The organism is Pseudomonas glycinis, assembly GCF_054871425.1.
In genome coordinates this window covers 56,362-517,734 of sequence record NZ_JBTYHF010000003.1, presented here as the reverse complement: position 1 = coordinate 517,734, position 461,373 = coordinate 56,362, and the positions used below count along the sequence as shown (strand labels likewise).

The following is a 461,373-nucleotide window of genomic DNA, read 5'->3' as shown; positions in this document are numbered from 1 at the left end:
CTGAAGACCCAGTCGCCCTTGATCAGCAGCGTCAGCAGAATCAGTCCGACGACGATGTCGAACGGGCGCAGACTTGCAATTGCCCAGATGTGGAGCCATATCGGGTTGCTGGCCAGCGGTGCATTCAGCGAGCGGAACAGCCACTCGTCGAAAATCACACACAGCATCTGGCCGGTAGGCCATAACCAGAAAGCCAGCAGCGCCAACGGCACTACGTTACACAGAACCAGCCGGCCGAGGTTCCACCTTGATTGGAACAAACCCGGATTGTTCATAAAATGCCTCCCATGGCGAAAAAGCGCCGGCACCAAAAAAAGTGCCAGCAAGCGCAAATTTTCACGTTTTGTAATCATTTTGTCATCACATTCAGATACCCAGACCTATGACCGACCTAGCGGATACCGATTTCACTCAACGCTTCATCTTCGATGACAGCGACACTCGCGGCGAACTGGTAGCGCTGGAGCGCAGCTACGCTGAAGTCCTCGCCAAACACCCGTACCCGGAACCTGTCGCGCAGTTGCTCGGCGAACTGATGGCGGCCGCGTCGTTGCTGGTCGGCACGCTCAAGTTCGATGGCTTGCTGATTTTGCAGGCACGCTCGGAAGGGCCGATTCCGCTGCTGATGATCGAGTGCTCCAGCGAGCGTGAGATCCGTGGTCTGGCGCGTTACAACGCCGAGCAGATCGCCGCAGACGCCACCCTCAGCGATCTCATGCCGAACGGCGTTCTGGCCCTCACCGTCGACCCGACTGTCGGCCAGCGTTATCAGGGCATTGTCGATCTCGACGGCGAAACCCTGTCGGATTGCTTCACCAACTACTTCGTCATGTCGCAGCAGGTTGGCACGCGCTTCAAGCTGTTCGCCGACGGTCGTCGTGCCCGCGGCATGCTGCTGCAACAACTCCCCGCCGATCGCTTGAAAGACGAAGAGGATCGCGCCGCCAGCTGGCAGCACCTCACCGCGTTGGCCAGCACTCTGAGCGCCGATGAGCTGCTGAGCCTGGACAACGAAACCGTCCTGCATCGTCTGTACCATGAAGAACAGGTGCGCCTGTTCGATGTGCAGCATTTGCGCTTCAGTTGCAGTTGCTCGCGGGAACGCTCCGGCAATGCGCTGGTCAGTCTTGGGCTGGAAGATGCGCTGGCGCTGGCCGCCGAGCAAGGCGGCAAAGTCGAGATCGATTGCCAATTCTGCAATCAGCAGTACCTGTTCGACGCGGCCGATATTGCTCAATTGTTCGCTGGCGCGGGCGTCGATACGCCGTCAGATACCCGTCACTAAAACGGTTCAGCGCAGGTAAATTCACTGCGTAATGACGGAATATCGCCGTTACGACGGGAGGACCCTACTCTTTTTGGGCTTTTCTGGCATAATCCGGCCCACTTTTTTCGCGGTAGTAGTGCACGACTTTCTACTACAAAACGTTTGGAGCACACTCGGCCACTGGCCGACGGGGAACCTCATGACGCAAGCCAATAACGCCGTGTACACCGATCTGAGTGTTGATGATCTGGTAAAAGAAGCCCTGAATCGCGGTGAAGGCGAGCTTGCCGATACCGGCGCTCTGGTTGTTCGCACCGGTCACCGCACCGGCCGCTCGCCAGTCGACCGTTTCATCGTTGAAGAGCCTTCCACCCAGGCTGCTATCGCCTGGGGCCCGATCAACCGCAAGTTCCCGGCCGACAAGTTCGATGCCCTGTGGGCTCGCGTCGAGGCCTTCAACAACGCGCAAGAGCACTTCGTTTCCCACGTGCATGTAGGCGCGGCGGAAGATCACTACCTGGCCGTGAAAATGACCACGCAGACTGCCTGGCAGAACCTGTTCGGTCGTTGCCTGTTCATCAACCCGGCCCAGTACAACCCGGCTGGCCGTGAAGAATGGCAAGTGCTCAACGTCGCCAACTTCGAGTGCGTGCCTGAGCGTGACGGCACCAACTCCGATGGTTGCGTGATCATCAACTTCGCGCAGAAGAAAGTGCTGATCGCCGGCATGCGTTACGCCGGCGAGATGAAGAAAGCCATGTTCTCGGTGCAGAACTTCCTGCTGCCGGCCGCTGACGTGCTGCCAATGCACTGTGCTGCCAACATCGGCGAAGACGGCGACGTGACCCTGTTCTTCGGTCTGTCGGGCACCGGTAAAACCACCCTGTCGGCCGACGAAAGCCGTTACCTGATCGGTGACGACGAACACGGCTGGGGCGAAGGCGTGGTGTTCAACATCGAAGGCGGTTGCTACGCCAAGTGCATCGACCTCTCCGAGAAGAACGAGCCGGTCATCTGGAAAGCCATCAAGCACGGTGCAGTGCTGGAGAACGTCGTTATCGACGACGCCAAGCACGCCGACTACGCCGATGTCAGCCTGACCCAGAACAGCCGCGCCGCCTACCCGCTGGAGCACGTTGCCAAGCGTTCCGAGAAGAACCTGGGTGGCGAGCCAAACGCGGTGATCTTCCTGACCTGCGACCTGACCGGCGTACTGCCGCCAGTGTCGATCCTCAACGAAGAACAAGCGGCCTACCACTTCCTTTCCGGCTACACCGCACTGGTGGGCTCGACTGAAATGGGTTCGGGCAGCGGCATCAAGTCGACCTTCTCCACCTGCTTCGGCGCACCGTTCTTCCCGCGTCCGGCTGGCGAATACGCCGAACTGCTGATCAAGCGCATCCGCGGCTTCGGCTCCAAGGTCTACCTGGTCAACACCGGTTGGACCGGCGGCGGCTACGGCGTCGGCCAACGCTTCAACATCCCGACCACCCGCGCGGTGATCGCAGCGATCCAGAGCGGCGCACTGATCGGTGCCGCCACCGAGCACCTGGACACCATCAACCTCGACGTGCCTCTGGCCGTACCAGGCGTCGACACCAACCTGCTCAACCCACGCAACACCTGGGCTGACAAGGCTGCGTACGACGAGGCGGCGAAAGCATTGGCCGGTCTGTTCATCGAGAACTTCAAGAAGTTCGAAGTGAGCGACGCGATCAAGGCGGCTGGGCCGAAGTTGTAAGCAGTAGTTTGCAGTGAATAAAAAACCGCCCTTTGGGGCGGTTTTTTATTTCCGATCTGAAATGCAGCTTGGTTGGACTCAAAGACGTGGCTTGCCCTGGCTATGTGTCAATCAGCCAGTGCACTCAGCACATGGACAGGATCGTTATGAATGGCCTTGAGTAGTGCTTTGGCCGGCCCAGTCGGCTGACGACGACCTTGCTCCCAATTGCGTAACGTTCCCAATTGGACATCAATCAAGGCTGCGAACTTTGCCTGCGTCATTCCCGTCGCTTTGCGAATCTGTTTAACCTGTAATGCATCCACATAGAATTCGCGGGACGGCTTTTTTTCACCCCGAAGAATCTCATCCATTTCCTGCACGCTTTCCATCAGCTCATCAAAAAACTTGCTCATGGTTACCTCCAGTTTCCAATCAGGGCCTTCAGTGCTTTCCGTTCGTCATGGGTAAGATCCTGCTGCTCGTTTTTTGGATAAATCATCAACAACGCGATCTGTGATGCTGAAACGAAGTGGTAGTAGATAACCCGTGCGCCACCCCGTTTGCCATGGCCTTTGGAGGCGACTCGTGCTTTACGCACCCCGCCGGTTCCTTCGATTACATCGCCAATAGACGGGTTTGCGACCAACTGCTTTTGAAAGGTGGCGTAGGCATCGTCGTCCAGTAACTCTCTTACTCGGCGGGTGAAGACTGAAGTCTCAATAAAAATCATGGTCAATGTACGCCAGTGACTTACTTTCAGGCAATGCTGAAGTGTTGATAACGATGACTGGTGCCTGGTCGCCGACAGATGATTGGCGGCGATCAGGCTGCTCGCCTAGGCAGGGGCTTTCCAGTTGAGTATCTGTGTCTGCGCGACTTGCAGCAGCTCGCAGCCGTCCTGTCAGCAGGTACAGAGCGTGGGTGATGTGGGTGTCGCTGATCAAAGCAGCGACACCCACGACTATAGGTTCGCACCACCACCTCGCGATAGCCGACAAGGCATCGCGTGAAGTAGGAACGGGACGAACAAAGCGCCAGACGTTGCTACCGATTCTTCAACGCCTTTCAACGCAGATGCTGGTAACCGGAAATATCCAGTAGGCTTGTGGTCAGTCCGGTTGCCGGGCGGTAGATCGTGCCTTTGACTGCTGAAAACGGCACGCCTTTGCTGCCCAGCGAGACATAGCGCTCGCCTTTGTCCAATTCGGTGAAATAGGTGTAGGACTGGCTGTGCATCTTCTTGTAGCGGGCTTCGTCGCTGACGATGGCGCCGGTGAGGCGGCGCAGGTCGGTATCGCTCAGGTTGAGCGTTTTGCTCAGTGGCACGCCCCATCGCTTGAGGCAGGTTTCCGCCAGATGGCGAACGATGCGGCCGGGCTCGATCAGCGCGTTGAGGTCGCTGCTGTTGGTGGGCTCGCCGCCGAGCGCCGTGGCGTTGCCAGCAAGGGTGGCGTGGCGACCGGCCATTGGATAGATCGAAGTCCTGGTGCCGGTAGCGGTTTGCGGGATCACGCAGCTGAAGCCTTTTGAGCGCTCGTCGCGGGCATAGAAGGCGATGTATTCCTTGACGTTGGATTCGAGTTTGACGCGGTTTTCCTGGAAGTTGCCAATTCCCGGGACTGGATCAATCGCAAAGATATTCACCGGGATAGGTTTGAGCGCAGCGTCCCTGGACATTGCATTGGCAAGCATATGGCAACTGATACCACCCCGGCTCCAGCCGAGCAGATTGACACGCGTCGGAATAATGCCGTCCTTGCGGAAAGTCTTGATGATCTGTTCCTGCAACTCCTGTTGCGTGATACTTCGGTCGCCATAGTTATACTGGCGCCAGAACCAGGAACCTTCCTCTTTTACATCTTCAATAGGAATGCCTGCGGCTTTCAGACGGTTATATTCTGCCTCGGTAAGTTGTTTACGCTGCCAATCGCATTTGCCTTTGATGATATTCAACGCGTGCTGCACGTTTTCATCCCAGCCTTTGCCGAACAGCGTGCCGGACAAGCCGTATTCAGAGGTCTTGGTGAACAGGTCGTCGGCTTGCAGATTGCCGCTGCCAGGGCCATCGACGACGATCCACTCGGCGAATTCGCGTCCACTGTGGTGTGCAGCGAGCGTAGAAACGATTTCGCCGTCCCAGAAGTTTTTATGTTTGTCATCAAACTTGTTGGAGCCGGTACCGCAGAAAAAGATTGTTAAAGTTGTCATTTCGTTGCTCTTGCTTATGTATAAGAGCAGTCAAGTTAGTTTTAGGCGGTGTTAAAAATAAAGGGCGTTGTTGTGTCTGCGTTTGTAATGTGAAGTTTGTTATATATATGTAGCTGAGCTTTTCGAAAGCATGTCGAGGCGCTTTGATTGTTAAACGCTTGGTTTTCGCTTCCCATGTATCATTCAGTATCGATTCAACCCCGACCTTTTCTCGACTCGCTGCAATCGCCCGCTAGGCTTTGGGCATGGCAGCAGTCAAAGGAGTGACAGTAAATGCACCACACCCTGGAACAGGTTTTTGGTTATCCACAGTTTCGCCCCGGTCAGGAGGCCGCTGTCAGCGCGGTCCTGGCGGGGCGCTCCGCGGCGGCGATCTTTCCCACCGGCTCCGGCAAATCGCTTTGCTATCAGCTGCCGGCGCTTTTACTGCCACACCTGACATTGGTGGTTTCGCCGTTGCTGGCGTTGATGCAGGATCAACTGGCGTTTCTCAAGCGCCACGGTATCTCCGCAGGCAGTATCGATTCGGCGCAGAGACGCGAGGATGCCAACGACGTCATGGCCCGTGCGCGTTCGGGGGAATTGAAGATTCTGATGATCTCCGTCGAACGCCTGAAAAATGAGCGCTTCCGCAATTTTCTGCAGCAGGTGCCGATCTCGTTGCTGGTAGTCGACGAGGCGCACTGCATTTCCGAATGGGGCCACAACTTTCGGCCGGACTACCTGAAATTGCCGGACTACCAACGTCAGTTCAACATCCCGCAGGCCTTGCTGCTCACCGCCACGGCGACACCAAAAGTCATCGCCGACATGCAGGCCAAATTCGCCATATCTCCGGACGATGTAGTGACCACCGGTTTCTATCGGCCCAACCTCAACCTGCTGGTCGAGCCTGTACGCGGTCAGGACAAGCGCCGGCGTCTGGTCGAATGGATGAGCGAGCGTCCCGGGCAACCGAGCATTGTCTACGTGACGTTGCAGAAGACCGCCGAGCACATCGCCGAGCATCTTCAACGCAACGGAATTCAGGCCGAGGCATACCACGCAGGTTTGCCCCACGATCAGCGTGAAGACATTCAACGTCGCTTCATGGCCGGGCAGTCCAATTGCATTGTCGCCACCATCGCCTTCGGCATGGGCATCGACAAGAGCGACATCCGTAACGTCGTGCATTTCGATCTGCCCAAATCCATCGAAAACTACAGCCAGGAAATCGGCCGCGCCGGACGCGACGGACAGCCCTCCGACTGCCTGGTACTAGCGAATCGCGACAGCCTCAATGTGCTGGAAAACTTCGTCTACGGTGATACGCCCGAGCGCGACGGGATTCGCTATGTGCTCGATGAACTCAAAGCCTCGGCCCCGGAAGGGCAATGGGAATTTCTGCTTGGGCCACTGGCGGATCAGAGCAACATTCGCTCGTTGCCGTTGAAGACTTTGCTGGTGCAGCTGGAACTGCGGGTCCTGATCGCGCCGCGCTACGCTTATTACGCTGAATACCGCTTCAAATATCTGCTTGAGCCTGAAGCATTGCTCCAGCGCTTCGAAGGCGAGCGCAGGGATTTCGTTGCGGCGATCATCAGAACGTCCACGCGAGCACGCACCTGGGCCACAGTAGATTTCGAGGCGATGTATTCGCAGTATTCCGCCGAGCGCAATCGCGTAGTGACAGCGCTTGATTACTTCCAGGAAAAAGGCTGGGTCGAGCTTGAAAGCAAGCAAATGACCGAGGTTTACAGTCTGCTGCAAAGTGATTTTGCCAGCGACGCCCTGAGCGCTGAGCTGCACGAGTACTTCACTCGTCACGAAGAGACTGAAGTGGCGCGAATTCACGCCATGCTTGAGGTGTTCGCCACCGAACGCTGCCTGGGTTATCGCCTGGCCGAGTATTTCGGTGACCACAATGCCCCTGAACATTGCGGCCATTGTTCGGTATGTCACGGCCAGATCGCGCGGTTGCCGGAGCCGCCGCCATTGCCGCCGCTTGTGGATAAAAACTTCGCGCAGCTGTGTGGTGAATTTATCCACAGGCATGAGCAGCACATAGGCAGCCTTCCGACGGCCGAACGCCTGACACGGTTCCTGTGCGGAATCAGCGTGCCGTTGTTCACCAAACTCAAGGCGCGGGCGATACCGGGTTTTGCTGCGTTGGAAGAGTATCCCTACGCAGAGGTCCGCGAGTGGGCGGACAGTCACTTGCTCGATTAAGCAGAGAGTCTGTGGTCGCTGCATCCATCCGCTGAATGTCGATCATCACGCTAATAAACTTCAAAAAGCGTCGTGGCCTGACTAAGGTTGGAATCTGTCTTTGGGCCACTCACAAGAGAACAACATGAGCCAGACAAGCTTCGAGATTCAGCAAGCTGCCGTGATCGGCGCGGGCACCATGGGCCGTGGCATCGTCATGTGCCTGGCCAATGCTGGCGTGAACGTGCAATGGGTGGATAACAATCCACAGATGCTTGAGCAGGCGCTGACGACGGTCGCGCAAACTTATGCACACAACGTGCGCCAGGGCCGCATTGATCAGGCCGAGGCGGATGCGCGAATGGCTCGGGTATCTGCAGCGGCGGATTACGCGTCGATCCGCAACGTCGATCTGGTGATCGAAGCGGTGTACGAGAACCTCGAACTGAAGCAGAAGATCTTTCGCGAGCTGGATGGCCTGCTCAAGCCTGAGGCCCTGCTGGCGAGCAACACCTCGGCGCTGGACATCGACGCCATCGCAGCTGCGACCCGGCGCCCGGCACAGGTGCTGGGTCTGCACTTCTTCAGCCCGGCGCACATCATGAAACTGCTGGAAATCGTTCGCGGTGCGCAGACCTCGCCAGCGGCGCTGGAGGCCGCGCTGGCACTCGGCAAGCGCATGGGCAAGGTCAGCGTAGTGTCGGGCAACTGCCACGGTTTTATCGGCAACCGCATGCTGCATCCGTATGTACTCGAAGCGCGCAAGATGCTCCTCGAAGGTGCTTATCCACAGCAGGTGGATGCCTCGCTGCAAGGTTTCGGCTTCGCCATGGGGCCGTTTCGCATGTACGACGTGGTCGGCATCGATCTGGAATGGCGTGCTCGGCAGCTAGCTGGCAAGGGGCAGGATGCGCCCGAGGTTCAGGTGGATAACCGCCTGTGTGAGATGGGTCGGTTCGGGCAGAAGTCCGGCAACGGCTACTACCACTATGAGCCGGGCAGTCGCCAGGCCGAGCATGATCCCGAAGTGGATGCACTGGTGCTGCGGGTCAGCGAAGAGCTGGGTTTCCAGCGTCGCGACATCGGTCCTGAAGAAATCCTTGAGCGCTGTTTGCTGGCGCTGATCAACGAAGGCGCGAAGATTCTGCAGGAAGGCATTGCCGGCTCGGCCCACGACATCGATCTGGTGTACTTGAACGGCTATGGTTTTCCAGCGGATAAGGGTGGACCGATGGCCTGGGCGGATCAGCAAGGGCTGGCGGATATTCATCAGCGCTTGCTGGCACTGGAGACGCGCCAGGGCGATCAGTGGAAGCCGGCGCGGCTGATTGGCGAACTGGCGGCGCAGGGCAAGGGGTTTGCTCACGCATAGTGTTACGGCGAAAATCTATCCCCTCACCCCAGCCCTCTCCCCCAAGGGGAGAGGGGGAAAGGGAGCCGATCTTCGTGATTTTCGAATGTGAGCTCGACTCGACAGTTCAGGTCGGTGTATTTCGAGAGAACACATCGGTCAGTCCCCTCTACCTCTGGGAGAGGGCTAGGGTGAGGGCAAGCGCCCTCACTGAAAAACAAGAGAACCAGCACAACCATGTCCACCCCTCAGCGCATCGACTACCCCCACTTCCAGCCCATCACCACACGCTGGCATGACAACGACGCCTACGGTCACGTCAACAACGTTACCTACTACAGCTTCTTCGACACGGCGGTGAATACCTACCTGATTCAGGTCGGTGGCCTGGATATTCATGACGGCGAAGTGGTGGGATTCGTGGTCAGTTCCGCCTGCGATTACTTTGCCTCGATCGCTTTTCCCGATCTGATCGAGATCGGACTGCGGGTCGGCAAGCTGGGCAACAGTTCGGTGCAATACGAACTGGCTGTGTTCAAGGTTGGCGAAAGCGAGGCGTGTGCGGCGGGGCGGTTCGTGCATGTGTTTGTTGATCGGGCGAGCAATCAGCCGGTGCCGATTCCTGCCGGTTTGCGCGGGGCGCTGGAACGGTTGGTGGTCTAGGCGCGCAAAAAAAATCGCAGCTCAAAAGCTGCGATTTTTTGTTCATGCCTTCGCCTTAATGGTGGCGATAGTACTTGTGATGCTTGCGGTGGCCGTAGGCATGGCCGCGACCTGGATGACCACGGTCGCGGTAGTAGCGACGGTCATCATGGCCACGGTCGTAGCGACGATCATCGTCGTCGCTCTTGTTGCCCATGTAGTTACCCAGCGCGCCGCCCGCGCCGCCACCTGCGGCAGAGCCGATCAGGCTGCCGGTGGTGCCGCCGAGGCTGCGGCCGACAACGTTACCGCCGGCTGCACCCAGTGCACCGCCGATGGCCGCTTCGCCACGGCTGCGCTTGTCGGCGCCGACCGCACTACCACCCGCGCCGCCCAGGGCTGCGCCGATGGTGGAACCTGTATTGCCGCCTAACGATTGACCGACGACCGAGCCAAGAACCCCGCCCAATGCGCCGCCCACACCTGCTTCGGTGGTGCCTCCGGCAGAAGCGAAGCCACTGACCAGGCCAAGGGACAACAAGAGAATCGAGGAGAACTTCATAGAGGATGAGCCTCAAAGGGATGACGGCGCCGATCCTGAGGCTCTGCAATGGGCGTGACAATCAAAATCCGACGAATAACACGACTTGTATACAATAATGCAAGTTACTGTTTTTTCACCGGAACTTAACCGATTTTCGCCGGTCTTTAGCTACTTCGGACAGGCCGTTTTCATGCAGAAACGGCCTTTTTTGTGGGCGGTCGAAAATCTTTGCCACGGCAGATCTGTTCACAGGTCGATCGCTTTCGCGAGCAGGATCGCTCCCACATTTGAAATGCATTCCAACTGTGGGAGCGAGCCTGCTCGCGAAGGGGCCGGATCTGGCTCCGCGGTTAAGCGGATTTAGCCATGATCAACCCCGTCTCACTCGCCGCTTCCAGCCGGATCGCAATGAACTTCGACGTCGGCGTGTGGCTACCATCGCCAGTGCTCTCCAGCGGCACCAGCGGATTGACTTCCGGATAGTACGCCGCCGCCTGCCCCGCAGGAATGTCGAACGCCAACAATGTAAAACCTTTCACCCGGCGCTCGCGACCGTCGTCCCAGATCGACACGATGTCGGCCTTCTGTCCCGGACGGAAGCCCAGACGAATGATGTCGGCCTCGTTGGCGAACAGCACGTCACGCTGGCCCTTCACGCCACGGTAGCGGTCGTCGAGACCATAGATCGTCGTGTTGTACTGATCGTGGGAGCGCATCGATTGCAGGATCAGATCCGGCACCTGGCCGGTGGCGCGGGTGCGTTCGTGGACCAGATCTTTCGGCAACTGATTGGCGCGGAAGTTGGCGCGGCCTGACGGCGTGTTCCACTTGCGGGCGCCAGCCGAGTTGCCCAGATAGAAGCCGCCCGGGTTTTTGATCTTGTCGTTGAAGTCTTTGAAACTCGGGATGGTGTCGGCGATCAGTTCGCGAATGCGCCCGTAATCGGCTACCAGCCAGTTCCAGTCCACCGGTTGGCTGCCGAGAGTGGCGGCAGCGATGCCGGCGATGATCGACGGCTCCGAGCGCATCTGGTTCGACAGCGGCTGCAACTGGCCGTTGGACGCGTGGACCATGCTGAACGAGTCTTCCACGGTCACCGCTTGCGGGCCTTCGGTCTGGATGTCGATGTCGGTACGGCCCAGGCACGGCAGGATCAACGCGTCTTTGCCGTGAGCGAGGTGGCTGCGGTTGAGCTTGGTGCTGATCTGCACGGTTAGGTCACAGTTGCTCAGCGCTTCGAAGGTGCGCGAGCTGTCCGGCGTGGCCTGGGCAAAGTTGCCGCCCAAGCCGATGAACACCTTGGCGCGACCTTCGGCCATCGCATGAATCGCCTCGACCACGTTGTGGCCATTGTGGCGCGGCACCTTGAACTGGAAGCGACGCTCCAGCGAGTCGAGGAACGCCACCGGTGGACGCTCGTTGATGCCCATGGTGCGGTCGCCCTGCACGTTGCTGTGACCACGCACCGGGCACAGACCGGCGCCAGGTTTGCCGATATTGCCGCGCAGCAGCATCAGGTTGGCGATTTCCTGAATGGTCGGCACCGAATGACGGTGCTGGGTGATGCCCATGGCCCAGCACATGATCACGTTCTTGCCTTTGGCGTACATGCGCGCGGCTTGCTCGATCTCGACCAGCGTCAGGCCGGACTGCTCGACGATCTGTTCCCACGAGGTGTCGTCGACAGTGGCGAGGTACTCCAGCACGTTGGCGCTGTGGGCATTGAGGAAATCATGGTCGAACACCGCCGGCTCGCCTGCCTTCTGCGCATCGCGTTCCCATTGCAGGAGGAACTTGGCCATGCCGCGCAGCACCGCCATGTCGCCGCCGAGTGCCGGGCGGAAATACGCGGTGTTGGTCGGCTTGTCGCCGTTGGTGAGCATTTCGATCGGGTGCTGGGGATGCTGGAAACGCTCCAGACCGCGCTCTTTCAGCGGATTGATGCACACCACCTGAGCGCCGCGTTTCACCGCTTCACGCAACGGTTCGAGCATGCGCGGATGGTTGGTGCCGGGGTTCTGGCCCCAGACGAAAATCGCGTCGGCGTGTTCGAAGTCGTCGAAGGTCACCGTGCCTTTGCCGACCCCGACACTCTGCGCCAACGCCACGCCGCTGGCCTCGTGGCACATGTTCGAGCAGTCAGGGAAATTGTTGGTGCCGTAAGCCCGCACGAACAGCTGATACAGATACGCCGCTTCGTTGCTGGCGCGACCCGAGGTGTAGAACTCGGCCTGATCCGGGCTTGGCAGATTGCGCAGGTGCTTGCCGATCAGAGCGAAGGCATCTTCCCAACTGATCGGCTTGTAGCGATCGGACTCGGCGTCGTAGACCATCGGCTCGGTCAGGCGACCCTGATATTCCAGCCAGTAATCGCTTTGTTCCAGCAGGGAAGTGACGCTGTGCTTGGCGAAGAACTTCGCATCGACGCGACGCTTGGTTGCTTCCCAGTTCACCGCTTTGGCGCCGTTCTCGCAAAACTTGACCATGCCGCTTTCCGGCGAATCACCCCAGGCGCAACCCGGGCAGTCGAAACCGCCATTCTGGTTGGTCTTGAGCATCATGCGCAGGTTTTTCAGGGCGTTGTCGCTGGTCAGCCACGCCTGGGCCACACTGATCAGGGCGCCCCAGCCGCCAGCGGCACCTTTGTAAGGCTTGTAGCGCGGGACAGGTTTCTGGTCGGCTTGATGATGTTGGCTCACGCTTGATTCTCCATCGCGGGGCTGTACACCCGCGGCGCACTTTTCTGCGGCAGGTGGATGAGATTGAGGTTATGGCGCCGGGCCCATTGCACGGCCAGGCCGGTGGGTGCCGACAGGCTGACCAGGGTCTGGATCCCGGCACGCAAAACTTTCTGGATCAATTCGAGGCTGCAACGGCTGGTGACAATCGCTAGGCCGCCTTCGGTGGAAATCTTCTGGCGTATCAGTCCGCCGATCAGCTTGTCGAGGGCGTTATGGCGGCCGATGTCTTCTCGACCGAGCAGCAATTCGCCGCTGGCATTCATGAACACCGCAGCATGCACCGCGCCGCAGTGCTGGCCGAGCGGCTGGAACGCGCCGATGCGCTGGCGCAAACCGTCGAGCCATTCGATCGGTGGCAAGGCTGCGCCCGGCAACACTTTGAGCTCAGGCAGCGCCTGTTCGACGGCTTCGACGCCGCACAGTCCGCAGCCGCTGGTGCCGGCCAACTGCCGACGCTGCTGTTTGAGGTTCCAGAATGCGCGATTGGCGATGGTCACTTGCGCGTATTGCGCCGAGCCTGCGCCTGTCAGTTGCAGATCGTAGATATCGCTGGCGTCTTCGATGATGCCGCTGCCGAGGCTGAAACCGACGATGAAATCTTCAAGATCGGTCGGGGTCACCAGCATCACCGCCTGGCTGATGCCGTTGTAGGCGATCGCCAACGCGACTTCCTCGGCCAGCGCGGTGCTGGCCGATGCCTCAAAGGGTAGATCGCTGTAGCTGTAGGTCTGGCTGGCGGCAGGCGCGGGCGTTTCAATTGCTGGCGCCGCGCAGGCTGGGCGCTTGGCGTTCATGGCATCACCGACGGTTTGATCTAGGTCAAGACTAGGCGCGGCAAGTTGTCGCGTCTAATCGCTATTACCGATCTACCGATAGATACCGTCGATCAAGCGTCTTTTGGCGATTTCTGATAAAGCGCGAAACAGGCTTCCGCCAGCGCTGAACGCGGCGCGCCACGGCGCATGATCAGGCCCAGCGGCGCGAGGGTGTGGGCATTTTCGATCGGTTGCAGACGCAGGTGATCAGCAAGGGTTTCCGCGCCGCCATCGAGCGGCATGATCGCGCAGCAAAAACCGCCGTGTACTGCTTGCAGCAGTTGATGCACGGCGTCGGTTTGCAACAGCGGTTGCGGGGTCAGGCCACGGCTGTGGAAGTTGTGGTCGATGGACTGGCGAAAGTGCATGCCGCTGGTGAGCATGCACAGCGGCAGTTCGATCAGCGATTCCCAGCTCAGGGGTTCTTCGCCGAAGTTGAACGAGCGCTCGTCATAGAGCAGGCCCATGCGCGTCTCGTTGAAGGCCAGCGAATCGAAGCGCTCGCTGTCCAGGCGCTCCAGATACGACACGCCAATGTCGATGCGGTTGTTCGCCAAGTGTTCGAGCACCTGCTCGGAGCTCAGCGACGACAGTTCGAAGCGCAGTTCCGGGTGCGCCGCATGCAGACGTTGCATCAGCGGCAACGGATCGAAGCTCGACAGCGGCACCACGCCCAGGCGCAGCGTACCGATCAGGTTACCGCGACAGGCCGCCGCTTCTGCCTGCAGGCCGTCGTAAGCCGCCAGCACCGTGCGCGCCCACGCCAGCACGCGCTCGCCCGGTGCGGTGAAGCCTTCGAAGCGCTGGCCACGGTTGACCAATGGCAGATCAAGTTCTTCTTCGAGGCTGCGCAAGCGCATCGACAGAGTCGGCTGGGTGATGTGGCAGCGCGCGGCGGCCTGGCCGAAATGGCGGGTTTCGTCGAGGGCGATGAGGAATTTCAGTTGCTTGATGTCCATCTTCGCTCCGGGCGGTTGGCGGGGTGTGGCGATTCTACCGCCTGCGGCGCGGCAGCGTCATTGGTCGGACTGGAACCGGGTTTGGCTGGGGTGGTCTAGGCTTGGACGACTGACCCTTTATTACATGGAGTGAATGCGATGAGCCTGTTCAGTTTTTTGAAAGAAGCCGGTGAAAAGATTCTCGATGCACTGACGCCGGACAAGGCCGAGGCCAACAGCGCAGCGCTGACCAAGCACGTGCAGGAAGCGCTGACCGGTATCGATACGTCGAAGATCCAGGTCAAGGTTGAGGGCGAGAAAGTCATCGCCACGGGTGAAGCGGCGAGTCAGGAAGAGAAAGAAAAGATTCTCTTGGCCCTGGGTAACGTCGCCGGCGTGAGTGGCGTGGACGATCAGATCACCGTGACGGGTGGCGTTGCCGCTGCTGCAAAATTTGTCACGGTCGAGAAGGGCGACACGCTGAGTGCGATTTCCAAGCGCGTGTATGGCGACGCCAACCAGTACAACAAGATTTTCGAGGCCAACAAACCTCAGCTCAAACATCCAGACAAGATCTACCCGGGACAAGTATTGCGTATTCCTGAATAACATTCGAAAGCGCTTTCGCGAGCAGGCTCGCTCCCACATTTGAAACGTATTTCGGTGTGGGAGCGAGCCTGCTCGCGATGGCAGCAACGCGACGTCAAAGCCCTGCAATCAAATCCCGGTAATCCTCGACTGCGGCAAACTCCGCTGTGTCCTTCGGCCCTTTGCGGCTGTCCGGTTCTTTCACCGCCAGCAAGTGCGCCACGCCAAAATCCCGTGCACTGCGGAGGATCGGCAAGGTGTCGTCGATAAACAGGCTGCGCGCCGGATCAAAACCGATGTCCGCCTGCAAGGCATCCCAGAACTGCGGGTTCTCCTTGGGATAACCATAGTCGTGCGAGCTGATCAGCCGCTCGAAGTACGGCGCCAGTTCGATCCGTTCCAGTTTCAACGACAGCGAATCGCGGTGCGCATTGGTGATCATGATCACCCGTTTTCCTGCGCGTTTGATTGCATCGAGAAAGGTATCGGCATCGGCGCGCAGGGCGATCAAGTGGGCGGTTTCCTGTTTCAGTTCACGCACCGACAATTTCAGTTCCGCGCTCCAGAAATCCAGGCAGTACCACTGCAACTGGCCGGCGTGGCGCTCGAACAGCGGCTGCAATTCCAGCTCGGCCATGGCCCGGCTGATGCCGTGCAGTTCGGCGTAGCGCTGGGGCAGGTGTTCGAGCCAGAAATGGTTGTCGAAGTGCAGATCCAGCAGCGTGCCGTCCATGTCGAGCAGAACGGTATCGATGTCGGACCACGGTAAAGAAGGCATGGCAACGTCTCGAACGGTGAAAAGATATCCGACGCAAACAATCGGGAAAGCCGCGTTATAGTAGCGCGTTCACGCCAAGGAGCTTTGCATGCGCCAGAAACCCACCGTACTCGCCCGCGAGATCGTCGCCACCAGTCGCCTGTTTCGCGTCGAAGAACTCAAGCTGCGATTTTCCAATGGCGTGGAGCGCACTTACGAGCGTCTGGTCGGCAAGGGCGCGGGTTATGGCGCGGTGATGATCGTCGCGATGCTTGATGCCGAACACGCAGTGTTGATCGAGGAATACTGCGGCGGCACCGACGAATACGAACTGTCTCTGCCCAAAGGGCTGATCGAGCCGGGCGAGGACGTGCTGGCGGCGGCCGAGCGGGAGCTCAAGGAAGAGGCCGGTTATGGCGCGCGCCAGTTGGAACATCTGACCGAGCTGTCGCTGTCGCCCGGTTACATGAGCCAGAAAATCCAAGTGGTGCTGGCCACCGACCTGTATGAAGAGCGGTTGGAAGGCGATGAGCCGGAGCCGATGCGGGTCGACAAGGTCAACCTGCGCGAACTGTCGGCGCTGGCGCAGAATCCGCAATTTTCCGAGGGCCGCGCCTTGGCGGCGCTGTATTTGACCCGCGACCTGCTGAGCCAGCGCGGGGTGTTCAGCTATGAGTGATACCTCGATGAATTTTCCCCATCCGCTGATGGCACCGGTAATTGACTTGGCTCTGCAGGCTGGCGAGGCGATTCTGCCGTTCTGGCGTGCAGGCGTCGAAGTCACGGCCAAGTCCGATGATTCGCCGGTGACGGCTGCCGATCTGGCTGCGCATCACCTTATCGTTGCCGGGCTGACGGCGCTGGATCCGAGCATTCCGGTGCTCTCGGAAGAGGACGCCGACATCCCGCAAAGCGTGCGCGCCGGTTGGCAGCGCTGGTGGCTGGTGGATCCGCTGGACGGCACCAAGGAGTTCATCAGCGGTAGCGAGGAATTCACCGTCAACATCGCGCTGATCGAAAATGGCCGGGTGGTATTTGGCGTGGTGACGATGCCGACCAACGGTCGTTTTTACGTCGGCGGTGCCGGGCTCGGTGCATGGCGTGGCGACGAGGGCGGTATGCCGACGGCGATTCAGGTGCGCGATGTGCCTGCGCCGGGCGAGGCGTTTACCGTGGTGGCCAGCCGTCGCCATTCAAGTCCCGAGCAAGAGCGTTTGCTGGCCGGGTTGAGCGCCAGTCTTGGTGAGCTGCAACTGGCCAATATCGGCAGTTCCTTGAAGTTCTGTCTGTTGGCCGAAGGTGCTGCTGATTGCTATCCGCGACTGGCGCCGACTTCGCAGTGGGACACGGCGGCAGCGCAGGGCGTGCTGGAAGGCGCGGGGGGCGAGGTGCTGGATCTGAGCGGCGAGGCGTTCAGTTATCCGCCGCGAGAATCACTGTTGAACGAGTTCTTTCTGGCGCTGCCGGCGAAGGCTGCGTGGCGCGGACGGTTGTTGGAGTTGGCCCGAGGCTAACTGCCTGATCCGCAATTCCCCTCACCCCAGCCCTCTCCCCCAGGAGAGGGAGCCGACCGAGTTGTCTGGCGCTATGCATCGACCCGGAGAATCGAGTCGATTGTGGATTCGGCGAAGCAGTTTCAGGTCGACGTAAATCTGTAGCATCCCCGTATCGGTTCCCTCTCCCTCGGGAGAGGGCTAGGGTGAGGGGCTGTTGATCTTCAACGGTGCAAAACGTACTGCCCGGTAAATCTCACCGCCTCGTCCTCGCTTCCCGCATTCAGGATCCGCGTATCCAGCGTCAACCGCGCCCGTCCGTATCGCCGATACATCGCCACAAAGCGCTTCCACACCGCGGCATCCGGTGCCGGGCAGATCGCCACGGCGTCCCCGGTCACCGGCAGCGGATAACTGATCTGCCCTTCCTGAATGACGATGTGTCCGTCGGTAATCCCTTCTTCCTGCAAACGTAGATGCAACCAGCCCCAGCCGGCCAGCACCGCGCCGCAGTAGAGGCTGCCGCCAAACATGGTGCTCTTGTGATTGACGTTGGGCGCAAGCGGCAGGTGCAGGCTCAATTGCTGCTCACTCCACTCGAGCACTTTGAGGCCCATCTCGGCGGTCAGCGGAATGTCGTGATGCAGCACCGTTTGCAGGTATTCGCTTGCGCTGCTCATTCGTTGTCTTCCCCGTGGCTGCTGTCGCCGAAATTCAGACCGTGTTTGCGCAGCTTGTCATGCAGGGTCTTGCGCGGAATACCCAAGGCTTCGGCGAGGCTGCGCACCGAGCTGTGCGAGCGCGCCAGTTCGGCGGCGATCAGCGTTTTCTCGAAGTTTTCCACTTGCTCGCTGAGGCCGCCACTGACCACTTCTACCGGCGTGCCACCGCTGCCATCAGCGCTGTTGTCCAGTGCCAGTTCAAGCCCGAGGGCGAAGCGTTCGGCGGCATTTTGCAGTTCACGCACATTGCCCGGCCAGGTGTGGCGCAGCAGCAGGGCGCGGTGTGCCGGTTGCAGCTCGTGGGGCGGCAAGCCGTGGCGGGCGCTGGCTTCATCGGCGTAGTGCTGGAACAGCACCAGTGCGTCTTCGCCCCTTTCGCGCAGCGGCGGGATGCGCAGCGGCGCGACGTTGAGGCGGTAATACAAGTCGGCGCGGAAGCGACCCTGATCCGCCGCTTGGCGCAGATCTTCCTTGGTCGCGGCGATGACGCGGATGTCCAGCGGGATCAACTGATTGCCACCCAGACGCTCGACGACTCGCTCCTGCAGCATGCGCAGCAGCTTCACTTGCACGTCCATGCTCATGCTTTCGATTTCGTCGAGAAACAGCGTGCCGCCGTTGGCGAATTCGAATTTGCCGATGCGGCGTTTCTGCGCGCCGGTGAAAGCGCCGGGTTCGTGACCGAACAGCTCGCTTTCCACCACCGATTCCGCCAGCGCGCCTGCGTTGATCGCTACGAACGGGCCGTTGCGGCGGCTCGACAAATCGTGCAGCGCGCGGGCCACCACCTCTTTGCCGGCACCGGTCTCTCCGAGGATCAGCACGTCAGCCTTGGTCGCCGCCAGCGCACCGATCTGCTCACGCAGACGCAGCATCGGCGTCGAATGGCCGACCAGTCGCGCGCTCAATTCGTTGCGGTCGCTCAAGGCCAGACGCAGGCTGCGGTTGTCCAGCACCAGCCGCCGTAGCGCGAGGGCGCGACGGACGCTGTCGAGCAGCGCATCGCTGGCAAAGGGTTTTTCCAGAAAATCGTAAGCGCCGGCGCGCATCGCCTGCACCGCCAGCGGTACGTCGCCATGGCCGGTGATCAGCAGCACCGGCAACTCCGGATCCTGTGCATGCAACTCGCTCAACAGTTCGAGGCCGTCCATGCCCGGCATGCGGATGTCGCTGACCACCACCCCCGGCCAGTCACGCTCGAGTTGCGCGGCCAGGCCCTTGGCTTCGGACAGCGGCAGGATTTTCAGGCCGGCCAGGTCCAGGGTCTGGCCGAGGGCCTGGCGCAAGTGCGGATCGTCGTCGATCAACACTACCTGGATGCGATTGTCGATGGTCATGCACTTCGATCCTCTGACGGTTGCAGGCTGACTCCGGGCGCGCCGGCGCGCAGGCGCAGGGTGATCAGGGCGCCGCCTTGCTTGTGGTTGGCGAACGACAGCTCGCCACCAAAGGCGCGCATCAGCGTTTCACAAATGGCCAGTCCCAGACCCAGACCCTGGGTGCGGGTCTTGGTGGTGTAAAAGGGCTCGCTGGCGCGGCCAAGAGCTTCCATGCAGAACCCGGGGCCGTTGTCGCGAATGTACAGATTGACGCCGTCGGCGGTGGCTTCGGCACTCAGCCACAATTTGCGCGGCGGGCCTTTTTCGGTGAGCGCATCGAGGGCGTTGGCCAGCAGATTGCCCAGCACCTGACGCAAGCGGGTTTCGCCGGCCTCGACCCACAGCGTGGCTGCGGGCAAGTCGCGGATCAGTTCGACTTCCATGCTGCGCCGACGTTTGGCCAGCAATGCCAGCGCATCATCCAGCGCCGGTTGCAGGGCAACGCTTTCCGGTGCGTGGCGATCACGGCGGGCGAAGGCGCGCAGGTGGGCGATGATCGAGGCCATGCGCCCGGTCAGTTCGCTGATCAGCTTGAGGTTGCCGCGCGCGTCCTCGGTGCGCTGATGATCGAGCAGTACTTCGGCGTTTTCCGCATAGCTGCGAATCGCCGCCAGCGGCTGATTGAGTTCGTGACTGATGCTTGCCGACATGGTCCCCAGCGCCGACAGTTTGCCGGCCTGAACCAGATCGTCCTGGGCGCGTACCAGCTCCTGCTGCGCCTGCTCACGCTCGAGCACTTCCTGCTTCAAACGCCGGTTGAGGCCTTCCAGATCGCTGGTACGTTCGGCCACCCGGCCTTCCAGTTCGCGGCGCGCCTTGGCCTCGAAGGCGATGCGCTCCAGATAATGCCGGCGACGTTGCATCATCAAACCCACCAGCAGCATCACCACCAACAGCGTGGCGCCGCCGATCGCAACCACCGTGCGCACCGGACGATCGATCAGCGTGCGCGGGGCGAGAATGCTGACGCTCCAGCCGGTTTCGGCGATGTCGTGGGTCTGCGTCAGCCAGGCGTCGGCGCTCAGGTTCAGCGGCCGCGGTTCACGGGTCGGGTAGGGCTGGATCGCGGTGATCGCGGCGCGCTCGGCATCGCTCAACGCGCGAGTGGAGCGGAAACGCCATTCCGGGCGCGACGTCAGGATGACCACGCCGTTATGGTCGGTCACCAGCAGTTGTTCCGGGGTTTTGCCCCACAGGCTTTCGGTATGGTCGAGGTCGACCTTGATCACCAGCACGCCGATGATTTTCTCGCCGTTGCGCACAGCAGCGGCGAAGAAGTAGCCGCGTTTGGCCGAAGTGGTGCCGAGGCCGAAGAAGCGTCCGAGGCGGCCGGCCATGGCTTCGCTGAAATACGGGCGGAAGGCGAAGTTGCGGCCGACGAAGCTGTCGCGTTTGTCCCAGTTCGACGCCGCCAGCGTCTGGCCGGACGTGTCCATCAGGTACATGACTTCAGCGCCGGTCTGCGCGGCGATGTTTTTCAGCAGGCGATTGGCGTTGCCTTGGGTAACGCCGTCGTCCGGCGCACCGAGCACCGCGCGCAGGGCCGGCAGATCGCCGAGAATCTGCGGCAACACTTCGTAGCGATGCAGGGTGCCGAGCAGGTTGGCGACGTACAGATCGAGAGTCTGGCGATTCTGCCCGGCGAGTTCGCTGCGGTAATAGCGCTCGGCGAGGTGTTCCAGCGGCCACAGCAGCGGCGCCAGGCATATGGCCAACAGTGCGAGGCTGCGCCAGCGGGGTCTGCGGGGAAGCGGTGGTTTCATGTGCCGGATACGCCTGTAGGGACAGGCGCATTATGCCCGGCCTCAGGCGAAGACGTCAGCGTCCTTGAGCAGCGCAGCCGCCTGGTCCTTGGCCGACAGCTTCGGCGCTTCGTCCAGTTGCCAGTCGATGCCCAGCGCCGGGTCGTCCCAGCGAATGCTGCGCTCGGAGGACGGGTCGTAATAGTTGGTGGTCTTGTAGAGGAATTCGGCGAACTCGCTCAGCACCACGAAGCCATGAGCGAAACCTTCCGGTACCCACAGCTGACGATGGTTTTCCGCCGACAGGCGCACCGCCACCGATTTGCCGAAATGCGGCGAGCTGCGACGGATGTCCACCGCCACATCGAGCACTTCACCCGCGGTCACACGAACCAGTTTGCCCTGGGTGTTCTGCAACTGGTAATGCAGACCACGCAGCACGCCTTTTTGCGAGCGCGAATGGTTGTCCTGTACAAACTGCGTTTCCAGACCGGTGGCGTCCTGAAACGCCTTGGCATTGAAACTCTCGTAGAAAAAACCGCGCTCGTCGCCGAACACCTTGGGTTCGATGATCAGAACACCGGGCAGATCGGTGGTGATGACATTCATGAGGATTTCCATAGACAGGTTTGAATGGGCGACATTCTTGCGCAAAGCGCTGCGGGGCGCGAGTGCGGACTACGCCGGAGCGTCAATCGACCTCGCCAAAATACCAGTGTTCCTCTTCATAAGTCTGCCCATCCCAGCCTTCAACCTCGTAGCGCAAACCTCGTTCGCGCATGCCCTGTGGCAACACAAGACCCCATTCTTGAGCCAGGCTTTTGCCGGTTTCGACATATTCGCTGTCGGAGGCAGGGATGTGACCGCGGTGGTATTCCAGATCCGTATAGATACAGATTTCGCTGGAAAACATGCCGGGAACACAAATGGCTGCGACCACCCTGCAGTCAAGCGCATGCTCAGGACGAGCCAGGCGTAGATGCTGCGCCGCGTCGATCAAGTGCTGGGCACATTGCCTTTTCAGATCGGTCGTTGCCTGTTTTCCTTCGACCATCGCCATGTGAATCGGAATTTTCCAGTTCCAGTATTTATCTTCGAGAGTGAGGTCGGCTGGAAAGTATCCCTCGAAGTCGGCGGCCCAAGAAGCCAATGCACGTAAGCGGCGAGGGATGTTGCGAACCTTTTTGTCGGTAAGGGCGAGGCGACGATGGGACATGACTTGGGCTTGCATCCGTGCTGTGAATTCGGGGCGCAGATTGCACAGCGCGGCGCTGAAACACAATCTGAAAGTCTTGTAGGAAAGTTTGCCTGGGAGGCTTTCGCGATGATCTTGCCGTTTTCCTTTCACCGGCCAGCGTCTTGAGGGGTTGCGTAACCGCCAAGGCAATGGCGATATAAGCGCCTAATAAAATTTCAGGGGTCGTTTCATGCCGCTCGCCACGTTGATTCATCGCGCCAGTTTGCCCGGTCCGCAGGTTTCAGAGGCGCAGGCGCTGCAATGGCTGGCCGAATATTACGGGTTCAGCGGCACGTTGCAGGCGCTGGGCAGCCAGCAGGATCTGAATTATCGCGTCGACAGCGAGCGTGGACGCTTCGTGCTGAAAGTCTGTCGTGGCGACTACGCTCTTGTGGAGTTGCAAGCCCAGCACGCCGGGCTCAAATACTTGGCCGAGCATTCGGCGATCAAGGTGCCGCGCGTCATCGCAGCCAATAACGGTGCCGATCTGTTGTCGTTGCAAGCCAATGGCGAAACGGTGCATGTGCGCTTGCTGGAGTACATCGACGGCCAGCCGTTGACCGATTTCGATCATCTTGGCCAGGACGTGGTCGCCGGGTTTGGCCGACTCTGTGGCGAGATGGATCTGGCCCTGGCAGGTTTCGATCACCCGGGCCTTGAACGCACCCTGCAGTGGGACGCGCGTCACGCCAACGCTTTGATCAGTCATCTGTTGCCGGTGATCACCGACGCGCAGCAGCGTGCGGCGATCAGCGCTGCCGCCGAGCAGGCCGAGCGCCGTTTGCAGCCGTTGCTGGACAAACTGCCGGTGCAGGCGATTCACATGGACATCACCGATGACAACGTCGTCTGGGCGCGTGATGCCCAGCGGCATTGGCAGTTGCAGGGTGTGATCGACTTCGGCGATCTGGTGCGCACCTGGCGTATCACCGATCTGTCGGTGACCTGTGCGGCTTTGCTGCATCACGCCGATGGCGATCCGTTTGTCATCCTGCCGGCGGTCAAGGCTTATCACGCGGTCAATCCGTTGCAGTACGCTGAGCTGCAAGCGCTGTGGCCATTGATCGTGGCGCGGGCGGCGGTGCTGGTGCTCAGTGGCGAGCAACAGGTGAGCATCGACCCCACCAATACCTATAGCCGCGACAATCTCAGTCACGAGTGGGAAATCTTTCGCGTCGCGACCTCGGTGCCACTGGCGCTGATGGAAGCGGCGATTCTCACAGCCCTGGGCCAGACCGTGCCGAAGGTCGAAAAACCGGAATTTGCGCCATTGCTGCCCGGATTGGTCGGGCGCGAATTCGCCCTGATCGATCTGGGCGTGTTGAGCCCGCACTTCGAGGCGGGTAATTGGGAGCAGCCGGGCATTGATCAGCGCTTGCTGACAGAAGCCGCAGCGGTCCATGGGCTGGCGGCGACGCGTTATGGCCAGTACCGCTTGTCACGCACCCGCCCGGACAGTGCGACTGAACCGGATACGTTCCCGTTGCATGTCGAATTGCGTGTGCCGACCGGAACCGAAGTGCAACCACCGTTCGCCGGCATTCTGAAGCAAGCGGCAAACGGTGCGCTGCAACTCGATGGCCCACAGTTCAGCGTTCGCCTGTGGGGCGTGACGCCTGTTCTTGAACATGGGGTGGCAGTGGATAGAGGCCAGAAACTCGGTGAAGTCACTGGGCCGCTGATTGTGCAGTTGTGCCGAGAAGCAGAGCTCGACGCGCCGCTGTTCTGCACGCCGTCCCGTGCATCGGCGTGGCAGGCGTTGTGCCCGTCACCGGCGATGCTGCTCGGGCTGGCCTGCGACGCCGAGCCTGAGCTGGACGCGAAAACCCTGCTCGAACGCCGCGATGCCAGTTTTGCCCGCACGCAAAAACACTATTACGTTGACCCACCGCGCATTGAACGCGGCTGGCGCAATCAGCTGATCGACATGCAGGGCCGTTCGTATCTGGACATGCTCAACAACGTCGCCGTGCTCGGCCACGGTCACCCTCGGATGGCGGCGGTCGCGGCGCGGCAGTGGTCGTTGCTCAATACCAATTCACGTTTCAACTACGCGGCGGTCGCCGAATTTTCCGAACGCTTGCTGAAGCTGGCGCCGGAGGGCATGGATCGCGTGTTCCTGGTGAACAGCGGCAGCGAGGCCAATGACCTGGCGATTCGCCTGGCCTGGGCCTACAGCGGCGGGCGCGACATGATCAGTGTGCTCGAGGCGTATCACGGCTGGACGATCGGCGCCGATGCGGTATCGACGTCGATTGCCGACAACCCGAAAGCGCTGGGAAGTCGCCCGGACTGGGTGCACCCAGTGCCGGCGCCGAACACGTATCGCGGCGAATTCCGTGGCGCCGATTCGGCGCCGGATTACGTGCGCAGCGTCGAGCATCATCTGCAAAAACTGGCCGAGCAGAAGCGGCAACTGGCCGGTTTCATCTGCGAGCCGGTCTACGGCAATGCCGGGGGTATTTCTTTACCACCGGGCTATTTGCCGCAGGTGTATGAAAAGGTCCGCGCGCAGGGTGGAGTATGCATCGCTGACGAAGTGCAGGTCGGTTACGGGCGCATGGGCCATTTTTTCTGGGGTTTCGAAGAGCAGGGCGTGGTGCCGGACATCATCACCATGGCCAAGGGCATGGGTAACGGTCAGCCACTTGGCGCGGTGATCACTCGCCGGGAAATCGCCGAGGCGCTGGAGGCCGAAGGCTATTTCTTCTCGTCGGCGGGCGGCAGTCCGGTCAGTTGTCAGATCGGCATGGCGGTGCTCGATGTGATGGAGGAAGAAAAGCTCTGGGAAAACGCCCAGGTCGTCGGCGGCCACTTCAAGGCGCGCCTGGAAGCGTTAATCGATAAACATCCGTTGGTCGGCGCGGTGCACGGCTCCGGGTTTTATCTCGGGCTGGAGCTGATCCGCAATCGGCAGACGCTGGAACCGGCAACTGCCGAGACTGCATTGCTGTGTGATCGCCTGCGCGAGTTGGGGATCTTCATGCAGCCGACGGGCGACGATTTGAACATCCTCAAAATCAAGCCACCGATGGTGACGTCGCGCCAGAGCGTGGATTTCTTTGTCGATATGCTGGATCGGGTGCTTACCGAAGGCCTTTAAGCAACGCACATCCCCTGTGGGAGCGAGCCTGCTCGCGAAAGCTGTGTATCAGTCGCCACATGCGGTGACTGACACAGCGCATTCGCGAGCAGGCTCGCTCCCACATTTGTTTTCGGTCTTAAGTCCGATTTGTATCGATTTAACTGGCGTTCAAATAGAAAGATTCATTCTTTACAGCTTCTAAAGCCGATATTTATCGGTTATAAAGTCGCCATTGCTCCGGCATGGCGATCTTTTGTCCGGTGCGCGCGTTTTCTTTTCGGTCGAATTCTTCAACCGTCAAAGCACTAGCCCGGAGATGATTCATGAGCCGTATCGTTACCGTCGCCGCCACGCAGATGGCCTGTTCGTGGGACCTGGAAGCCAACCTCGAAACCGCTGAAAGACTGGTCCGCGAAGCCGCCGCTAAAGGCGCGCAGATCATCCTCATCCAGGAACTGTTCGAGGCGCCGTACTTTTGCCAGAAGCCCAATCCGGATTACCTGCAACTGGCAACGACGGTTGAAGAAAACGTGGCCATCAAGCATTTCCGGAAAATCGCCAAAGAGCTGCAAGTGGTGCTGCCGATCAGCTTCTACGAACTGGCAGGGCGTGCACGCTTCAACAGCATCGCGATCATCGACGCCGACGGCAGCAACCTCGGGATTTATCGCAAGAGCCACATCCCCGACGGCCCGGGCTATCACGAAAAGTATTACTTCAACCCGGGCGACACCGGCTTCAAGGTATGGAACACCCGTTACGCGAAAATCGGCGTTGGCATCTGCTGGGACCAGTGGTTCCCGGAAGCGGCACGCAGCATGGCCCTGCAAGGCGCGGAAATTCTCTTTTATCCAACCGCGATCGGCAGCGAGCCGCACGACAAGACCATCTCTTCACGCGATCACTGGCAGCGGGTGCAGCAGGGCCATGCCGGCGCCAACCTGATGCCGCTGATTGCCAGCAACCGCATCGGCAATGAAGAGCAGGACGGCTACGACATCACCTTCTACGGCTCGTCGTTCATCGCCAACCAGTTCGGCGAAAAAGTGCAGGAGCTGAATAAAACCGAAGAAGGTATTCTTGTGCACACGTTCAACCTCGACGAGCTGGAACATATTCGCAGCGCGTGGGGTTCATTCCGCGACCGCCGGCCGAATCTTTACGGCGCGTTGAAAACCCTCGACGGTTCCCTGGAGTCCTGATGACCACATTGAAAAGTACCCCGCGCGCCGACGGCTTCTACATGCCGGCCGAGTGGGCGCCACAAACCCAGACCTGGATGATCTGGCCCGAGCGCCCGGACAACTGGCGTCTGGGCGGCAAACCGGCGCAGGCCGCGCACGCCGCCGTGGCCAAAGCCATCGCCCGTTTCGAGCCGGTCACCGTTGCCGTCTCCGCCGGCCAATACGAAAACGCCCGCGCGCGCCTCGATGTGCCGAATATCCGCGTGGTGGAAATGTCCAGCGACGACGCCTGGGTTCGCGACAGCGGCCCGACCTTCGTGATCAATAACCAGGGCGAAGTGCGCGGTGTGAACTGGGATTTCAACGCCTGGGGTGGTTTCGATGGCGGCCTGTATGCACCGTGGAACCGTGATTCGCAGGTCGGCGGCAAGATCCTCGAGATCGAGCGCAGCCCGCGTTACCGCACCGAAGGTTTCGTGCTCGAAGGCGGTTCGATTCATGTCGACGGCGAAGGCACGCTGATCACCACCGAAGAATGCCTGCTCAACCGCAATCGCAACCCGCACCTGAGCCGCGAAGAAATCGAAGCCGTACTCAGCGACAACCTGTCTGTGGACAAGATCATCTGGTTGCCGGATGGCTTGTTCAACGATGAAACCGACGGCCATGTGGATAACTTCTGCTGCTACGTGCGTCCGGGCGAAGTGCTGCTGGCGTGGACCGATGATCCGCAGGATCCGAACTACCCGCGCTGCCAGGCGGCAATGAAAGTGCTGCAAAGCAGCACCGACGCCAAGGGCCGCCCGTTCACGGTGCACAAAATGCCGATTCCTGGGCCGCTGTACGCGACCGAAGAAGAGTGTGCCGGCGTCGATGCGGTGGACGGTTCGCAGGAGCGCAATCCTTCCGTGCGTCTGGCCGGTTCCTACGTGAACTTTCTGATCGTCAACGGTGGGATCATCGCGCCGAGCTTCGACGACCCGAAGGACGCCCCGGCCAGGGAAATCCTGCAGAAGCTGTTTCCGCAGCACGAAGTCGTGATGGTGCCGGGCCGCGAACTGTTACTGGGTGGCGGCAATATTCACTGCCTTACCCAACAGCAGCCAGCGCCGCACAAAGAGTGAGTTGAGTCGTAACAGCTTGAGTTGATTCACAAATCAGCCAGGCAATGATTAGCTCGCTCAGCATCAAAGCAAGCCCGCGGCCCGTCAGGACCGCGGGCTTGTTTGTATCCGCCGTTCGACATTCGGGTCGCCTTGGCATAGCTCTTGTATTGCTCCTGATGCACTAGGGAGGGAGGGGAACTTCAACAGTTCTGTCACAAACCTTGGATAACGTAGCCGCTCACGAACGGGGAGAGAGCGCTGAAATGAACGCCGAAGTGAACGTAATCAGCGAGCGGACTGTGCATCCCATGGCCGTCAACGGCGAATCGCTCCAGCTTGTCGCGCACTGGTTGAAGTCCAATGGAACGCGTCAGATCAGACAACCTGATCCGCGCCGGATGATGATCGAGCGCTACCCCGCTGGCCTGTTCAGCGAGGCCGAGCTGGAAGCCTTGTGGGATGTGATGGAAGGATAAGAACAATAGGGATTGGTAAAAGCGCTGCCGGGATGGCGGCGCTTTTTTTGCCTGATTTTTATCCACAGGTATTCAAAAGTGGGAGCGAGCCTGCTCGCGAAGGCGTCAGCACTGCCAGTGACTTTGTTGACTGATCCAGCGCTTCGCGAGCAGGCTCGCTCCCACAGTTCAAACTCCCTGTTTAATCCGTTTTTTCTGCAACTGCCCAGCAAAAAAAATACGTTTCTTAGACGTTTTTCGCCTATTTAAAGACGATTCTTGAAATTGACACACAGTTCAGGGCGCGGCTACGATTCGGCCCAACGCCTGTGGCTAACCGCCATGACTCAAAATAAGGAGCAGGCCCGCCATGACGTGAACGTCGGCGGGCTTTTTTGTTTCGGGGTGAATACAAGAGTGCAGAAAGCGCCGTTTCAGCCGTTCGACACAGCGCGTTTCAACCCGTAATAAGGAAAACAAAATGTTGAACAAGCGAATCAGTCTGATCGCACTGGGGATCTTGAGTGCTACACAGGCCATGGCTAACGACCAGGCCGAATCCAAGGGTTTCGTTGAAGACAGCAGCCTGAAAGTGCTGCTGCGCAACGCCTACATCAATCGTGATTACAAAGACGGTAACAAGGACAAGGCCGAATGGGGCCAAGCGGCCATCGGGACGTTCTCGTCGGGCTTCACTCAAGGCACCGTCGGTGTCGGCGTGGACGCTTTCGGTCTGTACGCATTGCGCCTGGACGGCGGCAAGGGCCGTAGCGGCGCCGGCGGCATCGACTTCTTCAAACAGGAAAATGACGGTCGTGCGAACCACGACATCGCCAAGGGCGGTGCTGCGGTCAAGTTTCGCGTATCCAACACCGTACTGACCTACGGGGACCAGATGCCGGCCCTGCCGGTGCTGAGCTACGACAACGTGCGTCTGCTGCCGGAAAGCTATACCGGTACTTTGATCACCTCCCGTGAGATCCAAGGCCTGGAATTGAACGCCGGCCGATTCACCGCCGAGTCGCGCAAGAGCGATGAAGGCCGTGACAGCGGCGGTCTGAAGTCGATCAACGTCTTGGGCGGCAGCTATCAGTTCACCGAACACTTCAAAGGCGCGCTGTATGCGTCCGACGTTGAAGACGTCTTGAAGAAACAGTACGTGAACGCCAACTATGTGATTCCGTTCAACAAGGATCAGTCCCTGACCCTGGACTTCAACGGCTATCGCACCAAGCTGGACAGCTCGTACGTACGCGAAAACACCGTGCCGGGCGAAAGCATCGTCACTGGTCGCGACAACAAGATCTGGAGCCTGGCAGCCACTTTCGCCACCGGCCCGCACTCGTTCACCGTGGCGCATCAGCGTTCCACTGGCGACAGCAACCTGGGCTACGCCTATGGCGGCTACCAGAAAGACCAGGGTCGTTTCGGCGACGGTGGTAACTCCATCTACCTGGCCAACTCCTACTGGTCTGACTTCAACGCCGAAGACGAACGCAGCTGGCAGCTGGGTTACGGCCTGGACTTTGGTTCGTTCGGCGTTCCGGGTCTGAGCTACAACTTCGCTTACGTGCGCGGCGACAACATCACCACGTCCACCAGCGAAGGCGGCACCGAGCGCGAGATCTTCAACCAGTTCAAGTACGTCGTGCAAAGTGGCCCGGCCAAAGACCTGAGCGTGAAGTTGCGCAGTTCGATCCTGCGCGTGTCGCAGAAATCCAGCGAGTACAACGTCAGCGGTAACGAACTGCGTGTATTCGTGGACTATCCGATCAACATCTTCTGATGATCGATCCGCTGTAAGAAAAATGAGAAAACCCCGATTCGTTCGGGGTTTTTTTCGCCGGTTTTTCAGCGAAAACCGCAAATAACCGGTGTTCTTGTCATGTAAAAGTCGTTTTTCAAGCGCTGCAGATTCCGTTTCAAGCAGTGCTTCAAATGCCTGAAATTCTTTCTCATGGACGCAAATTCTCCACCCAATAGATTAGGGCGTTCAACGCAGCGGAGAATTTGGTAATGATCGTTTTGAACAGAGAAGTGGGCGAATCGCTACGGCGCGACAAGTTTGTCAACGTCCAGGGTGGTGACTTCAATCTCTACGGTCATTTTGCCGACTTCGTCAGACTGACCAAAAGTTGGGAAAACATGGAGCCTGACAGCTACTACGGTCAGGCCGAAGCCGGCATGCGCTACCGTCGTTACAGCGACTTTGAATACAACCCGAAAACCCGTGAACTCAAGCAACTTGAGCACCGCGCTTACGTGCAATCGAAAGAGAACAACGCTTACGTCGGTGGCGTGGTACGACACTTTCAGGACTTTTCCGAAGAAGTGATCTCTTCGCCGGTGATGCGCAGCCTGATCGACACCGATTTCGAAGTGTACAAAAGTGTCCTGCCGGAAGAGGTGCACGATGAAATCTGGCAGTGCCAGATCCATCAGATCCGCATTGAGATCAAACCCGGCAAGCAGCTGGAAATCACCCCTGAAGGCATTCATTGCGACGGCTATCCATTCAGCGGCGTGCACTTCTGGGGGCGCAATAATGTCGAGGGCGCTGAGAGTCGTTTGTATGACATTCATCAGCAACAGCTGGCGGCGACCACCTATGAGGAAATTCTCGATACCACCTATTTCCTTGATCGCGACATGCGCCATTACGTGACCCCGGCGCGCAACACCCACACCCATGCCATGGCGTACCGGCAGATTCTGGCGATTTCCTTCTCGCGGCCCGGGACCGCTTTCGACATTGTTCGCTAATCAGATCACCCCAATCGACGGCGTCGAGTGCTCGACGCCAGTGGTACTGCGCCGCGCCACCGCCAAGGATGCGCAACGCATGGAGCGCTTCTTCCGCCAGTTCGACGAAGTGTCGTTCTGCGAATGGCAGGACGCCAAATGCCTGCGCGGCGTGTTGATCCAGAAAACCACCACGGCGTACCTGGCTTTCGATGTCGAGGGCGAGATCGTCGGCGCGGTGCTCGGCGGCATGCTCGGCAGTCGCGGCACGATCAACCATCTGGCCGTGAGCCCGCGTTACCGCAGCCAGGGCGTTGGCCAGCGTCTGGTCGAAGCAGCGTCGTCCGACATGAAACGGGTCGGGGTGCTGCGGATGTTTCTGTTCGTCGACGATGCTAACCTCGCGGGCAAGCGATTCTGGACCGCCCAGGGTTTTTGCGAGCCTCACGGCGAAAGAACATTTGAGAGGGATCTATGAATGAAAGGTCCGGCAGCGCGCCGCTGATGGCGACTCATCAGCCGTCGCGCACGTTTGCCGAAGCCAGCCCGGTGGTCGCCGGGTATTTCACCGTGTCGTTTGTCTTCGGGCTGATGGCGGTCAACGCCGGCCTGCCGATGTGGCTGCCGGTGGCGATGTGCTTGTTTGTCTATGCCGGCGCTTCGCAATTCGCCGCGCTGGCGCTGATCTCCAGCGGCGCATCGCTGACCACCATTGTGCTGACCACTTTCCTGATCAATGCGCGGCACATGCTGATGTCGGTGTACATGGCCAAAGCCCTGCGTGCATTGGGCTTGAGCCGCATGGAGCGTTGGGCTTACGCCGGTGGCCTGACGGATGAATCCTTCGCCTTTCATAGCGTCAAACTCGGCACGGGCGCACCGGTCAACGTGCGTTACCTGATCGGTTTCAATCTGTTCTGCCACACCTCGTGGGTGCTCGGCGGTTTGCTCGGTGCGGTCTGCGCGCAGTACGCGGCGCACTTGATCAAATATCAGCTCGATTACGCGCTGACGGCGATGATGCTCTACGTGCTGGTCTCGCTGTGCAACACGCGTAACAAATTGATTGCGGCCGCTGCTGCCGTGGTCTGCATGGGCGCGCTGAGCCTGATCGGCAGTTCGCCCTTCAACGTATTTATCGCCACGTTTGTGGGCTGCGGAGTGGGTGTATGCCTGACCAAACGTTCCTGATTCTGGTGGTGGTGCTGATGATGGCGGTGACCTTCCTGCCGCGCGCCTTGCCGCTGCAGATCAACACCGACCACTGGCCGCCCTTCGTGGCGCGGGCGCTGGAATATCTGCCGGTGGCGATCGTCGCTGCGATCAGCCTCACGCCCTTGTTGATCAAGGACCGGCAGATCCAGCTCGATCGCCCGGAATTCTATGCTGCGATTCCGACGTTGCTATGTGCGTATTTCAGCAAAAACCTCTTTCTCAGTGTGGCGGTGGGGACGGCTGCGTACATTGCGCTCGGCTCGTTCATGTAGGGGCAGATCAACGACGTCGTTCAGCGCCTGGTGCGACAGCTCCGGATTGTTTACCGCCAGGCGCACTTCGAGGAAATCCTCGAAACCGGGAAAAATCGTCAGTCCGTTCTTCTGCGCCGCTTCACGCGAGACCATGCCGACCGCATCCATCTGCGTGATCAACGACAGCGTCAGGGTTTCGCTGCAGGAATAGACCATGCGCTGGCCGTTCTCGTGGTTGCCAAGCCCGGCGTCGAGAAAACGCAAAAAGCTGTGGGAATACGGACAATCTTCCGCAGGACGCACCTGAAACTTGTTGCCCAGCAAGGTCAGCGGATCGTTTTCCTGACCGCAATGCGCACCGACCACCTGCACCTGCACATCCGGCAGGACGATGCTCGGCAGCCCCGGCCGCTGCGGGCCGATCAGCACGGCAAGGTCGAAATCTTCGTTCTTCAGCTTGCTGAGGTTTTCCATCGACTCGGCGTAGCTGAACTCCATCTGATAATCGGGAAACACCTCGATCAGGCGTCCGATCATGCGTCGGTTGAAATCAGGCGACAGGGTGTTGTTCAACGCCACCTTCAACGTCCGCTGCCCTGGCACCTTCAGCGCTTCGACCTTTTCTTCCATCTGTCGCGTGGCGATCAACACTTTGTCAATGTAGGGCGTGAGCTCCGTGCCTTGCGGCGTCAGCGTCAGGCCTTTGTTGGAACGGCGAAACAAGCGGAAACCGAACTGCTCTTCGACCTTGTTCAACTGTGCGGCCAACGCCTGCACGGTCAGGCACGAATGCTCGGCTGCGGCCGACAACGAGCCGGTCTGCACGATGCGCATGAGGTTGCGTAAGGTTCTGCTATCCATGGGTAATGCCCTCTGAAGTGGGCTGGGTATTGTTGTTTACGAAACGACCGAAACGGCGCCATATGCCGGCTATATTCCTGCACCTGAGCATAGTTGTCGCGGATTTAGTAGCGAATTGATTTCCCCGCCGATGGCTGGAGGCTGACAGAGGATCGGGGTTTTCGGTGAAGTGGGGGTGATGAAGGTCAAAAAAGTGCGTGGTTTTGGTGCGCGGGGAGATTCTTTTCGAAGAGAAACAGCTTACATCTTCCTAGCTTTTTGCCTGCGTCATACGCAGATAGGTCTCGGGTAAAGTAACGATTTAGCTGATAGCGCCCAACAGTCAAAGGAGTTGAAATGGATGTCTGGCATGCGAGCCATGGTAGTAGATAACCACCTATCAACTTCGCGTTGACCGACGAAGATCACTCCGAACACAATGCAGAGGTAGCGCTGATGTAGCTACAAAACCACGATGAGGTAATTGAAATGGCTGCACTACTGAAAACTACCGATGTGCGCTGCCGCATTGATGAGGATTTGAAAGCGCGTGCTACTGAAGTCTTGAACGCTTGCGGGCTGAGCATTAGTGACGCGATGCGACTTTTTCTGCGACAGGTTGTTGCTACTCAGGGGCTTCCCTTCGAGGTGCGAGTTCCATCGGAGAAGACGGCCCGCGCAATGATGGAAGCACGAGAAATCCGTCAGCGTTTCGACTCGATAGACGACATGCTGAGGAATGCTGATGGCGAAACAGGAGAAAACACAAAAACGCGCTGATCGACCTAAACAGTGTGCACAGACTTCTGAATTCAAGAAGTCTTGGGATCGTTACAACCGTGCCGGAAGGCGAGATATGAACGACGTTCGGAAGGTGATGGCAATGTTGTTCCTGGGGCAGCAGTTACCGGCAGAATATCTGGATCATGCGCTGACTGGAGATTGGTCTGGATTCCGCGAGTGTCATATCGGTGGCGATTTTCTGATGGTTTACGAGAACACGCGTCCAGACCTGATCACGTTCGTGGATTTAGGGAGTCATTCAGAACTGTTTCAATAGCGCAGAAATACATAAGCCGGCTTAACTCCGGCTTCCGTGCGTTTGATTGTTACAATTCGTTCGCTTGTGTATCAAAATACTAAAGAATTACAGTTATGTACTAGTCTTCAGCTAAGACAAAAAATCAGGAGGCGTGTATGCCTACCTCATCCCCAGCTCTCACCCCACGCGAACAACTCGACGCCCCCGAAGCCGGGCGCGTTGCGTTGAAGTTCTTCTTCAACCTCATGGAGCACTGGGGCTGCAACGCCGAGCAACAACGCACCCTGCTCGGAGGAGTCGGTAACACCACGTTCTATAAATACAAACACCTGCCAAAAATCCGCCTGCCCCATGACACCCTCGAGCGCATCTCTTATCTGATGGGCATTCACAAGGCGCTGAGCATCATCTTCAGCAATAGCCGCGAGCGCGCCTACGATTGGGTTAGCAGCCCCAACACGGCGGCACCGTTCAATGGCAAAACCGCGCTGGATTACATGCTGGCGGGCCGGGTGGTCGATATCGCCGATGTACGCCGCTACCTCGACGGAGTGCGCGGTTGAAAGCGCCGGCGCCGGTGGATGTGCCATGGCCGCGGGCGTATCGCATCGTCAACAGCAGCTTCCCGCCGATTGCACTGTTCGAAGATGTCCTCGATCCGGAGGACCTTGAAGTTGCCTACGCCATCGAAGCGTTGACTAATGATCGCCTGATAGAACAGGCCGGTGTTCTCGCCCGCGTACGTCCCGAAGATCGCCTGTCCGGCCCCGGTTCCAGCCCGGTGATGGCCGCGTTCACTCACGTCGGCAAACGCAGCCGTTTCAGTGACGGCACCTTCGGCGTCTATTACGCCGCCAGCAGCCAGAGTGCGGCCATCGCTGAAACCTGTTTTCATCAGGAACGCTTTCTCGCGGCGACCCAGGAAGCCGATCTCGAATTGACCATGCGTACTTACATCAATCAGGTGATCAAGCCGCTGCATGACGTTCGCCATGGCTTTGATCATCTGCATCAGCCTGATCCTGAAGCCTATGGCCCATCACAACTGTTCGCGCAACAACTGCGCGACGCCGAGTCGTGGGGCTTGCTCTATAACAGCGTGCGGTTGCCCGGGCATGAGTGCGTTGCGGCGTTTCGGCCGCCGGCGGTATCGATTCCGAAGCAGGGCAAGCATTTGCGCTATGTCTGGAGCGCAAGTGAGGGCAGAATTTCGTTTGTATTTGAGATCAGTCAGGTCTGAATTATCGCTTTGACTTCGTCGAGCGTTGTGACGGGAATGACGCTGGATGGAATTCGCGAAGAGGGCGACAAGTTGTAAACGGCAAATTTACTGTCGATGACTTTGTCGGACATGAGTTTCAGAGATGGAAGTATTCTGGAATGAAAATGCTGATTCAGACCGCACGGCGAGATAGAGCTTCCATCAGTCTCGTAAAAGCGCCCCGCGGACTGGTTCATATCCGCTCCCACCAAAATCACCTTTGAAAAGCCTGCGTGATAGGCAAGTTGGAGTGCGAGATACAAGACTGTGCGGGCATCAAAAAAAACATGGGCCAGGTTTTTGCTGAACCCGATACTGCGGTTTCGACTACCCCAAACAGCTCGATTACGTACCAGATCCTGGTTGTTGCGAAGTAGCCATTCAGTCAGGGTTGGTTTGGGCGCTTTCTTCAGAAGATAGAGATCACCTGTCGGTTCAACGGCGGGTTCCTGGGCCTGGCGAGCCCAGAGAGCTACTCGCTGACTGGTGCGCATCGCATAGGCAAACAAGTCAGGCTGTTGTAGCGAAAAACTGGTGTCGGTGCATGCGTAGAAGAACGGCTTGATGCCTGTTCCCATGAACATGGATATCGCGCCGTTCACCGTGATCATCGGGATATAGGCAAACTGTTCAATGGGAAAGTCCTTCGCGGAGTTACCAGACGCGATAATGAATACAGCGCCTTGAGCAATGTTTCGACAGTCAGAAAAGTCCCTGATTTGCGAACGTGCGGAGCCGTTTGGCGTTTCTGATGTTGAGTTCATCGATGGTCTCTTGGTCCATGTCATGCATTCAGTCCGTTGTGCTGACGTGATGAAGCGAGATGACTCTTCTATAGCGCCGCGCTTTGTAAGTGAGTGTTGCGCTCGGCGTTAGTTCCCGTTTGGCTGCTGGGCAGCCGATGGGTTGGCAAAGAACGCTCCAGTGGCTGGCGGGTTATCTGGATAGATGCAGGAGGGAAGTCGGATATGTCCACGCACCAAGGGGCTTGAGGAAGGCCTGCATGTTTTCGGCAGGCCTGAAATGCAAAAAAGCCCTCGCATCAACGAGGGCTTCGAATGGCGGTTTGCATCAATGCCTGTCTGGTGGCGAATCCATTACTTCACCACATCATCGATCAATGCCGTGCTTAGCTCGTGCAGATACTGCGAGGCATAAGCGCGGACTTTGCAGGATTGGGAGCAGGGGCGCAGGCAACCGGCGGGTGCAGTGCAGACTCTCTTGGGGGTCGCAAGTCAGCATCCTGAGGCGTTGCGGGATTTGTATCCTGCCTGATCCCCATAGTTGACTTCTTGGCTGACCCAGAAACAACAAAGCCCCTGCATTTCTGCAGGGGCTTTGTTTTGTATGGTGCGGCACCAGGAGTCGAACTATACAAAAAATGGTAATTATCTCAGTAGCTTGTGTTCGTGCTGAGCTCCTATTTACCCCTATTTCTATCCTTAAGCGGCTGGTCCTCACTGAATTGCCTTGGATTTTCTACGCACCTTGCAAGCTCATTTGGACTGCCCCCCCGTATCCTAGATATCTTCAACCCATGCAGCGCACGATTTTACTAACTGATAAAACGGTCCATCCCATAATCGTGGCATGTCCCCCGCTTTCTGATTGATCTTATTATTTGATTTTCGTTTTAATCGGATTGCGCAAAGTAATAGGGAGTACTTCGTTTATGCGGCGATAATGCATGGCATGCTAGATAAAAATATCAATAGAAAATGCGTGCTGTTTGGAGTTGGATAGTTGTAATATTTTTGGCTTGAGTTGAATTGGATTTGTATTTTGGGAATAACCTAGAAACGCTATAAATATTATGCGTGCTAGTGAAAGAGTGGCGATGACGTCTGCGGTTGCCGGCTTTTCTGGAGCGGTGCAGAATTCTAGCTTTATATTGATTTCAAGGCAGGTTATACTTAAGTTTCGATATTGTGGATAATTAATATTTTCCAGAAAGTTCGGGGGGCTGAAAATATCAGGAATGCTGAAAATATTTTGTTTTCGTGTCTGCTGCAAAGATGCTTTATTATTGGGTTGTGTGCATTGGTTAAATGTATGAAAGCGGTGTTTAAATATGGGCGAGAAAGAGATTAAAACGACGGTTTTAGACAAGCTTTTGAAAACAGGGCAGATTGATTGTTCGTCCCTTGTTTTTAGTGAGATGAACTTGGCAAGAAAAGCTCGCAGGGTAGATCTTGGTTATATTCGGAATCAAGAGATGGTCGCAATTGAAATTAAGAGCGAAAAAGATTCGTTATTTCGATTGGCGGGACAGCTCGAAGAGTACAGAAAATACTTCGATCGCGTCATTGTTGCCGTTGCTGGGAAGTACGTTGAAGGGGTCCTCGCTATCGCTGATGATGATGTGGCGGTTTGGGAGGTGACCTCGGACGGGTTAAAGGTGATTCGCAAGGGGCGTCTGATTAAAAATATATCTAAGCAAAATTACCTTGAACTTATGACGAAGAGAGAAGTCTCCCTTCTAGCTAGGCGGATCGGCATAATTCCTTCCGACCTTGCAATGTATGAGCTGAAAATCGAAGTCTCAAATAGGTTGAATAAGATTTCTAAATCTGATGTGAAAGACATACTTCTAGACGGGATTTATAAGAGATTTAGCATGCCGTCAAATAGGTTCCTGGCCAAGATCTGTGCTTTTGGCAGTGTCAGACCATCCGATGTGATTTTGTTAAGCCCATATTTGAAACGTGTAGTCGAGGTAGCATGAGAGAGTGGTCAATCCACCCACTCTTCATCGGTGTTAATTATATCCCCAATAGCATTGTAATGAAGCTGGTTGAAAAGATGGATGTTGATGCGAACTGCGGTAGATTTTTGAGCGCTGTAAATTCCGAACTCATTATTTTCAGAGGTTATTTCAATCTGTTGGGTGCCCCAAAGGCGTAGCTCTGGAATCCAATATTCATCACTGATGATTTCCTTTGCAATATCTATATAGGCAGTCGTGCGTTTGGCTTTGGAGTCTGGCGCGTTATCGTCAACTTCTCGTCTGACGAATTTCCAATCTTTTTTTAATGGGTAATCAATTCTAGGAGGAGGAACTCCCGAACCACCATCTTGTTTCTCTGCACGTGCGCTTCCTCTGTCGGAATAAACGACAGGATTGAAGATTCCTTTTTCTGCTATTGTATTAAACAGAATTCTCTCGTATATAGAGTTGGTTCCTCGATGTTGCCCTGCAAAACCTGAAGGGAAAGAGGACGCGCTTATTGATATCGTAACATTTGCAATCTGGCGTTTTGCTTCTAGCATCAGCCTTTCTAAAAGCGGAATCCTCTCATGGAAATTTACGTCGATCCCACCTAGATCGTAAATAATAAGAACATTTTCCGCTTTAGTAACATTGAGAGCGGTAACCAAGCGTTGATGCTTCTCAATATTTAGCTCGTTTGGACAGATCCTCAAGACTAACCCTCTGTCAAGGGATGACAGCTTGTTAATCTGGCTCTCAATATCTTGTAGGCTTTCATGTCGAAGGCAAGGGATCGCATTTTTTTGGCTTTTTATGAAACTGTACCAATTGTCATAACTGTTACTAGGGTCTAAAAGCTGCACTAATTCTTGATACACGGGTTTTTCGGGATATTCTCCTGTGAACAGGAATACTTTATTTTCGGAAAGAAATTTTTCGTCGATATCTGAGATCCAAGGACGGTTTCCTATGGACTCCTCAATTTTCTTGAGTGAGTTTTCCAGGCGATGAGCACTAACCCATCCTCTCAGGGAAAAGAGCGGAAGTAGTTCATCTTTGTCTTTGTCGGGGAGTTGTGCAATCGCCGTCATTTCAGCAAGACTTATTGCTAAGATCGGTATGTATTCCCAATTTGGAAATGTATCTTGCATAAACTATTTTTTCCCCGTCCTAATTTTTATTGCGGCGAGCGATACTTGGGCGAGCTCAGCGATTTTTTTATATCGTTCATCTGGTTTTAGCGCGCCATGCATAGTTAGCGCTTCTTGGATAAGCGATGCAGGCATTATTATATCTGCCGCTAATCTATTGGCTTCTCTTTCCAGATCATCCGAGAGTCTCGAGCGATAAAGTACATCATCTGTGATGCCGCCAGCGAGACGTTCACGATGTAGCAAAAAATGCGCGATTTCATGCGCAATAGTAAATCGTTGCCTTTCTTTAACATCGTGGCGATTAACCTTGATCGTAATAACTCCCTCCGTCTCCCTTATTTCTCCTGAAATTGAACCTGGCATAGTAGATTTAAGGATGGTTAATCCGAGATCCTTGGCGATTGCTCCGACCGCCACTGGCAGATTAGTTTGATGCGAAGATATGACGGTTCTTTGATGATCGCTCAAAGAGTTCCATTCTGGCGAAGTTCTCAATTTGACCGCTCCTCATCTGCAACTTCATCCGACATTGAAGTATCTCGATATACAATATTTTCCACAGCGTTTTGAATTAATCTGTCGAATCTGTTTTCTTCGATTAGCTTAATTATATTCTCTTCTGTTGCTCTCGGAATTTCTTCTTTGGCGACTATTTTTACAGTTTCTTTTGCGGTTTTTCGAGCGTCTTTAATAGCTTCGTTCTTGATGTTTCGATACCCAAGTATTGCTAGTATCGCAATAAGTACTCCAAGTACAGTGATGATTACTGATACAGCGGATAATAAAAGCGTGGCCACGCTGTTATCGTCAGGTTTTCTTAACTCTGAGACTTCTTTCTCTAGATTTTTTATTTTTTCAGCTTGGAGTTTTACTTCCAGTGCGAGATCTCGTGTGCTGGAATCCGCTTTGGGAGTCATCGACTGGACGATCTCCTGAATAAGAAGATAGTCTTTCACGTTGTTGTGATTTGTCAGACTTAACTCTTCTTGATTTTGTTCTTTTGTTTCGGTGTTGGATGTTTCTGCAAGAGTCTTGATGGCATAAAGACTAATAATTAAAGCCAGAGTCAATGTGGCTAGCGTTGTTGTTAAGCGCATATGTCTTATATTTAGAATCAGAGTACTATTTTTTTGCGCTGTGTTGGGCATGCTGTTGTTCATCATGTTGTCGACACTGCAATGCGCCGGTTTGTTGTTCCCCAGCCTTTAATTACTGTATAGAGTGGTGATAAAAGATGGAGTATGCCAGCAGGGGGCACGAAAAAAAGACAAAGCATAAATGAAAGTGTTTGTTGCATGCGCGTTAAATCGTGTCGATGTTGAGAGTACGACGGCGTGGCTTTCTCCATACGCTTTCGTTCTCGGACATCTGATAAAGTCTCTTTCCAAGGTTTTATATATTCCATCACCGCACTTTCTCCTTCTACTGCCTTGAAGCTTGAAGTAAATATCCCTACTATCTGCCTATACTTTTATGATGATTGGATGTCTAGCTTTAATATATACTTTCATCTGCTCATTAGTGTCAGTGTGCCATTAGATGGGGCCAATATTCAACCTCCGATGCTGTTTAGGGTTGCTCCTTCAAATTATTCAAGGGCTTGAGTCTAAACCGATTATCGACTCGGTCATTGATCCGACCACGAATGCTGTGTGTTATCAAGCCCTTAGAGCTCCCAGCGTGGATATACTGACTTGATGCTAGCCACGTCGCCCGGAAAGCTAAATCAGCCTAAAAACGGGAGACGTCGAGAAGCGCCTCGCGATGACCTGCAAATTCAAGTGAGCGTTTGCCGGTTTAAGATGCCCAACAACCTTCCTCCATCGAGGCGGCCAGGATCGGGATATCCCTGAATCTGTCGGAAGACCTTTCACGCTATCTCGCCGATCTGGCCAAGACGAGTGGCCAAGTGTGAGTTGCTTGGTGGTGGACGTTCTTCACGACGACATCGAGCATGAGAGGACTCAGAACGAACGGGTCGAACTGCGGTGGAGCAGACCGATTAAGGTAAATTCATCCACTGATGAACAACTAGCAGGGATGCGTGCCCCGCGCGGGATGCGGGATGCGGGATGCGGGTTGAGCGGCTGGAAAATTCTCAAGAACCTGGGAGACGAAGATAATGGCGATTAGCGTCCTTCGCCTTATGGCTGAACTGCCATGACTTTCCTAATCGCTTCGTGATCAACCGTATCGTCAGCACAAAGTAATAGCGTGATGGTTCCGCATGCCCATTCACGTGGTGACTTAAAAGCCACACGAGGTGCTTCCGCTGCCACGTCCACGGGTTGTCTCGATGCCAGCGGTCTGCAATTGCATTTTGGATAGCCTTAGCCTGCCGAATATGGCGCTGGCGCGTGGAATGCGACCCGCTCAGGACGCCCGCCAGAAACAGCTCCATTTCGAATGCTTCGCTCATGCTCGGCCTCCGATGTACGCCGACACTATGTCGATACGCCCGTGACCAAGTTCATAGCTGATTTGCGCCCGAGCTTCACGATCCAATCGCTGGTCCAGTTGATAGCAATGGCCGCCATTGATGGGCGCGGGATGCTGGGTGATCTGCTCATAGAGTTCACACGCATAGGCCGCCCGCAATTCGTGGAAGCCTTTGAGGTGATGGGTCTGCAGGATGCACCGTGCGAGGCGGACGACTTCCCGCTGAAAGTCTCGATAGCTTTCATTAGGTGCCAGCAGGTTGCGACTACCGGTGGGCGACACATGCTCGGCGTAGTTCAATGCTTCGCGAATATGATCATTTGCGACTATCCAGCGAGGTGTTGACGCTCCCGAGCGACCTCCTTTGGTGCCATCCTGAATGTTGATCTTGTCGTAGTGTTCGACCTCCCGTTGAAGACGCGGTAGGTCGGCTAAGATGGCTTCGCGCAGGCGCATCCCTGTGGTGCGTGCCAACTGTGCGATGGCGGCGGCACGAGGATGCTGTTTGCGGAGCGCATCTAGGATGCGCATCACGTGTTCGCGATCCTGGCCTTGTGGAACTGTCGTGCGGATTGTGGTGCGCTGCATTTCCAGCGCCTTGCTCGGACTCGGCACTTTCACGCTCTGATCACCGCGAAGCGCTGCCATGGTCCGGTTCACGCTGGATAATCGATTTTGTGCGGTGGCGATAGTGAGGTCGCCGCGCTCGACTAAATGACGCAGATGCGCCGCGTAATCCGACAAGATCTGGCGATCTATATGCCGTGCATCGTTGAGTCCTGGTCCATCGTCTGAGTGGCACCAGCGCACGAATGCCTGCCAACGATCACTATGCGCTTTGACGGTCCCGTAATGCCCTCCGCTGAACATGTCTTTTAACGCCTGCGGCCCGGCATAACTCATTTGCCGACCATAGCCATAATTGCGCCCGTCACGTTTACCTACTAGTGCCATGATCGAACTCCGCTCAAAGCCAAAACTTTTAAAACCTTCCCCACGTCATCCCGCCACGAATGTTGAGTGTTATCAGGGATCAAGGCCCCTGCGACCTGTGAGGGCTGTCCACTAACGCGGGACTGACGGCTCCTTACGACCGGGAGCTTGGGCGTCTCATGATCTGGCCTCCTGAACACCGATAGCGGTGGGCGGGTGGAGACTGCACTGGCTGACGAGACCAGCGCCGCGAGATCCAGAGTCAGGTGAAGGCAGTGAAGCGATGACCGGGGCATGCCTGACTGTCAGTCAGGTGCAGTCCATTCCCTGGGCTGCGGCACCATCATCTGCATCGCTGTTGCTGGTGACTTCGGTGTTTGTCACGCCGATTGTCACGAGGGGAAATGCCGCAATGCCTTGTACGAGGTGGGCTGCAGCAGTGGTAGGAGCGCCCGTCTCTTTCCGAGAGAAAGAGAGGGGCGCAGGTTGGCGCAATGAAATGGCCAAGCGGATAGGTTGCTGCAGGCCAGCTATGAAAGGGGGAAGTTGCCGCAGTGGGCACACTGGTAAAAGTAGGCATCCATCACATCGCTGTGACCGTGCGAGCCGCCGGACGCTAATCGCACTTTGGGAGAACCACCACGGTGTGGCGTAGCCTTAAAGGTTCTGGCTACCTGGGTTGCTGTCAACGACAGCGCTTTGCCTGATCTTTTCTACGCCTGTGGATAATTCGGGTCAAGGCTCGAATTTTCGGGAGTTCTGCGGCTGTGGATGAAATTATCCACCGGTGGAAATCAGTGGTTTTCCACAGACAGTTGTGTGGGCTTTAGATTTTTTAAGTGAGGTCCATCCAAGCAGGGCGGCTTTGCAGCCCTGCTCGGATGGACCCGCGTGGACAGGCGGATCACTGAGATATGAAGGTCGAGCGCTTACTCGGTTGCGCCACGTTTTGCTTTTAGGCGAGTGACGTTCGTTCGCGCCGGTCTGGCTCGCGAATTCGTGTGGAATCACATGCTCCTGTCAATTGCGGGGAAATGCACCTGCTTTGGGTGGAAACGGTCAGAGAGAGTTTTTAATCTGTGACTGGATGACATGGTGATCGGCACTGTGATCTCAAAAGGAGCATATCAATGAGACCGAATTTTTTTCTGGACGATGAAGATGAAGCTATCGCCAAGAGCTATTTCAAGAAGGTTAATAGCATTGGTTTTGTTTGTGTCGGTTTGGCGTTGACGATAATCACAATGCCTCATCCCGAGCGTGCTGCATGGCTTGCCTTCGCGATAGCGGTCCTCTACGCGTTTAGCCACGGTGATGGTTACAGGAAGATTGTTGCCAGCTATTTGTTGCGTCATAAAGGGTTCGTCGGTGGTATTCGTTGGGTGTTGAAAGTAGCTCTCTTCGTGTTTGGCATAGGTCTGTTGTCTGGGATTGGGCTTCAGATCTTGACGCCTGAGGTTTTAGGCATCCTTCCATAGTAGGACTGTCTCAGTGACCTGGGTGGCGGATCTAATCATTGATTCGCTTCACCTTCATCCGGGTAACATTCGCCCCAATCTGATTAGCGAACTCATGCGGAGTGACATGCTCTTCACGGTTCGCCTCCAGGTACCGGCTCCACCAGTTCATGATCAGCCTGCGTTCCTCAATGAATTCGGCCTTGTGGATGTAAGCGGCGCGGACATTGTTGCGTTCCTTGTGGCTCATCTGCCGTTCAATAGCTGTCTCCGACCACAATCCTGACTCGATCAATGCGCTGCAGGCCATCGAACGAAACCCATGCCCGCAAATATCGGTTTTGGTGTCGTATCCCATCGTCCGAAGCGCGTTGTTCACGGTATTTTCGGACATGGGCTTCCAGGGTTTGGCATCCCCTGCGAAGACCAATGCGAATTTGCCTGTGAGTGCATGGATTTTTTCGAGTAGCGCCACTGCTTGCGGCGATAAGGGTACTAAATGGATATCCCCTGCCATCTTCGTACCCCTTGTGGAAAAGGGTACTCCTTCCAGCGCGGGGCGAGTGTCCGGTATCTCCCAGGTGCCGCGCTTGAGGTCGAACTCGCTCCAGCGTGCGAAACGCAGCTCGCTGGATCGTACAAACACATGCAGCGACAGCATCACCGTCAGACGAGTAAGTGCCCGGCCTTTATAGGTGTCGATCCGCTCCTGCAGTTCCGGCAGTCGCGATAAGGGTAGAGCGGGGCGATGCACCACCCGCGGGGCCTTGATCGAGCCTTCGAGGTCGTAAGCAGGGTTTATGGTGATAAGCCGGAGGCGCTTTGCCTCGCGCATTATGCTCTGCAGGTAGTTTTGTACCCTTAAAGCAACGTCCATCGTTCCGCGCTTCTTGATCGCTTCCAAGGGCTGCATAAGGTCATGGGTGTCGAGATCAACAATGGCGCGTGCGCCGATCAGCGGGAACACGTGGGTTTTGAGGCGGCTCATCACTGTCTTGGAATGGCCTGGTGCCCACTTGGCCGACATTTCCGTATGCCAGTCGAGCGCAACGCTTTCAAAGGTTCTGCCTTTGATTACGGCTTCCGCCTTAGCTTGGTGCTTGGTCTCTATAGGATCAACGCCATCCGCCAGCATTCGCTTGACTTCCAAGCGCTTGCGGCGCGCATCGGCGAGGCCAATGACGGGGTAGTTGCCGAAAGAGGTCAGTCCTTCGCGTCCGTCAGGTTTGACGTAACGGAGCCGCCAGCCTTTGCGGCCATTGGGCTGGACTAGGAGGTAGAGGCCATCGCCGTCGAAAAGCTTGTAGGCGCTGTCTGTAGATTTTGCCAAGCGGCAAGCTGCGTCGGAGAGCGGAGCTGTGGTGCGCGACATAAGGGTACTCCCTTTTATCGAAGTGACCTGTATCCCAAACTCTACCCTTAAAACGGTTGGAATCCACCAGTTTCTGACGGAAACCGATGGAACCCCAAAACGAAAAAACCCACCAGAAGGCGGGTTTTTCGGGGGTTCCAGAGATTTTGAAAGCCTTCTCTGGAACCTTGTATGGTGCCGGCACCAGGAGTCGAACCCGGGACCTACTGATTACAAGTCAGTTGCTCTACCAACTGAGCTATACCGGCGTGTGGGCGACGATTATAGCGATTGGGTTGATCCTGTAAACCCCTGAATTCAGACTATTTTTGCATTCCGGAAAAATCAGGCCGTGCGCAAATTTATATGCAGCTTTTGTACCTCACGTGCAGTGAGGCATTTATGCAGGGCGTACAGTTGGGTTACGGCTTTCGGGACCCGGCAATAATTCACTGGGCAAGCCCAATATTCGTCGGTTATGTCGTTTTGATTGGCAGCTTATGCACAACTGAGAGGCGCTAGGACTGCTTGGGCGAGGTTTTGTGAACCCATTCTCATCTTGTTCGCAAATCCCTGTTTTACCGGTTTTTATTTATGCGAACAAAAAATGACCAGTGTCGTTAAGGCGATGAAACAGGCGCAGATATTGGATCCACCGCAAATCTATCAACAGAGTTATCCACAGGCTGTAACGTTTTAAGCGAGTTCGCCGAGCAGCAGTAAGTTACGCGGTGTAAGTGAGGTATCGCAAAAGGTGCCGAGGCGTACGAAGTATCCCTGTTCTGCGAGGAAAAGCGCCCGATCCAGATTCAGCCAGAGCTCCAGCGGTCGGCGGAACAATCCGCGAAGCAATTCCAGGTTGCGCACTTCGGCCAACCGCTGCCAACCGGCGGCTTCGAGTGTCGACCAGTCTGGCGAGCCGACTGTGGATAACTCCTTCAGCGCTGCTAGATCGAGACAATAGTCCGCAAACGGTTTATCCAGCCAGGCGCTGGGCAGGGAGGGCGTTGGCAGGTATTCATCGACGCCGCGCACTTGCCGTTGCAGCAGGTCGAAAGCCAGGCGACGAGCCATCGAGGTGTCGCGCTGACGTCGGACGCGCGCACCGGCGGTGACGGTTTCGCTCATCGGCAACGCCAGATCTTCCAGCGACAGGTGTAGGAGTGATGCCGATGCTGCGCAGGACAAGGCCTGATATTCGTGACGACTGGTGCGGTTGTAGCAGCAGGGCGCGATCGCCATTTGCCGGCAACCTGCGGCACTGGCCAGTTGCATCAAGCGCACATGAAGATCACCGCACGCGTGGAGGGCGATGGGGGTGTGGGCGGCGTTCAATACGGCCGGGGCGTCTGCCGCGAGTACATCCTGTTCGACATGCAGGGCTTGCAAGTGATGACGCTGACTCAGTGCCTGACCGCTGGCGACCAGCACCGGATCGTATTCAACGCAAGTCAATTGTTGCCCGGCACCCAACAGGCGCCGTCCCAGATGCCCTTTGCCGGAGCACCAGTCCAGCCAATGCGTCGGCTGCGAGGCAAAGGATAAGCGACCGGCAAACGCCTCGATCTGCTGCCACTTGCGCCCGGGCACATCGACATTCAAGCGATGTCCGGCAGCTTCAAGCGCACGCCCCGGCAACTCACCGACCGCACTCAACTCTGCCGACAACTTCGCCAATGAAGCGAACGGCTCCGGCGCATCGACAAGATCAGCAGGATGGTTATGCGCGCGTTCTGCATCTTCCAGCGACCGCTCGCGTAGCCACGCAGACAACTCCGGGTAGGACGCTTCCCATGGAAGTTGTAGGTGAGTGAACGGTCGAGGTTTCCACAGCGCCTGATGCTCAATCAGAAAAGCATCCAGCGCCGTGAAACGGGCGAGTAGGGCCTCGCCCGTCAGCACGTGGGAAGTATCAGCGGCCTTGGCAGGCATCGACGCGCAGCCAGCGTTCCAGCAGCTTGAAGCCGCGTACCAGCACGTAAGCCATGACCAGATAGAACACGCCGGCGGCGAAGAAGATCTCCACCGGCAGATAAGTGCGGGCGATGATCGTGCGGGCCATGCCGGTCAGTTCCAGCAGGGTCACGGTGCTGGCCAGGGCGCTGGCCTTGAGCATCAGGATCACCTCGTTGCTGTAGGCCGGCAGGCCGATGCGCGCGGCACGGGGCAGGATGATATAGAACATCGCTTTGGGCCTGGACATACCCAAGGCCCGCGCAGCTTCGATTTCACCGGGTGGAATTGCCTGAATGGCTCCACGCAGGATTTCGGCGATGTACGCCGCCGTATGCAGCGTCATGGTCACCGTTGCACACCAGAACGGATCGCGCAGGTACGGCCACAAAGCGCTTTCACGCACGGCGTCGAACTGCGCCAGACCGTAATAGACCAGGAACAGCTGCACCAGCAGCGGTGTGCCACGGAAAAAGAAGATGTACGCGTAAGGCAGCGAGCGCACGTACCAGCGCTTCGAAGACCGGGCGATGCCCAGCGGAATGGCGAGCAGCAGGCCGGCGATGACCGCGATGGCGACCAGTTCCAGTGTCAGCGTCGCGCCCTGTGCCAGTTTCGGCAGCCACTTGATGATGACTTCCCAATTCATTGCGCGCTCCTCGCAAAGCCGCGAGCGGCGCGTTTTTCCAGCAAGTGCATGCCGGTCATCGCCAGCACCGTCAGGCCGAGGTACATGATCGCGGCGACCATATAGAAGGTGAACGGTTGTTTCGACACGGTCACGCCAATCTGCGCGTGACGCATGATTTCTTCCAGGCCGATGACCGATACCAGCGCGGTGTCCTTCATCAGGATCATGAACAGATTGCCCAGGCCGGGCAGGGCGATGCGCCACATCTGCGGCATGATCAGCCGGGTGAAGATCCGCCACTTCGACAGGCCCAGGGCCTGGCCGGCCTCACGGTGACCCTTGGGAATGGCCAGCAGAGCGCCGCGAAACACTTCCGTGGCGTACGCGCCGAAACACAGGCCCAGCGCGATGACACCGGCGGCAAAGGCGTTGAGTTGCAGGTCGGGATTGCCGAAGTACTCACCGAGGGCGCGCATCAGGTTGACTGTACCGAAGTAGATCAACAGCACCCAGAGCAATTCCGGGACGCCGCGCACCAGCGTCGAATAAGTGCCGCCAAGCCATTGCAGCGGCTTGTATGGGGAAGTCTTGGCCAAGGCGCCGAGCAGGCCGAGCACCAGGCCCAGGCACAGAGCGGTGAGGGCCAGTTGGACGGTCATCAGCGCACCAGCGGCGAGCGCCGGGCCGAATCCGTAGAGGTCGATAATCATGGGTTTCTGTTCAAATTGCGGCAGGCAAAGTCGGGAGCCGGCGCCGCTTGATCACGGCGCCGGTCCCACAGGTCAGATCAATAGATGCTGAACGGGAAGTACTTGTCGTTGATTTTCTTGTAGGTACCGTCAGCGACGATTTCCTTCAGCGCGGCGTTCAGCTTGTTGCGCAGTTCGTTGTCGCCCTTGCGCACAGCGATGCCGATCTTGTCGCTTTCTACGACCGGATCACCTTTGAACTCGTAGTTCTTGCCGGCGTCGGTTTTCAGCCAGTCATAGTTGGCGTACTTGTCGGCAAGGATCGCGTCGACGCGACCGGAGGTCAGGTCGAGGTAGGCGTTTTCCTGGGTGTCGTAGAGGCTGACCTTGATGTCGTCACCGTAGGTGTCTTCCAGCCAGGTGCCGGCCAGCGTTGCGCGCTGGGTGCCGATGGTCTTGCCCTTGAGCGAGTCCTTGTCGGTCTTGAAGTCGACGTTTTTCGGCGCGATGAACTGCAGCTTGTTCGAGTAGTACGGGTCGGTAAAGTCCACCGCGGCTTTGCGCTCTTCGGTGATCGACAGCGAGGAAATCAGGAAGTCGAATTTCTTCGCGTTCAGCGCCGGAATGATGCCGTCCCAATCAGAGGTGACGACGGAGCATTCGGCTTTCATCTTCGCGCACAGGGCGTCGCCGATTTCCTTGTCGAAGCCGACCACTTGGCCGCTGGCGTCTTTATTGTTGAACGGCGGGTAGGCCGCTTCGATGCCCATCTTCAGGGTTTCAGCCATGGCACCGGCGCTGAATGCGAGGGTGACGGCGGCGGTCAGGAAGACCTTCTTGAAATTCTGCATGCATGTTGCTCCGTTAGCGGTTGCTGGACATGAATTGTTTGCAGCGCGCCGAAAGCGGGTTGTCGAACACCTGCTGTGGCGATCCTTGCTCTTCTATAAGGCCCTGATGAAGGAACACCACTTCGCTGGAGACCTGGCGGGCGAAGCCCATTTCGTGGGTCACGAGCAGCATGGTGCGGCCTTCTTCGGCCAATGCGCGGATGACACTAAGTACTTCCTGAACCATTTCCGGGTCAAGCGCGGAGGTCGGTTCGTCGAACAGGATCACCTTCGGCTGCATTGCCAGCGTGCGGGCGATGGCGGCGCGTTGTTGCTGGCCGCCGGACAATTGCGCCGGATAGGCGTGGCGCTTGTCAGCGATGCCGACCTTGGCCAGCAACGCTTCGGCGACTTCGATGGCCTCGGCCTTGCTCTGGCCGAGCACGCGGCGCGGGGCCTCGATGACGTTGTCGAGCACGCTCATGTGCGGCCACAGATTAAAGTTTTGAAATACAAAACCAATCTCCGAGCGCAGGCGATTGATCTGTTTGCCGTCGGCGGCGACCAGTTCGCCGTTCTTCGCGGCTTTGAGCTTGAGTTCTTCACCGGCCACCAGGATCTGGCCCTGGTGCGGGTTTTCCAGCAGGTTGATGCAACGCAGGAACGTGGACTTGCCGGAACCGGAAGAGCCGAGGATCGAGATCACGTCGCCGTCGCGGGCGGTCAGCGAGATGCCTTTGAGCACCTCCAGCTGTCCGTAGCGTTTGTGCAAGTTGCGGATTTCCAGCGCGGGCGTGGCCTCAGCCATGTGCGTTCCTCATATATGTTGCGCTCCTGCTGTTGGCGGGCCTTCCTGGCGAGGCGGCCAAGCTAGCATAGCGTTTCAATGGCAGCCAACAGCGCTACGAGCGGTAAACGGGTGGCATGTGGCGGGTTGTCGCATCGGCGCAGCAGACTGTCGCCCCATCAACAACCGAACGGGTGTCTGATCGTGCAAACCCGTGGGTGCCGCGTAAAAAAAGGCGCGATGTTGCCAGCTTTGGCGGGGTGTTGGAAGCGCTATCCAGCCGAACGTTCCTTATTCGCCCTTTTTCTGTGCGCCGCACACTTTTTCTGTGTGTTTCTGGTGCGCGGATTCGTCTTGAAAGTGAGTCGCCGGGTAACGTTCTGGCGAATAGCCATTAAACTCAAGGACTTGCATCGGATGCCGGAGCCCCCGGCCCTCAAGGACTTGAAACATTTTGGCGCAAATATTGCGTGCAGAATAAGGAACAGGCCGTTGGATTCTTTTTACGAGAAAGAATTTTCAGACGCGCCGGACGCACTCGCTTTCCTTGCAAAGGTAGTCTCTATGAGCAGTACCCCAAGCTCCACAGGCCTCGAACAGGGGCTCAAACCGCGTCATGTGACCATGTTGTCGATCGCCGGTGTGATCGGCGCCGGTCTGTTCGTCGGCTCCGGCCACGCCATTGCTGCCGCCGGCCCGGCCGTGCTGCTGGCTTACGCCGCCGCCGGTACGTTGGTGGTGTTGGTGATGCGCATGCTCGGCGAAATGGCCGTGGCTTCGCCGGACACCGGTTCGTTCTCGACTTACGCTGATCGCGCGATCGGTCACTGGGCCGGTTTCACCATCGGCTGGCTGTACTGGTGGTTCTGGGTCCTGGTGATTCCCCTGGAAGCCAACGCCGCCGCGACCATCCTGCATGCGTGGTTCCCGGGCGTGGACATCTGGGCTTTCGCGCTGGTCATCACCATGCTGCTGACCGTGACCAACCTGTTCAGCGTGAAGAACTACGGCGAGTTCGAGTTCTGGTTCGCCCTGATCAAGGTGCTGGCGATCATCGGCTTCATCGGCCTCGGTCTGGCGGCGATTTTTGGCTTCCTGCCGACCAGTCAGGTCAGCGGTGTGTCGCATCTGTTCGACAGTGGCGGCTTCTTGCCCAACGGCATGGGCGCTGTGCTGGGCGCGATCCTGACCACCATGTTCTCGTTCATGGGCACCGAGATCGTCACCATCGCGGCGGCGGAATCGAAGGACCCAGGCAAGCAGATCTCCAAGGCGACCAACTCGGTAATCTGGCGGATCGGCCTGTTCTATCTGGTTTCGATTTTCATCGTGGTGGCGCTGGTGCCGTGGAACGATCCTACCCTGGCCAACCTCGGCTCCTATCAGACCGTACTTGAGCGCATGGGCATTCCCAACGCGAAGATGATCGTCGACATCGTCGTACTGGTGGCGGTGACCAGTTGCCTGAACTCGGCGCTGTACACCTCGTCGCGCATGCTGTTCTCCCTCGGCAAGCGCGGCGATGCCCCGGCCATGTCGACCCGCACCAACAAGAGCGGCACGCCTTACTGGGCGGTGATGCTGTCCACCGGCGCTGCGTTCCTCTGCACCTTCGCCAACTATGTGGCTCCGGCAGCGGTGTTTGAGTTCCTCCTGGCCAGCTCCGGCGCCATCGCCCTGCTGGTGTACCTGGTGATCGCCTTCTCGCAACTGCGCATGCGCAAACAGCGCATGGCGCGCGGCGAAAAAATCGTCTTCAGCATGTGGCTGTTCCCGGGTCTGACCTGGGCGGTGATCATCTTCATTGTCGCCGCGCTGACCATCATGCTGTTCCAGGAAGCCCACCGCGTGGAAATCCTCGCCACCGGTCTGCTGAGCCTTATGGTGGTAGCGGCTGGTCTGCTGGTGTCGCGCCGTCGCAAGCTGGAGAAGCGTGGTGCGGTGGCGTTGAACTGAGTCGTAACGCGTGATGTAAAAACGGCCGCTGTCAGGGATGACTAGCGGCCGTTTTTGTTTCTGAGCTTTCCAGTCAGGTTAAACCCAGTCCTCGATTCGCAAACCGGAAACGCGTTGAAACTCCCGTACGTTGTTCGTCACTACAATGAGTCCAAGTGAGCGTGCGTGGCCAGCGATCATTTGGTCGTATGGCCCGATCGGCGTTCCAGCCTTCGCGAGTTCAGATCGAACCATCCCGGCCTGTGCGGCTGCGTCGTTATCGAAAGGCAAGACATCCAGTCGCGCGACAAATCCTTCAACAATTGCCAGATTTTTCTCCGGGGCCGCCGACTTTTCAGCACCGTAAATAAGCTCCATAAGCGTGATAGCGCTGATGCACAACTGCCCGGAATGTCGATTGAAGGCTTCCCGGACAATTTGTGGTTTGTTCTTGATGGTGAAGATGCAGATATTTGTATCCAGCATGTACTTGATCATCAGAACGACTCGCGCTCCTGTTCAGTGGGTTGCTCACGGTTAGCCATGAAATCAGGGCTGACGCTGTCGCCATCAAACCAGCTATCCCAGCTTTCTCCAGCAGGCGTAATGACGCGTGTTCTGCCAATCGCGATGACTTCCACTCGTTTAACGTCGCCGGGCATCGCAACTGCCTTTGGCAGTCGGACTGCCTGACTTCTGTTGCTCATGAAAATTGTGGTCTGCTCCATATTCGAGCTCCCGGGTCTGTTCCTGTGATTAGCTCAGGATAGATCGTGCTGGGGATATGTCAATGGGATATACATCGTCACCGGACAAAGAGTAGCTAGGTCATCCAAACAAAAACGGCCGCTGTCAGGGATGACTAGCGGCCGTTTTTTGTTTCTGAGAAGGGCTTATTCGCTCTTGTCTTCCTGGGGCTCTACCGACTTGCCATAAGCATCCAGCGCCACGCCGAAATCCGTAATGAACTGCGGCTCGCTCAGCCAGGCCTGGGCCTGTTCGATGGTCATGCCGTCGGCCCACATGCGGTAGTCGATGAGCATATCGGCGGCCAGGTGGGTGGCGGCCATGCCTTCGTTGTCGGCGTTTTCCATGTCGAGCAGTTCAGGATGGTCGACGATGATGAAGGCCAGTTCGCGCAGCAGGGTCAGCAGCATTTCGTTGCGGCTGACGGCTTCGGCGTCGCGCATTTTACTGAACATCGCCAGGGTGTATTCCGGGATCGGCTCGGCGAGGTGGCCGAGATCTTCGTCCTGATCCAGCGGTTTGCGCCCGACCATGCGGATCTGCTTGGCTTTGGCCTTGGCGCGTTTGGCGCGTTTCTGTTGCTTGTTCAGGGATGCCATGGGAGCTCAGTTCTTCTGTTGGGTTTGTGCGGCGATCGCGTCGGATGCCGCTACATAGTCAGCCTGGAATGCCGGGGATTCGATCCAAGCCAGTGCGCCAGCCTCGTCGGTTTCCTGCGACCACTGGCGATACTCGATCAGCGCGGCGAGGATGAAATCCATCGCGCCTTCTTCACCTTCCTGCTCATAGACCAGTTCCAGCAGCGGATCTTCAAGGAACGCGGTGCACATGGCTTGCTGGCTGATCTTCTCGGCGTCGATCATTTTCTTGAACAGCTCGGTCAGGTCCACCGATTCGAAATCGATGCGGTCGTCGTTCGGGTCGAGCTCGACCGGCGCTTCGGCACGCTTGGTGCGGTTCTGCTTGGCCTTGGCTTTGGCCCGGGTGGCGCGTTTTTGCTGCTTGTTGGCGGAGGCCATGATGTGTTCCGTCGTGCGTTGAGAGGGCTCAGCTGCGTGGCACTTGTCGGCCGGGTGTATCGGCGGCCAGTGCGCCGGTCTGCAGCCAGGTCAGAGCAATGGGCCATAGTGTGGCTTGGTATGCGCTGCGAAAAAAGCCGAAATGTCCGACTTGTCGTTCGCCGATGTCCTGCGGCGCAATGCGCAGATGGGTTTTTGCCGCGTTGCTGAAGTAGCCGAGCAGGCGTTCGATCGCCGGGATCGTTCCGTAAGGATCATCGCTGAGGCTGATGGCGAGGGTCTGCGCGCGGACGCCATCGAAGGGCAGGGCGCCCGCCTTTTTCATCAGCACCCGACCGCTTGGACGATCCTCGAACCGTGCAGTGGGTGTGCTCCAGTCGCGGACTACGGCGGTTGGCGTGTCCTCCAGCCAACCTAGCCGTTTGCCGGGGAAATAGCCGCAGAGCAGCGCCATCAAAGGCATGACTACATGCCACTTGCCGAACATCCGCCAGCGCTGTTCAGGGGCGTAATCGCGCCAATAAGCGAACTGCGCACCGACGGTTACCAACCGTCGGATCACTTTGCCCGACTCCGCCAAGCCCGCCGCGCAACCGCCGAAACTATGGGCGACCACATCGATTGGCTGACCGGGAAACTCCCGCTGCGCGCGTTTGAGTATCGCTTCGAAATCCAGAGCGCCCCAGTCAGTCCACGAAGCGCGCAGCCCTTTGATCGATTCGCTGCGTGATTCGCCAATGCCCCGGTAATCGTAGGTCATCACATCGCAGCCATGGCTGAACAGGTAGGCCGCGAACCGTGAATAGTGCCGACAGCGCACCGAGGTGGCGGCGTTGATGATGACCACCGGGCGCTGAGGATCGGGCGAACTGTGGCGCCAGGTGAAGCCGCCGAGTGCGTAGCCGTCGTCGGCAGTTTCCTTGAAGGACGTGCCTTCAGATGCAGTCAAAACTGGTTGGCTCAACTCTGCGTCTTCCAACTCGAATGGGGGCTTGCTGCCCATGGCGCTTGACCTCGGCGGTTAGGTGCCAACCATAGTCGCCGCGCTGATCAAGAACAATCCGGCCGGTTCGTTCACTGGATTGAATGAGCATGCGTTCTTCGATCAATGCCTGTTCGCGGTTGAGTTCAGCACGTAACTCTTCTTCGCTCGGCAGTATCGTCTTGTAGCTGCTGGCGAACAGTTGCTCATTGCCTTTGAGCATGGAATAGCGCGCCACCGAGTCATTGCTTTCCGCGCTCAGAATGATACCGACGGTTGGCTTGTCACCTTCGCTGCGCTTGAGCTCGTCGTACATGCGCACATACATGTCCATCTGCCCGACATCGCGGGCGCTGAGCTTGCCGCGTTTCAGGTCGATGATCACGAAGCACTTGAGCAGGTAGTTGTAGAACACCAGATCGATATAGAGGTCGACGCCGTCAGTGCTGATGCGTTGTTGGCGGGCGACAAAGGAAAAGCCTTTGCCAAGTTCAAGCAGAAAGCTTTGCAAGTGGTCGATGAGTGCTTGTTCGAGTCCGCTTTCCCTGACTTTGCCTGCCGAGGGCAGGCCGAGGAATTCGAGCATGACCGGATCGCGAATGAATTCCCGCGGATTGCATTTCATCGCGTCGATGTTGGTCGTGGCTTCCTCGACCACCTCGGCTTTGTCCGGACTCATCAGCAGGCGCTCGTAGTAGAGCGTCAGGATCTGACGATCGAGGGCGCGGCTTGACCAGTTGAGGTCGGCGCATTCGTTCATGTACCACAGGCGCGCTTTCTCGTTCTCGACGCGTAGCAGGCGGCGGTAATGGGTCCAGCTCAATTCGGAACGCACTGCGTTCCAAATTGGAAAAGACTGATAAAAGCTACGCATATATCGCAGATTGCGCTCATCAAATCCCTTCCCGAATTGCCCCGTTAGATCCTTCGCCAGCAGCGCGAGCAACTGCTGGCCATAACCGGCACGCTGAGCGCCTTTCTGTTCGAAATCGACGATATGCCGGCCGATTTGCCAACAGGTCTGCACCTGAATCGTATCGACCGCGCGTAGCACTTTTTGCCGCGCCTGGCGAATCAGCTCGCCCAGTTCGCCCAGCAGTGAATCGATTTTATGGTCTTGTGTATCAGCAGGTTTGAGCTGGCTCATCGGGTCTTCCGCATTCTGGAAACAGAGACGCAAGCATGCCGGGGAAGGCGGCGCAGGTATGTCGGGCGAACCTGCGAGTTCGGAAGGAAGGGCGGGACAGGCGTTGCAGGACATTGCCACCGGAAGGCGCGTAACAGGGTAAATGTCCGTAGTCCATTTCGTACTTTTTGCCCAGTCAATCGCCGCAGAGTTGGCGGCGCTGCGGTGAGCGATCTGGTGTTGCGCTGGAATGAAAGGAACAGGCAGGTAAGAGGCTGCTTCAGAAAAGCGCCCCAGTTGCATCATCGCGAGCGCTTGCCCTTCGGCCTCTGCTCACGCACCCGCCCTTTGCGATAAATCCACAGCCCGAACACACCGATGGCCAACATGAACGCGGTCCAGAAGCTCTGCCAGACGAACTCGAACCAGTATCGCCGAGGTTGCAGTGCCAAGGTGTAGGTGCTGCGCGGTCCGCGATTGTTGGTGGTGATGGAACCGCTGACCCAGCTCTCGATAAGCATGTAGATCGACAGACACACGGCAAAGGCGATCAGCACTCCCGCGAGCACCGTCAGCCAGAATGTCCAGCGGCTCGGGCGATACGGCGGAGGATGCGGCAAGCGAATACGGGTTCTTTTCTGATTCATAAGCAGGGCTCGCGCAAGCCGGTCAGGTAACTGCCAGCTCTTGCAGGTGATCAGTCGGCATCTGCCGCAGGCTCGTCGGGCGTGCGGCAAGATGGGCGCATTCAGCGATCACCTTGAGAATGCCGATCACCGCCGGCGTCAGCGCAGTGCCGAGGCAGATGCGCACGCCTGTGGAAGCCTGGCCGTCGGCGAAAAAGATGCCGCTGCCAGCCACGTGGCAACCACGCTCCGTGGCCAATTGCTGCAGCGTCGGCATGTCGGTGTGTGCCGGCATTTCGATCCAGTGGATGAAGCCGCCGCGCGGTGGGACGTAGAGGGTGCCGATCGGGAAATCCGTGCGCACCAGCGCTTCGACAAAACTCGCCAGCGAAGAGAGTTGCGACCTCAATCTGGCGCAGTGCTCGTCCATGTAGCCACGGCCGATGAATTCATTGAGAACATTTTGCGCCAGGCTGGAAACGGCCAGGTTGCGCGAAAACATCTGCGCGAGGATGGCATTGCGGTATTTGCCGGCCAGACACCAGCCGACGCGATAACCCGGCGCGATGGTTTTCGAAAAGGACGAGCAGTAAATCGTCTGGCCGCTGCTGTCGTAGCTCTTGAGGGCGCGCGGTCGATCAGCTTCGGGCACCAGGTCGAAGAAGATGTCGTCTTCGATGATCGGCACATCCGCTTCCCGGGCGATCCTTGAAAGTCGCGCGCGCGCTTCGTCGGGCATGATGAAGCCACGCGGATTCTGCAGCGTCGGATTGAGAAAAATCACCGCGACTTTTTTCTGTTTCAGCGCTTCCTCCAGATGATCGACATCCAAGCCCGTGCGGCCGTGGGTGCGGATCGGCAAGGCGCGCATGCCCAGGCGTTCGATGGTCTGCAGGATGCCGTAATAGGTCGGGGTTTCGATGGCGACTGTAGCGCCTTTCGACGCGACGGCTTCCAGGGCCAGTTCCAGAGCGATGGTGTCGCCCGACGTCACCAGAATATCGTCCGGCCCGCAGACTACACCGCGAGTCAGCATCAGCCCGGCGATGCGCCGTCGCAGCGCCGGCAGGCCGGGTGGCGCGACCAGACCGCTCAGCGCGTTGTCAGTCCTGGCGGCCAGCACCGAGAGGCATTTGTTGAGCAACACGTTGGGCGTGAGATCGCTGTGCAGAACCGCCGAATTCAGCGATGCAGTGGTGCGCGACGCTGCTTCGGAGAGCATCGCGACCACCGCATGATTGACGTTGACGGTGACACTGGAGAAATCGAAAGCGCCGGATGGTTTTGCCCGCCCTGACGCCGAGACGAAGTAGCCGACGCGCGGCACCGTCGTGACGTAGGCCTCGGCCTCGAGGTCGGCCAGCGCCCGCTGCACCGTGGTGATGCTGGTCTCGAACATCCGCGCCAGAACGCGGATTGACGGCAGTTTCGCTTCGGCCGCCAGGTCACCGCTGTCGATCTGGCGCATAATCCAGTCCTTGACTATCCGCCAGCGCTTGTCCGGCAAATCAAACCTGTCCATAAGTTCTCTGTGATGATTCGAAACAATTCACAGAAAGTAGAGCAAAACGATCCCCGTTGCAGCAACTATGACGATGTTCAGCGCCACCAGACCGAAGGCGAAGCGGATCAGGCTGTTTTCTTCCTGGCGGTTGGCCCCGGCAAGTCCGGTGATCAACGACAGAATCGACAGCGAGCCAAGTGCGCCATGGCCGGCGGCGCTGTTGACCATTGCCGCCAGCCACGCCCCGTGTTCGCTGCTCAGCGCGGCAATGGACGGCATCACCAGCGTGTTGCCGCCGACGTTGGAGCCGGTGACATAACCGGCAATCCCCGCCAGCAGAGCGATCGTCGGCGCCAGCGAAATACCCGACATGGATTGCAACGCGCTTTGCGCCTCGACAAGGAATCCGGCGTTGACCATCACCTGGGACAGCAACAGGAACAGGAAGATTGTCGTGACCGGAAACTTCGCCCGGTTCAACAGCGCTTGCCACGGGAAACCCGCTCCCGCGGTTTGCCTGAACGCCATCAGCACGGTCACGATCAGCAGCGCCAGCCCTGGAGACGCCAGCGGCTTCCATGAAACGTGTTCGCCCCTGACAACCCACAGGCCATCCCAACCCGACAGCACGAACAGTCCGCGCGACGCCACAATCACTCCCAGCAAGGCCAGATAAGGCCATGCCGCGCTCGGCCAGCGCACCAGTTTTTTCCGTTGCGCCCAGGAGATGCCCAGGCCGACGCAAGCCACGGCCAGCCCGGCCAGCACACCGGAAACTTCCGGGCCGAGCCACAGGTTGACGCCAAACAGCACGGCAACGAACAGGGCCGTCACGACAAGCAGCCCCAGCCACGCTGTGATCCTGCGGATGCCGGCCTGCCACAAGGCCAGCGACGCCAGGCAGAGGAACACCGGCGCGCTGATCAGCGCCGAATGGCTACCGAGGGTTTGCGCCGGCAAATGCGCCAGCAAGGCACCGATCACCGTTGCCAGACCCAGCGTGCCCCACGGCATGATCACCATGCCGGCGAGAGCGATTTTCATCCCCGACTGGCGAGTGAAAAGCCCCATCAGCAGCGGCACCGTGGCGATCAGCGAAACGCCGAAGCCGGTCATCGCTTCCAGCAGCGGCGCCAGTCCCAGCACGATGAAAATCACCTGCGCCGGCGGTGTCCAGCCGAGTTCCTTGACCCACGCGCCGATGGCCTGTGGCGCGCCGCCGCGCTCGACCAGAATGACGAAGGCCAGCCCCGGGACGATGACGCACGCGGTGCTGAGAAACAGGATCGTGGTGTCCTGAAATATCGCCGAGGAGATCGCCGCCGACACCGGCCCGGCAGCGCCCAGTGCCCACAGCACCAACACCAGCACCACACCGGCCAACGCCGCCTGTACCGGCGGACGCCGGACGATCAGGATCAGCGCGATCACCAGCGCGATCGGTGACATTTGCAACAAGAGAGAGCTCATAGCGGTTTCCTTGGCTTAATCGTGCGTCTGTCCGCTGTACTCGGTCGCCCGCATGGACGCGCGCTGGCAGAACGTCTGATACCACTCGCTCAGGCGAGCCTGCGCCGAGAAGTCCGAGAGTTGACGGAAAGCGATCCAGTCCAGGGCCGTCGCCAAGGCGATGTGGCCGACGGTGATCGGGCCATTGAGGTCGACGTGCTCTTCGATGAAGCGATACGCCTCCTTGAGTTTGTAGGCCTGGCCGTCCGCGTACGCCGGATAGCGCAGGGCTTCGGGGCGCCGCTCGACTTCCCAGCGCAGCTTGATGCCGACATCGCACATGCCCTGCGCCAATGCCTGCAGGCGCAGCGCCTTGTAGCGCTCGGGGCCGCTTGTCGGGATGAATTTACGGCCGTTGCTCAGGTCATCGAGGTATTCGCAAATCACGATGGAATCGAACAGTGCGCTGTCGTCGGGCAGCATCAGCACCGGCACTTTGCCCAGCGGATTGGCCTGGTAGATGGTCGCGTTTGGCGAAGTCGGACTGGTTTCGTGATGAATCACCTCCAGGCTCGACGCCATGCCGAGTTCGTGAGCCAGCACCAACACCTTGCGGGCGTACGGCGAATGCGTCTGATAGTAGAGTTTCATGCGCGAGTTCCTGTCTCAAGGATGGCGGTGGCGACTCGATGGGCGTCCATGAACAGCCGCGAAGGTGCGCCCGCCGAGGTGACGTAGTGGTTGTAATAACAGGAGCCTTCAGCGAGCGGGCCCAGCACCCAGATGTCATGCACCGCTTCGCCGCTGTTCGACCTTGGGTTGCACGCCGCGTCGACATCGATGCCGTCGATGCCCGGCACATCGGTGCGTGGACGCACAAGGCCCAGGCGCGCGAGGTCGCGCACAGGTGCGCAGTCGCTGTGGGTGACGCCGCTGCTCTGGACGTAGCCGGCGACCCGCTTGAAGTGTTCGATAGCCGGGCGTGAGCCGGGCTTGAGAAAGGTCAGCAAACCGGCATCACACAGCGCGAGCAGATCGGCGTGGCGCTCCTTCTGCGGGCCGGCGACCAGACGGTTGATCGCCTTGTGCCAGCGGCCATAGAACTGCCGATGCGAGTCTTCGGTGAGCCCGTCGAAATCCACCGCCTCACGCAGCCGGTCACGCAAGTCGCGCCAGACTTCAATGGCGGCTTTGATCGGCGATGCGCCGCGTCCCAGGCGTGCTTCATGCAAGTCGGCTTCGAGGGTGTCGTAAATCCATGCGTGATAGTTGTAAGGCGTCACGCTGTCGGGCAGTGCGTGGCAGATCAGCTCCAGCGGATTGATTGCCCCGGCAATCGCTTCGAACTTGCGCAGCAAAGCTTCGCAGGCGACAACACCTGCTGGGCCGGCAACGCTGACGGTTCTGAGCTGCTCAAGCAGCTGTTGTGGCGCTGAGGGTTTATGCAGAACGGCGACCGCAGCGGCACGCATCTCCAGCAGCATCAGCGGCAGAATGTCCCGTTCGAAATCCAGTCGGCGGTTGTGCGCGTTGACCCGCAACGACTCGATGCGCTCGCTGGTCAGCAACACGGCGTTATGGCGTGGGCAGCCGATCAAACCGTTGGGACGCGTGCGAAAAGGCAGCCCGTCCCGCGACTGAATGAAGATCACCGGCTCCTGACCCGACGGCTGGTAAGTGTGACTGCCATCAGCCATGGGTTTGTAGATCCCGCCTCTGCCAGCCGTCAGCGCTGCCAGGGTGTCCATGGCGCCCAGGCCCAACCCTTCGATCAATACCGTTTCGCCGGGCTCGACGGTGGTGAGGCTGCCGGGCAGCGGATAGACGTTATCGACCCGGTTCTGCCCCGCCAGGCGCAGGCGCCCGGTGTGGCCGACGGTCAGAACCAGGCGATCCACCGTCACCGCAGCGCCTTGGGCGGTTAGCAGAAGGTATTGCTGATTCTCGCGGCGCTCGACCGCCGTGACCTGATGCCGATGCAGATTGACCGTGACCCAGGCGGGGGCGGTCGCGAGGATCCGCGTGAAGGCGTCGGCCAGATAAGCGCCGAGCAGGTGCCGTGGCAGAAAATCCTCCGGCTCGACGTCGCGACCGTCGGCGGCGAGCAGGCCGCTGTCGGGGTCAACCTTGACGTGCTGTGCTCGGCACCACGCGAGAAAGTCCGGCCCTGGCCGTTCCCGGGCGTCGGTCAGATCACCGAACGCTGCTGCGTCGGGAAATACCCCGAGCTGACCGGCGACGGTGTTGAGCAACAGGTAGTCCGGTTGATCGGGCCAGTGCGCGCCGCTGCCGAGCACGTTGGGCTCGAAGATGTCGATGAACACCGGTTGTTGCGGGCGTTCCTCGGCGCGGCTCAACAGGCGCTCGAATACCGACAATCCGCGCGAACCGCAGCCGATCAGGCCGATGTGCACAGGCGCCTTCACCATCTGCGCTCCTCGCCAAAAAATGACGGGATGACAATTGCCGTACCGGCCGCCACCGCAATGTCGTGGATCATCCGGCCAATCGCGAGATCGAGAATGCCCATGCCGAATGGCGAATAGATCAGCGGTTTGTCCTGGGCGACATGCAGGTCACCGCGAATCAGCTGCGCCACTGTGCCGGTGACAAAGTCGCGATGGCCGTATTGCTGCTCGGCCAGATGCGGTGAGGTATTGGCCTTCAGGCAATGGGTGGTGTCGTCGAAGTAGTTGTAACTTTCCTCGATGATTTCGGCGCCGATATCCCGCAGCGAGATGTTCAGAACAATCTGCCCCGGGCGGAACGTGCCCTGGCCTTTTACGTACGGCTCGCCCGCGCTGGTGGCGAACACCACGATGTCGGCAGTCAGCGCTTCTTCGAGCGACAGCAGGTGTACATCCGGCAGGCCCAGTTGTCCGCCAAATTCCGCGAGGGCTTGCGCCGATTCCGCGTTGAGATCGTGAATGCCCACGCTATCGAAGGACCAGTCGTCGGCGACGAAAGTCTCGAGGATACTCCTAGAAATTACCCCGCCACCAATGATCGAAAGTGTCGCCGCGTGGCGGTTCTGGCCATTCAGCCACCAGGCACCCAAGACTGCCGAGGCTGCCGTGCGCACGGCACTGATCAGTGCACCTTCGAGCAGCGCGTAGGGGTAGCCGGTCTCGGGGTCGTTGAGAATCAGCACCGCAGATGCGCGCGGAATACCTGACTTGATGTTGTCGGGATAACTGGCAATCCACTTGATTCCGGAGACGGATTGATCGCCCTCGCTGTCGACGATGGCCGCCGGCAGCGCAATGATCCGGTTCGCCGGTTGCGCAGGGAAACGCAGGAAATAACTGTCGGGGTTAACGGTTTCGCCACGCTCGTGGGTGAGGTAGGTCTGCGCCACCATGTCGATGGTTGCATGCCGCAGCCCGTTGAGGATGTCTTTGACGACAGCGCCGGGGATGACGTGGAACGGCTGGATCGGATTCTGTGTGGTCATGAGGATTACGCCGAGAGTGCCAGAGCGATTTCAGGGAAGAGGGGCTGCAGTGCGGTTGCGCCGATCCGCTGGGTGACCCAGTCGTCGGAATAGATGGTTTCGAGATAGCGCTCACCCATGTCGGGGGAGATCGCCACCACGACATCGTCGGGCCGGATATGCGGCGCCCACTGGCGGATGCCGGCGAGCACAGTCCCGGTGGAGCCGCCGAAGAGCAGGCCGTAGCGTTGCGCCAGCCAACGGCAGACCTTGATCGTCTGTTCCTCGGGAATCGACAGGAAGTCGTGAATGCCCGACGACTCGAATATCTCCGGCAGGCGGCTGGTGCCGAGCCCCGGGATATGGCGCGTACCGCCCGGCAGCCCGAATGTCACCGAGCCGACAGTATCGACGGCAATGACTTTGGTCTGTGGATGATGTTCGGCGAAGTAGTTCTTGCAGCCCATCAGCGTGCCAGTGGTGCCAGCGCCGACGAACAGGTAATCCACCTGGGGAAACTTGCGCGCGATGGACCTGGCAGTCGCTTGATAGTGGGCGAGGGGGTTGGTCGGATTCTTGTACTGGTTGAGCCAGATGTAGTCGGCATTGTCAGCGACCAGTTGTTCGATCAGGCGAATCCGCGAATTCAGGTAACCGCCGTTCTCGTCACGCTGATCGACCATGAGCATTTGCGCGCCAAGGGCGTGAATCAGCTTGCGGTTCGGCGCGGAAATATTCGGGTCGATCACGCAAACGAACTGGTAACCCTTGGCAGCGCAGACCATGGCCAGCGCAACGCCGAGATTGCCCGATGAGGATTCGATAAGGCGGGTCTTGTGGTTGATCAGTCCGCGGACTTCAAGATCAGTGATCAGCGCGTGCGCGGTCTTCAGCTTAATGGAGCCGGCGGGATTCAGTCCTTCGATTTTCAGCTGGATCGTTGCGCTGCAAAGATCGCCGATCTGCACATAACTGTTTTCATTGATGAGTTGCTTGATCATGCGTCGTCCGTTTCGCTCTTTTGCCGGGCGCACGGGGCGCCAGCATTCATCCTGGAATGTTTGAAAAGCACTAACTGCAGTTCGCCTGTGGGTTGGGTTCAGATTTTTTTGCTGGACAGGAAGTGACCTTGCGGGCGACGCCGATCGATTCAAAAAATCAGGGTTTGCGCTCTGAGGGCTACAGGAGTCCAGAGTGTTGCGGGGCGCAAAGTAGAGCCAGTCATTGGCTCGCCAAGGCTTGCGCAAAGTATTGGCGAAACGCCATCTGCGCGGAGAGATACAGATTTCGGGTTTTTTCCAGTACAGCTGGAATCCGGGTGTATCGAAGGACGAAGAGAGGAGGGGGATCAAATCGCAGGCATAAAAAAACCCTGAATCTTGCGATTCAGGGTTTTCGGTATTTGGTGCCCAGAGACGGAATCGAACCGCCGACACGGGGATTTTCAATCCCCTGCTCTACCGACTGAGCTATCTGGGCAACGGGGCGCATTAAAAGGGTTTTTCGGATTTACGTCAACGACTTTTTGAAAATTTCTTAAATTAATTCCGTCGCTTACGAAATCTGCGGGTTATTCGGCTGGCGGCACGTAGCCTTCGGCCTTGGCGTATTCCTCGCCGGAGAAGTACTTGTCCATTTCGCCCTGCAGGTATTTGCGATCTTCGGCGTTCATCATGTTCAGGCGCTTTTCGTTGATCAGCAGGGTCTGGTGTTTCTGCCAGTCGGCCCAGGCCTTGGCCGAGACGTGGTCGAAAATGTCCTGGCCCTTGGCACCCGGGAAAGGGGCGCGTTCCAGCGCGGGCAGTTCTTCTTTGTACTTGCGGCACATTACGGTGCGGGTCATGGCGATTCTCCTGCATTCAAGACGGCGGCCGCGCGCTCAAGCAAGGTCTTGACCGGGGCAGCAAGGCCCAGGCGCGGCGGGGTGGCGAGGTTATACCAGAGCCAGTCGGCCTCGGCCACGTGATGGCTGGCTTCCTGCACGTGAACCAGCCACGGTTCGATGGACAACTGGAAATGGCTGAAGGTGTGAACCAGGCTCGGCAGCGCCTGCTGCTGGCCCATGGTCAGCGAGTGCTGATCGGCCAGATGTTGCAGATCTTCCAGGTCGTCCAGTTCCGGCAGGCTCCACAAACCGCCCCACAGTCCCGTCGACGGGCGGCGATAAAGCAGAATCGCACCTTCGCCGTTGGCCAGCATTGGCATCAGCGTGCGTTTCTGCGGGATGGCCTTGCGCGGCTTGGGAATCGGATAACGGGTTTCCAGGCCAAGCATGTGCGCTTCACAGCCACGCTTGAGCGGGCACAGCAGACAGCTCGGCTTGCTGCGCGTGCAGAGTGTGGCGCCAAGATCCATCATCGCCTGGGTGTAGGCGTTGACCCGATCGTGCGGGGTGAAGCGCTCGGCGTTGGCCCAGAGTTGTTTGGCCACCTTCGGTTCGCCGGGGTAGCCCTCTTGCGCGGTGAAGCGCGCCAGCACGCGTTTGACGTTGCCATCGAGGATCGGCGCGCGCAGGCCCATGCTGATGCTGGCGATCGCCCCGGCGGTGGACAGGCCGATGCCCGGCAGCTCGGTGAGTTTTTCCACGTCGCGCGGGAATTCGCCAGCGTACTGGCTGACGACGATCTTCGCGGTCTTCTGCAGGTTGCGTGCGCGAGTGTAGTAACCCAACCCGGTCCACAGGTGCAGCACCTCGTCTTCCGGCGCTGCGGCCAGCGCATCGACGGTTGGCAGCGCCGCCATGAAGCGTTCGAAGTAATTGAGCACGGTGCTGACCTGGGTCTGCTGCAACATGATCTCGGACACCCAGACCCGATATGGATTGATGTCCTGCTGCCACGGCAAATCGTGGCGGCCATGGCGGTCGAACCACTCCAGCACCGCCGTGGAAAATTGCTCTGCTGTCATCGCTTGAACAGCCCCTTCAACGCGTCTTTCAATTCCGGGCTGACTTTATCGCCCAGTTTTTCGTCGATTTTCTCGCTGAGCTTGTTGCCAGCCATCTTGCTGGCCACCTGACCGAGACGGTCATTGTCGACGCGGCAGGCCTTGGCGCCCAGTTCCAGCGGGCCACGGCAGCGCAGTGGCCACTCGATGCCGACGAATTTCTCGCCGACCTGACAGGCCGGGTCGGGCATGGCGCTGGTATCGCCCTCGACGATGATGCCGACGCGGTAATCCATGCCGAGCACGCGCAGGTCGATGTCGCCGTCACCGTTGACGGTCATGCCGGGGATGCGCACTTTCAGGTCGGGGTTATTGGCGACGCCGTTGCGCACGGTCAGGTTGCCTTTGAGCTCTTCGAACGGCGTGTCCTTGCCCCGTGGCTCGCCGCTGAGGGATTTGCGATTGAGGGTGGCGATGCCTTTGCACAATTGCTGTTCAAGGTTGGCGTTGAGCAGCACGCCGTTGTTGATGACGAAACTGGCGTTGCCGTTCAGCGTATCGATCAGCGCCTGCTGGCTGTTGCCGCTGCCGGTGAGGCTGCTGGTCAGCGTTACCAGACCTTTGACCGGCGGATTCTTGCCTTGGCTTTCGATGATTTTTTCCGCCGGCACGCGGTTGAGCCGGGTCTGCAGGTTGAGCAGCGGCGCGCTTGGGCGCATGTCGAGTGTGCCGTTGGCGACGAAGCCGCCGTTGTACAGATCACCGCTCAGGTTAGTCAGCGTCAGCAGGCCGCCCTGGCCGGTGGCTTTGAGCGCGGCGTTCTGGATCGGCAGTTTGTCGAGGGTCAGTTGGCCGAAAGTCAGATCGGCGTCCACGTCGAGTTTGGCCAGGCGTTCGACCGGCAGCAGACGCTCGGTGCTCCAGGCGGTTTTGCTCGGTTTGTCCGGCAGCGGCGTGGTACCCGCGACGGCGCCGGCCTCGGTGCTGGCGACTTCGGCCTGACGGGTTTGCGTGGCGTTGTTAGCCTGAGCCGATTTCGGTGGCAGGTAGCGGTCGACGTTGAACGTGTCGGCCTTGAGAATCGCGCGCAGCGACTGTTTGGCGAAGTCCTCGATGGCGATGCGGCCGCTGAAGCTGCTGTCATCGAGTTTCAGGTTGATGTTGTCGAACGACAGACTGGTCGGAGTGGCAGCAACGCGGCTGACCAGTTCGACCTTGCTCAGGCTGCCTTCGCCCATCGCCGGCAGTGTCTGGCCGATGCTGTCGACGAATTTCGCCAGATCGAACTGGGCAATGGAAATGCCGCCGCTGATCTGTGGCGTCTTGTCGAGGTCGTTGGCTTTCAGCTCGCCCAGGGCGCGCAGCTGGTTGGCGGAAATTTTGATGCCGGTCCATTCGGCGACGTTCGCTGCCTTGTCCAGCAATAACTGGCCCTGAGCAGAGAAGGTCATGGTTTTGCCTTGCAGCGGATCGCCAGCGAGTTCGCCGGTCAGCTTCAGGTCTTCGAACTTGTAGCGCTGCAAGGCGCGCTCGAAGCGCAGCTCGCCGTTGAGCTCGGTGCGCACGCGCAGCACCGGTTGGTTGGTGCCAAGGAACGCGGTGGCTTTCACCGGGATATTGGTCGAATCGTGTACCGGGCCGGTGCTCAGTTGAATGCTTTCGGCGCTGAACTGCTTGCCGGTCAGCTCATCGGTGTATTCAACGCGGGCGTTGTTGACGGTCAGGCTGTCGATGTCGAGGCGGATCGGTTGCGCCGGTTTTTCCACGGCGACGGTCGGCTCGCTGGCGGTCGCGCCCGCTGTGGCGGGTGGCGTCGAGCCTGGCGCCACAGGCACCTTGCCGATGTCTTCCCAATTGCCGTGGCCGTTTTTGTCGCGGTTCAGGCGCAGGTTGAGGCCTTCGACGCGCACGTCGCTCATCTGCACTTCGCGGCGCAACAACGGCAGCACGCGCACGGACAGGCCGAGCATCTGCAAGTCGGCAAACGGTTCGGCAGGTTTGGCCAGGGTGGCGACGCTGGCTTCGTGCAATTCCAGGCCGAGCCACGGGAACAGGCTCCAGCCGATATCGCCATTGAGCGTCAGCTCGATGTGGGCCTTGTCGCGGGCAATCTGGCGGATCTCGTCTTTATAGTCGTTGGGATCGAAGAGGTGGGTCAGGGCAAAGCCTGCCGCCACAATGATCAGCAACAGCCCGAGAAGTACCAGACCCAGGATTTTGCCGAACGCTTTCATGGGCGAGTCCTTGTAGTTAGTCGAATTGGTCATATGGCCGGGGAGTATAGCGCTGCCGGCACCCGGTTCGGTGTGGCGTCATCTGCCGAGGGTCGGCGGCGGCACCTGCAACTTCGCCACCGGGCCTGCGCTTGAGGATGCCCGGCGGGCGCCAGAGGGTGCAATCCGGCCCCCGCTTGCGACGCCATTTTTTGCGCTTGGTTCATCAGTCGTTCAGTCACGCCCAGGCGACGGGTAACTTTTCGCACGCATAAATGGGACAAGTAGCAAACGGCGTGGTGCCTTTGCAGACGCGGGGTTGGCGGCTTCCCGAGTCGTACGAGAACAGATGACTTGAAAAAAGGTGATATCAGTTTGGTTTTTCTGTCACCTGAGAATGGTAACCTTCGCCAGTTCGTCTGCCCGTCTGCGACTTAACGTCGCGCCTTCAAGGAGCGTCACCTAAAAAAACGGTCATGCCTGCGTGCATAAGGCCGAGGGTGAGCAGTGGCTGGCGAACCATACTAACAATTGGGGGATACACAATGAGCACGAGCATCACGGCGGACGGCCTCAAGGCCGACCAGCCTGCGTTCCTGTCCAAGGAACGCATCATCGCCAAGCCCGGTTTCAACCGCTGGCTGGTTCCACCGGCCGCTTTGGCCATTCACCTGTGCATCGGCATGGCCTACGGCTTCTCGGTGTTCTGGTTGCCGCTGTCCAAGGCACTCGGCGTTACCGCGCCGGTGGCTTGCGCGCCGGACATGAGCTTCATCGCGCAGGTATTTTCGTCGAACTGCGACTGGCCGATCTCCATGCTCGGCTGGATCTACACGCTGTTCTTCATCTTCCTCGGCTGCTCGGCAGCGATCTGGGGTGGCTGGCTGGAACACGCCGGGCCTCGTAAAGCGGGCGTGGTCTCGGCCTTGTGCTGGTGCGGCGGTCTGCTGATTTCCGCGCTGGGTATCTATACCCACCAGATCTGGCTGATGTGGATCGGCTCCGGCGTGATCGGCGGTATCGGTCTGGGCCTGGGCTATATCTCGCCGGTGTCGACCTTGATCAAGTGGTTCCCGGACAAGCGCGGCATGGCAACCGGCATGGCGATCATGGGCTTCGGTGGCGGCGCGATGGTCGGTGCACCGTTGGCGACTGCGCTGATGAGCCACTTCGCATCGCCAGAAGGCGTAGGCGTATGGCAGAGCTTCGTGGCCATGGCGGCCATTTACTTCGTGTTCATGATCGGTGGCGCACTGTCCTACCGCGTGCCGCCAACCGGCTGGAAGCCTGAAGGCTGGACCGCTCCGGCGAAGAAAGCTTCCAACGCCATGATCACCAACCGTCACGTCCACGTGAATGTAGCGTGGAAAACCCCGCAATTCCGTCTGGTCTGGCTGGTGCTGTGCCTGAACGTGTCGGCGGGTATCGGTATCCTCGGCATGGCTTCGCCACTGTTGCAGGAAGTGTTCGGCGGCAAACTGCTGGGCGTCGATGTGCCGTTCGGTCAACTCGACGCTGGCCAACTGGCCTCGATCGCGGCGATCGCAGCTGGCTTCACTGGTCTGCTGAGCCTGTTCAACATCGGTGGCCGCTTCTTCTGGGCCTCGTTCTCCGACTACCTGGGCCGCAAGAACACTTACTTCGTGTTCTTCGCGCTGGGTTTTGCCCTGTACGCGCTGATTCCGAACATGGGCCATCTGGGCAACGTTGCGCTGTTCGTGGCGGCGTTCTGCATCATCCTGTCGATGTACGGCGGTGGTTTTGCCACCGTTCCGGCGTATCTGGCCGACCTGTTCGGTACACAGATGGTCGGTGCGATCCACGGTCGTCTGCTGACTGCCTGGGCCGCTGCCGGCGTGCTCGGTCCGGTGCTGGTGAACTACCTGCGTGAATATCAGTTGAGCATCGGCGTGGAACGCGCTGCCGCTTACGACATCACCCTGTATATCCTCGCCGGCCTGCTGGTGCTGGGCTTCCTGTGCAACCTGATGGTGCGCCCGGTGGCCGACAAGTACTTCATGACCGACGCCGAACTGGCCGCCGAACAGGCGCTGGGCCACGACAAGGGTGCCGATGCCAGCACCGTTCTGGAGTGGAAAGCGGCGCCGGGCACCAAGCCTCTGGCGATCGCTGCCTGGCTGGTGGTGGGTATTCCGTTGGCGTGGGGTGTGTGGGTGACCCTGCAGAAGACGGCGGTACTGTTTCACTAAGGTGTTAGCTGAATAAACACCGAACCTGTGGGAGCGAGCCTGCTCGCGAAGACGGAGCACCAGTCGACATCCATGTTGGCTGGCGTGCCGCATTCGCGAGCAGGCTCGCTCCCACATTTGTTTATGGCATGCCTGTACTGGCTTGTATGGACATGTCTACCCGCGACAGTCGGGCGTTCTATCCGTCAGGCATCTCACCTCTCGTGTTTCTGTTTGCCTCCTGCGTGCCTATAATGGCTGCCTTTTTCGCCCAATGATTTTGCGGAGCTGGTGATGGCCGAACGTAAGGCGTCTGTCGAGCGCGACACTCTGGAAACCCAGATCAAAGCCTCGATCAACCTTGATGGCACCGGAAAGGCCCGATTCGATATCGGTGTACCTTTTCTTGAGCACATGCTGGACCAGATCGCCCGTCACGGGTTGATCGACCTGGATATCGAATGCAAGGGCGATCTGCATATCGACGACCACCATACGGTGGAAGACGTCGGTATCACCCTCGGCCAGGCGTTTGCCAAAGCCATCGGCGACAAAAAAGGCATCCGTCGCTACGGCCATGCCTACGTGCCGCTCGATGAAGCACTGTCGCGTGTGGTGATCGATTTCTCCGGTCGCCCGGGCCTGCAGATGCACGTGCCGTACACCCGCGCTACCGTCGGCGGTTTCGACGTTGACCTGTTCCAGGAGTTTTTCCAGGGCTTCGTCAACCACGCGCTGGTCAGCGTGCACATCGACAACCTGCGCGGCACCAACACCCACCACCAGATCGAAACCGTGTTCAAGGCTTTCGGCCGCGCGCTGCGCATGGCCGTCGAGCTGGACGAGCGCATGGCCGGGCAAATGCCGTCGACCAAAGGCGTTCTGTAATGCAGACGGTTGCGGTTATCGACTACGGCATGGGCAATCTGCACTCGGTGGCCAAGGCTCTTGAGCACGTCGGCGCCGGCAAGGTGCTGATTACCAGCGATGCGAACGTGATTCGCGAAGCCGATCGCGTGGTTTTCCCGGGCGTTGGCGCGATTCGCGATTGCATGGCGGAGATCCGTCGCCTCGGCTTCGATTCGCTGGTCCGTGAGGTCAGCCAGGATCGGCCGTTCCTCGGCATTTGTGTCGGCATGCAAGCCCTGCTCGATACCAGCGAAGAGAACGCCGGCGTCGACTGCATCGGCCTGTTTCCGGGCGCGGTGAAATTCTTCGGCAAGGATCTGCACGAAGACGGCGAGCACCTGAAGGTCCCGCACATGGGCTGGAACGAGGTGAAGCAGAACATCAGTCACCCGTTGTGGCATGACATCCCGGATCTGGCGCGTTTCTACTTCGTGCACAGCTACTACATCGCCGCCGCCAATGCGCGGCAGGTGGTAGGCAGCGGTCATTACGGTGTCGATTTCGCTGCAGCGCTGGCCGACGGTTCGCGTTTCGCCGTGCAGTTCCACCCGGAGAAAAGCCATACCCACGGCCTGCAACTGTTGCAGAACTTCGCTGCGTGGGACGGTCGCTGGTAAATGGCTGTCAAGAAATCCAAACCGCCGATTCTGACCCTCACTCCCGAGCAGGAGAGCGAGGCCAGTCGCAAGATTCAGCGGTTCATGGAAGACCGTTTCGAACTGGATCTGGGTTCGTTCGAGGCGGCGGAAATTCTTGAGCTGTTTACCCGCGAGATTGCTCCGCACTATTACAACAGGGCGATTTTCGATGTGCAGACCCACCTCAAGGAACGGTTTGAAAGCATCGAAAGCGACCTGTGGGCGCTCGAAAAAAATTAAGAGCAGCGGCAAGCGTCAAGCTGCAAGCTGCAAGAGATAGACGCGCGTGCGCGCTTGCAGCTTATGGCTTGCAGCTTGCCGCTCTTTTGACGAAGGAAAAAGCATGCTGATTATTCCCGCTATTGATCTCAAAGACGGTGCCTGCGTACGTCTGCGCCAGGGCCGCATGGAAGATTCCACGGTGTTCTCCGATGACCCGGTGAGCATGGCTGCCAAGTGGGTGGAGGGCGGTTGCCGTCGTCTGCATCTGGTCGACCTCAACGGCGCGTTCGAAGGCCAGCCGGTCAACGGCGAAGTGGTCACCGCGATCGCCAAGCGCTACCCGACCCTGCCGATCCAGATCGGTGGCGGCATCCGTTCGCTGGAAACCATTGAGCATTACGTCAAGGCCGGCGTCAGCTACGTGATCATCGGCACCAAAGCCGTGAAAGATCCGGCGTTCGTTGCTGAAGCCTGCCGTGCGTTTCCGGGCAAGATCATTGTCGGTCTGGATGCGAAAGACGGTTTCGTCGCCACCGACGGCTGGGCTGAGATCAGCACCGTGCAGGTCATTGACCTGGCCAAGCAGTTCGAAGCCGACGGCGTGTCGTCGATTGTTTATACCGACATCGCCAAAGACGGCATGATGCAGGGCTGCAATGTACCGTTCACCGCTGCGCTGGCCGCTGCCACCAGGATTCCGGTGATCGCTTCCGGCGGCATCCATAACCTGGGTGACATCAAGTCGCTGCTCGACGCCAAGGCACCGGGCATCATCGGCGCGATCACGGGCCGCGCGATCTATGAGGGCACTTTGGATGTTGCAGAGGCTCAAGCTTTTTGTGATAGCTACGCGGCCAGCTCCAAGTTGTAAGCTGCAAGCTGCAAGTTAGAAACTCGACCGCGATCGGCTCTTTCCTGCAGCTAGTAGCTTGAAGCTTGCAACTCTTAATCGGAGATTAAGCCCATGGCGTTAGCCAAACGCATCATCCCTTGCCTGGACGTGGACAACGGCCGGGTCGTCAAAGGTGTGAAGTTCGAGAACATCCGCGACGCCGGTGACCCGGTGGAAATCGCCCGTCGCTACGACGAGCAGGGCGCCGACGAGATTACCTTTCTCGACATCACCGCCAGCGTCGATGGTCGTGACACTACGCTGCATACCGTCGAGCGCATGGCCAGCCAGGTGTTCATTCCGCTGACCGTCGGCGGTGGCGTGCGTACCGTGCAGGACATCCGCAACCTGCTCAATGCAGGCGCGGACAAGGTGTCGATCAACACCGCCGCCGTGTTCAATCCGGAGTTCGTTGGCGAAGCCGCGCAGCATTTCGGCTCGCAGTGCATCGTCGTCGCCATCGACGCCAAGAAAGTCTCCGGCCCCGGCGAAACCCCGCGCTGGGAAATCTTCACCCACGGCGGGCGCAAGCCGACCGGCCTCGACGCGGTCGAGTGGGCGAAGAAAATGGAAGGCCTCGGTGCTGGCGAAATCCTCCTGACCAGCATGGATCAGGACGGCATGAAAAACGGCTTCGACCTCGGCGTGACCCGCGCCATCAGCGACGCGCTGGGCATTCCGGTGATCGCTTCCGGCGGCGTCGGCAATTTGCAGCATCTGGCCGACGGCATTCTCGAAGGCCATGCCAGTGCGGTGCTGGCGGCAAGTATTTTCCACTTCGGCGAATACACCGTGCAGGAAGCCAAGGCCTACATGTCGCATCGCGGCATCGTCATGCGCTAAAGCGTACAGGCCAGTGGACAGCATGGCGCGCCCAAGGCACTCTTGGGCACGCCATGGATTCCGGTAGCCCGACATGATCAAACGCCTGCTTGTTGTTCTCGCCAGCGCCTCGTTGTTGTTCATCAGCAATGCCCGGGCCGAAACCAGTCCCGACACCGATCTGGTGCTGCTCACCGAGAACTTCCCGCCGTACAACATGGCGAAGAACGGCAAGAATTTCGCCCAGGGCGACAACATCAACGGTATTGCCACGGACATCGTTCGCGAGATGTTCCAGCGCGCCGGCCTCACTTACAGCCTGACCCTGCGTTTCCCCTGGGAACGTGTCTACAAGCTCGCCCTGGAAAATCCCGGTTACGGGGCCTTCGTCATGGCGCGCCTGCCCGATCGCGAAAGACTGTTCAAATGGGTCGGCCCGATCGGCCCGGATGACTGGATCCTGCTGGCCAAGGCTGACAGCAAGATCACCCTCGACACCCTCAACGACGCGCGCAAATACAAGATCGGCGCCTACAAGGGTGATGCGATTGCCGAGACACTCACCAAGCAAGGCCTCAAACCGGTGGTGGTGCTGCGCGATCAGGACAACGCTAAAAAGCTGCTCAATGGCCAGATCGATCTGTGGGCCACGGGTGATCCTGCCGGCCGTTATCTGGCACGGCAGGATGGCGTGACCGGCCTGAAGACCGTGCTGCGCTTCAACAGCGCCGAGTTGTACCTGGCGCTGAACAAGGATGTTTCCGATGAGGTGGTCAACAAGCTTCAGACCGCGCTGGATCAACTGCGCAAAGAAGGCGTGGTCGATGAAATCATGGCGCGCTATCTGTGACCACATCCAGATCAGGCGATGGCAGCGCTTCTACGTTGGTGCTGTCGATGCCTGTCTCAGCGGGGATATCCGACGTCAGCGATGGGCAAGAACTGACTGACTCGATGGATTGCGGCGGGTATTGCGTCAGCAGAACGCTGGAGTCGTCGGTATAGCCGAAATCGACCGCCACTTGAGTACCGTCTTCCCTCACCAGTTCGTAATGGCTTTGCATCTGATAGACCGCTACGGCTGATTGTTTTGGCACCATGGCAATCACGATCTGCGGTCGCAGCTCGTGCCAGCCGTTGGAAGACGCTTCAGTGTGGGTCAGGGCCTTCGGCAGGCAAGCCGAGAATCTGGTCATGCGGATGTCGCTCAGAGGCGCGGATGGCCAGGCTTTTACAATTTCCATCGCGGTGAAGCTATGGAACATCCGCATCGTCACGGCGCTCTGCGCGCGCGGCGCAGTCCATTTTGTCGCGCGGTATGTGTTTGCCTCATTGCGCTCATAACCGATGAGCACGTATTGGTCGGTCCTCTTGAGTGCGTAGTAAGGTGAGTTGCGAAACTGCTCACCGGGATGCGCATGGTCTCGCACCGCGAACCAGGGCAGGCGGGCAACATGTGTGACTGTGGCGGGTTCGCTTTCGGCTGGCTTGGCATATCCACCGAGAACCGGAACCTGCGGTGGTTCGCTCAGTTGCACAGGGATCTGCATGCGCAACGCGTACGCCGATGAAGGTGCCGCAGGCTTGCTGTAGCCCTGAATGCCGGCGAATGTGCCCGCTGCAAACAGGATTTCGCCTGCTGCCGCAGTCGGCGGTTCGATGGCGTAGGCACTGAAACTCATTTTGGCGCCGCTACCTTTGTCATTCCAGATCAACTCGCCGAGGTTCGCCGCGACGACGAGGTCGACCCTGACGCAACGCACTGAGTTGAGCGAAGGTTTGCAATGATCGGTGGTGCAGACTTGCCCCAAGGCGACGTAACCGACAGGTGCCAAAGGGCGCCAGATCGACAGGCGCGCAACATTGGGCGCCCCGGTTTCTTTCCAGACCAGTTCAAAATCGACCGGACGCGCCAGTGCCTTGCCTCTGGCGTTTTCGACTCCTTTCAAATCCCTCTCGCAGACCACGGCCGCGACTACTTCGCCGTTGATATTGGCATCGCCGGGGATCAGCATATCGCCCAGGGGGAAATAGCCCGGCAGTGCATCCGGAGCGGGGGCAGGGCGCCAGAAGGTGGCGGGTTTCGCTTTCGAGCCGTTGCTGCTCCAGACCCGATTGAATTCCGTGGTGAAGTTGATCAGCAGGTTGTCCTGGATGATCGGTTCCATTTGCCGTGGCAGCGCTGCGATATTGTCTTCGATAGTCATGATGATTCCTGATAGTTGAAAGCGACGCGAGGGCGTCGCGACCTGTTGCAGGTCGCACTATCGGAAACGGGGACGGTTATCGGGTGGTAACTATGTATGTGCCAGCGTCACAGGGTTTTACCGGTAAACGCCGTCCTTGCCATGCCCGGCCATGGCCCGGTTGCTGCGCACGCTGATCATCTGCCTGATATCGATCCAGTCGATGCCTTGCGCTTTGAGTCTGGGTAATTCGCGCTCCAGCACCGCCAGGGTCTGCGGATACGGATGGCCGATCATCACCGCTGAGCCCTGTTTGTGCGCCAGGGTGATCGCGGTCTGCAACTGATTGGCAATGGCCGCTTCGGTGCGCTCATCATCGAGAAACACGTCTCTGGAAACGCTGGCCAGATCGATTTTCTGCGCCTGCTGCGCAGCGACCGTTTGAGCGCTGGTGCGGCTGTCGACGAAGAACTTGTGCCGACGCTGCAATTCGCCCATCAACCACGCCATCGCCGCAGGCTGCGCGGTCATGCGGCTGCCCATGTGATTGTTGATGCCGGCGGTGAACGGGACTTTTTCAAACGCGGCATTCAGGCGTTTCTGCAGCTCTTCGATGGGCAGTTCGGGGTGCCAGGCGTACGGCCCGGTGGCCGGATCCATGGGCATGTGCAGGATGACGATCTTGCCGGCGCGATGGGCTTCGCGGGCAAATTCGGTGGCGTGGGGGGTGTCGGGCATGATCGCCGCCGTGACCGGGCCGGGCAGGGCGAGCACCCGACGATCCCGGGGCAGGTTCTGCCCCAGGTCATCGATGATCAATGTCAGGTAGGCCTTGTGCGGGGAAGAGCTGGCGGACTCTGCTTGGGCAAAGCCCGCCAGACAGCACAACAGGACGCAGAGTGCGCGGAGCAACATCCTCAGCGGCCGGAGGTGATGCTCAGGCCTTTGAGCAGGCTCAGGGCCTGGGCCAGCTGGTAATCGTCATCCTGCGGCATCGCTTTGGCCTTGCCGCCGGAACCGCTCGGTTTGTCGGCGCCGCCGTTGCCGTTGCCCAAGTGACCTTGCAGATCGGCTTCCTTGAAGTATTCGCTGTCGGCTTCGTTGGTGATCTTCGCGCGGCGCACTTCGATGTCCGGCACGATGCCCTGAGCCTGGATCGAGCGGCCGTTCGGCGTGAAGTACAGCGCGGTGGTGATCTTCAGCGCGCGGTCGTTGTTCAGCGGCAGCACGGTCTGCACCGAGCCCTTGCCGAAACTGGTGGTGCCCATGACCACGGCACGTTTCTGGTCCTGCAGGGCGCCGGCGACGATTTCCGAAGCCGAGGCACTGCCGCCGTTGATCAGCACGACCATCGGCACCGCTTCGCTTTCGTCCTTGCCGGTGGCGGAGAAGCGCAATTCGGAGTTGGCGATGCGGCCCTTGGTGTAGACGATCAGGCCTTTGGTGATGAAGTGGTCGACCACTTCCACTGCCGATTGCAGTACGCCGCCCGGGTTGTTGCGCAGGTCGAGAATGATGCCGTTGAGCTTCTTGCCGTTGTCCTTGCGCAGTTTGGCCAGGGCCTTGGAGACTTCTTCGCCGGTCTTGACCTGGAACTGGGTGATGCGGATGTAGCCGTAGCCCGATTCCAGCAGTTGCGCCTTGACGCTTTTCACCTGAATCACTGCACGGGCCAGGGTCACGTCGAACGGCGTGCCGCCATCGCGAACCAGGGTCAGGGTGATTTTCTGGCCGATCTTGCCGCGCATCTTGTCGACGGCTTCGGTCATGGTCTGGCCGCGGGTTGGCTGGCCGTTGATCTTGACGATGAAGTCGCCAGCCTGAATGCCGGCCTTCGACGCCGGGGTGTCGTCGATCGGCGAGACAACCTTGATGAAGCCGTCCTCGGCGCCGACTTCGATGCCCAGGCCGCCGAATTCACCGCTGGTGCTTTCCTGCAGCTCGGTGAAATCTTCCGGGCCAAGGTAGGCCGAATGCGGATCGAGGTTGCTGAGCATGCCCTTGATCGCGTTTTCCAGCAGAGTCTTGTCGTCCACAGGCTCGACGTACGCGGCTTTGATCCGGTCCATGACCTCGGCGAAGGTGCGCAGCTCTTCCAGCGGCAACGGCGCCTTGGCGGTCGCGGCAGTGCCTGCCGGAGCGACGGTCGGGGCCGGTTGCGCGGCGAACGCCAGAGGCGCGCCGATCACCAGGGCGATCGTCAGGGCCAGCGAGGTAAGGCGGGACAAATGCAGCATGTCGAACGAACTCCTGAATTAGATGGTGCGCTTATCCTTGCGCACGACACCATTGCGCCGGATCACTCGGGTGACCCTGCTGACGAATTGCGAAATACAGCGCTGGCGTGTCCTGACCGCCACTGTTACCGACAGTGGAAATCGACTCGCCAGCCTTGACCACATCACCCGCCGACTTGAGCAGCGTCTGGTTGTGGCCGTAAAGACTCAGAAAACCGTTGCCATGATCAAGGATCACCAGCAAACCGGCACCGCGCAGCCAATCGGCGAACACCACGCGCCCACCGTGTACGGCGTGCACCTGGCTGCCGGCGGAGGCGCTGATCATCACGCCATCCCACTTGGTGCGGGCGTCGTCGCCACGGCTTTCACCGAAGCGCGCGAGTAATCGACCATCAACCGGCCACGGAAGTTTTCCCCGGGTTGCAGCAAAAGGCCCGCCAAAGGTTTCGCCGCTGCTCGATACCAGCGCGCCGGGGCTTGATCTGGCGGGTTTTCGTGGGGCGTCGCTGTTATCAGCCTGCGCCTCACGCAAACGCTTTTTTTCCGCTTCCTGCTGGGCGATCAGCGCTTTCTGCCGCGCTTCCTCTGCCTCACGAGCCTGGCGGGCCAGGGTTTCTTCAATGGTTTTAAGGACTTTAGACAGGTCTGCCTGATCCTGCTCGCGGGCGGCAAGTTTCTGGTCGCGGGCCTTGACGTCGTCATTGAGTCTGGCAAGAACCTGCTGGCGTTCCTTGCGGACTTTCTCGAGTGCTTCGCGCTGCGTGTCGAGGTCGCTTTTCTGCACCAGCAACTGCGCTTGCTGCAGGCCGATGTCTTTTTCGACATTGGCCAACTGGCGCAGGGTTTCGTTGAAGTTCTTCAACTGCTCCAGGCGTGCCTGGCTCAGGTAGTCGTAATACGTGAGGGTGCGGGCGAACTTCTCGGGGTTCTGCTGATTGAGCAGCAGCTTGAGGTATTCCTGGCGGCCGTTCTGGTACGCCGCTCGGGCCTGAATGGCGATCAGTCGCTGCTGTTCAGTGCGCGCGCTCTGGAGTTTTTTTTTCTCTGCATCGAGCCGCTGTAGCTCGGATTCGCTTTTCTGCAGTTCTTTCTGCAGCGCGTCGACCTGCTTCTGCAGCTTGCCCATCTCGGTTTCAGTGCCCTTGAGCTCTTTCTGCACGCCGGACTTTTCTTCCTGCAGCTTGCCCAAGAGTTTTTTCAGCTCGGCGATATCCTGACGCGTGGCGTCCAACTGCTGTTGGGTTTGCGCGCGCTCGTCGGCGAAGGCCGGCTGGAGCAGACAGGTCAGAGCAAGGGCGATCAGGACGCGAAGCATAGGGGCGGGCGGCACCAGGGTAGAGGACGGCCTAGTATGCCCGCCCGAGCCTGCAAAAAAAACGCCCAATTGGGGCTGTGTGATAACTGGCTGGAGATACAGCTGAAAATAATCTTTCAAATGGCCTTAAACCACTGTGGGAGCTGGCTTGCCAGCGATGGCGGCTGCACATTCAACATAAATGCTGGCTGTCAGATTGCTATCGCTGGCAAGCCAGCTCCCACAGGGTTTTTGCGGTGTTTTCCGGATTCGGCTCAGACCAGGATCGAAGTCCCGGTCATCTCCGCCGGTTTTTCCAGACCCAGCAGCATCAGCATGGTCGGTGCCACGTCCGCCAGCACGCCGCCTTCGCGCACTTTCAGGTCGCGCTTGCCGACGTAGATGAACGGCACCGGCTCGGTGGTGTGCGCGGTGTGCGCCTGACCGGTGGATTCATCAGCCATTTGCTCGACGTTGCCGTGGTCAGCGGTGATCAGTGCTTCGCCGCCGACCTTTTCCAGCGCCTCGACGATGCGACCGACGCAGGTGTCCAGGCACTCGACCGCTTTGACCGCCGCGTCGAACACGCCGCTGTGGCCAACCATGTCGCCGTTGGCGTAGTTGACCACGATCACGTCGTAGCGCTGGTTTTCGATGGCGTCGACGATACGGTCAGTGACTTCCGGGGCGCTCATTTCCGGCTGCAAGTCATAAGTCGCGACTTTCGGCGACGGGATCAGGATGCGCTCTTCGCCCGGGAACGGTTCTTCACGACCGCCGGAGAAGAAGAAAGTCACGTGAGCGTATTTTTCGGTTTCAGCAATGCGCAGCTGGGTCTTGCCGTTTTTCGCCAGATAATCACCGAGAACGTTTTCCAGGCTGCCGGCAGCGAAGGCCGACGGTGCCGGAATGCTTGCGGCGTACTGGGTCAGCATGACGAAACCGGCCAGTTTTGGCTGGCGCGCGCGCGCGAATTCCTTGAAATCGTCTTCGACGAACACGCGGGTCAGCTCGCGGGCGCGGTCGGCACGGAAGTTCATGAACACCACGGCGTCGCCGTCTTCGACTTTCACCGGCTCGCCGATGGAGGTGGCTTTGACGAACTCGTCGCTTTCGCCACGGGCGTAGGCGGCTTCGAGACCTTCCTGAGCGGTGGCGGCGTTGAATTCGCCGTTGCCGTCGACGATCAAATTGTAGGCTTGGGCGACGCGATCCCAACGGTTGTCACGGTCCATGGCGAAATAGCGGCCGATGATGCTGGCGATCCGGCCTTTGCCCAAGGCCTGGAAAGTCGCGTCGAGCAGTTCGATCGACGAAGCGGCGCTTTTCGGCGGCGTGTCGCGGCCATCGAGGAAGGCGTGCAGGTAGATTTTTTCGGCGCCGCGCTTGAAGGCCAGTTCGGCCATGGCGATCAGGTGATCCTGGTGGCTGTGCACGCCGCCTTCGGACAGCAGGCCCATGAAGTGCACGGCTTTGCCGGCGGCCACGGCTTTATCCACAGCGGCGCAGATGGTCGGGTTTTCGAAGAATTCGCCGTCGCGGATCGCTTTGGTCACGCGGGTAAAGTCCTGATACACCACGCGCCCGGCGCCGAGGTTCATGTGGCCGACTTCGGAGTTGCCCATCTGGCCGTCCGGCAGGCCGACGTCCATGCCGCTGCCCGAAATCAAGCCGTTCGGCACCGTGGCCCACAGACGATCCAGCACAGGTTTCTTCGCCGCGAACACGGCATTGGATTCGGGGCTGTCGCTGTGACCGAAGCCGTCGAGAATCATCAGGACCAAAGGTTTGGGCGTAGTCGTCATGGAATCCACTCGTGGCTGATAAAGAAGAGGGCGATGGAAAACGGAGTTGGAGTTTAAAGCGAAGTTCCGACCGCGTCACCGCCGGACGGGGTTTGGCCGACCATAGTGGCTGTGTATACTGGCCGACATTTTAACGCCCTGGAACCTCCTTCGATGGTTGCTCACCTGATTGAATTTGCCACTAACCACTACATTCTTGTCGGTATCTTCGTCGTACTTCTGGCTCTGTTGCTGGCGCACACGATGCAGGGCGGCGGCAAGAGCCTGAGCACCGGCGAGCTGACCGCACTGGTCAATAAAGACGCAGGCGTGGTGGTGGACATCCGTCCGGCCAAGGATTATGCCGCTGGCCACATCGTCGGCGCGGTGAACATCCCGCAAGACAAACTGGCTGCCCGCGTCGGCGAGCTGGAAAAACACAAGGCCAAGACCATCATTCTGGTCGACGCCCTCGGTCAGACCGCCGGTACTCACGCCCGCGAGCTGATGAAGTCCGGCTTCACCGCCGCCAAGCTGTCCGGCGGGATTTCCAGCTGGAAAGGCGACAACCTGCCGCTGGTGAAATGACATGAGCGAAGTCATCGTCTACTCCAGCGATTACTGCCCTTACTGCTCGCGCGCCAAGCATCTGCTCGCCAGCAAAGGCGTGGCCTTCGAAGAGATCAAGGTCGATGGCAAGCCGCAGCTGCGTGCCGAAATGACCAAAAAGGCCGGGCGCACGTCCGTGCCGCAGATCTGGATCGGCGCAAAGCACATCGGCGGTTGCGATGATTTATACGCCCTGGAGCGCGCCGGCAAACTCGACGCGCTGCTCAAGGGCTGAACGGCTGCACCCACGTACAGCACTCCCTAAAAGACCCAAGATCGATAAGGATCTGAGATGACTGACCAACAGAACACTGCAGCCAGCGAAGAAGAAACCGCACCGCAATTTTCCTTGCAGCGCATCTACGTACGCGACCTGTCCTTCGAAGCCCCGAAAAGCCCGGCGATCTTCCGCCAGCAGTGGGATCCGGCGGTCGGTCTGGATCTGAACACTCGCCAGAAAGCGCTGGAAGGCGATTTCTACGAAGTGGTGCTGACTCTTTCCGTCACCGTGAAAAACGGTGAAGAAGTGGCCTTCATCGCTGAAGTGCAACAGGCCGGTATCTTCCTGATCAAGAATCTGGACGCGGCTTCGATGAGCCACACCTTGGGTGCGTTCTGCCCGAACATCCTGTTCCCGTACGCCCGCGAAACCCTGGACAGCCTGGTTACCCGCGGCTCGTTCCCGGCGCTGATGCTGGCCCCGGTGAACTTCGATGCCCTGTACGCGCAAGAGCTGCAGCGCATGCAGGAAAGCGGCGAGACCCCGACCGTTCAGTAAGACGGTTCAGCAATACCCCATGTGGGAGCGAGCCTGCTCGCGAGAGCGGTCTGTCAGACACATCAATGTTGACTGACACTCCGTAATCGCGAGCAGGCTCGCTCCCACATTTGTTTTGCGGCGTTACTTGAAGTCGTTCTGCCGCCACGCTTCGTACACGGCGACCGCCACGGTGTTGGACAGGTTCAGGCTGCGGCAGCCTTCGCGCATCGGCAGGCGCAGGCGCTGTTCGGCGGGCAGGGCGTCGAGCACGTCCGCTGGCAGGCCACGGCTTTCCGGGCCGAACAGAAACGCGTCGCCGGGCACGAACGCGGCATCATGGAACGGCCGTGAACCCTTGGTGGTGAAGGCGAACACGCGCGGGTTGCCCAGACTTTCCAGACAACTGGCCAGATCAGCGTGACGCTGCAACGTGGCATATTCGTGGTAGTCGAGACCGGCACGGCGCAGGCGCTTGTCGTCCATCTCGAAACCCAGTGGTTCGATCAAATGCAGGTGGCAGCCGCTGTTGGCGCACAGCCTGATAACGTTGCCGGTGTTCGGCGGAATTTCTGGTTGAAAAAGGATGACGTGAAACATGCACGGCTCCGAAGGTAAAGATGAGCGGCATTCTACGCCGCCTGTGGACAACCGTTCGAAACTATTCCCGCGCGTCATCGGCTCGCTGGCGATTGTCGGCTTGATGATCGGCTTGATGATCGGCCGGCTGACCACGCCGGATCCGAGCGTGCTGGAGCAGGTCGAGGTTACCGATGGCGGCCTGGTGGTGTGGTTCAACAATGAGCCGAAGCTGCACGGCGAGATCATCGACGGCACCGTCGCGCTGCTGTTTCAGGCCGAAGGTCGACCGCAGAAAGGCCAGCTCAGGCTCAACGGCAAGGACGTCAACTGGCGCATGCGCAAGAGTGATGGCGGATTGTTGCTGACGGTGCTGGCAGCGCGTCCGTTGCGGGGCGACTGGGTCGGCAGCGAGGTCGATGATCGCTGGCGACTGGAGATCCGTTTGAGCGAGCCCTAGCGGCACTTCTTCATCACTGGGGCGCGCTCCCACACTTTTTGAGGTCGTTTCCCACTGCGACCGTCTTCCTTTCCCATCTCCAGCACGTGCTCGTGCACGCTATCGTTCGCCCCTACAAACGGCAGGATGCCGAAACCCGTCGTCCCCTTGCAGGAATGCAGGGGGCGTCTTTTTCAAGGATGAAAATATGCCAGTCAAACCCCCTCGCGGTGGCGGTACCCACGTGGACGCCTCGGGCAGCCCGCATCGGTCTGCGGACGTGGACACTTCGCTTCCCGGCCACTTGGGTCGCACAGACGTCGATGTGGATATTGCTCAGCACCATTTGCTGCCGCGCGCTGGATCATCCACCGACGCCACCCTGGATGCCGTGCCCCCCGCCGCGGCCGTTGTAGTTCGCGCAATCGCGGAGGGTATTGGCCCTCCCGCCACTCAGCCTTCGCTGGACAATTACGTCACCAACGCCCGAGCGATACTTCCACAGGTCAACAGCGAAGGTTTGCGGGTGATCAGTCGGCGAACCTACGCAGACCTGGCCAACGGTGACCTGGTGCCTGTCGCCGTGGATCCTGCGACGGGTTTGTACCGAGCCCGGCGTCCAAGCGAGTTGCTCCCTTCCGGCCCGGTGATGCTGCGCGATGTGGACAGCGGACTTTGGTATGCGCGTGAAGTCGCGGAGCCAACTACCCGGGAACAGATCCGCACCTACCTTCCCGACGCGACCGACGAGGACGCGGATGCCTTCATCGCCCGGTTTGATGACAAGGACGTGGCAGAGCTTGAGCTCAAGCATATCCAGCTTGGGCTTGCGCTATTGGACTCGACGGGTTTTGACCTGCCGATCAGTCGAGGTTCCATTTCATCGGACAACGAGTTTCATGAGGCGCGAAATATGTGGGCGACGTTTCGCCAGTTGTACCGATGGCAAGGCCAGCCCGAGCAGCGCGTCTACCGTGATGGGCGGCTCGTGGGCTTCAAGCTGGAAATCGATCTGACGATTTGGCCAGTTGCAAAGCCGCTTTCCTTGAAGTTCGGCTCAGTGGTTTCTCTGACGTTAAGAGGCCGTGGCCGGCTGGATCCGGACGTGTTTTGCGCACAATTTCCCAACCTTGAAAGTCTGACGATTACCAGTCAGGAAATCGGAGTGCAAGGCCGGTTTCAAGGATGGGACGTGATTAATTGGGTGCATTCAAAATTCAGTCTGGATTCGCGCTTTGCCGAGCAATTGAAAAGATTCCCGCGTCTGCAAAGGCTGCACTTTCAGGACTGTGAATTGACGTCTGACTTTTCCGTACGAGGCCTTGCCAGGCTACATGAGCTATGGCTTTGCAATACATTCGAGGCCCCGGTGAATAGCCTCGACATGCAAATGCGGCACCAGGAGCAAGTCACCTTTTTGCAAGTGGCAGCTGACCTCAGAGGGATGACTGAACTGCGAGTGCTGGATCTGAGCCGCACCGGAATACACCTGCTGCCTTCCGGTCTTGAGGCCATCGACGTGGCGTCGAAGCTTGAAGTGTTGAGACTGGGGGGCAATCCGCTTGCGGACAGCCTTTCACTCGAAAACATGACCGCACTGCAGGAGCTGGATCTTTCCAACACACGATTGCAACGATTTCCCGAGGGCGTTACCGACAGGATTCCCGCAAGAGAACTGAATCTTGCGGACAATCACATCAGGTCGATTCCCGAATCCGTGGAGCTCAGAGCGGGCTTCAATCTCATCGGCAATCCGATCACGGACCCGACCTCGCTACGGCGGTTGATACGAGCACGTGCCGAGACAGGCACCGATATCTGGCTTGGGCAGGAAAGCAGCGATGGGTCTGCCGATCTCTGGCTACGCAACGTGCCACAGGACCAGATAGCGGAAAAACAAGCGCTGTGGGACAGGCATAACGCCGCAATGCCACTGGCAGTGACCGGCATTCTTCGTCGGCTGAGTCGAACGCCCGAGTTTCACGTCGAACGCCCGCTGCTGCAGCGGCGCGTGTGGTGGTTTCTGGAAATGTATGACAGGGCCGACGTCACCGAGCGGGCCAGGCTCGACGCCATTCTTCATACGGAAACGAGTCCCGGGAGGATGCTGGACCGGCTGGAGAATGAAATCCGCAGCTATGACGCAGGGCGACAGAATCAACCGCTGCACCCTCTGCCCAAGCGTCCGCGTATTGCTTAGGGGGATGCAAACAGCGGGCGGCACGATGCCGACACTACTACCCCCTGCACAATAGCCGGGGCAACTTTTCAAGGATGAGAAAGCATGCCAGTAAAACCACCTCGCGGGGGCAGCACCCACGTTGATACGGATGTCCACACGTTCCCGAAGCGAAGCTCTGATAAGGATTTCATACCGGCGGATGTACCCGTCCGCGATGGCACGGTCCCGTGGGCTGGCCTCGATGATCTGAAGTCGCGAAGCACCAAACCTGGCGACGACGCAGGCCCGGTTGCGATCCTGCCGGCGCCGGTGCTCGAAGTTCGCCCGGCGCCGCACCTTGCTGCAAGCCGCGCTGTCATAAACCGGTCACTGGAGACCTACCGGATAACGTCAGCGATCGAGCTGCCTGATGCTGATAGCGAAGGCTTCAGGATGTACAAAAATCGCTGTTATGTTGACGTACCTGACAGTGGCCTCGTTCTCGTCGCAGTGGATCCGGATACAGGGTGGTATCGCGCTCGACATTCCAGCGAGTTGTTCCCTTCCGGCCCATGGATGTTGCGCGATAGCGAGAGCGGCATCTGGCATCCGCACAGCGACTTCAGCACCCGCACCAACCCCCTGACCGCCAAAAGCCTGGACGGCTTTCATGCCGGGCCGGATCTCAGCGGCGCGCAATCGGGCAGCGACGGCGTGATACGTCACGAAGGCAGGCTCTATGTGGTCATCCATGAACAGGCGTATCAGGTCATGCAGGATCTGGATGCCTCCCGCCCGGAATACAGGGTTTGGCGCCTGGTCAAACCCAACGATCCCGTCGCTGCCGACAGCGCGAATATCTACCGCGCCAGCCTTGGCGGTGAAACCCTGGCTATCACCCGCAGCGAGCGGAACACTTGGGTTTCCATGCTCACCGGTTTGTGCGGTGGGATGGACGGCGGTGCACAGGCGCCTGCCAACCCGTTCAACTTTCACCGCCCCTGGCTCACCGGCGCCGGCCCCTCAGGGGCACAACCGCCGGTTCTGGTTGCTACCACACGGGCGCAGGTCAAACGCTATTTTGCTGACGCGACGGATCAACATGCCGATGATTTCATTGCGCGATATGGAGAAGCGGGGGTGGCGGAAGTGGAACTCAAGCGGCTTCAGTTGGAGTTTCCTCGGTTGGACCGTCAAATCACTGCCTGGGAGACGGGCTACAAAGGCAAGGACAATGCAGAGCGCAGGCGCCGGCTGGCAATAGGTGCCAACATGCGCCGGTTGTTCAAGTGGCAGGGAGAACACTCGGAAAAAGTCTACCGAGATGGGCAGCTGGTCGGTTTCAAGCTGGAGCTCGACCTGGGAAGTCGGGGCAATCTCGCGCCGCCGGGTTTTTCGGTTCCGCTCAGAGCCGTCGTATCCCTGGTCCTGGAGGGAAGTCCCTCAAGAAGTCTGGGCAATGTGTTCTCGATGCTTTCCCACATTGAAACCCTCGAAGTACGCAGATTCAAAGGCAAGAGTCATGAACTGTTAAGCGAAATCGGTAAACTCCCGGCGTTGAAAGTCCTGACGATGCAGGAGGCCACACTCTGGCTCCCGTCGGTCACTCTTGAACATTTCACGCAACTGACTCGTTTGCGGGAGCTGAGCCTGACGCACTGCAGTATCTGGCCGCCTTTTTCGGTGCGCGGTATGACCGAGTTGCGGGTCTTGCGCGCACGTTCCTGTGGCCTGCGTCGTCCGCCTGACGGGGTGGGTGAATTGCCCGCGGCGTCAAGGTTGGAGGTGCTTGATCTGTTCCATAACCCCGATCTGACAGACGCGCCTGATGTGACTCATATGTCCGCATTGCGAGAGTTGAATCTGGCCCATAGCTACATATCTTCGCCGCCGCCCGGGCTTGATTTGCCCAGCGGTCCGACGCGGCTGGAGAAACTGGATTTGTCGCAAAGCCGGCTGGCTGTGGCGCCTTCACTGCGGGGAATGACGGCGTTGCTGGAGGTCGATCTCAACCGTACTCGTATAAAGAGTTTCCCGGACGGCGTTACATCCGATATTCCCAGGACGCGTCTGGATCTGGCCCATACCGGGATCAGCGCAATTCCTGAAAACATTGAGCTGAGAAAGGGTTTTGACCTCACTGGCAGCCCGATTGCCGACCCCGCTTCTCTGCGACGTCTGATAGCTGCACGTCGGCAGACGGGTAGCGATCTATGGCTGGGAAGAATCGAGGCTGATTTGGGGATCCATCACTGGATGCACCATGTTCCCCCCAGGCGCGACACGCTGAAAAGTCTGCGCTGTGGGATGCATTTGTTCTTGAAGCGAACTCCGCAATGATGAAACAAATCAGAAATCTGGTGCGTACGCCGGAGTTTCAGGTTGAGCGGCTGCTTTTGCAGCGCCGGGTCTGGTCGTTTATCGAGCGTTTCCAAAACGCCAGTTACGGTGAGCAAAGAAGTTTGCTGCGTATTGCAACTGATGAAGCCAGCCCTGGAAAAATGCTGGACAGGCTGGAGGAGGAAATAAGGAGGTCTGACCCGACGTGGCAAAACCAGCCCCCACATCATGCGCCCGGGCGCCCGAGACTCGAGTAGGGGCGGGGGCGCTGCAGTGTAAAAGCGGGAATCCCTGACCTGCCTGTATCAGGGTTCCCAAAAGCATGGGCGTCGCGTTCAGCGTCGGCCCGGTGTAAAGAGGGAACCCCCGGCCTGCCTGTACCAAGGATCCCAAAAGGGTGGCTCGGCGCTTTGCGCTGTGAGCCCGATGTAAAGAGGGGAATCCCCGGCCTGCCTGTACCAAGGTCCCCGAAACGGGTGGTGAAGCGAATCACCTGAGATAGGTATTGCAGGGGGCGTGCCAGGTTTTAATTTGCTGGAACAAAAAACGCTTTGGGAACGCGAAAGCCCCGGGACTCGGGGCTTTCGCGTTTTTGAATAAAGGGTTTTTCAGGTTTTTCAGGAGTGATTGTGGCGATACGGCTGTGCGCGATCGCGGGTCATTGTGCATTGATGCGGTGCACGGTGGCCCTCACCCTAACCCTCTCCCAGAGGGAGAGGGGACTGACCGAGTTGCCCGGTCAAGTTACGGCGACCTGAGATACCGAGCCGAACTCAGGCCTCGAAACCACCCGAGATTGCTCCCTTCCCCCTCTCCCCCTTGGGGGAGAGGGCTGGGGTGAGGGGGATCGATCCTGAGTACACGACAACCCTTAAGCGTTAACCCTCTTCCCCCTCATCATCATCCCCACCATCAACCTTCATCCCCAGTTCCTTGATCTTGCGCGTCAGGGTATTGCGCCCCCAACCCAGCAGCACCGCCGCATCACGCCGACGTCCTGCGGTGTGCTTCAAAGCAGTCTCGATCATGATCCGCTCGAACGCCGGCACTGCGCTGTCGAGCAGGCTCGACTGGCCACGGGCAAGGGCCTGATCGGCCCACTGGCGCAGGGCCTGTTCCCAGTTGGTCACTGGCGCCGAATCCTGCGGCAGGTTGAGCAGTTCCGGTGGCAAGTCACTGATGTGCACTTCACGGCCGGAGGCCATGACGGTGATCCAGCGGCAGGTGTTCTCCAGCTGGCGCACGTTGCCCGGCCACGGCAGGTTTTTCAGGTATTCCTCGGTTTCGCTTTTCAGCAGCTTCGGCTCGACCGCCAGTTCCTGCGCGGCGCGGCTGAGGAAGTGCCGGGCCAGGGTCGGGATGTCTTCGCGACGATCCGACAGGCGCGGGATGTGGATGCGGATAACGTTGAGGCGGTGGAACAAGTCCTCGCGGAATTTGCCGGCGTGGACGAGCGTTTCCAGATTCTGGTGGGTTGCGGCGATGATGCGTACATCGACCTTCACCGGCACATGGCCGCCGACGCGGTAGAACTCGCCATCGGCCAGCACGCGCAGCAGGCGAGTCTGGGTGTCCGCCGGCATGTCGCCGATTTCATCGAGAAACAAGGTTCCGCCGTCGGCCTGTTCGAAGCGCCCGCGACGCAGGTTTGCCGCGCCGGTGAACGCGCCTTTCTCGTGGCCGAACAGTTCCGATTCCATCAGATCCTTGGGAATCGCCGCCATGTTCAGGGCAATGAACGGCGAAGCCGCGCGTGGGCTGTGGCGGTGCAGGGCGTGGGCCACCAGTTCTTTACCGGTACCGGATTCGCCGTTGATCAGCACGGTGATGTTGGAGTGGCTCAGGCGCCCGATGGCGCGAAACACTTCCTGCATCGCCGGCGCTTCGCCGATGATTTCCGGGGTGCGGGTCAGCGCAGGCACCACTTCCAGGCCTTGCTGTTCCTGCGCATGCTGGTTGGCGCGTTTGACCAGCGATACCGCTTCATCGACGTCGAAGGGCTTGGGCAGGTACTCGAAAGCGCCGCCCTGATAGGAGGCGACAGCGCTGTCCAGATCGGAGTGAGCGGTCATGATGATGACCGGCAGCCGTGGGTGCTGTTCGCGAATCCGCGCCAGCAGATCCAGGCCACTGGCGCCCGGCATGCGGATATCGGAAATGATCACGTCCGGCTGCTGCCGGGCCAGACGACTCATCACGCCATCGGCGCTGTCGAAGCTCTGGGTGGTCATGCCTTCCTGCTGCAAGGCCTTTTCCAGGACCCAACGGATAGAACGGTCGTCATCGACGATCCACACGGTTTCACTACGGCTCATGTCGATGTGGCTCCTTGTTCCAGTGGCAGGAAGATCGAGAAGGTGGTGTGGCCTGGATGGCTCTCACACTCGATCAGGCCCTGGTGCTGACTGATGATGTTCTGGGTAATGGCCAGGCCCAGCCCGGTACCGTCCGGGCGGCCGCTGACCATGGGAAAGAAAATGGTTTCCTGCAGTTCCGCCGGGATGCCCGGGCCGTTGTCGATGATCTCGATCTTGGTCACCAGACGATGGCGGATGTGGCCGATGGTGAACTGGCGCATGGCGCGGGTGCGCAGGCTGATGCGGCCCAGGCGCAGCTCGTTCTGGCTGCTGATCGCCTGCATCGCGTTGCGCACGATGTTCAACACCGCCTGAATCATTTGCTCGCGGTCGATCAATACGTCGGGAATGCTCGGGTCGTAATCACGCACCAGGGTGATGCAGCCCTGGCTCTCGGCTTCGACCAGATGGCAGACGCGTTCGAGCACTTCGTGGACGTTGCACATGGCCAGCGACGGCAGTTTGTTCGAGCCGAGCATGCGATCGACCAGATTGCGCAGGCGGTCGGCCTCTTCGATGATCACATTGGTGTAGTCGCGCAGGCTTTCCTCCGGCAGTTCGCGGGCGAGCAATTGCGCTGCGCCACGGATGCCGCCAAGAGGGTTCTTGATCTCGTGGGCGAGGCCGCGCACCAGCATCTTGCTGGTTTCCTGCTTGGACAGCTGGGCCTCTTCCTTGGTGATCCGCAACAGGCGATCACGTGGGTGCACTTCAAGCAAAAGCAAAGTCTCGCCGTTGCTGAGGATTGGCGTCACCGCGTAATCCACGGTCAGCGTCTGGCCGGTGAGGGCGGTGAGCATCGCTTCACGCTTGGTGAAAGGGTGCGCCTGCTCCACCGCCTGACGCAGGGAATTGAGCGCCTCGGGGGATTCGGTGAACAGCTCGCTGATGAACTGGCCGTGACTGCGCTGACCGCTGACCGCCAACAGCATTTCCGCCGCCGGGTTCATGTACTCCAGGCGCAGCTCGGCGTCGAGCAGGATGGTCGCCGTGGTCAGGTTGTCGAGCAGCAAACGGTGTATAGCGTCGCTTATGGTCATCTGAACCCCTTTTGGAGCAAGGCGTGCGCGAGAACAAAGCGCTGATGTCGGGAAAATGCAAAAACCAAACCAAGGCTCCGAAAAGAAGCGTTTAACCCCTGAAACAGGCGTTTGACGCGCGTTTGTATGGCACGAAGCCAGCTCAGACGGGAAGTTTCGAACCAAAATGGGTTGGGTTGTGGGCGAGATGCAGTTTAGTGCACCAATAGGGTGCGCATGCCCGGCAGACGTTAAAAGAAGCGCAGGAATGGGTTTTTCGGTTCGTCAGGTTTGTCCTTGAGCGGGCATTCCGGGCGCACGCCGTAATCGTCGGCGACACAGGGTTTGACCTGACGTTTCTGCGCCAGGGAAATGCGCAGCATGTGGAACGGCTGATTGGCGGTGCGTTCCACGGTACGCCCGGCGGCGTCGAGGATTTCGATCGAAAGGCTGTGGCTGCCGCGATCGATATTGCTCAGCGCAAATACCGGGCTGACGCCGGGCTCGCCAGTGGCCTTGCCATCCAGCAGCAGGCGATAACGATGGCCGCTTTGCAGGCCGGGCTCGCTGGTGACGCTGACGATCAGCTCGCCGGCGCTGCTGCGCAAAGTAGCATCGGGCTCCGGGATCAGAATGCGCAGCATGTCGTAGTGAAAGGGCGCTGGTTCGGCAGATTTTTTCGCTGTGGTGATCGGCGCTGCGGTGTTGGCAGGGACCGCCATGCGATTGCTCGTCGCGATCGGCACTCGCTTGGCGTTGGCGCGTGGCTGGTCGGTATAGACGCGGTTGCCCTGTGCGTCGATGTAGGTAAAGACCTCTGCCGACGCTGACGTCGACATCAACACCAGGATGAGTGCCAGCCCCGCGCGAATCACGGCGTATGCACCCGTTGCACGGTGAAGACCGCGGGCGGGCTCTGCTGGATGACAGTCTGGCCATCGATCACTTGCACGGCCAGGCGATGCTCGCCGCGATCAATGTTGATCAATTGCAGAACCGGCACGTTGCTCGGCTGGCCATAGGGCTGGTCGTCGAGTAGCAGCCTTAATTGATGCGGCGGTTGCAGGCGCGGTTTGATCAAAACGTTGACTGTGAAGGTGCCGTTATTGGCGCGCAGGGCCTCGTCAGTGGGCAGGCCGGCGAGCTCAAGGATTTCATAGGCGTTGCGCGCTGGTTGCGGTTGTTCTGCGTTGGGTGCCTGCGGCGCACTCGGTGCTTGCGGCTCGACCCGATTGAGCGGTGGCAGCTCGACCGGTTGCGCCTGCACGCCATCCGGCGGCTGATTGCTGTACGCCGTGTTGCCGTTGGCGTCGGTGTACTTGTAGATCTGCGCGGCGGCGGGCAGGGCGATCAGCAGCAGAATGTAGAGAAACGTGCGACCCATGAAATCGACCGGGATTGGAAACGATGGGTAGCAGCATAGGACAGGTGGTGCGGTTGGCCCAACTGGCGACACATTCAAAGATCATTCAGACACCACAGATCGCCTGTGGGAGCGAGCCTGCTCGCGAAGGCGTCGCATCAGTCACCATCATCTTCAATGCCTCACCGCTTTCGCGAGCAGGCTCGCTCCCACATGGAAAATGCGTTGCGCCGGGCAATAAAAAAGGCCTCCCGAAGGAGGCCTCTTTCTGTCGCGCCACTTTACGCAGCGCTACCGGATCAGCAGCTGTAGTACAGCTCATATTCCAGTGGGTGTACGAAGGTGCGAACCTTGATTTCTTCTTCCGATTTCAGCGCGATGTAAGCGTCGATGAAGTCGTCGGAGAACACGCCGCCCTTGGTCAGGAAGGCGCGGCCCTTGTCCAGCTCTTCCAGGGCTTCTTTCAGGCTGCCGCAAACCTGTGGAATCTCTTTCGCCTCTTCAGGCGGCAGGTCGTACAGGTTTTTGTCGGCAGCATCGCCTGGGTGGATCTTGTTCTGGATACCGTCCAGACCGGCCATCAGCAGTGCTGCGAAGGCCAGGTACGGGTTGGCAGCCGGATCCGGGAAGCGTGCTTCGATACGGCGGGCTTTCGGGCTCGACACGTAAGGAATACGGATCGAAGCGGAACGGTTGCGAGCCGAGTAGGCAAGCATTACCGGAGCTTCGAAGCCTGGCACCAGACGCTTGTAGGAGTTGGTCGCCGGATTGGTGAAGCCGTTCAGGGCCTTACCGTGCTTGATGATGCCGCCGATGAAGTACAGAGCGGTATCGGACAGGCCGGCATAGCCTTCACCTGCGAAGGTGTTCTTGCCGTCTTTCCAGATCGACATGTGTACGTGCATGCCCGAACCGTTGTCGCCGTACAGTGGCTTCGGCATGAAGGTCGCGGTGCGGCCGTAAGCGTCGGCAACGTTGTGCACAACGTACTTCAGGGTCTGAACTTCGTCAGCTTTCTTCACCAGGGTGTTGAACTTGACGCCGATTTCGTTCTGGCCGGCAGTTGCCACTTCGTGGTGGTGAACTTCAACCGACTGACCCATTTCTTCCAGTGCGTTGCACATGGCGGTACGGATTTCGTGGTCGTGGTCGAACGGTGGAACCGGGAAGTAGCCGCCTTTCACGCCTGGACGGTGACCCTTGTTGCCGCCTTCGATGTCCTGGTCGGACATCCACGAACCTTGCTCGGAGTAGATCTTGAACATCGAGCCGGAGATGTCCGACTTGAATTTCACCGAGTCAAAGATGAAGAACTCAGGCTCTGGACCGGCGAATACGGTGTCACCGATACCGGTAGCTTTCAGGTGCTCTTCGGCGCGCTTGGCGATCGCGCGTGGGTCGCGATCGTAGCCCTGCATGCTCGAAGGCTCGATGATGTCGCACACCAGGATCAGGGTTGGGTCTTCGGTGAACGGATCGAGTACGGCAGTTTCGTCGACCGGCATCAGGATCATGTCGGAGGCTTCGATGCCTTTCCAGCCGGAGATGGAGGAACCGTCGAACATCTTGCCGACTTCGAAGAAGTCGTCATCCAGCGCATCGCGAGCCGGCATGGTCACGTGGTGCTGAGTGCCTTTGGTGTCCGTGAAGCGCAGATCAATCCACTTGACGTCATGATCTTTGATGAGTTGAACCGACTTCGACATAGTGTCCTCCGGGTGAATTAGGGCGGGTAGTGGATGCCCTTAATAATGGTGATGCCGGCGCGAATACTCTGCCAAGGCAACCTGCCTCACAAGGGAGCAAATTGCATGCCAGTGCCCCAGCATGGGTTTTTTGCCCCAAATTCACGCTTATTAAGGCGTGCGAGGTTCTGAATCGACAAATTCCGCCCCTTAATGTTGCGTATAAATTCAGAAATGACCTGTTTTGGTGCAAGCAAAACCTTCTGCACATTAACTGGTTAAACCTTGAGCAATTTCCGCTATAATCCGCGCCCCCCTTTTTCGGCTGGCCGTTCGCGCGCTGTTTTCATGAAACTTATCGTAAAAGTCTTCCCCGAGATCACCATCAAAAGCCGACCTGTCCGGACGAAATTCATCCGCCAGTTGGCCAAGAACATCCGCACCGTGCTCCGTGACCTGGACCCGGCCGTGGTGGTGAACGGCGTGTGGGACAACCTCGAGCTGGAAACCCGCATTACCGACCCCAAAGCCTTGAAAGAGATGGGCGAGCGCCTGACCTGCATGCCGGGTATCGCGCACTTTCTGCAGATCGACGAGTACCCGCTGGGCGACTTCGACGACATTACCGAGAAGTGCAAACAGCACTACGGCGATGCGCTGGCCGGGAAGATTTTCTCGGTGCGCTGCAAGCGCGCAGGCAAGCATGCATTCAGCTCGATGGACGTGGAAAAATACGTCGGCAGCAAGCTGCGTCGTGAGTGCGGTGCAGCCGGAATCGACCTTAAAGCGCCGCAAATCGAAGTCCGTATCGAAGTTCGCGACAAACGGTTGTTCGTGATTCACAGCCAGCACAACGGCATCGGCGGCTACCCGCTAGGTGCGCTGGAGCAGACGCTGGTATTGATGTCCGGCGGCTTCGATTCGACCGTGGCGGCTTACCAGATAATGCGTCGCGGCCTGATGGCGCACTTCTGCTTCTTCAATCTCGGCGGGCGTGCCCACGAATTGGGCGTGATGGAAGTCGCGCACTTCATCTGGAAGAAGTACGGCAGCTCGCAACGCGTGCTATTTGTCAGTGTGCCGTTCGAGGAAGTGCTGGGCGAAATTCTCGGCAAAGTCGATAACAGTCATATGGGCGTGGTTTTGAAGCGTATGATGTTGCGCGCCTCGTCCGAGATCGCCGAACGCCTGCACATCGATGCACTGGTGACCGGTGAAGCGATCTCCCAGGTGTCGAGCCAGACGCTGCCGAACCTGTCGGTGATCGACTGCGTGACCGACAAGCTGGTGCTGCGGCCGCTGATCGTCGCGCACAAGCAGGACATCATCGACACGGCCAACGAGATCGGCACCGCCGATTTCGCCCGGCACATGCCGGAATATTGCGGCGTGATTTCGGTCAACCCCAAGACTGCCGCCAAGCGGGGCCGGGTTGAGCACGAAGAGAAAGAATTCGACATGGCGGTACTCGAGCGTGCGCTCGCCAACGCCAAACTGGTGCCGATCGATCGGGTAATCGACGAGTTGGGCCAGGATTTGCAAATTGAAGAAGTCAGCGAAGCGCTGGCCGGTCAGATCGTCATCGACATCCGCCACCCGGATGCCGCCGAGGATGACCCGCTGGAGCTCGCCGGCATAGAGGTACAGACGATGCCGTTCTATGCAGTGAACGCACGTTTCAAGGAACTGGACCCTACTCGCCAGTACCTGCTGTATTGCGACAAAGGCGTGATGAGTCGCCTGCATGCCCACCATTTGCTCAGTGAGGGGCATGCCAATGTGCGCGTTTATCGACCGAGCTAAGTGCCCGGGGCTGTTTGCCTGTGGCCTGCGTCACCGGCCCCCCGACACCGCCGTCAAGCTGTAACGGCCATGCCGGACACTACTGCTAATCGCTGCCATGACTTGTCAGCAAACCGAATCCTCTGATCGAGATACACAAGTGATCGAAAATCTACGCAACATCGCCATCATTGCCCACGTTGACCACGGTAAAACCACCCTGGTAGACAAACTCCTGCGTCAATCCGGCACCCTGGAGCGCAACGAGCTCAACGACGAGCGCGTGATGGACTCCAACGACCAGGAAAAAGAGCGCGGTATTACCATTCTGGCGAAGAACACCGCCATCAACTGGAACGGCTACCACATCAACATCGTGGACACCCCGGGCCACGCCGACTTCGGCGGCGAAGTTGAACGCGTAATGTCGATGGTCGACTCCGTTCTGCTGCTGGTTGACGCTCAAGACGGCCCTATGCCGCAAACCCGTTTCGTGACCAAGAAGGCTTTCGAAGCCGGCCTGCGTCCAATCGTGGTGATCAACAAGGTTGACCGTCCAGGCGCACGTCCGGACTGGGTTCTGGACCAGATCTTCGACCTGTTCGACAACCTCGGTGCTACCGAAGAACAACTGGACTTCCAGGTTGTTTACGCTTCGGCCCTGAACGGTATTGCCGGTCTGGACCACACCGCCATGGCGGAAGACATGACTCCGCTGTACCAGGCGGTAGTCGACCACGTTCCGCCTCCGGCTGTTGACCGTGACGGTCCGTTCCAGATGCAGATCTCCGCTCTGGACTACAACAGCTTCCTGGGTGTTATCGGTGTTGGCCGTATCGCTCGCGGTCGCGTCAAGCCGAACACCCCGGTTGTCGCTATCAGCGCCGACGGCAAGCGCCGCAACGGTCGTATCCTGAAGCTGATGGGTCACCACGGTCTGCACCGCATCGACGTTGACGAAGCAGCAGCCGGCGACATCGTCTGCATCAGCGGCTTCGACGAGCTGTTCATCTCCGACACTCTGTGCGACATCAACACCGTCGAGGCGATGAAGCCGCTGACCGTTGACGAGCCAACCGTTTCCATGACCTTCCAGGTAAACGACTCGCCATTCTGCGGTAAAGAAGGCAAGTTCGTGACCTCCCGTAACATCAAGGATCGTCTGGACAAAGAGCTGCTGTACAACGTTGCACTGCGCGTTGAAGAAGGCGACTCGGCTGACAAGTTCAAGGTTTCCGGCCGTGGTGAGCTGCACCTCTCGGTACTGATCGAAACCATGCGTCGCGAAGGCTTCGAGCTGGCCCTGGGCCGTCCTGAAGTGATCATCCGTGAAGTTGACGGCGTGAAGCAGGAACCGTTCGAAAACGTCACCATCGACATCCCTGAAGAATCCCAGGGCAAGGTCATGGAAGAGATGGGTCTGCGTAAGGGCGACCTGAGCAACATGGTGCCGGATGGCAAGGGCCGTGTTCGTCTGGAATACAACATCCCTGCTCGCGGTCTGATCGGTTTCCGTAACCAGTTCCTGACCCTGACCAACGGTGCTGGCATCCTGACCTCGATCTTCGACCGTTACGCTCCAGTGAAGTCGGGCCACATGTCCGGCCGTCAGAACGGCGTTCTGGTTTCGGTTGAAACCGGCAAGGCTCTGACCTACTCGCTGGAAACCCTGCAGGCTCGTGGCAAGCTGTTCGTAGAACACGGCCAGGAGATCTACAACGGTCAGATCGTTGGTCAGAACAGCCGTGACAACGACCTGGGTGTCAACCCAACCAAAGGCAAGAAGCTCGACAACATGCGTGCTTCGGGTAAAGACGAAACCATCGCTCTGGTCCCACCTGTTCGCTTCACCCTGGAACAGGCTCTGGAATACATCCAGGAAGACGAGCTGTGCGAAGTTACGCCTAAGTCGATCCGTCTTCGCAAGAAGATCCTCGACGAAAGCGAGCGTACCCGCGCTGCCAAGAAAGCCAAGGCGTAATCCAGCCCTGGAATAAAAAACGCCCCCGGTCGCGAGACCGGGGGCGTTTTTGTTTGTCTGGCTTTTATTCGGTATTTGCGCTGGCCTCTTCGCGAGCAGGCTCGCTCCCACAGGGATTTCGGGTGAACAGAAAATCTGTGTTCACTGATCTCTATTGTGGGAGCGAGCCTGCTCGCGAAGGCGGCCGATCAGCCGCCGTAAACTTCAGCAGCGATCAAAATTTGTCGATGGCCCGGAAATTCTGCACCCGCTCGACTTCTTTCGGCTTATAAGCGCAATACCCCGGCCGCGGGCCGATCTTCGGGTGGTTGCGGCAGGTGTCCGGGCGCTTGTCATAAATGGTGCACAGGCGGGTTTTACGATCCAGGTAATAGCAGTCGTTATTGCTCATGCGCTGGAGGGTGAAGATTCCCGACTTCTGATTGAAGCGCTCAACCAGACCTTCCTTTTGCAGACGCTTGGCGATGTTCTTTGGCGGATCGCCCAGTTCGAACTCGTCGACCACGCCGATGCGCACCAGATCCTTGATCTTCACTTCGACCGGCAGCGTGCAGCAGCTGGACATGCACGAGCCGCACATCGGTGCCGAATATTTGGCCCACGTATCGAGACGATCAATCTCGGCGGCAGCGATCAGGTTGGGCTTCATCATCGGGAATTACCAGGCGTGTATGCATCAGGGCGCGCGATCATACCGGGAGCGGTGGAATTTTGAACAACCTTTCGCCGGATATTTTCACAGCGGCCGCATTTTGCCCGACAGGACGGCACGGCCCCTGCATTCATTGGCTCATCCGCCAAGGTTATGTCGCACTGGCGCACAGTCCGCGCAAATACTGCCGAACCAGAGCCGTTAGCGCCGGTCAGACCGTCTAGGCTCAGAAAATTCCCGCTCGCTCGAGGTCCTGTTGATGACTCAAGAACCACTAGTTCGCGAAGCAGAGGTGGCCGCATTCCGCGACGCCGTCCTGACCAAACTCACTTACGCCGTGGGCAAAGACCCCGATCACGCCTTCGACCATGACTGGTTCGAAGCCATCGCCCTGGCTGCGCGTGATCACATGGTCGAACACTGGATGGACCACACCCGACAGATCTATCGCAAAGGCCAGAAGCGGGTTTATTACCTCTCGCTGGAATTTCTCATCGGCCGTTTGCTCTATGACAGCCTGAGCAACCTCGGCCTGCTCGACGTCGCCCGTGAAGCGCTGACCGAACTGGGCGTCGATCTGGAGCGCATTCGTCTGCTGGAGCCCGATGCGGCTCTCGGCAACGGCGGCCTTGGTCGGCTCGCGGCGTGCTTCATGGAAAGCATGTCGACCCTTGGCATCGCCGGCCATGGCTATGGCATTCGTTATGAGCATGGCTTGTTCCGTCAGGCGATTGTCGATGGCTGGCAACAGGAGCAGACCGAACACTGGCTGGATTTCGGCAACCCTTGGGAATTCGAACGGCCGGAAGTGGCGTACCCGATCGGCTTCGGCGGCAGCGTCGAAACCGTCACCGACGCCTCCGGCAAGACTCGTCAGGTCTGGTCGCCGGCGGAAACCGTGCGCGCAATTGCTTATGACACGCCGGTGGTCGGCTGGCGCGGGGCGAGTGTCAACACTCTGCGTCTGTGGCGTGCCCGCGCCATGGAAGACCTGCACCTGGAACGCTTCAACGCCGGTGACCACCTGGGCGCCGTGGCGGAAGTGGCCCGCGCCGAAAGTATCTCCCGCGTCCTTTATCCGGCCGACAGCACCGAAGCCGGGCAAGAACTGCGCCTGCGTCAGGAATACTTCTTCGTCGCCGCTTCGCTGCAGGATCTGCTGCGCCGTCACCGCAACATGCACACCTCGGTGCTGACCCTCGGTGATCACGCGGCGATCCAGCTCAACGACACTCACCCCTCGATTGCGGTGGCCGAGCTGATGCGCCAACTGGTCGACGTCTACGACGTCGCGTGGGACGCAGCATGGCAAGTCACTGTCGACACGCTGTCGTACACCAACCACACGCTGCTGCCGGAAGCGCTGGAAACCTGGCCGGTCGGGCTGATGGAACGCATGCTGCCACGGCACATGCAGATCATTTACCTGATCAACGCGCAGCACATCGATTCGCTGCGGGCCAAGGGCATTCATGACTTCGACGTGTTGCGCGCGGTGTCGCTGATCGAAGAAGACAACGGCCGCCGGGTGCGCATGGGCAACCTCGCGTTCCTCGGTTCGCACAGCGTCAACGGCGTGTCCGGTCTGCATACGCAGCTGATGCGCAAAACCGTATTCGCCGAACTGCACAAGCTCTACCCTGAGCGGATCAACAACAAAACCAACGGCATCACCTTCCGCCGCTGGCTGTATCAGGCCAACCCGGAACTGACTTCGATGCTGGTCGATGCCCTCGGCCCGGACCTGCTCGATCATCCTGAAGAGCGCCTGCTCGAACTCGAGCCGTTCGCCGAGAAAACCGCGTTCCGCAAAGCCTTCGCCGAGCAGCGTTTGCACAGCAAGAAGGCGCTGGCCTATCTGATTCACGAGCGCCTCGGGATCGCGGTCAACCCGGCGGCGATGTTCGACGTGCAGGTCAAACGTATCCACGAATACAAGCGTCAGTTGCTCAACCTTATGCACACCGTGGCGTTGTACCAGGCGATTCGTGCCGAGCCGGAAGTCGACTGGGTGCCACGGGTGAAGATCTTTGCCGGTAAAGCGGCGGCGAGTTATCACCAGGCCAAGCTGATCATCAAGCTGACCAACGACATCGCTCGGGTGGTGAACAACGATCCGACCGTGCGCGGCCTGCTGAAAGTGGTGTTCCTGCCCAACTACAACGTCAGCCTGGCCGAGAGCATCATTCCGGCGGCGGACTTGTCCGAGCAGATTTCCACCGCCGGTTTCGAGGCGTCGGGCACCAGTAACATGAAGTTCGGCCTCAACGGCGCGTTGACCATCGGCACCCTCGACGGTGCCAACGTGGAAATGTGCGAGCGCATCGGTGCCGAGCACATGTTCATCTTCGGTCTCAGTGCGCAACAGGTTGAGGCGCGTAAACAGAACCATGAGTTCAGCGCCGTACCCGACATCGCCGCCTCCCATCGTTTGAACGATGTGCTGCAAGCGATTCGCAGCGGTGTGTTCTCGCCGGACGACACTTCGCGTTATACCGGCCTGATCGACTCGTTGATCGACTATGACCGCTTCCTGGTCTGCGCCGATTTCGACTCCTATTGGGAAGCGCAGAAGCGTGTCGATGCGCACTGGCATGACTCGCAGAACTGGTGGCGTTCGGCGGTGCTCAACACCTCGCGGATGGGCTGGTTCTCTTCCGATCGGACGATTCGCGAGTACGCCACGGATATCTGGAAAGCGCTGGAGTAACTTTTCGCCTGGCTCGATATAATCGGCGCGCCGGAAAAGATCGCAGCCTGCGGCAGCTCCTACAAAGTGTTCGCATAAACCTTTGTAGGAGCTGCCGCAGGCTGCGATCTTTTTGCGACAGGCTGCGCTAATCTTCCCGGATTGGCCTTTGCGCTCAGGGATATCGACCATGCAATGGATGTTCATGTTGATCGGGCTGGTGCTCGGTGGACTGCTCGACGAGTCGTTCAGTGGCGCGCTATTGGGTGCGCTGCTGGGGCTGGTCATCGGCCAGGCGCTGCGCATTGCGCGCCTTGGCTCGCAGGCGGCGGAACAACAGCGTCAACTCGAGCAGGTGCGCGAAGCCTTGCAAGGCGTGGCTCAGCGGCTGTTTGTGCTGGAGGGTTCGCCCTCGCATGCGCCCGCGCCGTCACCTGAAGCCGATCCAGTCGCCGCCCCCGTCGACGTGGCTGAGCAGGCTGCCCTGACCCCTGAACTGATCTGGGAACTGCCTCCCGAACTCGAACCGATTTCCGCCGTCGCCCGCGAACCCAGCCAGCCGCTGCCGGCCGATGTCTGGCGCGCCGAACCGGCTCCCGTTGCACCACCGCAAAAAACCGCCGAACCCCGTGGCCCGAACCTGATCGAACGCGGCATCAGCGCTGCGCGCAATTGGCTGTTCGGCGGCAACACGGTGCTGCGCGTCGGTGTGGTGCTGCTGTTTTTCGGTCTGGCATTTTTACTGCGTTACGCCACCGAAGGCATGGTGGTGCCGATCGAGTTGCGTTACGCCGGCGTCGCGGCAGCGGCGTTGGCTCTGCTTGCGCTGGGCTGGTGGCTGCGCCGACGCAACAGCAACTATGCGTTAATGCTGCAAGGCACCGGGATCGCGGTGTTGTACCTGACGGTGTTTGCGGCGATGCGTCTGCATCCGTTGCTTGATCCGTCCGCTGCACTCGGTTTGCTGGTCGCGGTGACGGTGTTCTCGGCCATTCTGGCGATTACCCAGGACGCGCTGGGGTTGGCCGCAGCGGCAGCTTTGGGCGGTTTCGCCGCGCCGATTCTCACCTCTACAGGCGAAGGCAATCACGTCGCACTGTTCAGCTATTTCGTTCTGCTCAACGCCGGCATTCTTGCTATCGCCTGGTTCAAGGCCTGGCGCCTGCTCAACCTGATCGGTTTCGTCGGCACCTTCGGTATCGGTTTCGCCTGGGGCCTGCGTTCCTACACGCCGGAGCTGCTGTGGAGCACCGAGCCGTTCCTGATTGTGTTTTTCCTCATGTACCTCGCCATCGGCCTGCTCTTCGCCCGGCGCAAATTGCGCGACCTGCAGGATGCTCCGGCGGAGGCTGATCGCGAGGCGCTGTTGCAATGGTCTGCACGCAAGGGTGATTATGTCGACGGCACCATGCTGTTCGGCCCGCCGATCATTGGCTTCGGTTTGCAGTTTGCGTTGGTCCAGCACCTCGAATTTGCGGCGGCGTTCAGTGCGTTGGCGCTGGGCATGATCTATATGGCGCTGGCCAAAGTTTTGATGGGCGGGCGCGCGATGCTCCTGGGCGAAACCTGCCTGGCGCTGGGAGTGATTTTCGCCAGCCTGGCGATTCCGCTGGGGCTCGATGCGCGCTGGACTTCTGCGGCGTGGGCCGTGGAAGGCGCGGGAATTTTCTGGCTCGGGTTGCGTCAGCATCGACCGTTTGCCCGGGCCTTTGCCTTACTGCTGCAACTGGGTTCGGCACTGGCGTTTCTCAGCCAGTTGCAGCCCGGCGAGAGCAGCCTGCTCGACGGCGCACCGCTGGGCGCGCTGATGCTTGGCGCCGCGCTGCTGTTCAGTTTCTTCCAACTGCGCAAGGCTACGCCCGAGCAAACATTGCCGTGGGAAAGGCAAGGCCTGCCAGTGCTGGCGTGTCTGGGCCTGACGTTCCTGTATCTGCTGGCGCCGTTGTTCCTGTTCATCCAGGGCACGGCAATCAGTTGGGCCTTGGCCGGGTTGGCGACCTTGTTTGTTGGCTTGCGAATTCAATCACGCACATTCCTGTTCACCGCATTCGCCGTGCAGTTGCTGGGCGGCGCGTTATTTCTGTTGCGCCTGCAAACGGCCGGCGAAGATTCGGCGGCGGTGTTCAGCGCTGGCTGGAGCGGTTTGCTCAGTGCATCGCTGATCGGTCTGGCCTTGATTGGCGGCATGCTGCTGGCGGCGCGGGCCGAGATGGTGCGCGGCGATGTGCGCCTGCTGCGCGGCTTGTCGGTGGTGTTGCTGGCCGGCTTGGTGCTGATGAATCTGGCGGTGCTGTTCGTGCTGCCGTGGCAAACCGCGAGTGCAGTGTGGGCGGCCAGCGGTTTGCTGATCATCTGGCTGAGCCTGTATCTGCAACAGCGTCTGAGTTTCGTTTTCGGGCTGCTGTTGCAGGTGGTCGGCGGCGCGGCGTTTCTGCTCGCAGGCCCCGAATGGCTCGGGCCGTTGTCTAGCGAAGGATTGCAACCATTGGCCCATGGCGGCTTCTGGACACCGCTGGTGCTGGGGCTGGCCGCGCTGATCGGTGCGTGGCGCTTGCAATTGGGCAACCATGCCACGGCTTTTGATGCCTTGAGTTTGCAGCGCTTGTCGCAAGTGCTGCTGGTCTGGGGCGCCGGTTGGTGGACGCTGGCGTGGGTCAGCGAGATTCTGCGTTTCGCCTCGCCGAACCTGCAAGGCACATTGTTGCTGCTGGTCGCTGCGATCAGTGTGGCGCTGTGGACGCTGTTGTCACTGCGCTTGAAATGGCCGGCGCTGGGGTTGCTCTGCACCTTACTGATTCCGGCGGCGGCGCTGGTTTTGCTCGGCGCTTGGCATTCGCGCTACCACCCGGCCGCCGACTTCGGCTGGCTGGCGTGGCCGGCGCTGTTCGCGGTGCACTTCTTCAGCCTGCGCCGCTTGGCGTCGATCTTGCCGGCGCGCGCATTGAGCGTGGCCCATGTGCTCGGTTGCTGGCTGCTGATTGGCGTGCTGGCGCTGGAGTTGCGTTACGGTCTGCTGCTGTTGTCCGAGCAGTACAATGCCTGGCGCTGGCTGGGTTGGGCGATTCTGCCGAGCCTCTATCTGTTGCTGATGGCTGCTCCCCGTACGTGGCCGTGGCCGGTGGCCGCGTTTGCCCGCGAGTACCGCTTGTATGCGGCGGCACCGCTGGCGGTGCTGATGCTGGCGTGGTTCTGGCTGGCCAATGGCGTCAGCGATGGCAATGCCGAACCGTTGCCTTACGTGCCGCTGCTCAACCCATTGGAGCTGGGGCTGCTGTTTGCGCTGTTCGGCGTTTATGTCTGGTCGCGCAGCGCCGTTGCGCAGTTGTCGATCCGTCAGGATCATGCCGACCACGCCACACAACTGATCGCCGGAGTTTCGCTGTTCGCCTTCTGCACCGCGCTGGTCACCCGCGCGGCGCATCACTGGGCCGGCATCCCGTTCGAGCTTGATCAACTGCTCGCGTCGATGCTGGTGCAGGCCGGCCTGTCGATCGTCTGGACGTTGATGGCGCTGGGGCTGATGATCGGCGGCCATCTGCGCCATCGCCGCGAAGTGTGGCTGATCGGCGCGGCACTGATTGCGCTGGTGGTGGCCAAACTGATTTTTGTCGAACTGAGCAACCGTGGCGGTCTCGCCCGGATCGTCTCGTTTATCGGTGTCGGCGTATTGCTGCTGGTGGTCGGCTACTTCGCGCCGCTGCCACCCAAACGCGTCGAGGCTGAACCGGCGGCGGACAAACCTGCGCCGGAAACCGAAGGAGTTGCATCTTGAGTCGCATGCTGAATCTGGGGTGGTTGGCGCTGGGCGTGGTGATGGTCGCTGGCGCTCAGGAAAAACCGGCGGACTTCGCCACGCAAGTGCCGTTGACGGTGAGCGGCAATGGCCCGTGGTATCGCCTCGACCTGCCGCTGAGCGCGCAATTACAGGCGCGCCAGACCGATCTCAGCGACCTGCGTGTGTTCAACGCCGCCGGCGAAGCGCAGGCTTATGCCTTGGCTCGCGAATCGGCGCAGACCCGCGACGACGGCAAGCTGCATGAGGTCAAATGGTTCCCGCTGTACAACGCCGCCGACGCCAGCGAGCGCGCGCCGAATGTGCGCGTGCAGTCGACCACCAACGGCACCCTGGTCGAAGTGCAACCGTCCTCGCAACTGGAGGCGGGCGAAGAAGTGCTGCGCGGCTGGTTGCTCGATGCCAGTGCAATCAAGGCACCGTTGCAGCAGTTGATCCTCGACTGGACCAGCGAGCGCGACGGTTTCCAGCGTTTCAGCATCGAGGCCAGCGACGATCTGCAGCACTGGCAGTCATGGGGCGAGGGCCAGGTGGCACGGCTGACCTTTTCCGATGAGCGCATCGAACAGCACGAAGTGACCCTGCCGGGGCAGACCGCGCGCTATGTGCGCCTGTTGTGGGAGTCGCCGGGCTCGGCGCCCGTCCTGACGTCGGCGCAATTGAAAAGCAGCGACCCGCGCAACCTGCCGCTGCCCCTGGTGTGGTCGCCCAGCGTAGCCGGCAGCAGCACCAAACCTGGGGAATACACTTGGCAGTTGCCGATGGGGCTGAATGTCGAGCGGGTGCAGATTGAGCTGAAACAGCCGAACAGTCTGGCGCCGGTCACGTTGGCCGGCCGGCGCGAGAGCAACTTGCCATGGCAGCCACTGAGCAGTGGTTTGCTGTATCGCCTGAGCCAGAACAATCAGGACGTGGTGCAGAACGAAATCCCGCTGTCCGGGCAGACCGTGCAGCAACTCAAGCTGACCGTGGATGAGCGCGGCGGCGGGTTGGGTGAGCAGGCGCCGGACCTGAAATACGCGGTGCGCGCCACGCAGGTGATTTTCCTCGCCCGGGGCGAAGGGCCTTACAGCCTGGCCTTGGGCAATGCCACGGTGAAAACCGCGAACCTGCCGCTGGCAACGTTGATTCCGGATTTCAAGCCAGAGAAGCTGGCGAGCCTGGGCAAGGCGACGGTGCAGGACGAAGCAGTGGCCACGCAAACCTCAACGGCGACGACGGCTGCGGTGGCCGGAACCAATTGGAAGAAGTTCGGGCTGTGGGCGGTGTTGCTGCTCAGTGTGGTGTTTCTCGGGGCGATGGCGTTCAGCCTGTTGCGCAAGCCGCCAGCCAATACCTGAGCATGGCGGCGCTTTGCGCCATTCGCGAGCGGGCTCGCTCCCACAATGGAATGCATTGCCCTGTGGGAGCGAGCCTGCTCGCGAAAGCGCCCGGGCAGACACTGAAAATCTTCAATCGCTCATGCCGAACCGAACTACGCTCAATCCGACACCTGAACTCTCCACCAACAATCACGTCTCATACAGGCAAATACACCCAGGCGCACGTTAGCCGGCGTCTTCGCTCGCTAGGTTTTCAGACTCCCTGTAAACTGCGCGGGTTTTCCGCCCCCCATTCCACCGGAGCCGTCCATGTCCCGCGTTACCTTGAGTCGCTATTTGATTGAGCAGACCCGCAGCAACAACACTCCTGCCGATCTGCGCTTTTTGATCGAAGTGGTAGCGCGTGCCTGCAAGGAGATCAGCCACGCCGTGTCCAAAGGCGCCCTGGGTGGTGTTCTGGGCAGCATGGGCACCGAGAACGTGCAAGGCGAAGTGCAGAAGAAGCTCGACGTGATCTCTAACGAGATCCTCCTCGAAGCCAACGAATGGGGCGGTCACCTGGCCGGCATGGCGTCCGAAGAAATGGACAACGCCTACCAGATCCCGGGCAAATACCCGAAAGGCGCATACCTGCTGGTCTTCGACCCACTGGACGGCTCGTCGAACATCGATATCAATGCCCCGGTCGGCACGATCTTCTCGGTACTGCGTTGCCCGAACGAGTACCTGAGCCAGAACGAGCCGCTGAACGAAAAAGCCTTCCTGCAGCCAGGCACTCAGCAAGTGGCCGCCGGTTACGCCATCTACGGCCCGCAGACCATGCTGGTGCTGACCCTGGGCGACGGCGTCAAAGGCTTCACCCTCGATCGCGAAATGGGCAGCTTCGTCCTGACTCACGAAGACATCACCATTCCTGAAACCACTCAGGAGTTCGCCATCAACATGTCCAACCAGCGTCACTGGGAAGCCCCGGTGCAGCGCTATGTCGGCGAGCTGCTGGCCGGTGAAGAAGGTCCACTGAAAAAGAACTACAACATGCGTTGGGTCGCGGCGATGGTTGCCGACGTCCACCGCATCCTGACCCGTGGTGGTCTGTTCATGTACCCGCGCGACAGCCGCGAGCCGTCGAAACCGGGCAAGCTGCGCCTGATGTACGAAGCCAACCCGATGTCGTTCCTCGTCGAACAAGCCGGCGGCGCGTCCACTGACGGTCACCAGCGTATTCTCGACATCCAGCCGGAAGGCCTGCACCAGCGCGTTGCAGTGTTCCTCGGTTCGAAAGAAGAAGTCGCCCGCGCCACGGCTTACCACAAGGAATAAACCATGCACGCGCCCTGGCAGCCGTTGCTCGACTGGTGGTTCGGACACGCCGAATCAGCCAGCGAAGTAGCGGCCGAAAAGGGCAAGTTGTGGTTCGGCAAGCGAAACAGCCAAGACCTCGAAGCGCAGACGCGTTTCGGGGTCTTTGTCGATCAGGCCCTTGCCGGCGAATTGACCGAGTGGACGCAATGTCCCGAAGGCTGGCTGGCGGTGGTGCTGTTGCTCGATCAACTGCCACGCATGATCTATCGCGAAACCCCCAAAGCGTTTTCCGGTGATCTGCGCGCGCAGAAGCTCGTCGCCCAAGGCATTGCAGCGGATTTCGATCGGCAGTTGAAACCGATTCAGCGGGTATTCATTTATCTGGTATTCGAACACTGCGAAAACCTCGCAGTGCAGAACGAAGCCGTTTCCAGATTTATTGAATTGGTGGCTGAACAGCCAGAGTCGGAGCGGGCGGTGTTTGCCGATAACCTGGACTATGCCGAGCGGCATCGGAAGGTGATTGCGCAGTTTGGAAGATTTCCGCACCGCAATTCGGTGTTGGGGCGGAAGTCTACGACTGAGGAATTGGAGTTTCTGTCCAGGCCCGGTTCAAGATTCTGAATCTTCAGTGCGGCTTATGCCGCTTTCGCGAGCAGGCTCGCTCCCACAATTGAAATGCATTCCACTGTGGAAGCGAGCCTGCTCGCGAAGAGGCCTGAGGCCGCAGCTTAAATCCTGAAGCTGCCGACCAGATGCTTCAACCGCGCGGCTTGCTGCTCAAGGTCCGAACAGGCGCGCAACGTTGCCTGCAAGTTCTCTACCCCTTCCTGATTCAGCGTGTTGATCTCGTTGATATCAACGTTGATCGACTCGACCACGGCGGTCTGTTCTTCGGTCGCGGTGGCCACCGACTGGTTCATGCCATCGATTTCGCCGATGCGCTGGGTCACGCTGCCCAAGCGCTCGCCGGCCTGGTTGGCGATGCCGACGCTGCTTTCGCTCTCGCGCTGGCTCTCGGTCATGATGGTTACTGCCTGACGTGCGCCGACCTGCAGCTCTTCGATCATCTTCTGTACTTGCTGCGCCGAATCCTGGGTGCGGTGCGCGAGGTTGCGCACCTCGTCGGCGACCACGGCGAAACCGCGCCCGGCTTCACCGGCGCGCGCGGCTTCGATGGCGGCGTTGAGTGCGAGCAGGTTGGTCTGCTGGGAGATGCTGGTGATCACTTCGAGAATCTGGCCGATGTTCACCGTGTTGCTGTTAAGGGTTTCGATGTTGCCGCAGGAATCGCTGATCTTTGCCGACAGCTGTTGCATGGCGTGGATGGTTTTATCCACCACCTGCTGGCCGTCGACCGCGAGGCTGCGCGCATCGCTGGAATGCTGCGAGGCGAGGGCGGCGTTCTGGGCGATTTCCTGAGCGGCGGCGCCTAGCTGATTGATCGCGGCGGCGACGCTGTTGGTGCGGCTGGCCTGCTGGTCGGAGTTGTACATCGACGAGTTCGAGGCAGCGACCACACGCAGGGCGACTTCGTTGACCTGGCCGGTGGCCGAGGACACTTCGCGGATCGACGTATGAATGCGTTCGACGAAGCGGTTGAACGAAGTGCCCAGCGCGCCGAATTCATCGTTGCCGTGAATCACCAGACGCTTGGTCAGGTCGCCTTCGCCTTCAGCGATGTCATGCATCGCGCGGCCCATGGTCAGCAGTGGCTGCATCAGCACGCGAATCAGCATGCCGAGCAGGCCGATGATGATCAGCACCGCGATGACCATGGCGATCAGCGCCGAGGTGCGGAATTCGCTGAGCATCGAGAACGCGGTGTCTTTATCGAGCACCAGCGCCACGTACCAGTCAGCCGATGGCACTCCGTTGACGCGAGTGAAGGAAATCAACTGGGTCTTGCCGTCGAACTCGACTTCTTTCAGGCCCGGGCTGACTTGAGGCGCGCCGTTCGGATAGGCCTCGGCGAGGGTCTTGAGCACCAGTTTGCTGTCCGGGTGAATCAGGATCTTGCCTTCGGCGCTGACGATGAACGCATGACCGTGGCCGCCGAAGTTCAGCGAGTTGATGATCGCGCTGACGCTGGTCAGATCGATGTCGGCCCCGGCCACGCCGAGCATCTGGCCCTGACGCTGCACCGGCGTCGCGACGGTGATCACCAGTTTGCCCGACGAAGCGGCAATGTACGGTTCGGTGACGATGGTCTGCTGTGCGCTATTGGCGGCTTTGTACCAGCCGCGCGCCCGTGGATCGTAGTCCGGCGCGCGGTTGCCGGCCGGCACCGAGAACATCACACCGTCAGCGCCACCGAAATAGCTGAGCTGGAAATTGCCGGTGTAGGCGGGCAGGTCAATGATGCGTTTGAGGCTGGCGGGCGCGTTGCCGTCAACGGCGACTTGCTGCGACAGCGATTGCAGCAGCTGAATGCGGCTTTCCAGCCAGGTCTGGATGTTGCTGGTGGTCAGGCTGCCCAGTTCCTGCATGGTCGCTTCGGTGCTGCTGCTCAAGGCCTGACGCTGGCGGTAGTCGTTGAAGAGGATGAAACAGGCGAACGCAACGGCCACCACAAGGGCAGCAGCCAGCAGAATCTTGTGGCTGAATTTCATGTTTCTGGTCATCGAATGAACTACCGCGAGGGGGCTGGTCAGGAAAGGGTGGCAATTTGCCATATTCGGCAGCGTTGCGCTGCTCTTATTTTCGACCGCGCCGCGCCAAAGATTAGGCGTTTGCAGGGAAAGTCGACGAAATGCTCGACGGCTTCACAAAGTTTTTGATTTACCGACAAAAGCCGGACGGGCGGCCTGATAAATAGGCGTTCGGTCACGGAACCAGATGACACTTTTCTCTTCTAAGCTTCTGGTTGGCACCATGCCATCCCCCCTCGTTCCAGGAGTTTCACCATGTCGCTGCGATCTATCGCCCTGCTGTCGTTTTGCGTGCTGTTGGCCGCATGCAGCAAGGTCAATCAGGAAAACTACTCCAAGCTCTCGGCCGGCATGGCCAAGTCCGAAGTGGAAACCCTTCTCGGCAAGCCCACTGATTGCTCGGGCGCGCTCGGTATGTCCAGCTGTACCTGGGGCGACAAGAACAGCTTTATCAGCGTGCAATACGCCGGTGACAAAGTGCTGATGTTTTCCGGCCAAGGCCTGAAGTAAACCGGGGCTTCGCGCCCACGGAGAAAAAAATGAAGCGGTTATTGCTGATCCTTTTTGCTGGCCTGGTACTGGCTGGCTGCGCCACTTCCGGCGTCGACCCGTTGGCGCCCAAGACCGTCAACAGCGTCAATCTCAAGCGTTATCAGGGCACCTGGTATGAACTGGCACGCTTGCCGATGTACTTCCAGCGCCACTGCGCGCAATCCGAAGCCCATTACACCCTCAAGCCTGACGGTAACGTCGGCGTGCTCAACCGTTGCCTGACCCCGGAGTGGCAGTGGGAAGAAGCCAAGGGCACGGCTTATCCACAAGTGCCGGGCAAGACCGACAAGCTCTGGGTCGAATTCGATAACTGGTTCTCGCGCCTGGTGCCGGGTGTGGCGAAGGGCGAGTACTGGGTGTTGTACGTCAGCGACGATTACAAGACCGCCATCGTCGGCGATCCGAGTCGCAAGTACCTGTGGCTGCTGTCACGCACGCCGACCGTCAACGGTGTAGTGCGTGAAGAATTGCTGAGCAAGGCGCGTCAGCAGGGTTACGACACCACACGCCTGATCTGGCGGGCGTCGGATCGGCAGATGGCCAAGACGTCCAATTAAGAGCGAAAAGATCGCAGCCTTCGGCAGCTCCTACATGAGAATGCATTCGTGTAGGAGCTGCCGAAGGCTGCGATCTTTTGCTTTTCTCACCCTAAAAGATCGCGCAGGACCCGGGTGAAGGCTCGGGCGCTGTGCTCTTCGCCGGCATGCCGGCCATCGCGCACCACCCACTGACCATTGACCAGCACATCGCGCACCTGGCGATCGCCGCCGGCGAACAACCAGCGGTTCAGAATCCCGTCGCCATTGGCCGTCGCTAGATACGGATCGTTGCCATCGAGGACAATCCAGTCCGCGCGCTTGCCCACTTCCAACGCGCCGATCGGCTGACCCAGCGCCTGCGCGCCGCCGTCCAGCGCCGCGTCATACAGGGTGCGACCGACCATCGGCTGTTGCGCGCCATACAAGCGATTGCGCCGCTGATCGCGCAGACGCTGACCATATTCCAGCCAGCGCAATTCCTCCACCACGCTGAGCGAGACATGGCTGTCGGAACCGATACCCATGCGCCCGCCCTGTGCGAGGAAATCCACCGCCGGGAAAATCCCGTCACCCAGATTCGCTTCAGTGGTCAGGCACAGCCCGGCGATCGCGCGACTGTTGGCCATCAGCGTGACTTCATCCGGGTTGGCGTGGGTGGCGTGGACCAGACACCAGCGCTGATCGACTTCAGCGTTCTCGTAGAGCCATTGCAACGGACGGCGACCGCTCCAGCTCAGGCAATCGTCGACTTCTTTCTGCTGCTCGGCGATGTGGATGTGCACCGGGCATTGTTTGTCACTGGCCGCCAACACTTCGCTGATCTGCTGCGGCGTCACCGCACGCAATGAGTGGAAACACAGGCCCAGCGATTGCGCCTTTTGCTGCGCCAGTAACGGCTGCAACCGCGCTTGCAGATTCAGATAGTTCTCAGTGCTGTTGATAAAGCGACGCTGGCCATCATTTGGCGTCTGCCCGCCGAAACCGGAATGACTGTAGAGCACTGGCAGCAGGGTCAGACCGATACCGCTTTCGCTGGCGGCCTGGCTGATGCGCAACGCCAGTTCCGCCGGATCGGCGTACGGTTGGCCGTTGCTGTCGTGGTGCACGTAGTGAAATTCGGCGACCGAGGTGTAACCGGCCTTGAGCATTTCGATGTACAGCTGACGGGCGATGATGCCGAGCTGATCCGGGCTGATTTTTCCGACGAGGCGATACATCAGATCGCGCCAGGTCCAGAAACTGTCGTTGGGGTTGCCGGCCACTTCGGCCAATCCAGCCATGGCGCGCTGGAAGGCGTGAGAGTGCAGGTTGGGCATCCCCGGCAGCAACGGCCCGCGCAGCCGCTCGGCCTCGTCTGCGCTGGAATCGGCCTGGATTCGGGTCAACAGGCCATCGGCGCTGACCTCGAGACGTACATTGTTGGCCCATCCCTCAGGCAGCAGTGCGCGTTCGGCAAAGAAGGCGGACATCGTTCGGCACCCCATCGTGTGTTATTTGTATATACATATACAGACGTTTGCCTGCCCGGTAAACTCCGGCAAGCTAGTCACTTTCATCCAATGAACAGGGATCAACCGTGCCGACTCCGCCTCCAGTTTCTCCGTTGGCCGCGAACATGGGCGACAGTCCGGCGCCTTTGTACGCCCGCGTCAAACAGATGATTACCCAGCAGATCGACAGCGGTAACTGGCCGCCGCACTACCGCGTGCCGTCCGAAAGCGAACTGGTCAGCCAGCTCGGCTTCAGCCGCATGACCATCAACCGCGCCCTGCGCGAGATGACCGCCGACGGCCTGCTGGTGCGCATGCAAGGCGTGGGCACGTTTGTCGCCGAGCCGAAGAGCCAGTCTGCGCTGTTCGAAGTGCACAACATCGCCGACGAAATCGCCTCGCGCGGCCATCGCCACACCTGCCAGGTCATCACCCTCGAAGAAGAGGCCGCCGGTTCCGAACGCGCGCTGGCGCTGGACATGCGCGAAGGTCAGAAGGTCTTTCACTCGCTGATCGTGCATTACGAAAACGACATTCCGGTGCAGATCGAAGACCGTTTCGTCAACGCCCTGGTCGCGCCGGAATACCTCAAGCAGGATTTCACCCTGCAAACCCCCTATGCCTATCTCAATCAGGTCGCGCCGCTGACCGAGGGCGAGCACGTGGTCGAAGCCATCCTTGCCGAGCCGTCGGAGTGCAAGTTGCTGCAGATCGAAAAGGGCGAGCCGTGCCTGCTGATCCGCCGGCGAACCTGGTCGGGGCGTCAACCGGTGACGGCGGCGCGTTTGATCCACCCCGGTTCCCGCCATCGTCTGGAAGGGCGCTTTCATAAATGAATTATCAAGTGAAGGTTCTACGCGCCGAAGGCTACCCGCGCATGCCGTGGAAAAACGGCGGCGGCAGCACCGAGGAAATCACCCGTGATGTCGGCACTGGCCTGGACGGTTTCGGCTGGCGCCTGTCGATTGCCGACATCACCGAATCCGGCGGTTTCTCGACATTCGCCGGTTACCAGCGAGTCATCACCGTGTTGCAGGGCGACGGCATGACCTTGTGCGTCGACGGTGACGATACCCGTCCACTGTTACCCTTGGACCCGTTTGCTTTCAGCGGCGAAAGCCAAGTGTCCTGCACCTTGCTCGGCGGTGCGATTCGCGATTTCAATCTGATCTACGCGCCGCAACGTTACAGCGCGCGATTGCAGTGGCTGGACGGTGAGCAGCGGTTTTTCAGCTCGGCATCGACGCTGCTGGTGTTCAGTGTCAGTGAGCTGATGGACGTGCGTGTTGGCGACGGCGTTTCGCAGCTCGGTCGGCATGATTGCCTGCAACTGGACGGCAACAGTGGGCTGGTCGAAGTCTCCACCAACGCGGCATGCTGCGTGATCGAACTCCTCCAGAACTGAACACACCCTGTGGCGAGGGGATTTATCCCCGCTGGGTCGCGAAGCGGCCGCATTCCTGATTAAAAAAAGCGGTCTGCTGCGCAGCCCAGCGGGGATAAATCCCCTCGCCACAAGCCATCCCCACTCTTGTTTCCCTCCACGCACCAACTTGTTACCGAACGCCCCAGCGTGGCGCAAAACCACGCTCACTTGGCCCAGCCGCATCTCCTCAGAATCTCCTCCCGGAAAATTTCATCCACGCCAGAACCCTCGATTCAGGCGCTCTCCAGCCATGCCCGTGATTTTTCCTGAACACTCCTCCAACAAGTTGGCCGCTTGATTGCATATGCTTGTATGTACAAGTAAAGACGTATGCGTATGAGTCGGTCGAGACTCTCCGCAGCGTCCACTGATTCGCTTGTCGCGCAGCACAGCGCGCAGGCTGCTGCCCACTGCCAGGGTTGGTTTGAATTGATCGCTGAGGAGTCTTTTTCGTGACTGACAATACCCAGAACAGCAACAAGTTTCGTGACGTGCAGATCCGCGCCGCACGCGGTAACACGCTGACCGCCAAGAGCTGGCTGACTGAAGCGCCGCTGCGCATGTTGATGAACAACCTCGACCCGGAAGTCGCCGAGAACCCGAAAGAGTTGGTTGTCTATGGTGGCATCGGCCGCGCTGCGCGCAACTGGGAGTGCTACGACAAGATCGTCGAAAGCCTGACCAACCTGAACGACGACGAAACCCTGCTGGTGCAATCGGGCAAGCCGGTCGGCGTATTCAAGACTCATAGCAACGCGCCGCGCGTGCTGATCGCCAACTCCAACCTGGTGCCGCACTGGGCGAGCTGGGAACACTTCAACGAACTCGACGCCAAAGGCCTGGCCATGTACGGCCAGATGACCGCCGGCAGCTGGATCTACATCGGCAGCCAGGGCATCGTTCAGGGCACCTACGAAACCTTCGTCGAAGCCGGGCGCCAGCATTACAACGCTGACCTCAAGGGGCGCTGGGTGCTCACCGCCGGCCTCGGTGGCATGGGAGGCGCGCAACCGCTGGCCGCCACCCTGGCCGGCGCCTGCTCGCTGAACATCGAATGCCAGCAGGTCAGCATCGATTTCCGCCTGAAAAGCCGTTACGTCGATGAGCAAGCCAAAGACCTCGACGACGCTCTGGCGCGCATCGACAAATACACCAAAGAAGGCAAAGCGATTTCCATCGCCCTGCTCGGCAACGCGGCGGAAATCCTGCCGGAGCTGGTCAAGCGTGGCGTGCGCCCGGACATGGTCACCGACCAGACCAGCGCCCACGACCCGCTCAACGGTTACCTGCCGGCCGGCTGGAGCTGGGACGAGTACCGCGCCCGCGCCAAAACCGAACCTGCAGCCGTGATCAAAGCCGCCAAGCAGTCGATGGCCGTGCACGTCAAAGCCATGCTGGAGTTCCAGAAGCAAGGCATTCCGACCTTCGACTACGGCAACAACATCCGTCAGATGGCTCAGGAAGAAGGCGTCGAAAACGCTTTCGATTTTCCGGGCTTCGTGCCGGCGTACATCCGTCCGCTGTTCTGCCGTGGCATCGGCCCGTTCCGTTGGGCGGCGCTGTCGGGTGATCCACAGGACATCTACAAAACCGACGCCAAGGTCAAAGAGCTGATCCCCGACGACGCGCATTTGCACAACTGGCTGGACATGGCCCGCGAGCGCATCAGCTTCCAAGGTCTGCCGGCGCGTATCTGCTGGGTCGGTCTGGGCCAGCGCGCCAAGCTCGGTCTGGCCTTCAACGAAATGGTCCGTAGCGGTGAGCTGTCGGCCCCGGTGGTGATCGGTCGCGACCACCTCGACTCTGGCTCGGTGGCCAGCCCCAACCGCGAAACCGAATCGATGCAGGACGGCTCCGACGCCGTGTCCGATTGGCCGCTGCTCAACGCACTGCTGAACACCGCCAGCGGCGCGACCTGGGTGTCGCTGCACCACGGCGGCGGTGTCGGCATGGGCTTCTCGCAGCATTCGGGGATGGTGATCGTCTGCGACGGTACTGACGAAGCCGCCGAGCGCATCGCTCGCGTGCTGCATAACGACCCGGCGACTGGCGTCATGCGCCATGCCGATGCCGGTTACCAGATTGCCATCGACTGTGCGAAAGAGCAGGGGCTGAATCTGCCGATGATCACTGATCGCAAGTAATACGCTTTTGCTTCATGTGGGAGCGAGCTTGCTCGCGAAGAGGCCGGCACAGTCAACATTTGTGTCTGCAGACAGATTGCTTTCGCGAGCAAGCTCGCTCCCACAGAAAAGCAGCTCCACCGATGCTCAGTGAACCCGAACAGCAATCCACAGAGGTTGAATCATGGCGGTTAACAACGAACGTGCAGGCAGTACTCCGTTGATCGAAAGGCGTTCGATCGACTACATCCCGGAAGCGGAAAGACACGGTCGTCTGTTCAGTCAGTTCACCCTGTGGATGGGCGCCAACCTGCAGATCACCGCGATCGTCACCGGGGCCTTGGCGGTGGTGCTTGGCGGTGATGTGTTCTGGTCGTTGATCGGTCTTTTGATCGGCCAACTGCTCGGCGGTGGTGTGATGGCGCTGCATGCCGCGCAGGGACCGAAACTGGGCTTGCCGCAGATGATCTCCAGCCGTGTGCAATTCGGCGTTTATGGCGCAGCGATTCCGATCGTGCTGGTGTGCCTGATGTACCTGGGTTTCACCGCCACCGGGACAGTGCTCTCCGGGCAGGCGCTGGGGCAGTTGTTCGGTGTCAGCGACAGTGTTGGCATCCTGATTTTCGCCAGTGTCATCGTGCTGGTCACAGTGCTCGGCTATCGGGTGATCCACTGGATCGGCCGCGTCGCTAGCGTGATTGGCGTGATCGCTTTTGTGTTCCTGTTCTGGCGGCTGATGAGCCAGACCGACGTCGGTGCGCTCCTGCAAATCCGCCACTTCAGCTGGAGCAGCTTTCTGCTGGCGGTGTCGCTGGCGGCGTCCTGGCAGATCGCTTTCGGCCCGTATGTAGCGGACTACTCGCGTTACCTGCCGAGCGCTACTTCATCGGTGAAAACCTTTTTCGCCGCCGGTGCCGGCTCGGTGATCGGCGCGCAGGTGGCGATGATCCTCGGTGTGTTTGCCGCCGCTTCAGCCAACGGTCAATTCGCTGGCCATGAAGTCGCCTACATCGTCGGGCTCGGCGGTACCGGCGCCACTGCCGCGCTGCTGTATTTCAGCATCGCGTTCGGCAAAGTGACCATCTCGACGCTGAACTCCTACGGCAGCTTCATGTGCATCGCCACCATCATCAGTGGCTTCAAAGGACACCTGACGGTTACCCGCATGCAGCGGCTGATCTTCGTGCTGTTCATCGTCGGCGCGGCAACCTTGATTGCCCTGCTCGGGCAGCACTCGTTCCTCGGTGCGTTCAAGTCGTTCATCCTGTTTCTGCTCGCCTTCTTCACCCCGTGGAGCGCGATCAATCTGGTCGACTACTACTGCATCACCCGCGAGCGCTACGACGTGCCGGCGCTGGCCGATCCGAACGGTCGCTACGGACGCTGGAACCTGCTCGGCATCAGCGTCTATGTGTTCGGTGTACTGGTGCAGCTGCCGTTCATCTCGACCAAGTTCTACACCGGGCCGCTGGTGGCAGCGCTAGGGGATGTGGATATCTCTTGGATCATCGGCCTGGTTCTCCCGGCCGCCGTCTATTACTTCTGCGCAAAGAAATGGCACAGCGCAGTGCCCGATCGCCTGATTCTGCCGGTCGAGCAGAACAGCACCCAACAAGCAAAAACGAGCGGGACCGGTCGCGCTGCGGCGCAGGCCTGATCTGGACGTGGACCAGGCTGGATGCCTCTTGAACTGCCGTAAGCCCATTCATGATTAGGAGCGTCACGACAATGAAATCGAACAAGACCCTGCTGACCACATTGCTGTCCATGGGCCTGTTGGCCAGTGCCGGTGCAACGCAAGCCGCCGGCTGGTGCGAATCGGGCAAACCGGTGAAATTCGCCGGGCTGAACTGGGAGAGCGGCATGCTCCTGACCGACGTGCTGCAAGTGGTGCTGGAGAAAGGTTACGGCTGCAAGACCGACAGCCTGCCGGGCAATTCCATCACCATGGAAAACGCCCTGAGCAGCAACGATATTCAAGTGTTCGCCGAAGAGTGGGTCGGCCGCAGCGAGGTCTGGAACAAGGCCGAGAAGGCCGGCAAGGTCGTCGGTGTCGGCGCACCGGTGGTGGGTGCTGTCGAAGGCTGGTACGTGCCGCGTTACGTGATCGAAGGCGACGCCAAGCGCAAGCTCGAGGCGAAAGCCCCGGACCTGAAAAACATCGCTGATCTGGGCAAGTATTCCGCCGTGTTCAAGGACGCTGAAGAGCCGTCCAAGGGCCGCTTCTATAACTGCCCGGCCGGCTGGACCTGCGAGCTCGACAACAGCGAAATGCTCAAGAGCTACGGTCTGGAAAACAGCTACACCAACTTCCGTCCGGGCACCGGACCTGCGCTGGATGCAGCGGTGCTGTCGAGCTACAAGCGTGGCGAGCCGATCCTCTTCTACTACTGGTCGCCGACCCCGCTGATGGGCCAGATCGATGCAGTCAAACTGGAAGAGAAACCCGGCGTCGACAAGACCGTCAGCATCAAGGTCGGCCTGTCGAAAACCTTCCACGACGAAGCCCCGGAACTGGTCGCCGTGCTGGAGAAAGTCAACCTGCCTATCGACCTGCTCAATCAGAACCTCGGGCGCATGGCCAAGGAACGCATCGAGTCGGCAAAACTGGCGAAAATCTTCCTCAAGGAACATCCTGAAGTCTGGCACGCATGGGTGAGCGACGACGCAGCCAAGAAAATCGACGCGGCCTTGTAGGTCAGGTTTCCCGGCTGCCAGCACGGCAGCCGGACGCTTGATCGCAACCCCTTGATTGAGAGTCCCTTATGTTTCCCGAAAGCTTTACCTTTTCCATCGCCGACTGGGTCAACGGTTGGGTCGATTCGCTGGTGACCAACTACGGCGACGTGTTCCGGCATATCTCCGACACGCTGCTGTGGGCCATCGTCAGTCTCGAAGGTCTGCTGCGTGCGGCGCCGTGGTGGTTGATGCTGGCAATCGTCGGTGTCATCGCCTGGCACGCCACGCGCAAAGTGGTGACCACCGCCGTGATTGTCGGCTTGCTGTTTCTGGTGGGTGCGGTTGGCCTGTGGGACAAGCTCATGCAAACCCTCGCACTGATGATGGTCGCGACGATCATTTCGGTGCTGATCGGCATCCCGCTGGGGATTCTTTCGGCGCGCAGCAATCGCCTGCGTTCGGTGCTGATGCCGCTGCTCGACATCATGCAGACCATGCCGAGTTTCGTGTACCTGATTCCGGTGCTGATGCTGTTCGGCCTGGGCAAGGTGCCGGCGATTTTCGCCACGGTGATCTACGCCGCGCCGCCGCTGATTCGCTTGACCGATCTGGGCATTCGCCAGGTCGACGGTGAAGTGATGGAGACGATCAACGCCTTCGGCGCCAATCGCTGGCAGCAACTGTTCGGCGTGCAACTGCCGCTGGCGCTGCCGAGCATCATGGCCGGGATCAACCAGACCACGATGATGGCCCTGTCGATGGTGGTGATCGCCTCGATGATCGGCGCCCGTGGCCTCGGTGAAGACGTACTGGTGGGGATTCAGACCCTCAACGTCGGCCGTGGGCTCGAAGCCGGGCTGGCGATCGTGATTCTCGCGGTGGTCATCGACCGCATCACTCAAGCGTACGGTCGGCCACGGCACGAGGTGAGCAAATGAGCAACGCAAGCGTGAGCAAGATCGAAGTGCGCAACGTCTTCAAGATTTTCGGCAACCGCGCCAAGGATGCGCTGGCCATGGTCGGCCAGGGCAAGAGCAAGGACCAGGTGCTCAACGAAACCGGTTGCGTGGTCGGCGTGAACGACTTGTCGCTGAGCATCGGCACCGGCGAAATCTTTGTGATCATGGGCCTGTCCGGCTCGGGCAAATCCACCCTGGTACGGCACTTCAATCGCCTGATCGACCCCACCAGCGGGGCGATTCTGGTCGATGGCGAGGACATCCTGCAGTACGACATGGAAGCCCTGCGCGAATTTCGTCGACACAAGATCAGCATGGTGTTCCAGAGCTTTGGCCTGCTGCCGCACAAGACCGTGCTCGATAACGTCGCCTACGGCCTGAAAGTGCGCGGCGAGAGCAAGCAGGTCTGCGCCGAACGCGCGCTGCACTGGATCAACACCGTCGGTCTCAAAGGCTACGAAAACAAATACCCGCACCAGCTCTCCGGCGGCATGCGTCAGCGCGTCGGCCTCGCCCGTGCATTGGCGGCGGACACCGACATCATCCTGATGGACGAAGCGTTCAGTGCGCTGGACCCGCTGATCCGCGCCGAGATGCAGGACCAGTTGCTGGAACTGCAAAAGACCCTGCACAAAACCATCGTCTTCATCACCCACGACCTCGACGAAGCCGTGCGCATCGGCAATCGCATCGCGATTCTCAAGGATGGCCGGTTGATCCAGGTGGGCACGCCAAGAGAGATCCTGCACTCGCCGGCGGATGAGTATGTCGACCGGTTCGTGCAGCGGCGCGCGGCGGTGGTCTGAAACTGAGTGGCCTATGTGGTGAGGGGATTTATCCCCGTTGGGTGGCGAAGCCGCCCCAAACCATGCCCGCAAATCTGTCAGACAGACCGCGGTGGCCGGTTTTACGACTGCTTCGCAGCCGAACGGGGATAAATCCCCTCGCCACAGGGTTACCGGCATCAACAGAATTGGTATGAGGTTAGAGATGTCCCAGGCTGAAAAAATCGTTATCACAGGCAGCCCTCTGCGTTGGCAGGACGTGATCGCCGTCGCCCGTCACGGTGCACCGCTGGAACTGTCCAGCGACACCTGGGCGCGCATCGACAACGCTCAGGCCATCGTCCAGCGCATCGTCGCCAGCGGCGAGCGTGCCTATGGCGTCAACACCGGTCTGGGCGGTCTGTCCAACGTATCGCTGCAAGACGAACAGCTCAGCCAGCTCTCGCGCAACACCCTGCTCAGCCATGCCTGCGGTGTCGGTCCGGTGCTCAGCGACGAGCAGACCCGCGCGATCATCTGCGCCGCCGTTCACAACTACAGCCACGGCAGATCCGGCCTGCATCGGCGTGTGGTCGAAGGGCTGCTGGCGCTGCTCAATCGCGGCATCACCCCGCAGGTGCCGTCGCAGGGGTCGGTGGGTTACCTGACGCACATGGCGCACATTGGCATCGCGCTACTCGGCGTCGGCAATGTCAGCTATCGCGGACAGATCGTCCCGGCACAACAGGCGCTGGCCGAGGAAGGTCTGCAACCGGTGCAGCTCGGCGCGAAGGATGGCTTGTGTCTGGTCAACGGCACGCCGTGCATGACCGGCCTCAGTTGTCTGGCGATTGCCGATGCCACGCGGCTGCTGCAATGGGCCGATGTCATTGGTGCGATGAGTTTCGAAGCCCAGCGCGGCCAGATCGATGCGTTCGATGCCGAGATCATCGCGCTCAAACCGCATCCGGGCATGCAGCAGGTCGGCAACAACCTTCGCGCCTTGCTCGATGGCAGCGAAGTGATCGCCGCGAGCAAAGGCATTCGCACTCAGGATGCGCTGAGCATTCGTTCGATCCCGCAGGTCCACGGTGCCGCGCGCGATCAACTGGCGCATGCGATCAAACAGGTCGAAGCCGAACTCAACGGCTGCACCGACAACCCGTTACTGCTAGGCACACCGGACAATTTCCGGGTGATGTCGCAGGCCAACCCGCACGGTCAATCCGTGGCGATGGCGGCGGATCTGCTGGCGATTGCCATGGCCGAAATCGGCTCGATCGCCGAGCGCCGTCTCGATCGCTTGGTCAACCCGCACGTCAGCGGTTTGCCGGCGTTTCTGGTGGCCAATCCCGGGGTCAACTCGGGGATGATGATCGTGCAATACGTCGCCGCATCGCTGTGTGCGGAAAACCGTCAATTGGCGCAACCGGCGGTGCTCGACAACTACATCACCTCGGGCCTGCAGGAAGATCACCTGAGCATGGGCACCAACGCCGCGCTGAAGCTGCACCGCGCGCTGGAAAACTGCACGCAGATCCTCGCAATTGAATACCTGCTGGCGGCGCAGGCGTTTGAATTCCTCAAGAAACAGCGCTTTGGCGTGGGCACCGACCGCGCGTGGAAACTGCTGCGCGCAACGGTCCCGGCCTACGATCAGGACCGCTGGCTGGCGCCGGATATCGCTGCCGCTGCGACCGTGTTGAAAAACCCGAATCTGCCGCACAACGTTCTTCCGAATTTGCACTGACAACTACCCATACCAGCGTGCCAAGGCGTGGATCGTTCACAAGACGAGAAGCGACGGATAACGGAATGCTCCGGAGCGACTGGTAGTTAATAACAATGCCTAACAGGAGCATTTTAATGACTGCGCTGAACCTGATCCCCGGCCAACTGAGCCTGGCCCAACTGCGTGACGTCTACCAGCATCCGGTCACACTGACTCTCGACAACAGCGCCAGCGCGCAGATCGAGGCCAGCGTCGCCTGTGTCGAGCAGATCCTCGCCGAGAACCGCACCGCCTATGGCATCAACACCGGTTTCGGGCTGCTGGCCTCGACGCGCATCGCCAGCGAAGACCTGGAGAACCTGCAGCGTTCGCTGGTGCTCTCGCACGCGGCCGGGGTCGGCCAGCCGATCAGCGATGACCTTGTACGACTGATCATGGTGCTCAAGGTCAACAGCCTCAGCCGGGGTTTCTCCGGCATCCGTCGGCAGGTGATCGATGCGCTGATCGCGCTGATCAATGCCGAGGTCTATCCGCATATTCCGTTGAAAGGTTCGGTCGGTGCGTCGGGGGATCTGGCGCCGTTGGCGCACATGTCGCTGGTGCTGCTGGGCGAGGGCAAGGCCCGCTACAAGGGCGAATGGCTTGAAGCCACCGAAGCACTGAAAGTCGCCGGCCTGGCGCCGCTGACTTTAGCGGCTAAAGAAGGTCTGGCGCTGCTCAACGGTACCCAGGTTTCCACGGCGTTTGCCCTGCGCGGTTTGTTCGAAGGCGAGGATCTGTTTGCCGGTGCAGTGGCGCTGGGCAGTCTTACTGTTGAAGCCGTGCTCGGTTCGCGCTCGCCTTTCGACGCGCGCATTCATGCCGCGCGTGGGCAGAGAGGGCAGATCGATGCTGCTGCGGCCTACCGCGATCTGCTCGGCGAGCGCAGCGAAGTCTCCGCCTCGCACCAGAATTGCGACAAGGTCCAGGACCCGTACTCGCTGCGCTGCCAGCCGCAAGTCATGGGCGCCTGCCTGACCCAGTTCCGTCAGGCCGCTGAAGTGCTGGCGGTCGAAGCCAACGCGGTTTCCGACAACCCTTTGGTATTCGCCGCCGAAGGCGACGTGATTTCCGGCGGCAACTTCCACGCTGAACCGGTGGCCATGGCTGCTGACAACATGGCATTGGCCATCGCTGAAATCGGCTCGCTGAGCGAGCGGCGCATCTCGCTGATGATGGACAAGCACATGTCGCAGCTGCCGCCGTTCCTGGTGGCCAATGGCGGGGTGAACTCCGGTTTCATGATCGCCCAGGTCACCGCTGCGGCGCTGGCCAGCGAAAACAAGGCGTTGTCCCACCCGCATTCGGTGGACAGCCTGCCGACCTCGGCCAACCAGGAAGACCACGTGTCGATGGCCCCGGCCGCCGGCAAGCGGCTGTGGGAAATGGCTGAGAACACTCGCGGCATTCTCGCCGTGGAATGGCTGGCGGCGGTGCAGGGCCTGGATCTGCGCAACGGTCTGAAGACCTCGCCGAAGCTGGAACAGGCACGGGCGATTTTGCGCAAGGAAGTGCCGTTCTATGAAAAGGATCGCTTCTTTGCGCCGGACATCAATGCTGCGACGCAATTGCTGGCGTCGCGGTGTTTGACCGAGCTGGTGCCGGCGAAGCTTTTGCCGAGCCTTTAACCCTACCCACTGATCGTTCCCACGCTCTGCGTGGGAATGCCTCAAGGGACGCTCCGCGTCCAGTGACGCGGAGCGTCACGGGCTGCATTCCCACGCAGAGCGTGGGAACGATCACTATAAGAGGAACCGGGATGAAAACCCTCTGGCAACACTGCCACGTCGCAACCATGGCCAACGGCGCCTATTCGATCATCGAGGATGCCGCGATCGTTACATCCGGCACGCTGATCGAGTGGATCGGCCTGCGCACTCAATTGCCGTCCGCCGAATACCCGGCGGTCAATGATTTGCAGGGTGCGTGGGTCACCCCCGGTCTGATCGACTGCCACACCCACACCGTGTTCGGCGGCAACCGCAGCGGTGAGTTCGAGCAGCGTCTGCAAGGCGTCAGCTATGCCGATATCGCCGCGCAGGGCGGCGGCATCGCCAGCACCGTGCGCGCCACTCGCGAAGCCACTGAGGACGAGCTGTTCGCCAGCGCCGCCAAACGCCTGAAAAGCCTGATGCGCGACGGCGTGACCACGGTGGAAATGAAATCCGGCTACGGTCTCGATCTGGCCAACGAGCGCAAGCTGCTGCAGGTCATCCGGCGCCTGGCCGAAGAGCTGCCGATAAGCGTGCGCAGCACTTGCCTGGCGGCGCACGCGTTGCCGCCGGAGTACAAGGATCGCGCCGACGACTACATCGATCTGGTCTGCGAGCAGATGCTCCCGGCCCTTGCCGCCGAAGGTCTGGTCGATGCCGTGGATGCGTTCTGCGAATACCTGGCATTCTCGCCGGAGCAGGTCGAGCGGGTGTTCGTCGCCGCGCAACAACTCGGTCTGCCGGTGAAACTCCACGCCGAGCAATTGTCCTCGCTGCACGGCTCCAGCCTCGCCGCGCGCTACAAAGCCTTGTCCGCCGATCATCTGGAATTCATGGATGAGGACGATGCCATCGCCATGGCCGCCGCCGACACCGTCGCCGTGCTGCTGCCAGGCGCGTTCTACTTTCTGCGCGAAACCCAATTGCCGCCAATGGACGCGCTGCGCAAGCACAAGGTGAAAATCGCCATCGCCAGCGACCTCAACCCCGGCACCTCGCCAGCGCTGTCGTTGCGTCTGATGCTGAACATGGCCTGCACCTGCTTCCGCATGACCCCGGAAGAAGCTCTGGCCGGAGCGACCATCCATGCCGCGCAGGCGTTGGGCATGGCGCAGACCCATGGCTCGCTGGAGGTTGGCAAGGTCGCCGACTTTGTCGCGTGGGACATCGAGCGTCCGGCGGATCTGGCCTATTGGCTCGGTGGCGATCTGGACAAGCGCGTCGTGCGTCACGGCGTCGAATCGAATCTGTAGGAGAACGGTTGTGGACAAGGTTCTGAATTTCAAACAAGGCCGCGTGCCGCTGCTGATCAGCATGCCCCACGCCGGCGTGCATCTGACCCCGGCGGTCGAAGCCGGGTTGATCCCCGCCGCGAAGAGTTTGCCGGACACCGACTGGCATATCCCGCAGCTCTACGATTTTGCCGAGGAACTGGGCGCGAGTACCCTGGCGGCTGAGTATTCGCGCTTCGTCATCGACCTCAACCGGCCGTCCGACGACAAGCCGTTGTATGCCGGGGCGACCACCGGGTTGTATCCGGCGACGTTGTTCGACGGTATTCCGTTGTTTCAGCAAGGTCTGGAGCCGTCGCAAGAGGAGCGCGCGACTTACCTGGAGCAGATCTGGACGCCGTACCATCGCACCTTGCAGCAAGAGCTGGCGCGATTGAAAGCCGAATTCGGCTACGCGCTGTTGTTCGATGCGCACTCGATCCGCTCGATCATCCCGCACCTGTTCGACGGCAAACTGCCAGACTTCAACCTCGGCACGTTCAATGGCGCCAGCTGTGATCCGCAACTGGCCAGTCAACTGGAAGCGATCTGCGCGCGGCACGAGCAGTTCACCCATGTGCTCAACGGTCGCTTCAAAGGCGGGCACATCACCCGCCAATACGGCGACCCGGCGCAGAACATCCACGCCGTGCAGCTGGAACTGTGCCAGTCCACCTACATGGAAGAGTTCGAACCGTTCCGCTACCGCGCCGACCTCGCCGAACCGACGCGGGTGGTGCTCAGGGAATTGCTGCAGGGACTGCTCGCTTGGGGTGAAAAACACCACAACGCCTGAAGCACCCCTGCAGGAGCTGCCGAAGGCTGCGATCTTTGATCGTTCCCACGCTCTGCGTGGGAATGCAGCCCGTGACGCTCCGCGTCACTGGACGCGGAGCGTCCCCAGAGGCGTTCACACGCAGAGCGTGGGAACGATCAGGCCCCGGAGCATGCTCATTGACGCAAATCGGGTTTATGATGCCCAACGGCAGAATAATACGAGTCCCCCCAGGGATGACCTCGACCCCTTACGGAGCGCGCAATGCAGACTTTGTTTCCGCAGATCAAACCCCACGCCCGGCACGATCTGGCTGTCGATGACACCCATACGCTGTACGTCGATGAAAGCGGCTCGCCGGAGGGTTTACCGGTGGTGTTCATCCACGGTGGCCCCGGCGCCGGCTGTGACGCCCAGAGCCGGCGCTATTTCGATCCGAATCTGTATCGCATTGTCACCTTCGACCAGCGCGGCTGCGGTCGTTCCACCCCGCACGCCAGCCTGGAAAACAACACCACCTGGGATCTGGTCGAGGACCTGGAGCGCATCCGCAAACACCTGGGCATTGAAAAATGGGTGCTGTTCGGCGGCTCCTGGGGTTCGACCCTGGCGCTGGCCTACGCGCAAACCCACCCGGAGCGGGTCCATGGTCTGATTCTGCGCGGGATTTTCCTGTGCCGTCCGCAGGAAATCGAATGGTTCTATCAGGCCGGCGCCAGCCGTCTGTTCCCCGATTACTGGCAGGACTACATCGCGCCGATCCCGCTGGACGAGCGCGACGACCTGCTCAACGCTTTCCATAAACGCCTGATCGGCAACGATCAGATCGCCCAGATGCATGCGGCGAAGGCGTGGTCGACCTGGGAAGGGCGCACCGCGACCCTGCGCCCGAATCCGCTGGTGGTCGATCGTTTCTCCGAGCCGCAACGCGCGCTGTCGATCGCGCGGATCGAATGTCACTACTTCACCAACAATGCCTTCCTTGAGCCGAACCAGCTGATTCGCGACATGGGCAAGATCGCTCATCTGCCCGGCGTGATCATTCACGGTCGCTACGACGTGATCTGCCCGCTCGACAACGCCTGGGAATTGCACCAGGCCTGGCCGAACAGCGAATTGCAGGTGATCCGCGACGCCGGCCACGCCGCGTCCGAGCCGGGCATCACCGATGCGCTGGTGCGCGCCGCGAGCAAAATGGCCCAGCGCCTGCTCGACCTGCCGCTCGAAGAAGCATGAAGGCGCTGTTGCAACGCGTACGCGGCGCGCGGGTAGAGGTCGCCGGCGAGGTAGTCGGCGCGGTCGATCAGGGTTTGCTGGTGCTGGTGGCGGTAGAACCCGACGACACGCGTACCAGCGCCGACAAACTTCTGCATAAGCTGCTTAACTATCGGGTATTCAGTGACGCCGAGGGCAAGATGAATCTGTCCCTGGCGGATGTGGGTGGCGGGTTGCTGCTGGTCTCTCAGTTCACCCTCGCCGCCGACACCAAAAGCGGCCTGCGTCCGAGCTTTTCCACGGCTGCACCGCCGGCGCTGGGTGAAGAATTGTTCGACTATTTATTGAGTCAGGCGAAACAGGTGCATGGCACTGTGGCATCAGGTAGATTCGGCGCCGATATGCAGGTGCACTTGGTCAACGATGGCCCGGTAACCTTCCTGTTACAGACCTGACAGTGCCTGAAACATGTTTTTCGGCAATTTCGACTGTTTTTAGGCTGTTTTCGCGATAAATACTTTGTTACCCCTGATGCGTTGTCATCCGGGCTACTAGATAATCGCGCGCTGCGGGGATCGACATTCGTTGATCCGTTTTGACTTAGGTAGAGACTTGTCTGGATCCGATTGGGGAATCATTTTGCCCCGGCGGAGTCGGAACAATGCTCGCCAACCTGGCATGAGCGGTCTGTACGGCCATTTTTGTCAGCATTATTTCGAGGGCCATGAAGCCAGAGGCAAGGCGCTGCGACGACTCATAGCTCGCTATGGGGAGGAGCAGCAACGCAGTATCTGGCTTCATGGAACCGAAATAAGCTGACTAAAAATGGCCACACAGACGGCTTGCTGGCCGTTGGTTTATTGATCTGTTTTCGGCGAGGGTTGCTCGTGATTGTTAGTCCCTGTAATGCAGCAAAAATGTCTGCCAAACGCATGCGAAGTGCTCTGGTAGCGGGTTCGGCGCTCCTGTGCCTGCTCAGCGCCGGTCAGCTTTGGGCGTTCAATCTTGACGACGTATCGGCCAAGGCCAAAGAGCTGGCCGGGCAGAAGTTCGAAGCCCCGCGCAGCAACCTGCCGAACGAATTCCGCGAAATGAAGTTCGCGGACTACCAGAAGATCCGCTTCCTCACCGAAAAGGCTGAGTGGGCCGATCAGAAGACGCCGTTCAAGCTCTCCTTCTATCACCAGGGTATGCACTTCGATACACCGGTGAAAATCAACGAAATCACCACCAATACCGTCTCGGAGATCAAATACGATCCGAGCCGCTTCGATTTCGGCGATCTGAAATTCGATCCGAAAGCCACCGAACAACTGGGCTATGCCGGTTTCCGTGTGCTGTACCCGATCAACAAGGCCGACAAGCAAGACGAGATCATGACCATGCTCGGCGCGAGTTACTTCCGCGTCGTCGGCAAGGGCCACACGTATGGTCTGTCGGCCCGTGGTCTGGCGATCGATACCGCGCTGCCGTCGGGTGAAGAATTCCCGCGTTTCCGCGAGTTCTGGATTCAGCAGCCCAAGCCAGGCGACAAGCACCTGGTGATCTTCGCTCTGCTCGATTCGCCACGCGCCACCGGTGCCTACCGCCTGATCCTGCGTCCGGGCAGCGACACCATCGTCGACGTCAAGGCGCAGATGTTCCTGCGTGACAAGGTTGGCAAACTGGGTATCGCGCCGCTGACCAGCATGTTCCTGTTCGGCGCCAACCAGCCGTCGAAAGTGCTCAACTACCGTCGTGAACTGCACGACTCCAGCGGTCTGTCGATCCATGCCGGCAATGGCGAATGGATCTGGCGTCCACTGAACAACCCGAAACATCTGGCCGTGAGCAACTTTAGCGTCGAGAACCCGCGTGGTTTCGGTCTGCTGCAGCGTGGCCGTGACTTCAGCCACTACGAAGACCTCGACGACCGCTACGACAAGCGCCCGAGTGCCTGGATCGAGCCGAAGGGCGAGTGGGGCAAGGGCACTGTCGATCTGGTAGAGATTCCGACCGCTGACGAAACCAACGACAACATCGTTGCGTTCTGGAGCCCGGAAAAAATGCCGGAGCCAGGCCAGCCGCTGGACTTCGCCTACCGCATGCACTGGACCATGGACGAAGCAGCACTCCACGCGCCGGACAGCGCCTGGGTGGCACAGACCCTGCGTTCGACCGGTGACGTCAAACAATCGAACCTGATCCGTCAGCCCGATGGCAGCGTGGCCTATCTGGTCGACTTCGAAGGTCCATCGCTGGCGGCCCTGACGCCGGATGCCGACGTGCGCAGTCAGGTCAGCGTCGGTGACAACGCCGAACTGGTCGAGAACAGCGTGCGCTACAACCCGGAAACCAAGGGCTGGCGCCTGACCCTGCGGATGAAGATCAAGGATCCGAGCAAAGCGACCGAAATGCGTGCCGCCCTGGTTCAGCCAGTGGTCACCGCAGATCTGGGCAAATCGGTGCCGGCGTCCAATTCGTCGGTCGCCAAGGCTGACAAGGTTGCCGCCAAGCAACAGGAAAAACTCGACAAGGAAGCCAAGGCCGCCGAAGCCAAACAGGCTGAAGCCAAGCCTGCAGCCGACGCCAAGGACAAGGCCAACAAAGACGCCAAGCAGCCAGTCGCTGCCGACGCGGCCCCAGCCACACCGGAATCGGCGCCGACTGAAGAAGTCCTGACCGAGACCTGGAGCTATCAGTTGCCTGCCGATGAGTAATTCACCAGTACAGCCAGAGACTCTGTCCGAGTATCTGGCGCATCTGCCGATGACCGACGAGCAACGCGCGGAACTCGCGGGTTGCCAGTCGTTCAGCGAGCTGCATGAACGCCTGTCGTCCTCGACATTCGACGCCCCTGCCGAAGCCGCCCAGGCTTCGGTGGGCAAGCGTCTGACCCTGAGCACTGCCGAAGAACTGGCTGAAGCGGAAATGCTGATGCTCGACGCCAGTGGTCGGGTCAGCCTCAAGGCGACCCCGCCGATCCGCCGCACCAAGGTCGTGCCGGAGCCATGGCGCACTAATATCCTGGTGCGTGGCTGGCGCCGTCTGACCGGGCGCACCAATCCGCCGCAGCCGCCAAAGGACGCCAATGTCCTGCCGGCCGCGCGCTGGCGCACCGTCGGTTCGATCCGCCGCTACATTCTGTTGCTGCTGATGCTCGGCCAGACCATCGTTGCCGGCTGGTACATGAAAGGCATCATGCCGTACCAGGGCTGGTCGTTCGTCGATCTGGAAGAAGTCCTGCATCAGCCGCTGCTGCAAACCGCCACGCAAGTGCTGCCGTACGCGCTGCAAACCAGCATCCTGATTCTGTTCGGGATTCTGTTCTGCTGGGTCTCGGCCGGTTTCTGGACCGCGCTGATGGGCTTCCTCGAGTTGCTCACCGGCCACGATAAATACCGTATCTCCGGGAAAAGCGCCGGTAACGAGCCGATTCCCAAAGATGCGCGTACTGCGCTGGTAATGCCGATCTGCAACGAAGACGTGCCGCGTGTATTCGCCGGTCTGCGTGCGACGTTCGAATCGGTCGCCGCTACAGGTGATCTGGATCGCTTCGACTTTTTCGTCCTCAGCGACAGTAACGACACCGATATCTGCGTCGCCGAGCAACAGGCCTGGCTGGATGTCTGCCGCGAGGCCAAGGGCTTCGGCAAGATCTTCTATCGCCGTCGTCGCCGTCGTGTGAAACGCAAGAGCGGCAACCTCGACGACTTCTGCCGTCGTTGGGGTGGTGACTACAAGTACATGGTCGTGCTCGACGCCGATTCGGTGATGAGCGGCGAGTGCCTGACCAGTCTGGTACGTCTGATGGAAGCCACGCCGGACGCCGGGATCATCCAGACCGCGCCACGTGCGTCGGGCATGGACACCCTGTATGCGCGGATGCAGCAGTTCGCCACCCGCGTGTACGGCCCGCTGTTTACTGCCGGTCTGCACTTCTGGCAGCTGGGTGAATCCCACTACTGGGGTCACAACGCGATCATCCGCATGAAGCCGTTCATCGACCACTGCGCTCTGGCGCCGTTGCCGGGCAAGGGCGCGTTCTCCGGTGCGATCCTTTCCCACGACTTCGTCGAAGCTGCGCTGATGCGCCGTGCCGGCTGGGGCGTGTGGATTGCCTACGACTTGCCGGGCAGTTACGAAGAGTTGCCGCCGAACCTGCTCGACGAGCTCAAGCGTGACCGTCGCTGGTGCCACGGCAACCTGATGAACTTCCGCCTGTTCCTGGTCAAGGGCATGCACCCGGTGCACCGCGCGGTGTTCCTCACCGGCGTGATGTCCTACCTGTCGGCGCCGTTGTGGTTCTTCTTCCTGGTGTTGTCGACCGCGCTGCTGGCGGTGAACACGCTGATGGAGCCGCAGTACTTCCTCGAACCGCGTCAGCTCTATCCGCTGTGGCCACAATGGCACCCGGACAAGGCCATCGCGCTGTTCTCGACGACCATCGTGCTGCTGTTCCTGCCGAAGCTGTTGAGCATCATCCTGATCTGGGCCAAGGGCGCGAAAGAGTTCGGCGGCAAGTTCAAGGTGACCCTGTCGATGCTGCTGGAGATGCTGTTCTCCATGCTGCTGGCGCCGGTGCGGATGATTTTCCACACCCGCTTCGTCCTCGCCGCGTTCCTCGGCTGGGCGGCGACCTGGAACTCGCCGCAGCGTGACGACGACTCGACGCCGTGGAGCGAAGCGGTCAAGCGCCACGGTCCGCAGACGTTGCTGGGCTTCTTGTGGGCGCTGCTGGTGATCTGGCTGAACCCGAGCTTCCTCTGGTGGCTGGTGCCGATCGTCGGTTCGCTGATGCTGTCGATCCCGGTATCGGTGATCTCCAGCCGTGTCGGCCTTGGTCTGAAGACCCGTGACGAGAGCCTGTTCCTCATCCCCGAGGAATACAATCCGCCACAGGCCTTGCTGGCAACCGATCAGTACACCCACGAGAACCGCTATCACGCCCTCAACGACGGCTTCGTCCGCGCCGTGGTCGATCCTCAGCAGAACGCCTTGGCGTGCTCGCTGGCGACCTCGCGTCACGGCCAGGCCGAGCCGATCGAGTGGCTGCGTCAGGAACGCGTGCGTCACGCGATCAAGGTCGGCCCGGCCGGGCTGAACAACCATGATCGCCTGCAACTGCTTAGCGACCCTGTCGCACTGGCACGCCTGCACGAGCAGGTCTGGGCCGAAGGTCACGCTGAGTGGCTGGACGCCTGGCGCGCTTCGGTGAAAGCCGATCCGCATGCGCCGTTGCTGCCGCTGCGACCGGTGAGCCTGCCGGCTCAGCCGGCCTGATAAAAAAACCCCGCTGATTCAGCGGGGTTTTTTATGTCCGCTGATTTGCGAACAAATCCGGATAAAGCCTAAAACCAGTGCAAAGTATCCGTCGCCGAATTGGCGCGCCCGTTACCTACGACGCGCAAACCGCGCCGCTGCCTTCGCGAGCAGGCTCGCTCCCACCTTGGAATGCGTTTCCCTGTGGGAGCGAGCCTGCTCGCGAATGGCATCACCTCGGTTCCAGGCGAACCGAGGTTGTGCATCAACTCAGACTTTGAAACGGCCGACCAGCATCTGCAGATGCGTGCCCAGTCGCGCCAGTTCAACGCTGGATGCGGCAGTCTCCTCGCTCGCCGCCGAGGTCTGATCGGACACATCGCGCACGTTCAGCACGCTGCGGTTGATCTCTTCGGCCACGGCGCTCTGCTGCTCGGCGGCTGCGGCGATCTGCTGGTTCATTGCCTGGATCGCCGACACAGTGCGGGTGATGCTCTCCAGTGAGCCACCGGCACGCCGGGTCAGTTCGACGCTGCTGTCGGTGAGGCTGCGGCTGTTGTCCATGATCGTCGCCACTTGCTGGGTACCGTTTTGCAGACCGACGATCAGCTCCTCGATCTCTTCGGTGGACTTCTGCGTGCGCTGGGCGAGGCTGCGAACTTCGTCGGCAACCACGGCGAAACCACGTCCGGCTTCACCGGCGCGGGCCGCTTCGATGGCGGCGTTGAGGGCCAGCAGGTTGGTTTGCTGGGCCACCGACTTGATCACATCGAGGACGCTGCCGATCTTGTCGCTTTCACGCTTGAGCTCGCCCATGGCTTCGGTGGAGTGGCCGACCTCGACCGCCAGACGTTCGATCTGGGCGATGGCTTCGCCGACGACCTTGTCACCTTCGCGGGCCTGTTGATCAGCGGCGACAGCGGCCTCAGAAGCTTCTTCAGCGTTGCGCGCGACTTCCTGCACGGTAGCCGCCATTTCGTTCATAGCGGTGGCGACCTGATCGGTCTCGATCTTCTGATTATTGACCCCGGCGCTGGTCTGCTCGGTCACCGCGGATAGCTCTTCAGCGGCGCTGGCGATCTGCGTGACGCCGTCGCTGATACCGCCGATCAACTCGCGCAGGCCTTGGGTCATGCTTTGCATCGAGCGCTGCAATTGACCGAGTTCATCGCGACGCAGGGAAACCAGGTTGTGGGTCAGGTCGCCGGCGGCAACGCGCTCGGCGACTTTCAGGGTCTGGGTCAGCGGAATGATGATCTGCCGAGTGATGATCCACGCTGCCAGCAAACCGAACACCAGCGCCAGCACGGTGGCGATCAGCAGCATGTTCTTGGCGTGGGCGGCGTCGGTGTCGCGCACCACGGTTTGCGATTCGGTGAGCTTCTTGCTGACCGACATCAGGATCTCGCCCTGAGCCGACATGTTCGCCAGTGCAGCAGTGTTCTTGACCTGCGAATCACGGAATTGAGCGACGGCGGCGCGATAGGCCTTGAGCGAGTCCGTGGCCTGCTGCAGGTTGGCGATGTGCTGCTCTGGCACGCGGGCCGGCAGGCTTTCGAGGTTTTTCAGGGCGTTGTCGATGGCGGTCAGCGCCGGTTGCTCGGCATCGGCCTTGCCGCTGTAGGTGTAGCCGCGCACCTGATAGCGCGCCTGCTGCAACAGTTTGCTCAGCTCGATCACCGCGTTGTACTGCGCAACGCTGTCACCTTGCAGCAGTGCACTTTCGACTTCGCCGACCTTGGCCACGGCATTATCGGCATTGGCGCCAAGCTTGCTGCGCGCGTCTTCACGCTGGACGGTGGCCTGGGTCATTTCGCCGAAAGCGCGTTTGTATTCGGCGACCGCAGCAAGCTGTTGATCGACCATCGCCACATCGGATGGCTGCTCGATCATGCCGCGTGCCGATTGCAGACCGCTTTCGAGTTTGCTGAGCAATTCATTGACCGCGCCCGGACCCTGTTCACCACGACGCATGTCGTAGTCCATGCGCGCCAGGCGCAGGTCTTTGGTCAGCTCATTGAGGCTGGAAATGAAGCCGAGCTTGTCGCCACGGCTGATGATGCCGCTCATGCCGGTCCAGCCGGTGAACGTGATCAACAGCGTCAGCAACAGCACCAGGCCGAAACCGATGCCCAGCTTGCGTTTGACGCTGACGTTTCCAAGACTCTCGGCTAACCAACGGTACATGCGACCACTCCCTTCGGACCACTTAATTGGACTTATAGGGGCTGTATCGGCTGGGTGATGGCAATCTGTAACGCCACTTGTCCGCGACCGTAGAAGCTTGTAGGAGCTGACGAGTGCAACGAGGCTGCGATCCTTTGATCTTGCTCTTAAAAACAAGATCAAAAGATCGCAGCTTTCGGCAGCTCCTACACAGGATCGGTGTCGCGCTAGAACAGGCGTGCAAGCAGGGCGGTGACGGCGGTTTCGACGCGCAGGATGCGCTCGCCCAGTTGCACCGGTTGCAGGCCGGATTTGGCCAGCAGATCGATTTCGTAGGGAATCCAGCCACCCTCGGGGCCGATGGCCAGGGTCACCGGTTCGCTCAGAGCGCGCGGGCAGGGCGGGAAGTTGCCGGGGTGGCCTACCAGGCCGAGGGTGCCCTCGGCGATCGCCGGCAAGCGATCTTCAACGAAAGGCTTGAAGCGCTTTTCGATGACGATCTCTGGCAGCACCGTATCGCGAGCCTGTTCGAGCCCGAGGATCAACTGCTCACGAATCGCTTCCGGCTCCAGAAACGGCGTCTGCCAGAAGCTTTTTTCGACGCGATAGCTGTTGACCAGAATCACCTTGGCCACGCCCATGGTCGCGACGGTCTGGAACACGCGGCGGAGCATTTTCGGCCGGGGCAGGGCCAGCACCAGGGTCAGCGGCAGTTTGGCCGGCGGTGGCTGATCGAGGTTGACGCGCAGCTCCGCTTCGCCGGCTTCCAGACGCAGCAACTCGGCCGAACCCATCAACCCGTTGATGCGCCCGACGCGCAGGCTGTCGCCGACTTCCGAACGATGCACTTCCTGCATGTGGATCAGGCGGCGATCACGCAGAATCACGCGGTCGGCCGCAATGAAGTCGGCCTCTTCGAGCAGCAGCAGGTTCATGCCTGGGTCGCTGGCGGCTGGTCGTTGTGGTCGTCGGCCGGCGTTTCGTCCGGGCGTTCGCGCTTGCTGACCAGCGCGCCGAAGAGGATGCCGATCTCGAACAGCATCCACATCGGCACAGCCAGCAGTGTCTGCGAGAAGATGTCCGGCGGGGTCAGGATCATGCCGACCACGAAGCAGCCGATGATCACGTACGGGCGGATCTTCTTCAGGTATTTGACGTCGACCACGCCGATCCACACCAGCAGGACCACGGCCACCGGAATCTCGAACGCCACGCCGAAGGCGAAGAACAGCGTCATGACGAAATCGAGGTAGCTGGCGATGTCGGTCATCATCTCCACGCCGGCCGGGGTGGCAGCGGCGAAGAACTTGAAGATCAATGGGAAGACGAAGTAATAGGCGAACGCCATGCCGATGTAGAAGAGCAGGATGCTGGAGATCAGCAGCGGCACCGCGACGCGTTTTTCATGCTTGTACAGGCCCGGTGCGATAAAGCCCCAGATCTGATGCAGGATCACCGGAATCGCGAGGAACAGCGAAACCATCATCGTCAGTTTCAGCGGCGTCAGGAACGGCGACGACACGTCAGTGGCGATCATCGTCGCGCCGACCGGCAGGTACTGGCGCAGCGGCGTCGAGACGAAGGTGTAGATCTGCTGGGTGAACGCGAACAGCCCGGCAAAGATAATGAAGATCGCCGCCACGCAACGCAGCAGGCGGGTGCGCAACTCGGTGAGGTGCGAAACCAGCGGCATGTGCTGGTCGTTTTCCGGAAGATCGCTCATGGGGCTCGCGGCGGCAGTGTAGGGTCTTGAGGCGCTGGTGTAGTCGGCGCGGCGGAGGGCGCTACGTGTTCAACCGATGTATTCGCAGTAACCGGCGCCGGTCCTGGCGGTGTTACAACAGGTGCAGGTGCAGGTGCAGTCGGAGCGGCAGCGCTGTGAATCGTCTGCTCGCCCACAGGCTCGACCGGCGTCGGCTCCTGTTGGCTCGGATTGAAAATCTTCCGCGCCTCTTGCTCCAGCGACAGAATATGTTCGTTGTGCAGTTGCCGACGGATCTCGTCGGCACCGATTTCACGTTCAACTTCCTGTTTGATCGCGTTGAAGCTGCGCTTCAGGCGGCCGACCCACAGACCGGCGGTGCGCGCAGCGCCCGGCAGACGCTCGGGGCCGAGCACCAGCAGGGCGACGAGGCCGACGAGCAGCAGTTCAGAGAAGCTGATACCAAACATTAGTCAGTGCTCACACGTCTTTGCGGATCGGCTCTTCGACTTTTTGCGCCTGCACGTCGATGGTGTGCGGCGGGTTGGCGTGAGCGGTGGTTTGCGGCTGCACCGGTGGCACTGGCTGGGCCGGCGGGGTCACGCTCGGCTCGGCCGGTTTTTCGTCGTCGTTCATGGCTTTGCGAAAGCCCTTGATCGATTCGCCAACGTCGGTGCCGAGGTTTTTCAGTTTCTTGGTACCGAATACCAGCACCACGACAATCAGAATGACGACCCAGTGTTTCCAGTCAAAAATGCCCATGTGGCGATTCCTCTCTAAAAGTTGTTCAGGCGGACGGACGCGAGGCTTTCTCGACGTGTCCGGACAGGCCGAAGCGACGGTCCAGTTCATCCAGCACGGCCTGCGGATGCTGCCCCAGTTGGGCGAGCATGACCATGCTGTGGAACCACAGGTCGGCGGTCTCGTAGATCACATCACTGCAATCGCCGCTGATGGCGGCATCCTTGGCGGCAATAATGGTTTCGACCGACTCTTCGCCGACTTTCTCCAGAATCTTGTTCAGCCCCTTGTGATACAGGCTGGCGACATACGAACTGTCGGCGGCTGCGCCTTTGCGCTCTTCAAGTACCTGAGCGAGGCGGGTCAGGGTGTCACTCATGTGTGTGTCCTGCGGAATAGATAGCGTGCGGGTCTTTCAGAACCGGGTCGACCGTTTTCCAGTCGCCGTTTTCGAAGACCCGGTAAAAGCAGCTTTGACGGCCGGTGTGGCAGGCGATGTCGCCGATCTGTTCAACCATCAGGATGATCACGTCGGCGTCACAGTCCAGGCGCATTTCATGCAGGGTCTGCACATGGCCGGACTCTTCGCCCTTGCGCCACAGCTTGCCACGGGAACGTGACCAGTAGATTGCACGATTCTCCGCAGCGGTCAGTTCGAGCGCTTCGCGGTTCATCCAGGCCATCATCAATACGCGCCCGGTCTTGTGATCCTGGGCAATCGCCGGCACCAGGCCGTCAGCGTCCCACTTGATCTCGTCCAGCCAGTTTTTCATCTTCAATTCCTGAAAAGCAGCTTCGAGTTTCAAGCTTCAAGCTGCAAGTAAAAGCAGGTTGCGGTGTTCCGGTGTCGTCAAGCTTGCAGCTGGCAGCTTATAACTTGCAGCTGATTCGTGCTATCGGCGAACGACCAGATACAAACCGACCGCGATCATGATTCCGGCGGGCCAGTGCGCCCACTCGGTCAGCGGACCACCCGCAGCGAGGATCGCGCCGCCGGCCAGATGCGCGCAGCCGAGCAGGCGCAGGAACCAGTCGTCCTTGCGTTTGCGCCACGGCGGCGGTGGGTCTTTGGCGTGGGGTTGCGACATGCGTTCGAGCAAATCGCGGGCCATGTTCGACAGGTGCGGAATCTGCTCCAGCTGGCTCTGCACGTTGCCCAGCAAGGCTTTCGGGCTGACGCGTTCGCGCATCCAGCGCTCGAGAAACGGCTGCGCGGTGTTCCACAGATCCAGATCCGGGTACAGCTGACGACCGAGGCCTTCGATGTTCAGCAAGGTCTTCTGCAACAGCACCAGTTGCGGCTGCACTTCCATGTTGAAACGGCGAGCGGTCTGGAACAGGCGCATCAGCACCTGGCCAAATGAAATATCTTTTAACGGTTTTTCGAAGATCGGTTCACACACGGTACGGATCGCTGCTTCGAATTCGTTGAGTTTGGTTTCCGCCGGCACCCAGCCCGAATCGATGTGCAACTGCGCCACGCGGCGGTAGTCACGCTTGAAGAACGCGAACAGGTTGCGCGCCAGATAATCCTGGTCTTCCGGGGTCAGGCTGCCGACGATGCCGCAGTCGATCGCGATGTATTGCGGGCTCCACGGATTGACCGTGCTGACGAAGATGTTGCCCGGGTGCATGTCGGCGTGGAAGAAGCTGTCGCGGAACACTTGCGTGAAGAAAATCTCCACGCCGCGCTCGGCGAGCATTTTCATGTCGGTGCGCTGGTCAGCGAGGGTCGCCAGGTCGGTGACCTGAATCCCGTAGATGCGCTCCATCACCAGCACTTTCGGCCGGCACCAGTCCCAATAGACTTGCGGCACGTACAGCAGCTGCGAGCCTTCGAAGTTGCGGCGCAACTGGCTGGCGTTGGCCGCCTCGCGCAACAGATCGAGTTCGTCGTAAATGGTCTTTTCATAATCCTGCACCACATCGACCGGGTGCAGCAGGCGCGCGTCAGCGGAGAACTTCTCGGCGGCGCGGGCAAGGATGAACAGCCATGCCAGATCCTGCGCGATGATCGGTTTCAGGCCCGGGCGAATGACCTTGACCACGACTTCTTCGCCGCTTTTGAGCTGCGCCGCATGCACCTGCGCTACCGAGGCCGAGGCCAGCGGGGCGACGTCGAAACGGCTGAACACTTCGCTGATTTTCTTGCCCAGCTGTTCTTCGATCAGCTTGATCGACACTTGCGAATCGAACGGCGGCACGCGGTCCTGCAGCAGCATCAGCTCATCGGCGATGTCTTCCGGCAACAGGTCGCGGCGGGTCGAAAGAATCTGCCCGAACTTGATGAAGATCGGCCCCAGATCCTGCAACGCCAGACGCAAGCGCGCACCACGATTGAGTTCCAGCGGCTTGCGCGGCAGCCAGCGCCACGGCAGCAAAAAGCGCACGGCCAGAAGGAACCAGGGCAGTGGCAGATCGAACAGCAGGTCATCGAGGCGGTAGCGGATCACGACGCGCTGGATGCGCAACAGACGGCGGACGGCAAGCAGCTTCATGCGTTATCGCTTGGGTCGAGGGATCGGGAAAGGCGCTCGAAACGCGCCTCGAGTCGTTCCAGATCAAGTTTGATCCGGTCCAGTTCGCTGAACCGCGCTTCGGCTTCGCGCTGCCCGACGAGGGTGCGCGATTCTTCGGCGAGGTATTCGGCAAGATTCTGGTTGAGGCTGGCAAATCCTTGTTGATACCAGCGCGCGCGGCTGCGCAGGTGACCACCGAGCAGTTGCGTGGCGACCGGGCCGAGCCAGCGCGAGAGTTCGTACTCCCAGTCCAGCTCAAGATCCTGCAGTACGCCGGCCAGCTCCAGCAGCACGCCGCTGTCGCCATCGAGCTCGACTTCCGGTGCGTGCAGCACGGCGGTCTTGTCTTTGCTCAGGGCCAGTTTCACCAGGATCGAGGCCGGTGCGCGCAACGTGCAATCGACATCCGCTGCCCACTGCGAGGCGAGCATCAAGCCTTCGTCGCTGGGCAGGATGAACAGTTGCAGCGCCGGGCTGCGGCAGTCGACGGCAATCACCTTGCCGGTCAGATGCGCCAGGCGCGGCAGCGCCGTGCTGTCGAGACGCAGCACCCGGTTGAGGCCGAGTTCGACGCTGGCGAGCAGCCCGGTAAGCAACATCAGGGCTTGATGCCGCGGTGCAGGGCGACGATGCCTGCGGTCATGTTGTGATAGGTCACGCGGTCGAAACCGGCCTCGACCATCATCGACTTCAGGGTTTCCTGATTCGGGTGCATGCGGATCGATTCGGCCAGGTAGCGATAGCTTTCCGAATCGTTGGTGATCAGCTTGCCCATCAGCGGCATGAAGGCGAACGAGTAGGCGTCGTAGGCTTTCGACATCAGCGCGTTGGTCGGCTTGGAGAATTCCAGCACCAGCAGGCGTCCGCCGGGCTTGAGCACGCGCAGCATCGAACGCAGCGCGTCCTCTTTGTGCGTCACGTTGCGCAGGCCGAAGGCGATGGTCACGCAGTCGAAATGGTTGTCCGGGAACGGCAGTTTTTCCGCGTCGGCCTGGACGAATTCGACGTTGCCGGCAACGCCCAGATCGAGCAGACGATCACGGCCGACCTTGAGCATCGACTCGTTGATGTCGGCCAGCACGACCTGGCCGGTCGGGCCGACGAGGTTCGAGAACTTGCGGGTCAGGTCGCCGGTGCCACCGGCGATGTCGAGCACGCGGTTGCCGCTGCGCACGCCGGAAAGCTCGATCGCGAAACGCTTCCACAGACGGTGCATGCCGCCCGACAGAAGGTCGTTCATCAGGTCGTATTTAGCGGCTACGGAATGGAAAACCTCAGCGACTTTTTCCGCTTTCTGGCTTTCCGGAACGTTTTTGAAGCCGAAGTGAGTGGTGGGTTCGGCATCGCTGCCTTTGCGCTGATCAGTCATATCGCTGTCACCAAAAGAGAATGCGCGACATTCTAATCCCCAAGCCATGCTTTGTCTTGGAATGGCTAAAGGTAAGATGGGCAACCTTCGGGACGATTTGCCGCAGATGCGGTCAAGATTCAACGTCAGCCATTCAATCATCAGGAGTCATTCCATGGCCAAAATCAGTGTTGAGCGCGCCCACACCCTGGGCAAGCACGCCGCCCGCGAAAAGGCCGACAAACTGGCCAAAAAGCTCAACGAACAATACGGCCTTGAGCCGCAGTGGTCGGGCGACACCCTGAACCTCAAGCGCTCTGGCGTGAAAGGTGAAGTGCATGTGGCGGACGATTCGATCAGGGTCGACGTCGAACTGGGCCTGATGATGTCGGCCATGAGCGGCATGATCAAAGCCGAGATCGAGAAAGCCCTAGACAAAGCCCTCGCCTGATTGCCAGATTGAAATCCAGTCCCCTGTGGGAGCGAGCCTGCTCGCGAAAGCGGTCTTTCAGTCAAATTATCCGTGACTGACAAACCGCTTTCGCGAGCAGGCTCGCTCCCACATTTGTTTAGTGATGCTCCCGCTGGTTAGGGTGCCCTTTCTAATTTTTCTCCCTACTTTGTGCCTGAGCCCGACACTCGTCCGGCAGTTCCTCAAACCTTCTGCGCGTGAGGTGCACCATGGCCAAAGTCATTTTGAAGAAAAAAATCGACGCTTCGACTTCCACTCTGAGCGACGTCAAATCCTATGCCCGCAAGATCTGGCTGGCAGGCCTGGGCGCCTACACCAAGGTCGGCCAGGAGGGCAGCGAGTACTTTCAAGAGCTCGTAGCCGCCGGTCAAACCGTTGAAAAGAAAGGCAAAAAAGCCGTCAGCGAAAAACTCCTCGCGGCCAACGCCGAGATCGACGACGCGGCCACTCAGGTCAGCTCGTTCAAGGGTCGCGTTGAAGTTCAGCTCGACAAGGTCGAGAAGGCCTTCGACAACCGTGTGGCCAGCGCCTTGAATCGGATCGGCATTCCGTCTAAACATGACGTTGAGGCACTCTCTGCTAAGCTCGATGAGCTGACGGCATTGCTCGAACGCGTCGCGCGAAAATCTTAAGGAGAACGGGATGGCTGGCAAAAAGAACACCGATAAAGAAAGCAGCTCGTGGGTCGGGAAGGTCGAGTCCTACTCCCGCAAAATCTGGCTGGCTGGTTTAGGCGTGTACTCGAAGATCGACACTGACGGCAGCAAACTCTTCGATGCATTGGTCAAAGACGGCGAGAAAGCCGAGAAGCTCACCAAGACTGCCGTCGGCAAGAAAGTCGAGGACTCGACCTCTTCGGCCAAGTCGCGCATCAGCGGCGTGAAAGACCGCGCCATGGGCAAGTGGGACGAGCTGGAAGGCGCTTTCGACAAGCGCCTGAACAGCGCGATTTCGCGCCTGGGTGTGCCGAGCCGCAATGAGGTCAAGGCGCTCAACGCCAAGGTCGACACGCTGACCAAACAGATCGAAAAACTCACCGGTCTGAAAGCTCAGCCTGTGGCGGCGAAAACCGCTGCGGCGAAACCTGCCACTAAAACTGCAGCGGCCAAACCTGCGGCGAAAACCGCGGCCAAGCCACTGGCCAAAGCGGCGGCAAAACCTGCAGCAAAGGCTGCGGCCAAAACGGCAGCCGCCAAGCCTGCGGCCAAAGCGGCAGCCAAACCGGTTGCCGCCAAGGCCGCTGCCAAACCGGCAACCAAAGCAGCAGCAAAACCTGCGGCTAAAGCTGCAGCGAAACCTGCGGCTAAAGCTGCAGCGAAACCAGCGGCCAAGCCAGCAGCGAAGACCGCTGCCGCCAAACCCGCTGCGAAGCCTGCGGCCAAACCGGCTGCGGCGAAAAAGCCAGCAGTGAAAAAACCGGCCGCGCCGAAAGCCGCTGCGCCGAAACCGGCCGCCGCGCCGTCGACTGCTCCAACAGCTCCGGCCAACGCGGCAAACTCCGCTGCGGCACCTACGGCAGCCGCTACCCCGACTGCAGCATCGACACCGTCGACGCCATCCAGTCAGTCCTGATTTCAGGGCAAATCAAAAACGCCCGGCCTGTGAAGGCCGGGCGTTTTTGTTTGTGGAGATTATCTTGATCACTGCAAGTCCCTGTGGGAGCGAGCCTGCTCGCGAAAGCGGTGGATCAGTTACACAGGCATCAGGGGAAAGTTTGCATTCGCGAGCAGGCTCGCTCCCACATTGGATTGTAAGTAGGCGCAGCGCTCGGATCAGTCGTGATCCTCAAGGTATTGCAGCGCCATCCGCTCTGTCGCCACCTTCACTGGCGGCAGCAAATGCGGCGCCACCAGCATCATGATCTGATAAACCACCAACCTGACCTCTCCCTCACGATCAAGAATCCGCTGGTAATCCAGCGAGAACAGCAGCGTCATGGTCACCTGCTCCACCAGTTGCCCCAAGGCCTGGGTATCGCTGACCAGTTGCCCCGAAGCCTTCAATCGCGCCAGCAACGACGCCAGCGTCCGCTTCAGCGCATTGAGCAGATTGCGAATCCCCTTGGCCAGTTTCGGCAAGCGCCCGGCGAGGTTCGACAGGTCCTGGAACAGGAACCGGTATTGCGCCAGGCGCTCGACGATCAAATGCAAGAACAACCAGTAATCCTCCGGCGCCAGCTCCACGTCCGGCGGCGGGTCGAGCAGGGGCGCGAGCTCGTGCTGGAAGCGTTCGAACAGACCGAGAATCAGCGGTTCCTTACCGTGGAAGTGGTAGTAGAGATTGCCGGGGCTGATCCCCATTTCGTTGGCCACCTCCATGGTGGAAACGTTCGGCTCACCCTTTTCGTTGAACAGTTGCAGCGCACATTCGAGAATCCGGTCGCGGGTTTTCATCCAGTCTTCTTAGAAAATTTCGGTTGAGCGTCAGCGCACATGCACATAGGTGCCGGGTGCCGCTTCCATCGGTGGATAGTTCGGGTTACCCAGTGTTGTGCGGGTCTCGTTAAGGGCGCCGGAGCGCTGCGCGACCCATTCCAGCCACTGCGGCCACCAGCTGCCGTCGACGTGTCTGGCATCGTAGTACCAAGCGCGCGGGTCACTGCTCAGTTTGGCGTTTTCGACGTAGGCAGCTTTCGGGTTGCTCGGCGGGTTGAGGATGCTCTGCACGTGGCCGCTGTTGGACAGCACGAAACGTCGCTCGCCACCGAGCAGCAGGGTCGAGCGATACACCGCGTCCCACGGCGTGATGTGGTCGTTCATGCCGGCGACGCTGAAGCTGTCGACATTGACCTTCTGCAGATCGATCGGCGTACCGCACACTTCTAGACCGCCCGCGTGGATCAGCGGGTTGTGCTTGAAGAAGTCCAGCAGATCGCCGTGCAGCGCCGCCGGCAGCCGGGTGTTGTCGTTGTTCCAGTAGAGAATGTCGAAGGCTGGCGGCTCCTTGCCCAGCAGGTAGTTGTTGACGAAATAGCTCCAGATCAAATCGTTGGGGCGCATCCAGGCGAAGACTTTGGCCATGTCGCGACCATCGAGCACGCCTTGCTGATACGAGCGACGCTTGGCCGCTTCCAGTGTTTGTTCATCGGCGAACAGCGTGGCCGGGGTTTCGATTTGGCTGTCGAGCAGACTGACCAGATAGGTCGCGCTGGCGACCCGGCGCAGTTGCCGTTTGGCCTGCAAGTGCCCTTGCAGGGCGGCGATGGTCAGGCCGCCGGCGCAGGCGCCCATCAGGTTGACTTCGCGGGCGCCGGTAATCGCCCGGCAGATGTTCATCGCTTCTTCGACCGCTTCGACGTAACTCGACAGGCCCCACTCGCGATGGCGCACATCAGGATTGCGCCAACTGATCATGAAGGTCTGCAGGCTGTTTTTCAGGGCGTACTGGACGAAGCTGTTCTGCGGGCTCAGATCGAAAATGTAGTACTTGTTGATTTGCGGCGGCACCACCAGCAGCGGTTTGGCGTACTGCTTTTCGCTCATCGATTTGTACTGGATCAGCTCGAACATTTCATTGCGAAAGACCACCGATCCGCTGGTGGTCGCCACGGTTTTGCCGACCTCGAACGCCTGCCTGGTCACTTGCCGTGGCAGGCCGTCGTTGTGCAAAAGATCATCGAACAGATGGCTCAGGCCACGCACCAGACTCTGCCCGCCGGAATTGAACAGCTCCTTGACCGCCAGCGGATTGAGCAGGGTGTTGGAGGGCGCCACGGCGTCATTGAGCAGGGTGAAAGCGAAGTGCGCACGGGCACGATCTTCAGGGCTCATGTCGCCTTCATCGATCCAGCTCTTGACCTGTTTCTGCCAGGCCAGATACGCCTGCAGGCTGCGCCGGTAGAACGGGTTGAGGCTCCACGCCGGATCGGCGAAGCGGCTGTCTTGCGGATTGGTCGGGTGCAGGGTTTCGCCGAGCAGCACGCGCCCCAACTGTCCGCCAAGCTTCAGCGCATGCTTTGCGCTGTGCAACGGATTGCGCAAGCCGTGGGCGGCGACGCTGCGCAGTGTCGACAGCAGATCCCTGCCACGCAGACCGGCGATCGCACTTTGGGCGTTGATAAACACGGCGGGGCTGGGCACCACGCCCGTCGCTGGTTTTTCGCGCATGACTCAACACTCCTTCGTCTTCAGGGCAAAAACACACTCACCGAACCAGAACACCATAGACGCTGTTACCGGTTGCTGCCTGCGCGGCGTCCTGCCGCGCGCTTGATTTGAAAAGTGCTGCATAAAGCAGGCCGCCGCGATCAGCCGCCGAGCGGGGTCGGATGCGGGTGCATGACTGCGCGCAGACGCTCCTCTTCGAGAAACTTCATGATGATCGGCGCCACCGCTTCGGCGCGGGTAATCAGGAACAGATGGCCGTCATCGATGATGTGCAACTGCGCGTTGGGAATGCGCCAGGCGAGCATGCGCATGTTGATCAGCGGAATCAGTGGGTCGTCATCGCCGGCCAGCACCAGCGTCGGCTGATGGATCTTGTGCAGCCAGTGGATGCTGGTCCAGCCGAGGCCTGCGAACAGCTGCCAGTAGTAACCGAGCTTGCCCGCCGAGCGCACTTTCGCCGCATGGCTGGCAGCCAGCGTCGGATCGCGGCGGAACGAGCCGCCGTAGATCATCGGCGCGATGCGAATCACATGGGATGGCTGAATGTAGCGGCGCGGGCTGGCCATCATCCACAGCACTTTCGGCTTGCCCGGGACCATCACCGCACCGGCCGCGGTCGCCGCCAGTACCAGTTTCTTGCAGCGCTCGGGGTAGTCGTAGGCAAACTGCTGCGCCAGGGCGCCGCCCCACGACACGCCGATCACATTGACCTGACCGTAGTCGAGATAGTCGAGCATCCGCGCCGTCAGTTTGGCCAGGCCGGGGAAGCGATACGGTCGGTTCGGCGTCGACGACCCGCCGACCCCGGGCACGTCGAAGGCGATCACTTCCAGATCCGGGTCGAGCGCCGCGACAAACGGGAACACCAGCTCCAGGTTGGCGCCGATGCCGTTGAAAATCAGCAGAGGCGTCAAATGAGGCTTGCCGGGACGCACCGCCGTGCGAAGGGTCTGGCCATCCAGATCGACGGTGCGGAATATGAACGGTTGCGGCATGCGTGAGGCCCTGTAGTTTCAAGTCCACCCGTATTCCTGTAGGCGCGGGCCTTGTGGTGAGGGGATTTATCCCCGTTGGGTTACGAAGCGACACCGAATCCTGAAACCACGATTTGTCAGACTGATCGCGGCTAGTCGATTCACGACTGCTTCGCAGCCGAACGGGGATAAATCCCCTCGCCACAAGGCCCTCTCCCACAATGGGTGGTGTCAGTTACCGTTCGTGAACATAAGTGCCCGGCGAAGCCTCGCCTGCCGGGTACGCTTTGTTGCCCAGTTTCGTCGGGGCCTTTTTCAGGTTGCCCGAGCGCTCGGCCAGCCATGACTGCCAGTACAGCCACCAGGAATCGGTGTGCTTGGTCGAATTTTCCTGCCAGTCATCGGCGGTCGGCGCCATCTCTTCGCCGGTCATGTAGCGCGACTTCGGATTGCCCGGCGGGTTGAGGATGCTCTGGATATGGCCGCTGCTCGACAGCACGAATTCGACTTTGCCGCCGAACAGCTGCGCCGACTTGTAGCAGGACTTCCATGGCGTGATGTGATCGTTGGTGCCGGCCAGCGAGAAGATGTCGGCGGTGACCTGCTTGAGGTCGATCGGCGTGCCGCACACTTCCAGTGCATTGGGGCGGATCAGTGGATTGTTTTTGAACATCTCGATCAGGTCGCCGTGGAACGCGGCGGGCAGGCGGGTGGTGTCGTTGTTCCAGAACAGGATGTCGAACACCGGCGGCTCGTTGCCGAGCAGGTAGTTGTTGACCCAGTAGTTCCAGATCAGATCGTTGGGGCGCATCCAGGCGAAGACCTTGGCCATGTCTTTGCCTTCGAGCACGCCGGCCTGGTAGGAGTGGCGCTTGGCGGTCTCCAGGGTCTGCTCATCGACGAACAGGGCGACGTCGCTGTCCAGGGTGGTGTCGAGCACGCTGACCAGCAGGGTGAGGGCGTTGACCTTGTTCTCGCCGAGCGCGGCGTAGTGGCCGAGCAGGGCGGTGCAGGTGATGCCGCCGGAGCAGGCGCCGAGCATGTTGACGTCTTTGCTGCCGGTGATCGCGGTGACCACATCGACGGCTTCTTTCAGCGCTTCGATGTAGGTCGACAGGCCCCACTCGCGCTGGGCCTTGGTCGGGTTGCGCCAGCTGATGATGAAGGTCGGCACGTTGTTGCGCAGGCAGAAGCGCGCCAGGCTCTTGTCCGGGCTCAAGTCGAAAACGTAGAACTTGTTGATCTGCGGCGGCACTACCAGCAGCGGGCGCTCGTGGACCTGCTCGGTGATCGGCCGGTACTGGATCAGCTCCAGCACATCATTGCGGAACACCACCGCGCCTTCGGTGACGCCGAGGCTCTTGCCCACCTCGAACGCGCCCATGTTGACCTGGCTCGGCATGCCGCCGTTGTGCACCAGATCCTTGGCCAGATGCGAGAGGCCATCGAGCAGGCTTTTGCCGCCGGTTTCGAAGAAGCGTTTGACCGCCGCCGGATTGGCCGCCGTATTGGTCGGCGCCATGGCTTCGGTCATCAGGTTGATGACGAAATGCCCGCGAGCGATGTCTTTGGCGGACAGGCTGCTGTCATCAATCCAGGCATGCAGTTCCTTGCGCCAGGCCAGGTAGGTTTGCAGATAACGTTTGTATAGCGGGTTCTGGCTCCACGCCGGGTCGGCGAAACGGCGGTCGTCACCGGCCGGTTGCAGCGCGGATTTGCCCAGCAGCACGTTTTTCAGTTCGAGGCCGAAATGGGTCACGTGCCTGACGCTGTGAATCGGTTGTCTGATGGCCTGTTTCAGCACCATTCGAGCAGAGGCCAGCAGATCCTTTCCGCGCAGCCCGACGACGGGGTTAAGCCCCAGAGTGTTTTCCGAGGCTTGGTACTTCAGGTCATCGTTATTCTTGTCACTCATCTACGACGCTCCATTGTCCTGAGACGAGTACCCGGTTTCACGCTGTCGCTTCCACAGCCAATGCCGGGTACTACTGCTCGGGTGACCGTTGATTCTGCATAGCTGCTTTACAGTCGTAGAGCACTGCAGGGAACTTGCCAGCTCCATTGGTTACCCGAGTTTAATTTTTTTCGCAAGCGGCCGATCCGGGGCCGTATGCGCGGAGCATTCAAACAGATGAAGTTAGAAAATGCCCTCTAAAGAGCAAGAGCCACGGCCTAGAGCATCAGCTTGACGAACGACTCGTTCGGATCGCGGGATTTTCCGGCAGCGCGCAGCTCGGCAAGATAATCGTCCCAGAGTTCGTTCTGGCGCTTGCCGAGTTCGTAGAGGTATTCCCAAGTGAACAGGCCGCTGTCGTGACCGTCGTCGAAGGTCAGTTTCAGTGCATAGTTGCCAGCCGGTTCCAGCTTGCTCAGACCCACGTTGAGCTTGCCGAATTGCAGGATCGGTTTGCCGTGGCCCTGGACCTCGGCGGAGGGAGAGTGCACACGCAGAAACTCGGCGGGCAGGGTGAATTCCTCGCCGGACGCGTAAGTGAGCGTCAGGGTTTTCGAGGCTTTGTGCAGTTTGATGTCGGTGGGAATCATGAAAAACAGCCTTTAGCTGCAAGCTACAAGTTGCAAGCTTAACTCAGCTTGCCGCTTGTAGCTTGTAGCTTGCCGCTCTACAGAATGTAGCGGGACAGATCTTCGTTCTGCGCCAATTCGCCGAGGTGGCTGTTGACGTAGTCGGCGTCGATCAGAATCGCCTTGTCATCATGGGCGCTGGCGAGGTCGCCGGCGCTGAACGACACCTCTTCGAGCAGGCGCTCGAGCAGGGTGTGCAGGCGACGGGCACCGATGTTCTCGGTCTTCTCGTTGACCTGCCAGGCGATCTCCGCCAGACGCTTGATGCCCTCGGGCTGGAACTGGATGTTCAGGCCTTCGGTCTTCAGCAGCGCGCAGTATTGCTCGGTGAGCGAGGCGTGCGGTTCGCTGAGGATGCGTTCGAAGTCTTCCGGGCTCAGCGCCTTGAGCTCGACGCGGATCGGCAGACGGCCTTGCAGCTCCGGCACCAGATCGCTTGGCTTGCTCAGGTGGAACGCGCCGGAGGCGATGAACAGGATGTGGTCGGTCTTGACCATGCCCAGCTTGGTGTTGACGGTGCAGCCTTCGATCAGCGGCAGCAGGTCGCGCTGTACGCCTTCGCGGGAGACATCGGCGCCGCCGACATTGCCGCGCTTGGCGACCTTGTCGATTTCGTCGATGAAGACGATACCGTGCTGCTCGACCGCTTCCAGCGCCTTGGCCTTCAGCTCTTCTTCGTTGACCAGACGCCCGGCTTCTTCATCGCGCACCAGTTTCAGCGCTTCCTTGACCTTGAGCTTGCGCGACTTCTTCTTGCCCTTGCCCATGTTGGCAAACAGCGATTGCAGCTGGTTGGTCATCTCTTCCATGCCTGGCGGCGTGGCGATTTCGATGCCGGAGACTTCGGCGACTTCGATCTCGATTTCCTTGTCGTCCAACTGGCCTTCGCGCAGGCGCTTGCGGAACAGCTGACGCGTGTTGGAGTCGGAGCTCGGCGCTTCATCGTTGCTGAAGCCCATGCGTGCCGGCGGCAGCAACGCGTCGAGGATGCGATCCTCGGCGGCGTCTTCGGCGCGGTGGCGTACGCGGGTCATTTCCTGCTCGCGGAGCATCTTGATCGCGGCATCGGCCAGATCACGGATGATCGACTCGACGTCGCGGCCGACGTAGCCGACCTCGGTGAATTTGGTCGCTTCGACCTTGATGAACGGCGCGTTGGCCAGTTTCGCCAGGCGACGGGCGATCTCGGTTTTACCGACACCGGTCGGGCCGATCATCAGGATGTTCTTCGGGGTCACCTCAACGCGCAGCTCTTCAGGCAGCTGCATGCGGCGCCAGCGGTTGCGCAGGGCAATCGCGACGGCGCGCTTGGCATCGTCCTGGCCGATGATATGGCGGTTGAGTTCGTGGACGATTTCGCGGGGAGTCATGGACATAGTAATTGACGGTCCTCAAGCAGAAACAAGCCGTGGCACATGGGCCGCAACAGGCTTATTCAGCGAGATCCTGCTCCTCAATGGTCTGGGTGTGGTTGGTGAATACGCAGATGTCGCCAGCGATGCCGAGAGCGGTTTCGACGATCTCGCGAGCCGACAGGTCGGTCTTTTTCAGCAGGGCACTGGCGGCGGCTTGCGCGTAGGCGCCGCCGGAACCCATGGCGATCAGGCCATCTTCGGGTTCGACCACGTCACCGTTGCCGGTGATGATCAGCGAGGCATCTTTGTTGGCAACCGCGAGCATCGCTTCGAGGCGGCTCAGGGAGCGGTCGGTGCGCCATTCCTTGGCGAGTTCGACGGCGGCGCGGATCAGGTGACCCTGATGTTTTTCGAGCTGGCCTTCGAAACGTTCGAACAGGGTGAAGGCGTCGGCGGTGGCACCGGCGAAACCGGCGATGACCTGGCCGTGGTACAGGCGACGGACCTTTTTGGCGTTGCCTTTCATCACGGTGTTGCCGAGAGAAACCTGGCCGTCGCCGCCCATGACGACTTTGCCGTGGCGGCGGACTGAAACGATGGTGGTCAAGGGAAGAGTCTCCACGCAGCGGGGCGAAAATGCCTTATGCCCATTCATATGGGGGTGCTGGAGGGGATTTCAACCGGTAGGGGCGATGGGAGACGAATGGTGTGTGTGATGACTGTGGCGAGGGGATTTATCCCCGTTCGGCTGCGAAGCAGTCGCGAAACCATCATTTGCGGTATGCCTGCGGCACTGCAATGGCTGGTTTCAGGGCTGCTCCGCAGCCAAACGGGGATAAATCCCCTCGCCACAAAGTTTGAAGGTCACCTGCAAGTTGCAGCTGACCTCTGGGAGCCTTAGCGGCTCTGGCGTTGTTGTAACAACAGGTTGCTGAAGCCGGCGCCAGCCAGTTGTTTCTGCGCCGTGGTCAGTTGCTCGCGGTTGCTGAACGGGCCGACCAAGACGCGATACCAGGTTTCATCCTTGACCGTGCCGGACTCCACCGCCACGGCTTGGCCGAGCAGAATGATCTGCGCACGCACCTTGTCAGCATCGGTTTCCTTGCGGAACGAACCGGCCTGGAGGAAGAACTTGGTCACTGGCGCGGCCTTGCTCACGGGTGGCGCTGGCGGCGGCGTGATCCCGGCAAGAGCCGCTTGAGCCCGTGCGGTGTCGATCTTCGCCGCTTCGGCCGGGGTTACCGGCGTGGTCGGGATGGCCGGCACTTGCGGCGTCGGCAGGGTCTTCTCCGGTACCGCGTCCGGCGGCACGATCACTTCCGATTCCGGCAGCAGGGTGTAGAAGTCGTATTTCGGCTTCACCGGTTGCGTCGGGCTCGGCGGGGTCTTGTTGGCCTCGGCGATCTTCGACGCTTTCTGCTGCTGTTCGACTTTCTCGCGCTTGACCGTGTCGCTGCCCTTGCCCGGTTCCAGTTTCATCAGAAACACGATGAACGCGCCGACGGTCAGGCCGATGGCCATCCACAGCCAGCCCGGAATCGGTTGTTTCGCCGGGGCCTGATAGCGGCTGGCGCCGCGTTTGGGTGCAGGTTTTTTCTTGGCAGCCAACTTACATACGCTCCAGAGTTTCCAGACCCAACAGCTCCAGGCCTTGCTTGAGGGTGCGACCGGTCAGTGCGGCCAGACGCAGACGACTCTGCATCTGCGCCGGGGTGTCGGCGGCGAGGATCGGGCAGTTCTCGTAGAAGCTGGAGAACAGGCCGGCGACGTCGTACAGGTAGGTGCAGAGAATGTGCGGCGTGCCTTTTTCAGCGACGTTGTTCAGCACTTCGCCGAACTGCGCCAGCTTCGCCGCCAGCTCCTGCTCGTGCGCCGCTTCGAGGACGATCTGGCCGTCGACTTCGCTGAAGTCCTTGCCCAATTTGCGGAACACACCGGCCACGCGGGTGTAGGCGTACAGCAGGTATGGCGCGGTGTTGCCTTCGAAGTTGAGCATCAGGTCGAAGTTGAAGCTGTAGTCGCTGGTGCGATGCTTGGACAGGTCGGCGTATTTCACCGCGCCGATGCCGACGACCTTGGCGATGTTGCGCAACTCGTCTTCGGCCAGGGTCGGGTTCTTCTCTTTCACCAGACTGTAGGCGCGTTCCTGGGCTTCGGTGAGCAGATCGATCAGCTTCACGGTGCCGCCGTCACGGGTCTTGAACGGACGGCCATCGGCGCCGTTCATGGTACCGAAACCCATGTGTTCCATTTCCATCGGATGGGTGACGAAACCGGCCTTGCGCGCAACAGCGAAGACTTGCTGGAAGTGCAGGGCCTGGCGCTGATCGACGAAATACAACGCGCGATCAGCCTTGAGCTTGCCGCTGCGGTAGCGCACGGCGGCGAGGTCAGTGGTGGCGTACAGGTAACCGCCATCGGCCTTGACGATGATCACCGGCAGCGGATCGCCATCGGCGTTCTTGAACTCGTCGAGGAACACGCACTGGGCGCCGTTGCTCTCGACCAGCATGCCGGCAGCCTTGAGGTCGTTGACCACATTGATCAGGTCATCGTTATAGGCACTTTCGCCCATCACGTCGGCCATGGTCAGTTTGACGTTGAGCAGTTCGTAGATCTTCTGGCAGTGCGACAGCGAGATGTCCTTGAACTTGGTCCACAGCGCCAGGCATTCAGCGTCGCCAGCCTGCAACTTGACCACCAGGCCACGGGCGCGGTCGGCGAATTCTTCGGACTCGTCGAAACGCTGCTTGGCCGCACGGTAGAAGTTTTCCAGGTCGGACAGCTCGTCGCTGGTGATCGGGTTTTCCTGCAGATAAGCCATCAGCATGCCGAACTGAGTGCCCCAGTCGCCGACGTGATTCTGGCGGATCACTTCGTCGCCGAGGAACTCAAGCACCCGGGCCACGCCGTCGCCGATGATGGTCGAGCGCAAGTGGCCGACGTGCATCTCTTTGGCCAGGTTCGGCGCCGACAGATCGACCACGGTGCGCTGCGCCGGGCCGGCCTTGCGCACGCCGACACGGGCGTCGGCCAGCGCGGCGTCGAGGCGCGAGGCCAGGGCCTGGGTGTTCTGGAAGAAATTGATGAAGCCCGGGCCGGCGATTTCGGCCTTGGTGACGTTCTCGTCAGCGGGCAGGGCGGCGATGATTTTCTCCGCCAGATCGCGCGGCTTCATGCCGGCAGGCTTGGCCAGCATCATGGCGATGTTGCTGGCGAAGTCGCCGTGGGTCTTGTCGCGGGCGTTCTCCACCTGGATCGCCGGCGTCAGGCCTTCAGGCAACACACCTTCGTTGACGAGTTGGGTGAGGGCTTGCTGGATCAGCTGGCGAATGGTGTCTTTCATGGTCTTCTCTTTCGACCGCAAGCGCGGCGGGCGCATCGATGCGCGGGTGGAAAAACTGGGCATTATCCGTTGCGAAGACGGGCTTGCCAACCTTAGCAGGCAGCTTATGGATTTGTGGTGACAATTCGACCGTTATCGCTGGCAAGCCAGCTCCCACGAGAGCGGCGCAGTTCCTGTGGGAGCTGGCTTGCCAGCGATAGCAATCGATCAATCAGTACAAGTCGACGGGATCAACATCCAGCGACCAGCGCACTGCCCGCCCACTCGGCATCTGCTCCAGCACCAGCATCCAGCTGGCCAGCAAGCGATGCAACGGTGCCCGCGCGGTCGCCTGCAACAACAGTTGCGCGCGATAACGCCCGGCACGGCGCTCCATCGGCGCCGGCACCGGCCCGAGCAGCTCGATGCCGCTCAGATTCAATTCGGCCAGCAGGCGTTCGGCCTCGCTGCACGCTTCGTCGAGAAAACCTTCCGCCTGCCCCGGCTTGTGCGCTTCGGCGCGCAGCAGCGCCAGATGGGCAAACGGCGGCAACCCGGCCGCGCGGCGTTCGCTCAAGGCTTGTTCGGCGAAGGCGAAATAACCCTGCTCGGTCAGTTGCACCAATAAAGGGTGGTCGGCCAAATGCGTCTGGATGATCACCTTGCCCGGCTCCTCAGCCCGGCCGGCGCGCCCGGCGACCTGGACGATCAGTTGCGCCATGCGCTCGCTGGCGCGGAAGTCGCCGGAAAACAGGCCGCCGTCGGCATCCAGAATCGACACCAGCGTCACCCGTGGGAAGTGGTGCCCTTTGGCCAACATCTGCGTGCCGACCAGAATGCACGGCTGGCCTTTCTGGATCGTCGCAAACAACTGATTCATCGCGTCCTTGCGCGAAGTGCTGTCGCGATCGACGCGCAGTACCGGGTAATCCGGGAACAGAATCGCCAGACGCTCTTCGGCGCGTTCGGTGCCGGCACCGACCGGACGCAGATCGACCTTGCTGCACTTCGGGCACTGGCGTGGCGTGCGCTCGACGTTGCCGCAATGATGGCAGCGCAACTCGCCGTAACGTTGATGCACGGTCATGCGCGCATCGCAGCGCGAGCACTCGGACATCCAGCCGCAATCGTGGCAGAGCAGGGTCGGGGCAAAGCCGCGCCGGTTGAGGAACACCAGCACCTGCTGGCCGTTGGCGAGGGTCTGGCCGATGGCTTGCTGCATCGGTCCGGAAATACCGCTGTCGAGCGGACGGCTTTTGACGTCCAGACGCAGGAAGCGCGGTTGCTTGGCGCCGCCAGCGCGTTCGTTCAGGCGTAACAGGCCGTAGCGCCCCGTGTAAGCGTTGTGCAGGCTCTCCAGCGACGGCGTGGCGGAGCCGAGCACGATCGGGATGTTTTCCTGTCGCGCGCGTACCAGCGCCAGATCGCGAGCGTGGTAGCGCAGACCTTCCTGCTGTTTATAGGAGCCGTCGTGTTCTTCATCGATGATGATCAGCCCGGGATTTTTCATCGGCGTGAACAGTGCCGAACGGGTGCCGATAATAATGTCGGCCTCGCCATCACGGGCGGCGAGCCAGGCTTCCAGGCGTTCGCGATCATTTACCGCCGAGTGCAGCAGGGCGATGCGCGCATTGAAGCGCTGTTCGAAACGCGCCAGGGTCTGCGGGCCGAGGTTGATCTCCGGAATCAGTACCAGGGCCTGTTTGCCGGCTTCGAGGGTCTCGCGAATCAGTTGCAGATAGACTTCGGTCTTGCCGCTGCCGGTGACGCCGGCCAGCAGAAAAGCGTGGTAACTGTCGAAGCCGGCGCGAATCGCTTCATACGCCGCGCGCTGTTCGCTGTTGAGCGGCAGCTCCGGTTGCGCCAGCCAATGTTCATGGCGAACGCCGGGGGCGTGGCGGCGGATTTCGACCTGCACCAGCCCCTTGGCCAGCAGCAGATCGAGGCTGTCCTTGCTCAGCATCAGTTTGCTCAACAACTGATGGGCGACGCCGTGGGGGTGCTGGGCCAGCGTGGTCAGCGCCTCGCGCTGGCGTGGCGCGCGGGCCACTCGCGGGTCGTCAACGCTGGCGCCCGGAGCAATCGACCAGAAGCGTTCCTGCCGGGCCTCGGCCAGCTCGCCCTGACGCAGCAGCACCGGCAAGGCCCAGTTCAAGGTGTCGCCGAGGCTGTGCTGGTAATACTGCGCGGTCCACAGGCACAGCTTGAACAGCGCTGGCGGCAGTGGCGAAGTCGTATCGAGGAGGGCCAGCGCCGGCTTGAGTTTTTCTGCCGGCACTTCGCTGGTGTCGGTGACCTCGACCAGAATGCCGATCATCTCGCGCCGACCGAACGGCACCCGCAGGCGCATGCCCGGCTGCAATTGCTCGCGCCGCACCCCGGCCGGCGCCCGGTAATCGAACAGGCGGCGCAAAGGCGAAGGCAGGGCAAGGCGCAGAATGGCGTCGGGCACGCGGGGGGATCTCGATACGCAAAATGATCGGATATGCATGACCTGTGGGAGCGAGCCTGCTCGCGATGGCGGTGGGTCAGGCAACACATGTGTCGACTGACCTGGCGTCTTCGCGAGCAGGCTCGCTCCCACACGGAAGTGCGTTCAAGGTCGGGAGCCTAGCAGACGGTCGGTCTCGGTGACAGCTTGCGCGATTGAAAAGGTCTGGTAGAATCCGCGGCCTAATTACGTGCGGTATTCAACAATAGTGTTGGGTGGCGGCACGCTAGCCTGAGGAAGACACCATGAAAGCCGAAATCCATCCGAACTACCCGGAAATCGCTGTTACCTGCAGCTGCGGTAACAAGTTCGAAACTCGTTCGACCTACGGCAAAGCCCTGGCGATCGACGTTTGCAACGAATGCCACCCGTTCTACACCGGTAAGCAGAAGACTCTGGACACCGGCGGCCGTGTGCAAAAGTTCGCAGACCGTTTCGCTACTTTCGGCGTCGGCAAAAAAGCCTGAGGCTGATCATTTTGGAAGGTCGTTTCGACTTCTCCAGACTGATGAAAAAGGCGTCCCTTGCGGGCGCCTTTTTTGTGTCTGCGATTTGGCTGTCCGCCGCCCAGGCCTTTTGTCCGGTACCCGCAGGGCTGACCAGCGTCAGCGTGCAGCGGGTGGTCGATGGCGACACCCTGCGCCTGAGCGACGGGCGCAATGTGCGCATGATCGGCCTCAATACGCCGGAGCTGGGCAAGCAGGGCCGCAGCGACGAACCGTTCGCCGCGGCGGCGCGCAAACGCTTGCAAGCGCTGGTGGATGAGAGCGGCGGCCGGGTCGGTCTGCGGCCCGGCAAGCAGGCAAAAGACCATTACGGGCGTACGCTGGCGCATGTTTACAGCGTCAGCGGAGTCAATCTCGAAGCGCAGATGCTTGCCGCTGGCCTGGGTTTTCAGGTCGCGGTGGCGCCGAACGTCGATCTGGTCGCCTGCCAACAGGCCGCCGAACGCAGCGCGCGACGAGCCGGGCTTGGTCTCTGGCGGCAATCGCCGGTCCAGAAAGCGCAGCAGATCCAGCGTTCGGGCTTTGCCGTAGTCAGCGGTCGGGTGAGCAAGGTGCAGCGCAATCGCGGCGGAATCTGGATCGAATTGCAGGACACGCTTGTATTGCGGGTTGCACCCAATCTGCTCGGACAATTTGACAGTGATGGCATGCGAGCATTGAAAGGCAGGCAGATCGAGGCCCGTGGCTGGGTGGTTGACCGATCCCGGCGCGGTGGTCTGCAAAAAGGTCAGGCGCGCTGGTTGCTGCCGTTGACCGATCCTTCGATGCTGCAGGTATCGCGCTGAAGAAAAATTGTAGACATTTTTACGGCTGATTGTGAACAGTCCAGCCCTTGTGCGCCGTGGCTCTTGGCCCAAAGTCGTAGGGCAGGGCGCTTGACAGCGGTGACTGCCCAGTCTTGTGGGGACTTTGCGAGGCGCGTATCCTCGCTGACCAGTCTGTCCAACAGTAAAAAAGCGGAATGCCAAAATGTCTGATCTGAAAACTGCCGCTCTCGAATACCACGCCAATCCTCGTCCGGGGAAGCTGAGTGTCGAGCTCACCAAGGCCACTGCTACCGCCCGCGACCTGTCGCTGGCCTACAGCCCCGGCGTAGCTGAACCAGTACGCGAGATCGCTCGCGATCCTGAACTGGCCTACAAATACACCGGCAAGGGCAACCTGGTGGCAGTCATTTCCGACGGCACCGCGATTCTCGGCCTGGGCAACCTCGGCCCACTGGCTTCCAAGCCTGTAATGGAAGGCAAGGGCGTACTGTTCAAGCGTTTCGCCGGCATCGACGTATTCGACATCGAAGTCGACTCGGAAAGCCCGCAAGCCTTCATCGACACCGTCAAGCGCATCTCCATCACCTTCGGTGGCATCAACCTGGAAGACATCAAGGCGCCTGAGTGCTTTGAGATCGAACGCGCTCTGATCGAGCAGTGCGATATTCCGGTGTTCCACGATGACCAGCACGGCACCGCGATCGTGACCGCTGCGGGCATGATCAACGCCCTGGAAATCGCTGGCAAAACCCTGCCGGAAGCAAAGATTGTCTGCCTCGGCGCCGGCGCTGCCGCCATCTCCTGCATGAAACTGCTGGTGAGCATGGGCGCTCGCATCGAAAACATCTTCATGGTTGACCGTACCGGCGTAATTCACTCCGGCCGTGACGACCTGAACCAGTACAAAGCCGTATTCGCCCACGCCACCGAGAAGCGCACCTTGGCAGACGCACTGGCCGGCGCTGACGTATTCGTCGGTCTGTCCGGTCCGAACCTGCTGAGCGCCGAAGGCCTGCTGTCGATGGCGGCCAACCCGATCGTCTTCGCCTGCTCCAACCCGGATCCGGAAATCTCCCCGGAACTGGCGCACGCCACCCGTAGCGACGTGATCATGGCCACCGGCCGTTCGGACTACCCGAACCAGGTCAACAACGTGCTGGGCTTCCCGTTCATCTTCCGTGGTGCCCTGGACGTTCGCGCCAAGCGCATCAACGAAGAAATGAAAGTCGCCGCCGCCAACGCCCTGCGCGAACTGGCCAAACTGCCTGTTCCACAGGACGTGTGCGATGCCTACGGCGGTGCTCCGCTGGAATTCGGCCGTGAGTACATCATTCCGAAACCAATGGACAAGCGCCTGATCACCCTGATCTCCGACGCCGTGGCCAAGGCTGCGATCGAGACCGGCGTGGCCACCCTGCCGTATCCGAAGAACTACCCGCTGAAAAGCGTGGATGACGTGTTCAACGGCTAAGTCGTTGTAGCGCTTCAAACAAAAGCCCCGGCTCGCGAGAGTCGGGGTTTTTTTTGTTTTCGGGAGTTCTCAGGATCGCATTTCATATCGACAAGGACCCTCACCCTAGCCCTCTCCCAGAGGGAGAGGGGATTGACCGAGGTGTTCGACGCCCTTCATCGACCTGAGAGAGTGGTGTCGATTATGGATTCGGCACAACACTTCAGGTCGATGTAGCTCCCCAAGCATCCCCCGATCAGTCCCCTCTCCCTCTGGGAGAGGGTTAGGGTGAGGGGCTCTTGATCTTCGGGTAATAAAAAGCCCCGCACTTCTCACGAAGGCGGGGCTTTTCAATGGCTGCCGGATCAGAACAAATCGATCGGCGCCTGTTCATCCGCCGGCAGCGGGCTGCCTGGTACGGCGCCGTTGCCCAGCTCGTTCACCGATGGCGGCGTGTCTTCGGCCTTGAACAGTTCGAAATACGCGCCCGGCGTGCTCGGCGTCGCGGCGCGGCCACTGACCGGATCCACCCGCAGGCTGAGCAGACCTTCTGGCTCAGGCTGCACATGCGGCGGCTTGTCTTTCAGCGCGGCCGACATGTAATTCATCCAGATCGGCAGCGCCACGGTGCCGCCGAACTCACGGCGTCCGAGGCTTTCCGGCTGGTCGAAACCGGTCCACACGGTGGTTACGTAATCAGCGTTGTAACCGGAGAACCAGGCATCTTTCGATTCGTTGGTGGTACCGGTCTTGCCGGCGATGTCACTGCGGCCCATGGCCAGTGCACGCCGGCCGGTGCCGAGTTTGATTACGTCCTGCAGCATGCTGTTGAGGATGTAGGTGGTACGTCCATCGACAATCCGCTCGGCCACGGCCGGCGCTTGCGGCATTGCCGGATTGCCGGGCGCTTCACCGGCAACTGGTGTGGCGTTGACCGTGAACGACTCGGTAGCCGGCGCAGCGATACCGTCGGTCGCCGCACCACCCTGTGGCACGGTCGGTGGGTTGGCGACGAACAGCGTGTCGCCGTTACGGCTTTCGATCTTGTCGATGATGTACGGGGTGATCTTGTAGCCGCCGTTGGCAAAGGTGCTCCAGCCAGTGGCGATTTCCATCGGCGTCAGCGTTGCGGTGCCGAGTGCCAGCGACAGGTTCGGCGGCAGGTCCTGCTTGTTGAAGCCGAAGCGGGTGATGTAGTCGATGGTCTTGCCCACGCCCATGGCCTGCAACAGGCGGATCGACACCAGGTTGCGCGACTTGTACAGCGCTTCACGCAGGCGGATCGGGCCGAGGAAAGTGTTGGTGTCGTTCTTCGGTCGCCAGACCTTGTCCAGGTACTCGTCGACGAACACGATCGGCGCATCGTTGACCAGACTGGCAGCGGTGTAGCCGTTATCCAGCGCAGCGCTGTAAACGAATGGCTTGAAGCTCGAGCCCGGCTGACGCTTGGCCTGCATGGCGCGGTTGTAGTTGCTCTGCTCGAAAGCGAAGCCACCCACCAGCGAACGGATCGCACCGTTCTGCGGATCCAGCGACACCAGCGCGCCCTGAGCCTGCGGAATCTGGCTGAACTTCAGCGAATTGTCGGTCTGGCGCTGCACGCGGATCAGATCACCGACCTGCGCGACATCCGACGGCTGGCGCGGGTTGGCGCCCATGCTGTTGGTATTGAGGAACGGTCGCGCCCATTTCATCGTGTCCCAGGCAACGTGCTCTTCACCAGTGCGGGTCAACACTTGCAGGCCGGTTTTATCGACTTGGGTGACGATGGCAGGTTCGAGGCTGCTAATGGTGCGCTGCTTGGTCAGTTCGCTGGCCCACGCTTCGCGGGTCTTGCCCGGCAGGCGCGACTCCGGGCCACGGTAGCCGTGGCGCTGGTCGTAAGTCATCAAGCCTTCGTGCAGCGCGGTGTTGGCCATTTCCTGCAGATTGCTTGGCACCGTGGTGGTGACACGGAAGCCTTCGGTGTAGGCCTCGCTGCCATAACGACCGACCATTTCGGCACGGGCCATTTCGGCGATGTACGGTGCGTTCACTTCCGGGGTCGGCACGTGGTAGCTGGCGTTCAGCGGCTCGTTGATCGCCGCGGTGTAGTCGGCTTCGCTGATCTTGCCCAGCTTGTACATGCGCCCGAGGATCCAGTCGCGGCGTTCTTTGCTGCGTGCCGGGTTGGCCAGCGGGTTGAAGCGCGACGGAGCCTTTGGCAGACCGGCGATCATCGCCATCTGCGCGAGGCTGATGTCACGGATCGATTTGCCGTAATACACCTGCGCCGCCGCCTCGATGCCGTAGGCGCGGTTACCCAGGTAGATCTTGTTGACGTACAGCTCCAGGATCTCGTCCTTGGTCAGCTGCCGTTCGATCTGCAGGGCCAGCAGGATTTCCGTAGTTTTACGCGAGAAGCTGCGCTCGCTGGTGAGGAAGAAGTTCTTCGCCACCTGCATGGTGATGGTGCTGCCGCCGGACTGAATGTGCCCACTCTTGACCAATTGCGTTGCCGCGCGCATCAGGCTGCTCGGATCGACGCCATAGTGATTGGCAAAATTGTCGTCTTCAGCACTTAGTAACGCATTGATGAAATTGGGCGGAATGTCGGCGAAACGGATCGGTGTACGGCGCATTTCGCCAAATTCTGCGATCAACTTGTTGTCGCTGCTGTAGACGCGCAGAGGAATCTGCAACTGAATGCTTCTCAGCGCCTCCACAGACGGCAAACCCGGACTAAGGTAAAGAAAGGCGCCGCTGAGACTTAAGAGCAGTCCGCAGAAAACGGCGACGATGGACCAACCGAAAAATTTCAGCAGACGAATCAAGGCTTTTGGACATCCAGGGCAAAGAATGAATTTGGCACGGGGCTGCGGTTACACACAGAGCCATCCGCGCGGGCAGTAAAAAGCGGAGAAAATCGCTGGGCATTATAAGCACTTTTCCGTCGGAGGGGTCATTGGCGCTTCTGTCAAGACGGGGGTGAAGGAACGCAATGCGTATTACAGAGTCCGTAACTCACGGAAAGTCATAGGGAATTGGTAGTGCTGGGACTCTTCAATAAAAAGACCAATGCGTTACTGGGGATCGACATCAGCTCCACGTCGGTGAAGCTGCTGGAACTGAGCCGTCAGGGCGAGCGCTACCGGGTCGAGGCCTATGCGGTGGAGCCGTTGCCGGCGAACGCTGTGGTCGAAAAGAACATCGCCGAACTCGAGGGCGTTGGCCAGGCACTGAGCCGCCTGCTGGTCAAGGCGCGTACCGGGGTCAAGAGCGTGGCGGTGGCAGTGGCGGGTTCGGCGGTGATCACCAAGGTCATCGAGATGGACGCCGGGCTGTCCGACGACGAACTGGAAAACCAGCTCAAGATCGAGGCCGACCAATACATTCCCTATCCGCTGGACGAAGTCGCCATCGACTTTGAAGTCCAGGGCGTCTCGCCGCGCAACCCGGAACGGGTCAACGTGCTGCTTGCCGCCTGTCGCAAGGAAAACGTCGAGGTGCGTGAAGCGGCGCTGGCGCTCGCCGGCCTGACCGCGCGGGTGGTGGATGTCGAGGCCTACGCGCTGGAGCGCTCGTTCGGCCTGCTGGCAACGCATCTGGCGGCCTCCCAGGAGCGCCTGACCGTGGCGGTGGTCGACATCGGCGCCACCATGACCACCCTCAGCGTCCTGCACAACGGCAAGATCATCTATACCCGCGAGCAATTGTTTGGCGGGCGCCAACTCACCGAGGAGATCCAGCGCCGCTACGGCCTCACGGTCGAACAGGCGGGCCTGGCGAAAAAGCAGGGCGGGCTGCCTGACGATTACGTCAGCGAGGTCCTGCAGCCATTTCGCGAGGCGCTGGTGCAGCAAGTCTCGCGCTCGCTGCAGTTCTTCTTCGCCTCCGGCCAGTACAACGCGGTCGACCATATCCTGCTGGCGGGCGGCACCGCCTCGGTGCCCGGCCTGGACCGTCTGATCGAACAGCGTCTGGACACGCCGACGCAGGTCGCCAACCCGTTCGCCGACATGGCTTTAGGCAGCAAGGTCAATGCTGGGGCGCTGGCCAGTGATGCGCCAGCCTTGATGATTGCCTGCGGGCTCGCGCTCAGGAGTTTCGACTGATGGCGCGGATCAACCTTCTCCCCTGGCGCGAGGAGCGCCGCGAAGAACGGCGCAAGCGCTTTCTGCTGGTCCTGATCGGCGTGCTGGCCGGCTCGATCGGCGCGGTGCTGATTGCTGACCAGATCATCACTGCGGCCATCGAGCGGCAAATGGCGCGCAACGATTACATCGGCAAACAGATTGCCGTGGTCGACGAACGCATCAGGCAGATCAGCGAGCTCAAGGCGCGCCGCCAGCAATTGGTCGAGCGCATGCGCATCATCCAAGACCTGCAGGGCAACCGGCAGATCAGCGGGCGAATCTTCGACCAGTTGGCTCGCACGTTGCCGGACGGCGTGTATTTCACCGATGTGAAAATGGCCGGCAAGACCCTGTCCATCAGTGGCGCGGCGGAGTCGAACAACCGGGTCTCCGAGCTGATGCGCAATCTCGACGCGTCCGACTGGTTCGACGCGCCGAGCCTGAATGAGGTCAAGGCCACCAGCGCCGATCAGGTCGAACAGGCCAACGTCTTCCAGCTGACCGTTCGTCAGACCCAGCCCAAGGTTGTGGAGGACGAGCAATGAACGCCTCCGAGTGGCTGCATAGCCTGCGCAACATCGATTTCAACGACCTCGACACCAGCAACATCGGCTCCTGGCCGCCGGCCGTGAAAACCCTGTGCGGTGTGCTGGTGATGGTGTTGATTCTCGCGCTTGGCTATTACTTCTTCATCAGCGACATGGAAAATCAGCTCGACCTCAAGCGCGAAGAAGAAATCACCCTCAAGGAACAATTCGCCAGCAAGGCGCGGCTGTCGGCGAACCTTGAGCTCTATACCCAGCAAATGAAGGAAATGGAAAACACCTTCGGCGTGCTGCTGCGGCAATTGCCCAGCGATACCGAAGTGCCGGGCCTGCTCGAAGACATCACCCGCACCGGTCTGGGCAGCGGCCTGGAATTCGAGGAAATCAAGCTGCTGCCGGAAGTGACTCAGCCGTTCTACATCGAACTGCCGATCCAGATCACCGTGACCGGCGCCTATCACGACCTCGCCACCTTCGTCAGCGGCGTCGCCGGCCTGCCACGGATTGTGACTCTGCACGATTTCGAACTGGCGCCGGCCAATCCCGAGGGCGGGACGAAGCTGCGCATGAGTATTCTTGCCAAGACGTACCGCTATAACGACAAGGGGCTGGAGAAATGACCCCGATTCGTTACTTCGTCCTGCCCATGGTGCTGGCGTTGAGCGGCTGCGGTGGCGGCGATGACTTCAGCGACCTCGACGCGTACCTCAACGAAGTGCGCCTGCGCCCGGCGGGCAAGATTGAACCAACGCCGACATTCCGGTCTTACCCCACATTCACTTACAGCGCCGCCAACCTGCGCAGCCCGTTTTCGCGGCAGGCGCGGGTCGATCTGGCCGGGCAGAAGCACGGCTCGCGCAACGTCAAACCCGACCCCAACCGGGTCAAGCAATATCTTGAAGGATTCAATATCGAGCAGTTCGAAATGGTCGGCACGATCGCCAATGCCTCGGGCTCGTTTGCGCTGTTGCGCGGCGCAGGCGGGGTGCATCGCCTGAAGGTCGGCGACTACCTGGGCCGCAACGACGGCCGCATTGTCGCCATCAGCCCTACCCAGGTCGATGTCGTGGAGATCGTGCCCGACGGCGCCGGCGCCTGGCTGGAGCGGCCGCGCACCATTCCTTTGAAAGAGCACTCATAGTGGAAGTCGAACAATGAACAGGATTTTCTCCACCCTCGGTTTTTCGCTATGGATAGCGCTGGTGTCACCGATGGTAATGGCGGCCAGTCTGAAAGCGCTGGATGTTGCCGCGCTGCCGGGTGACCGCGTCGAACTGAAGCTGTCGTTCGACGGCCCGCCCCCACAGCCCAAGGGCTACACAACCGAGTCACCGGCACGCATTGCGCTGGATCTGCCGGGCGTGACCAGCCAGTTGGCCAACAGGAATCTTGATCTGGGCAGCGGCAACGCGCGCACGGCCACGGTGGCCGAAGCCAAGGATCGCACGCGGCTGATTGTCAGCCTGACGCAATTGGCGCCGTACAGCACGCGGGTCGAGGGCAATAATCTGTTTGTGGTGGTCGGTCAGGGCGCTTCCGCGACTGCGCCGCGCCCGGCTGGCGTTGCACCGCGTGCTGCCACGGCCGCTGCGGCACCTGCCAGACCAGCCGCGCAACGAAGCAGGGCGATCCGCGGCGTCGATTTCCAGCGCGGCACCGAGGGCGAGGGCAACGTAGTCATCGACCTCTCCGATCCGACCATCGCCCCGGATATTCAGGAGCACGATGGCAAGATCACCCTCAGCTTCGCCCGCACGCAATTGCCGGAAAAACTGCGCGTGCGCCTGGATGTCAAGGACTTCGCCACGCCGGTGCAGTTCGTCAACGCAGCGCTCACCGGCGATCGCACCGTGATCAGCGTCGAGCCCAGCGGCACCTTCGACTATTCCACGTTCCAGACCGACAACAAGCTCACCGTCAGCGTTCGGCCGATGAGCATCGACGACCTGCAAAAGCGCAACGCCGACCGTCAGGCCTATGTCGGCGACAAGCTCTCGCTGAATTTTCAGGACATCGACGTGCGCTCGGTGCTGCAACTGATCGCGGACTTCACCAATCTCAATCTGGTGGCGAGCGATACGGTGCAGGGCGGTATCACTTTGCGCCTGCAGAACGTGCCGTGGGATCAGGCGCTGGATCTGGTGCTGAAAACCAAGGGGCTGGACAAGCGCAAGATCGGCAACGTGCTGCTGGTCGCGCCGGCCGATGAAATTGCCGCTCGCGAGCGTCAGGAACTGGAATCGCAGAAGCAGATCGCCGAGCTGGCGCCCCTGCGTCGCGAGCTGCTGCAAGTCAATTACGCCAAGGCGGCGGACATCGCCAAGCTGTTCCAGTCGGTGACCAGTGCCGAGGCCAAGGTCGACGAGCGCGGTTCGATTACTGTCGATGAGCGAACCAACAACATCATTGCCTACCAGACCCAGGATCGCCTCGACGAACTCCGGCGGATCGTCGCGCAGCTGGATATTCCGGTGCGCCAGGTGATGATCGAGGCGCGCATCGTTGAGGCCAACGTCGATTACGACAAGAGCCTGGGCGTGCGCTGGGGCGGTTCGGTGCAGAACAAGGGCAACTGGAACGCCTCCGGGGTCAACGGTTCGTCGAGCACCATCGGTACGCCGGGCAGCACCGGCACCAACTCGCCGTTCGTCGACATGGGCACGGTCAATAACACTTCGGGGATCGGCATCGCATTCATCACCGACAACGTGCTGCTGGACCTCGAACTGACGGCGATGGAAAAGACCGGCAACGGCGAAATCGTCTCGCAGCCGAAGGTGGTCACCTCGGACAAGGAAACCGCGAAGATCCTCAAAGGCACCGAGATTCCCTATCAGGAGGCCAGCTCCAGTGGCGCGACCTCGGTGTCGTTCAAGGAGGCCTCGCTGTCGCTGGAAGTCACTCCGCAGATCACTCCGGACAACCGCATCATCATGGAGGTCAAGGTCACCAAGGATGAGCCGGACTACCTGAACAAGGTGCAGGATGTGCCGCCAATCAAGAAAAACGAGGTCAACGCCAAAGTGCTGGTAAATGACGGCGAGACCATCGTAATCGGCGGTGTTTTTTCAAATACTCAAAGCAAGGTCGTAGATAAGGTGCCATTTCTTGGCGATGTGCCGTATCTTGGCCGCCTTTTCCGGCGTGATGTGGTTTCGGAGAAAAAATCCGAGCTGCTGGTATTTCTCACTCCGCGTATCATGAATAACCAGGCGATTGCTGTGAGTCGTTGATTCTGTGCGAAATTTGATACTTGTAGGACCGATGGGTGCTGGCAAAAGCACCATCGGCCGATTGCTGGCCAAAGAGCTGCGCCTGCCGTTCAAGGATTCCGACAAGGAAATTGAGCTGCGCACGGGTGCCAATATCCCATGGATCTTCGACAAGGAAGGCGAGCCCGGCTTTCGTGACCGTGAGCAGGCGATGATCGCCGAGCTATGCGCGTTCGATGGCGTGGTGCTGGCGACCGGCGGCGGCGCAGTGATGCGTGATGCCAATCGCAAGGCCCTGCATGAAGGCGGGCGCGTGGTGTATCTGCACGCCTCCGTCGAGCAGCAGGTCGGCCGCACCTCCCGCGATCGCAATCGGCCGCTGCTGCGTACCGCCGATCCGGCGAAAACCCTGCGCGACCTGCTCGAGATCCGGGATCCGCTTTATCGGGAAATTGCCGATCTGGTGGTGGAAACCGACGAGCGGCCGCCACGCATGGTGGTGCTCGACATTCTCGACCGCCTCGCGCAGTTGCCGCCCCGTTAAAGCATCGTCCGAAATGCGCTATCCTCGGCGTCCTGTCAGCATCCGCCGAGGGTGTGGCGGATGCCGGGCGAGCGGCGTCATACCGCTACAGGCCGCAGAACACCAATAATTTCAGGGCAGGATGCCTGCTTCCATCTTCACTGTGGGGACACATGCAGACACTCAAGGTCGATCTAGGCGAGCGCAGCTACCCGATTCATATTGGCGAAGGTCTGTTGGATCAGCCGGAACTGCTGGCGCCGCATATCCATGGGCGGCAGGTGGCAGTCATCTCCAACGAAACCGTCGCGCCGCTCTATCTCGAACGTCTGACCCGCAGCCTTGCGCAGTTCTCGGTGATCTCGGTGGTGTTGCCTGATGGCGAAGCCTTCAAGAACTGGGAAACCCTGCAACTGATTTTCGATGGTCTGCTGACCGCCCGTCATGACCGCCGCACCACCGTGATCGCCTTGGGCGGCGGGGTGATCGGCGACATGGCCGGTTTCGCGGCCGCCTGTTATCAGCGCGGTGTCGATTTCATCCAGATTCCTACCACGCTGTTGTCGCAGGTCGATTCCTCGGTCGGCGGCAAGACCGGCATCAACCATCCGCTGGGCAAGAACATGGTCGGCGCGTTCTATCAGCCGAACGTGGTGCTGATCGATACCGCATCGCTGAAAACCCTGCCGGAGCGCGAGTTGTCGGCGGGCCTGGCGGAAGTCATCAAGTACGGTCTGATCTGCGACGAGCCGTTCCTGACCTGGCTGGAAGAAAACGTCGACGCTCTGCGGGCGCTGGACCAGACCGCGCTGACCTATGCGATCGAGCGTTCCTGCGCGGCCAAGGCTGCGGTGGTCGGCGCCGATGAAAAGGAAACCGGCGTACGCGCCACCCTCAACCTCGGCCATACCTTCGGCCACGCCATCGAAACTCACATGGGCTATGGTGTCTGGCTGCATGGCGAGGCGGTGGCGGCGGGCACGGTGATGGCGCTGGAAATGTCCGCGCGCCTGGGCTGGATCAGCGAGCAGGAGCGTGATCGCGGCATTCGTCTGTTCCAGCGTGCCGGCTTGCCGGTCATTCCGCCTGAAGAGATGAGCGAAGCCGATTTTCTCCAACACATGGCAATTGATAAAAAAGTGATCGACGGTCGTCTGCGCCTGGTGCTGCTGCGCCGGATGGGCGAAGCGGTAGTGACCGACGATTATCCGAAAGAGGTTCTACAGGCCACGCTGGGAGCGGATTACCGCGCCCTGGCTCAGCTTAAAGGTTAAAACGATTCCGATGACTAGTTTGCATGCCGACGAGGCGTTTCTCGGCCATTTCCAGTTAAGTCACGACCCGTTCGCGCCACGGGTGCCGGGCTTCAAATTCTTCCCGGCCCAGCGCAAACCGGTGCTGGGTCAACTGCATCACCTGGCGCGCTACAGCCAGTTGCTGCTGGTGGTCACCGGCCCGCAAGGCAGCGGCAAGACCCTGCTGCGGCAAGCGCTCGTTGCCAGTACCAACAAACAATCGGTGCAGAGCGTGGTGGTTTCCGCCCGTGGCGCCGGTGATGCGGCCGGCGTGCTGCGCCAGGTGGCGCAGGCGCTGGATGTTGCTCAGGCCGAAGTCGGTGCGATTCTCGAGCAGGTGGTGCAACTGGGTCTGACCGGGCAGGAAGTCTATCTGCTCGTGGACGATGCCGAGCAGCTCGACGAGTCCGCGCTGGAAGCATTGATGGCGCTCGGCGCCGGCACGCCGGAAGGTCGTCCGCATGTGTTCCTGTTCGGCGAGTCTTCGCTGATCGCTCAGCTCGAGGCGTTGCAGCTCGAGGAAGAGCGTTTCCACGTCATCGAATTGCAGCCGTACACCGAAGAAGAGACCCGCGAATATCTCGACCAGCGGCTGGAAGGCGCGGGCCGGGGTGTCGAACTTTTCACCGCAGATCAGATCTCTGATATTCACGAAAGCTCCGAGGGCTGGCCGGGCAACATCAACCAGGTCGCTCGCGATGCACTGATCGAAGTCATGATTGCCAGCCGCTCCGCGGTCAAGCGTCCAAGTATGGGGTTCAACATGCCGAAGAAACACGTATTGGCGATTTCCGCCGTCGTTGTGGTCGCGGTTGCCGCCGCCTGGCTGATGCCAGGACGCAGCAAGGCACCGACCACCGGTGCTCCGGCCAATGAACAGGCGCAACTGCCATTGGGTCAGGGCGCCGCGAATGGCGCTAACCCGTCCGTCGAATTCGCCGGCAACACCCAGCCGATGCCGCTGCCATTGGTCGGCAACTCGCAGCCGGTCATGCGTGGCCCGCTGGCAGAAGCCGCCGGTGGCATCACCGAAGGCGACGACGGCGTGCCGCTGGAAGGCTCCAGCGATACGCCGCCGACCGTAACCACCTCCGCGCCGCCTGCTGGCGTTCCGGCCGGTCCCGCGCCGACACCGGTTCCAACTCCTGCCGCCAAACCGGCACCAACCCCGGCACCGACGCAGATCGCCACGGCCAAGCCTGCTCCGGCCACCCCGGCGCCAGCTGCGAAACCGGCTCCTGCTCCGGCCAAGCCTGCCGACAAGCCCGTTACCGTGGCCAAGGCTGCCGGTGGCAGCTGGTACGCCGGTCAGCCGACCAGCAACTATGTCGTGCAGATCCTCGGCACCAGCTCGGAAACCGCTGCGCAGAACTTCGTCAAGGAGCAGGGCGGCGAGTACCGTTATTTCAAGAAAGTCCTCAACGGCAAGCCGCTTTACGTGATCACCTATGGCAACTTTGCCAATCGTGATGCGGCCGTTTCTGCCATCAAGGCCTTGCCAGCGAAGGTTCAGGCTGGTAAACCTTGGCCTCGCACTGTCGCCAGCGTCCAACAGGAACTGGCAACAACTCGCTGAAGATTCGGCGGCCTTACCCAGGCCGCCTCTCCCGGCACCTCAAAATCTCCACGAGTGCGCGCCGCCTGAAAGGGCCGCGTGCCTTGTGGTGTCTGCGTCACAGTAGTTTTTGAGTCGTTGCGGTCAGAATTTAAAAAAGTTTTGACTAGCACAGCAGATCGCTTTAAACCTTTCACAAATGCGACATGAATTTGCGACAGTTCGTCGTCAAATTTGTGAGCCTCTGTGTCGCTGTGTACAATGACCACCCTTTTGCCCCCGCTAAGCCGGCGTACGTTCGGCGCGGAACGCAAGTGGTTGAATTGAAAAGAAATTTGCCTCGAGTAGAGGCAGCCTGGTGAGAAAGTGTCTATGAAAGCAGGTCTGTACCAACCAGATGAATTCAAGGATAACTGCGGTTTCGGCCTGATAGCTCATATGCAGGGCGAGCCCAGTCATACCCTTTTGCAAACGGCCATCGAGGCCCTGACCTGCATGACCCACCGCGGTGGGATTAATGCCGACGGCAAGACCGGTGACGGTTGCGGTCTGCTGATTCAAAAACCCGACGCCTTCCTGCGAGCCATTGCCCAGGAAAGCTTCGGCGTCGAAATGCCCAAGCAATATGCCGTGGGCATGGTGTTCTTCAATCAGGATCCGGCCAAGGCCGAAGCCGCTCGCGAGAACATGAACCGCGAGATCCTCGCCGAAGGCCTGCAACTGATCGGCTGGCGCAAAGTGCCGATCGACACCAGCGTCCTCGGCCGCCTGGCCCTTGAACGCCTGCCGCAGATCGAGCAGGTCTACATCGGCGGCGAAGGCCTGAGCGATCAGGACATGGCCGTGAAGCTGTTCAGCGCCCGTCGCCGTTCGTCGGTGGCCAACGCCGCTGACACCGACCATTACATCTGCAGCTTTTCGCACAAGACCATCATCTATAAAGGCCTGATGATGCCGGCCGACCTGGCCGCGTTCTATCCGGACCTGAGTGACGAACGCCTGCAAACCGCAATCTGCGTGTTCCACCAGCGCTTCTCTACCAACACCCTGCCGAAATGGCCGCTGGCGCAGCCGTTCCGCTTCCTCGCCCACAACGGCGAAATCAACACCATCACCGGTAACCGCAACTGGGCGCAGGCCCGGCGGACCAAGTTCACCAATGATCTGATGGATCTGGAAGAGCTCGGCCCGCTGGTCAACCGCGTCGGTTCCGACTCGTCGAGCATGGACAACATGCTCGAACTGATGGTCACCGGTGGCATCGACCTGTTCCGTGGCGTGCGGATGATCATTCCGCCTGCGTGGCAGAACGTCGAAACCATGGACCCGGATCTGCGTGCGTTCTACGAGTACAACTCGATGCACATGGAGCCGTGGGACGGCCCGGCCGGCGTGGTAATGACCGACGGTCGTTACGCGGTGTGCCTGCTCGACCGTAATGGTCTGCGTCCGGCGCGCTGGGTCACCACCAAGAACGGTTTCATCACCCTCGCCTCGGAAATCGGCGTGTGGAACTACCAGCCCGAAGACGTGCTCGCCAAGGGTCGCGTCGGCCCTGGCCAGATCTTCGCCGTGGACACCGAAACCGGGCAGATCCTCGATACCGATGCGATCGACAACCGTCTGAAATCCCGTCATCCGTACAAGCAATGGCTGCGCAAGAATGCCCTGCGCATTCAGGCGACCATGGAAGACAACGACCACGGTTCGGCTTTCTACGACGTCGATCAGCTCAAGCAGTACATGAAGATGTATCAGGTCACGTTCGAGGAGCGTGATCAGGTGCTGCGCCCGCTCGGCGAGCAAGGTTACGAAGCCGTGGGCTCGATGGGCGACGACACGCCGATGGCCGTGCTGTCCCAGCGTGTACGCACGCCGTACGACTATTTCCGTCAGCAGTTCGCGCAGGTCACCAATCCGCCGATCGACCCGCTGCGTGAAGCGATCGTGATGTCGCTGGAAATCTGCCTCGGTGCCGAGCGCAACATTTTCCAGGAGTCGCCGGAACACGCCTCGCGCGTGATCCTCAGCTCGCCAGTGATCTCTCCGGCCAAGTGGCGCTCGCTGATGAACCTCGACCGTCCGGGTTTCGAACGGGCGATCATCGACCTCAACTACGACGAAAGCCTCGGCCTCGAAGCGGCGATCCGCAACGTTGCCGATCAGGCTGAAGAAGCCGTGCGCGCCGGGCGTACCCAGATCGTTTTGAGCGACCGCCATATCGCCCCGGGCAAGCTGCCGATCCACGCTTCGCTGGCGACCGGTGCCGTGCACCACCGCCTGACCGAGAAGGGCCTGCGTTGCGATTCCAACATCCTCGTTGAAACCGCGACCGCCCGTGACCCGCACCACTTCGCCGTGCTGATCGGTTTCGGCGCCTCGGCGGTGTATCCGTTCCTGGCCTACGAAGTATTGGGCGACCTGATCCGTACCGGTGAAGTCCTGGGCGACCTCTACGAGGTGTTCAAGAACTACCGCAAAGGCATCACCAAAGGTCTGCTGAAGATCCTGTCGAAGATGGGTATCTCGACCATCGCTTCGTATCGCGGTGCGCAGCTGTTCGAGGCCATCGGCCTGTCCGAAGAAGTCTGCGAGCTGAGCTTCCGTGGTGTGCCAAGCCGCATCAAGGGCGCGCGTTTCGTCGACATCGAAGCCGAGCAGAAAGCCCTCGCCGTCGAAGCCTGGAGTCCGCGCAAGCCGATCCAGCAGGGCGGTCTGCTGAAGTTCGTCCACGGTGGCGAATATCACGCCTACAACCCGGACGTGGTCAACACCCTGCAAGCCGCTGTGCAGCAGGGCGACTACGCCAAGTTCAAGGAATACACCTCGCTGGTGGACAACCGTCCGGTGTCGATGATTCGCGACCTGTTCAAGGTCAAGACCCTCGACACGCCGCTGGACATCAGTGAAGTCGAGCCGCTGGAGTCGGTGCTCAAGCGCTTCGACTCCGCCGGTATCTCGCTGGGCGCACTGTCGCCGGAAGCTCACGAAGCCCTGGCCGAAGCCATGAACCGCCTCGGCGCGCGTTCCAACTCCGGCGAAGGCGGCGAAGACCCGGCGCGATACGGCACCATCAAGAGTTCGAAAATCAAGCAGGTTGCCACCGGCCGTTTCGGTGTGACTCCGGAATACCTGGTCAACGCCGAAGTGCTGCAGATCAAGGTCGCCCAAGGCGCCAAGCCGGGCGAGGGCGGGCAACTGCCGGGCGGCAAGGTCAACGGGCTGATCGCCAAGCTGCGTTACGCAGTGCCGGGCGTGACCCTGATTTCGCCACCGCCGCACCACGACATCTATTCGATCGAAGATTTGTCGCAGTTGATCTTTGACTTGAAGCAGGTCAACCCGCAGGCGCTGGTTTCGGTGAAGCTGGTAGCAGAAGCGGGCGTCGGCACCATCGCCGCCGGTGTGGCCAAGGCCTATGCGGACTTGATCACCATTTCCGGCTACGACGGTGGCACCGGTGCTTCGCCGCTGACCTCGATCAAGTACGCTGGCGCGCCGTGGGAGCTCGGCCTGGCTGAAACCCACCAGACCCTGCGCGGCAACGACCTGCGCGGCAAAGTCCGGGTGCAGACCGACGGCGGCCTGAAAACCGGCCTCGACGTGATCAAGGCCGCAATCCTCGGCGCCGAGAGCTTCGGCTTCGGTACCGCGCCGATGATCGCACTGGGCTGCAAATACCTGCGCATCTGCCATCTGAACAACTGCGCCACTGGCGTCGCGACGCAGAACGAGAAACTGCGCAAGGATCACTACATCGGCACCGTCGACATGGTGGTGAATTTCTTCACCTACGTCGCCGAAGAAACCCGTGAGTGGCTGGCCAAACTGGGTGTGCGCTCCCTCGAAGAGCTGATCGGTCGCACTGATCTGCTGGAAATCCTCGAAGGCCAGACCGCCAAGCAGCATCACCTGGACCTGACGCCGCTGTTGGGCAGCGATCACATCCCGGCGGACAAACCGCAGTTCTGCGGCGTTGAGCGCAACCCGCCGTTCGACAAAGGTCTGCTCGCGGAGAAGATGGTCGAGCTGGCCTCGTCGGCGATCAACGACCTCAGCGGTGCTGAGTTTGAGCTGGATATCTGCAACTGCGACCGTTCGATTGGCGCCCGGATCTCCGGCGAAATCGCGCGCAAGCATGGCAACCAGGGGATGGCGAAAGCGCCGATCACCTTCCGTTTCAAAGGCACGGCCGGGCAGAGCTTCGGTGTGTGGAACGCCGGCGGTCTGAACATGTACCTGGAAGGCGACGCCAACGACTACGTCGGCAAAGGCATGACCGGTGGCAAGCTGACCATCGTGCCGCCGAAGGGCAGCGTTTATAAGACTCAGGAAAGCGCCATCATCGGCAACACCTGCCTGTACGGCGCCACTGGCGGCAAGTTGTTCGCCGCCGGCACCGCAGGCGAGCGTTTCGCCGTGCGTAACTCCGGTGCCCACACGGTTGTGGAAGGCACTGGCGATCACTGCTGCGAGTACATGACCGGTGGTTTCGTCTGCGTGCTGGGCAAGACCGGTTACAACTTCGGTTCTGGCATGACCGGTGGTTTCGCCTACGTGCTCGATCAGGACAACACCTTCGTTGACCGGGTCAATCACGAACTGGTGGAGATCCAGCGGATCAGCGGCGAGGCGATGGAAGCCTATCGCAGCCACCTGCAGAACGTGCTGAACGAGTACGTCGCCGAAACCGACAGCGAGTGGGGTCGTGAGCTCGCCGAGAACCTCGACGATTACTTGCGGCGTTTCTGGTTGGTCAAGCCCAAGGCTGCCAGCTTGAAAACCCTGCTTTCCAGCACTCGTGCCAACCCGCAGTGATATGCGCCTGAAGAGTTTGATGAGGTTTTAACAATGGCTGAACGTCTGAATAACGACTTCCAGTTCATCGATGTCGGGCGCAAGGATCCGAAGAAGAAACTGTTGCGTCAACGCAAGAAAGAGTTCGTTGAAATCTACGAACCGTTCAAACCCCAGCAGTCGGCCGATCAGGCCCACCGCTGCCTGGGTTGCGGCAACCCGTATTGCGAATGGAAGTGCCCGGTGCACAACTTCATTCCAAACTGGCTCAAATTGGTGGCCGAGGGCAACATCCTTCAGGCCGCCGAGCTGTCGCACCAGACCAACACCCTGCCGGAAGTCTGCGGCCGGGTGTGCCCGCAGGATCGTCTGTGCGAGGGTGCCTGCACCCTCAACGACGGCTTCGGCGCGGTGACCATCGGTTCGGTCGAGAAGTACATCACCGACACCGCGTTCGCCATGGGCTGGCGCCCGGACATGTCCAAGGTCAAACCGACCGGCAAACGTGTCGCGATCATCGGCGCAGGCCCGGCGGGTCTGGGTTGTGCCGACGTGCTGGTGCGTGGCGGCGTAACCCCGGTGGTGTTCGACAAGAACCCGGAAATCGGCGGCTTGCTGACCTTCGGCATCCCCGAGTTCAAGCTGGAAAAGACCGTGCTGAGCAATCGTCGCGAAGTCTTCACCGGCATGGGCATCGAGTTCCGTCTCAACACCGAAGTCGGCAAAGACGTGACCATGGAACAACTGCTCGCCGAGTACGATGCGGTGTTCATGGGCATGGGGACCTACACCTACATGAAGGGCGGCTTTGCCGGTGAGGACCTGCCGGGCGTTTACGACGCGCTGGATTTCCTGATCGCCAACGTCAACCGCAACCTGGGCTTTGAAAAGTCGCCGGAAGATTTCGTCGACATGAAAGGCAAGAAGGTTGTGGTCCTGGGCGGCGGCGACACGGCGATGGACTGCAACCGCACGTCGATCCGTCAGGGCGCCAAATCGGTGACCTGTGCCTATCGTCGTGACGAAGCGAACATGCCCGGCTCGCGCAAAGAGGTGAAGAACGCCAAGGAAGAAGGCGTGAAATTCCTCTACAACCGCCAGCCGATCGCCATCGTCGGTGAAGACAAGGTCGAAGGCGTGAAAGTGGTCGAGACCCGTCTCGGCGAACCGGACGCCCGTGGCCGTCGTAGCCCCGAGCCGATCCCGGGTTCCGAAGAGATCATCCCGGCCGACGCCGTGGTCATCGCCTTCGGCTTCCGTCCGAGCCCGGCACCGTGGTTCGAACAGTTCGAGATCCAGACCGACAGTCAGGGCCGCGTTGTTGCGCCTGAGCAAGGTCAGTACAAGCACCAGACCAGCAACCCGAAAATCTTCGCCGGTGGCGACATGGTGCGCGGTTCCGACCTGGTGGTGACGGCGATCTTCGAAGGGCGCAATGCGGCTGAAGGCATCCTCGATTACCTGGGTGTCTAACCCCGGCGCCTGAGCCAAACGCAATACTCCTGTGGGAGCGAGCCTGCTCGCGAAAGCGGTCTGTCAGCCAACTTCAATGTTGGATGTGCCGGCCTCTTCGCGAGCAGGCTCGCTCCCACAGTTGCTTTAGGGTGTTGCGGAAAATCGTGTTCCAGCGCGACAAATTGACCCGATAGACAAAAGGCTGACCCACATCCGTGCCTTTTGCCTCGCGCTCTGAGAAAATGCCCGCACTTTTTTTCCGGATGCCGACATGACTGCCCTGAAGAACGACCGTTTCCTCCGCGCCCTGCTCAAGCAACCCGTTGACGTCACCCCTGTGTGGATGATGCGCCAGGCCGGTCGCTACCTGCCGGAGTACCGCGCCAGCCGCGCCCATGCCGGCGACTTCATGAGCCTGTGCATGAATCCGGAGTTCGCCTGCGAAGTCACCCTGCAACCGCTCGACCGCTACCCGCAACTGGACGCGGCGATCCTGTTTTCCGACATCCTCACCATTCCCGATGCCATGGGCCAGGGCCTGTACTTCGAGACCGGTGAAGGCCCGCGCTTCAAAAAAGTTGTCAGCACCCTGGCCGACATCGAAGCCCTGCCGATCCCGGATCCGCACAAAGACCTCGGCTACGTGATGGACGCGGTCAGCACCATCCGTCGCGAGCTGAACGGACGTGTGCCGCTGATCGGTTTCTCCGGCAGCCCGTGGACCCTCGCCACTTACATGGTTGAAGGCGGCTCGTCGAAAGACTTCCGCAAGACCAAGGCGATGCTCTACGACAATCCGCAAGCCATGCACCTGCTGCTCGACAAGCTGGCGCAGTCGGTGACCTCGTACCTCAACGGCCAGATCATGGCCGGTGCACAAGCGGTGCAGATCTTCGATACCTGGGGCGGCAACCTGTCGGCGGCGGCGTATCAGGAATTCTCCCTGGCCTACATGAAGAAAATCGTCAGCGGCCTGATCCGCGAGAACGATGGACGCAAAGTGCCGGTGATCCTCTTCACCAAGAACGGCGGCCTGTGGCTGGAAAGCATCGCCGAAGCCGGCGCCGACGCCCTCGGCCTGGACTGGACCTGCGACATCGGCAACGCCCGCGCCCGCGTCGGCGACAAGGTCGCGTTGCAAGGCAACATGGACCCGACCGTGCTCTACGCCAAACCGGAAGCGATCCGCACTGAAGTCGGGCGCATCCTCGCCAGCTACGGCAAGGGCAGCGGCCACGTGTTCAACCTTGGCCACGGCATTACGCCGGAAGTCGATCCGGAACATGCCGGCGCGTTCCTGCGTGCGGTGCATGAGCTGTCGGCGCAGTATCACGAGTGATCAACGCCCGATAAAAAACGCCCGGCCAATGCCGGGCGTTTTCTTTTGCACGATCTAATGTCGTACCCAAATCAACTGTGGGAGCGAGCCTGCTCGCGAAAGCGGTGTGTCATTCAACACTGATGTTGCCTGACACAGTGCATTCGCGAGCAGGCTCGCTCCCACAGGGTTGTATGTCAGGCTTTGACACCCTGCAACGGCGGCAACTTCGCCAGCTTCAACGCCACCAGCAGGGCAATCAGCAACAACGCACCAATAAACAGGCCGATTCCGTTCCACCCGCCCAGATGCCAGAACACCCCGCCCGCCGTCCCGGCAATGCTCGAACCGGCGTAATAACTGAACAGATACAGCGACGACGCCTGACCCTTGGCGGTCAACGCGCGCCGGCCGATCCAGCTGCTCGCCACCGAATGCGCGGCGAAGAAGCCGAAGGTGAACACCAGCATGCCGACGATCACCAGCAACAACGAGGTGAACATGGTCAGTGCCAGTCCGGCGAACATCAGCGCAATGGTCGCCCAGAGCACTTTGCGCCGCCCCAGCTTGTCCGCCAAAGAACCGATTTTCGCCGAGCTGTAGATCCCCGACAGGTAGACCACCGAGAGCAATCCGACAAATACCTGATCGAGGTTGTACGGCGCCGCCAGCAAGCGATAGCCAATGTAGTTGAACAGCGTGACAAACGCGCCCATCAGCACAAACGCTTCAAGAAACAGCAGCGGCAGGCCGGCGTCGCGAAAGTGCATGGTGAAGCCGTCGAGCAGGCTGCGCGGGTGCAGCGAGCGAGCGCGGAAGTTGCGCGACTCCGGGAGGATCTTCCAGAACACCGCCGCAGCGACCAGCGCCAGACCGCCAATCACCAGCATCGCCGTGTGCCAGCTGACAAAGTCGATCAGCACGCCGGTGATCAAGCGTCCGCTCATGCCGCCGATCGCGTTGCCGCCGATGTACAAACCCATTGCCAGGCCGATGTGTTGTGGATGGATTTCTTCGCTCAGATAGGTCATCGCTACCGCTGCCAGGCCGCTCAATGACAGGCCGATCAGCGCGCGCATGATCAATACGCCGTGCCAGCTCGGCATCATCGAACTGGCGATGGTGCACAACGCGGCAGCGAACAGTGCGGCGACCATCACCGGTTTACGGCCGATGCGGTCGGAAATCGGCCCGGTGATCAGCAGACCGAAGGCCAACATGCCGGTCGCCACCGAAAGGATCAGACTGCTCTGCGCCGCGTTGATCCCATATTCGTGGGACAGCAGCGGCATCATCGGTTGCACGCAATAGAGCAGCGCGAACGTCGCAAAGCCGCCACAGAACAGCGCCAGCACCGTGCGCATGAACGCCGGCGTGCCTTTTTCGATGTAGATCTCCTGCAGCTCGACGAGGGCATCGTCGTCGGCAGGGGGCGGGATTTCGTGGGCAAGGGGCGCGACAGCAGTTTTCACTTCAGACCTCGGAAAGCACAGCCGGGCAGGCAATGAAAAAATCATATAGCTGGCTAATGTTTCTATCCAATATATTGTTCGACCTGTTTGATAGCTTCAGCGACCTAATGGTAATCCTATGGAACTGCGTCATCTGCGTTACTTCATCGCCGTCGCCGAAGAACTTCATTTTGGCCGGGCCGCACAGGTGCTGGGCATCTCCCAGCCACCGCTGAGCCAGCAGATTCAGGCGCTGGAGCAAGAGCTCGGCGCGCGATTGTTCGAGCGCACCAATCGTCGGGTGGAATTGAGCGAGGCGGGCAGGTTGTTTCTGCAGGAGGCGCGGCTGGTGCTGGCACAAGTCGACAAGGCAGCGGATGTCGCCCGCCGTGCGCAACTTGGCGAGCTGGGTGAGTTGAAGATTGGCTTCACCTCGTCAGCACCGTTCAATTCGACCATTCCGCAGGCGATTTTTTCCTTTCGTCAGCGCTTTCCGGCGGTGCATCTGAATCTGCGCGAAATGAGCAGCACCATGGTCGCCGATGCCTTGGTGGACGAGTCGATCGAAGTCGGCATCATGCGCCCGCTCGGATTGCCGGATTCACTGAGTGTTGTGGAGTTGATGCGCGAGCCATTGGTGGCGGTGCTCAGTTCCAAGCATTCGTTGGCCCAAGGCAGCGACGAAGGCCTGTTTCTCTCGGCGCTGGCGCTGGAACCGTTCGTGTTTTTTCCGCGCAGTTATGGCAGCGGGCTCTATGCACAACTGCTGAGCCTGGCCCGTGACGCCGGCTTCAGCCCGCACTTTGCCCAAGAGGCTGGCGAGGCGATGACCATCATCGGTCTGGTCGCAGCGGGCCTCGGTGTGTCAGTGCTGCCAGCGTCCTATCAACGCATGCGCATCGACGGCGTGGTCTACCGCCCGCTGCTCGATCCCGAAGCAATTTCGGCGGTTTGGCTGGTGCAGCGCAAAGATCAGAAATCACCGATGGCCAAGGCGTTTGTCGAACTGCTGACGCGCAAGGTTGAGCCTCTGACGGTGTGAAGGCGGCTGGCGCTTTCGCGAGCAGGCTCGCTCCCACAGGGAAACGCATTCCAAGGTGGGAGCGAGCCTGCTCGCGAAGACGTCGGCCCAAACATCACAGATTTCAGGGCAACCGCACCAAATCCCCCTTCAAAGCCACCCGGGTAACAAAAACTCCTGCCCTGCACTCGTAGGTATTCAAATCCTTGCGCACATGCTGGTCGTAGTAACTGACGATATTCACAACCGCATTCGCCCCGACCCGCTTGGCATCAGCCTGCAATTTGATCAGATTCGACTGCAGCACCCATTCGCACGAAGCCTGATCGCTCTTGTTGAAACCGTTGGTTTTCAAATCGCTGACCACCCCTCGGCGCAGCAACTGCTGAGTGTCCTGCGGCCCGTTGCCGATCAGGTAGAACTTCACACTGCCATCCAGCCGACCGGCGCGAATCGCGTCCGACAGCACGGTTTCGAAAGGCATGTACATGAGGTTGGTGGCATGGCTGGCACTGGCCAGTAGCGCGAAAAGCACTGCGGCGATCAGGGCTTTCACTTGCATGGTCATCTCCTTTGACGGTGAAAGAGACTGCGAGGGCAGGTTACGGTGCTGCGACCTGCATCAGCGAGTGTAGATGCTGTTCAATCACCGCAAAAAAAAGGGCGCCAAACGGCGCCCTTTGTCGTTTCTGGCGTTTATTGAACCTTCGCCAGATCACCCTTCAACGCAACGCCCGCCATGATCGCGCCGGCGTGGCATTCGTAGGTTTGCGCGTCCTTGCGCTCGTTGCGCTTGTAGAAGCTGACGATGTTGGTCACGGCGTTGGCGCCGGCGTTTTTCGCGGCCTGGTGCAGGCTGATGATTGCCGATTGGGCAACCCATTCGCAGGCGACTTCGTCGGACTTGTTGAAGGCGTTGGTTTTCTTGTTGGTCACGGCGTCGGGGCTTACCACGGTGACTTTGCCCGCCGGGGTGTTGCCGGCCAGATAGAATTTCACGCTGCCATCGATCTTGCCCGAGCGGGTGGCTTCGGCGACGGCTTTGTCGAATGGCAGGTAGACCGCCGTGTCGCGGGCCTGGCTGATCGCTGGCAGGGCGCAGAGCAGCAGGGTGACAGCGGCGAGTTTGGTGAAGTGCATGTAGGTCTCCTTGACCTGGATTGATTCGGTTATGCCCAGCGGCGGAAGATCAACGAGGTGTTGACGCCGCCGAAAGCGAAATTGTTGTTCATCACGTAGTCGTGATGCATCTGACGGAATTCGCCGCGCAGGTAATCGAGCTTGCCGCAGTGCGGGTCGACCTCGTCGAGGTTGAAGGTGTGTACATAGCGGTCGCTGTTGAGCATCTCGATGCTGAACCATGACTCCAGCGCACCGCAGGCACCGAGGGTGTGGCCGAGGAAACTCTTCTGCGAGCTGATCGGCATATGTTCGCCAAACAGGCTGCTGGTGGCCAGCGTTTCGGCGATGTCGCCCTGTTCGGTGGCGGTGCCGTGGCCGTTCACATAGCCGATGGCGTCCGGGGTGAGGCCGGCATCTTCCAGGGCCAGCTCCATGGCGCGGCGCATCGTGAGCTGTTCCGGGCGGGTGGTGTGCTGGCCGTCGGCGTTGCTGCCGAAACCGACGATTTCCGCGTGAATGTGCGCGCCACGGGCGAGGGCGTGTTCCAGCTCCTCAAGCACGAGCATGCCGCCACCTTCGCCGATCACCAGACCGTCGCGGCCCTTGTCGTACGGGCGTGGGCTGGTCTGTGGTGCATCGTTTTTCAGGCTGGTGGCGTAGAGCGCGTCGAACACCATGGCTTCGGTCGGGCAGAGTTCTTCGGCGCCGCCGGCGAGCATCAACGGCAGGCGGCCAAACTTGATTGCTTCGTAGGCGTAGCCGATGCCCTGGCTGCCGCTGGTGCAGGCGCTGGACGTCGGAATCAAGCGGCCGGTGAGGCCGAAGAAAATGCTGATATTGGCGGCGGTGGTGTGCGGCATCATCCGCACATAGGAGTTGGCGTTCAGGCCCTCGGCCACCGAGTTGAGCAACATGTTGCCGAACGCTTTGATTTCGTCGGTGCTGCCGGTAGACGAACCACAAGCGACGCCCATGCGCCCGTCCTTGATCGATTCGTCACCGAGCAGGCCAGCATCGGCCAGAGCCTTTTCTGCTGCGCCGACCGCCAGTCGCGAAACCCGGCCCATGCTGCGCAACTGCTTGCGGGTCCAGTGCGACGGTACGAGAAAATCATCGATAGGCCCGGCCAGACGCGTGTTCAGCTCAGTGAAGCGATCCCACTCGTCCATGCGGCGAATGCCGCTGCGATTGGCCGCGAAATTGCCGGCAATGGTCGGCCAGTCGCTGCCCAGCGAGGTGATGCCGGCCATGCCGGTGACGACGACGCGCTTCATCAGCACAGGCCTCCGTTGACCGCCAGCACCTGGCGGGTGATGTACGAGGCTTCCGCCGACATCAGGAAATTCACCGCAGCGGCCACTTCCTCAGGGGTGCCCATGCGTTGCGCGGGGATCATTTTCATCAGTTCCTCCACCAGCACGTTTTCGTCGAGCATGGCCGTGTCGATCAGGCCAGGGGCGACGCAGTTAACCGTAATTTTGCGCTTGCCCAGCTCGATCGCCAACGCCTTTGCGGCACCGATTACGCCGGCCTTCGAGGCGCTGTAATTGACCTGGCCACGGTTGCCGATCAGGCCCGATACCGAGGTGATGCAGACGATGCGCCCGGCGGCGCGACGACGGATCATCGGCATCATCACCGGGTGCAGAACGTTGTAGAAACCGTCGAGGTTGGTGCGCAGGACCACGTCCCAATCGTCATCGCTCAGCGCCGGAAACGCGCCGTCGCGGGTCAGCCCGGCGTTGAGCACCACGCCGTAATAGGCACCGTGAGTTTCGACATCGGCTTCGAGAATGCTTTTACAGGTTTCACGGTCGGCGACGTCGAATTGCAGGATGCGCGCGCGGCGGCCCAGTGCTTCGATTTCGGCCTGCACCGCTTGGGCTTCGGTCATGCCGCTGCGGCAATGCAGGACGATGTCGTGCCCGGCTTGCGCCAGACGCAAGGCAATGGCGCGGCCGATGCCACGGCTGGAGCCGGTGACCAGTACGGATTCAGTCATCGTGCGACTCCTTTGTCTGTTGCAGATATTGGTTGGCTTGCGGCGGACGGAACACGTTCAGGCGGGCGCTGGCATGAATGCCGTCACCGTGGATGTGACATTCGAATACGCCCATGCCGTTGTCGTCTTCCAGTGAGCGCAGGCCGTGGATGGTCAGCTCGCTGCCGGGCGCAAAGGCTTCGACGTTGCACTCGAATTTGCGCGTGCCGAGGAGAAAGCCGAGCTCCGGCGGATTGCCTTTTTGCCGGGCGTGGCAACCGGCGAAAGCGGCGACGCTCTGCGCCATCAGCTCGACGCCGACCCACGCCGGCAGGCTGCCGTCGGGCAGGTTGAACAGGCCATCGGGCTTGACCGTCAGGCGGGTAAAAATCTGCTCATCGTCAAAGCGCTCGATGGCGTCGATCAGGATCATGTCGCCGGCATGCGGCAGCAGTTCGGCGAGCGGCCAGTGGCTCATGGTGCGTCTCCGATAATCAGGCTGACGTTGTTGCCGCCGAAGGCAAACGAGTTGCTCATCAGGTAGCGCGGTGCAATGGACGTCAGGCGTTCGCTCGCGGTCACCCACTTGAGTGGCGGCAGCGCGGGATCGGCCTGGCCGTCCCAGATGTGTGGCGGCAACGCCTGTTCAGGGTTTTCGGCACTCAGGCTGAGCCAGCAGAACGCCGCTTCCAGCGCGCCGGCCGCGCCGAGGGTGTGACCGGTCAGCGGCTTGGTCGACGAGCAGGCGACGCCTTCGGGAAACAGCGCCGCGACCGCCAGGCTTTCCATGGCGTCGTTGTGCTGGGTCGCGGTGCCGTGCAGGTTCAGGTAGTTGATTTGCCCGGCTTGCAGATGCGCGCGGCCAAGGGCTTTGTGCATCGCTTGCAGGGCGCCGCGACCGCTCGGCTCCGGCGCGGAAATATGGTGCGCATCCGAGCTGGCGCCCGTCCCCAGCAGGGCGATTCCCGGGCCTTCGCCGCGCTGTTTGCTCATCACGAACAGTACCGCTGCCTCGCCGATATTGATGCCGTTGCGGTTGGCGGAAAACGGATTGCAGCGTTCATCTGAAACGGCTTCCAGCGAAGAGAAACCGTTCAGCGTGAGCTTGCACAGACTGTCGACGCCGCCGCACAGCACCGCGTCGCACAGGCCCAGATCGAGCAGGCGCTGGGCGCTCATTAAAGCGCGGGCGCTGGAAGTGCAGGCGGTGGAAATCACGTAGGCCGGGCCGTTCAGTTGCAGCCATTCGGCGAGGAAATTCGCCGGGGCGCCGAGTTCCTGCTGGCGATAGTCGTACTCGGGAGGAAATTGCTGTTCGCGGATGTAATGCGCCAGACCCCGGCTGGCCTCGTCGATGCCCGAGGTGCTGGTGCCTAGCACCACGCCTATGCGCTCGCGGCCGAAGGTCTGGATCGCACGATCGATGTCGTCTCGAATCTGCCGCGCGGCTTCCAGCAGCAGTTGGTTGTTGCGACTGCTGTGTTCGATCAGTTCGGCCGGGATCGGCGCCAATTCACCGTGCACGCCGGCGACAGGCAGCTCACGTTCGGCGACCCAGCCGGACTCGCGGCGCATGCCCGAACAGTCGCCGGCAAACAGATTGCGCGCGACTTCAGACTTGTCGCGGCCCAGGGCGCAGATCACGCCGAGGGCATTCAGGTAAGCGGTCATGGCGTCGATTCACCTAACTGGGAAACGCGATAGTGCGGGCCTTGGGGCAGATTCAATTGGAAGCTCAACGGTTGTGAATAGCGGATGTTCCAGCGCGCCGGCAGTGAACGCTGATCGGCCTGTTGTCGGGCCTCGGGATAATTGCCCAGCAGTTCGGCGGAAGGCGTCAAAGCGAACAGCAATGCGGCGAACAGCTCCCGAGCTTCCGGGTTCGGCGGCAACAGACCGTCGGCCTGCCAGTGCCCGTCGATCAGTTGCTGGCGGGCCTGGGGAATGCCCAGCGGATCCATCATCGACCAGCGCGTGCCGGCGCCTTCGCGCTGGATCACCAGCAGCCAGTCCTGACGCTGCCCGGCCTGCTCGCGTTCGATGTGCAGTTGCAGCGGCAGGGGCAGTGTTGGTTCGGCCGCTGGCAGCGGTGGCTGGCCGGCGCAGGCACTCAACAGCAAGGCTGACAAAACGATCGCCAGCCATGCAGCAAACCCTGTGGGAGCGAGCCTGCTCGCGAATGCAATCTGACATTCGCCAACTTGGCTGACTGATACACCGCTTTCGCGAGCAGGCTCGCTCCCACAGGGTTTCAGGTGTTCAGATCGATAGCCGTACATCAGACAGATTCCTGCAATGGTTTGCGCGCGACGACATTCACCAGCGTCTCTTCACGCTCGCCGAATGGCTTGGGTTTGCTCAAGCCCAACCGCTCCAGCAAACCAAAATCCTTCGACCGACTCCACCACAGATACGGGTAGGACACATTGCGCTCGGCAAACTCGAAACCCTGCTCGCGGATCATCTGCAGATAGCCGGCGGCGCTCTTCTGTACGTGCATCGGATGGCGGAACAGCCAGCGAATCACCCAGGTATCAATGTAAGCCTCAGTGGACTCGGCGAACAGCAGATAGCCGCCCGGTTTCAGCACGCGGTAGAACTCGGCCAAGGCCTTTTCCTGCTCGACCAGATGGTGGAACGTCTGGTGACAGAACAGCAGGTCGACGCTGGCGTCCGCGACGTTGAGCGTGGCGCAATCGCTGCCGATCAACTCGACTGGCATGCCCAGGCGCGTGGCCTCTTCGGCGCTGAGTTGCAGGCTGTGCGGGTCGGCGTCGACGCCGATCAGGCGCTGCGGGGCGAAGGTCTGACGCAGGTGGCCGAAGGACTTGCCCTGACCGCAACCGGCGTCCAGCAGCACCGGGTGTTCCGGCAGCGCTTCACTGAATAATCCACGCAGATCGTTGATCGCCACGCGCAGCACATGGTGCTGCCAGGTGTGGCTGCGCAGGAACCAGAGACCGAAGCGGGTTTCCTCGACGTAACTGTCGCTCAGGTAATTCATGGGGTGTCCTGCGCGCAGAGTTGGGAAATCATCTTCAGCCGGCGCCGCGCTTCGCTGACGAACGGGTTGCGCTCGTCCCAGGCGTAACCGGCGAGGATCGAGCAGATCATCCGGCGAATCTCCGCCTGGCTGTCCTCGTAGAAAATCACGTCCTGGAAGGTGCCGGCGTACCAGCCTTCGACGTAGCAGCGGAAAGTGTCGACGCCGCGTTTCAACGGCTCGGCGAATTCGCTTTGCCAGTCCACCGTTTCACCCTGCAACTGACGGTGCAGCACGCCAGCGGCCATGCTCGCCGAACGCATGGCGATGGTCACGCCGGAGGAGAACACCGGATCGAGGAATTCTGCGGCGTTGCCCAACAGCGCGAAGCCCGGGCCATGCAGGGTTTTCACATTGGCTGCGTAGCCGCCGAGGGTGCGCGCCGGGGTGTCCCAGACCGCGTTGTTCAGAACCCCGGCGAGGCTTGGCGTCTCGGCGATGAAGCTGCGCAGGCAAGCATCGAGATCGCTGTCGCGTCCCCGGAAATGTTCCTCAGCCGCGACCACGCCCACCGAGCAGCGGCCATTGCTGAACGGGATGGTCCAGAACCATACATCGCGATGCTCGGGATGGGTGGTGACGAGGATTTTTTCGCGGTCGAACGCCGGGCTGTCGATGTGATCTTCGACATGGGTGAACACCGCCTGACGCACCGGGAAATTCGAAGGTGCTTCGAGGTCGAGCAAGCGCGACAGCACGCGGCCGTAGCCGCTGGCGTCCAGGACGAAATCGGCTTCGACACGGTACTCGCTGCCATCTTCGCGGCGCACGTCAAGGAGTGGTTTCGTCTGATCGAAATCGACGCTGACGATCGCATCGCCATAACGGATTTCCGCACCTTGCAATGCTGCTTGATCGGCCAGCAACTTGTCGAAATCGGCGCGCTGCACCTGGAACGTGGTCGGCTTGCCGGCGGTGAAAGTGTCGCCAAAATCGAAAGCACTGTAGCGCTCGCCCCAAGCAAACGCCGCGCCGGTCTTGCGCTGGAAACCGGCGGCGTTGACGGCGTCGAGCATGCCGGCTTCTTCGACGAAATCCAGGCAATGGCTGAGCAGGCTTTCGCCTATGGAGAAGCGCGGGAAGTGCTGGCGCTCGAGCACCAGCACATCGTGGCCCTTGCGCTTGAGCAGGGCGGCGGCGATAGCACCGGACGGGCCGGCACCGATGATCACGACCTGACGGGATTCCATTTCAACGATTGGCACGTGAGCTCCGGGGCAAGGGACTGTTCAGATTCAGGGGCGCGCGATGCAGGCCGATCAGGGCCGGCAGCAGCGTCGCGATCAGGCCCATCAGCATCAGCGCGAAATACAGCGCCGGGGTGATGAGCTCTTGTTGCAATAGCAGATTGAGAAAGACGATTTCGCTCAGGCCGCGAATGTTCAGCAGCACGCTTTCGCGCCAGCGGCTGGCGCCAGCGAACGAGGCGCCCGCCCAACCGAGGCCGAGCCAGTTGCCCAGCAGTTTACTGGCAATCGGCAACAGCAGCAGCGCCGCCCATTGCCCGGCGCCCAGGCTGGCGAGGGCGCTGTGCACGTCGATCTGGACGATACCGAACGTGAGGATCAGCGGGATCGCGATCCACGTCTGCAAGCGGCTCATCCAGCGTGCCGGCAACGGCAGCACCAACGGCACTTTCAGCAGCGCCATGCACAGCAGATAGCCGATGCCGAAAATCAGCGCGTTGAGTTTGTAATGCTCGGCCATGACCAGCAGGGCGAAGAAGCCGAGGCTGTGGGTCAGCGGGCGACGCACGCGCAGCAGGTGCAAAAGCAGTGGCACGCCGGCCATGGCCACGGGCAGCAACAGGCTGCTCAAGTGCAGGCTGCCCTGGGCGAGGCCGAACAGCGTCCAGCAAGTCAGATCGATAAGGATCGCGGTTTGCACCAGACGCCGGGTGGCAGCGGGCGGGTAATCGATGTGACGCAGATACAGGTACAACACCGGGATCGCCGTTATGGCGAAGACCAGTCCGATGGCCATTGCGTTGAGCCACGGCTGCGCCGGCAGCAACCAATACGCGACCGCCAGCCCGCAAGCGAACGGCACAGCGAAACTCGGCACAGCGATTTTTACGCTCTGGCGATCCAGACGCAGATCGATGACATCGCTGAGGATATGCCCGAGCAGCAGGGCGAAGCTCAGGCTGTAGAGGTTTTTCAGCCAGTCCGGGGCGATCAGTTGTGCGCCGCTGAGCTGCCAGCCCGGTTCGATCCAGAAGTACATCAGTAGCGGCAAGCCGAAGCTCGCCAGCAGTAACTGGCTGACGATCGGTATCAGACCGAAATGGCGGCCGACCCGGGTCGCCAGGGCAAACAGCGCCATGGCCAGCAACCAGAAGCCTAAGACCATCATGCCGCTGGCTCCGCAACCGGTTCATGGCGCCCGGCCCACGGTGCGAGCATGAAGCTGAACGCCAGGCCGAGGCTTACCGACAGGCCGAAATTGCTCACCGCCGGCGTACTGGAGACCGCCAGCAGGCCGAACGATAGCCACGTGGTGACGGCGGCGAGCAAGGTGCCGAGCAGACTTACCGCTGCGCCGCCGACCTGTTCGCGCATGAGGATTGCGTAATCGACGCTGATCGCCGTCACCAGCAACAGGCCGAACAAGCTGAACAGGGTCAGTGGCTGACCGAGCCAGCCAAGGCTGGCCAGACTGCACAGCGCCGCCAGCAGTGGCAGGGCGACGATGCGCAGTGCGCCGGTCAGGCCGAACGGCAGCATCAGCACCAGCACGATCAACACGCAGGAGACCAGCTTCAGTTCGGCGGCGCTGATCTGCGTGGCGGCAAACACCTTGTTCAGGTCACCGAGGCGATCGACCAGCACCACCCCCGGCAAATCGAGTGCCTGCACGCGCAGCAACGACGGATTGTTCAAGCCCTGCAGGCTGGTGATTGCTGCAACGCCGTCTTCAGTCGGGCCAAGCCACAGTGTCCGATACGGCTCACCGAGCGGGCCGGCCAGCGCGGCGTCGATGTCTTCGGCGGGCAGGGTCTGCAATTGCTGCAATTCGTTTTGCAACGCCGTCACTGGCACGCCGAGATCGAGCAGCGGTTGCCAGAATGACGGCAGCTTGTTCAGTGATTCGCGCACTTGCTGTTGCTGGCTCGGCGCGCTGACCAGTTGATCCAGGGCCAGATAGCCTTGCAGTTTGTCGAGGTTGACCAGTTGCTGCAGGCGCTCGCTCAGCGCTGCCTGGCGCTCAAGCAATTGCTCCTGATTGGCCGCGCGGATCAGGAAGAACTGGCTGGTCGGTTGATACCCGGTGATGCGCGCGATGGTCTGCGCTTCGTCGGTCAGATGCTGCGGCGCGCCGACCCATTGGCGGATGTCGTTTTTGCTCTGCAACTGCATCAGGCCGCCGACGCAGAAGGCGATCAGCAGGGCCAGCAGCGCGGGCGTGCGAATGCAACCGAGCAGCGCCTCACGCAGATGAATCAGGCGTTCGGCCAGGCGCAGCGGCCATTGCGCCGGGCGCAGTTGGACATTTTTCAGCAGCGCCGGCAGCAGGCAGACCGCCGACAGATACGCACCGAGCAAGCCGGCAGCGGAGAACACGGCGATCTGCGTCAATGCCGGGAACGGCGTCCACGCCAGCGCCAGATAGCCGATGACGCTGGTGATCAGGCTCAGGGTCAGCCCCGGCAACGTCAGGCGCAGGGCCGGCCAGCTGTGCCAGGGCTTGAGGCTCCAGCTCTTGGATAGATAGTGCAGTGGGTAATCGACGGCAACGCCGATCAGACTTGAGCCGAGTACCAGCGTCATCACATGCATGTGACCGAACAGCGCCACGCAGGCCACCGCGCCGAACAGCATGCCGACCAGCACCGGCACAAACGCCAGCAGCACGCCCCAGCGGCGAAACGCCAACAACAGCAACAGCAGAATGCCCACCGTCGCGCCACCGCCGACCCAAGTCATCTCGCGAGTAGCCTGTTGCTGGCCGTTGGCGGCATAGAGCAGGCCACTGGCGGCGAGCAACTGCACGCCGCTTTGCGCCGCTTGCTCGCGGCTGTGCTGGAGCAGCTCTGCCACCTGCAACGGCAGGTTCATGTCGAAAGCATTGCCGGTGGTGCGCGCACGCAGCATCACCCAGCTCTTGCCGTCGGCCTCGGCGACCAGTGCGCCGCTGCCAATGTCCAGTTGCACTGCGCCATGTTTCGGCTGGCTGTTCTGGATGCGCCCGGTCAGGCCCAGCCAGTCGTCCTGGCTCGGCACCAGGGTGAAGCCGTTGAACGGATCGAACAGCGCCTGCACCCGCTGCTGGATGAACGCGTCGGGGTGCTCGCTGAGTAGCTGCCGATCATCCGCCGAGAGCATCGCCAAACGTCCTTGCAGCAATTGCTTGCGCAGCGCCGGCAAGTCGGCTTGCAGGTTCCACTGCACGGTTTCGAACAGACCGCTGGCCTGCCATTGTTCGCCCAGTTGCTGGGCCATGGTCAGCGCTTGCTGGCGATCGGCGTGGCCAACCAGCACCAGCATTTCGCGATTGAGCGGTTCTTGCATGCGCTGTTCGGCGCGCACCTCCAGCGCGTCTGGACTGGTCCCGGGTACCAGCTCCATGAGATTGGCCGACAGCGGCGCACCGTCGCGCCACTGCCAGGCAGCCAGCGCGACGACGGCCAGCAGCAGGCTCAGAAACAGCCAGGGCAGCTTGCGTTCACTCGGCAAAGTCATGTTGCTCCGCTTCGCTCAAGGGTTGCTCGGCCGTGCTGTCCTGCATGCGCAGCAGGGTGCTGTCGCCCTGGGTTTCCAGCAGTTCGATGCTTTGCACAAGGGCGCCGCCATCGATATTGATCTGCTGGAACACTTGCTTGAGCAGCATCGAACGCGGCGTCAGGGTCAGTTGCCACTGCTGCGCCGTGCCGCTCAGGGCCAGTTCGAAGTCCCGCTGCAAACCGCTGCTGTCCCCTTGCAGCACGGCGAGGAACAAACGGTTCTGTTCGGCGCCGGCGCTCTTGTTCGGCAGCAGTTGCCAGCCGTTGGTGTCACGGCGGGCGATGCCATTGGCGGTGATGCGGTAATCCTGTTGCAGCGGAGTTTTCAACAGCCACAGCAAGCCATGATTTTTCGCGAGGACGAAGCTGCCCTTGCTGATCAGCGGCTGCGGCAGGGCGCGCAGGTGTTTTTCCTGAATGAACTGGCCGTGGATAACATCCGGTTTCGCCAGTTGCTCACTCAGTTGTTGCAGGTCGAAGGCATTGGCCCATGACGACACGGCCAGCAGCGTCAGTGCGCCGAGGCTTCTATAAAACACATTCATCGCAGCATCCTTTCCACGGCATCGGTGAAGACTTTGGGTGAAGCCAGTTGCATCTCGCGGCTGCTGACTTCGACGGCGACCTGCACGGAGCTTGCGCGGGTCAGGCGTTCGCCGGTCTGCAGGTCGGTGATCAGGTAATTGATCTTCAGACGGTTTTCCCACTCGACCAGACTGGCGCGCACGTTCAGCCGCTGGCCGAACACCGCGCCGCGCACGTAGCGAAGTTGCAGGTCGATGATCGGCCAGGCGTAACCCGACTCGACCATGTGCGTGTAGTTATGGCCGATCTTGTCCAGCAGCGCACAGCGTGCCACTTCGAGATATTTGACGTAATGGCCGTGCCAGACCACATGCATGGTGTCGACGTCGAAAAACGGCACGAGAATCTCGGTATCGGCATGAAGCACTCCGGCACTACGCATGCAGCCTCCAGTGTTGCGCGGCGATGCGTTGCAGGCACAGGCGCAGTTCGCCTTCCAGCGCGCGGTCTTCGATGACCGGCGGGAAGTCCTTGCCCAGCTCTTCGTGCATCGCTGCCAGTGCCGGCGGCAGCGGGCGCGCATCGGCGGCTTGAGCGCGCAGCCACACGCCCTGATTGGCGGCGAGCAGCGTGGCGGCGGCGACCTGTTCGGTCAGCTCCAGCACGCGAATCGCATCACGGGCGGCGATGGTGCCCATGCTCACCTTGTCCTGGTTGTGGCACTCGGTGGAGCGCGAGAACACGCTGGCCGGCATGGTGTTTTTCAGCGCTTCGGCGGTCCAGGCGCTGGTGCCGATCTGCACCGCTTTGAAGCCATGGTTGATCATCGCCCGCTCGGCCGGGGCGCCGGAGAGGTTGCTCGGCAAGCCGTGGTTGTAGCGTTCGTCGACCAGCAGTGCCAGTTGCCGATCAAGCAGATCGGCGACGTTGGCCACGAGGTTTTTCAGGCTGTCCATGGCGAACGCAATGTGCCCGCCGTAGAAGTGCCCGCCATGCAGAACACGCTCGGCTTCGGCGTCGATGATCGGGTTGTCGTTGGCGCTGTTCAGCTCGGTTTCGATGAAGCCGCGCAGCCAGTTCAGGCTGTCGGCCAACACGCCGAGCACATGCGGCGCGCAACGCAGCGAGTAGCGATCCTGCAGACGATGCAGTGGCGCGGTCGGCGCGTCGATTGCCAGATCCTTGCGCAACCACGCTGCTACCTGCATCTGCCCCGGGTGCGGTTTGGCGGCGAACAGACGTTCGTCGAAGTGCTCCGGATTGCCTTGCAGCGCGACGACGTTGAGCGCGGTAATGCGCGTGGCCAGTTGCAACAGGTAATCGGCGCGAGCGAAGGCGAGGCAGGCGAGGCCGGTCATCACCGCCGTGCCGTTCATCAGCGCCAGCGCCTCTTTCGGACGCAGCACCAGCGGCGTCCAGCCGAGCTCGCGATGCACGTCGGCAGCCTGACGACGTTCGCCACGGAACAGCACTTCGCGCTCGCCGGACAGGGTTGCGGCGACATAGGACAACGGCGTCAGATCGCCGCTGGCACCCACCGAACCCTCTTCGGGAATCAGTGGCAGGATGTCGTATTCGAGAAACGCATGCAGACGCTCGAGCAGTTCGACGCGCACCCCGGAAACGCCGTGACACAACGACTGCAAACGCGCCGCCAGCACCGCGCGGGTGGCCTGCGCGTCGAGCAGTTTGCCCAGGCCGCAGCCGTGAAAAGTGTAGAGATGACGCGGCAGCGCCTCGACGTGATGCAGCGGCACCGCGACCACGCAGGAATCGCCGTAACCGGTGGTGACGCCGTAGATCACACCTTCTTTGTCCAGCAGCGAATCGAGAAACCGCGCGCCCTTGGCGATGCGCTCGCGATAGTCGGCGTCAGCCTGCAACTGCACGGGCGCCTGACGGTTGGCCAGGGCCAGCACGTCTTCGATGCGCAAAGGGCGTTCGCCGAAGGTTACCGGCTCATGGGTTGGCGTCGTCATCGGTCTTCCAGAAAGGGTAAAAGTTGAACCATTGCTGCGGGGCTTCGAGGCAATAGTGACTCAGGCGCTGCGCGTAGCGAGTGGCCCACTGATGAATGACCTGCTCGCGCTCGCGGCGTGTCCACACCACCGCGTCGGCGAACGGTTCGAGGGTCAGGCGATAGTGGCCGTCGGGTTGCTTGAGGCACATCAGCAGGTTGACCGGGCACTTGAGCAGGCCGGCCAGCAACCACGGGCCTTGCGGAAATGGCGCCGGATGGCCGAGAAAGTCCACTGTCACGCTGCGCCCGCCGTGCAGCGGCACGCGGTCACCGGCAATCGCCAACCACTCGCCGCGTTCCAGCCGTTCGTGCAGTTGCAGCATGATCACCGGGTCGAGTTCGCTGACCTGAATCAGGCGCAGATTGGTCGCCCCGGCCTCGCCAAGCAAGCGGTTGAATTGCTCGGCATGCTTGGTGTGCACCAACACATTCATGGTGACCTTTTCGCCGATCTCCGCCAGCGCCCGGCACACTTCGAGATTGCCCAGATGCGCGCCGACCAGCAGTTGCCCGCGACTGCCGCGCAACTGCTTGCGCAGCAGCGCCGGGTCGATGATTTCGATCTGCTCGATGCGCAGCTTGCCGTTCCACACATCGAGCTTGTCGAGCAGCGAATCGGCAAAGGTCATGAACTGGCCAAACACCCGCCAGTGGCTCGGGCGCAGGTCGTCGCGCCGGCTCCACGCGGCCAGCCGCTGCTGGTACTGCCAGGCACTGCGCCGGGCGACGCGGCCGAACAAAAAGAAATACAGCACGATGCCATAAAGCAACGGACTGAGCAGGCGGCGGCCGAGGACTTTGGCGGCGAACGCGGTGAATTTCATCAGCAGGAAACTGCCGCGCTCTTCGCGGTCGGCCCAGTGCTTCTTGTCGACTTCTTCGCTCATGGTTTCCACCGCCGCCAGAGGATCACCGGCCAACGCAGCAACATGCCGAAGAACAGCCGCGTGTGCATGCTGGAAATCAGCGCGTTGTCGTGGAACAGGCGAAAGTGCGATACACCGTCCAACGGGTAATGCACGCTGGTCTGCAGCCAGCGCATCGGCTGATTGCGCCAGGCCAGACGCACGAGGATGTCCGAGTCGAAATCCATGCGTTTGCCGACTTTCGCCGAGTCAATCACCGCCAGAGTCGGCGCCAGCGGATAGACACGGAAGCCGCACATCGAATCGCGAATCTGCAACGACAGGGTGTTGATCCACACCATCACGTGGGTCAGGTAGCGCGCGTACAAACGCCCTTTCGGCACGCTCTCGTCGAACAGCGGATAGCCGCAGATCATCGCCTCGGGATGGGCGCGGGATTCGCCGACGAAGCGCGCGACGTCGTGCAAATCGTGCTGACCGTCGGCATCGACCTGCAAGGCATGGCTGTAGCCCAGACGCGAGGCTTCACGCAGACCGGTCATCACCGCGCCGCCCTTGCCCTGATTGGCTGTGAGACGCACCAGGAAAACCCCGTCGCGCTCGGCCAGGGTGTCGAGCACCCGCGCGCAGGACGGCTCGCTGGCATCGTCCACCAGAATGCACGGCAGACCTTGTGCAAGCAGGGCATCGACCACGGTGGTGATCGCGGTTTCGTGGTTGTACACCGGGATTACGGCGCAGGGGTTATGCATGGGCAGGCCCCAGAAGAATGCGTCCGCTGGAACACGTCGCCGTGTCGTTGCGATAAGCAAAATACAACTTGCCGCGCTCGGCATCGAAACGCAGATGCAGCTGGATTTCATCACCCGGGCGCACCAGTTGCTGGAATTTCAGCACTTCCATTCCGGCAAACGCGCCGTCCAGATTCAGCAACTGCCGACCCAGATTCAGCGCCCATTCCACCTGCACTACGCCGGGCAAAACCGGCGCCTTGGGAAAGTGTCCGCTGAAGTAGGCCAGATCCGGCGGCACGCTGAGTTGCAGGCTCCACTCGCCGTCGCTTGCACTTTGCTCCAGCACTTCGGGGATTTTCGGCCGTGCGGCCAGCAGCAGCGCTTCGACGTCGGCTTGCGCCAGTTTGCCCTGGCTGTTCAACGGCATTTGCCGCAGCAGGCGCCAGCGTCGGGGCAGGGCGAGGGCTTCGCAATGTTGGCTCAGATGTTTGCGCAGGGTTTCGGTCAGACCACGGCGGCCGTGCTCGCGCAGGGCAAACAGACCCGATTCGCTGAGCACCAGCAGCGCACCAAGCGAAGCGCGGTTTTCCTGCACGACACCGAGGCGCGCCTCGGCGACCCAGTCATGGGCTGCCAAGGCCTGCTCAAGCATCGGCAACGAGATGCGTTTTTCTTCCAGTTTGACGATGCGGTCCAGTCGCCCCAGCAGTTCGAAGCGACCATCGGCGGCGATGCGCGCGGCGTCGGCGCTGTGTTCGACATGGCCGGCAGGCAGGTAAGGCGAGGCGATCAGCAGGGCGCCGTCGCTGTCCTGGCTCAGCTCGACGCCGGCAAACGGCTGCCACAAAGACTCGCCCTGACGCCAGGCGATGCCGCCGGTTTCCGAGCTGCCGAGGATTTCTGTCGGCCATTGCTGCAAGCGCTGGCGCAGGCTTTGCGCCGCTTCCGACGGCAACGCGCCCCCGGAGGAAAACACCCGGCGCACCGCGCTCAGGGCCGGCCAGTCGAGGTTGTCGCCCATGCGCTTGAGCAGCGCCGGGCTGGCGACCCAGGCGAAGGCCGGGTATTCGCGGCTGGCGCGCTGCAAGTCTTCGGAAAAGGCCAGTTGCCGGCGCACGAACGGGCGCCCGGCGCACAATGGCCACAACACGCGAAACAGCAGGCCATAGATGTGTTGCGTGGCGACGCTGCCGATGATGCAGGCTTCACCGAGGTCTGCGCCCCACAACTGCTCCAGCGCTTCGACCTCGTTGGCCAACTGGCGCAAGGTCTTGTCGATGCGCTTGGGCTCGCCGCTGGAGCCGGAAGTGCACAGGCTCAGGCGGCATTGATCGAGATTCAGTTCTGCACCGGGCAGGCCGGGCTGAGTGAAGTCGTGCAACTGGGCGTCGCCGGGTTGATCGGTCAGCCATAGATCGACTTCCTGCGACCAGCGCTGACGCGTCTGCGCTTGCAGATCCGCCGGCAGCAACACGCTGACGCCGGCACGCCAGGCAGCGAGCAGGGCGATGGCAAGGTCGGCGGCATCTTCCAGATGCACGGCCAGCCTTTTCACGCCTCGGCTTTGCAGACCCGCGGCGACGCTCAAGGCCTGCGCTCGCAGTTGCGTGTGATCGAGGGCCGGCGCCTGGCAGATCGCCCGTGCCGGCAGTGCCTTGAGCAACAGCTGCTCAAGTTTTATCCAATTCATGTACGGCCTCTTACCCGTTGTCGTATCAGCCATTCAATGGCAAACATCAGGCCGATCAATCCATAGGAGATCAGGCCGGTGTACAACATCCACCAATCCAGCGGCGCCCACAGGGTGAGGAGCGCAGCGCACAAACCGTTGCAGAAGAAAAACACGCTCCAGGCCAGCGTGACCTTGCGCGTATAGCGAATGGCAACCTGCGGCAGCTCCGGCTCGCGCAAGCGCGCCAGACGCTCGACCATTGGCGGGCCGTATTTCATGCTGGCGCCGAACAGCACCAGCATGAATGCGCTGATCAGCACCGGGTACCAGCGCAGCAGCTGCGGGCTGTCGAACACCGCCAGCAGCAGGCAGAACACCATCGCCACGCACGCCATCCACAGGCTGCCGGGCTTGCGTTCGCCGGTCAGAGCGCGCGCCAGCCACAGGCTGCCCAGCAGCAGTGCAAATTGCCACGGGGCGAAATGCTCCATGCCGAAATACACCGCAAAGGGGTACAGCAGACCGGCCAGCAGCAGGCCCAGGCCGATCAGTCGGCTCATGCGGCCGGTTGAACCAGACGGAACACCGCCTCGACCACGTCACCGACGGTGCGCACCGATTTGAATTCTTCGGCGGCGATTTTCTTGCCGGTCTGGCGTTTGATGTGATCGATCAGGTCGACCGCATCGATGCTGTCGATTTCCAGATCCTGATACAGATTGGCGTCCATGCTTACACGAGCCGGATCCAGTTCGAACAGCTCGACCAGGGCATCGCGCAGGGTGTTGAAGATATCGTCACGAGTTTGCATGGTCCGGTCTCAAGCTGCCTGTTTTGCCGTGACGAATGCCGCAAGGCTGGCCACGTTGGTGAAATGGTTGCGAGTGTCTTTGGCATCGGCGTCGATCTTGATGCCGTATTTTTTCTGGATCGCCAGGCCCAGTTCCAGCGCGTCCACCGAATCCAAGCCGAGGCCTTCGCCGAACAATGTCTGCTCGTCGCCGATGTCCTCGGGGCTGATGTCTTCGAGGCCCAAGGCGTCGATGATCAGCAGTTTGATGTCACGCACCAGGCTAGCGGTGTTCTGATCGCTCATCTGCGGCGAGCTCCTTAATGAAATAGTCATGCAAATAATCGTTGAGCTTGCGCGAGGCCTGCGGTGCGGGGCCTTGCGCGGCGAAGGTCTGTGGGTCTATATCGGCCCCCACGCGAAAACTGAAGTGCACGCGGCGATGGGGGATGCGATACCACGGCTCGGCTTTGGTCAGGGTGGTCGGGCTGACCTTGATGATCACCGGGGTAACGATTTTCGCACCGCGCAGGGCAATTGCCGCCGCCCCCCGATGAAAGGCCGGCGCCTGACCCGGCTGGGTGCGGGTGCCTTCGGGGAAGATGATCAGGGTCTGGCCGTCCTGCAACGACTGCGCGGCGGCGTCGAGCATATCCATGCTGCCGTCGTTGCTGATGTACTCGGTACGGCGCAGCGGGCCACGGGTGAACGGGTTTTCCCAGAGGGTTTTCTTCACTACGCAATTGGCGTGGCGCACCAGACCGATGAGAAACACCACATCGATCAGCGACGGGTGGTTGGCGATGATCATCTGCCCAGGTCGGCCGAGGCGCTCGGCACCCTCGATGTTGTAAGTGAGCACGCCGGTGCGGGCCATGAAACGCACGAAAAACCAGAACAAGCGACTGACCGTACGCCGCGCGCGCAGGCGATGGACCAGCGCGTCACCGGGCAGGCAGCCGAGCAGCGGAAATACCAGCAGGCGCAGACACAGCCCGCCGAGCCCGAACAGGGCGAAGCTCGCAGCAGTGGCCAGCAGGCGCCAGTAGTAGGCGTCGCGGTGTTTGGCGGTCACGGGTTGCGATGCCAGGTCCATACACGATTTTTCCACGCATGTTGGCAGTCAGGTTGCTGGCCGAGCAGGGTTCGCAGCAGGTTGAGCGCGTGCGGCCAGTGCGCCTTGGACCGGGTTTCGGTGCTGCTGTTCAGGGTCAGCCGCCAGTCGGTACCGGGCGTGAGCAATAAACCCAGCGCGTAAGGGAACGGCACGTCATCGACCCACTGCGAGTACGCCTCGGGCGGTTGCTCTTCGGTGATCACCAGCAGCACGGCCGGGGCGCCTTCATCAAGCAGTGCCGCTGCTTCGAGCATGCCGTGTTCAAGGCCGTCGCCAGCAGCGGCGAGGGCGGTCATTTCGCTGGTTTCACCGCGCATGATCGACCACAAACCGATGATCGCGTTATGCACTGAAAGGCTGAATTGGGTCGGCGACAACGGCTGTTCGGTGGCCAGATCGCGGAGGATTTCAAACGTGCGTGGGGTTTCGCCGTGCCGCGAGACGAACACCAGTGGCAGATGGTCCCGGCCTTCGGCCAGCGGCCAGCCAACGCTGAAGGCCATCCGCGCCAGGCGGCTGAGGCGACGGCGTTGCATGGCCGGCAGAAACGACACATCGGGCGCGGCATCACTGCTCTGCAGCACGACCGGTTGTCGGCTCCAGGCCTGCCAGGCGTCCACGCTGTCGAGCCCCGGGGCCCACGCGCGCCATTGGGCGATGTTGAAGTTGATCACGGACATTCATCCCGCCCCTGCGGGCTTTCGTTGACGCGTTGAGTCGCCAGCGCCGCAGCAGGCTTGGCTTGGCGCAGGGCGCCGGGTGGCGCGCATTATCCCGGTGCGACGGGTGTGTAGCAAATGTTGGTTACATTTTGCCCAACAAAATGTACCGAGCGGTTCGCTGCATGGCTATCACTTGGCCATTATCCAGATTTGACGCGGCGTGTCTGTCAGGTGTCTCTGGGATGGCTGGCGGTTTTTTCCATGCCTGGGCGTCGATTTTTACACCTGACGGCGTAGTCCATGTCCGTGAAGGTAGCGAAGCGCGGTCACCGCCAACTACACTCGGTCATTCTTTGATACACGGAGGTTTGGTCATGCGGCGCGTGGTGTTCAATCAGAAAGGTGGCGTGGGCAAATCCAGCATCGCCTGCAATCTGGCGGCGGTCAGCGCCAGCGAGGGTTATCGCACGTTGTTGGTCGACCTCGATGCCCAGGCCAATTCCACTCAGTATCTGACCGGGCTCACCGGCGATGACATTCCGATGGGCATCGCCGATTTCTTCAAACAGACCCTGTCTTCAGGGCCGTTCTCGAAAAAGAATCAGGCGGACATCTACGAAACCCCTTTCGACAACCTGCACATCATCACCGCCACCGCCGAACTGGCCGACCTGCAGCCCAAGCTCGAGGCCAAGCACAAGATCAACAAGCTGCGTAAGTTGCTCGATGAGCTATCGGAAGACTACGACCGGATCTATCTCGATACCCCGCCAGCACTGAATTTCTACGCGGTATCGGCGCTGATTGCCGCGGATCGAGTGTTGATCCCCTTTGACTGCGACAGCTTTTCACGTCAGGCCCTGTACGGCCTGATCGCCGAGATCGAAGAGTTGAAGGATGACCACAACGAAGGGTTGGAAGTCGAAGGCATCGTGGTCAATCAGTTTCAGGCGCGGGCCAGCCTGCCACAGCAGATTCTCGATGAGCTGATTGCCGAAGGCTTGCCGGTATTGCCGGTGTACCTGAGCAGTTCGGTGCGTATGCGCGAGTCGCACCAGGCCAGCATGCCGCTGATCCACCTCGATCCACGGCACAAGCTGACGCAGCAGTTTGTGGAACTGCACAATCTGCTGGAAGACCACTGATTCCCCGACTCACACGCTAATCCTGTGGGAGCGAGCCTGCTCGCGAAGAGGCCGGCACATTCAACATCGGCGCTGAATGATCGACCGCCTTCGCGAGCAGGCTCGCTCCCACAGGGTGGTCTGTGTTGGGTCAGATGCCTTGGCTACGCAGCCATGCCATCAACTGCGGCAATGGCAACGCACCGCTCTGCCGCGCCACTTCCCTGCCGTTTTTAAACAGAATCAGACTCGGAATCGAGCGAATCCCCAACTGCGCCGACAACTGCTGATTCGCTTCGCTGTCGAGCTTGGCCAGCCGACACTTGCCCGCCAACTGCGCCGCAGCCTGCTCAAACACCGGCGCGAACGACTTGCACGGCCCGCACCAGTCCGCCCAGACATCCACCAGTAACGGCAGATCGCCCTTTATCTGACTGGCGTAATCGCCTTGTTTGAGTTCGAAAGGCTTGCTCAGCAGTACCGCAGATTTGCAGCGTCCGCACTTGGGTTGATCGGCGAGACGCTCGGCTGGAATGCGGTTGACGCCGTTGCAGGAGGGGCAGGGGATGAGGAGTGGGGTGGTCATGATTGGTTCTCTGATAGGCAGTCTATAGAACTGATTTGGAGTCGATCTGCCAACTTATCAATGTCGCAACTGCTCACATTTTTCTCAAAACCGTTCCGGGATCGATGGCTAGTCTGAAGACCAATTCGGCGTTTTACGCTTGTCGTGAGGAGATCGCTTTGTCTTTATCTGCGTGCTACTTTTGTTGCACTAATCCAGGAATCGATGATTCCTATGCATCAAATCGGAGCGACATAATGTCCGTAACTTTCAAGATACGCCGCCAAGGCGGCGCTGCCGTCATTACGATTCCGCCCACGCTTTTAAAGTTGTTGCATCTGGAGGTTGGCGCACAGCTAGAGCTGAATGTGGTCGATGGCGAACTGATTGCTCGTCCAGCCGTAGCCGCTACGCGTAAGCGTTATAGTTTGTCAGAGCTACTCGAAGGCGCAGAAGAATTGCAGAAACTTAACGCCCAGACTAGCGAGACCCTTGAAGGTGATTCTGTCGGCCGGGAGCTGGGTTGATGGTGCGCCGACAGCCCCCTCAGCGGGGTGACGTTTACTGGATTGATTTAAACCCAGTGGCGGGGCGGGAGATGATGAACAGACATCGCTTTGTGGTGATCACGCCCAGAGAGATCAACGCATTGGGCGTGAGCATGACGGTGCCTGTTACTAGCGGTGGGAATTTCAGCCGGAATATGGGTTTGGCGGTCGCCATTACTGGCCACGAAACCAATGGTGTAGCGGTGTGTAATCAGGTTCGCAGTTTTGACATAGAACAACGGGTACGAGACGGCACGGCCAAATTCATCGAGCGACTGGATGACGTGACAATGTCTGACATCGTCGACCGTGTAATCAGTGCAATCGACCCGCTAAGCTGAAGCGCCTACGACGAACAACTGATCTCCAAATGCTTTCCCCACTCCGGTGGCCGCTCGGCGTAACTTTCCATTCCCGGCTGCTCATCGAACGGTCTGCTCAGCACCGCATGCAGTCGGCGTACCTCGGCATAATCCCCTTGCTCAGCCGCATCAATCGCTTTTTGCGCAAGGTAATTGCGCAGGATGTACAGCGGATTGACCGCATGCATCCGTGCGCGGCGTTGTGCCTGATCGGCATTGCCGTCGCGGCCGACCCGGGCGACGTAGCGTTCGCCCCAGGCATCGAAACCTTTGATATCGACAAAATCGTCGCGCAGGCGGGCGATGGCCTGTTCGGCTGACTCTTCACCGAGGCGGCGGAAGAACAGCGTGTAGTCGACGCCGCTGTTCTGCATCAGTTGCAGCAGGTTTTCCAGCAGTTGCTGATCGTCGTCCTCGGCGGTGGTGAAGCCGAAGCGGCGGCGCATCAGGTCGAGGTAGTGCGCCTGGAACAGCGGCAGGTACAAGCCGAGGGTTTCGCGCAGGGCCTCGACGCTGATGAACGGCGTCAGTGCCTGGGCGAGCGCGCTGAGGTTCCACTGGCCCACCGGCACCTGATTGCTGAACGAGTAGCGGCCCTGATCATCGGAGTGATTGCAGATGAAATTTGCGTCGAAATCGTCGAGGAAGGCGAACGGGCCGAAGTCGAAGGTGATGCCGAGGATCGACATGTTGTCGGTATTCATCACGCCGTGGCAGAAGCCATAAGCCTGCCACTTGGCGATCAGTTCGGCGTTGCGTTCGACGATCTCGCGAAACATTGCCAGATACGGTTCCGGTTGTTCGAGGCATTCGGGGAAGTGCATCGCCAGTACATGCTCGCCAAGCTGTTTCTGCTGCTCGGGGCGCTTGGTGTAGTAGAAGTATTCGAAATGGCCGAAGCGGATATGGCTCGGTGCCAGACGCAGCACCATCGCCGCGCGTTCCTGCTTTTCCCGCCAGACGGGCGTGTCGGAGCCAATCACGCAGGCGGCCCGCGAAGACGGGATGTTCAGCGCGTACAGCGCTTCGGAAGCGAGGAATTCGCGAATCGACGAGCGCAGCACCGCGCGGCCATCGCCCATGCGCGAAAACGGCGTCTGCCCGGCGCCCTTGAGGTGCAAGTCCCAATGCTCGCCGGCGGTGTTGTACACCTCGCCCAGCAGCAGACCGCGCCCGTCGCCCAGTTGCGGGGTATAACCGCCGAACTGATGCCCGGAATACACCATCGCCCGTGGCTCGGCGTCGGCCCACAGCTTGTGGCCGCCAAACAGTTGCGCGAATTCTTCGGTTTCGGCGCTGGCCAGATCAAGATCCAACAGAGCCAGGGCGGCCGGGCTGGCGACCACCAAGCGCGGATTGTCGATCGGCTCGGGCAGCACGTGCGCGGAGAACGCGTCGCCCAGACGGGCAAAGCGGTTGTCGAAAGTCAGTTCGTCGAGGGCTTTCACGGGCCGGCTCCAGCAGAATGTCCGAGCATTCTGCTGGGACCATGTCGGTTAGTCGAGTTTGCTCGGTGGCGGTTCCGGCAACGGTTTCTGCCCGTCGACGATCGGCACGATGGTTTTGTTCTCGGGTTCCACAGGCACCATCTTGTATTCCTGGCCGTGCAGGTTCTTCAGGTAAACCTCCATCTGCCGGAACGAGATGTTGATGTGCTGCTTCTTGAACTCGCGATTGATGAAGCGGTTGACCTCATCCAGCACCGGGTTGCGGTCACCGAGATCGCGCACATGCATGCGCAGTTCGTGGTCGAGGGTGCTTTCGCCGAAGTTGAGGAAGTACACGTGTGGCTCAGGTTCTTTGAGCACACGCGGGTTCTCCCGGGCCGCTTTGAGCAGCAGTTCCTTGACCAGGTCCAGATCCGAACCGTAATCGACGCCGAGTTTCAGCGTGACGCGGGTGATGGTGTCGGTCAGCGACCAGTTGATCAGTTGCCCGGTGATGAACGTCTTGTTCGGGACAATGATGTCCTTGCGGTCAAAATCCGTGATGGTCGTGGCGCGGATGCGGATCTTGCTCACCGTGCCCGACAGATTGCCAATGGTGATGGTGTCGCCGATCCGCACCGGGCGTTCGAAGAGGATCATGATGCCGGAGATGAAGTTGGCGAAGATCTCCTGCATACCGAAACCGAGGCCTACCGACAGCGCTGCCACCAGCCATTGCAATTTGTCCCAACTGACGCCGAGGGTCGACAGGGTGGTGACGAAACCGACGCCGGCAATTACGTAGGACAGCAGCGTGGTTGTTGCATAAGCGCTGCCCTGCGCCAGATTGAGCTTGGACAGCACGAACACTTCGAGCAGGCCGGGCAAGTTGCGCGCCAGCGCGAAGGTGATGCCGATGATGATCAGCGCGCCGAGCATGTCGCCGATGCTGATCGGCACCATGCTCATGTTGGCGCCGGTGCCGCTGGTGTATTCGTAAAGGGTGATGTTGTCCAGATACGAGAACACCGAAATCAGGTCCGACCAGACCCAGTACAGCGCCGCGATGAAACCGCCGAGCAGGGCCAAACGGATCAGGCGCAGGGACTGCTCGTTGACCTTTTCGATATCCAGCGTCGGCTCTTCGATCACCGCTTCGCCGTCGCCTGCCTCTTTCGCCGCCTGCCGCTTGGCCAGCGCGCGCTGATAAGCCAGACGCCGCGCGGCAACGCTCAGGCCCCGTACGAAAGTGGCCTCGATCACCAGCCAGAACATCAGCAGGTACAGGGTGTTGATCAAACGGTCGCTGAGTTTCAGCGCGGTGTAGTAGTAGCCGAAGCACACCGCAACAAACAGGGCGATCGGCAGCAGGGTGAACATCACCCCGACGGCTTTGCGGAACAGCGAAGCGTTCTGGTGCGTCGGGCTGCTGATCAGCAGGCGACTGAGCAGCCATGCCATCAAGGCGTAGCAGGTCAGCACCACCGGCATGCCGAGCACGTCATCGGCCAGCGCCGCTGGTTGCAATTCGGCGACGGCCACCACGGCCACCAGCGCCATGACCACAAGGCCCAATCGACGCACCCAGCCCTGAAGGAACTCGACCTGCGGCTTCTCCCAGCGGAAGTGCAATTCCGCCACGCCACCCGGCGCAAGAATCCGGTACGCGGTGTAGAACACCAGCCAGGCCTGGCCCATCTGCAACAGCGCCGCGCCCATGTTGGCGTTCTGCCCGCGCGCGTCGATCTGCAAGGCCAGGCCGCACAGCGCCAGACCCAGCGCCACCGGCATCGCCAACAGGATGTTGATCAGAATCGCCTGCGGCGTGTGCCACTGGCTGTCGCGCTTGAAGTGGCCGATGTCCTGGTGAACCTTGTTGAGGCGTCCGTACAGGGCCTTGCGTCGCCACAACAGGGCGCCGATCAGCAGCGCCAATGGCAGGAACAGCAATGGCCGCTGGGTCAGGCCGTCAGCCAGTTCGCTCAGGCTCGACGCCCAGGGCAGGGTGTTGACCTGCCGCTCCAGGCGCTCGGGCACACCGCGCATCCATTCCACGTCCAGCGGCTTGTTGCTGGGGATCCAGAACATCTGTTCGTCGAGGGTCGCGCGCAGGCTTTGCGCGGTGCTCAGCAGTTGTTTCTGGTTGAGCTGCAGGGTGATCGATTCGTTGAGCATCGCGCTCAACTCGCGGTTCAGCCGCTCGAGCAGATCAGCGCGGGTATTAGCCAGATCGAGCAGGCTTTTGCGCAATTGCGGCGTGACCTGCTCCGGCGGCTGCGTGGCCAGCAAATTGTCGACGTAGGTCGCCGGATTGCTCAGCAGCTCCCGCTGTTGGCTGACATCGAACTGATACAGGCGAATATCGGCAATCTGGTCGGCGAGGTCGCGGTCGACCTTCAAGTGCGGCAGCGCCTGCTTCTGTTTGTAGAGGATTTTCGACAGCAGCAGGCTGCCCTTGAGCACGTTGATTTGCTCGTCCAGTGCCGAATCGCTCTGGGTCAGGGTGTCGAGTTGCTGTTTGGTCTGCAGGTTCTGCTGAGTGACTTCGTTGAGACGGTCGGTGCTCTTGAGCAAATAGTCGGAAAGCTTGAGGTTGGTCGCGCTCTCGCTCGCCAGCAGGCTGCTGCCGCCGGCCTTCTGCGCTTCGATCGATTGCTGGGTAACGGTTTCCTGCGACTGCGCCAGACGTTTCTGGTTGATCAGGGTTTGCAGTTCCTGGATCTCGCGGTCGAGACGATCGGATTTTTCCGAGAGCAAGTCATGCTGAGCATTGCCCAGATCCTGCAACTGGGTGTTGCCGGCCAGTTCCTGGCGGCGCAGTGGAATCAGCGCATTGAGTGCGGCCAGTTCGGCGTTCAACTGGTCGCGCTGTTCTGCAGTGACCGTTTTGCCAGTGTCCTTGCCGGATTTGAGGATGGTGTTGATCTGCTGGATGCGCGTCTGGCTGGCGGAAATCTCCGCCTGAGCGCGCTCGGGGCGAGTCTGCGCGGTGATGATCAGGCTGTTGGCTTCGGCCAGGGCTTTTTGCAGATCGCTCTGCTGGGTCGAGCGATCGGTAAGGATCTGCTCCAGTTGCTGGATCGACTCTTTCGGAAAACGCTGCGCTACCGGCACCGGTGCGGTGGCCTTGAGGCGGCTGAGTTCGCGGGTGTTTTCAATCGTCTGCTTCGGCGCGTTGGCCAGCTGACGCTTGAGATCGATCAGTTTCTGCTCGTAATCACGCTGGTTGTTCAGCTGATTGAGGGTGTTCTGCAGGACGGTCTGCAGGGTCTTCTTGTCGGCGTCCGGCAGTTTGCTGTCGGCCAGCTTGTCGAGGCTGGCCTGCACGGCATCGCTGGACGGTGGTTCGGCAGCATGCAGCGGGCCGACGACAAGACTGAGGCCCAGCAGGGCCGCGGCGAAAAAGGAGCGCAGGGTAGGCATAGAGACCGGTCAAGCAAGTGAGAGTGGGAGCAGTTTAGAGGAAGAGTCCGGGGCCCGGGCGACTTCCTTCGGGGAATCTGACGCCCACTTTGCCGATCTTGTTCCCGTCCATGACCGCCACCGTCCAGTGGGTGTTGTTCCACTCCACCTGGTCACCGACGATGGGGGCACCCCCGACTTTTTGCGCAATGAACGCGCCCAGAGTCATGTCCGGATCGATGCCTTCGGCCGGCAAGCCATACAGCGCTGCAACCGCTTTAAGCTGGGCGTCTCCTTCGAGCACGAAGTCGCCGAAGAAACGCAGATCGAGGCCGCGTTGCGGTGCCTGGCTGAACAGTTTGCCGAGGGCCGGCAAGTTGTGTTCATGGCCAATAACACACAGCAAATCATCGACTTCCAGCACCGTACTACCCGACGGATGGAGCAGTTGCTGGCCACGAAACAGCGCCGCGATGCGTGTGCCTTCGGGCATTTTCAGCTCACGCAGGGGCGAGCCGATGCACCATTTCTCCGCGCCGAGCTTGTAAACGAACAGCTCCCACTCGCTGGTCACGTGCACTTCCAGTGCCGCTCGGGATATCGGCGCTGGTTCTGGCGGAACGGTCACCTTGAGCAATTTGGCCACCCACGGCAGGCTCGTGCCCTGCACCAGCAACGAAACCAACACGATGAAGAACGCCAGATTGAAGTAGAGCTGCGCTTGCGGCAGCCCGGCCATCAGCGGGAATACCGCGAGAATGATCGGCACCGCGCCGCGCAGGCCGACCCAGGAAATAAAGGCTTTTTCGCGACCGTGAAAGGCCTTGAACGGCAGCAGGCCGACCATCACCGACAGCGGCCGCGCGAAGAGAATCATCCACAGCGCCAGACCGAGGGCGGGCAGGGCGATCGGCAGCAGATCGTGGGGCGTGACCAGCAGGCCCAGCACCAGGAACATGCCGATCTGCGCCAGCCAGGCCATGCCGTCGAGCATGTGCAGAATGCCGTGGCGGCTGCGCACCGGGCGGTTGCCGATCACCAGGCCGCACAGATAGACAGCAAGGAAGCCGCTGCCATGCAAGGCGTTGGTCAGCGCGAACACCACCAGACCGCCAGCAATGATGAGGATCGGATAGAGCCCGGCGGCGAGATTGATGCGGTTGACCAGTTGCAGCATCACCCAACCACCGCCCAGACCGATCACGCCACCGATGCCGAACTCGCGGATCAGGTGGCTCAGCAGGCTCCAGTGCAGGCCGGTTTCGCCGCTGGCGAGCATGTCGATCAGGGTGACGGTGAGAAACACCGCCATCGGGTCGTTGCTGCCGGATTCGATTTCCAGACTGGCGCTGACTCGTTCGTTGAGGCCTTTACCGCCGAGCAGCGAGAACACCGCAGCGGCGTCGGTCGAGCCGACGATGGCGCCGATCAGCAGGCCCTGAATCAGATTGAGGTCGAACAGCCACGCAGCGGCCATGCCGGTCAGCCCGGTGGTAATCAACACCCCGACCGTGGCCAGCGACAGCGCCGGCCACAAGGCCACGCGGAAACTCGACACCCGCGTACGCAAGCCGCCGTCGAGCAGGATCACTGCCAGGGCGAGGTTGCCGACCAGATAGGCCGTCGGGTAGTTATCGAAAATGATCCCGCCACCATCGACTCCGGCCGCCATGCCGACCGCGAGAATGATGACCAGAATCGGAATGCCGAGACGTGAAGAAAGAGAACTGACAAGAATGCTTGCGCCTACCAGCAACGCGCCGATCAAGAACAGGCTGTTGATGGTCGTCGCATTCAAAGGCAGTACTCCAGAAGCGTAAAGACGAGGCACAAACTGACCATGCAGTCTGCGTGCCAGCGATTCTAACCTGTTGAAATGTGATGCTGTCAAAAAGGTTTTCTGCAAAATCACCCTGGAAATGCGGCGAATGATGACTGTGGCGAGGGGATTCATACCCGTTCGGCGGCGCAGCCGTCGTAAAACCGCTGTACGCGGGTCCTCTGATGAAACCGCATACGCTGTTTTTGGGGCGGCTTCGCCACCCAACGGGGATAAATCCCCTCACCACAGGGGAAGCTCAAGCGAGGTGTGTTACAGGCTGAACCGCCCAACCATGTTGTTCAAATCCAGCGCCAGGCGCGACAGCTCATTGCTCGCCGCGCTGGTCTGATTGGCGCCGGTTGCCGACTGCACCGACAGATCGCGGATGTTGACCAGATTGCGATCGACTTCCCGCGCCACCTGCGCCTGCTCTTCGGCGGCGCTGGCGATGACCAGGTTGCGCTCGTTGATTTCGACGATGGCGCTGTTGATCGTGTCCAGCGACATCCCGGCGCCACGGGCGATGTTCAGCGTCGACTCGGCGCGCTCGGTGCTGTTGCGCATCGAATCCACGGCGTGTTCGGTGCCGCTCTGGATGCTGCCGATCATGCGCTCGATTTCGCTGGTCGACTGCTGGGTGCGATGGGCCAGGGCGCGCACTTCGTCCGCCACCACGGCGAAACCACGCCCGGCCTCACCGGCACGGGCCGCTTCGATTGCTGCGTTCAATGCCAGCAGGTTGGTCTGATCGGCGAGGCCACGAATCACGTCGAGCACCTTGCCGATGTCGCGGGATTCATTGGCCAGGTCGCCGATCAGCGACGCGGTGCTCTGCACGTCGGCGCTCATGCGTTCGATGGCGCTGACGGTTTCCTGCACCAGATCACGGCCGTCGCCCGCCGAAGTGGTGGCGTTTTTCGAGGCTTCCGAAGTGCTGACCGCGTTGCGCGCGACTTCTTCGACGGCGCTGGTCATCTCATTGACCGCCGTGGCGGCCTGCTCGATTTCGTTGTTCTGCTGGGTCAGGCCGCGCGCACTTTCGTCGGTGACGCTGTTCAGCTCTTCCGCAGCAGACGCAAGCTGTGTGGCCGAACCGGAGATGCGCTGCAGGGTGTCGCGCAGCTTCGATTGCATCTTCGCCATCGCCGCCAGCAGGCGCCCGGCTTCATCTTCGCCATCGACATGGATCGGCTGGGTGAGGTTGCCTTCGGCGATAGTTTCCGCCGCCTCGAGTGCCTTGGAAATCGGCTTGGTAATGCTCACGGTCAGCAGCCAGGCGAACAGCAAGGTCAGGCCGCTGGCGATCACCAGCAGAGTGACGACCAGATCGAACGACATCGAGTACTGATCCTTGGCGCCCTGATCAGTCTCGGCAATTTGCTGGGTATTGATCTCCAGCAGACGCGCAAGTGCGGTGTTGACGGCCTCTGAGTTGCTCAGCAAATCGTTGTTGAGCATCTGCTGCAACTCGGCGATCTGGTTGTTGCGCGACAGGGTTTTCATGCGTTCTTCAAGCTGACGGTACTGCGCCAGCAATTGCACGTACTGATCGTACGCCGCACGCTCCTGCGGGCCTTCGATCAGTGGCTCGTATGCGCGTTGCGCATCGGCGATCTGGCGATTGCGCAGGTCGAACAGCTCGATGGTTTTCTGCTGCACGTCGGGTTCGCGATTGATCAGCAAACGATAGGACAGCACGCGCAGGCGCAGGGTCAGTTGGGTGAATTCGTCCAGAGCCTTGATCGACGGCACGCTGGCGGTGGCGATGTCTTCGCCGGCCGCGCGGATCTTGCTCATCTGGTTCAGCGCAAACACGCCGAGGATCAACATCAGGCCGCCGATCAGGGCGAAGCCGGTGAACGCCCGTGGGGCGATATTCATATTGCGAAGGGACATGGGCGGATACCGAAAAGGGCCGCATCCATGCGGGTTGAGACTGCTGTATGGGTGACTTATCGGTCATACGACTAAAGTCTTGAGGTGGTGTGCGTATTTGTCGCAGACAGGCTTGAGCGACGAAGTGCAGGAACCAGATCGACCAAGCACAGTCTTTTAAACTCGCGAGAACGCTTGCCCGCCAGGAAAATCAAGGCCTTGCGCCGGTTTAACCCTGGCATCCGTGGTGACTTTTCTTTATCGTACGCGCCCTTTGAAAAACGCTTGGAAGATCAAAATGTTGGAAGCATCCCTCAGCCAATTGGAACAGCTCGTCAGCGACCTGGTGCAACAGAACCAGACCTTGCTGCAGACCAACCAGACCCTGTCCACGGAACTGGCCCAGGCCAAGGATGAAAACGAAAACCTGCAACTGAACCTGATGGAGCAGGAAGAAAAACACGGCGCCACCGCCGCGCGCATTCAGGCGCTGGTTGATCGCGTCAATGCCGGTCCTGTCAGCGCATGAACCACGGCACAGCAGGGGTAAAAGTCATCTCCATTCTCGGCGAGGACTATTCGATCAAGGCACCGGCCGGGGAAGAACAGACCCTGCTGGACGCGGCGATGATGCTCAAGGCAGCGCTGGAAGACACCAAGCGCAAATACCCGACGCTGATCGGCGACCGTTTGCTGGTGCTCGCGGCGATGAATCTGTGCTCGCAGCAGATCGAAATGAAAAAGCAGCACAAAGAAGAACTCGAGCGTTATCAAGAGCAAGTCAGCGCCACGGTCGAGACGATTGCCAAGACCATCAGTCAGGGCTGATGAAGTTGCGCACAACCAAGGAATAGATTGTCGGTTGGGATGTATACAATCGGCACGGCTGTTGCAGTGTTTCGGCCACTTATTCCTTGGGGGTGCTCCATGCAGTGGTGGCGACGCAGTATTCAGTGGCAGTTGATTCTCGGCATGGGCGCGGCCCTGCTGATCAGCATCGTGATTGTGGTTGGCATTTATACCCTGGTGGTCAACCGCCTCGCCCAGAGCTACCTGGTCGAGCAAGCGCTGCCGTCGAGTATCGAAGCGACGCGCAACGATATCGAACGCATCCTCGTACAACCGCTCACCGCCGCCAAGGACATCGCCAGCAACACCATGGTGCGTGACTGGCTGGCGACAGGCGAGGACAGCAGCAAAACTGCGCTCTTCGCGCAGTATCTGGAAGGCATCCGCGCCGAACACAAGGCCTTCACTGCGCTGATCATCGGCACCGAATCCAATCACTACATCACCGAAAAAGGCCTGGACCGCACCCTCAGTCGCGCCAAACCGGCCGACGCCTGGTTCTATTCCTTTCTCGACAGCAATCAGCCGCGTACCCTCAATATCGACAACGACGGCGCGACAGGCGAGCTGGCCCTGTTCATCGATTTGAAGGTCGAGCAGGCCGGCAAAGTCGTCGGTGTCGCCGGGCTTGGGCTGAGCATGAAAGAGCTGTCGGAGCTGATCCACAACTTCAGTTTCGGTGAACGCGGCAAGGTCTATCTCGTGCGTTCCGACGGTTTGATTCAGGTCCATCCTGAGGCGCAGTTCAGCGGCAAACGCACCTTGACCGAGCAGATCGGTGCCAATGCGGCGCAAGCGCTGATGGGGCACAAGGAGGCGGTCAACAGTAGCTTCCAGCGCGACGGTGAAGACTTCCTCGCCTTCAGCCTGCCGCTGCGCGATCTCGGCTGGACGCTGGTGGCCGAAGTGCCGCAGTCGCAGATCTACGCCGAAGCACGGAAAGCGATGTGGATGAGTGGCGGCATCGGTCTGGTGGTGGCGTTGGTCTGCCTGGCGTTGGTGGTGTGGCTGGCGCGGGGTCTGGTGCGACCGATTCGCCAAGTAACACGGGCGCTGGTGGCCATTGGTAGCGGTGGTGGAGATTTGACCCACCGGTTAGATTCCAGCCGCGCCGATGAGCTGGGTGACCTGGCGCGTGGCTTCAATCGTTTCCTCGACAGCCAGCGCGCAATGATCGGCGAAGTGCTCACCACCAGCGAGCGCCTGCGCACGGCCGTGGGGCAGGTGGCGAAGGTAGTGGATAACACCGCCGAGCGTTCGGGCCGGCAGCAGGAAATGACGGATATGGTTGCCACCGCCGTCCACGAAATGGGCCTGACCGTGCAGGAAATCGCGCAGAATGCTGGCAACGCCGCGCTTGCCTCGCAAACCGCGCGCGATGAGGCGTTGCAGGCACGGGAAGTGGTCGGTGGCTCGATCCGTCATATCGAAAGCATGTCCGATGAGATCGGCCTAGCGGCGGGCGCAGTGGGTGAGCTGGCGCAGCAAGTGGCGTCGATCGATTCGGTGCTGGCGGTGATTCGTGGCGTTTCCGAACAGACCAATCTGCTCGCACTCAACGCCGCCATCGAAGCTGCCCGCGCTGGCGATATGGGCCGTGGCTTCGCGGTGGTCGCCGATGAAGTGCGCACCCTCGCGCGCAGGACCCAGGCCTCGACCGACGAAATTCAACTGATGATCGGCAGCCTCAAGCAAGGCGCGGAAAACGCCGTGTCATCGATGCGCACCGGCCAGGCCGCGACTGGCACCGGGGTTGAATCGAGCCAGCGGACCGGCGCGTCGCTGACGGCGATCACTGGTCAGGTCGAGCGCATCAGCGATATGAACCACCAGGTGGCGACAGCGACCGAAGAACAGTCGGCGGTGACCGAAGAGATCAACCGCAACGTGCAGGGGATTTCCGATCTGGCACGGGCGACGGCGGGGGAGGTTCGTGCGTGTCGTGAGGATTGTCAGATGTTGCAGCGGCTGGCGGATGATCTGGCGCGGCAGATGGGTGGGTTCAAGTTGAGTTGAAGCTGTATCGCCTGGGCTGACGCCTTCGCGAGCAGGCTCGCTCCCACATTGGATTCGGCATGTTCACGCATCCTGTGAACACCACGTGTCCTGTGGGAGCGAGCCTGCTCGCGAATGGTTTCAGTCGCAAAACAACTTGCAGATCAGAACCACTCCTCCCGCATCCCCAGACACGTATCATCCCGCGCCTCCAGCAAGTCCAGCTCATGCTGGCAACCCGGCACTTCCCATGTCAGGAAATACCGTGCCGCCTGCAACTTGCCCTTATAGAAGTCGACATCCGCCGAATTGCCTTTGGCCAGGCCTTCCTCGGCGCGGATCGCCTGCTCCAGCCAGCGCCAGCCGATCACTGCGTGACCGAACACTTTCAGGTACAGCGCCGAGTTCGCCAGGCTGCTGTTGACCTTGCCTTGGGCCAGATCGGTGAGCAGGCCGATGGTCACGGTTTGCAAGCGGGCCACGAGTTTTTCCAGCGGTTCGCGCAGGGTGGTCAACGAATCGTATGCAGTGGCACGTTCGGCCGTGTTGGCGATCAATCGAATCAGCTGCTTGAGACCGGCGCCACCGTTCTGCGCCAGTTTGCGCCCGAGCAAATCCAGCGACTGGATGCCGTGGGTGCCTTCGTGGATCGGGTTCAGGCGGTTGTCGCGGTAGTACTGCTCCACCGGATATTCACGGGTGTAGCCGTGGCCGCCAAGAATCTGGATCGCCAGTTCGTTGGCTTTGAGGCAGAACTCCGAAGGCCAGGATTTGACGATCGGCGTCAGCAGGTCCAACAGCTCATGAGCCTGTTTGCGTTCGGCTTCGGTTTCCAGCGTGGTGGTGTCATCGAACAAACGCGCGGCATACAGGCCGAGGTCAAACGCACCTTCGACGTAGGATTTCTGCGTCAGCAGCATGCGTCTGACGTCCGCGTGCTGAATGATCGCCACCGGCGCCGTGGTCGGATCCTTGCTGTCCGGCACCCGGCCCTGCGGCCGCTCACGCGCATATTCCAGCGAATACAGGTAACCGGCATAGCCGAGCATGACCGCGCCCATACCGACGCCGATCCGCGCTTCGTTCATCATCTGGAACATGTAGCTCAAGCCATGGTGTGGCTTGCCTACCAGATATCCGACGCACTCGCCGTTATCGCCGAAGTTCAGCGCCGTTGATGTGGTGCCGCGCCAGCCCATCTTGTGGAACAAGCCGGCGAGCAGCACGTCGTTGCGCTGGCCGAGGCTGCCGTCGTCGTTGACCAGAAACTTCGGCACGATAAACAGCGAAATACCTTTCACCCCCGGCGGGGCGTCGGGCAGTTTGGCGAGCACCATGTGCACGATGTTTTCCGACAGCGGATGATCGCCGCCGGAAATGAAGATCTTGTTGCCTTTGAGGCGATAGGTGCCGTCGGATGCGGGCTCGGCGCGGGTGCGGATATCCGACAGTGACGAACCGGCATGGGGCTCGGTCAGGGCCATGGTGCCGAAGAAACGTCCGTCGATCATCGGTTGCAGGAAGCGCTGTTTCTGCTCTTCGCTGCCGAAGCTCTCGATCAGATTGGCCGCGCCCATGGTCAGGAACGGGTATGAGGTCGACGCTGCGTTGGCGGACTGAAAGTGCGCGAAGCAGGCTTGCGACAGCAGGGTCGGCAATTGCATGCCGCCGGCCTCGAAGCTGCGTGCGGCGTTGAGAAAGCCGGCCTCGAGAAAGGCATCCACCGCCGGTTTCACTTCGGGAATCAGAATGGCCTGGCCATCTTCATAGCGCGGCTCGTTTTCATCGCCCTTGCGGTTGTGCGGGGCGAAATACTTTTCGGCGATGTTGCGCGCGGTGCCGATGGCGGCGTCGAAGGTCTCGCGATTGTGCTCGGCAAAGCGCTCGCGCCGGGTCAGGCCCTCGGCATCGAGGACTTCGTACAGCTCGAAAGCCAGATTGCGGGAACTGAGCAGCGTCTCGGACATGGCGGCCTACCTGGAAATTGGGGTTGGGCCGAGTCTAGGCGTGCTGATAAAGACTGAACAGGATGATTGATAAGCGTGATGTTGGAGCCGCGCGCGGACTTAACAGGCGCCGAAAACAACTGTGGGAGCTGGCTTGCCAGCGATGGCGGCAGTTCAGTCAACATTGATGGTTGACTGAAAAATCGCTATCGCTGGCAAGCCAGCTCCCACAGGGATTGTTGCTATGCCGGACACCTATGCAGGTGCCCGGTTTATCGGGTTTAACCGATCGTCATCAAGCTGGCATTACCCCCCGCCGCAGCGGTGTTGACGCTCAATGCCCGTTCGATTACCAGACGCTCCAGGGCAATGTTGGTCTCGCCCTGGGACAGGCCCTGAACGCCAACGATTGCACCGCCACGCTGGGCGATCTGCTGGCAGACGCCGCGCAACTGGTCGGAGTGGCCGTGATGCAGCACGGCATCGAACACCACTTCGTCCTTGTTCCAGTCGGCAACGCGCTTGATCCGCGCCTGCACTTCCTTCGGCAGGCGGGCGAATAGCGCCTTGGTCAGTTCGGTTTCCGGCCACACCGCCGAACCGCCCACCGCCAGCACCGCCGCCAGTTGCGTCAGCAGATCACCTTCAACTTCCGCCAGGCACAGCACGTGTTCGCGCGGCAGGATGGCGTAGCTGTTTTTCTCGCCGGTCGGGCCAGCCAGCACGCGGGTGATGCCGCTCTGCGATTGCGCAGCGTACTGAACGCACAGGGTGCTCAGGTCAGCGAACTTGTTGTTGTCGGCCCAGGCTTTCAGCGCGTTCAACGATTGGCTCATGGCATCGCGCAAACGCACGTCCGGGGCGCTGATGGCGTCACCGCGAGCGAAGGATTGCTCGATTGCGTCGCTAGGGCGCGTCGACAGCAGGCGGTACAGATACAGCGGGCCGCCGGCTTTCGGGCCAGTACCCGAGAGGCCTTCGCCGCCGAATGGCTGCACGCCGACCACGGCACCGACGATGTTGCGGTTGACGTAGACGTTACCGGCGTTGACGTTGTCGATCACCTTGGCGATGGTCTCGTCGATGCGCGTGTGCACGCCCAGCGTCAGGCCGTAACCGGAGGCGTTGATCTGGCCGATCAGTTGGTCCAGCTCCTTGCGCTTGTAGCGCACCACGTGCAGTACCGGGCCGAAGATTTCGCGTTGCAGTTCGTCGAAGCTTTCCAATTCGATCAGGGTCGGCATGACGAAGGTGCCGCGCTTGACCTCTTCGCTGTCGGCAATCGCCACCTGGTAAACATTGCGACCTTTGTCGCGCATGCCCTGGATGTGCTTGTCGATGCCGGCCTTGGCTTCGGCGTCGATCACCGGGCCGATGTCCACGGACAGACGCTCGGGGTTGCCGAGACGGCTTTCGGCCATGGCACCTTTGAGCATTTCGATGACGCGATCGGCGGAATCTTCCTGCAGGCACAGCACGCGCAGTGCCGAGCAACGCTGACCGGCGCTGTCGAAGGCCGACGACACCACGTCGATTACCACTTGTTCAGTCAAAGCCGAGGAATCGACGATCATCGCGTTCTGGCCACCGGTTTCGGCGATCAGCGGAATCGGACGGCCCTGGCTGTCGAGACGGCCAGCGATATTGCGTTGCAGCAAGCGCGCGACTTCGGTGGAACCGGTGAACATCACGCCTTTGACGCGTTCGTCACCGACCAGACCGGCGCCGACGGTTTCACCTCGGCCCGGCAGCAGTTGCAGCACGCCTTCCGGGATGCCGGCTTCGAGCATCAGGCGCACGGCTTGAGCGGCGACCAGCGGAGTCTGCTCAGCCGGTTTGGCCAGTACCGGGTTACCGGCGGCCAATGCCGCAGCGACCTGGCCGCTGAAGATCGCCAGCGGGAAGTTCCACGGGCTGATGCACACCACCGGACCGAGTGGGCGGTGGGCGTCGTTGCTGAAATCGTTGCGCGCCTGCACTGCGTAATAACGCAGGAAGTCGACCGCTTCGCGGACTTCGGCGATGGCGTTGGCGTAGGTCTTGCCGGCTTCGCGAGCCAACAGGCCCATCAGCGGCTGGATCTCGCCTTCCATCAAGTCAGCGGCACGTTCCAGGATCGCAGCACGTTCGGCCGGCGGGGTGGCCTGCCAGATCGGCGCGGCGTTCAGCGCGCATTGAATGGCGTTGTCGACGTCTTCGACGGTAGCTTCTTGAACGTGACCGACCACATCGCGGTGATCGGACGGGTTCAGAACGGCAACCGGCGTTTCGTTGCTGGAGGCGCAACCGAGCATCGGCGCGGCTTTCCAGTCGTTGTGTGCAGTGGCGAGCAAAGCGCAGGACAGCGAGGCCAGACGATGTTCGTTAGCCATGTCGATGCCGCTGGAGTTGGCGCGCTCGGCACCGTACAGATCACGCGGCAGCGGAATGCGCGGGTGCGGCAGGCCGAAACCGCCTTCCACGGTGGCCATCTGCTCGATTTGCGCCACCGGATCGGCCACCAGTTCCTGAATCGAAATCGACTGGTCGGCGATGCGGTTGACGAACGAAGTGTTCGCGCCGTTTTCCAGCAAGCGACGTACGAGGTAAGCCAGCAGGGTTTCGTGAGTGCCGACCGGTGCGTACACGCGGCACGGACGGTTCAGCTTGCCCTCTGAAACCTTGCCTACAACCTGTTCGTAGAGCGGTTCGCCCATGCCGTGCAGGCACTGGAACTCGTACTGGCCCGGGTAATAGTTCTGACCGGCGATGTGGTAGATCGCCGACAGGGTGTGGGCGTTGTGCGTAGCGAATTGCGGGTAGATGACTTCCGGTACCGACAGCAGTTTGCGTGCGCAAGCAATGTAGGAAACGTCGGTGTACACCTTGCGGGTGTAGACCGGATAGCCTTCCAGACCCTCGACCTGGGCGCGCTTGATTTCGCTGTCCCAGTACGCACCTTTCACCAGGCGGATCATCAGGCGATGACGGCTGCGGCGAGCCAGATCGATCACGTAATCGATCACGTACGGGCAACGCTTCTGGTAAGCCTGGATAACGAAACCGATACCGTTCCAGCCAGTCAGCTGCGGCTCAAAGCACAGGCGCTCAAGCAGGTCCAGCGACAGCTCGAGGCGGTCGGCTTCTTCGGCGTCGATGTTCAGGCCGATGTCGTATTGCTTGGCCAGCAGGGTCAGCGACAGCAGGCGCGGGTACAGCTCGTCCATCACCCGCTCGTACTGCGCACGGCTGTAACGCGGGTGCAGCGCCGAGAGCTTGATGGAAATGCCCGGGCCTTCATAAATCCCACGGCCGTGGGACGCTTTGCCGATCGAATGGATCGCCTGTTCGTACGACGCCAGATATTTCTGCGCGTCGACTTCGGTGAGTGCCGCTTCACCGAGCATGTCGTAGGAATAGCGGAAGCCCTTGGCTTCGAACTTGCTCGCATTGGCCAGTGCTTCGGCGATGGTTTCACCGGTAACGAACTGCTCGCCCATCAGGCGCATGGCCATGTCGACGCCCTTGCGGATCATCGGCTCGCCGCTCTTGCCGATGATGCGGCTCAGCGACGAGGTCAGGCCGGCTTCGTTGTGGGTGGAGACCAGTTTGCCAGTCAGCAGCAGACCCCAGGTCGCAGCGTTGACGAACAGCGAAGGGCTGTTGCCCAGGTGCGGATGCCAGTTGCCGGTGCTGATCTTGTCGCGGATCAGCGCATCGCGGGTGCCTTTGTCCGGGATGCGCAGCAGCGCTTCGGCCAGGCACATCAGCGCCACGCCTTCCTGGGACGACAGGGAGAATTCCTGCAACAGACCCTGAACAATGCCCGCACGACCGCCGGCACTTTTCTGGTTACGCAGTTTTTCGGCGATGGTCGCGGCGAGCTTGTTGGTGGCTTCGGCCATCGGTGCTGGCAGGCGCGCCTGCTCGATCAGCATCGGCACCACTTCCGGCTCAGGGCGGCGGTAGGCGGCGGTGATCGAAGCACGCAGCACGGATTGCGGCAGAATGCTCTCAGCAAATTCGAGGAAGCATTGGTGAGCGTGATCGGTCTGCACTTCGCCTGCGTCATCGGCGTCTTTGGCGGTCAAACCGTTCAACTCGGTCAGGGTTGCACCACCCTCGAGTTTTTCCAGGTAATTGAAAATTGCCTGCTTGATCAGCCAGTGCGGCGTGCGATCAATCGAGGTTGCGGCAGCCTTCAGGCGCTCGCGGGTCGGGTCATCGAGTTTGACCCCAAGGGTGGTGGTAGCCATATTTTTATCCTCATGGTTGCCACAGTTGCGTGGCATCAGCTGGCCGCAAGATTAGCCGTGCGTTGAATGAGGTGCAACCGGGTGCAACCCTTTTTTTGCCGGAATAATACGCAGCTCGTCAGGAAATAATTTCTGGTACGAAAGTGCTGCTCCTGCTTGGTGCTTTTGCTTCTAGCAAAGAGCCATGACTGCGACAAAAGGGAGCAAAAACGGGGTGATCGTCGATTAATCCGACTGGGTGCAACTAATTCTCGCGAAACTGGTTGCACCTTATTTGCTTTGTTGCATAGCATTCGCCGCCAAGGTGCAACCGGGAATAACCCGGTGCACCGGCTGATGGCTTTCCTGGGGAAACATCAGTCTTAAATGCGCGGGATCCCGGATCGTCTGCCAAACGTCGTCGTTTGCGAGCGGTTCACCACCGCCGCTACATAAAAACAAAGCCAGGGCGTAACTCAATGAGCGTAAGCAATCCAACCCTGATCACGTTCGTGATCTACATCGCAGCAATGGTGCTGATCGGCTTGATGGCCTATCGCTCCACCAACAACCTTTCCGACTATATTCTCGGTGGTCGCAGCCTCGGCAGCGTCGTCACCGCGCTGTCTGCCGGTGCCTCCGACATGAGCGGCTGGTTGCTGATGGGCCTGCCGGGCGCCATCTACATGTCCGGTCTGTCCGAAAGCTGGATCGCCATCGGCCTGATCGTCGGTGCCTACCTGAACTGGCTGTTTGTCGCCGGCCGTCTGCGTGTGCAGACCGAGCACAACGGCGATGCCCTGACTCTGCCGGATTATTTTTCCAGCCGTTTCGAAGATAAAAGCGGCTTGCTGCGGATTATCTCGGCGATCGTGATTCTGGTGTTCTTTACCATCTACTGCGCTTCCGGCATCGTCGCTGGTGCCCGTCTGTTCGAAAGCACGTTCGGCATGACCTACGAAACGGCGCTGTGGGCCGGTGCTGCGGCGACGATTGCCTACACCTTCATCGGCGGTTTCCTCGCAGTGAGCTGGACCGACACCGTCCAAGCCACGCTGATGATCTTCGCGCTGATCCTTACGCCGATCATCGTCCTGCTGGCCACAGGCGGCGTTGACACCACGTTCCTCGCCATCGAAGCGCAAGATCCAAGCAACTTCGACATGCTCAAAGGCACAACCTTCATCGGCATCATCTCGCTGATGGGCTGGGGTCTGGGCTACTTCGGCCAGCCGCACATCCTCGCGCGTTTCATGGCGGCGGATTCGGTGAAGTCGATCGCCAAGGCGCGTCGCATTTCCATGGCCTGGATGATCCTGTGCCTGGGCGGCACCGTTGCGGTGGGCTTCTTCGGTATCGCTTACTTCTCGGCGCACCCGGAAGTAGCCGGTCCTGTGATCGAGAATCCGGAGCGCGTGTTCATCGAACTGGCGAAAATCCTCTTCAACCCATGGGTTGCCGGTGTACTGCTGTCGGCCATTCTGGCTGCGGTGATGAGCACCCTGAGCTGCCAGTTGCTGGTGTGCTCGAGCGCCCTGACCGAAGACTTCTATAAAGCCTTCCTGCGCAAATCCGCTTCGCAACTGGAGCTGGTCTGGGTCGGTCGTGCCATGGTGCTGCTGGTAGCCCTGATTGCTATCGCGCTGGCTGCCAACCCGGAAAACCGCGTACTGGGCCTGGTCTCCTACGCCTGGGCCGGTTTCGGTGCTGCATTCGGTCCGGTGGTGCTGATTTCGGTGGTCTGGAAAGACATGACCCGCAACGGCGCACTGGCCGGTATTCTGGTCGGCGCGATCACCGTGGTGGTCTGGAAGCATTTCGAACTGCTGGGTCTGTACGAAATCATTCCGGGCTTCATCTTCGCCAGCCTGGCCATCTACTTTGTCAGCAAGGCGGGTGAACCGACTCGCGGCATGGTTGAGCGTTTCGAGGCAGCGGAAAAAGACTTCCATCTGAACAAGTGATGGACTGAGCTTCGGCTCACATGAAAACGGCCCGTTTCCTAGAGGAAGCGGGCCGTTTTTTTGTGCCTGTGATTTCTCGAATTCTGTGGAAATCCATTGTGGGAGCGAGCCTGCTCGCGAATGCGATTGATCATTCAATGAATGTGTCGACTGACATGCCGCTTTCGCGAGCAGGCTCGCTCCCACAGGGTGGGTGGCAGGTTTGATTGAATTGTCTGTAGTCGAACGGCCGAATTAACAAGGTCCTTTCAGCAAACCACGTAGGGCAAATCTGAATTTCCCGTCACCTGCTCGGCACCCCTTGCCCCTCATGCAGAATCGCCCGCCCTCACACTGCAGAGAGACATCGGATGTTCGCGCCTGCCAATCAACCGCGTTTCACGTTGACCCTCGAAGGCGCCCGGCATGACCTCAAAGTCCTTGAGTTCACGGGCAGGGAAGCCATCAGCCAACCCTTTCGCTTCGAGCTGGAACTGGTCAGCGAGCGGCCGGACCTGGATCTGGAAAGCCTGCTGCATGGTCAGGCGTTTCTGAGTTTCGATGCTCAGGGTTGCGGTATTCATGGTCAGATTTATCAGGTCGGACAGGGTGATTCCGGGAAACGTCTGACATGCTATCACCTCAGCCTTGTCCCGCGTCTGACGTATCTGGGGCATCGCATCAACCAGCGTATTTTTCAGCATCAGAGCGTGCCGCAAATTGTCACGCAGATCCTCAAGGACCATTCGATCCTGCGCGATGCTTTTGAATTTCGCCTGGGCAGCGAATACCCGGAGCGCGAATACTGCGTGCAATACGCCGAAAGCGATCTGGCCTTTATCCAGCGCCTGTGTGCCGAAGTAGGCATTCATTACCACTTTCAACACAGCCCCGAAGGCCATTTGCTGGTGTTCGGCGACGACCAGACCGTATTCCCCAAGCTGCCCGCGCCGACGCTGTATTTGCCGGGCAGCGGCATGTCGGCGGGCGCGCCGGCGATTCAGCGTTTCAATGTGCGCGTGGAAACCCGCACCAGCGTCGTCACCCGGCGCGACTACAACTTCGAAAAACCACGGCTGTCTCTGGAAAGTCGCAGTGACGGCGAGCAGCGTCCGGTGCTGGAGGACTATCATTTCCCCGGCCAATTCAGTGATCGTGAAACCGGCAAACAGCTGACTCGGCGAGCGCTGGAACGGCACGTCGCCGATTACTGTCAGGCCGAGGGCAGCAGCGACGAATCCTCGCTGGTCTGCGGCCATTTTCTGCAACTCACCGAGCATCCGCGCAGCGACTGGAATGATCTGTGGTTGCTCACCTGTGTCGAGCATCGCGGCCGTCAGCCGCAGGTGCTGGAGGAATCGGTGACCAGCGATGGCGAATCCTTTCAGGGCTACCGCAATACTTTCGTCGCCACGCCGTGGGACGTGGTCTTTCGTCCGGCGCTGTGCCCGGAAAAACCGCGCATGTCGGGCTACCAACCTGCCGTGGTCACCGGCCCGAAAGATCTGGAAATCCATTGCGATGAATACGGACGGGTCAAAGTGCAACTGGCCTGGGATCGTGATGGCGAACTCAACGAGCACTCCAGTTGCTGGCTGCGCGTCGCGACCGGTTGGGCTCACGATCACTACGGCAGCGTGTTGATTCCGCGAGTCGGCATGGAAGTGCTGGTCGGCTTCATTGATGGCGATGCCGACAAACCGCTGGTCATGGGTTGTTTGCCGAATGCGGCGACCCCTGTGCCGCTGGATCTGCCGGCAGACAAAACCCGCAGTATCTTCCGCAGCCAGAGCAGCCCTGGCGGTGGCGGTTATAACGAACTGCGCATCGAGGACAAAAAAGGCGCCGAGGAAATCTACCTGCGTGCCCAGCGCAACTGGACCCAGCATGTGCTCAACGACCAGCAGCTGCAGGTCGATAATCAGCGCAGTGTGGTGGTCACCGGCACCGCCCGCCATGAACTGAAGGCCGACGAGCAACGCATCACCCACGGCCAGCGCCAGACCGAAGTCAGGCAGGATGATCATTTGTCCGTGCTCGGCGACCGACAGGTTCGGGTAAACAGCCAGGCCACCAGCGCCTCGGCGCAGATCCATATCAGCGCAGGCCAGCAAGTGGTCATTGATGGCGGCGCGAGCGCGACGATTCAGGCCGGCGGACAGTGGATCAACATCGGCCCCGGCGGAATTTTCAGCAGCGTGCCGATTGTTGTGGGCGGCGCGCCAATGGTGGCGACCAGTGCTGCGCCGTTGGTGCCGGGATTGCCGGAGAAACTGGCCGCTGCGCCGGCGGCGATTCTCACCGCCGCACAGATCATGAGTCTCAAAGGTGATGCGCCTTTCTGCGAAGAGTGTGAGCGGTGCAAGGACGGTGTCTGTGCAGCCTGAACAATTGACGCCCGAACAATGGCTGGCGCGGCAGCCGCTGCATGCGTCGGAGCAACTGTTCGCCATTTTCGGCCGTGCCAGCGACGCCGATGCATTCAAAGCCTGGCAGGGCACGGCAAATCCGGTCTGGGCCGAGACCATTTATGCCGAGTGGGACGCGGTGATGCCCTATGTGGGAATTGTCGCTGCAGACAGTGAGTTTTTACGTTGGGTGACGCAAACCGACTCGCGGGACTGGGGGTGGCTGGCGGTGTCTTCGGCGGATCTTGACGTGCTGGTCGAACATTTCCGCAGCCTGACTCAAGTGCTGATGCCGGACGGTAAAGCGGTGTTTTTTCGCTTTTGGGATGGTCGGTTTCTGCTGCCTCTTTTGCACTCTGACGAGGTCATTCCCGCGCAATGGCTGCCAGTCGTTTCACGAGCCTTGATCAATGGCCAGGCCATTGAAATCGGGGGCCGTGCGCTGGTTTCGGGGCGGGTCTTTCCGTGGTGGAGCGTGCCGCAATCGCTGTTGGCGCAGACTGATGCAAGCGTACGCATCGCCAATGCTTTGCAATGGCTGAGCGAGGAGCAACCGGCCGTGTTCGAGGCGTTTCCCGAGGCTGTTTTGCGCTGCAAGGTCGGGCAGTTTTTCAAATTATCGATGTCGGAAGATTCGTCACGATCGGCGCTTCTGGAGTTTTTGCTGGCAGAGGCAGAGTGAAATTTCGGGGCAAACGCTTCGGACGTTTCCTTCGAATCGCGGCGGCTTTCATGAACTGGTGCGTGGTGAGTTGCAGGGATAGTCTTTTCGTTGTCACTGCGAGAGCGGTGGCAGGGTGAAGGATCCCCGCATTCATGACGTTACAGTTCGTTGGCTTTTTGCGGCACTTGGTTCAAGTCCGTAAGATCGTTCGCGGCGGCTGTGCGTGGGGCACGCTTCGGCGTGGCCGAGGTCCATGATTGCTCGGTTCCTACTCCTGCGCACAGCTGCCACCCTAACCCGTAGGAAGGTGTGATGGCGGCTCACGTTTATCAATCATGGGGCCCGGAAAATGACCAATATGCATACTGATTCACCCTACGAAAAAATCACGCCTCACCCCGACAACCGCTTCATGGCCCTTACCGGCAATTGCAGCGACATGCCCAGCCTGTTCGTCGACACCCATGTGCCTCTCGACATCCTCATGGACGCTGCCAACCACCGCATCCGCGCCGTGGTTCAGGTCCTGGAAAACATGTGCATGCGCGGCTCGATCGAATGCGACTCCGTGATCCTCAGCGACTTCGCCCTGCTGTGCGCCATCCCATTGCGCGATGGCTGTGATGTGCTCGATGTCATCGGCAAGCGCTTGCGCAGCTTGCCCGCCTGAAGATCGAAAGGCCGCAGCCTTCGGCAGAGTGAGCGCCTATCCCATGTGGGAGCCGCCGAAGGCTGCGATCTTTTAATTGATTGAAATCGGGGGGTCAGTCAGAGATGTAGGCATCTTGGGTTTTGATAAAGCGGTTGAACGCTTCGGAGTTGTAGATCTTCAGGCACGCAAGGAACACCACTTTTTCATTTGAGAGTTTGCTGCGTGACGGTGTCTGCTGGTAAGCCGCCGATATGTAGCTCAGTGTTTCTTTATAGGGATCGTGCAGCACTTGCAGCGTGTCTTCATCTTGCAGGATGGAATGTAGGCCGTTGCCCATGAATGAATAGGCATTGGCGGACAGCGCAATGTCTTTTTCCAGCGCTGAGCGTTCGTTGAATGGCTTCAGAATGCAGTGGCCCAGCCCGTAGTTCTTTAGTGTCTGGCGTGCCTGTTCAATGTGGGTTTCGTCGGCAAGGGCGAGGTATGGACTTAGAAGGCTGAGTGAACAGATGATGAGATACCGCATGAGTTTTTGACTTCCTGTCGTTCATGGTTAGCCAGTTTAACGCCATAAAAGCAAAGCCCCTCACCCTAGCCCTCTCCCAGAGGGAGAGGGGACTGACCGAGTTGTCTGGGTGATGTACGCCGACTTGCGACTTCAGTGGTGAACTTCGCTTGGCCAAGCCTGAGATCACGTGGATCATTCAGGTCGACGTAATTCGCAAGATCGCCACCGTCAGTCCCCTCTCCCTCCGGGAGAGGGCTAGGGTGAGGGCAGGCTTTTTGTCCGCTCGGCCGCCAACCCCTGACTTGCCGACCGGTAAAAGGTAAACTTTGCGGCCCTCGCAGGAGCAGCCATGAATTATCGTCACGCCTTCCATGCCGGCAATCACGCCGATGTGTTCAAACACCTGACCTTGACCCGCCTCATAGCCCTGATGTCGCGCAAGGAGCAGCCGTTTGCCTATCTCGACACGCACGCCGGCATTGGTCTGTATGACTTGCAGGGCGATCAGGCCAATCGCACCGGCGAGTACCTGGAAGGCATTGCGCGGTTGTGGGATCAGCCGGACCTGCCGGCGCTGACCGCTGATTACATGAAGGTGCTGCACGAGATGAACCCGGATGGCCAGTTGCGCTATTACCCGGGTTCGCCGGAGCTGGCACGGCGTCTGACGCGGCCGCAGGATCGGGTGATGCTCAACGAGAAGCACCCGGAAGATGGCGTGTTGCTCAAGGACAACATGGCCGGCGATCGTCGAGTGAAAGTGCATCTGGGCGAGGGCTGGCATGTGGCGCGGGCGATGTTGCCGGTGCAGGAAAAGCGCGCGGTGATGCTGATCGATCCGCCGTTCGAGCAACTCGACGAGATGCAGCGTTGCGCGGCGTCGATGAAAGAAGCCATCGGCCGCATGCGCCAGACTGTGGCTGCGATCTGGTATCCGGTGAAGGATCAGCGTGCACTGCGGCGTTTCTATCAGGACCTGGCAGGCACGGGTGCACCGAAGTTGCTGCGTGTGGAGCTGCTGGTGCATCCGCTGGACACGCCGAACAGCCTGAACGGTTCCGGGCTGGCGATCGCCAATCCGCCGTGGGGGCTGGAGGAAGAACTGCGGGAGCTGCTGCCGTGGTTGTCGAAGAAGCTTGGGCAGACCCAGGGTGGCTGGCAGATGGATTGGTTGATTGCCGAGAGTTGATCGCCGAGCGATCGTTCCCACGCTCCGCGTGGGAATGCCTCAATGGACGCTCTGCGTCCGCTGTCAGGACGCGGAGCGTCCCGGGCTGCATTCCCACGCAGAGCGTGGGAACGATCAGTCGGGCTAGTTGCCCGCAAGGCTCGCAGGCATGCACACGCCGGTGCCGCCAATCCCGCAGTAACCTTCAGGGTTTTTCGCCAGATACTGCTGGTGATAGGCCTCTGCAAAGTACACGGGCGGGGCTTGGTCGATCTCGGTGCTGATTTCACCCAGACCGGCCTTGGCCAGTTCCGCCTGATACACGTCTTTGCTTTTCAGTGCCGCATCCAGTTGCTCCGGGGTGGTCGCGTAGATCACCGAGCGGTACTGAGTGCCGATGTCGTTGCCCTGACGCATGCCCTGAGTCGGGTTGTGCAGTTCCCAGAACATCGCCAGCAGTTCCTCGTAACTGACCTGGGCCTTGTCATACACCACCAATACCACTTCGGCGTGGCCGGTCAGGCCCGAGCAGACTTCTTCGTACGTCGGATTCGGCGTGAAGCCGCCGGCGTAACCGACGACTGTGCTGACCACGCCTTCGCGCTGCCAGAAACGTCGTTCCGCGCCCCAGAAGCAACCCAGACCGAAAATCGCGAAGTCGACGTCCTGAAAGAATGGACCGAGCAGCGGGGTGTCTTCGAAGACGAAGTGTTTTTCCGGCAGGGTCATCGGGGTTTCGCGGCCGGGCAGGGCTTGTTCTTTGGTTGGAAGCACGTTTTTGTTCACCAGAATTTCCGAGCGCAGAACCATGAGCGTTCCTCTCAGTCAGGTTGGAGGTAAAAAGTCAGACCGCCAGTGTGCCGAATGATGCCGGAATTCGCACTATCAAAACTGTGGGAGCGAGCCTGCTCGCGAAAGCGGGGTGTCAGGCGACGAAGATGTCGACGGTTTTATCGCCTTCGCGAGCAGGCTCGCTCCCACAAGGGATCTTCATAGAAGCCGGCGTTAGAGACAGAGCGGGCCGCGCGGATAGCGCTTGAGCGCTTTGATCAGCTCATCACCCGGAATCGGTCGGTCGAACAGATAACCCTGACCGACGTCGCAACGATGCCGGCGCAGGAACGCCAGTTGCTCGGCGGTTTCGATGCCTTCGGCGACGACCTTGAGTTTCAGGTTGTGGGCCATGGCGATCACGGCGGAGGTGATTTCCATGTCGTCCTGGTTGTCGGGGATTTCATGGATGAAGCTGCGATCGATCTTGATGATGTCGATCGGGAATTTCTTCAGATAGCTCAGCGACGAGTACCCGGTGCCGAAGTCATCCATGGCCAGGGTCAGGCCCAGGCGCTTGAGCTGGTCGAGCTGCAAATGCGTGTCTTCGGTGGCTTCCAGCAACAAGCCTTCGGTCAGCTCCAGTTCGAGCAGACTGGCCGGCAGCGCTTCTTCCCTGAGGATGTTGGCGATCGAGGCGACCAGATCCGGATCGGAGAACTGTTTCGGTGACAGATTGATTGCCACCTGCAGATTGCCCAGGCCGGCAGCGGTCAGGGATTTGCTCATGCGGCAGGCCTGACGGGCGATCCATTTGCCGATCGGAATGATCAGGCCGGTTTCCTCGGCGACGCTGATGAACTGGTCCGGGCGAATCATGCCGCGTTCCGGATGGTTCCAACGCAACAGCGCTTCCATGCCCAGCAGGCGACCGCTGCGCAGGCACAGCTTGGGCTGGTAGAACACGTCCAGCTCGTTCTGCGTGAGGGCGCGGCGCAGGTTGTTCTCGACGAACAGTTTGTAACTGGCTTCAGCGTTCAGCGCTTCTGTGAACACCTGCAACTGGTGTTTGCCGTTGGCCTTGGCCTTGTGCAGTGCCAGACCGGCGTTGCGCATCAGGGTCTGCGGATCGCGCCCGTGTAGCGGCGCGCAGGCCAGGCCGACGGAGCCGGTGACGCTGATCAATTGGTTATCGACGAACATCGGCTTGTCGAGGGTCATCAGCAACTGACTGGCGATCTGCTGCCCGGCTTCAAGGTCGGTGTCGTCGAGCAACACGGCGAATTCGTTACTGGCAAAACGCGCCAGGCTGCCACTCGGGCTGAGGCTGTTGCGCAGGCGCCGGGCGAGGCTGATCAACAGTTTGTCGCCAGTCTGGTGGCCGAGGCTGTCGTTGATCCGCTTGAAGTTGTCGATGTCCACCAGCAACAGGCTGATCGGCGTATCGCTGTCGCGGGCGAAGCGCTCGTCGAGATTGCGGATGAATGCCGGACGGTTGCCGAGGTTGGTCAGGTTGTCGGTGTAGGCCAGGCGCTCGATACGTTGCTGCGCGAGTTTGGTCTGGGTGATGTCTTCGTAGATGCCGATGTAATGCGTCAGCTCACGGTTATCGCCATAGACCTTGGAAATCGACAGCTGGCCCCAGTACGGTTCGAGGTTCTTGCGGCGGCTTTTGAATTCGCCCTGCCAGCTGTTGCTCTGGGCCAGCGCCGAGGGCGCGTCGAACAGCAGTTCGCTTAGGTTTTCCAGCGCCGGCAATTCCGACAGGCGCTGGCCGTGGACTTCCTCGGTGGTGTACTGGGTGATCGCAGTGAAGCTCGGGTTGACGTACTCGACCACGCCGTCACAGTTGACCAGCAAGAAGGCGTTGGCGCTTTGCTCGACCGCGCGCTGAAACAGGTGCAGGGCGCTGGTGGCGGTGCGCCGGTTGTGATTGTTGATTACTTGTGCGAACTGGTCGGCCAGCTCACCGGCAAAGGCGATTTCGTCGGACTGCCAGGCGCGGGTGACGCCGGTCTGTTCCAGGCACAACACGCCGACTACCTGGCCGTCGACGCGAATGCTGGCATCGAGCATGGCGTTGACGTCACGCGGACGCATCGCCTCGGCCATCTCGCGGGTGCGCGGGTCGTGCATGGCGTTGTGCGCATCGATGGCGCGGCTGCTGTGCAGCGCTTCCATGTAATCGGGGAAGCCGCTGATATCGATCGGCTCCGGCAGCAGGTATTCCTGAGTTGCGCGGTGGTAGGCGGAGATCGGCAGCAAGCGCTGGCCTTCGAGGTTCCACAGGCTGGCGCAGTCGATTTCGTAGATATCGCAGGCGCAGCGGGTGATCAGCTCGGCGGCTTCCTGCAGCGAGTTGTGCGTGCTGTAGCGCTGGCGTGCGAGCAGCAGAATCAGATCCTGCTGGGCACGCACGCGCTCCAGATGCTGCAGTTGTTCCTGCTGGGCACGCTGGTTCAGCTCAAGGGCGATTTGCAGGCGCGAGTTCTGGGTTTCCAGATCCACCGAAGGCAGCACCTGGGTTTCGTCGAACACTTCGTCGACGGCCAACAGGTAGCCGCGCAGCAAATGCCGGTTGTGCTGTTTGTAGGCTTCACCCAGTTCGAGGATGTTCAACGCGCCGGCGGCGGTGTGCAGGGTGTAGCGCACCACGTAATGCGCGCTTTTGCTTAGTTGCTGCTGGATCGCGTCATGCAGTTGGTAGCGCGCTTCGGGCTCCATCAGGCTGGCGTAGGGCGAGCCGACCAGTGCGCAGAGCTCGACGGCCGGCTGGCCAAACTGGCGTTCGCAGTTGGGATCGAGGAACAGCATTGCCCAACTGGCTTCATTCAAGCGCTCGAAACGCAGCATGCCGAGCCGCGAGGGCACAGGCAACTGCGTCACTACCTCGGCCGCCATACGGCTGGCGGCATCGGGCTGGCTCTTCATGAAGGAAACTCGCTTGGAAATATGCTGAATGCGCCGGGCTCTCGCCCTCTTGTCTGTTGGCTGCGGCAAGGTTGCATCATTGCGGCACCGACTGACAAGAGAGATGAAGGCCAAGTGCTATAAGAATATGTCGGCTGCAGTGAACATTTCTCCAGTGCACAACTGAAATGAGCAAAAGATCGCAGCCTTGAACAGCTCTTGCAGGCGCCACGTAGCCATGTAGGCGCTGCCAAAGGCTGCGATCTTTTGGTGTTTCAACGCAATTTCATACTGATCGACTGCAACTTCTTGCCATCGCGGTCATGGTAATTGACCAATATCTGATCAGCTTCAACGACCACATGCGCAAAATTGTCCTGACTCACTACCGCACTGGTGAGCTCGTGCCGATAATCCCCGGCCGCCGTGCGCACCAGCGGTTGATCGAGGATAAACGTTGAAGCCTTGGCATACGGCAGCAATTTGCTGTTGTGCAGCGGCGAGGACACGATGGTGTGCACCTCGAAATCGGTGTCCTCGCTGTGAGACAGGCGACTGGTCAGCGAGCCATGGACGTCGCCGGAAACGAACACCACGTTCTTGATCCGGTGAGTGCGGATGGTTTCCAGCAGGCGCAGACGCTGCTCGGGAAAAGCTTTCCAGGCATCGTCACCGTTGAACTTGCGATCGGGATAGAACATCACGCTGGTCACCACGAACTTCACCCGTGCCGGGCTATGGATCAGCCATTGCAGCAGGGCCTGTTCTTGCTCGATGTCGAGAATGCGCCGGTCATCCTTCGACAAGTTGCGTCGGGTGCGACTGTCGGTGACGAACCAGGCGATATCGCTGTCGCCGAACTGATACCAATAATGCTTCAAGGTATTCCGGTCTATCTGGCCCTCGCTGTTATATGCGTAAACCGGGCTGTGGCTGGCTTGATAAAGTTCATAAGCGGCCATGGCGTTGCGATACAAGTCCTTGTCCGCATCTTTTGCATTGGCGGGCCAGTTATCTTCTATTTCATGATCGTCGAGCATCATGTAAGTCGATGTATTGGACATCAATCGTTGAATATTCGGTTGCGAGAATGCCGTTCGATACTTCTTCAGAATGTCTTTGGCTTCGCGATCCGGTGCAATGATATTCAAATCATCTACATACACTTGATCGCCGGTCATGATCACTGCGCTGACGGGTAGATGACTGTTCTCGACAAGTTGATTGATCGAGCCAAAGATGCGATCGCCCAGTTGCGGCAACGAAGCAATCCCCGCGGTGATCCGCAGATAACGGCAAGATCCGACGATAAAGCCCCGGGGCTGGCTGGCTTGCGCGGTGCGGGTACGAAAGCGGTAGAGCTGTCGCGGCCATTGCAGTGGAAACTCCACCACTGTGTCGATGGTGTGTACCGGATTCATCGGGCTTAACCAGCCGGCTTGATATTCGTATTCACAATCGGCGTCCAGATCCTGTAAGACCAGTACGCCCGACATGTCGTTGGCTGGGTGCAAAAGTGCAAATACGCTGTTGGACCATTTTTCCGTTCCGGCCTTGCGCGCGCGAACTCCGGCAAATACGCGTTTTTTGTCCTGTTGTTCGCCGCGCATGAAAATGCGAACTTCGTTAGTTGTGGCGTGGCCCACGATGGGGCCGATAGTCGGTTTGAACATGATCGATTCCGTTCGAGATTTTAATAAGATGAATTAAATAAGCGGAGCGCATTGAAGCAACTTTCCTGAGCAGAGGTTAGTTGGCCGGCGGCAGAAAATATTGGCGTTAAGTGGACCAGACCTGTGGCCGATGTCAGCGCAGGTTGTAGGAAAGAGCCGCGATCCGGTTTATTTCAGGCAAAAAAAAGCCCCGTCAATTGACGGGGTTGAGGTACGAGCGTGTGGCGCTCGAAAGGGTGCAGCAAGCGGCCCTCCGTCGCCGGAGGGCCGTTTGGGTTACAGCAGGATGGTGCGGATGTCGCCCAACAGGCTGCCCAGACGCTGAGTGAAGCGTGCAGCTGCAGCGCCGTTGATCACGCGGTGATCGTAGGACAACGACAGTGGCAGCATCAGCTTCGGCTGGAAGGCTTTACCGTCCCAGACTGGCTGGATGGTTGCCTTGGAAACACCAAGGATCGCCACTTCCGGCGCGTTGACGATCGGCGTGAAGCCGGTGCCGCCAATATGACCGAGGCTGGAAATGGTGAAGCAGGCGCCCTGCATCTCGTCCGAGGACAGCTTCTTGGTGCGGGCTTTTTCAGCCAGCGAAGCCGCTTCGGCTGCCAATTGCAGCAGGCTCTTCTGGTCGACGTTCTTGATCACCGGCACCAGCAGGCCATCCGGGGTGTCGACGGCGAAGCCGATGTTCACGTATTTCTTGCGGATGATCGCCTTGCCGCTTGGTGCCAGCGAACTGTTGAAGTCCGGCAGCTCCTTGAGCAGGTGCGCGCAGGTCTTGAGCAACAGCGGCAGGATGGTCAGCTTGACGCCAGCCTTCTCGGCCACGGCTTTTTGCGCTACACGGAAGGCTTCCAGCTCGGTGATGTCCGCCGAGTCGAATTGCGTGACGTGTGGCACGTTGAGCCAGCTGCGGTGCAGGTTGGCAGCGCCGACCTGCATCAGGCGGGTCATCGGCACTTCTTCGATTTCGCCGAAACGGCTGAAATCGACCACCGGGATCGGCGGGATGCCCGCGCCACCGGTAGCGCCGCCAGCAGCGGCCGGTGCTTCCTTGGCCTTCTGCATCATCGCCTTGACGTAAACCTGCACGTCTTCCTTGAGGATGCGACCGTGCGGACCGCTGGCGCCAACGGCGCTCAGCTCGACGCCGAACTCACGAGCCAGTTGACGCACGGCAGGACCGGCGTGAACTTTGGCGCCCGGCTTGGCCGGTGCGGCGGCTGGAGCGGCAGCAGCAGGTGCAGCGGCCGGAGCACCAGCGGCAGGTGCCGGAGCGCTCGGAGCAGCAGCGGCGGCAGCTGGAGCCGGGGCAGCAGCAGGGGCCGCGCCTTTGACTTTCAGCTTGAGGATCAGGTCGCCGGTACCGACTTCGTCATCGAGCTTGATCGAAACGCTTTCAACCACGCCAGCGGCAGGCGATGGAATTTCCATGCTCGCCTTGTCGGATTCCAGGGTGATCAGCGACTGGTCGGCTTCGACAGTGTCGCCGGCCTTGACCAGCACTTCGATGATCTTCGCCTTGCCGGCCGAACCGATGTCCGGGACGTGGATGTCCTGAACGCTGTCGGCAACCGGTGCAGCCGGAGCAGCAGCCGGGGCTGGCGCAGCGGCAGCAGCAGGCGCAGCAGCCTGAGCCGGAGCGGCCGCAGCCGGAGCGGCCGCAGCCGGGGCCGCAGCACCCGCCACTTCCAGATCCAGAATCAGATCGCCAGTGCCGACTTCGTCGTTGAGCTTGACGCTGATGGCTTTGACCACGCCAGCGGCAGGCGACGGGATTTCCATGCTGGCCTTGTCGGATTCCAGAGTGATCAGCGATTGATCAGCTTCGACGCTGTCGCCGACCTTGACCTGAATCTCGATGATCTGCGCCTTGCCCGACGAACCGATGTCCGGCACGTGCACTTGCTGTACCGAAGCGGCAGCAGGGGCAGCGGCAGGCGCGGCAGCAGCAGGTGCCGCAGCCGGTTTCTCTTCGGCTTTCGCAGCAGGTGCGGCGGCAGGTGCAGGGGCCGCTTCAGCGGCGCCCTCGACTTCCAGCTCGAGCAGTTCGTCGCCTTCTTTCAGACGATCGCCCAGCTTCACTTTCAGGCTCTTGATGACGCCGGCTTTCGGGGCCGGCACTTCCATGCTGGCCTTGTCCGATTCCAGGGTCAGGATGCTCTGGTCGGCTTCGATGCGGTCGCCGACCTTCACAAACAGTTCAATTACTTCACCTTCACCGCTGCCGATGTCAGGTACGCGAATGAGTTCGCTCACAAAATGTCTCCTCAGCAGTCCAGTGGGTTGCGTTTTTCCGGGTCGATGCCGAACTTGGCGATGGCTTCGGCCACAACCTTAGGTTCGATATCACCACGGTCAGCCAGTGCTTCCAGGGCTGCCAACACCACGAAATGACGGTCGACTTCGAAGAAATGACGCAGTTTCTTGCGGCTGTCGCTGCGGCCGAAACCGTCGGTGCCCAGGACTTTGAATTCCTTGGACGGTACCCACTGACGGATCTGCTCGGCGAACAGCTTCATGTAGTCGGTAGAAGCAATGACCGGACCTTTACGGCCGTTCAGGCACTCTTCGACGTAGCTCAGCTTAGGCTTCTGGCCAGGCTTGAGGCGGTTGCTGCGCTCTACAGCGAGGCCGTCGCGACGCAATTCGTTGAAGCTGGTAACGCTCCACACGTCGGCGCCGATGTTGAACTCTTCACGCAGGATCTTCGCCGCTTCACGCACTTCACGCAGGATGGTGCCGGAGCCCATCAGCTGAACGTGGTGCGCCGCATCGCGAGTGTCTTCCTCGAGCAGGTACATGCCTTTCTTGATGCCTTCTTCGGCACCGGCCGGCATGGCTGGCTGCTGGTACGACTCGTTCATCACGGTGATGTAGTAGAAGATGTCCTGTTGCTCTTCGGTCATCTTCTTCATGCCGTCCTGAATGATCACCGCCAGCTCGTAGCCGTAGGTCGGATCGTAGGTGCGGCAGTTCGGGATGGTCGCGGCCAGCAGGTGGCTGTGACCGTCTTCGTGCTGCAGACCTTCACCGTTCAGGGTGGTCCGGCCGGCGGTGCCGCCGATCAGGAAACCACGGGTACGGCTGTCGCCAGCGGCCCAGGCCAGGTCGCCGATACGCTGGAAGCCGAACATCGAGTAGAAGATGTAGAACGGCAGCATCGGCTGGTTGTGGCTGGAGTACGACGTACCGGCAGCGATGAACGAGCTCATGGCACCGGCTTCGTTGATGCCTTCTTCAAGGATCTGACCTTTCTGGTCTTCCTTGTAGAACATCACCTGGTCTTTATCGACTGGCTCGTAGAGCTGGCCGACGGAGGAGTAGATACCCAGCTGACGGAACATGCCTTCCATACCGAAGGTACGGGCTTCGTCCGGGATGATCGGGACGATGCGCGGGCCGATTTCCTTGTCCTTGACCAGTTGCGCGAGGATCCGCACGAAAGCCATGGTGGTGGAAATTTCACGGTCGCCCGAGCCATCGAGGATGGCTTTCAGGGTGTCCAGATCCGGAGTCGGTACGCTGAAGCTCTGCGCGCGGCGCTGCGGCACGAAACCGCCCAGTGCGGCACGGCGCTCGGCGAGGTAGCGGGCTTCGGCGCTGTTTGGCTCGGGCTTGAAGAACGGCAGGTTCTCCAGCTCTTCGTCCTTGACCGGGATGTCGAAGCGGTCGCGGAACAACTTCAGGCTGTCGACGTCGACTTTCTTGGTGTTGTGCGCAGTGTTTTTCGCTTCGCCGGCACCGGTGCCATAACCCTTGATGGTCTTGGCGAGGATGACGGTCGGTTGTTCCTTGTGGTTGACCGCTTCGTGGTACGCCGCGTAGACCTTGTACGGGTCGTGGCCGCCACGGTTGAGTTTCCAGATCTCGTCGTCGGACAGATCGGCAACCATTGCCTTGAGTTCAGGCGTGTTGAAGAAGTGCTCGCGAACGAACGCGCCGTCTTTGGCTTTGTAGTTCTGGTATTCGCCGTCGATGACTTCGTCCATGCGACGTTGCAGGATGCCGTCGACGTCCTTGGCCAGCAGCGGGTCCCAGAAACGGCCCCAGATGACTTTGGTCACGTTCCACTGCGCACCACGGAACACGCCTTCGAGTTCCTGGATGATCTTGCCGTTGCCGCGAACCGGGCCGTCGAGGCGCTGCAGGTTGCAGTTGATGACGAAGATCAGGTTGTCCAGCTTCTCGCGGCCGGCCAGGGAGATCGCGCCCAGGGATTCCGGCTCGTCGCACTCGCCGTCGCCCAGGAAGCACCAGACTTTCTGTTTGCCCGGCTGGATGAAACCGCGGTGCTCCAGGTACTTCATGAAGCGCGCCTGGTAGATCGCCTGGATCGGACCCAGACCCATCGATACGGTCGGGAACTGCCAGAAGTCAGGCATCAGCCAAGGGTGCGGATAGGACGACAGGCCTTGACCATCGACTTCCTGACGGAAGTTGTTCATCTGGTCTTCGGTGATGCGACCTTCCATGAAGGCACGGGCGTAAACGCCTGGCGAGGTGTGGCCCTGGAAGTAGATCAGGTCGCCGCCGTGTTCGTCGGTCGGGGCCTGGAAGAAATAGTTGAAGCCGATGTCATACAGGGTCGCACTGGAAGCGAAGCTGGAGATGTGACCACCCAGGTCCGAATCTCGCAGGTTCGTGCGCATTACCATGGCCATCGCGTTCCAGCGTACCAGCGAGCGAATGCGGCGTTCCATGAACAGGTCGCCAGGCATGCGTGCTTCGTGGGTAACGGGGATCGTGTTGCGGTAAGGCGTGGTGATCGCGTAAGGGAGCTGCGAGCCGCTGCGGGTCGCGAGTTCGCCCATACGGGTCATCAGATAGTGAGCACGGTCTTCGCCTTCTTTGTCGAGAACCGATTCCAGGGCGTCCAGCCATTCCTGGGTTTCGACGGGATCGAGGTCTTGCATGGCTTGCTCCAGGGCGGAAAGGCTTCCAGAATCGGTTGCCTGAGTTTGCGACTGGCCTTGTGGGCAGACGATTTAAAATTCTTGGATTGCCGACAGGTTGTTCCGGCGGCGTGTAGTTTTACTACAAATCTTCCGGCATTTCAGCCCTTCGAATGTATAGACGAGTAGTAAAACTACAGATGAAAGGCTTGTGGCCTCCGACTGCGTTGTGAGAATAATCGTTAAGGCGGGTCGATTTCCATCCGAATAAGGTGAAAGTTTGATGCTGGATGCCAAAGAAGAAGAAATTTCAGCTATTTCTAACTTTTGTTCGACAGTCCTTCACGTAGCGGGTTTTCATCATTCACTACAAGCGGCCCTCAATACGCCGATCAAGGATAGACCATGACCCTGCCCGTGCTTGCCGAACTGCCCGCCATTCTCCTGCCGTTGGTCAGCCGATCCGAGCAGTCGTTCCGTACGTCCGTCGCCGCCCTTGAAGACGATCACGGCCTGTCGAACTGGACGCCGGAGCGCTGGGCGCAATTCGCCCGCGTCAGCGCCGCCAGCGAATTTGTCATTGAACAGAGCATTCGTGACCCTTTGATGTTGTTGTCGCTGGTCGCGTCCGGCGAACTTGATCGAGCGTTTGCGCCCGGCGAGCTGTGCGCACAGATTGCCGCCGCTGTGAACAGCGCGCAGAGCGAAGACGAACTCGGCCGCGCCTTGCGCCGCCAACGCGCACGCCATCAGGTGCGGATCATCTGGCGCGACCTGACCCGTCAGGCCGATCTGGTGCAGACCTGCCGCGACCTCTCGGACATGGCCGACGCCACCATCGATCAGGCTTATCAATGGCTGTACAGCCGCCATTGCGAGCAATTCGGCACGCCGACCGGCCGGCGCAGTGGTGAGCCGCAGCAGATGGTCATCCTCGGCATGGGCAAACTCGGCGCGGTCGAGCTGAATCTGTCTTCCGACATCGACCTGATCTTCGCCTACCCCGAAGGCGGCGAAACCGTCGGCGTGAAACGCTCGCTGGACAATCAGGAATTCTTCATCCGCCTCGGCCAGCGTCTGATCAAGGCGCTGGATCCGATGACGGTCGACGGCTTCGTCTTCCGCGTCGACATGCGCCTGCGTCCATACGGATCGTCCGGTGCGCTGGTGCTCAGCTTCAATGCACTGGAGCAGTATTACCAGGATCAGGGCCGCGACTGGGAACGCTACGCGATGATCAAGGCGCGCGTGGTGGCTGGCGATCAGGTTGCCGGCGCGCAATTGCTCGACATGCTGCGGCCGTTCGTTTATCGGCGCTATCTGGACTTCTCGGCGATCGAAGCGCTGCGCACGATGAAGCAGTTGATCCAGCAGGAAGTACGGCGCAAGGGCATGGCCGACAACATCAAGCTCGGCTCCGGCGGCATTCGTGAAGTCGAGTTCATCGCTCAGGCCTTTCAATTGATCCACGGTGGCCGCGACCTGAGCCTGCAACAGCGTCCTCTATTAAAGGTGCTGAGCACGCTGGAAGGGCAAGGCTATCTGCCGCCGGCGGTGGTCAGCGAATTGCGCGAAGGGTACGAGTTTCTGCGTTACACCGAACATGCCATTCAAGCGATTGCCGACCGCCAAACGCAGATGCTGCCGGACAGCGCTCAGGATCAGGCGCGGATCGCCTTCATGCTGGGCTTCGCCGATTGGTCGGCGTTCCATGAACAATTGATGTACTGGCGCGGGCGGGTGGCCTGGCATTTCGCCCAGGTGATCGCCGATCCCGATGAGGAAGAGGGCAGCGAAAGCGAAGTGGTGGTCGGTGGTGAGTGGCTGCCGCTGTGGGAGGAAGAACAGGACGAAGAGGCCGCGTGCCGGCAGTTGCAGGAAGGTGGTTTCGTCGATGCCGGCAAAGCCCTGAAAGCGCTGGCCGGTTTGCGTGGCAGTCCGCAATTGCGCGCGATGCAGCGGCTGGGACGCGAGCGTCTCGATGCTTTTATTCCGCGACTGCTTGCGCAAGCGGTGGAGCATGACAATCCCGATCTGGTGCTCGAGCGCGTGCTGCCACTGGTGGAAGCGGTGGCGCGGCGTTCGGCGTATCTGGTTTTGCTCACGGAAAACCCCGGTGCGCTGCGTCGCCTGCTGACCTTGTGTGCGGCGAGCCCGTGGATTGCCGAGCAGATCACGCGCTTCCCGTTGCTGCTCGACGAGTTGCTCAACGAAGGTCGGCTGTTCAAGCCGCCGCTGGCGCCGGAACTGGCGGCCGAGTTGCGCGAACGCCTGACGCGAATTCCCGAAGACGACCTCGAGCAGCAAATGGAAGCCCTGCGCCATTTCAAACTGGCGCACCGCTTGCGCGTCGCCGCTTCGGAAATTGCAGGCAGCCTGCCGCTGATGAAAGTCAGCGATTACCTGACCTGGCTGGCCGAAGCGATTCTCGAACAGGTGCTGGCGCTGGCCTGGCGGCAGACCGTGGCCAAGTACGGCACGCCGCTGCGCACCGACGGCACGCTGTGCGATCCCGGCTTCATCATTGTCGGTTATGGCAAAGTCGGCGGTATCGAATTGGGGCATGGTTCCGATCTGGATCTGGTGTTCATCCATGACGGCGATCCGCAGGCGGAAACCGACGGGCCGAAATCCATCGACGGCGCGCAGTTCTTCACGCGTTTGGGGCAGCGGATCATTCATTTGCTCACGGCGCAGACCAACTCCGGCCAGCTGTATGAAGTGGATATGCGCCTGCGGCCGTCCGGTGCTTCCGGGCTGTTGGTGAGCTCACTCGGCGCGTTCGCGCGCTATCAGGAAAACGAAGCATGGACGTGGGAGCATCAGGCCTTGGTGCGCGCGCGGGTGCTGGTGGGCAGTCAGGATGTTGGCCAGGCCTTCGAGAAAGTACGCGCGCAGGTATTGGGCAAACCTAGGGATCTGGCCAAACTGCAACAGGAAGTCAGCGAGATGCGTGCGAAGATGCGCGACAACCTCGGCACCCGCAGCACTGCGGCCGGCACGGCGGCGAATGCGTTCGACGCGGGCGTGCCGTTTGACCTCAAGCAGGACGCCGGAGGTATCGTCGATATTGAATTTATGGTGCAATACGCGGCCCTGGCGTGGTCGCACAGCCATCCACCGCTGCTGCGCTGGACCGATAACATCCGCATTCTGGAAGAGCTGGAACACGAACGGCTGATGCCCGCCGAAGATGCCAGTCTGTTGCGCGAGGCCTACAAGGCCTACCGCTCCGCCGCCCACCGGCAGGCCTTGCAGAAGGATGCCGGGGTGATAACGGGCGACCAGTTTGCCGACGAACGCCGGCAGGTTTTGCGGATATGGAAAGAGATGGGGCTAAGCTGAAAGCGGTTTATGCAGCACCCAATACCCTGTGGGAGCGAGCTTGCTCGCGAAGGCGGAGTGTCAGACGACACCGATGTCGGATGTGATGGCCCCTTCGCGAGCAAGCTCGCTCCCACAGTAATCTGCGCTGAAATGCAGATGTTGAAACAGATGCAAAACCCTGTGGGAGCTGGCTTGCCAGCGATAGCGGAGTATCAGACGACAATAATGTTGAATGTGAAGACCCCATCGCGGGCAAGCCCGCTCCCACAGTAGATCTACAGTGTTTGTAGAATTATCGAGGCGGGGAGGCGTAAATGCCTCCCCGGTTCGTTTTTGGAAACCACATGAATATTCTGATCGTTGGGCCCAGTTGGGTCGGTGACATGGTGATGGCGCAGACACTGTTTCAGTGTCTCAAACAGCGCCACCCGCAATGCGCAATCGACGTGCTGGCGCCTGAATGGAGCCGGCCAATCCTCGAGCGCATGCCCGAAGTGCGCAAGGCCTTGAGCTTCCCGCTCGGCCACGGCGCGCTGGAACTGGCGACGCGCCGGCGCATCGGCAAATCTCTGCGCGGTCAGTACGATCAGGCGATCCTGCTGCCCAACTCGCTGAAATCGGCACTGGTGCCGTTTTTTGCCGGCATTCCGAAACGCACTGGCTGGCGCGGCGAGTTCCGCTATGGCCTGCTCAACGACGTGCGTACCCTCGACAAAGAACGCTACCCGCTGATGATCGAGCGTTTCATGGCGCTGGCCTATGAAGCGAACGACGAGCTGCCGAAGCCGTACCCGCGCCCGAGTCTGCAAATCGACCCGGTGACCCGCGAAGCGGCACTGGCCAAATTCGGCCTGACTCTCGATCGCCCGGTCCTGGCTTTGTGCCCCGGCGCCGAGTTCGGCGAATCCAAGCGCTGGCCGTCCGAGCACTACGCCAAGGTCGCCGAAGCGCGCATCCGCGAAGGCTGGCAGGTCTGGCTGTTCGGCTCGAAAAACGATCACGCGGTCGGCGAAGACATCCGCGCCCGGTTGATCCCGGGCCTGCGCGAAGAATCGGTCAACCTCAGCGGCGGCACTTCTTTGGCCGAGGCCATTGACCTACTGTCCTGCGCCGATTCCGTTGTGTCCAATGACTCCGGCCTGATGCACGTCGCTGCGGCATTGAATCGTCCGCTGGTCGCGGTGTACGGCTCGACCTCGCCGGGCTTCACCCCGCCGCTGGCCGAGCAGGTCGAAATCGTGCGCCTGGGCATCGAATGCAGCCCGTGCTTCGATCGAACTTGCCGGTTCGGCCATTACAACTGCCTGCGCCAGCTGATGCCGGACGCGGTCAACGATGCCTTGCAGAAGTTGCAGGGCTCCGTGGTCGAGGTTCATTAACTTGCGGGTATTGCTGATCAAGACTTCATCGCTGGGCGACGTGATTCACGCGTTGCCAGCGCTGACCGACGCCGCACGGGCGATCCCGGGCATCAAGTTCGACTGGGTGGTGGAAGAGGGCTTCGCCGAGATTCCGAGCTGGCACCCGGCGGTCGATAAAGTGATTCCGGTGGCGATCCGCCGCTGGCGCAAGAATTTGTGGAAAACCATCACCAGCGGCGAGTGGAAACGCTTCAAGCAAAGCGTGCGCGCCAATAAATACGATCTGGTGATCGACGCTCAAGGCCTGCTGAAAAGTGCCTGGCTGACCCGCTACGTCAAAGCCCCGGTGGCCGGCCTCGATAAAACCTCGGCCCGCGAGCCGATGGCTGCGCGCTTCTACGATCGCAAACTCGCCGTCGCCCGTGGTCAGCACGCCGTCGAGCGCGTACGCCAGTTATTCGCCATCGCTCTGGGTTACGACTTGCCCAAAGGCCTCGGCGATTACGGCCTCAACGTCGAGCGACTGGTCGAGTTGCCACGCAAGAACGCTTACGTGGTGTTCCTGCATGGCACCACTTGGGACACCAAGCACTGGCCGGAACTCTACTGGCGCGAGCTGACCGAGCGGGTCGGCTACCTCGGCGTTGGCGTGAAGCTGCCGTGGGGCAGCCCACAGGAAAAGGCCCGCGCCGAACGCATCGCCGCCGGCTTCAAGCACGCTGAGGTGCTGCCGAAACTCAATCTGGCTGGCGTTGGCAAAGTGCTCGCCGGCGCGCAGGCTTGCGTGGCGGTGGATACCGGGCTCGGCCATCTGGCCGCTGCGCTGGATGTGCCGACCATCTCGTTGTTCGGCCCGACCAACCCGGGCCTGACCGGCGCTTACGGCAAGCTGCAGATTCATCTGGCCAGCGACTTCCCGTGCGCGCCCTGCATGCAGAAAAAATGCACCTACCAACCGACCGAGCAGGATGCCCGTCAGTTTGACCTGAAACGCGAGCAGCCTTTGTGCTTCACGCGTGTGAACCCCGAGCGTGTCGCCAGCCGACTGAGCACGTTGTTAATGGCTGAGGAGCTGCGCTGATGCAATTGGCATTTGTCCTGTACAAATATTTCCCGTTCGGTGGCTTGCAGCGCGACTTCATGCGCATCGCCCTCGAATGCCAGAAACGCGGCCATCAGATTCGCGTCTACACGCTGATCTGGGAAGGCGACGTGCCGCCGGGTTTCGAGGTGCTGGTGGCGCCCGTCAAGGCGTTCTTCAATCACCGTCGCAATGAAAAGCTCAGCGCGTGGATGGCCGCGGATCTGGCCAAGCGTCCGGTCGATCGCCTGATCGGCTTCAACAAAATGCCGGGCCTGGACGTCTACTACGCCGCCGACGGCTGCTTTGAAGACAAGGCGCAGAACCTGCGCAACTCGCTGTATCGCCGCTGGGGTCGTTATCGCCACTTCGCTGAGTACGAGCGCGCGGTGTTCGCCAAGGACGCGAAGACCGAAGTGCTGATGATTTCCGAAGTGCAGCAACCGCTGTTCATCAAGTATTACGACACGCCGCTCGAGCGCTTCCACTTGCTGCCGCCGGGCATTGCCCAGGATCGTCGGCGGCCAGCGAATGCCGACGAGATTCGCACCGGTTTCCGCGCTGAATTCAATCTCAAGGACGACGAGTTGCTGCTGGTGCAGATCGGCTCCGGCTTCAAGACCAAGGGCGTCGATCGCAGCCTTAAGGCACTGGCCGCACTGCCCGCCGAATTGCGCAAACGCACCCGGCTGTTTGTAATCGGCCAGGATGACCCCAAATTGTTCCAGATGCAGAGTGCGACGCTGGGCCTGGGCGATAATGTGACCTTCCTCAAAGGGCGCAGCGATATCCCGCGTTTCCTGCTCGGCGCCGACCTGTTGATTCACCCGGCCTACAACGAAAACACTGGCACCGTGCTGCTTGAAGCGCTGGTGGCCGGTTTGCCGGTGTTGGTCAGCGCGGTCTGCGGTTACGCCCATTACATTGCCGAGGCCGATGCCGGGCGCGTGCTCGACGAGCCGTTCGAGCAGGCGCAGCTGACGCAATACCTGACCGAGATGTTGAGCAACGACGCTGCACGGGCGGCCTGGAGCCGCAACGGTCTGGCCTTCGCCGAGACGGCCGACCTCTACAGCATGCCGCAGCACGCGGCGGATGTGATTCTGGCGGAGCACGCTTAATGAAGTTGATGCTGGCTGAACCGTTCAAAAGCCTTTGGGCCGGACGCGACCCGTTCGCCGCAGTCGAAGGCTTGCAGGGCGAGGTATACCGCGAGCTGGAAGCGCGCCGGACATTGCGCACGGAAGTCGACGGCCATGGTTTTTTCGTCAAGATCCACCGTGGCATCGGTTGGGGCGAAATCTTCAAGAATCTGCTGACCGCCAAGCTGCCTGTGCTCGGCGCCGGGCAAGAGTGGAAGGCCATCCAGCGCCTTCAGGAAGTCGGCGTGCCGACCATGACCGCCGTCGCCTACGGCGAGAAGGGCGGCAACCCGGCGGATCAGCATTCGTTCATCGTCACCGAAGAGCTGGCGCCGACCATCAGCCTCGAAGACTTCAGCATTGACTGGGTCAAGCAGCCGCCGGAGCCAACACTCAAGCGCGCATTGATTGCCGAAGTCGCGCGGATGACCGGGATGATGCACCGCGCCGGGGTCAATCACCGCGACTGCTACATCTGCCATTTTCTGCTGCACACCGACAAACCGGTCACACCGCAGGATTTCAAACTCTCGGTGATCGATCTGCACCGAGCCCAAACCCGCGCGAAAATCACTCAGCGCTGGCGCAACAAGGATCTGGCGGCGCTGTACTTCTCGGCGTTGGACATCGGCCTGACCCGCCGCGACAAACTGCGTTTCCTCAAGGGCTACTTCCAGCAACCGCTGCGGCAGATTCTGGCAGAAGAGGCGCCACTGCTGAGCTGGCTGCAAGGCAAGGCCGACAAGCTCTACGCGCGCAAACAGCGTTACGGGGATGCGCTCTGATGGCGGGCTGGACACTGGAGCCGCAGTACAGCGACCTCGCCGAAGATTTCGGCAGCCTCGAAGCTGTGTTTGCCTTGCAGGGCGAACGCCTGACCCGCGATCCGCTGTCGGAAGTCGTTCGGGTGCAGCGCGACGGCGTCAATTACTATGTCAAACGCTACGTCGGCGCCGGTAAGGGCCTGCGCCGTTACCTCGGCAAGCCGCGGGTAAAAATGGAATGGCAGAACCTCAAGCGCTTCGCCAAGTGGGGCATCCCCACTGCCGAGGTGGTGGCCTGGGGCCTGGAGCGGCGCGGCGCGGCCTACGATCGGGGTGCGATGATCACCCGTGAGCTGCCCAATACCGAAGACCTCTCGGCGCTGGCCGAGCGCAAGGATCCCCGGCTCAAGGATCGCGCCTGGGTCGACGGTGTCAGCCAGCAATTGGCCGGTTACACCCGGACCATGCACGACCATCGGTTTACGCATAACGATTTGAAATGGCGCAACCTGCTGATCGACGATCAGGCGCGCATCTTCCTCATCGACTGCCCCAACGGCGAATTCTGGCGCGGCTTCTGGCTCAAGTACCGGATCACCAAGGACCTCGCCTGTCTCGACAAGCTGGCCAAATATCACCTGTCCAACACCCAGCGCCTGCGCTTCTACAAGCAGTATCGCCAGTGTGATCGGCTCGATGTCGCCGACAAGAAACGGATTCGCCACGTGGTGAGATTTTTTGAGGGGCGCGAATGACTGATTTTCTTGCCGAACAGGACCGCGCACTGCTGGAGCGCCACGGTCTCGGCAATTTCGACGCACTGTGGGCCAAACAGCTTGAAGCTGTGGATGAGCCCAACACTGCCGGTGGCGGCTGGAGCAGCGTGTTCCGCCTGGATCTTGACGGCCAGGGCTATTACCTCAAGCGCCAGAGCAATTACCTGACGCGGACCTTGCAGGCGCCGTTTGGCGAGCCAAGCTTTGCCCGCGAATTTCGCAACATCAGCCGTTACCGCAAGTTGGGCATACCGGCATTGCAGGCAGCCTTTTTCGGTGAGCGCAAGGTCGCCGGGGAAGTGCGCGCCATTCTGCTCACCCGCGCCCTGGATGGCTGGAGCGACCTGGATTCGTTGCTGGCGCGCTGGACGCAGCTCAGTGCCGCGCAGCATTCGGCCGTTCTCACCGCTTGCGGGCTGTTGGCGCGGCGGCTGCACGGCGCGCGTCAGGTGCATGGCTGTTTCTATCCCAAACATATTTTTCTGCGCGCCACCGGCGACGGCTATGAGGCGCAACTGATCGATCTGGAGAAAACCCGGCCGTTGCTGTTCGGCATGCGTGATCGGGTCAAGGATCTGGAGCCGTTGCAACGCCGAGCGCCGCAGTGGAGCGAGGCCGACTTGCGCCAATTGCTTGCGGCTTATCTCGACCAGCCGACTGACAGCTCGTTGCTCGACAGCTGGCTGACCCGACTGACAGCGCGGCGCAGCCACAAGGAGACCCGTTGATGCAATTGTCCGAGCTGGCCCGCTCCGGGCGCGCACCCACACTGCCACTGACCGTTACCCTGGCGGACGCCGCCGGTGCGGCGGATTTACAGTTGCTGAGCCTGCTGCGGGTGTTGCCCGGGCAGCGTTACGTTGGCGCAGGTGTCTGGCGCGGTCGGCCGGTGCTGGCCAAGTTATTGGTCGGCAGCAAAGCTGCGCGGCATTTTCAGCGTGAGCTGCAAGGCGTGCGCTTGCTCGCTGCGCAGGGCATGACGACGCCGCTGTTATTGGCCGATGGGCTGAAGGACGGCGAGGGTGGCTGGCTGCTCTTCGAATTTCTCGAGGGTGCCGAGAGCCTCGGTGATGCCTGGGCCGAGGTCGAGTCTCTGCCGGCGCTGGCCGATGAGCAAACCGCCGTTTTGGCCGAAGCGCTGGATGCGATCGGTCGGATGCATGGCAAAGGACTCTGGCAGGAAGATCTGCACCTGGACAATCTGCTGCGTCACGGCGGTCAGTTGTACCTGATCGACGGCGCCGGCGTTCGTGCGGAAACGGCGGGGCAGCCCTTGTCCCGGCAGAAAGTGCTGGAAAATCTCGGCGTGTTTTTCGCCCAGTTGCCAAAATCACTCGAACCGTTCACCGAAGAACTGCTGGTGTATTACCTGCTGAGCAACAGCGAGCATGCGTTGCCGCTGGAGGCGTTGCAAAAACAGATCGACAAGGTGCGCAACTGGCGACTCAGGGATTACCTGATCAAGGTTGGCCGCGACTGCACGTTGTTCGCCGTGCAGCGCGGTGCATTCGCCTTGCGCGCCGTTCGCCGTGAAGAAGCAGCGGCCATGCTGCCGGTGCTTGAGCAGGCTGACGCCTTGCTTGATCAGGGGCACCTGTACAAGACCGGCGGCGCGGCCAGCGTCGGCAAAGTCGAGATAGCCGGGCGGGCTCTGGTTATCAAGCGCTACAACATCAAGAATTTTGCCCATTGGCTCAAACGCTTCTGGCGCCCGAGTCGGGCCTGGCATTCCTGGCGTGAAGGCAATCGCCTGGCGTTCCTTGGTATTGCCACGCCGAAACCGCTGGCGGTACTGGAGAAGCGCTTCTTGTGGCTGCGCCGCAGTGCCTATCTGGTCACCGAATACCTGCCCGGGCCGGACATTATCGAGCGCTTTGCGCCGTACGTGGAAAATGGCCAGGCGCCGGAAGCCGAGTTGCTGGCGCTTGATCAACTGTTTGCCCGATTGATCGCCGAGCGCATCAGTCATGGCGACTTCAAAGGCCACAACCTGTTCTGGCAGACGGATCGCTGGGCGCTGATCGATCTCGACTCGATGTGTCAGCACGCCTCGGTTGGCAGTTTCGCCCCGGCCTACGCCCGCGATCGCGCGCGGTTCATGCGCAACTGGCCTGAAAGCAGCGCGTTGTACCAAGTCATTGATCAGCGGTTGCCGAAAGAAGTCTCAAGCGCAGGGTGATTCCTTCTCACAAGCAGACTCGTTCTTGCAAAGGACCCGGTCCACTGCGAAACGGAGTCTGTGGGCAGTAACGGACAAAATACAGCGATCTGTCCTACAACTTCTCCAGAAGCCATGAACTGTGCCCTGCTCGGGCTCGATGCTAATTTGCCTGACGATCTCGGAGGGCGAATCTTGAGCATGAAAAAAATTCTGATGCTGGGCGTAATTTCTGTGGCGCTCTCAGGCTGTGGCAGTGTCTCGACCGTTTTACAGGGCGACGCCGATGCTGCCCGTGACCTGCGCAAAAAGAAGACCTACTGCCAATCGATTCCGCGCATCTACAGTGGCCTGGCCTTCGATTTTTGCACGCTGAATGCGCCGCCTGATCCTACGGGAATGCTGGCGCCCTTTGTGTTGCTTGATCTTCCTCTATCCGCCGTGTTCGATACCGTTTCCTTGCCCTATACGATTTACCGGCAAATCGAGGATGGCAATCTCAGTATCTATTGGCGTCCCAATCGCGGGTGACGTTGTGCAGTTTTCTCGTTTTGAAAATCGGGGCCAGGTGCGCGAGGTTCTTGAAGGCGTAGAGCCTCAGCACGCCGACGCGAGATACATTTATGTTGATGAAAGCGGTGATCACGGAATGCAGCGGTTGGATCCTTACTATCCGATTTTCGTACTCGCCTTTTGTGTGTTTCATAAGCGCCACTATTGCGAAAAGGTCATCCCAGCCGTTCAGAAGTTCAAATTCAATCACATGGGACATGATCTGATCGGGCTGCATGAGCTTGAGATTAGAAAAGAAAAAGGTGCTTTCTCTAGTTTGTTTACCTCAAAGGCGCACAAGCATGCGTTTCTTGCCGAATTGACCAGCATCATTAGGCCAGCAATTTTGTTTTGATCAGCTGTGTTATCGATAAGGCTCCACTCTGCGAGAAGCAGGGTTCTCTAGAGAATCCGTATCATCTGGCGCTCGGCTTCTGTCTTGAAACTTTGTACGATTTTTTATCTGAGAAGGGTCAGCACCGCGCATCAACACATGTGATTTTTGAACGCCGAGGAAAGCGGGAAGATAACGAGTTGGAGCTAGAGTTTCGCAGAATGTGCGGTGGTGCCAATCGAATGGGCGTGCAACTGCCGTTCGAAATAGTCTTCGCCACAAAGCAGGTCAATTCCACCGGCTTACAACTGGCTGATCTTGTTGCGAGACCCATTGGTATGAGTGTTTTGAGGGCGGGTCAGGAAAATCGCGCTTTCGAAGTGCTCAAACGCAAGTTTTATTGCAGCGGTGGGCGCATAAAGGCTGGAGAAGGTTTCGAAAATTGGGGCTTGAAGATTTTCCCGCCTCCAAAAAGCGAAAAGCCCCGGTGATCTCACCGAGGCATTAGCGCCGACCGGGATCCCCCAGTCCGTTTGAGTTGGAGTCTATTGCGACGTCCAAACCCTGTCAACGTGGCGACTGCCTGTTCCTGCTAGAGGCTTGCGGGCGCTTTTACGCTATAATCCCGCCCTTTAGCTGCCACTCGCCCTGTGCGAGGGCACATCAATTTTCAAGGCGCTTCGCGCCTGCATGCAGACTAAAGAGGCTAGACCCCTGTGGCATTGACGATTCTTGGCCTGTCCGGCGCCCTTAGCCATGATCCTTCCGCAGCCTTGTACATCGACGGCAAGCTGGTCGCGGCGGCTGAGGAAGAGCGCTTCGTACGCGATAAACATGCAAAGAACCGCATGCCCTACGAATCGGCGAAATTCTGCCTCGAGCAAGCCGGTATCAAACCTTCCGACGTTGACGTGGTGGCGATTCCATTCGCCCCGATCAGCCTGTTCGGCAAGGCCCGCTGGCATTACGCCAAGCGCTACTGGTACGCCCCGGATCGTGCTCTCGATGCGATCCTGATGGGCAACCGTCGCTACAAGCGCTATCGCAACAAGATTGTCTGGTGCCTCGAGCAACTGGGCTTCGATCCGAAGAAAATCAAGATCGAGCCGGTCGAACATCACCTGGCTCACGCCTCCAGCGCCTATCACTGTTCGGGTTTCAAAGAGAAAACCGCGATCCTCGGCATCGACGGTAAAGGTGAATACGCCACGACCTTTTTCGGTTATGGCGAAAACGGCAAGATCCACAAGATCAAGGAATTCTTCGATCCGGACTCCCTTGGTGGTTTGTACGGTGCGATCACTGAATTCCTCGGTTTCGAGATGCTCGACGGCGAGTTCAAGGTCATGGGCATGGCGCCGTACGGCGATGCCAGCAAGTACGATTTCTCGCGTCTGGCCTCGTTCGAGAATGGCGAACTGGTGATCAACACCGACTACGCCAACGTGATCGGCCTGCGCCGCTATAAAGAGAAGGGCAAGGGTTTCTACTTCTCGCCGAAGCTGATCGAGTGGCTGGGTCCGAAGCGCGAAGGCGACATCGCTGATGAGCCTTACATCCACTACGCCGCGAGCATGCAAGCGCTGTTCGAGAAGCTGGCGTTGCAGATGATCGACCACTACCTGGGCGACGTGCTCAAGGAAACCGGCAAACTGGCTTTCGCTGGTGGCTGTGCGTTGAACGTCAAGCTGAACCAGAAAATCATCGCCCGCGACGACATCAAAGAGCTGTTCGTACAGCCTGCGTCCGGCGATGCCGGCACCGCGGTCGGCGCTGCCGCTTACGTGTCGCACGCCCGCGGCGTGCCGGTCGAGAAGATGGAACACGTCTACCTTGGTCCGTCGTACAGCAACGAGGACGTGATTGCCGCCTGCGCCCGTCACGAGAACAAGCCGACCTGGCGCAAGCTCGACAACATGCCCGAGCAGATCGCCCAGATCATGGTCGATGGCAACCCGGTAGCCTGGTTCCAAGGCCGCATGGAGTTCGGTCCGCGCGCATTGGGTGGTCGTTCGATCATCGGGTGCCCGAGCGTGGCCGGTGTCGCCGACCGCATCAATCACCAGATCAAGTTCCGCGAGCGCTGGAGGCCTTTCTGCCCGTCGATGCTCGACACCGTCGCGCCGCAGATGATCAAAATCGATCACCCGGCACCATTCATGACTTTCACCTTCGAAGTCGCCGAAGAATGGAAAACCCGCGTGCCGGAAGTTGTCCATGAAGACGGTACTTCCCGGGCTCAAGTGCTCAAGCGCGAATACAACCCGCGCTACTACGACATGATGAAGGCGCTGGAAAACCTCACCGGTAACGGCGTGTCGCTGAATACTTCGCTCAATCGTCGTGGCGAGCCGATGATCTGCTCGCCGACCGACGCGCTGAACATGTTTTTCGGCTCGGATCTGCAGTACCTGATCATGGAAGACATTCTGGTGGTCAAAGAGGGCGCCAACGCTTATGACTCGCTCGGCTGAACGCCATGTGCTGCAGTTCTGCCACGGCTATGACGGGCCGTTCCTGGACTGCGCGCGGCAGTACGCCAGCCTGTTTGCCGGCACCGGCTATCGGGTGACCACGGTGTTTCTGACCGGGGCCGCCGATAGCGAGGTGGCCGCAGCGTGCGCTTCCGATGAAGTGTTGTTCATGGAGTACAGTTCCAAGGCCATTCGTGGCCTGAAACTGGGGGCTATCGGCGATCTGCGCAAGATCGTCGCCTCACGCAATTTCAGTCTTTGCATTGCTCATCGCTTCAAGCCGATCTATATCGCCTTGCTCGGCACATCGCTGCCGGTCATTGGTGTGCACCACGCATTCGGCGATTACCAGCGTGGCACGCGTAAGCTATTCGCACATATTTTCCGCAAGCGCCTGAGCCTGCTCGGAGTGTCGGATGCGGTGCGCGACGACATGCGGCGCTGCCTGCCGAAGTGGCCGGCAAGCCGAATCCAGACGTTGTACAACCGTATCGATGTGCCTGCACTGCAAGCCCGTCAAGTACCGGCCGAAGAGGCGCGGCAGATCCTCGGGCTGTCGCCGCATGCCTGGATCGTCGGCAACGTCGGCCGCCTGCACCCGGACAAGGATCAGGCCACGTTGCTGCGCGGGTTTGCCCAGGCGCTGCCAGGCCTGCCGGACAACAGTCAGCTGGCCATTCTCGGCAGCGGTCGTCTGGAGCAGGATCTCAAGGCGCTGGCGCGCGAGCTGGGGATTGCCGATCGAGTGCTGTTTCTCGGTCAGGTGCCTGATGCGCGCGACTACTTTCGCGCCTTCGATGTATTTGCCCTGAGCTCCGATCACGAGCCGTTCGGCATGGTGCTGCTGGAGGCCATGGCTGCCGGCGTGCCGCTGCTGGCCACCGCGTGCGGCGGGGCGAAGGAGGTGGTCGAGGGGGTGGGCATTCTGTTTCCACTCGGCGATGCCGAACATCTGGCTCAAGGGCTGCAACACCTGGCCGCGATGGATGCGCCGCAGCGTCGTCAATGTGCACAGATGATGCTCGAGCGACTGCATGAGCATTTCTCCGACCGTGCAGTGCGCGAGACCTTCTGGCGCCTGCCGCCAGTTACCGATCTGGCAACGAGGGGCTGATGCTCAACCGATTTCAAGGCTGGCGCGAACGTGGCTGGTCGCCCGTTGACGCCTCGACCTACGCCACTACCTGGCAACGTTATGGCGGCAGTGTCGCGACGCATCCGCTGGTCATCGAGCGCCTGGCCGACCTGGCCGGGATCCCGGTGCGTTATCTGGCCTGGCAGCCGCAGGGCGAGGTTGAAGCCGCCATCGCTACCTGGGGGCGCGACCTGGCTCTGTCCAAGGACGTACTCAAACGCAACGGCAAGAAAGGCCTGTTCGACCTCGGCAATGCCGAGCTGATCCTGCCGGCCGCCGTCGATGCTCAGGCACCGCTGCGGCATCGGGCGCGCTATCTGTCGGCACTCAACGAAAGCCGTTTCAGTGGCCTGAAGTTGCAGGCTGAGCAACTGGCCATGGCCCGCACGCCGGAAGAGTTGTCGAAAAAGTTTCGCTATAACCAGCGTCGAGAGCTGCGTCTGCTGGAAGAAGCGGGCGGTGTGGTGCGAGCGGTCAGCGAGTTTTCCAGCGTTGAGCTGGCCGCGATGTACTGCGATCTGTTTCAACGCCGCTGGGGCTTTCCGGCGACCGGCGCGGCGCGCATGGCCGAGGTCATCGAGTTGCTGCGCGAGCTGTTGATCGGCTCGGTCATTTTCCTCAACGATGCGCCGATTGCGATTCAACTGGTCTACCGCGTCGAGGCGCCGGAATGGATCAGTGTCGAATATGTGAATGGCGGCGTGGATCCCGAAACCCGCGAGTTCAGCCCCGGCAGCGTGCTGAGCTTTCTCAATACGCAAAGCGCTTGGGAACACGCACGGGCACTCGGCAAGCCGCTGCGTTTTTCATTCGGGCGCGCTGACCGTGAGTACAAGGACCGCTGGTGCAACCCTGTGCCGGTGTTCACCGTATGAGCCAGACCATGAGCCGCAAACAGCAATTGCTCAAGCGCTATCGACGCAACAAGCGCGTGGCTATGTTGGTCGCGCTGGCCGCCATCATCGCGCTAAGCGTGCTGGTCGCCTGGTGGCTGGCGCCGGTGTTGCTGATCGGCGGCTGGATCGCCCATGAAGCGTGGTTTGCCGATCATCTGTTCTACGCCCCGAGCGACGATTATCAGTACAGCTTCCCGCCCTATACGCCGCAGCCGAAGGTTCATCTGCACGGCGAGCAGTTGCGTCTGGATGAAGGTGTGATGCTGGCCGATGACGCTACGCTGATCCTCGCGGTGCGAGTCAAAAGCACCTGGCTGGGGCGCTTTCTCGATCCTTGTATCGCGTTGTCGGGCGGCGCCAATCCTGACGTGCAAACCTTTGAGCGCGGTGTCGGCGGCCTGCGCTATCTGAACCTCAGCGGTCAGGCGCAAGCATTGTCCGAAGGAGTATTGCGTCTGCGCGGCCGTTTCTGTCGAGTGTCGGGCGAGCCGGTACTGTGGGCGCTGGAACACGCCGATTATCGTCGCCAGCGGGTCATGGTCATTGCCCCTCACGCGGATGATGCGGAGCTGGCGGCGTTCGGCTTGTACAGTCAGGCCGATGAAGCCTGGATCGTTACCCTGACTGCTGGTGAAATCGAGGCCGAACACTATCAGCAGATGGGCATGAGCAAGGTCGACGCCGCGCGGCTGAAGGGACGTTTGCGCGCCTGGGACAGCCTCACTGTGCCGCAATGGGCCGGAGTCGCCCAGCAGCGCTGCGTGCAGTTGGGCTATTTCTGCCTGCAACTGGCCGCGATGCGTGACAGGCCGGATCTACCGGTGGGCTCGCGCGAAGCGGACTTGAGCGATACCCGCCTGTTCCGTCAATTCAATCCATTTGTGCTCCCGGGGGACGCCGATGGCGCGCCGACCTGGAACAATCTGCTGGCCGATCTGCGCGAAACGATGCTGCGCGCTCGTCCGGACGTCATCGTGCTGCCGCATCCGGCGCTCGACCCGCATCCTGACCACATCTGCGCGCAGCAGGCTGTGCTTGAAGTGTTGAAAGGTCTGGACTGGCAGCCGACGCTGCTCGGTTATGCCAACCACCTGCACGATAACGACCGGTGGCCGATGGGTAATAGTGGTGATGGCGTGGCTCTGCCGCCAGCCTTTGATGCTGGCGTGCCGGTGCAGCCTGTATGCCTGGCGTTGTCCGCAGAGCAGCAGCGTGACAAAGCCATGGCCCTGGGCATGATGCATGACTTGCAGCCGCCTGCGCCGTTCAAGCGTCGCTTGCGTCGCAGCCTGCAGCGATTACTGGCTGGGCGCTCCGGTTCGCCTTATGGCGAAAACGAATTTTTCCGCAAGGCGGTTCGGCGACATGAACTGTTCTGGCGTTTGTAACGACACAGGCGCCCGCGCAAGACTTTCTTGCGGGCGGGCATGTTCAGGTTTGCTCGGGTTGCTGTTGCGGCAAGGAAGACAATGAAAGTTCTATTTCTGGTGCAGAAAGATCAACGGGCCATTCTCGATCGGTTGTACGAGGGTGTCGCCGCCCATTGTGAGTGCGATCTGCGCTGGTTGAGCGGTGACGAGCAGCGCAATCTGCGTCGATACTTTCGCCGCGAAGTAGACGTTTCCCGCTATGACCGCATCGTGTTTTTCCTGCGCTTCAAGCAGGAGATCCGGCAGGTCGGATTTATTCGCACCATCCCCAATCTGGTGATTCTGGAGCACGACGCCTATCAGAATTACATCCCCTGCAAGTACACCGGCAAGTTCAGCGCGCACTATCGGCGTTTGCCGTGGGCACGCGTGATCAGTTCTGGTTTCGTGGTGGCCGAGCGCCTGCGCTCGGAGGGCTTCGACGCCGTGTTCGTGCCCAAGGGCTACGATCAGACGCAATTGCAGGACCAGAGGCGCGAGCGGGATATCGAACTTGCCTTCGTCGGCAGTACCAACAGTGTGGCCTACAGCGGTCGCAAGGCACTGCTGGATGAATTGGGCCAGGTCGAGCCGCTGCTGGTGACGCGGACCAAGTCCGGGGCTGAATACCTGGAAACGCTCAACCGTATCCGCTTTTTTGTCAGCGCGGACGTGGGCATGGGCGAGTTCATGATCAAGAACTTCGAAGCCATGGCTTGCGGCTGCGTCCTGCTGGCCTATGATCAAGGCGCCGCCGAAGCTGCGGCGCTGGGTTTGCAGGACATGCACAACGTGGTGTTCTATCAGACGATCGCGCAGTTGCAGGAAAAGCTGGCCACGCTGCGCGAGGATCCGCAACTGGCGCAACGCATCGCTGACAACGGTCGCGAACTGGCGGTGGAGCAGTTCAGCTTCGCGCGGATCGGTCAGCGCATCGTTGAAGAGCTTGAGCCACCGCTGCGTGAGCGGGCGCCGCTGAGTCTGCTGGAAAAAATCCGCCTGAAAGTGGGCATTTGACAAGTGTCATATAGCCAGTGATATTGCTGGCGACTTCTGATTAACGAGATTTCGGTGCAATTTTCCAAAGAAAGCCAGATTACATTGGTGGTTACCAGCTGCGGTCGACTCGATCTGCTCAAGGCCACTCTCGATAGCTTCGACCGGTACAACACGGCACCCATTCGTGAAGTGTTCATCACCGAAGATGCCGGCGACGAAGGCGTTGCCGGGATTCTGCCTGCTCACTGGAAAGAGCATTGCACGATCTTCGTCAATCGTCCGAAGTTGGGCCAGTTGGCATCGATCGACCTGGCCTACGGGCAGGTCAGCACACCCTATATCTTTCATTGCGAAGACGACTGGGAGTTCTACCGTCCAGGGTTCGTGGAAGACTCGATGACCGTTCTGCAGGCCCGGCCGGAAATTCTGCAGATCTGGTTGCGCAGCTATAATCACGATCTGCGGGTTCACAGTCCTTACATCCATTTGGGCGCGCGCGCGATTGTCGATGGCGTTGCGTGTTATCCGCTGATTTCCGACAAGCCGGAGTGGCAGGGGTTCTCGCTGAACCCTGGGTTGCGTCGACTCGAGGACTATTGGTTGTGTGCGCCTTTCGCCGGCCATGGTGGCGAGAAGGCCTTGTCACAGCGCTACTCACAACTGAACAGGGACGCCTTGATACTCGAGGCAGACGCGGTCATGCACACCGGTTTCGGTCTGCATGTGCAAACGGATGTCGAGCGTGAACGCAAAGCGCGCCGCAATCGCCGCGAACAGATCAAATTTGCCTTGTTTCTGTTGCTGGGAGTCTGCATTGGCTGGTTCATCAACTGAGTTCGAGTACCGCGCAGCTTGTCCCCGCAAATCCGTGCAACGGCTTTCTGCCCTATGAATATTCTCAATATCATGTGGGCCGGTGGCGCTCCGTTCGCATCAATCCATAAAGTGCATCAGCAGATACTCTCTCAGGCTGCGCCGTCGGCGGTGGTCAAAACCTGGCTCCTCCAGGGGCAGGGAGCCGAGTGCGGCGTGGATGTCGGTGAGGTCCGGGAGTGGCGGTTATCGTCAGCCCGCCTGAAGGGCCGGCATTTCTGGCGTTTGGCCAAACCCGTGATGCGGGCGAGGTTTCGCCAGGCGCTCGTGGACAGTGACGCTCGATTGCTGCTGCTGGACGGCATGGGTGTCGCACGCACGTTGTTACCGGTCCTCAAGAAACTGCCGCATATCCGCGCGGTAGTGATCTTCCACGGTTCGGCGCGTTTGAATGCCGGCGACCAGGCTCTATTCCAGGCAATCCCTGCGTCCCGACTGACATTGGTTGCCGTCTCCAGCACCCTTGCCGATTCACTGGCCCGCGATCTGCAGATGCCTGTCACCGCGCTGCGAAGTGCGTTCGATCCTGAGGCGTTTCGCGCTGACCTGTTCACCCGCGAGCAAGCCCGGACACGGTTGGGTTTGCCGCAAGGCGATACGCCAGTATTGGGCGCGGTAGGGCGGCTGGTCTCCGAGAAGGGTTTCGGCTATCTGCTGGATGCCTTTGCCGCAGCACTCGACACCCGCCCGGACTTGCGCCTGGTCATTGTTGGCGAAGGCTCCAAACGCGCGGCGCTGGAGCAGCGCATCGACGCGCTTGGCTTGCACGAGAAGGTCTTGCTGACCGGCCATCTGAACGAAGCAGCGCAGCTTTATCGTGCGTTCGACTGGGTGGCCATCCCTTCGCTGGAAGAGGGCCTGGGTCTGGTCATGCAGGAAGCGGTGATGGCCGGCGTACCGGTGCTGTGCAGCGATCTGGAGGTGTTCAGCGAACAGCTGGGCAGCGCCGGCTGGTATGCGCCGGTCAATGACACGAAAGCCTGGGCCGAGGCCATCGACCGCGCCTTCAATGCCTCATCTCAAGCGATCAATGCCGAGCAGTACCGGATGCTTGCACCGGACGAGGCCTGGTCGAGCTTCAGCCAGGCTGCCCGCGCATTGTTTTCATGACGACAAGACCGCGCGCTCAAGTGCCTGCATCGGAAAGCTGTCGTTCAGCTTTTCGCGCGCAATATAGCGTGCGAAGTGTTGCAGGTTGCGTTTGATCAAGCGCTTTGGCAACGGTCCGCGGGTAAAGCGCATGTCGGCAACATCGATCAGGCCCATGCGGTTGTCTGGCGTGACCACGATGTTGCCAAGATGCAGGGAGCGGAAATAGATGCCCGAGCGATGCAGGCTGCGTATCAGGGCGGCGAGGTCCGGCAATGCCTGCTTCCACTCGAATCCTTGTTTGCTGGCGATCTGACGCAGCGTCTGCCCTGGCAGAGGCTCATACAGCACGGCGGTCATGCCTGGTTTTTCAAGGCGAAAGAACTGCAGGATCTGCAAGGTCGGTACGCCGAGTTTTTGCAGCTCGACGGCATTGTCGATGAACCGCTTCGAATAGGGGCGCAGCAGAGCGGATGAAAAAAACCGCTTGCGACGGAACAGTTTGAGAATTTTTCCATCTTGCAGCAGGTAGACTTTCGGCCCGTAGCTGTCCGCTTCCAGCACTTTGGCAGCGTCGATCATTTGGTCTAGAGCGGCTTGGGAGAGCCGGGAGCATCGCATCGTAGGAAGCCTTGTCGAAAGTGCGGGGTGTAGTAGCGGGCAATGATGCCGAAAAGTTTCGATTTTAACCATGCCGCGTCGCATGGGCGAACCCTTGTCAGGAGCAGATTGATGCAGGAAACACGCTGGGCGCAACTATGGATGGCGACGGGGCTCTTGTGGTTTTTACTGGCCATTGCCTTAGCGCCCACCAACAAGGTTTACCAGCAGGGGCTGGTCGCTCTCGTCTGGTTGCCGGCGCTAGTGCTGGGCTGGTCTGCGCGGCACCGCGTCAGGGAAGTGCTTTACGAGCAACGCTGGATCTACCTGCCGTTGCTCGGATTGCTGGTCTGGTCGCTCATCAGTCTGGCATGGACAAACGCACCGGAAACGGGTCGCGAGGCCAAGCGTCTGTTGTACATCGTGGTGTTCCTGCTGTTTTTTCCGGTGTTTGCCAGCGGACGCCCCGAGCGGTTGATTCGCCTGATGCAGTGGGGCGGGCTGGGATTGGCGGTGACGGCGCTGGTGGCGATTGTCAGGTTCTACGTCATTGACGGCAACGTCTGGTCTGCGCGGGTGGAAGGTCTGGGTGAACTGGCGCATCCGATCCTCGGCGGCTATGTCATCGGTCTCGCGGCCGTGTGGCTGGCCCTGTGGGCGCCGCGTGATTTGATGCGGCAAGGGATCTGGGCGCTGGCGTTGACGGTGCTGGTTGTTTTTGTCCTGATGAGTCAGAGCCGCGGTGCGGCGTTGGCGCTGTTTCTGACCATCCTGGCCATGCCGATCTGGTGCCGTGACCGGCACAGCCGAATCGTCGCAGCCGTGGCACTGGTGGTGGCGATTGCGGCGCTGTGGCTGTTCGAGCCGTTGGTGCTGGCGCGCGGGGTCTCGTATCGTCCGCAGATTCTGATGGCTTCTCTGGATATGATTGCCAAGCACCCCTGGGGCGGGCTGGGTCTGGGTGGGGACTATCGGGTGCTCTGGTCTGGAATGACCTTCGATCACGCCCACAACCTGTTCACCCATGTCGCGATCGTGCTGGGTCTGCCGGGACTGCTGTTATGGTCTGCCGTCTGGTTCGGCGTGATTTTCCAGGCGTGGAAAGTTCGGGAAACGCTGTATGCCCGCGGTGTTATCGGTATCTGGCTGTTCTCGACACTGGCGATGCAGTTCGACGCTGCCAGCCTCACCGGCACCCCGCGCGCCGAGTGGTTCATCAGCTGGCTGCCGTTGGGGCTTGCCAGCGTTTTGGTATGGGCGCGGGCCAATGGCGGCGCTTGTGATAAAATTTCGCGTTCTTCTTAACCAGTGAGCTCTACGATGACTGACGCACCGCCCAAAGCGGAACAGGAATCCAGCCTGAAAATCTACTTTCGGCTGTTGGGGTACGTAAAACCCTATATCGGTCTTTTCCTGCTGAGTATCGTGGGCTTCGTGATCTTTGCTTCCACGCAACCGATGCTGGCCGGGATTCTCAAGTATTTTGTCGATGGCCTGAGCAATCCCGAAGCGGTGCTCTTCCCCAATGTGCCTTATCTGCGAGACGTGCAGCTGTTGATGGCTGTGCCATTGCTGATCATTTTGATCGCAGCGTGGCAGGGCCTTGGCTCGTTTCTCGGCAACTATTACCTGGCGAGGGTTTCGTTGGGGCTGGTGCATGACCTGCGTATCGAATTGTTCAACAAACTGTTGGTACTGCCCAACCGCTATTTCGATACCCACAACTCGGGTCATCTGATCTCGCGCATCACCTTCAACGTGACCATGGTCACCGGCGCCGCCACGGATGCCATCAAAGTGGTGATCCGCGAAGGCCTGACCGTGGTTTTCCTGTTCGCCTATCTGCTCTGGATGAACTGGAAACTGACTCTGGTGATGCTGGCCATTCTGCCCGTGATCGCGTTCATGGTCGGCAACACCAGCAAGAAATTCCGCAAGCAGAGCAAGAAGATTCAAGTGGCCATGGGCGACGTCACCCATGTGGCTTCCGAAACCATTCAAGGCTATCGCGTCGTGCGCAGTTTTGGTGGCGAAGCTTATGAGCAGCAGCGTTTTGCGGCGGCCAGCCAGAGCAACACCGACAAACAGTTGCGCATGACCAAGACTGGCGCGGTGTATACGCCGATGCTGCAGCTGGTGATCTACACCGCCATGGCGGTGTTGATGTTCCTGGTGTTGTTCCTGCGCGGTGATGCAACGGCCGGTGATCTGGTCGCGTACATCACGGCAGCAGGTTTGCTGCCGAAGCCGATCCGGCAATTGTCCGAAGTCAGCTCGACCATTCAGAAAGGCGTGGCCGGTGCTGAAAGCATTTTCGAGCAACTCGACGTTGAACCGGAAATCGATACCGGCACGATCGAGCGTGATCGGGTCAGTGGCCACCTGGCGGTGAACAACCTCAGCTTCACTTACCCGGGCACCGAACGGGAAGTGCTGAAAAACATCAGCTTCACCGCGTCACCAGGTCAGATGATCGCACTGGTCGGGCGTTCCGGCAGCGGCAAGTCGACGCTGGCCAGTCTCATTCCGCGCTTCTATCACCACGAGACCGGCGAAATTCTGCTCGATGATGTCGAGATCGAAGATTATCGCCTGCGCAATCTGCGCCGCCATGTAGCGCAAGTGACCCAGCACGTGACGCTGTTCAACGACACCATCGCCAACAACATCGCTTATGGCGATCTGGCAGGCGCGCCTCGCGAAGATATCGAGAAGGCCGCCCGGGACGCATTCGCCATGGACTTCATCGCGCAGATGCCTCAAGGCCTGGATACCCAAGTCGGCGAGAACGGTGTGTTGTTGTCTGGCGGACAGCGTCAGCGTCTGGCGATTGCCCGGGCCTTGCTGAAAAACGCCCCGCTGCTGATCCTCGACGAGGCGACTTCGGCCCTTGATACCGAGTCCGAGCGGCACATTCAGGCAGCACTCGACCATGTCATGAAAGGCCGCACCACGCTGGTCATTGCCCACCGTTTGTCGACCATCGAGAAGGCCGATCTGATCCTCGTCATGGATCAGGGCGAGATCGTCGAACGCGGCACTCATGCCCAATTGCTTGCTCACAATGGCTATTACGCGCGGCTGCATGCGATGGGGCTGGATGCTCCGGCCGAAGACATTGCCTGATCTGCGGACCAGGGTGAGCCAGCCTCACCCTCGTGTATTCCCGGTGCGCGCGATCCTGTTAATATCGCGCCCCTGTTCATTTTGTATGTGGGTTGCTCCATGAAATTGTCGATGCCGCGATTCGATCAAGCCCCTGTCTTGGTGGTCGGCGATGTCATGCTCGACCGTTACTGGCATGGCGGAACCTCACGGATTTCCCCTGAGGCACCGGTGCCGGTGGTCAAGGTCGAGCAGATCGAAGATCGCCCGGGCGGTGCCGCCAACGTGGCGCTGAACATTGCCGCGCTGGGTGCACCGGCATCGCTGGTGGGCGTGACCGGCGATGACGAAGCCGCCGACAGCCTGAGCAACAGTCTCAAGGGCGCCGGCGTGCGCGCCTTGTTCCAGCGCATCGCCCATCAACCTACCATCGTCAAGCTGCGGGTCATGAGCCGGCATCAGCAACTGCTGCGTATCGATTTCGAAGAGGTGTTCGCCACCGATGCGCTGGCACTGGCCGCGCAGGTCGACGAACTGCTGGAAGGCATCAAGGTGCTGGTGCTGTCGGATTACGGCAAAGGTGCGCTGAAGAATCATCAGACGCTGATCCAGGCCGCCCGCGCCAAAGGCATTCCGGTGCTGGCCGATCCCAAGGGCAAGGATTTTTCGATCTACCGCGGTGCCAGCCTGATCACGCCGAACCTCAGCGAGTTCGAAACCATCGTCGGTGGTTGCGCCGATGAGCACGAACTGGTGAGCAAGGGTGCCGTCCTGATGCAGGACCTCGACCTTGGCGCACTGCTGGTGACCCGCGGCGAACACGGCATGACCTTGTTGCGCCCGGATCATCCGGCGTTGCACCTGCCGGCCCGCGCCCGCGAAGTGTTCGACGTGACCGGTGCCGGCGATACGGTGATTTCGACATTGGCGGCAGCCATTGCCGCTGGCGAAGAACTGCCGCACGCCGTGGCGCTGGCCAATCTGGCAGCAGGTATCGTCGTCGGCAAGCTCGGTACAGCAGCGATCAGCGCCCCGGAGCTGCGCCGCGCCATTCAGCGCGAAGAAGGTTCGGAGCGAGGTGTGCTGGGTCTTGAGCAACTACTGCTGGCGGTTGACGATGCCCGTGCGCACAACGAGCGGATTGTCTTCACCAATGGCTGCTTCGACATCCTCCATGCCGGCCACGTGACCTATCTGGAGCAGGCCCGCGCTCAAGGCGATCGTCTGATCGTCGCGGTCAACGATGACGCCTCGGTCAGCCGCCTGAAAGGCCCGGGCCGGCCGATCAACAGCGTTGATCGCCGCATGGCGGTACTCGCCGGTCTCGGCGCGGTGGACTGGGTGATCAGCTTTTCTGAAGGCACGCCGGAAAACCTGCTGCGCGAGGTCAAGCCGGATGTGTTGGTCAAGGGTGGCGATTACGGCATCGATCAGGTAGTCGGCGCCGATATCGTCACCGCCTACGGCGGCACGGTGAAAGTGCTGGGGCTGGTGGAGAACAGCTCGACCACAGCAATCGTGGAAAAGATCCGCGGCCAATAAGCTCAAGAGATCGCAGCCTGCGCCAGCGCCTGCACAATTCTGTTCAGGCGCTGGCGCAGGCTGCGATCTTTTTGCTTTTCAGGAATTCACTTTCTTGCGCGGTACGATTTTCTTCAGCAACTGCCTGGCCTTGCCGCGCAGGCGGGCCAGTCCAGTGGCCTTCTCCACTGGCGTCAGGCCCTGTTGGCGCAACCAGTCCTTCCAGCGAATCCGCTCATCGCGCACCAGCCAGCCATCCTGGCGGGCAAAGCTTTCAGCCAGATACAGACCGCGCGTACTCGCCGGATACAGCTGATCCTTTTTCAGGGTATACAACTCAGGCAGCGGCTGACCGTCGTGCAATGGCATCAAATACAGGTCAGGCCGTTTGCGATCGAGCCGCGCCACCAGTTGATCACCTTCCAGACGCTCGTCGACATGAAACAGGCTCAAGGACTTCGCCTCTTTGGGTACGTCCAGGCGCAGGTCATAGATCAATTGCAATGACGCCGTCGGCAAATGCACGTAGGCCCGTGGCCGCTCCAGCAATTGCAGGTTGGCGCAGCGCACCGGCCGTGCTGAACCGGACAGCGGTGTCAGGCGAAACGGCAGCGCCTCACGGTAATGCAGCGCAGCGGAGTAGGGCGCCGGCAACCAAGTCTCGTTGAAGCGCCCGCCGAGCCAGCCTTCCGGGGTTTCCAGCAGACACTCTTCGGCAATCTCCTGAATCGCCGTGTGCAGCGGAATGTTCAGCTCATGAGCAGGCACATAGCCGGAAATCAGCTTCAGTACCACGTCGCCGCGATCCTGGCGACGCTGGCGCACCAGCACCCAGTAATCGCGGTTCTGCCAATGCAGGGTCAGGCGCACGGACACGCCGAGGTTGGCTAGTTCCAGGGCGAAGCGCTCGCTGTCGGCGACGCTGACCGGTTTGCGCCGTTGCAGGGTCTGGGCGAAGTTCAGCGGCATGCCGACGCTCTGATAGCTCAGGCCTTCGGGCGTGGCTTCGACGAACAGCGGCAGCGTCTTGAAGTTGCTCGGGTTCTTGCGGATGAGCGTGCGCGGCATATCGGCTCCTGGCTTAAGGCCGCGGGGCGGCGTCAGTGACTACGCAGGACCTGGGCAACGGTCGCTACGTTATGGGCGAGGTGCAGCGGATTGATTGTGCCGACAATAGCACTGGCGACGCCGGGCTGAGTGAACAGCAACTCGAAGCTGGCGCGCACCGGATCGACTCCCGGACTCAGACAGACATGACCGCTGGCCAAGGCTTTTTTCACCAGAATGGCTTTGCCGTGGGCAGCAGCATAGTCAATGACTACCTTTTCGTTTTGTTCGTTCAGATTGTAGGTGACCATCGCACAGTCGCCTTGCTCCAGCGCTTTCAGCCCACCTTCGACGGTTTTCCCGGAAAAACCGAAGCCGCGAATCTTGCCCTCGGCCTTCAGCACCGCGAGAGTGGCGTAGACCTCTTCGTGCTCAAGGATGGCCATGTCGTTGCCGTCCGAGTGCACGAGGACCAGATCGATGAAATCCGTTTCCAGACGTTGCAGGCTGCGCTCGACCGACATTCGCGTGTGCGCAGCGCTGAAGTCGTGGCGCGACAGGCCATCGGCAAACTCTTCGCCGACCTTGCTGACAATCACCCAATCCTGTCGCTGACCGCGCAGCAGCGGGCCGAGGCGTTCTTCGCTGCGACCATAGGCCGGCGCGGTGTCGATCAGGTTGATGCCCAGATCCCGCGCCTGGCGCAGCAGCATGCGCGCCTCGTCATCGTCGGGAATCTGAAAGCCGTTGGGGTATTTCACCCCTTGATCGCGGCCGAGTTTGACCGTGCCCAGGCCCAACGGCGAAACCGACAGGCCGGTGCTGCCCAGCGGGCGATGCAGTTCGTGCAGAGTGGCGATGGTCATGGCAGCAGTTGCTCCCACGCGGGTACACCGAGCGGTGGTTTCGGCAGCGGCGGCAGCGGTTCAGTCGCCTGCGGCTGGATGCCGTCGCGTTGCAGCGAGGCGATAACGCGGTCGGCGAAGTCTGGCGCCAGTGCCAGTTTGGTCGGCCAGCCGACGAGCAAGCGACCTTCCTCGGCGAGGAACGCGTTGTCCGGGCGGGTCAGGCCGGTTTGCAGCGGCTCGGCGCGATCGACGCGCAGGGTCGCCCATTGCGTGGTGCTGAGGTCGATCCACGGCAGCAGTTGAGCGATTTCCTTTTGTGCGGTGGCGATCTGTTCGGCCGGCTCGCGGGCCACGCCTTCGCTTTCGGCAATGTCGCCGCCCATGTACCAGACCCACTGGCCGTCAGCGGCCGGGTGCGTGGTCACGGTGATGCGCGGCTTGGTGCCGCCGCCCAGGCAGTGCGCGTACAACGGTTTCAAGCCGGGACCTTTAGCGAGGATCATGTGCAGTGGTCGGCGCTGCATGGCCGGACGACTGAGGCCCAACGCTTCGAGCAGTTCGGCAGTGCCGGCGCCAGCACTGAGGACGATGCGCTGGGCGCGGATCTCACGCCCATCGACTTTCAGGCCGACCAGCACGCCGGCTTCCAGCAGCGGCTCGATGACCTGCCCGGCGAGCAGACCGTCACCGGCCAGCTCGGCCAGACGCTGGATCAGGCACGGGACATCCACTACCAATTCGGCGAGGCGATAGACCTTGCCCTTGAAACGCTTGTCCTGCAGGGCCAGCGGCAGTTCATCGCCCTTGACCTGATCGACCCGGCCACGCACGGCTTTACTGGCGAAGAAACTGGTCAGATTGCCGGCCAAAGTGCCTGGCGACCACAGGTAATGGGCTTCGGACAGCAGGCGCACGCCGGACAGATCCAGCTCACCATTACCGGCCAGCGCCTCGCGCCAGCGGCGCGGCATGTCGGCGATGGCTTCCGAGGCCCCGGTCAGCGCGCCGTGCAGCGCGTACTTGGCGCCGCCGTGGATGATGCCCTGGGACTTCACGCTCTGCCCGCCACCGAGGCTGGCGCTTTCCACCAGCACGGTCGAAAAACCCTGACCGCGCAGGCGCGCATTCAGCCAGAGGCCGGCGACACCAGCGCCGACAATCAGAACGTCGGTGGAAATAACGGATGGCATGCGGCGACCTCGGAGCTTGAAGAAGCCGCAAGTTTCAAGCTTCAAGCTGCAAGCTGCAACCCGGACCAGCAAATCAGCAATGCTTGCGGCTTGCCGCTTGAAGCTTGCTGCTGCTTTTTAATGCCCGGCAGTTTTCGAAAACAGCTGAATCACCACGACCCCCAGCACGATCAACGCCATCCCCAGCATCGCCGGTACGTCGAGCTTCTGCCCGTAAATGAACAGAGCGGCGACGCTGACCATGACAATGCCCATCCCCGCCCAGACCGCGTAGGCAACGCCCACCGGTACGGTGCGCACCACCAGCGTCAGCATCCAGAATGCGATCCCATAGCCGACAATCACCAGAATCAGCGGCAGCGGCGTGCTGAAGCCCTTGACCGCTTTCATCGAAACGGTGGCGATCACTTCGGCGCAGATGGCGATGGCCAGATAGACGTAGGCGTTCATGGTTTCGATCCTCAAATAAATCGTTGCTTGCTGAGGTGACATTCTAGGGACTGCTCAGATGGGGTAAAGTCATTACCTATCTGTTCTAGAGATGGGTTGGTAGCAAGCATGCAATGGAATCTCGAGCAGCTGCGGGTATTTGTCGACGTTGCAGAACAGCGATCTTTTTCCGCCGTGGCACGTCGACAACGCAAGGCGCAGTCGGCGATCAGCAGCGCCGTTGCGATGCTCGAAGAGGATTTGGGCGTGAGCCTGTTCGAACGCAGCAGCGGTCGGCAGCCGATGCTCACCGAGGCGGGCGCGGCATTGCTGGAAGAGGCCCGCGAAGTGTTGCGCCAGTGCGAGCGCCTCAACGGCAGGGCCATGGCGATGCTGCGCGGTCAGGAGGCGCAGTTGCGAGTGGCTCAGGACGAGGCGATGCCGTATCAGGCGCTGGTGGAAAGTTTCGGTGAACTGGCCGAGCAGTTTCCCAGCCTGGAAGTGCAACTGACCAGCGCCGCCCAGGGTGAAGTTGCGCGCAAACTGGTCGAACGTCGCGCCGACCTCGGCCTTCTGTTCTATCACGATGAAATCCCCGAAGCCCTTGAGCGGCGCGTACTGGGTCGAGTGGAAATGGTCACGGTCTGCGGTGTCAATCATCCGCTGGCGCAGCAGGCCTACGTGACCTGCCAGCAACTGGCGCAGCACCGGCAATTGCTGATGTCGACGCAGACCAGCGTCTATCCCGGCAACGAGCCGGCCAGCCCACAGGTGTGGCGCGCCGACAGCTTTTACGTGATGTCCGAATGGCTGGTGCGCGATCTCGGTTGGGCGTGGTTGCCGCGCCACGTTGTGCAGTACTCGGCGTATCAGGGCCAAATGGTTGAACTCGATAGCGAATGGACGCCGCCGGCATTGGTGGTGGAACTGGTCTGGCGCCGCGACGAACCGCTCGGCCCCGCCGCGCGCTGGCTGGCGGAACGTTTTGCCGTGCACTTGCGGGCGATCAGCGACAAAAGCCGATAAACTCCGCCGCCATGAATAGAACTCTCTACACCGCGCTGTTTTACCTGGGGCTGCCATTGGTGGCGATTCGGCTGTGGCTGCGCGCGCGCAAGGCGCCGGCGTATGCCAAGCGCATCGGCGAGCGCTTTACTCTTGGCATGCCGACCTTGCAGCCCGGTGGCATTTGGGTGCACGCGGTATCGGTGGGCGAAAGCATTGCCGCCGCGCCGATGATCCGTGCGCTGCTGGAAAGCTATCCGGCGCTGCCGATCACCGTGACCTGCATGACCCCGACCGGTTCGGAGCGGATTCAGGCACTGTTCGCCAACGAGGCGCGCATTCAACACTGCTATCTGCCGTATGACTTGCCTTGTGCGGCGGCGCGTTTTCTTGATCGCGTGCAGCCGAAACTTGCGGTGATCATGGAAACCGAGCTGTGGCCCAACCACATTCATCAGTGTGCCAAGCGCGGAATTCCGGTGGCGCTGGCCAATGGACGGTTGTCGCAGCGTTCCGCCAAAGGCTATGGCCGCTTCAGCAAACTCACCGCGCCTATGCTTGCCGAGATGAGCCTGTTGGCGGTGCAGACCGAAGCCGAGGCCCAGCGCTTCCGCGATCTCGGCGCGCGGCCTGAATCTGTCGAGGTCACCGGTTCGATCAAGTTCGACCTGACCATCGATCCGCAATTGCTGCAGCGTGCTACCGAATTGCGTAGCCAATGGCAGGCGCAGGATCGTCCCGTGTGGATCGCCGCGAGCACTCACGAAGGCGAAGATGAAGTGGTGCTCGACGCTCATCGTCGCCTGTTGGCCAATCATCCGGATGCATTATTGATTCTGGTGCCGCGTCATCCGGAGCGTTTCAATTCGGTGTTCGAGCTGTGCCAGCGCGAAGGTTTCGCCACGGTACGTCGCTCGACCGGGGCCAATGTCGATGCGCAGACGAGCGTGCTGCTTGGCGACACCATGGGCGAGTTGCTGTTTCTCTATGCCCTGGCCAACAGCGCTTTTGTCGGCGGCAGTCTGGTGCCGAATGGCGGGCACAACCTGCTCGAACCCGCCGCGCTGGCGAAACCGGTACTCAGCGGCCCACACCTGTTCAACTTCCTCGACATCGCCGCGCAACTGCGCGAAGCCGGGGCGTTGGCCGAAGTGGATGATGCCGAAGGCCTCGCAGTCGAGGTGCAGCGCTTGTTCGAACTGCCGCGTGATGCGCAGCGCATGGCCGAGGCCGGGCTGGCGGTGATGCGGCGTAATCAGGGCGCATTGCAGCGCTTGCTGGATGGCTTGGCGCGGCTGATCCAATAGTCGCCTGGAATATTACTGTGGTGAGGGGATTTATCCCCGCTGGGTTGCGAAGCAGCCCCGAAACCATTCAGCGCGGTCATTCAGAAAAACCGTGTCCACCGCTATTGCGACTGCTGCGCAGCCGGACGGGGATAAATCCCCTCGCCACAGGGATTTATCCCCGCTGGGTTGCGAAGCGGCCCCAAAACCATTCAGCGCGGTCATTCAGTCAGATCTGGTAAGCCGGTTTCACGACTGCTGCGCAGCCGGACGGGGATAAATCCCCTCACCACAGGGGTTCATTCCAGATTGTTCATGGCCGGTCCTTACTGTGGCGAGGGGATTTATCCCCGCTGGGTTGCGAAGCAGCCCCAAAACCATTCAACACGGTGATTCAGTTAGATCTGGCAAGTCGGATTTACGACTGCTGCGCAGCCGGACGGGGATAAATCCCCTCACCACAGGGGATTCATTCCAGATTTTTCATGGCCGTGCCTTTGGCTGGATGGTCTGGCGCGGCTGATCCAATAGTCGCCTGGAATATTACTGTGGTGAGGGGGATTCATCCCCGCTGGGTTGCAAAGCAGCCCCAAAACCATTCAACACGGTGATTCAGTTAGATCTGGCAAGTCGGATTTACGACTGCTGCGCAGCCGGACGGGGATAAATCCCCTCGCCACAGGGGATTCATTCCAGATTTTTCATGGCCGTGCCTTTGGCTGGATGGTCTGGCGCGGCTGATCCAATAGTCGCTTGGAATATTACTGTGGTGAGGGGATTCATCCCCGCTGGGTTGCGAAGCAGCCCCGAAACCATTCGACGCGGTGATTCAGGCAGATCTGGCCAGCAGGATTTACGACTGCTGCGCAGCCGGACGGGGATAAATCCCCTCACCACAGGGGATTCATTCCAGATTGCTTATGGCCGGGCCTTACTGTGGCGAGGGGATTTATCCCCGCTGGGTTGCGAAGCAGCCCCAAACTATTCAACACGGTCATTCAGAAAAACCGTGTCCACCGCTATTGCGACTGCTGCGCAGCCGATCGGGAATAAATCCCCTCACCACAGGGGATTCATTCCAGATTGTTTATGGCCGGGCCTTGAGCTGCGCCTCGGCCGCCGACGCCAGATCCGGTGGCAGGAAATCCTTGTCCGGGTTGTAGTCGGCTTTCAGATAACGCCGCAGGTCTTCCAGGTCACCCGGGTTCAGCGTCCCCGCCGCCTGCTTCAGGCGCAGGTTGTCGAGGATGTAGTCGTAGCGGGTGTTGTTGTAGTTGCGCACCGAGGTGTACAGCTGGCGCTGCGCGTCGAGCACGTCGACGATGTTGCGTGTGCCGACCTGATAACCGATTTCCGTGGCTTCCACCGCGCTCTGGTTGGAGATGATCGACTGGCGGCGCGCCTGCACCTGCTCGACGTCTGTGTTCACCGCGCGGTGCAGATTGCGGGTGTTTTCCACCACTTGCCGGCGCAGCGATTCGCGCTGCTGTTCGCTCTGATCCAGTTGCGCATAGGACTGACGCACTTGCGAACTGGTCAGCCCGCCGCTGTAGATCGGGATGTTCAGTTGCAGGCCCAGGGTGCTCTGCTCGACGTTGCCGCCATAAGGCGCGCCGAACGAGTTGGGGTTGGCAAAGCCGAGGGCGTCGTTGTCGCCTTTCTCGTATTTCGCCACGGCGTCGAGGGTCGGCAAGTGGCCGGCCTTGCGCTGCTTGAGTGTCTGCTCGGCAGAGCTGACCGCGTAGTTGCTGGCGAGCAGATTGAGGTTCTGCCGCGCCGCCGTGTCGACCCAGGATTTCGCATCGTTGGGCGCCGGCGGCAGGATCGGTAGCGTATGAACGATGCCCTGAATCGAGTTGTACTGACGGTTGGTCAGGGTGATCAACGCCTGAAACGCATCATCGACCTGACGCTGGGCGACGATGCGGTTGGCTCGCGCGGTGTCGTAACTGGCTTGCGATTGCAGCACGTCAGTCTTGTCCGAAAGGCCGACATCGAAGCGCTCGTTGGACTGATCGAGCTGACGTTTGAACGCCGCTTCTTCAGCCTTGGTCGAGGCCAGATTGTCCTGGCTGCGCAGCACGTTGAAGTAGCTTTCAGCGCTCTGCAGGATCAGGTTCTGCTCGGTGGCCGACAGCTGCAGAGCGGCCTGCTCGTTGACGTCCTTCGCCGCTTGATACTGGAACCAGCGATCGGCGCGGAACAGCGGCTGCGCGAGGGTCGCCTGATAGGAATGCGCGCTGCGGTTGGCGATGGCCGAGGGTTGGTCGATCGAGGTGCGCACGTCAGCAACTTCGGCGCCACCGGACAGGTTCGGCAGCAGACCGGCGCGGGCCTGGGGCACCACTTCTTTCTGCGCGCCATACTGGGCGCGGGCCGCGGCGAGGTCGGCGTTGTTGTCGACCGCTTCCTGATAGACGCTGACCAGATCGGTTTTGGTCGACAAGGGTGCTTCCGCTGCCCAGGCCATTGTGTTGGACGCACAGGACACGGCAACAGCCAATGAAAGTTTGCGCAGCATGAGGCGATCCCTAGCATGAATATTATGGAAGTAATCCGGGCGCCAAAGGTAAGGCGCAGCCCGCACAGCGTCAAGGCTGAGCAGGCCCAGCGAGTGTAGTTGCGCATTGCTCCGGCAACAATCGGCCAGCCTGGGTATTTACGCCATTCATCATGGCGTTCGCTGCGGTGTTGGCGTTCCTTGATGGTTGTGTCTAGACTGGCCGGGTTCTTGTCGGGGTGCCTTGCTATGAGGCTGAGATCGAATAATTTCGGATCCCGTTGAACCTGATCAGGTTAGCGCCTGCGTAGGGAACAAGATTTCTCGTCACCCGGCGAGTCCTCTTGTGCTTCGTCCGGGATATTGTTCGACAATCGAACGCCATGACGAATGCACAGCACCGGTCCTGGTGCGTCCGTGCCTTTCAGGTTCTGCTCCGACAATCCACTGCTGGATGCTGTCTGGAGAGCCCGTGATGACAACAAAAGAAAAAAACGCGATCAACCTGAGTGACTCGGCCAAGGTCGACGAGCAATCGGTCAAGCCGTTCACCCGTTCGCAAAAAATCTACGTTCAGGGCTCGCGCCCGGACATCCGCGTGCCGATGCGCGAAATCAGCCTCGATGTAACCCCGACCGATTTCGGCGGCGAGATCAATGCGCCGGTCACGGTCTACGACACCTCCGGCCCGTACACCGACCCGAACGTGGTCATCGATGTGCGCAAAGGTCTGGCCGATGTGCGTTCAGCGTGGATCGATGACCGTGGCGATACCGAGCGCCTGCCGGGCCTGAGTTCGAACTTCGGCCAGCAGCGTCTGGCCGATGCCGAACTGACCAAACTGCGCTTCGCCCACGTCAACAACCCGCGCCGCGCCAAGGCCGGGGCCAACGTCAGCCAGATGCACTACGCGCGCAAAGGCATCATCACTGCCGAGATGGAATACGTCGCCATCCGCGAAAACATGAAGCTGCAAGAAGCGCGCGCGGCCGGCCTGCTCAAGCAGCAACACGCCGGTCACAGCTTCGGCGCAAGCATTCCGCAAGAAATCACCCCTGAATTCGTCCGCGAAGAAATCGCCCGTGGTCGCGCGATCATTCCGGCCAACATCAACCACGTCGAACTGGAACCGATGATCATCGGCCGTAACTTCCTGGTGAAGATCAACGGCAACATCGGCAACAGCGCCCTGGGTTCTTCGATCGAAGAAGAAGTGGCGAAGCTGACTTGGGGCATTCGCTGGGGCTCGGACACGGTGATGGACCTGTCCACTGGCAAACACATTCACGAAACCCGTGAGTGGATCATTCGTAACTCGCCGGTGCCGATCGGTACCGTGCCGATCTATCAGGCGCTGGAGAAGGTCAACGGCGTCGCTGAAGACCTGACCTGGGAGTTGTTCCGCGACACCCTCATCGAACAGGCCGAGCAGGGCGTCGACTACTTCACCATTCACGCCGGCGTGCTCCTGCGCTACGTACCGCTGACCGCCAAACGCGTCACCGGCATCGTCTCCCGTGGCGGTTCGATCATGGCCAAGTGGTGCCTGGCGCACCACAAAGAGAACTTCCTCTACACCCACTTCGACGAAATCTGCGAAATCATGAAGGCCTACGACGTCAGCTTCTCGCTGGGCGATGGCCTGCGTCCGGGCTCGATTGCCGACGCCAACGACGAAGCGCAATTCGGCGAACTGGAAACCCTCGGCGAGCTGACCAAGATCGCCTGGAAGCACGACGTGCAATGCATGATCGAAGGCCCGGGCCACGTGCCGATGCAGTTGATCAAAGAGAACATGGACAAGCAGCTCGAATGCTGCGACGAGGCGCCGTTCTACACCCTCGGCCCGCTGACTACCGACATCGCTCCGGGCTACGACCACATCACCTCGGGTATCGGCGCGGCGATGATCGGCTGGTTCGGTTGCGCGATGCTCTGCTACGTGACGCCGAAGGAGCACCTGGGCCTGCCGAACAAGGATGACGTGAAGACCGGGATCATCACTTACAAGATCGCCGCGCACGCAGCGGACCTGGCCAAGGGACACCCGGGCGCGCAGATCCGTGATAACGCACTGAGCAAGGCGCGTTTCGAATTCCGCTGGGAAGACCAGTTCAACCTCGGCCTGGACCCGGACACCGCACGTTCCTATCACGACGAAACCCTGCCGAAGGACTCGGCCAAGGTCGCGCATTTCTGCTCGATGTGCGGGCCGAAATTCTGCTCGATGAAGATCACCCAGGAAGTCCGCGAGTATGCGGCCAACCAGCGCATCGACGCGGTCGATGTGGACGTCGCCAAGGGGCTAGCTGAGCAGGCCGAGCGGTTCAAACAGGAAGGCAGTCAGCTGTACAAGAAAGTTTGACCCCGTACTGATCGTTCCCACGCTCCGCGTGGGAATGCAGCCCGTGACGCTCCGCGTCACTGGACGCGGAGCGTCCCTAGAGGCATTCCCACGCAGAGCGTGGGAACGATCACAACAAGCTGCAAGCGGCAAGCGGCAAGCTGCAAGATTAGAAGCTGTCCGCGTACCGCTTTTAACTTGCGGCTTGCCGCTTGCAGCTTTTTCCTGCTCCTCTTTGAGATAACACCCTTGAGCATTCAACCCGGCACTTATTCCCCCGACCTTGCCGTGCCCGCTGAAAAGCGTGTCTTCGGCGGTCGCGATCTGTTTTCCCTGTGGTTCTCCCTCGGCATCGGCCTGATGGTTTTGCAGACCGGCGCATTACTCGCGCCGGGCCTGGGCCTGTCCGGTTCTTTGCTGGCGATCTTCCTCGGCACGCTCGTCGGCGTGCTATTGCTGGCCGCCGTCGGCGTGATCGGCAGCGACACCGGCCTGTCATCGATGGCGGCGCTGAAACTCAGCCTCGGCAGCAAAGGCGCGAGCCTGCCGGCGCTGCTCAATCTGCTGCAACTGATCGGCTGGGGCTCGTTCGAAATCATCGTCATGCGCGATGCCGCCAGCCTGCTCGGCACCCGCGCCTTCAGCGAAGGTTCGCTGTGGGCCAATCCGATTCTGTGGACGCTGTTCTTCAGTGCGCTGGCGACCTTGCTCGCGGTGAGCGGGCCGTTGACGTTCGTGCGGCAGATTCTGCGCAAGTGGGGCATCTGGCTGCTGCTCGCCGCGTGCCTGTGGCTGACCTGGAACCTGTTCGCCAAAGCCGACCTCGTGGCGCTGTGGGCGCGCGCCGGTGACGGTTCGATGCCGTTCGCCGTAGGCTTCGACATTGCTATCGCCATGCCACTGTCGTGGCTGCCGCTGATTGCCGACTACTCGCGTTTCGGCAAGCGCGCGAAGAATGTTTTCGGTGGCACGGCTGTGGGTTTCTTCATCGGCAACTTCTGGCTGATGAGCCTTGGCGTGGCCTACACCCTGGCGTTTGCGCCGAGCGGTGAAGTCAATGCGCTGCTGCTGGCCTTGGCTGGCGCCGGTCTGGGCATTCCGCTGTTGCTGATTCTGCTTGACGAGTCGGAAAACGCTTTTGCCGATATACATTCGGCAGCGGTCTCGAGCGGGATTCTGTTGCGTCTGAAAGTCGAACACCTGGCCTTGGCCATCGGCGTGATCTGCACGCTGATCGCACTGCTGGCGCCGTTGGCGCAGTACCAGAATTTCCTGCTGTTGATCGGCTCGGTGTTCGCGCCGCTGTTCGGCGTGGTGCTGGTGGATCACTTCATCTTGCGCAAACGCAGTGCTCAGGTCGCCTCAGCCGCATTGCGCTGGCCGGCGTTGCTGGCGTGGCTGGGTGGCGTGAGCACTTACCACTTGCTGGCGAATCTGTATCCGGATGTCGGCGCAACCCTGCCGGCGCTGGTGCTGGCAGGGCTGTTGCAACTGGTGCTGGGCCGGGCCTTCAGTTACGGCCGGGAAACAGCTCAGGCTTGAGAATGCCGTTCAGGCGCGGGTAGGGAATCTTCAGTTCGACGTGGCCCAGCGCATAGGGCGCGATGGTGGTCACGTCGTACTTGAGGATCACGCCACCGTAGGTCAGCGCCACGTGCGGGGTTTTCACGAACGGCCAGTTCGCGACGAATTCCGCCTCCTGATCGAGCTTGGTGCTGATCAGCCAACTGTTGTGCGCCACTTGCGCGGCTTTCCAGAACGCCTCTTCCTGACCCGGCAGCAACATGTCGGAGAGATTCAGCACCTTGTGCTGCTGGCGCGAATAGTTGATGAAACCGCGACCCGGCGTGCCGTGGGCGCCGCCGGTGTCGAGGTAGCTCGACAGCTCGATGATCACCAGTCCGTCATGCTGCTCGCGTACTTTCGCTTGCAGATAGCTGCTGTTGCGCGGGCCGGCGCTGGCCAGGAACTGCTCGCGGTAGGCGGCCAGGGTTGGCGCTACGGGTGCGTTCTTCTCGGTGCGGGTCATTTGCAGCAGACGTTTTTCGATGATGCCGTCCAGTGCCGGCTCGTCCGGGAAGCGCAGGGTGTCGATGTTCACCAGCGGGCAATCGGGATTGGAACAGCCGGGTTTGAGTTGTTCCGAGGCGTCGCGGGTGGTTTCCAGCGGCGTGCGATAGTTGGGCTGGAACAGACTGGCACAGGCGCCCAGAGTAAGGGCAATAGCGGCCACAGAGGCAATTTTGAAAAGCGACATGGGCGTCCTTTCGAAAGCAGGGGAAGGCAAAAAAGTTACCGCTTCGACTCTCAACGAAGCAGTCAGTTCGCCACTAAGCTGATTAGAGTGTGTTTCAGCTTCACCGTCCATCCCGCTGACGGTAAAGGGGCTGCATCAAACGGTGCGGGCGCGTTAGGATGGCGCGAAGTCGAGGTTGCCGGTTGTACATGGAAATCTCGTAAAGGATATGCAGTAAAGAGGATGATCATGACTGACTTTGCCAACGCCATTCCGACCGCCGTCGATATCGTGCGGCGCGAAAAATGCTACGAGGGCTTCTACAAGCTCGACCGTGTGCACTTGCGCCATGAGTTGTTCGCCGGTGGCATGAGCCGCGAGATCAACCGGGAAATCTTCGTGCGCCACGATGCCGTGTGCGTCCTGCCTTACGATCCGCAGCGCGATGAAGTGGTGCTGATCGAGCAGTTTCGTGTCGGCGCCATGGGCAAGGCCGACAACCCGTGGCTGGTCGAACTGGTCGCCGGTCTGATCGACAAGGATGAGCAACCGGAAGAAGTTGCTCACCGCGAGGCGCAGGAGGAAGCTGGGCTGGACATCAAGGCGTTGTGGCCGATGACCAAGTACTTCCCATCGCCGGGTGGCAGCAACGAATTCGTGCATTTGTATCTGGGGCGTTGCAGCACCGACGGTGTCGGCGGTCTGCACGGGCTGGAAGAAGAGGCCGAAGACATTCGCGTAACGGTCTGGGCCTTTGAAGATGCCTTGCAGGCCGTGCGTGATGGACGGATTGCCAACGCGGCGAGCATCATCGCCTTGCAGTGGCTGGCGCTGAACCGCGCCGAAGTGAGGGGGCTATGGTCGTAAACAAGCTGCGCGATCGTTATCGGGTTGACCTCGTAGGGCTGCAAGCCGCCTGCGAGGCCAACTACGCGCGCCTGATGCGACTGCTGCCGGACATGCGCAACGAACCCGAGGCGCGGCGTATCGCCGTGACCCAGGGCGAGCAGATGCTCGGCGTGCTCGCCCTCGAAGTGCTGCAGACCTGCCCGTACACCACGACCTTGCAGGTACGCCAGGAGCACAGCCTGCCATGGTTGCCGGTGCCGCAACTGGAAGTGCAGGTCTACCACGACGCGCGCATGGCCGAAGTGGTCAGCGCCGAACATGCACGACGCTTTCGCGGCATCTATCCTTATCCGAACGCCGCCATGCACCAGCCCGATGAAAAGGCCCAGCTCAATGTGTTTCTGGGCGAATGGCTGAGTCATTGTCTGGCGTTGGGGCACGAGTACGAAGTCGTTCGCTAGTTGTGAACTGCGTCCGCTTCGGCGGTTTCCCCTTTTTGTCATCCCCCAGCATAATTGCCGCACCCATCCATTGCGTGCTTAGCCCCGGGAGAGCGCCTTGCCCAGCGTATCGACATTGACCAGCGCCGACCCGGCGCTGCTGGTGCAGTTGTCCGACAGCCACCTGTTCGCCGAGGCGGACGGCACGCTGCTGGGCATGAAGACCCGCGAGAGCCTGCAAAGGGTCATCGACCTGGTGTTGGCGCAACAGGCGCAGATCGATCTGCTGCTGGCGACCGGAGATATTTCCCAAGACGGCACGCTGGAGTCGTATCAGGCCTTCCGCCAGATGAGCGCGCAGATCAATGCCCCGGCGCGCTGGATTCCCGGCAATCACGACGAGCCGATGGTCATGGCCGAGGCGGCGGTGCAGAGCACCTTGCTCGAATCGGTAGTCGATATCGGCAATTGGCGGGTGACGATGCTGGATTCGGCGGTGCCGGGTTCGGTGCCGGGCTATCTGCAGGATGATCAATTGCAACTGCTGGCCCGCGCGCTGAGCGAGGCGCCGGAGCGTCATCATCTGGTGTGCCTGCATCATCATCCGGTGTCGATCGGCTGCGCGTGGATGGAGCCGATCGGCCTGCGCAACCCGGAAGCGTTCTTTGAGGTGCTGGATCGCTTCCCACAGGTTCGCGCGGTGTTATGGGGGCATGTGCATCAGGAAATCGATCGCGAGCGCAATGGCGTGCGCTTGATGGCCTCGCCTTCGACGTGCATCCAGTTCGAGCCGGGCAGTGCGGATTTCAAAGTGGGCGAGCAGGCGCCGGGGTATCGCTGGCTGCGGTTGTTGCCGGACGGGAAATTGGAAACGGGCGTCGAAAGAGTCACCGACTTCGAGTTCACAGTCGATTACGGCTCCAACGGTTACTGAACTGACAATCAAAGACCCTCACCCCAGCCCTCTCCCAGAGGGAGAGGGGGCCGACCTCGGTGTCTTTGGCTGTGCATCGGCCTGAAACAGCGATATCGATTATGGATTCGCAGCATAACGTTCAGGTCGGTGTAGCTCTCGAATATCCCCCAGTCGGTTCCCTCTCCCTCCGGGAGAGGGTTAGGGTGAGGGCAGCTTGTGCTGTCACACCAATTTATTGAACCCACCCCCAATCCCGGTCCTTCTCCCTGTAAACTCCGCTATCTTTCGCCGACAGCCAGGGAGCTCAAATGTCCGGTTCGATCCTCTATATCCACGGTTTCAACAGCGCGCCGGCCTCAAAGAAGGCTTGTCAGCTGGTCGCGGTCATGGAGCGGCTGGGTTTGAGCGAGCAATTGCGCGTGCCGGCGCTGCATCACCATCCGCGCGAAGCCATCGGTCAGCTCGAGCAGGCAATCGCCGAGCTGGGCCGGCCGTTGCTGGTGGGAAGTTCGCTCGGCGGCTACTATGCGACTCACCTGGCCGAGCGCCATGGCCTGAAAGCCCTGCTGGTCAACCCGGCGGTCAGCCCGCACCGAATGTTCGATGGTTATCTGGGCACGCAGCAGAACCTCTACACCGATGAAACCTGGGAACTGACCCACGACCACGTCACGGCGCTGGCCGAACTGGAAGTGCCACCACCGCAGGATCCGCAGCGCTATCAGGTCTGGTTGCAAACCGGCGACGAAACGCTGGATTATCGCCTCGCCCAACAGTATTACCGCGCCTGTGCCTTGCGCATCCAGGCTGGCGGCGACCACAGTTTCCAGGGCTTTGCCGGGCAATTGCCGGCGTTGCTGAGTTTTGCCGGCATGGCTGCCGATATGTATCAGGCAATCGATTTCACCACGCTGTGAAGTCTTGCCCCTCTTTCATGAATGACTGACGACGAGACCTTATGGCCACTCCCAGCGCTAGTTCTTATAACGCCGACGCCATCGAAGTCCTCTCGGGCCTCGACCCGGTGCGCAAACGCCCCGGCATGTACACCGACACCAGTCGGCCTAACCACCTCGCCCAGGAAGTCATCGACAACAGCGTCGACGAAGCCCTGGCCGGCCACGCTAAATCGGTGCAGGTCATCCTGCACGCCGACCATTCGCTGGAAGTCAGCGACGACGGCCGTGGCATGCCGGTCGACATTCACCCGGAAGAGGGTGTGTCCGGCGTCGAGCTGATCCTCACCAAGCTGCATGCGGGCGGCAAGTTCTCCAACAAGAACTACCAGTTCTCCGGCGGCTTGCACGGGGTGGGTATTTCCGTGGTCAACGCGCTGTCGACCGAAGTGCGCGTACGGGTCAAACGTGACGGCAACGAATACCAGATGACCTTCAAGGACGGCTTCAAGGCGTCCGAGCTGGAAATCGTCGGCACCGTCGGCAAGCGCAACACCGGCACCAGCGTGTACTTCGCGCCGGACCCGAAATACTTCGACTCACCGAAATTCTCCATCAGCCGCCTCAAGCACGTGCTCAAGGCCAAGGCTGTGTTGTGCCCGGGGCTGCTGGTCAGCTTCGAAGACAAAGGCACCGGCGAGAAAGTCGAGTGGCATTACGAAGACGGCCTGCGCTCTTATCTGGTCGATGCGGTCAGCGAGTTCGAACGTCTGCCGAACGAGCCGTTCTGCGGCGCCTTCGCCGGTAACAAGGAAGCGGTCGACTGGGCGCTGCTGTGGCTGCCGGAAGGTGGCGACGCGGTGCAGGAAAGCTACGTCAACCTGATCCCGACCGCGCAGGGCGGCACGCACGTCAACGGGCTGCGTCAGGGTCTGCTCGACGCGATGCGCGAGTTCTGCGAGTTCCGCAGCCTGCTGCCGCGCGGCGTGAAGCTGGCGCCGGAAGACGTCTGGGAGCGCATCGCTTTCGTCTTGTCGATGAAAATGCAGGAACCGCAATTCTCCGGCCAGACCAAAGAGCGTCTGTCTTCCCGTGAAGCGGCGGCGTTCGTCTCCGGAGTAGTGAAAGACGCTTTCAGCCTGTGGCTCAACGCCAACCCGGAAACCGGTCTGGCGCTGGCCGAACTGGCAATCAATAACGCTGGCCGCCGCCTCAAGGCGAGCAAGAAAGTCGAGCGCAAACGCGTCACTCAAGGCCCGGCATTGCCGGGCAAACTGGCTGACTGCGCCGGGCAGGACCCGATGCGTTCCGAGCTGTTCCTGGTCGAGGGTGACTCCGCCGGCGGTTCGGCCAAACAGGCGCGGGACAAGGAGTTCCAGGCGATCCTGCCGTTGCGCGGCAAGATCCTCAACACCTGGGAAGTCGACGGCAGCGAAGTGCTCGCCAGCCAGGAAGTGCACAACATCGCCGTGGCCATCGGCGTCGATCCTGGCGCGGCGGACATGAGCCAGCTGCGCTACGGCAAGATCTGCATCCTCGCCGACGCCGACTCCGACGGTCTGCACATCGCCACTTTGTTGTGTGCGCTGTTCGTCCAGCACTTCCGCCCGCTGGTGGATGCCGGTCACGTCTATGTGGCGATGCCGCCGCTGTACCGCATCGACCTCGGCAAAGAAATCTACTACGCCCTCGACGAGGCCGAGCGCGACGGTATTCTCGATCGCCTGGTGGCCGAGAAGAAACGCGGCAAGCCGCAGGTCACCCGATTCAAGGGTCTGGGCGAAATGAACCCGCCGCAACTGCGTGAAACCACCATGGACCCGAACACCCGGCGTCTGGTGCAGTTGACGCTGGGCGAAGACTTCGCCGAAACCTCGGAAATGATGGACATGCTGCTGGCGAAGAAACGCGCTGGTGACCGCAAATCCTGGCTGGAATCCAAAGGCAACCTCGCCGAGGTGCTGGCCTGATGCAGTTTGGTTGGGCCTTGGCGGGTGCGTTGCTGCTGAGTGCGCTAAGCGTGTCGGCCGAGCCGCTGCAACAATTGCGGCTGCTTTCCGAACACCCGGTCGAAGGCATGCGCGGCGGTAACCTGTCGGGTCTGGCCATGTGCGGCAATGAGCTGTGGACGGTTTCCGATCGCGATGACGAGCAGATCTATCGGCTCGATACCCGCGATCCGGTCTGGCAGGCGCAAACCGTGCACATCGACGTGCCGCCCGTGCCCGAGAGCGGCTTGCCGTGGGGTTTGAGTTCGCGTACCTGGGCGGCGTCGTTCATTCGTGGGGGCGATCTGGATTTCGAAGGCATCAGTTGCGACAGCGTAGGCAATCGCTACATCGTCAGTGAGGCCCATGCGGCGGTGTTGCAGGTGCCGGTCAGTGGCCCGGCGAACTGGCTGAAAATCTCGCCGCTGCTGGTTCGCGAAGCGCGGGCGAGCGGCCTGCTGCTGAAGTTCAACTCGATCTTCGAGGGCCTGGCGATCAACCCGGCCGGTGATCAGATATGGCTGGCCGCCGAACGGCAAAAGCGCGGTTTGCTGCTGATCAAGCGCCAGCAGACGGTGTGGGATTGTGACGGTCGCTGCGTGCTGCTCAGTGAGGGCGGCAAGGAAATGCAGCCGCCACAGTTTCCCAAGGCGAAAGCGGTTCATCGCGACTTTTCCGACATTTCCTTGTTCAACGGCAAGCTGTTTACCCTTGAACGCAACGCGTTCGAGATTTGTCGTCGCGATGCGCAGACGGCCAAGGTCGAGCAGTGCTGGTCGTATGCCGGCGAACTGTTGCAGGAAAAACGTCGCTACTCGCAGAACTACGGACTGGAGGAAGCGCTGATCATTGATGCCGAAGGTGCGTGGATCGGCGTCGACAACAATTTTGGCCCGCGTGCTGATGGCGAAGTCCGCCCGGTGGTCTGGCGCTTTGCCGCGCCGGACGGTGGCTGGAGTGCCAGGCCATGAGCCAGCAACCGCCGGGCAAGCGTGCCGGTCGGGTGTTGATGATTCTCGCCTGGTGCGCGGCGCTGTTTCTCGCGACGCGGTTTTTCGGTCAGTGGGAACAGCGCCAGCAGAATCCGAACATCGTGGTTACGTCAGAGCAGGGCGAAGGTTTTATCGAAGTGAAACTGGCGAGCAATGCCCAAGGGCATTTTGTCGCCAGCGGTCAGATCAACGGTGAGCCGGTCGAGTTCATGCTCGATACCGGCGCCACTGATGTGGCGATCCCGGCGGATCTGGCCAAGCGTTTGAAGCTGCAAGAAGGTTTCGGCGTGACCCTGAGTACGGCCAACGGCCTGAGCCAGGGCTATCGAACGAAGATTGCCCGCCTGCAATTGGGCGACATCGTCCTGCGGGATGTCCGCGCACTGGTGGCGCCGGGGCTGCATGGCGATCAGGTGCTGCTCGGCATGAGCGCCTTGAACAGACTTGAATTTACCCAGCGCGGTGGCACCATGCTGCTGCGCCAGACAACGAACCGATGAGGCCCGCATGAGCGACTCCCTTGATCTCAGCCTGGACGGTGTAGAACGCCGCTCGCTGGCTGACTTCACCGAAAATGCCTACCTCAACTACTCCATGTACGTGATCATGGACCGTGCCTTGCCGCATATCGGCGACGGCCTGAAACCGGTACAGCGGCGTATCGTCTACGCCATGAGCGAGCTGGGGCTGGACGCTGATTCCAAGCACAAGAAATCGGCGCGTACCGTCGGTGACGTGCTCGGCAAGTTCCACCCCCACGGCGACTCGGCGTGCTACGAAGCGATGGTGCTGATGGCGCAGCCGTTCAGCTATCGCTACACGCTGGTCGACGGCCAGGGCAACTGGGGTGCGCCGGACGATCCGAAGTCCTTCGCCGCCATGCGTTACACCGAAGCGCGGCTGTCGCGCTATTCCGAAGTGCTGCTCAGCGAGCTGGGCCAGGGCACCGCTGACTGGGGGCCGAACTTCGACGGCACCCTGCAGGAACCGCTGGTGTTGCCGGCGCGCCTGCCGAATATTCTGCTCAACGGCACCACGGGTATTGCCGTGGGCATGGCCACCGACGTACCGCCGCACAACCTGCGCGAAGTCGCCACCGCCTGCGTACGCTTGCTCGATGAGCCGAAAGCCACGGTCGAACAGCTCTGCGAACACATTCAGGGTCCGGACTATCCGACCGAAGCGGAAATCATCACGCCGCGTGCCGACCTGCTGAAGATGTACGAGACCGGCAAGGGCTCGGTGCGTATGCGCGCCGTGTACCACGTCGAGGATGGCGACATCATCGTCACCGCGTTGCCGCATCAGGTCTCCGGCGCCAAGGTGCTTGAGCAGATCGCCGCGCTGATGCAGGCCAAACCGTCGAAAGCGCCGCAGATCGCCGATCTGCGTGACGAATCCGACCACGAAAACCCGTGCCGCATCGTGATCATTCCGGTCAATAGCCGCGTCGATCACGAAGCGCTGATGCAGCACCTGTTCGCCAGCACCGAGCTGGAATCGACCTACCGGGTCAACGTCAACATCATCGGTCTGGACGGCAAGCCACAGCTGAAAAACCTCCGTGCGCTGCTGGTCGAATGGCTGGAATTCCGCGTGCTGACCGTGCGTCGCCGCCTGCAATTCCGCCTCGACAAGGTCGAACGGCGCCTGCACCTGTTGGACGGTTTGCTGATCGCCTACCTCAACCTGGATGAAGTGATTCACATCATCCGTACCGAGGAGCATCCGAAAGCCAAGCTGATCGAGCGTTTCGCCCTCAGCGAGATTCAGGCCGACTACATCCTCGACACCCGCTTGCGCCAGTTGGCGCGACTGGAAGAGATGAAGCTGCGCGACGAGCAGGACGAACTGCTCAAGGAACAAGCCAAGCTGCAAGCCCTGCTGGGCAGCGAAGCGAAGCTGAAGAAACTGGTGCGCACCGAGCTGCTCAAAGACGCCGAAACCTACGGCGACGACCGCCGCTCGCCAATCGTCGAGCGCGCCGAAGCCAAGGCGTTGAGCGAGCACGACCTGCTGCCGAACGAGAAAGTCACTGTCGTGCTGTCGGAAAAAGGCTGGGTACGTTCGGCCAAGGGCCATGACATCGACGCCACCGGTCTGTCGTACAAGGCCGGCGATGGCTTCAAGACCTCGGCGGCGGGGCGCTCCAACCAGTTTGCCGTGTTCATCGACTCCACTGGCCGCAGCTATTCGGTCGCCGCGCATACCTTGCCGTCGGCCCGTGGTCAGGGCGAACCCTTGACCGGCCGTCTGACGCCGCCACCGGGCGCCTCGTTCGAATGCGTGCTGATGCCCGAAGACGATGCGCTGTACGTGATTGCCTCCGATGCCGGTTACGGCTTCGTGGTCAAAGGCGAAGACCTGCAAGCGAAGAACAAGGCCGGCAAAGCGCTGTTGAGCTTGCCGAACAACGCCAAGGTCATCGCACCGCGCCCTGTGGCCGATCGTGAGCAGAACTGGCTGGCCTCGGTCACGACCGAAGGTCGCCTGCTGATCTTCAAAATCAGTGATCTGCCACAATTGGGTAAGGGCAAAGGCAACAAGATCATCGGTATTTCCGGTGAGCGCGTGGCCAGTCGCGAAGAATATGTCACGGACATCGCCGTCCTGCCGGAAGGCGCCACCCTGGTATTGCAGGCTGGCAAACGGACCCTGTCGCTGAAAGCCGACGACCTCGAGCACTATAAAGGCGAGCGTGGACGGCGCGGAAACAAACTTCCGCGGGGCTTCCAACGGGTCGATGCGCTGCTCGTCGAAAACCTCAATTAGGCGAGAACGCCTTCCTAGAGCGTTCGATCTGCGATTAAACGCGTAGATCGACGCTTTGGCGCTGGAGTCGGAACGCATATTCACGGATGATATGGCCTTTCAAGCGCCGGCGTGGCCGAGCGTTCTTCATATTTATTGAGTATTTTCACTGTGGTCAGCCTTGTGGCGGCCACCTGGACGGGATGATGACTGCTCTACGCCCCCTTATTTTGTTGCTCGCCGGCGTTTTTGGCCTGGCGGGTTGCAGCGTTCACCAGCCGGTGTCGCTGTACCAACTGGACAGCGGAAGTCCGGTTCAGCCTGCGCAAAGCGCGGGCATGGCGGTTTTGCTGGGGCCGGTGGTTGTAGCCGATTACCTGCAACGCGAAACCCTGCTGCAACGTCAACCCGACGGCAGCCTGCAAGCGGCGACCGACGGTCGTTGGGCTGGCAGCCTTTCGTCGGATATCGATCAGTTGCTGATGCGTCAGGTCGCCGGTCACCTGGACAGCCAGCGTGTGGTGCTGGCGCCTGCTACCGCCGGGTTCACGCCCGATGTGCAGGTGTTGCTGACCATCACCCGTCTGGATTCCGGGGCAAAACAGCCGGCGATTCTCGATGCGCAGTGGCGGTTGATCGATCGTCGCGGCAAGGTGCGTGATAACCGCATCATTCACCTGCAGGAAACGCATGCCGGCAGCACCGCGTCCCAGGTGCAGGCACAAGGGGTTCTGTTGCAGCGTCTGGCCGAGCAGTTGTCGGTGGCGCTCAAGCCACTGGCCAACCAGCCGCCCGTGGCCGAGGCACCGCGTAAAGCCGCGCCGAAACCCGCAGCGCCAGCGGCGGATGCCGAGAAGCAGCCGAAGATTCCAATGGCCTCGCCGATTCGTACCGATATGGAAGTGTTTCGCTTCTGAGGCTGGAACGCGTCAGAACAGAGCCCGCCTTGTGCGGGCTTTGTTGTGTCTGGAGGTGGGGTGGAAGATCCAAAGCCCCTCACCCTAACCCTCTCCCGGAGGGAGAGGGGACCGATTGGGGGATATTCGAGAGCTACACCGACGTGAACGCGCGGAGGTGAATCCATAATCGCCAAGATCTGTCAGGTCGACATATGGCGCCAGACACCTCGGTCGGTCCCCTCTCCCTCCGGGAGAGGGCTAGGGTGAGGGGCTTTTCAGGGGGGCGCACGATTCCAATAACACCGCGCACAAAAAAGCCCGCAGACAATCACTCATCTGCGGGCTTTTGCGTATCTGGCCTAAGCCTTACGCCCGGCGCTCATGCATCCGCGCCAGTTGCCGTTCCAGCATCGACGGATAAGGCTCCATCAACCGCTCCACACAGCAAGCGCCCTCAGGGCTGGCGATCGGCCGGATCCGCGCACGCTGGCGGATCAACGCGTCATCGCTGATCTTGCGTTCAACCAGTAGCAGATTGCGGCTGTGTTGCGACAAGGCCAGTGCATCCTGGGCCGAATCGGTCAGCAGCAGATCAATCTGGCTCAGACCGAACAACTCATCGCCCAAGGTCAGGCCCAGCTGCAATTGCAGGGTGATGCCGCTGTCTGCGACCTCGATCTGCAATTGGTGGCCGAGTGCACGCAGCAATTCGCCGCAGCAGATGGCATTGGTCAGGTAGTCGTCGCCGCAATCTTCGGTATGGAACAGCAGCAGCGTGCTGCCATCGTTGAGGGTTTCGATTTCGCCCTGATACAGAGAAGCAGCCTGCTCGAGGCAGTCGCGATAGCGTTCCTGCAACTCTTCCAGACGTGCGCGAGGCAAGCGGCGCAATTGTTCCTGCGAACCCAGTTGCACGGCCAGTACGGCGGTATGCTGCGGAACGTCAGGGCTCGGTTTGCGCGTGAGCGGTTGGGCGGCGCCGTTCAGCGATTCGTCGCGCAGGTCGGCGAAGGCGTCATCGTCATCATCGTCTTCGACGGTGCTGACCAGGTGACGCGGCGCCGGTTTCTTCGCGGCCAGCGGGCGGCTTTCGTCGAAACTTGGATCGCGCAGGTTACGCACTTCGAATTCCGGCTCGTCCTCTTCCTCGGCGAATTCCGGCTCGGGTTCAGGTTCAGGCTCAGGTTCCGGGGCGTAGCTGGCGTGCAGCTGGCGCGCCAGATCGCCGATTTCATCCTGGCGATCGATGCCCGGTGTATGCGCGTCGATGCGGCGCAGCCACACACGCAATTGCAGCAGTGGCGTCGACAGATAACGGCCCATGCGCAGGCTCAGAGCCAGCGACAGTGCCAGCAGAATCGCGCTCAGAATGCCCATGCTTTGCAGGCTGATGGTCATTGGCTGCTGGAACTGATCCATGTCCAGGCTGATGCGCAGTTGCCCGGCCGTCACGTCCTGAAAAGTGATCTTGCTCTCGTACATGCCCTCCGCTTCGCCCAGCAGGCTGTGCTTGGGACGCTGACCGGACTCGGCGAGGATGCGGTTGTCCACGCTGTAGATCGCCGCGTGGGCGACCAGTTTGTTCTTGGTCAGGTTGTTGAGCAGCACGTTGAGGCTGAGGATGTCGTTGGACACCAGCAGTTCGGTGGCGGAAGTGGCGGTCTGCGTGGTCAGGCTTTCGCCCAGCGCATCGGCCTGCTCGTGCATGGCCTGCTTGAATTGCAGACCCATCACCCCGGCATAGATCACCAGGGCCAGAGCGACCAGGATCACGTTGTGGCTGGCAATGCGCAATGCAATCGGTACACGGCGATGGCGCAGTGCACGGAAGATCAGCAGGAAGAAGTTATCGGTTTTGACTGGCGTGGGCCGGTTCACTTGAGCTCGGCTCTTTGTCCGTGAAGTTGACGCGCAGTATAGCGACAGGCCCCAGACCGGCAAAGCGCTCGCGGTGCCCGATGGTCACTGAAAGTGGGTAGAATGCGGTTTTTTTCCAGTTGCGGGGGTGCGCGTTGCGCGAAATCGTCCTGATTAACATCACGGGAGTCGACCGTCCGGGTCTGACGGCGGCCATCACCGGTGTTCTGGCACAAGGTGGTGTGAACATTCTCGACATCGGTCAGGCGGTGATCCACGACACCCTGTCGTTCGGCATCCTGGTTGAAATTCCCGATTCCGAACAAGGCAAGTCGGTGCTCAAGGACATCCTGTTCAAGGGCTACGAACTGGATCAGCAAGTGCGTTTCACCCCGGTGTCCGAAGAGGATTACCAGCAATGGGTGGGCAATCAGGGCAAGAAGCGCCATATCGTTACCCTGCTGACGCGCAAGGTCACCGCCGGCCAGTTGCAGGCGGTCAGCGCCATCACCGCCAAATATGGCCTGAACATCGACCATATCGACCGTCTGTCGGGGCGCATGCCGCTGGACACACCGGCCGACAAGGGCAAGGGCTGCATCGAGTTTTCCGTGCGCGGTGAAGCGGCCGATCCGCAGGCCTTGCGCGCCGAATTCCTCAGCGTTGCCCAGGAATTGAACGTCGATATCGCCTTCCAGGAAGATTCGCTGTTCCGTCGCAACCGGCGTCTGGCCGTGTTCGACATGGACTCGACGCTGATCGAAGCGGAAGTCATCGATGAGCTGGCCAAGGCGGCCGGCGTGGGTGACCGGGTTTCGGAAATCACCGAGCGCGCCATGGCCGGCGAACTGGATTTCCGCGCCAGCTTCAAGGAGCGTCTGGCGCTGCTCAAGGGCCTCGACGTCAGCGTGCTCGACTCGATCGGCGCTTCGCTGCGCCTGACCGAAGGCGCCGAAACCCTGTTCGCCGAACTCAAGCGCCTTGGCTACAAAACCGCCATCCTGTCCGGCGGCTTCACTTATTTCGCCAAGCAGTTGCAAGCCAAGCTTGGCATCGATTACGTGTTTGCCAACGAGCTGGAAGTGGTCGACGGCAAGTGCACCGGCGTGGCGATCGAGCCGATTGTCGATGCGCAGCGCAAGGCTGACTTGCTCAAGGAACTGGCGCACAAGGAAGGTCTGCGTCTGGAGCAGACCATTGCCGTCGGCGACGGCGCCAACGACTTGCCGATGCTGGCGATTGCCGGGCTGGGCGTGGCGTTCCGCGCCAAACCGCTGGTCAAGCAGTCGGCGAAGCAGGCGATCTCAACGCTGGGGCTGGATGGTGTGTTGTATCTGCTGGGCTTCCGCGATCGTGACGGGCAGTTGTAACTGACAAAGCACAAAGATCGCAGCCTTCGGCAGCTCCTACATTTGGAATGCATTTCCCTGTAGGAGCTGCCGAAGGCTGCGATCTTTTGCTTTAAAGCGAATTCCACAACGAATCAAAATCCTCCTCACCCCCGCCATTCTGCGCAGGATCCAGCGAGCGATAGGCGAACTGGTTGAAGCTGTGCGTACTCGCCACCCGCCGATCCAGCCCGGCGCGGTGTTCTTCGCCCTGTGTATTGATCAACACCTTGTTGCCTTCCTGAAAGGGCAGGCGCGGCGCAAGCACGGTGGCCGGCACATCGATCGCACTGATTTCCGGCAACAGCAAACCGCGCAAATACTGGCTGTGATCATCTTTCGTTCGCACCAGTTGCAAGCCGCACGGCTGCGCGTGTGGCGCTACCAGTTCAATGCCCATCTGCGTGCCGCTGCCGCGCACCTGGCGGATCCAGCGAATCACCGCAATGCTCCAGCCTTTGCCCTCGCTGTCCTGAATCCCGAGCATTTCCCCGGCCTGCAACTCCGCCGGTACTTCGCTGGGCCAGGCCAGGCAATAGCCGCCGGGGCTATGGTTGATCACCGGCAAGGCGTAAGTCGGATAGTTCGGCGCGTTGCCCGGGCCGTCGTCCTCGGTCAACTGGTCGTACTGGATTTCCTCGTACGGCAACAGCTCATCGTTACTTTGCGGGGCAGCGTCGAACGCCTGACTCCAGCTGTCCTTTTCGCCGCTGGCCACGACGCTGCTGAAGTTTGCCGCGCGGGCACCGGGATGTTTGAGCAACTCGCTGAAAGTGCGCTCGCCGCCGAGGTAGAAGTGCAGGGCGCTCATGCCGACGCACACAGTCAATGTGCCTTGGCCGGCGATCCGCTGAAAACTCCGTTCCGCCGCTTGGCCCCAAGTAGCGTGCAGATGTTGCAGGGTGTCGACGCTGAGGCCGGCGGAAACGGGCAGTGGGGTCGAGGTGGACTGGTGCAGCAGGTGCGTTTCGAGCTGTTTGACCAGCGGTTGCGGATCGAAGCCCAGCAGCCCGTTCTGTTGTTCGCTGCGAAACATCTTGCGGTAGCGCGGACCGACATCGAGTTCCGGGCTGATGGCGAACAAACCGTCGTCGGCGCTGCCGGGATGCAGCTTGAGCAGGGCGCTCCACGGCTCGATCACCTCGGCCAGCCGGGTAATCTGGCTTTGACGCAATTGGTTGCAACGGGCACTGCCCAATAGCAGGGCGGCGATGTAGGTCTGTTCGACGCTCAGTTCGCTGGTCAAAAAGGCCAGATCATCGCGCAGCCGCCGTTGTTGCAGCTGCAATTGCGCCGCGCTGCGATACAGCTGGTGCAATTCGAACCACACATGTTCCGGCGGAGAACTGTACAACTGCGTGGCGCGCACCAGTTGCGCCTTGAGAGCATGCGCCGCGCGTTGCAAGGCGGTGCTGACCAACGTCGCGCGGTCCTTGCTGTATTTGGGCAGGATGCGCAGAACGATCTGTTTATAGCCGATGGCCAACTGACCCTGCAGCGCCTGACACAGGTTGCTGACTTTGCGCGAGCGCTCGTCGAGCATGATCGCCTGATGGAGAAAGTGCCGTTCCAGATGCTGGCAGACGAAATACACCTCGGGCCGCAGCAGTTCCAGGAGTTGCAGGCGATTGTCGCTGGGAGTGAGCAACAGGTTCAGTTCGCCGAGGCCTTGATAGAGCAGGCGGGCGGTTTCGCCGATGTTGGCCTTGGGCAGGCCGGCGATCCAGCGCTTGAGGTCACGCGGGCTGGCGTCGCAGAACGACAGGCGCGTTTGCGTGGCAGTCGGAGCGCGCAGCTTGGGAGAAAAGTTGGTCTGGCTCATGAGCAAAACCATAGCAGCAAATGCCGCAGTTTGCGGAAGCAGCCTCGGCTGCTTCCGCGAACAGGGTCACGCTTTTGGCAGCGCCAGACCTTGGCCCATCTGCACTGGCGAGCCGGCCACCAGCTCTTCAGCCCACTTCACCTGATCCGGGCCAAACAGCACGATCGCCGTTGAACCGAGCTTGAAGCGCCCCAGTTCCGCGCCTTTTTCCAGATGAATCGGTGCGCGTGCGGCTTCGTCGTAGCGGAAGGTTTTCAGCTCGCGCTTCGGTGGCGTGACCAGACCGGCCCACACGGTTTCAATCGAAGCGACGATCATCGCCCCGACCAGCACCACGGCCATCGGCCCGCGTTCGGTGTCGAAAATGCACGCCACGCGCTCGTTGCGGGCGAACAGCTCCGGGACGTTTTCGGCAGTAGTCTGGTTCACCGAGAAAATGCGGCCCGGGATGTAGACCATTTCGCGCAGGGTGCCGGCCAGAGGCATGTGCACGCGGTGGTAGTCCTTCGGCGACAGGTAGATCGTGGCGAAATCGCCGCCCATGAATGGCGCTGCGTTGGCCGCATCACCGCCGAGCAATTCGAGCACGCTGAAACTGTGGCCCTTGGCCTGGAACACGCGACCGTGCTCGATCGGGCCGAGCTGACTCACCGCACCGTCGGCCGGGCTGAGGATCGCGCCCGGGGTCTCGTCCAGTGGACGCGCGCCGTCTTTCAGGGCGCGCGTGAAGAAGGCGTTGAAGTGCTCGTAAGCGGTCAGGTCTTCGACCAGTGCTTGCGACATGTCCACTTGATAACGCTTGGCAAACCATTGGGTGAAGGCATTCTTGAACCAGCGCACACGGCATTCGGCGATGCAGCCGGCCAGGCGCGACAGCAGGTGATGCGGCAGCAGGTACTGGCTGAGGATAAACAGACGCTCTTTCATTAGTTGTCCTTAAAACCTTGAATCTCGACTGGCGTATCAGGGTGGTTGCCCCATTCGCCCCAGGAACCGGCGTAGCCCTTGACCCGCGGATAACCGAGGGCTTTGGCCACCAGATAAGTGAAGCCCGACCGGTGATGGGTCTGGCAGTGGGTAATGATTTCCTTGTCCTTGGTGATCCCGAGGTTTTCGAGGATCTGCGGCATGTCGCTGCGGATACGCAGCTGACGCGTCTGGTCCATGCCGGCGGTCCATTCGAAATTGACCGCGCCGGGGATGTGTCCACCCTTGGCAGCGAGGACTTTCTCGCCGGAATACTCCAGCGGCCCACGCGCATCCCAGATCGCCAGATCGGCGGCGCCGAGACGGCTTTGCAGGTATTCGCGGGTGGCGGTCGGTTCGTCGTGCAGGGTCAGCGAGACCGGGCCACCGACGGCGGCCGGCACCTGAATCGACATCGGCATACCGTCCGCCAGCCAGGCCGGCAGGCCACCGTCTATATAGTGGTACTTGTCGTGGCCAATGACATCGAGCAGCCAGATGAAGCGTCCGGCCCAGCCACCGCCCTCATCGTCATACACGACATAGACCGCATCTTTGCGATGACCGAGTTCACCAAACAACGCTTCCAGATCGGCCTTCGCCGGCATCAGCCCGGGCGCCGGTGGCTGGCCGAGCTGGGTGCGTTTCGGGTCGACAAAACGTGCGCCGGGCAAGTGACCTTCGGCATACCGGGCAGGGCTGGTCAGGTCCACCAGAATCAGTTCCGGGGACTCCAGACGCGGCAGCAGGTCGCTCGGCTCGATGACAAGCGGCAAGCCAGAGAAGTCAGACATGTGAGGTCTCCAGAGCACAAAGGGGAGGATTGTAGCGCAGGCTCATTGGCCGCGGCTGCTAAAGCTGTGCAGGGCTTTTTCGATGCACTGCGCAGTTTTGCCGAAGGCCTGCACAGTGATGTCGGCGAACGGCCCGCCGCCCTGATCGGCAACGACGATCATGATCACCCGGCCGTTGTTGACCAGCGAACGCAGGAACAGATGCTCACCGCGAAACAACGTGCGCAGGCTCGCTGGCAATAAGGCAGAGAATTGCCCGTTGTTCTCCGGCGTGATCCGCACCTGCGCCTGCTGAGCGAGCAGGCGTTGCAGGACTTTGCTCTGGCTGACGACAAAACTCAGCGCCGCCGCATCCTTCGGCAACCCGGCGGTCTGGTGCACGCGCAGGGTCGAGTGCGTGCGGTCGGCCATCAGAATCATGACCCGGCGCATGCCGCTGGCTACCAGTGCCTCGCGGGCGGCGACGGTCAGGCTCATGGCATTGGTGAAGCGGCTGGGCTCGGCGAGCAGTTCGGCGCATTGCCGACGCCACTGGCCCAGATCATCCGCGTTCGGCGCTGCTGCCGGGAGCATGCCGGCCGGCAAGCGACGAGTGCCCCACGGCCAGATCAGCGAAACCGCCGGGTGCCACAGATCGGGCATTGCATGCTGACGCGCGCTGTTCGCCGCTTGCTGGTGCAACTGTTGCTGCACTTCGTCCATGGAAATCTGCAGATACAGGCTGGTCAGGTACTGCCAGCGCTTGCTGTGCGGACTGTCCCAGGCCTGTTGCGCCGACAGCGCCAGGCCGTTGGCGAGCAGCACGGTATTGGCGGGTTGATTGAGCCAGCGGCGTAGCGTCGGGTCCTCGTCGAGGCGATTCTGCTGGCGCAGTGGGTGCTCGCTGTCACGAGCGATGCGCAGCACTTTGACCAGTTCGCGTTGTTCGCTGAGCAGCAACTTGTAGCCTTGCTCGACCCAGATCGGCAGATGCCAGGCCTGGACCAGTGCCTCGGCAATTTTCAACAGGCGCACGCCGAACAATTGCTTTTCGACCACACGCGCCGACTCGCCCTTGTGGATCACCCGCAGTTCCCACTCTTCGAGCAACTGCGGATAGGTCAGTGCCAACGGCCACAGCGGCGACAAAAACAGCAGACTGCCCCAGTGGATGTCCTGCCACAGCCGCGCCAGGCGACTGGCAAAAAAACCGTTGGCCTGCTGTGTCGCGTGTTGGCTGATCAGTTGCAACTGACGCAAGGCCTTGGGGATCTGCCGGTGCGGTTCGGCGGGCAGGCGCGCGAGCAATTCTTCGGTGCGCGTAAGGCCCAGGCGATTGATTGCCACCTCGAGATTTTCCGCTGGCGCGGCCATGGTGCCGTGGGTGTGACGATTCGCCTCACGGATGATGCTCAAGGCCAGCGCCGGGCTGTCCTGCATCAACTCGGCGATGTCGCGCAGCGAGCTGCGATTGTCGCGGATCGCCCGGCAGACTTTGTCGTGAGCCTCTTGTGGTACGGGCAGGCGAACGCTGTCGAGCAGCTTGACCCAAGCCTGGAGGGTGGTCGGTTGTGCGTGTGGAATGTTCGTTTCATTAGCCATGTCTGGACGAGATCTTCACTGACTGTAGACGCGCCCGGCATGGGCTAAATTGGCTTTTCGCCTGAACTGGCTATAGTCTGGCGCAGTTTTGCCGATAAGTAGAAGAAGAGATTTTTTAACTTCCGAATATGACCTTGAACCCGACTTAAACAAGTACCTTCTACCTATGGCTAAAATTATCGGCATCATCGTCGTATTCGCGAGCGTGCTCGGCGGATACGTGCTCTCCCACGGCAAGATTGCCGCCCTGATCCAGCCTTTCGAGGTGATGATCATCGGCGGTGCGGCCCTCGGCGCGTTCCTCCAGGCCAACCCCGGTTACATGACGATGCACGTGCTCAAGAAATCCCTGAGCATGTTCGGTTCGCGTTTCACCCACACCTTCTATCTGGAAGTGCTCGGGCTGATCTACGAGATCCTCAACAAGAGCCGCCGCGAAGGCATGATGGCCATCGAAGGCGACATCGAAGATGCCGCCGCGAGTCCGATCTTCGCCAAGTACCCGGCGGTGCTCAAGGATGAACGCATGACCGCGTTCGTCTGCGATTATCTGCGCATCATGTCTTCCGGCAACATGGCTCCGCACGAACTGGAAGGCCTGTTCGACATGGAGCTGTACAGCCTCAAGGAAGACCTCGAGCACCCATCGCACGCAGTCAACGGCATCGCCGACGGCATGCCCGGTTTCGGTATCGTTGCGGCGGTACTCGGTATCGTGGTGACCATGGCTTCGTTGGGCGAGGGCGACCAGGCGTCGATCGGTCTGCACGTGGGTGCGGCACTGGTCGGTACCTTCTTCGGTATTCTCGCGGCGTACGGTTTCTTCGGTCCGCTGGCGCATTCCCTGGCCCACGATGCCAAGGAAGAGCTCAACGTCTACGAAGCCATCAAGGCCTCGCTGGTGGCTTCGGCGTCCGGCATGCCGCCGTCGCTGGCGGTCGAGTTCGGGCGCAAGGTTCTGTACCCGGCGCACCGTCCAAGCTTCGCCGAGTTGGAACAAGCGGTTCGCGGTCGTTAAGAAATGGAAAATAATCAGCCGATCATCGTCAAGCGCGTCAAGCGCATTGCTGCCGGGCACCACGGCGGGGCGTGGAAAATCGCCTTCGCCGACTTCGCCACGGCGATGATGGCGTTCTTCTTGGTGCTGTGGCTGCTGTCCACCGCTACGCCGGAACAGAAGATCGCCATCGCCGGTTATTTCAAGGACCCGGTCGGCTTCTCCGAAAGCGGCACGCCGTACATCATCGACCTCGGCGGTACACCGACCCTGGCGCCGGAAAACACCCTCAACCCGGAAGTGAAGTCGCAGCCGCAACCGGACAAGGTCACGGTCGACACCGATCAGGTTGAAGGCATGGCTGAGCAGGTCGAGAAGGAGCGTCTCGAACTGCTCCTGCAAGAACTGCAGAACAAGGTCGACGAGAACCCGCAACTGCAGAAATTCAAGGATCAGATCCTCTTCGAAATCACCCCGAACGGCTTGCGCATCCAGATCATGGACGCCGAGAACCGGCCGATGTTCGACTCCGGATCCGCACGCCTGAAGCCGTACTTCGAAGACATCCTGCTGGCCATGGCCGACACCATCAAAGCGGTGCCGAACAAGATCAGCATCAGCGGCCACACCGACGCCAAGCCGTACATCGGCACTGGCGACTACGGCAACTGGGAACTCTCGGCCAACCGTGCCAACGCCGCGCGTCGCGCATTGGTCGCGGGCAGCTATCCGGATGCACAGGTGGCGCGGGTGGTCGGTTATGCCTCGTCGGCGTTGTTTGATCGGGAAAATCCGTTCAACCCGGTCAACCGCCGCATCGATATTGTCGTGCTGACGAAGAAAGCCCAGGCCGCCATCGAAGGTGCGCAGGGGCCTGAGGCGGCGAAACCGGCGGATGAAGGTCAGAACGGTGCTGCTCCGGCAGCCCCGGTTGATCCGAATGCGCTGCCGGCGGACAAACAGCCAGTGCCGGCTCACGAGTTGCGCGAGCGGTTGAATCTGTTTGACGATGCGGCGCCGAAACCGGCCGAGCCGGGGGGTGCAGCGCCTGCGCCTGCGCCGAAGCAGTAAGTGAAAAAAAGCCGACAGTGATGTCGGCTTTTTTGTGGCTATCGCTTCATGCCTCTGACCATTTCGTAGCGTTGCTAAAATCATCGGGGACAGGCCGGCACAGTCTCAGAATCCCCGACGAATCCGATTCTTCAACTGTTCATGAAACATCTCCGCATCTCGCTTGTACGCCCCTTTCACCGAGTCGCTGAACGAGTCCAGGGTTATCGAGCGCTGGTTCGACACCTCATCACGATACGCATCGATAAAGAAATCCAGATCGCTGGCCGTGCTCAGCTTCGGCCATTTGTCCAGATAGATCGGCAGTTGCGCAGGTCCGGTCTTGAACGTACAGATCCGCCGGTTGCTGATCGTCGCCTCGCCAATCTCGAACGGCACCCACCACGACAGTGCAGTCTTCTCCGATACCACCGCCAGCAGATGCGTGCACTCGGTGATGTTGCGGGTAATGACCCCGGTGATGTCGTCGGTGGTCTGCGATTCCGGATCCAGCACGTCGAGGTAAGTCCTGATCTTCGCCTGGGTCAGGCGGGTGTTGATGGCGATCGCATGGGCGCGATCCATGTGGCGATAGCTGATAAAGACTGGCATCAGAAATGTCCTTTGAGGGCGAGTTCGCGGTAATAGGCGCCGAGTGCCGTCAGGCGGCAGCCGGTCGAGTGAATGGCGGCGTAGTACATGTGCTCGGCGTCGACCGGTTCGATCAGGCTGTGCCGGTTGCACTTCTGCAACTGGGCGAAGATCTCGCCGTGCTCAGGCACGAACGCCTTCTCGGTGGGTTCGTAGCTGGGGTCGAGCGGCAAGACCGATTCGGCTTCGGCAAACCAGTCGGGCAATTTGCGCAGGATCTCCTTGGGAATCAGCGGCGAGACTTCGCGCAGGGAAATGAACTGCGACACATTGGTCTTGAACACCGGACGCTGCTCCCAGGCACCGAGGGCGTTGTCGACGAAGGAATACAGACTGCCGGGGGTGATTTTGCCGAGGATATTCGCCGCGCCGCCATGCAGCGCTTGCAGGAGCAGGCCGGTGAATACGCCGTGCTGCGCGCCCTCCAGCGCCGGCTCGGCTTTTTTGCAGGCGGTGAGGATCGTCATACCCTCGCTGACCATACTGCTCTCGCTGCGCAGGGCGCGCACTTCTCCGGCTGAACCGCTTTCGCAGCAGTCGAGGATGATCATTTTGTTTTTGATCCGCGTGGCTTTGTCCGCCCAGTTGATAATGTCGCTGATGCGGATGCCGTTCTGGGCGTTGCGGTAGTCCTGCGCGATCAACATGCCTTCGTTTGTGTCGGCATCGAAACCGCCATGGCCGGCGAAATACAGCAGGGCGACGTTGCAGTCACCGGAAAACAACTCGCGGATCTGGTCTTCGAGTTTTTCCCGGCTCAGGTAATCCTCGGCAGACGTCAGTCCGACATTTTTGAAGTTGGGGTCGCCGTTGGCGTTGCTTTTCAATACCGAAGCCATGGCCATGGCGTCGTTGCAACAGCCGCTGAGCCCGCCGATATGCGTGTAATCGTTGATACCGATGAACAATCCTTTGCGCATGGTCACACCGCCTTGTGCAGGCGGATCGCGCCGGGGATTCTGTGGGTATTGCACGGGCGGGCGTCGCGAGACGAATGGATGATGAACAAAACACAGGTTGGCATGGCTTTCCTCGATGGTCGCTGTGAGCGAAGGAGGAAAGAAATGTAGGCCGCTGGCTCAGGCCTACAAGGTCTGCGCGGCAAAACAGAAAGGTCCTGCAAGCAGTCGTGCAAGTGCCTACAGAAGAAGCTGACGTTTAAGAGGAGGAGAGGTGAGTCAGACGCAGTCCGACAACCGGCAGCCCATCGCGTAGGGCTGCCGGCGTGGCTGTTTAATAGCCGTTTTCAGGCAGGCTGGCGATGATCGAGCGATAGCTGTTCATCCGTTGCTGCTGGATGCGGCCATCTTCCAGGGCCTTGAGCAGTGCACAACCCGGTTCGCGATCGTGCTTGCAGTCGCGGAAGCGGCAAGTGCCAAGCAGGTCATCGAACTCGATGAAACCGGCTTCGACGTCGGCGCGGCTGACGTGGCCCAGACCGAATTCGCGGATGCCCGGGGAGTCGATCAGTTCACCGCCACCGGGGAAGTGGAACAGGCGCGCGGTGGTGGTGGTGTGCGTGCCCTGACCGGACAATTCCGACAACGGCCCGACGCGGGTTTCGACTTCCGGCAGCAGGCTGTTGACCAGCGACGACTTGCCGACGCCGGACTGGCCGACGAACACGCTGATGCGTCCGTCGAGCTGCTTTTGCAGCTGCTCCATGCCATCGCCGTGGTGCGCCGAGACTTCCAGCACCGGATAACCCAGCGTGCGATACACCGCCAGCAACGCGTTCAGCGCCGGGGCGTTCTGCTCGTCAATCAGGTCGAATTTGTTCAGCAGCAGAAGCGGGCGGATGCCGGCATGTTCGGCGGCGACCAGATAGCGGTCGATCAGGTTGGCGTGAGGCTCGGGCAGCGGCGCGAACACGATGACGATCATGTCGACGTTGGCAGCAACCGGTTTGAGCTGGCCACGGCTGTCGGGGCGGCACAGTTCGGTGCTGCGCGGCAGTTGCGCGACGATCACGCCAATGCCTTGGTTGCCGGCGCGCCAGACCACTTTGTCGCCGGTGACCAGCGCTGGCAGGTTGGCGCGCAAGTGGCAGCGGAACACTTGGCCGGCGAGTTCGCCGTCAACAGCTTCGACTTCGACCTGCACACCGAAGTGGGCGATCACCAGGCCGTGCTGCTCAGGGCCAAGGTCGCCGCCCTCGAGGGCCTCGACCGCCGAGGACTCGCGTTTGGCGGCGCGTGCGGCGCGCTCGCCCTGAATCTTTTCGATGCGCCAGTTTTGACGACGATTGAGTTGGCGTTTGGCCATGGGTGTTCCGTCTGAAGAATGCAGCGATTAGGTAAAACGGCCGCGAGTTTAGCACGCCCGGCCACCGGCCTAGGCTAAACTGCGCAGCATTGCCTAGGAGCCCGAATATGCAAAACCCGCAGAACCTGATCTGGATCGACCTGGAAATGACCGGTCTGGACCCGGACAACGATGTCATCATCGAAATGGCCACCATCGTCACCGACAGTGAGCTGAATACATTGGCCGAAGGCCCGGTGATCGCCATCCATCACAGCGACGAAGTGCTCGCGCGCATGGACGAATGGAACACCCGCACTCACGGTAATTCCGGCCTGACCCAGCGTGTACGTGAAAGCCGCATCAGCATGGCTGAGGCAGAAGCTGAGACCATTGCCTTCCTGGAAAAGTGGGTGCCGAAGGGCAAATCGCCGATCTGCGGCAACAGCATCTGCCAGGACCGTCGCTTTCTTTATACCCACATGAAGGCGCTGGAAAGCTACTTCCACTACCGCAACCTCGACGTCTCGACGCTCAAGGAACTGGCCGCACGCTGGGCTCCGGACGTGCGCGACAGCTTCAAGAAGGGCAGCACGCACCTGGCCCTGGACGACATTCGCGAATCGATCGCCGAGTTGCAGCATTACCGCAAGCACTTCATCAAATTCTGATGCGGCGGTGTCCGCTCTGACGCTTCGCGAGCTGGCTCGTTCCCGCACGGAATGCACCTCATGTGGGGAGCGAGCCGGCTCGCGAAAGGCGCGCCCTCTTCTGGTGCGGCGCTGAAATGGCTAGACTGCGCGCCTTCCTGCCTGGACTGCCATCATGTTGCTGATGCTCTATCTGATCGCCATTACCGCCGAAGCCATGACTGGCGCGCTGTCCGCCGGACGACGTGGCATGGACTGGTTCGGCGTGGTGCTGATCGCCTGCATCACCGCGCTCGGTGGCGGTTCGGTGCGCGACGTGTTGCTCGGGCACTACCCGCTGACCTGGGTCAAACATCCGGAATATCTGGTGCTGACCTCGGTGGCGGCGATGTTCACCGTATTCGCTGCGCGCTGGATGCGCCACCTGCGCTCGCTGTTTCTGGTGCTCGATGCAGTTGGACTGGTGGCATTTACTTTGATCGGTTGCATGACGGCGCTGGAAATGGGTCACGGCATGTTGGTGGCTTCCGTCAGCGGAGTCATCACCGGCGTCTTTGGCGGTATTCTTCGCGATATCTTCTGCAACGATATTCCCTTGATCTTTCGCCGCGAACTTTACGCCAGCGTCTCATTTGCTGCGGCGTGGTGCTACATGTTGTGTCTTTATCTCAATGTGCCAGGTGAACAAGCCATTCTGATCACTTTGTTTGGCGGATTCCTGTTGCGTCTGCTGGCCATTCGTTTTCATTGGGAAATGCCGAAGTTCGTTTATAACGACGAACACTGATAGATCGTGCGTTCTTGTCATTGAAGTTGATTAATGGCAAATATGTTGTTTGTGACTGGTGCGCGCATATTTCTTACACTTTTCAGTTTGATCTTTGCTTGATGGGTATGTAGTTTTTTTGCTGACATATTTTCGATGTCAGTATCAAATTATATTCTTACAAAGGAGCTGCATTGTGAGTGAAAGCATGGATCTTCAAGATAATCAAAATGACAATCCGCCCACTCTGGCGGGGCTGTCCAGTTTAAAAGTCAAGTTTGATGCTGGTAATAATACTCAAAGCAGGGCACTTGTCGCTAATGGCCGAATGCAGGTCAAAGTTCAAGTACTCGTTGCCGGAGTGGACGCCGACGGCAACGCAATGCATGTACCCGCAGATGTAATGGAAAGCATCCAGCTTATTCATTACGCGACCGGCAAGACCTTGCGCGATGGCTGGGTCGCGAGCTCAGTCCAAGGGCGGTTTACGCGTGAGGCACGTCCTGCACCTGACGCCGAAGACAGGCACGACGATGATCTTGAGAATGACAGCGTTCATCCACAGGTTCGTACGTTCTGGGTTTCCTCATCGAGCGCCGGAACGACTGAGATCGGTGCGCGCCTGTCCGTGAATGGCGAGACGATCCTCAGTAACGGAACCACGCCTGCCAGTGTTCATTACAGCAGCGTGACTGTGGAAGCGGAAACGCCTTCGACATATGGTGTAGACGGAGTATTTCGGTTGTACCAGACCAGAATTGGCAATGAGTCGCCCGGTAACCGTATCTGGAAGTACCATTTGGGACTGTACCCGGGTGGGAAGCAGATCCGGCTGGTCGACTGGATTGCAGAGGGGGCAGAAGAGGGCAAGGATTACGATTTTGCGGGTGGTAACCGGCTTAACGAAATAAAAACAAATTACATGGAATGCATTTTCGTGCGTCCCGAAACATCCAGTGTCGTCGTCTCTTTGCCTGACAGGGGTGATCCGTTTGCATACACTTTTACCAGTGATGCGCAAACATGGAACTCGAAGCATTATCACGTAAATACTCAAAGCGACGGGGAGTTGACCATCGTCCAGGCTCTATCTGAATACTCGAAAAACACCGGGCCACAAAAATATGGCGGCGTCCTCCACTTCATCGCGATCGATGAATATGGTACTGAGCATAAATTGGCAATCCGCGTGAATTTTCACGAGCGTAATTTATATCTTCAACGAGGCTGAGTTCGTTCACTGATGCAATGTCGGTGAATGTAGTAGATGTATATGCGTTTGGCATTTCGACTGCAGATAAGCTGCCATGTCGATGATCAGGCATATGCACGAAAGTGCTTTTCTGATGACTCGCGTTGGCCCTGCACTCTGTGTGGCCAGCGCACCCCCTCTCAAGGATGAGCGATCATGACTGGCAAACCGCCGAAGATCAAACCTGTATCTGTCCCAACCAAACCCTCCGATTCCAGCATCGATGTCTCCCACCGACCGTTGTCCTCGTCTTCGACAGTGGCGCATTTGACTGTTGCACATCATCAGGAACCGCTGCATTCGCAATTTTCATCGGATCCGCTGGCGATAACGCCTGGCGTCAATGTGAGCACGACCACGACGTATTCCACATTCGACGAATTCCCAAGGTTTTCCGCACAAGATCCCCTGGAAAGCTACTGGATACCCTCACAAGAGGGTCTCGATGAGTCCGTTGCACTGGGTATCAAAACCTTGAAGCATCGCCAGTATGTTGCCGTCGCTGATAATCACATCGTACAAGTGGTCCGAGACGCCGAGAGTGGCCTGTTTCGCGCCACACATGCCAGAGAATTGCATCCTTCCGGTCCGCTGTTGAGGCCTGACAGCGAGGGCCGGTTGTGGGTTGCAGTGGAGAGTGACGGTTTTACTATCTCCGATTTAATTGCAGCGCAGGCCGCAGAACTTTTTCGCCGATCGGGACGCTCCGTTGCGCAGCTTTCCGACACCGCGGTTGTACGCATGCTGGCAGTGAGCGGGGTCAACGAAGCAGTGCTGCGCGATGTGATTGCGCATGATCGCCCTGTGCCTTTTTTGTTGGAGGACACCCTCAGGCGATTCGAACTTGATCAGCAAATACAGGCGGAGGGCCGGGTAGCCCCTGAGAGTTTCACGCGCTTCAAAGACGTTGAGGATGCGTTCGAGTCCGATTGTAATGAAGATACTTTGCGGATGCGCCGGGTATTTCCTGATCTACCGAAAACCGCTGCACGAGCGATATGGCGTAATACCAGTGCTGCCGAGCGTTTGCATATGCATAACCAACCGGGCATCCCACAGAGAGTGGCGCTAGAGGCTCTATTGGCTCTGCGAGAAGTTCGCTTGGCAAGGGCCGTGGAAGGCATTTATTTGGAGGCGGTAGTCAATCCCGACAGTGATCGGTTAGTGCTGCATATGATCGGAGATCTCGTGGATTGGCCCCACCAGATTCGTATCGAGATTCGCCAAGGCGCGATTGACGGAGACGTCTTTGCGGCGATCGGCGATGCCCGGTCATCGGATCGTCACCTGCTGATTCGTCATGATGATGGTTACATCGTTGCAAGCGGCGGCCCGCCGTCCGTTCTGGGTGCGCAAAATCTGTATACGACACTCTGGACCCTGTTGTTGCCAGTACATCGCCAATCGCTCGGCATCTCGGACGACGCTGCCCAGGCGCTGCAAAAATTAATCCGTAGTCAGCCTTCACCATCGCGGCGAGTGGTGAGTGAAGTGCTGCGCCTGGCACCGCTACCAGCCACCGTCAACGCTGCCAGAACGCAAGGCCGGCAAGAAGGGCTATTGCGCGGCGGAGCCGACGTCAGGCCTGAATCGCCAAAGTCTTTCGAACGTCGCGTGCGTGATCTTCATCCAGAAATTTCGGATGAAGACGTGGCTGCTTTTATCGACAAGCGTTTACAGCACGACCCCTCTGGAGTTTTAAGTCGTCTGGAAAATGAGTTCGCCACGCTGCGTCATGAATTGGAAGTGTGGCGCGCTGAGGTGCCTCCACATCCATCAAAGGGAGTGGAATGGAGCGCCGAGGCGTTTGCTGAACAATCGCGGTTGCGTCAGAGGTTTAGCGAAAAACTGCAATCCACTTGGCAGCAAAAGCTGCTTTCAGTTGACGGCGTAGCAGATGAAAGCTTCGATTCATTTATCGATTTCACCGACGAGTTGCCGCAAATGAGCGCCAGATTCGAGCATGTGGCCGGGCTGGGGCTGGAGGCGCGCAATCCAGGTGTGAAATTGGGTAGGTTTCTCGACAGCTTCCCCAACCTGGCTTATCTGGTCCTTGAAAACGTGCGCATGGATCGATTCGCTCCGGGCATTTTTCAGATGCGTGGCTTGCAACACCTGATCTTGAAAGGTTGCTCACTGAGACTGTCCGAAAATGATGCGGAGGGGCTTTCGAGAATCGAAACGCTGACACTGTTAAGGCTTGATGGAAACCCGTTGGGTGTCGCTCCTCATCTGGGATTCATGCGTCAGATGAAAGAGTTGTATCTGGCTAACTCGGGGCTGACCGGTATTCCTGGCGGTGTAGAGCAATTGAGTAGACTGAAAATTCTTGATTTACGGGATAACAATATTGTTGATGTCGGGGATGATTTTTTTGAGATCCCGGATACCCAAGACACGTATGTCGATCTGAGGGGTAATCCGTTAAGCCAGGTAGCACTATTGCGTATCAATGACTATCTCCAGAACACCAGTATGGATAGCGAAATCGATATCAGGACTCAGGAACAGGTGTTTGATGAGATTTTCGAGCTTTCCGAATTTTCGGACAGCGGTGTAGGGTCTGATAGTGACGAGGGTTGAAGTTTTTCTGACGTGATAATCACCTTCCAGTAACAATTGACAATATTAACAAAGTCCACTTCCAGTCGCGTTTTGCAAACGGTTTCGTGTGAGTGGGCTTTTTTGTGTGTGAAAGTTTTCGGTATTGCATTGTGTTGCCTGTTTGGTTGGTTTCGGTGTTGAGATTATTTTCTGGCTCTGACTAAGTTTTTTCGGTTTGTGTTATTCGGGGCGTTTTTAATCATTACAAGTGGAAATAAAGCGCTTGTTTTATTTGTGTTTAGTGCGTGTATTAATACCGGCTCAAGCAGCGCTGTCGTGCTGCGTAAATAAATTGGTTAACGGGTTTTATATGTTTGAGCAAGATTTGAGTATTCAGCGGTTTCAAGTAACGCTCGACACTTCAACAATTCGGCATAAGGCGCTTTACGCCAACGGTCGTATGCAAGTCAGGGTATTGGTGCTGGTTTCGGGAGAAAATTCGAATGCTGAGGAGGTGTCGCTCTATGGGCATCCGGCCCTTGAGACTCTCAAGCTGATCGGCTATGACACCTCCGCACCATTGGGGGGTAGCTGGAGTGTCGGGACTCAGGAGAACCGTTACGCGCACGATATGTCAGGTGGCGCATCCCGCGTTTTTCCGCTAGTGCCAGCGCCTGATAACCGGATATCGGGTCCATCGGAACGTGTGCAGATTTTTGAATTTTGGGTCACCAGCAATCGACCGGGTTCGATTCAGATTGCCGCTGAAATCACATTGCAAGGCGTAACATATCGAAGCGATGGCCGGAACGGCTATGACAGTAGCGTTACCCTGGAGGCGATCGCCCCCAAGCAGTATCCAATCGCGAATTTCATGATAAAAAAAACCAGAGTTCTTGATCTGCCCAGCCTTTTTGAACGAACCGAATTACACAGTCTCTCTTTACATGCGGAAGGACGGCAGATCAATTTGCTGGATTGGACGAGTTTCGACACCAGATACGACGAAGAGTTTGCAACCGAATTTTTCTCATCGGGTAATGCCCTCAATGTATCTCATGGGATGAGAAGTTATGTTGGTTTTATTGGGCCGATCTATGGTGTGCAAGTCACCGCCCGCACTTCAAAAGGATTTCGCTCTTTGGCTCAGGATCCTGGGGTCATATCGATACTTAGCCATTTGACACAAGACTATCCGAACAAACCTGGTCGTACGGCTCAATTGAGTCTGCAGGTTTTTGATGAATACGGTACCGAGCACAGAGTCCGTGTCAATCCTGATATTGCTACTCGCTCTTACACATTGAGTTGACAAGTTTTGCGATTCCCCCGTGTTCGTTGTTCTGTGCAAAGTAAGCGGGGCGCTAGCTGGTGTGCTTTTTTCGAAAATGACAGGGAGTTATCCATGAACAGTCAAGCTACTGATTCAGTGCGTTCCAATGCATTCAATTTCGGCGGATTTGTCGCTGGTGGCGTAGATCCCCGCACGGGGATATATACCTTGGCTCTGACACTAGGTGCCATTCGCTCTACCGACCTTAACGGACCATCATTCAATCTTTCGCTGGGCTTCAACCCTATTGACACGCGTAACGCAGGTTATGGCTCAGGGTGGTCGCTGGCGACCAGTCGTTATGACTTGCGCAGTAAGGTCATGACGCTGGCCAACGGTGAGACCTATAAAGCCTCTGAAACTTCTAAGGCTTTATTTTTCAAGGAAATGAAACTGGAGAGCGCCAAGGTTCTGAAAACGGGTGTCGGGCATTATGCCGTCCACTACAAGGATGGTCGGCGAGAAGAGCTTGAGGTTTTTGGTGCCACCCAGATCGCGGTGCCCAAGAAAATTATCGCTGCGAACGGCGCAAGCATCGCTTTGAAGTATGTCTTGTTCAATGAGCAACCAAGACTCGTTGAGATAAGGGATGCAAAAAGAGTACTGCTCAAGGTCAGCGGTACTGCTGGCAAGCTTACTTTGACGCAGAATCCCGGCATGCTGGAAAGCGCAGAGTTCTCGCTGACATTCAGTAATGATCGTGTCACCACCATTGCCTTACCGGTCGGCGGGCGCTGGGATCTCCAGTACGAAATCATTGACGGTATCAATTATGTCAGTCGTGTGGAGTCGCCTCTCGGGACCGTTGAAATCATTCGCTACAAGCGCGATGGCCACTTGCTTCCTGGTGGAATGCAACGCGTGCCGTACGTGATAGCGCATGATATTTTTGCCAAGCAAGGACAGCGAAAAATAATCAAGACCTATACCTACTCGGAACCAAACTACCTAGGCTATGGTGTAGAAGCGGATAGCAAGGATGACATTGACCTGCTTTACCGTGCACAGGCTAAATATCAGTACAGCTCCACTGAACAGTTGATTGTGGGGAGTAAGCTCCATACTCACACCAAACGCACTTACAACAAATTTCATCTGTTGGTCTCTGAAGTGACGCAGTGTGGTAATGCGGTGACGGCGGCTGCTACCGAATATCACTGTAACGTCACCAAGCCGTTTACTGAGCAGGACCCGCAATTCAGGATGCCCAAGTCCCTTACACTCAGTTATGAAAACCGCACGACCAAAAAAAAGCGCACCGAGGTATCCACCACTGAATTCGACTCTGTCGGCAACCTTGTCAAGCAAGTGAGTGCCAACGGGCTGACCACGCAGTTTGAATACTACCCAAACTCCGAATCAAAAGACTGCCCGAAAGATCCCCTAGGGTTTGTCCGCTTTCTGAAGCAGAAGACCGTAGTGCCTGCGGTTGGCGGCGGTGCCTCTACCGTTACCCGCTATCGATACGCTTTGCATCCCGCACTCGAAGGTGCGACGCACGCTAATGTGGTGCCCATCCAGGAGGAGTTTTTCGAACTGGTGGATGGAAGTGAGATTCTTCGCTCCCAAGTCGACCTGACTTATCTCAATACACCCAAGGACCCTGCCAGGCACGGATTATTGCTACAGCAAAGCGTGGTCCGCAATGCCACGACAACTCGCATCGAGTACTCGTATGTATTAGACGGTAGCAGGCTGGTGCTGAAAAAAACCGTGCACGGTTTTGACAACACCACCAGTTCGAGTGAGCAAACGCTCTCGACCCTGAATGGACTGATAGTGTCGGAGCGAGATGCTGACGACCGCGTTATCGAGTACGAATACGACAAGCTTGGCCGCCGTCTGCGCAAGACACTCGCAGCCGGTACGGCGTATGCCTCCTCTACTCATTGGAACTATGAGGCTGCCAAAGATAACAGGCCTGCGAGGCTGACCACGACAGACTCGTCAGGTGGTATGCAAATCGCCAAATACGATGGTCTGGGCCGCATCATGGCGATTCAGGAAAAGGATTGCGACAACCCCGACACGCATGGCAACTGCCCGATGCGCACGGTCTACAGCGCGTTTCATGACCAGTCGGGACGGCCCGTGGAGGTCATTCACAGCGATTGGTGGGAAGGCCTTCCGCGTGAGGTCAAGACGGAGTTTTCTTACGACAATTGGGGGCAGGTCACGGAGACCCGCCATGGCGATGGGCGCATCGAGCATAGTGTGTTCGACCCGATCAGCCGCCAGCAGCAAAACTGGCAGCAGGGCATGGGCAAGACAGTTGTCGCCGTCAATGCTTTCGGTAAGCCGGACAGCGTCGAGATGTTCGATCTCAAGGATCAAAGCCTGGGTAAAACCGTTTATAAATATGACGGTTTGGGCCGAACCTTGAGTCAGACCGATCCCGCCGGCAACATCACTCGCTACGAATATGATGCGTTCGACCGGATGGTTCGCAGTGTTCTGCCGGACGGCCATGCCGTGGAAACCACATTTGCCGCCCATAGCACTGGTGAGCTGCCGGTTGAAATCAAAGTGGCGGGTTTGCCACTGGGACAACAGAGGTTCGATGGTTTGAACCGTGTGACCGAGATTACTGTGGGGGGGCGTAAGTCGGTCGCCAGTTACGAGGCCGGGCGCAGCCTACCCAAGTCCTCCACAGATGCAGCGGGTCAGAAGATCGAGTTAGTCCATGCCCCTGAGCTGGGCGGGGTGTTGACTGAGCGCAAAGCAGTGACCGAGGGGGAAGATAACGGGTTGACCACCCGATTCACCTACGATGTCCAGAACGGAAAAACCAAGAGCTGCATCGAACAAGGTCGCGAGCGTCATTTCGAGTATTTCCCCTCTGGACGCCTGAAGTCGGAAACCAGCCAATTCGGCGAACAGCGCAAGACGGTTTCCCATACCTATTCTTTCGCCGGTTTGCCCCTTACCTACATGGATGTGCTCGGTACAAAGCATCAGACGCAGTACGACAACTGGGGGCGAAAAACCTCATTCAAGCAAGGTGCGGTGCAGGCTGATTATTTCTATGACAAACGCGGCCTGCTGGAGAGGATCGAAACACGCGATACTTCGACCAAGCGCCTGTTGACGACGCGTCTGACCTACGACGATATAGGGCGTGAAATAACCCGAAGTTTTGAAGTCAGCGGTTTGCCCACTCAGACGCTGAGCTCCAGCTACACCGTGGCAGGTAAACTGGCGCAGAAGGTTTTGAGGCGCGGCGCTTTCGTGCTGCGTGACGAGCGTTTCACTTACGACGTTCGCGGGCGCCTCAAACAGTACGACTGTGATGGCAGCCAGCGGCCACGGGATCCGTACGGAAAGGAGATCGCTCAGCAAATATTTACCTTCGACGCGCAGGACAACATCCTGACGCTGCAAACCACCTTTCCCCAAGGCGTCAACGTAACGACCTTCAGTTTCAGCGAAATCGATCCGGCGCAGCTTATTGGGGTAATGCACTCCCATGCTGATTATCCCGCGCCGGTCTCCCTGGAGTACGACGCCAACGGTCGAATAATCAAGGACGATCAGACGCGCACTCTGGCTTATGACGCCTTCGGTCGGCTGACCCAAGTGAGTAATGCACGCGGGGATGTGGTGCGTGGTTTCCATTACGACGGCTTTGACCGAGTCGTTGAACTGTCGCAACCGCGCATGCCGGATATGCAGCGCTACTATCACCACTCGGCAGTCAGTAGCGAAATTCGTGGCGAGGATTCGCGCAGTGTCGTGCGCGATCGTGGCCTGATACTGGGGCAACAGCAATTCGGGGCTAACGTCGGCAGCCGGATCTTCGGGGCGGATCAACAGCAAACGGTGCTGACCCAGTTACACGGGGAGCAATGGGAAGACAATGCCTACAGCCCTTATGGACATCGTCCTGCCGAAGGCGCGTTGTTCAGCCTTGCGGGTTTCAATGGCGAGCAACTGGATGCAGTCACAGGTCTGTACCTGCTCGGCAACGGTTACCGGGCCTACAGCCCAACCCTGATGCGGTTCACCAGTCCCGACAGCATGAGTCCGTTTGGTGCGGGCGGTTTGAATGCCTATGCATACTGCCTGGGTGATCCGGTCAACCGCATTGACCCTACTGGACATATTTCCTGGCAGTCGATTGCGGGGCTTGCGCTGGGGGTTATCGGGATTGTCGCGAGTATCGTGACCCTCGGTGCTGCTACGCCATTAGCCCTGTTGGCAATGGGGTTGGGCGTCGCTTCAGGGGTGACTGCCGTTGGCAGCGAGATTGCCTATGCGTATGACCCGCAGTCGCGGGTAGGCGAAATACTCGGCTGGGTAAGTATGGGGCTGGGTATTGCGTCGGCTGCTGCGGGTGCACTGGCGGTTCGACACGCAGTCGCGCAAACACTGAAGCCGCGCCCGTATCTTGTGAAACTGGCTGACGAGCCGCCAGTCAGGATCGTTGAAAAGGAATACGCGACGTTCGGCATGCCTTACAAAAAAGAGTTTTCCAAATCAAGCAAAGCCGGAGCGGCTGCTGCTGAGGCGGAGCCGCCAGCAAACTGGACGGTTATTGAAGATTTTGCCGGTCACAATTATCTCGATGAGGGAAAACGTGGAAAAGCACAGCTTGCCAAGTACTACGAGTACAAGGCAGAGATCATTAACCACAATACGCATCCTCGAGAAGCAGCCAAGGTTTTTCCCACGGGCCTGTACGAGAACTATCCCAACTACAACAACTTCAAGCCCAATGGTGAGCATAAGGGATTCATGCATGCACACATGCGTGTGACGTGTGAACACCGTGCTTTTTTTCTGGTGAATGACAACACCAAACAAATCATCATCAAGCAAGTCGGCGCTCACGACCCGCAATGGTGATTAGCGTGTGGTCCCGTTTTCGTAGCACAGTCTACGGGTCACCCGTTCCGTCCGTTGGCAATGTAGTGGCCTGGGTATGGATTAGAGCCGAATGCTGGCTTAACGCCCATTCCACGTGTTCTCTAACCAACTCTGACGGATAATCCCGTCGCGCCTTCAACGCTTCCAGCACCGGAATCGTTGAAGGCGCATTTCCCAGCCCCACCGCCAGATTGCGCAACCAGCGCTCATACCCGGCGCGCCGCAATGGCGAACCTTCGGTGCTGCTTAGAAACTTATCTTCATCCCACAAAAACAACTCGGCCAACTGTACGTTATCCAGATTGTGCCGTGGCTTGAAATCGTTTTCCCCGGTCGGCCGGGCGAAACGGTTCCACGGGCAGACGATCTGGCAATCGTCGCAGCCAAACACGCGATTGCCAATCAACGGCCGCAACTCTTCGGGAATCGCGGTTTTCAGCTCGATGGTCAGATAGGAAATGCAGCGCCGCGCGTCCAGCACATAGGGGCCGACGAAGGCGTTGGTCGGGCAGATATCCAGACACGCAGTGCAACGGCCGCAATGTTCGCTGCTATGCGGTTCATCCACCGGCAACGGCAGGTCGACGAACAACTCGCTGAGGAAGAAATAACTGCCGGCCTTGCGATTCAGTACAAGGGTGTTTTTGCCGATCCAGCCCAGCCCGGCCTGTTCGGCGATGGCTTTTTCCAGCACTGGCGCACTGTCGACAAAGGCACGAAAACCGAACGGGCCGATCTCTGCCTGGATCCTGTCGGCCAATTGTTGAACGCGTTTACGGATCAATTTGTGGTAATCGCGGCCCAAGGCATAACGCGACACGTAAGCCTTTTCCGGTTCAGCCAGGCGTTTGGCCATTTCGGTATCGCCCGGCAAGTAGTCCATGCGCAGGGAAACCACGCGCAACGTGCCCGGCACCAGTTCTTCCGGGTGCGAGCGTTTGCTGCCATGGGCGCCCATGTAGTCCATTTCGCCGTGATAGCCGGCGTCGAGCCAGCGTTGCAGATGCTGCTCGTGCTCGGCCAGGTCCAGACCGCTGATGCCGACTTGCTGGAAGCCCAGCTCGCGGCCCCAATCCTTGATCGATCGGGCGAGGGCGGGCAGGTCTGTGGTGATGGCGGACATGAGGCGAGAGAAACCGGAGCTGAGGTGCGTATAATTCTGCCAGACATCGGAGCCCGAAGACGCATGCCGCAGACGAAAGATGAATTACCCGACGCGCTGTACCGTGCCGCGCAGGTGCGCGAACTCGACGCGCGGCTGATCGCCGCCGGCACGCCGGGCTTCGAATTGATGCAGCGCGCCGCCCGCGCGACGTGGCGCGCACTGGTGCGCAAGTGGCCGGCAGCGAACGAACTGACGGTGCTCGCCGGGCACGGCAACAACGCTGGCGACGGTTATCTGGTGGCCGGGCTGGCGCTGCGGGCCGGTTGGACGGTGCGCGTTCTCGCCGTCGGCGATCCGCAGCGTTTGCAGGGCGATGCCGCACTGGCCCATGCCGAATCGGTGGCTGCTGGTGTTGTGGTGCAAGGCTGGCAGGGGCAAAGCGAGCTGCACGGTGTCGTCCTTGATGCCTTGCTCGGCACTGGCCTGAGCGGCGAAGTGCGTGAGCCCTATGCATCGGCGATCAAGGCGATCAACGCCTGCGGTTTGCCGGTAGCGGCGGTCGATATTCCGTCAGGGCTATGTGCCGATACCGGACGTGAACTGGGCGTCGCGGTCCACGCCGATCTAACGGTGACATTCATTGCTATGAAGATCGGGCTGTTAACCGGCGACGCGGCGGATCATATCGGCGAACTGGTGTTCAACGACTTGCAAGCCACCGACGAAATTTTCAGTGACATTCCCGTCTGCGCTCAACGCCTGAGTGCCGCTAATCTCCCAGCACTTGCGCCGCGTGCGCCGACCTCGCACAAGGGGCGCTTTGGTCATGTGTTGCTGATCGGCGGCGATCACGGGTTCGGCGGAGCGATTCTGCTCAGCACGGAAATGGCCTTGCGCGGCGGCGCGGGCATGGTTTCGCTGGCGACTCGCCCAGAGCATGTGCCGGCGGCGCTGACTCGGGTGCCGGAGGCGATGGCGCTCGGCACCTCGTCAGCCAATCAACTGATGGGGCTGCTGGAAAAGGTTTCGGTATTGGTGGTCGGGCCGGGCCTCGGTCAGGCCAGTTGGGGCCGTGCCCTGCTGTCGGCTGCCGCCAATGCACCATTGCCGCAGGTGTGGGACGCTGACGCGTTGAACCTGCTGGCCAGCGATTTTGTCCAGTTGCCCAAGGATTGCGTGATCACCCCGCATCCGGGTGAAGCGGCGCGCTTGCTTGGCGTCAGCACCACTGAGGTGCAGGCCGATCGCCCGGCCGCTGCTCTGGCGTTGAGCAAAAAGTATTCAGCGGTAGTGGTTCTGAAAGGTGCCGGCAGTCTGATCGCCCATCCAGACGGGCGTCTGGCCCTCTGTCATCAGGGCCATCCGGCGATGGCCACAGGCGGGTTGGGTGATGTACTGGCCGGTCTCACCGGCGCATTGCTGGCCCAAGGCATGGGCGCGTTCGATGCGGCATGCCTGGCCGTCTGGCTGCACGCCAACGCGGGTATGCAACAAGGCAAATTCGGCCGTGGGCTGGCGGCCAGTGATCTGATTCCAGCCATTCGTCAGTTGTTGGAGGAGCAAGCACCGTGTCTGAAGTAACCCTGTACCTGGCCGATGAACAGGCGATGAGCGACTTTGGCGCACGGATCGCCCGCGTCACCCAGGGCCATGGCCTGATTTTTCTCGAAGGCAATCTGGGTATGGGCAAAACCACCCTGTCGCGGGGCATCATTCGCGGTTTGGGGCATGTTGGCGCGGTAAAAAGTCCGACATTCACATTGGTCGAGCCTTACGAGATCGGTGACATTCGTGCCTTCCACTTCGACCTGTATCGCCTGGTCGATCCCGAGGAGCTGGAGTTTCTCGGCATCCGTGACTACTTCGAAGACGATGCCCTGTGCCTGATCGAGTGGCCCGATAAAGGTGCAGGCTTTTTGCCAAAGCCCGACCTGACCATTACCATTAGCCCGCAAGACAGCGGGCGTTCGCTGAAAATTTTAGCCCAGGGCTCGCGTGGCGAGGCCTGGTGTGCCGCTTTGGCATTGGAATCCAATTAAATGATGGGGTTTGGTATGCGCTTTCGCGCGTTGGTGGCTGCCGCTGGACTGATGTTGATGGCAGTAACCGTCAACGCTGTGGCCGATTCAAAGGTCAACAGCGTGCGCCTGTGGCGGGCGCCGGACAACACGCGACTGGTCTTTGACCTCAGCGGCCCGGTGCAGCACAGCGTTTTCACCCTGACAGCCCCGGACCGGCTGGTAATCGACATAAACGGCGCCACCCTCGGCGCGCCGTTGAACGTGCAGACCGCGAACACGCCGATCACTGCGATGCGCTCGGCCCAGCGCACCCCGACCGACCTGCGCGTGGTCATTGACCTGAAAAAAGCCGTCACTCCGAAAAGCTTCTCGCTGGCGCCGAACGCGCAGTATGGCAACCGTCTGGTGGTCGATCTGTTCGACAACCCGGCCGATGCCGCGCCGCCGCCGGCCCCGACGCCATCGGTGGCAACCGTGCCGGCAGTGCCGGTGACCCCGACCGAACCGGCGATCAAGCTGCCGCCAGCCCCGGCCGGCAAACGCGACATTATCGTGGTGATCGACGCCGGCCACGGTGGCGAAGACCCGGGCGCGTCCGGCTCGCGCGGCCAGCGTGAGAAAGACGTGGTACTGCAGATCGCTCGCGAGTTGCAGCGTCAGGTCAACGGCATGAAAGGCTTCCGCGCCGAGCTGACCCGTACCGGCGACTACTTCATTCCATTGCGCGGGCGTACCGAAATCGCCCGCAAGAAGGGCGCCGACCTGTTCGTCTCGATCCACGCCGACGCCGCGCCGTCCGCAGCCGCGTTCGGGGCGTCGGTGTTCGCCCTCTCTGATCGTGGCGCTACGTCCGAAACAGCCCGTTGGCTGGCCGACAGTGAAAACCGGTCCGACCTGATTGGCGGTGCCGGCAACGTCAGCCTCGACGATAAGGATCGTATGCTGGCGGGCGTGTTGCTCGATCTGTCGATGACCGCGTCGCTGACCTCCAGCCTCAACGTCGGGCAAAAAGTGCTGACCAACATCGGTCGCGTCACGCCGCTGCACAAACAACGTGTGGAACAAGCCGGGTTCATGGTGCTGAAGTCGCCGGACATTCCGTCGATCCTGGTCGAAACCGGCTTCATCTCCAACGCCAACGAAGCGAACAAACTGTCCGCATCGAGCCACCAGCAAGCGCTGGCCCGTTCGATCAGCAGCGGCGTGCGCCAGTTCTTCCAGCAGAATCCGCCACCGGGCACTTACATTGCCTGGCTGCGTGATTCCGGCAAGATCGCCCAAGGCCCGCGCGACCACCGTGTCGGCCCGGGGGAAACCCTGGCGATGATCGGCGTGCGCTATCAGGTCTCGCCGGCCACCTTGCGTGCTGCAAACAACCTGAAAAGTGACGAGTTGAAAGTCGGTCAGCACCTGACCATTCCAGGCACCGAACTGGCGTCCAAAGAATGAACCAGGTAATGAACACGGCGCGCATCGAGCTGCTCAGCCCGCGGCTGGCGAACCAGATTGCCGCCGGTGAGGTGGTTGAGCGCCCGGCTTCGGTGATCAAGGAGTTGCTGGAAAACAGCCTCGACTCCGGCGCCAAGCGTATCGATGTCGATGTCGAGCAGGGCGGCGTCAAGCTGCTGCGCGTGCGCGATGACGGCAGCGGTATTTCTGCCGATGACCTGCCGCTGGCCTTGGCCCGTCACGCCACCAGCAAGATTCGCAACCTCGAAGACCTCGAGCAGGTGATGAGCCTGGGTTTCCGTGGCGAGGCGCTGGCGTCGATCAGCTCCGTGGCGCGTCTGACCCTGACCTCGCGCACCCGCGATGCCGATCAGGCCTGGCAGGTCGAGACCGAAGGCCGGGACATGGCGCCGCGCGTGCAGCCGGCGGCGCATCCGGTCGGCACTTCGGTGGAAGTCCGCGACCTGTTCTTCAACACCCCGGCCCGGCGCAAATTTCTCAAGACCGAAAAAACCGAATTCGATCACTTGCAAGAAGTGATCAAGCGTCTGGCGCTGGCGCGCTTCGACGTGGCTTTTCATCTGCGCCACAACGGCAAGACCATCCTCAGCCTGCACGAGGCCCACGATGATGCAGCCCGCGCCCGGCGTGTGGCGGCGATCTGCGGTTCAGGTTTCCTTGAGCAGGCGCTGCCTATCGAGATCGAACGCAACGGCCTGCACCTGTGGGGCTGGGTCGGTTTGCCGACCTTCAACCGCAGTCAGGCGGACTTGCAGTATTTCTTCGTAAACGGCCGAGCAGTGCGCGACAAACTGGTAGCCCATGCGGTTCGTCAGGCTTATCGCGACGTGCTGTTCAATGGCCGGCACCCGACCTTCGCGCTGTTTTTCGAGGTCGATCCCGCAGCGGTAGACGTCAACGTCCACCCGACCAAACACGAAGTGCGTTTCCGTGACGGGCGCATGGTCCACGATTTCCTGTATGGCACGCTGCACCGTGCGCTGGGCGATGTGCGTCCGGAAGATCAACTGGCCGGTTCGGTGACCACGGCGATCGTTCGGCCGAGCGGGATCGAGGCGGGCGAATTCGGCCCACAGGGCGAGATGCGTCTGGCCGCCAATGCGCTGCTGGAGCAGCCGCAGGCGCAACCGGCGTTCAACACGTCATCCGGGGCCAGCGCTGGCGGCGCTTATCAGTATCAATACACGCCGCGTCCGCAATCGGCGTTGCCTGCTGCCGAGGCGCAAGCCGCTTACAAAGAGTTTTTCGCGCCGCTGCCTGAAGCCAATGCCAGCGCGCTGCCAACCGGTCAGGAAGATATCCCGCCGCTCGGCTATGCACTGGCGCAGCTCAAGGGCATCTATATTTTGTCCGAGAACGCCCATGGCCTGGTGCTGGTGGACATGCATGCCGCCCACGAGCGAATCATGTACGAGCGCCTGAAGATCGCCATGGCCAGCGAAGGTCTCAGTGGCCAGCCGTTGCTGGTGCCGGAGTCGCTGGCCGTGAGTCAGCGCGAGGCCGATTGTGCTGAAGAACACGCCGCTTGGTTTCAGCGCCTTGGTTTTGAATTGCAGCGCCTGGGGCCGGAAACCCTGGCGATCCGGCAGATTCCCGCATTGCTCAAGCAGGCCGAAGCCAATCGACTGGTCGGCGACGTGCTTTCTGATTTGATGGAGTACGGCACCAGCGACCGTATCCAGGCGCACCTCAACGAACTGCTCGGCACCATGGCCTGCCACGGCGCGATCCGCGCCAACCGGCGTCTGGCTCTGCCGGAAATGAACGGCCTGCTGCGCGACATGGAAAACACCGAGCGCAGCGGTCAATGCAACCATGGCCGACCGACCTGGACCCAGCTGGGTCTGGACGATCTGGACAAACTGTTCCTGCGCGGTCGTTGATGAGCCAGCTTCCTCCAGCGATTTTCCTGATGGGCCCGACCGCTGCGGGCAAGACCGATCTGGCCATCGAGCTGACCAAGGTGCTGCCGTGCGAATTGATCAGTGTCGATTCGGCGCTGGTCTACCGCGGCATGGACATCGGCACGGCCAAACCTTCGAAAGAACTGCTCGCCGAATATCCGCACCGGCTGATCGACATTCTCGATCCTGCTGAAGCGTATTCCGCTGCCGATTTTCGTCGCGACGCGTTGCAGGCCATGGCCGAGATCACTGGGCGAGGAAAGATCCCGCTGCTGGTCGGCGGCACCATGCTCTATTACAAGGCTCTGGTCGAAGGTCTGGCGGACATGCCGGCGGCCGATCCCGAGGTCCGTGCGCAGATCGAGGAAGAAGCTGCACGCCTCGGCTGGCAAGCCCTGCACGATCAACTGGCGCAAATCGATCCGGTGTCGGCGGCGCGCATTCATCCCAATGATCCGCAGCGCTTGAGTCGGGCACTTGAAGTGTATCGAGTCAGCGGGCAGAGCATGACCGCCCTGCGCGAGCAACAATCTGCGCAAAGTACTGAAGCAGCCGCTTCGGGACGCCAACAATTGCCCTATACTGTCGCGAACCTGGCCATTGCTCCGGCGAATCGTCAGGTTTTGCACCAGCGAATTGAACAAAGATTCACAAATATGTTGGAACAGGGATTCATCGACGAGGTCGTAGCCCTGCGTAAAAGAAGTGACCTGCATTCGGGGTTGCCGTCTATACGTGCGGTAGGCTACCGCCAAGTCTGGGATTACCTGGACGGCAAGCTGACATTGGCCCAGATGCAGGAGCGGGGCATCATCGCCACGCGCCAATTGGCCAAACGCCAGTTTACCTGGCTGCGCAGCTGGGACGATTTGCACTGGCTGGACAGTCTTGATTGCGACAATCTGCCACGCGCCTTGAAATACCTTGGGACCATCTCCATATTGAGCTGAGTCCTTGCAATTGCCGTCTATCCTTGGGGGTGTGACGGCCGAAGCCATCTGAATTTACCTGTTTTTATTATTGAATCCTTAAAGGAGTGCGGCACATGTCAAAAGGGCATTCGCTACAAGACCCTTACCTGAACACTTTACGTAAAGAGAAAGTCGGGGTTTCCATCTACCTGGTCAACGGTATCAAGCTGCAAGGGACGATCGAGTCGTTCGACCAGTTCGTGATCCTGCTGAAAAACACCGTAAGCCAGATGGTCTACAAACACGCTATCTCGACCGTCGTGCCGGTTCGTCCAATTCGTCTGCCTAGCGCAACCGAAAACGAACAGGGCGATGCCGATGCAGCGCCGGGTAACGCCTGATAGGAGTCTCCTTTGTTCTTTGAGCGCCACGGTGGTGGTGAACGAGTCATCCTCGTTCACTTGGATGGACAGGACCCTGAGGCGCGCGAAGATCCGCAGGAGTTTCAGGAGTTGGCAAATTCGGCTGGCGCCGAGACCGTCGCGTTTTTTAACGTGCCGCGTCATCGGCCAACCGCCAAATATCTGATCGGCAGCGGCAAGGTCGAGGAACTGCGCGACCTGGTCAAGGCTGAAGAAGCCGATCTGGTGATTTTCAATCACATCCTCACGCCCAGTCAGGAACGCAACCTCGAACGTGTTTTCGAGTGTCGCGTGATCGACCGCACCGGGCTGATTCTCGATATTTTCGCCCAACGCGCACGCACCCATGAGGGCAAGCTGCAGGTCGAACTGGCCCAGCTTGACCACATGAGCACGCGGCTGGTTCGCGGCTGGACTCACCTTGAACGTCAGGGTGGCGGTATCGGTATGCGCGGCCCGGGTGAAACCCAGCTGGAAACCGACCGCCGTCTGCTGCGGGTTCGCCTGCGTCAGATCAAGGGGCGGCTGGAGAAGGTGCGCAGTCAGCGCGAGCAGTCGCGCCGTGGCCGATCCCGTGCGGACATTCCTACCGTTTCGCTGGTGGGCTACACCAACGCGGGCAAATCGACACTCTTCAACAACGTGACGAAGTCCGAGGTGTACGCGGCCGATCAACTGTTCGCCACGCTCGACCCGACCCTGCGCCGGCTGGAGCTTGACGACCTCGGTCCGATCGTCCTCGCCGATACCGTGGGCTTCATTCGTCACCTGCCACACAAGCTGGTCGAGGCATTTCGGTCTACGCTCGAAGAGTCGAGCAATTCCGACCTGCTGCTGCACGTGATCGATGCGGCCGAACCGGATCGCATGTTGCAGATCGAGCAGGTGATGGTGGTGCTGGGCGAGATTGGTGCCCAGGACTTGCCGATCCTCGAGGTCTATAACAAACTCGATTTGCTCGAAGGCGTCGAGCCGCAGATCCAGCGCGATGCCGATGGCAAGCCGCAACGGGTCTGGCTCTCGGCGCGTGATGGCAGCGGTCTGGAATTGCTTGAACAGGCCATCGCCGAGTTGCTCGGGAGTGATCTGTTCGTCGGTACCTTGCGCTTGCCGCAACGCTTCGCTCGACTGCGTGCGCAGTTCTTCGAACTCGGTGCGGTGCAGAAAGAAGAATACGATGAAGAAGGTGTCAGCCTGCTGGCCGTTCGTTTGCCCCGGATCGAGTTGAATCGATTGGTAAGCCGCGAAGGATTGCAGCCGATGGAATTCATCGAGCAACACACTTTGCAATAAAAGCCTGACAAAGCGGTTGTGCCGCAACGGCAGGCATTCTGTAGCATTGGTCGGCGCGCCGTGGGTGCGTCTTTGCTTTATCAGATGGAGAGCGCTATGGCTTGGAATGAGCCGGGTGGCAACTCGAATAATCAGGATCCCTGGGGTGGCAAGCGCCGCAATAACGGCGACCGCAAGGGGCCACCGGATCTCGACGAGGCCTTCCGAAAGCTGCAGGAAAGCCTGAACGGGTTGTTCGGTGGTGGTAAGAAACGCGGTGATGACGGCGGCGGGTCGGGGCGCAGCAGTGGCGGCTTCGGCGGTCTGCTCGGCATCGGCCTGGTCGTGCTCGCGGCTGTCTGGCTGTACAGCGCGGTCTACGTGGTGGACGAGCAGGAGCAAGCCGTGGTGCTGCGCTTCGGCAAGTACTACGAGACTGTCGGCCCGGGCCTGAACATCTACTTCCCGCCGATCGACAAGAAGTACATGGAGAACGTGACGCGTGAGCGTGCGTATACCAAGCAGGGCCAGATGCTGACTGAAGACGAGAATATCGTCGAAGTGCCGCTGACCGTGCAGTACAAGATCAGCAACCTGCAGGACTTCGTGCTGAACGTCGATCAGCCGGAAATCAGCCTGCAGCACGCGACTGAAAGTGCACTGCGTCACGTGGTCGGTTCCACCGCCATGGATCAGGTGCTGACCGAAGGTCGTGAATTGATGGCCAGCGAAATCAAGGAGCGTCTGCAACGTTTCCTCGATACCTATCGCACCGGTATCACCGTCACCCAGGTCAACGTACAGAGTGCAGCGGCACCGCGTGAAGTACAGGAAGCCTTCGATGACGTGATCCGCGCCCGTGAAGACGAGCAGCGTTCGCGCAACCAGGCTGAAACCTACGCCAACGGCGTTGTGCCGGAAGCCCGTGGTCAGGCCCAGCGCATCATCGAAGATGCCAACGGTTATCGCGACGAGACCATCTCGCGCGCCAAGGGTGAGGCCGATCGCTTCACCAAACTGGTCGCCGAGTATCGCAAGGCACCTGAAGTCACCCGCGAGCGTCTGTACCTGGACACCATGCAGGAAGTCTTCAGCAATACCAGCAAGGTCCTCGTGACCGGCAACAAGAACGGCCAGAGCAATCTGCTCTACCTGCCGTTGGACAAGATGATCCAGAACAGTTCGGGTAATGCACCGGTGACCGGTTCGGCCGCCAGCAACAACACGGACGTCACGCCGCATGTCACCGACGTGCCGCAGACGCGTACAAGGGAGACCCGCTGATGAGCAATAAATCGCTGATCGCCCTGATCGTTGGCGTCGTTGTGGTACTGGTGGGCTGGAATTGCTTCTACATCGTCGCTCAGACCGAGCGCGCGGTGCTGCTGCAATTCGGTCGTGTGGTTCAGGCCGATGTCCAGCCGGGTCTGCATGTGAAGGTGCCTTACGTCAACCAGGTGCGCAAATTCGACGCGCGTCTGCTGACGCTGGATGCACCGACGCAGCGCTTCCTGACTCTGGAAAAGAAAGCCGTGATGGTCGATGCCTACGCCAAGTGGCGGGTGAAAGATGCCGAGCGCTTCTACACCGCGACTTCGGGTCTGAAGCAGATCGCCGACGAGCGTTTGTCCCGTCGTCTCGAATCGGGCCTGCGTGACCAGTTCGGCAAGCGCACCCTGCACGAAGTGGTGTCGGGTGAGCGTGATGCGCTGATGGCTGACATCACTGCGTCGCTGAACAAGATGGCGGAAAAAGAGCTGGGTATCGAAGTGGTCGATGTCCGGGTCAAGGCCATCGATCTGCCGAAGGAAGTGAACCGCAGTGTGTTCGAACGTATGAGCACCGAGCGTGAGCGTGAAGCTCGCGAGCACCGCGCCAAGGGTAACGAGCTGGCCGAAGGCATCCGTGCCGACGCCGATCGTCAACGCCGCGTGCTGCTGGCCGAAGCCTATCGTGAATCCGAAGAGGTTCGCGGTGACGGTGACGCCCAGGCTGCTGCGATCTACTCCAAGGCCTACGGCCAGGACCAGGAGTTCTACGGTTTCTACCGTAGCCTGCGTGCCTACCGTGAAAGCTTCGCGAACAAATCCGACGTCCTGGTCCTCGACCCAAGCAGCGACTTCTTCCGTTATCTGGAAAAAGCCAAACCTTGATACGACGTTGACCTGAATCAGTCCGCCCGGCGGCTAAAACCTCGGGCGGGGTGATCCTTTCGGAAAACGTGTGTATGATGCGGCAGCCGGGAAATTCCCGGCTTTTTTGCGTCTGCACGTTTGATTGCTGTTTTTGTTGCAGACATCGGGTTTGAATAGCCCGGGCGTTTTTCGAGGAAAGTGATGGGCGAAGCCGCCAGCCGGCCTTTCGCTGCGTCGTTCATGCGCGTGCGTTTTGAACGCCCCGGTCATTTTCTGCTTCACTCAAGGCTCGCCTAGTGCTGGCCGCCCGGATCAAAGGGGAATGGCGTAATGGCAACGGTAGACCGCTGGCTGCTGCCAGATGGCATCGAAGAAGTACTGCCACCGGAGGCGGCGCGCATTGAAGTCGCGCGTCGTCAGGTGTTGGATCTGTTCCAGAGCTGGGGTTACGAGTTCGTCGTGACTCCCCATATCGAGTACCTGGAATCCCTGCTGACCGGCGCGGGCCAGGACCTGGATCTGCGTACCTTCAAGGTCATCGACCCGCAATCGGGCCGGCAGATGGGTTTCCGCGCCGACATCACGCCGCAAGTGGCGCGCATCGATGCGCACACCCTGCGTCGCGAAGGCCCGAGCCGTCTGTGCTACGCCGGCAGCGTCCTGCATGCTCAGCCGCGTGCATTGTCGTCCTCGCGCAGCCCGATCCAGCTGGGCGCCGAGCTGTACGGCGACGCCAGCCCGAGCAGCGATGTCGAAGTCATCAGCCTGATGCTGGCCATGCTGCAACTGGCCGATGTGCCGGACGTGCACATGGACCTCGGCCATGTCGGCATCTACCGTGGTCTGGCGCGCGCCGCCGGTCTGTCTGGTGAAGTTGAACAGCAGTTGTTCGATGCCCTGCAGCGCAAGGCCATCGATGAAGTGATTACCCTGACCGAAGGCCTGCCGGCCGATGTGTCGGGCATGCTGCGCGCACTGGTTGATCTGTGTGGCGGCCGTGAAGTGTTGAGCGCTGCCCGCGAGCGTCTGGCCAATGCCCCGGCGCCGGTGCTGGCGGCGCTGGAAGATCTGCTGGCGATCGCCGAGCGTCTTTCCGTGCGCTTCCCGCAGCTGCCGCTGTATTTCGACCTCGGCGAGTTGCGCGGCTACCACTACCACACCGGTGTGGTGTTCGCGGTGTTCGTGCCGGGCGTTGGCCAGTCCATCGCTCAGGGCGGTCGTTACGATGACATCGGTGCCGACTTCGGTCGCGCCCGTCCGGCGACTGGTTTCTCTACCGATTTGAAAACCCTGGTGACCCTGGGGCGTGCTGAGATCGAGCTACCGTCTGGCGGTATCTGGATGCCTGACAGTACGGATGCGGCACTCTGGCAGCAGGTTTGCCAGTTGCGCAGTGAGGGTCAGCGTGTCGTTCAGGCCTTGCCTGGACAACCTTTGGCCGCCGCCCGTGATGCGGACTGCGACCGGCAATTGATTCAGCAGAACGGGCTTTGGCAAGTATCGCCACTGGCTTCTTGAGTTTTCCTGCCGGCCATCGCCGGCACCAAGTTTGCGCGAATGAGGACAAGTGTTATGGGTAAGAATGTCGTAGTCCTGGGCACCCAGTGGGGTGATGAGGGCAAAGGCAAGATCGTTGATCTGCTGACCGAACATGCTGCCGCCGTAGTGCGCTACCAGGGTGGCCACAACGCGGGTCACACGCTGGTGATCGACGGCGAGAAAACCGTCTTGCACCTGATTCCGTCGGGCGTGCTGCGCGAAGGCGTGCAATGCCTGATCGGCAACGGCGTGGTGGTTGCACCTGACGCCCTGCTGCGCGAGATCACCAAGCTGGAAGAGAAAGGCGTACCGGTGCGCGAGCGCCTGCGTATCAGCCCGTCCTGCCCGCTGATCCTGTCCTTCCACGTCGCGCTGGACCAGGCCCGTGAAAAGGCCCGTGGCGAGCTGAAGATCGGTACTACCGGTCGCGGCATCGGCCCGGCTTACGAAGACAAGGTTGCCCGTCGTGGCCTGCGTGTCGGCGACCTGCTGAACATGCCGCGCTTCGAAGACAAGCTGCGTGAACTGGTGGACTACCACAACTTCATGCTGGTCGGTTACTACAAAGAGCCAGCCATCGAGTTCGAAAAGACCCTGGCCGAGTGCAAGGAATACGCTGAGCTGCTCAAGCCGCTGATGCTCGACGTGACCGCTGAGCTGCACGACCTGCGTCGTGCCGGCAAGGACATCATGTTTGAAGGCGCGCAAGGTTCTTTGCTCGACATCGACCACGGCACCTACCCGTACGTGACCAGCTCCAACACCACCGCTGGCGGCGTGGCGACTGGTTCGGGCGTGGGTCCGATGTTCCTCGACTACATCCTGGGCATCACCAAGGCCTACACCACTCGCGTCGGTTCCGGCCCGTTCCCGACCGAGCTGTTCGACGAAGTTGGTGCGCACCTGGCCAAGCAAGGTCACGAGTTCGGCGCCACCACTGGCCGCGCCCGTCGTTGCGGCTGGTTCGACGCCGTCATCCTGCGTCGCGCTATCGATGTGAACAGCATCTCGGGCATCTGCCTGACCAAGCTGGACGTACTCGACGGCCTGGAAACCATCAACATCTGCGTCGGCTACAAAGACGCGCAGGGCAATGCCGTTGCGCCGACCGATGCTGACAGCTACGTCGGCCTGCAGCCGGTGTACGAAGAAGTGCCGGGCTGGAGCGAATCGACCGTGGGTGCCAAGACCCTGGAAGAGCTGCCGGCCAATGCTCGTGCCTACATCAAACGCGTTGAAGAGTTGATCGGCGCGCCGATCGACATTATTTCGACGGGCCCGGACCGCAACGAAACCATCGTTCTGCGTCATCCGTTCGCTTGATAAGTCGTTGATGTAAAAAACAAAGGCCCCTTAATCGGGGCCTTTGTCGTTTATGCCTGTTGGACGGCATGACCTTTGCTGTGAATCTGTCTACAAGAGTGCCATCAAATTAATGGCGTCAGAAGTAGAGGGATTTAAAGTGTCAGCCGTTCTCTCACTGTTACAAAGCCGTTTGTTGCGGCCGGTGTTCGTTACCCTTGGTATCGCCCTTTTGGTGCAGGTGTTGGTGGCGGTTGCCCTGACGCGGAGCACGGTCACGGCGCTCGAAGCCGATCTGGCCGTGCGCCTGGGCGCCGACAGCCAGAAGCTCTCCGGTGAGCTGGAACAGGCCGGGCGTGAAGTCACTTCGAGTCTTGATGCGCTGTCAGCCAGTACTCGTCAGCGCCTCACGGCTGGCCTGTCCGCGCGCTTAAAGGAAGAGCAGGCGCAACTGCGGGCGACGCTGGAAAAGGATCTGAAGGATTCGGCCAACGACATGGCGCAGTTGCTTGCATCCGTAGCGCCGCGTGCGATGTGGGACAGCGACGTGCCGACGCTGTCGGAGTTCGCTCGTCGCGCCCAGCGCAATCCCAACGTGCTGTTCGTGGTGTATGACGACGCCACCGGCCAGCATCTGACCCGTTATCTCAACCGTGAAAATCCGATCAACAAGGCCTTGCTGGAAAAAGGTCAGGGCGAGCGTGCGCTGGATAAAGTACTCGATGCGGCGAAAAACGATCCTTCGGTTTACTACCTCGAAGCCTCGATCAATCCCAATGGCGTGGAAATCGGCAAAGTGCTGATGGGCGTGTCCACGGCCTCGGTGGAAAGCGATCTGGCCGAGCTCGACAAGCGCTTCCTCGCGCTAATTGCCAGCAGCGATCAATTGGTCGGCGACAGCCTCAAAGGCGCAGCGGCGGACAGCGCCAAGGCAATGCAGGCGCGCCTGCAATCGGCGCAGGGCACCGCTGGCGAAATGAAAGCCAACACCGCACAAACCGTTCAAGACGCTGCCGCGACACTGCGCTGGCGTATCGGCCTTGGCCTGGCACTGGTCGGTTGCGGCGTCCTGCTGTTGCTGGCCGTGGTGCTCGGTCATCGTGTGGTCAATCGTCTGAAAATGCTCAATGCGGCGATGGACGATCTGGCAGCGGGCGAGGGCGATCTGACCAAGCGTGTGCAGATCAACAGCAAGGATGAAATCGGCGACATGGCCTCGGCGGTCAATCGCTTTGTGGATAAATTGCAGCCGATCGTACGCGAGGCGGGCGATGTCGCTCAGCGCACTGGCGTGGAAATCGGCGCGATGACTTTGCGCAACGCTGGCGCCGATGCGGCTGCCGGAATGCAGCGCGATGAAGTTGCAGAAAGCCTTCGCGCGCTGTCGCAAATGGCAGACGAGGCGCAGTCGGAAAGTCAGGCGATGCAGGCGGCGCTGAAGCAGGTTGTCGATATTCGTCAGGCCACCGATGAGAACACTCGTACTTCCGCCAAGGTCGGCAGCCTGATCGAAGCGCTGGCCGGGCAGGTCGATACCGGGGCGAAGGTTATCGAGCGACTGGCGCAGCAGAGCGAGCAGATCGAGGTGGTGCTGACGGTGATTCACGGCATCGCCGAACAGACCAACCTGCTGGCATTGAACGCTGCGATCGAGGCGGCGCGCGCCGGTGAAACCGGGCGTGGGTTTGCCGTGGTGGCGGATGAAGTGCGTGCCCTGGCGAGCAAAACGCAGAGCTCGACGGGCGATATCCAAGCGCACATAGTCGCTCTGCAGCAAGGCGCACGTGAGGCAGTCGAGGCGATTGGTCAGGCCGGACGGCAGGCCAGCGAAGGTTTGCTGGTCTTGCGCGACAGTGCGCGGTTGCAGCAGTCGGTGCAGGCTTCGGTTGAGCAGGTGCACGCGGCGATCGGTCTGGCGACGCAAGCAGCAGCGCATCAGGCGCAGGGTGCACAGGCAGTGCGTGGGCGCGTCGAGACGATTCACGCCCAAGCCGAGAAAGCGGCGCAGGCAGTGGTGGAGACCACGGCCAGTGGCAAGGTGCTGGATGGTCTGGCGGCGCAGTTGAAGGCTAGCCTGGGACAGTTCCGCGCTTAAGATCAAAAGATCGTAGCCTGCGGCAGCTCCTACAGGGAAACGCAAATTCCGATGTAGGAGCTGCCGAAGGCTGCGATCTTTTAGCGGCTGAGATACATCCGCGTCGTCAGCAGATAAACCGGCAACCCCGAGACCACAATCAACAACGCCGCATAAGGCGCCGCCGCCGCAAACTCGACATTCGCCGTATGCGCCCAGACTTCGGTCGCCAATGTATTGAGTCCGGTTGGGCTGAGCAGCAACGTTGCCGTCAATTCCTTCATCGCATCAAGAAATACCAGCGCAAACGCTGCGCCCAGTGCCGGGAAAATGATCGGCAAGGTCACCCGGCAAAACGCGGTGAACGACGATGCGCCTAATGTCCGCGCCGCTTCTTCCAGCTGCGGTGCAGCCTTGTTCAGCGCAGTACGGATCGGCGCCTGCGCCAATGGCAGGAACAGCAGCGCATAGGCGATCAGCAGCAAGCCCGACGTCTGATACAGCACCGGCACGTAATGCAGGGCGAAATACACCAGCGTCAACGCAATCACCAGGCCCGGCAGCGCGTGCAACAGATAAGGCAGGCGTTCGGCCCAGATTGCCAATCGGCCTTTATAGCGCACCACCAGCAACCCGACCGGCACCGCCAGCACCAGGCACAGCGCCGCGCCGCCCAATGACAATGCCAGCGATGACAACAGCGCCTCGGTGATCGCCGCTACCGGGAACGCCGCCGATGAGCCGACCGCCAGCCAATACGCCAACATCCCCAACGGAATGCCGCTGCCGATAATCGCCAGCAACAGGCAATACAACTGACCAAGCGCCGCCCACGGTCCAAGCTTTACCTGTTCAGCTTGCCGCGCCGCGCCCTGGCCGGTGCGCACATGCCGGCCCTTGCCACGCACGCGCAGCTCCAGCCACAACAGCAGCAGACACAGCGCCAGCAACACCGCCGAAAGCATCGCGGCGTTGGCATTGCTGAATTCCAGTTCGAATTGCTGGTAGATCGCCGTGGTGAAGGTTTGCAAGCCGATGATCGACAGCGCGCCGAATTCCACCAGCATGTGCAGGGCAATCAGCAGCGAACCGGCCAGCAGCGATGGCCACAGCAGCGGCAGGGTGACGCGGAAAAATACGCCCCAGCGATTCTGTCCCAACGTGCGGGCGGATTCTTCGAGGGAGGGATCGAGATTGCGCAGGGTCGCCGCAACTGGGAGGAAGATCAGCGGATACTTCGACAGGCTCATCACCAGAATCGCCCCGCCGAGGCCTTCGAACTGCGCACTCAGTGACACCCAGGTGAAGCTGCTGACAAACGCCGGCACCGCAAACGGCAGGCACAGGATCACGCCCCACAGGCGCCGCCCCGGCAGATTGCTGCGCTCCAGCAGCCACGCCAGCGACAGACCTATCACGGCGCAGGTAACCGTCACGCCGACCATCAGTGCCAAGGTGTTGCGCAACAGGCCGAACACATACGGGCGCCACAGCAAATGCAGCGCCTCGGCCCAGCCGGCCTGCCAGGCTTTCAGTCCAACATAGGCCAGTGGCAGCAGGCTCATGACCACCAGTAGCAATACCGGCAGCACCAGCCAGATTGACGGTCTTTTGCGTCTTGGCACGTAACCCCCGCGCGCGGCGGGGGCCGATAACGATGCTGCCATCAGTTCAGGCCAACTTCGCGTTCCAGCTCCAGCGCTTCTTCAGCATTGCCCAGATCCGCCGGAGTGACGTTCGGCGCTTCCAGTTCGCTGAACGGCTTGAGGCCGCGATCCGATTCCATGCCTTTATGCAGCGGGTATTCGGCGGTGGTCTGAGTGATCACGCGCTGACCTTCTTCGCTGGCCATGAAGGCGAGGAATTGCTGGGCTTCTTTTGGATGTTTGCTGGATTTCAGCACGGCAGCGCTGGACACGGTGATCAAGCCGCCAGCGTCGCCGCCGGTGAAATAATGCAGCTTGGAGTCGAGCTTGCCTTTCTCGCGTTGCAGGGCGAACCAGTAGTAGTTGTTCACCAGTACTGTAGCGACTTCGCCGTTTTCCACAGCTTTGAGTGCGACCATGTTGTTGCTGTAGGTCTTGCCGAACGCGCGCAGGCCGGTCAGCCATTCTTCGGCGGCGTCACGACCGTGCAGCTTGATGATTGCTACTGCCTGTTCCTGGAAGGCGCCACTGGTCGGCACGAAGCCGACCTTGCCTTGCCACTGCGGCTCGGAGAATTCCATCACCGATTTCGGCAGGTCTTTTTCATCGATCAGTTTCGGATTGAACGCGACCACGCGCACGCGCGCGGTAACGCCGATCCAGGTACCGTTGGCGGCGACGTATTTTTCCGGCAAAACCGCTAGGGTGGCGTCATCGGCCTTGGCCAGCAGACCCTGTTCGCCGAGGTTGTTCAGCGGCGGCGACTCTTCGGTGTAGATCACATCGGCGGGCGAGCGGTCGCCTTCTTCGATGATCTGGCTCGCGAGCTGGTTGCTGCTGCCTTTGCGCACGTTGACGTGGATGCCGGTCTTGGCTTCGAAAGCCTTGGCAATCGCGTCGCCGACTTCCTTGTGCTGGCCGTTGTAGAGAGTCAGGGAAACCGCATCGGCAGCCTGGGTGAGGGGAGTGGCGAGCGCCAGGCCGAGGAGGGTGAAGGTCAGGCCTCGGCGCAGGGTATTTCGAAACGTCATTCGCAGGGTTCCTCACTGTCGCATTGCAAAAACTTGCAACAATGATAAACGATATTGTTTCTCAAGTGCGCCTTGTGGGGCGACTGCCGATCCTGTAGGGATGGCGAAATTCAGGAAGGCAGAAACGCAAAAACCCGCTTTCGCGGGTTTTTGTGAAATCCAAGGCCTGAACCTTGAATTTGAATTGGTGCCCAGAAGAAGACTCGAACTTCCACGACCGTAAGGTCACCAGCACCTGAAGCTGGCGTGTCTACCAATTTCACCATCTGGGCAATCATCGCAAGCGTTGCCGCTGTTGATGTGGCGCACTATACGGAGGCCTTTTTGATCTGTAAACCCCTGATTTGGTTTTAATAAATCAGTGTGAGCAAAAGCTTTACCGCAAATGCAAAAAACCCGCTTTCGCGGGTTTTGTGTCAGTGTTGAAACTGATCTAGTCTCAAACTCGAAATTGGTGCCCAGGAGAAGACTCGAACTTCCACGACCGTAAGGTCACCAGCACCTGAAGCTGGCGTGTCTACCAATTTCACCACCTGGGCATCATCGAAAGCGCTTGTGCGTCGTCGATGGCGCGCACTATACGGAGCGTCTTTTTAACTGTAAACCCCTGCCGCAGAAAAAACTGAATTTTTTTACCAGCGGCGTTCAAAACGGTGTCCGAGCGTCGATACAAGGCCTTGCACAGCCTTATAGAAGCGGAAATTTCCCGTTTCCCGGCGCCTATGCCAAACTAACCCGCATATAGACAAGGTGAAAACTCTCTAATGGCCGATTGGCAGTCCCTCGATCCCGAGGCCGCTCGTGAAGCGGAAAAATACGAAAACCCTATTCCCAGCCGCGAACTGATCCTGGCGCACCTCGCCGATCGGGGTTCGCCTGCTGCCCGCGAGCAACTGGTCGAAGAGTTTGGTCTGACCACAGAAGACCAGATCGAGGCCCTGCGCCGCCGCTTGCGCGCCATGGAGCGCGACGCTCAACTGATCTACACCCGCCGTGGCACTTACGCGCCGGTAGACAAGCTCGACCTGATCCTCGGCCGCATCAGTGGTCACCGTGACGGTTTCGGTTTCCTCGTGCCGGACGACGGCAGCGACGATCTGTTCATGAGCCCGGCCCAAATGCGTCTGGTGTTCGATGGTGACCGTGCGCTGGCCCGGGTTTCCGGGCTCGACCGTCGTGGTCGCCGTGAAGGCGTGATCGTCGAAGTGGTGTCCCGCGCTCACGAAACCATCGTTGGTCGCTACTTCGAAGAAGGCGGCATCGGTTTCGTGGTTGCCGACAATCCGAAGATTCAGCAGGAAGTGCTGGTGACGCCGGGCCGCAACGCCAACGCGCAGATCGGTCAGTTCGTCGAAGTGAAAATCACCCACTGGCCAACGCCGCGCTTCCAGCCGCAAGGCGATGTGGTCGAAGTGGTCGGCAACTACATGGCCCCGGGCATGGAAATCGATGTTGCCCTGCGCACTTACGACATTCCGCACGTCTGGCCTGAAGCGGTTGTGAAAGAAGCCGCCAAGCTCAAGCCGGAAGTTGAAGAAAAAGACAAAGAGAAGCGCATCGACTTGCGCCATCTGCCGTTCGTCACCATCGACGGCGAAGACGCCCGCGACTTCGACGATGCGGTCTACTGCGAAGCCAAACCGGGCAAGCTGCGTCTGTTCTCCGGTGGCTGGAAGTTGTACGTGGCGATTGCCGACGTTTCCAGTTACGTGAAGATCGGCTCGGCGCTGGATAACGAAGCTCAGGTTCGCGGCAACTCGGTGTACTTCCCCGAGCGCGTGATTCCGATGCTGCCCGAGCAACTGTCCAACGGCCTGTGCTCGCTGAACCCGCAAGTCGATCGTCTGGCCATGGTTTGCGAGATGACCATCTCCAAGTCCGGCGAAATGACCGACTACTGCTTCTATGAGGCGGTGATCCATTCCCACGCCCGTCTGACCTACAACAAGGTCAGTGCGATGCTGGAAACGCCGAAGGCGACCGAAGCGCGCAAATTGCGCGGTGAGTACACCGACGTCGTGCCGCACCTCAAACAGCTCTACGCCTTGTACAAAGTATTGCTGGCTGCCCGTCACGTACGTGGCGCGATCGATTTCGAAACCCAGGAAACCCGGATCATCTTCGGTTCCGAGCGCAAGATCGCCGAAATCCGTCCGACCGTGCGTAACGATGCGCACAAACTGATCGAGGAGTGCATGCTGGCCGCCAACGTGGCCACTGCCGAATTCCTCAAGAAGCACGAAATTCCTGCGCTGTATCGTGTTCACGCCGGTCCGCCGCCAGAGCGTCTGGAAAAACTGCGCGCGTTCCTCGGTGAGCTCGGCCTGTCCCTGCACAAAGGCAAGGACGGTCCGTCGCCGAAGGATTATCAGGCTTTGCTCGCGAGCATCAAGGATCGTCCGGATTTCCACCTGATCCAGACCGTCATGCTGCGTTCGTTGAGTCAAGCGGTGTACAGCGCTGAAAACGATGGCCACTTCGGCCTGAATTACGAAGCCTATACCCACTTCACCTCGCCGATCCGTCGTTATCCGGACCTGCTCACGCACCGCGCGATCCGCAGCGTGATCCATTCGAAACAGGACACCCCGCACGTTCGTCGTGCCGGTGCTATGACCATTCCGAAAGCGCGCATCTATCCGTACGACGAAGCGGCGCTGGAGCAGCTTGGCGAGCAGTGCTCGATGAGCGAGCGCCGTGCCGACGAAGCGACCCGCGACGTGGTGAACTGGCTCAAGTGCGAGTTCATGAAGGATCGCGTCGGCGAGTCGTTCCCGGGCGTGATCACCGCAGTGACCGGTTTTGGTCTGTTCGTCGAACTGACCGATATCTACGTCGAAGGCCTGGTGCATGTCACCGCGCTGCCGGGCGATTACTACCACTTCGATCCTGTGCATCACCGCTTGGCGGGCGAGCGCACCGGTCGCAGTTTCCGTCTTGGCGACACCGTTGAAGTACGCGTCATGCGCGTCGACCTAGACGAGCGCAAGATCGACTTCGAGATGGCCGAGAAAACCATCAGCGCGCCGATTGGTCGCAAAAAACGTGGCGCCGAAACCGCTGCGCCTGCTGCCAAGGCTGCGGAAGAAAAGGCTCCAGCGAAAACCGCCAGCCGTCGTCCGGCCAAGGAAAAGGTCGCCGAAGCCTATCGCCCGAGCGATGCCGTGGCGAAAAACGCCGAGCTGCGCAAAAGCCGTGAATTGAAGAAGGCCTTGCTGGCCGATGCGAAAAACGGTGGTAAAGCGGCGTCCGGGGGAAAGACCGGACGGTCGGCGCCTGACAGGGCGACCGACGGCAAGCCAGCCAAGCCGAGCAAACACCGTAAGGGCCCGCCAAAAGCGGGTTCCGCTCCAGCCAAAAGTGGCGGGGCGCGTAAACCGAAGGCGAAGTCATGAGTCAGTTGGAAAAAATCTACGGCGTTCACGCGGTAGAAGCGTTGCTGCGTCACCACCCCAAGCGCGTCAAGCAGATCTGGCTGGCGGAAAGCCGCAACGATCCGCGCGTGCAGACGCTGGTCGAGCTGGCCAATGAAAACCGTGTTCAAGTCGGCCAGGCCGAGCGTCGCGAAATGGACGCCTGGGTTGAAGGCGTGCACCAGGGCGTGGTCGCGGAAGTCAGCCCGAGTCAGGTCTGGGGCGAGGCCATGCTCGACGAGTTGCTTGATCGCACCGAAGGCGCGCCGCTGTTGCTGGTGCTCGACGGTGTGACCGATCCGCACAACCTCGGCGCCTGCCTGCGCTCGGCCGATGCGGCCGGTGCGCTGGCGGTGATCGTGCCGAAGGACAAGTCGGCCACGCTGACCCCGGTGGTGCGTAAAGTTGCCTGCGGCGCCGCGGAAGTGATTCCGCTGGTGGCCGTGACCAACCTGGCGCGCACATTGGAAAAACTCCAGCAACGCGGTTTGTGGGTAGTCGGCACCGCAGGTGAAGCCGAGGTCAGCATTTATGACCAGGACCTCACCGGCCCGACCATCCTGATCATGGGCGCCGAAGGCAAAGGCATGCGCCGCCTGACCCGCGAGCATTGCGACTATCTGGTGAATCTGCCGATGGCCGGCAGCGTCAGCAGCCTCAACGTGTCGGTCGCCACCGGCGTGTGCCTGTTCGAAGCCCAGCGCCAGCGCGGTGCGAAGGCCAAGGCTGCCGCAAAGAAATAAGCTTCACGCAATCAACTGTGGGAGCGAGCCTGCTCGCGAAGAGGTGTGTCAGTCGACGTCATTGTTGCCTGACAGGCCGCATTCGCGAGCAGGCTCGCTCCCACATTCGGTTACGGTGTCTGGAAGGTCGGTGGTTGTTCAAATAATCACCAATTGCCTTGCGCCCCCGCAGTCCCTTCTCTACAATTGCGCCCCTTGCTGTGACGGCAGGCACGCATGTGCCCCGCGCCAGCAAGTCCATAAGTGTTATTCACTCCTTGTCTGACCGTTTTTGAGCGGCAGGCTACAACCCGTAAGGAGCATTCATGCGTCATTACGAAATCATCTTTCTGGTCCACCCGGATCAGAGCGAGCAAGTCGGCGGCATGGTTGAGCGTTACACCAAGCTGATCGAAGAAGACGGCGGCAAAATCCACCGTCTGGAAGACTGGGGCCGTCGTCAACTGGCCTACGCAATCAACAATGTTCACAAGGCTCACTACGTGATGCTGAACGTTGAGTGCACTGGCAAGGCCCTGGCCGAGCTGGAAGACAACTTCCGCTACAACGATGCAGTGATCCGTAACCTGGTCATCCGTCGCGACGAAGCCGTTACCGGCCAGTCCGAGATGCTCAAGGCTGAAGAAAACCGCAGTGAGCGCCGTGAGCGTCGCGACCGTCCTGAGCACGAAGGCGCCGAAGGCACCGACAGTGATGACAGCGACAACAGCGATAACGCTGACGAGTAATCCACGGACCTTATTAAGGAGCCTATCAAATGGCACGTTTCTTCCGTCGTCGTAAATTCTGCCGCTTCACCGCTGAAGACGTGAAAGAGATCGATTACAAAGATCTCAACACTCTGAAAGCCTACGTATCCGAGACCGGCAAAATCGTTCCAAGCCGCATCACCGGTACCAAAGCTCGTTATCAGCGTCAGCTGGCCACCGCTATCAAGCGCGCCCGCTTCCTGGCCCTGCTGGCCTACACCGACAGCCACGGCCGCTGAGACCGGGCAGTCGACAAGTAGCAAAGGATTGAATGCATGCGCGCCTTAGCTGAGTTCATCATGCGAGGCCGAATGCAGGCCACTCTCGTGGTGGCCGGATGTGCAACATTGCCGTTGTTGTATTGGTTGGGTGCTGCCGCCGGGAGCCTTGTGCTGCTGCGGCGCGGATTGACGGACGCCCTTGGCGTTCTGTCACTGGGACTGCTGCCGGCATTGATCTGGTGGCTGTATGCCGACGACCCACGGGCACTTCTGGTGCTGCTGGGGTCTTCGGGGCTTGCGTTGGTTTTGCGCGCAAGCGAATCCTGGGTCCGCACGCTGCTGGTCAGCGTAGTGATCGGAGTGGTGTTTTCAGTGGTGCTCGGGGTCGCGTTTGCGGCCCAGATCGAGATGCTTGCACAGGCCCTTATAAAGGTCATGCCGGCACTTCTTGGTGAGACCTACAAGCAATTGTCGGTCGATGAGCAAGCGCGTTTCGCGTCCCTGATTGCACCAGTCCTGACCGGACTGATTGCGGCCTTGTTGCAGATCGTCAGCGTGCTGAGCCTGATTGTCGGGCGGCATTGGCAGGCGTTGTTGTACAACCCGGGTGGTTTCGGTCGCGAGTTTCGCGCCATCCGCATCCCGCTGGGGCCGGCGATGTTACTGCTGGCGTTGATGCTTCTGGGCCCGAATCTCGGTGCACAGATGGCCATGTTGACGCCGTTGTGCAGTGTACCGCTGGTGTTCGCCGGGCTGGCCCTGATTCACGGGCTGGTCGGGCAGAAGCGACTGGCCGGTTTCTGGCTGGTGGGGTTGTACGTCACGCTGCTGTTGTTCATGCAGCTGATCTATCCGTTGCTCGTGGTTCTGGCCATTGTCGACAGCCTGATTGATTTTCGCGGTCGTCACGTGTCGAAAGACACCGACAGCGCGAACGGTGAAGGTTAAAAGTTAGAGGATTTTCACATGCAACTGATCCTTCTGGAAAAAATCGCCAACCTGGGCAACCTGGGCGACAAAGTAAACGTTAAGGCCGGTTACGGCCGTAACTACCTGCTGCCTTTCGGCAAGGCTACCGCTGCGACCGCTGCCAACCTGGCTGCGTTCGAAGAGCGTCGCGCCGAGCTGGAAAAAGCCGCCGCAGACCGTAAGGCATCGGCTGAAAGCCGTGCTGCCCAACTGGCCGAGCTGGAAGTGACCATCACTGCCACCGCTGGCGACGAAGGCAAGCTGTTCGGTTCGATCGGTACTCACGACATCGCTGACGCACTGACCGCCTCCGGCGTTGAAGTGCAGAAGAGCGAAGTTCGTCTGCCGAACGGCACCATCCGCAACGTGGGTGAATTCGACGTGGCCGTGCACCTGCACGCCGAAGTTGAAGCCACCGTACGCGTTGTCGTGGTAGCAGCTTAAGCAACACGGATCGGCTGGCGGCTTGTCCGTCAGGCGGTTAACATCGGGCACGATCCTGTTTACAGGTCGTGCCCTTTGTCTTTCTGAATTCCCTGCTTTTCACTAATACTCAAGTGGCCATGAACGATATCTCCGCTCCCGAGCAATACGATCTGCAAACCGCTGCCCTGAAGGTGCCGCCGCATTCCATCGAGGCTGAACAGGCCGTACTCGGTGGTCTGATGCTGGACAACAACGCCTGGGAACGCGTGCTCGATCAAGTCTCCGACGGCGATTTCTATCGACATGACCACCGCCTGATCTTCCGCGCGATCGCCAAACTGGCCGATCAGAACTCGCCGATCGACGTCGTGACCCTTGCCGAACAGCTGGACAAGGAAGGCCAGACGTCGCAAGTCGGCGGCCTCGGCTATCTTGGCGAACTGGCGAAAAACACGCCTTCCGTCGCCAACATCAAGGCCTATGCGCAGATCGTCCGCCAGCGTGCGACGTTGCGCCAATTGATCGGCATCAGCACCGAGATTGCCGACAGCGCCTTCAACCCGGAAGGTCGCACCGCTGAAGAAATCCTCGACGAAGCCGAACGGCAGATCTTCCAGATCGCCGAAGCGCGGCCCAAGACCGGCGGCCCGGTCGGCGTCAATGAGCTGCTGACCAAGGCCATCGACCGCATCGACACGTTGTTCAACACCGCCGACGCGATCACCGGTCTGTCTACGGGTTACACCGACCTCGATGAGAAGACCAGCGGCTTGCAGCCGTCCGACCTGATCATTGTCGCCGGCCGACCGTCGATGGGTAAGACCACCTTCGCGATGAACCTGGTGGAAAACGCCGTGTTGCGCAGCGAAAAAGCGGTGCTGGTTTACTCGCTCGAGATGCCAGGCGAATCGCTGATCATGCGTATGCTGTCTTCGCTCGGCCGAATCGACCAGACCAAGGTGCGTTCCGGCCAACTCGAAGACGACGACTGGCCGCGCCTGACGTCGGCGGTCAATCTGCTCAACGACCGCAAACTGTTCATCGATGACACCGCCGGCATCAGTCCTTCGGAAATGCGCGCGCGCACTCGTCGTCTGGTGCGTGAGCACGGCGATGTCGGCCTGATCATGATCGACTACCTGCAACTGATGCAGATTCCCGGGTCCAGCGGTGACAACCGCACCAACGAGATTTCCGAGATCTCGCGATCCCTGAAAGCCCTGGCCAAGGAATTCAACTGTCCGGTAGTGGCGCTGTCGCAGCTCAACCGTTCCCTTGAACAGCGCCCGAACAAACGCCCGGTGAACTCCGACTTGCGGGAATCCGGAGCGATCGAGCAGGACGCCGACGTGATCATGTTCGTTTACCGCGACGAGGTGTATCACCCGGAAACCGAGCACAAGGGCATCGCCGAAATCATCATCGGCAAGCAGCGTAACGGCCCGATCGGTTTCATTCGGCTGGCGTTCATCGGTAAATACACGCGCTTCGAAAACCTCGCACCAGGCAGTTACAACTTCGACGACGACGAATGACAGCAGGCCGGATCATCCGGCTGCTGTCTTGGCCTGCTTCAATCGGCCGAAACTGCCGTCTCGCTGCTGGCAGGCTTTTCAACTGCCTCACCGGGGCGAATTTCCTCGCGCGTCAGTGACTGGATCAGCGTCGCTTCGATAATGGCCAACTGTGCAGTGACGTCATTGGTTTGCGCGTCGTATTCGGCCCGGGTCAGTACTTTTTTCGCGAATTGCTCGTCCAGTGCCGCCTGTCTCTGTTGATAAGGCTGACGTGCGGCGTCGAACCGGGACGGATATTTGTGCGTGATGAAGTCCTGCCAGAATTCCATCGACACCAGAGCCTGAAACTCTTCGGGAGAGCCGTTCAAGGCGATGACTTTACGGTAGGCGACTTCCAGCATGGGCGGTGTGACGCCGGCCATGCCGATAAAGGACAGCGTCTGCGGCTGAAACGGCAACTGCAGCCGATCCTTGAGGCCAAAGCGGTAGGCCATGGTCATTTCATGCGGGTCGCTCAGGCGCAGGCGCTGGGTATTGCGCTCACGCGCTGGAGCCTGTGGATCGTTGGCGATTGTCCTGCTCGCAGCGATATCTGCTGCGGCCAGTTCATCGACCTGCCTTAGCCTGAACAGACTTCTGGACAGATCCACCAGGCGAGTGCCATCCCCGTCTTGCCTTGCCTGCACTCTGGCCGTATGCGTCATGGTCAGCACTTGCAGGTCAGTAAACGTGGCGGCGGCAAGGTCAGTGCAGCCGGCTTCGCAGGCGCGATCGAAAACATCTCTGCGCAGAGCGCGTGATTGCACGTTGTTCTCGCTGATGGCATCGACCACGTCCCAGACCTGCCGACGGAAATCGGCGTGGTGGCCGAGTCGGGAAATGATGTTGAAAAAGCCATCCGAGCCGTCCTGTGCTTTCAGTCTGTCCAGCTGCGCGGTGCGTTTCGTCGCCTCGGTTGCCGCCATACCGATGGTCAACTGCGGATAGGCCGACGCAGCGTTCATTAGCGCCGGCTGTGGGCGGGCTGCCGGGGCAGAAGTGGTCAGCAGGTTCAGAGGATTGTAAAGCGATGTTGCGGAGTGGCGCAGCCGCTCACTGTAGCCGGCCAGGCGTTCTCGAGTGTATTCGTTCAGGGGGTTATCGCTTATCTGAGTGCCGCTGTTGACCTGAATCGAATGCCTCAGGCGATCCGCTGCCGGTGCGACGACAAAGCTGGGCAGGTTCGTGATCCGGTTGTTGTTCAGAAGTATCCTTCCCAACAGGGGCTGATCGAACAGTCCGGCTGGCCAGCTTCCGATGCTGGTGTTTGACATGTCGACTTCGCGGATATCAGTGATCGCGCTGAAATCCGGGCTCACGTTCAAGTGCGGGTTGTCGTGTATCCACAAGGCCCTCAAGGTCGTTCTTCCGGCCAGTATCTGCGCTGTCTCGGCGGTGAGTTCGAGTTGATTCCCCTGCAGGAACAGACGGGTCATCCCGTGCATTTCGCCGATGGCCGGCGGGAGATCCCTGAGACGATTGTTGGCCATGTTCAGCCAGCGCAAATGGCGGAAGCGGGTCAGAAAACCTTCCGGGGATTCGGTGAGATTCATGTTGTTGAGTTTGAGCGAGCCGACATGGCTGAAGTCGGTGTTCAGATCCGGCAGGGTCGGCAACGTGAGGCCGCTCAAATCCAGTTCCAGACCTATCGGCGTGCCGTCGAAGGCGTGTTTCTGCGGCGTTTCACGTCGCCAGCAACTGATGATCCGATCCCGTGCCTCGATGCGCTCATTGCGGGTTTGGGTGTTGATCTGCAACTGATTGACGCGGATATAGCGCAGAGGATTGCTGCCTCCCGAAAAAACCCAGTTATCCAGCTGGTTTTTCAACACGGCGAAATCCTGCTCGAGCTCCAACAGCCTGGTCGCGACAGTGGCCTTGTCATGGTTCCAGATAAACTCCCGGCATTCCTTGATGCTTTTGCTCGGAAACAGTTTTCGGTAGCGCTGCGCGCGCGAGTTCTCACTGTCGAATACAGCGGGGTGGGCCGGAGTCATCAACTGCGGATGCAGTTCGTTGAGTTTTCGCCAGTAGCGATCGAACTTCCTCCAGTAAGGCGAAGGGAAGTCATTGCCTTCAAGCAGCGTGTGGTTGTTGATCCGCGCGACCACAGCCAATTGATCGGCTGGCGGGTTGATGTGTGCGTCGGGGACTTCGCGCAGTTTATTGTTGCTGAGGTCGAGGCCGGTCAAGGTGATCTTGTCAGCCAGGCCGATGGGCCACTCACTGATGCCGGTGTTATTCAGGCCCAGTGTCTGCAGCCCGGACATCGCACTGAAATCGGGCAGCATCTGGAGTGGGTTGTTCGACAGGTCGATGCTGACCAACTGATGCAATGCACTCAATGCACCAGCGCTGTTCTCATCGAGTTTTATCTGGTTTGAGGTCAGATTCAGGTGGGTGAGCCGGCTCATCGCGCTGATCTCTGCGGGCAATTTTTCCAGACCGCAATGGCTGATCGTCAAGTTCTCCAGATTCGGCAACCGCGACAGGAACGTGTCGGCAGTGTCGGACCAGACGACGCTATCAAGAGTGAGCAACGTCAACCGACTGAAGTCGGCAGTCAGTGGCGGTAGCGGTCCTTTCAGTGGTGGCAGCGCAAGGTGCGGCGATTGCTGGAGCCAGCAGTCCTTGATGATCCGGGCAATGTGTTCTGCCCGAGCCTTTTCCCGGCCGGCCACGCTGGATGTTCCCGGCTGGCTGTCGGCGACGTAGGCCAGCAGTTGCGCATCGAGCGCCTTGAACTCTGCGAAACGCTGGCTGATCGTGGCTTCTGCACTGTCCCCCAGGCCAATCAGGTATTCCCGGGCGGTTTGTGGCGTTTTGTCCGGATACATCTGCAGCAGCATGGCGACTTCAGGGATGTCGCCATCAATCCGGAATGCACCTGTGCGGGCGCTGTTGATCAGTGCCGGATATTCGGCCGTAACCCGCTGCCAGTAGACTTCCAGCCGCCGCCAATAGCCGCTGGCAAAGGGGTTGCCTTCGATCAGGGTGATGCGGTTGATGTTGGCTATGGCGAGCAATTGATCACTCGCCGGGCTGATGACTGTCTGCGGAATTTCACGCAATCGGTTATTGCGCAGATCGAGCGACTCCATCGCCAACTGATGCTGCAATCCGGTTGGCCAGTCATCCAGTTGTGCATTGCGCAGACCCACTGACTTGAGCTCAAGCATGCCGCTGAAATCCGGGGCCTTGCCCAGCGGGTTGTCCGACAGGTCGAGTTTTTCCAGTTGGCTGAGCGAAGCCAGCTCGCTGGCGGTCTGGTCGCTCAGTTCAATGTGGTTCGCTCGCAGGTCCAACTCCTTGAGGGCTGGCATTTGCGCAAGGTCCGCCGGCGGCCTGGCGAGCGTCGAGGCGTTGATTTTCAGACGCTCCAGGGCAGTGAACCCCTTGAGGAAGTTTTCGCCCCCCTCCGACCAGGCGACCGCCTGCAAGTGCAGCGTGCGTACATGGCTGAAATCTGCGGACAGCGGAACAATGCCTGCGTCGCCAAGATCCAGTTGCAACGTTGTTCCTGTCTGACGTTTCCAGCAGCGCTTGATCTCTTGCGCGGCGCGCTCCACCGAGGGATGGGTCGCCCCGCCGGCCAGCTCACTGGTTTTCAACCAGGTCGCCAGCTCCAGCTTCAGGGTCTTGTATTCATTCTCGAGGCGCGTCAAAAAGCTTGGTACATCGTCACCCTGGGTGCGCAACAGCGTGCGGATTTGCTCGCTGTCCAGAGATGGATAGAGTTTTCGCAGTCGCGACTGGGGCGTTCGCAGTCGATTGACCGCGGCATTGAGCCGCTCGCGCAGCCCCGGCGAAGCAGGTTGGTCGGCACTGCCGCGCTGCATCCCGCCGGCCCCGCCGACCACGATGCCCTGCCAGCCCTGATCGGCATCGAATACGACAGGCTCTGATCTGCCCGGGCGCGTAGCGCTGTAGATGTTGTCGACGTCAGCGGCGACAGGATCTTCAGGGCGGACGATGCGCATCACCTCGGTCAGAGGCGTCGAAGCATCGTGATCGTGCAGGACCTGATAGCTGTGATTGTCGATCACTGCGTAGAGTTTGCCGTCATGGCGGTACAGCCCATCGCTGTCGCGTGAGCTATGACTGAAGTCGAACGGCGTGCGAAACGCTTGCAGGCGTGTCACCGATAAAGCGAAGGTGCTCGGCGGCGAGAACTCCAGCGCATGCCACCTGCCACTCTCCGGATCGTGCAGCATCAGCGGTCCGGAGGGCTTCGATTCGCTCGCCAACCCGGCGCGCCAGAGGCCGCTCGGCGAATCCTTGCTCACCTGCACGAAACCGCCGTCGGCCATTTCCACGTAGTGACGACCCTTGAATGTCCTCAGGCCTTCGGCGTCGGCGTCAGGCAAGCCGGTTGCGACAGCGAGGCGGTAATGCTCGACGGGGTGGCCTGTGTTGACCATGGTTTGCAGCGCTGATGCAGCCGCATGCACTGTGACATTCGGCGCCGGGATGATCGCATCAGGATCGTTGCTGTCCGTGCGCCGGTTCGCGCGGATTGGCGGGCCGCTCAACGCGGTTGGGTCAAGACTGGGGCGCGGCGTGAGGAGGGGACGCTGCGGGATGGCATCGGCGGATGTATCCGGTCGAAGATGAAAATTACCGGGGGGACTAACTGGGTGCGGCGTTTTGCTGCGCATGTCTTACGTTCCTTGTAGTGATTGAGCGGTCGCGTCCGCAACGGACGCTGCCGGCCGGTTCGGCGTCATGCCTGATGATGTGTCTCGGGATGGAAAGAGGTGGCGGCGAGGTCGAAAATTTTCTGTGCTGCGTGGCCATCGAGGGCGGCGCGCCAGATAGGTTTGTGTGGCCGCTGCGCCCGTTCTTCCCGGCGCTGCGAACGCACACCCATGCGGCTTTGCTCAAGGGTTTTCAGGTGCGCGCCGGAAACATTGAAGTTGAGATCGGGCGTATCCGGTTTCGCGTAATGAAAGTGCGCGTGCCAGAGGGGGTCGTAGGTATGCGCATCCGTCAGTAGATAGACGTCGATAAAGTCTCGATTCTGCCCCTTGCCGCGTTTCAACCGGGTCTCGATTTTCTGCGCACGTACTTCGCCCTTGTCGATCAGATACAACATTCGGTCGGGGCTCAGAAAATGTATGTCCTTGTAGATCCGGACACGAATGTTTTCGCCCTCGCTGCGCAGGCGTTCACTGGTGTCCTGCAGGCGTTGGATCAGCGCATCTGTTTCGCCATCGGTGGGCTCCTGTCGCCGAAGCTGGAGTGCGATCTCATCCATTGCCCCGGCCTTGCGCTCAAGCATCTCGACAATGTTGTCCGGATGGTTTTTGCGCGACTCTTCGCGCCGGGCTTCGCGCACATGTGCGTCGGTTTGCTCAAGGTGCTGATTGGCTCTGAGAGTCAGGTCGGGCAGGGTTGTGTCCTGCGTTGCGCGGACGGGGTGCCACTCACCAGCTCTTTGTTCATAGGTCTGCACTGGCTGTTGCGGGTCGTGCAGACTGCGTACATCGATGACTTCTTCGTTGTGCGCGGTACGTCGGGACTCGCCGACATGGATCTTGTAAATACCGTGTTTCTTTGCCTTGAAAATGCGCTTGGGTGGCGGTTGGAAACCGGATCTGTCCTGCTCCGGAACATACTCGAAATCAATGGCCTGATCGTTGATCGGCAGCGCCGGGAGATCAGGCTGGCGTTGATATTGGAACAGGCGATGAGTCAGCGTCTCTTCGAATATTTTCAGCTCGGCGGTGATAGCCGTGCGTGACGTTGCGTGCTGCTCATCGGGTGTCAGATCAAGGCGCTCGTACCAGTAGCGAAGGGCTGTGCATTCCTGGAGCAGATCACGCAATATCGCAGGGTGCGAAGTCTCCGGAATTTTACCCAGCGCTCCATACACGAAAGTTACCTGACCAAATCTGGTCGCCAGTTCGGAGGCCTGAGGGTAGTTTCCGTCTGATTGATGGTCGTCCAGCATCAGGCTTTTGGCCAATACCCACGAAGCCACGACGTCGTGAGTGTCCATTGGTGTCAGAGCGTATGCACTGAATTCGTCCGGCGCGACCCGCCATGTGTTCACCAGATTGTCGGCAATGTGCTGGCGCTCTCGCATATGGCCGAGAATTTTCCCCAGGACGTTGACTGTTCGTGGGAGCCTGTCGATGTCGATCAATGGACCTCCCAGCGCATGGCGGGTCAAGCCGCATTCGACCAATTGATCGTAGAAGCTCATTTGGATCTTGTGCATCGCAATCATTTTTTTGTCGTAGCCTTCCTTCTTTATGAAGTGCCGGACCGCGGGTTTTTGCTGCGTATGGAATTTTATTGCTTTTGCAAGGGACCTCAGCGCCTGGTGGCTGTGTAATTCACGATCAAGCAGCGCCATCGTTTCGCGCTTGACCGCTTCTGGGCGCTCGCCCCCCGCTTCCCTGATGCTGCGCCACACCTCCTTCAGGTGTTCACTTTTAGCGGTGTCCTGCTCGATTCGCTTGTTGAAGTGGCCAAGTCTGATTCCGACCTCCACCCGCTGCCATAGCTCTGAGGGCGCCACTCCTGTCCCTCTCTGCATCCCGGCTGCCCCCGTTACACTGGTCCCTCGCCAGCCGTAGCGAGCGTCGAAAATGATCGGTTCCGACCTGCCTGGACGGGATGCGACGTAAACATTCGTGGCATCGCTGGCGATGGGATCGTCGGGGCGAACGATGCGCATGACCGCCCTCTGCGGCGCTGATGCATCAAGATCATGCAAGACCTGATAGGCCTGATTCTCGATCTGCACATAGAGTTTGCCGTTGAAGCGCAACAGGCCATCGCCGCCCGGCTCGGCCGTGCTGAAATCCAGATCGGTGCGAAACGCCTCGAGCCGGCTCGGGGATAGCGGATAGGTCGATGGCGCCCAGGTATCGACGGGTTGCCAGAGACGGCTCTCGGCATCGAACTGCAACAGCGGACCGGACGGGTGCAATTCGCTGGGCAATTTCGCCCGGTAAAGACCGCTGGCGGGGTCCAGACCGACCTGCACGGTGCCACCCTCAGGCACTTGGACATACTGACGTCCCTTAAGCGTCGAAATGCCTTCGGCATTGGCTGACGGCAACACGACCAGCGAAGTGATCCAGTAATCTCCCAAGGGCCGCTCATGCACAACTGCAGCCGATTCGGCGGCCGTTGTCGTGCTGACCGTTGCCCGCGCAGGCACGGAGGTAATGCGGTTGAGTCCGTGATCGATCGATGTCGATACCGTTGTGGGAGTCGGGCGTGTGGGAATTCTGTGCCCCGGTCCGCCATCGAAAAGCGCCGTGAAACCAGGCCGGGTGATCGAATAATCGGGTCGCGGGTTATGAACCGAGACGGTCGTGATGCCTCTGGTTGGCGGTTTGGGTGCCATTGCCTGTCTTCCTTTTCGTTTAATGCCCCGCTGCTCTTGGGAGTGCGACGGGCGGGCGGCTTCCTTGCCGTTTCGTGCGTCGTGCGTTCAACAAAAACGCGTAATGTGTGGCGGGTTGGCGGCGCGAGAGCAGCGCACAGAGAAACCGACCACCGTCGTCGGAATTGGTCAAAATTTGTGCTATATTCCGCGCCCGCGATTTTTCACTTCAACACCGGTCGTCGACATGCAAGCAGCCAAGCCGTTATTTGACTATCCAAAATATTGGGCCGAATGTTTCGGGCCAGCGCCATTCCTGCCGATGAGCAGGGAGGAGATGGATCAGCTCGGCTGGGATTCGTGCGACATCATCATTGTTACCGGTGATGCCTACGTCGATCATCCGTCGTTCGGCATGGCGATCATCGGCCGGCTGCTGGAGTCGCAAGGCTTCCGCGTCGGGATCATCGCGCAGCCGAACTGGCAGTCCAAAGACGACTTCATGAAGCTCGGCGAGCCGAACCTGTTCTTCGGCGTCGCGGCGGGCAACATGGACTCGATGATCAACCGCTACACCGCGGACAAGAAAATCCGTTCCGATGACGCGTACACCCCCGGCGGCATGGCCGGCAAGCGTCCGGATCGCGCCAGCCTGGTTTACAGCCAGCGCTGCAAGGAAGCCTACAAGCACGTGCCGATCGTGCTCGGCGGCATCGAAGCCTCGCTGCGCCGCATCGCCCACTACGACTATTGGCAGGATCGCGTGCGCAACTCGATCCTGATCGACGCCAGCGCCGACATTCTGCTGTACGGCAACGCCGAGCGCGCGATTGTCGAAGTTGCCCAGCGCCTGTCGTGGGGCCACAAGATCGAAGACATCACCGATGTGCGCGGCACCGCGTTCATCCGTCGCGATACGCCACAGGGCTGGTACGAAGTCGACTCCACGCGCATCGACCGTCCGGGCAAGGTCGACAAGATCATCAACCCGTACGTGAATACCCAGGACACCCAGGCCTGCGCCATCGAGCAGGAAAAAGGCCCGGTCGAAGATCCGCAGGAAGCCAAGGTCGTGCAGATTCTGGCCAGCCCGCGCATGACCCGCGACAAGACCGTGATCCGCCTGCCGTCGATGGAGAAGGTGCGAAACGACCCGGTTTTGTACGCCCACGCCAACCGCGTGTTGCACCTGGAAACCAACCCGGGCAACGCCCGTGCGCTGGTGCAGAAGCATGGCGAGCTCGATGTCTGGTTCAACCCGCCGCCGATTCCGATGACCACTGAAGAAATGGACTACGTGTTCGGCATGCCTTACGCCCGTGTGCCGCACCCGGCGTACGGCAAGGAGAAGATCCCGGCGTACGACATGATCCGTTTCTCGGTGAACATCATGCGTGGCTGCTTTGGTGGCTGCACCTTCTGCTCGATCACCGAGCACGAAGGCCGCATCATCCAGAACCGTTCCGAAGAGTCGATCATTCGCGAAATCGAAGAGATCCGCGACAAGGTGCCGGGTTTCACCGGGGTCATTTCCGACCTCGGCGGCCCGACTGCGAACATGTACCGCATCGCCTGCAAGAGCCCGGAAATCGAATCCGCCTGCCGCAAGCCGTCGTGCGTGTTCCCCGGTATCTGCCCGAACCTCAACACCGACCACTCTTCGCTGATTCAGCTGTATCGCAGCGCCCGTGCCCTGCCGGGTGTGAAGAAGATTCTGATCGCCTCCGGTTTGCGTTACGACCTCGCCGTCGAGTCGCCGGAGTACGTCAAGGAGCTGGTGACCCACCACGTCGGCGGTTACCTGAAGATCGCCCCGGAACACACCGAGGAAGGTCCGCTCAACCAGATGATGAAACCGGGCATCGGCAGCTATGACAAGTTCAAGCGCATGTTCGAGAAGTACACCAAGGAAGCGGGCAAGGAGCAGTACCTGATTCCGTACTTCATCGCCGCCCACCCGGGCACCACCGACGAAGACATGATGAACCTCGCCCTGTGGCTCAAGGGCAATGGCTTCCGCGCCGACCAGGTGCAGGCGTTCTATCCGTCGCCGATGGCCACCGCTACGGCGATGTACCACTCGGGCAAGAACCCGCTGCGCAAGGTGACGTACAAGAGCGACGGCGTGACCATCGTCAAGAGCGAAGATCAGCGTCGTCTGCACAAAGCATTCTTGCGTTATCACGACCCGAAAGGCTGGCCGATGCTGCGTGAAGCGCTGATCCGCATGGGCCGCGCCGATCTGATCGGCCCGGGCAAGGATCAACTGATACCGGCGCATCAGCCAGCCACCGACAGCTACCAGAGCGCCCGTCGCAAGAACTCGACGCCGGCCGGCAGCCACAAGGTCGCCAAAGAGAAGACCACCAAGATTCTCACCCAGCACACCGGTCTGCCGCCGCGTGCCAGTGATGGCGGTAATCCGTGGGACAAGCGTGAACAGGCCAAGGCTGCGGCATTCGCCCGCAACCAGCAGGCGGCCAAGGAACGCAAGGATGCGGCGAAAGGCAAAGGGCCGAAGCCGACACGCAAGCCGGTCGTGCCGCGCTAAACACTGCTTGAGCTGAACAGAACGCCAACCTTCGGGTTGGCGTTTTGCATTTCAGGCCTCGGGAAATGAGTTGTTGCCGCTGGCCTCTTCGCGAGCAGGCTCGCTCCCACAGGGGAACGCATTGCACATGTGGGAGCGAGCCTGCTCGCGAAAGCGTCCGATCAAACACCGCAAGAATCAGCGTTCGCAACATTTGCGTGCAACTGAGTCCAAGCATTTCCTCGCATCGCCCGGTTTTGGTGCTGTACTGCCTTGAGCATTTCGCGAAAGCGCGCAAGCCTGTGCATGGCATAAGTCTTGCGCGCTTTCCCATACGCCCAAGGCTCGCAGGAGGCACGCCGTGTCGATTCATGTCGCATTGCATCACGTCACGCATTATCGCTACGACCGCGCTGTCGAACTCGGCCCGCAGATCGTCCGCCTGCGCCCGGCGCCCCACAGCCGCACGCGAATTCTTTCCTATGCGCTGAAAGTCTCGCCCGAGCAGCATTTCATCAACTGGCAGCAGGACCCCCAGGGCAATTACCTGGCACGTCTGGTGTTCCCCGAAAAAACCGCAGAGCTGCGCATCGAAGTCGATCTGGTAGCGGAAATGGCGGTGTTCAATCCGTTCGATTTCTTCCTCGAACCGTACGCCGAGCGAATCCCGTTCAGCTACGCCGCCGATGAGCGCAAGGAGCTGGCGCCGTACCTCGAAACCCTGCCGCTGACGCCAACGTTCAAGGCTTACCTGGACAGCATCGACCGCACGCCGCTGCCTGCGGTGGATTTTCTGGTGGCGCTCAACCAGCGCCTCAGCGGAGACATCGGCTACCTGATCCGCATGGAGCCCGGCGTGCAGACTCCGGAGCACACACTGCAACACGCCTCCGGTTCCTGCCGTGATTCGGCATGGCTGCTGGTGCAACTGTTGCGCAATCTCGGTCTGGCGGCGCGGTTTGTTTCCGGCTACCTGATTCAGCTGACTGCCGACGTGAAAAGCCTCGACGGCCCGTCGGGCACCGAAGTCGACTTCACCGACCTGCACGCCTGGTGCGAGGTGTATCTGCCGGGGGCCGGCTGGATTGGCCTCGATGCCACGTCCGGGTTATTCGCCGGGGAAGGGCATATTCCGTTGGCGTGCAGTCCCGATCCGTCCTCGGCGGCACCGATCAGTGGTCTGGTCGAACCTTGCGAGACGCAGTTCAGCCACGAAATGTCGGTCGAGCGAATCTGGGAAGCGCCACGCGTCACCAAGCCCTACACCGATGAACAATGGCGGGCGATCCAGGCACTGGGGCGGCAGATCGATGCCGACCTGCTTGAAGGCGATGTGCGCCTGACCATGGGCGGCGAACCGACCTTCGTCTCCATCGACGACCCGGACGGCGCCGAATGGAACACCGCCGCGCTGGGGCCGGACAAGCGTCGGCTGTCCGCCGAACTGTTCCAACGCATGCGCAAGCAATACGCGCCGCAGGGGCTGGTGCATTTCGGTCAGGGCAAGTGGTATCCCGGCGAGCAGTTGCCGCGCTGGTCGCTCAATTGTTACTGGCGCCGCGACGGTCAGCCGATCTGGCACAACGACGCGTTGATCGCCGACGAGCAGCAGGACTATGGCGCCGACGGCGAACTGGCCGGACGCTTTCTCGCCAGCGTCGCCGAGCGCCTGAAGTTGCCTGCACGCTTTGTCTTCCCGGCTTACGAGGATCATCTCTATTACCTCTGGCGTGAGGGCGCGTTGCCCGGCAACGTCAGCGCCGAAGATTCGCGCCTAGAAGAACCGCTGGAGCGCGCGCGGTTGCGCAAGGTCTTCAGTCAGGGCCTGAACAAGGTGATCGGTCAGGTGCTGCCGCTGGCGCGCACGGCCAAGGGCGATCAATGGCAGAGCGGGCGCTGGTATCTGCGCGATGAGCACTGTCGCTTGGTGCCCGGGGATTCGCCGCTGGGTTATCGCTTGCCGCTGGCGTCGCAGCCGTGGGTGAAAGCGGCGGAATATCCGTTCATCCATCCCAACGATCCGAATCAGGACTTCGCTGAACTACCGGATGCCGCGCAGCTCGGTGTGCACGGCGAACCTGCTGCGCTGGATGAGCGGGTGCCGAAAATCGACGAGTCCGCTGACTGGCTGACCCGTACCGCATTCTGCGCCGAGGCCCGCGAAGGCCGGCTGTATCTGTTCATGCCGCCGCTGGAGCGGGTCGAGGATTATCTGGAACTGGTCTCGGCCATTGAGGCCACCGCCGAAGAACTGCATTGCCCGGTACTGCTGGAAGGCTATGAGCCACCGAGTGATCCGCGCCTGAGCAATTTCCGTGTCACTCCGGACCCGGGCGTGATCGAGGTCAACGTGCAGCCATCGGCGACCTGGGACGAGTTGGTCGAGCGCACCGAGTTTCTCTACGAACAGGCACGGCAAACCCGCCTGACCACCGAAAAGTTCATGATCGACGGACGCCACACCGGCACCGGCGGCGGCAATCATTTCGTCCTCGGCGGCGCGACACCGGCGGACTCACCGTTTCTGCGGCGGCCGGATCTGCTGCGCAGTCTGATCAGTTACTGGCACAACCATCCTTCGCTGTCGTACCTGTTTTCCGGCCTCTTCATCGGCCCGACATCCCAGGCACCACGGGTCGACGAGGCGCGTAACGACGCCTTGTACGAACTGGAAATCGCCTTTGCGCAGATGCCGGAGCCGGGAGAGGAGTGTGCACCGTGGCTGGTCGATCGACTGCTGCGCAATCTGCTGATCGACGTCACCGGCAATACCCATCGCGCCGAATTCTGCATCGACAAACTGTATTCACCGGACGGCGCCACCGGGCGTCTTGGCTTGCTGGAACTGCGCGCTTTTGAAATGCCGCCCCATGCGCGCATGAGTCTGGCTCAGCAGTTGCTGCTGCGGGCGCTGGTCGCGCGCTTTTGGCGCGAGCCTTATGCGCCGGCGAAACTGGCACGCTGGGGCACCGAGCTGCACGATCGCTTTTTGCTGCCGCACTTTATCGAGCAGGATTTCGCCGACGTCATCGTCGAGCTCAACAACGCCGGCTATCCGTTGCGTGCGGAGTGGTTCGCGGCGCATCTGGAATTTCGTTTTCCCAAGGTCGGCGACTACGCCGTCAATGGCATCGAGCTGGAGCTGCGTCAGGCGCTCGAACCCTGGCACGTGCTGGGCGAGGAGGGCTCGGCGGGCGGCACGGTGCGCTACGTCGATTCATCGCTGGAGCGCTTGCAAGTCAAGCTCAACGGCTTGCCGCCACAGCGCTATCTGCTGACTTGCAATGGCGTCGCGGTGCCGTTGCACCCGACCGGGCGGGTGGGTGAGTTTGTCGCCGGGGTGCGCTTTCGGGCGTGGCAACCAGCCAACTGCCTGCATCCGACCATACCGGTGCACGCGCCGTTGGTGTTCGACCTGCTCGATACCTGGATGGCGCGTTCGCTGGGTGGTTGCCAGTACCACGTCGCCCATCCCGGTGGGCGCAATTACGAGACCTTGCCGGTCAATGCCAATGAAGCGGAGAGCCGGCGCATGGCGCGGTTTTTCCGCCTCGGACACACGCCGGGGAAACTTCCCGTACCCAAGGTAGAAATCAATGACGAGCTACCGCTGACCATCGACCTGCGCAGTTACTAGAGCCTACGCAACACGCGGATTTTTCGTATATCCGCGTGTCATGTGCCTGCGTTAGTCTGACCGTTCCCTGCTGTCTGCCGAGCTTTCCATGCCTGACCTGTTAGACCGCTACCCGCTGACTGCGGGCACCTATCACGAACTGCTCGACGGCAGCGGCGCAGTGCGTGCGCATTGGCAGCGCCTGTTCGATCAGTTGCAGCGCAGCAGCCCGGCGCAACTGGTGCAGCGCCAGGCCTTGCTGGCGCGGCAGATTCAGGAAAACGGCGTCACCTATAACGTCTATGCCGATCCCAAGGGCGCTGATCGGCCGTGGGAACTGGATCTGCTGCCCCATGTGATCGCGGCTGATGAATGGCAGCAATTGTCCGCCGGCATCGCTCAGCGTGCGCGCTTGCTCAATGCAGTGCTGGCGGATCTGTACGGTGCGCAACGGTTGATCAGTGAAGGCCTGCTGCCGGCAGAGCTGGTGTTCGGGCACAACAATTTTCTCTGGCCCTGTCAGGGCATTGCCCCGCCCGAGTCAGCTTTTTTGCATTTGTATGCCGTGGATCTGGCGCGCACGCCGGATGGTCGCTGGTGGGTCACTGCCGATCGCACCCAGGCGCCGTCCGGGGCCGGCTATGCGCTGGAAAACCGCACCATCGTCTCCCGCGCCTTTCCCGACTTGTACCGCGATCTGAAGGTTCAGCATCTGGCCGGTTTCTTCCGCACCTTGCAGGAAACCCTGGCCCGTCAGGCACCGCAGGGCGATGACGCACCGCTGGTGGTGCTGCTGACACCGGGGCGGTTCAATGAAAGTTATTTCGAGCACCTGTATCTGGCGCGCCAGCTCGGTTATCCGCTGGTCGAGGGCGGCGATCTGACGGTGCGCAATGCCACGGTGTACCTGAAAACCCTCAGCGGCCTGCGCCGGGTGCACGCGATCATGCGCCGCCTCGACGATGATTTCTGCGACCCGCTGGAACTGCGGACCGACTCGGCGCTCGGGGTCCCCGGTCTGCTGGAGGCGGTGCGTCAGGGGCGGGTGCTGGTGGCCAATGCGCTCGGTAGCGGCGTGCTGGAATCGCCGGGGCTGCTGGGGTTTCTGCCGAAGATCAATCAATTCCTGTTCGGCGAAGAACTGATCCTGCCGTCGATCGCCACCTGGTGGTGCGGTGAAGCGCCAGTGCTGGCGCAGGCGCTGGAAAAACTTCCGGAGCTGTTGATCAAACCGGCGTTCCCGTCGCAGAGTTTCGCGCCTGTTTTCGGCCGTGACTTGAATGAAAGCCAGCGCCTCGAGCTGGCGCAGCGTATGCAGGCACGGCCTTATGCCTACGTCGCGCAAGAGCTTGCGCAACTGTCGCAGGCGCCGGTCTGGCAAGCCGAGGACGGTCATCTGCAACCCCGCGCGATCGGCATGCGCATGTATGCGGTGGCCAGCCACGACGGCTACCGCGTATTGCCGGGGGGGCTGACCCGAGTGGCGGCCGACGCCGATGCCGAGGTGGTGTCGATGCAGCGCGGCGGGGCGAGCAAGGACACCTGGGTGCTCAGCGACCGTGCGCCGAGTGGCGAGCAGTGGAAGGCGCAGCGCAATGTCGGCGTGCACGATCTGGTGCGGCGCGATCCTAACCTGCCATCGCGGGTAGTGGAGAATCTGTTCTGGTTCGGCCGTTATTGCGAGCGCTGCGACGACAGCGCGCGGCTGCTGCGCATCATGCTCACGCGTTACGTCGATGGCGATGATCCGCAGGCGCTGCAAGCAGCGGTCGATCTTGGCGAGCGGCTGGCGCTGTTGCCGGATGAGGGCGAACTGCCGGAGCGCCTGCTCGCTGCGTTGCTGGGCGAGGACTGGTCGTTCAGCCTGCGCTCCAACTTGCAACGCCTGCAGTGGGCCGCCTCGCAAGTGCGCGGCAAGCTGTCCCGGGAAAACTGGCAGGCGCTGGTGGAATTGCAGCGCGAGGCGCTGGAGCTGGAAGTCGATGAACCGGACTTCGGCGAACTGCTGGATTTTCTCAACCGTCTGGTGATGTCGCTGGCAGCGCTGTCGGGGTTTGCCCTGGATGACATGACCCGCGACGAAGGCTGGCGTTTTCTGATGATTGGCCGGCGCATCGAACGCCTGCAATTTCTCAGCAGCAGTCTGGCGGCGTTTCTGCGCGGCGCGGGTGCGTTCGATCAGGCGGGGCTTGAGTGGTTGCTGGAGTTGGGTAACAGCAGCATCACCTATCGCTCGCGCTATCTGGCGGTGGCGCAATTGATTCCGGTGCTGGATTTGCTGCTGCTGGATGAGCAGAACCCCCACGCGGTGCTGTTTCAGCTGAAACTGGTGACCCGCACGCTGAAACGCCTGAACGACGATTTCGCCGCGCCTCGGGAAACCGCGCTGCCGCAACTGGTCGAGCGCCTGTCGCGGTTTGATCTCGGTTGTCTGGAAAATCCTTTGTTCGGCAAATCCAGCGTACGTGCCGCGCTGGATGGTCTGGCCGATCTGTTGCAGGAAATCGCCGAAGCCAGCGGCCAGGTATCGGATCGTCTGGCCCTGCGCCATTTCGCCCATGTCGATGATGTCAGCCAGCGAACGGTGTCCGTGTGATGAGCGCTCAATATCAGATCTTCCACGACACCTGTTATCACTACGACAGCCCGGTCTCCCTCGCGCAGCAACTGGCGCACCTGTGGCCGCGCGAATGCAGCTGGCAGCGCTGCACCGAGCAGCAGTTGCTGATCAGCCCCGAGCCGACCATGCGCCGTGACGAACTGGACGTGTTTGGCAATCCGTTGACGCGTCTGGCATTTGAACGGCCCCATGACCAATTGCAGGTCAACGCCCGGCTGACGGTCGAGGTGCTGGCGCGGCCGGCGCTGGATTTCAACCAGTCGCCCGCGTGGGAGCAGACCCGCGATGCGCTGACCTACAGCAGTCAGCCGTTGTCCGCCGACTTGCTCGAAGCCTGTCGCTACCGGTTCCAGTCTCCTTATGTGCATTTGAAGCGCAGCTTCGTCGAGTTCTCGCAAAGCTGTTTTCCGCCAGGGCGACCGTTGTTGCTCGGGGTGCAGGCGCTGATGCAGAAGATCTTCAGCGAATTCACCTTCGATGCCGAAGCCACCCAGGTGGCGACGCCGCTGGTGGAAGTGCTGGAGCGTCGACGCGGCGTCTGTCAGGACTTCGCTCATCTGATGCTGGCCTGTGTGCGCTCGCGCGGTCTGGCGGCGCGTTATGTCAGCGGCTACCTGCTCACCCAGCCGCCGCCGGGGCAGCCACGCCTGATCGGCGCCGACGCCTCGCATGCGTGGGTATCGGTGTTCTGTCCGGTATCGGGCTGGGTGGATTTCGATCCGACCAACAATGTGCAGCCGGCGCTGGAACACATCACGCTGGCGTGGGGGAGGGATTTTTCCGATGTGTCGCCGTTGCGTGGGGTGATTCTCGGTGGGGGTAATCACGACCCGGAAGTGCGGGTTACGGTGATGCCTCAGAATTGATGAGTTTTCAGATGTGGGAGCGAGCCTGCTCGCGATAGCGTCAGGTCAGCCAATGGATTTGTAACAGATACACCGCTTTCGCGAGCAGGCTCGCTCCCACAGGGATTTTGGTGTGTCAGGGAAAGCAGGGCTGTGAGGGCCGGCAGCAGAACTGCCAGCCCCGTCACAAATCCGCAGGGTCTGATTCGATCATCAAACCCGGTGGGGCTCAGGCGTCGGGCGTCTGATCTTTCGATGCATCGGATGCATCAACATCATCATCGGTCGCCACTTCACCGTCAGGGTTCAGTGCCGCTTCTTCAGCGGTTTGCTTCTTGCGCTGAAGCTTTTCCTCTTTCTTCTGTTCCTTTGCCAGGTCTCGTTGACGTTTGGCGAAGGAGTAATTGGGTTTGGCCATGGGCGATCCTCTGGGGTCGAAGGTGAGGTTGAGCGGCGCGTATTCTGCCCTGTATCGGTGTCCGGGGGTTAACCGGGTTTTTGGTCGACCCACTTGGGCGTGACGGTCGGCTGCCACTGATCGAGGGCGTCGAGCAGGGAATCTGGCGATTCGCTCACTTGCAGCATGTCACGGTGTGGCGCGCGAACGAAGCCTTCGCCGACGATATGATCGAGAAAAGCCGTGAGTTTGCTGTAGAAACCGTTCACTTCCAGCAGCCCCAAAGGCTTGCCGTGATAGCCGAGCTGGCCCCAGGTCCAGACTTCGAACAGCTCTTCCAGCGTGCCAAGGCCACCGGGCAGGGCGATGAACGCATCGCTCAGCTCAGCCATCCGCGCCTTGCGCGCATGCATGCCGTCGACCACTTCCAGGCGCGTCAGGCTCTTGTGGCCGATCTCCTTGTCCATCAGGCTTTGCGGAATGATGCCGATCACTTCGCCGCCAGCCGCCAGCGCGGCATCAGCGACAATGCCCATCAAACCGACGGCACCACCGCCGTAGACCAGCGTCAGATTACGCTCGGCCAATGCCCGGCCGAGGGCCACGGCAGCTTCAGTGTAGGCCGGCACGGTACCGGCATTGGCACCGCAAAACACACAAACGGATTTCAGCGACATGCGTTACTCCTGAGTCGATCAGTCGCACAGGGTAACGGCTGGCACGCTGCGCTCCAAGGACTAGACTTCGCGTTCGGGTGATTCAAAAGTACCGCTGGCGCCACAAGCGTAGGCGGCGAGCAAGCTGCACAACAGGCCGTTAAAGAACATGACTGGCACTCCGTTTCAGTAGGTGGGCCGATCATAGGCCTGGCCCAACGAAATGGCCGTTAGATTGTGTCGATGAGTGTCATAGCCTGAAAGTTGTATACAATTTTTGACTCAAGTCATATGAACTTGCGATGATTTCAGGCAGTCTTTCCACCACTAGTGTTTTTGTTAACCCTGCCTTGGAGATTCACCATGTTTTCCAAAGTTGTTGCGGTATCCCTGCTGGCGCTGGCCAGCAGCCAATTGATGGCTGCCGAGTGCAAAACCACCGTTGATTCCACCGATCAGATGTCCTTTAACACCAAGGAAATCGTGATCGACAAGAGCTGCAAGACCTTCACCGTCGAACTGACCCACTCCGGCAGCCTGCCGAAGACCGTCATGGGCCATAACCTGGTGATCAGCAAAGAAGCTGACATGCAGCCGATCGCTACCGACGGCCTGGCGGCCGGTATCGACAAGAATTACCTGAAGGACGGCGATGCCCGCATCATCGCCCACACCAAGATCATCGGCGCCAAGGAAACCGATTCGGTGACCTTTGACGTTGCCAAGGTGGCTGACGGTGGCTACGGCTTCTTCTGCTCGTTCCCTGGGCACATCTCGATGATGAAAGGCACCATCGTCGTCAAGTAATCAGGGCCAATGTGGGAGCGAGCCTGCTCGCGAAGAGGCCATCCGCTTCACTGATGGCCAAAGAAAAAGCCCGCTGAGGATCACTCCTCCGCGGGCTTTTTCATGCCTTTGAAAAATCAAGGCGCAAACGGCATGACCCGCTTGTGATGAGTCTTGTTGTACGTATCGACAATGATCTTCGCCGCCTCGTCACGCACCGTTTCCCCGTGCAGAAACGCATCGATCTCGGCATAGGTCACGCCATGCGCTGCTTCGTCCGGTTTGCCCGGCGAAAGATCTTCCAGGTCTGCCGTCGGCACTTTCTCGACCAGCGTCTCCGGCGCGCCAAAGCTGCGGGCAATCGCACGCACTTGATTTTTCACCAGGCCGCTGAGCGGGGCGAGGTCGCAGGCGCCATCGCCGAACTTGGTGAAGAAACCCATCACCGCTTCCGCCGCGTGGTCGGTGCCAATCACCAGACCGCCCGCCACCCCGGCAATCGTGTACTGCGCCACCATGCGCATCCGCGCCTTGGTATTGCCCAGCACGAAGTCGACCGACGCCGCCGGTTTGCCTTCGAACGCCGACACCTGAGCTGCCAGCGCCTTGACCGCCGGGCCGATGTTCACGGTGTGGATTTCGTCAGGGGCGATGCAGTCGAGCGAGGCCTTGGCGTCGTGCTCGTCAAACTGGGTTTCGTAGGGCAGGCGCACGGCGATGAATTTGTAGCGGTCGTCGCCGGTTTTTTCGCGCAGTTCACGCACCGCGCGCTGGGCCAGGAGGCCGGCGGTCAGTGAATCGACGCCGCCGCTGATGCCCAGCACCAGGGTCTTGAGCCCGGAATTGACCAGACAATCCTGAATGAACGTCAGGCGCCGGGCGACTTCGGCCTGCAGGGCCTGGTCGTCGGCGAACGGTGGTTGCACCTTGAGCTGCTCAGCAATCTCACGCTGTACGGCTTGCATGAATTCACTCCTTGCTAGATAGACTGGATTCGGCAGGAACCTGAAACACATGTCGCAAATAGGCGACGAAATTCGGATCTTTGCAGTGGGTCTTGCCAGGCTCGTCGGAGATCTTCGCCACCGGCTGGCCGTTGCAGGCGGTCATTTTAAGCACGATGCTCATCGGTTCGACACCTGGGATATCGCAGGTGAAGTTGGTACCGATGCCGAAGCTCACATTGATGCGACCGTGCAGCGCGCGGAAAATCTCCAACGATTTCGGCAGGGTCAGACTGTCGGAGAACACCAGGGTCTTGCTCATCGGGTCGATGCCGAGCTTGTGGTAGTGCGCGATGCACTTTTCGCCCCACGCCACTGGGTCCCCGGAATCGTGGCGCAGGCCATCGAAGAGCTTGGCGAAGAACAGATCGAAATCGCCGAGAAACGCATCGGTAGTGATGCAGTCGGTGAGGGCAATGCCGAGCAGGCCACGGTACTCGCGCACCCAGCAATCGAGCGCGGCGATCTGGCTGTCGATCAGACGCGGGCCGAGTTGCTGATGGGCCATGATCCACTCATGGGCCATGGTGCCCAGCGGTTTCATGTCCAGTTCGCGGGACAGATGCACGTTGCTGGTACCGACGAAACGACCCGGGAAGTCGTGCTTGAGCACGTTAACCACTTCGGCCTGCACACCAAAGGAAAAGCGCCGGCGCGTGCCGAAATCGGCAACCTGCAGTTGCGACAGCTCATCGGCCGAGGCATTGGCGGTCAGCCAGTCGAACTTGCGATACAGCTGTTCGCGTGCCTGCTCCAGCGAAGTCTCCCGGTAGCGATAGCGATTGCGCACTTCGCTGACGATCGCCAGCAGCGGCACCTCGTAGAGGATCACATGCAGCCATGGCCCGCGCAGACGGATGAACAGTTCTCCGTTCTCGATGCCGGTGTGCAGGTAGCGCAGGTTGAAGCGGAACAGGCCAAGGAAGCGCAGAAAATCCGGTTTCAGAAAGCTGATACGCTCAAGGAAGCTCAACTGATCAGCACTCAGGCTCAGCTCGGCCAGACGCTCGATCTGATGACGAATCTCGGCCAGATACGGACGCAGATCCTCGGCGTTGCGGCAACGGAACTCCCATTCGACTTCGACGTTGGGGTAGTTGTGCAGCACCGCCTGCATCATCGTCAGCTTGTAGAAGTCGGTGTCGAGCAGGTTCTGCACGATGCGATCGGCAAACACACTCTCGCTCATAAACGGGTCTCCAGTTGCGCCGCGCCTGGCGCGGTCTATATCGATGGCGCTAGTGGCGCATATCGGCGGTGGGGATTGCCAGCATTTTTTCAGAGCGCCGCAGATCCACTGTGGGAGCGAGCCTGCTCGCGAATGCGGTGTGTCAGTTAAAGATGATGTGGCTGACCCGACGCTTTCGCGAGCAGGCTCGCTCCCACAGGGATCCCGGTTGACCTCACACCGGGCTATCGATTTGTTCAAGCATCCATTTCACAAAATCCCGCACCTTCGGCACTTCCGCCGCGTGCTCCGGGTAGGCCAGGTAGTAGGCATCGCTGCTGGGCATCGCATGCTGCCAGGGTATGACCAGTTTGCCTTCGGCCAATTCCTCTTCCACCAGAAACCGTGGCAGCAGCGCCACGCCACAACCGACCTGGGCGGCGCGGATGCACATGTAAAAGGTTTCGAAACGCGGCCCGTGGTAGCTGTGTTCGGTGTGGTAGCCCTGACTGTCGAACCAGTCGTGCCAGGCCTGCGGTCGCGAGGCATTCTGCAGCAGCACCAGGTCGGTGAGTTGCGTCGGGTCAGTGAATGGCGTGTCCGGCAGGCTGCCCGGGGCGCAGACCGGTACCAGTTGTTCGCCGAACAGTTTCAGGCATTCGGTGCCCGGCCGCGAAGCCTGGCCGAAATAGAAGGCCAGATCGCTGCGCCCCTGCAACAGATCATCGGCTTCCTGTTCGTTGCACAGATCCAGATGAATCGACGGATGGCGCAGGCGCCAGCCTTTCAGGCGCGGCACCAGCCAACGGGCGCCGAAGGTCGACGGGGTGGAAACGCGCAGGACTTCGGTTTCGCCGCCGTAGGAACGCAGGTAATGCGTCGACATCTCCACTTGGCTGAGGATTTTTCTGACCTCGACCAGATACAAATCCCCGGCCGGCGTCATCTGCAAGCGCCGACGCACGCGGCGGAACAGCAAGTGCTGCAACAGTTCTTCAAGCTGTGCGACCTGTTTGCTCACTGCGCTCTGGGTCAGGTTCAGCTCTTCGGCAGCGCGGGTAAAACTCAGGTGCCGGGTCACGGCCTCGAAGCATTGCAGCGCGGTGATCGAGGGCAAGTGGCGTTTGTTCAGCATGGCCAGTCCTTTTTCTTGTCTTTCGCTAGGCAGCATGAATAAACGGAATGATATCTGGCGTAAAGGTCGTTTGTTGCATCGCCGCAGTGAGGCTACAACTAAAGGCCTGCCCGGCCATGCGAAGGATGGCCGCACACATTCTGTTTTTGCTTGAGGAGAGACCGATGGTAGCCGCATTGCTTGATCGTCTGGGAGTCAACCCGGCCCTGTACCAGAACGGCAAAGTGCCGGTGCATTCGCCCATTGACGGCAGCGAAATTGCCTCGGTGAACTGGGAGGGCGCTGCCGAAGTCGAGCAGCACATCAGTCGCGCAGATCATGCATTCGAGCACTGGCGCAAGGTGCCGGCGCCGCGTCGCGGTGAGCTGGTGCGCCAGTTCGGCGAAGTGTTGCGCGAGTACAAGGCCGATCTTGGCGAGCTGGTATCGTGGGAGGCCGGCAAGATCACTCAGGAAGGTCTGGGTGAAGTGCAGGAGATGATCGACATCTGCGACTTCGCCGTTGGCCTGTCGCGCCAGCTGTACGGTCTGACCATCGCCTCCGAGCGCCCGGGCCACCATATGCGTGAAACCTGGCATCCGCTTGGCGTGGTCGGCGTCATCAGCGCGTTCAACTTCCCGGTCGCAGTGTGGGCGTGGAACACCACTCTGGCGCTGGTCTGCGGCAACCCGGTGGTGTGGAAGCCGTCGGAGAAAACTCCGCTGACCGCGCTGGCCTGTCAGGCGCTGTTCGATCGCGTAGTGAAAAATTTCAGTGATGCCCCACCGAGCCTGTGCCAAGTGGTGATCGGCGGTCGCGATGCTGGCGAAGCGCTGGTCGATGATCCGCGTGTTGCGCTGATCAGCGCCACCGGCAGCACGCGCATGGGCCGCGAAGTGGCGCCGAAAGTCGCCGCGCGTTTCGCCCGCAGCATTCTTGAGCTGGGCGGCAACAACGCGATGATCCTCGGCCCGAGCGCCGATCTGGACATGGCAGTGCGCGCGATTCTGTTCAGCGCCGTCGGCACCGCCGGGCAACGCTGCACGACTTTGCGCCGTCTGATCGCCCATGAATCGGTCAAGGAAGAAATCGTCACTCGCCTCAAGGCTGCCTATTCGAAAGTACGCATCGGCCATCCGCTGGAAGGCAATCTGGTCGGCCCGCTGATCGACAAGCACAGCTTCGAAAACATGCAGGATGCACTGGAACAGGCGCTGAGCGAAGGCGGCCGGGTGTTCGGTGGCAAGCGCCAACTGGAAGAGCAGTTCCCCAATGCTTATTACGTGTCGCCGGCCATCGTGGAAATGCCCGAGCAGAGCGACGTGGTCTGCAGCGAAACCTTCGCGCCGATTCTCTACGTGGTCGGCTACAGCGATTTCGAGGAAGCGCTGCGCCTGAACAACGCCGTGCCGCAAGGCCTGTCATCGTGCATCTTCACCACCGACGTGCGTGAGGCCGAGCGGTTCATGTCGGCGGTCGGCAGCGACTGCGGTATCGCCAACGTCAACATCGGCCCGAGCGGCGCGGAAATCGGCGGCGCGTTTGGTGGCGAGAAAGAAACCGGCGGCGGCCGTGAGTCCGGCTCCGATGCCTGGCGCGCGTACATGCGTCGGCAGACCAACACCGTCAACTACTCGCTGGAATTGCCGTTGGCGCAGGGCATTACATTCGACTGAAAGGTGGAGGTCGTCTGTAGGAGTGAGCACTGTGGCGAGGGGATTTATCCCCGTTCGGCTGCGAAGCAGTCGTCGCTTTTGAAATTTTGGGGCCGCTCCGCGACCCAGCGGGGCGGTGCGACGTTTCGCTAAATCCCCTCGCCACACGGGGCTCACTCAGGTTTGTGTGTTTGTTGGGTTTCTGTTGGAGTCTGGCAATGCCGTTACGCGAAGAATGTCTGTGGGAAACGCTCACGCCACAACGCCCGGATAACGCCGCGCTCAGGGGCGAGGTCAAGGTCGATGTCTGCGTGATCGGCGCCGGGTTCACCGGGTTGTCGGCGGCGCTGCATCTGTTGGAAAAAGGCAAAAGCGTCTGCGTGCTGGAAGCGCATCGCGCAGGGCATGGTGGCTCCGGGCGCAATGTCGGGCTGGTCAACGCCGGCATGTGGATTCCTCCGGACGAGATCGAAGCCGGGTTCGGCGAGGCGGTCGGCAGTCAGCTCAACCGCATGCTCGGTGCGGCGCCGGCGCTGGTGTTCAGCCTTGTAGATAAATACAACATCGATTGCCAATTGCGCCGCGAAGGCACTTTGCACATGGCGCATAACGCCAAGGGCGAGGCGGATCTGCGCAGTCGCGAGCACCAGTGGAAGCGCCGTGGCGCGCCGGTCGAACTGCTCACCGGCAAGGCCTGCGAGCAAGCCACCGGCACGCAGAAAATTGCCGCCGCGTTGCTTGATCGCCGCGCCGGCACGCTCAATCCGATGGCCTATGTCACCGGGCTGGCCAATGCCGTGCGCGGGCTCGGCGGGCAGATGTTCGATCATTCGCCGGTGACTCGCCTCGAGCGCATCGGGCAGAACTGGTCGGTGCAAACCGCCCAGGGTTCGGTACTCGCCGAACAAGTGGTCATCGCCTCCAACGCCTACACCGAAGGCGACTGGACCGAACTCAAGCGCAATTTCTTTCCCGGTTATTACTACCAGGTCGCCTCGGTGCCGCTCAGCGAAGACGCTGCGCAGGAAATTCTCCCGGGCGGGCAGGGCTCGTGGGACACCCGTCAGGTATTGAGCAGCATCCGTCGCGACAAGGACGGGCGCCTGTTGCTTGGCAGCCTCGGCAATGGCAATCAAAAACCGACGTGGTTTCTCAAGGCCTGGGCTGATCGGGTGCAGCAGCATTACTTCCCCAATCTGAAGCCGGTCGAGTGGGAATGCACCTGGACCGGGCGCATTGCGTTTACCCCTGATCACCTGATGCGGCTGTTCGAGCCCGCGCCCGGACTGGTAGCCGTCACCGGTTATAACGGTCGCGGCGTCACCACCGGTACGGTGGTCGGCAAAGCCTTCGCCGATTACCTGTGCAACGGCGATCCGCAGGCACTGCCGATTCCCTTCGCACCGATGCAGCCCCTGGCCGGTGTGGGCTTGCGCAGTTGCCTGTACGAAGCCGGGTTTTCCCTGTATCACGCGGGCCAGTGCCTGCGCATCGTCATTTGAGTGTTGAAATTTGTTGCCGCAAGCGGCGCTTTTGCATCCAGCGACTAGCCTGTAATGGTGCGGGTTGTAGCAGTCCCGCACCAGCAGTGTGCAGTTCGGTGACGCGTGCTGTTACAGGCTGGTTGCACGTCGTTTGCCGCTGCGGTTGCAATGATGGCGCGTGCGGGTTGCGCCTGAAAAAACAAATGGTTTCACCTTCCGCGGTTTAGACGGTTGCACGCCCAATGAAAATGGGACCGAAACAGTCGAAATAACAACAACGCAGCGACTTTTTGAAGAATAAAAAACCGATGGCACGGGCCTTGCTCTGAGCTTTGAGTGAAGTGAAGTCGCAGTGCCAACTAAAAAAAACCTTGGAGCACCACCTCATGTCCCAGACGTTTTACAAGAAAGGCTTTCTGGCCCTCGCAGTCGCTACTGCGCTGGGTGTTTCTGCGTTTGCTCAAGCTGATATCAAGATCGGTGTAGCGGGTCCGATGACCGGTGCCAACGCGGCATTCGGCGAGCAGTACATGAAGGGTGCACAGGCGGCGGCCGATGCGGTCAACGCGGCGGGTGGCGTCAATGGGGAAAAAATCGTCCTGGTCAAAGGCGACGACGCCTGCGAACCGAAGCAGGCAGTGACGGTCGCCAAGGACCTCACCAACCAGAAAGTCGCCGGCGTGGTCGGGCACTTCTGCTCCTCGTCTACCATTCCAGCCTCGGAAATCTACGACGAAGCCGGGATCATCGCGATCACCCCGGGCTCGACCAACCCGCAAGTTACCGAGCGTGGCCTCAGCGCCATGTTCCGTATGTGCGGACGTGACGACCAGCAAGGCATCGTTGCCGGCGACTACATCGTCGACATGCTCAAGGGCAAGAAAGTCGTCGTGCTGCACGACAAGGACACCTACGGCCAAGGCCTGGCGGACGCCACCAAGGCTCAGCTGGAAAAACGCGGCGTCAAGCCTGTGCTGTACGAAGGCCTGACCCGCGGCGAGAAAGACTTCAGCACCATCGTTACCAAGATCCGTGGCGCCGGCGCCGATGTCGTCTACTTCGGCGGCCTGCACCCGGAAGCCGGTCCACTGGTTCGCCAGCTGCGCGAACAAGGTCTGAAAGACGTCAAGTTCATGTCCGATGACGGCATCGTGACCGACGAGCTGGTGACCACCGCTGGCGGCCCGCAATTCACCGACGGCGTGCTGATGACCTTCGGCGCCGACCCGCGCCTTTTGCCTGAAAGCAAGACCGTAGTGGACGCGTTCCGCAAGGCCGGCACCGAGCCTGAAGGCTACACCCTGTACGCCTACGCCTCGGTTCAGACTCTGGCGGCAGCGTTCAATGGCGCCAAGTCCAACAAGGGTGAAGAGGCTGCGGCCTGGCTGAAGAAGAACCCGGTGAAAACCGTGATGGGCGAGAAGACCTGGGACGCCAAAGGCGACCTGAAAGTCTCCGACTACGTGGTTTACCAGTGGGACAAGGACGGCAAATACCACCAGCTGGAAAAGCAGAAGTAAGGGCTGAAGCGATCATCTGATCACCACCGATCCCCTGTGGGAGCGAGCCTGCTCGCGAAGACGCACTGACAAACAACCTCTGCGTTGAATGTTCAACCGCTTTCGCGAGCAGGCTCGCTCCCACAAAGGGGTTCCGTGTGGTCAGGGCTGATCACGCTCCGACATTGCTCCGACGTACATCTGTATTTTTCCTAGAAGAACCGCGCGCCCTTGGCGCGCAGGTTCTCACTGCGTGAGATTGCGTTATGGATGGTATTTTCCTGCAGCAACTGGTCAATGGCCTGACCCTCGGGTCGGTCTATGGCCTGATCGCCATCGGCTACACAATGGTCTACGGCATCATCGGCATGATCAACTTCGCCCACGGCGAGGTTTACATGATTTCCGCTTACCTGGCGGCAATCAGTCTGGCTCTGCTGGCTTACTTCGGTATCGAATCCTTCCCGCTGCTGATGCTCGGCACGCTGATCTTCACCATCGTCGTCACGGCGGTGTATGGCTGGGTCATCGAGCGTGTTGCCTACAAACCCCTGCGTAACTCGACCCGCCTGGCGCCGCTGATCAGCGCTATCGGTATTTCGCTGATTCTGCAGAACTACGCACAGATCGCTCAGGGCGCCAAACAACAGGGCGTGCCTACGCTGCTGACCGGTGCCTGGCGTGTTGAAGTCGGCACCGGCTTCGTACAACTGACCTACACCAAAGTCTTCATCCTGATCGCCGCATTCGTCGGCATGGGGCTGCTGACCTACGTCATCAAATACACCAAGCTCGGCCGCATGTGCCGTGCGACCCAGCAAGACCGCAAGATGGCCTCGATCTTGGGGATCAACACCGACCGGGTGATTTCCTATGTGTTCATCATCGGTGCAGCCATGGCGGCACTGGCCGGTGTGCTGATCACCATGAACTACGGCACGTTCGACTTCTATGCCGGCTTCATCATCGGCATCAAGGCGTTCACCGCAGCGGTGCTTGGCGGCATCGGTTCACTGCCCGGCGCGATGCTCGGCGGGATCATCCTCGGCATCTCCGAGTCGCTGTTCTCCGGTCTGGTCAACTCCGACTACAAAGACGTGTTCAGTTTCTCGCTGCTCGTCCTCGTACTGGTCTTCCGGCCGCAGGGCCTGTTGGGCCGTCCTCTTGTGTCGAAGGTGTAAGCGATGTCTGCAACCACTGAAAAATCCATCGATATCAAAAAAAGTCTGGTCGAGGCGATTCTTGCCGGCCTGATTGCGCTGATCGTGTTCGGGCCGATTGTCGGCGTGGTCCTCGACGGCTACAGCTTCAACCTCGAAGCGACTCGCGTGGCGTGGATCATTGCCATCGTCATGGCCGGTCGCTTTGCCCTCAGCCTGTTCCTGCAAACCCCCAAGGGCCTGAAGATCCTCGACGGATTCGAGAGCACCGGTTCCGGTGTGCACGTGCTGCCGGCGGACTACAAATCGCGGCTGCGCTGGATCATCCCGCTGATCATTGTGCTGGCGATCATCGTGCCGTTTGTTTCCAACTCCTATTTGCTCGGCGTGGTCATCCTCGGTTTGATCTACGTGCTGCTGGGGCTGGGGCTGAACATTGTGGTCGGTCTGGCCGGGCTGCTCGATCTTGGTTACGTGGCGTTCTACGCCATCGGTGCCTACGGTCTGGCTTTGGGTTATCAATATCTGGGTCTGGGTTTCTGGACGGTGCTGCCGCTGGCGGCAATCACCGCAGGCCTGGCGGGCTGCATTCTCGGTTTCCCGGTGTTGCGTCTGCACGGTGACTATCTGGCGATCGTGACCCTGGGCTTCGGAGAAATCATTCGTCTGGTGCTGAACAACTGGCTGTCCCTGACCGGCGGCCCGAACGGCATGCCGGCGCCACTGCCGACTTTCTTCGGCCTGGAGTTCGGCAAGCGGGCGAAGGATGGCGGAGTACCGTTCCATGAGTTCTTCGGTCTGACCTACAACCCCGACGTGAAGTATTACTTCATCTACGCAGTGCTGTTCCTGGTGGTGCTGGCGGTGCTGTACGTCAAGCATCGGCTGGTGAAGATGCCGGTCGGTCGCGCGTGGGAAGCGCTGCGTGAAGATGAAATCGCCTGCCGCTCGATGGGTCTCAACCATGTGCTGGTCAAGCTCTCGGCGTTCACCATCGGTGCGTCGACGGCGGGTCTGGCCGGGGTGTTCTTCGCCACCTATCAAGGCTTCGTCAACCCGACCTCGTTTACCTTCTTCGAATCGGCGCTGATCCTCGCCATCGTCGTGCTCGGCGGCATGGGCTCGACCATTGGCGTAGTCATCGCCGCGTTTGTGCTCACCGTCGCTCCGGAACTGCTGCGCGGCTTCGCTGAATACCGCGTGCTGCTGTTCGGCATCCTGATGGTGTTGATGATGATCTGGCGACCACGCGGGCTGATCCGCATCAGCCGCACCGGGGTCAAACCACGCAAAGGTGCCATTCACTACGAGAGGACTGCGCCATGAGTGAAGTCGTACTCTCTGTTGAAAAACTGATGATGCATTTCGGTGGCATCAAGGCTTTGAGCGATGTCAGCCTAAAGGTCAAACGCAATTCGATCTTCGCCCTGATCGGCCCCAACGGTGCTGGCAAGACCACGGTGTTCAACTGCCTGACCGGTTTCTACAAGGCCACGGGCGGCAAGATCGAACTCAATGTGCGCGGCCAGCAGACCAATGTCATCCAGTTGCTGGGCGAGTCGTTCAAAGCGACCGATTTCGTCTCGCCGAAATCCTTCCTCAGCCGCATGTACTACAAGATGTTCGGCGGTACTCACCTGGTGAACCGTGCAGGTCTTGCCCGTACGTTCCAGAACATTCGCCTGTTCAAGGAAATGTCGGTGCTGGAAAACCTGCTGGTGGCGCAGCACATGTGGGTCAACCGCAACATGCTCGCCGGCATCCTCAACACCAAGGGCTATCGCAAGGCCGAGAGCGATGCGTTGGATGTCGCGTTCTACTGGCTGGAAGTGGTCGATCTGGTCGACTGCGCCAACCGTCTCGCCGGTGAACTCTCGTACGGCCAACAACGCCGTCTGGAGATTGCTCGGGCCATGTGCACCCGCCCGCAGATCATCTGCCTCGACGAACCGGCCGCCGGCCTCAACCCTCAGGAAACCGAAGCGCTCAGCGCGATGATCCGGCTGCTGCGTGACGAGCACGATCTGACCGTGGTGCTGATCGAACACGACATGGGCATGGTCATGAGCATTTCCGATCACATCGTGGTTCTCGACCACGGCATCGTCATCGCCGAAGGCGGGCCGGAAGCGATCCGCAACGATCCGAAAGTGATCGCGGCCTATCTGGGCGCCGACGAAGAGGAGCTGGTATGAGTCAACCGATCCTCGAACTGCGTAATCTGGACGTGTTCTACGGCCCGATCCAGGCGCTCAAAGGCGTTTCCCTGCAAATCAACGAAGGCGAGACCGTCAGCCTGATCGGCTCCAACGGTGCCGGCAAGTCGACCTTGCTGATGTCGATCTTCGGCCAGCCACGGGCGGCGGGCGGGCAGATTCTCTATCAGGGCGTCGACATCACGCAGAAGTCCTCGCACTACATCGCCTCCAACGGCATCGCGCAGTCACCGGAAGGGCGGCGGGTTTTCCCCGACATGACCGTCGAGGAAAACCTGCTGATGGGCACCATCCCGATTGGCGACAAGTACGCCAAAGAGGACATGCAGCGCATGTTCGAGCTGTTTCCACGGCTTGAAGAACGACGCAATCAGCGGGCGATGACCATGTCTGGCGGTGAACAGCAGATGCTCGCCATCGCCCGTGCGCTGATGAGCCGGCCGAAGCTGTTGCTGCTCGATGAACCGAGCCTGGGCTTGGCACCGATCGTGGTGAAGCAGATTTTCGCCACGCTGCGCGAGCTGGCGAAAACCGGGATGACGATTTTCCTCGTCGAGCAGAACGCTAATCATGCGTTGAAGCTGTCGGACCGGGCTTATGTGATGGTCAACGGCGAGATTCGCCTGACCGGCACCGGTAAAGAACTGTTGGTGAACGAGGAGGTGCGTAACGCCTATCTGGGCGGGCACTGATTCTTCTCGCGGTTGTACACAGCCCCGGCGACGAGAGTCCCGGGGCTTTTTTATTTTTTGAATCCACCACAGGTAAATTGGGTAATTCCAGAAATTGTGGAAAACAAATTCCCCAAGCTGCCAAAGCGCGACATATAGACGCTGCAAATGGCTGTTTTTCCACAGTTTTGACTTGTCCCCGGTTACTGTGGAACTGGCTGTGAATAACGTGGGTGTATATGGTTGCAGGCCTTGTAATCCGTGGTCTCCAGGCTTGTGATTGTTTTTTGATCAGTAAGTTTCAAGCAGGCGTGAGGCGCCATTGTCAACCTTTTTATAGCGCATCCAGGTCGGGTACTGTTGTGTGTAAAAGCCTGTGGATAAGTCTGTGACTAAACTCTGGAAAGACCTCGCGGAGCGCCGTAATTGCTGGCCTCGCGCAATCACCCGGTTGCACCGTCCGTCGTGCAAAATGCCCTGTCCCGCACATCCCCCGCCTCACGGTCAAGCAAAAAACTTTCCATTTCGCCCGCAAAGCCTTGTGTGGCGCGGCTTTGCGCGTTTGCACTTGCCCCCGGAAACTGTGGAGCAGACTGTGGATAACATGCGTGCACATGGCTACAGGCCACGCTGGCTGTGGCCTTGGCGGGTCTGGTTGATTTTTGTACAGCTGGCAAGTGTTGCCCGTATCCGCGAGGGCGGGCATGCTGCCTGCTGATTTCTATTCCAAGGGCTGCCGTAGCGGCCGAAGCAAGGAGAACACGATGTCCGACACCCTGTTTATCACCGGCGCGACGTCCGGTTTTGGTGAAGCCTGTGCCCGTCGTTTTGCCGAGGCTGGCTGGAAGCTGGTTCTGACCGGCCGTCGTGAAGAACGCCTCAATGCCCTGTGCGCCGAACTGTCGAAGCAGACCGAAGTGCATGGTCTGGTCCTCGATGTGCGCGATCGCAAGGCGATGGAGGAGGCAATCGCCAACCTGCCGCCGTCGTTCGCCAAACTCCGTGGCCTGATCAACAACGCCGGCCTGGCGCTCGGTGTCGACCCGGCGCCGAAGTGCGATCTGGATGACTGGGACACCATGGTCGACACCAACGCCAAAGGCCTGATGTACGCCACTCGCCTGCTGCTGCCTCGGCTGATCGCCCACGGCCGTGGCGCCGGTATCGTCAACCTCGGTTCCATCGCCGGCAACTATCCGTACCCGGGCAGCCACGTGTACGGCGCGACCAAAGCCTTCGTCAAACAGTTCTCGCTGAACCTGCGTTGCGACTTGCAGGGCACTGGCGTGCGGGTCAGCAATATCGAGCCCGGCCTGTGCGAAAGCGAGTTCTCGCTGGTACGTTTTGCCGGTGACCAGGAACGCTACAACGCCACTTACGCTGGCGCCGAGCCGATCCAGCCGCAGGACATCGCCGAGACGATCTTCTGGGTCATGAACACCCCGGCGCATATCAACATCAACAGCCTGGAGCTGATGCCGGTGAGCCAGACCTGGGCCGGGTTTGCCATCGAGCGTAACAAGGCTTGATACCGCGTTGAGGCCATTCGCGAGCAGGCTCGCTCCCACAGGAGAATGCATTTCAAACTGTGGGAGCGAGCCTGCTCGCGAAAACGCCGGCACAGGCAAAACAGGACGATAAGCTAAACTCCGCACTCAACCAGCCCACTGCATTCGGCGGTGTGCAAGGTTTCATGAGGCGTTCAAGTGAGTAACCGAGGTGAGCAGGCACTGCTCAAAGAGTCGACGCTGCTGATGCTGGCGGTGTCGATTGCCGGGATCGTCACCGGTTTTGTTTCAGGTTCGCAATCCATCCTGTTCGATGGCTTTTTTTCGCTGATCGCGACATTCATCAAAATCCTGATGCTGATCACCGCCCGGCTGATCGCCAAGCAAAGCAATCAGCGTTTCCAGTTCGGCTTCTGGCATCTGGAACCGATGGTGTTGCTGATCGAGGGCAGCTTCCTGCTGTTGATCGCCATCTACGCCTTTCTCAACGGCGTGTTCGGCATCATCAATGGTGGTCGTGATATTGAGTTGGGTCTGGTGATCGTCTATGCGGCGGTGTTTACCGTCGTCGAGTTCGCCTACTTCTTTTACGTGCGCCGGCGTAATCGCACGCTCAAATCCAGCCTGATCCAGTTCGACAACATCAGTTGGCTGGTCGACGCGATGCTGTCTGTGGGCCTGTTGATCAGTTTCCTCGCCGCGCTGCTGCTCAAGTCCCAGGGCTATGGCGAGTGGGCGGTGTATGTAGACCCGCTGATCCTGATCGTGCTGGCCCTGACCATGCTGCCCCCGGCGTTGAAGATCCTCGGCCCGGCGTTGCGTGATGTGCTGGGTATTGCCCCGGACACTCTGGATGAGCAGGTCAGGCAGGTCATGGAGGTGGCGAAGGTCGAGCATGGTTTCGAGGATTACGTGTCCTACGTGCAAAAGCACGGTCGGGCGCGGTTCATCGAAATTCATGTGGTGTTGCCGGCGGATTATCCGCTGCGCGATGTCGCGCAGCTGGATGCGCTACGTGAACAGATATCGGCGCAGTTGGGCGAGCCGGATGCGGCGCGCTGGTTGACGATCAGCTTCACCGGGGACAAGAAGTGGATTGCCTGATCTGATCCGGATGTCTGCTGAGAACACAGTAATCCTCTAGCCCCAAATCCTGCTTTGCACGAGGCAGCGAAGATATTCAGCCAGTCCGCTATAACAAGTCGCCAAATGATAAGGCGTGGTCGAAGGCATGTCCTTGCGGCTGACCTCTCCATTCTCATCGCGACACTCATACCAGCCGCCGGCATGCAGAAACCGCTGCTGCAACGCCTGCAACTGGCGCAGCACCACCGCTTCGCTGTCCGCCCGCAAGGTCAGCGCGCGCAGATATTCGGCCTGAGCCCAGATCCGCTGGGTCGAATCCCTTGGCCGTCCATTGCCATCCAGATCGAGCATCGCCCGCACCGCGCCGCAGGACTCCAGCACGCCGTACTGCTCGGTAAAGGCAAATGCCCGATCCAGCGCCCGGTGCAGTTTCGAATCGCGCAACAGCGCCGACGATTCGAGCAGGAAATACCATTCGAACTGGTGCCCCGGCTCGTACCAGTTATCCACAGCACCCAGTGGCTTCTCCATCAACACGCCGTATTGCGGATCGACGAATTGCTTGTGCATGGCTGTGCATAACTCAAGCAGGGCCTTCTGCGTCTGCGGGTCTTCGCGCACCGCCAGAGTGGCCAGAAAGGCTTCGGCCAAGTGCATCAGGGGATTTTGTAGTGGGCCGGCTTGCAGAGTGTTCCAGTCCCGCTCAAGGCAGGCTTCGTACAAACCGTCGCCGGTGGCGAAACGGCGGCCGATGATTTCCAGCGCGGCGTTGAGTGTCGACTCGGCCAGGGAATCCCGGGACTTGTCCCAGTAATGCGCGCACGCAAACAGGATGAAGGCGTGGGTGTAGAGATCCTTGCGCTGGTCCAGCGGCTTGCCCTGTGCGTCGATGCTGTAGAACCAGCCGCCGTGCTCGGCATCATGGAAATGCCGTTGCAGGGAACGGAACAACGCGGCGGCGCGGACTTCGGCGTTATCCACAACCCCGATCAGGCTGGAGAACAGATACAGCTGGCGTGCGCAGGCCATCGCCCGATAGCGTTGCGCTGGCAGCGGTTGATGCGCGGCATCCAGCGCCTCATAGGGCAACGCCATGTCGGCATTCCAGCCCGGGCCTTGCCACAGTGGCACGATCACGTCGAGGAAGTGCTGCTGCACTTGGCCAAACAGGGCGGTCAATTCGGGCAGGGCGGTGGAGCGGGAAGCGTGGGGCATGGGCGGGCGTCACGGGCTGGGGCGATTGCGCGACATGGTAGCAGAGAGCACCGCTTGAGAGAGGCGGTGTCTGCCAGGCCGTCTTCGCGAGCAGGCTCACTCCCACAGTGGATTTGCAGCGTACACAAAACCTGTGGGAGCGAGCCTGCTCGCGAAGAGGCCAGTGCAGGCGCTAAAAAATCAGCCTGCCAACAACCACACCCCGGTCGCCGCCGAAGCCGCACCCGCCAACCGCACCAGCGGCGCCGCTGCCTGCGGAAGAACCCGCACCACGCCATAACCGAGCGCATGCAAAACCGCTGTTGCCGCGACAAACCCGGCCGCATACGCCCACGGGCTGCTCATTTCCGGCAGCTCCAGCCCATGCGCCACGCCATGGAACAGCGCAAACAGCGCCGTCGCTGCCACCGCCATCACCAGCGGCGGACGCACGGCCAGTGCCACGGCCAGGCCCAGCGCCAATACCGAAGCGGCAATCCCGCTTTCCAGCGCCGGCAACTCGAGCCCCTCAAAACCGAGCAAACCTCCGAGCAACATGGTGCCGACAAAGGTGCACGGCAGCGCCCAGCGCGCCGCGCCTTGTTGCTGCGCCGCCCACAAACCGACGGCGAGCATTGCCAGCAAGTGGTCGAGCCCGCCGATCGGGTGGCTGATGCCTGCGATGAGGCCACTGTCGCCATGGCCCGGGTGAGCGAAGGCCAGCGCCGGTGTCAGCAGCAACGCCAGAGCGCCAAGAATGCGTTTGAGTGTCATGGATAAGCTTCCTTGTGGATAAATGGATCAGGCGGCGGTCAGCAGGCCCTGACGTTCGATGAAGGCGATGATTTCTTCGAGGCCCTGACCGGTTTTCTGGTTGCTGAACACGAACGGCTTGCCGTTGCGCATGCGTTTGGTGTCGCTGTCCATCATTTCCAGCGAGGCGCCCACCAGTGGCGCGAGGTCGATCTTGTTGATCACCAGCAGGTCGGATTTGCAGATCCCCGGGCCGCCCTTGCGCGGCAGCTTGTCGCCGGCGGAGACGTCGATCACGTAGATGGTCAGATCCGACAGCTCCGGGCTGAAGGTCGCCGAGAGGTTATCGCCGCCGGACTCCACCAGAATCAGATCCAGCCCGGGAAAGCGCCGGTTCAGTTGATCGACCGCTTCGAGGTTGATCGAGGCGTCTTCGCGGATCGCCGTGTGCGGGCAGCCGCCGGTTTCCACGCCGATGATCCGCTCCGGCGCGAGGGCTTCGTTGCGCACGAGGAAATCGGCGTCTTCGCGGGTGTAGATGTCATTGGTGACCACGGCGAGGTTGTAGCGCTCGCGCAGGGCCAGGCACAGGGCCAGAGTCAACGCGGTCTTGCCGGAACCGACCGGGCCGCCGATGCCGACGCGCAGAGGTTGTGTATCCATTTCATTCTCCAAAATAAACAGCCCTAAGAGCGGAAGAGACGGCTGTACTGGCGCTCGTGGGCCATGCACGCCAGGGACAGGCCAAAGGCGGCGCTGCCGATATGTTCGGGATTCATGCGGGTCGCGTCGTGCTGCGCCTGTTGCAGCAGCGGCAGCAGTTCGCTGGTCAGGCGCTGGGCGGCTTGCTGGCCCAGCGGCAGGGTTTTCATCAGCACGGCGAGCTGGTTTTCCAGCCAGCTCCACAGCCACGCGGCAAGAGCATCCTGCGGGCTGATGCCCCAGGCGCGTGCTGCCAGTGCCCAGCACAAGGCCAGGTGCGGTTCTGTGGTCTGGTCAAGAAAGTCGCGGGCAGGCGCGTCGAGTTCAGGCAAACCGTTCAACAACTGCTGCAAGGAGTAACCCATCTGCCGGCTCTCCAGATGCAGCTCGCGGGTTTCGCGACTGGCGCGGTGGCTCTCGCAGAGCTGCCGTAGCTCGGCCCAGTTTTCATCTGCTGCGGCTTGGCAATGCGCCAACAGCAGCGGCGCTTCGAAGCGGGCGAGATTGAGCAGCAGTTGATCGCTGATCCAGCGCCGGGCGGCGTCAGGGTTGTGGACCCGGCCGTCATCCACCGCCATTTCCAGACCCTGGGAATAGCTGTAGCCGCCAATCGGCAATTGCGGACTGGCCAGACGCAGCAGCGCCCAGGCCGGATTCACAGGCGCACGCCGAATTGATGGAGTTTCGGCGCGTAGTTGAAGTCTTCATCGCCGTGGCGGGAGTGATGGTGGCCGCCGCCGTAGGCGCCATGTTCCGGCTGGAACGGCGCTTCGATGGCCTCGACCCGGGCGCCGAGCTGTTCGAGCATCGCTTTGAGCACGTAATCGTCGAGCAGACGCAGCCAGCCGTCGCCGACTTGCAGGGCGACATGGCGGTTGCCGAGGTGATAGGCCGCGCGCGTCAGTTCGAACGCATTGGCGCACGTGACGTGGAGCAGTTGTTCGGGACGGGCGCAGACGCGCACGACACGGCCGTCTTCGGCCTGCAGACATTCGCCGTCATACAGCGGTGGCTGGCCGCGCTCCAAAAACAACCCGACGTCTTCGCCTTCGGCACTGAAACAGCGCAAACGGCTTTTGCTGCGCGCTTCGAAGGTCAGGTGCAGCTCGGCGGCCCAGACGGGTTGAGGGTCGATTCTGCGATGAATCACCAGCATCGGAAAGCTTCCAGCAATGAACGTTGATTGGGCTAGAGCAAGCGCCGCGCCAATCGGGCGATCTGTAGGAAATAGCTGTCGGCGCGTGCCTGATGTTTCAACAGGCGCGGCGATTCTGGAAGGTTTTGGTGCATGAAGGATTTGTCATGCACCAAAGCGAGGCCATGACGGATGTTCAATGTGGGAGCGAGCCTGCTCGCGAATGCGCCGTGTCAGACAGATGTATTCAGCTGACTCAGCGCTTTCGCGAGCGGGCTCGCTCCCACGGGGGCTTTGCGCTGTGTCAGATAGAGAAGGGATTACTCGGTACTGCCCAGCCCTTGCCAGTGCTTGAGGCCGATGAAGATGAAGCGCAGTTGCTGGGTGATCTTCGCCTGCGGGGTCAGGTGCTCCGGCAAGGCCTCGGCGGGTGGGTCGATGATGTCGGGGAGGGTGGCGAACACCGATTTGACGATCAGGTCGGCCATCACGCTGAGGCCGGCCAGATCCAGATGTTGCAGCTTGGGCATTAGCGCCAGGTCCGCCGCGAGGTCGGCGCTGATGTTCTCCCGCAGGCGTCCGATTGCCTGACGTACCGGCAGCGAGCCGCCGTATTGTTCGCGGGCGAGAAACAGGAATTGCGAGCGGTTGGCGTTGACCACATCAAGGAAGATGCGCACCGAAGCGTCGATGATGCCGCCCATGACGAATTCATTGTGCCGCACCAGGCGGATGGTCTCGCGGAAGGTCTGGCCGACTTCACTGACCAGCACCAGCCCCAACTCGTCCATATCGGCGAAGTGCCGGTAGAAACCGGTGGGTACGATGCCGGCGGTCTTGCTCACTTCGCGCAGGCTCAGGCTGCCGAATCCTCGGCCGCTTTCCATCAGGTGGCGGGCAGCGTCCATCAGGGCGTTGCGGGTCTGTTGTTTCTGTTCGGCGCGGGGCAGCATCGCAGGGTGTGTTCTTCGGCAGGACAAGCGCCGCACTCTAGCAAATCGGCTTTGTCGGCGTCGAACGGGGAGTCATGCAGCGAGGGATTCACAGAAGCTGAAAAGTCAAAAGCCCAATCCGCTGATTGGGCTTTTTCGCTGGGCCGTCATAGGCTCAGCTCACGGCGCTGTTGCGTTCGATCACACGGTCACCACCACCTTCGGCGAGGGCTTGACCTTGTGGAGTCTTGTCGTAGCCGTCTTCCACCAGACCTTTTTCTTCGAGACGATTGCGGCCGTTTTCGGCTACAGCCTGGCCTTGTGGCGTCTTGTCATAGCCATCTTCGACCAGACCTTTTTCTTGGAGGCGGTTGCGACCGTTTTCAGCCAAAGTCTGACCTTGTGGGGTTTTGTCATAGCCGTCTTCAGCCAGAGTCTGACCTTGTGGGGTTTTGTCGTAGCCGTCTTCAGCGAGAGTCTGGCTGAACACCGAGTGGCTGTCTTTGACTTGCGGAGTGGCCTGATCGGCAGCGGGCAGGGCGAAAGCAGTGCTGGCTAGCATCGACAGGGTAAGGCTGAGCAGTAATTGGCGTTTCATGATAGTGGCTCCTTGGGAGGGCGATAAAGTGGGTACGAGGGCAATGCTACTCTCGATAAGTCGATATAAAAGTTCATAAACGCAATGGTAATAATCAACAGAATTGATTGTTCGGCGCGAAGGCTCTAGATCGCGCCTTTGCGGGCGACGGTTTTGCACTGTCGTGGGTATTTTCGACTCACTCGCGCCTCGCAAAAGTGCGGGTCGCGGTAACACTGCTCGACCGATCGGTCAGTTTTGCTGCGCTTTTTATGGCTTAAACTGCCTTTCAATTAAACCTGCGGGCCTTTCGCCAGTCACAGACTGCATAGGGGCCGCTTCGGTCTGCCGTTTCAGCTGTGCGTCGGGATGTTCGACGTGCGGTCGTGATCAGGAGCTTTGTGCATGACGCGCACTGGAAAAATCTTCAGCTGGACCTTCGCCATCCTCGCGCTGCTGCTGGCAGCCTTGATTCTGATCATCGTGTTTTTCGACTGGAACCGGATCAAACCCACGATCAACGCCAAAGTCTCGGAAGAACTGCACCGAGCGTTTGCCATCAATGGCAACCTCGCGGTGATCTGGCAGCGCGAGCTGGACGAAGACGGCTGGCGCTCTTGGGTGCCGTGGCCGCACGTGGTCGCCGAGGACTTGAGCCTGGGTAATACTGACTGGTCGAAACAGCCGCAGATGGTCACCCTGAAACGCGTCGAGCTGCGCATTTCGCCGCTGGCGCTGCTGGCTCAGCGCGTGGTGATTCCGCGTATCGACCTGACCGAGCCGAATGCCGAACTGCAACGTCTGGCCGATGGCCGCGCCAACTGGACGTTCAAATTCGATCCCAAGGACCCGAACGCCGAGTCGTCGAGCTGGGTGGTCGATATCGGCGCGATCGGTTTCGACAAGGGCCACGTGACCCTCGACGACCAGACCCTGAAGACCAACCTCGATGTGTTGATCGACCCACTCGGCAAGCCGATTCCCTTCAGCGAGATTGTCGGCGACAAAGCGGCGAAAACCGCTCAGGACAAGGGCGGCGCACCGCAGGACTACGCCTTTGCGCTCAAGGTCAAAGGCCAGTACCACGCGCAGAACCTCACCGGGCAGGGCAAGATCGGCGGGTTGCTGGCCTTGCAGGACGCGAGCAAGCCGTTCCCGTTGCAGGCCCAGGCGAAGATCGGCGACACCCGTATCGAACTGGCCGGCACCCTGACTGACCCGCTGAATCTCGGCGCCCTCGACCTGCGTTTGAAGCTCGCTGGCGACAGCCTCGGCAATCTTTACCCGCTGACCGGCGTGACCCTGCCGGACACCCCACCGTATTCCACCGACGGCCACCTGATCGCCAAGCTGCATGACGAGGCCGGGGCGAAATTCACTTATGAGAAATTCAACGGCAAGATCGGCGACAGCGATATTCACGGCGACCTGACCTACGTGGCCAGCCAGCCACGGCCGAAACTCACGGGTGCGTTGCTCTCCAATCAACTGCTGTTCGCCGACCTTGCACCGTTGATCGGTGCCGATTCCAACACCGAGCAAAAGGCCCGTGGCGGCGCGAGCAAGCAGCCGGCAGACAAAGTCCTGCCGGTCGAAGAGTTTAAGACTGATCGCTGGCGCGCCATGGATGCCGATGTCGAGTTCACCGGCAAGCGCATCGTTCACAGCGAGAAGCTGCCGTTCAACGACCTCTATACCCATCTGAAACTCAACGACGGCGAACTCAGCCTGGAACCGCTGCGCTTTGGCGTGGCCGGTGGCACCCTGGATGCGCTGATCCGCCTCAATGGCCGCACCGAGCCGCTGGAAGGCCGGGCGCGTTTGACCGCACGCAAATTCAAACTCAAAGAGCTGTTCCCGACCTTCGAGCCGATGAAAACCAGTTTCGGTGAGCTCAATGGCGATGCCGACATCAGTGGCCGGGGCAACTCCGTGGCCAAGCTGCTCGGCGGCGCCAACGGCAATCTGAAGATGTTGATCAATGACGGCGCGATCAGCCGCGAGCTGATGGAACTGGCCGGGCTCAATGTCGGTAACTATGTGGTCGGCAAGATCTTTGGCGACAAGGAAGTGAAGATCAATTGCGCGGCGGCGGACTTCGACATCAAGACCGGCCTGGCCACGACACGGCTGTTTGTCTTCGATACCGAGAACGCAATCATCTACATCGATGGCACGGCGAACATGGCCACCGAGCAACTCGATCTGACTGTGACCCCAGAGTCGAAAGGCTGGCGTCTGATCTCCCTGCGCTCGCCGCTGTATGTGCGCGGCAAGTTCATCAAACCGGATGCCGGCGTCAAAGCCGTACCGTTGATGCTGCGCGGGGCGGGGATGGTTGCGCTGGGCGTGATCGCCGCACCGGCGGCGGGGTTGCTGGCGCTGGTGGCGCCGAGCGGTGGCGAGCCGAATCAGTGCGCGCCGTTGCTGGAGCAGATGAAGCAGGGCAAGGCGCCGGTGACCGTTAAACCCAGCAAGTAATGCGGCGTCTCTGAGGGCGCCTTCGCGAGCAGGCTCGCTCCCACATTCGAACGCATTCCTTCAATTGAAATACGTTCCAGTGTGGGAGCGAGCCTGCTCGCGAAAGCGGTGTGACGGGATTACAGATCGTTAAGGATATCCGCCATGTCGTCGGCGTGCTCTTCTTCCTGGGCGAGGATATCTTCGAAGATGCGGCGAGTGGTCGGGTCTTTGTCACCGATGTACTGGATGATTTCGCGGTAGCTGTCGATGGCGATCCGCTCGGCCACCAGATCTTCGTAAACCATTTCCTTGAGCGTATTGCCGGCCACGTATTGCGCGTGGGACATCTTGCTCAGCAGGTCAGGGTTGAACTCAGGCTCGCCGCCCAGTTGCACGATGCGTTCGGCGAGGCGATCGGCGTGCTCGGCTTCCTGGTTGGCGTGCTCAAGAAATTCGTCGGCGGCGACGTTGGCTTTCAGGCCGTTCGCCATGAAGTAGTGGCGCTTGTAGCGCAAGGTGCACACCAGCTCGGTGGCCAGCGACTCATTGAGCAAACGCAGTATTTCCTCACGGTTGGCGTTGTAGCCCTCGGTGACCGCGCCGTTTTCCACGTGTTGCCGCGCGCGTTCGCGCAGGGTTTGAACATCAGACAAATGCACGTCACTCATTTCATTCTCCTGGAGGCTAATCCGATGGGCGCCACGTTCTGAAGACGCGGTCGCTACTCAGGGTGTGAGTCTTGAGCGAAGCGAAAAGTTTTATGCGATTTACGCCGGACACGGTGCAGCAACTGCTGAAGACTGCGATGTCGGGAGAGTCAAAGCGGTTTCGGTGGAGCTGGTGCTGGCGGGCTGGAATTGGCTTATCGTTGAGTTGTCATCGTCGAGGTGGATGCTTGGCGGGCGTCTTGCACGTCTGACATCCACCCACCGCGCACAAGGATGTACCCCATGTCGACACGTTATCCACTGGTGCTGGTGCCGGGCATGCTCGGCTTTGTCCGGCTGGTGCTTTATCCGTATTGGTTCGGCATCATCAAGGCCTTGCGCCGTGGTGGTGCGACGGTGGTTGCTGTGCAGGTTTCGCCACTCAATTCCACGGAAGTGCGCGGCGAGCAATTGTTGATGCGGATCGAGGAGATCCTCCGCGAGACAGGGGCGCAGAAGGTCAACCTGTTCGGTCACAGTCAGGGCGCGTTGACCGCGCGCTATGCGGCGGCGCAGCGTCCGGATCTGGTCGCCTCGGTAACATCGGTGGCCGGGCCGAATCACGGCTCCGAACTGGCGGATTATCTGGAAAAGCACTATCCCGCCAACAGCGCCAAGGGGCGCTTGCTCGAAGCGTTGCTGCGCCTGATCGGCTGGGTCATGGCATTGCTCGATACGGGTTGCCACGGGCCGAAACTGCCGGTGGATATCCACGCTTCCCACCAATCGCTGACGACGGCGGGCGTTGCAATATTCAATCAGCGTTATCCACAAGGGCTGCCGGAAACGTGGGGCGGGCAGGGGCCGGAAGAGGTCAACGGTGTGCGCTATTACTCCTGGTCAGGGACGCTGCAACCGGGCAAGACCGATCGTGGCGGCAATCTTTTTGACGGCACCAACCGCAGTTGTCGCTTGTTCGCCAGGACCTTCGTTCGCGAGCCGGGGCAGTGCGACGGCATGGTCGGCCGTTACAGCTCGCATCTGGGCACGGTGATCGGTGATGACTATCCGCTGGATCATTTCGACATCGTCAATCAGTCGCTGGGGCTGGTGGGCAAGGGCGCAGATCCGGTAAGGCTGTTTGTCGAGCATGCGGCGCGGCTGGAGGCAGCAGGGTTATAGCCAAACAGACCGCGTCATCGTTCTTCGCGAGCAGGCTCGCTCCCACAGGTGTCTGCATTTCAACGTGGGAGCGAGCCTGCTCGCGAAGGGGCCTTATCAGGCAACGCCGAGCCGCCGGCCCAGCACCGTGGTCCAGCGCTCCGACAAAACCACCCCAGCCAAGGTCAGCAACCCACCCACCAGGTGATACATCGCCAACTGTTCCTTCAACACCACCGCCGCAATCAGCGCGGTAATCAATGGCAGCAGATTGAAGAACAACGTCGTCCGGCTCGGCCCCAGTCGCTGCACCGCCTGCATCCACGCCAGCGGTGCGACCATCGAGGCCAGCAGGCATGCATACAGCACCAGCGGCACGTTCTGCAGGTTCAGCCCGGTCTTCGGCGACATCGCGAACAGCGGAAACAACACCACAATCGCCACCAGCACCTGCAAGTACAGCAGCACCAGTGGCGGCAGGCGCAGTTGCCACTTTTTCAGCAGCGTGCTGTAAACGGCGTAGGCCAGCGTGGCGATCAGCATCATCGCATCGCCCAGATTGACCCCGTGTTGCAGCAGCGCTCCGAGGCTGCCGGATGACACCACCACCAGCACGCCAGCGAACGACAGCACCGCACCGACCAGCGCACCAGCCGTCAGGCGCTGGCCGAGGCTGATGATCGCCATGGCCAGCGACATCAATGGCATCAACGACAGGATGATGCCCATATTGGTTGCGGTGGTCAGTGTTGCGGCGAAATAGGCGAGGCTCTGATACACCGCCATGCCGAGTACGCCGAGGATGAAAATCCGCCCCAGGTTCGGCCGAATCTGCGGCCAGTGGGCGATGACTTTCGTGAGCATGAATGGCGTGAACAGCACGCCGGCCAGTAGCCAGCGATAGAAACCGATCTCGGCGGGGAAGATCGCGCCGACCGCCAGTTTGTTGATCACGGTGTTGCCGGCCCAGATGAAGATCGCCAGCAGGGGAAACGCGTATTGCATGGGACAAAACCAGAACGTTGATGAAGCGCGATTATCGCCTGTCTGGATGCAGGCCTATACTGCGAACCGGACAACCTGCCTCTGCATCCGGACAGCATGAACAGCAAACACATCGATCTGCTCGATTTCAGCGAACTGCCGTCAGCGGTGTATTTCCGCTACGCCGATTTCAATGCCCACGAATATGCCGCGCCGCATCGCCATCCGTGGGGCACGCTGGAATACGCGGCTCATGGCGTGCTGCACATGGATGTTGACGGCAGCCGCTTCATGTCGCCGCCGCAGTATGCGGTGTGGGTGCCGCCCGAGGTCGAGCACAGTTTCTATAGTCATCAGCCGGTCAACTATCGCGCGGTGTGTCTTGATCCAAGTGTTTGCACACGGTTGCCGGCGCGGGCCTGCACCTTGGCGATCAGTGACATTCTCAAGGCGATTCTCAAGGACTTCGCTGCCCGCGATGTGAAGATTCCGGAGCATGAGGCCGATCAGCGTCTGGCCCAGGTATTGGTCGATCAACTGCAACAGGCACCGGTGCAGGAATGTTACCTGCCGTATGCGAGCAGCCCGGGCTTGCTGACGATTCTCGACGCCTTGCAGGCCGCGCCGGGCGACAACCAACCGTTGGCGCATTGGGCCGCGCAAGTGCATGTCAGCGAGCGCACCCTGGCCCGGCAGTTTGTCCGCGAGCTGGGCATGAGCTTTGGCGAGTGGCGTCAGCGCTTGCGTTATCTGGCGGCGATCGAGGCGCTGGAAACCTCGCGTTCGGTGCAGGAAATCGCTTTCGACCTAGGCTACAGCAGCGGCTCGGCGTTCATCGCCATGTTCGCCCGCCAGGCCGGTTGCACGCCGGAGCAGTATCGGCGCAGCCACCTCGAGGGCAGGAAGGTGTAACAAGCTTTGACTACACTGCGACAGAGGCCGCATCCATCGGTGCGGCAACAAGGAGAAAACTCCATGAAGATGTTGCGTGTGCCGTTGTTGATGATCGGGCTGCTTGTGTGTTCCCAGGGTTTCGCCGCCACGGCGCAACAGAACAAGATGACCACCTGCAATGCCGATGCGACCGCCAAGAGCTTGAAGGGCGACGAGCGCAAGGCGTTCATGAGCACCTGCCTGAAAGCGGCACCCGCAGCCAACGATGGCAAGGAGCTGACCCCGCAGCAGCAGAAGATGACCACCTGCAATGCCGACGCGAAAACCAAAGCGCTGACCGGCGATGCGCGCAAGGCGTTCATGAGTGAGTGTCTGAAGAAAAAGTGAAACGGTAAATAATGTGGTGAGCTTGCCGGCCTCTTCGCGAGCAGGCTCGCTCCCACATTTGAAACGCGCACTCCTGTGGGAGCGAGCCTGCTCGCGAAAGCGTCGGTGAATGCACCGCCATTCCCACGCCCTGCATATCCCTAGTGCTAACCCCGGATCGCTGGCAGACTGCCCATCCTTTCACGCCGTTCGTTTTGAGGCTGTATGCCAACGTTTTCTCAGCGTCATGTTGTGTTCTGGGTCAGTTGCATCATCATTTTTGGCGGTTTGCTGCTGGTGCTGCCGCTGCGCCTGTTGCCGAGCCTGCTGGCCGGGTTGCTGGTGTTCGAGCTGGTCAACATGCTCACCCCGCAACTGCAACGGCTGATCGAAGGGCGGCGTGCGCGCTGGTTGGCGGTGGCGCTGCTCGGCACGCTGGTGGTGAGTGCGCTGGCGCTGATCTTCGCCGGCGCCATCAGTTTCCTCCTGCATGAAGCAGAAAACCCCGGCGCCTCGCTCGATAAATTCATGGGCGTGGTCGATCGCGCGCGCGGACAGTTGCCGCCGTTCATCGACGCTTACCTGCCGGCCAGCGCGGCGGAATTTCGCGTGGCGATCGGCGAGTGGGCGAGCAAGCATCTGGCCGACCTGCAACTGGTCGGCAAGGACGCCGCGCACATGTTCGTCACCCTGCTGATCGGCATGGTGCTCGGCGCGATCATCGCCCTGCAGCGCATCCCCGACGTGACCAAGCGCAAGCCGTTGGCCGCCGCTTTGTTCGACCGTTTGCATCTGCTGGTGCAGGCGTTTCGCAATATCGTCTTCGCGCAGATCAAGATTTCCCTGCTCAACACCGTGTTCACCGGGATCTTCCTCGCGGTGATCCTGCCGATGTTCGGCATCAAGCTGCCGCTGACCAAAACCCTGATCGTGCTGACCTTCCTGCTCGGCCTGCTGCCGGTGATCGGCAACCTGATGTCGAACACGCTGATCACCATCGTCGGCCTGTCGCTGTCGATCTGGGTGGCGATCGCCGCGCTGGGCTACCTGATCGTTATCCACAAGCTCGAATACTTTCTCAACGCGCGCATCGTTGGCGGGCAGATCAGTGCCAAGTCGTGGGAGTTGCTCCTGGCGATGCTGGTGTTCGAAGCCGCGTTCGGTTTGCCGGGGGTGGTGGCGGGGCCGATTTATTACGCGTATCTGAAGAGTGAGTTGAAGCTCGGAGGAATGGTCTAGAAAAGCAGCTTCGAGTTGCAAGCTTCAAGCTGCAAGTTAAAGCAGAAGCGAGAGCCGCAGTAGCTTTTGCTCTAGCTTGCAGCTTGCAGCTTGCAGCTTGCAGCTTGCAGCTTAAAACTTGCAGCTGCCCCTAAACGCCATAGCGTTTGCGGGCTTCAATCGCCAAACCGCTACCAATGCTGCCAAAGATGTTGCCTTCGACATGCCGCGCGTTCGGCAGCATTGCCGAGACGCTGTTGCGCAGGGCCGGGATGCCGCTGGAGCCCCCAGTGAAGAACACCGTGTCGACCTGATCGACCGCCACGCCAGCGTCATTCAACAACTGCGTAACGCTGCCACGCACACGCTCCAGCAAGGCCTCGATCGCCGATTCGAACAACGCGCGGCTCAGCTCGACGCTCAGCCCGGCTTCGATGCGGTCCAGCGGCACGTGGCGGCTGTCGGCGTGGGTCAGCTGGATCTTGGTTTCTTCCACTTCCATCGCCAGCCAGTGCCCGGCGCGCTGTTCGATCAGCTTGAACAGGCGATCGATACCGCCGGTGTCTTCGATGTCGTAGCGCATGCTGCCCAGCGCCAGCGTGGATTTCTGCGAGTACACCGAGTTGATCGTGTGCCAGGTCGCCAGATTCATGTGGTGGCTGGTCGGCATGTAGGCGCCGCTCTTCATGCGGCTGCCGTAGCCGAACAGCGGCATCAGGCCTTGCAGACTCAGCTGTTTGTCGAAGTCGGTACCACCGATGTGCACGCCGCCAGTGGCGAGGATGTCATCGTGACGGTTGTCGAGACCACGACGCTCGGGCGACAGGCGCACCAGCGAGAAGTCAGAGGTACCACCGCCGATGTCGACGATCAGTACCAGCTCTTCTTTCTCGATGGTCGACTCGTAGTCGAACGCTGCCGCGATCGGCTCGTACTGGAACGACACATCTTTGAAACCGATTTTGCGCGCCACTTCGACCAGGGTGTCTTCGGCTTCCTGGTCAGCCAGCGGATCGTCATCGACGAAGAACACCGGACGACCCAGCACCACTTGCTCGAATTCCCGACCGGCGGCGGTTTCGGCGCGGCTCTTGAGCTGGCCGATGAACAGCCCGAGCAGGTCCTTGAACGGCATCGCCGTGCCGAGGACGCTGGTGTCGTGCTTGATCAGCTTGGAGCCGAGCAGGCTTTTCAACGAGCGCATCAGCCGACCTTCGTAGCCTTCCAGATACTCGTGCAGGGCCAGGCGACCGTAGACCGGGCGACGTTCCTCGATGTTGAAGAAGACCACCGACGGCAGGGTGATCTTGTCGTCTTCCAGCGCGATCATGGTGTCCATGCCGGGGCGCAGCCAGCCGACGGTGGAGTTGGACGTGCCGAAGTCGATGCCGCAGGCACGGGCTGGAGAGGCGTCTTTCATGTCTTTCGGTTTCCGGTCAAAAAAACGGCCGCGCAGTGTATGCCAGTGCGCGGCAGATTCGAAGGCCGGTCATCCGCTATTTCGCCGGCAGACAGCTTGAAAAGCGCCGCTTCGCCCCAAACTTGCTGGCATGGGCCGGCAGACACACCGGCGGTCGCAAGAACCGTCGTCCACTGCCGATAAACTTCTGCGGCGCCACCCGGTCACAAACTTGAGATCGGTCAACCCGGCACGTGCCAATCGGCGCATGCTGGTCTCGGCGCGAAATCGATAACGGATGGTGATCCTTCCATGGACTTCAAAGACTATTACAAGATACTCGGCGTGGAGCCGACAGCCGACGACAAGGCCATCAAGGCGGCCTATCGCAAGCTGGCGCGCAAATACCACCCCGATGTCAGCAAGGAAAAAGACGCCGAGGCCAAGTTCAAGGACGCCTCGGAAGCCTATGAAGCGCTGAAAAGTGCCGACAAACGCGCCGAATACGACGAACTGCGCCGTTATGGCCAGCACGGTCAGCCGTTCCAGGGCCCGCCGGGCTGGCAGAGCCGTGGCGGCTTCGGCGGTGGCGGTGGCGACACGGGCGACTTCTCGGACTTCTTCAGTTCGATCTTCGGCAATCGCGGCCCCGGTTTCGGTGGCGCCGAGAGCCGCCAATCACGCGGACGCCGAGGGCAAGACGTGGAAATGGAACTGCCGGTCTTCCTCGAAGAAACCCTGTCGAACGAATCGAAGAAAGTCACCTTTCAGGTGCCGCAATACAACGCGCACGGCCAGCATGTCAGCAACACCAGCAAGAGCCTGAACGTGAAGATTCCGGCCGGCGTCACCGACGGCGAGCGGATTCGCCTGAAGGGCCAGGGCGCACCGGGCATCGGTGGCGGGGCGAATGGCGACCTGTACCTGACCATTCGGTTCGCGCCGCACCCGAAATTCGATGTCGAAGGCGAAAACCTGATCATCACCTTGCCCCTGGCTCCGTGGGAATTGGCATTGGGCACTGAAGTGGCCGTGCCGACCCTGACCGGCAAGATCAACCTCAAGGTCCCGGCCGGCAGCCAGAACGGCCAGCGCATGCGCGCCAAGGGCCATGGCCTGCTGAACAAGGCCGGCGAACGCGGTTATCTGTTCGTGCAGCTCAAGGCCGTGATGCCCAAAGCCTCCGACGAGGAGGTCAAGGCGCTGTGGCAGGAACTGGCGAAGAAAGCCGCCTTCAATCCGCGAGAGAACTTCTGAACCCGACGACGGAGTAGCCCATCATGAGCAGCCCCCTGATCGTTCAACTGGACCTGGCAGAATTCTGTGAGGCGGCCGATTTGTCGGACGTCTACGTGATCGAAATCGTCGAGCACGGCATCCTCGAACCTCAGGGCGCGCAGCCCCGGGAATGGCGTTTCACCGATTACGAATTGGCCTTGGCCAAGCGCGCGGCGAAGCTGCGCCGTGATCTGGAACTGGAGTGGGAAGGCGTCGCGCTGGCGCTGGATCTGCTGGACGAGGTGAAGCAGTTGCGCGCCGAGAACCGCATGTTGCGTCAACGGTTGGGGCGGCTGGTGGTCGAATAAGTTGTTTGAGGCGATGAGGTCTGTTTCGGCCTCATCGCGAGTCGGCCCGCTTGTGCCGGGTTAGTGTTTGCGAGTGTTTCACCCGGTATGAACCGGCTGGATGGTCTGATAGTTTTCCGGGCACATGTTGGCAATGGATGCCGACGGTCGTAGCGCCAGCCAGGCCGGCCAGCGCTGCGCAATCTTTGCAAGGAAGCCTGTCAATGCCAGTCAGACCCAAGCCGCCCAAGCCGGGCGCAGTCGATATCACCACCCCTGGACGCACATCCCGGGATTCCGCCACGCACGGTATCGAGTCGCCGCACCTGACCCCCGGTCCGTTCATTCGCAAGACCCCGCCCGATACCAGCGAACCCGGCAGTAGCACGCAGCAAATGGAAATTGCAGCCATGCCGCACAGCGTGCAAGTCCATCCGACGCCGTCTACCTCGGGTTCCGTCCCAACGGTCGCAGCCTCCGCGCTGGAGCGTTACCTGATCGCCTCGACAGCCCCTCTACCGCAAGCGGACGTTGACGGGTTTCGCCTATTCAAGGGGCGCCAATACGTGGACTTGCAGGGCGGCGGTACGGTGCTGATCGGCGTCGATGCCGAGACCGGTCTGCATCGGGCCCGGCTGTCCAGCGAGCTGCAGCCGTCCGGTCCAGTGCTTGCCTATGATCCGTTGAACAAGCACTGGTACTCGCTGGAGGATTTCAGCGCATCGCCGGACGCCGCCGTTGTACCGGGTAAAAGCCGCAGGGCGGCGCGGCAGAGTGATGAAGACTATGAGTCAGCCCTTGAAGAGCTGCCCGACGATGTCGATGCGGCAGATGAACATTTCTATCTGGCGTCCGAGTCGATGCCCGTCAAACCTTTCACTGCTGACGAGTTGAGTGCAATGCGCAGCGAAACGCGCTTTTCGTTTCTCAGCAATCGGCCCGGGGTCTACGACCGAGCCAATAACGGCAAATATCCATTCCGGGACATCGCCGGCACGCCTATCCGCATTAAGAAGCTCCAGACCCTCGTGCGTTTCGAAGACGGCGGCCGATACACCTCCGAGCAGATCAAACCGTACATCAAGTTTGGCGCCTACGAGCATGTCGCGCGGCTGTATGAAGAAAAGCTGCAATGGCGATTGTTCACCGAGGCCGACATGCGTGCGCCCGGTGAGCGGGCCCTGGTCGGCCAGTCCATGGTGGTTGCCAACCGGCGCATCAGCCGAGGCGAGGTGGTCGGCGTCTATGCTGGCGCCATCATGCCAGGACGTCTTGTGCCGCTCCCCCAGCAGTCATACACCATGAAGGTCGGCGTGCGTTACCAGCCGGGACCTGGATATCTGATCCCCGTCCAGCTGGCGATGGTCGGTGACACGATCATCTCCAGGATCAATACGCATTTCTGGTACAACGCAACGGGCAAGCCGGTTCGCCAGGCTACGGATGGTTATAACGTCGAATTCGTGCCATTCGATGTTGAAGCGCAACAGTTGATAGGCAAGGAACTGGTCACCCGCGACTTCATTCTCAACGCCATCTTCGCTACCGAAGATATTCCGGCAGGAACCGAGTTACGCATCAATTACAACTACAGCGACGCGGACATCGCGAAGTTGTTTCCGTGATCGCCTGAGCGATAGCTGCTGAATACGAACCAGCGAGTCCGTATTCAGCGCGCCCCCTAATCAAAACAGAAAATAGCGCTGCGCCATCGGCAGCGTTTCCGCCGGTTCGCACCACAGCAACACGCCATCGGCCTTGACCTGATAGGTCTGCGGATCGACATCGATGTTCGGCAGATAGTCGTTGTGGATGAGGTCGGTTTTCTGCACGTCGCGGCAGCCCTTCACCACAGCGATCTGCTTTTTCAACCCCAGAGCCTCCGGCAATCCGGCCTCCTGCGCCGCCTGGCTGATAAAGGTCAGGCTGGTGGCGTGCAGCGAGCCACCGTAGCTGGCGAACATCGGGCGGTAATGTACCGGTTGCGGCGTGGGAATCGAGGCGTTGGCGTCGCCCATCAGGCTTGCGGCAATCGCGCCGCCCTTGAGAATCAGCGTCGGTTTCACACCAAAGAACGCTGGACGCCACAGCACCAGATCGGCCCACTTGCCGACTTCGATCGAGCCGACTTCATGGCTGATGCCATGGGTAATCGCCGGGTTGATGGTGTACTTGGCGATGTAACGCTTGGCGCGGAAGTTGTCGTTGCCCTCACCGTCCTGGGGCAGTGGGCCGCGCTGTTTTTTCATCTTGTCGGCGGTCTGCCAGGTGCGTGTGATGACTTCACCGACGCGGCCCATGGCCTGACTGTCGGAGCTGATCATCGAGAACGCGCCGAGGTCGTGGAGGATGTCTTCAGCGGCAATGGTTTCGCGGCGGATACGGCTTTCGGCGAAGGCGACGTCTTCGGCGATGCTCGGGTCGAGGTGGTGGCAGACCATGAGCATGTCGAGGTGTTCGTCGATGGTGTTGCGGGTGAACGGCCGGGTCGGGTTGGTCGAGCTCGGCAGCACGTTGGGGAAACCGCAGGCTTTGATGATGTCCGGCGCGTGGCCGCCACCGGCACCTTCGGTGTGATAGGTGTGGATGGTGCGGCCCTTGAATGCGCCAAGGGTGGTTTCGACGAAACCCGATTCGTTGAGGGTGTCGGTGTGGATCGCCACCTGCACGTCGTACTGGTCGGCGACGTTGAGGCAGTTGTCGATGCTCGCCGGAGTGGTGCCCCAGTCCTCGTGCAGTTTGAGGCCGATGGCGCCGGCCTTGACCTGTTCGATCAACGGCTCCGGCAGGCTGGCGTTGCCTTTGCCGGTGAGGCCGATGTTCATCGGGAAGGCATCGGCGGCCTGGAGCATGCGCGCCAGATGCCACGGGCCGGAGGTGCAGGTGGTGGCGTTGGTGCCGGTAGCGGGACCGGTGCCGCCGCCGATCATGGTGGTGACGCCGCTCATCAACGCTTCTTCGATCTGCTGCGGGCAGATGAAGTGGATATGCGTGTCGATGCCGCCAGCGGTGAGGATCATGCCTTCACCGGCAATCACTTCGGTGCCGGCGCCGATGGCGATGGTCACGTTGGGCTGCACGTCAGGGTTGCCGGCCTTGCCGATCGCGGCGATGCGCCCGTCCTTGAGGCCGACGTCGGCCTTGACGATGCCCCAGTGGTCGATGATCAGCGCGTTGGTGATCAGCGTGTCGACCACTTCGGCGGCGAGCAACTGACTCTGGCCCTGGCCGTCGCGGATGACTTTGCCGCCACCGAACTTCACTTCCTCGCCGTAGGTGGTGAAGTCCTTTTCGACTTCGATCCACAGCTCGGTATCGGCCAGGCGCACCTTGTCGCCGACGGTGGGGCCGAACATGTCGGCGTAGGCTTGTCTGGAGATTTTCATGGGCATGCCTTGAGATTCAATTGGGTCTGAAATCGCTCGCATTACTCGCTTTCGCGAGCAGGCTCGCTCCCACATTTGATCGCGTTCTCATGTGGGAGCGAGCCTGCTCGCGAAGGGGCCAGAGCGGGCACCGTGTTGTTTAGAGATCACCCATGATGCGGCCGGCAAAGCCGAACGCCCGGCGATGCCCGGCGTAATCGACCAGCTCGACTTCACGGCTTTGCCCCGGCTCGAAGCGCACGGCGGTGCCGGCGGGGATGTTCAGGCGCATGCCGCGACTGGCGGCACGGTCGAAGGTCAGCGCGTCGTTGGTTTCGAAAAAGTGAAAGTGCGAACCGACCTGGATCGGCCGGTCACCACTGTTGGCGACTTTCAGGCTCACGGTGCGGCGGCCGACGTTGAGTTCGATGTCGCCGGGCTGAATCTGGTATTGGCCAGGAATCATCGCTGGGCTCCTTGCAGGACTTTGTAATAGAGAGCGGTCGGGCGATAGGTGCCGTTGGGGTCGCAGGCGTAATCGGGTATTTCGCCGGCGCGCACATAGCCCAGCGCCTTGTAGAAATCTTCTGCCGGCGAGCCGGCCTCGGTGTCGAGATAGAGCATGCCGCGCTTGTGCTTGGGCGCTTCGAGTTCCAGCGCCTGCATCAGTTGCTGGCCGAGGCCACGGCGCCGCGCGTGTTCGCGCACCAGCAGTTTCTGCACTTCGGCGCGGTTCAGACCATTGGCCTTCTGGCACAGGCCCAGTTGCACGCTGGCCAGCACCTGCTCGTCCTTCACCACCACCCAGAGCAGCGTGCTGCCCTTGTTGATGTTGTCCTGCACCTCATCGAAATACGCGCGCGCCTGGGCGGCATCGAGGTCGGCCATGAAACCGACGCTGGCGCCGTAACCGACGGCGTCGAGCAGCAGATCGATCAGGCCCTGGCGATAGTGGGCAAAGCTTTCAGCGTTGACGCGGCGCAACTGGGCGGCGTTCATCGACATCACTCCTGGTGGGCATCCGGTGGCTGTGCGCCGGGATTGAGGGTCAACTGCATGAAGGTCAGATCGAGCCAGCGGCCGAACTTGGTGCCCACTTGCGGCATCTGCCCGGTGATGCTGAAACCGGCACGCTCGTGCAAGCGGATGGAGGCAGCGTTGCCGCTTTCGATGGCGGCGACCATGACGTGTTTGCCGCAAGTGCGGGCGCGTTCGATCAGCGCGGTCATCAGTTGTGGGCCGAGGCCGTTGCCGCGTTGATCGCTGCGCACGTACACCGAGTGCTCGACGGTGTGGCGGAAACCGTCGAACGGCCGCCAGTCGCCGAACGAGGCGTAACCCAGCACTGCGTTTTCATGGTCGACGATCACCAGAATCGGATACGCCTGCAACTGCCGCGCGTCGAACCATGCCTGGCGATTGCCGAGGTCGACCGCTTGTTCGTTCCAGATCGCCGTGGTGTTGAGCACGGCGTCGTTGTAGATGTCGCGGATCGCCGGCAGGTCGGCCCGGCTCGCATCGCGAATGCTGTAAGTCATGGCGCGGCCTCAGACGATCGGCTGGTGAACGGTGACCAGTTTGGTGCCGTCGGGGAACGTCGCCTCGACCTGGATTTCCGGGATCATTTCCGCGATGCCTTCCATCACTTGTTCGCGGCTGAGCAGGGTGGTGCCGTAATGCATCAGCTCGGCCACGGTCTGGCCGTCGCGGGCGCCTTCGAGCAGCGCGGCGGAGATGTAGGCCATGGCTTCCGGGTAATTGAGTTTCACGCCACGGGCCAGCCGCCGCTCGGCGACGAGGCCGGCGGTGAAGATCAGCAGCTTGTCTTTTTCGCGTGGGGTCAGGTCCATGGTTCGGGTTCCATCAGGGCAGATTCGGGTGGCTCTCGAGAAGTGTGGGGTGCCAGTTGGAGCAGTCCCTCACCCTAGCCCTCTCCCGAGGGAGAGGGGACTGATCTCGGTTGTTTTCATTGGCCAATTCAGTCAGCAATATTCGTTCAGGCAGATAAATTCATTTCAGACGACTCGGTCAGGCTCCCTCTCCCTCCGGGAGAGGGCGGGGGGTGAGGGTCGGGGTTTCAGGTGCTCCATATTCTTGGCGCAATAGCTTCGCGGCCCAGCAGCGCAGGCCTTAGCAGTCGCCACAAATCAATCAGCCAGGCGCGGGCGAGTAACGCTTCACCGGCCAGACACCGCGCCACCAGCAACCCCGGCAGTTGGGTCAAATCCCCGCGTACCTCATGCCCCAGCGAGCGGCAACGCTCCAGCAATTCAGCATCGATTTCACCGGTGACCAACAACGTCGCAAACACCGGATTACCATCCAGGCCGATCGGCGAGTCGAGTAAACCGTCCGCACCGACAATGCGCTGCCGTTCGTGCCAGAGCAACTGACCATCGCGGCGGATGTCCAGGTGCGCCTGAAAATGCCCGAGGTCAAAACGCTCGCCACTGGCCGGACGACCGAGCGCCACCACGTCCCAGTAGAACAGCCGCGCATCGCCTTCAAGCTCGATCGTTGTGCTCAACTCGGCCTGCGCGGCGCTGTAGACGATGGTTTCCTGCGGCAGCCATTCCAGGGTCGCGCCGGCAGCGACTTGCAAGTCGAGCTGCTGATAAGCCGGCCCGCCCGCGCGATACCACTTGGCGGCGCCGGGGCTGGTGATCTGTGCCCAGGCGTTGTGTTCGACGCGCGCGCTGATATCGAGCCGATCACCACCGGCAATTCCGCCCGGTGGGTGGACGATGATGTGCTGGCAGACCTCGGGGCCTTCGGCGTACAGATGCTTCTGCACCCGCAGCGGGCCGAGGTGACGGCGCATGACCGGGCGCGTGCAATCGCCGAAGCGCGCGTAAGCCAGTTCCAGCTCGGCGTGCCAGCTCGGGGTAAACAGGGCAGGTGAGGCAAGTGAATTCATGATTTGTGATTATCGTTAGGAAGCTACAGATTAGACCGGCGCGTTAGATCGTGACCAGCCCGCGTACACCTTCGGCCTCCATATTTTCACCGCGACCCTGCTGGACGATCTCGCCCCGCGACATCACCAGGTATTGATCGGCCAGTTCTGCAGCAAAGTCGTAGAACTGCTCGACCAGCAGAATCGCCATGTCACCGCGCGCCGCGAGCTGCTTGATCACCGCGCCGATTTCCTTGATCACCGACGGTTGAATGCCTTCGGTGGGCTCATCAAGGATCAGCAGGCGCGGGCGGCTGGCCAATGCCCGGCCGATGGCCAGTTGCTGTTGCTGACCGCCGGACAGATCACCGCCACGGCGCTGCTTCATTTGTAGCAGCACCGGGAACAATTCGTAGATGAAACCCGGGACTTCTTTGGCTTCGCTGCCGGGAAAACGCGACAGCCCCATCAACAGATTCTCTTCCACCGTCAGGCGCCCGAAGATCTCACGGCCCTGCGGCACGTAGGCGATACCGGCATGCACACGCTGATGCGGTTTGAACGTGGTGATCGGTTTGCCTTCCCAGTTCACCGCACCTTCCTTGGCTGGCAGCAGGCCCATCAGGCATTTGAGCAGGGTGGTCTTGCCCACGCCGTTACGGCCGAGCAGGCAGGTCACTTCGCCGACCTTCACGTCAAAGCTCAGGCCACGCAGGATGTGGCTACCGCCGTAGTACTGATGCAGCTTGTCGACTTGCAGCATGTCCAAATTCTCCCCCGGTGATCGTTCCCACGCTCTGCGTGGGAACGCATCCCGTGACGCTCCGCGTCACATAACGGCGGACGCAGAGCGTCCATGGCGGCATTCCCACGCAGAGCGTGGGAACGATCTAGGTCTTCAGCGGCCGAGGTAGACCTCGATCACCCGCTCGTTTTCCTGCACTTGCTCAAGCGAGCCCTCCGCCAGCACGCTGCCCTGATGCAGCACCGTGACGTGGTCGGCAATCGAGCCGACAAAGCCCATGTCGTGCTCGACCACCATCAGCGAATGCTTGCCCGCCAGCGATTTGAACAGCTCGGCGGTGAACTCGGTTTCGGCGTCGGTCATGCCCGCCACCGGTTCGTCGAGCAGGAGCAATTGCGGGTCCTGCATCAGCAACATGCCGATCTCGAGAAACTGCTTCTGGCCGTGGGACAACAACCCGGCCTGGCGATTGACCGAAGTGGTCAGGCGAATCGTCTCGAGCACTTCGCTGATGCGATCCTTCTGCTCGCCACTCAAGCGCGCACGCAAACTGGCCCACACCGACTTGTCGGTCTTCTGCGCCAGCTCCAGGTTTTCAAACACGCTCAAGGCTTCGAATACCGTTGGTTTCTGAAACTTGCGGCCGATGCCGGACTGGGCAATCTGCACTTCGCTCATCTGCGTCAGATCCAGGGTTTCGCCGAACCAGGCCTTGCCGTGGCTGGGCCGGGTCTTGCCGGTGATCACGTCCATCAGCGTGGTCTTGCCCGCGCCGTTGGGGCCGATGATGCAGCGCAGTTCGCCGACGCCGATGTACAGGTTGAGATTGTTCAAGGCACGGAAGCCATCGAAGCTGACGCTGATGTCTTCCAGGGTCAGGATGGTGCCGTGGCGCGTATCGAGGCCCGGGCCGACGCGCTGGCCGAGGCCGATAGAGTCGCGGCTGGTGCCTTCGTCCTTGTTCGGTTCGACGGGGAAAAACGCCGGCTCCAGCATGAATTCAGCACTCGCTGTGACTCTCATTGTTCACCTCGTTTCTTCAGCAGACCGATCACGCCTTTGGGCAGGTACAACGTCACGACGATGAACAGCGCACCGAGGAAGAACAGCCAGTATTCCGGGAAGGCCACGGTGAACCAGCTCTTCATGCCGTTGACCACGCCAGCGCCGAGCAGCGGCCCGATCAGCGTGCCGCGCCCGCCAAGGGCGACCCACACCGCCGCTTCGATCGAGTTGGTCGGCGACATTTCGCTGGGGTTGATGATGCCCACTTGTGGCACGTACAGCGCTCCGGCGAGACCGCACAGCACCGCACTCAGCACCCAGACGAACAGCTTGAAACCCCGCGGATCATAACCGCAGAACATCAAACGGTTTTCCGCATCGCGCAACGCCGTCAGCACTCGGCCGAACTTGCTTTGTGCCAGGCGCCAGCCGATGAACAGGCTCGCCACCAGCAACAACACCGTGGCCAGAAACAGCACCGCGCGGGTGCCCGGTTCGGTGATGCCGAAACCGAGAATGGTGCGGAAATTGGTGAAACCGTTGTTGCCGCCAAACCCGGTCTCGTTGCGGAAAAACAGGAGCATGCCGGCGAAGGTCAGGGCCTGGGTCATGATCGAGAAATACACGCCCTTGATCCGCGAACGGAAGGCGAAAAAGCCGAACACCAGCGCCAGCAGACCCGGCGCCAGCACCACCAGACACATGGCCCAGATAAAGCTGCTGGTGCCGGTCCAGTACCACGGCAATTCGCTCCACGACAGGAAAGTCATGAACGCTGGCAAGCCATCGCCGGCCGCCTGCCGCATCAGGTACATGCCCATCGCGTACCCGCCGAGGGCGAAGAACAGACCGTGGCCCAGCGACAGCAGGCCGGCATAGCCCCAGACCAGATCCAGCGCCAGGGCGACGATGGCGTAGCAGAGGATTTTGCCGACCAGGGTCAGCGTGTAGGCCGAGACGTGCAGGGCATTGTCTGGCGCGAGCAGTGACAGCAACGGCAGAACGATCAGCAGCGCGAGAATCACCCCGCCGACCGCGAGCGTGACTTTTGGCCCGGCCTTTTGTGTGGCCGTGACTAACAGAGGCTGGTTCATCAGTCGATCACCCGTCCTTTCAGTGCGAAGAGGCCTTGCGGACGTTTCTGAATGAACAGAATGATCAGCGCGAGGATCAGGATCTTGCCGAGCACCGCACCGATCTGCGGTTCGAGAATCTTGTTGGCGATGCCCAGGCCAAATGCGGCGAGCACGCTGCCGGCCAGTTGGCCGACGCCGCCGAGCACCACCACCAGGAACGAGTCGATGATGTAGCTCTGGCCAAGGTCGGGACCGACGTTGCCGATCTGGCTCAGCGCCACGCCGCCCAATCCGGCGATGCCCGAGCCGAGGCCGAAGGCGAGCATGTCCACGCGCCCGGTTGGCACGCCGCAGCAGGCGGCCATGTTGCGGTTCTGGGTGACGGCGCGCACGTTGAGGCCGAGGCGGGTCTTGTTCAGCAGCAGCCAGGTCAGCACCACCACGAACAATGCGAAAGCGATGATGACGATGCGGTTGTACGGCAGCACCAGATTGGGCAGTACTTGGATGCCGCCGGACAGCCACGCCGGGTTGGCCACTTCAACGTTCTGCGCACCGAACAACAAACGCACAAGCTGGATCAGCATCAGGCTGATGCCCCAGGTCGCGAGCAGGGTTTCCAGTGGTCGACCGTAAAGGTGGCGGATGACCGTGCGCTCCAGCGCCATGCCAATGGCGGCGGTGACGAAAAACGCCACCGGCAGCGCGATCAGCGGATAGAACTCGATGGCCTGCGGCGCGTAACGCTGGAACATCAACTGCACGACATAGGTCGAGTAGGCGCCGAGCATGAGCATCTCGCCGTGAGCCATGTTGATCACCCCGAGCAGGCCGAAGGTGATCGCCAGACCGAGGGCGGCGAGCAGCAGAATCGAGCCCAGCGACATGCCGCTGAAGGCCTGGCCGAGCACTTCGCCGATCAGCAATTTGCGCTTGACCTGAGCGAGGCTGGTTTCAGCGGCGGTGCGCACGCCGGCATCGCTTTCCACGCCCGGTTCGAGCAGACCTTCAAGGCGCGTGCGTGCCAGCGGGTCGCCGGTTTCACCGAGCAACCGCACCGCTGCAAGGCGCACCGCCGGGTCGCTGTCGACCAGTTGCAGATTGGCCAGCGCCAGGCTCAGGGCCGCGTGGACGCTTGGGTCTTTTTCCCCGGCGAGCTGCCGGTCGAGAAATTTCAGCTGCGCGGGTTTCGCGCTTTTCTGCAATTGCTGCGCGGCGCCCAGACGGATCTTGCTGTCAGCGGCGAGCAATTGATGGCTGGCCATCGCGGTGTCGATCAGACCCCGCAGGCGATTGTTCAGGCGCAGGGTTTTCGCTTGGCCGTCGATCGTCAGCTCGCCTTGCTGCAGGGCGTTGAGCAATTCGATACGGGCCGGATCGGGCTGCGCGGCCCAGGCTTCCAGCAGTTTGGCCTGTTGCATCGGATTGGCCGCGACGAAGTCTTCGGCATCGCCAGCGTGGGCCAGGAGTGGCAGCAACAGTGCGATGGCGAGAAGTACGCGGTGTATGGCAGTGGGCATTAGTGGTGTCCTGTTCAACCGCCCCCTCACCCTAACCCTCTCCCGGAGGGAGAGGGGACTGACCGAGGTGTCTGGACGATGTGCTGCGACTTGCGAACTTGAGTCGAACTCAGGGTTTGAAGAGCATGAAGATCGGCTCCCTTTCCCCCTCTCCCTGAGGGAGAGGGCTGGGGTGAGGGGGAAGTCTCATGCTCGCCTCAAAAACTGAATTCGCCTCAGTTGCTCTTCACCGCATAATCCGGCTTCTTGTCGTTGCCCTGAATGTACGGGCTCCATGGTTGCGCGCGGATCGGGCCTTCGGTCTGCCACACGACGTTGAACTGCCCGTCGCTCTGGATCTCGCCGATCATCACGGGCTTGTGCAGGTGGTGATTGGTCTTGTCCATGGTCAACGTGTAACCGGACGGCGCAGCGAAGGTCTGCCCGGCCAGTGCTTCGCGCACTTTGTCGACGTCAGTGGATTTGGCTTTCTCGACCGCCTGCGCCCACATGTGGATGCCGACGTAGGTGGCTTCCATCGGGTCGTTGGTCACGGCTTTATCGGCGCCCGGCAGATTGTGTTTTTTCGCATAGGCTTTCCAGTCCGCGACGAATTTCTTGTTCGCAGGATTCTCCACCGACTCGAAGTAGTTCCACGCCGCGAGGTTGCCCACCAGCGGTTTGGTGTCGATGCCGCGCAGTTCTTCTTCACCGACCGAGAAAGCCACCACTGGTACATCGGTGGCTTTCAGGCCCTGGTTGGCCAGCTCTTTGTAGAACGGCACGTTGGAGTCGCCATTGACGGTCGAGATGACGGCAGTCTTGCCACCGGCGGAGAATTTTTTGATGTTGGCAACGATGGTCTGGTAATCGCTGTGACCGAACGGCGTGTAGACCTCTTCGATGTCCTTGTCGGCCACGCCTTTGGAATGCAGGAACGCGCGCAGGATCTTGTTGGTGGTGCGCGGGTAGACGTAGTCGGTGCCGAGCAGGAAGTAGCGCTTGGCGCTGCCGCCTTCTTCGCTCATCAGGTATTCAACGGCGGGGATCGCTTGCTGGTTCGGCGCGGCGCCGGTGTAGAAGACGTTCGGCGACATCTCTTCGCCTTCGTACTGCACCGGGTAGAACAGCAGGCCATTGAGTTCTTCGAACACCGGCAATACCGATTTACGCGAAACCGAGGTCCAGCAGCCGAACACCACCGCGACCTTGTCCTGGGTCAGCAGCTGTCGGCCCTTTTCGGCGAACAGCGGCCAGTTGGAAGCGGGATCGACCACCACCGGCTCGAGCATCTTGCCGTTCACGCCGCCCTTGGCGTTGATCTCGTCGATGGTCATCAGCGCCATGTCCTTGAGCGACGTTTCGGAGATCGCCATGGTCCCGGACAACGAATGCAGAATCCCGACCTTGATGGTCTCGGCGGCCTGGACAGTCCAGGTCATGCCCATCGCGGCAATGGATGCCGTGAGTGTGAAAGCCTTGATCAAACTGCGACGCTTCATTGTGCGATCTCCATGAACATTCGATTTTTTCTGGTTGGCAGATGCGAACGACTGAAAGTGTGTTTTGCAAAGGCTGTGCCCGGTCGCGTTCAGGCAAGAAAATGTCGTGCCAGAGCGCTTGCGCGCTGAGGGCGTGCACCAGGAGGGGACGGCAGGTGGGCGATGGTGCGTGGAGTTGCGCCAGATTGGGGCGCGAACTGTCGCGCAGATGCGGATACAGAAACGATAAACATGTACCACAGCAGGTGAAAACCGACGGCCCACACTCACGCGCTCATCCCGATTCTCAGCGCAGGTTTTTATGAGTCATGTCTCAGGCCGATCCGGTCGTTCCGCAAGTTCTTCAGCAACGTTCAAGCTGCCGCCACTGAGCCCGGCCTTTCTGACTGAAGAGGACGCCGCCTATTGGGTGCACACGCGGATTCCACTGAACCCGGACAAAGAGTACGGCAGCGTGATCCTGCTGCGTCCGGACGGGAAATTGCTCGCCACTTCACCCATCGCCGGGCAGGCCACGGGTTTTGACTTCGGCACAATTGTGCAGACCGATGTCCTTGGCGGCATGCTTCATCCGCTGGGCTACCGGTGCGTCGCCAGCGTTCACAGCCATCCGCCGATCCATGCCGAGTTCCGCAATGGCAATCGGCGTCAGGATGAAACACTGCTCCGGCTGTTCATGAGTTTCTATTCAGGCGGCGATTTCATTGGCGATGTGTCGGCGCGGGATTTTTTCCGCAGCGCTTACCTTTCAGGCCCGGATGGCAGCTTGCTTAAATACGTCTCGAGCGGCTCGCCCGAGGAGCGCGACTACTTTCTCTGGCAGCAGTCCGGCGGGCCGTCGGGCCATCCGGCGGGGGCCTATGACGTGATGGCGGTGATCAACAAACTGGCGACCGTGGGTGAACTCAAAGTCATTGTTTCGAATGCCGACTGGGGCTACTCGGTGGGGCGCGTACCTGCGGACTGGAAGGCCGGCGCGTCGTTTTCAAAGGGTGTGGTCACCGAACTGCCGCTGATGACCCGTGTCTGCGTCAATACCGAACGCGCCGTGCTGGCCGCGTTGAAATCCAGAGGCGCGCAGACGACAGGCCTGATCTTGAAAAAACTGACCGGCGAGGAGTATGTCGCCACCCATGCGCGCCCGGCCGGACTGGCGGCATGGGATCCTGAGCGAATATTTCCGGTTGATGCCCAAGGGCAATTGCAGCTGCCCAAGGGGTATTTGCTGGAGGGCTTTTACTTCGCCTCGCGACCCGACCCGGCACAGTTTCCACCTGGCCAGCCGTGGCTCTACGAGAACTTCTTCACGCCCCGGGAGATCGCCTGGGCTATCGAAGCGAATGCCCGCAGCCAACATCTGGCGCAAGCAGGGCGTGCGTTGTCGCTGTACATGCGGGCGCAGGATCATGCGATGTTGAAGTACCGCTTCAGCGGCGATTCGATCGAAGCGGCACTGAGCGTTACGCAGTCGGACGGCACGGTCAGTGACAACGGTGTGCAGGCAAGGCTGTTGGCCGGCACACTGGATACCCGCGCATTTGTTTCGATGCTGGTACTGGCCGGGACCCTGGAGGTCGTGCGCGGCAGTGCGTTGTGGGCGCATCTGGGGCCGGTGGGTCTGCAATGGCAGCCCTTCGCCAACTTTCCCTGGCCGCGATTGAGCCGGGCTTTTCTGGCGGCCGATGATGCGGTTCGCCATGCCCATGAGCTCGTGGGCATTCGCCGTGATCAGCAGCACGCGGGGTATGTTTTTCAGCGTAGCGACAAGCGTTTCGTGGTGACCGAACCCTTGCCCGGGGATATCGATACGCTCAGCCAGGGGCGGCTTTATCCTCTGGACAATCACGGTCGGCCGGTGTTTCCAGACGACCACACCATGCATGCGCGTTATGTCGCTCACGTTGCGCTTTCGCAACTTGACCCGGTGCATATCCGGTATCTGCGCTGGACCCGTGCCGAGGCTCTGCTGGATGTGCAGATGCTCAACGTTGACGAGCTGCGGCAGACCCTGCTCGACGGGATCGCTCTGTATTGCTCTGGTGCCGGTGACAGCCTGATCAGGTTCCAGCCCTACACCACCGTCTTCGCCAGGGAGCTGGCCAGACGCCTCGGCACTGGCAAGCACCCGGGCGAGCTTGTCAGTGCGCTGCGCAACGGCACTGAACGGCCACAGGCCTTTGTGCGTGAACAGGCGCAGGCCGGCGTCTTGTTCAACCTGATCGATCACGCACTGTGGGGCTATCGCGGGCAAATCGGCGCTGACTGGAGCCTGCCAATAGCGTCAGTGGCTGAACCAGGCGAGTCTGAGCCGCCGCTGCCGACGTTACCGAAACCGTCATTGCCAGATCTCTCTTTGCAGCCATATCCGCCAACGCAAGTGCCTGCGCCTGGCGCCACAACAATGCCGTGGAAGCGTCCTGCGAGGATTTTCTTTGGTGCGGTGTTTTCCTCGGCGGACGAGGCCGCACTGAGTCAATCCAGTACTGACGTGCATTTGCACGACGAAAAGAAAACCTGGTTCGGCTTCATCCTCAAGCACGTGGGGCGGGAGGAATACATCGCCAGCGAGCTGATACCCGTCAGCGATAGCGGCACTAATCTGTTTCGTCAGGAGTCGGTGTTCAGTTCCAGCAGGACAGCTCCCTGGTATCAGTACCCGGATGGCTTCGACCTGCATGCCGTGTATTACATGCACCAGCGAATCGGGGAAACCTTGCGCCATCCCCAGGACTGGCTCGCGCATTACTTCGTCACGCCAGAGACGCTGACGGTTGCCATGTATCTCTCTGAGCGGCGTCCGGTCATCGCCACTGGCCGGCACAGAACTTTGTATATCGCCACTGGTGATGGTGCTCTGCTCAGGTATGTGCTCAACAGCTCCAGCAAGTTGTTCTACGACGACAGCTCGCAGACGACGCTGCAAACGCTCAAGGACGATCTCGCTGCGCAAAGGCTGTTGCCATCCGACTTCGTGCACACCGTGGTCGACAGTGGTCAACTTGACGTGCTGCGTACGAGTCTGTGCTGGGACCGGCCGGGTTTGGTAAAGAAAACCTGGCAGCCTTACGCAAATCTGCAGCGACGCGCCCTGGGGCCGGTTTTTCACAGTGCCGACGATGCGGCGGTGCATGCCCGATCGCTGTTGCCGCAGAGCACCGACAAACTCTATGGCGGTGTCATTCTGAAACGCTCCGACGGCCTCTACGTCGCTACCTCGCCGATTGAAGTGACACGCGAAAATTTCGACAGTAGCGAGATCATCGCCGACGAGACTCGCGCTGCCGGACTGTTTCCAGAAAATTGCCGGATCGTTGCGCGTTACCGCTCCAGAGTCCCGAGGGAGCTGTCGGTAGCGTTTTCGGCCATCGACAAACAGATCTACTTGAACATGCTGTCGGTCGATACCTTGTACTCGGCATTCACGCGCAAGCCTGTGGTCTGGGATGAATACCTGTTCGCGCCGGACGGTGCGACGATTCGCTATCAGCCTGGGTTGTGGGAGCGTCTGCGCGCCGATCTGTCGATTGCCCTGACGGCAAGCAATAGCCTGCCCGCATCACTGGATGGCGAGACCATCAAGCAGCGCCTTTACAGCGGTGAATTGAAACCGATCGACTGGATCGACTCGCTCGCCAGAACGGGTTATTTGCAGGTCGTCACCGGCAGTGACCTGTGGGGCCTGCCCCGGCAAGTATCGCGCTGGGTGCCGTTCTCCGCCGATCTGCAGATCGTGACGGATTACAGCAAAGCCGCTACTGCGGCGGTGTGCAGCCCGTTATTTCTTCAGGCAGATGCGGCCGCTCGATATGTCCATGAGCTGGCGGTGAGCCGCGATATGCAGACTTTCGGTGTCATCCTGCGCTCGGCCGGCGGTGTGTTTCTTGCCAGTCTGCCGCTGACTGCACAACGGTCGGCGCTGGCGCTGGACCGGATTTTCGAGCACGGGCGACTGCCATCAGGCTTTCTGCTGGATTCGATTTATCTGCGCGCCGTCCTGCCGCCGCTTGGCGCACGATCCACGGATATCCGGCACGTGCTGACCATGCCCAGCGAAGTCCAGCAGGCGTGTCGACGGGCCAGTACGCCACAGGGTTACAAACCGATCTACTTCTCCTGCGCCGACGGAGCGCTGCTGAGGCTGCAACTGCACGCGTTCGAGCCCGGCACATTCTTCGACCGGTTCGGGCAAGTGGAATTGCGCCCCAACGCTTTTGTGTCAATGGAGCAGGCGGCGATTGATGAACGCAACAACAGCAAGGGCACTTTCAGCCTTGTCGAATACGTAAACCGGATGGCGCGAGCCGGTGACCTGCATGTCCTTGAAACAAGCGCCTGCTGGTCTCGCCGTGGTCGGGTCGGGGAGGGCTGGCAACCGGGCCTTGCCGAGATATCTCGTGAGCGCCACTGGCAAAATCATCCGGTTCCGGCGCTGGGGCCGATCTTCCAGCATCCCGACGATGCTGCCCGCTATGCCCAGCAACGGACCGACAATGAAATACTCGCTCGGACCGGTTATGAGGGCGCGGTTCTCGGGGAAAACTCCGGCCAGCGCTTTGTCCCGCTGGAGCCTGTTGCGTGGTTCGCCAACGAGGAAAATCTTCGTCTGCGTCTTTTCCGTACTGCCGAGGACCCTGCGACCGACTGGCGCCGACCGGCACCGCGCTTCCCTGACGGTTATGCAGTCGTGGCCAGTCATCAATTCAGCCTGTCGGGCAATACCTTGCTGGTCGCTGACAACGAACAGATCCGCAGTAATTTCGCCGAACCCGCGCTGGTGTATGCACACACCCACGAGTTGAAAAACCAAGGTTTCGATATTCGTGGGTATTACTACTCCACGCCCGGCCATGAGTTGCTCAAATACACGCCAGTGTACTCAGACGCCGAACGGGATCTGCTGCTGACCCGTTCTGTCGTTTATGAAAACGGGCAATGGGTCAGCCGCCTCACGCCTGGGCAATTTGTCTCCCGACTCCTGCAATTGGGCGAATTTCAGGTGTTGGTGGCAGGCGCGTATTGGCGCCATACCGGGCACCTGGGCAGTGGTTGGCGAATCCGTCGGCAACAGCCGGCGGCCGAAGGTGCCGTGCGGATCAGAGATGAGTTGTAATTCGAATGCCGAGTCGAGCGCGGGCCACTGAGCCCGCGCCACACTATCAGCGCGGTAGATCGACGGTGCGCCGGGCGACTCGTGGCAAGACGAACCGGTCAAGCAACCACACGAACAGCAGCGAAGCCCCCACCAGCGGAAACACCACCGCCAGCACCAGCATGATCGCCACGCCGGTTTTCCATGTCGGCAGGTCATGGCGCAACGGCGGCACACCGAACTTGCCTTCAGGCCGACGCTTCCACCAGATCACCACGCCGCTGACGGCGCTGAGCAGAATCATCAGGCAGATCAGCAGCACGACGATCTGGTTGAAGGTGCCGAACATCTTGCCTTCGTGCAGCATCACGCCGATTTCGGTAGCGCGAGCAACGGTGCCGTAGTGCTCGAAACGCACATCGGCGAGAACCTTGCCGGTGTACTGATCGATATGCAGGGTGGCGTCGTTGCGCGGGTCATCGGCGAATACGGCAATGGTGAACACGCCGGTGGCGGTGGTCGGCAGGGTGATGCTGTAGCCGGGCTCGACCTTGCGCTCACTGGCGATGTGCTGCACATCCTGCAGGCTGACTTCGGGTGCTGCGGGACCGGCATGGGCATTGCCGTGATTCATGTGTTCGGCGTGGTCGCCGGACATCGGCATCGGTGTGTTTTCCATCGCCCACGGCACGGTCTGGCGGGTCGCGCTGTTGAGGCTGCGTGCCTCGATGTCGGAGGTCGGCACGTTGTCCCACATGGCGGCGGGAAACACGTTCCACACCTGCGCGTATTGCTTGCCCCAGAAACCGGTCCAGGTCATGCCGCTGAGCAACATCACCAGCAGCAATGTCGCGCCCCAGAACCCGGTGACCGCATGCAGATCGCGCCACAACACTCGACCGCGGCTGTTCAAACGCGGCCATAGAATGCCCGCCGCCTGACCGCGCGGCCACCACAGAAACAGACCCGAGACCACCAGCACCACGCCCCAGCCAGCGGCCATTTCGATCAGGCGATCGCCGACCGTGCCGATCATCAATTCGCCGTGGATCGCACGGGCGATGGCTTGCAGATTCTGCTTGGCATCCTGCTCGCCGAGGATGTCACCGTGGTACGGATCGACGAACACGTTGAGTTCGTGACCTGCATTTTTCACCACGAATTGCGCGCTGCGTTCGGCATTCACCGGCGGCAGGTACTGAGTGACTTGGCCTTGCGGATAGGCAGCTTTCACCCGTTGCAGCAAGTCATCGGCCGGCACCGTGTGGTGCCCGACCGGTACGTCGAGCAGGCTGCTGTACATCAGCGAATCGAGCTGCGGTTTGAACAGATAAATGATCCCGGTCAGGGCCAGCATCACCATGAACGGCGCGACGAACAGCCCGGCATAGAAATGCCAGCGCCAGGCCAGGTTGTAGAAATTGGGTTGAGGCTTTTGCATCACGTGTGCTCCGCTTGGCTTGGTTCTTTTCGTTGTCTGTTACCAGTGGGAGCGAGCCTGCTCGCGAAGCGGTTGTTCAGTCGATATCAATGCCGACCGTGGCGTCGTCTTCGCGAGCAGGCTCGCTCCCACATGGGTAGGTGTTGGTGTCAGAAACTCATATCCACTTTGGTCCAGAGCGTGCGCCCCGGTTCATTAATTGCCTGTGGGTCATTGGCCGGGTAACCGAACCCGGCGTTGCCAGCCAGGTTCAGGTGCTCGGCGTAGGCTTTGCCGAACAGGTTGTCGACGCCGCTGCTGACCTTCCAGTGCTGGTTGATGCGGTACGCGCCGTTGAGCGAGAACACGCCGAAGCCGGAGCTCTGGGCGTAATCCTTGCCGACCACGTTGCCCTTGTTCGCGTCGATGCGGTGCTGCGCGGCGACCACTCGCCAGAGTGCGCCGGCGCTCCAGTTGTCTTGGCTGTAGGTCAGGCCGAAACGCGCATCCAGCGGCGGCATCTGCGGTAATGCCGAGCCGTCACTGCTGTTCTTGCCCCAGGCGTAGGCCAGGGTCGCATCGGCTTTCCAGTTGTCGGTCAGGTTGTAGGCAGCTCCGAGTTCGCCACCCATGATCCGCGCGTCAATGTTCTCCGCGCGCGAGGTGCTCATGCCCATCATTCCCGGCGTGTAGTCGAACAGGATGTAATCGCGTACCACACCGATGTAACCCGAGGCCCAGGCTTCGAGGTCGGCGCTCCTGTAGTTCACGCCGAAGTCGAACTGCGTGGTCTTTTCCGGTTTGATCGAGTCGAACGCATTGACCGATCCTGCCGGGCCGGACTTGGGTGAAAACAACTCCCAGTAATCCGGGAAGCGTTGCGCGTGGCCGAGGCCTGCATAGAGCGTGGTCGGGCTGTCGGCGAGGTCATGCTCGTAACGGATGAAGCCGCTGGGCAGGGTGTCGGCGCGGGTGTCGCCGGCGGTCGGGTTGGGGCGGGACATCATCCCCGAGCCGGTGGTCTGCCGATAATCCTTGGCCGAAGCACGGTCGACACGGGCGCCAGTGATCAGGCGATCACGCTCGGCGGCGTACCAGGTCATTTCGCTGAACACGCCGTAGTTATGGAAATCGGCGTCCTTGCTGTACGGCAGGTCCTTGTAGGTATCGATGCCCATTGCACTGCGCTGGCGGTGCTCGTTGGTCTGTGCGTCGAGGCCGGTGATCAGCTGAACATCAGCCCAGCGCCAGGTTGCTTTGATCCGTGCGCCGAGGGTACGACGGTCGACGTTGGACGCCATGGGCCCTGCCATGATCCCGGTGGCGGACGGGGTGCGCAGGGTGTAATTGTCCATCACATGGTCGGCGTAGTTGTAGTAGACCTGCGCCTCGAGTTTTTCCAGCACCTCGCTGATGTTGGATTTTTCCAGGCGCAGGCCAAGGCTTTCGCGCAGGAATTGCGAACCGTCCATGCCGCGCCCGGCATACCGCGCCTCGCCGTCGCCCTTGCCGGCCGTGAGTTCGATCAAGGTGTCGGCATCCGGCGTCCAGCCCAGTGCGACATCGCCGTTCCACTTGTCGTAACGCGAGGCGACGATGTCTTTGTTGCCATCGCGGTAATCGTCGGAATGCGCGGTGTTGCCGATGACGCGCACGTAGCCCAACGGACCGCCGGCAGCCGCGTCGACAACCTTGTCGAAACGCCCATGCGAGCCAGCCAGGATGCTGGCGTTGACGCGAGTGCCGAGTTCGCCGAAGTTCTCCGGCTCACGGTCGAACAGCACCGTACCGGCCGATGCGCCCGGCCCCCAGAGGACAGTCTGCGGACCTTTGATCACCGTGAGTTTGTCGTAGGTTTCCGGTGAAATATACGAAGTCGGCGCGTCCATCCGGCCAGGGCAAGCGCCGAGCATCATGCTGCCGTTGGTGAGGATATTCAGGCGCGAACCAAACATCCCGCGCAGCACCGGATCGCCGTTGGTGCCGCCATTGCGCACCAGAGCGAAGCCGGGAATGGTTTTCAGGTAATCGCCACCGTCACTGGCCGGCACCGGTTGGCGCGGATCCTTGGGGTTGGTGACGATCGTCAGTGGTGAGCTCGGGGCGATGGCAGTGATCACCGTCGGACTCAGTTCACTTTCGTGGCCGGTGTGATCATCAGCCAGCGCCAGCGGTGTCAGCAGTACGCCGCAAAGGACGGCAATCGCGTGCCTGCAACGAATCCGCGATTCATTCAGGGCAAAGTGCGCGCGGGCAGATTCCGCGCAGGGGACAGCAGTAAACCTGGACATGACAATTTCCATCGAACAGTCGTAAACACCACGGCCGGCAGCCTGGAGCTGTCTTCTCAACCGTGTGCAATCAGAGGTGCGTGTTTACGTGGCGATGGGCGGGGCGCGGGTGCGGGCGCCGGGGAAGAAGGGTTGGCGGGCATGGCCCAGACGCGGGGAGGATGGGGTGAAGGTGTTCGGTGGCGGGATGTTGAAGGCGACGAAATCGCCGCCGCCGGTCAGTGCCGGGCAATTGAACAGCAGGCTGCAATAGCCGCATTTTTCCCACAGCACGTGATGCGAAGATTGCGGCGGGCAATGCTCGGCCGCAGGCTGGGCTGCATGGCCGCTGTGATCCATGCCGGGCATGTCCATCGACATGTCCATGCTCATTGGCATCGACGTCGAGGCGTGTTGATCCATCGGCATCGACTGAGAAATCAGTGGACCGATGAAAATCATCAGCATGGCGAACAGGGCGATCCAGCTGCCACGCGTCAGCGCTTGAGTCTGACAGTGATGCGGGACGGGCCTGGTGCGCAACGGACGCATGGGCGAAGTCAGCCGAAACGGTTACTGAGCGTGCACGTGGCCCTGAGCGGATTCCGGCGCTTTCTTCTGCACGGCAACTTCAACGCTGACGTCACCGGCCTTTTCGAAATGCAGGGTCACCGGGAAACGCTTGCCGTCGCTGAGCAGACTGCGATCGCTCGGGTTGAGCAGCATCACGTGATAAGCCATCGGCGCGAAGGTCACGGTGCCGCCGGCGGGGATTTGCACGCTCGGTACTTGCTGCATCTTCATCAGATCGCCCTGCATCACGTGCTCGTGCAACTGCGCTTGTGCAGCGATGGGCGAGTCGACGCTGAGCAGGCGATCGGCGCTTTTGCCGGTGTTGTGAATGATGAAGTAGGCGGCGACAGTCGGCGCATTCGGCGGCAGTTCCTGCGACCACGGATGGGCGATTTCCAGCGCATCCGCTTTGTATTCATGGGCATGGGCGAAGCACGCCGGCAACAACAGCGCGGCGAGGACGAAGAGTTTCTTCAACATGGCAGTTCTCCAGAACGATTTGAAACGCGGATTTGTGGCGCGAACAAATCAGACCAGAGGGGAAGCACGGGGATTGAGACTCGGCCATTGCTGGCGCGGCGTCGGGGCTTGCAGGGAGACGGGCGCAACGCTGCGGTTGCTTTCAAATTGCGCGAAATACAGCTGCGGCGAATGCCCCGGCAGCGCCAGCAATGGCGCCCCACCTGAGCAACACCAGCAGTGCTGCATGTTCGAATGGCTGTCGTTCTGCGGGGCCTTCTGATCCGTGGCACCGATGTCGATCGCCACCATCTTCATGCCGCTGCCGGTGCAGAAACTGCTCCAGAGTATCTGCTCGGCCGGTGAACTGGCCGCCTGCGCCATCGCCCCGCTCAGCGGCATGGCGAGCATGTTGAACAGCACTGCAAGGCAGGCGATCCAGGCAAATGCTAACCGGCGTCGGTTCATGGGACAGGTCCGTTGGGTGGGCGATCAGGCGCGGCCCATTTAGCCTGATCAGGGCCGATAAGTAAAAAAGCGTCGTGCGGTTTGGTGTCGCAGTGCTTGCTGCAAAAGTTGTAACAGTCTGCGCCCCGTTTCGATTTCGCCGCCGTGAATGAGTGTAGCGGCTTCGACTCGCAATGCCTGGGCGAAATCCGCATCGGTCTCTATTCGTGCTCGTATGGTCTGCATAACGTCTCGACCTGCTGCTCGGTTAAGTTGCCCATCTCCCGAGTCTTCCAGTTCACAGCCCTTGATGTATTGGCCCAGATCCGCTGGGGGGTTTCAGGTAGTCCCGAACGTCTTCGCGAGCAGGCTCGCTCCCACAAAGGGCCGTGCCGATTCAGTGGGAAAGGGCAGCGAGGACTTCAGCGACTGATCCAAACTCCCGATCAACCCCCGGCAACCCCGGGCGCTTCAACACCAGCACCGGCACTCCCCGCTTACGCGCCACCTCCAGCTTCGGCTCAGTCGCGCTGCTGCCGCTGTTCTTGCTGATCAGCACATCGATCTGCCTGCGCTCGAACAGCGCTCGCTCGTCTTCCAGCAGAAACGGCCCACGGGCGCCGATCACTTCGCAGCGTGGGTTGCCGGGATAGATGTCGAGGGCGCGCAGGGTCCAGAACTGGTGGGCGGGGATTTCGTCGAGGTGTTGCAGCGGTTCACGGCCGAGGGTGAACAGCGGGCGGTGGAACGGTTGCAGCGCTGTGATCAGTTCGGCCCAGTCACTGACCTCGCGCCAGTCATCGCCTGCTTGCGGCTGCCAGGCGGGGCGGCGCAAGGCCCAGCAGGGAATGCCGGCAAGCTGTGCCGCGCGGGCGGCGTTGGCGCTGATTTGTGCGGCGTACGGGTGCGTGGCGTCGAGCAGCAGATCGACACCTTCATCGGCGATGAACTGCGCCAGACCCTCCGCGCCGCCATAGCCGCCGACCCGAACCTGGCAGCGCAAATCGCTCGGCACCCGGCCAACGCCGGCGAGGCTGTAGATATGTTGTGGGCCGAGCGTGCGGGCAATCGCCAGCGCTTCAGTCACACCGCCGAGCAGCAGGATCCGTTTCATGCAAAACCCCCGGCGTGGCCGACAATCCCGCCCTGACGATCAATGGCAAACACCTCGACCTGGACCTGCGCCGGCACTACGCTGCGAGCGAAATTCAGCGCATGGCGACAAACCTCATCCCCCAAAGCAATGCCCGCCGTGCTGGCCATGGCCAAGGCTTGTTGGCTGGTATTGGCTTCGCGAATGCCTTGCTGCAACGCCGGGTCCGCGCCAATCGCCGCCGCCCATTCGGCCAGCTGCGGCAAATCGATGCTCGAATGCCGCGAATGCAGATCCATATGCCCGGCGGCGAGTTTGCTGATCTTGCCGAAGCCGCCGCACAGGCTGAGTTTATCCACAGGTACTTTGCGCAGATGCTTGAGCACCGCACCGACGAAATCACCCATCTCGATCAGGGCGATTTCCGGCAGGTCATAGACCCGGCGCATGGTGTCTTCGCTGGCGTTGCCGGTGCACGCAGCGATGTGCAGATAGCCGTTGGTTTTCGCCACGTCGATGCCCTGATGGATCGAGGCGATGTAAGCGGCGCAGGAAAACGGTCGGACGATGCCGCTGGTGCCGAGAATCGACAGGCCGCCAAGAATGCCCAGCCGTGGATTCATGGTTTTCAGCGCCAGTTCTGCGCCGCCCTCGACATTGACCGTGACTTCGAAGCCGCCGCCGTAGCCGGTTTCGGCGGCGAGCAAGGTCAGATGATCGCTGATCATTTTGCGTGGCACCGGATTGATCGCCGGCTCGCCGACGGCCAATACCAGACCTGGTCGGGTCACCGTGCCGACGCCGACACCGGCGTTGAAGCGAATTCCCGGTTCGGCTGACAGGCGCACCTGTGAGTAAAGCAGGGCGCCGTGGGTGACATCAGGGTCATCGCCGGCATCCTTGATCGTACCGGCTTCGGCGCCGTCTTCGCTCAGTCGGCAGAACTCCAGGCGCATCTGCACCTGTTTGCCCTTGGGCAAAGTGATGTGCACCGCGTCGGCAGCGATGCCGGTGAGCAACAGGCGCGCAGCGGCGAGGCTGGTGGCGGTGGCGCAGCTGCCGGTGGTGAGACCGCTGCGCAGGGGCGCGGGTTGTTCGGCGGTTTCGTCACGCATCGAGGGGTTTGACCAGTTCCAGCAGGGTGATCGGCAATGCCTGACGCCAGGTGTCGAACTCGCCGAGCGGCTGCGCCTGGGCGACATGGATGCGCGTCAGCTCACCGCCGTATTGTTCGCGCCAATGCATCAGGGTGACTTCGCTTTGCAGGGTCACGGCGTTCGCCACCAGACGGCCGCCGGGCTTGAGCCGGTCCCAGCAGATTTCGAATACACCCTCACGGGTGACGCCGCCGCCGATAAAAACAGCGTCCGGCCGTTCGAGGTTATCCAGTGCTTGCGGCGCCTTGCCACGAATCAGTTGCAGGCCGGGTACGCCCAGCGCATCGCGGTTGTGTTCGATCAATTGCTGACGGCCCTCGTCGGCCTCGACCGCCATGGCACGACAGCTCGGGTGCGCACGCATCCACTCGATGCCGATCGAGCCGCTGCCGGCGCCGACATCCCAGAGCAGTTCGCCGGGTTTCGGCGCCAGGCGGGCGAGGGTGATGGCGCGCACGTCGCGCTTGGTCAACTGGCCATCGTGACGGAACGCCGAATCGGGCAAACCGGCGAGGCGCGACAGGCCGGCAACACCGGAGTCGGCCAGGCACTCGACAGCGACGACATTGAGGTCGGCGACCGCCAGGTCGTCCCATTCGCTGGCGCGGCGTTCGATACGTCGTTCGGCGGCACCGCCCAGGTGCTCTAGCACAGTCATGCGACTTGGGCCGAAACCACGCTCGCGGAGCAATTGCGCAACGGCGGCCGGGCTGCTGCCGTCATTGCTCAGCAGCAACAGACGCACGCCGCTGAACAGATGCGCATTGAGCGCCGCCAGCGGACGCGCCACCAGCGACACAACCGTCACCTCTTGCAACGGCCAGCCCAGGCGCGCCGCCGCCAATGCGCAGGACGAAGGGGCGGGGATGATCGCCATCTCGGCGCTCGGCACATGACGCGCCAGACTGGCACCGACGCCGTAAAACATCGGATCACCGCTGGCCAGCACGCAGACCGGCTCGCCACGCGACTCGAGCACTGGCGCGAGGGAAAACGGACTCGGCCACAATTGCCGCTCGCCGCCGATGCACGGCGGCAGCAGGTCCAGCTGACGCTGGCCGCCGACGATCCGCGAAGCGCCCAGCAGAGCACGCCGGGCATTCTTGCCCAGGCCCTTGAAGCCGTCTTCACCAATACCCACAACGGTCAGCCAATCGCCCATTTCATACTCCAGATCCTGCGTCCAGCGAAGCGGGCGACATGATAACGCGACAATCGATAACTGGCTGCTGTCCTTTTTTCAGGAGCGCCGACATTGAATGTTTACATTGTTTTTTGTGATTTTTCGAGTTCTTCGCAAGTATTGAATCGGCGTTCCGCTGAAAGTACTTGTGAATATCTGGAAGGTACTTTTTTAGTAAGTTGAATAATCGAATGGATAATTGAAATGAGCGATGTTTTGAACAGTATCTCGGCACTGCCCAACCAAGGCAGTGCGACAGTGATGGGGAATAATCTGTTGTCCTTCTTTTCCGGGTTGACGCCGGAAGACAAACGATTCGTCAAAGACAGTATGCGCTGGGCAGAATACAGAGCCGATTTGCGTCATAACAGAAACAGTGAGCCAGCTGCTTGGTTCGAATATTATTCTGGGGTGCTTTGGTCTGTCGGCTGGAGCCTGGAGCAGGCTCCGGTAATCCATGTTGACAAGAACTTCACCGGCAATGCGCTGGACGTCTGGGCGCGATCCTTGTCGCAACAACTAAGTCGGGAGAAAGTCGGGCTAATGAAGGAAGCGTTCCATATGCTTGAGACACATTCAGATGCAATAGATGTATTTAGAGGTGGCGCTCGGGAGTGGAGCGATTTTCGTTTTTCTCCTGCTCAATACAATTTCAATAGGGAGTTGGAGATTGTCGTCAGTAATGTTCGCTTGCTTGATGCGAAGTGGTCCTCTACCTATTTGTTCTGGACTATTCAACATACGGGTTCGGAGCTTGATATCCGCTCCAGGCGCTTCTTGATCAGGTCTGCCGCGATAAATGAAAATCGGCTTCAGTTGGCTGCAGCAGTACTTGATATGCGCACGCGTGAAATTGAGTTGGCTCAGGGCGCTTGATGTTAGTTGGAGAGCTTTGTTTGCTGGTTTGTATGATGGTCTGAAATTAAATGCATGGATTTTCGATTTGATTAACTCCGGCGCTGTGATTAATTTGTTTTCCACACCAGGTCGGTGTTTCAACTATGAAAGGAATCCATTTATGACTGAGCTGAATAAAGATGTAATCTCCGCTGTTGAGCGGTTTAATTTGATTGCACAAACCAATGAGTTTATCGCTGCGCAGCCAGTGCTGCGCTCGCGTTCGGCAAGTGTTGGCAGTAGCTTGCCGATTGATAAAGATGAACTGAATGCTGCAATCATGGGCTCGGGTATTGCAGGTTTTGATGCAAGCATGTCCAAGCGCAGCAAGCGAATCGTTAAAAACACCTACATGTATGCCGATCTGGTTGCCTTGCTCAAGTATCCGGCCTCCAGCCAAAAGGAACAGCGCTATAACGAGTTTATGCGATTGATGAAACTGGCTGGCTGGTTTGCTTTCAGCCAGCCTTATAATCGATATACCGCTACTTCGCAAAAACTGACCATGGATAATGTTGTCCTGTCTGTTCTGCATACCGCTGTTAGTGCAGCAGTAGGACAGGGCCAGGCAGCCCTTAAATTATTGTCCACTGTGGCAGATGCGACCATGGATGCGCTGAAAAATGAACCACAGGCCCTGACGCTGTTCGAGAACAACTCGAAGAAAGCCGAAGGTGGCAACTTTTGCATGAGTGCGGCTTCGCAGGATGATGAAGGTGGTATCACCCTGGCAATCGCTGCTGTGCAATATCTGGCTTCGGCTCAACCTACCAAAGTACTGTTTGTAGAGTGGGCTACATCTGCTGTGGAGATTTATAACGCCGGCGCCACGATGTATATGGATGAGGAAGACTATGCAATGGTAGAACCGTTGATTGTCAAGGCTCTGACTGAGCAGCGTGAGAAAGCGCTCAGCTACGAATTTGGCCAATCGGTCTGAAAGTGATTAATGCCAGAGGCGCAAGCCTCTGGTTTTTTTTGTGGGAGATGCAAATGTTCGCGATTTCGAAGGTTTTCGTATGCGCAGGGGCATTAGTGCTGGTGAGTAAAGAGCTGTCGGCATCTGACATTGACGATAGTCTCGATGCGCTGCTTTATTCACAAACGGTCGCCTCGCATAAAGTTCCCGATGCTGTTGAATGCGATGCATGGAATGACGCCAATAAAACGGCTTTGAAGGTCACCGGTGCTTTGTTTTTCGACGATCCGGTTATCAGCGCGCCGGTCACTACGCCCGATACTTTTACTCTGCTGGAGTTGACTCAAGAACTCTTGCAAGGTTGGGCGCCGGCAGTTTTGAACCAACAGGTAATTGCCAATCTGACCTCGCAACTGGAGAGCAACGGTGCTGCCCTTGAGTTGCTTCAGCGAAATATTCTGCAAGAGGGCAAGTCGATTCGCTTCATGCTTGGCAGCGTATCTGCGGAATCAACGATTACGATGGTCGTCATTTCGTTTGCCGTCAAAGAGCCTGTTCCGGGCAATGTGCTTGAGCGACGCTTCAATGCTGAGCAGATCGTGGGCAACCTTGCTGTTGATTGCTACAAGGCTCTTATAGATGCCGATGATTACTGTTTCTCGAGAGCCAGGATTATTGCGTTATTGGGTGAGCGGCGCGAAAAGCAGATTATCGCCCTGACCTGAGAGCGCGGCAGAGGCAACAACTGAAGCCTGCCTGCCCCACCGGTCGAGACAGAGGGCAGACTTTTCATACCGGTGGGCAAAGCAGGCATAATACTGCGCCTTCGCCCGCGAAGCGCTTCTGCCACACAACCGGTCAGCCCCTTGAACGAACGCCCGATGTCCACCGCCTTACGCCCCTCGGCTTGCCCGGGGTTGCTGCGTATCGTCCAGGCACTGGACGGCGGTATCTGTCGGATCAAGCTCGATGGCGGTTCGATCAGCGCGGATCAGGCCGATGCGGTGGCCGCTGTCGCCGAAGCGTTTGCGAGCGGTGCGATCGAAGCGACCAACCGCGGCAACCTGCAGATTCGCGGCATCGGTGCGCAATCGGCAGCGCTGATCGAGCGCTTGCTGGCCGCTGGCCTCGGGCCAAAGAACGCTGCCGGCGACGATGTGCGCAATCTGATGCTCAGCCCGGCCGCCGGCATCGATCGGCAGATGCTGATCGACACGCGCTCGCTCGCAGGGCAAATCCTCGACACCTTGCAAAGCCATCCGCGCTTCCATGAGTTGAGCGCCAAGTTCGCCGTGCAGCTCGATGGCGGCGAAGCGCTGGCGATGCTCGAACATCCGCACGATCTGTGGCTGTCGGCATTCGAGCGTGACGGCGAAGTCCTCTGGGCATTCGGTCTGGCCGGTTGCCCGACCGATCGCCCTCTCGGCGCTGTGACTCAGGACAACGCTCACGCGCTGGTGGTCGCCGCGCTGGAACTGTTCCTCGACCTGGCCCGGCCAGAGCAAACACGGATGCGCCATCTGCTCGATGAGTTGCCCAGGCTCGCGTTTCTGGAATCGTTGCGCGAGCGCGTATCGCTCAAGGCAATCAGCAATTGGCAGCGCCCGGCGTCGGCAGACGCGCTGCACATCGGCGCTCATCAGCAGAACACGCAAGGCCGCTGCTACGTCGTCGCGGTGCCGCCACTGGGCCGTCTCGATCCGGCGATGCTGCGTGGCGCGGCGCAACTGGCCCGACAGTCTGGCGATGGCAGTCTGCGCTTCACGCCGTGGCAGAGCCTGCTGCTGCCGAACGTGAAAGCCACGGATACCGACAACGTGCTTGAGCAGTTGCGGGCGTTGGGTCTGTTGACGACCGAGGCCGAACCACTGGCTCGCCTGATCGCCTGCACCGGCGCCGATGGCTGCGGCAAAGGCCTTGCCGACACCAAACAGGATGCCCGGCAACTGGCACCTTTGCTGCCCGCAGGGCTCAGCGTGCACCTGTCGGGCTGCTCGCGCTCCTGCGCCGCCGCCCATTGCGCGCCAGCCACGCTGCTGGCGGCCGCCCCCGGTCATTACGACCTCTATTTTCGCGATGCAGCACAGCCCGGATTCGGCACGCTGCACGCCTGCAACCTTACTATTGAAGCGGCCGCGACCCTGCTCGACGCCCGCTCCCGGAGCCCCCTTGATGCTTGATTACATCCGCGACGGTCAGGAGATCTATCGCAACTCCTTCGCGATCATTCGCCGCGAGGCCAATCTGGCGCGCATTCCCGCCGATCTGGAAAAACTGGCGGTGCGGGTGATCCACGCCTGCGGCATGGTCGAGGCCGTCGACGGTCTGCAATTCTCCGAGGGCGCGGGCAAGGCCGGGCGCGATGCTCTGGCGGCCGGTGCGCCGATTCTCTGCGACGCACGGATGGTCTCCGAAGGCGTGACCCGCGCGCGTCTGCCGGCCAATAACCAAGTGATCTGCACTTTGCGCGACGACAGCGTGCCTGAGCTTGCCCGTGAGCTGGGCAACACCCGCTCGGCCGCCGCGCTGGAACTGTGGCGCCCGCACCTTGAAGGCAGTGTGGTGGTGATCGGCAACGCACCGACCGCGCTGTTCTACTTGTTGGAAATGCTCGACGCCGGCGCGCCAAAACCGGCACTGATCCTTGGCTTCCCGGTCGGCTTCGTCGGTGCTGCCGAGTCGAAAGCGGCACTGGCCGCCGACAGTCGCGGCGTGCCGTTCGTGATCATGCAGGGTCGCCTGGGCGGCAGTGCCATGGCCGCCGCCGCCGTCAATGCCCTCGCCACGGAGATCGAATGATGGAGGCCAAAGGACGTCTGATCGGCCTCGGTGTCGGCCCCGGTGATCCGGAACTGATCACCGTCAAAGCCTTGCGCCTGCTGCGCGAATCGCCAGTGGTCGCGTATTTCGTGGCCAAGGGCAAGAAGGGCAATGCGTTCGGCATCATCGAGGCGCATCTGGTCGAGGCGCAGAATCTGCTGCCGCTGGTCTATCCGGTGACCACCGAGGCGTTGCCGGCGCCGCTGTCCTATGAACAGGTCATCAGCGATTTCTACGACGAAGCCGCTGTGGCGGTCGCCGAACATCTGGATGCCGGCCGCGATGTGGCGGTGATCTGCGAAGGCGACCCGTTCTTCTACGGCTCCTACATGTACCTGCATGACCGCCTCGCCAGCCGTTATGAGGCCGAAGTCGTGCCCGGCGTGTGCTCGATGCTCGGCGGCGCTTCGGTGCTCGGCGCGCCGCTGGTGTATCGCAATCAGAGCCTGTCGGTGCTTTCCGGCGTGCTGCCCCAGGAAGAATTGAAGCGGCGTCTGGCCGATGCCGATGCGGCGGTGATCATGAAACTGGGACGCAACTTTCCCAAGGTGCGTCAGGTGCTGGAAGAACTCGGTCTCGCCGAGCGCGCGCTGTATGTCGAGCGCGCGACCATGGCCAATCAGAAGATCGTGCCGATGGATCAGGTCGAGCCGATGTCCTCGCCGTACTTCTCGCTGATCATCGTCCCGGGCGAACGGTGGCAAGGTTGATGAGCCAAGCGACTCCCGCCATCGTCATTCTCGGCCAGGGCAGCCTCGCCACGGCGCGGCGCATTCAACAGGTCTATCCGGCGGCGCAGATCCACGGCCTCGCCGGACGGGTTGAAGGCGCCGACAGCAGCTATCAGGAATTCGGCGCGACCCTGCGCGCGTTGTATCAGCAGGACACACCGATCATTGCCCTGTGCGCGGCCGGCATTGTCATTCGCACGCTGGCGCCGCTGTTGCTGGAGAAAGGCGCCGAACCCGCCGTGCTGGCGGTGGCCGAAGACGGCAGCGCGGTGGTGCCGTTGCTCGGTGGCCTCGGCGGGGTCAACGTCATGGCCCGGGAGATTGCGGCGGCGCTGCAAGTCGCGCCGGCGATCACCACCAGCGGCGAATTGCGCTTTGGCACCTGCCTGCTCAATCCGCCGAGCGGCTATGCACTGGCGGATCTGGAGTCGGGCAAACGCTTCGTTTCCGACCTGCTCGCCGGGCACAGCGTGCGCATCGAAGGCGCGGCGCCATGGCTGGATCAGGCGCAGTTGCCGCAGGATCCGCAGGCGCAGCGGTCGATTCATGTGAGCAGTGCGCAGCGGGTGGCCAGTGCCGATGAATTGCTGATCTACCCGCGCAGTGTGGCGGTGGCGGTGAGTGCTGAGGTGGCGGATCTGCCGAACGCCATTCGCACTGCGTTGCAACAGGCCAGCGTCGCCGTGCCGGCACTGGCGTGTCTGGTGGCAGCAGACGCTGAAATGGCCGCATCGAATTTGCGCGAAGCTGCGCTCGAGTTGGGCGTGCCGCTGCGCTTCGTCGCGGCGCAAAACGATCTTCAGACGTTGGCCCGGGTTGCAGTGCCTGCGGCGAAGGTGATCAGCGCAGAACATCTGGCGATCGCGATTGCCGAGCAACCGCTGGACGTCGCGCAGATCGGCCGCCCGCGTGGTCGCCTCGCGGTCATTGGCCTTGGCCCCGGCGCCGCCGAACTGATGGTGCCAGCGGTGAAAGCCGAACTGGCCCGCGCCACCGATGTGCTGGGTTACGAAACCTACGTACGGATGGCCGGCCCGTTCCGCGATGATCAGGTGCAGCACTGCACCGACAATCGCGAAGAAATGCAGCGTGCCCGCCATGCCTTCAGGCTCGCCGCCGAAGGCCGCTCGGTGATCGTGGTTTCCTCGGGCGACCCGGGGGTATTCGCCATGGCCGCTGCGGTGCTCGAAGCCCTGCACGAATCGGATGACCCGGCGTGGCACAGCGTTGATCTGGAAATCCTCCCCGGCGTCTCCGCCTCGCTGGCCACTGCGGCTCAGGCCGGTGCGCCGCTGGGCCACGACTTCTGTGTGATGTCGCTGTCGGACAACCTCAAGCCGTGGTCGATCATCGAGAAACGTCTGGATCTGGCCGCCGAAGCGGATCTGGCCCTGGCGTTCTACAACCCGATTTCCCGGGCGCGCCCGTGGCAGTTGGGCCGGGCGCTGGAGATTGTTGCGCAGCACCGCTTGCCTGAAACACCGGTGGTGCTCGGTCGGGACATCGGCCGGCCGGGGCAGACGCTGCGCACCACGACCCTGGGCGCATTGACACCGGAACAGGTGGACATGCGCACCATGGTGTTGATCGGCTCTTCGACCACCTCCACCTTCGCCCGTGCCGGGGGCGGTGAATGGGTGTACACGCCGCGTTGGTATGGTGAAAAACCGCTGTCCTGAAAAACCCTCCGCTCATGCAATTCTCAGCGACGGGAAAGTTTGAGCGGTTGTAAGTCCGATTGAAGTTTCAATTGTTTTCCACCAGCAATAAACAATGGTCATGTCCCACAGGGCAGGGCCATTTTTTATGCCCGACGGTCGCGCCGGTCCGCTAATTATTTCGCTGCCGTTACAGCGTACTGCTGCGGTGTTATCAGATATTGCCGGGGACAAGCTTTGTATTCCTTGTTGTTTGTGTGGCGCGTATTCGCCCACTAGGGTGCTGTGTTCACAGCACTTGTCGAGTGTCGTTCAAATCAATCTACCGCTCTGCAGCGGCGCGAAAGTTGTGCGCGGTCAATGAGCCATTTAATAAACAAGGAGTGTGCAATGGCTTTGAAAAACGATTATTCGTTCGGGCGAGCGTTCGTATCTGCGCAAGAGTATTCGGTGATCTCCAGGGCGTTACGGGAGTTCTCTGCCTCGGCGCAGTACCAAGCGCTGAACGACTGTTACCAGCAAGCCAGTCAAACGACCGATCCGGTGTCGTTGTTGACCCTGGCGAGCCTGTTTCAAGAGCAACTTGCAGCGCTGCTCAAACGCAAGAAAACCCCTGTTCCGGTGGTTGTCGATGACATTGCGCGCGGGCTGCAACGTTATCTGTCACGGCTTTCGACGACCGTGGAAATGTTGTCGGGGCTGACCCGGCCGGTGCCGAAAGTCATCCATTTCGTCTGGGTTGGCGGCAGCGAAGTCGGTGTCAATCAGCGCGATTACATGAATATCTGGCGCCAGGTGATGGCGGCGGAGGGTTACCGCTTCAACCTTTGGTACGACAGCGATGCGTTGCTGGCTTTCGAGATGAACCGGGTCATTCTCGACAGTGCCAGGGCTGATGCGATGGCGTCCGGTGGCGCTGCACTCAAGCATGCCGGGCAACTGGCGACGATGATTGAAGACCGCGCACGGGTGTTGAAACAGCAGATGTTCGACTACCTCAGCCAGCCGAAGTGGAATGGGCGAGCCGATCAAGCGCGCATCGATCTGATGGTGCGTGCTTATGGCAAGGACCGCGCGACGCTGCAGGCTTTTCGTCAGCGCTGCCTCGACAGCCATCTGGCGATGGTTGGCGCGGATCTGCAATTACGCGATGTATCTCACACCTTTGCCGATGACTTGCTGGCGGACGTTTACCGCCGCGAAGTGTCGATGCGCGGCAACTTCGCCGCAGCGAGCGATGTGGTGCGCTTGCAGGCAGAACTTCGTGAAGGCGGGCGTTATACCGACATGGATTATCTGCCGCCACTGCTCGATAAGTTGGGCGGTGTCGATGTCAGCGATTACAGCCAGACGCAAAAGATCGGTGTTCTGCAACTTCTGTTGAACAATAACCCGCAGTTGATGCCTGGACGCGATCCACAGCATTACCCCGACAGAACCGACAGTCTTCCACAACAACATAAACAACTTCTCGAGGATTTTGCTCGCAGCAAACCGGACCCGCTTGAACTGTTCGTGCCGCCGCAAACCGTGGAGGCCGGCGAGAACGGCTTTCGCATGGGGCTGCAAATCGACGAGGAAATGAATGCACATTTCATCGCCCAGCCGGGCAGCGGCATGACGTTGTCGATCATGCAAGTCATTCGGCTTAATTACGACGTGCTCGCGGAAGTGGAAAGACGCATGGCCAACTCGGGATCCGGGTGGGCCGACAGTGAAATCCTGACCACGGTCGCTGCGGCAGTCATCGAAGAGATGTTGGTCAGGTCGAACTTCACCAACTGGAATGAAGCTTATGCCTACCAATTGCTTAAAGCGGTTGTCACCTATTACCAGGACGGCATTCGTAATGACGCGGGAGGCACGGTAACGCTCACCGGCCCGGGCGCGGCACTCGCCGGATTGCATGAATACATCGAAGCCAATTGCGATCCGTATTTCACTCGTCAGGTGTTGGCGCAACAGCGTTTGCGCGAGGGCTATAACGTCAATACCGAAGAGGAAACCATTTCCGGCTGGATCGTCAGGGGCACGGAAAAAGACTGGCTGGAGATGGAACACGCCCGGTGGGCCGAGGGCAAGCTCAAATCCCGTTATGCCGGACGCTTGTCCGACCTGCTCAGTGATCGAAGCCTGACCTTCGAGCGCGGCTGGCCCGTTGTCGAAGGCAAACCGGTGCTGTTGACCGCGGTGCTGCAACGTTTGATGGATGATCTGGGCGAGCCTTTCATTCGAGCGATGCGAGACAAGTTGAGCGGGGAGGTTACCTTCGATCAAACCGTGGTCATCGACTTCGACACCCGCCAACAGGTGCTGGCGCAAGGACCTGTCGTGGTGCCGACCTCCCATGGCGCGGATTCCGTCAGCCATCTCAACGAACTGTTCAGCCGCATCGCCCACGGAACGCTGCCGCTGGAGCAACTGAGCCCCGCAATGCGGGTCGTGCTCGGCGGCATTTTCGGTGCCACGAGCGTGGACGATGGCGGGTTCGCCGATACCTGGCAACAGGTGCGCGACCTGGCCATCGCCACCGACCGCGACGGCACTTTCGCGCGCTACGATGCGATTGAAAAAGCCGTGCGCCAGCGCCGCTCGGCGGCGTTCGAGAACGGGCTGGAACGCGACCTGCCGACGGCCACATCGACGACCCGCGAACTCAAGGTGCAAGCCATGTCCGAGCCGCTGACGCTGCGCCAGTGGGGCGAGCGTATCGGCCAGATCAAGCGCAGCGCCCGGCATGAGTTCCGCACGCAGATCTTGCAGCGCAGCGGCCAGGTGCGTGATGTCTTTTTCAAGGCTGGCGCGGTGTCGGTCAAGCAGTTGCCGCAGGATCTGTTGCAGCACAACGCAGGCGACCCGGGGCGCCGCTGTTATCCGCTGGTGCTGCTGATGGGCGCCGCCGTTGCAGCTGGCGAGCCGGCGGAGCGGGCGTTGGTCGGGCATGTCGCCAACGCCAGCGCGAGTCCCGACGAACTTGGCTCGCGGGCGTTGCGCAGTGCGCTGGACGAACTGCGCGCCTTGCCCACCGGCGAGGTCGGCAGCGCTCGCGGCGTGCAGCGCATGGACAGCATCATGGCTGCGCTGGACGCCAGTGCGGCACCTGCGGTGCTGCTGCTCGACACCGGCGACCACGCCCTGCTGCTGGCCAAAGTGCGAACCGGTGAGCACGCGGCCTATCGCTTCTACGACCCCAACTTTGCTCTCTATGGGTTTGCCGATGGTGCGCAGTTGCAGCGTGGCGTAGAGCATTATCTGAGCGCAGACGATAACGCGCTGGCGAAGCTTTATGGTCTGGGCGATGCGGCCAATGCGCCATTCAACGTGATCGAACTGGACACCTCGACGATCGCCGAACGCAGGCTGTCATCGGATCTGCGCGTAGACAGTTTTCTGCACAACGTTGCACTGGCCGATCCGCAGGGAGCGTCGATCTGGCACAAGCAAGCGTTGGCCCGCACCCGATCTCTGGGCGAAAACGCTCGACTGGGCGCCAGTCTCGCGCAACTGGATGCACGCTACTGGGCCAGCGAGTTCGAGCAGGCGACCGAGCGCTTGCGCCGTGAGCACAAGGTGGCGGGTGATTACGTGCCGTTGTTCGATACCCTCGGCAACAAAGCCGACGGCGGCCACAGCATTACCCTGATCGATCCGCGCAATGCGCAAAACCCCCTGACGGTGATCACCCGCGATTCGCGCTTTCAGAAAATCAGGCAATACGTCGAACGACTCGTGCAGGGCGGTGCGGCCAGGCCCGGGCAGACGGCTGACCACGACGGTGGGAGCCGGCTGAGTTTTGCCTTTGCGATCCAGACGCTGATCAGTGAAATGCGCCAGCGCGATTACCGCGCTGGCGATACCGTGCCGGCGTTGACCGTTGCTCTGCAGATCCAGGTGTACGTCAGTTATGCACAGCTGGGCTTTGGTGTCGCCAGCGATGCTGTGCAGATCGTCCAACTGGTGCGTCAGGTAGCAGCGGCCGAGCGGGCGTTGCAGCAGGGCTCATTCGCCGCACGCCTGGCAGGACAGGCCACGACGGGCGTTGGTGTGGCATTTTCCGTGGCCAATATCGGCTTCGACATCTACAACCTGACGCAGGCAGAGAATCATGAGCAGCGAGCGCGGTTCTCCACGTCCCTGGCGTTCAACACGGCGGCGCTGGGTCTGGATCTTGTCGCCCTGGCAGCGGGCGGAACGGTGGGCGCGTTCGCCGCAGCGCTGGCTGTGCCGCTACTGGGCGTGGGTATCGGGGTGACCGCCATTGCCAGCAATCTCGGGCAGATCATGGACAAGGCTGCGGCCATTGGCGAGCACCTCTCGCAGATTCACGACGCTTATCAGCAATCTTACGAACGCGCTGGTGCGGTCTTGCAGTTCCCCGCGCTGGCCGTGATCACCGAGGTGGATCTGCACAGCAGAAGGGTGGCGTTCGAGGGGCAGAAGTTTTACCCCTGGAAAGGCAGTGCGCTGGAGCTGCCGCAGTACGACGATGATCCAGCCAGGCGACATGCCGCGATCAACATCCCCAGAGCCTTTCAACGGCCTGCTGTCGGCAGCGTCTGGGGGACCTTGCCCGAGACGCTGGTGCTGCCCTGTTCACCCGTCTGTTACTACGGCTACGAATATCAGCTCGGCAGCGCTGGGGCCGTGCCTTTTTCCACGACCCGCTATCCGCGGTTGCATGACCGTCTGGCACATCAGCTGGAATATGACGCGCTCGGTAACCGGGTGTTTTACCTGTTCAGCACGCCGTTTGCGCCACACATCCTTTACAAGCTGCATCCGGTCTTCATGGCCACGACGATCAAGGTGCAGTTGAGCGCTGAGGTCAGCCAACTGGTGGTTCCGGACCTGCCACCAGAGTGGCGCGAGAAGATTGCCTACCGGATCACCGCGCCGCAGGGGCAATACCGGATTCGATTAGTGCCAGGCCTGCTGGCGGTGAATTTCGAACAAGCGCAGGGCTGGGAACGGGTGACATGGACGGTGCAAGCGTCCTGGGCCCGGGTGGAACAGGTCAGCTTTCGGGAAAAGCCACGGGACAGCATCGACAGCGCACCTGACATGCTGGTCGATGGCGTGATGTTGAATCGTTTCGACGGTGTCATCGAGCTGGCCCAGGGCCTGTTCCGGATCGACTGGGCAGGCCTCAGCCTGCATCTGATCGGTGTTGTTCTCGACTACGAAAACGAAGCTGCGGATCAGCAGCGCAGCGCCGACATGACAGCCAGCGGCATCCCGGCGCCGGTTCTGCGCTATCTGCGCGCTCAGGTCACCAGCGGGCAATTGACCGCAGCGTATTTGCCGTTGCGTAACTTCAGAGTGCCGTTCAATTCGCCGGGCCAACCAGTGGTGACCACCGGTTATTACGACACCGCGCGGGATCGGGTGCTGTTCGCACGTAACCTGCCGCAGGAGGTCAACGAGGGCGTGGTTCTGGCAGGCGTCAGCGCGGGCCATGCGTGGTTTTATCATCCCGATCATCCATCGCTGTGGCGGGTCGATGTGCTGACCGGCATCGTCCAGCATCGCTACCGTCTGAAAAATCCGCGTATGGGATCGACGATCATTGGCTGCCAACAACAAGCCGATGGTGCGCTGCGGATTGTGCAGAAGCTGACGGCAGAAGCGTTGCATGGCACCACCACCATCGAGTATCGGATCACCGGTCGGGATGTGGAGCTGACGGCTTGCAAGATCACTTTCGCGGCAGAGGATTATCGGTTCGAACCGCGCGAAGCGCTTCGACAAATCGATGGCCCGTTCAGGCGCGAATCGCCAGACACGGCCGCCAGCAGCAGCGGCTGGTCTTATGCTCCGTTCATTGTCGTGGAAGGCTATGCCGGGTTGCGTCGGCGCGACCGGGCCTGGCTGAACAAGGCGACGGGCAAGTGCATTCAGGCCGGGCAGGACCGGTCCTGGCCCGAGGACTTGTTGATGCTGGTGCCGTCCAGCGCGGAAAACAACGCGGTGCTGTTCTATAGCCCGCAGGAGCGGACGATCAGCCGCGGCATCGAACCCCGGGTCGGGCATTGGCAGAGTGTGGTGATCGAACACGATGTGGTGGAGGTCACTCAGACCAATCAGCGTTTCATCGCCACCAAGGACGACGGCCGACTGTTCGAAATCGATATCGTCGACGTGCCGGCAGCGGCAGCGATCGACGACGCAATTGTGTTTCAGTACGGGGTACCTTCCCTTGCCCACAGAAGCGATGAGGCGTGGCTCGATCAGGCCGATAAGCCGTCGATTCTGCGGTTCGCCGGTGTCGGGCCGCGTTGGCTGCGGAGACATCCCGATTGGTTGAGCGCATTGCCCGCGCTGGCCACGAAAGCGCCGTTGCTGCCGTTGCCGATCTTCGGTTTACGTGATGTGGCAGGTCAGGCGTTCCTGGCGGCATGGTGTGTCGATGGCAGAATCGCTGTGGCCGATATCGGTCAGGGCAAGGAGCTGGCGCTGCTCGGTCTGACCCCGGATAACAGCGCGGTCTGGTTGCTTGAAATCAGCACCGGACAACTTTATCGCCAGCCGCTGATGGCGATCGAAGCACTGCGGGGAGTGTTTGCCGAGGACCATCGCGTGCTGAAATCGGAGGCGCTCGGCAGGCCTGAAAAGGTCTGGACGTCATGGACTTTTGCTGAGGTGCGACGCCAGGGTGAAGGGCTGGTCGCGCAGACCCTCGACGGGGTGCATCTGCAATTGCTGGATAACCAGCCGGCAATGATCGTTGGCGTGGAAAATCGCTGGTCTCATGTGCCGGGTCAGAGCGATGAACAGTTACGTGCGCGCCTGCGAGCGTTGTTGCACGGACATGCCCACGCGTCTGTCATACAAGTGGCAAGTGCAACCGGACGCTACCTGTATTACCTGCCGCAACTTGACCGGCTGTTCGATCTGGCCGGGCGCAGCGACGGGCAGTGGTCGGCATTTCTCGGTACGCGCGGGTCGAAGCAGCCGATGCTGTTCGACCCGGTCGACCAGTTGATTTTCAGCGCCGGCCCGAACGACGGCGTCTGGCTGCCCGGCAGTTATGCCCAGCGCGACGCCGAAGTCCTGGCGCTCGAGGTGGGTGATGACATGACAGAGATCGAGCCATTGCTGCCCGAAGGCGTCGCCAGGCTGCTGCTGGCTTACGGTTCGCAGACCTCGGGTTATCGGCTGTCGCAAGCGTCCTTCCAGCGCCTGGACTGCATCGTGGTCGATGGACGACAGGCTACAGATGCTGAAACGGCAGAACCTTGCCTGCTGGATCTGGATCTGGACGAGTGCGGGCATTGGTGGATGTCACGGGTCGATGACGATGTGGTGCTGACCGATCCGGACTCCGGACACAGTCTGATCGTGCGTAATTTCGACGGACAACGCCCACTGCTACTGATGCTGCCCATCGCCGGGCGGCCACATACCTTGACGCTGGCTCAAGGGCTGCAAGCCTTCGCCACTGCGCGCGGTGTCGAGGCAACGGTCAGCCTGACAGCGGTGATCGCAGCGCTGCGCTGAGGCCGCCATGCACAACAAAACGCCGCGAACGGTGACCGTACGCGGCGTTTGTTGTGGCGGTTGCACTGCGACAATGCTCAAGGCACCAGATAACCCTTCACACCGGTAAAGATGATTTGCGCTGCCAGCGCGCAAACGAACAATCCCATCAAGCGGCTGACAATCTGCAAGCCCTGATCGCCGAGAATCCGCTCGATGCGATTGGACAGGTACAGCACCACACCGACAGTGAAACTGGCGAGCGCAATACTCATGATTGCGGTGAGCTTGTCGTCCCAGTGCGGCTGGCTGACGCCCATCACCAGCAAGGCGCCGATCGTGCCGGGGCCGACCGTCAGCGGAATGGTCAGCGGCACGATGGTCACGTCCTGCTGCACATTGTCGGCCTGCACCGCCGGTTTGCCCTGAGCCATGCCCAGCGCGGAAATGAACAACACGCTGCCGGCACCGATGCGAAAGGCGTCCACGGTGATGCCGAAGACATCGAAAATCACCCGCCCGAACAAATACAGCAGCACACTGGAAATCAGTGTGGCGAGGGCGACCTTCCACGCCAGACGCCGCTGTTCCTTGCGCGAATAGCCACGGGTCAGGCTGATAAAGCAGGACAACACGAAGAACGGGCTGTAGAGCACCAGCATCTTCAGATAAACGCTGAACAACACATGGAGCATGATGCAAGCTCACTGGCGATGGAGTCGGGGGGAGTCTATCAGGCACCGGACAATCTGTCGGTTTACGACGGCTGGGTCGTGGCCCGGTTCTGCTGATCGCGTTCGGCGACCCAATGCTCGATCAGTTCACGCAGTTGCGACAGCTCGACCGGTTTGGACATGTGCCCGTCCATGCCGGCCTGGCGGGCGCGTTCTTTATGTTCGGCGAGAATGTGCGCGGTGAGGGCGACGATCGGTGTGCGGATGCGCTGATTGCTGACTTCCCAGGCGCGCAGTTGCTGCGTCGCGGAGAAACCATCGAGGATCGGCATTTCGCAGTCCATCAGCACCAGGTCGTAACGCTGGGCCTTCATCGCTTGCAGCGCTTCTTCGCCATTGCTCGCGGTGTCCGGTTGCAGATTGAGCTTGCCGAGCATGCCGCGAATCACTTTGGTCGAAATGGTGTTGTCTTCGGCGACGAGGATGCGGAAGTCGCTCGGCACCTTGGCCGCTGTGGCCGCCGTAACGACCTGCGGCTGGAACACCACCTGGCCCTTGTTGCGTTGATTGAGTTCGTCCGCCAGCGTGGTCTTGAGCGTATAACCGGCCACCGGTTTGGCCAGAATCCGTTTGATCCCGGAATTGCGCGCAATGATCTTGCTCGGCGCGTTGCTGATGCCGGTGAGCATGATCAGCAGAATGTCGTGGTTCAAGCTCGGGTCTTCCTTGATCTTCGCGGCCAGTTGCATGCCGGTCATGCCGGGCATGTTCTGGTCGAGCAGAACCACGTCGAAGTAATCGCGCAGGTGCGCCTTGGTGCGCAGCAGCGCCAGCGCTTCCTTGCCCGACGGCACGGCGCTGACATTCAGGCCCCAGGCGCTGCATTGCTGTACCAGCACTTTGCGACAGGTGTCGTTATCGTCGACTACCAGCACCCGTGCGCCTTGCAGCGGACTGTCCAGATCGGAGGTCGGATGTTCGAGGCGATCCGGGTCCAGTGGCAAGGTCAGCCACAAAGTGCTGCCCTGGGTGGCGCCGCTCTTGATGCCGAACTCGCCTTGCATCAGACGAATCAGTTGGCGCGCAATCACCAGGCCAAGATTGCCACCGAGGCGATTGGCCGAGAGGAAGTGCTTGCTGTGCAATTCGGCGTGCAGAAGCGCCTCGCGCTCTTCCGGCTCCATCGGCACGCCGCTGTCCTGCACGGCAATGCGCAGGCGCGGTTTGCTGCTGCGCTCGTCCAGTGCAACGACGATCAGCACTTCGCCTTCTTCGGTTTTCTTCAGGGCGTTTTCCAGCAGGCTCAGCAAGGTCTGGCGCAGGCGCGTCGGATCGCCGCTGATCACCCGTGGCACTTGCGGCTGGATGAAACTGATCAGCTCGACGTTCTGTTGCTCGGCCTTGGCCCGGTAGATGCTCAGGCAATCGTCGATCAGCGCGTTGAGGTCGAACTGCACGTCATCGAGTTCGATCTGCCCGGATTCGAGCTTGGAGATGTCGAGGATCTCGTTGATCAGCGTCAGCAGTTCGTTGCCGGCGCTGTGGATGGTCTGCACATAATCGCGTTGCTTGACCGACAGCGGCGTGCCCAGCAGCAGCTCGGTCATGCCCAGTACACCGTTCATCGGTGTGCGGATTTCGTGGCTGATCTTGGCGAGGAATTCGGCTTTGGCGTTGATTTCGGCGTTGCTTGCCGCGAGGTCGCGGCTGATGCTGAAACGGCTTTCGGTGATGCTGCGCTGTCGCTCGCCCAAGGCAATGCTCATCAGCAGGCCACTGATGCAGATGAACACCATCAGCGTCATGATCAGGCCTTGCGGCGTAACCAGTGTCAGCCCCAGCAGCGCCGGCAGGATAACCAGGGTGCCAATGTTGAACACGACCATGGCGGCGACGAACAGACGCGCCGGGCGATAGCCTTTTTGCCAGTGATAGAAGCCCACCAGCAACATGCTCAGGCCGGCCAGTGCGACCAGTGCGTAGGTGATGATGTTCAGCGGCAAGGTGTTGACGAACAGCAGCAACAGGCTGCACGTGACGATCAACAGAATGTCGCCCCACAGCAGTTTGTTCAGCGCGTGCTGGCCCAGTGGCGCAAAGAAGCGCAGGGCGAACATCAACCCGGCTGGAGCCGTCAGCAGCAATGCCAGATAAGCGCCCGGCGTCTGAATGGCTTGCCAGTTCGGCAGCCACGGACCGGCGAGGTTGAGCAACAGGAACAGACTCAGCCCCAGCAGGCCCTCACAGATCGCCAGCCACAGACTGCTGCGCGAGCGCGAGTAGGCGTAGCGCACCAGGTTGTGCAGCAGGAGCATGGCGAGGCAGCCGAACAGCAGGCCGAAAATCAGCGTCTGCTTCTGATCGGCGGCGCCTTCGATTGCCGCTTGCAGGGTGATGTGCGGGCGCAGCTGATGGCCGGAAACCATGCGTACGTAGACGTCCAGCGGCTTGTCAGCCTGGGGCAGCGGCAGCATGAAATCGCTGCTCGGCAATGGATGTTCGGCCTGGGGCCGTTCGTTGCCGGTATTGCGTTGCTCGATCAGCCGGTCGCCGTCGAGCACGTAGAGATTGAGTTGGGACAGGTCGGGGGCAAAGATGCGCAGCACTTGTTCGTGCTTGCCCGGCGCCAGTTTGAAGCGCAGCCACAGGGCGCCGTCGGGTTCGGCCGCGGTCAGGCGGTCAAGCTCGATGGGGCTGAATTGATTGGTGTAGCGAGCGGAGCGGATGTCGCTCAGTTGCAGGATGCCCTGATCGTCAAGCAATACCGACCAGCCACTGCCTTGCGCGGCCTGGGCCGGGAGCGTGCAGAGCAAGGTCATCAGCGTGACGGTGAAGCTTATGGCAATCCTGAGCCAGCGCACGGCGAAATCCCTTCGTAGGTTGATGCCAGAATATAACGATGCGCGACGACCGAACAGCCCGGCGAGGAATGGCATCCCGCGCCGGGCCTGATGGATCGCTTACTCCTGGGTTTCGCCGCGTTCACGGGCAATGGCGCGGTAGCCGATGTCCTTGCGGTAGAAGCAGCCTTCCCAGTCGATGGCAGCGGCAAGTTTGTAGGCCTGCTGCTGAGCTTCACCGACGGTGGCGCCCATGGCAGTGGCACACAGTACACGACCACCGGCAGTAACGACCTGACCGTCTTTCAGTGCGGTGCCGGCGTGGAAGACTTTGCCTTCCAGAGCTGCCGCCGCGTCCAGACCGTTGATCGCTGCGCCTTTGGCGTAGTCGCCCGGGTAGCCGCCAGCGGCCAGCACGATGCCAACGCTCGGACGCGGATCCCATTGCGCTTCAATCTTGTCCAGCGCTTGCGCCAATGCGGCTTCGACCAGCAGCACCAGGCTCGATTGCAGACGCAGCATCACCGGTTGGGTTTCCGGATCGCCGAAGCGGCAGTTGAACTCGATGACTTTCGGGTTACCGGCCTTGTCGATCATCAGACCGGCATAGAGGAAACCAGTGTAGACGTTGCCTTCGTCGGCCATGCCGCGCACGGTCGGCCAGATCACCTGATCCATCACGCGCTGATGCACGTCGGCGGTGACCACCGGGGCAGGGGAGTAGGCGCCCATGCCGCCGGTGTTCGGGCCGCTGTCGCCGTCGCCGACGCGTTTGTGGTCCTGGCTGGTGGCCATCGGCAGCACGTTCTTGCCGTCGACCATGACGATGAACGAGGCTTCTTCGCCGTCGAGGAATTCTTCGATCACCACACGTGAACCGGCGTCGCCAAACGAGTTGCCGGCGAGCATGTCACGCACGGCGTCTTCGGCTTCGGTCAGGGTCATGGCGACGATCACGCCTTTGCCGGCAGCCAGGCCATCGGCCTTGATCACGATCGGCGCGCCTTTCTCACGCAGATAAGCCAGGGCCGGCTCGATCTCGGTGAAGTTCTGGTAATCGGCGGTCGGGATCTTGTGGCGGGCGAGGAAATCCTTGGTGAAGGCTTTCGAGCCTTCCAGTTGCGCAGCACCGGCGGTCGGACCGAAGCAGTCCAGGCCACGGGAGCGGAACAGATCGACCACGCCAGCCACCAGCGGCACTTCCGGGCCGACGATGGTCAGGGAAACGTTTTTCTCGGCGAAGTCAGCCAGTTGCTCCAGCGCCAGCACGTCGATGGCGACGTTCTCGCACTTGGCTTCAGTGGCAGTGCCAGCGTTGCCCGGTGCAACGAAAACCTTCTGCACACGCGGATCCTGAGCCACTTTCCAGGCCAGAGCGTGTTCACGGCCACCGCTGCCAATGATCAAAACATTCATTTCAAAAACCTCGGATGACGCTAATTCTGTGGGGGCTGATCGTTCCCACGCTCCGCGTGGGAATGCCTCTACGGACGCTCCGCGTCCGAGGGACGCGGAGCGTCCCGGGCTGCGTGCCCACGCAGAGCGTGGGTACGATCAAGCAAAATAATCAGTGACGGAAGTGGCGCATGCCGGTGAATACCATCGCGATGCCGGCTTCATCAGCAGCAGCAATCACTTCGTTGTCACGCATCGAACCGCCCGGCTGGATCACCGCAGTGATACCGACCTTGGCCGCGTTGTCGAGGCCGTCGCGGAACGGGAAGAATGCGTCGGACGCCATGACCGAACCGGCTACTTGCAGACCGGCGTGCTCAGCCTTGATCGCGGCGATGCGGGCCGAGTTGACGCGGCTCATCTGGCCGGCGCCGACACCGATGGTCTGGCGATTCTTGGCGTAGACGATGGCGTTGGATTTGACGTACTTGGCGACTTTCCAGGCGAAGATCAGGTCGTGGATTTCCTGTTCGGTCGGTGCGCGTTTGGTCACCACTTTCAGGTCGTCGGCGCTGATCATGCCGATATCGCGGCTCTGCACCAGCAGGCCACCGTTGACGCGTTTGTAGTCCCAGGCAGCGGCGCGCTCAGCCGACCAGTCGCCGCAGGCCAGCAGGCGTACGTTGGCTTTCGCGGCAACGATGGCGCGGGCTTCTTCGCTGACGCTTGGGGCGATGATCACTTCAACGAACTGGCGCTCGACGATCGCTTTGGCGGTCTCGGCATCCAGTTCACGGTTGAAGGCGATGATGCCGCCGAACGCCGACTCGGTGTCGGTGGCGTACGCCAGTTCGTAAGCCTGACGGATGCCGCCTTCAGCGTCCGGGCTGACCGCCACGCCGCACGGGTTGGCGTGCTTGACGATCACGCAGGCTGGCTTGACGAAACTCTTCACGCATTCCAGCGCCGCGTCGGTGTCGGCGACGTTGTTGTACGACAGTTCCTTGCCTTGCAGCTGGGTCGCGGTGGCGATGCCGACTTCGGCAGGCTTGGCTTCCACGTAGAACGCCGCGCTCTGGTGCGGGTTCTCGCCGTAGCGCATTTCCTGAGCCTTGATGAACTGGCTGTTGAAGGTGCGCGGGAATTCGCTGCGACCTTCAGTGCTCAAGGTTTCAGCGGCCTGGTTCACGGTGCCCATGTAGTTGGCGATCATGCCGTCGTAGGCGGCGGTGTGTTCGAAGGCCTTGAGCATCAGGTCGAAACGCTGAGCGTAGGTCAGGCCGCCGGCCTTGAGGTTTTCCAGGACGTTGGCGTAATCGCTGGCATTCACCACGATGGCCACGTCTTTATGGTTTTTCGCTGCCGAACGGACCATGGTCGGCCCGCCGATGTCGATGTTCTCGATGGCGGTCGGCAGGTCGCAGCCTGGCTTGTTGATGGTCGCTTCGAACGGGTACAGGTTGACCGCTACCAGATCGATCGGCTTGATGCCGTGCTCGTTCATGATCGCGTCGTCAGTACCGCGACGACCGAGGATGCCGCCGTGGATTTTCGGGTGCAGGGTTTTCACCCGACCGTCCATCATCTCGGCGAAACCGGTGTAATCCGCGACTTCCACTGCGGCAACGCCGTTGTCACGCAGCAGCTTGAACGTTCCGCCGGTGGAGAGGATCTCGACGCCCAGAGCTTCGAGCTCCTTGGCGAATTCGAGGATCCCGGTCTTGTCGGAAACGCTGATCAAGGCGCGGCGGATCGGCAGGCGGGTAGTCTGGTCGGTCATCTCAATTTCCATCAAAAGCAAAGGAAGTCAGCAAAAAAGGCGACCGTTTTTTACGCGGGCGCCTTTCTGGTTTGATTGAATGCTTACAGCAGATCGTACTGCTTGAGTTTCTTGCGCAGCGTGCCGCGGTTCAGTCCCAGCAGCTCACTGGCCTTGGTCTGGTTGCCCTTGACGTAGTTCATCACGCTTTCGAGCAGGGGCGCCTCGACTTCGGACAGCACCAGGTTGTACACATCCGTGACGGACGCGCCCTCAAGGTGGGCGAAATAATTGTGCAGCGCCTTCTCGACACTCCCGCGAAGGGTCTGGCCTTCTTCGCTCGGCGTGTTGAGGTGCTGTTTCAAATTCACGTTGTCGCTCACGGGTGTTGTTCCACTCACTAAAGTCTCGGTCATCATCGTCATGCGGCCACCCCTTCTTCGTCCCCTGTCAGGCTCTTGTAACGCTCGGCGAAGAACTCCCGAACGTCGGCGCATTGTGTTTCCGTACCATCCAAACGATTGAAACGGGCGCGAAACTCCCTGGCGCCCGGCAAGGTTGCGAGATACCAGCCCACATGCTTGCGGGCAATGCGCACGCCCATCACGTCGCCATAGAAGGCGTGAAGGGCAGCCAGGTGCTCCAGCAGGATGCGTTCCACTTCGCTCAGTTCCGGCGCGGGCAATTTCTCGCCGGTGCGCAGGAAGTGATCGATCTCGCGAAAAATCCATGGCCGCCCTTGAGCGGCCCGGCCTATCAGCAGGCCATCGGCACCGGTCGCATCAAGCACGTATCGGGCCTTTTCCGGCGAATCGATATCGCCATTGGCAAACACCGGGATCGACACCGCCTGCTTGATCGCGGCAATCGTGTCGTACTCGGCTTCCCCTGTGTACAGATCGGCGCGCGTACGGCCATGTACGGCCAGCGCTGTGATCCCGGCCTGTTCGGCGATCTTCGCCACGTTCAGGCCATTCTTGTTTTCGCGATCCCAGCCGGTGCGGATCTTCAGGGTAACCGGCACATCAACCGCGGCCACTACGGCCTGCAGGATCTCGGTCACCAGTGCTTCGTCTTTCAGCAACGCGGAGCCGGCGGCCTTGTTGCAGACCTTCTTTGCCGGGCAACCCATGTTGATATCGATAATCTGTGCGCCCAACTCGACGTTGGCCCGTGCCGCATCGGCCAGCATCTGCGCGTCGCCACCGGCGATCTGCACCGAGCGCGGCTCGGGATCGCCTTCGTGGATCATGCGCATGCGTGACTTGCGCGTATTCCACAGGCTCATGTCGCTGGTGACCATTTCCGAGACTACAAGCCCTGCGCCCAGACGCTTGCACAGCTGACGAAAGGGCTGGTCGGTGACTCCCGCCATCGGGGCGAGAATCAAACCGTTCTGCAATGTATATGGGCCGATGCGTACCGCCGACATAGGACTTCCCTGAAGTGGGGCCGGATCATGAGAGTTCGAAAAAGGGTGGGCATGATACCCGCTCTCGATGACTGGTTAAAGGCTGAATTGAACAAAATCTGAACAGTTATTCTGTTATCGCCAACGGTTTGGTCGGCCGCGATCAGTCAGAAAAATGCCGTCAATCGGGAAACGCTGAAGCGGTTCATTCCGGTGAGTGGAAGTTCAGGCTGTAATTCACCGCTTTCGGCCCCGGATCGAGAATATCCAGGGCGATGTGGATCGGCGTCTGCGGCGGCATTTCCGCGAGGCCTTCGAGATCGCCGCTCAGGTACTCGCCGGGTTTGAAGCGACGACTGGCGATCAGATGACCGTTGAGGTCGGCAAAACGCAGTTCGAGCAACGGGAACGGCTGGGAAAACGTCGCCCGGTTGTAAATGATCGCATCGACCACCAGCGCCCCGCTGAATTCGGGATGGCTGCGCACCACCAGGTTGCTGCTCTTGATTTTGCCGATATCGACTTTCGACGGCACGGTGCAGCCAATCTGCGGGCAGATCTGCTGGAACCACGGTCGGTATTGATCCTGCCGCGCCAGTTCCTCGAAGTGATAGGCAACGTACTGAGCGGCAAGACCGCCGGCGGCCAGCAGCACCAGCACCAGCCAGAGCAGGCGCCGGCCCCAGGGCGAACGGCGTTGCTGCCAGTCCAGTTGCAGCGGGTCGTCGGTCAGATCCTGCAGGACCTCGGCGCGCACGCCGGGCTCGGCCCGTTCGCGTTTTTTGCGCGGCGAGGTGATCAATGGCAGAGCGTCGTCATCGCTGTCGTCGCTGGCCGAGAAGCGTTCGCGGCGGGCGGCCGGGTCAATCGGATCGTGCAGGCGCAGTTGCGGGATCGGCGGCTCGTCATCCAGATCCACCGGTTCCAGTGATAACGAGGGTTCGGTGCGCTCGGGTTCGAGGGTTTCGACGCCGTCGATATACGGTTCGACATCCGGCGCTGCGCTGCGCTCATCGGCAGGCTCACTGAACAGGCTGTCGGGCCATGTGCCTTCGTCCGGTTCCGGGCTGTCGCGCCGGGCGCTCAAGGATTCTTCGCGGGTACGGCCGAATTCGGCGGCCGGCTGGATTTCGCGCTGTTCGAGGCGGGCGAGTTCTTCGTCCAGATCGAGGCTGTCCAGATCCAGTTCCGACGCGCTCCATTGCTTCTGGCTAATGGCGCGCGGTGCGGGGATCTGTTCGACGACCGCAGAATCGCTGACAGGCGCGGGCGTTTCAGGCAGCGCTGGTGCGAGCGGCGTCACCGTGTCCTTGCCAGAATGTTGCTCGAGCAGCTGCTTGGCGGCATTGAACACTTGCAGGCAGGAGCCGCAACGAACCACGCCGCGCGCCACGCTCAACTGAGCATGGTTGACGCGGAAACTGGTCTGGCAATGCGGGCATTGGGTGACGAAACTGTCGGTCATGCGGCGATCCGGTTCAGGCAAGCGGTCATTTTAGCGCCGACGCCCGGTGATGCGCACCCAGCCGTCGCGATTGGCGATCGGGTCGAGCTCGAAGTCCTGCGCATAAGCTGCCGCTACTTCTTCGCCCTGCTCGGCGAGAATGCCCGACAACGCCAGGCGCCCACCGCTCTTGACCAGGCTGGACAGTTGCGGTGCCAGCGACACCAGCGGGCCGGCGAGAATATTGGCCACCAGTACGTCGGCCGAAATCTGCGGCAGATCCTCGGGCAGGTACAGCGGGAACAGCTCATCGGCAATGTTGTTGCGCCCGGCGTTGTCGCGCGAGGCTTCCAGTGCCTGTACGTCGATGTCGGTGCCCACGGCTTCCTTGGCGCCGAGCAGCAGGGCGGCAATCGCCAGAATCCCCGAGCCACAGCCGAAGTCGAGCACGTGGCAGTCTTTCAGATCCTGGCCGTCGAGCCATTCCAGGCACAGTGCGGTGGTCGGGTGGGTGCCGGTGCCAAACGCCAGGCCCGGGTCCAGCAGCAGATTGACCGCGTCAGGCTCGGGTGCGGCGTGCCAGCTCGGCACGATCCACAGGCGCTGGCCGAAACGCATCGGCTCGAAACCGTCCATCCAGCTGCGTTCCCAGTCCTGATCTTCGATGACTTCGCTGTGGTGCTCGGGCAACGGGCTGCCGGTCAGCAATTCCAGATGGGCCAGCACCGGTTCCGGTTCGGTACCGCCTTCGAACAGCGCCAGCAAGTGGGTGTGCGACCACAGCGGCGTGGTGTTGAGTTCCGGTTCGAAGATCGGCTGGTCTTCGGCGTCCATGAAAGTCACCGACACGGCGCCGACTTCGAGGAATGCGTCCTCGTAGGTTTCGGCTTGTTCCGGGGTGATGGCGAGACGGACTTGCAGCCAAGGCATGGCGGGCACCTTTGAAAATCTGTGGGGCAGCCCGAAGCTGCAAAAGCGCGCAGTTTACGCCAGGTCGCCGGCAAAGTGGACACACCGCTTGGCTGTTACACATTCGCGGCCGCGATATACATATGTATGGCCTGAGCACTTTTGTCGGCAAATAGAGTGAGCGCTCATCTCTACGCAACAAAAGGCTGGACGACATGGCGGATCAACAAGGGACTGTAGAAGAAAAACCACCGATAGCCGCTGCGTCTACGGGGTCGGTGCAGGAGATCCTGCTGCGCATCACGCGCTGGCAGGTGATGATCGACAAGCGCTTGAACAGCCAGATGACGTTGCTCGAGGCGCTGGAGCATTTCGCATTGACTGAACTGCGCAGGCATTACCCGGACGGTCATTTCGCCCCGGGCTTTGTGGTTGCCCTGCTTGACGCCATTCTGCAAAAGCTTATCGACGGCCGGCCAGTCATGTTCCTGGCGCTCCAGGACGCGCCATTTCGCTGGCCTGGGGGCGCCGATCCCGGTTTGCCGTCCAGCCGTCATGAGCATGTGATCCGGACGGTGGATAGCGTTTCGTTGCACTTTCTCGACCAGTACAAAAAATACCTGCGAGAACATTGGGCGACAAAAGGGCGGGAGGCGTTGTTCGATCGCCTGATCAAACGCAAGCTGCGGCGCTATATCAAAGACATCGAGTTGCTGTTGCGCCGTGACCAACTGGCGGGCCTGACACTGGATCAATTGCGCAGCAAAATCGACCGGGTTCAGGCCCGCAGCACGCGTCGGTATCGATTGACTGCCCTGGCAACCGGTGCAGAGAAAAAGATTCTCGAGGCGCATTCCTTTGCGCAACTGCCGTCATGGATGAAGGCGCTGAAGGAGCCGGATCGCGCCTTGTTGCGCGATTATCAGGAGCAGACCTCACTGGCCCAGGCAGCGCTCGATGACCTGCTGCTGGGCTACGGCTCGTTGCGCGACTTTGCCCGCCAGCAGGCCATCGAATACATTCAACTCAAGCTCGACATGACGGTTGAACCGGACCGGATCGACGTGCGGCTCAGATGGCGCTCGGCGGTCGGTGAGCCGACCCACAATCGCAGCCTCAGTGATCTGTTGGCATGCGGGCCGATCGGGCAGGACTTCGCAGCGGTCCTGGAGGTCAGCAGTCCTGCGCCCTTGCGCAACCAGTCACTGAAGCCAACATTCATTGCCGATATGCTGGCGGAACAGGATTATCCGGCGGACTACCTGCGCGTTCTCGCCGAACAGTACCAGCGTATAGAGGTGCAAAAGGCACTTGTCGACTGGTTTGCCGCACGGCTTCGGCAGAGCGCATTCGTCGCGCGCTGCGCAGCTCATCTGTCGGACTCCGACCATGAGCGTCTGGAGCAGTTGTGGACTGGGCACGCTATAAACAAACCGTTGCAAGTGGCCGCACTGACGCTGCCCAACGGCATGCAATGCGCCGATCTTCTGGTGTTCTACCAGGCAGAGACTGAGCAAGCGGTGAATAACCTGGTGCTGTACGCGCCCAACAAGCCGGACGGTCAGGAGTGGGTCCGGTTGCCTTCGATCGCGGCGTTGACCGGCGAAGTATGGAGCTGGACGCAGAGCGAATCCGGTCGTGAGTATCTGTTGCAGCAGCTTTCGCCGGCTGCACATCACCCTGCACGGGATTATCTGTTGGCCGCTGCGGCCAGCCCCGCTCTCTGGGGCATGCAGAGTGACCTTCGCCGAGCGCCCCTGCCGTTCACCGAATGCGTCGAAGCCGCTGCAAAAATGGGCCTGGCAAACAACCTGCAGCGGGTCGAGCAGGACAACTCGCTGCGCTGGTACACGACGCTCGGGCTCGAAGCTCGCCGGCGCATCAGCAGCCTCAATCAGGAACTGATCGTTCATCAGCAGGTGTTCAACGAGCTGCTGGGCGGTTTCGAGGTTTTCGTCGATTTCGCCAGGCGCACGGTTGCCGCAGCGATCACGCCCTATATGCGCAGCAAGAACGTGCTGGAACCGGTCGATCCGGCCACCGTGTTGATCGATTACAACCCTGGCGTCGCCGACCGCAGGAAGCAGCAGGTTGCCACGCTGCTCGACCTGGCCATTCACGGCTACGATGACAACTCCGGCATCGAACATCCGAAAAGAGGCGTGCGATCGTCGGTTGGCCAGGATCTGAGCCAGGTGCGCAGCGCCGATCTGGCGCTGTATCTGCGCCGGGCGTGGCTGGGTGAAAAATACGCCAGCGAGATCCGTGGCAAATATCTCGACCCGCGTGATGCTGCTTACGAACCGCGTCGCTTTGCCTACCGCAACGTGTTGCTGTCAAAGATGGACCGTGATTTGCGCGTGGCCAGAAGTCAGGCGCGATTGAGCGACGCGGTGTATTCAGCGCTGGTCCGTCAGGTCTCTCTGTTGAGCCAGGTGCCAGCGCCGGATACGCATTTTCCGGGCGCCAGCATGGTTGAAAGTGACGGCGTGTTCAGGTTCACCGTGCGCCATCACGTCGTGCTCGGGGTTTATGTCCTGACCTCGTACGATCCCGAGCCGTCCTGGTGGCTGTACACGCCTGATGCGCCCGACGGCATTGTGGTGCGTGCGTATCAGTCACTGTTCGGCGACATCGCCGGCGCTTTGCATGACTACTTGATGGCGCGTACGCCGGTTGCCGCGCGCAGCATCGTGTCGCGCACCCTGTATGCGATTGCGGCAAAAAAACAACGCGTCGATACGCTGTACGAAGCGCAGCGCCTGATTGACGCGCGCAGCGAGTTCAACGCGTACATCGAGCGCGCGGTCACGGATGTGCAGGACATCACCACCAGCCGCGCGCAAATTATCGAACGCCAAGTGGTCAAGGGGCTGATGTTTGCAGCTGCACCGTTTTGCATGGTGTTCCCTCCGTTTGCCTTGCTGCTCGATGTCGTGTTCATCGCCGTCAGCGCCGGTCAGGCGGTCGCTGCGCATCTGGAGGGTGACGTCGATGGCGCGCTCGGCCACTGGCTGGAGGCGTCGTGGGGCGCGTTGTTCGCTATGGTCGGCGCCGGCAGTGCGATCAAGTACCTGGGCGGTGCGGCCAGAAGTCTGAAGCACACCATGCGGCCGGTCTCGTTATTGTCAGAGCGTCTGAACGCCGTGGCTCCGCTGCGCAGGGAAGCACTGCCAGCGATCCGGGAAGTACGCTTCCATGCCAGGCAGGCCGTCAGCAAGGCGCCCGAGCGTTTGCAAAAGGTGACCGAAGAAGGCGTCTTTTTCGGCACATGGCGCAGTCCGCCCAGCGCTGCGCAGCCGCAACCGGCCTATTACATTCGCAACAAGGGCAAGTATTTCCTGGTCAGGGAAAATCCGCATTTTGGTGGGCTGAGCCTGGTCGATGCCCGTCGCCCGACCGCCATCTATCAGCAACCGATTCGGCTTGCTCCGGGGGGCAAGTGGACACACGCCAGGGTCGGGCTCACGGGTGGCAACGTGCGCAACCTTGGGCGCGTGAGCGATTTGAATGATGCTTTTCCTGGAGGTGTCAAGCCCGTGCTGAACCGCGGCGCGCTGCAGGGCGAAGCGGTGGTGGCGCATTTTCGTCCCGGATCGCCAGATAACTATCTGTTTTCGTTGAATGCGCAGAGTTGCGTCATCGCCTCGCTGTATAACCCGACGACAAGGGTGGGGGCGGTCATTCATTTTGATCACAATATTCGCCCGTTGATCGAGCGAAGTGTCACGCAGGTGCTGGAGCGTCTGGGGGGAACACCGCAGAACATTCGCGCTACGCTGGTGGGCGGCGACTGGCTGTCGGCGGGTGCTGACATCGGCGGTCCGGTCAGGCGCGTGTTGCGCGAACAGGGCCTGCAGCCGACCTGGGATTACTGGTCGTACTCGTCGTGCCTGGGCAACAGCTATGGCGTGGTGCTGAATCTGAACAATGGAGTCTCGAGAGTGTTCAAGCATTCCTCTGGTCAGATTGGCAGGCTGTACGACCCGCTTATCGCCAGATCGAGCTATGCCAAGGATAAGCTCTCGGTACGTGCCCGACACTTTACGAGACGGTTCACCCGCAGGCCGTTACATGAAAACGCCGCAGGAGCGGTGGTCGATGATGCTGGCCTGCGGGCATCTGCCACAATGATCGAGCAGCAGGCGTTCTCCACGGTAATGCTCTGATGGGTTTGTTGCAGGCATAAAAAAACCCGATCCGCAGGGATCGGGTTTTTCATGCCGCTTCAGCCTTACGACTGTTTGGCCAGCTTGTGCTCGAGGTAGTGAATGTTCACACCGCCCTTGCAGAAGCCTTCGTCACGAACCAGGTCACGGTGCAGCGGGATGTTGGTCTTGATCCCGTCGACCACGATTTCGTCCAGGGCATTGCGCATGCGTGCCATGGCTTCGTCGCGGGTTGCGCCGTAAGTGATCAGCTTGCCGATCAGCGAGTCGTAGTTCGGTGGCACGGCATAACCGCTGTACAGGTGCGAATCGACGCGAACGCCGTTGCCGCCTGGGGCGTGGAAATGCTTGACCGTGCCCGGGCTCGGCATGAAGGTCTTCGGATCTTCAGCGTTGATCCGGCACTCCAGCGAGTGACCGCGGATGACCACGTCATCCTGAGTGAACGACAGCTTGTTGCCAGCGGCGATGCTGAGCATCTCCTTGACGATGTCGATACCGGTGACCATCTCCGAAACCGGGTGCTCCACCTGAACACGGGTGTTCATTTCGATGAAGTAGAAACGGCCGTTCTCGTAGAGGAACTCGAAAGTACCGGCGCCACGGTAGCCGATGTCGATGCATGCCTTGACGCAGCGAGCCAATACTTCCTGGCGCGCCTTCTCGTCGATGCCCGGTGCTGGCGCTTCTTCGAGAACCTTCTGGTGCCGACGCTGCAGCGAGCAGTCGCGGTCGCCCAGGTGAATGGCGTGGCCCTGGCCGTCGGACAGTACCTGCACTTCGACGTGGCGCGGGTTGGTGAGGAATTTTTCCAGATAGACCATCGGGTTGCCGAACGCCGCGCCTGCTTCGGAGCGGGTCAGTTTCGCCGAGGCGATCAGGTCTTCTTCCTTGTGCACCACGCGCATGCCGCGACCACCACCGCCACCGGCGGCCTTGATGATCACCGGGTAGCCGACTTCACGACCGATGCGCAGCGCCGTTTCTTCGTCTTCCGGCAGCGGGCCGTCAGAACCTGGAACGGTCGGTACGCCTGCTTCGATCATCGCGTGCTTGGCCGATACCTTGTCGCCCATCAGGCGAATGGTGTCGGCTTTCGGGCCGATGAAGGCGAAGCCGGAGTTCTCGACCTGCTCGGCAAAATCGGCGTTTTCCGCGAGGAAACCGTAGCCTGGGTGAATGGCGGTAGCGCCGGTCACTTCAGCGGCAGCGATGATGGCCGGAATGTGCAGGTAAGACTGAGCGGCGGACGCCGGGCCGATGCAGACGGATTCGTCTGCCAGACCCAGGTGCATCAGCTCTTTGTCGGCCTTGGAGTAAACGGCGACGGTCTTGATGCCCATCTCTTTGCAGGCACGCAGAATCCGCAGGGCGATCTCACCGCGGTTAGCGATCAGAACTTTTTCCAACTTCGCAGTCATCAAAGGCTCTCCGCGGTTCAAACGATGGTGAACAGCGGTTGGTCGTACTCAACCGGCTGGCCGTCTTCGACGAGGATGGATTCGATCACACCGCTGGTTTCAGCTTCGATGTGGTTCATCATCTTCATGGCTTCGACGATGCACAGGGTGTCGCCTTTCTTCACGGTCTGGCCGACTTCAACGAAGGCTGGCGAGGTTGGCGAAGATTTGCGGTAGAAGGTGCCGACCATCGGCGAACGGGCAACGGTGCCGTTCAGCGCGGGTGCAGCAGCGGCAGCCGGAGCAGCGGCAGCGACTGGCGCGGCAGCAGGGGCAGCGGCCGGAGCCTGCATCGGGGCTGGCGCGTAGTACTGCTGTGCCGGGGTCTTGCTGTGACGGCTGATGCGTACGGACTCTTCGCCTTCCTTGATCTCGAGCTCGTCGATGCCGGACTCTTCCAGCAATTCGATCAGTTTCTTAACTTTACGGATATCCATGAATCATCAACTCCCAAGGGTCGGTCAGGGGCGTATAGCTTGGTGTTCAAGCTGCTCTAGTGCGGCCTCCAGGGCCAGTCGGTAACCGCTGGCGCCAAGGCCGCAGATCACTCCTACCGCTACATCGGAGAAGTAGGAGTGATGGCGGAAAGGTTCGCGCTTGTGCACGTTGGACAAATGCACTTCGATGAATGGGATGCTCACTCCCAGCAGCGCGTCACGTAATGCGACACTTGTGTGCGTAAAAGCCGCCGGATTGATCAGAATGAAGTCCACGCCTTCACCGCGCGCAGCGTGGATGCGATCGATCAATTCGTACTCGGCGTTGCTTTGCAGATGCAGCAGATGATGGCCGGCTTCACGGGCGCGCCGCTCCAGATCCTGATTGATCTGCGCCAGGGTCGTCGACCCGTAGGTCCCCGGTTCCCGGGTGCCGAGCAGGTTCAGGTTGGGGCCGTGCAGCACCAATAGCGTTGCCATCTGCGTTGTCCTTGTTATCAATGAGCAGTCGTCAGAACCCGGCGACTATGCCGCAAAGCCTTTGTGACTGTCCAGTTCCATGCAATAGGCGGCACGATGGGCGATGTTTGCGCGAAATTTGTGACCGAGGATCAGGATCCGGTCACTTGTAATGACAGGGCCGCCGCCTTCGCGAGCAGGCTCGCTCCCACAGGGGTATGCATTCCAATGTGGGAGAGCCTGCTCGCGAAGGTGGTATGTCAGACGCGGAAGGCCTGAACGGCCGTATGCAATTGGCCGCCGAGAATCAACAGGTTCTCGCCCTGTTCGCGCCCTTGGCCGATGCGCAGCAGGTTATCCCCACCCAATTGATGAATGCGCTCGCTGTGATCGCGGATCTCGCTGACCGCGCCACTTTGCTGCGCGGTGACATCGGCGATGCGCACGGCGGTATCGGCGATGGTCTGGATCGCGCCGACGATTTTGTCCAATGCGCCGTCGGCCGCCTGCGCCTGATTGGCCGTGGCTTCGGCGTGTTCGACCTGCGCGCGCATGCCTTCGACCGATTGCCGCGCGGCGGTCTGCAGGCCGGCGATCAGCGTCTGGATTTCTGCCGTGGCCCCAGCGGTACGTTGTGCCAGCGAGCGCACTTCCTCGGCGACTACGGCGAAACCACGGCCCATCTCCCCGGCGCGGGCCGCCTCGATTGCGGCGTTCAGGGCGAGCAGATTGGTCTGATCCGCAATCGAACGAATCACCGTCAGCACGCCGCCAATGGTTGCCGACTCTTCGGCCAGATGTTCGATCATCTGCGCATTGCCTTGAACTTCACCGACCAGCGCATGCAGCCCGGTCAGGCTCTGGCCGATTACAGCCTGCCCATGCTCGACGGCCAGACCGGCATGACGGCTGGCGTCTGCAGCCTGGCGGGCATCGCCGGCCACTTGCTGAATGGTCGCCTCGAGTTCACCCAGCGAGTCGCGAATCAGCGCGGTATCGCCGGCCTGATGCTCGGCGCCGCTGTGCAGGTCATTGCTCAGTTCCGCAAGGGTGCGGCTGCTGCCCGCGACTTGCTCGGCGTTGCCGCGAATGGTGCCGACCAGATCCACCAGATAGGCGCGCAAGCGATTGAGCGACGCTTCGATGTCGTGCAATTCGCGATTGGTCTTGCCCAGTTGGATGTCGCGACTGAAATCGCCCTCGGCCCAAGTCGACAATGCCGGGGCGAGGTTGGTCAGGGTGCGGGCCAGGCGCCGCTGCAAGGTATCGATGAGCAGGGCGATCAGCAGAATCAGGCCGATCATCACACCTTGCATCATCCGCACTTCGCCCTGGATCTGCCCATGTTGCGCGCGTACCACCGGTTCGAGGCCGGCGATGGCGTGCTGCACGCTGGCGATTTTTTCGTGGGTGGCGGCGCTGAGATCGGCGCGTTTCTGGATCTGTTCGCGGGTGCGCGCCAGTTCCGCCGGATAGCGGCCAAGCAAACTGTTCAGTTCACGTTTAAGGGCGACACCGGCATCTTCGGCGGCAGCTTTGTCGGTGTTTTCGATGCCCATCAGTGCGGCAAAATCGTCACTGCTCGATTCGTTGCTGGCGACCACACCGAGCAAGGGCAGGGCATCAATGGCTTCGGCCTGGGCGCGCATGTTGCTCACTTCGCGCTCGACATCGGCAGCCAGTTCACTGCGCCCGCTGCTGACCAGTTTGTCCCGCGCCAGCGACAGTTTGCCCAGATGCTGCGATGCGGCGAGCAGTGGTGCGAGGTAGGCGGCGTTGCCATTGGCGTAGGTGTTGAGCTGGTCGAGGCTGGCGCTGAGTTCGCGTTCGGCCTGCAACAGCAGCGCCTGCGGATCGCCGGCCAGTTTGCCGGCGGCGAGCAGGTCGGTTTTGCTGAATTCATCAAGGCTCGACAGGCTTGGCTGCACGCTGTCGGCCAGCGCCGGGGGCAGCTCACCCAGTTGCTTGTGCACGCTGTCGATGGCCTGGGCGGCGCTGCTCAGGCGCAGCGCGTCACCGCTGGCGAGGTAATCCTCAACGTTGCGCGCCACCTCGTTCTGAAATTGTTGCGACAGCCCGAGGTAACGCTCCATCAAAAGATAGGGGCGTTCGAGGGCTTTTTGCGACCACCACAGCGTGGCGCCAAGGGCCACGCAGACGGCGACCAGCAGCAAGGTATTGAGATTGGTGAGCAACTTCAGGCGCATGACGGCTACCAACGGCAGGAATGGTAAGCGCCTGAATTTATTGCGGTTCTATTACAAGGTTATGACCGAATCAGTGGATTCCGATGAAAAAGTGGCACTTTGCTTTGACTGCCGCGCGGTCTGCACCCGATTGCGTCCGGCACCTTTGGCGCGGTACAGCGCCTCGTCGGCCTGGCTGGCCATCATCAGGCTGTCGGAGTCATCGCACATTTCCACCACGCCGGCGCTGAAGGTGCACCACAGATCCTGCGGCTGCGCCGGGTAATGAATCTCGGCGAAGCGCTGACGAATTTCGTCGAGGACTTTGTGCGCTGCGTCGATATCGGTGTCGGGCATGACGATGGCGAACTCTTCGCCGCCGTAACGGCCGATGAAGTCGGTCTTGCGCAAACGCTGCTTGAGAAACAGCGCCAGGCTCTTGATCACACGGTCGCCCATCGGGTGGCCGTGGCTGTCGTTGACCCGTTTGAAGTGATCGATATCGAGCATGGCAAAGCTCAGCGGCTTGTTCTCGCGGCGCGCACGGAACGAGCAGTCTTCGAGCAATTGCAGGATGTGCGTGTGGTTGTACAGGCCGGTGAGGCTGTCGCGAACCATCCGCGCCTTGAGATTGCGCGCCCGCGCGGCGCGGTTGCGCACGGTGGTGATCAGGTGTCGCGGTTTGATCGGCTTGGTCAGGAAGTCATCGCCGCCCTCGCTCATGGCGTCGAGCTGCTTGTCCAGATCGTCCTCGGCCGACAGGTAAATGATTGGCACGCTGACGTAGCGGTCGTTGTGACGGATGACTTTGGCCAGCTCGGTGCCGGTGCAGGCCGGCATGTACATGTCGAGGATGATCAGGTCCGGCTGGAAATCCGCCAGTTCGGCCATTGCCTGAATCGGTTCGATCAGGGTGCGGGTGACAATCCCGGCGCTGTTGAGCAGGCGCTCGGTGTGCAACGCCTGGGCGCGCGAGTCGTCGATGATCAGCACTTTATAGGGCTCGTACTGAGCGACGCAGGTCAGCACTTCGATTTTTTCCAGCAGGCTCGAGGCTTCGAGCGTGCCGGTGAGGAATTCCTGGCCACCGGCGCGCACGGCGGCGAGGCGGGTCGGGGTGTCGGTTTCGTGCAGGCTGAAGAACAGCAGCGGCAGCGGTTCTTCGAGGCCGACCTGAGCTTCGGCGGCGAGTTTCAGGCCGATGCCGGGGCCACTGAAATCCACGTCCATGACAATCGCCGCGGGTAAGCGCTCGACCATCGACGAGCGAAACGCAGCGACACTGTCCAGTGCCTGCGCGCTGAGGCCAAAGAATTCGAGCTGCTTGGCCAGGCGTTCGGCGCGGTCGTGATCCTGCAACATCACGTAGATCGGCTTGCGCAGCGGCGGCAGGAACGTCTGGTCGAGCTGATCACCATGGCGCAGGCCGGTGCGCGAAAGGCGCTGCATCAAGCGATTCAGATCAGTGATCAGGCCGCTGCTGAGGCGCCCACGGTTGGCATCCACCGCTTGCAGCGACTGGCTGATGTGGTGCGCCAACTGAGTGTGTTCCGGCTGTTCGAAACGCTCGGCAAAACGCAGCAGACGCAGATTCGCCTCGCTCAGTTCGGCGAGATCGACGGTGGACCACTCGCTACGTTGCAGGCGCTGCCATATCTCAAGAATCTGACGTGCCTGATGAATTACCCGCTGGGCAAAGTGGTGCTTGAGACGCTCACGGCTGGGGTCTTCTGGCTCGGTCATATCCTGACTACTAGTTAGGGTGCATGCTGAGATCGACTGGTGGCTCTATGCTAGCACCTCTTTTCCCTTAGACGAGTGTCGTACGTCAATAATCTGCTGGACGACACGATTCAGTTTCTGACCGGGTGGTTTTCTCATGCACTTGCAGGTCAGTCAGATGCCCGAAATCCGGACGCTTGCCTTGAAGGGCAGGGCAGAACAGTCGGGAATTTGTACATCGCTGCTCGGGCCGAACCCGGATCAGAGTTCACTGCGTTGCTGGCGTTGCCCTATCAGGGAATCCCTTAGTGTGTCGCGAAGCGTCATCGGGCCGCACCATTTGCGGCTTATCGTTAGCGACGGGTGCCCGGCCTTGGCACGTTGTTGTATGGTTGTGGTCGAACCGTTGAACCCAAGTGATTGAAAGGATATCGCCATGCTGGACTGGAAAAACCGCGCGGGCAGCGCGCCTGAACGTGCCGCCGAGCCCAAGTCGGCCACCCGCAGCTATGTCGGCGGGCTGCTGTTCAGCCGGGCGCTGGCCACAGTGGTTGGTCTGTATTTGCTGGTCACCATCGCGCTGGGCTGGTACTGGAGCCAGGAACCGGATCTGTTTCCGGTGGCGCAGAACGCCCAGGTGGCTGCCGAGAAAGAGGGCAAGCAAATGGTGGTCGGCTACACCACGGTCGAAACCCTGAAGACCGTTGCCGGCACCTTGCTCAACAAGCCGGGCGGTTACATTTCCAATGACCGTTTCCCGCCGGGCCTGTGGATGGACAACACGCCGAGCTGGGAATATGGCGTGCTGGTGCAGGTGCGTGACCTGACCCGCGCCCTGCGCAAGGATTTTGCCCGTTCGCAATCACAGTCCGCCGAAGACGCCGATCTGGCCAAGGCCGAACCGCGCTTCAACTTCGACAACAAGAGCTGGGTGCTGCCGTCCAGCGAGTCGGAATACCAGGAAGGCATCAACTCCCTGAGCCGCTATCAGTCGCGCTTGTCGGATCCGAATCAGAAAAACGCGCTGTTCTACGCCCGCGCGGACAACCTCAACAACTGGCTGGGCGATGTCGGTACCCGTCTCGGCTCGTTGTCGCAACGCCTGTCGGCCAGTGTCGGTCGGGTCAAGCTCAATACTGCGCTGAAGACCGAAGTTCCGGCAGTCGGCGAAGTGCCGCAGGTTGACGAAGAAGTCGTGGAAACCCCGTGGATGCAGATCGACAACGTGTTCTACGAAGCACGCGGTCAGGCCTGGGCACTGTCCCATCTGCTGCGCGCCATCGAAGTCGACTTCGCCGATGTGCTGGCGAAGAAGAACGCCACCGTCAGCGTGCGCCAGATCATCCGTGAGCTGGAGGCTTCGCAAGAGCCGGTGTGGAGCCCGATGATCCTTAATGGCAGCGGTTTCGGCGTATTGGCCAACCACTCGCTGGTCATGGCCAACTACATTTCCCGGGCCAACGCTGCGGTGATCGACTTGCGTCAACTGCTCAATCAGGGCTGATACGTGAGCCAGAGCACAAGAGAGGCGGCCCATCGCGCCGCCTCGGACGCCGAACAGATCGCCTGGGTCGACGAGCAGGACAACTTGCTCGGCGCGCTGGTGCGCTCCGATTTGCGCGAGCGCGGGCTGATTGGCCGTGGCACCTACATCATGCTGTTCAATTCCGCCGGTGAGCTGTGCGTGCACCGGCGCACGTTGAGCAAGGCGATTTATCCCGGTTACTGGGATGTTGCTGCAGGCGGCATGGTCCAGGCCGACGAAAGTTATGCCGAGTCGGCGGCGCGCGAGCTTGCGGAAGAGCTGGGCGTCAGCGGCGTCGAACTCACCGCTCACGATCACTTCTACTTCGAAGACACCGGCAACCGTCTGTGGTGTTCGGCGTTTTCCGCCGTGTGGGACGGGCCGCTGAAATTGCAGCCGGAAGAAGTCCTCGAAGCGCGATTCATCCCCGTCGAACAGGTCATGCGCGAAATCAGCGAAAAGCCTTATTGCCCGGACTCTCTGGCCGCGCTGAAGCGCTATCTCAAGGCGCAGCAAAGCAACGTCGCAAAGAACACATGAATTGGCGCCGATTGGCACTTAGCAATCGCGATTTTTGCCGTTACACTGCGCGACCTTTTCAAACTGCACCGAACGCTTCCCAAAAAGCGCCGATGCAGTAGCGCTGCCCCTGCCTGAGTGGGGCTTCGCGGTCGCTGACCTTGCCCAAGGTTGCGATCAGTCTTTGTCCTCCCGAGAGGATTGCCGGTGGCCAAGAAAGCCGCATCCTTCGCCGCCCTGGGCGGCCTGGTATTTTCCACCGACGCAGGTCGTCATTGCCCGGAATGCAGCAAGCCGGTGGACGCCTGTATCTGCAAACAAACCGTGATCCCGGCCGGTGACGGCATTGCCCGCGTGCGTCGCGAAAGCAAAGGGCGTGGCGGCAAGACGGTGACCACCATCACCGGCGTGCCCCTGGCCGAAGACGCGCTCAAGGAGCTGGCGACGACGTTGAAGAAACGTTGTGGCACCGGCGGGGCGCTGAAGGACGGCATCATCGAAATCCAGGGCGATCACGTCGAGCTACTCTTGGCAGAGCTGATCAAGCACGGTTTCAAAGCGAAGAAATCCGGCGGCTAGCAGCCTCTGTGAAACCCTCCGGCGGCTTGATCCGGCTTCGAGTGTTCTCGGATCCGGCGTCGTCGCCATGGTTTTCACAGAGCCTGTTCATGACCGGTTTCTAAACTCCACGCAGTCAGTGCGGTCTACCGCCGCACTGACGAACCGTCATTTTCATTCTTTAGACTGCGCCGGCCTGAACGTCAGGCGACGCACTCTGACTTCTTTATAGGGGACTTCGATGTCCGTACGACGCACACGTAAAGACGATGGCAGCCAATGGACAGTTGCGGACAGCCGCAGCGTTTACGGGATTCGCCATTGGGGGGCCGGGTATTTCGCGATCAATGAAGCCGGTCGCGTCGAAGTACGTCCGAACGGCCCGAGCAGCTCGCCTATCGATCTGTTCGAACAAGTCGACCAACTGCGCAAGAGCGGTTTGTCCTTGCCGCTGCTGGTGCGGTTCCCCGACATCCTGCAAGACCGTGTCCGTCAGTTGACCGGTGCTTTCGATTCGAACATCGAGCGCCTGGAATACCAGAGCAAATACACCGCGCTGTACCCGATCAAGGTCAACCAGCAGGAAGCGGTGATCGAGAACATCATCGCCACCCAGAACGTCTCCATCGGTCTGGAAGCCGGCTCCAAGCCTGAGCTGCTGGCGGTGCTGGCGCTGGCGCCGAAGGGCGGCACCATCGTCTGCAACGGTTACAAGGACCGCGAGTTCATCCGGCTGGCGCTGATGGGCCAGAAGCTCGGCCATAACGTGTTCATCGTCATCGAGAAAGAATCCGAAGTCGGCCTGGTGATCGAAGAAGCCGCCTCGCTGAAGGTCAAGCCGCAGGTGGGCCTGCGCGTGCGCCTGTCGTCGCTGGCCTCGTCGAAATGGGCGGACACCGGTGGCGAGAAATCCAAATTCGGTCTGTCGGCGGCGCAACTGCTGTCGGTGGTCGAGCGCTTCCGTGGCGCCGGCCTCGATCAGGGCATCCGCCTGCTGCACTTCCACATGGGTTCGCAGATCGCCAACCTCGCTGACTATCAGCACGGTTTCAAGGAAGCGATCCGTTACTACGGCGAATTGCGCAACCTCGGTCTGCCGGTGGATCACATCGACGTCGGCGGCGGCCTCGGTGTCGACTACGACGGTACCCACTCGCGCAACGCCAGTTCGATCAACTACGACATGGACGATTACGCCGGTGTCGTGGTCGGCATGCTCAAGGAATTCTGCGACGCGCAGAGCCTGCCACATCCGCACATCTTCTCCGAAAGCGGCCGCTCGCTGACGGCGCACCACGCAATGCTGGTGGTGCAGGTCACCGACGTCGAGAAACACAACGACGAAATCCCGCTGATCGAGAACAAGGAAAGCCTGCCGGAAACCGTGCAGTGGCTGGTCGATCTGCTTGGCCCGACCGACATCGAAATGGTCACCGAAACCTACTGGCGCGCCACCCACTACATGAGCGACGTCGCCGCGCAGTACGCCGACGGCAAGCTGACCCTGGCGGAAAAAGCCCTGGCCGAGCAATGCTACTTCGCCGTGTGCCGTCGCCTGCACAACTCGCTGAAGGCGCGTCAGCGTTCGCACCGCCAGGTGCTCGACGAACTCAACGACAAGCTGGCCGACAAGTACATCTGCAACTTCTCGGTGTTCCAGAGCCTGCCGGACACCTGGGCGATCGATCAGGTGTTGCCGATCATCCCGCTGCATCGCCTCGACGAAGAGCCGCTGCGCCGCGCGGTGCTGCAGGATCTGACCTGCGACTCCGACGGCAAGATCAACCAGTACGTCGACGAGCAGAGCATCGAAACCAGCCTGCCGGTGCATGCGTTGAATGAAGGCGAAGATTACCTGCTGGGCGTGTTCCTGGTCGGCGCCTACCAGGAAATCCTCGGCGACATGCACAACCTGTTCGGTGACACCGATTCGGTGAACATCTACCAGAACGCCGACGGCAGCGTGTACCACGCCGGTATCGAGACCCACGACACCATCGAAGACATGCTGCGTTACGTGCACTTGTCGCCGGAAGAACTGATGACGCACTACCGCGACAAGTGCGCCAGTGCCCGCATCAGTGCCAGCGAGCGCACGCAGTTCCTCGATGCCTTGCGTCTGGGCCTGACTCGCTCCTCCTATCTGTCTTCCTGAGACCCGATAGCGTTCCGCCCGGGTTGTCCGATTTTTTTCCGCAAGCTGTGGAAAATTCGGACAACCCGGTGGGACATCTCCTGATTTTTTCCCGAAAACCTGTGCTATCACGGTCAGCAAACTCATCTGGTCTGCTTTTCGCGTAGGTCATTTCCTAAGTTGTACTTCGCCTCTCTACTCGGCCATGCCTCTCGGCGAGAATCCCCGGCCGCCCCTCCTGTAGAGATCCGCCCATGTTCGATCCAGTCAACGAGCCGTCGTTTCGTCTCGATGTAGCGGGCCTGTCCGACCCCTTCGAAGTTCTCGCCTTTACCGGAAGGGAAGCGCTCAGCGAACCCTTCGCCTTCGAGATCGATGTGGTGATCGACGATCCGCATCTGGATCTCGCCGGCCTGCTGCACCGTTCCGCGTTCCTGTGTTTCGGCGCGCCCGACCAGGGTGTGCACGGGCAATTGCACAGCCTTGTCCAGCACGAGCACGGCCATGGCTTGCGTTTGTGCCGAGTACGTCTCGGGCCGAGGCTCGACTGCCTCGACCTGCGTTTGAGCCAGCGCATCTTCAGCGGCCGCTGCGTGCCGCAGATCATCGAACAGGTGCTGCGCGAACATGGCATCGTCGGCCTGCAACGACGTTACGAGTTGCACAGCGACTACCCGGCCCGCACCTTCTGCACGCAATACCGCGAATCCGATCTGCAACTGCTCCAGCGCCTGTGCGCAGAGGCGCGCATTCACTATTACTTCGAACATTACCGCGACAGGCACTGCCTGGTGTTCGGCGACGATCCGACGCGGATGCCCCATGCAGACGTCGCGCACTATCAGGGCGAGCATGACCAGCATGGCGTCGCTCCAGCCGTCCGCCAATGGCGACTGCGCGAAGACTCGCAGGCCAGCCAGCGAGGCCCCGATGCCGAAGGCCACAGTCATCTGCCGGCCTTGCGCAGTGGTCAGTGGTTGCCGCTGGACGGCCATCCTTTCCTCGAATGCAACCGCCCATGGCTGCTGACCCGCATCGAGCATCGGGCCGATCAGTCTCTCGAATCGCCCTATTGCAATCGCCTGTTCGCGGCCGCGCGGGTACCCGTCTGTACGCCCGCCGCTGCGCAGTCCAAGCAGCGCATGCACAGCTTGCAGCGTGCCTGGGTGGTCAGCGTCGATGAGCCGCAGCCGGATTGCTCGCGGCCGGTGGCGGTGCAATTCGACTGGCTCTACCAGGGCGAAGGCGCAGCGCCGAGCCATTGCTGGCTGCCCCTCGCGCCTGACCTGAACGAGCTGCCCTCGGCGGCACTCGCCGATGGCGTGGAAGTGGTGGTGACTTTTCTAGAGGGCGATCCCGATCAGCCGGTGGTCAGTGGCGTGCTCCAGCCCTCGGTGTTGTCAGAGGCTGCGGTCGAGGACGATGAACCGGTATCGCTCCCGGAACTGCTGGTGAGCGATGGGTTGCAGCAATTGTTGCAGTCTGGCGAGCCGTTGCTGTTGCTGTGCCTGATGCCGGGCGGTGGCAGCTTCAACCACTGCGCCGAGTCCGTGTGCAGTTGCCGGCTGCTCACCGCGCTCGATCAGAGCAGCGCACGATGAGCGGCGCGGCGCTTGAGCCCATGGCGCAATGGCTGTTGCTCGATACCCCGGACGCGGCACGTGCCCTGCTGACCTTGCGCCAGGGCTTTGCCGATGTGCAGCGTCACCGATTGTTTGACGGCACCGAATTTCAGCCGGTCAGTGAGCACGGCCCGGTCCTCGTCGACTTGCGCGAGAGTCCGGCATTGATCGCCCTATGCCTGCGTGACCCGGACACCTGGCGCGGCCTGTTGCTGAGCTGCGAGATACCGGCGCAGCAGTTGCTCAGCCATTTGCAGCGCATGCTCACCGTCTCGTTCGGTTTGAATCATCGGGCCTTGCTCAGCTATTACAACCGCCAGACCGCCAGTTATTTCTTCGACGCCTGTGACCCCACGCAGCTGAGTCGCTGGCTCGGGCCGATCCGCCAGTTGCGCTGGTTTGGCGGCACCTGGGCGGACCGCGCCATCGGCAGTCAGGGCTGGCAACAGCTGCGCAATCCCGGCCTGCTCGTCGAACCTTTGGGCATCGAAGAAAGCCTGACCCGGCGCCAGCGCGAACGCTTGCAAACCTGTCTGCTGGAGCAGCACATCTGGCGCTGGTGCCAGTCTCTGAGGGTTGATTACCAGACGATTGCTGTGCACGTGCAACAAGGTCTGGCGCTGGGTTTCAGTGACCGTGCCGTGCTGGATGGCTGGCTGTGGCTGCGCCTGCTCAATCCGCGCGCCGTGCTGGTCGTGCCGCCGGCCGGACTGACCCAGCCGGAACGGCTCGACTTTCTGCGTCGGCAGTGGGGCGCGGCGGACTGACTTTTCTGATCAGTGAGCCTTGCCGCTGAACCAGCCATCGCTGCGCTTGAGCCACAAGGCTTGCGCGCCAAGGGTCACGCTGCGCAAGACCATGAACAGTAGAAAAGATATCCACAGGCCGTGATTGCCCAAGGCCTGCAAAAACCAGGCGAACGGCAGCAACAGCAGCACCGTCAGCAGCATGCCGTTGCGCATTTCCCGCGCACGGGTGGCGCCGATGAACAGGCCGTCGAGCAGGTAACTCCACACCGCAATCAGCGGCAGCACGGCGAGGTAGGGCAGATAGATGAACGCCGTGTCGCGCACGCTCTGAATATCGGTCTGCATCTCGATGAACAGGTGCCCGGCCAGCAGAAACAGCACGGCAAACCCGAGGCTGGCAATCAGCGACCAGCCGCCGGCCACCACCAGCGATCGACGCAAGGCCAAGCGATCCCGCGCGCCAATGGCATGGCCGCACAAGGCTTCGACTGCGTGGGCCAGTCCGTCCAGTGCATGGGCTGTCAGCAGCAGGCCGTTGAGCAGCAGCGCGTTGGCCGCTACGGTCGCATCGCCGAGCCGCGCGCCTTGCACGGTGATCAGGAAAAACACCGATTGCAGGGCGAGGCTGCGGATGAAAATGTCACGGTTGACTGCCAGCAGCGGGCGCCAACTCTGCCAGACTTTCAGCGCCGACCAGATGATCTGCCCCGGATAGGCGCGCAACGCCGTGCGCGTCAGCCACAGGCCGAGCAGGGCGCCGCTCCATTCGGCGATTACCGAAGCGCGCGCCGAGCCGACCACGCCCCAGTCAAGGCCGATGACAAACCACAGATTGAGCACAATGTTGATCAGGTTGGTGCTCAGCAGAATCGCCAGCGGCGCCCGCGCGTTCTGCGTGCCGAGGAACCAGCCGACCAGCGCATACGTCGCCAGCGCTGCGGGCAAGCCGAACAGGCGGGTGTGGAAAAACTCCCGGGTCAGCTGATCCAGTTCAGCCGACGGTTGCATGAAGTGCAGGGCAACGCCGCTGAGCGGCACGCCAAGAGTGCCGAGCACGACGGCCAGCCCCATCGCCAGCAGCAGGCCCTGCAAGAGAATCTGCCGCAACGCCGCGCCATCGCTGCGCCCGGCAGCCTGCGCGGCAAAACCGGTGGTGCCCATGCGCAGAAAACCCATCGCCCAGGCGAGAAACGTGTACAGACTGGCGCCGACCGCCACCGCGCCGAGTTGATGGGCATGCGGCAGATGGCCGATGACAGTGCTGTCGACCAGCGCCACCAGCGGCACGGAGATGTTGGAAAGAATCATCGGCGCGGCGAGCGCCCAGACCTTGCGGTGAGTCGGGCGGTCGCGCCAGTCGGTAATCAGAGAGGACATGCAGGCTCCTTGGGGGAGCGGGGATTGTAGCGGCAGAAACACCCTCACCCCAGCCCTCTCCCAGAGGGAGAGGGGGCCGATCTTCGTCGCTCTCAAACGTGAGTTCGACTCGATATTCCAGGTTGGTGGAGAACTTCAAAGCAACGCGGTCAGCTCCCTCTCCCTCTGGGAAAGGGATGGGCGGGCGGCGTTCCGATGAGGGGCTTTTGAAGCGCTAGTGAATAATCCAGCTCAACAACCACAACCCGAGCAGCAACCAGATGATCCCGGCAATGATCGACGCATTCATGAACGCCCGGATCGCCGACCACAGCAGCATCAGGCCAACGATCAGGGCGATGATGCTGATGATCGAGGTGTCCATCCCCAGCGTTTGCGCCAGGCCGTCGACAAAGTTGCTGCCGGCATTGCTGAGCATATTGAACAGGCCGCTGAGGCCATCGACGATAAAGCGGATGACCGAACCGAGTGCCTGGCCGAGCCATTCGAAAAAGCTTTCTACACGCATGTGTGCATCCCTGATGAAAGAGCTGAGCCTTGGGCCACACCGAGGGCGGCCGAGTTCCCTGCATGATAGAAGGTTTGCCCGGATCATGTGTGGGAGCGAGCCTGCTCGCGAAGGGGGCGTGTCAGGCAAATCCGGTCTGGATGATCCACCGCCTTCGCGAGCAGGCTCGCTCCCACAATTGATCATCTGCGCTGCTTGCCTTCAGCCCGCATCCCCCCGAAGCTATGCGTCTTCAGGAGAGCCCGATGAACCTTGTAGAACTGACCGAACGCCTGCACGCCATTCGCGACCGCAATGACTGGCGGCAATTTCACAGCCCGAAAAACCTCGCCATGGCCGCCAGCGTCGAAATGGCCGAGCTGGTGGAAATCTTCCAGTGGCTGACGGAAGACCAGTCACGCCAGTTGCCGGCGGACAAACTCGCGCATGCCGGGCAGGAAATCGGCGACATCGTCCTGTATCTGTTGCTGCTGTGCAGCGAGTTGGGTCTGGACATGAATGAAGTGGTGCGCGCCAAGCTCGCCGACAGCGAACGGCGGTTCAGCTGATGAGCGACCGTCATTTCGATCAGTTGGCCACGCGTTTCGCCGAAAAAATCTACGGCGGCGCCAAAGGCGCGATTCGCCTCGCCGTGTTGCAGGCCGATCTGACCGAGGCCTTGCCGGATCGTCCGCTGCGCGTGCTGGATATCGGCGGGGGCCTGGGGCATATGTCGCTGTGGCTGGCCGAGCGCGGCCATGACGTCACCTTCACCGAGCCGGCCGAACCGATGCTCGAGGGTGCGCGCCAGCGTTTTGCCGAAGCCGGACACACCGCTACGTTCATTCAGGCGCCGTGGCAGGAACTGCCCGGTCAGCTCACCGAGCCCTACGATCTGGTGATCTGCCACGCCGTGCTGGAATGGCTCTCCGAGCCCCACGCCATCCTGCCGGTGCTGCATCAACTGACCAAGCCCGGCGGCTGGCTGTCGCTGGCGTTCTACAACCGTGATGCGCTGATTTATCGCAATCTGCTCAAGGGCCATTTCAAGAAAATGCGCAAGAACGTCATGGCCGGCGAGAAGCAGAGCCTGACCCCGCAGCAGCCTCTCGACCCACGGGAATTGGCAACGCAACTCGCCGGTATGTGGCAGGTCGAAAGTCAGAGCGGCGTACGGGTATTTCACGATTACATGCCGGTGGAATTCCAGGCCCGCGCCGAACTGGCGGACTTGCTGGAAATGGAACTCGCGCACCGTCGTCACCCAGGCTTCGCCGGGCTTGGGCGTTACTTGCACTGGATCTGCCGGCCGATCTGAGCGGAGCGCGACATGAAAGCTCGATGCGGGTTATTGCTGATAAGTCTGGGGTTGGCCGCTTGCCAAGGCAGCAACCCCTACGTGGCGCAGTCGCGGCCCTTGCCGCCGGCACCGCCGCAAGCCGCCGCCACCTTCGACCGCAGCGCCTACCCGGCGCCGCCGCGGGATTACGGGCGCTACCGCAACTGGGCCTGGCGCAACGGGCAGTTGCCGCCGGGCACGGCGTGGGCTGACTCGGCGCAGGTGGCCGAGGCGGTCAGCAATGCTCTCGACCAGCGCGGCTTGCGGCCGATGCGCGACAACCGCCCGGCGGACCTGCTGGTCAGCGCCGATCTGCGTCTGGAAACCCGTTTGCGCCAGGTTCGCGACGACTACGACTACTACGGCGGATACGGCGGCTATGATCGTTATGGTCGCGGTTACGGCATGTACAACAGCGTGCCGATCGTGCGCACCTATCAAGAGCAGGTCGTGGTGGTGCGGGTCGATCTGTTCGATGCCGGCAATGGTCAGCCGGTGTGGAGCGCCAGCGCCGAAACCGGCACCCAGGGCAATCAGATCGAACGCGCCGATGCGATCCGCGAGGCTGTGGAAAAAGCCATGGCGGCGTATCCTCCCAGCTGACGTCGTGTCAGCAGGTTCATGTCTTCACCCGGAGAAAAATCATGTTCCGCCGTCTCGCTCTACTCGCTGTTGCTGCGCTGCTCAGTGCCTGCGCCGCCAATCAGGTCAATCACGATTTCGACGCCAGCCGCGACTTTGCCGCTTATCGCAGCTGGAGCTGGAACGACCCGGCCCTGCAATATCGCCCCGATGATCCGCGCATCAAAAGCGACCTGACCGAGCAGCGCATCCGCCAGGCGGTGGCCGATCAACTCGATCAGCGCGGTTTGCGCCCGGCTGCCGGCGGCGGCAAAGGTGATCTGAGCGTGCAGACCTACCTGATCGTCGAGGACCGGCAGCAGCAGGTGACGACCAATTACGGCGGCGGTTGGGGCGGCCCGTGGAACGGCTACTGGGGCGCACCGATGTACAACGAAACGCGCAACATCACCTACAAGGTCGCGACCATTCAGATCGACCTGCTCGACGGCAAGGACGGCAAACTGGTGTGGCGCGGCAGCGATGAGCAAATGCTCAGCAACCGCCCGAATCCGGCCGATCGCAGCAATGCCATTCGCGAGACCGTCGCGCGGATCCTGGCGAACTATCCACCGCGTTGAACCGCTCTGAACCGTCCCTGTGGGAGCGAGCCTGCTCGCGAAGGCGGTGTGTCATGCAGCATTGAATCCTCTGGCACGACGCTTTCGCGAGCAGGCTCGCTCCCACAATGGCGGTGGTGACAGGAATGGCGCGACGCCAGCACTCTCGACCGACCGCGTCTACACTCTTTTTCATCAACGGAGGTAGCGCTCGGCACTGCGCCGGCAAAGGAGTGCGCCATGTCGCGAGGATCGCAAGGCAACGGCCCGGCCCGGCAACGCGGGGCGATCGGCTTGATGGCGGCTGCCACTCTGAGTCTGGCGCTGGTGATGATGTTGCTGGTGGTCGACAGCGGCCGCCTGTACATGGAACAGCGCAAATTGCAGCGGGTGGTCGATACCGCCGCCCTCGAAGCGGTCAGTCGCGGCGGCAATTGCCTGCCCGGGCTGACCGCCGCCAGTTATGCCGGGCAAAGTGCGCTGCGCAATGGTTACGTGGTCGATGCCGCCAATACGCTCGTCACCACTTGCGGCACGCTGGCCACCGCTGCCAGCGGTTTGCGCAGTTTCACTGTCGATGCCTCGCAATCAAGCGCAGTCAAAGTCGCTGCCAGTCGTACGGTCACCAGCAGTTTTGCTGGCGGTGTGCAGGCGCTGTTCAGTGCCACGCCGGTCAGCCTCAATACCACGCTCATTGCTTCGGCAGTTGCCGCGAAACCGCAGCCGACCGTCGCCCAACTGAATATTCGCAGCACCCTCGCCAGTATCGACACGGCGCAGTCGAACATCCTCAATCCGCTGTTTTCCGGGTTGCTCGGCGGCAACGTCAACCTCACGGCGGTGGGCTGGGACGGTTTGCTGCACACCGATATCAACCTGCTCAAATACCTCGATCAACTGGCCATCGACCTCAACGTCGGTGCTGGCAACTACACGCAATTGCTCAACACCCAAGCGACCGTGACGCAGTTGATTCAGGCCGCAGCGACGGTGGTGCAACTCAACGGCGCGACTGCGCAAGTGGTCACCGCGCTGGGCCAGTTGCAGGCCGCCGCCATCAACGCGGCGCCGGTCAGACTCGGCGAGATCCTGCAACTGCAGACCGGCACGACGGCGGCGGGGCTGGATGCCAATCTGCAATTGCTGCAACTGGTGCAAGGCGTGGTGCAACTGGCCAACAGCAAGAGCGCGGTGGCG

At 60.4% G+C, this 461,373-nt stretch carries 377 protein-coding genes, 4 tRNA genes, 8 pseudogenes and 1 riboswitch (2 of these 390 cut by a window edge); of the genes and pseudogenes, 199 read left to right on the top strand and 190 right to left on the bottom strand.

The genetic code is table 11. The features are described from left to right. Window positions 1–275 carry the start of a phosphatase PAP2 family protein gene (locus ACYSTU_RS09940; RefSeq protein ID WP_016772181.1) on the bottom strand. 526 nt of this gene lie to the left of the window's left edge, so only the first 275 of its 801 coding nucleotides appear in the window; it begins with the start codon at window positions 273–275; its stop codon lies off the left edge, out of view. Between the two features lie 107 nt (window positions 276–382). Between ACYSTU_RS09940 and hslO the strand changes: the two genes are divergently transcribed. Next, a complete protein-coding gene (gene hslO / locus ACYSTU_RS09935) occupies window positions 383–1,285 on the top strand; it encodes an Hsp33 family molecular chaperone HslO (protein ID WP_122698815.1) in 903 nt (300 codons plus the stop codon). A 181-nt stretch (window positions 1,286–1,466) separates the two neighbouring features. Beyond that, window positions 1,467–3,008, top strand: a complete 1,542-nt coding sequence (locus tag ACYSTU_RS09930) for a phosphoenolpyruvate carboxykinase (RefSeq protein ID WP_016772179.1) — start codon at window positions 1,467–1,469, stop codon at window positions 3,006–3,008. Between the two features lie 107 nt (window positions 3,009–3,115). Here the strand turns inward: ACYSTU_RS09930 and nadS are convergent, their stop codons facing one another. The 3 genes from nadS to ACYSTU_RS09915 all read right to left on the bottom strand — a co-directional run bounded on the left by nadS (window position 3,116) and on the right by ACYSTU_RS09915 (window position 5,198). Next, complete coding sequence (gene nadS, locus ACYSTU_RS09925; RefSeq protein WP_016772178.1) at window positions 3,116–3,403, bottom strand: NadS family protein; 288 nt, start codon at window positions 3,401–3,403, stop codon at window positions 3,116–3,118. A gap of 2 nt (window positions 3,404–3,405) precedes the next feature. Further along, entirely contained in the window at window positions 3,406–3,720 is a 315-nt protein-coding gene (locus ACYSTU_RS09920; RefSeq protein WP_016772177.1) for a type II toxin-antitoxin system RelE/ParE family toxin, read from the bottom strand. 335 nt (window positions 3,721–4,055) lie between these two features. Beyond that, the gene (locus tag ACYSTU_RS09915) at window positions 4,056–5,198 is read right to left on the bottom strand and encodes a hypothetical protein (RefSeq protein WP_498997862.1); all 1,143 of its coding nucleotides are present in this window, start codon (window positions 5,196–5,198) and stop codon (window positions 4,056–4,058) included. Window positions 5,199–5,471: 273 nt separating this feature from the next. Between ACYSTU_RS09915 and ACYSTU_RS09910 the strand changes: the two genes are divergently transcribed. From ACYSTU_RS09910 to ACYSTU_RS09900, 3 genes are all read left to right on the top strand, one after another. After that, window positions 5,472–7,406, top strand: a complete 1,935-nt coding sequence (locus tag ACYSTU_RS09910) for a RecQ family ATP-dependent DNA helicase (RefSeq protein ID WP_498997859.1) — start codon at window positions 5,472–5,474, stop codon at window positions 7,404–7,406. Between the two features lie 124 nt (window positions 7,407–7,530). Then, window positions 7,531–8,757, top strand: coding sequence for a 3-hydroxyacyl-CoA dehydrogenase (locus tag ACYSTU_RS09905; protein ID WP_264364363.1), 1,227 nt, complete (start codon window positions 7,531–7,533; stop codon window positions 8,755–8,757). Between the two features lie 216 nt (window positions 8,758–8,973). Further along, on the top strand, window positions 8,974–9,399 hold the full coding sequence (locus tag ACYSTU_RS09900) for an acyl-CoA thioesterase (protein ID WP_016772173.1): 426 nt from the start codon (window positions 8,974–8,976) through the stop codon (window positions 9,397–9,399). A 55-nt stretch (window positions 9,400–9,454) separates the two neighbouring features. Here the strand turns inward: ACYSTU_RS09900 and ACYSTU_RS09895 are convergent, their stop codons facing one another. The 4 genes from ACYSTU_RS09895 to ACYSTU_RS09880 form a co-directional block, all read right to left on the bottom strand. Further along, entirely contained in the window at window positions 9,455–9,940 is a 486-nt protein-coding gene (locus tag ACYSTU_RS09895; protein WP_016772172.1) for a glycine zipper domain-containing protein, read from the bottom strand. Window positions 9,941–10,272: 332 nt separating this feature from the next. Continuing rightward, on the bottom strand, window positions 10,273–12,621 hold the full coding sequence (locus ACYSTU_RS09890; protein ID WP_056787127.1) for an FdhF/YdeP family oxidoreductase: 2,349 nt from the start codon (window positions 12,619–12,621) through the stop codon (window positions 10,273–10,275). Beyond that, window positions 12,618–13,457 (bottom strand): formate dehydrogenase accessory sulfurtransferase FdhD, encoded by an 840-nt coding sequence (gene fdhD, locus ACYSTU_RS09885; protein WP_071174078.1) that lies wholly within the window; start codon window positions 13,455–13,457, stop codon window positions 12,618–12,620. Before fdhD ends, ACYSTU_RS09890 begins: the two co-directional genes overlap by 4 nt. Window positions 13,458–13,549: 92 nt before the next feature. Continuing rightward, window positions 13,550–14,437, bottom strand: a complete 888-nt coding sequence (locus ACYSTU_RS09880) for a LysR family transcriptional regulator (protein WP_498997849.1) — start codon at window positions 14,435–14,437, stop codon at window positions 13,550–13,552. Between the two features lie 138 nt (window positions 14,438–14,575). Here ACYSTU_RS09880 and lysM point away from each other — a divergent pair, with 138 nt between their 5' ends. Beyond that, on the top strand, window positions 14,576–15,025 hold the full coding sequence (gene lysM, locus ACYSTU_RS09875) for a peptidoglycan-binding protein LysM (RefSeq protein ID WP_016772168.1): 450 nt from the start codon (window positions 14,576–14,578) through the stop codon (window positions 15,023–15,025). A gap of 94 nt (window positions 15,026–15,119) precedes the next feature. Here lysM and yrfG read toward each other — a convergent pair whose 3' ends face one another. Then, entirely contained in the window at window positions 15,120–15,782 is a 663-nt protein-coding gene (yrfG, locus tag ACYSTU_RS09870; protein WP_071174081.1) for a GMP/IMP nucleotidase, read from the bottom strand. Between the two features lie 88 nt (window positions 15,783–15,870). Here yrfG and nudE point away from each other — a divergent pair, with 88 nt between their 5' ends. Both nudE and cysQ read left to right on the top strand, forming a co-directional pair. Then, on the top strand, window positions 15,871–16,440 hold the full coding sequence (gene nudE / locus ACYSTU_RS09865) for an ADP compounds hydrolase NudE (RefSeq protein WP_016772166.1): 570 nt from the start codon (window positions 15,871–15,873) through the stop codon (window positions 16,438–16,440). A gap of 7 nt (window positions 16,441–16,447) precedes the next feature. Further along, a complete protein-coding gene (cysQ, locus tag ACYSTU_RS09860; protein WP_498998144.1) occupies window positions 16,448–17,275 on the top strand; it encodes a 3'(2'),5'-bisphosphate nucleotidase CysQ in 828 nt (275 codons plus the stop codon). A gap of 203 nt (window positions 17,276–17,478) precedes the next feature. Here cysQ and ACYSTU_RS09855 read toward each other — a convergent pair whose 3' ends face one another. The 5 genes from ACYSTU_RS09855 to ACYSTU_RS09835 form a co-directional block, all read right to left on the bottom strand. Further along, on the bottom strand, window positions 17,479–17,934 hold the full coding sequence (locus ACYSTU_RS09855; protein WP_206421231.1) for a YiiD C-terminal domain-containing protein: 456 nt from the start codon (window positions 17,932–17,934) through the stop codon (window positions 17,479–17,481). Beyond that, on the bottom strand, window positions 17,931–19,313 hold the full coding sequence (locus ACYSTU_RS09850; RefSeq protein WP_122699904.1) for a sigma-54-dependent transcriptional regulator: 1,383 nt from the start codon (window positions 19,311–19,313) through the stop codon (window positions 17,931–17,933). Before ACYSTU_RS09850 ends, ACYSTU_RS09855 begins: the two co-directional genes overlap by 4 nt. Continuing rightward, complete coding sequence (locus ACYSTU_RS09845; RefSeq protein WP_498997837.1) at window positions 19,310–21,118, bottom strand: sensor histidine kinase; 1,809 nt, start codon at window positions 21,116–21,118, stop codon at window positions 19,310–19,312. The genes ACYSTU_RS09850 and ACYSTU_RS09845 overlap by 4 nt, the downstream gene beginning before the upstream one ends. A gap of 42 nt (window positions 21,119–21,160) precedes the next feature. Next, window positions 21,161–21,706, bottom strand: a complete 546-nt coding sequence (gene rfbC / locus ACYSTU_RS09840) for a dTDP-4-dehydrorhamnose 3,5-epimerase (RefSeq protein ID WP_016772161.1) — start codon at window positions 21,704–21,706, stop codon at window positions 21,161–21,163. A gap of 82 nt (window positions 21,707–21,788) precedes the next feature. Beyond that, window positions 21,789–22,445 carry a DUF3916 domain-containing protein gene (locus tag ACYSTU_RS09835; protein ID WP_241668078.1) on the bottom strand — a complete coding sequence of 219 codons (657 nt, stop codon included), beginning with the start codon at window positions 22,443–22,445 and terminating at the stop codon, window positions 21,789–21,791. 79 nt (window positions 22,446–22,524) lie between these two features. On the opposite strand from ACYSTU_RS09835, the gene ACYSTU_RS09830 reads away from it, so the two are divergent. From ACYSTU_RS09830 to ACYSTU_RS09790, 9 genes are all read left to right on the top strand, one after another. After that, window positions 22,525–25,437, top strand: coding sequence for an aminotransferase (locus tag ACYSTU_RS09830; RefSeq protein WP_498997826.1), 2,913 nt, complete (start codon window positions 22,525–22,527; stop codon window positions 25,435–25,437). A gap of 305 nt (window positions 25,438–25,742) precedes the next feature. After that, entirely contained in the window at window positions 25,743–26,621 is an 879-nt protein-coding gene (gene aguB, locus ACYSTU_RS09825) for an N-carbamoylputrescine amidase (RefSeq protein ID WP_016772158.1), read from the top strand. Further along, complete coding sequence (aguA, locus tag ACYSTU_RS09820; protein ID WP_498997818.1) at window positions 26,621–27,727, top strand: agmatine deiminase; 1,107 nt, start codon at window positions 26,621–26,623, stop codon at window positions 27,725–27,727. Before aguB ends, aguA begins: the two co-directional genes overlap by 1 nt. 245 nt (window positions 27,728–27,972) lie before the next feature. Then, window positions 27,973–28,185, top strand: a complete 213-nt coding sequence (locus tag ACYSTU_RS09815) for a hypothetical protein (protein WP_016772156.1) — start codon at window positions 27,973–27,975, stop codon at window positions 28,183–28,185. 460 nt (window positions 28,186–28,645) lie between these two features. Further along, the gene (locus ACYSTU_RS09810) at window positions 28,646–29,950 is read left to right on the top strand and encodes an OprD family porin (RefSeq protein WP_498997813.1); all 1,305 of its coding nucleotides are present in this window, start codon (window positions 28,646–28,648) and stop codon (window positions 29,948–29,950) included. Window positions 29,951–30,180: 230 nt separating this feature from the next. Then, window positions 30,181–30,927, top strand: coding sequence for a 2OG-Fe dioxygenase family protein (locus ACYSTU_RS09805; protein WP_476312097.1), 747 nt, complete (start codon window positions 30,181–30,183; stop codon window positions 30,925–30,927). Window positions 30,928–31,006: 79 nt separating this feature from the next. After that, window positions 31,007–31,384 carry a GNAT family N-acetyltransferase gene (locus ACYSTU_RS09800; RefSeq protein WP_003220700.1) on the top strand — a complete coding sequence of 126 codons (378 nt, stop codon included), beginning with the start codon at window positions 31,007–31,009 and terminating at the stop codon, window positions 31,382–31,384. Next, window positions 31,381–32,097, top strand: coding sequence for an AzlC family ABC transporter permease (locus ACYSTU_RS09795; RefSeq protein WP_016772152.1), 717 nt, complete (start codon window positions 31,381–31,383; stop codon window positions 32,095–32,097). Before ACYSTU_RS09800 ends, ACYSTU_RS09795 begins: the two co-directional genes overlap by 4 nt. Beyond that, window positions 32,076–32,393, top strand: a complete 318-nt coding sequence (locus tag ACYSTU_RS09790) for an AzlD domain-containing protein (RefSeq protein WP_041477503.1) — start codon at window positions 32,076–32,078, stop codon at window positions 32,391–32,393. Before ACYSTU_RS09795 ends, ACYSTU_RS09790 begins: the two co-directional genes overlap by 22 nt. Here ACYSTU_RS09790 and ACYSTU_RS09785 read toward each other — a convergent pair. Next, window positions 32,310–33,236, bottom strand: a complete 927-nt coding sequence (locus ACYSTU_RS09785; protein ID WP_016772151.1) for a LysR family transcriptional regulator — start codon at window positions 33,234–33,236, stop codon at window positions 32,310–32,312. The two genes, ACYSTU_RS09790 and ACYSTU_RS09785, sit on opposite strands and share 84 nt — an antisense overlap. Before the next feature lie 468 nt (window positions 33,237–33,704). On the opposite strand from ACYSTU_RS09785, the gene ACYSTU_RS09780 reads away from it, so the two are divergent. The 4 genes from ACYSTU_RS09780 (at window position 33,705) to ACYSTU_RS09765 (ending at window position 35,497) form a co-directional block, all read left to right on the top strand. Then, window positions 33,705–33,995 carry a type II toxin-antitoxin system RelB/DinJ family antitoxin gene (locus tag ACYSTU_RS09780; RefSeq protein ID WP_125917396.1) on the top strand — a complete coding sequence of 97 codons (291 nt, stop codon included), beginning with the start codon at window positions 33,705–33,707 and terminating at the stop codon, window positions 33,993–33,995. Beyond that, window positions 33,955–34,275 (top strand): type II toxin-antitoxin system YafQ family toxin, encoded by a 321-nt coding sequence (locus ACYSTU_RS09775; protein WP_312023558.1) that lies wholly within the window; start codon window positions 33,955–33,957, stop codon window positions 34,273–34,275. The genes ACYSTU_RS09780 and ACYSTU_RS09775 overlap by 41 nt, the downstream gene beginning before the upstream one ends. Window positions 34,276–34,412: 137 nt before the next feature. Then, window positions 34,413–34,820 (top strand): MbcA/ParS/Xre antitoxin family protein, encoded by a 408-nt coding sequence (locus ACYSTU_RS09770; protein ID WP_125917397.1) that lies wholly within the window; start codon window positions 34,413–34,415, stop codon window positions 34,818–34,820. Then, complete coding sequence (locus tag ACYSTU_RS09765) at window positions 34,817–35,497, top strand: RES family NAD+ phosphorylase (protein ID WP_476312087.1); 681 nt, start codon at window positions 34,817–34,819, stop codon at window positions 35,495–35,497. Before ACYSTU_RS09770 ends, ACYSTU_RS09765 begins: the two co-directional genes overlap by 4 nt. Here the strand turns inward: ACYSTU_RS09765 and ACYSTU_RS09760 are convergent. Further along, complete coding sequence (locus ACYSTU_RS09760; protein ID WP_498997790.1) at window positions 35,488–36,306, bottom strand: WaaZ-like lipopolysaccharide core biosynthesis protein; 819 nt, start codon at window positions 36,304–36,306, stop codon at window positions 35,488–35,490. The genes ACYSTU_RS09765 and ACYSTU_RS09760 overlap by 10 nt on opposite strands. A 373-nt stretch (window positions 36,307–36,679) precedes the next feature. Between ACYSTU_RS09760 and ACYSTU_RS09755 the strand changes: the two are divergent. Together ACYSTU_RS09755 and ACYSTU_RS09750 are read left to right on the top strand one after the other, a co-directional pair. Then, window positions 36,680–36,793, top strand: a pseudogene (locus tag ACYSTU_RS09755) (helix-turn-helix domain-containing protein); the annotation flags it as partial. A 796-nt stretch (window positions 36,794–37,589) separates the two neighbouring features. Then, on the top strand, window positions 37,590–38,243 hold the full coding sequence (locus ACYSTU_RS09750; protein ID WP_498997787.1) for a sce7726 family protein: 654 nt from the start codon (window positions 37,590–37,592) through the stop codon (window positions 38,241–38,243). A gap of 8 nt (window positions 38,244–38,251) precedes the next feature. Here the strand turns inward: ACYSTU_RS09750 and ACYSTU_RS09745 are convergent, their stop codons facing one another. From ACYSTU_RS09745 to ACYSTU_RS09725, 5 genes are all read right to left on the bottom strand, one after another. After that, window positions 38,252–39,379, bottom strand: a complete 1,128-nt coding sequence (locus tag ACYSTU_RS09745; RefSeq protein WP_053148724.1) for a beta family protein — start codon at window positions 39,377–39,379, stop codon at window positions 38,252–38,254. Window positions 39,380–39,382: 3 nt separating this feature from the next. Then, a complete protein-coding gene (locus tag ACYSTU_RS09740) occupies window positions 39,383–39,850 on the bottom strand; it encodes an ImmA/IrrE family metallo-endopeptidase (protein WP_498997782.1) in 468 nt (155 codons plus the stop codon). Between the two features lie 23 nt (window positions 39,851–39,873). Then, entirely contained in the window at window positions 39,874–40,530 is a 657-nt protein-coding gene (locus tag ACYSTU_RS09735; RefSeq protein ID WP_498997778.1) for a hypothetical protein, read from the bottom strand. Window positions 40,531–41,480: 950 nt separating this feature from the next. After that, a complete protein-coding gene (locus ACYSTU_RS09730; protein ID WP_498997774.1) occupies window positions 41,481–41,801 on the bottom strand; it encodes a hypothetical protein in 321 nt (106 codons plus the stop codon). Continuing rightward, on the bottom strand, window positions 41,798–42,775 hold the full coding sequence (locus tag ACYSTU_RS09725; protein ID WP_498997770.1) for an integrase domain-containing protein: 978 nt from the start codon (window positions 42,773–42,775) through the stop codon (window positions 41,798–41,800). The genes ACYSTU_RS09730 and ACYSTU_RS09725 overlap by 4 nt, the downstream gene beginning before the upstream one ends. 1,109 nt (window positions 42,776–43,884) lie before the next feature. On the opposite strand from ACYSTU_RS09725, the gene ACYSTU_RS09720 reads away from it, so the two are divergent. Further along, the gene (locus ACYSTU_RS09720; RefSeq protein ID WP_498997766.1) at window positions 43,885–44,232 is read left to right on the top strand and encodes a hypothetical protein; all 348 of its coding nucleotides are present in this window, start codon (window positions 43,885–43,887) and stop codon (window positions 44,230–44,232) included. Window positions 44,233–44,263: 31 nt separating this feature from the next. Here the strand turns inward: ACYSTU_RS09720 and ACYSTU_RS09715 are convergent, their stop codons facing one another. The 7 genes from ACYSTU_RS09715 to ACYSTU_RS09685 all read right to left on the bottom strand — a co-directional run bounded on the left by ACYSTU_RS09715 (window position 44,264) and on the right by ACYSTU_RS09685 (window position 50,473). Next, window positions 44,264–45,583 carry a tyrosine-type recombinase/integrase gene (locus ACYSTU_RS09715; protein WP_498997759.1) on the bottom strand — a complete coding sequence of 440 codons (1,320 nt, stop codon included), beginning with the start codon at window positions 45,581–45,583 and terminating at the stop codon, window positions 44,264–44,266. A gap of 172 nt (window positions 45,584–45,755) precedes the next feature. Next, window positions 45,756–45,831 (bottom strand) — tRNA-Thr (locus ACYSTU_RS09710). A 427-nt stretch (window positions 45,832–46,258) separates the two neighbouring features. Then, window positions 46,259–47,494, bottom strand: a complete 1,236-nt coding sequence (locus ACYSTU_RS09705) for a methyltransferase (RefSeq protein ID WP_498997751.1) — start codon at window positions 47,492–47,494, stop codon at window positions 46,259–46,261. After that, a complete protein-coding gene (locus tag ACYSTU_RS09700) occupies window positions 47,475–48,164 on the bottom strand; it encodes an ABC transporter permease (protein ID WP_016772145.1) in 690 nt (229 codons plus the stop codon). The genes ACYSTU_RS09705 and ACYSTU_RS09700 overlap by 20 nt, the downstream gene beginning before the upstream one ends. Further along, on the bottom strand, window positions 48,161–48,856 hold the full coding sequence (locus tag ACYSTU_RS09695; protein WP_016772144.1) for an ABC transporter permease: 696 nt from the start codon (window positions 48,854–48,856) through the stop codon (window positions 48,161–48,163). Before ACYSTU_RS09695 ends, ACYSTU_RS09700 begins: the two co-directional genes overlap by 4 nt. Window positions 48,857–48,933: 77 nt before the next feature. Continuing rightward, window positions 48,934–49,686: an ABC transporter substrate-binding protein gene (locus ACYSTU_RS09690; RefSeq protein WP_123444055.1), complete on the bottom strand. Its 753-nt coding sequence runs from the start codon at window positions 49,684–49,686 to the stop codon at window positions 48,934–48,936. 13 nt (window positions 49,687–49,699) lie between these two features. Then, complete coding sequence (locus ACYSTU_RS09685) at window positions 49,700–50,473, bottom strand: ABC transporter ATP-binding protein (RefSeq protein ID WP_024011209.1); 774 nt, start codon at window positions 50,471–50,473, stop codon at window positions 49,700–49,702. Window positions 50,474–51,016: 543 nt separating this feature from the next. On the opposite strand from ACYSTU_RS09685, the gene gabP reads away from it, so the two are divergent. Beyond that, window positions 51,017–52,408: a GABA permease gene (gene gabP / locus ACYSTU_RS09680; protein ID WP_125917402.1), complete on the top strand. Its 1,392-nt coding sequence runs from the start codon at window positions 51,017–51,019 to the stop codon at window positions 52,406–52,408. A 78-nt stretch (window positions 52,409–52,486) separates the two neighbouring features. Here the strand turns inward: gabP and vapC are convergent, their stop codons facing one another. The 18 genes and pseudogenes from vapC to ACYSTU_RS09590 form a co-directional block, all read right to left on the bottom strand. Continuing rightward, window positions 52,487–52,885 (bottom strand): type II toxin-antitoxin system tRNA(fMet)-specific endonuclease VapC, encoded by a 399-nt coding sequence (vapC, locus tag ACYSTU_RS09675; protein ID WP_016772140.1) that lies wholly within the window; start codon window positions 52,883–52,885, stop codon window positions 52,487–52,489. Next, the gene (vapB, locus tag ACYSTU_RS09670; protein WP_024011210.1) at window positions 52,885–53,115 is read right to left on the bottom strand and encodes a type II toxin-antitoxin system VapB family antitoxin; all 231 of its coding nucleotides are present in this window, start codon (window positions 53,113–53,115) and stop codon (window positions 52,885–52,887) included. Before vapB ends, vapC begins: the two co-directional genes overlap by 1 nt. Window positions 53,116–53,280: 165 nt before the next feature. Next, window positions 53,281–53,733: a hypothetical protein gene (locus ACYSTU_RS09665; RefSeq protein WP_016772138.1), complete on the bottom strand. Its 453-nt coding sequence runs from the start codon at window positions 53,731–53,733 to the stop codon at window positions 53,281–53,283. Between the two features lie 6 nt (window positions 53,734–53,739). Then, on the bottom strand, window positions 53,740–54,153 hold the full coding sequence (locus ACYSTU_RS09660) for a hypothetical protein (RefSeq protein ID WP_016772137.1): 414 nt from the start codon (window positions 54,151–54,153) through the stop codon (window positions 53,740–53,742). A gap of 28 nt (window positions 54,154–54,181) precedes the next feature. Further along, complete coding sequence (locus tag ACYSTU_RS09655) at window positions 54,182–55,102, bottom strand: alpha/beta hydrolase family protein (protein WP_413694486.1); 921 nt, start codon at window positions 55,100–55,102, stop codon at window positions 54,182–54,184. Window positions 55,103–55,232: 130 nt separating this feature from the next. Further along, a pseudogene (locus tag ACYSTU_RS09650) lies at window positions 55,233–56,282 on the bottom strand (PDDEXK nuclease domain-containing protein); the annotation flags it as partial. 281 nt (window positions 56,283–56,563) lie between these two features. Next, window positions 56,564–56,908 (bottom strand): hypothetical protein, encoded by a 345-nt coding sequence (locus tag ACYSTU_RS09645; protein ID WP_110602162.1) that lies wholly within the window; start codon window positions 56,906–56,908, stop codon window positions 56,564–56,566. Window positions 56,909–56,930: 22 nt separating this feature from the next. Continuing rightward, complete coding sequence (locus ACYSTU_RS09640; RefSeq protein ID WP_264364371.1) at window positions 56,931–58,409, bottom strand: aminotransferase-like domain-containing protein; 1,479 nt, start codon at window positions 58,407–58,409, stop codon at window positions 56,931–56,933. A 27-nt stretch (window positions 58,410–58,436) separates the two neighbouring features. Beyond that, entirely contained in the window at window positions 58,437–59,861 is a 1,425-nt protein-coding gene (locus tag ACYSTU_RS09635) for an L-lactate permease (protein WP_264364372.1), read from the bottom strand. A gap of 15 nt (window positions 59,862–59,876) precedes the next feature. Beyond that, window positions 59,877–60,491 carry a glutathione S-transferase family protein gene (locus tag ACYSTU_RS09630; RefSeq protein ID WP_264364373.1) on the bottom strand — a complete coding sequence of 205 codons (615 nt, stop codon included), beginning with the start codon at window positions 60,489–60,491 and terminating at the stop codon, window positions 59,877–59,879. Then, a complete protein-coding gene (locus tag ACYSTU_RS09625) occupies window positions 60,488–62,269 on the bottom strand; it encodes an FAD/NAD(P)-binding protein (RefSeq protein WP_498997717.1) in 1,782 nt (593 codons plus the stop codon). The genes ACYSTU_RS09630 and ACYSTU_RS09625 overlap by 4 nt, the downstream gene beginning before the upstream one ends. Continuing rightward, a complete protein-coding gene (sbnB, locus tag ACYSTU_RS09620; protein WP_498997713.1) occupies window positions 62,263–63,294 on the bottom strand; it encodes a 2,3-diaminopropionate biosynthesis protein SbnB in 1,032 nt (343 codons plus the stop codon). The genes ACYSTU_RS09625 and sbnB overlap by 7 nt, the downstream gene beginning before the upstream one ends. Before the next feature lie 5 nt (window positions 63,295–63,299). Continuing rightward, a complete protein-coding gene (sbnA, locus tag ACYSTU_RS09615; protein WP_498997710.1) occupies window positions 63,300–64,274 on the bottom strand; it encodes a 2,3-diaminopropionate biosynthesis protein SbnA in 975 nt (324 codons plus the stop codon). 402 nt (window positions 64,275–64,676) lie between these two features. Next, window positions 64,677–64,752 (bottom strand) — tRNA-Phe (locus tag ACYSTU_RS09610). Between the two features lie 91 nt (window positions 64,753–64,843). Then, on the bottom strand, window positions 64,844–65,116 hold the full coding sequence (locus tag ACYSTU_RS09605) for an oxidative damage protection protein (protein WP_016772129.1): 273 nt from the start codon (window positions 65,114–65,116) through the stop codon (window positions 64,844–64,846). Further along, complete coding sequence (gene mutY / locus ACYSTU_RS09600) at window positions 65,113–66,180, bottom strand: A/G-specific adenine glycosylase (protein WP_136492422.1); 1,068 nt, start codon at window positions 66,178–66,180, stop codon at window positions 65,113–65,115. The genes ACYSTU_RS09605 and mutY overlap by 4 nt, the downstream gene beginning before the upstream one ends. Then, on the bottom strand, window positions 66,177–68,393 hold the full coding sequence (locus ACYSTU_RS09595) for an AsmA family protein (protein WP_498997705.1): 2,217 nt from the start codon (window positions 68,391–68,393) through the stop codon (window positions 66,177–66,179). Before ACYSTU_RS09595 ends, mutY begins: the two co-directional genes overlap by 4 nt. 78 nt (window positions 68,394–68,471) lie before the next feature. After that, window positions 68,472–68,689, bottom strand: a pseudogene (locus ACYSTU_RS09590) (acetyl-CoA sensor PanZ family protein); the annotation flags it as partial. A 228-nt stretch (window positions 68,690–68,917) separates the two neighbouring features. On the opposite strand from ACYSTU_RS09590, the gene ACYSTU_RS09585 reads away from it, so the two are divergent. From ACYSTU_RS09585 to ACYSTU_RS09555, 7 genes are all read left to right on the top strand, one after another. After that, entirely contained in the window at window positions 68,918–70,582 is a 1,665-nt protein-coding gene (locus ACYSTU_RS09585) for an OFA family MFS transporter (protein WP_016772126.1), read from the top strand. Between the two features lie 273 nt (window positions 70,583–70,855). After that, window positions 70,856–71,449 carry an imidazoleglycerol-phosphate dehydratase HisB gene (gene hisB, locus ACYSTU_RS09580; RefSeq protein ID WP_016772125.1) on the top strand — a complete coding sequence of 198 codons (594 nt, stop codon included), beginning with the start codon at window positions 70,856–70,858 and terminating at the stop codon, window positions 71,447–71,449. After that, entirely contained in the window at window positions 71,449–72,087 is a 639-nt protein-coding gene (gene hisH, locus ACYSTU_RS09575) for an imidazole glycerol phosphate synthase subunit HisH (protein ID WP_016772124.1), read from the top strand. The genes hisB and hisH overlap by 1 nt, the downstream gene beginning before the upstream one ends. Further along, window positions 72,088–72,348, top strand: coding sequence for a DUF2164 domain-containing protein (locus tag ACYSTU_RS09570; protein ID WP_016772123.1), 261 nt, complete (start codon window positions 72,088–72,090; stop codon window positions 72,346–72,348). Window positions 72,349–72,451: 103 nt separating this feature from the next. Then, window positions 72,452–73,201 carry a 1-(5-phosphoribosyl)-5-[(5-phosphoribosylamino)methylideneamino]imidazole-4-carboxamide isomerase gene (gene hisA / locus ACYSTU_RS09565; protein ID WP_498997698.1) on the top strand — a complete coding sequence of 250 codons (750 nt, stop codon included), beginning with the start codon at window positions 72,452–72,454 and terminating at the stop codon, window positions 73,199–73,201. Window positions 73,202–73,294: 93 nt separating this feature from the next. Beyond that, window positions 73,295–74,065 carry an imidazole glycerol phosphate synthase subunit HisF gene (hisF, locus tag ACYSTU_RS09560; RefSeq protein ID WP_016772122.1) on the top strand — a complete coding sequence of 257 codons (771 nt, stop codon included), beginning with the start codon at window positions 73,295–73,297 and terminating at the stop codon, window positions 74,063–74,065. A 73-nt stretch (window positions 74,066–74,138) separates the two neighbouring features. Then, window positions 74,139–74,894 carry a substrate-binding periplasmic protein gene (locus ACYSTU_RS09555; RefSeq protein WP_024011222.1) on the top strand — a complete coding sequence of 252 codons (756 nt, stop codon included), beginning with the start codon at window positions 74,139–74,141 and terminating at the stop codon, window positions 74,892–74,894. On the opposite strand, the gene ACYSTU_RS09550 is transcribed toward ACYSTU_RS09555, so the two are convergent. The 5 genes from ACYSTU_RS09550 to gpmI form a co-directional block, all read right to left on the bottom strand. Then, window positions 74,875–76,251, bottom strand: coding sequence for a Vps62-related protein (locus ACYSTU_RS09550; protein ID WP_498997694.1), 1,377 nt, complete (start codon window positions 76,249–76,251; stop codon window positions 74,875–74,877). The two genes, ACYSTU_RS09555 and ACYSTU_RS09550, sit on opposite strands and share 20 nt — an antisense overlap. Before the next feature lie 117 nt (window positions 76,252–76,368). Next, window positions 76,369–77,145, bottom strand: coding sequence for a divergent polysaccharide deacetylase family protein (locus tag ACYSTU_RS09545; RefSeq protein WP_130929048.1), 777 nt, complete (start codon window positions 77,143–77,145; stop codon window positions 76,369–76,371). Window positions 77,146–77,147: 2 nt separating this feature from the next. Continuing rightward, window positions 77,148–78,467, bottom strand: a complete 1,320-nt coding sequence (locus ACYSTU_RS09540) for a S41 family peptidase (RefSeq protein ID WP_039756590.1) — start codon at window positions 78,465–78,467, stop codon at window positions 77,148–77,150. Window positions 78,468–78,498: 31 nt separating this feature from the next. Beyond that, window positions 78,499–79,785 (bottom strand): murein hydrolase activator EnvC family protein, encoded by a 1,287-nt coding sequence (locus ACYSTU_RS09535; RefSeq protein ID WP_016772118.1) that lies wholly within the window; start codon window positions 79,783–79,785, stop codon window positions 78,499–78,501. Between the two features lie 254 nt (window positions 79,786–80,039). Continuing rightward, on the bottom strand, window positions 80,040–81,569 hold the full coding sequence (gene gpmI, locus ACYSTU_RS09530) for a 2,3-bisphosphoglycerate-independent phosphoglycerate mutase (protein WP_498997689.1): 1,530 nt from the start codon (window positions 81,567–81,569) through the stop codon (window positions 80,040–80,042). A gap of 153 nt (window positions 81,570–81,722) precedes the next feature. Here gpmI and ACYSTU_RS09525 point away from each other — a divergent pair, with 153 nt between their 5' ends. From ACYSTU_RS09525 to secB, 3 genes are read left to right on the top strand one after another with little or no spacing between them, the layout of a single operon-like run. Continuing rightward, on the top strand, window positions 81,723–82,136 hold the full coding sequence (locus ACYSTU_RS09525) for a rhodanese-like domain-containing protein (protein WP_016772116.1): 414 nt from the start codon (window positions 81,723–81,725) through the stop codon (window positions 82,134–82,136). Window position 82,137: 1 nt separating this feature from the next. Further along, on the top strand, window positions 82,138–82,392 hold the full coding sequence (grxC, locus tag ACYSTU_RS09520) for a glutaredoxin 3 (protein ID WP_016772115.1): 255 nt from the start codon (window positions 82,138–82,140) through the stop codon (window positions 82,390–82,392). Between the two features lie 57 nt (window positions 82,393–82,449). Next, complete coding sequence (gene secB, locus ACYSTU_RS09515) at window positions 82,450–82,935, top strand: protein-export chaperone SecB (RefSeq protein ID WP_016772114.1); 486 nt, start codon at window positions 82,450–82,452, stop codon at window positions 82,933–82,935. A gap of 123 nt (window positions 82,936–83,058) precedes the next feature. Here secB and ACYSTU_RS09510 read toward each other — a convergent pair whose 3' ends face one another. Then, window positions 83,059–83,514, bottom strand: a complete 456-nt coding sequence (locus tag ACYSTU_RS09510; RefSeq protein WP_016772113.1) for a tRNA (cytidine(34)-2'-O)-methyltransferase — start codon at window positions 83,512–83,514, stop codon at window positions 83,059–83,061. Here ACYSTU_RS09510 and ACYSTU_RS09505 point away from each other — a divergent pair. From ACYSTU_RS09505 to ACYSTU_RS09490, 4 genes are all read left to right on the top strand, one after another. Further along, window positions 83,513–83,953 (top strand): hypothetical protein, encoded by a 441-nt coding sequence (locus tag ACYSTU_RS09505; protein WP_016772112.1) that lies wholly within the window; start codon window positions 83,513–83,515, stop codon window positions 83,951–83,953. The two genes, ACYSTU_RS09510 and ACYSTU_RS09505, sit on opposite strands and share 2 nt — an antisense overlap. Window positions 83,954–84,140: 187 nt before the next feature. Further along, complete coding sequence (locus ACYSTU_RS09500; protein WP_257221675.1) at window positions 84,141–86,132, top strand: leucine-rich repeat domain-containing protein; 1,992 nt, start codon at window positions 84,141–84,143, stop codon at window positions 86,130–86,132. An 84-nt stretch (window positions 86,133–86,216) separates the two neighbouring features. Beyond that, the gene (locus ACYSTU_RS09495) at window positions 86,217–88,433 is read left to right on the top strand and encodes a leucine-rich repeat domain-containing protein (RefSeq protein WP_498997683.1); all 2,217 of its coding nucleotides are present in this window, start codon (window positions 86,217–86,219) and stop codon (window positions 88,431–88,433) included. After that, window positions 88,430–88,690 carry a hypothetical protein gene (locus tag ACYSTU_RS09490; RefSeq protein WP_498997680.1) on the top strand — a complete coding sequence of 87 codons (261 nt, stop codon included), beginning with the start codon at window positions 88,430–88,432 and terminating at the stop codon, window positions 88,688–88,690. The genes ACYSTU_RS09495 and ACYSTU_RS09490 overlap by 4 nt, the downstream gene beginning before the upstream one ends. A gap of 621 nt (window positions 88,691–89,311) precedes the next feature. Here the strand turns inward: ACYSTU_RS09490 and ntrC are convergent. From ntrC to glnA, 5 genes are all read right to left on the bottom strand, one after another. Then, on the bottom strand, window positions 89,312–90,748 hold the full coding sequence (ntrC, locus tag ACYSTU_RS09485) for a nitrogen regulation protein NR(I) (protein ID WP_016772108.1): 1,437 nt from the start codon (window positions 90,746–90,748) through the stop codon (window positions 89,312–89,314). Beyond that, the gene (gene glnL, locus ACYSTU_RS09480; protein ID WP_024011230.1) at window positions 90,745–91,830 is read right to left on the bottom strand and encodes a nitrogen regulation protein NR(II); all 1,086 of its coding nucleotides are present in this window, start codon (window positions 91,828–91,830) and stop codon (window positions 90,745–90,747) included. The genes ntrC and glnL overlap by 4 nt, the downstream gene beginning before the upstream one ends. Window positions 91,831–92,060: 230 nt before the next feature. Next, window positions 92,061–92,648, bottom strand: a complete 588-nt coding sequence (locus ACYSTU_RS09475; RefSeq protein WP_498998141.1) for a DUF4124 domain-containing protein — start codon at window positions 92,646–92,648, stop codon at window positions 92,061–92,063. 32 nt (window positions 92,649–92,680) lie between these two features. Then, window positions 92,681–93,193, bottom strand: a complete 513-nt coding sequence (locus tag ACYSTU_RS09470; protein WP_217879164.1) for a DUF4124 domain-containing protein — start codon at window positions 93,191–93,193, stop codon at window positions 92,681–92,683. A gap of 278 nt (window positions 93,194–93,471) precedes the next feature. Then, window positions 93,472–94,878, bottom strand: coding sequence for a type I glutamate--ammonia ligase (glnA, locus tag ACYSTU_RS09465; RefSeq protein WP_016772104.1), 1,407 nt, complete (start codon window positions 94,876–94,878; stop codon window positions 93,472–93,474). 327 nt (window positions 94,879–95,205) lie between these two features. On the opposite strand from glnA, the gene thiI reads away from it, so the two are divergent. Together thiI and typA are read left to right on the top strand one after the other, a co-directional pair. Next, entirely contained in the window at window positions 95,206–96,660 is a 1,455-nt protein-coding gene (gene thiI / locus ACYSTU_RS09460; RefSeq protein ID WP_498997672.1) for a tRNA uracil 4-sulfurtransferase ThiI, read from the top strand. A 139-nt stretch (window positions 96,661–96,799) separates the two neighbouring features. Further along, window positions 96,800–98,620: a translational GTPase TypA gene (gene typA / locus ACYSTU_RS09455; protein WP_016772102.1), complete on the top strand. Its 1,821-nt coding sequence runs from the start codon at window positions 96,800–96,802 to the stop codon at window positions 98,618–98,620. Window positions 98,621–98,834: 214 nt separating this feature from the next. Here the strand turns inward: typA and ACYSTU_RS09450 are convergent, their stop codons facing one another. Next, window positions 98,835–99,272 (bottom strand): YkgJ family cysteine cluster protein, encoded by a 438-nt coding sequence (locus ACYSTU_RS09450; RefSeq protein ID WP_016772101.1) that lies wholly within the window; start codon window positions 99,270–99,272, stop codon window positions 98,835–98,837. 259 nt (window positions 99,273–99,531) lie between these two features. Between ACYSTU_RS09450 and ACYSTU_RS09445 the strand changes: the two genes are divergently transcribed. The 5 genes from ACYSTU_RS09445 to ACYSTU_RS09425 all read left to right on the top strand — a co-directional run bounded on the left by ACYSTU_RS09445 (window position 99,532) and on the right by ACYSTU_RS09425 (window position 109,002). Continuing rightward, window positions 99,532–101,982 carry a glycogen/starch/alpha-glucan phosphorylase gene (locus tag ACYSTU_RS09445; protein ID WP_016772100.1) on the top strand — a complete coding sequence of 817 codons (2,451 nt, stop codon included), beginning with the start codon at window positions 99,532–99,534 and terminating at the stop codon, window positions 101,980–101,982. Between the two features lie 169 nt (window positions 101,983–102,151). Continuing rightward, window positions 102,152–105,733: a DUF2339 domain-containing protein gene (locus tag ACYSTU_RS09440; protein WP_498997666.1), complete on the top strand. Its 3,582-nt coding sequence runs from the start codon at window positions 102,152–102,154 to the stop codon at window positions 105,731–105,733. Further along, on the top strand, window positions 105,730–107,094 hold the full coding sequence (locus tag ACYSTU_RS09435; protein WP_136492412.1) for a DUF3999 domain-containing protein: 1,365 nt from the start codon (window positions 105,730–105,732) through the stop codon (window positions 107,092–107,094). The genes ACYSTU_RS09440 and ACYSTU_RS09435 overlap by 4 nt, the downstream gene beginning before the upstream one ends. Before the next feature lie 291 nt (window positions 107,095–107,385). Then, the gene (locus ACYSTU_RS09430; RefSeq protein WP_016772098.1) at window positions 107,386–108,396 is read left to right on the top strand and encodes a class 1 fructose-bisphosphatase; all 1,011 of its coding nucleotides are present in this window, start codon (window positions 107,386–107,388) and stop codon (window positions 108,394–108,396) included. Between the two features lie 3 nt (window positions 108,397–108,399). Continuing rightward, window positions 108,400–109,002, top strand: coding sequence for a DUF924 family protein (locus tag ACYSTU_RS09425; RefSeq protein ID WP_136492411.1), 603 nt, complete (start codon window positions 108,400–108,402; stop codon window positions 109,000–109,002). 107 nt (window positions 109,003–109,109) lie between these two features. On the opposite strand, the gene ACYSTU_RS09420 is transcribed toward ACYSTU_RS09425, so the two are convergent. Beyond that, complete coding sequence (locus ACYSTU_RS09420) at window positions 109,110–111,002, bottom strand: methyl-accepting chemotaxis protein (RefSeq protein WP_205900643.1); 1,893 nt, start codon at window positions 111,000–111,002, stop codon at window positions 109,110–109,112. Window positions 111,003–111,284: 282 nt separating this feature from the next. Between ACYSTU_RS09420 and ACYSTU_RS09415 the strand changes: the two genes are divergently transcribed. Both ACYSTU_RS09415 and ACYSTU_RS09410 read left to right on the top strand, forming a co-directional pair. Further along, the gene (locus ACYSTU_RS09415) at window positions 111,285–111,539 is read left to right on the top strand and encodes a hypothetical protein (protein ID WP_016772095.1); all 255 of its coding nucleotides are present in this window, start codon (window positions 111,285–111,287) and stop codon (window positions 111,537–111,539) included. 29 nt (window positions 111,540–111,568) lie between these two features. Then, window positions 111,569–112,138, top strand: coding sequence for a lipocalin family protein (locus ACYSTU_RS09410; protein WP_016772094.1), 570 nt, complete (start codon window positions 111,569–111,571; stop codon window positions 112,136–112,138). Between the two features lie 86 nt (window positions 112,139–112,224). On the opposite strand, the gene ACYSTU_RS09405 is transcribed toward ACYSTU_RS09410, so the two are convergent. Further along, window positions 112,225–113,589, bottom strand: coding sequence for a formimidoylglutamate deiminase (locus tag ACYSTU_RS09405; protein WP_498997655.1), 1,365 nt, complete (start codon window positions 113,587–113,589; stop codon window positions 112,225–112,227). Between the two features lie 146 nt (window positions 113,590–113,735). Here ACYSTU_RS09405 and hutC point away from each other — a divergent pair, with 146 nt between their 5' ends. The 15 genes from hutC to mdoH all read left to right on the top strand — a co-directional run bounded on the left by hutC (window position 113,736) and on the right by mdoH (window position 133,567). Beyond that, window positions 113,736–114,446, top strand: coding sequence for a histidine utilization transcriptional repressor HutC (gene hutC, locus ACYSTU_RS09400; RefSeq protein WP_162803449.1), 711 nt, complete (start codon window positions 113,736–113,738; stop codon window positions 114,444–114,446). Next, a complete protein-coding gene (locus ACYSTU_RS09395) occupies window positions 114,443–115,015 on the top strand; it encodes a HutD/Ves family protein (RefSeq protein ID WP_498997652.1) in 573 nt (190 codons plus the stop codon). The genes hutC and ACYSTU_RS09395 overlap by 4 nt, the downstream gene beginning before the upstream one ends. A gap of 473 nt (window positions 115,016–115,488) precedes the next feature. Further along, window positions 115,489–117,180, top strand: coding sequence for a urocanate hydratase (gene hutU, locus ACYSTU_RS09390; protein WP_206421207.1), 1,692 nt, complete (start codon window positions 115,489–115,491; stop codon window positions 117,178–117,180). Window positions 117,181–117,343: 163 nt separating this feature from the next. Next, on the top strand, window positions 117,344–118,816 hold the full coding sequence (locus tag ACYSTU_RS09385) for a purine-cytosine permease family protein (RefSeq protein WP_125917424.1): 1,473 nt from the start codon (window positions 117,344–117,346) through the stop codon (window positions 118,814–118,816). Between the two features lie 71 nt (window positions 118,817–118,887). After that, window positions 118,888–119,856 carry an ABC transporter substrate-binding protein gene (locus ACYSTU_RS09380; protein ID WP_071174126.1) on the top strand — a complete coding sequence of 323 codons (969 nt, stop codon included), beginning with the start codon at window positions 118,888–118,890 and terminating at the stop codon, window positions 119,854–119,856. A 68-nt stretch (window positions 119,857–119,924) separates the two neighbouring features. Beyond that, on the top strand, window positions 119,925–120,776 hold the full coding sequence (locus ACYSTU_RS09375; protein ID WP_498997647.1) for an ABC transporter permease: 852 nt from the start codon (window positions 119,925–119,927) through the stop codon (window positions 120,774–120,776). Continuing rightward, the gene (locus ACYSTU_RS09370; RefSeq protein WP_042608737.1) at window positions 120,773–121,603 is read left to right on the top strand and encodes a quaternary amine ABC transporter ATP-binding protein; all 831 of its coding nucleotides are present in this window, start codon (window positions 120,773–120,775) and stop codon (window positions 121,601–121,603) included. The genes ACYSTU_RS09375 and ACYSTU_RS09370 overlap by 4 nt, the downstream gene beginning before the upstream one ends. Window positions 121,604–121,787: 184 nt before the next feature. Next, complete coding sequence (gene hutH / locus ACYSTU_RS09365; RefSeq protein WP_498997643.1) at window positions 121,788–123,311, top strand: histidine ammonia-lyase; 1,524 nt, start codon at window positions 121,788–121,790, stop codon at window positions 123,309–123,311. A gap of 116 nt (window positions 123,312–123,427) precedes the next feature. After that, on the top strand, window positions 123,428–124,960 hold the full coding sequence (gene hutH / locus ACYSTU_RS09360; protein ID WP_498997641.1) for a histidine ammonia-lyase: 1,533 nt from the start codon (window positions 123,428–123,430) through the stop codon (window positions 124,958–124,960). Window positions 124,961–125,091: 131 nt separating this feature from the next. Further along, entirely contained in the window at window positions 125,092–126,297 is a 1,206-nt protein-coding gene (gene hutI, locus ACYSTU_RS09355) for an imidazolonepropionase (protein ID WP_498997639.1), read from the top strand. 10 nt (window positions 126,298–126,307) lie between these two features. Then, complete coding sequence (gene hutG / locus ACYSTU_RS09350; protein WP_498997636.1) at window positions 126,308–127,111, top strand: N-formylglutamate deformylase; 804 nt, start codon at window positions 126,308–126,310, stop codon at window positions 127,109–127,111. A 243-nt stretch (window positions 127,112–127,354) separates the two neighbouring features. Beyond that, entirely contained in the window at window positions 127,355–128,326 is a 972-nt protein-coding gene (pip, locus tag ACYSTU_RS09345) for a prolyl aminopeptidase (RefSeq protein ID WP_024011249.1), read from the top strand. After that, the gene (dtd, locus tag ACYSTU_RS09340; RefSeq protein ID WP_122601419.1) at window positions 128,323–128,760 is read left to right on the top strand and encodes a D-aminoacyl-tRNA deacylase; all 438 of its coding nucleotides are present in this window, start codon (window positions 128,323–128,325) and stop codon (window positions 128,758–128,760) included. Before pip ends, dtd begins: the two co-directional genes overlap by 4 nt. A 462-nt stretch (window positions 128,761–129,222) precedes the next feature. Further along, window positions 129,223–131,004, top strand: coding sequence for a glucan biosynthesis protein G (locus ACYSTU_RS09335; RefSeq protein ID WP_162098724.1), 1,782 nt, complete (start codon window positions 129,223–129,225; stop codon window positions 131,002–131,004). After that, entirely contained in the window at window positions 130,997–133,567 is a 2,571-nt protein-coding gene (gene mdoH / locus ACYSTU_RS09330) for a glucans biosynthesis glucosyltransferase MdoH (protein ID WP_498997631.1), read from the top strand. The genes ACYSTU_RS09335 and mdoH overlap by 8 nt, the downstream gene beginning before the upstream one ends. 249 nt (window positions 133,568–133,816) lie before the next feature. Here mdoH and ACYSTU_RS09325 read toward each other — a convergent pair whose 3' ends face one another. The 11 genes and pseudogenes from ACYSTU_RS09325 to ubiE all read right to left on the bottom strand — a co-directional run bounded on the left by ACYSTU_RS09325 (window position 133,817) and on the right by ubiE (window position 142,043). Continuing rightward, entirely contained in the window at window positions 133,817–134,530 is a 714-nt protein-coding gene (locus ACYSTU_RS09325; RefSeq protein ID WP_371262571.1) for a methyl-accepting chemotaxis protein, read from the bottom strand. Between the two features lie 141 nt (window positions 134,531–134,671). Further along, window positions 134,672–135,616 (bottom strand): annotated as a pseudogene (locus tag ACYSTU_RS09320) (methyl-accepting chemotaxis protein); the annotation flags it as partial. 323 nt (window positions 135,617–135,939) lie between these two features. Then, the gene (locus ACYSTU_RS09315) at window positions 135,940–136,647 is read right to left on the bottom strand and encodes a 16S rRNA (uracil(1498)-N(3))-methyltransferase (protein ID WP_016772076.1); all 708 of its coding nucleotides are present in this window, start codon (window positions 136,645–136,647) and stop codon (window positions 135,940–135,942) included. Continuing rightward, window positions 136,644–137,435, bottom strand: coding sequence for a twin-arginine translocase subunit TatC (tatC, locus tag ACYSTU_RS09310; protein ID WP_016772075.1), 792 nt, complete (start codon window positions 137,433–137,435; stop codon window positions 136,644–136,646). Before tatC ends, ACYSTU_RS09315 begins: the two co-directional genes overlap by 4 nt. Continuing rightward, window positions 137,432–137,884, bottom strand: coding sequence for a Sec-independent protein translocase protein TatB (tatB, locus tag ACYSTU_RS09305; protein ID WP_498997629.1), 453 nt, complete (start codon window positions 137,882–137,884; stop codon window positions 137,432–137,434). Before tatB ends, tatC begins: the two co-directional genes overlap by 4 nt. A 10-nt stretch (window positions 137,885–137,894) precedes the next feature. Continuing rightward, window positions 137,895–138,176, bottom strand: a complete 282-nt coding sequence (locus ACYSTU_RS09300) for a twin-arginine translocase TatA/TatE family subunit (RefSeq protein ID WP_498997625.1) — start codon at window positions 138,174–138,176, stop codon at window positions 137,895–137,897. A gap of 25 nt (window positions 138,177–138,201) precedes the next feature. After that, window positions 138,202–138,534, bottom strand: coding sequence for a phosphoribosyl-ATP diphosphatase (locus ACYSTU_RS09295; RefSeq protein WP_003220849.1), 333 nt, complete (start codon window positions 138,532–138,534; stop codon window positions 138,202–138,204). Continuing rightward, window positions 138,527–138,928 carry a phosphoribosyl-AMP cyclohydrolase gene (gene hisI, locus ACYSTU_RS09290; RefSeq protein WP_007899278.1) on the bottom strand — a complete coding sequence of 134 codons (402 nt, stop codon included), beginning with the start codon at window positions 138,926–138,928 and terminating at the stop codon, window positions 138,527–138,529. The genes ACYSTU_RS09295 and hisI overlap by 8 nt, the downstream gene beginning before the upstream one ends. A 120-nt stretch (window positions 138,929–139,048) precedes the next feature. After that, on the bottom strand, window positions 139,049–140,653 hold the full coding sequence (gene ubiB, locus ACYSTU_RS09285; RefSeq protein ID WP_024011256.1) for a ubiquinone biosynthesis regulatory protein kinase UbiB: 1,605 nt from the start codon (window positions 140,651–140,653) through the stop codon (window positions 139,049–139,051). Next, window positions 140,650–141,273 (bottom strand): ubiquinone biosynthesis accessory factor UbiJ, encoded by a 624-nt coding sequence (locus ACYSTU_RS09280; RefSeq protein ID WP_333715957.1) that lies wholly within the window; start codon window positions 141,271–141,273, stop codon window positions 140,650–140,652. The genes ubiB and ACYSTU_RS09280 overlap by 4 nt, the downstream gene beginning before the upstream one ends. Next, window positions 141,273–142,043 carry a bifunctional demethylmenaquinone methyltransferase/2-methoxy-6-polyprenyl-1,4-benzoquinol methylase UbiE gene (gene ubiE, locus ACYSTU_RS09275; protein ID WP_016772069.1) on the bottom strand — a complete coding sequence of 257 codons (771 nt, stop codon included), beginning with the start codon at window positions 142,041–142,043 and terminating at the stop codon, window positions 141,273–141,275. The genes ACYSTU_RS09280 and ubiE overlap by 1 nt, the downstream gene beginning before the upstream one ends. A gap of 154 nt (window positions 142,044–142,197) precedes the next feature. Here ubiE and ACYSTU_RS09270 point away from each other — a divergent pair, with 154 nt between their 5' ends. From ACYSTU_RS09270 to ACYSTU_RS09260, 3 genes are all read left to right on the top strand, one after another. Beyond that, entirely contained in the window at window positions 142,198–142,473 is a 276-nt protein-coding gene (locus ACYSTU_RS09270) for a polyhydroxyalkanoic acid system family protein (protein ID WP_498997619.1), read from the top strand. A 230-nt stretch (window positions 142,474–142,703) separates the two neighbouring features. After that, entirely contained in the window at window positions 142,704–143,126 is a 423-nt protein-coding gene (locus tag ACYSTU_RS09265; RefSeq protein WP_110602576.1) for a phasin family protein, read from the top strand. Between the two features lie 10 nt (window positions 143,127–143,136). Further along, on the top strand, window positions 143,137–144,066 hold the full coding sequence (locus tag ACYSTU_RS09260) for a phasin family protein (protein WP_498997616.1): 930 nt from the start codon (window positions 143,137–143,139) through the stop codon (window positions 144,064–144,066). Window positions 144,067–144,266: 200 nt separating this feature from the next. Here ACYSTU_RS09260 and ACYSTU_RS09255 read toward each other — a convergent pair whose 3' ends face one another. From ACYSTU_RS09255 to argS, 9 genes are all read right to left on the bottom strand, one after another. Further along, window positions 144,267–144,887: a TetR/AcrR family transcriptional regulator gene (locus tag ACYSTU_RS09255; RefSeq protein ID WP_024011259.1), complete on the bottom strand. Its 621-nt coding sequence runs from the start codon at window positions 144,885–144,887 to the stop codon at window positions 144,267–144,269. 30 nt (window positions 144,888–144,917) lie between these two features. Next, complete coding sequence (phaC, locus tag ACYSTU_RS09250; RefSeq protein WP_217879173.1) at window positions 144,918–146,600, bottom strand: class II poly(R)-hydroxyalkanoic acid synthase; 1,683 nt, start codon at window positions 146,598–146,600, stop codon at window positions 144,918–144,920. A gap of 140 nt (window positions 146,601–146,740) precedes the next feature. Next, window positions 146,741–147,595 (bottom strand): poly(3-hydroxyalkanoate) depolymerase, encoded by an 855-nt coding sequence (gene phaZ / locus ACYSTU_RS09245; RefSeq protein WP_016772063.1) that lies wholly within the window; start codon window positions 147,593–147,595, stop codon window positions 146,741–146,743. Between the two features lie 214 nt (window positions 147,596–147,809). After that, on the bottom strand, window positions 147,810–149,489 hold the full coding sequence (phaC, locus tag ACYSTU_RS09240; protein WP_136492398.1) for a class II poly(R)-hydroxyalkanoic acid synthase: 1,680 nt from the start codon (window positions 149,487–149,489) through the stop codon (window positions 147,810–147,812). 257 nt (window positions 149,490–149,746) lie between these two features. After that, window positions 149,747–150,118 carry a gamma-butyrobetaine hydroxylase family protein gene (locus ACYSTU_RS09235; protein WP_041477560.1) on the bottom strand — a complete coding sequence of 124 codons (372 nt, stop codon included), beginning with the start codon at window positions 150,116–150,118 and terminating at the stop codon, window positions 149,747–149,749. 77 nt (window positions 150,119–150,195) lie between these two features. Then, window positions 150,196–151,533, bottom strand: coding sequence for an ATP-dependent protease ATPase subunit HslU (gene hslU / locus ACYSTU_RS09230; protein ID WP_498997610.1), 1,338 nt, complete (start codon window positions 151,531–151,533; stop codon window positions 150,196–150,198). 55 nt (window positions 151,534–151,588) lie between these two features. Next, window positions 151,589–152,119 carry an ATP-dependent protease subunit HslV gene (gene hslV / locus ACYSTU_RS09225; protein WP_007968352.1) on the bottom strand — a complete coding sequence of 177 codons (531 nt, stop codon included), beginning with the start codon at window positions 152,117–152,119 and terminating at the stop codon, window positions 151,589–151,591. 290 nt (window positions 152,120–152,409) lie between these two features. Then, complete coding sequence (locus ACYSTU_RS09220; protein ID WP_016772059.1) at window positions 152,410–153,120, bottom strand: SPOR domain-containing protein; 711 nt, start codon at window positions 153,118–153,120, stop codon at window positions 152,410–152,412. A gap of 1 nt (window position 153,121) precedes the next feature. Next, window positions 153,122–154,858, bottom strand: a complete 1,737-nt coding sequence (gene argS, locus ACYSTU_RS09215; RefSeq protein WP_122699854.1) for an arginine--tRNA ligase — start codon at window positions 154,856–154,858, stop codon at window positions 153,122–153,124. Here argS and ACYSTU_RS09210 point away from each other — a divergent pair. Then, window positions 154,857–154,979 carry a hypothetical protein gene (locus ACYSTU_RS09210; RefSeq protein WP_256674698.1) on the top strand — a complete coding sequence of 41 codons (123 nt, stop codon included), beginning with the start codon at window positions 154,857–154,859 and terminating at the stop codon, window positions 154,977–154,979. The two genes, argS and ACYSTU_RS09210, sit on opposite strands and share 2 nt — an antisense overlap. Window positions 154,980–155,069: 90 nt before the next feature. Here ACYSTU_RS09210 and ACYSTU_RS09205 read toward each other — a convergent pair whose 3' ends face one another. Then, window positions 155,070–157,289: a primosomal protein N' gene (locus ACYSTU_RS09205; protein WP_130902921.1), complete on the bottom strand. Its 2,220-nt coding sequence runs from the start codon at window positions 157,287–157,289 to the stop codon at window positions 155,070–155,072. Window positions 157,290–157,573: 284 nt separating this feature from the next. Here ACYSTU_RS09205 and rpmE point away from each other — a divergent pair, with 284 nt between their 5' ends. From rpmE to ACYSTU_RS09190, 3 genes are all read left to right on the top strand, one after another. After that, a complete protein-coding gene (gene rpmE, locus ACYSTU_RS09200) occupies window positions 157,574–157,795 on the top strand; it encodes a 50S ribosomal protein L31 (RefSeq protein ID WP_016772055.1) in 222 nt (73 codons plus the stop codon). A gap of 41 nt (window positions 157,796–157,836) precedes the next feature. Continuing rightward, entirely contained in the window at window positions 157,837–158,619 is a 783-nt protein-coding gene (locus ACYSTU_RS09195; RefSeq protein ID WP_217879875.1) for a thermonuclease family protein, read from the top strand. Between the two features lie 184 nt (window positions 158,620–158,803). Further along, window positions 158,804–160,072 (top strand): malic enzyme-like NAD(P)-binding protein, encoded by a 1,269-nt coding sequence (locus ACYSTU_RS09190; RefSeq protein WP_016772053.1) that lies wholly within the window; start codon window positions 158,804–158,806, stop codon window positions 160,070–160,072. Between the two features lie 344 nt (window positions 160,073–160,416). Here the strand turns inward: ACYSTU_RS09190 and ACYSTU_RS09185 are convergent, their stop codons facing one another. After that, window positions 160,417–162,861: a penicillin-binding protein 1A gene (locus ACYSTU_RS09185; RefSeq protein WP_498998136.1), complete on the bottom strand. Its 2,445-nt coding sequence runs from the start codon at window positions 162,859–162,861 to the stop codon at window positions 160,417–160,419. Between the two features lie 219 nt (window positions 162,862–163,080). Between ACYSTU_RS09185 and ACYSTU_RS09180 the strand changes: the two genes are divergently transcribed. The 11 genes from ACYSTU_RS09180 to hemE all read left to right on the top strand — a co-directional run bounded on the left by ACYSTU_RS09180 (window position 163,081) and on the right by hemE (window position 178,887). Then, complete coding sequence (locus tag ACYSTU_RS09180) at window positions 163,081–164,145, top strand: pilus assembly protein PilM (protein ID WP_024011266.1); 1,065 nt, start codon at window positions 163,081–163,083, stop codon at window positions 164,143–164,145. After that, on the top strand, window positions 164,145–164,711 hold the full coding sequence (locus ACYSTU_RS09175) for a PilN domain-containing protein (RefSeq protein WP_498997602.1): 567 nt from the start codon (window positions 164,145–164,147) through the stop codon (window positions 164,709–164,711). The genes ACYSTU_RS09180 and ACYSTU_RS09175 overlap by 1 nt, the downstream gene beginning before the upstream one ends. Further along, window positions 164,708–165,331 carry a type 4a pilus biogenesis protein PilO gene (gene pilO, locus ACYSTU_RS09170; protein ID WP_264364394.1) on the top strand — a complete coding sequence of 208 codons (624 nt, stop codon included), beginning with the start codon at window positions 164,708–164,710 and terminating at the stop codon, window positions 165,329–165,331. Before ACYSTU_RS09175 ends, pilO begins: the two co-directional genes overlap by 4 nt. Then, window positions 165,328–165,852, top strand: a complete 525-nt coding sequence (locus ACYSTU_RS09165; RefSeq protein WP_110602600.1) for a pilus assembly protein PilP — start codon at window positions 165,328–165,330, stop codon at window positions 165,850–165,852. The genes pilO and ACYSTU_RS09165 overlap by 4 nt, the downstream gene beginning before the upstream one ends. Window positions 165,853–165,865: 13 nt before the next feature. Next, the gene (locus ACYSTU_RS09160) at window positions 165,866–167,944 is read left to right on the top strand and encodes a type IV pilus secretin PilQ (RefSeq protein WP_498997595.1); all 2,079 of its coding nucleotides are present in this window, start codon (window positions 165,866–165,868) and stop codon (window positions 167,942–167,944) included. Window positions 167,945–167,948: 4 nt separating this feature from the next. Further along, window positions 167,949–168,467 (top strand): shikimate kinase AroK, encoded by a 519-nt coding sequence (aroK, locus tag ACYSTU_RS09155; RefSeq protein WP_024011270.1) that lies wholly within the window; start codon window positions 167,949–167,951, stop codon window positions 168,465–168,467. Between the two features lie 152 nt (window positions 168,468–168,619). Next, window positions 168,620–169,720 carry a 3-dehydroquinate synthase gene (gene aroB, locus ACYSTU_RS09150; protein WP_217879178.1) on the top strand — a complete coding sequence of 367 codons (1,101 nt, stop codon included), beginning with the start codon at window positions 168,620–168,622 and terminating at the stop codon, window positions 169,718–169,720. A 10-nt stretch (window positions 169,721–169,730) separates the two neighbouring features. Next, window positions 169,731–171,317, top strand: a complete 1,587-nt coding sequence (locus tag ACYSTU_RS09145) for an AAA family ATPase (RefSeq protein ID WP_039756683.1) — start codon at window positions 169,731–169,733, stop codon at window positions 171,315–171,317. Window positions 171,318–171,668: 351 nt separating this feature from the next. Continuing rightward, window positions 171,669–176,114, top strand: coding sequence for a glutamate synthase large subunit (gene gltB, locus ACYSTU_RS09140; RefSeq protein WP_498997592.1), 4,446 nt, complete (start codon window positions 171,669–171,671; stop codon window positions 176,112–176,114). 33 nt (window positions 176,115–176,147) lie between these two features. Beyond that, window positions 176,148–177,566 carry an FAD-dependent oxidoreductase gene (locus ACYSTU_RS09135; RefSeq protein ID WP_007909438.1) on the top strand — a complete coding sequence of 473 codons (1,419 nt, stop codon included), beginning with the start codon at window positions 176,148–176,150 and terminating at the stop codon, window positions 177,564–177,566. A gap of 253 nt (window positions 177,567–177,819) precedes the next feature. After that, window positions 177,820–178,887 (top strand): uroporphyrinogen decarboxylase, encoded by a 1,068-nt coding sequence (gene hemE, locus ACYSTU_RS09130; RefSeq protein WP_016772044.1) that lies wholly within the window; start codon window positions 177,820–177,822, stop codon window positions 178,885–178,887. Between the two features lie 176 nt (window positions 178,888–179,063). Here hemE and ACYSTU_RS09125 read toward each other — a convergent pair whose 3' ends face one another. Continuing rightward, entirely contained in the window at window positions 179,064–180,338 is a 1,275-nt protein-coding gene (locus ACYSTU_RS09125) for an MFS transporter (RefSeq protein ID WP_136492389.1), read from the bottom strand. A 118-nt stretch (window positions 180,339–180,456) separates the two neighbouring features. On the opposite strand from ACYSTU_RS09125, the gene ACYSTU_RS09120 reads away from it, so the two are divergent. Further along, a complete protein-coding gene (locus ACYSTU_RS09120; protein WP_136492388.1) occupies window positions 180,457–181,359 on the top strand; it encodes a LysR family transcriptional regulator in 903 nt (300 codons plus the stop codon). Window positions 181,360–181,462: 103 nt separating this feature from the next. Here ACYSTU_RS09120 and ACYSTU_RS09115 read toward each other — a convergent pair whose 3' ends face one another. The 22 genes from ACYSTU_RS09115 to ACYSTU_RS09010 all read right to left on the bottom strand — a co-directional run bounded on the left by ACYSTU_RS09115 (window position 181,463) and on the right by ACYSTU_RS09010 (window position 200,611). Beyond that, a complete protein-coding gene (locus ACYSTU_RS09115) occupies window positions 181,463–181,900 on the bottom strand; it encodes an excinuclease (RefSeq protein ID WP_498997587.1) in 438 nt (145 codons plus the stop codon). A gap of 134 nt (window positions 181,901–182,034) precedes the next feature. After that, the gene (locus ACYSTU_RS09110) at window positions 182,035–182,478 is read right to left on the bottom strand and encodes an excinuclease (protein WP_076565248.1); all 444 of its coding nucleotides are present in this window, start codon (window positions 182,476–182,478) and stop codon (window positions 182,035–182,037) included. 29 nt (window positions 182,479–182,507) lie between these two features. After that, the gene (locus ACYSTU_RS09105) at window positions 182,508–183,734 is read right to left on the bottom strand and encodes a beta-ketoacyl-ACP synthase (RefSeq protein WP_073471608.1); all 1,227 of its coding nucleotides are present in this window, start codon (window positions 183,732–183,734) and stop codon (window positions 182,508–182,510) included. Further along, window positions 183,734–184,462: a 3-oxoacyl-ACP reductase FabG gene (fabG, locus tag ACYSTU_RS09100; protein ID WP_498997583.1), complete on the bottom strand. Its 729-nt coding sequence runs from the start codon at window positions 184,460–184,462 to the stop codon at window positions 183,734–183,736. The genes ACYSTU_RS09105 and fabG overlap by 1 nt, the downstream gene beginning before the upstream one ends. Further along, complete coding sequence (locus ACYSTU_RS09095; RefSeq protein ID WP_073471610.1) at window positions 184,455–184,919, bottom strand: hotdog family protein; 465 nt, start codon at window positions 184,917–184,919, stop codon at window positions 184,455–184,457. Before ACYSTU_RS09095 ends, fabG begins: the two co-directional genes overlap by 8 nt. Further along, the gene (locus ACYSTU_RS09090) at window positions 184,916–186,112 is read right to left on the bottom strand and encodes a beta-ketoacyl-[acyl-carrier-protein] synthase family protein (protein ID WP_498997580.1); all 1,197 of its coding nucleotides are present in this window, start codon (window positions 186,110–186,112) and stop codon (window positions 184,916–184,918) included. Before ACYSTU_RS09090 ends, ACYSTU_RS09095 begins: the two co-directional genes overlap by 4 nt. Then, window positions 186,109–186,720, bottom strand: a complete 612-nt coding sequence (locus ACYSTU_RS09085; protein ID WP_498997577.1) for a hypothetical protein — start codon at window positions 186,718–186,720, stop codon at window positions 186,109–186,111. The genes ACYSTU_RS09090 and ACYSTU_RS09085 overlap by 4 nt, the downstream gene beginning before the upstream one ends. Beyond that, window positions 186,720–187,445: a class I SAM-dependent methyltransferase gene (locus ACYSTU_RS09080; RefSeq protein ID WP_130911767.1), complete on the bottom strand. Its 726-nt coding sequence runs from the start codon at window positions 187,443–187,445 to the stop codon at window positions 186,720–186,722. The genes ACYSTU_RS09085 and ACYSTU_RS09080 overlap by 1 nt, the downstream gene beginning before the upstream one ends. After that, a complete protein-coding gene (locus tag ACYSTU_RS09075; RefSeq protein WP_498997573.1) occupies window positions 187,442–188,689 on the bottom strand; it encodes an NAD(P)/FAD-dependent oxidoreductase in 1,248 nt (415 codons plus the stop codon). Before ACYSTU_RS09075 ends, ACYSTU_RS09080 begins: the two co-directional genes overlap by 4 nt. Next, complete coding sequence (locus ACYSTU_RS09070; RefSeq protein WP_498997569.1) at window positions 188,676–189,839, bottom strand: cation:proton antiporter; 1,164 nt, start codon at window positions 189,837–189,839, stop codon at window positions 188,676–188,678. The genes ACYSTU_RS09075 and ACYSTU_RS09070 overlap by 14 nt, the downstream gene beginning before the upstream one ends. Continuing rightward, a complete protein-coding gene (locus ACYSTU_RS09065; protein ID WP_498997566.1) occupies window positions 189,836–192,166 on the bottom strand; it encodes an MMPL family transporter in 2,331 nt (776 codons plus the stop codon). The genes ACYSTU_RS09070 and ACYSTU_RS09065 overlap by 4 nt, the downstream gene beginning before the upstream one ends. Then, window positions 192,150–192,752 (bottom strand): outer membrane lipoprotein carrier protein LolA, encoded by a 603-nt coding sequence (locus ACYSTU_RS09060; RefSeq protein ID WP_498997563.1) that lies wholly within the window; start codon window positions 192,750–192,752, stop codon window positions 192,150–192,152. The genes ACYSTU_RS09065 and ACYSTU_RS09060 overlap by 17 nt, the downstream gene beginning before the upstream one ends. Further along, the gene (locus ACYSTU_RS09055; protein ID WP_039756713.1) at window positions 192,749–193,174 is read right to left on the bottom strand and encodes an acyl-CoA thioesterase; all 426 of its coding nucleotides are present in this window, start codon (window positions 193,172–193,174) and stop codon (window positions 192,749–192,751) included. The genes ACYSTU_RS09060 and ACYSTU_RS09055 overlap by 4 nt, the downstream gene beginning before the upstream one ends. Then, window positions 193,167–194,711, bottom strand: a complete 1,545-nt coding sequence (locus ACYSTU_RS09050; protein WP_498997559.1) for an HAL/PAL/TAL family ammonia-lyase — start codon at window positions 194,709–194,711, stop codon at window positions 193,167–193,169. The genes ACYSTU_RS09055 and ACYSTU_RS09050 overlap by 8 nt, the downstream gene beginning before the upstream one ends. Beyond that, a complete protein-coding gene (locus ACYSTU_RS09045; protein ID WP_123444003.1) occupies window positions 194,692–195,639 on the bottom strand; it encodes a lysophospholipid acyltransferase family protein in 948 nt (315 codons plus the stop codon). The genes ACYSTU_RS09050 and ACYSTU_RS09045 overlap by 20 nt, the downstream gene beginning before the upstream one ends. Beyond that, window positions 195,636–196,370: a glycosyltransferase family 2 protein gene (locus ACYSTU_RS09040; RefSeq protein WP_123444002.1), complete on the bottom strand. Its 735-nt coding sequence runs from the start codon at window positions 196,368–196,370 to the stop codon at window positions 195,636–195,638. The genes ACYSTU_RS09045 and ACYSTU_RS09040 overlap by 4 nt, the downstream gene beginning before the upstream one ends. Next, window positions 196,363–198,042, bottom strand: coding sequence for an acyl-CoA synthetase family protein (locus tag ACYSTU_RS09035; protein ID WP_123444001.1), 1,680 nt, complete (start codon window positions 198,040–198,042; stop codon window positions 196,363–196,365). Before ACYSTU_RS09035 ends, ACYSTU_RS09040 begins: the two co-directional genes overlap by 8 nt. Next, window positions 198,039–198,584: a COG4648 family protein gene (locus tag ACYSTU_RS09030; protein WP_123444000.1), complete on the bottom strand. Its 546-nt coding sequence runs from the start codon at window positions 198,582–198,584 to the stop codon at window positions 198,039–198,041. Before ACYSTU_RS09030 ends, ACYSTU_RS09035 begins: the two co-directional genes overlap by 4 nt. Continuing rightward, window positions 198,581–198,835, bottom strand: a complete 255-nt coding sequence (locus tag ACYSTU_RS09025; protein ID WP_016772026.1) for an acyl carrier protein — start codon at window positions 198,833–198,835, stop codon at window positions 198,581–198,583. Before ACYSTU_RS09025 ends, ACYSTU_RS09030 begins: the two co-directional genes overlap by 4 nt. Before the next feature lie 9 nt (window positions 198,836–198,844). Further along, window positions 198,845–199,120 (bottom strand): phosphopantetheine-binding protein, encoded by a 276-nt coding sequence (locus ACYSTU_RS09020; protein WP_016772025.1) that lies wholly within the window; start codon window positions 199,118–199,120, stop codon window positions 198,845–198,847. Further along, a complete protein-coding gene (locus tag ACYSTU_RS09015; protein ID WP_110602643.1) occupies window positions 199,098–199,910 on the bottom strand; it encodes a lysophospholipid acyltransferase family protein in 813 nt (270 codons plus the stop codon). The genes ACYSTU_RS09020 and ACYSTU_RS09015 overlap by 23 nt, the downstream gene beginning before the upstream one ends. Continuing rightward, complete coding sequence (locus ACYSTU_RS09010; protein WP_016772023.1) at window positions 199,886–200,611, bottom strand: beta-ketoacyl synthase chain length factor; 726 nt, start codon at window positions 200,609–200,611, stop codon at window positions 199,886–199,888. Before ACYSTU_RS09010 ends, ACYSTU_RS09015 begins: the two co-directional genes overlap by 25 nt. A 356-nt stretch (window positions 200,612–200,967) precedes the next feature. Between ACYSTU_RS09010 and ACYSTU_RS09005 the strand changes: the two genes are divergently transcribed. Continuing rightward, entirely contained in the window at window positions 200,968–201,738 is a 771-nt protein-coding gene (locus ACYSTU_RS09005) for a ParA family protein (RefSeq protein WP_016772022.1), read from the top strand. 130 nt (window positions 201,739–201,868) lie between these two features. On the opposite strand, the gene trxC is transcribed toward ACYSTU_RS09005, so the two are convergent. Next, on the bottom strand, window positions 201,869–202,303 hold the full coding sequence (gene trxC / locus ACYSTU_RS09000) for a thioredoxin TrxC (RefSeq protein WP_095181008.1): 435 nt from the start codon (window positions 202,301–202,303) through the stop codon (window positions 201,869–201,871). 236 nt (window positions 202,304–202,539) lie between these two features. Between trxC and mazE the strand changes: the two genes are divergently transcribed. Both mazE and mazF read left to right on the top strand, forming a co-directional pair. Further along, a complete protein-coding gene (gene mazE / locus ACYSTU_RS08995; RefSeq protein ID WP_498997549.1) occupies window positions 202,540–202,809 on the top strand; it encodes a type II toxin-antitoxin system antitoxin MazE in 270 nt (89 codons plus the stop codon). Beyond that, window positions 202,809–203,171, top strand: a complete 363-nt coding sequence (mazF, locus tag ACYSTU_RS08990) for a type II toxin-antitoxin system toxin MazF (protein ID WP_016772020.1) — start codon at window positions 202,809–202,811, stop codon at window positions 203,169–203,171. Before mazE ends, mazF begins: the two co-directional genes overlap by 1 nt. A gap of 5 nt (window positions 203,172–203,176) precedes the next feature. Here mazF and selO read toward each other — a convergent pair whose 3' ends face one another. From selO to ACYSTU_RS08965, 5 genes and pseudogenes are all read right to left on the bottom strand, one after another. Beyond that, window positions 203,177–204,640: a protein adenylyltransferase SelO gene (gene selO / locus ACYSTU_RS08985; protein ID WP_313871405.1), complete on the bottom strand. Its 1,464-nt coding sequence runs from the start codon at window positions 204,638–204,640 to the stop codon at window positions 203,177–203,179. A 48-nt stretch (window positions 204,641–204,688) separates the two neighbouring features. Continuing rightward, a complete protein-coding gene (gene mscK, locus ACYSTU_RS08980; protein ID WP_076565278.1) occupies window positions 204,689–208,042 on the bottom strand; it encodes a mechanosensitive channel MscK in 3,354 nt (1,117 codons plus the stop codon). 34 nt (window positions 208,043–208,076) lie between these two features. Further along, window positions 208,077–209,819, bottom strand: a complete 1,743-nt coding sequence (locus ACYSTU_RS08975; protein ID WP_123443994.1) for a potassium/proton antiporter — start codon at window positions 209,817–209,819, stop codon at window positions 208,077–208,079. A gap of 294 nt (window positions 209,820–210,113) precedes the next feature. Next, a pseudogene (locus ACYSTU_RS08970) lies at window positions 210,114–210,713 on the bottom strand (methyl-accepting chemotaxis protein); the annotation flags it as partial. A 303-nt stretch (window positions 210,714–211,016) separates the two neighbouring features. Continuing rightward, window positions 211,017–211,673 (bottom strand): annotated as a pseudogene (locus ACYSTU_RS08965) (MCP four helix bundle domain-containing protein); the annotation flags it as partial. A gap of 343 nt (window positions 211,674–212,016) precedes the next feature. Here ACYSTU_RS08965 and ACYSTU_RS08960 point away from each other — a divergent pair. The 4 genes and pseudogenes from ACYSTU_RS08960 to ACYSTU_RS08945 all read left to right on the top strand — a co-directional run bounded on the left by ACYSTU_RS08960 (window position 212,017) and on the right by ACYSTU_RS08945 (window position 214,583). Further along, on the top strand, window positions 212,017–212,247 hold the full coding sequence (locus ACYSTU_RS08960; RefSeq protein ID WP_016772015.1) for a hypothetical protein: 231 nt from the start codon (window positions 212,017–212,019) through the stop codon (window positions 212,245–212,247). Next, a complete protein-coding gene (locus tag ACYSTU_RS08955; RefSeq protein WP_039756738.1) occupies window positions 212,244–212,546 on the top strand; it encodes a cell division protein ZapA in 303 nt (100 codons plus the stop codon). The genes ACYSTU_RS08960 and ACYSTU_RS08955 overlap by 4 nt, the downstream gene beginning before the upstream one ends. Window positions 212,547–212,585: 39 nt before the next feature. Then, window positions 212,586–213,716, top strand: a pseudogene (locus ACYSTU_RS08950) (cache domain-containing protein); the annotation flags it as partial. A gap of 21 nt (window positions 213,717–213,737) precedes the next feature. Further along, a complete protein-coding gene (locus tag ACYSTU_RS08945) occupies window positions 213,738–214,583 on the top strand; it encodes a methyl-accepting chemotaxis protein (RefSeq protein WP_371699462.1) in 846 nt (281 codons plus the stop codon). Window positions 214,584–214,726: 143 nt separating this feature from the next. Here the strand turns inward: ACYSTU_RS08945 and ACYSTU_RS08940 are convergent, their stop codons facing one another. Together ACYSTU_RS08940 and putA are read right to left on the bottom strand one after the other, a co-directional pair. After that, window positions 214,727–216,529: an acyl-CoA dehydrogenase gene (locus ACYSTU_RS08940; protein ID WP_136492376.1), complete on the bottom strand. Its 1,803-nt coding sequence runs from the start codon at window positions 216,527–216,529 to the stop codon at window positions 214,727–214,729. Window positions 216,530–216,789: 260 nt separating this feature from the next. After that, on the bottom strand, window positions 216,790–220,743 hold the full coding sequence (putA, locus tag ACYSTU_RS08935; protein WP_136492375.1) for a trifunctional transcriptional regulator/proline dehydrogenase/L-glutamate gamma-semialdehyde dehydrogenase: 3,954 nt from the start codon (window positions 220,741–220,743) through the stop codon (window positions 216,790–216,792). A 458-nt stretch (window positions 220,744–221,201) separates the two neighbouring features. Between putA and putP the strand changes: the two genes are divergently transcribed. From putP to ACYSTU_RS08915, 4 genes are all read left to right on the top strand, one after another. Continuing rightward, window positions 221,202–222,686, top strand: a complete 1,485-nt coding sequence (putP, locus tag ACYSTU_RS08930) for a sodium/proline symporter PutP (RefSeq protein WP_217864557.1) — start codon at window positions 221,202–221,204, stop codon at window positions 222,684–222,686. A gap of 350 nt (window positions 222,687–223,036) precedes the next feature. After that, window positions 223,037–225,052: a type VI secretion system Vgr family protein gene (locus ACYSTU_RS08925; RefSeq protein WP_498997541.1), complete on the top strand. Its 2,016-nt coding sequence runs from the start codon at window positions 223,037–223,039 to the stop codon at window positions 225,050–225,052. Continuing rightward, complete coding sequence (locus ACYSTU_RS08920) at window positions 225,042–225,755, top strand: DUF4123 domain-containing protein (protein WP_498998133.1); 714 nt, start codon at window positions 225,042–225,044, stop codon at window positions 225,753–225,755. Before ACYSTU_RS08925 ends, ACYSTU_RS08920 begins: the two co-directional genes overlap by 11 nt. A gap of 331 nt (window positions 225,756–226,086) precedes the next feature. After that, window positions 226,087–226,407, top strand: coding sequence for a hypothetical protein (locus tag ACYSTU_RS08915; RefSeq protein WP_122751665.1), 321 nt, complete (start codon window positions 226,087–226,089; stop codon window positions 226,405–226,407). A 94-nt stretch (window positions 226,408–226,501) separates the two neighbouring features. Here the strand turns inward: ACYSTU_RS08915 and ACYSTU_RS08910 are convergent, their stop codons facing one another. Continuing rightward, window positions 226,502–226,915 (bottom strand): T6SS amidase immunity protein Tai4 family protein, encoded by a 414-nt coding sequence (locus ACYSTU_RS08910; protein ID WP_264364416.1) that lies wholly within the window; start codon window positions 226,913–226,915, stop codon window positions 226,502–226,504. A 331-nt stretch (window positions 226,916–227,246) separates the two neighbouring features. Here ACYSTU_RS08910 and ACYSTU_RS08905 point away from each other — a divergent pair, with 331 nt between their 5' ends. Further along, window positions 227,247–228,086, top strand: a complete 840-nt coding sequence (locus ACYSTU_RS08905; protein ID WP_016772007.1) for a 23S rRNA (adenine(2030)-N(6))-methyltransferase RlmJ — start codon at window positions 227,247–227,249, stop codon at window positions 228,084–228,086. A 123-nt stretch (window positions 228,087–228,209) separates the two neighbouring features. Here the strand turns inward: ACYSTU_RS08905 and msrA are convergent, their stop codons facing one another. The 5 genes from msrA to aceE form a co-directional block, all read right to left on the bottom strand. Then, window positions 228,210–228,875, bottom strand: a complete 666-nt coding sequence (gene msrA, locus ACYSTU_RS08900; RefSeq protein WP_110644864.1) for a peptide-methionine (S)-S-oxide reductase MsrA — start codon at window positions 228,873–228,875, stop codon at window positions 228,210–228,212. A gap of 195 nt (window positions 228,876–229,070) precedes the next feature. Further along, window positions 229,071–231,767, bottom strand: a complete 2,697-nt coding sequence (locus ACYSTU_RS08895) for a putative bifunctional diguanylate cyclase/phosphodiesterase (RefSeq protein ID WP_136492372.1) — start codon at window positions 231,765–231,767, stop codon at window positions 229,071–229,073. Between the two features lie 254 nt (window positions 231,768–232,021). Further along, window positions 232,022–233,419: an alkaline phosphatase D family protein gene (locus ACYSTU_RS08890; RefSeq protein WP_136492371.1), complete on the bottom strand. Its 1,398-nt coding sequence runs from the start codon at window positions 233,417–233,419 to the stop codon at window positions 232,022–232,024. A gap of 276 nt (window positions 233,420–233,695) precedes the next feature. After that, complete coding sequence (aceF, locus tag ACYSTU_RS08885; RefSeq protein ID WP_498997535.1) at window positions 233,696–235,675, bottom strand: dihydrolipoyllysine-residue acetyltransferase; 1,980 nt, start codon at window positions 235,673–235,675, stop codon at window positions 233,696–233,698. A gap of 11 nt (window positions 235,676–235,686) precedes the next feature. Then, entirely contained in the window at window positions 235,687–238,332 is a 2,646-nt protein-coding gene (gene aceE, locus ACYSTU_RS08880; RefSeq protein WP_024011316.1) for a pyruvate dehydrogenase (acetyl-transferring), homodimeric type, read from the bottom strand. A gap of 262 nt (window positions 238,333–238,594) precedes the next feature. On the opposite strand from aceE, the gene ACYSTU_RS08875 reads away from it, so the two are divergent. The 18 genes and pseudogenes from ACYSTU_RS08875 to ACYSTU_RS08790 all read left to right on the top strand — a co-directional run bounded on the left by ACYSTU_RS08875 (window position 238,595) and on the right by ACYSTU_RS08790 (window position 258,702). Continuing rightward, the gene (locus ACYSTU_RS08875; protein ID WP_256205860.1) at window positions 238,595–238,720 is read left to right on the top strand and encodes a hypothetical protein; all 126 of its coding nucleotides are present in this window, start codon (window positions 238,595–238,597) and stop codon (window positions 238,718–238,720) included. Next, a complete protein-coding gene (gene glnE, locus ACYSTU_RS08870; protein WP_498997530.1) occupies window positions 238,717–241,656 on the top strand; it encodes a bifunctional [glutamate--ammonia ligase]-adenylyl-L-tyrosine phosphorylase/[glutamate--ammonia-ligase] adenylyltransferase in 2,940 nt (979 codons plus the stop codon). Before ACYSTU_RS08875 ends, glnE begins: the two co-directional genes overlap by 4 nt. Window positions 241,657–241,982: 326 nt before the next feature. Beyond that, a complete protein-coding gene (gene waaF / locus ACYSTU_RS08865; RefSeq protein ID WP_136492368.1) occupies window positions 241,983–243,017 on the top strand; it encodes a lipopolysaccharide heptosyltransferase II in 1,035 nt (344 codons plus the stop codon). Between the two features lies 1 nt (window position 243,018). Further along, window positions 243,019–244,080 carry a lipopolysaccharide heptosyltransferase RfaC gene (gene rfaC / locus ACYSTU_RS08860; protein ID WP_136492367.1) on the top strand — a complete coding sequence of 354 codons (1,062 nt, stop codon included), beginning with the start codon at window positions 243,019–243,021 and terminating at the stop codon, window positions 244,078–244,080. Continuing rightward, window positions 244,080–245,201: a glycosyltransferase family 4 protein gene (locus ACYSTU_RS08855; protein ID WP_125917475.1), complete on the top strand. Its 1,122-nt coding sequence runs from the start codon at window positions 244,080–244,082 to the stop codon at window positions 245,199–245,201. Before rfaC ends, ACYSTU_RS08855 begins: the two co-directional genes overlap by 1 nt. Beyond that, complete coding sequence (rfaP, locus tag ACYSTU_RS08850) at window positions 245,201–246,007, top strand: lipopolysaccharide core heptose(I) kinase RfaP (RefSeq protein WP_110644872.1); 807 nt, start codon at window positions 245,201–245,203, stop codon at window positions 246,005–246,007. The genes ACYSTU_RS08855 and rfaP overlap by 1 nt, the downstream gene beginning before the upstream one ends. After that, window positions 246,007–246,741: a lipopolysaccharide kinase InaA family protein gene (locus tag ACYSTU_RS08845; protein ID WP_122881208.1), complete on the top strand. Its 735-nt coding sequence runs from the start codon at window positions 246,007–246,009 to the stop codon at window positions 246,739–246,741. Before rfaP ends, ACYSTU_RS08845 begins: the two co-directional genes overlap by 1 nt. After that, window positions 246,738–247,490 carry a lipopolysaccharide kinase InaA family protein gene (locus ACYSTU_RS08840; protein WP_024011323.1) on the top strand — a complete coding sequence of 251 codons (753 nt, stop codon included), beginning with the start codon at window positions 246,738–246,740 and terminating at the stop codon, window positions 247,488–247,490. Before ACYSTU_RS08845 ends, ACYSTU_RS08840 begins: the two co-directional genes overlap by 4 nt. Then, a complete protein-coding gene (locus tag ACYSTU_RS08835; protein WP_110602685.1) occupies window positions 247,490–248,941 on the top strand; it encodes a lipopolysaccharide kinase InaA family protein in 1,452 nt (483 codons plus the stop codon). The genes ACYSTU_RS08840 and ACYSTU_RS08835 overlap by 1 nt, the downstream gene beginning before the upstream one ends. A gap of 180 nt (window positions 248,942–249,121) precedes the next feature. Next, on the top strand, window positions 249,122–249,451 hold the full coding sequence (locus ACYSTU_RS08830; RefSeq protein WP_371699345.1) for a YceK/YidQ family lipoprotein: 330 nt from the start codon (window positions 249,122–249,124) through the stop codon (window positions 249,449–249,451). Continuing rightward, a pseudogene (locus ACYSTU_RS08825) lies at window positions 249,411–250,297 on the top strand (DUF3800 domain-containing protein). The gene ACYSTU_RS08830 and the pseudogene ACYSTU_RS08825 overlap by 41 nt, the downstream one beginning before the upstream one ends. Before the next feature lie 225 nt (window positions 250,298–250,522). Further along, the gene (locus tag ACYSTU_RS08820) at window positions 250,523–252,280 is read left to right on the top strand and encodes a carbamoyltransferase family protein (protein WP_024011327.1); all 1,758 of its coding nucleotides are present in this window, start codon (window positions 250,523–250,525) and stop codon (window positions 252,278–252,280) included. Next, on the top strand, window positions 252,264–253,394 hold the full coding sequence (locus tag ACYSTU_RS08815; RefSeq protein ID WP_498997520.1) for a glycosyltransferase: 1,131 nt from the start codon (window positions 252,264–252,266) through the stop codon (window positions 253,392–253,394). Before ACYSTU_RS08820 ends, ACYSTU_RS08815 begins: the two co-directional genes overlap by 17 nt. Then, window positions 253,394–254,290 carry an antimicrobial resistance protein Mig-14 gene (locus ACYSTU_RS08810; RefSeq protein ID WP_217879205.1) on the top strand — a complete coding sequence of 299 codons (897 nt, stop codon included), beginning with the start codon at window positions 253,394–253,396 and terminating at the stop codon, window positions 254,288–254,290. Before ACYSTU_RS08815 ends, ACYSTU_RS08810 begins: the two co-directional genes overlap by 1 nt. An 8-nt stretch (window positions 254,291–254,298) precedes the next feature. After that, on the top strand, window positions 254,299–255,699 hold the full coding sequence (locus ACYSTU_RS08805) for a PIG-L deacetylase family protein (protein ID WP_498998130.1): 1,401 nt from the start codon (window positions 254,299–254,301) through the stop codon (window positions 255,697–255,699). 81 nt (window positions 255,700–255,780) lie between these two features. Next, window positions 255,781–256,737: a glycosyltransferase gene (locus ACYSTU_RS08800; protein ID WP_110644878.1), complete on the top strand. Its 957-nt coding sequence runs from the start codon at window positions 255,781–255,783 to the stop codon at window positions 256,735–256,737. A 54-nt stretch (window positions 256,738–256,791) separates the two neighbouring features. Next, window positions 256,792–257,553 (top strand): glycosyltransferase family 2 protein, encoded by a 762-nt coding sequence (locus ACYSTU_RS08795; protein WP_498997517.1) that lies wholly within the window; start codon window positions 256,792–256,794, stop codon window positions 257,551–257,553. A gap of 54 nt (window positions 257,554–257,607) precedes the next feature. Then, window positions 257,608–258,702, top strand: a complete 1,095-nt coding sequence (locus ACYSTU_RS08790; RefSeq protein WP_498997514.1) for a glycosyltransferase — start codon at window positions 257,608–257,610, stop codon at window positions 258,700–258,702. Here ACYSTU_RS08790 and ACYSTU_RS08785 read toward each other — a convergent pair. Beyond that, window positions 258,697–259,263 carry a lipopolysaccharide kinase InaA family protein gene (locus ACYSTU_RS08785; RefSeq protein WP_016771986.1) on the bottom strand — a complete coding sequence of 189 codons (567 nt, stop codon included), beginning with the start codon at window positions 259,261–259,263 and terminating at the stop codon, window positions 258,697–258,699. The two genes, ACYSTU_RS08790 and ACYSTU_RS08785, sit on opposite strands and share 6 nt — an antisense overlap. Before the next feature lie 150 nt (window positions 259,264–259,413). Here ACYSTU_RS08785 and ACYSTU_RS08780 point away from each other — a divergent pair, with 150 nt between their 5' ends. The 3 genes from ACYSTU_RS08780 (at window position 259,414) to hldE (ending at window position 263,928) form a co-directional block, all read left to right on the top strand. Beyond that, the gene (locus ACYSTU_RS08780; RefSeq protein ID WP_130902890.1) at window positions 259,414–260,586 is read left to right on the top strand and encodes an O-antigen ligase family protein; all 1,173 of its coding nucleotides are present in this window, start codon (window positions 259,414–259,416) and stop codon (window positions 260,584–260,586) included. A gap of 15 nt (window positions 260,587–260,601) precedes the next feature. Then, on the top strand, window positions 260,602–262,407 hold the full coding sequence (msbA, locus tag ACYSTU_RS08775; protein WP_016771984.1) for a lipid A export permease/ATP-binding protein MsbA: 1,806 nt from the start codon (window positions 260,602–260,604) through the stop codon (window positions 262,405–262,407). Window positions 262,408–262,506: 99 nt separating this feature from the next. After that, window positions 262,507–263,928, top strand: coding sequence for a bifunctional D-glycero-beta-D-manno-heptose-7-phosphate kinase/D-glycero-beta-D-manno-heptose 1-phosphate adenylyltransferase HldE (gene hldE, locus ACYSTU_RS08770; protein ID WP_016771983.1), 1,422 nt, complete (start codon window positions 262,507–262,509; stop codon window positions 263,926–263,928). Window positions 263,929–264,006: 78 nt separating this feature from the next. Here the strand turns inward: hldE and ACYSTU_RS08765 are convergent, their stop codons facing one another. The 4 genes from ACYSTU_RS08765 to ACYSTU_RS08750 all read right to left on the bottom strand — a co-directional run bounded on the left by ACYSTU_RS08765 (window position 264,007) and on the right by ACYSTU_RS08750 (window position 267,442). Beyond that, window positions 264,007–264,975, bottom strand: coding sequence for a metal ABC transporter ATPase (locus ACYSTU_RS08765; RefSeq protein ID WP_264364426.1), 969 nt, complete (start codon window positions 264,973–264,975; stop codon window positions 264,007–264,009). 32 nt (window positions 264,976–265,007) lie between these two features. Continuing rightward, window positions 265,008–265,820, bottom strand: coding sequence for an aldo/keto reductase (locus ACYSTU_RS08760; RefSeq protein ID WP_136492356.1), 813 nt, complete (start codon window positions 265,818–265,820; stop codon window positions 265,008–265,010). Beyond that, the gene (locus ACYSTU_RS08755) at window positions 265,817–266,992 is read right to left on the bottom strand and encodes an NAD(P)/FAD-dependent oxidoreductase (protein WP_110602700.1); all 1,176 of its coding nucleotides are present in this window, start codon (window positions 266,990–266,992) and stop codon (window positions 265,817–265,819) included. Before ACYSTU_RS08755 ends, ACYSTU_RS08760 begins: the two co-directional genes overlap by 4 nt. A gap of 117 nt (window positions 266,993–267,109) precedes the next feature. Beyond that, window positions 267,110–267,442: a DMT family transporter gene (locus tag ACYSTU_RS08750; RefSeq protein WP_016771980.1), complete on the bottom strand. Its 333-nt coding sequence runs from the start codon at window positions 267,440–267,442 to the stop codon at window positions 267,110–267,112. A 108-nt stretch (window positions 267,443–267,550) separates the two neighbouring features. Between ACYSTU_RS08750 and ACYSTU_RS08745 the strand changes: the two genes are divergently transcribed. Both ACYSTU_RS08745 and waaA read left to right on the top strand, forming a co-directional pair. Next, the gene (locus ACYSTU_RS08745) at window positions 267,551–268,447 is read left to right on the top strand and encodes a LysR family transcriptional regulator (protein ID WP_498997509.1); all 897 of its coding nucleotides are present in this window, start codon (window positions 267,551–267,553) and stop codon (window positions 268,445–268,447) included. A gap of 11 nt (window positions 268,448–268,458) precedes the next feature. Then, on the top strand, window positions 268,459–269,733 hold the full coding sequence (gene waaA, locus ACYSTU_RS08740) for a lipid IV(A) 3-deoxy-D-manno-octulosonic acid transferase (protein ID WP_498997506.1): 1,275 nt from the start codon (window positions 268,459–268,461) through the stop codon (window positions 269,731–269,733). A 1,066-nt stretch (window positions 269,734–270,799) separates the two neighbouring features. Here the strand turns inward: waaA and ACYSTU_RS08735 are convergent. Continuing rightward, a complete protein-coding gene (locus ACYSTU_RS08735) occupies window positions 270,800–272,233 on the bottom strand; it encodes a TolC family outer membrane protein (protein ID WP_016771977.1) in 1,434 nt (477 codons plus the stop codon). A gap of 204 nt (window positions 272,234–272,437) precedes the next feature. Beyond that, window positions 272,438–272,543, top strand: a riboswitch (TPP riboswitch). Window positions 272,544–272,687: 144 nt separating this feature from the next. On the opposite strand from ACYSTU_RS08735, the gene thiC reads away from it, so the two are divergent. Continuing rightward, the gene (thiC, locus tag ACYSTU_RS08730; protein ID WP_130902885.1) at window positions 272,688–274,577 is read left to right on the top strand and encodes a phosphomethylpyrimidine synthase ThiC; all 1,890 of its coding nucleotides are present in this window, start codon (window positions 272,688–272,690) and stop codon (window positions 274,575–274,577) included. Window positions 274,578–274,805: 228 nt separating this feature from the next. Beyond that, entirely contained in the window at window positions 274,806–276,098 is a 1,293-nt protein-coding gene (cytX, locus tag ACYSTU_RS08725; RefSeq protein WP_264364429.1) for a putative hydroxymethylpyrimidine transporter CytX, read from the top strand. Here the strand turns inward: cytX and ACYSTU_RS08720 are convergent. Then, window positions 276,067–276,813, bottom strand: a complete 747-nt coding sequence (locus ACYSTU_RS08720; RefSeq protein ID WP_016771974.1) for an RsiV family protein — start codon at window positions 276,811–276,813, stop codon at window positions 276,067–276,069. The genes cytX and ACYSTU_RS08720 overlap by 32 nt on opposite strands. 228 nt (window positions 276,814–277,041) lie before the next feature. Here ACYSTU_RS08720 and ACYSTU_RS08715 point away from each other — a divergent pair, with 228 nt between their 5' ends. The 9 genes from ACYSTU_RS08715 to ACYSTU_RS08675 all read left to right on the top strand — a co-directional run bounded on the left by ACYSTU_RS08715 (window position 277,042) and on the right by ACYSTU_RS08675 (window position 286,541). Continuing rightward, a complete protein-coding gene (locus ACYSTU_RS08715; protein WP_024011344.1) occupies window positions 277,042–277,659 on the top strand; it encodes an NUDIX domain-containing protein in 618 nt (205 codons plus the stop codon). Then, complete coding sequence (locus ACYSTU_RS08710; protein ID WP_016771972.1) at window positions 277,650–278,102, top strand: DUF1249 domain-containing protein; 453 nt, start codon at window positions 277,650–277,652, stop codon at window positions 278,100–278,102. The genes ACYSTU_RS08715 and ACYSTU_RS08710 overlap by 10 nt, the downstream gene beginning before the upstream one ends. Window positions 278,103–278,199: 97 nt before the next feature. Further along, on the top strand, window positions 278,200–279,015 hold the full coding sequence (gene cpdA, locus ACYSTU_RS08705) for a 3',5'-cyclic-AMP phosphodiesterase (RefSeq protein ID WP_498997500.1): 816 nt from the start codon (window positions 278,200–278,202) through the stop codon (window positions 279,013–279,015). A gap of 290 nt (window positions 279,016–279,305) precedes the next feature. Continuing rightward, window positions 279,306–279,914, top strand: a complete 609-nt coding sequence (locus ACYSTU_RS08700) for a YqiA/YcfP family alpha/beta fold hydrolase (protein ID WP_016771970.1) — start codon at window positions 279,306–279,308, stop codon at window positions 279,912–279,914. A 41-nt stretch (window positions 279,915–279,955) separates the two neighbouring features. Continuing rightward, entirely contained in the window at window positions 279,956–281,863 is a 1,908-nt protein-coding gene (gene parE / locus ACYSTU_RS08695; protein WP_024011346.1) for a DNA topoisomerase IV subunit B, read from the top strand. After that, the gene (locus ACYSTU_RS08690; RefSeq protein ID WP_123443957.1) at window positions 281,863–282,852 is read left to right on the top strand and encodes an esterase-like activity of phytase family protein; all 990 of its coding nucleotides are present in this window, start codon (window positions 281,863–281,865) and stop codon (window positions 282,850–282,852) included. Before parE ends, ACYSTU_RS08690 begins: the two co-directional genes overlap by 1 nt. Further along, window positions 282,849–283,373: a retropepsin-like aspartic protease family protein gene (locus ACYSTU_RS08685; protein WP_024011348.1), complete on the top strand. Its 525-nt coding sequence runs from the start codon at window positions 282,849–282,851 to the stop codon at window positions 283,371–283,373. The genes ACYSTU_RS08690 and ACYSTU_RS08685 overlap by 4 nt, the downstream gene beginning before the upstream one ends. 7 nt (window positions 283,374–283,380) lie before the next feature. After that, the gene (gene parC, locus ACYSTU_RS08680) at window positions 283,381–285,645 is read left to right on the top strand and encodes a DNA topoisomerase IV subunit A (protein WP_024011349.1); all 2,265 of its coding nucleotides are present in this window, start codon (window positions 283,381–283,383) and stop codon (window positions 285,643–285,645) included. Between the two features lie 185 nt (window positions 285,646–285,830). Further along, window positions 285,831–286,541, top strand: coding sequence for a PqiC family protein (locus ACYSTU_RS08675; RefSeq protein WP_498997495.1), 711 nt, complete (start codon window positions 285,831–285,833; stop codon window positions 286,539–286,541). A gap of 348 nt (window positions 286,542–286,889) precedes the next feature. Here the strand turns inward: ACYSTU_RS08675 and ACYSTU_RS08670 are convergent, their stop codons facing one another. After that, window positions 286,890–288,401, bottom strand: a complete 1,512-nt coding sequence (locus tag ACYSTU_RS08670; protein WP_110644890.1) for an AhpA/YtjB family protein — start codon at window positions 288,399–288,401, stop codon at window positions 286,890–286,892. A gap of 134 nt (window positions 288,402–288,535) precedes the next feature. On the opposite strand from ACYSTU_RS08670, the gene serB reads away from it, so the two are divergent. Continuing rightward, entirely contained in the window at window positions 288,536–289,750 is a 1,215-nt protein-coding gene (gene serB / locus ACYSTU_RS08665; RefSeq protein WP_016771966.1) for a phosphoserine phosphatase SerB, read from the top strand. Window positions 289,751–289,841: 91 nt separating this feature from the next. On the opposite strand, the gene ACYSTU_RS08660 is transcribed toward serB, so the two are convergent. The 4 genes from ACYSTU_RS08660 to ACYSTU_RS08645 form a co-directional block, all read right to left on the bottom strand. Then, a complete protein-coding gene (locus ACYSTU_RS08660; RefSeq protein WP_498997481.1) occupies window positions 289,842–291,590 on the bottom strand; it encodes a cyclic-di-GMP receptor FimW-related protein in 1,749 nt (582 codons plus the stop codon). Between the two features lie 66 nt (window positions 291,591–291,656). Continuing rightward, window positions 291,657–292,517, bottom strand: a complete 861-nt coding sequence (asd, locus tag ACYSTU_RS08655) for an archaetidylserine decarboxylase (RefSeq protein ID WP_024011354.1) — start codon at window positions 292,515–292,517, stop codon at window positions 291,657–291,659. Continuing rightward, a complete protein-coding gene (rhdA, locus tag ACYSTU_RS08650) occupies window positions 292,517–293,350 on the bottom strand; it encodes a thiosulfate sulfurtransferase (RefSeq protein WP_136492346.1) in 834 nt (277 codons plus the stop codon). The genes asd and rhdA overlap by 1 nt, the downstream gene beginning before the upstream one ends. 42 nt (window positions 293,351–293,392) lie before the next feature. Next, a complete protein-coding gene (locus ACYSTU_RS08645) occupies window positions 293,393–294,931 on the bottom strand; it encodes an HDOD domain-containing protein (protein WP_217879215.1) in 1,539 nt (512 codons plus the stop codon). Window positions 294,932–295,097: 166 nt separating this feature from the next. Here ACYSTU_RS08645 and motA point away from each other — a divergent pair, with 166 nt between their 5' ends. Both motA and motB read left to right on the top strand, forming a co-directional pair. Beyond that, on the top strand, window positions 295,098–295,949 hold the full coding sequence (gene motA / locus ACYSTU_RS08640) for a flagellar motor stator protein MotA (RefSeq protein ID WP_024011357.1): 852 nt from the start codon (window positions 295,098–295,100) through the stop codon (window positions 295,947–295,949). 3 nt (window positions 295,950–295,952) lie between these two features. After that, window positions 295,953–296,999 (top strand): flagellar motor protein MotB, encoded by a 1,047-nt coding sequence (gene motB / locus ACYSTU_RS08635; protein ID WP_136492345.1) that lies wholly within the window; start codon window positions 295,953–295,955, stop codon window positions 296,997–296,999. A 105-nt stretch (window positions 297,000–297,104) separates the two neighbouring features. On the opposite strand, the gene ACYSTU_RS08630 is transcribed toward motB, so the two are convergent. The 3 genes from ACYSTU_RS08630 to rsgA form a co-directional block, all read right to left on the bottom strand. After that, window positions 297,105–297,590, bottom strand: coding sequence for a toll/interleukin-1 receptor domain-containing protein (locus ACYSTU_RS08630; protein ID WP_130927439.1), 486 nt, complete (start codon window positions 297,588–297,590; stop codon window positions 297,105–297,107). After that, window positions 297,590–298,549, bottom strand: a complete 960-nt coding sequence (locus ACYSTU_RS08625; protein ID WP_498997472.1) for a caspase family protein — start codon at window positions 298,547–298,549, stop codon at window positions 297,590–297,592. The genes ACYSTU_RS08630 and ACYSTU_RS08625 overlap by 1 nt, the downstream gene beginning before the upstream one ends. A 313-nt stretch (window positions 298,550–298,862) precedes the next feature. After that, a complete protein-coding gene (gene rsgA, locus ACYSTU_RS08620) occupies window positions 298,863–299,894 on the bottom strand; it encodes a small ribosomal subunit biogenesis GTPase RsgA (RefSeq protein WP_024011360.1) in 1,032 nt (343 codons plus the stop codon). Window positions 299,895–300,001: 107 nt separating this feature from the next. Here rsgA and orn point away from each other — a divergent pair, with 107 nt between their 5' ends. The 6 genes from orn to ACYSTU_RS08590 all read left to right on the top strand — a co-directional run bounded on the left by orn (window position 300,002) and on the right by ACYSTU_RS08590 (window position 311,263). Beyond that, a complete protein-coding gene (gene orn / locus ACYSTU_RS08615; RefSeq protein WP_110644898.1) occupies window positions 300,002–300,544 on the top strand; it encodes an oligoribonuclease in 543 nt (180 codons plus the stop codon). 151 nt (window positions 300,545–300,695) lie between these two features. Next, a complete protein-coding gene (locus ACYSTU_RS08610; RefSeq protein ID WP_174823854.1) occupies window positions 300,696–301,310 on the top strand; it encodes a trimeric intracellular cation channel family protein in 615 nt (204 codons plus the stop codon). A gap of 175 nt (window positions 301,311–301,485) precedes the next feature. After that, window positions 301,486–302,520, top strand: coding sequence for a hypothetical protein (locus ACYSTU_RS08605; protein ID WP_498997468.1), 1,035 nt, complete (start codon window positions 301,486–301,488; stop codon window positions 302,518–302,520). Between the two features lie 177 nt (window positions 302,521–302,697). Continuing rightward, window positions 302,698–305,124, top strand: coding sequence for a leucine-rich repeat domain-containing protein (locus ACYSTU_RS08600; RefSeq protein WP_498997465.1), 2,427 nt, complete (start codon window positions 302,698–302,700; stop codon window positions 305,122–305,124). A gap of 331 nt (window positions 305,125–305,455) precedes the next feature. After that, on the top strand, window positions 305,456–306,397 hold the full coding sequence (locus ACYSTU_RS08595; protein WP_217879219.1) for a hypothetical protein: 942 nt from the start codon (window positions 305,456–305,458) through the stop codon (window positions 306,395–306,397). 93 nt (window positions 306,398–306,490) lie between these two features. Next, window positions 306,491–311,263, top strand: coding sequence for an RHS repeat domain-containing protein (locus ACYSTU_RS08590; RefSeq protein WP_498997462.1), 4,773 nt, complete (start codon window positions 306,491–306,493; stop codon window positions 311,261–311,263). 31 nt (window positions 311,264–311,294) lie between these two features. Here ACYSTU_RS08590 and queG read toward each other — a convergent pair whose 3' ends face one another. Then, a complete protein-coding gene (gene queG / locus ACYSTU_RS08585; RefSeq protein WP_498997459.1) occupies window positions 311,295–312,407 on the bottom strand; it encodes a tRNA epoxyqueuosine(34) reductase QueG in 1,113 nt (370 codons plus the stop codon). 63 nt (window positions 312,408–312,470) lie between these two features. Between queG and ACYSTU_RS08580 the strand changes: the two genes are divergently transcribed. The 12 genes from ACYSTU_RS08580 (at window position 312,471) to ACYSTU_RS08525 (ending at window position 327,460) form a co-directional block, all read left to right on the top strand. Beyond that, the gene (locus tag ACYSTU_RS08580) at window positions 312,471–313,970 is read left to right on the top strand and encodes an NAD(P)H-hydrate dehydratase (protein ID WP_498997456.1); all 1,500 of its coding nucleotides are present in this window, start codon (window positions 312,471–312,473) and stop codon (window positions 313,968–313,970) included. After that, window positions 313,958–314,428 (top strand): tRNA (adenosine(37)-N6)-threonylcarbamoyltransferase complex ATPase subunit type 1 TsaE, encoded by a 471-nt coding sequence (tsaE, locus tag ACYSTU_RS08575; RefSeq protein ID WP_016771950.1) that lies wholly within the window; start codon window positions 313,958–313,960, stop codon window positions 314,426–314,428. Before ACYSTU_RS08580 ends, tsaE begins: the two co-directional genes overlap by 13 nt. Window positions 314,429–314,479: 51 nt before the next feature. Beyond that, entirely contained in the window at window positions 314,480–315,859 is a 1,380-nt protein-coding gene (locus ACYSTU_RS08570; protein ID WP_370593506.1) for an N-acetylmuramoyl-L-alanine amidase, read from the top strand. Further along, window positions 315,856–317,763 (top strand): DNA mismatch repair endonuclease MutL, encoded by a 1,908-nt coding sequence (mutL, locus tag ACYSTU_RS08565; protein WP_024011367.1) that lies wholly within the window; start codon window positions 315,856–315,858, stop codon window positions 317,761–317,763. The genes ACYSTU_RS08570 and mutL overlap by 4 nt, the downstream gene beginning before the upstream one ends. After that, window positions 317,763–318,734 (top strand): tRNA (adenosine(37)-N6)-dimethylallyltransferase MiaA, encoded by a 972-nt coding sequence (miaA, locus tag ACYSTU_RS08560; RefSeq protein ID WP_122601477.1) that lies wholly within the window; start codon window positions 317,763–317,765, stop codon window positions 318,732–318,734. Before mutL ends, miaA begins: the two co-directional genes overlap by 1 nt. A 95-nt stretch (window positions 318,735–318,829) precedes the next feature. Next, on the top strand, window positions 318,830–319,096 hold the full coding sequence (gene hfq / locus ACYSTU_RS08555; protein ID WP_016771947.1) for an RNA chaperone Hfq: 267 nt from the start codon (window positions 318,830–318,832) through the stop codon (window positions 319,094–319,096). A gap of 12 nt (window positions 319,097–319,108) precedes the next feature. Then, window positions 319,109–320,410 (top strand): ribosome rescue GTPase HflX, encoded by a 1,302-nt coding sequence (gene hflX, locus ACYSTU_RS08550; RefSeq protein WP_016771946.1) that lies wholly within the window; start codon window positions 319,109–319,111, stop codon window positions 320,408–320,410. A gap of 96 nt (window positions 320,411–320,506) precedes the next feature. Continuing rightward, on the top strand, window positions 320,507–321,673 hold the full coding sequence (hflK, locus tag ACYSTU_RS08545) for an FtsH protease activity modulator HflK (RefSeq protein WP_024011368.1): 1,167 nt from the start codon (window positions 320,507–320,509) through the stop codon (window positions 321,671–321,673). Further along, on the top strand, window positions 321,673–322,542 hold the full coding sequence (gene hflC, locus ACYSTU_RS08540) for a protease modulator HflC (RefSeq protein ID WP_016771945.1): 870 nt from the start codon (window positions 321,673–321,675) through the stop codon (window positions 322,540–322,542). Before hflK ends, hflC begins: the two co-directional genes overlap by 1 nt. 312 nt (window positions 322,543–322,854) lie before the next feature. Then, window positions 322,855–324,042 (top strand): ATP phosphoribosyltransferase regulatory subunit, encoded by a 1,188-nt coding sequence (locus tag ACYSTU_RS08535; RefSeq protein WP_498997439.1) that lies wholly within the window; start codon window positions 322,855–322,857, stop codon window positions 324,040–324,042. A gap of 54 nt (window positions 324,043–324,096) precedes the next feature. After that, window positions 324,097–325,386, top strand: a complete 1,290-nt coding sequence (locus ACYSTU_RS08530; RefSeq protein ID WP_016771943.1) for an adenylosuccinate synthase — start codon at window positions 324,097–324,099, stop codon at window positions 325,384–325,386. 139 nt (window positions 325,387–325,525) lie between these two features. Continuing rightward, on the top strand, window positions 325,526–327,460 hold the full coding sequence (locus tag ACYSTU_RS08525; protein ID WP_130902872.1) for a methyl-accepting chemotaxis protein: 1,935 nt from the start codon (window positions 325,526–325,528) through the stop codon (window positions 327,458–327,460). Window positions 327,461–327,540: 80 nt separating this feature from the next. Here the strand turns inward: ACYSTU_RS08525 and ACYSTU_RS08520 are convergent, their stop codons facing one another. The 4 genes from ACYSTU_RS08520 to ACYSTU_RS08505 form a co-directional block, all read right to left on the bottom strand. Beyond that, entirely contained in the window at window positions 327,541–329,106 is a 1,566-nt protein-coding gene (locus ACYSTU_RS08520) for an ABC transporter permease (RefSeq protein WP_122601479.1), read from the bottom strand. After that, the gene (locus ACYSTU_RS08515; RefSeq protein ID WP_016771941.1) at window positions 329,106–330,116 is read right to left on the bottom strand and encodes an extracellular solute-binding protein; all 1,011 of its coding nucleotides are present in this window, start codon (window positions 330,114–330,116) and stop codon (window positions 329,106–329,108) included. The genes ACYSTU_RS08520 and ACYSTU_RS08515 overlap by 1 nt, the downstream gene beginning before the upstream one ends. Window positions 330,117–330,301: 185 nt before the next feature. After that, a tRNA-Leu gene (locus tag ACYSTU_RS08510) sits at window positions 330,302–330,388 on the bottom strand. Between the two features lie 180 nt (window positions 330,389–330,568). Continuing rightward, window positions 330,569–330,655 (bottom strand) — tRNA-Leu (locus ACYSTU_RS08505). 225 nt (window positions 330,656–330,880) lie between these two features. On the opposite strand from ACYSTU_RS08505, the gene rnr reads away from it, so the two are divergent. The 7 genes from rnr (at window position 330,881) to dnaB (ending at window position 338,172) form a co-directional block, all read left to right on the top strand. Continuing rightward, window positions 330,881–333,511 carry a ribonuclease R gene (rnr, locus tag ACYSTU_RS08500; RefSeq protein ID WP_024011371.1) on the top strand — a complete coding sequence of 877 codons (2,631 nt, stop codon included), beginning with the start codon at window positions 330,881–330,883 and terminating at the stop codon, window positions 333,509–333,511. Next, window positions 333,508–334,272, top strand: coding sequence for a 23S rRNA (guanosine(2251)-2'-O)-methyltransferase RlmB (gene rlmB / locus ACYSTU_RS08495; RefSeq protein ID WP_024011372.1), 765 nt, complete (start codon window positions 333,508–333,510; stop codon window positions 334,270–334,272). Before rnr ends, rlmB begins: the two co-directional genes overlap by 4 nt. A 305-nt stretch (window positions 334,273–334,577) precedes the next feature. After that, the gene (gene rpsF / locus ACYSTU_RS08490) at window positions 334,578–335,000 is read left to right on the top strand and encodes a 30S ribosomal protein S6 (protein WP_016771938.1); all 423 of its coding nucleotides are present in this window, start codon (window positions 334,578–334,580) and stop codon (window positions 334,998–335,000) included. Between the two features lie 29 nt (window positions 335,001–335,029). Beyond that, window positions 335,030–335,260, top strand: a complete 231-nt coding sequence (gene rpsR / locus ACYSTU_RS08485) for a 30S ribosomal protein S18 (protein WP_002551829.1) — start codon at window positions 335,030–335,032, stop codon at window positions 335,258–335,260. A gap of 36 nt (window positions 335,261–335,296) precedes the next feature. Continuing rightward, the gene (locus tag ACYSTU_RS08480) at window positions 335,297–336,190 is read left to right on the top strand and encodes a hypothetical protein (RefSeq protein ID WP_016771937.1); all 894 of its coding nucleotides are present in this window, start codon (window positions 335,297–335,299) and stop codon (window positions 336,188–336,190) included. An 18-nt stretch (window positions 336,191–336,208) separates the two neighbouring features. Then, entirely contained in the window at window positions 336,209–336,655 is a 447-nt protein-coding gene (rplI, locus tag ACYSTU_RS08475) for a 50S ribosomal protein L9 (protein WP_003221136.1), read from the top strand. A 119-nt stretch (window positions 336,656–336,774) separates the two neighbouring features. Continuing rightward, complete coding sequence (gene dnaB / locus ACYSTU_RS08470; RefSeq protein WP_016771936.1) at window positions 336,775–338,172, top strand: replicative DNA helicase; 1,398 nt, start codon at window positions 336,775–336,777, stop codon at window positions 338,170–338,172. 38 nt (window positions 338,173–338,210) lie between these two features. Here dnaB and ACYSTU_RS08465 read toward each other — a convergent pair whose 3' ends face one another. After that, window positions 338,211–342,725 (bottom strand): NEL-type E3 ubiquitin ligase domain-containing protein, encoded by a 4,515-nt coding sequence (locus ACYSTU_RS08465; protein WP_498997430.1) that lies wholly within the window; start codon window positions 342,723–342,725, stop codon window positions 338,211–338,213. 191 nt (window positions 342,726–342,916) lie between these two features. Further along, on the bottom strand, window positions 342,917–345,556 hold the full coding sequence (locus ACYSTU_RS08460) for a hypothetical protein (protein WP_498997429.1): 2,640 nt from the start codon (window positions 345,554–345,556) through the stop codon (window positions 342,917–342,919). Window positions 345,557–345,782: 226 nt separating this feature from the next. Here ACYSTU_RS08460 and ACYSTU_RS08455 point away from each other — a divergent pair, with 226 nt between their 5' ends. From ACYSTU_RS08455 to ACYSTU_RS08440, 4 genes are all read left to right on the top strand, one after another. After that, window positions 345,783–348,086 (top strand): YgiQ family radical SAM protein, encoded by a 2,304-nt coding sequence (locus ACYSTU_RS08455; protein ID WP_016771932.1) that lies wholly within the window; start codon window positions 345,783–345,785, stop codon window positions 348,084–348,086. 340 nt (window positions 348,087–348,426) lie between these two features. Further along, window positions 348,427–351,702 (top strand): transglutaminase family protein, encoded by a 3,276-nt coding sequence (locus ACYSTU_RS08450; protein ID WP_498997427.1) that lies wholly within the window; start codon window positions 348,427–348,429, stop codon window positions 351,700–351,702. Between the two features lie 88 nt (window positions 351,703–351,790). Next, window positions 351,791–354,277, top strand: a complete 2,487-nt coding sequence (locus tag ACYSTU_RS08445; protein WP_498997425.1) for a circularly permuted type 2 ATP-grasp protein — start codon at window positions 351,791–351,793, stop codon at window positions 354,275–354,277. After that, on the top strand, window positions 354,277–355,167 hold the full coding sequence (locus tag ACYSTU_RS08440) for a transglutaminase family protein (protein WP_056787573.1): 891 nt from the start codon (window positions 354,277–354,279) through the stop codon (window positions 355,165–355,167). Before ACYSTU_RS08445 ends, ACYSTU_RS08440 begins: the two co-directional genes overlap by 1 nt. Window positions 355,168–355,375: 208 nt before the next feature. Here the strand turns inward: ACYSTU_RS08440 and ACYSTU_RS08435 are convergent, their stop codons facing one another. Together ACYSTU_RS08435 and ACYSTU_RS08430 are read right to left on the bottom strand one after the other, a co-directional pair. After that, on the bottom strand, window positions 355,376–355,564 hold the full coding sequence (locus tag ACYSTU_RS08435) for a hypothetical protein (RefSeq protein ID WP_024011378.1): 189 nt from the start codon (window positions 355,562–355,564) through the stop codon (window positions 355,376–355,378). Window positions 355,565–355,632: 68 nt separating this feature from the next. Next, window positions 355,633–356,220, bottom strand: a complete 588-nt coding sequence (locus ACYSTU_RS08430) for a cytokinin riboside 5'-monophosphate phosphoribohydrolase (RefSeq protein WP_024011379.1) — start codon at window positions 356,218–356,220, stop codon at window positions 355,633–355,635. 342 nt (window positions 356,221–356,562) lie between these two features. Here ACYSTU_RS08430 and azu point away from each other — a divergent pair, with 342 nt between their 5' ends. Beyond that, complete coding sequence (azu, locus tag ACYSTU_RS08425) at window positions 356,563–357,006, top strand: azurin (protein ID WP_024011380.1); 444 nt, start codon at window positions 356,563–356,565, stop codon at window positions 357,004–357,006. 116 nt (window positions 357,007–357,122) lie between these two features. Here the strand turns inward: azu and nadE are convergent, their stop codons facing one another. The 3 genes from nadE to ACYSTU_RS08410 all read right to left on the bottom strand — a co-directional run bounded on the left by nadE (window position 357,123) and on the right by ACYSTU_RS08410 (window position 360,292). Next, window positions 357,123–357,950: an NAD(+) synthase gene (gene nadE / locus ACYSTU_RS08420; protein WP_016771924.1), complete on the bottom strand. Its 828-nt coding sequence runs from the start codon at window positions 357,948–357,950 to the stop codon at window positions 357,123–357,125. 4 nt (window positions 357,951–357,954) lie between these two features. Then, a complete protein-coding gene (gene pncB, locus ACYSTU_RS08415; RefSeq protein WP_122601486.1) occupies window positions 357,955–359,178 on the bottom strand; it encodes a nicotinate phosphoribosyltransferase in 1,224 nt (407 codons plus the stop codon). Window positions 359,179–359,392: 214 nt separating this feature from the next. Further along, entirely contained in the window at window positions 359,393–360,292 is a 900-nt protein-coding gene (locus ACYSTU_RS08410; RefSeq protein ID WP_071174249.1) for a LysR family transcriptional regulator, read from the bottom strand. 164 nt (window positions 360,293–360,456) lie between these two features. Between ACYSTU_RS08410 and amaB the strand changes: the two genes are divergently transcribed. The 9 genes from amaB (at window position 360,457) to ACYSTU_RS08365 (ending at window position 371,568) form a co-directional block, all read left to right on the top strand. Next, on the top strand, window positions 360,457–361,947 hold the full coding sequence (gene amaB, locus ACYSTU_RS08405; RefSeq protein WP_130888324.1) for an L-piperidine-6-carboxylate dehydrogenase: 1,491 nt from the start codon (window positions 360,457–360,459) through the stop codon (window positions 361,945–361,947). Window positions 361,948–362,144: 197 nt separating this feature from the next. Further along, window positions 362,145–363,428 carry an L-pipecolate oxidase gene (amaA, locus tag ACYSTU_RS08400; protein WP_498997419.1) on the top strand — a complete coding sequence of 428 codons (1,284 nt, stop codon included), beginning with the start codon at window positions 362,145–362,147 and terminating at the stop codon, window positions 363,426–363,428. Window positions 363,429–363,796: 368 nt separating this feature from the next. Beyond that, window positions 363,797–364,930: an ABC transporter substrate-binding protein gene (locus ACYSTU_RS08395; protein WP_130910618.1), complete on the top strand. Its 1,134-nt coding sequence runs from the start codon at window positions 363,797–363,799 to the stop codon at window positions 364,928–364,930. A 245-nt stretch (window positions 364,931–365,175) separates the two neighbouring features. Next, the gene (locus ACYSTU_RS08390; RefSeq protein ID WP_016771918.1) at window positions 365,176–366,090 is read left to right on the top strand and encodes an ABC transporter permease subunit; all 915 of its coding nucleotides are present in this window, start codon (window positions 365,176–365,178) and stop codon (window positions 366,088–366,090) included. Between the two features lie 3 nt (window positions 366,091–366,093). Next, a complete protein-coding gene (livM, locus tag ACYSTU_RS08385) occupies window positions 366,094–367,395 on the top strand; it encodes a high-affinity branched-chain amino acid ABC transporter permease LivM (RefSeq protein WP_024011385.1) in 1,302 nt (433 codons plus the stop codon). Then, window positions 367,392–368,264: an ABC transporter ATP-binding protein gene (locus tag ACYSTU_RS08380; protein ID WP_041480710.1), complete on the top strand. Its 873-nt coding sequence runs from the start codon at window positions 367,392–367,394 to the stop codon at window positions 368,262–368,264. The genes livM and ACYSTU_RS08380 overlap by 4 nt, the downstream gene beginning before the upstream one ends. Next, a complete protein-coding gene (locus ACYSTU_RS08375) occupies window positions 368,261–368,977 on the top strand; it encodes an ABC transporter ATP-binding protein (RefSeq protein ID WP_016771915.1) in 717 nt (238 codons plus the stop codon). Before ACYSTU_RS08380 ends, ACYSTU_RS08375 begins: the two co-directional genes overlap by 4 nt. 743 nt (window positions 368,978–369,720) lie before the next feature. Further along, window positions 369,721–370,485 (top strand): SDR family oxidoreductase, encoded by a 765-nt coding sequence (locus tag ACYSTU_RS08370; protein WP_498997412.1) that lies wholly within the window; start codon window positions 369,721–369,723, stop codon window positions 370,483–370,485. Between the two features lie 177 nt (window positions 370,486–370,662). Beyond that, on the top strand, window positions 370,663–371,568 hold the full coding sequence (locus ACYSTU_RS08365; RefSeq protein ID WP_498997409.1) for a cation diffusion facilitator family transporter: 906 nt from the start codon (window positions 370,663–370,665) through the stop codon (window positions 371,566–371,568). A 36-nt stretch (window positions 371,569–371,604) separates the two neighbouring features. On the opposite strand, the gene ACYSTU_RS08360 is transcribed toward ACYSTU_RS08365, so the two are convergent. From ACYSTU_RS08360 to ACYSTU_RS08330, 7 genes are all read right to left on the bottom strand, one after another. Next, entirely contained in the window at window positions 371,605–372,765 is a 1,161-nt protein-coding gene (locus ACYSTU_RS08360) for an AGE family epimerase/isomerase (protein WP_498997407.1), read from the bottom strand. A 180-nt stretch (window positions 372,766–372,945) separates the two neighbouring features. Next, on the bottom strand, window positions 372,946–373,518 hold the full coding sequence (locus ACYSTU_RS08355; RefSeq protein WP_125917516.1) for a HupE/UreJ family protein: 573 nt from the start codon (window positions 373,516–373,518) through the stop codon (window positions 372,946–372,948). Between the two features lie 27 nt (window positions 373,519–373,545). Further along, window positions 373,546–374,160: an urease accessory protein UreG gene (gene ureG / locus ACYSTU_RS08350; RefSeq protein WP_016771910.1), complete on the bottom strand. Its 615-nt coding sequence runs from the start codon at window positions 374,158–374,160 to the stop codon at window positions 373,546–373,548. Between the two features lie 23 nt (window positions 374,161–374,183). Beyond that, entirely contained in the window at window positions 374,184–374,858 is a 675-nt protein-coding gene (locus ACYSTU_RS08345; protein WP_498997403.1) for an urease accessory protein UreF, read from the bottom strand. After that, complete coding sequence (gene ureE, locus ACYSTU_RS08340; RefSeq protein ID WP_016771908.1) at window positions 374,855–375,355, bottom strand: urease accessory protein UreE; 501 nt, start codon at window positions 375,353–375,355, stop codon at window positions 374,855–374,857. Before ureE ends, ACYSTU_RS08345 begins: the two co-directional genes overlap by 4 nt. Window positions 375,356–375,654: 299 nt before the next feature. Beyond that, the gene (locus tag ACYSTU_RS08335; RefSeq protein WP_016771906.1) at window positions 375,655–376,287 is read right to left on the bottom strand and encodes a TetR family transcriptional regulator; all 633 of its coding nucleotides are present in this window, start codon (window positions 376,285–376,287) and stop codon (window positions 375,655–375,657) included. Between the two features lie 154 nt (window positions 376,288–376,441). Beyond that, entirely contained in the window at window positions 376,442–376,864 is a 423-nt protein-coding gene (locus ACYSTU_RS08330) for a DUF2790 domain-containing protein (protein ID WP_016771905.1), read from the bottom strand. Window positions 376,865–377,248: 384 nt separating this feature from the next. Between ACYSTU_RS08330 and ACYSTU_RS08325 the strand changes: the two genes are divergently transcribed. Next, a complete protein-coding gene (locus ACYSTU_RS08325) occupies window positions 377,249–379,324 on the top strand; it encodes an AsmA family protein (protein ID WP_498997398.1) in 2,076 nt (691 codons plus the stop codon). A gap of 119 nt (window positions 379,325–379,443) precedes the next feature. On the opposite strand, the gene ACYSTU_RS08320 is transcribed toward ACYSTU_RS08325, so the two are convergent. Continuing rightward, window positions 379,444–379,974: a ferritin-like domain-containing protein gene (locus ACYSTU_RS08320; RefSeq protein ID WP_016771904.1), complete on the bottom strand. Its 531-nt coding sequence runs from the start codon at window positions 379,972–379,974 to the stop codon at window positions 379,444–379,446. A 282-nt stretch (window positions 379,975–380,256) separates the two neighbouring features. Here ACYSTU_RS08320 and ACYSTU_RS08315 point away from each other — a divergent pair, with 282 nt between their 5' ends. Beyond that, complete coding sequence (locus tag ACYSTU_RS08315) at window positions 380,257–381,135, top strand: esterase/lipase family protein (RefSeq protein ID WP_498997395.1); 879 nt, start codon at window positions 380,257–380,259, stop codon at window positions 381,133–381,135. Between the two features lie 96 nt (window positions 381,136–381,231). Here the strand turns inward: ACYSTU_RS08315 and ACYSTU_RS08310 are convergent, their stop codons facing one another. Continuing rightward, on the bottom strand, window positions 381,232–382,119 hold the full coding sequence (locus tag ACYSTU_RS08310) for a DMT family transporter (RefSeq protein ID WP_498997392.1): 888 nt from the start codon (window positions 382,117–382,119) through the stop codon (window positions 381,232–381,234). A 96-nt stretch (window positions 382,120–382,215) separates the two neighbouring features. On the opposite strand from ACYSTU_RS08310, the gene ACYSTU_RS08305 reads away from it, so the two are divergent. The 3 genes from ACYSTU_RS08305 to ACYSTU_RS08295 all read left to right on the top strand — a co-directional run bounded on the left by ACYSTU_RS08305 (window position 382,216) and on the right by ACYSTU_RS08295 (window position 384,597). Continuing rightward, window positions 382,216–383,010: an AraC family transcriptional regulator gene (locus tag ACYSTU_RS08305; RefSeq protein WP_016771901.1), complete on the top strand. Its 795-nt coding sequence runs from the start codon at window positions 382,216–382,218 to the stop codon at window positions 383,008–383,010. Between the two features lie 63 nt (window positions 383,011–383,073). Beyond that, window positions 383,074–383,379 carry a PsiF family protein gene (locus ACYSTU_RS08300; RefSeq protein ID WP_016771900.1) on the top strand — a complete coding sequence of 102 codons (306 nt, stop codon included), beginning with the start codon at window positions 383,074–383,076 and terminating at the stop codon, window positions 383,377–383,379. Between the two features lie 204 nt (window positions 383,380–383,583). After that, a complete protein-coding gene (locus ACYSTU_RS08295) occupies window positions 383,584–384,597 on the top strand; it encodes an AI-2E family transporter (protein ID WP_016771899.1) in 1,014 nt (337 codons plus the stop codon). A gap of 130 nt (window positions 384,598–384,727) precedes the next feature. Here the strand turns inward: ACYSTU_RS08295 and ACYSTU_RS08290 are convergent, their stop codons facing one another. Beyond that, on the bottom strand, window positions 384,728–385,996 hold the full coding sequence (locus ACYSTU_RS08290) for an Hsp70 family protein (RefSeq protein ID WP_024011396.1): 1,269 nt from the start codon (window positions 385,994–385,996) through the stop codon (window positions 384,728–384,730). A 291-nt stretch (window positions 385,997–386,287) separates the two neighbouring features. Between ACYSTU_RS08290 and ACYSTU_RS08285 the strand changes: the two genes are divergently transcribed. The 3 genes from ACYSTU_RS08285 to ACYSTU_RS08275 all read left to right on the top strand — a co-directional run bounded on the left by ACYSTU_RS08285 (window position 386,288) and on the right by ACYSTU_RS08275 (window position 389,165). Next, complete coding sequence (locus ACYSTU_RS08285; RefSeq protein WP_110603615.1) at window positions 386,288–387,232, top strand: DnaJ C-terminal domain-containing protein; 945 nt, start codon at window positions 386,288–386,290, stop codon at window positions 387,230–387,232. 23 nt (window positions 387,233–387,255) lie between these two features. Continuing rightward, entirely contained in the window at window positions 387,256–387,561 is a 306-nt protein-coding gene (locus ACYSTU_RS08280) for a chaperone modulator CbpM (protein WP_016771896.1), read from the top strand. 203 nt (window positions 387,562–387,764) lie between these two features. Next, window positions 387,765–389,165 (top strand): SET domain-containing protein, encoded by a 1,401-nt coding sequence (locus ACYSTU_RS08275; protein ID WP_241664192.1) that lies wholly within the window; start codon window positions 387,765–387,767, stop codon window positions 389,163–389,165. Between the two features lie 60 nt (window positions 389,166–389,225). Here ACYSTU_RS08275 and ureC read toward each other — a convergent pair whose 3' ends face one another. From ureC to urtA, 11 genes are all read right to left on the bottom strand, one after another. Next, a complete protein-coding gene (gene ureC, locus ACYSTU_RS08270; protein ID WP_024011399.1) occupies window positions 389,226–390,926 on the bottom strand; it encodes an urease subunit alpha in 1,701 nt (566 codons plus the stop codon). 139 nt (window positions 390,927–391,065) lie between these two features. After that, the gene (locus ACYSTU_RS08265) at window positions 391,066–391,371 is read right to left on the bottom strand and encodes an urease subunit beta (RefSeq protein WP_123443922.1); all 306 of its coding nucleotides are present in this window, start codon (window positions 391,369–391,371) and stop codon (window positions 391,066–391,068) included. Continuing rightward, window positions 391,368–391,904, bottom strand: coding sequence for a GNAT family N-acetyltransferase (locus ACYSTU_RS08260; RefSeq protein WP_073471741.1), 537 nt, complete (start codon window positions 391,902–391,904; stop codon window positions 391,368–391,370). Before ACYSTU_RS08260 ends, ACYSTU_RS08265 begins: the two co-directional genes overlap by 4 nt. Window positions 391,905–391,909: 5 nt before the next feature. Beyond that, on the bottom strand, window positions 391,910–392,443 hold the full coding sequence (locus ACYSTU_RS08255) for a GNAT family N-acetyltransferase (RefSeq protein WP_498997384.1): 534 nt from the start codon (window positions 392,441–392,443) through the stop codon (window positions 391,910–391,912). 9 nt (window positions 392,444–392,452) lie between these two features. Then, a complete protein-coding gene (ureA, locus tag ACYSTU_RS08250) occupies window positions 392,453–392,755 on the bottom strand; it encodes an urease subunit gamma (RefSeq protein WP_042608931.1) in 303 nt (100 codons plus the stop codon). Between the two features lie 227 nt (window positions 392,756–392,982). Next, window positions 392,983–393,822 (bottom strand): urease accessory protein UreD, encoded by an 840-nt coding sequence (locus ACYSTU_RS08245; protein WP_498997380.1) that lies wholly within the window; start codon window positions 393,820–393,822, stop codon window positions 392,983–392,985. Window positions 393,823–393,865: 43 nt separating this feature from the next. Continuing rightward, on the bottom strand, window positions 393,866–394,564 hold the full coding sequence (urtE, locus tag ACYSTU_RS08240) for an urea ABC transporter ATP-binding subunit UrtE (protein ID WP_016771889.1): 699 nt from the start codon (window positions 394,562–394,564) through the stop codon (window positions 393,866–393,868). Window positions 394,565–394,699: 135 nt separating this feature from the next. Then, window positions 394,700–395,569 carry an urea ABC transporter ATP-binding protein UrtD gene (gene urtD, locus ACYSTU_RS08235; RefSeq protein ID WP_016771888.1) on the bottom strand — a complete coding sequence of 290 codons (870 nt, stop codon included), beginning with the start codon at window positions 395,567–395,569 and terminating at the stop codon, window positions 394,700–394,702. Beyond that, on the bottom strand, window positions 395,566–396,645 hold the full coding sequence (gene urtC, locus ACYSTU_RS08230; RefSeq protein WP_110644924.1) for an urea ABC transporter permease subunit UrtC: 1,080 nt from the start codon (window positions 396,643–396,645) through the stop codon (window positions 395,566–395,568). The genes urtD and urtC overlap by 4 nt, the downstream gene beginning before the upstream one ends. Then, window positions 396,645–398,147 carry an urea ABC transporter permease subunit UrtB gene (gene urtB / locus ACYSTU_RS08225; RefSeq protein WP_130927418.1) on the bottom strand — a complete coding sequence of 501 codons (1,503 nt, stop codon included), beginning with the start codon at window positions 398,145–398,147 and terminating at the stop codon, window positions 396,645–396,647. Before urtB ends, urtC begins: the two co-directional genes overlap by 1 nt. A 215-nt stretch (window positions 398,148–398,362) precedes the next feature. Next, window positions 398,363–399,628 (bottom strand): urea ABC transporter substrate-binding protein, encoded by a 1,266-nt coding sequence (gene urtA, locus ACYSTU_RS08220; RefSeq protein ID WP_016771886.1) that lies wholly within the window; start codon window positions 399,626–399,628, stop codon window positions 398,363–398,365. 301 nt (window positions 399,629–399,929) lie between these two features. Between urtA and ACYSTU_RS08215 the strand changes: the two genes are divergently transcribed. Then, complete coding sequence (locus tag ACYSTU_RS08215) at window positions 399,930–404,738, top strand: DUF4329 domain-containing protein (protein ID WP_498997372.1); 4,809 nt, start codon at window positions 399,930–399,932, stop codon at window positions 404,736–404,738. A gap of 46 nt (window positions 404,739–404,784) precedes the next feature. Here the strand turns inward: ACYSTU_RS08215 and ACYSTU_RS08210 are convergent, their stop codons facing one another. From ACYSTU_RS08210 to cbiE, 8 genes are all read right to left on the bottom strand, one after another. After that, on the bottom strand, window positions 404,785–406,158 hold the full coding sequence (locus ACYSTU_RS08210) for a PepSY-associated TM helix domain-containing protein (protein WP_476310864.1): 1,374 nt from the start codon (window positions 406,156–406,158) through the stop codon (window positions 404,785–404,787). A gap of 149 nt (window positions 406,159–406,307) precedes the next feature. After that, window positions 406,308–408,428: a TonB-dependent copper receptor gene (locus tag ACYSTU_RS08205; RefSeq protein ID WP_498997369.1), complete on the bottom strand. Its 2,121-nt coding sequence runs from the start codon at window positions 408,426–408,428 to the stop codon at window positions 406,308–406,310. 84 nt (window positions 408,429–408,512) lie between these two features. After that, complete coding sequence (locus tag ACYSTU_RS08200; protein ID WP_490808490.1) at window positions 408,513–408,959, bottom strand: DUF2946 domain-containing protein; 447 nt, start codon at window positions 408,957–408,959, stop codon at window positions 408,513–408,515. 21 nt (window positions 408,960–408,980) lie between these two features. After that, window positions 408,981–409,460, bottom strand: a complete 480-nt coding sequence (locus ACYSTU_RS08195) for a copper chaperone PCu(A)C (protein WP_498997366.1) — start codon at window positions 409,458–409,460, stop codon at window positions 408,981–408,983. Window positions 409,461–409,508: 48 nt separating this feature from the next. Beyond that, on the bottom strand, window positions 409,509–409,907 hold the full coding sequence (locus tag ACYSTU_RS08190; protein ID WP_073471760.1) for a DUF2946 domain-containing protein: 399 nt from the start codon (window positions 409,905–409,907) through the stop codon (window positions 409,509–409,511). A 376-nt stretch (window positions 409,908–410,283) separates the two neighbouring features. Next, entirely contained in the window at window positions 410,284–411,000 is a 717-nt protein-coding gene (locus tag ACYSTU_RS08185) for a cobalt-precorrin-6A reductase (RefSeq protein WP_264364461.1), read from the bottom strand. Continuing rightward, the gene (locus tag ACYSTU_RS08180) at window positions 410,997–412,094 is read right to left on the bottom strand and encodes a cobalt-precorrin-5B (C(1))-methyltransferase (protein ID WP_122881161.1); all 1,098 of its coding nucleotides are present in this window, start codon (window positions 412,092–412,094) and stop codon (window positions 410,997–410,999) included. Before ACYSTU_RS08180 ends, ACYSTU_RS08185 begins: the two co-directional genes overlap by 4 nt. Then, on the bottom strand, window positions 412,087–413,298 hold the full coding sequence (gene cbiE / locus ACYSTU_RS08175; RefSeq protein WP_498997362.1) for a precorrin-6y C5,15-methyltransferase (decarboxylating) subunit CbiE: 1,212 nt from the start codon (window positions 413,296–413,298) through the stop codon (window positions 412,087–412,089). Before cbiE ends, ACYSTU_RS08180 begins: the two co-directional genes overlap by 8 nt. A 225-nt stretch (window positions 413,299–413,523) precedes the next feature. On the opposite strand from cbiE, the gene ACYSTU_RS08170 reads away from it, so the two are divergent. The 8 genes from ACYSTU_RS08170 to ACYSTU_RS08135 all read left to right on the top strand — a co-directional run bounded on the left by ACYSTU_RS08170 (window position 413,524) and on the right by ACYSTU_RS08135 (window position 427,841). Continuing rightward, a complete protein-coding gene (locus ACYSTU_RS08170) occupies window positions 413,524–414,195 on the top strand; it encodes a hypothetical protein (RefSeq protein ID WP_425644088.1) in 672 nt (223 codons plus the stop codon). Next, window positions 414,119–415,156 (top strand): hypothetical protein, encoded by a 1,038-nt coding sequence (locus ACYSTU_RS08165; protein WP_498997358.1) that lies wholly within the window; start codon window positions 414,119–414,121, stop codon window positions 415,154–415,156. The genes ACYSTU_RS08170 and ACYSTU_RS08165 overlap by 77 nt, the downstream gene beginning before the upstream one ends. A gap of 53 nt (window positions 415,157–415,209) precedes the next feature. Then, window positions 415,210–415,860, top strand: coding sequence for a hypothetical protein (locus ACYSTU_RS08160; protein ID WP_498997355.1), 651 nt, complete (start codon window positions 415,210–415,212; stop codon window positions 415,858–415,860). Window positions 415,861–416,016: 156 nt separating this feature from the next. Beyond that, window positions 416,017–417,315 (top strand): precorrin-3B synthase, encoded by a 1,299-nt coding sequence (gene cobG / locus ACYSTU_RS08155; RefSeq protein WP_243433024.1) that lies wholly within the window; start codon window positions 416,017–416,019, stop codon window positions 417,313–417,315. Continuing rightward, window positions 417,308–417,934 carry a precorrin-8X methylmutase gene (locus ACYSTU_RS08150; RefSeq protein ID WP_024011415.1) on the top strand — a complete coding sequence of 209 codons (627 nt, stop codon included), beginning with the start codon at window positions 417,308–417,310 and terminating at the stop codon, window positions 417,932–417,934. The genes cobG and ACYSTU_RS08150 overlap by 8 nt, the downstream gene beginning before the upstream one ends. Next, complete coding sequence (locus tag ACYSTU_RS08145) at window positions 417,931–418,665, top strand: precorrin-2 C(20)-methyltransferase (protein ID WP_024011416.1); 735 nt, start codon at window positions 417,931–417,933, stop codon at window positions 418,663–418,665. Before ACYSTU_RS08150 ends, ACYSTU_RS08145 begins: the two co-directional genes overlap by 4 nt. Beyond that, entirely contained in the window at window positions 418,665–420,365 is a 1,701-nt protein-coding gene (cobJ, locus tag ACYSTU_RS08140) for a precorrin-3B C(17)-methyltransferase (protein WP_498997350.1), read from the top strand. Before ACYSTU_RS08145 ends, cobJ begins: the two co-directional genes overlap by 1 nt. Window positions 420,366–420,734: 369 nt before the next feature. After that, on the top strand, window positions 420,735–427,841 hold the full coding sequence (locus tag ACYSTU_RS08135) for a TcdA/TcdB pore-forming domain-containing protein (RefSeq protein ID WP_498997348.1): 7,107 nt from the start codon (window positions 420,735–420,737) through the stop codon (window positions 427,839–427,841). Window positions 427,842–427,918: 77 nt separating this feature from the next. Here ACYSTU_RS08135 and ACYSTU_RS08130 read toward each other — a convergent pair whose 3' ends face one another. The 8 genes from ACYSTU_RS08130 to prmA all read right to left on the bottom strand — a co-directional run bounded on the left by ACYSTU_RS08130 (window position 427,919) and on the right by prmA (window position 438,273). Continuing rightward, window positions 427,919–428,515, bottom strand: a complete 597-nt coding sequence (locus ACYSTU_RS08130; RefSeq protein WP_016771870.1) for a MarC family protein — start codon at window positions 428,513–428,515, stop codon at window positions 427,919–427,921. 62 nt (window positions 428,516–428,577) lie between these two features. After that, window positions 428,578–431,355 carry a hybrid sensor histidine kinase/response regulator gene (locus ACYSTU_RS08125; protein ID WP_122610421.1) on the bottom strand — a complete coding sequence of 926 codons (2,778 nt, stop codon included), beginning with the start codon at window positions 431,353–431,355 and terminating at the stop codon, window positions 428,578–428,580. A gap of 99 nt (window positions 431,356–431,454) precedes the next feature. Continuing rightward, window positions 431,455–432,750, bottom strand: coding sequence for a phosphoribosylamine--glycine ligase (purD, locus tag ACYSTU_RS08120; RefSeq protein ID WP_498997345.1), 1,296 nt, complete (start codon window positions 432,748–432,750; stop codon window positions 431,455–431,457). Window positions 432,751–432,901: 151 nt separating this feature from the next. Further along, on the bottom strand, window positions 432,902–434,509 hold the full coding sequence (gene purH, locus ACYSTU_RS08115) for a bifunctional phosphoribosylaminoimidazolecarboxamide formyltransferase/IMP cyclohydrolase (protein ID WP_498997343.1): 1,608 nt from the start codon (window positions 434,507–434,509) through the stop codon (window positions 432,902–432,904). Between the two features lie 83 nt (window positions 434,510–434,592). Next, window positions 434,593–434,913 (bottom strand): DNA-binding transcriptional regulator Fis, encoded by a 321-nt coding sequence (gene fis / locus ACYSTU_RS08110; protein ID WP_002555375.1) that lies wholly within the window; start codon window positions 434,911–434,913, stop codon window positions 434,593–434,595. Continuing rightward, a complete protein-coding gene (gene dusB / locus ACYSTU_RS08105) occupies window positions 434,910–435,920 on the bottom strand; it encodes a tRNA dihydrouridine synthase DusB (RefSeq protein WP_016771866.1) in 1,011 nt (336 codons plus the stop codon). The genes fis and dusB overlap by 4 nt, the downstream gene beginning before the upstream one ends. Before the next feature lie 184 nt (window positions 435,921–436,104). Continuing rightward, entirely contained in the window at window positions 436,105–437,364 is a 1,260-nt protein-coding gene (locus ACYSTU_RS08100; RefSeq protein WP_498997340.1) for a DUF3426 domain-containing protein, read from the bottom strand. Window positions 437,365–437,394: 30 nt separating this feature from the next. Further along, window positions 437,395–438,273, bottom strand: coding sequence for a 50S ribosomal protein L11 methyltransferase (prmA, locus tag ACYSTU_RS08095; RefSeq protein ID WP_498997338.1), 879 nt, complete (start codon window positions 438,271–438,273; stop codon window positions 437,395–437,397). Between the two features lie 194 nt (window positions 438,274–438,467). Between prmA and ACYSTU_RS08090 the strand changes: the two genes are divergently transcribed. After that, a complete protein-coding gene (locus tag ACYSTU_RS08090) occupies window positions 438,468–442,421 on the top strand; it encodes a type III effector 1 (RefSeq protein ID WP_498997336.1) in 3,954 nt (1,317 codons plus the stop codon). Between the two features lie 65 nt (window positions 442,422–442,486). Here the strand turns inward: ACYSTU_RS08090 and accC are convergent, their stop codons facing one another. The 5 genes from accC to gcbA all read right to left on the bottom strand — a co-directional run bounded on the left by accC (window position 442,487) and on the right by gcbA (window position 448,706). Next, the gene (gene accC, locus ACYSTU_RS08085) at window positions 442,487–443,842 is read right to left on the bottom strand and encodes an acetyl-CoA carboxylase biotin carboxylase subunit (RefSeq protein ID WP_024011424.1); all 1,356 of its coding nucleotides are present in this window, start codon (window positions 443,840–443,842) and stop codon (window positions 442,487–442,489) included. Between the two features lie 17 nt (window positions 443,843–443,859). Next, the gene (gene accB, locus ACYSTU_RS08080; protein ID WP_016771862.1) at window positions 443,860–444,318 is read right to left on the bottom strand and encodes an acetyl-CoA carboxylase biotin carboxyl carrier protein; all 459 of its coding nucleotides are present in this window, start codon (window positions 444,316–444,318) and stop codon (window positions 443,860–443,862) included. Between the two features lie 24 nt (window positions 444,319–444,342). Beyond that, window positions 444,343–444,798, bottom strand: a complete 456-nt coding sequence (aroQ, locus tag ACYSTU_RS08075) for a type II 3-dehydroquinate dehydratase (protein WP_016771861.1) — start codon at window positions 444,796–444,798, stop codon at window positions 444,343–444,345. A 239-nt stretch (window positions 444,799–445,037) separates the two neighbouring features. Next, the gene (locus tag ACYSTU_RS08070; RefSeq protein WP_498998123.1) at window positions 445,038–446,081 is read right to left on the bottom strand and encodes a methyl-accepting chemotaxis protein; all 1,044 of its coding nucleotides are present in this window, start codon (window positions 446,079–446,081) and stop codon (window positions 445,038–445,040) included. A 954-nt stretch (window positions 446,082–447,035) separates the two neighbouring features. Then, window positions 447,036–448,706 (bottom strand): diguanylate cyclase GcbA, encoded by a 1,671-nt coding sequence (gene gcbA / locus ACYSTU_RS08065; RefSeq protein WP_016771860.1) that lies wholly within the window; start codon window positions 448,704–448,706, stop codon window positions 447,036–447,038. Between the two features lie 415 nt (window positions 448,707–449,121). Here gcbA and ACYSTU_RS08060 point away from each other — a divergent pair, with 415 nt between their 5' ends. The 6 genes from ACYSTU_RS08060 (at window position 449,122) to ACYSTU_RS08035 (ending at window position 455,810) form a co-directional block, all read left to right on the top strand. Further along, window positions 449,122–450,189, top strand: coding sequence for a DUF2333 family protein (locus ACYSTU_RS08060; protein WP_207809465.1), 1,068 nt, complete (start codon window positions 449,122–449,124; stop codon window positions 450,187–450,189). Between the two features lie 3 nt (window positions 450,190–450,192). Further along, window positions 450,193–450,750 carry an NUDIX hydrolase gene (locus ACYSTU_RS08055; RefSeq protein WP_125926231.1) on the top strand — a complete coding sequence of 186 codons (558 nt, stop codon included), beginning with the start codon at window positions 450,193–450,195 and terminating at the stop codon, window positions 450,748–450,750. A gap of 186 nt (window positions 450,751–450,936) precedes the next feature. Then, window positions 450,937–451,308, top strand: a complete 372-nt coding sequence (locus tag ACYSTU_RS08050) for a translation initiation factor Sui1 (protein WP_007914613.1) — start codon at window positions 450,937–450,939, stop codon at window positions 451,306–451,308. 220 nt (window positions 451,309–451,528) lie between these two features. Then, entirely contained in the window at window positions 451,529–453,442 is a 1,914-nt protein-coding gene (gene speA / locus ACYSTU_RS08045) for an arginine decarboxylase (protein WP_016771856.1), read from the top strand. Between the two features lie 233 nt (window positions 453,443–453,675). Further along, window positions 453,676–455,022 (top strand): type VI secretion system Vgr family protein, encoded by a 1,347-nt coding sequence (locus ACYSTU_RS08040; protein ID WP_498997328.1) that lies wholly within the window; start codon window positions 453,676–453,678, stop codon window positions 455,020–455,022. Then, window positions 455,019–455,810, top strand: a complete 792-nt coding sequence (locus ACYSTU_RS08035) for a DUF4123 domain-containing protein (RefSeq protein ID WP_498997325.1) — start codon at window positions 455,019–455,021, stop codon at window positions 455,808–455,810. Before ACYSTU_RS08040 ends, ACYSTU_RS08035 begins: the two co-directional genes overlap by 4 nt. A 9-nt stretch (window positions 455,811–455,819) precedes the next feature. Here ACYSTU_RS08035 and ACYSTU_RS08030 read toward each other — a convergent pair whose 3' ends face one another. Then, window positions 455,820–457,169, bottom strand: coding sequence for an MATE family efflux transporter (locus tag ACYSTU_RS08030; protein WP_151552856.1), 1,350 nt, complete (start codon window positions 457,167–457,169; stop codon window positions 455,820–455,822). A 214-nt stretch (window positions 457,170–457,383) separates the two neighbouring features. Next, the gene (locus ACYSTU_RS08025; RefSeq protein WP_016771853.1) at window positions 457,384–457,677 is read right to left on the bottom strand and encodes a hypothetical protein; all 294 of its coding nucleotides are present in this window, start codon (window positions 457,675–457,677) and stop codon (window positions 457,384–457,386) included. A 245-nt stretch (window positions 457,678–457,922) separates the two neighbouring features. Between ACYSTU_RS08025 and ACYSTU_RS08020 the strand changes: the two genes are divergently transcribed. The 5 genes from ACYSTU_RS08020 to ACYSTU_RS08000 form a co-directional block, all read left to right on the top strand. Next, a complete protein-coding gene (locus ACYSTU_RS08020; RefSeq protein WP_281881560.1) occupies window positions 457,923–458,225 on the top strand; it encodes a MazG-like family protein in 303 nt (100 codons plus the stop codon). Next, a complete protein-coding gene (locus ACYSTU_RS08015) occupies window positions 458,225–458,974 on the top strand; it encodes a methyltransferase domain-containing protein (RefSeq protein WP_476310920.1) in 750 nt (249 codons plus the stop codon). Before ACYSTU_RS08020 ends, ACYSTU_RS08015 begins: the two co-directional genes overlap by 1 nt. Before the next feature lie 12 nt (window positions 458,975–458,986). Next, on the top strand, window positions 458,987–459,598 hold the full coding sequence (locus ACYSTU_RS08010; protein ID WP_498997315.1) for a DUF4136 domain-containing protein: 612 nt from the start codon (window positions 458,987–458,989) through the stop codon (window positions 459,596–459,598). A 41-nt stretch (window positions 459,599–459,639) separates the two neighbouring features. Continuing rightward, window positions 459,640–460,197 (top strand): DUF4136 domain-containing protein, encoded by a 558-nt coding sequence (locus tag ACYSTU_RS08005; RefSeq protein ID WP_498997311.1) that lies wholly within the window; start codon window positions 459,640–459,642, stop codon window positions 460,195–460,197. 219 nt (window positions 460,198–460,416) lie between these two features. Then, window positions 460,417–461,373, top strand: the 5' portion of a protein-coding gene (locus ACYSTU_RS08000; RefSeq protein ID WP_498997308.1) for a pilus assembly protein TadG-related protein. It continues 1,041 nt past the right edge of the window; the window shows 957 of its 1,998 coding nt (coding positions 1–957); its start codon is at window positions 460,417–460,419; its stop codon lies off the right edge, out of view.

What these genes read in the sequence shown, in the direction of transcription:
- hslO (WP_122698815.1), top strand. Translation starts at nt 383, where the DNA reads ATGACCGACCTAGCGGATACCGATTTCACTCAACGCTTCATCTTCGAT.
- ACYSTU_RS09930 (WP_016772179.1), top strand. Translation starts at nt 1,467, where the DNA reads ATGACGCAAGCCAATAACGCCGTGTACACCGATCTGAGTGTTGATGAT.
- nadS (WP_016772178.1), bottom strand. Translation starts at nt 3,403, where the DNA reads ATGAGCAAGTTTTTTGATGAGCTGATGGAAAGCGTGCAGGAAATGGAT.
- ACYSTU_RS09920 (WP_016772177.1), bottom strand. Translation starts at nt 3,720, where the DNA reads ATGATTTTTATTGAGACTTCAGTCTTCACCCGCCGAGTAAGAGAGTTA.
- ACYSTU_RS09915 (WP_498997862.1), bottom strand. Translation starts at nt 5,198, where the DNA reads ATGACAACTTTAACAATCTTTTTCTGCGGTACCGGCTCCAACAAGTTT.
- ACYSTU_RS09910 (WP_498997859.1), top strand. Translation starts at nt 5,472, where the DNA reads ATGCACCACACCCTGGAACAGGTTTTTGGTTATCCACAGTTTCGCCCC.
- ACYSTU_RS09905 (WP_264364363.1), top strand. Translation starts at nt 7,531, where the DNA reads ATGAGCCAGACAAGCTTCGAGATTCAGCAAGCTGCCGTGATCGGCGCG.
- ACYSTU_RS09900 (WP_016772173.1), top strand. Translation starts at nt 8,974, where the DNA reads ATGTCCACCCCTCAGCGCATCGACTACCCCCACTTCCAGCCCATCACC.
- ACYSTU_RS09895 (WP_016772172.1), bottom strand. Translation starts at nt 9,940, where the DNA reads ATGAAGTTCTCCTCGATTCTCTTGTTGTCCCTTGGCCTGGTCAGTGGC.
- fdhD (WP_071174078.1), bottom strand. Translation starts at nt 13,457, where the DNA reads ATGAACGCCAAGCGCCCAGCCTGCGCGGCGCCAGCAATTGAAACGCCC.
- ACYSTU_RS09880 (WP_498997849.1), bottom strand. Translation starts at nt 14,437, where the DNA reads ATGGACATCAAGCAACTGAAATTCCTCATCGCCCTCGACGAAACCCGC.
- lysM (WP_016772168.1), top strand. Translation starts at nt 14,576, where the DNA reads ATGAGCCTGTTCAGTTTTTTGAAAGAAGCCGGTGAAAAGATTCTCGAT.
- yrfG (WP_071174081.1), bottom strand. Translation starts at nt 15,782, where the DNA reads ATGCCTTCTTTACCGTGGTCCGACATCGATACCGTTCTGCTCGACATG.
- nudE (WP_016772166.1), top strand. Translation starts at nt 15,871, where the DNA reads ATGCGCCAGAAACCCACCGTACTCGCCCGCGAGATCGTCGCCACCAGT.
- cysQ (WP_498998144.1), top strand. Translation starts at nt 16,448, where the DNA reads ATGAATTTTCCCCATCCGCTGATGGCACCGGTAATTGACTTGGCTCTG.
- ACYSTU_RS09855 (WP_206421231.1), bottom strand. Translation starts at nt 17,934, where the DNA reads ATGAGCAGCGCAAGCGAATACCTGCAAACGGTGCTGCATCACGACATT.
- ACYSTU_RS09850 (WP_122699904.1), bottom strand. Translation starts at nt 19,313, where the DNA reads ATGACCATCGACAATCGCATCCAGGTAGTGTTGATCGACGACGATCCG.
- ACYSTU_RS09845 (WP_498997837.1), bottom strand. Translation starts at nt 21,118, where the DNA reads ATGAAACCACCGCTTCCCCGCAGACCCCGCTGGCGCAGCCTCGCACTG.
- rfbC (WP_016772161.1), bottom strand. Translation starts at nt 21,706, where the DNA reads ATGAATGTCATCACCACCGATCTGCCCGGTGTTCTGATCATCGAACCC.
- ACYSTU_RS09830 (WP_498997826.1), top strand. Translation starts at nt 22,525, where the DNA reads ATGCCGCTCGCCACGTTGATTCATCGCGCCAGTTTGCCCGGTCCGCAG.
- aguB (WP_016772158.1), top strand. Translation starts at nt 25,743, where the DNA reads ATGAGCCGTATCGTTACCGTCGCCGCCACGCAGATGGCCTGTTCGTGG.
- aguA (WP_498997818.1), top strand. Translation starts at nt 26,621, where the DNA reads ATGACCACATTGAAAAGTACCCCGCGCGCCGACGGCTTCTACATGCCG.
- ACYSTU_RS09815 (WP_016772156.1), top strand. Translation starts at nt 27,973, where the DNA reads ATGAACGCCGAAGTGAACGTAATCAGCGAGCGGACTGTGCATCCCATG.
- ACYSTU_RS09810 (WP_498997813.1), top strand. Translation starts at nt 28,646, where the DNA reads ATGTTGAACAAGCGAATCAGTCTGATCGCACTGGGGATCTTGAGTGCT.
- ACYSTU_RS09805 (WP_476312097.1), top strand. Translation starts at nt 30,181, where the DNA reads ATGATCGTTTTGAACAGAGAAGTGGGCGAATCGCTACGGCGCGACAAG.
- ACYSTU_RS09800 (WP_003220700.1), top strand. Translation starts at nt 31,007, where the DNA reads ATGGAGCGCTTCTTCCGCCAGTTCGACGAAGTGTCGTTCTGCGAATGG.
- ACYSTU_RS09795 (WP_016772152.1), top strand. Translation starts at nt 31,381, where the DNA reads ATGAATGAAAGGTCCGGCAGCGCGCCGCTGATGGCGACTCATCAGCCG.
- ACYSTU_RS09790 (WP_041477503.1), top strand. Translation starts at nt 32,076, where the DNA reads ATGCCTGACCAAACGTTCCTGATTCTGGTGGTGGTGCTGATGATGGCG.
- ACYSTU_RS09785 (WP_016772151.1), bottom strand. Translation starts at nt 33,236, where the DNA reads ATGGATAGCAGAACCTTACGCAACCTCATGCGCATCGTGCAGACCGGC.
- ACYSTU_RS09780 (WP_125917396.1), top strand. Translation starts at nt 33,705, where the DNA reads ATGGCTGCACTACTGAAAACTACCGATGTGCGCTGCCGCATTGATGAG.
- ACYSTU_RS09775 (WP_312023558.1), top strand. Translation starts at nt 33,955, where the DNA reads ATGCTGATGGCGAAACAGGAGAAAACACAAAAACGCGCTGATCGACCT.
- ACYSTU_RS09770 (WP_125917397.1), top strand. Translation starts at nt 34,413, where the DNA reads ATGCCTACCTCATCCCCAGCTCTCACCCCACGCGAACAACTCGACGCC.
- ACYSTU_RS09760 (WP_498997790.1), bottom strand. Translation starts at nt 36,306, where the DNA reads ATGACATGGACCAAGAGACCATCGATGAACTCAACATCAGAAACGCCA.
- ACYSTU_RS09750 (WP_498997787.1), top strand. Translation starts at nt 37,590, where the DNA reads ATGGGCGAGAAAGAGATTAAAACGACGGTTTTAGACAAGCTTTTGAAA.
- ACYSTU_RS09745 (WP_053148724.1), bottom strand. Translation starts at nt 39,379, where the DNA reads ATGCAAGATACATTTCCAAATTGGGAATACATACCGATCTTAGCAATA.
- ACYSTU_RS09735 (WP_498997778.1), bottom strand. Translation starts at nt 40,530, where the DNA reads ATGCCCAACACAGCGCAAAAAAATAGTACTCTGATTCTAAATATAAGA.
- ACYSTU_RS09730 (WP_498997774.1), bottom strand. Translation starts at nt 41,801, where the DNA reads ATGAGCGAAGCATTCGAAATGGAGCTGTTTCTGGCGGGCGTCCTGAGC.
- ACYSTU_RS09725 (WP_498997770.1), bottom strand. Translation starts at nt 42,775, where the DNA reads ATGGCACTAGTAGGTAAACGTGACGGGCGCAATTATGGCTATGGTCGG.
- ACYSTU_RS09720 (WP_498997766.1), top strand. Translation starts at nt 43,885, where the DNA reads ATGAGACCGAATTTTTTTCTGGACGATGAAGATGAAGCTATCGCCAAG.
- ACYSTU_RS09715 (WP_498997759.1), bottom strand. Translation starts at nt 45,583, where the DNA reads ATGTCGCGCACCACAGCTCCGCTCTCCGACGCAGCTTGCCGCTTGGCA.
- ACYSTU_RS09705 (WP_498997751.1), bottom strand. Translation starts at nt 47,494, where the DNA reads ATGCCTGCCAAGGCCGCTGATACTTCCCACGTGCTGACGGGCGAGGCC.
- ACYSTU_RS09700 (WP_016772145.1), bottom strand. Translation starts at nt 48,164, where the DNA reads ATGAATTGGGAAGTCATCATCAAGTGGCTGCCGAAACTGGCACAGGGC.
- ACYSTU_RS09695 (WP_016772144.1), bottom strand. Translation starts at nt 48,856, where the DNA reads ATGATTATCGACCTCTACGGATTCGGCCCGGCGCTCGCCGCTGGTGCG.
- ACYSTU_RS09690 (WP_123444055.1), bottom strand. Translation starts at nt 49,686, where the DNA reads ATGCAGAATTTCAAGAAGGTCTTCCTGACCGCCGCCGTCACCCTCGCA.
- ACYSTU_RS09685 (WP_024011209.1), bottom strand. Translation starts at nt 50,473, where the DNA reads ATGGCTGAGGCCACGCCCGCGCTGGAAATCCGCAACTTGCACAAACGC.
- gabP (WP_125917402.1), top strand. Translation starts at nt 51,017, where the DNA reads ATGAGCAGTACCCCAAGCTCCACAGGCCTCGAACAGGGGCTCAAACCG.
- vapC (WP_016772140.1), bottom strand. Translation starts at nt 52,885, where the DNA reads ATGATCAAGTACATGCTGGATACAAATATCTGCATCTTCACCATCAAG.
- vapB (WP_024011210.1), bottom strand. Translation starts at nt 53,115, where the DNA reads ATGGAGCAGACCACAATTTTCATGAGCAACAGAAGTCAGGCAGTCCGA.
- ACYSTU_RS09665 (WP_016772138.1), bottom strand. Translation starts at nt 53,733, where the DNA reads ATGGCATCCCTGAACAAGCAACAGAAACGCGCCAAACGCGCCAAGGCC.
- ACYSTU_RS09660 (WP_016772137.1), bottom strand. Translation starts at nt 54,153, where the DNA reads ATGGCCTCCGCCAACAAGCAGCAAAAACGCGCCACCCGGGCCAAAGCC.
- ACYSTU_RS09645 (WP_110602162.1), bottom strand. Translation starts at nt 56,908, where the DNA reads ATGAATCAGAAAAGAACCCGTATTCGCTTGCCGCATCCTCCGCCGTAT.
- ACYSTU_RS09640 (WP_264364371.1), bottom strand. Translation starts at nt 58,409, where the DNA reads ATGGACAGGTTTGATTTGCCGGACAAGCGCTGGCGGATAGTCAAGGAC.
- ACYSTU_RS09635 (WP_264364372.1), bottom strand. Translation starts at nt 59,861, where the DNA reads ATGAGCTCTCTCTTGTTGCAAATGTCACCGATCGCGCTGGTGATCGCG.
- ACYSTU_RS09630 (WP_264364373.1), bottom strand. Translation starts at nt 60,491, where the DNA reads ATGAAACTCTACTATCAGACGCATTCGCCGTACGCCCGCAAGGTGTTG.
- ACYSTU_RS09625 (WP_498997717.1), bottom strand. Translation starts at nt 62,269, where the DNA reads ATGGTGAAGGCGCCTGTGCACATCGGCCTGATCGGCTGCGGTTCGCGC.
- sbnB (WP_498997713.1), bottom strand. Translation starts at nt 63,294, where the DNA reads ATGACCACACAGAATCCGATCCAGCCGTTCCACGTCATCCCCGGCGCT.
- sbnA (WP_498997710.1), bottom strand. Translation starts at nt 64,274, where the DNA reads ATGATCAAGCAACTCATCAATGAAAACAGTTATGTGCAGATCGGCGAT.
- ACYSTU_RS09605 (WP_016772129.1), bottom strand. Translation starts at nt 65,116, where the DNA reads ATGACCCGCACCGTAATGTGCCGCAAGTACAAAGAAGAACTGCCCGCG.
- mutY (WP_136492422.1), bottom strand. Translation starts at nt 66,180, where the DNA reads ATGACAGCAGAGCAATTTTCCACGGCGGTGCTGGAGTGGTTCGACCGC.
- ACYSTU_RS09595 (WP_498997705.1), bottom strand. Translation starts at nt 68,393, where the DNA reads ATGAAAGCGTTCGGCAAAATCCTGGGTCTGGTACTTCTCGGGCTGTTG.
- ACYSTU_RS09585 (WP_016772126.1), top strand. Translation starts at nt 68,918, where the DNA reads ATGAGCACGAGCATCACGGCGGACGGCCTCAAGGCCGACCAGCCTGCG.
- hisB (WP_016772125.1), top strand. Translation starts at nt 70,856, where the DNA reads ATGGCCGAACGTAAGGCGTCTGTCGAGCGCGACACTCTGGAAACCCAG.
- hisH (WP_016772124.1), top strand. Translation starts at nt 71,449, where the DNA reads ATGCAGACGGTTGCGGTTATCGACTACGGCATGGGCAATCTGCACTCG.
- ACYSTU_RS09570 (WP_016772123.1), top strand. Translation starts at nt 72,088, where the DNA reads ATGGCTGTCAAGAAATCCAAACCGCCGATTCTGACCCTCACTCCCGAG.
- hisA (WP_498997698.1), top strand. Translation starts at nt 72,452, where the DNA reads ATGCTGATTATTCCCGCTATTGATCTCAAAGACGGTGCCTGCGTACGT.
- hisF (WP_016772122.1), top strand. Translation starts at nt 73,295, where the DNA reads ATGGCGTTAGCCAAACGCATCATCCCTTGCCTGGACGTGGACAACGGC.
- ACYSTU_RS09555 (WP_024011222.1), top strand. Translation starts at nt 74,139, where the DNA reads ATGATCAAACGCCTGCTTGTTGTTCTCGCCAGCGCCTCGTTGTTGTTC.
- ACYSTU_RS09550 (WP_498997694.1), bottom strand. Translation starts at nt 76,251, where the DNA reads ATGACTATCGAAGACAATATCGCAGCGCTGCCACGGCAAATGGAACCG.
- ACYSTU_RS09545 (WP_130929048.1), bottom strand. Translation starts at nt 77,145, where the DNA reads ATGTTGCTCCGCGCACTCTGCGTCCTGTTGTGCTGTCTGGCGGGCTTT.
- ACYSTU_RS09540 (WP_039756590.1), bottom strand. Translation starts at nt 78,467, where the DNA reads ATGCTGCATTTGTCCCGCCTTACCTCGCTGGCCCTGACGATCGCCCTG.
- ACYSTU_RS09535 (WP_016772118.1), bottom strand. Translation starts at nt 79,785, where the DNA reads ATGCTTCGCGTCCTGATCGCCCTTGCTCTGACCTGTCTGCTCCAGCCG.
- gpmI (WP_498997689.1), bottom strand. Translation starts at nt 81,569, where the DNA reads ATGACGACTACGCCCAAACCTTTGGTCCTGATGATTCTCGACGGCTTC.
- ACYSTU_RS09525 (WP_016772116.1), top strand. Translation starts at nt 81,723, where the DNA reads ATGGTTGCTCACCTGATTGAATTTGCCACTAACCACTACATTCTTGTC.
- grxC (WP_016772115.1), top strand. Translation starts at nt 82,138, where the DNA reads ATGAGCGAAGTCATCGTCTACTCCAGCGATTACTGCCCTTACTGCTCG.
- secB (WP_016772114.1), top strand. Translation starts at nt 82,450, where the DNA reads ATGACTGACCAACAGAACACTGCAGCCAGCGAAGAAGAAACCGCACCG.
- ACYSTU_RS09505 (WP_016772112.1), top strand. Translation starts at nt 83,513, where the DNA reads ATGCACGGCTCCGAAGGTAAAGATGAGCGGCATTCTACGCCGCCTGTG.
- ACYSTU_RS09510 (WP_016772113.1), bottom strand. Translation starts at nt 83,514, where the DNA reads ATGTTTCACGTCATCCTTTTTCAACCAGAAATTCCGCCGAACACCGGC.
- ACYSTU_RS09500 (WP_257221675.1), top strand. Translation starts at nt 84,141, where the DNA reads ATGCCAGTCAAACCCCCTCGCGGTGGCGGTACCCACGTGGACGCCTCG.
- ACYSTU_RS09495 (WP_498997683.1), top strand. Translation starts at nt 86,217, where the DNA reads ATGCCAGTAAAACCACCTCGCGGGGGCAGCACCCACGTTGATACGGAT.
- ACYSTU_RS09490 (WP_498997680.1), top strand. Translation starts at nt 88,430, where the DNA reads ATGATGAAACAAATCAGAAATCTGGTGCGTACGCCGGAGTTTCAGGTT.
- ntrC (WP_016772108.1), bottom strand. Translation starts at nt 90,748, where the DNA reads ATGAGCCGTAGTGAAACCGTGTGGATCGTCGATGACGACCGTTCTATC.
- glnL (WP_024011230.1), bottom strand. Translation starts at nt 91,830, where the DNA reads ATGACCATAAGCGACGCTATACACCGTTTGCTGCTCGACAACCTGACC.
- ACYSTU_RS09475 (WP_498998141.1), bottom strand. Translation starts at nt 92,648, where the DNA reads ATGTCGACGTCAGCGTCGGCAGAGGTCTTTACCTACATCGACGCACAG.
- ACYSTU_RS09470 (WP_217879164.1), bottom strand. Translation starts at nt 93,193, where the DNA reads ATGGGTCGCACGTTTCTCTACATTCTGCTGCTGATCGCCCTGCCCGCC.
- glnA (WP_016772104.1), bottom strand. Translation starts at nt 94,878, where the DNA reads ATGTCGAAGTCGGTTCAACTCATCAAAGATCATGACGTCAAGTGGATT.
- thiI (WP_498997672.1), top strand. Translation starts at nt 95,206, where the DNA reads ATGAAACTTATCGTAAAAGTCTTCCCCGAGATCACCATCAAAAGCCGA.
- ACYSTU_RS09450 (WP_016772101.1), bottom strand. Translation starts at nt 99,272, where the DNA reads ATGATGAAGCCCAACCTGATCGCTGCCGCCGAGATTGATCGTCTCGAT.
- ACYSTU_RS09445 (WP_016772100.1), top strand. Translation starts at nt 99,532, where the DNA reads ATGACTCAAGAACCACTAGTTCGCGAAGCAGAGGTGGCCGCATTCCGC.
- ACYSTU_RS09440 (WP_498997666.1), top strand. Translation starts at nt 102,152, where the DNA reads ATGCAATGGATGTTCATGTTGATCGGGCTGGTGCTCGGTGGACTGCTC.
- ACYSTU_RS09430 (WP_016772098.1), top strand. Translation starts at nt 107,386, where the DNA reads ATGTCCCGCGTTACCTTGAGTCGCTATTTGATTGAGCAGACCCGCAGC.
- ACYSTU_RS09425 (WP_136492411.1), top strand. Translation starts at nt 108,400, where the DNA reads ATGCACGCGCCCTGGCAGCCGTTGCTCGACTGGTGGTTCGGACACGCC.
- ACYSTU_RS09420 (WP_205900643.1), bottom strand. Translation starts at nt 111,002, where the DNA reads ATGACCAGAAACATGAAATTCAGCCACAAGATTCTGCTGGCTGCTGCC.
- ACYSTU_RS09415 (WP_016772095.1), top strand. Translation starts at nt 111,285, where the DNA reads ATGTCGCTGCGATCTATCGCCCTGCTGTCGTTTTGCGTGCTGTTGGCC.
- ACYSTU_RS09410 (WP_016772094.1), top strand. Translation starts at nt 111,569, where the DNA reads ATGAAGCGGTTATTGCTGATCCTTTTTGCTGGCCTGGTACTGGCTGGC.
- ACYSTU_RS09405 (WP_498997655.1), bottom strand. Translation starts at nt 113,589, where the DNA reads ATGTCCGCCTTCTTTGCCGAACGCGCACTGCTGCCTGAGGGATGGGCC.
- hutC (WP_162803449.1), top strand. Translation starts at nt 113,736, where the DNA reads ATGGGCGACAGTCCGGCGCCTTTGTACGCCCGCGTCAAACAGATGATT.
- ACYSTU_RS09395 (WP_498997652.1), top strand. Translation starts at nt 114,443, where the DNA reads ATGAATTATCAAGTGAAGGTTCTACGCGCCGAAGGCTACCCGCGCATG.
- ACYSTU_RS09385 (WP_125917424.1), top strand. Translation starts at nt 117,344, where the DNA reads ATGGCGGTTAACAACGAACGTGCAGGCAGTACTCCGTTGATCGAAAGG.
- ACYSTU_RS09380 (WP_071174126.1), top strand. Translation starts at nt 118,888, where the DNA reads ATGAAATCGAACAAGACCCTGCTGACCACATTGCTGTCCATGGGCCTG.
- ACYSTU_RS09375 (WP_498997647.1), top strand. Translation starts at nt 119,925, where the DNA reads ATGTTTCCCGAAAGCTTTACCTTTTCCATCGCCGACTGGGTCAACGGT.
- ACYSTU_RS09370 (WP_042608737.1), top strand. Translation starts at nt 120,773, where the DNA reads ATGAGCAACGCAAGCGTGAGCAAGATCGAAGTGCGCAACGTCTTCAAG.
- hutH (WP_498997643.1), top strand. Translation starts at nt 121,788, where the DNA reads ATGTCCCAGGCTGAAAAAATCGTTATCACAGGCAGCCCTCTGCGTTGG.
- hutH (WP_498997641.1), top strand. Translation starts at nt 123,428, where the DNA reads ATGACTGCGCTGAACCTGATCCCCGGCCAACTGAGCCTGGCCCAACTG.
- hutI (WP_498997639.1), top strand. Translation starts at nt 125,092, where the DNA reads ATGAAAACCCTCTGGCAACACTGCCACGTCGCAACCATGGCCAACGGC.
- pip (WP_024011249.1), top strand. Translation starts at nt 127,355, where the DNA reads ATGCAGACTTTGTTTCCGCAGATCAAACCCCACGCCCGGCACGATCTG.
- dtd (WP_122601419.1), top strand. Translation starts at nt 128,323, where the DNA reads ATGAAGGCGCTGTTGCAACGCGTACGCGGCGCGCGGGTAGAGGTCGCC.
- ACYSTU_RS09335 (WP_162098724.1), top strand. Translation starts at nt 129,223, where the DNA reads ATGTCTGCCAAACGCATGCGAAGTGCTCTGGTAGCGGGTTCGGCGCTC.
- mdoH (WP_498997631.1), top strand. Translation starts at nt 130,997, where the DNA reads ATGAGTAATTCACCAGTACAGCCAGAGACTCTGTCCGAGTATCTGGCG.
- ACYSTU_RS09325 (WP_371262571.1), bottom strand. Translation starts at nt 134,530, where the DNA reads ATGAACGAAATGGCGGCTACCGTGCAGGAAGTCGCGCGCAACGCTGAA.
- ACYSTU_RS09315 (WP_016772076.1), bottom strand. Translation starts at nt 136,647, where the DNA reads ATGAACCTGCTGCTGCTCGAAGAGGCCGACTTCATTGCGGCCGACCGC.
- tatC (WP_016772075.1), bottom strand. Translation starts at nt 137,435, where the DNA reads ATGAGCGATCTTCCGGAAAACGACCAGCACATGCCGCTGGTTTCGCAC.
- tatB (WP_498997629.1), bottom strand. Translation starts at nt 137,884, where the DNA reads ATGTTTGGTATCAGCTTCTCTGAACTGCTGCTCGTCGGCCTCGTCGCC.
- ACYSTU_RS09300 (WP_498997625.1), bottom strand. Translation starts at nt 138,176, where the DNA reads ATGGGCATTTTTGACTGGAAACACTGGGTCGTCATTCTGATTGTCGTG.
- ACYSTU_RS09295 (WP_003220849.1), bottom strand. Translation starts at nt 138,534, where the DNA reads ATGAGTGACACCCTGACCCGCCTCGCTCAGGTACTTGAAGAGCGCAAA.
- hisI (WP_007899278.1), bottom strand. Translation starts at nt 138,928, where the DNA reads ATGAAAAACTGGCTGGACGAGATCAAGTGGGACGCTGACGGCCTGGTG.
- ubiB (WP_024011256.1), bottom strand. Translation starts at nt 140,653, where the DNA reads ATGAAGCTGCTTGCCGTCCGCCGTCTGTTGCGCATCCAGCGCGTCGTG.
- ACYSTU_RS09280 (WP_333715957.1), bottom strand. Translation starts at nt 141,273, where the DNA reads ATGTTGCTTACCGGGCTGCTCGCCAGCGTCGAACTCGGCCTCAACCGG.
- ubiE (WP_016772069.1), bottom strand. Translation starts at nt 142,043, where the DNA reads ATGACTGATCAGCGCAAAGGCAGCGATGCCGAACCCACCACTCACTTC.
- ACYSTU_RS09270 (WP_498997619.1), top strand. Translation starts at nt 142,198, where the DNA reads ATGGCCAAAATCAGTGTTGAGCGCGCCCACACCCTGGGCAAGCACGCC.
- ACYSTU_RS09265 (WP_110602576.1), top strand. Translation starts at nt 142,704, where the DNA reads ATGGCCAAAGTCATTTTGAAGAAAAAAATCGACGCTTCGACTTCCACT.
- ACYSTU_RS09260 (WP_498997616.1), top strand. Translation starts at nt 143,137, where the DNA reads ATGGCTGGCAAAAAGAACACCGATAAAGAAAGCAGCTCGTGGGTCGGG.
- ACYSTU_RS09255 (WP_024011259.1), bottom strand. Translation starts at nt 144,887, where the DNA reads ATGAAAACCCGCGACCGGATTCTCGAATGTGCGCTGCAACTGTTCAAC.
- phaC (WP_217879173.1), bottom strand. Translation starts at nt 146,600, where the DNA reads ATGCGCGAAAAACCAGCGACGGGCGTGGTGCCCAGCCCCGCCGTGTTT.
- phaZ (WP_016772063.1), bottom strand. Translation starts at nt 147,595, where the DNA reads ATGCCGCAACCGTTCATATTCCGCACCGTCGATCTGGATGGCCAGACC.
- phaC (WP_136492398.1), bottom strand. Translation starts at nt 149,489, where the DNA reads ATGAGTGACAAGAATAACGATGACCTGAAGTACCAAGCCTCGGAAAAC.
- ACYSTU_RS09235 (WP_041477560.1), bottom strand. Translation starts at nt 150,118, where the DNA reads ATGATTCCCACCGACATCAAACTGCACAAAGCCTCGAAAACCCTGACG.
- hslU (WP_498997610.1), bottom strand. Translation starts at nt 151,533, where the DNA reads ATGTCCATGACTCCCCGCGAAATCGTCCACGAACTCAACCGCCATATC.
- ACYSTU_RS09210 (WP_256674698.1), top strand. Translation starts at nt 154,857, where the DNA reads ATGGTCTTCTCTTTCGACCGCAAGCGCGGCGGGCGCATCGATGCGCGG.
- argS (WP_122699854.1), bottom strand. Translation starts at nt 154,858, where the DNA reads ATGAAAGACACCATTCGCCAGCTGATCCAGCAAGCCCTCACCCAACTC.
- rpmE (WP_016772055.1), top strand. Translation starts at nt 157,574, where the DNA reads ATGAAAGCCGAAATCCATCCGAACTACCCGGAAATCGCTGTTACCTGC.
- ACYSTU_RS09195 (WP_217879875.1), top strand. Translation starts at nt 157,837, where the DNA reads ATGAAAAAGGCGTCCCTTGCGGGCGCCTTTTTTGTGTCTGCGATTTGG.
- ACYSTU_RS09190 (WP_016772053.1), top strand. Translation starts at nt 158,804, where the DNA reads ATGTCTGATCTGAAAACTGCCGCTCTCGAATACCACGCCAATCCTCGT.
- ACYSTU_RS09175 (WP_498997602.1), top strand. Translation starts at nt 164,145, where the DNA reads ATGGCGCGGATCAACCTTCTCCCCTGGCGCGAGGAGCGCCGCGAAGAA.
- pilO (WP_264364394.1), top strand. Translation starts at nt 164,708, where the DNA reads ATGAACGCCTCCGAGTGGCTGCATAGCCTGCGCAACATCGATTTCAAC.
- ACYSTU_RS09165 (WP_110602600.1), top strand. Translation starts at nt 165,328, where the DNA reads ATGACCCCGATTCGTTACTTCGTCCTGCCCATGGTGCTGGCGTTGAGC.
- ACYSTU_RS09160 (WP_498997595.1), top strand. Translation starts at nt 165,866, where the DNA reads ATGAACAGGATTTTCTCCACCCTCGGTTTTTCGCTATGGATAGCGCTG.
- aroB (WP_217879178.1), top strand. Translation starts at nt 168,620, where the DNA reads ATGCAGACACTCAAGGTCGATCTAGGCGAGCGCAGCTACCCGATTCAT.
- ACYSTU_RS09145 (WP_039756683.1), top strand. Translation starts at nt 169,731, where the DNA reads ATGACTAGTTTGCATGCCGACGAGGCGTTTCTCGGCCATTTCCAGTTA.
- gltB (WP_498997592.1), top strand. Translation starts at nt 171,669, where the DNA reads ATGAAAGCAGGTCTGTACCAACCAGATGAATTCAAGGATAACTGCGGT.
- ACYSTU_RS09135 (WP_007909438.1), top strand. Translation starts at nt 176,148, where the DNA reads ATGGCTGAACGTCTGAATAACGACTTCCAGTTCATCGATGTCGGGCGC.
- hemE (WP_016772044.1), top strand. Translation starts at nt 177,820, where the DNA reads ATGACTGCCCTGAAGAACGACCGTTTCCTCCGCGCCCTGCTCAAGCAA.
- ACYSTU_RS09120 (WP_136492388.1), top strand. Translation starts at nt 180,457, where the DNA reads ATGGAACTGCGTCATCTGCGTTACTTCATCGCCGTCGCCGAAGAACTT.
- ACYSTU_RS09115 (WP_498997587.1), bottom strand. Translation starts at nt 181,900, where the DNA reads ATGCAAGTGAAAGCCCTGATCGCCGCAGTGCTTTTCGCGCTACTGGCC.
- ACYSTU_RS09110 (WP_076565248.1), bottom strand. Translation starts at nt 182,478, where the DNA reads ATGCACTTCACCAAACTCGCCGCTGTCACCCTGCTGCTCTGCGCCCTG.
- ACYSTU_RS09105 (WP_073471608.1), bottom strand. Translation starts at nt 183,734, where the DNA reads ATGAAGCGCGTCGTCGTCACCGGCATGGCCGGCATCACCTCGCTGGGC.
- fabG (WP_498997583.1), bottom strand. Translation starts at nt 184,462, where the DNA reads ATGACTGAATCCGTACTGGTCACCGGCTCCAGCCGTGGCATCGGCCGC.
- ACYSTU_RS09095 (WP_073471610.1), bottom strand. Translation starts at nt 184,919, where the DNA reads ATGAGCCACTGGCCGCTCGCCGAACTGCTGCCGCATGCCGGCGACATG.
- ACYSTU_RS09090 (WP_498997580.1), bottom strand. Translation starts at nt 186,112, where the DNA reads ATGACCGCTTACCTGAATGCCCTCGGCGTGATCTGCGCCCTGGGCCGC.
- ACYSTU_RS09085 (WP_498997577.1), bottom strand. Translation starts at nt 186,720, where the DNA reads ATGTACGGCTATCGATCTGAACACCTGAAACCCTGTGGGAGCGAGCCT.
- ACYSTU_RS09080 (WP_130911767.1), bottom strand. Translation starts at nt 187,445, where the DNA reads ATGAATTACCTGAGCGACAGTTACGTCGAGGAAACCCGCTTCGGTCTC.
- ACYSTU_RS09070 (WP_498997569.1), bottom strand. Translation starts at nt 189,839, where the DNA reads ATGATGGTCTTAGGCTTCTGGTTGCTGGCCATGGCGCTGTTTGCCCTG.
- ACYSTU_RS09065 (WP_498997566.1), bottom strand. Translation starts at nt 192,166, where the DNA reads ATGACTTTGCCGAGTGAACGCAAGCTGCCCTGGCTGTTTCTGAGCCTG.
- ACYSTU_RS09060 (WP_498997563.1), bottom strand. Translation starts at nt 192,752, where the DNA reads ATGAATGTGTTTTATAGAAGCCTCGGCGCACTGACGCTGCTGGCCGTG.
- ACYSTU_RS09055 (WP_039756713.1), bottom strand. Translation starts at nt 193,174, where the DNA reads ATGCGTAGTGCCGGAGTGCTTCATGCCGATACCGAGATTCTCGTGCCG.
- ACYSTU_RS09050 (WP_498997559.1), bottom strand. Translation starts at nt 194,711, where the DNA reads ATGACGACGCCAACCCATGAGCCGGTAACCTTCGGCGAACGCCCTTTG.
- ACYSTU_RS09045 (WP_123444003.1), bottom strand. Translation starts at nt 195,639, where the DNA reads ATGAGCGAAGAAGTCGACAAGAAGCACTGGGCCGACCGCGAAGAGCGC.
- ACYSTU_RS09040 (WP_123444002.1), bottom strand. Translation starts at nt 196,370, where the DNA reads ATGCATAACCCCTGCGCCGTAATCCCGGTGTACAACCACGAAACCGCG.
- ACYSTU_RS09035 (WP_123444001.1), bottom strand. Translation starts at nt 198,042, where the DNA reads ATGAATTGGATAAAACTTGAGCAGCTGTTGCTCAAGGCACTGCCGGCA.
- ACYSTU_RS09030 (WP_123444000.1), bottom strand. Translation starts at nt 198,584, where the DNA reads ATGAGCCGACTGATCGGCCTGGGCCTGCTGCTGGCCGGTCTGCTGTAC.
- ACYSTU_RS09025 (WP_016772026.1), bottom strand. Translation starts at nt 198,835, where the DNA reads ATGCAAACTCGTGACGATATCTTCAACACCCTGCGCGATGCCCTGGTC.
- ACYSTU_RS09020 (WP_016772025.1), bottom strand. Translation starts at nt 199,120, where the DNA reads ATGAGCGATCAGAACACCGCTAGCCTGGTGCGTGACATCAAACTGCTG.
- ACYSTU_RS09015 (WP_110602643.1), bottom strand. Translation starts at nt 199,910, where the DNA reads ATGGACCTGGCATCGCAACCCGTGACCGCCAAACACCGCGACGCCTAC.
- ACYSTU_RS09010 (WP_016772023.1), bottom strand. Translation starts at nt 200,611, where the DNA reads ATGTCCGTGATCAACTTCAACATCGCCCAATGGCGCGCGTGGGCCCCG.
- ACYSTU_RS09005 (WP_016772022.1), top strand. Translation starts at nt 200,968, where the DNA reads ATGCGGCGCGTGGTGTTCAATCAGAAAGGTGGCGTGGGCAAATCCAGC.
- trxC (WP_095181008.1), bottom strand. Translation starts at nt 202,303, where the DNA reads ATGACCACCCCACTCCTCATCCCCTGCCCCTCCTGCAACGGCGTCAAC.
- mazE (WP_498997549.1), top strand. Translation starts at nt 202,540, where the DNA reads ATGTCCGTAACTTTCAAGATACGCCGCCAAGGCGGCGCTGCCGTCATT.
- mazF (WP_016772020.1), top strand. Translation starts at nt 202,809, where the DNA reads ATGGTGCGCCGACAGCCCCCTCAGCGGGGTGACGTTTACTGGATTGAT.
- mscK (WP_076565278.1), bottom strand. Translation starts at nt 208,042, where the DNA reads ATGCCTACCCTGCGCTCCTTTTTCGCCGCGGCCCTGCTGGGCCTCAGT.
- ACYSTU_RS08960 (WP_016772015.1), top strand. Translation starts at nt 212,017, where the DNA reads ATGTTGGAAGCATCCCTCAGCCAATTGGAACAGCTCGTCAGCGACCTG.
- ACYSTU_RS08955 (WP_039756738.1), top strand. Translation starts at nt 212,244, where the DNA reads ATGAACCACGGCACAGCAGGGGTAAAAGTCATCTCCATTCTCGGCGAG.
- ACYSTU_RS08945 (WP_371699462.1), top strand. Translation starts at nt 213,738, where the DNA reads ATGATCGGCGAAGTGCTCACCACCAGCGAGCGCCTGCGCACGGCCGTG.
- ACYSTU_RS08940 (WP_136492376.1), bottom strand. Translation starts at nt 216,529, where the DNA reads ATGTCCGAGACGCTGCTCAGTTCCCGCAATCTGGCTTTCGAGCTGTAC.
- putA (WP_136492375.1), bottom strand. Translation starts at nt 220,743, where the DNA reads ATGGCTACCACCACCCTTGGGGTCAAACTCGATGACCCGACCCGCGAG.
- putP (WP_217864557.1), top strand. Translation starts at nt 221,202, where the DNA reads ATGAGCGTAAGCAATCCAACCCTGATCACGTTCGTGATCTACATCGCA.
- ACYSTU_RS08925 (WP_498997541.1), top strand. Translation starts at nt 223,037, where the DNA reads ATGTTCGCGCCTGCCAATCAACCGCGTTTCACGTTGACCCTCGAAGGC.
- ACYSTU_RS08915 (WP_122751665.1), top strand. Translation starts at nt 226,087, where the DNA reads ATGACCAATATGCATACTGATTCACCCTACGAAAAAATCACGCCTCAC.
- ACYSTU_RS08910 (WP_264364416.1), bottom strand. Translation starts at nt 226,915, where the DNA reads ATGCGGTATCTCATCATCTGTTCACTCAGCCTTCTAAGTCCATACCTC.
- ACYSTU_RS08905 (WP_016772007.1), top strand. Translation starts at nt 227,247, where the DNA reads ATGAATTATCGTCACGCCTTCCATGCCGGCAATCACGCCGATGTGTTC.
- msrA (WP_110644864.1), bottom strand. Translation starts at nt 228,875, where the DNA reads ATGGTTCTGCGCTCGGAAATTCTGGTGAACAAAAACGTGCTTCCAACC.
- ACYSTU_RS08895 (WP_136492372.1), bottom strand. Translation starts at nt 231,767, where the DNA reads ATGAAGAGCCAGCCCGATGCCGCCAGCCGTATGGCGGCCGAGGTAGTG.
- ACYSTU_RS08890 (WP_136492371.1), bottom strand. Translation starts at nt 233,419, where the DNA reads ATGTTCAAACCGACTATCGGCCCCATCGTGGGCCACGCCACAACTAAC.
- aceE (WP_024011316.1), bottom strand. Translation starts at nt 238,332, where the DNA reads ATGCAAGACCTCGATCCCGTCGAAACCCAGGAATGGCTGGACGCCCTG.
- ACYSTU_RS08875 (WP_256205860.1), top strand. Translation starts at nt 238,595, where the DNA reads ATGCTGGATGCCAAAGAAGAAGAAATTTCAGCTATTTCTAACTTTTGT.
- glnE (WP_498997530.1), top strand. Translation starts at nt 238,717, where the DNA reads ATGACCCTGCCCGTGCTTGCCGAACTGCCCGCCATTCTCCTGCCGTTG.
- waaF (WP_136492368.1), top strand. Translation starts at nt 241,983, where the DNA reads ATGAATATTCTGATCGTTGGGCCCAGTTGGGTCGGTGACATGGTGATG.
- ACYSTU_RS08855 (WP_125917475.1), top strand. Translation starts at nt 244,080, where the DNA reads ATGCAATTGGCATTTGTCCTGTACAAATATTTCCCGTTCGGTGGCTTG.
- rfaP (WP_110644872.1), top strand. Translation starts at nt 245,201, where the DNA reads ATGAAGTTGATGCTGGCTGAACCGTTCAAAAGCCTTTGGGCCGGACGC.
- ACYSTU_RS08845 (WP_122881208.1), top strand. Translation starts at nt 246,007, where the DNA reads ATGGCGGGCTGGACACTGGAGCCGCAGTACAGCGACCTCGCCGAAGAT.
- ACYSTU_RS08840 (WP_024011323.1), top strand. Translation starts at nt 246,738, where the DNA reads ATGACTGATTTTCTTGCCGAACAGGACCGCGCACTGCTGGAGCGCCAC.
- ACYSTU_RS08835 (WP_110602685.1), top strand. Translation starts at nt 247,490, where the DNA reads ATGCAATTGTCCGAGCTGGCCCGCTCCGGGCGCGCACCCACACTGCCA.
- ACYSTU_RS08830 (WP_371699345.1), top strand. Translation starts at nt 249,122, where the DNA reads ATGAAAAAAATTCTGATGCTGGGCGTAATTTCTGTGGCGCTCTCAGGC.
- ACYSTU_RS08815 (WP_498997520.1), top strand. Translation starts at nt 252,264, where the DNA reads ATGACTCGCTCGGCTGAACGCCATGTGCTGCAGTTCTGCCACGGCTAT.
- ACYSTU_RS08810 (WP_217879205.1), top strand. Translation starts at nt 253,394, where the DNA reads ATGCTCAACCGATTTCAAGGCTGGCGCGAACGTGGCTGGTCGCCCGTT.
- ACYSTU_RS08805 (WP_498998130.1), top strand. Translation starts at nt 254,299, where the DNA reads ATGAGCCGCAAACAGCAATTGCTCAAGCGCTATCGACGCAACAAGCGC.
- ACYSTU_RS08800 (WP_110644878.1), top strand. Translation starts at nt 255,781, where the DNA reads ATGAAAGTTCTATTTCTGGTGCAGAAAGATCAACGGGCCATTCTCGAT.
- ACYSTU_RS08790 (WP_498997514.1), top strand. Translation starts at nt 257,608, where the DNA reads ATGAATATTCTCAATATCATGTGGGCCGGTGGCGCTCCGTTCGCATCA.
- ACYSTU_RS08785 (WP_016771986.1), bottom strand. Translation starts at nt 259,263, where the DNA reads ATGATCGACGCTGCCAAAGTGCTGGAAGCGGACAGCTACGGGCCGAAA.
- ACYSTU_RS08780 (WP_130902890.1), top strand. Translation starts at nt 259,414, where the DNA reads ATGCAGGAAACACGCTGGGCGCAACTATGGATGGCGACGGGGCTCTTG.
- msbA (WP_016771984.1), top strand. Translation starts at nt 260,602, where the DNA reads ATGACTGACGCACCGCCCAAAGCGGAACAGGAATCCAGCCTGAAAATC.
- hldE (WP_016771983.1), top strand. Translation starts at nt 262,507, where the DNA reads ATGAAATTGTCGATGCCGCGATTCGATCAAGCCCCTGTCTTGGTGGTC.
- ACYSTU_RS08765 (WP_264364426.1), bottom strand. Translation starts at nt 264,975, where the DNA reads ATGCCGCGCACGCTCATCCGCAAGAACCCGAGCAACTTCAAGACGCTG.
- ACYSTU_RS08760 (WP_136492356.1), bottom strand. Translation starts at nt 265,820, where the DNA reads ATGACCATCGCCACTCTGCACGAACTGCATCGCCCGCTGGGCAGCACC.
- ACYSTU_RS08755 (WP_110602700.1), bottom strand. Translation starts at nt 266,992, where the DNA reads ATGCCATCCGTTATTTCCACCGACGTTCTGATTGTCGGCGCTGGTGTC.
- ACYSTU_RS08750 (WP_016771980.1), bottom strand. Translation starts at nt 267,442, where the DNA reads ATGAACGCCTACGTCTATCTGGCCATCGCCATCTGCGCCGAAGTGATC.
- ACYSTU_RS08745 (WP_498997509.1), top strand. Translation starts at nt 267,551, where the DNA reads ATGCAATGGAATCTCGAGCAGCTGCGGGTATTTGTCGACGTTGCAGAA.
- waaA (WP_498997506.1), top strand. Translation starts at nt 268,459, where the DNA reads ATGAATAGAACTCTCTACACCGCGCTGTTTTACCTGGGGCTGCCATTG.
- ACYSTU_RS08735 (WP_016771977.1), bottom strand. Translation starts at nt 272,233, where the DNA reads ATGCTGCGCAAACTTTCATTGGCTGTTGCCGTGTCCTGTGCGTCCAAC.
- thiC (WP_130902885.1), top strand. Translation starts at nt 272,688, where the DNA reads ATGACAACAAAAGAAAAAAACGCGATCAACCTGAGTGACTCGGCCAAG.
- ACYSTU_RS08720 (WP_016771974.1), bottom strand. Translation starts at nt 276,813, where the DNA reads ATGTCGCTTTTCAAAATTGCCTCTGTGGCCGCTATTGCCCTTACTCTG.
- ACYSTU_RS08715 (WP_024011344.1), top strand. Translation starts at nt 277,042, where the DNA reads ATGACTGACTTTGCCAACGCCATTCCGACCGCCGTCGATATCGTGCGG.
- ACYSTU_RS08710 (WP_016771972.1), top strand. Translation starts at nt 277,650, where the DNA reads ATGGTCGTAAACAAGCTGCGCGATCGTTATCGGGTTGACCTCGTAGGG.
- ACYSTU_RS08700 (WP_016771970.1), top strand. Translation starts at nt 279,306, where the DNA reads ATGTCCGGTTCGATCCTCTATATCCACGGTTTCAACAGCGCGCCGGCC.
- parE (WP_024011346.1), top strand. Translation starts at nt 279,956, where the DNA reads ATGGCCACTCCCAGCGCTAGTTCTTATAACGCCGACGCCATCGAAGTC.
- ACYSTU_RS08690 (WP_123443957.1), top strand. Translation starts at nt 281,863, where the DNA reads ATGCAGTTTGGTTGGGCCTTGGCGGGTGCGTTGCTGCTGAGTGCGCTA.
- ACYSTU_RS08685 (WP_024011348.1), top strand. Translation starts at nt 282,849, where the DNA reads ATGAGCCAGCAACCGCCGGGCAAGCGTGCCGGTCGGGTGTTGATGATT.
- parC (WP_024011349.1), top strand. Translation starts at nt 283,381, where the DNA reads ATGAGCGACTCCCTTGATCTCAGCCTGGACGGTGTAGAACGCCGCTCG.
- ACYSTU_RS08675 (WP_498997495.1), top strand. Translation starts at nt 285,831, where the DNA reads ATGACTGCTCTACGCCCCCTTATTTTGTTGCTCGCCGGCGTTTTTGGC.
- ACYSTU_RS08660 (WP_498997481.1), bottom strand. Translation starts at nt 291,590, where the DNA reads ATGAGCCAGACCAACTTTTCTCCCAAGCTGCGCGCTCCGACTGCCACG.
- asd (WP_024011354.1), bottom strand. Translation starts at nt 292,517, where the DNA reads ATGAAAGAGCGTCTGTTTATCCTCAGCCAGTACCTGCTGCCGCATCAC.
- rhdA (WP_136492346.1), bottom strand. Translation starts at nt 293,350, where the DNA reads ATGTCTGACTTCTCTGGCTTGCCGCTTGTCATCGAGCCGAGCGACCTG.
- ACYSTU_RS08645 (WP_217879215.1), bottom strand. Translation starts at nt 294,931, where the DNA reads ATGGCTAATGAAACGAACATTCCACACGCACAACCGACCACCCTCCAG.
- motA (WP_024011357.1), top strand. Translation starts at nt 295,098, where the DNA reads ATGGCTAAAATTATCGGCATCATCGTCGTATTCGCGAGCGTGCTCGGC.
- motB (WP_136492345.1), top strand. Translation starts at nt 295,953, where the DNA reads ATGGAAAATAATCAGCCGATCATCGTCAAGCGCGTCAAGCGCATTGCT.
- ACYSTU_RS08630 (WP_130927439.1), bottom strand. Translation starts at nt 297,590, where the DNA reads ATGCCAGTCTTTATCAGCTATCGCCACATGGATCGCGCCCATGCGATC.
- ACYSTU_RS08625 (WP_498997472.1), bottom strand. Translation starts at nt 298,549, where the DNA reads ATGCGCAAAGGATTGTTCATCGGTATCAACGATTACACGCATATCGGC.
- rsgA (WP_024011360.1), bottom strand. Translation starts at nt 299,894, where the DNA reads ATGGCCAAACGCCAACTCAATCGTCGTCAAAACTGGCGCATCGAAAAG.
- orn (WP_110644898.1), top strand. Translation starts at nt 300,002, where the DNA reads ATGCAAAACCCGCAGAACCTGATCTGGATCGACCTGGAAATGACCGGT.
- ACYSTU_RS08600 (WP_498997465.1), top strand. Translation starts at nt 302,698, where the DNA reads ATGACTGGCAAACCGCCGAAGATCAAACCTGTATCTGTCCCAACCAAA.
- ACYSTU_RS08595 (WP_217879219.1), top strand. Translation starts at nt 305,456, where the DNA reads ATGTTTGAGCAAGATTTGAGTATTCAGCGGTTTCAAGTAACGCTCGAC.
- ACYSTU_RS08590 (WP_498997462.1), top strand. Translation starts at nt 306,491, where the DNA reads ATGAACAGTCAAGCTACTGATTCAGTGCGTTCCAATGCATTCAATTTC.
- queG (WP_498997459.1), bottom strand. Translation starts at nt 312,407, where the DNA reads ATGTCCGCCATCACCACAGACCTGCCCGCCCTCGCCCGATCGATCAAG.
- ACYSTU_RS08580 (WP_498997456.1), top strand. Translation starts at nt 312,471, where the DNA reads ATGCCGCAGACGAAAGATGAATTACCCGACGCGCTGTACCGTGCCGCG.
- ACYSTU_RS08570 (WP_370593506.1), top strand. Translation starts at nt 314,480, where the DNA reads ATGTTGATGGCAGTAACCGTCAACGCTGTGGCCGATTCAAAGGTCAAC.
- mutL (WP_024011367.1), top strand. Translation starts at nt 315,856, where the DNA reads ATGAACCAGGTAATGAACACGGCGCGCATCGAGCTGCTCAGCCCGCGG.
- miaA (WP_122601477.1), top strand. Translation starts at nt 317,763, where the DNA reads ATGAGCCAGCTTCCTCCAGCGATTTTCCTGATGGGCCCGACCGCTGCG.
- hfq (WP_016771947.1), top strand. Translation starts at nt 318,830, where the DNA reads ATGTCAAAAGGGCATTCGCTACAAGACCCTTACCTGAACACTTTACGT.
- hflK (WP_024011368.1), top strand. Translation starts at nt 320,507, where the DNA reads ATGGCTTGGAATGAGCCGGGTGGCAACTCGAATAATCAGGATCCCTGG.
- hflC (WP_016771945.1), top strand. Translation starts at nt 321,673, where the DNA reads ATGAGCAATAAATCGCTGATCGCCCTGATCGTTGGCGTCGTTGTGGTA.
- ACYSTU_RS08535 (WP_498997439.1), top strand. Translation starts at nt 322,855, where the DNA reads ATGGCAACGGTAGACCGCTGGCTGCTGCCAGATGGCATCGAAGAAGTA.
- ACYSTU_RS08530 (WP_016771943.1), top strand. Translation starts at nt 324,097, where the DNA reads ATGGGTAAGAATGTCGTAGTCCTGGGCACCCAGTGGGGTGATGAGGGC.
- ACYSTU_RS08520 (WP_122601479.1), bottom strand. Translation starts at nt 329,106, where the DNA reads ATGGCAGCATCGTTATCGGCCCCCGCCGCGCGCGGGGGTTACGTGCCA.
- ACYSTU_RS08515 (WP_016771941.1), bottom strand. Translation starts at nt 330,116, where the DNA reads ATGACGTTTCGAAATACCCTGCGCCGAGGCCTGACCTTCACCCTCCTC.
- rnr (WP_024011371.1), top strand. Translation starts at nt 330,881, where the DNA reads ATGGCCGATTGGCAGTCCCTCGATCCCGAGGCCGCTCGTGAAGCGGAA.
- rlmB (WP_024011372.1), top strand. Translation starts at nt 333,508, where the DNA reads ATGAGTCAGTTGGAAAAAATCTACGGCGTTCACGCGGTAGAAGCGTTG.
- rpsF (WP_016771938.1), top strand. Translation starts at nt 334,578, where the DNA reads ATGCGTCATTACGAAATCATCTTTCTGGTCCACCCGGATCAGAGCGAG.
- rpsR (WP_002551829.1), top strand. Translation starts at nt 335,030, where the DNA reads ATGGCACGTTTCTTCCGTCGTCGTAAATTCTGCCGCTTCACCGCTGAA.
- ACYSTU_RS08480 (WP_016771937.1), top strand. Translation starts at nt 335,297, where the DNA reads ATGCGCGCCTTAGCTGAGTTCATCATGCGAGGCCGAATGCAGGCCACT.
- rplI (WP_003221136.1), top strand. Translation starts at nt 336,209, where the DNA reads ATGCAACTGATCCTTCTGGAAAAAATCGCCAACCTGGGCAACCTGGGC.
- dnaB (WP_016771936.1), top strand. Translation starts at nt 336,775, where the DNA reads ATGAACGATATCTCCGCTCCCGAGCAATACGATCTGCAAACCGCTGCC.
- ACYSTU_RS08460 (WP_498997429.1), bottom strand. Translation starts at nt 345,556, where the DNA reads ATGGCACCCAAACCGCCAACCAGAGGCATCACGACCGTCTCGGTTCAT.
- ACYSTU_RS08455 (WP_016771932.1), top strand. Translation starts at nt 345,783, where the DNA reads ATGCAAGCAGCCAAGCCGTTATTTGACTATCCAAAATATTGGGCCGAA.
- ACYSTU_RS08445 (WP_498997425.1), top strand. Translation starts at nt 351,791, where the DNA reads ATGCCTGACCTGTTAGACCGCTACCCGCTGACTGCGGGCACCTATCAC.
- ACYSTU_RS08440 (WP_056787573.1), top strand. Translation starts at nt 354,277, where the DNA reads ATGAGCGCTCAATATCAGATCTTCCACGACACCTGTTATCACTACGAC.
- ACYSTU_RS08435 (WP_024011378.1), bottom strand. Translation starts at nt 355,564, where the DNA reads ATGGCCAAACCCAATTACTCCTTCGCCAAACGTCAACGAGACCTGGCA.
- ACYSTU_RS08430 (WP_024011379.1), bottom strand. Translation starts at nt 356,220, where the DNA reads ATGTCGCTGAAATCCGTTTGTGTGTTTTGCGGTGCCAATGCCGGTACC.
- azu (WP_024011380.1), top strand. Translation starts at nt 356,563, where the DNA reads ATGTTTTCCAAAGTTGTTGCGGTATCCCTGCTGGCGCTGGCCAGCAGC.
- nadE (WP_016771924.1), bottom strand. Translation starts at nt 357,950, where the DNA reads ATGCAAGCCGTACAGCGTGAGATTGCTGAGCAGCTCAAGGTGCAACCA.
- pncB (WP_122601486.1), bottom strand. Translation starts at nt 359,178, where the DNA reads ATGAGCGAGAGTGTGTTTGCCGATCGCATCGTGCAGAACCTGCTCGAC.
- ACYSTU_RS08410 (WP_071174249.1), bottom strand. Translation starts at nt 360,292, where the DNA reads ATGCTGAACAAACGCCACTTGCCCTCGATCACCGCGCTGCAATGCTTC.
- amaB (WP_130888324.1), top strand. Translation starts at nt 360,457, where the DNA reads ATGGTAGCCGCATTGCTTGATCGTCTGGGAGTCAACCCGGCCCTGTAC.
- amaA (WP_498997419.1), top strand. Translation starts at nt 362,145, where the DNA reads ATGCCGTTACGCGAAGAATGTCTGTGGGAAACGCTCACGCCACAACGC.
- ACYSTU_RS08395 (WP_130910618.1), top strand. Translation starts at nt 363,797, where the DNA reads ATGTCCCAGACGTTTTACAAGAAAGGCTTTCTGGCCCTCGCAGTCGCT.
- ACYSTU_RS08390 (WP_016771918.1), top strand. Translation starts at nt 365,176, where the DNA reads ATGGATGGTATTTTCCTGCAGCAACTGGTCAATGGCCTGACCCTCGGG.
- livM (WP_024011385.1), top strand. Translation starts at nt 366,094, where the DNA reads ATGTCTGCAACCACTGAAAAATCCATCGATATCAAAAAAAGTCTGGTC.
- ACYSTU_RS08380 (WP_041480710.1), top strand. Translation starts at nt 367,392, where the DNA reads ATGAGTGAAGTCGTACTCTCTGTTGAAAAACTGATGATGCATTTCGGT.
- ACYSTU_RS08375 (WP_016771915.1), top strand. Translation starts at nt 368,261, where the DNA reads ATGAGTCAACCGATCCTCGAACTGCGTAATCTGGACGTGTTCTACGGC.
- ACYSTU_RS08370 (WP_498997412.1), top strand. Translation starts at nt 369,721, where the DNA reads ATGTCCGACACCCTGTTTATCACCGGCGCGACGTCCGGTTTTGGTGAA.
- ACYSTU_RS08360 (WP_498997407.1), bottom strand. Translation starts at nt 372,765, where the DNA reads ATGCCCCACGCTTCCCGCTCCACCGCCCTGCCCGAATTGACCGCCCTG.
- ACYSTU_RS08355 (WP_125917516.1), bottom strand. Translation starts at nt 373,518, where the DNA reads ATGACACTCAAACGCATTCTTGGCGCTCTGGCGTTGCTGCTGACACCG.
- ureG (WP_016771910.1), bottom strand. Translation starts at nt 374,160, where the DNA reads ATGGATACACAACCTCTGCGCGTCGGCATCGGCGGCCCGGTCGGTTCC.
- ureE (WP_016771908.1), bottom strand. Translation starts at nt 375,355, where the DNA reads ATGCTGGTGATTCATCGCAGAATCGACCCTCAACCCGTCTGGGCCGCC.
- ACYSTU_RS08335 (WP_016771906.1), bottom strand. Translation starts at nt 376,287, where the DNA reads ATGCTGCCCCGCGCCGAACAGAAACAACAGACCCGCAACGCCCTGATG.
- ACYSTU_RS08330 (WP_016771905.1), bottom strand. Translation starts at nt 376,864, where the DNA reads ATGAAACGCCAATTACTGCTCAGCCTTACCCTGTCGATGCTAGCCAGC.
- ACYSTU_RS08325 (WP_498997398.1), top strand. Translation starts at nt 377,249, where the DNA reads ATGACGCGCACTGGAAAAATCTTCAGCTGGACCTTCGCCATCCTCGCG.
- ACYSTU_RS08320 (WP_016771904.1), bottom strand. Translation starts at nt 379,974, where the DNA reads ATGAGTGACGTGCATTTGTCTGATGTTCAAACCCTGCGCGAACGCGCG.
- ACYSTU_RS08315 (WP_498997395.1), top strand. Translation starts at nt 380,257, where the DNA reads ATGTCGACACGTTATCCACTGGTGCTGGTGCCGGGCATGCTCGGCTTT.
- ACYSTU_RS08310 (WP_498997392.1), bottom strand. Translation starts at nt 382,119, where the DNA reads ATGCAATACGCGTTTCCCCTGCTGGCGATCTTCATCTGGGCCGGCAAC.
- ACYSTU_RS08305 (WP_016771901.1), top strand. Translation starts at nt 382,216, where the DNA reads ATGAACAGCAAACACATCGATCTGCTCGATTTCAGCGAACTGCCGTCA.
- ACYSTU_RS08300 (WP_016771900.1), top strand. Translation starts at nt 383,074, where the DNA reads ATGAAGATGTTGCGTGTGCCGTTGTTGATGATCGGGCTGCTTGTGTGT.
- ACYSTU_RS08295 (WP_016771899.1), top strand. Translation starts at nt 383,584, where the DNA reads ATGCCAACGTTTTCTCAGCGTCATGTTGTGTTCTGGGTCAGTTGCATC.
- ACYSTU_RS08290 (WP_024011396.1), bottom strand. Translation starts at nt 385,996, where the DNA reads ATGAAAGACGCCTCTCCAGCCCGTGCCTGCGGCATCGACTTCGGCACG.
- ACYSTU_RS08285 (WP_110603615.1), top strand. Translation starts at nt 386,288, where the DNA reads ATGGACTTCAAAGACTATTACAAGATACTCGGCGTGGAGCCGACAGCC.
- ACYSTU_RS08280 (WP_016771896.1), top strand. Translation starts at nt 387,256, where the DNA reads ATGAGCAGCCCCCTGATCGTTCAACTGGACCTGGCAGAATTCTGTGAG.
- ACYSTU_RS08275 (WP_241664192.1), top strand. Translation starts at nt 387,765, where the DNA reads ATGCCAGTCAGACCCAAGCCGCCCAAGCCGGGCGCAGTCGATATCACC.
- ureC (WP_024011399.1), bottom strand. Translation starts at nt 390,926, where the DNA reads ATGAAAATCTCCAGACAAGCCTACGCCGACATGTTCGGCCCCACCGTC.
- ACYSTU_RS08265 (WP_123443922.1), bottom strand. Translation starts at nt 391,371, where the DNA reads ATGATTCCTGGCCAATACCAGATTCAGCCCGGCGACATCGAACTCAAC.
- ACYSTU_RS08260 (WP_073471741.1), bottom strand. Translation starts at nt 391,904, where the DNA reads ATGAACGCCGCCCAGTTGCGCCGCGTCAACGCTGAAAGCTTTGCCCAC.
- ACYSTU_RS08255 (WP_498997384.1), bottom strand. Translation starts at nt 392,443, where the DNA reads ATGACTTACAGCATTCGCGATGCGAGCCGGGCCGACCTGCCGGCGATC.
- ureA (WP_042608931.1), bottom strand. Translation starts at nt 392,755, where the DNA reads ATGGACCTGACCCCACGCGAAAAAGACAAGCTGCTGATCTTCACCGCC.
- ACYSTU_RS08245 (WP_498997380.1), bottom strand. Translation starts at nt 393,822, where the DNA reads ATGAATTCACTTGCCTCACCTGCCCTGTTTACCCCGAGCTGGCACGCC.
- urtE (WP_016771889.1), bottom strand. Translation starts at nt 394,564, where the DNA reads ATGCTGCAAGTCGACAAGCTGCATCAGTACTACGGCGGTAGCCACATC.
- urtD (WP_016771888.1), bottom strand. Translation starts at nt 395,569, where the DNA reads ATGAGAGTCACAGCGAGTGCTGAATTCATGCTGGAGCCGGCGTTTTTC.
- urtC (WP_110644924.1), bottom strand. Translation starts at nt 396,645, where the DNA reads ATGAACCAGCCTCTGTTAGTCACGGCCACACAAAAGGCCGGGCCAAAA.
- urtB (WP_130927418.1), bottom strand. Translation starts at nt 398,147, where the DNA reads ATGCCCACTGCCATACACCGCGTACTTCTCGCCATCGCACTGTTGCTG.
- urtA (WP_016771886.1), bottom strand. Translation starts at nt 399,628, where the DNA reads ATGAAGCGTCGCAGTTTGATCAAGGCTTTCACACTCACGGCATCCATT.
- ACYSTU_RS08215 (WP_498997372.1), top strand. Translation starts at nt 399,930, where the DNA reads ATGAGTCATGTCTCAGGCCGATCCGGTCGTTCCGCAAGTTCTTCAGCA.
- ACYSTU_RS08210 (WP_476310864.1), bottom strand. Translation starts at nt 406,158, where the DNA reads ATGCAAAAGCCTCAACCCAATTTCTACAACCTGGCCTGGCGCTGGCAT.
- ACYSTU_RS08205 (WP_498997369.1), bottom strand. Translation starts at nt 408,428, where the DNA reads ATGTCCAGGTTTACTGCTGTCCCCTGCGCGGAATCTGCCCGCGCGCAC.
- ACYSTU_RS08200 (WP_490808490.1), bottom strand. Translation starts at nt 408,959, where the DNA reads ATGCGTCCGTTGCGCACCAGGCCCGTCCCGCATCACTGTCAGACTCAA.
- ACYSTU_RS08195 (WP_498997366.1), bottom strand. Translation starts at nt 409,460, where the DNA reads ATGTTGAAGAAACTCTTCGTCCTCGCCGCGCTGTTGTTGCCGGCGTGC.
- ACYSTU_RS08190 (WP_073471760.1), bottom strand. Translation starts at nt 409,907, where the DNA reads ATGAACCGACGCCGGTTAGCATTTGCCTGGATCGCCTGCCTTGCAGTG.
- ACYSTU_RS08185 (WP_264364461.1), bottom strand. Translation starts at nt 411,000, where the DNA reads ATGAAACGGATCCTGCTGCTCGGCGGTGTGACTGAAGCGCTGGCGATT.
- ACYSTU_RS08180 (WP_122881161.1), bottom strand. Translation starts at nt 412,094, where the DNA reads ATGCGTGACGAAACCGCCGAACAACCCGCGCCCCTGCGCAGCGGTCTC.
- cbiE (WP_498997362.1), bottom strand. Translation starts at nt 413,298, where the DNA reads ATGGGCGATTGGCTGACCGTTGTGGGTATTGGTGAAGACGGCTTCAAG.
- ACYSTU_RS08170 (WP_425644088.1), top strand. Translation starts at nt 413,524, where the DNA reads ATGAGCGATGTTTTGAACAGTATCTCGGCACTGCCCAACCAAGGCAGT.
- ACYSTU_RS08165 (WP_498997358.1), top strand. Translation starts at nt 414,119, where the DNA reads ATGAAAATCGGCTTCAGTTGGCTGCAGCAGTACTTGATATGCGCACGC.
- ACYSTU_RS08160 (WP_498997355.1), top strand. Translation starts at nt 415,210, where the DNA reads ATGTTCGCGATTTCGAAGGTTTTCGTATGCGCAGGGGCATTAGTGCTG.
- cobG (WP_243433024.1), top strand. Translation starts at nt 416,017, where the DNA reads ATGTCCACCGCCTTACGCCCCTCGGCTTGCCCGGGGTTGCTGCGTATC.
- ACYSTU_RS08150 (WP_024011415.1), top strand. Translation starts at nt 417,308, where the DNA reads ATGCTTGATTACATCCGCGACGGTCAGGAGATCTATCGCAACTCCTTC.
- ACYSTU_RS08145 (WP_024011416.1), top strand. Translation starts at nt 417,931, where the DNA reads ATGATGGAGGCCAAAGGACGTCTGATCGGCCTCGGTGTCGGCCCCGGT.
- cobJ (WP_498997350.1), top strand. Translation starts at nt 418,665, where the DNA reads ATGAGCCAAGCGACTCCCGCCATCGTCATTCTCGGCCAGGGCAGCCTC.
- ACYSTU_RS08135 (WP_498997348.1), top strand. Translation starts at nt 420,735, where the DNA reads ATGGCTTTGAAAAACGATTATTCGTTCGGGCGAGCGTTCGTATCTGCG.
- ACYSTU_RS08130 (WP_016771870.1), bottom strand. Translation starts at nt 428,515, where the DNA reads ATGCTCCATGTGTTGTTCAGCGTTTATCTGAAGATGCTGGTGCTCTAC.
- purD (WP_498997345.1), bottom strand. Translation starts at nt 432,750, where the DNA reads ATGAATGTTTTGATCATTGGCAGCGGTGGCCGTGAACACGCTCTGGCC.
- purH (WP_498997343.1), bottom strand. Translation starts at nt 434,509, where the DNA reads ATGACCGACCAGACTACCCGCCTGCCGATCCGCCGCGCCTTGATCAGC.
- fis (WP_002555375.1), bottom strand. Translation starts at nt 434,913, where the DNA reads ATGACGATGATGACCGAGACTTTAGTGAGTGGAACAACACCCGTGAGC.
- dusB (WP_016771866.1), bottom strand. Translation starts at nt 435,920, where the DNA reads ATGTCGGCGGTACGCATCGGCCCATATACATTGCAGAACGGTTTGATT.
- ACYSTU_RS08100 (WP_498997340.1), bottom strand. Translation starts at nt 437,364, where the DNA reads ATGACCGACAGTTTCGTCACCCAATGCCCGCATTGCCAGACCAGTTTC.
- prmA (WP_498997338.1), bottom strand. Translation starts at nt 438,273, where the DNA reads ATGCCTTGGCTGCAAGTCCGTCTCGCCATCACCCCGGAACAAGCCGAA.
- ACYSTU_RS08090 (WP_498997336.1), top strand. Translation starts at nt 438,468, where the DNA reads ATGGCGGATCAACAAGGGACTGTAGAAGAAAAACCACCGATAGCCGCT.
- accC (WP_024011424.1), bottom strand. Translation starts at nt 443,842, where the DNA reads ATGACTGCGAAGTTGGAAAAAGTTCTGATCGCTAACCGCGGTGAGATC.
- accB (WP_016771862.1), bottom strand. Translation starts at nt 444,318, where the DNA reads ATGGATATCCGTAAAGTTAAGAAACTGATCGAATTGCTGGAAGAGTCC.
- aroQ (WP_016771861.1), bottom strand. Translation starts at nt 444,798, where the DNA reads ATGGCAACGCTATTGGTGCTGCACGGCCCCAACCTGAACCTGCTCGGC.
- ACYSTU_RS08070 (WP_498998123.1), bottom strand. Translation starts at nt 446,081, where the DNA reads ATGATCGGCCTGATTCTGCTGATCGCCCTGCTCATCGATACCTTGCAG.
- gcbA (WP_016771860.1), bottom strand. Translation starts at nt 448,706, where the DNA reads ATGACCGAGCCAGAAGACCCCAGCCGTGAGCGTCTCAAGCACCACTTT.
- ACYSTU_RS08060 (WP_207809465.1), top strand. Translation starts at nt 449,122, where the DNA reads ATGCTGGACTGGAAAAACCGCGCGGGCAGCGCGCCTGAACGTGCCGCC.
- speA (WP_016771856.1), top strand. Translation starts at nt 451,529, where the DNA reads ATGTCCGTACGACGCACACGTAAAGACGATGGCAGCCAATGGACAGTT.
- ACYSTU_RS08040 (WP_498997328.1), top strand. Translation starts at nt 453,676, where the DNA reads ATGTTCGATCCAGTCAACGAGCCGTCGTTTCGTCTCGATGTAGCGGGC.
- ACYSTU_RS08035 (WP_498997325.1), top strand. Translation starts at nt 455,019, where the DNA reads ATGAGCGGCGCGGCGCTTGAGCCCATGGCGCAATGGCTGTTGCTCGAT.
- ACYSTU_RS08030 (WP_151552856.1), bottom strand. Translation starts at nt 457,169, where the DNA reads ATGTCCTCTCTGATTACCGACTGGCGCGACCGCCCGACTCACCGCAAG.
- ACYSTU_RS08025 (WP_016771853.1), bottom strand. Translation starts at nt 457,677, where the DNA reads ATGCGTGTAGAAAGCTTTTTCGAATGGCTCGGCCAGGCACTCGGTTCG.
- ACYSTU_RS08020 (WP_281881560.1), top strand. Translation starts at nt 457,923, where the DNA reads ATGAACCTTGTAGAACTGACCGAACGCCTGCACGCCATTCGCGACCGC.
- ACYSTU_RS08015 (WP_476310920.1), top strand. Translation starts at nt 458,225, where the DNA reads ATGAGCGACCGTCATTTCGATCAGTTGGCCACGCGTTTCGCCGAAAAA.
- ACYSTU_RS08010 (WP_498997315.1), top strand. Translation starts at nt 458,987, where the DNA reads ATGAAAGCTCGATGCGGGTTATTGCTGATAAGTCTGGGGTTGGCCGCT.
- ACYSTU_RS08005 (WP_498997311.1), top strand. Translation starts at nt 459,640, where the DNA reads ATGTTCCGCCGTCTCGCTCTACTCGCTGTTGCTGCGCTGCTCAGTGCC.